Below are 455,830 nucleotides of genomic sequence, written 5' to 3' on the forward strand. Positions count from 1 at the left end.
GCTGAAGGATGGCGTCACCGACGAAGAGGTGGAGAAGGCCAAACACCGGCTGACCGCCGGCTTGGTCTACGCCCGGGACAGCCTGTCCGAGGGCGCGCGGGTGCTGGGCTCGGTCCTCGCCACTGGTGGCTCCATCGCCGATGTGGAGGATTGGCCCAACCGTATCAAGGCTGTGACGCCCGAGCAGGTGATGGCCGCCGCCCGTGCCGTCCTCGCCCACCGGGACCGTTCGGTCACCGGCATCCTGTTGCCCGAAGCCCGGAGCTGAGAAGAGATATGACCTCCCTGTTTCGCCTTGCGACCCCCACTGCGGCGCGGCGTCTTGCGCCCACAGTTTTCGCCCTGCTGTTCCTCTGCATCCTGGTGCTTCCCGCCCGGGCCATGGAGGTCCAGACGGTGACCAGCGCCAAGGGTGTCACCGCCTATCTGGTGTCGGATTCAACCCTTCCCATCGTAACCCTCGACTTCTCCCTTCCTGCGGGCTCGATCACCGATCCGGTGGGCAAACGGGGGCTGGCCTATTTGGCGTCGGGCCTGATCGACGAGGGCGCCGGAGAGTATGACTCCCAGGCCTTCCGGGAACACTTGCAGGATCTGGCCATCGAGCTGCATTTCGACGCCGGGCGGGATACCTTCAACGGCACCTTGAAGACAACCACGGACAACCTGGACGAGGCCTTCCGCCTGTTGCGCCTGGCCCTGACAGAACCGCGTTTCGATGCCGAACCGGTGGAACGGATCCGTGCCCAGGTGCTGTCCAGCATCCGGAGAGATGACGAGGATCCGAACACCATCGCCTTCCGCGCCTGGATGAAGGAGGTGATGGGCGACCATCCCTATACGGAAGACGAGAAGGGGACGGTGGACTCTGTGGCGGCGATCACCGCCGATGACTTGCGGATGTTCATGAAGACCCGTCTGTCCCGCAAAGATCTGTCCATCGGCGTGGCCGGGGATGTGGATGCGGGCACCTTGTCTGCCCTGCTCGACGAAACCTTTGGCTCCTTGCCGGAAAAGGCGAACCTGCCCCAAGTGCCCAAGCCGGTGATCACCCTGACGGGCAAGACGACGGTGATTGACCGGGATATTCCCCAGAGCATGGCGGTCCTCGGCCAAAAAGGGCTGCTGCGGGAAGATCCCCGCTGGCATGTGGCCTATGTGCTGAATTACATCCTGGGTGGTGGCGGGTTTAGCAGCCGCCTCACCGAAGAGGTGCGGGAAAAGCGGGGCTTGGCCTATTCGGCTTACAGCTACCTTTACCCCTTCCGCCTGACGGGCCTGTGGATCGCAGGCACAGCCACCCAGAATGCGCGCATGGGGGAATCGCTCAAGGTGATCCGTGACCAATGGCGCCGCATGGCCGAGGAGGGGCCGACGGCGGAGGAACTCAAGGATGCCAAGACCTACCTGACGGGGGCCTGGCCCCTGCGCTTTACCTCTACCGAAGCGGTGGCGGGTATGCTCGCGGCCATGCGGGTGAACGACCTGCCGCCGGACTACATCGACAGCCGTAATGCCAAGGTGGAGGCGGTGACCATCGAGGATATTCGCAAGCTGGCGAAGGAGTTGATGGATCCCGACGCGCTGACCGCCGTGGTGGTGGGGAAGCCGGAAGGGGTGTGAGGGAGAGACGTATGGCAAGCGGCGCGGGGTGATACCCACGCCGCTTTTCTTGCGTTCAAATGCCAGCCGGGCTTTTGTGGGCCATCTGGGCTCAAGCCGCAGGGTTTACGACAGGGGATGTTGTTCCGTTACCGTGTGGTCGGACAGACCTGATTTCATCCTGATCCACTTTCACTCTCATTGTATGGATTTTAGAGTGCTCCGAGGCCAAGTTGGGCCAAGAAGTGGTCCAACTTGGCCTCGGAGCACTCTAATGGGTGATCGCCTCTCCCAGATCCGCTATTCTTCCCCTCCTTCCTCTCGTCTCCCCCCAAAGGAGTCCCTCATGCCTGATCCCACCTCGTCTCCCTCCTGGGCGGCTTTGGCTGACCATGCCAAAGCCGTGGCGCCGTTGCATATGCGTGACCTGTTCGGCGCGGATCCGGAACGGTTCGACCGGTTCAGCCTCCATCTGGAGGACATGCTGCTCGACTACAGCAAGAACCGCATTACCTCGGAAACCATGGGATTGCTTCTGGATCTGGCCCGGGATGCCGGGGTGGAGGCGCGCCGCGATGCCATGTTCGGCGGCGTTCCTATCAATGCGACCGAGGGGCGGGCCGTTCTCCATGTGGCGTTGCGTGATCCCACGGACGATCCCGTCCTGGTCGATGGTGTCGATGTGAAGCCCGCCATCAAGGATGTGCTCGCCCGCATGGAGCGATTCAGCGAGGCGGTGCGCTCAGGGGCCTGGACGGGGGCCACCGGCAAGGCGATCACCGATGTGGTCAATATCGGCATCGGTGGCTCCGACCTGGGGCCGGTCATGGTGGTGGAAGGGCTCAAGGCCTATGCCAAACCCGGGCTGACCGTCCGCTTTGTCTCCAATGTCGACGGCACCCATATGGCCGAAACTCTCAAGAGCCTCGACCCGGAGACCACCCTGTTCCTGGTGGCGTCCAAAACCTTCACCACCCAGGAGACCTTGACCAACGCCCATACGGCCCGGGATTGGCTCACCCAGGCCCTGGGCGAGGACGCGGTCGCCAAGCATTTCGCTGCCCTGTCGACCAACGGGGAGGCCGTTTCAGCCTTTGGCATCGACACCGACAATATGTTCGGCTTCTGGGACTGGGTCGGGGGGCGCTATTCCCTCTGGTCTGCCATTGGCCTGCCCATCGCAATGTCCGTCGGATTTGATCGCTTCCGCGCGTTGCTTGATGGTGCCCATGCCATGGATGTCCACTTCAAGACCGCGCCGCTCGAAAAGAGCATGCCGGTCATTCTGGCTCTGCTCGGTGTCTGGTATACGGATTTCCTGGGGGCGAGCGCCCATGCGGTGCTGCCCTACGACCAGTACCTCCACCGTTTGCCCGCCTACCTTCAGCAAGCCGACATGGAAAGCAATGGCAAGCGCGTGACCCTGGAGGGGACGGAGGTGAGCTGGAACACCGGCGCCATGCTGTTCGGCGAGCCCGGCACCAATGGTCAGCATTCCTTCTATCAGCTTATCCACCAGGGCACCCATCTGATCCCCTGCGATTTCATCGCTCCGGCGCGAAGCCATAACCCGATGGGGGCGCACCACGCCATCCTGTTGTCCAACTTCCTCGCCCAGACCGAGGCCCTGATGAAGGGCAAAACGGAGGCGGAGGCCCGGGCCGAATTGGAAGCCCAGGGCAAGACGGGGGCTGCGTTGGAGGCCCTGGTACCCCACAAGGTCTTCCCCGGCAATCGACCGACCAACTCCATTCTGGTGAAAATGGTCGATCCCCGGACACTGGGCATGCTCATCGCGCTCTATGAGCACAAGATCCATGTCCAAGCCACGGTCTGGAACATTAACGCCTATGACCAATGGGGTGTGGAACTGGGCAAGCAACTGGCCAAGGCGATTCTGCCCGAGCTGGAGGACATCACCCAGATCCCCCGGCACGACTCGTCCACCAATGGCCTTATCTCGCTGTACAGGCAGATGCGCAAGGTCTGAAGGGCGGCCGGAAGAAGGGCCGTCGGCAGGGTGAAAAATGGGAAGGGGGAGCGATTCGCTGCTCCCGCTTTTTTGGGGTCTTGGTGGCGGTCGCCGTTACTGGGCGCCGCGAATATGGCCGAGGAAACCGGAAACAGCGTCGTCGAGCTCCCTGTTCCGCTCCAATAGGGTTTCCGCAGACCCAAGGACTTCCCTCGAGGTTGTGCCGCTGGTTTCTGCGGCTTGGTGGACCTTGGCGATGGACTCGCTGACCTGGCGGGAGGCGTGCTCGGCCATCTGGATGTTCTTGGAAATTTCCACTGTGGCGGCGTTTTGCTCTTCCACCGCAGCGGCGATGGCCGCGGCGATGGCGCTGACCTTGTTGATGGTTTCCCCGATGGATGTGATCGCGGTGACCGTATTGCCGGTCACGGTTTGGATCTCTTCGATCTGCTTGGAAATGTCTTCCGTGGCCCGGGCGGTTTGCTGGGCCAGGGATTTGACCTCCCCTGCGACCACAGCGAACCCCTTGCCGGCATCTCCCGCGCGGGCGGCTTCGATGGTGGCGTTCAAGGCCAACAGATTGGTCTGGTTGGCGATGTCGGTGATCAGCGCCACCACGTCGCCCACCTTTTGGGCGGCAGATTGGAGGGCGCTCACCGTATCGTTGGTCTCTAGGACCCGCTCGACGGCTGTCTGGCTCATCAGGTTAGACTGGCTGGCCTGGTGGCTGATTTCCTGAATCGATGTGGCCAGTTCTTCGGTGGCGGCGGCAACCGTTTCTGTGGTCGTGGAGGCTTCGGCCGCGGCGCTGGCCACGGTTTCTGCCTGTTGAATGGTTGTTTCTGTCGCCTGGGACATGTCAGTCGCCAGTTTGCTGAGGGAGGCCGACGCGGCGCCCAGTTGTTCGGCCAAGCCTCCGACTTGGCTTTCGAAGCGGTCCGAAAGGGCGAGCATCTCCCGGCGTCGCTGTTCCAAGGCGTCCGCTTTCGCCGTGTCCGACGCAAGACGGTCGTCACGCGCGGTTCGGAGAAGATTGCGCAAGTTATTGAAAGCGCTTACCAGACGTCCGATTTCGGAGCGGCCTTCCCCGATCTGCAGCACATGCTCATAGTCGCCGTCCGCGAGCTCTTCCAATCCGCGGAGAATGCGTTTCAGGGGGCCAGCGATACTTCGGCCGATGGTCATGGTCAAGACCGCGAGGGCTGCTAAGCCCAAAGCTGTAATGCCGACGACGAACCAAAGCTGCGATAGCAAGTTGTCGCGGATGTCGTTGACGAACAGTCCGGTGATCACGACCCAACCGAAGGACGGCTCCTCAACGCTCAAAAACATTTTTGGGGTGTCGTTGGTCGTCGATCCCGGTCGTCGGCCCATGGCCGTATGGAACCCTCCAGCGGCGCCATGGTCCTTCGCGAGCGATAAAAGAGCGCGGTACAGGTCGTGGCCCGACCCACTCGCATTCACCATGCTGGTCCCGATTTGCTTGGTCCGCGTTGGGTGCATCAGCAGGATACCGTCCTTGTCCAGGACAATGAAGTAGTTTCCGTCCCCGTATTTCAAGTTCGACAGGCTGGTCAAGGCCGCTTGCTTCGCGTCCTCAATAGAGAGGGAACCATCAGCGACTTTTTGTTTGTAGCCCGCGATTTCACTGGTGGCGGTCTGGACGAGCAGGCGCAGGGTCTCCCGCCGATCCTCAAACCGGGCGGAGTAGGAGGTCCAGAGGCTGGTTCCCGTAATGACAATCAAGATGAGGAAGCTTGCCACTCCAAGGGCTATGAGTCGGAAACCAATCGATGTGTTTTTAAACATGATGAGGGCCTTCTTAGCCGCGCAGTGTCCGTCTAAGTATGATGGGGTATGAAGGTATGAGCAAGTTGTAATTACTTAAATCTCATCTAAGTCGCATTGAAGGATTTCATGACAACTTAAATGTAATGATCACAAAATTTCGATATTTAAGTTTATTTTCCGTGGTTTATGGTGATTTAAAGGGGTAATCGCCCTCTTTTAAGATTGAAATTAATTTCAATGGAGACTTTTTGTTTTGTATATTTATTGATATAATTGCCACTTATCGTATTTTATTTTTTTCTAAACTCGTCTATTTCGTGCTTATTTGTCCGGTAGAAAGAAGTGATGCCGTCTTGGAGTGTATAAAAAGTGGGAGTTCGTGAGTTTTTCGTTTGATACACAGCGGGTGGGTCAAACGGCGGGACAGCCCATGCTCTTTCACGGGGGGGGACCGAAAAACGGCATTCCTTGGCGACTTATCGTCGGTGTTGACCTGGGAATGGTCCCATGGTGGTAGACAGGAGGGGGCGGCATTCTATATGGGGAACAGGAGTCGGCCTTCAGGAACCGGACCTGCGCTTTTCTCTTTCCATTTACGGACCACACCCCCTATGCCCATGTCGATCCGCCTTCTTCCGCCCACCCTGGTCAACCGCATCGCTGCGGGTGAGGTGGTGGAGCGTCCGGCTTCTGCCGTGAAGGAACTGGTGGAGAACGCCATCGATGCCGGGGCGACCCGGGTTGATGTCACCATGGGCGATGGGGGCCGGGCGCGGATTCTCGTGGTTGACGACGGCAGGGGCATGTCACCCGACGAACTGGCCCTCTGCGTCGAACGCCATGCCACCTCGAAGCTGCCTGGCGAGGATCTGCTGAACATCCATACCCTGGGCTTCCGGGGGGAGGCTCTGCCCTCCATCGGGTCCGTGGCGCGGCTGACTTTGACCAGTCGCACCCCGGGGGCGGAGTCCGCCTGGAGTTTGACCGTCGAAGGCGGTGCGAAAGGCGAGGTTGAACCGGCCAGCCATCCCGAGGGCACAAGGATCGAAGTCCGCGATCTCTTCTACGCGACGCCCGCCCGGTTGAAGTTCTTGAAGGCACCGACGACGGAAATGACCCATGCCGTGGATGTGGTCAACCGCTTGGCCATGGCCCATCCCGAGGTCGGCTTTACCCTGTCCGATGGCACCCGCCAGCGCATCCGGCTCTCCGCCGCCCAGGGTGAATTGTTCGAAGCCCGGTTGATTCGTCTCGGGGGCATTTTGGGGCGGGAGTTCGCCGATAATGCCCTGGCCCTCAATGCCGAGCGGGAGGGCATCCGCTTGACGGGTCATGTGGCCCTGCCCACCTTCAACAAGGCCACCAGTGCGGGGCAATATCTGTTCGTCAATGGCCGCCCGGTGCGGGACAAGTTGTTGCACGGTGCCGTCAAAGGGGCCTACCGGGATGTGCTGGCCCATGATCGCCATGCGGTCGTGGCGCTCTATCTGGACCTGCCGCCGGAACAGGTGGATGTCAATGTCCATCCGGCCAAGGCCGAGGTGCGGTTCCGCGACCCGGCCCTGGTGCGCGGGCTGATCGTCGGGGCCATCCGCCATGCCCTGGCCGAGGCCGGACATCGGGCCAGTTCGTCGGTGTCCGAAGCGGCGCTGGCTTCCCTGCGGCCTGGAGAAGGGCTCGGCCCCTTGGGACATGCGCCGCCCCCGTCGGCAGTCCGCCTGCCCTGGGGAGCGGGGTCCTATCGGGGGCAGCATCCCAGCGCTGCCGAGCGCCAATTGGCCTACGAGTCGCAGGCTCCGGTTCGGAACTCCTGGGGGGAGGGGGGCGGCTTGGCCGAAACCCGCCCCACAGGGGCTCTCCATACCCTCTCCCAGACCCCCCATGCTCCTGCCATGGCGGGGGAGGGGGGGCTGGCTCCAACGCCGGTCCCCGACCCTGACGCTCACCCCCTGGGCGCAGCCCGGGGGCAAATCCATGACACCTATATCATTGCCCAAACGGAGACGGGGCTGGTCATCGTCGACCAGCATGCAGCCCATGAGCGTTTGGTGATGGAGCGGATGAACGGGGCCCTTGAGGGCGAGGGGCGGGTGAAAAGCCAGATGTTGCTGTTGCCCGAGGTGGTGGAGTTGGACGAGGCTGCCGCCGATCGGTTGGTGGAGGCCGCAGAGGATCTGGGCAAGCTTGGACTGGCGCTGGAGGGATTCGGTCCTGGAGCGGTGGTGGTGCGTGAAGTGCCGGCCCTGCTGGGGGACACGGACGTGAAGGGGCTGGTTCGCGATCTGGCCGATGGGCTGGCGGAATGGGGAACGGCCCAGGTGCTTCAGGATCGCTTGGGCCATGTGGTGGCGACCATGGCCTGCCATGGGTCCGTCCGTGCCGGTCGTCGGCTGCGGATGGAGGAGATGAATGCCCTGTTGCGAGATATGGAACGAACCCCCAGGTCCGGGCAATGCAACCATGGCCGACCGACCTATGTTGAGTTAAAGTTGGGCGATATCGAACGCCTGTTTGGGCGCCGCTAGCGGTCTGCCCCTTCCATAGAGGGGGAAAGAGGTCCGGTCGGTGTCTGGTCTTGGGAAGAAGTCAGTTTCGAGGGGGAGACCGCGACATGACGGATCGATTGAGGGCTCGGCGCTTTTGCACGGCCTGTGTGGTTGTTGCGTTTTTTGCCGGGCAGGCTCTGTTCTTGACCCCTGTGGGGCCTGCGGCCGCTGCGGAACTGACGGCAGACAGCTACCGCGAGCTTGATACGGTGCCCGACCGTATGGCCGCTTGCACGGACGCCGTTTCCGATTCCTATGAAACCGGCGACGCGGAGCAGATCCGCGCGGCCATGAGCGGCGAGATCACCTGCCTGAAGGAGGTGCTGGCCTTCATCGCCGAGACCTTCTACGCCCCGGATGCCTTCGGCCCCGGCGGCATCACGGCCCTGTTGCAGCGGGTGTCCGACCCCCTTGGTCAAATGTTCTATGTGCTTCAGACCGAACCCAAGGCCTGCGTCCCGGCCTGCGGCAGTCTTTATGGTATTCAGGCCTTGGATATGTATCGGCGTTTCCTGGTGACCCTGATCCTGGATATGACCGAACGCCTGAAAGACGAAAGCCCCGTGCATACGGAGTAGTCGGCATGCTCCTGGAGTGGCTGGAAGCCCTGCTGATGCCCGCGTCACCGGAGGCCAGGCGTCTGGGAGCCGTGCATGAACTGGTGGCCGTGCACGCCCGGGCGAAACGCCAATCCCGGGCCTGGGCCGATCATCAGGCTAAAGCGCGGAAGGCTGTCCTCCAGGTGGCCGACGGGACCCGGGGGCGAAGCTTGGCGGTGGTTCTGGGGTCTGGTTGGCTCCTGGAAGTGCCGCTGGAAGAGCTGGCTACCCGCTTTGATCGTGTCCTTTTGGTGGATCTGGTGATCCCTCGGGCTGTGCGTGCCCGGGCTCGGGCGCTGGGCAATGTGGACTGGCGGCCCTGGGATGTGACGGGGGTCTATGGCCCCCTGGCCACGCACCCCAAGACCCTACCCGCCGTCCCTGACCCTGCCCCCCTGCCGCCGGAAGTCCTGGAGGCGGATTTTGTGATTTCCTCCAATCTGCTCAGTCAGTTGCCGGTTTCCCCTCGCAGCTGGATGGATCGCCATGGCATTCCAGAGGCCACTCAGGATGCGGTGTCGAAGGCCCTTATCGATGCCCATTTGGCTGGCTTGGGCCAATGTCATGGGCGGGAACAGGGAGGCGTGGTCTGTCTGCTCAGCGACTTCGAGCGCGAGGAGCGGGATTCCACGGTCGAGGGTGGCGGGGTCCGCTTTGATTTGCTCTATGGGGCACGACCCCAGGTGGATGGGCCCCGCTGGTGGTGGTCCCTGGCGCCGGAAGGAGAGGAGGGAGCGACCCTGTCGGTCCGGCACAAGGTCATGTGCGGGGCTTTGCTTGCGCCGAACCAGTGAAGGGCGACACATTTTGAATGGTCGATACGAGGTTGACGTTTAGAGTGTCTTCGAGATCACGATCAAATCTTATGGTTAGAGCGGAAGGAGGACGGAAAACCGGTGCCCATTTTTCCTCATTCCGTTCTCTAATCCGGAAAGGTTTTTCTGCGCGGCAGGGTCGCCACCAAGGTCAGGCCCGCGCCGATAGCGCCCAGAGTCAGCAGGGCGCGGAGGCCGCTTTCGACGGTCAGGATCAGCAGGTGTTCCGGGTTGGGAGTGGTTGGGGCTGCCAGGGCGAAGAGTCCCATAATGGCTTCGGCGGCGCTGCCTCCGGGGATCATCGGCACGCATCCAGCCACAGCGAGGACCAAACCCGCTCCCGGGTGGATCAGGCGGAGCACACGCAGGGCCACGCCGACGGCGAGTGCGGCGAGGAAAGAGGCTCCGGGCAGGCCCCAGTCCATGCCGAGTCCCAGGGAGCGGATCGCCAGTCCCAGGGCGCCAACCAGGGCGGCGCCGACCAGCATGGGGATTTCGAAGTTGAACAGAACGCCGAAACCGGCCGCAGCCAGGGCGCCTAAGGCCATGCTCGCTTCCATACTCGGAGCCATGTGGGAGCCGGGGTCTGCGGGTGCGGGGGAGAGGCCAAGAAATCCCTGAGCCCCCCAAAGGCCCACGGTAATGAAGACCAGGATCAGGACGGCACTCACGGCCCGGGCGGCGCCAAGGGTTGGATATCCCTCCATGATATCGATCTGGGCATTGAGCAGGGGGACGCCAGGGACCAGCAGCAAGATGGAGGCGAGCATGGCTCCGTTCAGGGATCCGCTTCCCAGAATCCGGGCGGCCGCTCCGGCGAGAAGGGCGGCGATACCTGCGGTCAGGGCGGTGACCAGAATGGGACTGAGCGCCAGCCGGGTCATGGCATGGCGCGCGGCCTGGGCGATCGTGCTGGCCCCCAGGACCGCGCCGACAGCCAGCCAGTCACAGCCGAGCAGGCGGGCGAAGGCGGCACAGGCTAGGCCGACCGCCAATGCGACAAGGGGCCAGGGGTGGCGGTGGGTGTCCCTGGCAAGGCTCTCCAGCTCTGTGGTGGCGGTGTCGACGGCCATCCCTGTTTGTTCGACCTTGGCGCAAAAGGCCCGCAGGCGGCGGTCCAGGTGTTGGTTTACCCCATGGCGGCCCACGCCCATCATGCGGGTTATGGTGGTCGTTCCGGAGCCTACGGTCATGCCGATGGAGGCATAGCCTGCCCGGACATGGACGTGGTCGGCGCCCAGCCCCCGGGCGACCATGGCGGCGCCATCACGGATCACGCGAGACCGCGCACCACTTTCCATGAGCTGGCGCCCGGCATCAAGGGCTGTCATGGCGATCCGTTCCAGATGCCGGTGGCGTGTGATGACCGGATCGGGGGCTTGGGGGACGGGCGTAGGTGTCACCATTGTAAATTGGCCTCTCTAACCCGGAACGGCTGGAAGGGTCTGGCGGAAGTCTGGCTCGTCGTGGAAGAACCGGACGTTGAGCGCGCAGGGCGTGTCCCGGTTCAGTTCCGTTGCGAAGACGCGCCAAGGACGTTCTGCGGTTCTATCCTCCAGCTTCAATCCGAAGCTGTCCGGGGCGCCGAGAAAACCCTCAAGGCCTGTCGCGGGTAGCGCAAAGCGGAGCGACAGCGCGATATTGGAATAGGTGGCGTGATTGCCCATACATCCGCTCTCCCCAGGTCATAAAAAAATGGGGGTTTGGAGGCATTTGCCCCCAAATGGGCCTGGGCAATCGCCCAAAAAAGACGAAACAGTGCCGTATACCGTGTCCGAGATCACGTCGAGCTGCTCCGCCACCCTACTCAATCTCGAAGAGACGTTAGAGCTTATAGAATGAGAGTAGCAGCGGGCCGGCCTGTTCCAAGCAGATCCCATGTCACTCTAGAAAATTCCTTCGAGCATGCCCTTTTGTCGGCGCTCGATGGTGGGGGTGCGACCTTCGGTGACGGGACGACCCAAGGATTGGTTCTGGCGCAGACGTTGGCTTTCCGAGTCGGGGTCGACCACCGTGCCGAACTGGTCTTCATTGGTGTCTCGCCAAAACACCAGCTTTTCAGTGAAGCTCTTGTCTTCGGCAGCCAGGGAGGAGGTTTCTCGGTTCACCACCTCGCGGATATTGGGAATGGCCCGGTTCGCATCGGCGGACCCCAGAAGGGCTTGTTCGCCGCTGGTTAAGCCGGTGGATAGGTTCGCATTTTGGCCCGGTAGGCCACTGCTTTGGCCCATCAGGGCTGTGTGGGCGGCGTCTCGGGGCGCCATTTCCTGAGGCCTGGCGGCGCCGGGCTCTGGTGGACGCAGGTTGAAATCCGGGGGGAGGGCCAAGGGAGCCCGGGTCACGACTTTGAATTCGTCTGGGGCGTTCCGCTCCAAACCCAATTGTTTCTTGGCGTTGTCACAGGCGCCAAGCGCCAATGGGAGGGCCAGCACAGCGGCCAGAACAATACGGCTGGATGCGGTCATGATGTCCCTTGATCCTTGTTCTTGTGGAGGAGGGTCGCTCCCCCGAAATTTGGATACCCTTGTACCCTGACTCGCCTGTTCGGCTCAAGCCCCGGTGGATTTCCCGCCCCCGTCCGTCCGATTGTCGGCGCTCTTGTTTCCTCCAAACAAGGTGTCGGCGATCAGCAGAACGGCGCCCAGGGTAATGCTTGCATCGGCGACGTTAAAGGCGGGCCAGTGGTATCCCGAGACGGAGAAGTCGAGGAAATCCACGACGGCCCCATGGATCATTCGGTCAACGACGTTGCCCAAGGCGCCGCCGATGATCAATCCCAGGGCCGCCTTCTGGACCCACCCCAGGGCCGTGCGCGTCCACCAGACCAGGGACCCGGCGATGACCAGGGCGATGGCCGAAAGAATCCAGGCGTTCCAATTCCCGCCGTTGTTCATCACCCCAAAGCTGACCCCCCGGTTCCAGACCAGGACCAAATTGAAGAAGCCGGTGACGGGGATGACCCGGGGCGGGGACATGACGTCGAGCAGGATCCACCATTTGCTGGCCTGATCAAGGGCGATGACCACAAGGGCCAGCAGCAGGGGCGGAAGGGGAAAGCCGAAGAGCATGGGCTCAGGCCGTCGCTTCGGGGCGCTGGGCCTCGGGGAGCTTGGAAACGGCATCGTTGCAGCGGTCGCAGACCCCCTCGTGGTCATGGGTTCCCACGTCGGGCAGGACCATCCAGCAGCGCTGGCATTTTTCGCCCACGGCCAGGGCCACGACGACTCCGGTGTCAGCGACGTCTTCCAGAACATGGGCGCCTTCGGGGGCGGGGTCCGTGGCCGAGTCGACCAGGGTAATGGCCGAGGTGATACAAATCTCCGCCATGTCCAACCCCTCGCAGGCAGTGATGAGCTCGGCGGGGGCATGGACCAGGGGCGCGGCTTGGAGGCTCGCACCGATGGTCTTGTTGGCCCGGGCGACTTCCAGGGCACCGGTGATCACCCGGCGCAGGCGTCGCACCTTGGCCCAACGCTCGGCCAGACTATTGTCCGTCCAGGTGCCGGGGGCTTCGGGGAAGGTCTGGAAATGAACGCTATCCGTCTCGCTCGGGTGACGGGTCAGCCAGGCTTCCTCTGCGGTGAAGCACAGGAAGGGGGCCATCCACTTCACCAGATAGTCGAAGACCTGGCTCATCACTGCCCGGCAAGCCACCCGGCGGGGGCTGTTTGGCGCGTCGCAATAGAGCGCGTCCTTGCGGATGTCGAAGTAGAAGGCCGATAGGTCCAGGGCGCAGAAGGTATGCAGTTCCTGGAACATGTCGTGGAAGGCGAAATCGGCGCAGCAGGACCGAACCTTGGCATCCAGCTCTGCCAAACGGTGCAGGATCCAGCGTTCCAGTTCGGGCAGATCCTCCATCGGGGGCAGGGGGGCTTCGGCTTCCAGGCCGTTCAGGGCGCCCAGCAGGAAGCGCAGGGTATTGCGTAGGCGGCGGTAGGTGTCCGTGGTCTGCTTGAGGATTTCGGGCCCAAAGCGGATATCCCCGGTGTAGTCGGAGGACACCACCCACAGACGCATGATGTCGGCGCCCGCCGTGGAGACGACCTTTTGCGGGCTTTCGGCATTGCCTTTGGATTTGGAGAGCTTGTCGCCCTTCTCGTCCAGCAGGAAGCCATGGGTCAGAACCGCGTCATAGGGCGCCCGATCCCGGGTGCCGGCGCTTTCCAACAGGGAGGTGTGGAACCAGCCGCGGTGCTGGTCGGAGCCTTCCAGGTACAGGTCCGCCGGCCATTTCAGGTCCTCGCGGGCTTCCAGGACGAAGGCATGGGTGGAGCCGCTGTCGAACCAGACTTCGACGATGTCGCGCACCGGCTCGAAATTATCCGGATCGTGCTCGGCCCCCAGGAAGCGCTTGGGGTCGCCGATGAACCAAGCATCGGCCCCTTCGGCTTCAAAGGCCGTGGCGATGCGGTCGATGACGCTTTGGTCACGCAGGGGTTCGCCGGTGGTCTTGTCGACGAAAATAGCGATGGGAACGCCCCAGGCCCGCTGGCGGGACACACACCAGTCCGGGCGGCTTTCGATCATGGAACCGATTCGGTTGCGGCCCCGCGCCGGGATCCAGCGGGTGTCATCGATGGCTTTCAGCGCCTTTTCCCGCAGACCGTTGGTCTCCATGGAGATGAACCACTGCGGGGTGTTGCGGAAGATCAACGGCGCCTTGGAGCGCCAGGAATGGGGGTAGCTGTGTTCCAGCTTGTCGTCGGCCAGTAGGGCATCGACCTCGACCATGGCCGCGATGATATCGGGGGCGACCTTGAACACATGCTTGCCCGCGAACATCGGGACATGGTCCATGTACCGGCCGTCTCCGTCGACGGTATCGGGCGGCTGGATGCCGTTGTCACGGCCCAGGAAGTAATCGTCCTCGCCGTGACCGGGGGCGATATGGACGAAGCCCGTGCCCTGTTCAGTGGTGACGAAGTCTCCGGCCAGCAGGGGCACATCGAAGTCGTAGCCCTTGCCCCGCCAGGGGTGGCGGCAGGCGGTGCCCGCCAATTCAGCGCCCTTCAGGCGGGCAACTTCCTCGTATCCGGTGATGCCCGCCCGCTTCAAGACCTCGTCGAGCAGGTCGACGCAGACGGCCAAGCGCTCTCCGGCATGGGCATGGGAGCCCTCGGCCACTTCGGTGGCGCGGATCACCACGTAATCCATATCCGCCCCATAGGCGATGGCCCGGTTGCCCGGCATGGTCCAGGGGGTGGTGGTCCAGATGACGATCGATGTGCCCTCCAGCGCCGTGACGGAGGCACGGACGACGGGGAAACGGATCCAGATGGTGGTGGAGGTGTGGTCCTGATACTCGACTTCCGCGTCGGCAAGTGCGGTCTTTTCGACCACCGACCACAGGACCGGTTTGGCGCCCTTGTACAGTCCGCCGTTCATCAGGAACTTGCCCAACTCGCGGACGATCTGGGCCTCGGCCTTATAGGCCATGGTGGTATAAGGGGTCTTCCAATCGCCGCAGATGCCCAGGCGCTTGAATTCCTCGCGCTGGATGTCGATCCACTCCTCGGCAAACTGACGGCATTCCTTGCGGAACTCGATTACGTCCACCTCGTCCTTGTTCTGGCCCTTGGCGCGGTAGCGTTCCTCGATCTTCCATTCGATGGGCAAGCCGTGACAGTCCCAGCCGGGAACGTAATTGCTGTCCTTGCCCAGCATTTGCTGGGACCGGGTGATCACGTCCTTGAGGATCTTGTTCAGTGCATGGCCGTTGTGCAGATGGCCATTGGCATAGGGGGGGCCGTCGTGCAGGACGAACTTGTCCCGCCCCTTGGACTGCTCGCGCAGGCGGGCGTAAATGTCGAGCTTTTCCCAGCGCGCCAGAATGTCGGGTTCCTTCTGGGCGAGCCCGGCCTTCATGGGGAAGTCGGTCTTGGGAAGGAAAACGGTGGACTTGTAATCGACGGTCATGGCGTGGGGTCTCGGAGCCTGGGATCACGGATCACGGATCACGGAAGTGAAAAGGCGCGGACGTTCGGTCCGGGCGGACTCGCATGGATACCCGACATCCTAAGTTCCCTTCAACCGATTCATGGGCATTGGGGCGATTCATGGGCGTCGGGGGCATGAAACAAATGGGCATGCGGTGGATCTGCCCTTTACGAACGGGGGCGGATGGCCCATTTTCCGCGTCGTGCTGTAAAATATTTCGTGAAAGGAACGGAATCCATGGGACGGTTTGGCACTTTCGCCGCCGCTTTGGTCTTGTTCGCCGTCACTTTCGGTGTTGTTTACTACTTCAATAAACCTGAAGAGCAAGCAGAAAACCCCCTGGAGGGAACCGGCATCGAAAAGCTGGGGGGCAAGTCCCTGATCCATTACGTTTATGTGCCCCAAGGCGAGCTATCGGACGAGCATTTGTTCCTGGCGGCCGAGACCTATTGCAATGGCACGCCGGGATGTGAAGTGCGTTTCTGGACCGACAAGGCCATGACTCCGACGGGGGAGATCGAGACGACAGCCCAGACAGAGGCCCGCTTCGCCACCTACCGGAAGAATCGCTACAATGGTGAGGAAGTGCTGATTCGCAAGGACCGGGAACAGGCGATCCGTCGGTAAGGTCGTCGGCTTCGGACCCTTAAGGGGATGAGCCCCCGGGTTAATGGACCGGGGGCGTCTTTTTGGCTCGGTCCAGGACCGTGAAGGAAATTCCATTACCGTCTTCATGCGCGTCCTGGGTCGTGAGACCACCGCCCAGGCGCCGGGCTGCTGCCTGGGTTGGTCCCATGACGGCCCGCAGGTCCCGGGTGCCCAGGGTCAGGCCCTTGTCGCTCACGGTGATCTGCGCACCTTTGGCGGTGGGGGCGATATCGACGGTGACCCAACCTTCGGCGGGATTGCGTCGCAGGGCCGTGGACAGAAGATCTTCCAGAACCCGCTGAACCTCGATCCCATCGGTATCCAGGATCACCGTTGGGCCATGGCAGGCCAGGGCAACCCCCAAGGAGGCCGCCAGATCCCGGTTGGCCAGGATGGCCTGTTCGGCGATCAAGGTAAGGTCAATGGCTTCATTGGGGACTTCATTGGAGGCTTCATTGCTTGCCTCATGGGGTGCCGCTGTCTGGGGCAGAGGTTTCACCTGGGTCTCTCCATGGGTGGTATCCCCTCCCTGAGGGGGCTCCAGGCTAAGGGCCTGCGTGGACTGCGGGCACATGGGCGGTCCTTTTCATCGGTTGCGAAACCAATGTTACAACGTTTTGACCGGCGCATGACTCAAAATATTTTGCGGCGCACAATACAGCCTTGGTGAATATGAAGAAATTTCTATCGTTCGGTTCATTTCAGCAGGGAAAACTGCCCATCGGCAGGGGCATTTGGGATGACTGAGGAAGAGGGCGGGGGGGAGGGGAATCTGGGAGTGCTGAAAAAAGCCAACGCCCCCACGGGGGCGATCCGAGGGGGCGTTCAGGGCTTTTTCGCTTCCTGAGGTCCTTTCCAGCTCTCCGTAGAGAGGGGAGGAAAGTGGTGCCCGGGGACAGAGTCGAACTGCCGACACTGCGATTTTCAGTCGCATGCTCTACCAACTGAGCTACCCGGGCACCGGTCGCTCTCAAGCGAGAACGGGGGTGTACATGATCCCCTGGGGGCATGCAAGCCCTGACTTTCAAAAAAATGACAGTCAGGGTCTTTTTCTCTTTTTGACCGAATTATCCCTGGGCTTCTTCTAACCTCCGGATGAATTCCCCCACCAGCCTGTCGTAAAGCTGGCCTGTTCGAGGACCACCAGGGTGGAGAGGTCCGGAAGGCCAAGGGAACGGATGTGCATCGCCATTGGCCTTCCGGTGGGAGAAAATCCTTAATCCTCGAGGTCGTCCATGCCGGGTTGTTCGTTGGTTTCCACCTTGTAGGAGCCGGTTACCCAGCGCCCCAAGTCCACGTCGGCGCAGCGCTTGGAGCAGAATGGCCGGTATCGCGGTTCGGTTTGCTTGCCACAGATGGGGCACTTCTTCGCGGGAATGCGGACGGCCGAGGGGTCGGCGGATGGGATGTCGTCAGGTGGATTGTGGTCTGTCATCGGCGATCAGGCTACCAAGCTACGGTTGGGAAAATATGAAGGTCCCAAGACGCTGGGAGTTTTCCCGGCGCAATTCAAGGTCTTTCGTCGACAGGGCTTCCCCCTAAGCAGGGTATACGACAGTGTCTCGTCTTTTTTGGGCGAGTGCCCAAGCCCCTTTGGGGGCGATGCCCCCAAACCCCCCTTTTTCTTTTCGAAAGAACAGCCTGGGGTCTGGGGCCTTTCGGCTCCAGCCTCGCCAAAGGGGGGGGGGCGGGGCAAAGCCCCGTGACGGGAAAACACCCCAAGTCGGGTATATACCCCTCTTAAGAACGGGACCTCAGGAAATCGACGAAGACACCCAAAAGGGTCAAGCGGTTCGTGCGGCGGGGATAATATAGGTAAAACGGTGGCCGTCCCGGCGTCCAGTCCTCCAGGACCGGTTCCAGGCGCCCTTGGGCGTAAGCTTCTTCGACCACCGAACGGAGGGACCAGCCGATGCCCAGGCCCTGCTCCATGGCTTGAACCACGGCCTGGAAGCTGTCGAGGGTTAAATGGGCCTCGGTGTGAACCGTCGTGACCTCTCCGGCCTCCAGGAAAGTCCAGTCGGCCAGCCGGTTTGATCCGATGTTGCGGTATCGGATGCAGGTGTGGTGATACAGGTCTGCGGGGCGCTCCGGTCGACCATGGGCTGCCAAATACGCCGGTGCGGCTGAATAGGCGCCCTTTAGGGGCGGGGTGAGGGGGATGGCCACCATGTCCGGAGACAGCAGGCCACCCAGGCGAACCCCCGCATGGAATCCCTCTCCGACAATGTCGACCAGGGCGTCGTCGATGGACAGGTCCAGGCGGATGTCCGGATAGGCGGCCATGAAGGCGGGCAGAAGGGGGGCAAAGATGGTCTGATAAGCGCTCCAGGGCAGAGAGATCCGCAATCGGCCTGTCCGGCCCTTGCCTTCGGTTCGCGCCGCCTCCAAGGCCTCGTCCAATTCCGCCAGGGCCGGGGCTGCCCGTGCCAGCAAGGCCCGCCCTGCTTCGGTTGGTTCCACGCGGCGCGTGGTGCGCGTGAACAGGTCGACACCCAGGTGCCGCTCCAATTGTTTCAACTGGTGACTGACCGCAGGCGGGCCGAGCCCGAGGGTCCGGGCGGCGCCCCGCAAGCTCCCGGCCTCGGCGATGGCGAGGAAAACGGTCAGACCTTGGGTGCTCCTTTTTTCCATTGTATGAAAATATCGAACAATCCAGTCAAAAGGCAATGTCTACCGCCATGATCCTTGACCGGTCACCCTCGTCTTTTCCCCTTGCAGAGGAGACGAGAGACAGATGCCAAGGATAAAAATCAAAGCGCCCGACAGGACGGGCTTGGGAATCATCCTGATCGTTGGGACGGTCTTCCTGATGGCGACACAGGATGCGGTGGTGAAGGTGGCCAGCACGGACATGCCCCTTTGGCAAATGTACGCCTTGCGGTCCCTTCTGGCCCTTCCGGTTCTGGCCGGTCTCGGGGGGCTGTGGGGACGGCGACGGGGCTGGAGGCTCAGTTGGGAGGCTGTGGTCCGATCCCTGCTTCTGGCGGGGATGTATCTGTGTCTCTACGCCGCCATACCCCTTTTGGAGCTGACGACCATTGCTGCGGCCTTCTACACGGGACCGCTGTTCGTGACGCTGTTTTCCGCATTTTTCTTGGGAGACCGGGTGGGATGGCAGGGCAGAACGGCTGTTGGCCTGGGATTCCTGGGCGCCCTGTTGATCCTGCGGCCCACGCCTGAGGCCTTCGATTGGCTGGCCTTGATTCCCATGGGAGCCGGGCTTTGCTATGCCCTCGCTGCGGTGCTGACCCGGGCCAGGCGGTTTGACGAGGATGCCTTGCTCCTCGCCCTGGTTCTCCACGCGACCCTGGCGACAGTGGCACTAACCGGCGGTTTGGTCGTGCATGTGATGGGTGGGGCGGGGGGGGAGGATCCCATCCTTCGCTTCCTTTTGGGGGCCTGGGTTTCCCTGGATTATCGGGGATGGCTCGTCCTGGCGGGGTTGGCCGTCATTTCTTTGGGGACCGGCTGGGGATTGGCTGCGGCCTATCAACTGGCTCCGCCGGTTACCGTGGCCACTTTCGACTACGCCTATCTGGTCTTCGCCGCTGGCTGGGGAGTGGCCCTGTTCGGTGACCATCCCGACCTGTGGACCCTCTCCGGCATGGGCCTGATCGCCCTGGCAGGGGGGCTTATCCTCTGGCGGGACCAGTCCTCTTCCCCCGCGTCCCGGTCTTGCGGGGGCGGCTCAGGATCGGATCAGGGTAATGGGGAGTCCGAGGTGGTCACGCGCCTGGGCGAAGGCTTGGGCGAGGGGGCCAAGCAATAGACGCTCTTCCGCTGGAGTAACGGTCAGAGAGGGGGACCGGGTCGGCGTTCGAACCAAGTGCCGCAGGGCGGCCAGCAGACGCGCTTCGGGGGCGGTCTCCCGGGCAGCCAAGGGCATCAGGAACAGGTGGGAGAGGGGCGGGCGCCGTCGGGGGCGGATAATCTCCACCAGCCCGCCCCGGGTGACACCAAGCAGCTGCGGACTCGCAGGATCCTTGGCCAGAAGGGTGGCCAGGGTGTCGACCGCTTCCCGGTTCGGCCCTCCGGTTTTGCGCCGGGGGAGGTCCACCAAAATCTGACCTGCCAAAGCGCGCAAGCGGATCTGTCGGGCAATCATCGGCAGGGCGGCCCGGGTCGCGGCTTCGGGGTTGGTCGCGCCACTGTCGATGTCGATGGCGGTCAAAGCCTGGGTTTCCTCGATGATCACCCATCCGCCGCCGGGCAGGGGCAGGCGGGGGGAGAGGGCCTCTTCCAGGGCTTCCTCCACCCCTTCGCGTTCGAAGGGGGAGGGCCTGGCCGATACTTCCGCAGAGAGGGATCCTGCCCATGCGGGGTGACGGAGGCGGAGATGGGGTTTCAGCGCCGCCGCACGGCTGCCGGTGTCGCAGTGGATGGCCGCAATGCCCTCGCCCAATTCGTCGAGCCAGCTCTCCAGGGGAGAGGGGGCCGGGAGAAGAAGGCCGGGGCCGGTGGCCTTGGACAGCCCCTCGCGGATATCCAGCCACTTGGCCCGCTGGGCCTCAAGTTCGGCGGCCAGAGCGTTATCCCGGACGCCCGGAGCACTGGCCGCCGTGCGGGCGATGGCGCCCTCTCCGGGCTCCATCAGCGCCTCGATTCGTGCCCGGAGCTGGCTGCGCTGCGAAGAGGAACCCGTCTTCGGGGAAAGTCCCAGGCCGGGGGCGAAGGGGGTGTAAACCAACAGGCGACCGGGCAGGGTGATTTTTGCCGTCAGTTTGGGACCCTTGGGGCCTTGGGCTTCCTGGACCACCTGGACGGCAACGAGGCTGCCGACGGACGGCGGTGGGCCGGAAATGTCGGACAGGGGAAGAAAACCGTCGGGGTCGCCACCCAAGGTGACAAAGGCCGCTCGCCCATCGGGTGTCCGCTTGCCCATCCGTCCGGCGAGGATGGATCCGACCTCGGGGGCGTGGACCCATTGGTGGACCACTTCGATGACGGTGTTGTCTTCCAGTAACGCCCAGCGGGTTTCCCCAGGACCGTCCGAGACGAGAATGCGGAAGGCGCCGGTCCCCTCCCGGCTCATGCCTGGTTTTCCGGTTCGGGGGTGGGCTGATAGCCATTGCCGCGCAATAGGGCGTTGGCTTCGAACAGGGGCAGGCCAACCACATTGGGGTAGCTGCCTTCCATCCACTTCACATAGGCTGCGGCGAGACCCTGGATGGCATAGCCGCCAGCCTTGCCGTGCCACTCCCCGCTGGCGAGGTAGGCGCGGACCTCCTCGTGCCCCAGTTTTTTGAAGGCAACGTGGCTGACCACGGTCTTGGAGAGCAGGCGCCCGTCGGGCAGGACGAGGGCGAGGCCACCGATCACCCGATGGCGTCCGCCGGACAGCATCCACAGGCAGGCCTGGGCGGTCTTCTCATCCTCGGCCTTGGGCAGGATGCGGCGGCCCTTGGCCACCACCGTATCCCCAGCCAGCACAAAGCAACCTGGGTGGCGTGCGGCGACGGCGCGGGCTTTGTTCTCGGCCAGGCGCAGGGCGTGAGGACGGGGACACTCATCCTTCAGGGGTGTCTCATCCACATCCGCCGGGTCGATCACTGCGGGGGGCAGGCCGATCTGGGCCAAAAGGTCCCGCCGCCGGGGCGAGGCCGAGGCGAGCACAAGCACCCCGGGCCGACTGATCGGGGCCGGAGCCGACTCTGAGGTCGAGTCCGGTGGGGGCGGCGGTTGTTCCGCAGTCATGGGTTCGATGACGGAGCCTTACTTGAAACGGAAATTGATACGGCCCTTGGTCAGGTCGTAGGGAGTCATTTCGACATTCACCCGGTCCCCGACGAGGACCCGGATACGGTTCTTGCGCATTTTTCCGGAGGTATGCGCGAGCACGGTATGCTCGTTTTCCAGCTTTACGCGGAACATGGCGTTGGGGAGAAGTTCCACAACGACACCGGAGAATTCGATCACGTCTTCCTTGGCCATATGTTCGACACAGTCCCCTGATTGGCCCCATATACATCTGTGCATTTAATTGTTTCGGCGGGGCCAAAAGGTCAAGAAGAATCCGCGTTGATGGGGGCGTCATCCTGACTGCATATGGGGCACGGGGAAGCGGGCGAGAATCTTGTCGATCAGCTCGTCCCGGATCTTGCGGTAGGCTTCGAGTCGGATTTCGCGGGATCCCTCCACCAGACTGGGGTCAAAGGTGTTCCAGAACTCCACCTCGCAGGCCATCCAGCGGACCATGTCCACGGCCTTGTGCTGGGCTTCCGGCGACAGGGATACGACCACATCGAAACTGCTATCCTCCAACTCGTCGAAGATGCGGGACCGATGGGGGGTCAGGTCGATACCGATTTCTTCCATGACCGCGACGGCGAATCCATCCACCTCGGCACCGGGGCGGACACCCACGGATTCCACATAGATGCGCCGTCCATGGTACCGCTTCATGATTCCCTCGGCCATGGGGGAGCGAACGGAATTCATGGTGCAGCAGAAAAGGACCGCTGAGGGCAGTTCGGTCGAGGGGGAATGGGATGAGGACAGCTGGGGCGTCAAGGGGTCAGCCCCGGATGTGTAGGACACAGATCAACGTGAACAGTCGGCGGGCGGTGTCGTGGTCCACAACGATCTTGCCAGATAGACGGTCCATGAGCAGTCCTCCCCCCTCGTTGTGCAACCCCCGGCGGCCCATGTCGATGGCCTCGATCTGTGATGGGGTCATGGTCTTGATCGCGCTGAAGTAGCTTTCGCAGATCATGAAGTAGTCCTTCACAATGGTGCGAAAGGGGCTGAGGGGAAGAGTGACCTTGGTCAACGCGTTGTCGTCTTTGTCGCGCAGATCCATGGCCAGCCGGTTATCCTCGATTCCCAGGACCAGGCGGTAGGGGCCGTCCAGCCCTGACACGCTGAAATGATTGTCTTCCAGCAGGTCGAAAATGGCCACCGCGCGCTCGTGTTCCACTTCGGGGCGGCGGCGAACCAAGGTCTTCTCGTCCAATCGGACGTCCACCAGCTTGTCAGTATCCTTCAGCTCGACGTGGGACATGGGCGGTCCTACTCTCTGGAGGTTCAAGGGAGGGGCAGGCGAAAGGTCCGGGCAGGTTCATCAAGCTCTTGGGGGGGACTTGGTGGGGGGAAGGGGCAGGCGGGCGGTGACGGACAGGCCATGGGCTTCCAGTCCCTCGGCGTTGGCCAGACGGGCCGCAGCCGGGCCGATGGCCTGGAGCGACTCCGCATTGCAGCCGACGATGGTGGTCCGCTTCATGAAGTCCAGGACCCCCAGACCCGAGGAGAACCGCGCCGTACGCGATGTCGGCAGGACGTGGTTCGGTCCGGCGACGTAGTCGCCGATGGCCTCGGGCGTGTAGCGCCCCAGGAAGATGGCGCCCGCATGGGTGACTTGTTCGGCCAGGGCATCCGGATCCGCCACGGCCAGTTCCAGGTGTTCCGGCGCAATGCGGTCGACCAGAGCCGGGGCTTCGGCCAGCAGGTCCTTGACGACAATAATGGCTCCGTGAGTCCGCCAGGAGGTCGAGGCGATCTCTGCCCGGGACAGGATGCGCAGATGGGCTTCGACGGCTTCTTCCACGGCGTTGGCGAAGGCCTCGTCGTCGGTGATCAGGATGGACTGGGCGGCGGTGTCATGTTCGGCCTGGGACAGCAGATCGACGGCCACCCAGTCGGGGTCGTTGTCGGTATCGGCTACCACCAGAATTTCCGATGGTCCGGCGATCATGTCGATTCCCACCACGCCGAAGACCTGGCGTTTGGCCTGGGCCACATAGGCGTTGCCGGGACCGACGATCTTATCCACTGGCGCGATGGTTTCAGTTCCGTAAGCAAGCGCTCCGACGGCCTGGGCGCCGCCAACCCGGTAAATCTCGTCCACTCCCGCCAGCCGGGCGGCGGCCAGGACCAGGGGGTTCAGAATATCCCCCGGTGTGGGGACAACCATGACCAGCCGCTGGACGCCCGCGACTTTGGCGGGCATGGCGTTCATCAAGACCGAAGAGGGGTAGGCCGCCGTTCCTCCGGGAACGTACAGCCCCGCAGCGGATACCGGCGTCCACCTTTGCCCCAGGCGGACGCCGACGTCGTCAGTGTAGGACAGTCCGTTTGGAAGCTGCTTTTCATGGAAGGCCCGGATACGCGCCGCAGCCAGTTCGAGGGCGGCCTGCAGCTCGGGCTCGATCTTGGCAACGGCGGCATCCACTTCGGCTGAAGTGACTCGCAAGCGGTCGGTCGTCAGAGTCATGCGGTCGAATTGGTTGGTGTACTCCAGCAGGGCTGCGTCGCCCCGCTCTCGCACATCGGACAGGATCGCGGCCACGGTATCGGTCACGTCCTGGGCATTTTCCCGCTTGCCGCCGAGAAGGGCGGTGAATGCTGCGTCAAATCCCGGCGAGGAGCTGTTAAGCCGCGCGGTCATGGCAGGCCTCCCTGAAACGCTCGATCCACCCGGTCATCTCCCGGGACCGCACCTTCATGGCCGTACGGTTGACCACCAATCGCGAGGTGACCTCGACAATCTGTTCCACTTCCACCAGCCCGTTGGCCTTCAGGGTGGAGCCCGTGGACACCAGATCGACGATTCGGCGGCAGAGGCCCAGGGCCGGGGCCAATTCCATGGCGCCGTTCAGCTTGATGCATTCCGCTTGCACGCCCCGGGCGGCGAAATGGCGGCGGGTGATTTCCGGATATTTGGTGGCCACACGGATATGGGACCAGCGGCGCGGATCATCGTCGGCCCCCAGGCTGGCGGTTTCTGCCACGGACAAGCGGCAGGCGCCGATCCCCAGATCCAGGGGCGCATAGAGTTCGGGGTAGTTGAACTCCATGATCACATCGTTACCCGCCACGCCGATATGGGCCGCGCCAAAGGCCACGAAGGTGGCCACGTCAAAACTGCGCACCCGGATGATATCCACGCCCGGGTCGCTGGTCGCGAATCGGAGCTGGCGGCTGTTTGGGTCATCGAAGGCCGGTTCTGGATGGATCCCCGCAGCCCGGACGAGGGGCATTGCTTCCTTGAGAATCCGCCCCTTGGGCAGGGCGATCACCAGCTTGTCCGCGCCTTCGTTCGCGTCGAACCCCATGTCGACTACGCCTTTCGTACCAAAATGCTCCAGTTCGCGGACCCCAGCGGTCGCGGGAGTCCTCAGGGGCGGTTTTAGCGTTAATCTTGCCTTCGGTCCAACCCCGAAAGATCGACAAGGCAAGGCCCCTTGGTTGTTCATGCCCTCCGGGATGGGGAAAATTAATATCCTGTTGGTAAAGATGGATTAAAAAGATCGTATGTCATGTTGTATCATATATGCTAGATTGTGCTGCTGACAGGGGGTTTTCCCCCTCTGGGCACTGTCCTCCGGTGGAGGTCAGAGTTCTGTCAGGGAGATCGTGTTCAATAGAAAGAAAGGCGTGGCACATGGGGTCGCTACAATGCTCCCAAAAAGCGGAAGGCCCGAAAAGCGGAAGGACAGTGGAATGAAGCAGAGGGGCAGAATTGTGGCCGTCGCGGCATGGATGCTGGTCGCACCTTTTGGTGTCGCGGGTCTTGCACGGGCGGATACTTTGATTGACCAATCGGTGCTTGATGGCATTCGGGGTTGGCTCGACTCTCCCGTCGTGCAGACGACCTTGCTGGCGCGCCAGAAGGAGGTTTCAGCCTATACTCAAAAGGAGATTGATGCTTGGGACAAGCGGTGGCGTGCGGAGCGGGATCAGCAGGATCAACCCCTCGTCGCCTCGGTCATGGCCAGCCCTCTGTCCACTTATCTCCTGCGGATTCAGGCCATGAGCACGGGGCTGTATACGGAAATTATCCTGATGGATGCCAAGGGGCTGAATGCCGGATTAAGCAGCATCAGCTCGGATTATTGGCAGGGTGACGAGGCGAAGTTCCAAAAGACCTTCGATGTGGGGGCCGACGCGGTTTTCGTGGACGAGCCGGAACACAATGACAAAACGGGAACGGATCGCGTCCAGGTCAATCTCACCATTCCAGACTCCGCGGGTGCACCCCTGGGTGCGGTCGCCGTTGAAGTGAACTTGACGGAATTGGCCCGGCGCCGTGCCCTTGGGCTTTAGGGCCTGGCGGCATTTTGATGCCAGATGGGGCCAGCTCTGGTCCTCAAGTCTGGTCCTGGAGATGTGTTCCGCGCAGATTTCATTCCAGGGATAAGAGGCGCCCCCTCAGGTTCCCCTTTCTTTAGTGCTCGGACAGGTTGTGGCCTGATCATGCAAAAATATAGGAGCCATTAACATGGCCTTTCAAGTCAATCGATCCATTGGCGCTCGCCTGATCACCGCTTTCGGTGCATCAGTTGTTGTGGCGTTTATCTCCTTTGCGCTTATGCTGTGGGCCGTGTCGAGCATCGAAACTGCGACGGAGAAGACGTCCAACGCGGAATCCGCCGCCCAAGGGGTCTTCAATGCTCTGGCTGACGCCCGTCTGGCGACCAGTGCAGTGAGTGGGTTTATCATGGCGGGGGATCTGGCGCATCTGGCGGCCATTGATCCGGCGATGGCGGCCTTTCGGGCATCCTTGGAAAAGGGGCGGGTGAAGGCGGCCTCCGATCAAGACGCCTTGTCCAACCTGAATGAGTTGGAACGGGAAATGAATAAGTGGTGGGAGGGCGTGGCCACCCAGCAGATCACCATGATGCGTAATGCTTTGACAATTGATCAGGCGCGGGCGATGGAGGCATCCGGAGCGTCCAACGCCATTGAGGCAGCGTTGAAGAAAATTGAAGGCTCGGCCCAAGATCATGTTTGGCGGGTGGGAGGCAATGCCCGCGACGTGCAGGAGACCACTTTCATCATGGTGAAAGTGGGAATTGTCCTGGGGCTGGCGGTCATCGCTATTGTCGCTTTGGTTGCGTTTCTTGGGTTGAATCGGGCGGTCATTCAGCCGATTCGCGCCATGACGGAACGTCTGGATAGCATGGTTCAGGGCGATCTGGAGACTCCCATCCCCCATTCGGAACGGGGCGATGAAATCGGTCGCATGGCCCAAAATGCCGAGGTCTTCCGCAAGGCTCTGGTCGACGAACAAGCGGCCAGGGAAGAGAAGGCCATGGAAGACGAGGCCGAGAAAGCCCGCGCGCTTAAACGCAATGAGTTGGCCAGCGCCTTTGCCAGGCAGGCCGAAGGGATTGTCGAGGCGTTGGTGGGCTCGGCCAACGGTATGAAGGACACCTCCGATGGCATGTCTCGGGCTGCCAATGACACCGCAGAGCGGGGCGGACGAGTCGCCAGTGCGTCGGAGAACAGCTCTGCCAGTCTGCAGACCGTTTCTTCTGCGACAGAGGAGTTGACGGCCTCCATCCAAGAGATTAGTGCCCGAGTCAATGACCAGACCCGATATGCCCAAAGCGCCAGCGTGGACGCGGAAGAAACAGGCGAGACCGTGCGTGCCTTGGACGTGAGCGCCCAGAAAATCGGCGAAGTGGTTGCTCTGATTACCGATATCGCCGAACAGACCAACCTTTTGGCGCTGAACGCCACCATTGAGGCCGCGCGGGCCGGTGAGGCTGGTAAGGGCTTCGCCGTTGTTGCCAACGAGGTTAAGGCTCTGGCCAACCAGACCGCCCGGGCGACCGATGATATTTCCAAGCAGATCGAGGAAGTGCAATCCCTGACCTCCACTTCGGTGGAGGCCATCGGTAAGATTGCCAAGCGGATTGGGGATATGACGGAGATCGCGACCACCATTGCCTCGGCCGTTGAGGAACAGTCTGCCGCGACCCAGGAAATTACCCGGGGCATGGCTACGGCCGTGCAAGGAGCGCAGGAGGTGAATGAGAACCTGTCGGGCCTGTCTGCGGCGGCGAACCATGTGCGTGACGGTGCGGCAAAGGTGCAAGGCACTGCCGAAGACGTGCGCGGTGAATCGGAAAACCTGCGGGGCTTTGTCCGGGACTTCACCAAATCTCTGGCCGCCATTTAACGGCACTCTGAATTCACGGTAATGAGAGAAAAATGGGGGTCTGGGGGCATTTGCCCCCAAATGGGTTTGGGCAATCGCCCAAAAAAAAGACGAGACACTGCCGTGTACTGTGGCCAGCTTGTTCCAAGCTAACCCTGCCCCGCCCCACCATGACCGTTGGGTGGGGTTATTTTTGGTTTCTCAGGCGGCGGGCATGGCTGGCCACCCGCTCCAGGGAGACGTCCAGAATACCCTCCTGGCGAAGGGCTTCTTCCGTGTTGAACAAGTAGTCGGCTGCCGGTCCCAGAGCGCCCTCAGCGGTGGCCATGCGCTCAGCCACGGTGCGCTCATCCAGGCCAGGGGCATAGTGGGCGTCGGCGCGGTTGATCGTGAACAGGATGGCCGATACCCGCCTGGAGCCCAGGTCGACCTTGCCCCAACGGGGCGTATAGGATGCGGTGACCATTTCCCGGCGCCAGACCACCAAGAGTTCCTCCCGCGCCTGGGCTGCGGAAACACGGTATGCGATTCCCTTGCAGGCGCCGCCCCGGTCCAGGCCAAGGACCAGACCCGGGCATTCGGGTGTTCCCCGGCCCATCACCGTCGATAGGCAAAACCGCCGATGCCATCCCCGAACCAAGCCCACTCGGCGTTCCTGGAAATGGAAGGCGGGATTCCAGATCAACGACCCATAGGCAAAGACCCAAATATCGTCGCCGTCGGGGCAGTCCGGGTCGGGCCGAGGGCGCGCCGCCAATGTCGCGGTCAACGAGGCCTCCATTTCTTCTGGCTTCAGGGGGCGTACCAATCCCCCCAGTTTGGCCGCGATTTCCTGTAAGGCGCCAGAGGCGATGGTGTCTCGGTCTAAGGTGATACGGTCCGTCATGTCCTTTTGATCATCCCCCTGTCCTCTGGTCGGATATGCCCCCCTTAATGTTGCTCTGCGGAACGGTTGCGACAAGGGGAGACTTGTTTCCCTGTGGGGGGCCGCTTAGTTTTGGATCCAAACTTGGACCATTTTCGAACCGAGTGATCCCGGCTCCTTCCAATCGCGGTCCCCTCCCTAGGAACAGGTCATGCCCCGTTTTCGTCTTTTCTCCTCGCAGTCTGCAGGCCCTGGTCTTGGGATCGCTTTTCTCGTGATGGCGACGTTGATTTTTGCGTTCCAGGACGCGGTCACCAAGCATTTGGCGAGCCAATATCCGGTGTCCTTCATTGTCATGGTGCGCTATTGGGCCTTTGCTCTGTTCGCCTTGGCCGTGGCCCGGCGGCAAAGCGGCGGTTTGTCCGGGGCGCTGCATTGTAAGCGTCCGGTTCTGCAATCCTTGCGTGGGGTGCTCCTGGTGGCGGAAATCGCCTGCATGGCCACAGCGTTCCGTTTCCTGGGGTTGGCGGAGACCCAGGCGGTGTTTTCCATCTATCCCCTGCTGATCATGGCCTTGGCCATTCCCATTTTGGGCGAGCGCGTCGGGTGGCGGCGGGCCATGGCGACGGGGATCGGCTTCGTCGGACTGCTGGTGATCCTGAGGCCGGGGTTGGCGGCTTTCGATCCAGCGGCGCTTTTCGCCGTGGCGGCGGCGCTGTTGTACGCCCTTTACAACGTCCTCACGCGGCTGGTCAGTGGCTCTGATCTGGCCGGGACGACCATTCTTTTCACCGCTGTGGTTGGGGCTGTGCTGTCGACCGTGATGGGAGCTTGGTCCTGGACGGAGATGCCCGCTACAGATTGGGGATGGTTGGCCTTGCTTGCCCTGTTCGGCGTAACGGCCCATGTGCTGCTGATCAAGGCCCTGGAGTTCACTCCGGCCTCTGTCCTACAGCCATTCAATTACCTGCTTCTCGTCTGGTCCGTTGGGGTGGGATACTTGGTTTTCGGGGATATACCGGATTTCTGGACCGTGTTCGGTGGCGTGATGATCGTGGGGTCCGGACTTTACGCGCTTTACAGGGACCGAGTTGTGAAACAGACTCGAATCAGCTGAAGAAGTCGTTTGGGAGGGCGGGGGGTCGGCAGTTCAATCTTGCTCTGGAGTATTGCCTTTAGATCTTGGGCCACGTCTTGGCCCAACATGGCCTCGGAGCACTCTAGGCTATTGGCAAGGGGTCAATAACGGTCTAGTTTTGAACGAATCCCCCATGGTTGTGTTCATCTCGGCAGTGAAATGGAATGCCCATGGCAGTGGATACTACGGTTTTGACGGGGGTTGAGCGTACCTTTGGGCGGGACGATATCATCGTTTCCAAGACGGACCTCAAGGGGCGCCTCACCTATGGGAATACCCTGTTCCTCGCCCTATCTGGCTATTCGGAACGGGAGATCCTGGGGCAGCCCCATAACATTATCCGCCATCCTCATATGCCCCGCTGTGTCTTCAAGCTTCTTTGGGATACCATTTTGGATCGGCGGGAAATCTTTGCCTATGTTCTGAATCGGTCCAGGAATGGGGATCACTATTGGGTCATCGCCCATGTGACGCCCTCCATGAATGCCTCGGGACAGGTCGTGGGATACCATTCGAACCGGCGGGTGGCGGGGCGCAAGGCTTTGGAAACGGTGATTGTTCCTCTATACCAGGATTTGCGTGCCATGGAACGGGAGGCGTCAAACGACAAGGAGGGGCTGGCCCGGTCCCACGGATATTTGTTGGATGTCTTGCGCCAAAGGGGGCAGGAGCCAAACGCCTTCTTTTTGGGCCTGTGATGGCTAACGCCTTGATCGGATGTTGTCAAAAAGTGGCGACAAGGCGGGGCGCGTTGCCGCGCTCTGACAGGGGAGGGTCTCCTCTCTTTCCGATGTTTTTCGTGACGGATACAGCCCATGGCATTGTTTAAAACTTCCACGGTGAGCCGTTCGGCGAGTCTACGCAAGGCGATTGCCGTCTGTAACGCCATCGCTGAGGGGGACTTCGAGGCCCGGATCACCATGACCGACGAAGATGGGGAGCTTGGTCCTTTATTCGAGGCGATCAACCGGATGGTGGATCGGACGGACGCCTATATTCGGGAATCTTCGGCGGCTATGGATTGCGTCGCCGATCGGAAGTATTACCGCAAGATCCTCACCGATGGCATGCCTGGGGCCTTTGGCCGGGGGGCTGGGGTGATCAATGGGGCCATCGACCGGATGGTCAAGGTCCAGGCGGGGGCGGTGGACCTTGTCTCTTCCGTGACATCCTTGATCGATACGGTCAACGACAAGGTGGGCGAAATCACCGGTGCGGCCAACGATTCGGTGACCCGGACCGACACCACCACCAGCAAGTCCTTGGATGTGTCTGAAGCTGCGGCCCGCTCGGCCCTGAACGTCGATGAGGTTGCGGGCTCCACCAATGAGTTGAGCTCGGTCAGCGCGGAAATTGCCGAGCGGGTCCGGAGTGCCCAAGAGGCCGTGGGCTTGACCGTGGAACGAACCCGGTCTGCCGGTGCCCGGATGGAAACCCTGTCCCAGGCCACGGGCAAGATCAGTTCTGTCGTCGATTTGATCACGGCCATCGCCAGTCAAACCAACCTTCTGGCGCTGAACGCCACGATCGAGGCGGCCCGTGCGGGCGAGGCGGGCAAGGGGTTTGCCGTGGTGGCCGGGGAAGTGAAGAATCTGGCCAACCAGACAGCCAAGGCAACGGAAGACATCTCGCGCCAAATCGGTGATATCCAGTCCACGACCAAGGCGGCATCCGAGGAAATCGACAGAATTCTTGAAATCAGTGACGCATTGATCCAGTCCAGCGAAGGGATCGCTGCAGCCGTGGGGCGCCAGGGGGAGGTCCAGGGGGCCATTACTGAGCGTATCCACCACCTATCGGAGGAGGTGAATTCGGTGTCGGAAAACGTTGTCAGTGTGGTTCAGGCTTCTGCGCAATCCTATGCCTCCTCGATCCAGGTGATCTGGTCGGCAGATGACCTACAAAAGCCGTCCCACGACTTGGCGGAAAATATTGGGGAATTCGTCAAGATTATTTAGAGCGTATCGAGCGGAAAAGTGGGCACCGGTTTTGCTGTCCACTTGATGCTCAACGTGTTGAATCGAGATCGAACACGCTCAAGCCATCGGCCTTGAATGACCTTTATGATCTCGTTTTTTGCGACCGTCCGGCGCGGATGTCTGCCTTTGCAGGGGCCTTTGGAGTCTCGCCTCTGTGACGTTCAGCGGTGCGGCGTCTCTGAAAGAATGGAAGACCATGGAATATGCCATTGAAATGCAAACCGGTACGGTGGTCGCCACCCTGCGGGGCCGCCTGACGTTCGGGGACCAGAAAGCCTTCCGAAGTTTGCTGACCCAATTGTCCGAGTCTGGCGTTCAGGTTTGGGTGATGGACATGCGGTCCATGGATTATATCGATTCCGCCGGTCTTGGGTTGTTGCTGCTCGTGCGTCAGGCGGCAACCAAGGGGAATGTCAAGACGGTCCTTCGGTTGGCCGCCGAGGGCCAAGTGCGCAAGCTGATGGATGCCGCGCGTTTTGGCCAAATGTTCACCATAGAAGACTGAAGAGTCATCCGTTAGATCAAACCGGTCTCAATTGAGGCCGGTTTGATCTGGAATCATATGATTAGAGCATCGCGTGGAGCGAAAACCCAGGGTACACGACAGGGGGTGTTTTCCTGTCACGGGGCTTTGCCCCGTCCCCCACTGGGGCCGATAGGCCCCAGACCCCAAGAGATTATTTTTAAAAGAAAAAATGGGGGGTTGGGGACATTTTTCCCCCCTCCTCACGGCAAGGTGAACGGAGAAGCGGAAGAAACGTGCCATATAAAAGGGATGTTTCAACGAAGGCCACGGGATAAGAACCATGCTGATCAAGATCAGGACCCCTCGTCATCCCCGCGAAAATGAGGTCACACCAAAGGAGTTGTACCTCAGCAGGCGCCGGTTCCTCGCTGGCAGCGCTGGTTTGGCCCTTGGCACAACCCTTGGCGCGCGCTTGGGTCTGACGCCGGGTGTGGCGCGGGCGGCCGCCATGGCCAATCCCCTGGCCGGGGCCATTGCCCAGGCGCCGAAGGGCGGCCCCGCGATTTCCGAACCGGTCACCTCTAAGGGCGATGCGACCTCCTACAACAATTTCTATGAATTCGGCTCCGGCAAGGGGGATCCGGAAGAGCGTTCCGGTGATTTTCACCCCTTGCCGTGGACTCTGACCATCGATGGGGAGGTGGAAAAGCCCCTGACCCTGGGATTTGAGGACCTCGTACCCGCAGATGCCTTGGAGGAGCGGATCTACCGCCTGCGCTGTGTAGAGGCTTGGTCCATGGTCATTCCCTGGACCGGCTTTTCCCTCTCGCGTCTGATCGAGCGAGCCAAACCCCTGTCCTCAGCCAAATACGTGGCCTTTGAAACGGTGGTCCGGCCCGAGGAGATGCCCGGGCAACGCACGGGGCTGCTCGACTGGCCCTACCGCGAAGGCTTACGTATGGATGAGGCCATGCACCCCCTGACCCTGATGGCGGTGGGCATGTATGGAGACCCCTTGCCTAACCAGAACGGTGCGCCGATCCGTTTGGTGGTGCCCTGGAAATATGGCTTCAAGTCGATCAAATCAGTGGTCCGGATTTCCCTGGTGAAGGAGGAGCCGCCGACCACCTGGAATATGACCAATGCCCGGGAATACGGCTTCTATTCCAATGTGAACCCCCAGGTGGATCACCCCCGATGGAGCCAGGCCAAGGAACGGCGGATTGGAGACTTCCTGCGCCGGGACACCTTGATGTTCAATGGGTACGAGGAAGAGGTGGCGGGCCTGTACACAGGCATGGATCTGCGGAAGTTCTACTGATGCGCTATCCCATGACAGTACGCATAGACCGGGAAGCACTGGCGCGCTGGGGAACCTTCGTTCTTTGCGCATGGCCCCTGGTCTGGCAGGTCGTTCAGTTTCTGACCGGCGGCCTCGGTGCAAACCCCATCCAGGCCCTCACCCGGAATCTGGGGGAATGGGGTTTGATCCTTCTGTTGGTGAGCTTGACCCTCACGCCCCTGCGACGGATATTCGGCTGGACCATCGCCCTGCGGCGGCGGCGGATGGTGGGGCTGTTTGCTTTTTTCTATATCTGCCTGCACCTGTTGTCTTACGTGGGGCTGGATCAGTTTTTTGACTGGTCGATGATCTGGGCGGACTTGATCAAGCGGACCTATATCACCATCGGTATGGCCTCTTTCCTCCTGCTGGTTCCCCTGGCTGTCACCTCCACACACCGGTGGGTCAAGCGGTTGACGTACCGCCGGTGGAAGGGTCTCCATCTGCTGGTTTACCCCGCAGCGCTTCTTGGGGTTGTCCACTATTGGCTGATGGTCAAGGCAGATCTTACCGAGCCCTTGATCTTTGCCGTGGTGCTGGCCGTGCTTCTGAGCTTTCGTCTTCTGCCCAAGGGGCGTGTGGGACACTGGTTTTCCTCTCGTCCGACAGCCAGCCCGCAAGTCTCCAGCCGCCGTTAAGCGGGGGAGAGCCGTTGATACCGTATTTGTGAAATCGCAGCACATAACGGCGTCTTTCTTTTGGGCGATTGCCCAAGCCCATTTGGGGGCAGATGCCCCCAAACCCCCGTTTTTCTTTTGAGAATAAATGCCCGGGATCTGGGGCCTTTCGGCCCCAGTGGGGGATGGGGCAAAGCCCCCTGGGGGTCAACCCGCGCGCCGCTCGGTATATGGAGGTCTTTGTCAGTTAGAGGTTTTGACCATGTAGCATTGATAAGCGGGCAGCCCCGGCAAGCCTAAAAGTTGGTTCGCATAGGTGTTATAAAAAGCATCGATCCCCGGTTTTGGGTTGCGCAACGAATCGCCATACCGCTGTTGTCCGTGATCCCAAAAGTAGTCGTCGGCTACGATTATTCCCCCAATTCTCAGTAGGGGGAAAGACATGACCAAGTCTGCCAACACATCTTTGGCATTGTGCGAGCCGTCAACGTAAATGAAGTCGAAAAACTCCTTCTTTCCTTCCGTTAGCAGTCGTGCCGTGGCATCAACGGATGGGGATTTTATCTTGCGAAATGTCACCGTTTGTGGGGCATTTTCAATAGCTGTGGCGATGTTTTTGTCGAACCGGGCTTCAACCTCGCCCATGCTTATTGCGTCATGTTCTTGGCTGCCTCCCCAGGTATCTACGCAGACGAGGGAAATGGGCGAAATTTTTGCCTGCTCATCGATTACGAAACAGGCTGAGCGGCCTTCGAACGACCCAATTTCCAGGAATGTGGTGGGCTTCAGTTTCGAAAATAAATTTTGCCAGATCTTGGGAATGTCAGCGACCATGCCTCCGCTGTCCGCATCGCCCCCAAACCAGTTGTGCGTGAAGTCATAGGGCGATTTCGGAGCTTGGGTTACCTGTGTCATCTGTCACATCCATGGTATCAGGGGCAGAGTGCACCCTATTTACAGAGCCCGCTTTTTGCAAAGTGTTCTCCCGGGACTTCGCGGTTTCGGGAATTGGAGGCCGCTGCGCAGCTTGCGATGAGTCAAACGCCTCGCCGGTAGGAAGTGTGCCGGCATTTGGGGCTCCGGGACTTGCAATTCCCCCTGTTTTGTCCGAAAACCCGTTTGTATTGGATAGAGATCGCCCGGGCTGGCGGGAACCGCTTGGGAAAAGGGCATTCTAAGCCTCCCGGTATCTCAAGGTGCCCGCCAAGTGGTCTCTTGTCGTCATGCCCCATCGGCCTGCCCCATCCCTTGGAAGCAGGGTCCCATCGATTGAACGCGAGGTTTCCATCCATGTCCGCCGTTTCCCATGCCGATATGGCGAATGCCATTCGTTTCCTGTCCGCCGATGCCGTGCAAAAGGCGAATTCCGGACATCCGGGCATGCCCATGGGCATGGCCGACGTGGCGACCGTTTTGTTCACCAAATTCCTGAAATTCGACGCAGCAAGCCCGCGCTGGCCGGACCGGGACCGCTTCGTTCTCTCGGCGGGCCATGGCTCCATGCTGCTCTACAGCCTGTCCTATCTGGTTGGCTACGCGGACATGGATATCGATCAGCTGCGCAACTTCCGCCAACTCGGATCCCGCACGGCAGGGCATCCGGAATATGGCCATGTCCTGGCCGCAGAAACCACGACCGGCCCCCTGGGGCAGGGGCTGGCCAACGCCGTTGGCTTGGCCCTGGGCGAGCGCCTGATGGCGGCGCGCCATGGCGATGGGGTGGTCGATCACCACACCTATGTCATTGCAGGCGACGGCTGCTTGATGGAGGGGATCAGCCAAGAGGCCATTTCCCTGGCGGGCCATTTGAAGCTGTCCAAACTGATCGTCCTATGGGATGACAACAACATCAGCATCGACGGTCAGATCGGACTGGCTTCCAGCGAGGACATGGCCCTGCGCTTCCAGGCTTGCGGTTGGGAGACTCTGGCTTGTGATGGCCACGACCCCGAAGCCATCGAAGCGGCGATCAGCAAAGCCAAGGCATCGGACAAGCCAACCTTGGTGGCCTGTAAGACCGTGATCGGCAAGGGCGCACCGACCATGCAGGGGACGTCCAAGGTTCACGGATCCCCCCTCGGTGACGCGGAAATCGCGGCGGCGCGGGAGGCCCTGGGTTGGACCTATGCTCCCTTTGAGGTGCCCGACGATATCCTTGGTGCCTGGCGCGCCGCTGGCTGCCGGGGCGCGGCTGCCCGCGCCGAATGGGAGGGGCGACGGGACGCCCTGGATGGCTCGGCCCACGAGACCTTCAACCGGGCCGTCGCCGGAGATTTGCCCGCAGAGTTCGCGGATGCCATTGAAGCGGCCAAGGCCAAGTTGATTGAGGACAAGCCCAAGGTCGCCACGCGTAAGGCGTCTCAGATGGCCCTGGATGTGCTCACTGGAGTCGTTCCCGAACTGTTGGGCGGATCAGCCGATCTGACCGGATCGAACCTGACCAAGGGCAAGGGGCAGGTCTCCGTTGCCCCGGGGGACTTCGCGGGCAGCTACATCCACTACGGCGTGCGCGAACATGGCATGGGGTCGGTCATGAATGGTCTGGCCCTGCATGGCGGACTGATCCCCTACGGCGGGACCTTCCTTGTCTTTGCCGATTACATGCGTCCGGCCATTCGCATGGCCTCGTTGATGGGGCTGCGGGTCGTCTATGTTCTGACCCATGATTCCATTGGCCTGGGCGAGGACGGTCCGACCCATCAGCCGGTGGAACACATGGCCTCCCTGCGGGCCATCCCCAACCTCTGGGTATTCCGCCCTGCGGATGCCCTGGAGACCCTGGAGTGCTGGCAGCTCTCCGTGGAGCGGACCGATGGGCCGAGCGCGCTTGCCCTGTCCCGCCAGAATCTGCCCGCCCTGCGGACCGAGCCCAGCGATGGGAATCTGTGCGGCAAGGGGGCATATGTCCTGGCTGGGGGTGAGGGGAAACGGGACGTGACCTTGATCGCCACGGGGTCCGAGGTGGAAATCGCCATGGCTGCCCGGGAACTCCTGGCCGCCGATGGCGTTTCCTCCGCAGTGGTCTCCATGCCCTGCTGGGAGCTGTTCGAAGCCCAGCCTGAAACTTATCGGGACGAGGTTCTCGGGCCGCGCAGGCAGCGTGTCGCTGTTGAGGCGGCGTCCGTCTTCGGTTGGGACCGGTGGGTGGAGGGATCCGCGATTGTGGGGATGACCGGCTTTGGCGCGTCGGGGCCTGCCGAAGCGTTGTACACCCACTTTGGGATTACTGCCGAGGCGGTGGCCAAAGCGGCTAAGGATCGCCTAGAGGGGTGATCCAAAATGTTTTTTTCACAGAAACTTCCGCGCCCCCTTTCCTTGGAAGGCGTGCGGGGACTCTGTGCCTGAGAAAAGCGGGTTCCCCTTTCCTGTGGAGAGGGCTAGAAGGAGACTTTCGCGGGGCGAGCTCGGATGTCCCGCGTTTTGGTTGGTTTTGGGTGGAGTCGGGGGATTGGCTCAGCCCAAAGCTGCCTTTATCCAGGTCGAGACAGCGCTGTTTCCCTATGGAGTCAGCGCGGTTTGGTCTAGACCATCACCATAAATCGTCCCGATAAAAGCTTCGAGGAGACATCCGACCATGGCCATGATTTCCCTGCGTCAATTGCTGGACCACGCCGCCGAAAACAGCTACGGCATGCCCGCGTTCAATGTGAACAACATGGAACAGGTTCTGGCGATCATGAACGCTGCCAAGAAGACCGATAGCCCGGTGATTCTGCAGGCCTCCCGCGGCGCGCGGGGCTACGCCGGTGACATCATGATCAAGCACATGATCATGGCCGTCGCGGAAATGTTCCCCGAGATCCCCGTTTGTATGCACCAGGACCATGGGAACTCTCCGGCCACCTGCCTTTCGGCGATCACCGCCAACTTCAGCTCGGTGATGATGGACGGATCCCTGATGGAAGACGCCAAGACCCCGGCGTCCTACGACTACAACTGCGATGTGACCGGAGATGTGACCCGGACCGCCCATATGGTTGGCGTCTCCGTCGAAGGGGAGCTGGGCTGCCTTGGCTCGCTGGAGACCGGCGAGGGTGAGAAAGAGGACGGCCACGGTTTTGAAGGCAAGTTGGATCATTCCATGCTGCTGACCGATCCGGACCAGGCTGCGGACTTCGTCAACAAGACCAAGGTGGATGCCCTGGCCATCGCCATGGGGACCAGCCATGGCGCCTATAAGTTCACGCGGAAGCCCACGGGCGATATCCTGGCCATGGACGTGGTCAAGAACATCCACGCCCGCCTGCCCAACACCCATTTGGTGATGCACGGGTCTTCCAGTGTTCCCCAGGACTTGCAGGACATCATCAACGAATTCGGTGGGGAAATGCCCCAGACCTACGGTGTTCCCGTCGAGGAAATCGTTGAAGGCATCAAGCATGGCGTGCGCAAGGTCAATATCGATACCGATTGCCGTATGGCGATCACCGGAGCCATCCGGAAGGTGCTGACCTCCGCCCCGGCCGAGTTTGATCCCCGCAAGTACCTGAAGCCGGCCATGTCCGCCATGGAGAAGATCTGCGTCGAGCGGTATGAGCAGTTTGGCACGGCAGGCAATGCCTCCAAGATCAAGCCGATCGCGCTCTCCGACATGGCCAAGCGGTATGCTGACGGTTCCATGGATCCCAAGATCCAGTAAATCGCCATAGATCGCGGGGTCCGAGGGAATCTTGCCCTCTGTGGGCGGATCTTTTGAGATCACACAGAAAAACACCCTTCCGGGCTTCGCGCCGGGGAGGGTGTTTTTGTTTCGCTAGAGTATTCCGAGATCATGTTGGGTCGCTTTGCGACCAAACTTGGCCTCGAAGGGACTCTAAAATTTATAGAACGAGAGGGAAACGAGGCCAGCTTGACTCAAGCTGATCCCGTTTCACTCTAGGTGCGGGTTTTGGGTGCGGTGTGGAATCGTGACCGGCGGGCGACTCGAAGTTCATTGCCTTTTATGCAATGGCTCAGCCCGATGTAACAATTGTGTTAAAGGTTAAGGTGTTGGTTTTGTTGATTTAACCACGGAAATATTTGTAATATAAGCTTAACCCGCCTGTCACAAACGTTTCGCTGATCCTGACTAAAGTCCCCCTAGCCGACGGATCCCTCCGGCGGCCGAGCTTTTTCAGAGTCCATACGGGGCTCAACCAAGCGCTCATTGGAGGCTAAATTGATCAGGAAGACCCTCGCCCTGGCCGCACTCGCTGCCATTGCCACCGCCGGCGCCGCCGAGGCCCGCGACCAGATTCGCATCGTCGGTTCCTCCACGGTGTACCCCTTCGCCACCACCGTGGCGGAAAACTTCGGTAAGACCACCAACTTCAAGACTCCGGTGATCGAATCCACGGGTTCCGGCGGCGGTCTGAAGCTGTTCTGCGCCGGCGTCGGCACCGAACACCCGGACATCACCAACGCTTCCCGCCGCATCAAGAAGTCCGAAGTCGAGACCTGCGCCAAGAACGGCGTGACCGACATCACCGAAGTCAAGATCGGCTTCGATGGTATCGTTCTGGCCAACGGCAAGGCCGCTCCCCAGTTCGACCTGACCAAGGGTCAGATCTTCCAGGCTTTGGCCAAGGAAGTTCCCGTGGACGGCAAGTGGGTTGCCAACCCGAACAAGAAGTGGTCGGACATTGACGCCTCGCTCTCCTCCGAGGAGATCGAAGTGCTGGGTCCGCCCCCGACCTCCGGTACCCGTGATGCCTTCGTCGAGCTGGTCATGGAAGAGGGCTGCCTGGAGCTGCCCGCTTGCGCCGATCTGAAGAAATCCGATAAGGCCATGTTCAAGCAGAAGTTCGCCGCCATGCGCGAAGACGGTGCCTTCATCGAAGCTGGCGAGAACGACAACCTGATCGTTCAGAAGCTGGAAGCCAACCCGGCCGCCCTGGGTATCTTCGGCTTCTCCTATCTCGACCAGAATGGCGACAAGATCCAGGGCTCCAAGGTCGAAGGCATTGCTCCGACCTTCGAAGCGATCGCTTCCGGTGACTACAAGGTGTCCCGTCCGCTGTTCTTCTACATCAAGGACGCCCACATCGGTACGATCCCCGGCATCAAAGAGTATGTTGCCGAGTTCACCTCCGACAAAGCTTGGGGTCCGGAAGGCTACCTGGCCGACAAGGGTCTGATCCCCCTGCCGGATGATATGCGCGCCGATATGGCCAAGCAGGCCGCCGAGCTGGCTCCGCTGAGCATGTAATCAAGACGCAGACGGATCGGTGGCCGGGATGTCCCGGCCACCGGACCTTTCAACTGTGCTCGTTGCCGGAACGCCGCGTTCCGTTTGTCGTCGGAACATCCCGTTCCGTTTGTTAAAGCATTTCTTTGACGCTCCACCCCGCATTTAGGGGCATCCGTTGGGATGCATTGGGGTGTTTCCGTGGGGATCGTTTGTCGGTCCCAGGTTTTCTCCTCAGATGGACGGCGTTTCCTCGGATGAACACATTAATCCTGGTTCTGGTCATCCTGGCCCTGGCAACCCTCGCCTATGTCGTGGGTACCCGCCGCTCAACCGGCTTGGTCGACAACAAACCCAAGGACCTCCATAGCCTTCCTGGCTATTACGGGCTGTATGTCGCCATGTGGTGCGGTGTGCCGGCCTTGGCCCTTCTGGCCCTCTGGACGGCCTTCGAGCCGACCATCGTCAAGCAATTGGTTCTCGCGTCTTTGCCGCCCCAGGCCTTCCTGGATTCCGCCGGAGCGCCGTTGTCGGACCAACGGATCAGCTTGATGATGACCGATATCGCTAATACGGCGAGCGGGAACATCACCTCCGGGTCGAATGTGGCTTATATCGATGAGGCGGCGGCCTATCAGAAAAGTCTGGTTGATACCGGCTATTGGTTGATGGCTTTGGTGGCTGTCGCCTTGGGCGCAGGATTGGCATCGTTCGCCTACCTTCGGATTACGCCGTCCCTGCGGGCGCGCAATTCCGTGGAGACGGGGGTGAAGTACTTCATGATCGCCTGTTCCACCGTGGCGATCCTGACGACCATCGGGATTATTATGTCCTTGCTGTTCGAAAGCTTCCGCTTCTTCACCAAAGTGCCCCTGACGGATTTCCTGTTCGGACTGAGCTGGAGCCCGCAGACGGCCATGCGGGCCGATCAGGTCGGGTCTTCCGGGTCGTTCGGTGCGGTCCCCCTGTTTGTCGGTACGGGATTGATCGCCGCCATTGCCCTGGCTGTGGCCGTGCCCATCGGTTTGCTCTCGGCCATTTACATGTCCGAATATGCTGCGCCCAAGTTCCGCGCCTTCGCCAAACCAGCCCTTGAAATTCTTGCGGGCATCCCGACGGTGGTCTACGGCTTCTTCGCCGCCCTGACCGTTGCTCCGGCTATCCGCGGGTTCGGTGATGTGATTGGTCTGGACGTCTCCTCGGAAAGCGCCCTGGCTGCGGGTGTGGTCATGGGCATCATGATCATTCCCTTTGTGTCCTCGCTTTCCGATGACGTGATCACCGCCGTGCCCCAAGCCATGCGGGAAGGGTCCTACGGTTTGGGGGCCACCAAGAGCGAAACCATCCGCAAGGTGGTCTTCCCCGCGGCCTTGCCGGGCATCGTTGGTGGCATCCTGCTTGCCGCCTCCCGGGCCATAGGCGAGACCATGATCGTGGTGATGGCTGCCGGTCTCGCGGCCAACCTGACCGCCAATCCCTTCGCTGCGGTGACCACGGTGACCGTGCAGATCGTGACCCTGCTGGTGGGAGACCAGGAATTTGACAGCCCGAAGACTTTGGCGGCCTTCGCCCTTGGTTTGGTGCTGTTCTTCATCACCTTGCTGTTGAACGTGGTGGCCTTGCATGTGGTTCGCAAATACCGCGAGCAGTACGACTAAGCCGGTCCTGGTGGTTCCCGGAGCTTCCGGCTTCGGGGAGAGGTTCTGGGACAAGGTCCCGGATTGTTTCGATATGTTGACGCGTCGACCGGCTCTCCAGCGCGGGGACGGCAAAGAGGAAGACAGATGACAACCAATAATACGGAACTCGTACGGGCTGGCTTGGCGCGCCGGTATCGGGCGGAGAAGCGCTTCCGGCTGTACGGCTTAGGTGCCATCCTGATTGCCCTGGTCATGCTGCTGACCCTGTTCGTAACCATTTTTGGAAGCGGGGTGGGCGCTTTTACCGCGACTGAAATAACCTTGGAAGTGACGCTCTATCCCCAGGACCTGGACCCAAAGGGCAATCGGGATCCGGCGGTTTTGGCATCAGCCAACTATCGGAAACTGATCAGTCAGGCGATGAAGGAACTGTTCCCGGATGTGACTTCCCGCCAGGACAAACGGGCGTTGTTGGGGATCGTTTCCGATGGCGCCACCTACGAAGCGCGCCGCCTTGTCCTGGAGAATCCCTCCCTGATCGGGCAGCGGATTAAGTTGACCGTGCCTGTCTCCTCGGACTACGACATGCTCAACAAGGGAAAGATCGACAAAAGCTCTGCCGAGCACGAGCGTCGCCTCAACGACAAGCAGATCGCCTGGTTTGAACGGCTGAAGGATCGGGGGATGATTTCCACAACCTTCAATACACGTCTGTTCACCAATGCGGACAGCCGCCAGCCGGAACTGGCTGGTATCTTGGGTGCGGTCGTCGGGTCTTTCTATACCCTGTTGATTACGCTTGCGCTTTCCTTCCCCATCGGTGTTGCTGCGGCGGTCTACCTGGAAGAATACGCCCCCCAGAATTGGTTCACGGACTTGATCGAAGTGAACATCAATAACCTGGCGGCGGTTCCGTCCATCGTTTTCGGCCTGTTGGGTCTGGCTGTCTTCTTGAACATCTTCGGCATGCCGCGCTCTGCGCCTGTGGTGGGAGGTCTGGTGCTGACTCTGATGACCTTACCGACGATCATCATTGCCAGCCGCGCAGCCCTGAAGTCCGTTCCTCCGTCCATCCGGGAAGCGGCCTTGGGGGTTGGGGCCTCGAAGATGCAGATGATCGTGCACCATGTCCTTCCTCTGGCCATGCCGGGGATGCTGACGGGCACCATCATTGGCATGGCCCAGGCCCTCGGCGAAACGGCGCCCCTGTTGATGATCGGTATGGTGGCCTTCATCGCCGACGTTCCTGCCGGTCCCATGTCGCCCGCGACGGTGATGCCGGTGCAGATTTACCTTTGGGCCGATAGTGCGGAACGGGCCTTCGTGGAACGGACCTCTGCGGCCATCATGATCCTCCTGGCGTTCTTGGTGTTCATGAACGCCGCCGCCGTCGTCCTGCGCAAGAAATTCGAACGGAAGTGGTAAAGACCCATGACTGACCAAAATCAGCCCTTTGAGGGAACAGCGGGACATCCGCGCATCAGCGACCGTCCGGTCAAGGTGTCCGCCACCAATGCCAACGTCCATTATGGCGAAAAGCATGCCATCAAAGATGTGGGACTGGACATCGTCGCCCAGGAAGTCACGGCCTTTATTGGTCCGTCGGGCTGCGGTAAATCGACCTTCTTGCGCTGCCTGAACCGGATGAACGACACCATCGACATTTGTCGGGTGAGCGGTGATATCCGTCTGGACGAGGAAGATATCTACGATCGCAAGATCGATGTGGTGGAACTGCGGGCCCGGGTTGGCATGGTTTTCCAGAAGCCCAATCCCTTCCCAAAGTCGATTTATGAGAACATCGCCTATGGTCCACGCATCCACGGCACGGCCACGGGCAAGGCGGAGCTGGACGATATCGTTCAGTCCTCTCTGGTGCGGGCTGGTCTGTGGGAAGAGGTCAAAGACCGCCTGGACGCGCCGGGCACGGGCTTGTCCGGTGGGCAACAGCAGCGCCTGTGCATCGCCCGGGCCATTGCCGTCTCGCCGGAAGTCATTCTGATGGACGAACCTTGTTCGGCCCTTGATCCCATCGCCACGGCGAAGATCGAGGAGTTGATCGATGAACTGCGGACGAACTTCACCATTGTGATCGTCACCCATTCCATGCAGCAGGCCGCGCGCGTGTCCCAGCGGACGGCGTTCTTTCACTTGGGGCGCCTGATCGAATGCGGGGATACGGAAACGATCTTCACCAATCCCCAGCATAATCTGACCCAGGGGTATATCACGGGCCGCTTCGGTTAAGACCGGAACGGGCGCACTATTATTGACGGCGGGTGGTGACGGACACCACGCGCCGTCATTCTGTCCAACCAACGGTTGGGAGGACGAGGAGAAACCCCATGCCTACGGAACATACGGTGCGGTCCTATGACGAGGAGCTGAAGATGCTCGTCAAGACCGTGTTGCGCATGGGAGGATTGGCGGAAGCCCAAATGGTCAACGCCATCCAGGCGTTGATCCGCCGGGACAACGATCTGGCCTCCCGCGTGGTCAGTTCCGATGCGCGTATTGATGCCATGGAGCAGGAAATCAACGATCGGGCGGTGCGTCTGCTTGCCCTGCGCCAGCCGATGGCCGACGATCTGCGCAACATTGTCGGCGCCTTCAAGATCGCCTCGGACCTGGAGCGGATCGGAGACTACGCCTCGAATGTGGGCAAGCGCGCCTTGGTGCTGAACCAACTTCCCGTGGTCAAGCCGGTGGCGACTGTTCCGCGGATGGCGCGATTGGTGCAAGATATCGTCAATGATACCCTTGATGCCTATGTGGAACGCGATTTGGACAAGGCCGTCGATGCCTGGTCCCGCGACGAGGAGGTGGACGAACTGTACACCTCGCTCTTCCGCGAGCTTCTGACCTACATGATGGAGGATCCGCGCAATATCACCGCCTGTACCCATCTGATGTTCATTGCCAAGAATATCGAGCGGATCGGGGACCACGCGACGAATATTTGCGAGAATATCCATTATCTTGTTTCCGGTAAGCCCCTGCGGGCCACTCGGCCTAAGGGACGGGAAGCCGGAAATTTTGCCTCCACCCCCCCGGACCCGACGTCTGGGATATCGTGAGCTGAGCCAATGAAACCACAAGTGATGATCGTCGAGGACGAGGCCTCCCTGGTCACCCTGCTGCGGTATAATCTGGAGAAGGAGGGGTATCGCGTGGTGGAAGCCATGGATGGCGAAGAAGCCATGACCCTGGTGGCCGAGGCCCAGCCAGATGTGATGATCCTGGATTGGATGCTGCCGGTCATGTCTGGGATTGAGGTCTGTCGACAGTTGCGGCGCAAGCCCCGCACCCGGGACCTGCCGATCCTGATGCTGACCGCACGGGGCGAGGAAAGTGACCGGATCCGTGGTCTGAACACCGGGGCGGACGACTATATGTCCAAGCCTTTCTCCATGCCCGAATTGCTCGCTCGGGTAAAGGCGCTGCTGCGTCGGTCGCAGCCGAGCAACACCAAGGGCAGCTTGAACTACGCAGATGTGGTCATGGACCTGGGGGCCCATCGGGTGACCCGGGGAGGCCGCTATATCCACCTGGGGCCCACCGAGTTCCGCCTGCTGCAATTCCTGATGCAGAACCCTGGCGCGGTCTTCTCCCGCGAAGAGCTTCTGAACGCGGTTTGGGGGCCGGACATCTATGTGGAGCCGCGGACCGTGGATGTCCACATCCGGCGTTTGCGTAAGGCGCTGAACAGCGATGAAGACATGGATCTGATCCGCACCGTCCGCGCTGCGGGTTATGCCTTGGATCAAAATGCCATTGTAGCATGAGGCTGGGGCCAGCCTCACGCTACACGACAGGGGGCGTTTTCCCGTTACGGGGCTTTGCCCCGTCCCCCACTGGGGCCGAAAGGCCCCAGACCCCAGGCCAAAAAAAAGGGGGGTTTGGGGGCATTTGCCCCCAAATGGGTTTGGGCAATCGCCCAAAATAGACGAGACACTGGCGTATACCGTGGGCCAGCTTGTTTCAAGCTGATCTAGAGCGCCTGTGTTGCGGACAGTTGGTCCATGCAGGTCTCAAGGGGAGACTGGAACGACGATGCGGCCCCGCACGGCGCCATCGAGGAATTTCGGCGCGGTGGCGATGACCTCGTCGAAGGGCAGTTCGGTGATCATCTCCTCAAGCTTGTCGAGGTCGAGATCGCCAGCCAGCCGCGACCAAGCCTCAAGCCGGTCCGGCTTGGGGCACATGACACTGTCGACTCCGGAAAGCGTCACGCCGCGCAGGATAAAAGGCGCGACAGAAGCGGGCAGATCCATGCCGGCCGCCAGACCGCAGGTCGCGACGACACCGCGATATTTGATCATCGAAAGCATGTTCGCCAGCACAGTGCTGCCAGCGACATCGATCCCCCCAGCCCAGCGCTCCTTGGCCAGAGCGCGGGGTTTTCCGGTTAGCTCCGCGCGGTCGATGACTGACGTCGCCCCGAGCCCGTGCAGGTAATCCGTCTCGGAGGCGCGGCCGGTTACGGCCACAACGTGATACCCTTTTGCCGCCAGAAGCGCCGTTGCGACGCTGCCGACGCCGCCCGCTGCGCCGCTGACCACGATCTCACCCTTGTCCGGCGTTACCCCTTGCCGTTCCAGCGCCAGCACGCAGAGCATCGCCGTGTAACCCGCCGTGCCAATCGCTGCCGCCTGCCGCAGATCGATCGCCTCGGGCAGCGGCACCAGCCAATCGCCCTTGACCCTTGCGCGTTCAGCTAGCCCGCCCCAATGGGTTTCGCCCACGCCCCAGCCGTTGAGCACGACCCGGTCGCCGGGCTTGAAAGCCGGGTTGTGGCTTTCAATGACGGTGCCGGAGAAGTCGATGCCGGGCACCATTGGAAATCGGCGAACGACAGGGGAGGCACCGGTGATGGCCAGCGCGTCTTTGTAATTCATCGTCGAGTAAGCGACTTCAACCAGAACGTCCCCCTCGGGCAGCTGCTCGTCGGAAATGTCTTTCACCGAAACGTTCTGCGTCTCATCGGGCTTTTCAATCAGGATCGCCTTCATCTTCGTGTCCTTTCAGATTTGTGCTGTGTCATTTTCAATCAGACGGAGGAAGGTGCTCGTAAAGCGGCGCAGGGCATTGGGGCGCAGCTCCAGTTTGGCGCGCAGAACAGCCCCTTCCCAACCGATCCAGAAGGTCTCGGCCAGGGCCTCAGGGTCGTGATGTGGTGCGATCTCGCCCTGCGCCTGCGCCAAGCTCAGCAGGTGTGCCGTTCGGGCCTGCCAGTCATCCAGCACGGTGGTGAGCGCAGTGCGGAACGCGTCAGGAAGTGCGCCCATTTCCTGCCCAAGGTTGCCGACGAGGCATCCCCGCCTGAAACCATGCCGCGCCATCCCCTCTTCGGCCCTTTCGGTAAAGATGCGGAGACGGTCGAGTGGCGCACGCTCTTCGTCCAGATAGGCCCGTTCAAGCTGCGATATGAAATAGGCGTTGTAGGCTGCGACGAGCGCCAGGCCGAAGTCGGCCTTGCCACGGAAGTGGTGATAGAAGCTGCCCTTGGGAACCCCTGCCGCCGTGAGGATCTCGTCGACCCCGACTGAGGAATATCCCCTTTCGGTCAGGTGCTCAAGCCCGGCGCGGATCAGTTTCTGGCGTGCCTCGGAAGCATCCGGTGCACCGCGTGGGCGGCCGCGGCGGGGCTTTTCGTTGGGGGGTGGGGGGGCATCGATTTGGGTCATGCATATTTAATAGACGAATTGGTCTAGAAAATCAATGCCAGCATGAACGGGTCGCCATAACCAACCCCTGAGGGTTGATACCAACGCATGCACGCGTCGCAAACTTGCGCCCCCATATGGACGATTGCCCAAGCCTATTTGGGGAAAATGCCCCCAAACCTCCCTTTTTTGGGCCCGGGGTCTGGGGCCTTTCGGCCCCAGTGGGGGACGGGGCAAAGCCCCGTGAGGGGAAAACATCCCCCTGTCATGTACAGTGGTGATTGAGACACCTCGTAAGCGGGAGAGGCAGCGATCGTGGATGAAACCCAGCAGGTCCTATCGTTCGCCATGCTCGTGAGGTGCAGGCCTAAGCCGCTCGAGCAGATAGCGGTTTGGCGGTTTGCCGACCATCTTTCGAAACATGGTTACGAAACTGCTGGCGCTTTCATAGCCGAGGTCCATCGCGACGGCCTGGACTGTCTGGCCGGCGCTCAGACGCCGCAAGGCGAGGACAACATGCAACTGTCGGCGCCAGCGGCCGAAACTCATGCCCACCTCTTCCACCAACATACGGCTCAGGCTGCGCTCGCTGAGCGCGATGCGGGAGGCCCACTCCGCGACGGTTGCATGATCTGCGGGGGCCGCGATTAACAGGTCGGTGAGCTTCTTCAGGCGCGAATCGCTGGGGATCGGGAGGCGAAGGTCTTCGACCGGTGCCACAGCCAGCTCATCGAAGATAACGGACACGATGCGGCCGTCCGGACCGTTGACGTCATAGAGCTCCGGCAGCGTGTTGGCCCGCATGAGCAAATGACGGAAAAAGCTCGATACCGTGACCGTGCAGCAGTCGCTCGGCAGCTTCGGAGCCTCAGGAGGCTGGATGAAGAGGGAGATGCACTCCACCTCGCCTGATCCGAAAACGGTATGGGGCAGCCCGCCGGGAATCCACACGGCACAGTGCGGCGGCACGATCCAGACAGCGTCTTCAACCTCGCAGTTGATGACGCCGCGGACCGTGAAAAGCAGTTGCGCTTTCTGATGGTGGTGCCGCGGCGATTGCTCCAGGGCCTCAAGATTGGCGACAGCGTTGGCCGTGACGAGAGGGCGAGGAAGCTCATCGACATAGGAAAGCCAATCGCTACGGAGGTCTACATACATCAAAAGCCCCTGCGTTTTCCATTTTGGCCGGATTGGAACATATGATGGCAGGATTGCGCAATGACGCCATCCGTCGACTGACGTATTGCTTTCAGGCAGAAGGGACAAGCGGCCTTCAGGATGGCGCTTGTCTTCAAGAGGGGCAGCGCTCAACGGCCCTATCGCGCAAATACAAACAGGAGAGTAAATGTGAACGAAAAGAAACCAACTCAGCTCGCACTCGCATGGCTTGTTCCAGCTGTCGGGGCCGTATTCTTCGTCACAATCCAGTGCTTTTCTTACCTGAACGCCTATGTCAGTAGCGGCGGGACGATGGAGGCCGTGACGTTCGGCCCCGTCGCGTTGTGGGGCGTATCTCTCTTTTACGGTGCTTGGGTCGTCCCGCCGTTGCTGGCGCTTGCCGCAAGGCGCGCGACTGACTGGGCCATGCTCGTTCTCGGGGGCCTCCTTTTCATCATGAGCACGCTCGCCGGCGTATCGGATGGTTTACGCGACGGCAGCCATCTCGTTGGCTTGGAGCTGTTGGCCGTCACGCTGCCGGGCGCGGTTGCGCTGATCATGTCATGGCGGCACATCCGTCCGAAATGAAACCACCCATCCCGGCAAGGAGACGAAGAATGCCTTTGGACAGCACGAACTTCCCGCTCGTCTGGATGCGTTATGACAAAGATCCCGATCACGATCACGACCACGACGAGGACTTCGAGGTGTTTGAGGAGATCCTGAATCGCGGCGCGCCGTTCGTGCTTTTGACCGATTCCGCTCCGACCGAAGAGCACGAGCACAGCCAGGAAGAAAAGAAGCGCACCACGCTGTGGATGAAGAAGCACAAGGCCGACCTACGGACACGGGTGCTGGCGATGATCGTGATTGAAGCGAGCGCCGCCAAGCGTCTGGCATTCAAGCCTTTCGGTATGGCTTTTGCCAAATTCTGGGGCTTTCCGATGAAGCTCGCCTCGTCTCGCGAGGAGGCCATGGAGATCGCCGTAAAACTGCTGTCTCTGTGATCCGTTACGTGACGAAGTGCCCAGCCTACTGATTGATCCCAAATGGGGGTCCGGGGCCTCAGGCCCCGGTTGGGGGGCGGGGCAAAGCCCCGCGTTTTTTGGTTTTTCAAGGAGACAGAGTACATCATACTCCGCCGAATCTGTTTCATGGATGGCTGCTTTCAAGGGGAGCCCTTGAACTCCGACCCCCTCTTTACGTAATCCGGGAAAAAGGGGCCGTCCATCCCGTCTCCTCTATTCTCTTCCGGGTCAAAACTCTGCGACTTTGGTGTCTCCGGGGCGACGGAAGCGGTCAGGGGAATAGGCCGTCGCCTCGACGATGGGGGGCGTACCCTCCACGATGTCGGCCACAAGATGTCCCGCGCCAGGGCCGATTCCGAAGCCATGGCCGCTGAAGCCCGTGGCCATGATCAGGCCGGGCAGGGAGGCGACCGGGCCGATGGCGGGAACGCCATCCGGCGTACTGTCGATATAGCCCGCCCAATTGGCTGTCACCGGAGCGGTCTTCAGGCCGGGGAGGAGATCCCTGGCCCGCTGAAGCATGATCCGAACCGCCCGGGGATCCGGTCGGGGGTCGAGGATACGGATCCGTTCCATCGGAGTTGGTGCGTCCAATGTCCAGCGCTTCAAGGTTTCATGGCCACTTCGCAGCCCTTCAAATCCGCCGGGTGCCAAGCTTCGCCACCGTCTGGCGAACATGGGGAGAAAGTGGCGGCTATAGAGGAGGTGCTGAAAGGTCGGGTCCAGCCGTCCCATGCCGCTGATCGCCAAGGTATGCCCTCCGTCCCCCCGCCGGGTAATCGATATGGCCTTGGTATGCAGAGCCGCAGGGATCTCGCCTTGGCCTGGTCCCAGGGCGACGATGGAGGAGCGGATAGAGGCTTGAGGAAAGGAATAGCCGAACTGGCGACAGAAGGAGGAACTCCAGGCGCCTCCGGCCATGACGACCACCTTGGTTTTAATCGATCCCGCTTCGGTCACCACGGCGGAGAGTCTACCCCCTTCGGTTTCCAGTCCCCGGGCGGCGCAGGTTTGATGCACGGTGCTTCCCAGGGCCATGATGGCCTTGGCGACCGCAGGGGCGGCCCGGGAGGGATCGGCGATCCCATCGGTGGGGGAGAAAACGCCCCCTTTCCAGTCCTTGCCCGTGGCCGCGCCCCGTTCGCCGGCCTGCCTGGCGTCCAGCATATGGGTCGTAACCCCCACCGTCTTGGCGAAGTCCCGCCATTTCGCCCAACCCGCCAGTTCCGCCTCGTCGTTGCTCAGGTAGAGCAGGCCGGTGCGGCTGAAGCCCGTATCCTCGCCGCTGTCCCGGGCGAAGGCTTCCCAAAGATCCAGACTTTTGGTGGACAGGGGCAATTCGCGGGCGTCCCGGTTTTGTTGGCGGCACCATCCCCAGTTTCGACAGGATTGCTCCGCCCCGATCGCGCCTTTCTCAAGGAGGGCGACTTTATGCCCCCGGCGCGCCAGGTAGTAGGCGCTGAAGACACCCACGATTCCCCCGCCGATGACGACGGCATCGGCGTGAGCGGGAAGGGTTGGGGTCGACTCGATCAGGTGCAAGGGGGCGCGCATGCTGGATCTCCATATTATTCAGCCGTATTTTAGGGCACCTCCGGCCCCGTGGTTGCCGTATTGGGGGAGAAACTCGGCATCTTCTGCCGTAGCCCCTTTCTCCTCCAAAAAATCCTGCCATTGTGCGGGGTATGCCATCGCCTCATTCCCCTTGTTGATCCAGACCCAGTGATGGATAACGAAAGCGGAAGCATTTTATGCCATAGGCGCCGCCCTGCTGTTTCCAACCCGGCGGCCCAATCGTTGGAGAGTCCATATGTCCATGAAGCTGGATCGTATCGACATTAAAATTCTGTACGAGTTACAGAAAAATGGACGAATAACCAATGTTGAATTGGCCGAATTTGTCAATCTATCCCCCAGTCCATGCTTAATGCGGGTCAAGAAGCTTCAGGCGGAGGGGTATATTTTAGGGTATTCTGCCCTGGTGAATATTTCAAAGCTGGGGCAAACAATGACTGTTTTTACGGAAGTGACTTTGAAAAACCATAGGCAGATTGACTTTTCTCGATTTCTGTCTGCGGTTCAAAAAGAAGAGTCCGTCGTGGAATGTCATCTGGTGTCCGGTGGCTATGACTATCTGATGAAGTTTGTCACCGGGGGAATTGTCGACTATCAGACAACGATGGAACATTTGATAGATATGGATATTGGAATCGATAAATACTTTAGTTTTGTTGTTCTGAAGTCTCCCATCGTCAAGTCTCACATGCCCCTGCCGAAGCTCTTCCCGGCTTGAGCTTCTGCCTTTGTTTGGCCCGCTCCCGGTTCGGTGGTTAAATTGTCCAGCCAGCTTGGATCCAGTTCGGGCACGGAGGAAAACAGAAGCTGGGAATAGGGGTGAGTGGCCCCATGGGGCAGATCTTTTGACGGGATTTGCTCCACCTTCTCTCCGGCGAACATGACGACCACCTCGTCGCAGATGGCGCGGACGGTGGACAGGTCGTGGCTGATGAAGATGTAGGACAGTCCCAACTCCCCTTGGAGTTCCTTAAGCAGGTCCAGAATAGCCGCCGCCACCACCGTGTCCAAGGCCGAGGTGATTTCGTCACACAGGATCAGCTTCGGGTTGGCGGCGAGGGCGCGGGCCAAATTGATGCGCTGCTTTTGGCCACCGGACAACTCGGGAGGATGGCGATGGCGCAGACTCTGGGGCAGGTGGACCAAGTCCAGCAGGTCCTTTACCCGGGCGTCTCGTTGCCTTGGACCCATCCCATGGTAAAAGGACAGGGGGCGCTCCAGAATGGCGCCAATGGGTTTGGACGGGTTCAAGGCGGTGTCGGCGAATTGGAAGACGATTTGCAGTTTGCGCAATTCTTCCTTGCGCCGCCTCCGTGCATCCGCGTCCAGTTGCCTCCCGTCGAACAGGATCTCGCCGCCTGAAGCGGGAAGGATGCCGGAAATGGCCCGGGCGAGGGTGGACTTTCCGCAGCCCGATTCCCCAATGATTCCCAAGTTGTGACCAGGGTAGAGGGTCAAGTCGATGGGTTTGACCGCAGTGACCAAGGGCATACCGTTCTTCTGAAGGGCACCGTAGCCCGCAGTCAGACCGGTCACTTCCAAAAGTGGGTGCGGTTTGGTCTCGGTTCTCTTGGGTGCGGCGAAGCTCTTCGGCTCAAAGGCCGCGATGAGCTGTTGGGTATAGGGATGGTTGGGCCGGGACAGGATTTGCTCGGTTGCTCCAACCTCTTGGATCTCGCCGCTGTTCAGAACGATGATGCGGTCGGCGATCTGGGCCACCACGGCGAGGTCATGGGAAACGTAGACCCCGGCCATGTCTCCCTTCTTCATCACCGATTTGAAGGCCCTCAGAACCTCGATCTGGGTGGTGACGTCGAGCGCCGTCGTTGGTTCGTCGAAAATGACAAGCTTCGGGCCACCGATCAGGGCCATGGCCGCAGATAGGCGCTGCAATTGGCCGCCGGACACTTGGTGGGGGTAGCGCGTTCCAATGGTTTGCGGATTGGGGAGGCCCAGGGCGGTGAACAGCTCCACGGCCTTGGCCTCGGCCTCGGGGAGGGGCATCAGGTCGTGAATGCGGGAGACTTCGGTTACCTGATCCATGATGGTGCGTGAGGGATTGAAAGCGGCCGCCGCGCTTTGCGGGACATAGGAGACCTCTGTCCCCCGGACCTGAGCCCGCTCCCTTTCGGATAGGCTGGCCATATCCTTGCCGCCTACGGAGATGAGACCACCGCTGATGTGGCAACCGTGGCGGGCGTGGCCCATGAGCGTAAGGGCGATGGTCGTCTTGCCTGACCCACTTTCGCCGATCAGAGCGACGATTTCTCCCTCGGCGACGTCGAAGGAGATGCCTTTGATGATCTCTACGGTGCGCCCGGCGTCGGTCTTGGCCTGGACCGTCAGGTCGCGGACTTCCACGAGATTGGTCATGACGCGCTCCGGTCTCTGATTTTACGGGGAAGGTTGTCGATCAGCAGGTTCACGCTGATGGTCAGGCTGGCGATCGCCAAGCAGGGGAAGATGACCGCAGGCGCCCCATAGGGCAGGCCGCCGATGTTTTCCCGCACCAGGGCGCCCCAATCCGCGTTGGGGGGCTGAACACCCAGACCCAGGAAGGACAGGCCGGACAGAAGCAGCACGATGAAGACGAAGCGCAGTCCCAGGTCTGCCAGTGCTGGACCCAGGATGTTGGGCAGGATCTCCGACCGGATCAGGTAAAAGGTGCCCTCGCCCCGGGCGCGGGCCACGGTGACATAATCCATGGTGTTGATGTTCACCGCCAGCGCCCGGGCGAAGCGGTAGGCGCCCGGCGCGTAGATCACCGCCAAGGTTCCCACGAGGACGGGAACGGAAGACCCGACAGCAGCCACGACCACCAGGCCAAACAGCTTGCTGGGAATGGAATTGAGGGCGTCCAGGAAGCGACTGAGGGCCGCATCGAACCACCCTCCGATCACGGCTGCGGTCATCCCCAAGGCGACCCCGCCAAAACAGGCCAGAACCACGGCAGCGAGGGATATGCCCACCGTATACCGGGCGCCCATGAGGGTGCGGGAGAAAATATCCCGGCCCAGGTAGTCCGTGCCAAACCAGAACTGGTGAGAGATCGGGCCAAAAAAATCGTAATCGACAATCTCGCCGACGGGATAAGGAATGAGGAGGGGCGCGAAGAGGGCGACCAGCGCCCAGGCGAGGATGATGGTCAGGCCCAGCATGCCCACGGGGCTGAAGCTGATCCCGAGCGTCCGGGCGAGGAAGGAAGAAGGTGCCATGATCAGCGCAGCCTCGGATTGGACAGGATGGCGATGATGTCGGCCGTGGTGATCAGGAGCAGGTAGACCAGACAGAAGATCATCGCGCAGCTTTGGATGAGGGGCAGGTCGCGGGTGGCCACGGCATCGATCATCAGTTTGGCGATGCCCGGATAGTTGAAAATAGTCTCGACGATGATCACGCCTCCCAGCAGATAGGACAGGGATAGGGCAACCGCGTTGACGATGGGTCCCAGGGCATTGGGCAGGGCGTGCACAAGGACCATGCGGCGGCGGGAAGCCCCTTTCAGCAGGGCCATTTCAACGTATGGCGTGTTCAAGGTCTCGATCACAGCGGCCCGGGTCATGCGAATCATCTGGGCGGAAATGACGAAGCTCAAGGTGATCACCGGCATGGCGAAGGTCTTGAGCATTTGGGTGAAAGAATGGACTTCGTTGGCGAAGGACAGGGCGGGCAGCCAGTGCAGGTAAACGGCGAAGACCAGGACCGCAGTGGTGGCCACCATGAATTCCGGAACGGAAATGATGCCGATCGAGCAGATGGTGACGAACCGGTCGAATAGGGATCCCCGCAGCATGGCCGAGAGGATGCCCAGGGTCAGGGCAACGGGAACTGAGAACAGGGTGGTTGCGCCCGCCAGCTTCAGGGAGTTGGACAGCCGGGGGCCGATCAGGTCGGTGATGGCCATGTTGTTGGCGTAGGAGTGGCCCAGATCGCCGCTCAGCAGGCCGAAAAGCCACTGGCCGAAGCGAAGGAGGGCGGGTTGGTCCAGGTGCATGGCCTCGCGCAGACCCGCCACTGCCTCGGGGGTCGCGGCTTGGCCCAGCAGGATTTCGACGACATCGCCGGGCAGGAGCGTGGTCGCGGCGAAAACGGTAAAGGAGACGATAAGCAAGGTGACCCCCATCACCATCAGGCGTCCGAGCACGAGTTTCAGGATCTGCGTGTTCATGTCGAATACTCCCCTCGCGACCGAAACACCAAAAGCGACATGCAGGAAGACATGGGACCCTGTGTTCCGTCTTGCGAGCCGTCGCCGTGATGAACCAGAGTCATCAGATCCAAATTCGTCCTTTGGCTTTCTGGATCTTGAAACGGAGGAGGGGACAGAAATCCCCGTCCCCCCCCCCCCTTGGATGCCCCCTTGGACGAATGGGGTGGTGGCGGGGTGAGCCGACCACCGCTCCCCTTTGAGACAGGTTTTAGCCTTCCAGCCAGACGTAGGCGGCGAAGTTGTAGCCCATCATGCCCCCTAGGGGGTTGTCTTCCAGGCCCTTCAGCTTGGAGGAGATGGCATCCACGTTTGAAATAAAGGCGGGGATGGCGGTTCCGGCTTCTTCGGCGATCATGGTTTGCATCTCGCCGTAGATTTCCTTGCGCTTCTTGAAGTCCAGCATGCCCCGGGCCTCGAGCATCATCTTGTCGAACTTTTCCGACTTGAATTGGCTCTCGTTCCACGGCGCATCGGAGGCGTAAAGCAGAGAGAACAGGATGTCAGGGGTCGGGCGGGGATTGATATTGCCGAAGTGGACCGGCGCCTTCAGCCAGTATTTCGACCAATATCCGTCCGAGGGCACCCGTTGTATCTCGAATTGCATGCCGATTTCTGCGCCCGCCTGCTGGACGATCATCGCGATGTCGACGGAGGAGGTGGCGGCCTCGGAGGCGACGATGGGAATGCTCTGCCCCAGGACACCGGCCTTTTCGAACAGGTGTTTGGCCTTATCGGGGTCGAAGGCTTTCGGCTCCAAGGCATCGTTGTGGAAGATGCTGCTTGGGGGGATAGGTTGGTCGTTGGCGATTTCGGCAAAGCCGCGCAGGGCAGATTTCTGGATGGCTTCCCGGTTGAGCAGGTACTTCATGCCGTTGACGAAGTCCATCTTGTCGCCGGGGGCCATGTCCAGGCGCATATTCAGGTCCGAATAATTACCCGAAGTGCTGACGCTGGTTCCCACGGAGTCATTGCCGTCCAGCAGACGCATGAAGCGGGGGTTGATGGCCGCAGCGAGTTGGATGTCGTTCGACAACAGGGCATTGACCCGGGCGGAGTCATCGGGGATGGCAAAAAACTCGAAGGAGTCCAGATAGGGGCCTTCGGCCTTCCAATAGGCCGGGTTCTTGGTCGCGATGGACCGTACACCGGGCTCGAAGACCTCGCAGAGGAACGGGCCGGTGCCGATGGCCTTGGAAAAATCGGTGGTGCCGTCGGCGATGATCATGAAGTGGTGCAGCGCCAGGATGGTCGGCAAATCGGCGTTGGCAGTGACGAGGGTGATCTGAACGGTCTTCTTGTCCAGCGCCTTGATCTCGGTCATCTGCTTGGCGATGGAGTTGACCTTGGAGCCAACGGCTGGATCCAGGTGGCGGTTGAGGGAGTACACCACGTCTTCGGCGGTCAGGGGCTTGCCATCATGGAAGGTGACACCGTCACGCAGGGTCACGGTCCAGACCTTGGCGTCGCCGCTTTCGACGGACTCGGCCAGTTCCATCCGGGTGACGCCTTGCCGGTCCAGGAAGGTCAGACGGTTGTAGAAGGCGCAGCACCGGACATAGTCCGTGGACAGGGAGGCCTTGGCCGGGTCCAGGGTATCGGCCGTGGAGGAGGACCAGCCCGCCGCCTTCATGGATCCACCCGAGACGGGGGTCGCTGCCAGGGCGGCCGAGGCCCGTCCCAGGATCAGTCCGCCCGCGCTGGCCGTGACGCCGCCAGCCAGCAGGAGACGCAGAACATCCCGGCGCGAGGCGCCGCGACGGATGGCGTTCTTGACCATGGCGTCGTCGGCCATGGTCCAATTGGTGATTTTATCGGTCATCGTGGTCCCCAGATTGTTTTGGTGAAAGGTGGATCCGATCGTTCGACCGGACCAGATCCAAAGGGCCGCGTTATGTCACGGCTTCTCCCTGTTCCACGGCATCGGCAAGGTTGGCCATGGAGGTGAAATGGAAATCGGGCTCGGTGAACCGGTCTGGCTCGATGGTGCCGCCGTAACCCTGTTGGCCGTGACGGCGCTGGATCCAGCAGTTGGCCATGCCTAACGAGCGGGAAATCCCGATGTCGTGGTATTGGCTCTGGGCGACATGCAGGATGTCGTCTTTGGAGGCGCCTTCGCTTTCGACGAAGGCGAAGACCTTTTCGAAGAACAGGGGATCGGGCTTTTCTGTTCCCGTGTCATCGGCGGTGAAGGCGGCGTAAAACGGCGCGTTCAAGGCCTTGTTGAAATGTTCGAAGGCCCAGCGTTGGGCATTGGTCATGGCGATCAGCTTGAAGCGCTTGGCCAGACGGGCCATGGCCTCGGCGCTGTCGGGGAAGCCTGTCCAGTCGGGGACCGAATTCCGAAAACGCTCACCGAGCGCCGGATCTTCGGGCAGGCCCAGCTTGGGCGCGATGACCATGTACACGCGGGCCAGATCATCGGGAAATCGCAGGGCATCCGGTGCGTAGCGCGCTGTGCGATACAGGGAAAGGGCCTCTTCTGCGTCGACGGTGACATTCTGCTCAACACCAATGGCCTGCAAGCATCCGGTGATGCCGCCCTCGAAATCAATGAGCGTGCCAACGACATCGAAGGTCAAATATTTGAAATCATGAAATGTCTTTTTCACTGATATCTCCTGAGACCCTTTGAGTGGAAGGGCGCTGTGGTTCGGGGGAGACCAATTTGTGAAACTGCCTAGTTTGTTGGCCGCCCCTTCTGCCCGACTATTTTGGCAGCACCTGGCGAGGAGATTCTCCGAATGCCTGAGCCGGAGCGGCATAAAATTTCGAATATGGGCGGTGGGCGGTATATCACCGACTTGGGCGGTGGCATCAGGCCGTATATCCGACTCTTACCATATGACATCGGGCCATATGACATCGGGCCATATGACATCGGGCCATATGATATCGGAGGTGTCGGAACAGAAGGCGGGGGCTTCAGGGAAAGCCCCCGCTACGGAAACATCCTTAGGCCAGAGCGGCACGGACGTCCGGGTCCTCAAGGGTTTGGTCCAAGGTTTGTCTTGTGCGTTCGATGATTCCATCGATATCGTCGTCGGTGCAGCACAGGGGAGGGGCATAGCCCAGGACACCATTGCCAAAGGCACGGATGACCAATCCGTTCTCCCAGGCCCGGTCAAAAATCCGACGAGATGGGTCGGTCTCGGGCGGAAGCGGTGTTTTCTTCTCTTTGTCGACGACCAGTTCGATGGCTGCGAGCATACCGCGTCCGCGGACTTCGCCCACCAGCGGGTGATCGGAAAGGCCTCGCAGGCCGGTCATCAGGCGCGCGCCTGCTTTCCGTCCGTTTTCCAGGAGCCCCCCTTCGTACAGGCGCAGAACCTCCAGGCCGACGGCGGCGCTGACCGGATGGGCCGAATAGGTGTACCCGTGGCCGACCGCAGCGCTGCCGGCGCCATCGGCGATGGTGTTGTAGACGGCATCGGACAGGAAGACAGCGCCCATGGGGACATAACCCGAAGTGAGGCCCTTGGCGGTTGTCATGAGGTCCGGGACCACGCCGTCCTCGGAACAGGCGAACAGGGGGCCGGTCCGACCGAAGCCGGTAATGACTTCGTCGGCGACGAACAGAATATCGAGTTCGGTGCAAAGGTCGCGCATGGCCTTCATCCATCCGTCCGGGGGAACCAGGACGCCGCCGGAGCCCTGGATGGGTTCGGCGTAGAAGGCAGCAACGCGCTCAGCACCCAATTCCTCGGCTTTGGCCCGCAGGGCGGCCTTGGAAGCGTCAATGATGGCCTGGGGGTCCTGACCGGCTGGATTGCGATAGCTGTAGTGGGAAGGAATTTTGTGCTGCCAGTCCAGGGGAATACCGAACCCGGCGTGGAAGGCGGGCAGGGCCGTGAGGCCCGCACCCACGGTGGAGGAGCCGTGGTACCCCTGCTCCATGGAGATGAATTGGTCCTTTTCCGGTTTGCCCCGAGCCTGCTGGTAGTAGCGGATGAAGCGGATTGTGCTGTCCACCGCGTCCGACCCGCCCAGGGTGAAATAGACGTGGTTCAGGTCGCCCGGCGCCCGCTCGGCCAGTTCCGCAGCGAGGCGGATGGCGGGCTCGCTGGCCAGTCCGAAGTAGCCGGTGGCATAGGGGAGCGCGCGCATCTGCTTGGCCGCGGCCTCGACGATGCTGTCCTGGCCATAGCCCGCATTTACGCACCACAGACCGGCGAAGCCATCGATGAGCCGATGGCCGGTGGAATCCACCAGCGACGCGCCCTGGCCTGCGGTCAGGATCCGCGCGCCTGCTTTTTCGTGACCCCGGTAGGAGGCGACGGGATGGACCAGATGGGCCCGGTCCAGTTCGATTAGGGAATTGCTCAGCATGCTTTTTCTCTTTCCTTAGCCCAGAGGCTGGCTGGCCTTAGCCCAGGGCTTGGCTGACCAGCGCGAAAACGCGGTGGGTGGCGGCGGTGCGCGCCGGGAGGGGCGGTGTGGTCGTGGCGGGTCGGGTCATGCGGACGCCGCCGCCCACATGGGATAAACCGAGGCTCTCCAACCAGGGCGCAAGGCCCGAATCCCTGTCCGTGTCCACGCGGATGAAGGCGGTCTCTCGGGGGGCGAGCAGGAAGGTTATCAGGGCCTTGGCCTCTTCCAGGGTTCCCGCGATCACCGGTCCGACGACCTCGCCCCGACCGAAGGGCCGCAGGCAGGCATAGCCAACGGGCAGGCCATTTCGGCGGAGGACCGCCAACCGACCGACCTGTTCCAACGCGTCGAGCAGGGCGATCCGCTCCAGGCCATGGGCGTCCCGGTCCAGGGTTCGGATGGCTTGGTGGTCCGTGGTGGTCGCCCAGTCCACTTCCCCTAGGTCGGGTCCCAGATCAGGCGATGGGGAGGAGAGGCCTGCAATGCTGAGGGGGCCTTGGTGTTGCAGCACCTCTCCGGTGCGTTCGAAGCCCAGCTTTTCATAAAGAGGCAGGCCGTCCTGGGTGGCGACCAGACGGCACTCCCGTCCCTCGGTCGCGTCGATGGCTGTGGCCATCAAGCGCTTTCCGATGCCCTGGCCCCGCAGGCTCGCGTCAACGATGACCATGTTGATCGTGGCCGCCCTATCGTCGAGGGGGGTGGCGAATATCGTGCCGAGGACCCGATGGCCATCGGTGGCGACGAAGCCGTGACTCAAAATGCGGGACAGATCCCAGTCCTCGCGGCGATGGGGCCAGCCAGCCTCTTTTGACAGGACGACTGCGCCGTCGAGGTGGTCTGCGGTGAAGGGGATGATTTCTATGGGGTCAGGCACGGTGTGACTCTCCGAGGGTCAGAAGGCAGTCCTTTATTGTTGATACCCCTCCCAGGGAAGAAGATAGCGCCGACCATGGCCGGTGAGCGCTATCTTTGGCCGTCGGGCAAAAGGCTTACCGCATCTTATGCCGTGGGGAGGGTGGGTGTTTTTGGGGGGGAAAGCGGGATCGCACAGGGGCGCGGAATGAAGCGCCAAGGGGGCGATGCGATACGGAAGAATCTGCTTTTTAAGCCCCCAATCCCGGTGAAACGCCCGGTGCTGGGGCTCCTATGATGAAGAGGTTCGAAACTATCCGCCCGTTTCCACGAGAGGACCTTCCATGACGACCTTCCGGCCGAAATACATCACCTTCGATTGCTATGGCACCCTGACGCATTTCCAGATGGCCGAGGCCGCCCGCGACCTCTATGGCGCCCAGTTGGACGAGCCCCGGATGCTTCAGTTCATCAAGAACTTCGCGGCCTATCGTCTCGACGAGATCCTGGGTGATTGGAAACCCTATAACGAGGTCATCCACAATGCCGTGGAACGGACCTGCAAGAAAAACGGAGTGGTCTTTCGGGACGAGGATGCCAAGGCCATTTATGATCGGGTGCCCTCCTGGGGGCCCCATCCGGACGTTCCCGAGGGGTTGGCCAAAGTGGCCAAGGAGATCCCGCTCGTGATCCTGTCCAATGCCATGGATGAGCAGCTTCCGTCCAATGTGGAGAAACTGGGCGCCCCCTTCCATAAGGTCCTTACTGCCCAGCAGGCCAATGCTTACAAGCCGCGCTTTCAGGCGTTCGAGTACATGTTCGACATGCTGGGCTGCGATCCGAAGGATCTGCTGCATGTGTCCTCTTCCTTCCGCTACGACCTGATGTCCGCCCATGACCTGGGGATCACCAACAAGGTCTGGGTCAACCGGGGCCATGAGCCCGCGAACCCCTATTATGGGTATACGGAGGTCAAGGATATTTCCGGTCTGCCCGGCGTCGTCGGCCTTTAGGAGGGGATAGGGCGATGCGTTTCCAATCCTATTGGCATGATACGGCACCGGCCTTCTCGGGTGGGGTCACCGCACCCATCGAGGGGGACTATGACGTCGCGGTTGTAGGAGGTGGTTTCACGGGACTTGGAGCGGCGCGCCAATTGGCCAAGGGCGGGGCGCGCGTTGTCTTGCTCGAGGCAGGCCCCGTCGGCTTCGGCGCCTCCGGGCGCAATGGCGGGCACCTCAACAATGGCATCGCCCATGGGTACGCAGATGCCATGAAAGCCCTGGGGCGAGAGGGCGCTCGGGACCTCTATCGCGCCTTCGATGCGTCGGTGGACACCATCGAAGCCTTGGTGGCCGAAGAGGGGATCGATTGCGCCTTCCGGCGGGCAGGCAAGCTCAAATTGGCGTCCAAGCCAACCCATTACGATTCCCTCGCCCGCAATTTCGAGCTGATCAACAAGGAGGTGGATCCGGACACGGCTCTGTTGTCGGCTGCGGAGCTAAAGGGCGAGATCGGCTCGACTTGCTTCCATGGCGCCATGCTGTCCAAGAAAAGTGCCATGATGCATATGGGGCGGTATGCCGTCGGTCTGGCCGAAGCTGCGGCCCGCCATGGGGCGATTATTTATGAAAACACACCCGTGACGGGGCGGACGCTCAAGGATGGGATCCATCACCTGTCCACGGCCAAGGGACCGGTCCGCGCCAAGGCCGTGATCCTGGCCACGGGGGCCTATACGCCGGGGTTCATGTCCTATTTTCGGCGGCGGATCGTTCCCGTTGGCAGTTTCATCGTCGCCACCCGGCCCTTGACCGAAGCGGAGGTCGCGGCGACCGTGCCGGGGAACCGCACCTATGTCACGTCGCTGAACGTCGGGAATTATTTCCGGATGTCTCCAGACAACCGGTTGATTTTCGGGGGGCGCGCCCGCTTTTCCGCCAGCTCGAACCAGCGCTCCGATGCCAAAAGCGGTGTGATTGTACGTGCTCGAATGGCCGAGATCTTTCCCCATCTGGCCGAGGTGGAGATCGACTACTGCTGGGGCGGTCTGGTGGACATGACCAAGGACCGCTATCCCCGCGCGGGCTATGCCGAAGGGGTTTGGTTTGCCATGGGCTATTCGGGCCATGGGGCGCAAATGTCTACCTTGATGGGGATCCGGCTGGCCGACGCCATCCTGGGCAAAGGCGATAATATTCCCATGCGTGACGTGCCCTGGCCCGCGATCCCGGGGCACTTTGGCAAGCCCTGGTTCCTGCCACTGGTGGGGCTCTATTACAAGGCCCTGGACCGGATCCAATAGGGGCATTCCACGGGACACGACAGTGTCTTATATTTTTGGGCGATTGCCCAAGCCCATTTGGGGGCCAATGCCCCCACCCCCCCCCTTTTTTTTAGCCTGGGGTCTGGGGCCTTTCGGCCCCAGCCTCGCCAAAGAGGGGGGGACGGGGTAAAGCCCCGTGACGGGAAAACATCCCCTGTCGTGGACCGCGAGGGGCATTGAAATAGGTTGAAAAAAACGCGGGGCTCCTAGAGCGGAATGAGGAAAAGTGTGCGCGGTTTTCCGTCTCATTCCGCTCTAAATATATGATCTAATACCCAGGTGCGGTGAGTTTGCCTCACCGCACCTTGGAAGCGGCCAAGTGGCCGCCGCGCCTTATGGCGCGGTAAAGCCCGCGTGGCGTTTGAACGCAAGAAAAGCGGCGTGGGTTTCAACCCGCGCCGCTTGGTATAAGGGATCTCCGCGTTTTCCTGGCTCAATTTCAAAGCAAATCCCGAGCAACTAATCGAGGGAAGAGAGCACGGCTGCGGTGATGGCATCCGTCTTGTCCTGGCCGGGACGGGTGCCGATCCCCTTGGCGGTGGTGGTGGCGAGAGCCTCCATGATCCGCCCCGCAGCCGAGGTTTCGCCCAGGTGCTCCAGCATCAGGGCGCCGGACCAGATGGTGGCCATGGGGTTGGCGATGCCCAGATGGGCGATATCCGGGGCCGATCCATGAACCGGTTCGAACATGGAAGGCGCGGTCCGGTCGGGGTTGATATTGGCCGAGGCGGCGAAGCCCAGTCCTCCCTGGATGGCCGCGCCCAGGTCGGTCAGGATGTCGCCGAACAGGTTGGAGGCAACAATTACGTCCAGACTTTCCGGGGCCATGACCATGCGCGCGGCCATGGCGTCGATGTGATAACTGGTCACTTGGACGTCGGGATACTCCGAGGCCAAAGCGTGGGTGACCTCGTCCCAGAAGACCATGGAGTACTTCTGGGCGTTGGACTTGGTGACAGAGGCCAGCTTGCCCCGGCGCTTGCGGGCCTGTTCGAAGCCAAAGCGCAGGATCCGCTCCACGCCCATGCGGGTGAAAATGGAGGTCTCCACCGCCACTTCGCCGTCCGTGCCCTGGTGGACCCGACCTCCGGCCCCGGAATACTCCCCTTCGGTGTTCTCGCGGATGCAGAGGATATCGAAGTCCCGAGCCTTCAGAGGGCCCTCGACGCCGGGGAGCAGGCGATGGGGACGCATGTTGGCGTATTGGACAAAGGCCTTGCGGATGGGCAGCAACAGGCCATGCAGGGAGACGGAATCCGGTACTTCTGCGGGCCAACCCACGGCGCCCAAAAGAATGGCGTCGAAGCCGCGCAGGGTCTCGATGCCCTCGGCGGGCATCATGGCGCCGGTGTCTTTATACGTTTGGCAGGACCAGGGGAACGTCGTGCCTGCCAGGGCGAAGCCCTCTTGCTTGGCAACGGTTTCCAGGACGCTCCAGGCGGCTTTGGTTACGGCGGTTCCGATTCCGTCTCCGGGAATCAGGGCAATGGAATGGGTTTTCATGGAGGTTCGACCTATAGGGTGATCAGGACGGTTTTGCGACGGAGGTTGGCTTCATAGGCTTCCCGGCCCAGGTCCTTGCCAATACCCGAACGCTTAAAGCCGCCGGTGGGCAGGATATGGTCACGGGACCGGCTGTAGCGGTTGACCCAGACCGTGCCCGCCTGCAGGCGACGGGTGGCACGCATCGCCCGGGACAGATCCCGGGTGAAGACACCTGCGGCGAGCCCGTAGACGGGATGGTCGGCGATGGCGAAGGCTTCTTCTTCCTCGGTGAAGGTCTGGAGGGTGAGGATGGGGCCGAAGATCTCCTCTACCACTGCAGGATTGGTATGGTCGACCCCGGTCAGCAGGGTCGGGGCGTGGAAATACCCCGGATGGTCCATGCGGCCGCCACCGATCACGCAGTCCGCGCCCTGGGCGCGGCTGGCCGCTAGGATGGATTCCATGCGGTTGATTTGGGTTTCGGAAATGATTGGAGAATACTGGGTTGCTTCGTCCCAGGTGAAGCCCGGTTTGACCCGCTCCATGCGGGTGACCAGGGCTGCCGTCAGGGCTTCTGCGATGCTGGCTTCCACAACCACCCGGGACCCGGCGACGCAGGCCTGACCGGCGTTGGACAGGATGCTAGCGGCGATGGCGTCTGCGGCCTTCTCCAAGTTGGCATCGGCGAAAACCACCTGAGGGCTCTTCCCGCCCAGCTCCAGGGTCACCGGTTTGATACCGGAGCGCGCGATGGTTTCCATGATGTCCGACCCGGCCCGGGTGGACCCGGTGAAGCTGACCTTGTCGATACCCGGATGGGAGGTGATGGCCTGGCCTGTGGTCGGGCCGTCTCCCAGGACGATGTTGACCAATCCGGCGGGCAGACCGGCCCGGACAGCCAGCTCGGCCACATAAAGGGTGGAATAGGGGGTCATTTCCGAGGGCTTGAGAACCACCGCGTTGCCTGCGGCGAGCGCCGGACCCAGCTTCCATCCCGCCATGTTCAAGGGGAAATTCCAAGGGGTGATGGCGCCGACCACACCATGGGGTTCGGTCAGGATCATCCCCAACTCGCCGTCGCTGGTGGGAGCGACGTCGCCCCCTTCCTTGTCGGCGAATTCGGCGAAGAAGCGGATCTGCTCGGCGGTGATGGCGATGTCGCCCTGGATCAATTGACCCACGGGCCGGGTGGAGCACAGGGCTTCGAACCGGGCGATTGTGGGGGCTTCTTGCTCGATCAGGTCGGCCCAACGGTGCAGGACTTTGGTCCGCTCCCGGGGACGTTGGCTGGCCCAGCCACTGTCTTTCAGGGCTTTGTGGGCTGTCTCTACGGCCTGATCGACCAGATCGGCGCTGGCGATGGGGCAGTCGGCGAAGGCTTCGCCGTCCGAGGGGCGGTGCAGGGTCAGGCCACCCGAGGTGGGACCCGAGGCGGAAATCGTCCGCCCTCCGATGAAATGGCCCTTGGGCAGGTCAACAGTATTGGGATCGAAACTCAAGGTCATGGCCGGTCCTTGTCACCATCAAGAAGGAAAGGGAGAAAGGATAGCCAGGACAGCGTGGAAGTTTTCGTTGAGTTGGGGGGGACGCGGTGACGGAATCTCCCGTCTCGACCTCGGCTTTCAGCGGAATCGTCGGGGGTACAGCGCCTTAATACCCCCTGTCCCGATCAATCAGGCCGATCAGGGGCTCTCCGGCCTCGTGGCGGCGGATGTTGTCGATGACCGCCCGGGCCGCCGTGGCCGGTTGGGTCACGCTGGCCACATGGGGGGTGATGAGGACCTTCTCGTGCCGCCACAGGGGATGATTTTCCGGGAGGGGTTCGGGGTTTGTGACGTCGAGGACCGCGCCGGAAAGCTGCCCCTCGTCCAGGGCTGCGATCAGGGCCTCCGTGTTCACTTGGGGACCTCGCCCCACATGGACCAATCCCGCGCCCCGGGGCAGACGGTGGAACAGGTCCGCGTTGAGGAGCCCCTTTGTTTCCGGTGTCAGGGGCAGCAGGCAGACCAGGATATCCGTTTCGGCCAAAAAGGCCTCCAGGCCCTCTTCCCCATGGTAGGTGGTGACGCCGGGCAGAGTCTTAGGAGAGCGGCTCCAGCCGGATAGGGGGAACTCGAAGGGCTTGAGGGCGTCGATCACCGCCTGGCCGAGCGTCCCCAGGCCGAGCAGCCCCACCCGTCGGTCCGGGGCTTGGCGGGCGGGCTGAGCCATCCAGGTGCCGGCCCGCTGTTGGGCGAGATAGGTGTGCAGGTTCCGGTGCAGGGAGAGAACGCCCAGCGTGGCATACTCCCGCATCATGCGGGCAATACCGTCTTCCACCATGCGGACCAGTTTTACAGGGCGGGGCAGGTCGTCCAGGGAGAACTGGTCCACTCCAGCGCCGATGGAAAACAGGATTTCCAGGTTCCTGTAGCGATCGAGATCTTTTGGCGGGGTCCAGGTGATCATGTAGCGTACCGTTGCCGGATCTACGCCGGTCAGTCCCTGGGCAAAGGGCAGATTGGGCAAGGCTTCGGCGAAGGCCTCGGCGAAGATCTGGCCGCGCTGGGCATCGGAATTGAACAGAAAGGTCATTGGGTGGCCTCGCCGGAAGAGAGAGGGGCGGAAGAAAGAGGCTGTGCCAGGCGGTCGGCCAGGGTGCGGAGCATGGTCTCGCAGGCGGCCAATTCCCCATCGGTGATGAATTCGTTGATCTTGTGGGCCCGGGCGATATCCCCGGGGCCGCAGATGATGGCGTCCAGCCCCGCAGCCTGGAACAGCCCCCCCTCGCTGCCATAGCTGACGGCAGCGAGGGGCTCCTCGCCGGTCAACTCGGCCATCAGGCGGGCCAGGGGGGCATCGGCCCCCAGGGCCAGGGCAGGATAGGTGGAGAGCATGCGCCATTCGGTCTCGAAGCCCTCCTGGGACAGGGCTTGGACGGCGTCCCGCACTTCGGTTAACAGACTGGCCGGATCGACCCCGGCGATGGCCCGGGCTTCCAGTTCGGCGGAACAATGGTCGGGAATGATGTTCACCGCCCGTCCACCGCGGATGGTGCCGACCTGCAAGGTGGAATAGGGGGGCTCGAACTGCTCGGCCAAGGGCCCCTGGGTCAGGTGCCGGGCACAGTGGGTGGCCGTGGTCAGAACCTTGGTCATGGCGTGGATGGCGTTCAGACCCAGGTCAGGGCGGGAAGAATGGCCGGCCTTGCCGATGATCTCCACCAGGGCTGCGGCCTTGCCCTTATGGGCGCGGACGGCGCGCAGGCTGCTGGGCTCGCCGATGATGCAGCCCCTGGGCGTCCGGCAGAGCTCGGGCAGGCGGGCAATCATATGGGGCGCGCCCTGGCAGCCGGCCTCTTCGTCATAGGAAAAGGCGAAATGCAGGGGGCGGAGCAGGGGCCGCCGGGCGACCCCAGCCGCGACCCCAGCCGCGACCTCGGCGGCGATGGAGAGGGCGCAGGCGATGAAGCCTTTCATGTCACTGGTCCCCCGCCCATGGAGGCGGTCGTCCTGGCGGGTCAAGGTATAGGGGTTGGTGAGCCAGCCCCCTTCCGTGGCGGGAACCACGTCCATATGGCCAGACAAGACGTAACCCCGCTGGTCTGTCGGCCCCAGGGTGGCGAACAGATTGGCCCTGTCCCCTTCCGGTCCATCAAGGACGTGAACACATGCCCCCAGGTCGTCCAGATAGCTGGCGATCCAGTCGACGATTTCGCGGTTGGGGGTGCCCACGACGGAGGGAAACCCCACCAGCCGGGAGAGAATATCCCTCACGTTCATGGGCGCGTTCATGGGGTGTCCTTCCGCCGATTCCGAAATCCGTGCGCGGCGGTTGTGTGTCGCCGGTCAGATGAGGATAGGGGAGGCCGTGGAGATAATGTGTGTCGAAGGGATCCAATTTTTGGACGAATATTTTGGCGGGCTGAGGAAATGAAGTGAAATCTATCGGTGCTGTCTTGATAAGGTCGCCTCAAACAAAGACTCGAATGTGGGGGGACTGGCTCGTTAAGCGGACGGGGGTCTCCGCTGCCGGGAGTGAAAGCAACCATGGCATGTACAGATCCCCTTCAATTGGACTCCTTTGAGGTCCACCTGAGCGATATCGCAGAGGCTTCTCTGGACGATCTCCAGACCCTGTCCATGGGCGTCGGTTGGCCCCACCGGCCCAATGATTGGCGTGCGGTGCTGTCCCTGGGCCAAGGCGTGGTGGCCCGCGATACCATCGGGCGGGCTCTGGGTTCTGCCATGTGGTTCCCCATGGGCAATCGCTTCGCCACCGTTGGCATGGTCATCACCTCGCCCCGGATGCAAACCCTGGGCGCCGGGCGGTGCATGATGGAGGTGGGGTTGGAGGCCCTGGGAAAGCGGGATCTTGGTCTGAACGCCACCCGGTCGGCCAAACGGCTTTATCTTTCCTTGGGGTTCGTCCCCGAACGGATGGTGTACCAGCACCACGGAGTGGTTTCGTCACGGGTCTCGGCCCCCCTGGCCCGGGGGGATACCTTACGGGACCTGGGATGGGGCGACATGGAGGCTCTGTTTGCGCTGGATGCACAGGCCTACGGCGCGGAACGACGCCACGTTTTGCGGTTTCTCCTGTCTGCAGGAGAGGGCATTGCCCTGGAGCGCGAGGGACGGATTGTCGCCTATTCCTTCGTCAGGCGGTTCGGTCGCGGTCATGTGGTCGGCCCCGTCGTCGCCGCGAATGACCGGGATGCCATTGCCGTCACCGGTCCCCATCTGGTGAACCTGATGGGCCAATTTGCGCGGGTCGATACACGGGAGGAAAGCGGCCCCTTCTCTTCCTTCCTGCTGGAGGCGGGGCTGTCTGTCTATGACACGGTGACAACCATGTCCCGGGGCCGCCCCTGGGTCGGGGTCCGGCCGGGAGACCTGGAGGAGGGGGCTCCCCAGGTGTATGGTCTCGTGAACCAAGCCCTGAGTTAGGACCCCTGTTGGGAGGGACGCCTGTCAGGCCGCGAAGCGGTGGATCCGGAAGTCGGCGATGGGCGTTTCCGTCCCGCCATGCAGGATCAAATCCGCCATGACCGCGCCAACTCCCGGACCGAGTTGGAAGCCATGGCCGCAGAAACCGAAGGCGTGGAACAGCCCCGGGGTCGTGCGCGACGGGCCCAAGACCGGCAGGTTATCCTCCACATAGCCCTCGCATCCCGACCAGTGGCGGATCACGCTCACACCCCGCAGGGCTGGAACCAGACGCAACACCGCGGCCAATTGGTCCCCGGTTCGACTTGGGTCCACATGGGCATGTCCGGGGTCCAGGTCGACAGGCACCCGGTCCACCGCGCCGCCGAAGACCACGTTGCCCCGCTCCACTTGGCGCAGATAGGCGCCGTACCGTTTGTTCCGGGTCCAGATACCGACCACGGGGAGAATGCGATAGGGCAGGGGTTCGGTAACGGCCATCTGGGGGCCTCGCGCCTCAAGCGGGACGGGCTCCCCGAAGAGCGCGGCGAGGCGGGCTCCCCAGGCTCCGGCGCAATTGAGCAGGGTGTCGGCCTCGAATCGGCCCGCGCTGGTCTCGACGGTGAAACCGCCCCCGGCGGCTGTTGTGACCGCGCCAACTTCGGCGCCCTCCACGATCCGCACGCCCTGCCGGGCGGCGGCCTGGGCGAAGGCGGGACCGATGAGTCGGGGATTGCCGCTGCCGTCTTCCGGTGAGAAGGAGGCGCCGATGGCGTCCGGGCCGATGCCGGGGAAGCGACGGCGGATCTCACCGGCGTCCAATTCCTCCAGGGTGAGACCCCAAGGGCGGGCCTCCTGGGCGAAGGTCCGCATGTCTTCCAACCCGCCCTCGTCGAAGGCTAGGCGGAGATGGCCCGTGGCTCGGAACTCCACCTCCTGGCCCAAAAGGCGGGACAGCTCCCCCCAAAGGGCCCTGGACCGGTGGGCGAGGGGGAGTTGGGGCAAATAACGCCCCGTTCGCCGGATATTTCCGAAGGAGGCCACTGTTGCTCCAGCACCGATCCGCGCCCGTTCGATGAGCGTCACCCGTGCGCCGCCCTTGGCCAGGAAAAAGGCCGAGGCGGTTCCCATCAAACCGCCGCCCAGAATGATCGTATCCATCGCGTTTATCTCATGCCTCCGTTCCACCCAGGCTCCGTTCCACCCAGACTCAAGGATGGAGTTCCGGCTGTCAAAGTCGGGAAAGGGACCATGCTATAAGTCCAACCTATGGAGCGACCCATGCGCGTCCGCTTTCCCGCTTGCGCAGGAATGATGGAAAATAGGTTTTCCGCATCCCTCTGAGCGGTCTCTTTCATAAGTTAGGGTTATGGGGACGCGTGGAAAGCGACTTGGACGCCGTTCCGGTTCCATGAAAGTCTTCGTGAAAGGCATCTTTTGCGAGGATACACAATGGACGGTATGGGCAGAGTGTCGAGCGATTGGAAGATCGGCGTCGACATCGGAGGCACCTTCATGGATTTCTGCGCGTTGGAGACCCGGACGGGGCGGGTGGCCTCCCTCAAGGTTCTGACGACACCGGATGATCCCGGCGCGGAATTGGTGACAGGCCTTGGGCTCCTGGCCGAGCGGGAGGGCCTGGACCCCACCGCGATCCACCGCTTTGTCCATGGCACCACCGTGGGGATCAATACGATCATCCAGCGCAAGGGGGCCAAGATGGCTTTGGTCACCAATGCCGGGTTCGAGGATGTGATCGAATTGGCGCGGTTGCGCATGCCGGAGATGTATTCCCTCTTCTGTCACCGGCCAGAGCCCCTGGTGCCGCGCGACTTGATCTTCGGCATTCCGGTCCGCATGCGCGCCGATGGCCGGGAAACCCAGGCGCCGGATCTGGCGGTCTTGGCCGACTGTGTCGCCCAGGCTCAGGCCAGTGGGGTGGAGGGGATCATCATCGCCCTGTTGCACAGTTGGCGAGACCCGACCCACGAAATGGCGGTGAAGGCGGAGATCAACCGACTGGCCCCGGAGCTGTTCGTCTTTGGTTCGGCAGAGGTCTGGCCTGTCGTGCGAGAATACGAGCGGACGTCGACGGCCATCCTGAACGGCTATGTCCATCCCCGGGTCTCGGGCTATCTGGAAGCGCTGGAAGTCCGGCTGGTAGATCAAGGCGTTCCGGCCCGGGCGCTGTTGACCAAGTCCAACGGCGGCTTGATGAACGCTGTGGAGGGGCGCCGAGACTGCGTGTCGATGCTGCTGTCCGGTACGGCGTCGGGTGTGATCGGCGCGGCCTATCTGGCCCGTCAGGCCGGGGAAAACCGCGTCCTCACCCTCGATATCGGCGGGACCTCGGCGGACTTCGCGTTGATTATCGATGGGACACCCCAGTTCGGCTCCGGCGAGTTGATCGGCGAGTTCCCCTTGCACATTCCCTCGGTTTCGGTCAGCTCCATCGGGATCGGCGGGGGCTCCATCGCCTCGGTGGACGGGCAGGGGGTTCTGCGCGTCGGCCCGGAGTCCGCTGGCTCCGTGCCCGGTCCGGCCTGTTATGGGCGTGGTGGCACGCGGGCCACGGTGACCGATGCCATGGTGGTCTGCGGGTGGTTGGGGCATAGCGATATGGCCTATGGTCAACTCACCATTGACCGTGATCAAGCCTGGGCAGTGGTGAGCCCTTTGGCCGCACAGGTGGGCCGGAGTGTCGAGGACACGGCCCAGGCGATCCTCGACGTTGCCGTTTCCGAAATGTTCGTGGAGGTAGAGAAACTGGCCTCCCGCGCCGGGGTGGATCCCCGGGACTTCACCCTGATGCCTTTCGGTGGCGGTGGCCCCATGTTGGGGGCTTTCCTGGCCCGGGACCTGGGATTGCGCCGGGTGCTTGCCCCCCGTTGGCCGGGGGTGGTCTCGGCCCTGGGGGGGCTGGTGGCCGAGATGCGCGGGGACTTTATCCGCACGGTCTATGCCGACTTCTCCCCCGAGACCCTTCCCGCCCTGACCAAAGCCTGTCTGAACCTGGCCGAGGAAGGCCGGTCCTGGGTGGCCGCACAAGGCCATGCGGGCGCAGTGGATCTGCGGTTCTCCCTGGATATGCGTTATGCCGGGCAGAGTTATGAGATCGATGTTCCCATTCACCCCGATTGGTTGGCCACGCCCGAGCGCATCACCGAAGCGTTCCATGCCGGCCACCGCCAGCGGTACGACTTCGATGATCCAAAGGGACGGCTGGAAGTCGTGAATCTCCGCCTGTCGGCCATCGGCTTGGGCGCCCCGGTGACCTTCCCCGAGGCGGAGGAGCGGTCCGGCGCCTGGGTCGAGGGGCGGGAGATTCCCGTCTATGTGAGGGGAGAGCGAATGATCCCCCTGTATGACCGGGAGGTTTTCAGTCCGGGCGTGGTCTTCGAGGGGCCCGCCGTGGTCGCCCAGTCCGATACCACCTTCGCCATTCCCGAAGGCGCGACGGCTCGGGTTGATCGGTACCTCAACATTCACCTGACCTTTGCGGAGTGATCCCATGTTCGACAAAATGACCCTCCGGGTTCTGGCGAACCATGCCCGGGGCGCGGCCGAGACCATGGCCCATACCCTCCAGCGCACCGCCCATTCGGCTTTTATCAAGGAAACGCAGGATTTTACCGTCATGCTCATGGACCGCGCCGGGGATACCTTCGCGGTGCCCATGGAACAGGGCGCGACCTGGTATCCGGGCATGGCCTGGGGCGGCGTGCTGGAGATGATCGACGACTATCGACCGGGGGATATCTGTTTCACCAACGATCCCTATTCGGGCTATGTCGCCACCCATGCCCCGGACACTCACCTGTGGAAGCCCGTGTTCGTCGACGACGACATCGTCGCCTGGACCGGCGGCCATATCCACAACACCGACATGGGGGGCGCCGTTCCGGCCTCCCTTTCCCGCTCCCTGACGGAGATCCACCAGGAAGGGATCCGCTTCCCGCCCATGAAGCTGGCCCCCGAGGGCCGCTTTGACGAGACCATCCTGCGCGTCATGACGACCAATGTGCGCAAGCCCGATCTGAACCTGGGCGATATCAAGGCCCTCGTCGGTGCCCTGAATACGGGCGAGCGGAAAGTCCTCGCCATGGTCGAGCGCTTTGGCAAGCGGGGGTTCATCGACGGGGTGGCGGCGCTCATGGACCATGGCGAGGCCCAGGCCCGCGATGTCCTGCGGTCCATTCCCGATGGCCGCTACGTCTTCGCGGATTACGCCGACGAGGATTCCGACGAGGGAAACCCCTGCCGCCTGAAATTGACACTGACCATTCGGGATAACGAGGCGGTCCTGGACTTCACCGGATCCGACCCCCAACTCGGCAGTTCCTTGAATGCGCCGACCGGCGGCAATCCCCGCCATACGATCCTGTTGGTGGGGATCTATTATGTTCTCTACACCCTCAATCCCCAGATCACCTTGAACACGGGGATAACCCGGCCCTTCACCTGTATCGCGCCGGAAGGAACCGTTCTCAATCCCGTTTCGCCTGCGGCGGTGGGAATGCGCTCCTTGACCTGCGCCCGGTTGCGTTCGGTGATCTTTGGCGCCTTCTCCCAGGCGATTCCAGAGCGCATGCCTGCGGCGCCCGCAGGCAACAATTGCATCGTCAATGTCATGACTCGTGACGAACGGACTCAAAAGACGGTGATCGCCGCCGTAAACCCCGTCGTTGGCGGGGGGGGAGGCATGCCGGACCGGGACGGCACCAACGGCTCCGGCGCGGATGCGGCCTATCTCATGAACACGCCCATTGAGATCACCGAGGCGGAGGTGCCGCTGGAGTTCGTGAAATATGGGTTGGCCCGGGATTCCGGTGGTCCTGGCCGCTGGCGGGGTGGGCTGGCGACGGAGATGGCCTTCCGGGTTTTCGCCCCGGATAGCCGGATCACCGCCCGCAACCGGGACCGCTCCAAGTTTCGTCCCTGGGGAGTACTTGGGGGGCGGGCCGCCGGATTGGCCGATATGGTGGTTAATCCGGGCGAGGCGGGAGAGCGTCGCATGGGCAGCAAGGACACGGCCATTCTCGGACCAGGGGACGTCTTGTCGCTTCGCTCCGCCGGAGGCGGAGGGCGCGGTGATCCCATGGACCGGGAACCCTGGCGGGTCGCCCAGGATGTGCGCCGGGGGTATGTGTCGCTGGTGGAAGCCGAAAGGTCCTATGGCGTGGTGCTGCGAGAGGGTGAGGTGGATGTCGCGGCGACGGAGGCTCTGCGACGCAAGGCTGTCCGTCTGGAGGGGCATTTCCACTACGGCCCCGAACGCGAGGCCTATCAAAGCCAATGGACGGACGAGGCCTATGATGTCCTGACGGAGATCCTTGCGGATCTGCCCGTGCACTGGCGCTTCTTCACCAAGACCGAGATTTTCCGCCGCATGGACGGACGGCGTGGTGTGGATGACCTGCTGTTGGCCTTCGAGGAGGTCTGTGCCCGTTTTCCCGAGCTTCCCGCACCTCCCGCACCTCCCGCGCCCCCCACGCCGGTGCCCGCCGGTCGCGCTGTCGTCAGGGGGGCCGCCGAATGATGGCGAAGGGGGGACGATTGGTTCGCTTGGCCGAAGCGGTCCGCTCTCCGGTCGCGTTCTGTCTCGACGGGGTCCCTTTGCGGGCGCTGGAGGGGGACACGGTGCTGACGGCGATTCTGCTGTCGGCCAAAGCCCTGCGCGACGCGGAGTTCGGCCCCGAGCAAAGGGCGGGGTTCTGCCTGATGGGGGCCTGCCAGGACTGCTGGGTCTGGCAGGAGGACGGCTCCCGCCTGCGGGCCTGTTCTACCCCCATCGCCCCTGACATGCGCCTGCTGACGGCCCCGCCGGAGAGCTGGCCATGACCCGGGTTCTGATCGTTGGCGCGGGTCCCGCCGGTATCCGCGCCGCCCAGACCCTGGTCGCCGCAGGGCTCCGCCCCGTAGTGGTGGACGAAGGTGCCCGGGCGGGGGGGCAGATTTACCGCCGCCCGCCGGAAAGCTTCACCCGCTCCCCGAAAACCCTCTATGGCAGTGAAGCGGGAAAGGCCAGCAGTCTCCACGCCTGCTTTGACGGCCTCTTGGCCGAAGGGGCCGTCGAGTACCGCCCCCGAAGCTCGGTCGTCGCCTTGCGGGATGGGGCCGCCCATGTGCTGACGGAGGGGCGGATCAGCCGCGCCCCCTACGACGCGCTCATCCTGGCGACGGGGGCAATGGATCGGGTCATTCCCGTTCCAGGGTGGGAGGCGCCGGGCGTCTACACCCTGGGAGCGGCCCAGATCGCCTTGAAGGCCCAGGCGGTGGCCTTCGGGCGGAGGATTGTGCTTGCGGGGTCGGGGCCGTTGCTCACCCTGCTGGCCCACCAGTTGCGGAAAGCCGGAGCCGGGGTTGTGGCGGTGTTGGATACCGCGTCCCTGACGCGACAGCTGCGGGGACTGCCCCATATGCTGTCGCGCCCGCTCGTGACGGTGCGGGGGATGGGGATGCGGATGGGGTTGGGGGGATGTTACCAAGCGGGCGTGACCTTGGAACGGATTGAGAGCGACGGTCAGGGCCCGGTGGCACTCCATTGGCGGGACCGGCGGGGGGCGGTTCAGGTGACCCCTTGCGATACGGTCGCTCTCGGCTGGCACTTGAGGGCGGAAACCCATTTGGCGGACTTGGCGGGGGTGGCCTTCGATTACGATGCCGCCTGGGCGCAGTGGTTGCCCCGGGTGGACCACATGGGCCGGGCCGGGCCGGGCCTCTATCTCGCCGGGGATGGGGTGCGGATTCTGGGCGCCGATGGTGCGGAGGTCGCCGGGCGTCTGGCCGCCTCGGCTTGTCTGCGGGACCTGGGGTTGGTGGCTCCAGAGCCTGGGCGGGATGTCCGCCGTCTCTCGCGCATGGCGCGCTTCTCCCATGGGGTGTCCCGGGCCTTTCCTTGGCCTGCGGATCAGGTGCGCGCCCTCCCCGATGGGGCGGTGGTCTGCCGATGCGAGGGGATCACGGCTGGAGAGCTGCGAGCCGCCATCCCCCTGGGAGGGGCCGAGGTCAACCGCGTGAAATCCCTGTCCCGGGTGGGAATGGGACGCTGTCAGGGGCGGTATTGCCAATTGGCCGGGGCTGAATTGATTGGGGCGGCGGTGGGGATGTCTCCCGTTGCGGTTGGTCGCCCCCGATGTCAGCCGCCCGTGCGTCCGGTTCCCATGGGGGCCTATCAGGAAGACGCGTCGCCCATGCTTTAGATTTAGAGTGCCTTCGAGGCCAATTGGCGGAAAATGCCGCCAAACGCCCATTTTTTAGCCTGGGGTCTGGGGCCTTTCGATCCCAGACCCCTCGCTCACCGCAGCTTGGCATGAGCCTGAAGTGCCTTCCGATGCTCATTTTCACGAATGACGATCTCGTCAGCCCGGAAGGCGCCGTTGCCTGTTGCGCTCACTGGATGGGCGATAGACGCTGGATGAATATTTCCTGATCCCGCTCACTCAGCCCGTCAAGCGCTGACCGAATAAAATCCTGTGTATCGGCTTGCTTGCCTAGGTCCACAAGAGACGCGGGTTCGATCAGCCACAGAAGCCGGACTTGACGCGCCAATAATCCGCGCGTCTCCCTGTCCATATAGGGCAATAAATGTAAACCCAACTTTACACGAACGGGAACATACCCAGGGACAACAGGTCCGGATAGCATGGATAAGCGGATTGCCTTCACGGCCCCTTGCATGTCTCCGGCTTCAACTTTCAACGCAGCCAAATTCCCCCATGCCACGGGTTGGGCTGGCAATAAGGCCAGAGACTGCTCGGTTGCGGCCATTGCTTTCGCCAAGATGGCGTCGCGGGCCTGATCTCCGCGAGGGAGGGATTCGGCCTGAACCAGCAACAGAACACTCCGGTCAGCCTCGCGCGCGCCCGTCATTTCCCATGCATTGGCTTCGTCAAGGGCCGTGGCGCCCTCGACCAGCTCCTGGGGCAAGATCGTCCTGTCCTCTCTCAGTCCGAAGATGGCTATGTCTCCGGGCAGCGACAAGTAGGCTGCGATCAGGCGTGGCACCCCCATAGTGATCAAAATAGCGCCAATGGAAAAGCCAAAGATGGCTGCTGGAAGCCGCCTGCTAATCGGCATAATAGCTCCTGTATTTTCCATAATACTGCCCGTAATCGCCATAGGCATAGCGCGCATGCTTCCTTTGATCAACCTGAGACAGCACAATGCCAGATAAGGGAACATTGGATTCCCGTAGCAGCTTCACACCGTTGCGCACGGCATCTCGAGGTGTGGCATTCCATCGGATGACATAAACAACATGGTCTGCAACGCGACCAAGAACCCGCGCATCCGCTACAGCCAAAACAGGTGCCGTGTCGATGATGACGCGGTCATATTGATCGACCAAGTCCGACAGCATTCTTTCGGCATTCTCTTCACTGATCAAGTCAGCCATATTGTCTAAATGTCCGGCAGGCAGAAAATCCAGACCGGGAAAAACCTGCGGCAAAATCAAGTCTTTGGCCGATCTTATGCCGGACAATACCTGTACCAGACCTTCTTCGTTGGGCTTGTCCAATGAGATATGCAGCTTGGGCCTATGGACGTCTCCGTCAATCAATAGAACCCGTTCGCCGGTCTTGGTGCACATCGCGGCAAGATTCAGGGCAATGAAGGATTTTCCTTCCTTCGGGGTTGAAGACGTGATGACGATGACCCGTGCCCCCGTTGGCCGACGCCGTTGGGTCGCACGCAGATCCAATCCAATCCGCAGTCCACGAATGGCATCGGCCCGCTGGGATCGAGGGCGATCCAGGGCTTCATGAAGTTCTGCTGCCTCGTTCCCCCGAAATTTGGGCACGAGAGTCAAGGTCGGCAAATGGGTGATGTCCTCCGCTTCGTCCGACGAGCGAATCATATTATCCAACTGGTCGAGGACGAAAACCAGCAGGATGCTGAACATCAAGGACAGCATGGTGACCATCAAGAGGATAATTCCGCGCCGCGGCGAGGAGGCCGTGGATGGCACCTGCGCAGGAGAGATGACCCGGGCATTGGCCCGAAAGACCCTTTCTTGATCTGCGCCACGCTTGAAGCGAGCAAGGAAAGCCTCGTACAGCTCGCGGCTGCTTTGTGCTTCCCGCTCCAACTCGCCCAGTCGAATTTCAGCTTCTCCGGCCTTGTCCACGTTGCCCTGGGCACTTCGAAGCGACGCCTCAAGGGAACTGACGGTGGCGGCAGCAAGCGCGACTTCATTCTGAATCGAGGCGCCGATCTTGGACATTTCCGCGCGAATCCTGCCGCGTATCTGGGCAAGATCGGAATTCAAGCCAACCATGGTCGGGTGCCGGGAGCCATATTTGTTGGCGGCCTCACTGATCTCACGCAATAGATCCGTTTCCTGTTCGCGCAGGCGCTGGATAACCGGAGAATCCTGAATTTCGCCGATGGATTCAATAGACCCGCCCCCACGAACAATGGCCTCGACCCTTTGTTGCCGGGCGCGGCTCTCGGCCAGATTGGCTCGGGCAATGATCAGCCGGGAATTCAGCTCGGTCATCTCCTGGTCCATGATCGTCCCTTGGCGATCACTCCGCTTTTGCAAATCATTGGCTTGTCGATAAAGTTCGACCGCTGATTCGGCTGCGGCGACGTCACCGCGCAGGGTATCGAGTCGCTTGCCCAGCCAGTCGCTCACCTGTCTTGCTTCTTCCAGGCTCGCCTCCAGACGATCGGTGACGTACTGATCGGCAACGGAATTCACGATTTTGGCCGATAGGTTTGGGTCGGCGCTGGTGAATTGGATCATCAGGATCTGCGACTGCCGTTCCATACGTACCTCAAGCTTGGATCGGAAAATCGTAAGCACCGTCCGGCGCAATGATTCCTCGTCCTTCAACTTGTCGGATGCGTCGCTAGATTGGTCTCCATCTTTGGATTGGTCGGTGAGATTGGCCAGAGCACCAATCCAACGCATGGGGTTGATCCAGCCGAGCAGTGCGACCAATCCAGGTTTTTCGCGCAAATTTGGGTTGAATTCCGGATATTGATCCAGTTTCAAGTCCTCGACCACCCGTTGGGCCAGCTTTGTCGATTTGACGATATGTGTCTGCGTCCGAATCGTCACGTCGCCCCACATGAGGCGATTATTGGTTTGTTGTATCGTTGGATCCGAGGCATCAGGGGCTTCGACCACGATGGTGGCCGAAGCAGTATACTTATTGGGGGTCTGTTGAAGAATTAAAACGGTAGGAATTAGGGACAGTAGCAAGCATGACAGGATAATTCCTTTACCACGCCAAATGATTCGCCATCCCCATCGAATGGTTTTCTGGAATTGTTCACGTTCAATTCCAGAAAGTAACCCTGGGGCTTGTGGTTGAGCTTCATTTGTTGGCATGCGAGGATCCATTTTATTGTCCGACCTTAAAATATTATAATCTCAGCTCCGGCCAAACCCGCCTTCAGAGCTGACCCAACGTACCGTTTATACCTGAATCGAGTGCAATTTCCCTGTGAAAAGCCACGGCACTGACGTTACACGCGAAACGGATTGCAATCTAATGCTCCCATGTCTTCGAACGAATCATGCGATCATAGCCTACGGTACTGTTTATAAATAATTCTTTCAAAACCCGCCTGATACCTTTGCTTGAGCAGATGTGTGGGATGCCCTAAAGGGGGAGGCATGGAGGGGGGCATCACGGTGTCCTCATCACTCTGTCTGAACCAAACCAACCGTAGCCGTCCCCCGGATGGCGTCGCCGGAGAAGGAATCCGATGAGGATTGTGGTACATGACTACGCGGGGCATGCATTTCCTCTGGATCTGTCACGCTGGCTCGCCACCCAGGGTCACCAAGTCCTCCATCTGTATTCCCAAGATGTTGAGGCCCCTCGAGGACCTGTGTCTCACACGGCTGACATGCCGCGGTCATTTGCCATAGAAGGCCTTTCAAGGGGGCGGCCCATGCCTAAATATGCGCCCCTCCGCCGATGGCGCTGGGAAAAGGCCTACGGTCGCCTCCTGGCAAAGCGGGTGCGGGCCTATGCACCGGATGTCATTCTCTCCACCAATACCTCTCCTCTCGTGCAAGCCGCCCTCGAACGGCGCCTTACCGGAAGCGGAATTCGACTCATCTGTTGGGTGCAGGATATTTTTACGCCTGGAGTAGAGCGCTTCCTCCAGGCGTGGCCCACCCTGGTGACCCGACTGGTTCGCGCCCGCGTTGCCCACCTGGAATTCGGTGTTATGCGTCGGTCTGCGGGCATTATCGTCATCTCACCAGATTTCCAGCGGGTCTTGGCAACAAGGGGTGTGGATCATCCGAACACGGCCGTTATTGAGAATTGGTTTCCAACAACCCTGCCTATGGTCGGGGTCCGCCCGACGTCATGGGAAAGGGAAGTGGGGTTGGAGGGGCGTTTCATCTATCTGTACGCAGGAACGCTCGGCTTGAAGCATGACCCCAGCCTGCTCATTGCCTTAGCCCGTGGCCGTGCCCACGAGGCGAATGACGCCATTGTTGTGGTCGCTAACGGTCCGGGAATGTCCATGCTCGAACAGGCAAAAAGGGCGGAGGGCCTCTCCAATCTCCACCTTTTTCCGCTTCAGCCACATGAAAGATTGCCTGACGTCTTTGGGGCTGCGGACATCATGCTGGTGCTCTTGGAGCCCTTCGCAGGGATGCTATCGGTTCCTTCCAAGGTCTATGCGGCATTCGCCGCCGGCCGCCCGGTTCTGGGAGCCATGCCGACGGACAACTTAGCTCGCCGACTCGTTCAGGACATTGGTGCTGGCATTTGTGTTTCTCCAGGTGACAGTCAGGCCTTTATAGAAGCAGCGACCCAGCTGCGCATGGATTCGGAAATGCGCAACGCACAGGCAAAGCGATCCGCAGCCTACGCTGCAGCGACCAACGACATGGCAAAAATAGGCCCGAAATTCCTATCCATCATCGAGAAAGCGATCGCATAAACCAGTCGTAACGCGACCAGACAGAATACCAAAGTGAAGTGACTTTGCCTCGCCGCACAGGAGACGACAGTGTCTCGTGTTTTTTGGGTGATAGCCCAAGCCCATTTGGGGGAAAACGCCACCTGTCGTGTACCGTGGCCTCGCCGTACTTTGGAAGCAGCCCCTTTGGAAACCGGTGAACGTAAGAAAAGCGGCGTGGGTTTCAGCCCGCTCCGTTTGGTATAAGTTGCTACGCGTCGCTCCATAAGTGAGGCGCGATGGACAGGCCTTCCGCATGGTATTCTCTGAGAACTGTCACCGAGGAACGAAAAATATGCCTTCACGGTCAGAGTCCAAGGCTCGGTATAAACACAGTTGCTAGAGCGTTCCGAGATCAAGTTGGGCCACTCCTTGGCCCAACTTGATCCTGTTTCACTTTAGAAGCGCCGTTCCAGTACTCGAACGATGTCGCCAGGCAAAATCGGTGTCTTTTCGTTGGCGCGGTAATCAATTTGCGTATCGTTTTCCGTACGCACCAAAACCACATCCCCTTCGATTGCCCGATAGTCATATCCCCCAGCCCGGGCGATGGCTCCCAGGACTGTCATGCCGGTGTTGTACTCAAACTCGCCGGGCTGACGCACTTCACCGAGCACATAGAAGGGGCGGAAACTCCGAATCTCCACGCTGACCTGGGGATTGCGCAAATACCCCTGCCTTACCAGCAAGTCGCGGATTCGGACGCTCAACTCATCCGTGGTTATGCCACTTGCCGCGACGGAGCCAACAAGGGGCAAGGCCAAGGTACCCGAAGGGTCCACGAAGAAGTCACCCGACAGGTTGGTTTCTCCGAACACGGTGATGCCGACGCGATTCCCCGGCTCCAACAAATGATTGATGGCAGGGTTTTCGATTTTAGAAGGCGCCTCGCGATCCGGTAAAGAGGGGCCGCCCGTGCAGGAGGCCAAGGCTAAACCACAAAGCGCGAGCCCTATGATCCTGCTCCAACGGACGAGGGGGCGAATTTTTAATCCCACGCTGTTTAGCGCTTTAGTTGCAAAATTGATCATTTTTCTCGCACCTTAAGAGGGGTGACGGTGACGCATCCACCGGGGCGCCTGACGTTCATGGTATCGGTTGTGCCGCAACCCGCACATATCGCTGTGTCGAAAGGCTCCATTTTCATCGTGAAGCCCATAAATCCTGTTGATAACATAGTTATTTACTTGACGTAGTCAAACGGGAAACACTACCGTTTAGGGAGGGGAGGGGGCTTTCTGGGGTCACTCGGGCTGGGGTCATTCGGGAATGCATGGAGATGAGTGAAGATACAGTGTGGCTCGCCTTCGGTTCCAGAGGTGCTTGAATTGCTCGCTTACGGTGTTGGAAAGCGCCGAATCTCCCTAAAAGTTGTATTTGGCTGTTGAACCCAATCGTTTGAGGATGGTGATGAAGTTTTGTGAGAACGCATTTCTGCTTGGTGTCATTGCCTCACTCGCGCTCGGGACGCCTGCCCTGGGGCAGACCTTGGACACATCTCCGACCGATGATGATCGCACGGAGCGCAAAAACAGCGCCAATATCACACAAGAAACGGCTCCAGCAGGAAAAACCCTGGATAGGGGCAGTCAACTGGATCTAAGCGACTCTTTTCAGCCGAAGGGTGTTGATCTGGGGTCGTTTGTTCTGTTTCCTGTCTTGGAAATTGGCGAGTCGTATAATAGTAATTTCTATGCTAGTGAAACAAATGAGGAATACGACCTCTCTACAGCGCTGTCTCCGAGCTTTTATCTAAATTCTAATTTCAATCGACATAGTCTTAGTGTGCTTGGGGATTTTGAATACCTTTTCAATGCACGACATCCCGACGATAACCAATTCAATAGTAATGTTAACGTTCATGGTGTCTATGACGTCGATAAAGACAATGATCTCGTCGCTAATATTAGTCACGCCTATTCCCATGAAGATCGGGGCTCTGCGGATGACGCGGGAGGCGACAAACCAACTCCGACGATGACTACAGGCGTGGACCTTGGATCAAAGCATAAGTTTGGAAAGAATATCCTGGAGCCTCAGCTTAGCGTAACCCGGTCCGTTTTTTACGATGTGGACACCTCGTCGGGCGTCAGCATCAATAACGATGATCGGGACCGGACAAAGGTCGGGGTCAGCTTGACCTATTCCCGTGAGCTGTTTCCCGGTTATGCCTGGGTGCTGAAAACGGGTGCCGATACGATTCGGTATGACACGAAACGTGATGACTTTGGATTCAACCGGAGCAGTGTGGGGGGCGAGGTTTTGACGGGCGTGGGCATAGAGCTCACGAATGTTATGCGCGGTGACGTGCTCGTTGGATATATGGCAAGAGATTACGAGGATGGAAATCTGAATGATCCAATGGGCATGGCTGTCCAGGCTTCCATCCATTGGACACCGTCGAAGCTTACGATCATCTCGCCGTCCATAAGCCGTGGAATGAACGAGACGACGCTCAGTAATGCAGCGTCCATAACCTCCACGACGGCAGCGGTAACCGCGCGCCACGAGTTGGCACGAAACACGGTGGTCGGCTCCACAGCGTCGTATAGCTACCGGGAGTTTGATGGTATCGGTCGACAGGACAATATTTACGAAATTACAGGTCAAGTGACCCACGCCTTTACCCCAGAAACCTATCTGCGTCTTGATGCCGGTTTCAAAAAGCGGGATTCAAACGCAAGGGATTCAAGCTATGACCAAGGTGTTGTCAGCCTGACCTTAGGCTTGCGTATGTAAGCCGCTGAATCTTTTGACCGCATCGGTATACTGGTGAGGGCTGAGCTTATACTAAGCGGCGTGGGGTGAACCCCACGCCGCTTTTCTTGCGTTCAATTGCCAAGCAGGCTTTTACGGACCAGAAGGCGCGGCGGCCAACGGTGCACGACAGTGGGTGAGGGCCCGTCACGGGGCTTTGCCCCGTCCCCCCCCTCTTTGGCGAGTCTGGGGCGAAAGGCCCCAGACTCGCCAAAGAGGGGGGGACAAAAGAAGCTGCCCTCAGACTCGGTAAAGCTTCAGGCTCGGCTTACATTCATTCGGATGGGCGATCGGTTCCCCCTTGGGCTTGCCTTTATCCCGCCCCAAGGGGGATGGTAAGTTTATCTGGCTTGCATTCTGACCCTTGGACAGGAGACCTCAATGGCCCGCTTTGTTCCGCTTCCTTCTTTTGCCACGACCCTTTGCCTTTTGGTCGTTCTGGGCTTGGGCCTGGGGGGATCCGGCTTGGCCCAGGCTCAGCAGGGGAGCCGGGTGGATGCCTGCGCTTCGGCCCATGCGGGATGTGTGAACGCCTGTGATGTGTTGGAGAGCGACGACGCGGGCAAGGCGGGCTGTTCGGCCCGCTGTGCCGCAGACCGCGCGGTCTGCGAGGCTGGCAAGGGCCTGGATGCGCTCACCGAGCAGACGGACCGCATCAAAGGGTTCCTGGATGGCTTGACCAAGGGCGCCGACGGTCGGGCTGATGCCGCACCCAGCGGGGCGGATTGCGATGCGCAACAGGAATCCTGCTCCCTGGATTGCCGGTTGCGCTACTACAATGACGAAGGTGCGTTGGCGGGCTGTGCCAGTCGCTGCATGGCTGACAACGCCGTCTGTCAGGCTCAATCGGAATTGCAGGCCGCTGCCCCCAAGGTGCAGAAGGAAGTGGACCGGTGGACCCGCTTCCTGGAGGGGTTTCTGGACCGGAAGGGCGCTTCCGACGCCCCCACCGGTCCGGCTCCGGGTGAAGAGCCGTCCCCTAAATCCCGGCCCGCTCCCAGTGGTCCGAACGGGTCTTCCCCTCCTCCTCGGGGTGATTTGGATATTTAAGGGGCCCGCCTGCCCTTTCCCGACGGGCAAGCCTCCCTTATGTTAGACGCCCTGCTTACCCCTGATCCGATCCCCTGTGAGAGAGAGCTTCCCATGGCCCAGTACGACTATGACCTTGTCACCATTGGCGCGGGTTCCGGCGGTGTGCGCGCCTCCCGTCTGGCGGGATCCTATGGGGCCCGGGTGGCGGTGGTGGAAAGCAGCCGAATCGGCGGTACCTGTGTCATGCGCGGCTGCGTGCCCAAAAAGCTGCTGGTCTATGGGGCCCATTTCGCCCACGACCTGGAAGACGCCGCCGGATATGGCTGGACCGTTGGTGATGTCGGCTTTGACTGGCCCTCGCTGATCACCGCCAAGAATCGGGAGTTGGACAGGCTGGAGGGCATCTATCGCAGCATCCTGAAGAACAGCAAGGTCACTCTGTTGGAAGGCCGGGGCAGCTTGGTTGACGCCCATACGGTGGAGGTCAATGGCAAGCGGGTGACGGCAGAGCGGATCCTGATAGGCGTGGGCGGCTGGCCCTCCATGCCCGCGATTCCGGGGATCGAGCATGCCATCACCTCCAACGAGGCCTTGGATTTGATGAGTCTGCCCAAGCGGGTGGTAATCGTTGGGGGCGGCTTCATCGCCGTGGAGTTCGCCGGGATCTTTAATGCACTCGGCGCGGAGGTCTCTTTGATCATCCGCAAGGATCGGATCCTGCGGGGCTTCGATGACGACATCCGCGACACCCTGGGCGAAGAGTTGAAGAAAAGCGGTATCAAGATCCTCGACGGGACGGTGATCACCCAAATCGACAAACGCAACGATGGATCCTACCTGCTCAAGCGCACTCCGGGCGAAGACCTGGAGGCGGATCTGGTCATGTATGCCACGGGTCGGGCGCCAAACACGGCGAAGCTGGGTCTGGAAGCGGCGGGTGTGAAAACCAATCCGAACGGGTCCATCCCCGTCGACGAATGGAACCGCACCAATGTGGAGAATATCTTCGCCATAGGCGACGTGACCGACCGCATCCAGTTGACCCCGGTGGCCCTGAATGAGGGGCTGAACTTCGCCGAGACCTTCTACAACAACAATCCCCGTAAAATGGACTACGAGAACGTGGCCAGTGCCGTGTTCTCCATGCCGCCTGTGGGCACGGTGGGGTTGACGGAAGAGCAGGCGCGCAAGCGGGGCCCCGTGAAAATCTTCCGCTCCCGCTTCCGGCCCATGAAGTACACCCTGTCCGGTCGGGACGAGAAAACCATGATGAAGATCATCGTGGACGCCGAGACGGATCGGGTCCTGGGCTGCCACATGGTGGGCGTGGATGGGCCGGAGATCGTCCAGGGTCTGGCCGTGGCCCTGAAGTGCGGAGCGACCAAGGCCCAATTCGATGCGACCGTGGGCATTCACCCCACCGCCGCCGAAGAATTCGTCACCATGCGGGAGCCGGTGGCGGAGTAGGGGGCTTGCCTGCGGCGTGAGTGATCTGGGACGGCTTGCCCAAGCAAGACGTCCCATCCATCTGCCGCTGGACTGAAGGCTCTCTTTTGAAATTGCGCATGTCGCACCCGCTGCTTTTTTCCGAGCGACGGAGTGGGGTGTTCTTTTCTCTTTTTGACTGATTTTCGAGGTCATTCTGTCATGGGGATTGACCTGTTACCCAGAGCGATTCGTCGCGGTCGGCTTGGTCGCTCCCTTTTTCCCTAGTCATCATGTGCTTGGATTGGCTATATCCATCCTCTTCCGATAACACCACAGCCCAGAGGGCGGAACGACCCTGTAAGGAAATCGCATCATGGCCACCAATTGGACCCCGGATAGCTGGCGCGCAAAGCCCATCTCCCAGGTGCCTGAGTATCCCGACGCTGCGCATGTCGCTGCTGTGGAATCCCAACTGGCCAAGTATCCTCCCCTGGTTTTTGCCGGCGAGGCCCGAAACCTGCGTGCCCAACTCGCCAAGGTGGCAGAGGGGAAGGGCTTCCTGCTGCAAGGGGGCGATTGCGCTGAAAGCTTCGCCGAGTTCTCCGCCAATACCATCCGCGACACCTTCCGGGTGATGCTGCAGATGGCCGTTGTCCTGACCTATGGGGCGGCTCTGCCGGTGGTGAAGGTCGGTCGTATGGCCGGTCAGTTCGCCAAGCCCCGCAGTGCGCCTTCCGAAACCATCGATGGGATGGAATTGCCCAGCTACCGGGGCGATATGGTCAATGGCATGGATTTCACACCCGCGGCGCGGATCCCGGACCCCGAGCGGTTGATGGCGGTGTACAACCAGTCCGCCAGCACGCTGAACTTGCTGCGGGCCTTCGCTCAGGGGGGCTATGCTGACCTGACCAAGGTGCACCAATGGAACCTGGATTTCGTGGAAGGCAGCCCTCCCGCCGAGCGCTACCGGGCCTTCGCCGATCGCATCGCCGAAACCCTGGAATTCATGCAGGCCTGCGGCATTACGCCGGAAGCTGTACCCCAGATGCGGGAAACGGATTTCTACACCAGCCACGAGGCGCTGTTGCTGAACTACGAGCAGGCGCTCACCCGAGTGGATAGCACGACGGGTCGGTGGTACGACTGCTCTGCCCATATGCTGTGGATCGGCGATCGGACCCGTGATCCCAATGGCGCCCATGTGGACTTCCTGCGGGGCGTGTCCAACCCCATCGGTCTCAAGGCAGGCCCGAGCATGACCCCCGATGGCCTGATCGAGCTTTGTGACCTGTTGAATCCCCTGAACGAAGCCGGGCGTCTGACGATTATTGTTCGCATGGGCGCGGGCAAGGTTGAAGCGGGCCTGCCCTCTCTGATCCGCGCCGTCGAGCGCGAGGGCAAGAAGGTGGTCTGGTCCTGCGACCCCATGCATGGCAATACCCAGAAGGCGGGCAACTTCAAGACCCGGGATTTCAAGAACATCCTTTCCGAAGTTACCGAATTCTTCGCCGTCCACCGGGCCGAGGGCACCCATGCCGGTGGTGTGCATTTCGAGATGACCGGCGCCGATGTGACCGAGTGTATCGGCGGCGCCCAGGCGATTACCGAGGCCGGCCTCGGCGACCGCTACCACACCCATTGCGATCCGCGACTGAATGCCAATCAGGCGTTGGAATTGGCCTTCCTGATCGCCGAGGCCCTGAAACATGAGCGGGGCCAGACTGTGGTGGCTCCCGCAGCTTGATTTCGGTTGCTTCTCTTATGGTGTTTTGAGGGCTGCGTCCTGATCCGGGCCGTCCGGAGCGGATGGGAGAAGACGAACAACAAGCGCGGGCCACCCCTGGCTCGTGAACAAGAAAGAGGGGAGGGGGTCCCCAATGACGCATGATTCCGCCAATTGGCCCAGCGCGGCCAACGTGTCCAAATGGACAGACAAGTACTTCACTCGGACTTCTGCGGTGGTGAAGCATTTCGGAGATGCGCGGGTGACCTACGCGATCTTCATGCGCCGCCCCGTTTTGTTCGCCGGGCGGTTGGCCCTGGATTGGTTGACCGGGATCTGCGCCGACCGGGGCACCAAGGTCGAGGTCGAGGCAGTCTACAAGGAAGCCGATTGGATCGGCGCGGGCGAGCCGATGGTCTATATCACCGGTTCCCTGTCCGAATTGTCGGAATTGGAGACCCTGTTCCTGCAGAAGTTGGGCGCCAGTTGTGTGGCGGCCTACAACGCCTATCACATGTGCATGGATCTGCCCGGGGTGGGCTTCCTGGCCATGGATGCCCGCCATTGTGCGGGGACCGAAATGGCCGAATTGATGGCCTATGCGGCCTCCGTCGGCAGTGAACGGGCCCGCCGCAAGGCCGACGCCAAGGGGTTCATCGGCAATGCCACCGATGCGACAGCCCACTACTTCGGCAACGAATTCGGCCTGGGAACCATGCCCCACAGCCTGATCGGCTACGCGGGCTCCACCCTGCGGGCGGCCGAAATGTTCCACGAGACCCATCCGGAGACGGATCTGATTGTCCTGGTCGATTACTTCGGGCAGGAGATCACGGACGCCCTGGCTGTCTGCCATCGCTTCCCGGATTTGGCCGCCCAGGGCAAAGTCGGCGTGCGTCTGGATACCCACGGCGGTCGGTTTATTGAGGGTTTGGACACCCAGAGTTCCTACGAAGTGCTGGAGCGCAACGCCACCGACGCCATTCGCGGATATCGCTCGGAAACGGAATTGCGGGATTTGATCGGAACGGGTGTCTCGGCCGCAGCCATCTGGCATATGCGCGAGAGTCTGGATCGGGCGGGTTTCCCAAAGGCCCGGATCATCGCCTCCTCGGGCTTCTCCCCAGCCAAATGTCGGGTCATGGCCTACGCCAATTGTCCCATTGACGTGATCGGCACGGGGTCCTACCTGCCGAGAAACTGGGGAGAGACCTACGCAACGGCGGATATCATCAGCTATGATGGTGCGCCTCGGGTGAAGGTCGGCCGTGAATTTCTGCTCAAGAAGCGGGACGAACCGGCGCCCAGGGAGCGGGGATAAAGGGGTGCATGAAGGGGAGGCATCGGGCGATGTTTCCCTCGGTTCAGCGTCCTGTCCCTTGACGCTCTCCTCCCCCCGGTCTTAGCTTGCCCTGCTCCGTGGCGCTTTTTGGGGGTCACAATGGGCGCTGTTTTTCCTCGCGGTGGGATCCCATCCATGACCAAACGCCTGTCCATCGCCCTGTGTCAGATCAACCCCACAGTGGGTGATATCCCGGGCAATCGGGCCCTGATTCGCGCAAGCAGGGCAAAGGCCCAGACGCTGGGCGCCGATTTGGCCGTCTTTCCGGAACTTTGCCTGACCGGATATCCTCCCGAGGATTTGGTCTTGCGCGATGCGTTTCTCGACTGGGTTCAAGAGACCGTGGAGGATCTGGCGCGAGAGACCGCAGATGGCGGTCCCGCTCTGCTCGTGGGGGCGCCCTGGCGGGAGGATGGCCAGAGGTTTAACGCGGCTCTGTTGCTTGACGGGGGTGTGATCGCCGGGCGGGCGCTCAAGCACCATTTGCCCAATTACGGCGTGTTCGACGAAAAGCGGGTCTTCGATATCGGTCCTTTGCCCGACCCGATTCCCTTTCGCGGGGCGCAACTGGGTGTCCTGGTCTGCGAGGACATGTGGTTCCCCGACGTGGCCGGACATCTGGCCGAGAAGGGGGCGGACATGCTGGTCATCCCCAATGGCTCCCCCTACGACGTGGAGAAGGACGAGGCCCGCCTGTTCCATGCCCGGGGCCGGGTGGCGGAAACCAACCTGCCTTTGCTCTATGTCAACCAGATTTGCGGTCAGGATGAATTGGTGTTTGATGGTGCCTCCTTCGTCGTGAATGGGGATGGGGAGCTTCGGCTCCAAGCCCCACGCTGGGCGGAAGACCTGTCTCTGGCCGTGCTGTCCAAGGGAGGCGATGGATGGTCGGTGGAGGCGGGGGGCCGGGCGCCGATGCCCTCCCGCTGGGAGGACATTTATCAGGCCATGACCCTGGGCTTGCGGGATTACGTGACCAAGAACGGCTTTCCCGGGGTGGTTCTGGGCCTTTCCGGGGGGATCGATAGCGCCATTTCAGCGGCGGTGGCCGTGGATGCCCTGGGGGCCGACAAGGTCCATTGCGTCATGATGCCCAGCCCCTACACGAGCCGCGAGAGCCTGGAGGACGCCGCAGAATGCGCCCGTCTGCTGGGGACGCGCCTGGATGAGGTCAACATCGGCCCGGCCATGGAGGCCTTCGACGCCATGCTCGCCCCGGTTTTCGCGGGGCAGGCCCCGGGCATCACCGAGGAAAACATCCAGTCCCGGTCCCGGGGGCTGACCCTGATGGCCATCTCCAACAAGTTGGGGCCCATGCTGTTGACCACTGGTAACAAGTCGGAAATGAGCGTCGGGTACGCCACCCTCTATGGCGACATGTGCGGGGGCTATTCGGTCCTGAAGGATGTGTATAAGACCACCGTCTTCGCCCTCTGTCGGTGGCGCAATGCGCATAAGCCCGTCGGCGCCTTGGGGCCGGAGGGGGCGGTGATGCCCGAGCGGGTGATCACCAAGCCGCCGTCCGCAGAACTGCGTCCGGACCAGAAGGACGAGGACAGCCTGCCGCCCTATGACGAGTTGGACCTGATCCTCCATATGATGATTGAGGAGCAGCAGGGCATTTCCGCCATCGTCTCCAAGACCGGACTGGATCGGGCTAAAGTTGAACGGGTCTGGACCCTGCTCCAGCGGGCGGAGTACAAACGTCGCCAGGCCCCGCCCGGCGTGAAAATCACCGAACTTTCCTTCGGGCGGGAGCGCCGCTACCCCCTGACCAATGCCTACAAAGGATAACCACCCCACCATGTCCCGGGTTCTCGTTCGTTTCGCCCCCAGTCCCACGGGCCGTTTGCACCTGGGCAACGCCCGTGTGGCTGTGCTCAACTGGCTCTATGCCCGGGCCAATGGCGGGGCCATGATCCTGCGTATGGATGATACCGACACCGCCCGCGGGTCGGAAGAATTTGCCCAAGGGATCCGCGATGACCTGGTTTGGCTGGGCCTGGATTGGGAGCGGGAGGAAAGCCAACGCGCCCGCACCGCCCGCCATATCGAGGCGGTGGAGGATCTGAAAACCAAGGGGCGGCTTTACCCCTGCTACGAAACGGCGGAGGAGCTGGAATACAAGCGCCGCCGCCAGCGCGCCCGGGGCCAACCGCCGGTTTATGACCGGACCGGTCTGACCCAGACCGCCGAAGAACGGGCCGCCCTGGAGGCCGAGGGCCGCAAGCCCCATTGGCGCTTCCTGCTCGATCACGAAGACATCACCTGGGAGGACATGGCCCGGGGGGCGTGCCACTACCGGGGCTCCCACCTGTCCGATCCGGTCCTGATCCGCGAGGATGGCACGCTGCTCTACACCCTGCCCTCGGTGGTGGATGACATCGATTTCGGGATCACCCATGTGATCCGAGGCGAGGACCATGTGGTCAATACCGCCGTGCAAATTCAAATCTGCCGTGTCCTGGGGGGCGAGCCACCGGCCTATGCCCATATGCCCCTGGTGCTGGCTGCGGACGGCTCGGGCCTGTCCAAGCGGGAGGGCTCGCTGTCACTGTCGGACCTGCGGAGCCAGGGCATCGAGCCGGCAGCGGTGACCGCCCTGCTGGCCGCGTTGGGTACGGCAGAGGCTCCCCATCCGGAGCGCTCTCTGGATGATCTGGCCCAGACATTCCGCATTGACGGCTATGGCCGCTCTGCCCCGCGCCTGGACCCCGCCGAGCTGGACCGTCTGAGCGCCCATGTGGTCCGCGGCCTGACCCTGGAGCAGGTGGCTGCCCGGGGGATCTCCGTGTCGGAGGCTCTGTGGGAGGCCCTGCGCCCGAACTTGGTGAAGCTGTCCGATCTGTCCGATTGGGTGGCTTTGGTGGACGGGCCGGTGACACCGGTTGTCGAGGCCGATGACGCGGAGATGATCGCCAAGGCTGCCGCCCTTCTGCCGCCAGAGCCCTGGGACGGGGACACCTGGAAGGCCTGGACCAATGCGGTTAAGGCGGAGACGGGCCGTAAGGGCAAGGGGCTGTTCATGCCCCTGCGCAAGGCCTTGACGGGTCTCGATCATGGACCGGAACTGGGCGTCCTGCTGCCGCTGATCGGACGGGACCGAACGCTGGCCCGACTGACCGGCCAACCCGGCTGAACGTTCGTTACAAAAAGAGGGAAACGGGGCCATGGCCGCGACATTGCGCATTCACAATACCATGACCAGGACCAAGGAGGACTTCGTCCCCCTGGATCCCACCCATGTGACCCTCTACGTCTGCGGTCCCACGGTCTATGACCGGGCGCATATCGGCAACGCCCGCCCGGCCATTGTCTTTGATGTGCTGGCCCGCCTGCTGCGGAGCCTGTTTCCGAAGGTGACCTATGCGCGCAACATCACCGATGTGGACGATAAGATTAACGCGCGCTCCCGGGAGAGTGGCCGCTCCATTGGTGAGATCACCGAGGAGACCGCCGCTTGGTACCATGAGGATTTAGCGGCCTTGAACGTGCTGCTTCCCGACCTGGAGCCCCGGGCAACGGCCCATATCGACGATATGGTGCGGATGATCGAGGATCTGGTCGCCAAGGGCCACGCCTATGAGGCCGATGGCCATGTTCTGTTCAGTGTTCCGAGCATGGAGACCTATGGCCGTCTGTCCGGCCGCTCCATGGAAGATATGATTGCCGGAGCCAGGGTGGAGGTCGCACCGTACAAGCGTGACCCGTCCGATTTCGTCCTATGGAAACCCTCGGGCGATGATACCCCGGGGTGGGAGAGTCCCTGGGGTCGGGGCCGCCCGGGGTGGCATATCGAATGCTCGGCCATGTCTTCGCGCTATCTGGGCACCAGCTTCGATATCCATGGGGGCGGGCTCGACTTGATCTTTCCCCATCACGAGAACGAAATCGCGCAAAGTACCTGCTGCAACGGATCGGGCAGTTTCGCCCGCTACTGGATGCACAACGGCATGCTGATGGTCGAAGGGGAGAAGATGTCCAAATCCCTGGGCAACTTCTTCACCGTCCAGGACTTGCTGGCTCAGCAGCCGGGGGAGGCCCTGCGCCTGTGCATGCTCGCGACTCATTATCGCCAACCCCTGGATTGGACCAGTGAGGGCCTGGAGCAGGCCCGCAAGACCCTGGACCGCTATTACGGCGCCCTGGGGCGGGTTGCCGATCTGGAGGCCGAGGAGCGTCCCGTGCCAGAAGGGGTTTTGGCCGCCCTCTGCGATGACCTGAACACGCCCAAGGCTCTGTCCGAACTCCATGGGCTTCTGGGGGAGTTGAATCGGGCCGAAGCCCCCGCTGACAAAGCGCGCCTGAAGGGAGATATGCTCTCTGCAGGGGCTCTTCTTGGTCTGCTGGGACAGGATCCGGAGGTGTGGCTGCGTGGCGGAGAGGGGGAGGATGACGGTTTGGCCGCCCGGGTGGAGGGGCTGATCCAAGACCGGAAAGATGCCAGGAAGGCCAAGAATTTTGCTCGGGCTGATGAAATCCGGGAGAATCTGGCTGCGGAGGGCATTGTACTGGAGGACGGTCCCCAAGGGACAAGCTGGCGGAAAGCGTGACGTTTGATGTCCGTTGGCTGTTGAATTGGACGCGGATATATTCTCCCATAGGAAACGTGATACCAGGAGTGCCATTTTCCTACCCTGGCTTAGGGGAACTGACTAGTCTGAGTGACCATCCGGTTTGCTGTCCGGGCGGAACTGGCTAGGTACGGAGGTCAAGAAACGAACCCCGACCTTACGCCTGTGGGAAGAGTGGGATGCTGACTGTACTTTTAATTGAGGACAATACTCACGATAGCGAAGTCGTGGCCGCTCTTTTGGCCGAGGCTGACTGTGATGATATTGTTATCGATCATGCCTCCTCCCTGGAACAGGCACGGGTTCTGGTGAAGGGGCGCGAGTCCGGCCATGATGTCATTGTCTTCGCCCTGGAATTGGCGGGGGAGCCAGGAATGGATCCCTTGGATACCGTTCTATCCCTTGGCAGAGGCGCTGCCGTGGTGGCTATCACTGACCTGCACGACGAGGCGATTGCCGAGTCCACGCTGCGGCGAGGTGCCCATGACGTGTTGGTGAAGGACTGCCTGACCGGTGATCTGCTGCGACGGTCCATTCACTATGCTGTGTCCTGTGCGGGCTTTCTGGTGGATGCCTCGGCCCCTGACGGCTTCTCCTTTAAAGCCCTGTTCGATGGCTTGGACGACGGTATTGTTGTCCTTGATCCGCAGTGGTCCGAGGCGGGTGAAGTGCTGGATTTCGCCCTTCGTTTCGTCAATCCCTCGGGGGTCGGCCTGCTCGGCCTGCCGGGTCGGGATTTGGCTGTCGAGGGTGTTTGGAAACAGGCCGATCGAATGGGGCTGACCGGGCATCTCGACTGGTTGGCCCAGGTGAAGACAGGGCGGGCCTCCGCCTCAATTCAGACCATGGTGGGTGGCGCGGAGGGGCGGACCCGGGTGCGCCTATCTGCGACCCCCTTGGGCCAAGGTGTGGTTGTCACAATGACCGACCTGACCCCGCGCGTGGGCCCTGACGCCATGATGCGGACCGCTTTGGACGATGCCCAGGCGGCCCAAGAGGCCACACTCCGCCTGCTCGACACCCTAAGCCACGAGGCCCGAGTCCCCCTGACCTCCGTCGTCGATTATGCCCATAAGATCGAGGCCGATCAGGAGGGACCCAAGGTGGCGGAATATGCCCGCCATATCGCCGATGCCGCCCAGGGTATGGAGCGGATGCTCGGTGATTTTCTGGATCGCAAACGGTTGGAAGATTTGGCCCAGGATGTGCCTGGGGATCTTGAAGGCCGCCGCCTGATGTTCGATCTGGCTCCAGATCTGATCTGTGTGGTTGAGGGCGGGGTGATCCGCTTGATCAACCCTGCGGGGGCCAGCATGTTGGGTCTGTCCCAGGCGGAGGCGCGGGGGCAGGTGTTTCTGTCCTTCGTCACATCCAGCAGTCAGGATCTCTTTCGCTCGGGGCTCGCGGATATGATGCGTGACCGATCCCGTCACATGGCGACTCTGGTGCGCGGAGACGGGGTTGAACGGGAGGTCACGGTTTCCGCCGCACCTTTTGGCCCCAATGGCGGTTCGGGGGGGGGCTCCTACCTGGTTCTCGCCCGGGATACCACTGACCTGGAGCAGGCGCACCGGGCCGCCCGGGAGCGGGAGGCTTGGTTGAGGGCCATCACGGAAACCATGGTGGATGCCCTGATCGTCATTGATGGAAGGGGGCGGGTCGAAAGTTTCAATCCCGCAGCCGAGCGCATGTTTGGCTACAAGGCGGAAGAGATCCTGGGGCAGTCCATCAATCTCCTGATGAACAAGGTTGATGCGGTGAGCCATGATTTGTATTTGGCTCGCTTCCTGGAAACCCGGATATCAAAGGTGATCGGCATTGGCCGGGAATTGTGGGCGCGCCGGGCCGACGGCAGCGATTTTCCCATTGAACTGGCTCTGTCGGTGATGGAACCTGATGGGGTCCCACGCTTTGTTGGCGTGATCCGGGATATCACCGATCGGAAGGAATACGAACGGCGTTTGATGGATGTCGCGACCCTGGAACCCTTGACCGGTTTGCCCAATCGGGTTCTGCTGCGCGAAAAGCTGGCCACAGCGGCCCGACGGGCAAAGGCGGCCGCCGAATGCTTCGCTGTTCTGTTCGTCGATTTGGACCATTTCAAGAAGATTAATGATACCCTGGGACATGTGGTGGGGGATACGGTGATCCGCGAGATCGGCCGCCGGGTTCAGAGGCATCTGAAGCCCGAAAACGGAGATCTGGTGGCGCATTTGGGCGGTGATGAGTTCACCATGATTCTGGGATCTATGCGCAATCGGGAGGACGTGAGGCTGCGCGCCGATGCGTTGCTCGCTGACTTGGCTTTGCCCTACGAGTTCGATGGGCGGGAAGTCTATACCACCGCCACCCTGGGCGCGGTCCTGTTTCCAGAAGACGGGGCGGATATTCCCACCCTCTTGCAGAATGTGGATACCGCTGTTCACCATGCCAAGCGTGGGGGGCGGGGCGGTCTGACCTTTTATGAGGAAGACCTGTCTGAAAGTGCCACGCGTCGCCTTCGCATTGAAACCGGCCTGCGCCGCGCCCTGGAGCGGGATGAATTCGATCTTCACTATCAAGCCAAGGTCGATTTGGTGACCGGCGGTGTGGTGGGCGCGGAGGCGCTGTTGCGCTGGGATGGTCAGGACGTGGGCAGCGTCTCTCCCGCTGAGTTCGTTCCCGTGGCCGAGGAAACGGGACTGGTGCTTCCCATTGGGGAATGGGTCCTGCGTCGGGCCTGCGAGCAGACACAGGCTTGGGTCCGCAAGGGACTGCCCCCTATCCGCATGGGGGTGAACCTGTCCGCCCGTCAGTTCAGCGATCCCGATCTCGCCGACAAGGTGGGGATAATCCTCGCCGAAACGGGGTTGGAGCCGGGCATGTTGGATCTGGAACTGACCGAAAGCATGCTGGTGGAACAGGGGAACCAGGCCGTGAGTGCCTTGAACCGACTGAAATCACTGGGTATCACCCTGTCCATCGACGATTTCGGTACGGGGTATTCCTCGCTCAGCTACTTGAAGCGGTTCCCCATCGATTACCTGAAAATCGATCGCTCCTTCGTGATGGACCTGCCCAACAACCACGATGACATGGCGATCACGCGGGCCATCGTCAGTATGGCCAACGCGCTTCGTCTGCGGCTGGTCGCCGAGGGCATCGAGACCCCGGAGCAGGCGGAGTTTTTGAAGGGGCTGGGCTGCGAACTGGGGCAGGGCTACTATTACAGTAAGCCCGTGACGGCCGAGGCGTTTGAGGCCTTGATCCGGGGGTTGGATTCCGGCCATCGGGGTCGCCCCACCTTCCCGTCTCGGGTGTTTCTTGGGGGCGGTGGAATGGGCTCGGTATGAGGGCGAGACCCCTTCCCTTGTTCAAGAAGGGTTGAGAGACGCCCGAAATAGGGGCATTCTCCCGCTCCTTTTCCCTTAGATCAAACCGCCTTGAATCGGAATCGATTTAAGGCGGACACATTGATTTGGAATCAACAAGGTGAGCATCGAGTGGACCGGAAAACCGGTGCTCACTTTTCCGCTTGATGCTCTAGAAGACACGGATACCCATCGGCATGACCAGCAATCGCGTCTATCTCTACGACAGCACCCTGCGCGACGGCGCCCAAACCCAGGGCGTGGATTTCTCCGCCATGGATAAGGCGGCGATTACCCGGGAGCTGGACGCGATTGGCATTGACTATGTGGAAGGCGGCTGGCCCGGGGCTAACCCCACCGACGACGCCTTCTTTGCCAACCCACCCGAGCTGTGCCGGGCTCGCTTGGCGGCCTTCGGCATGACCCGCCGGGCCGGACGCTCCGCCGAAAACGACCCAAGCCTCCAGGCCCTGTTTCAGACCAAGGCCGACATCGTCACCATGGTGGGCAAGACCTGGGATTTCCAATGTCGGGTGGCGATCGGTGTGGAGTTGGACGAGAATTTGCGGATGATTTCCGAGAGTGTCGCCCATGCCAAGACCCGGGTTTCGGAAGTGATGTTCGACTGCGAGCATTTTTTCGACGGCTACAAGGACAATCCGGAGTTTTCCTTGGCCTGCGTCAAGGCCGCCTATGATGCCGGCGCGCGCTGGGTCGTGCTGTGCGATACCAACGGCGGTACCCTGCCGCACGAAATCGAAGCCATCGTTTCCGAGGTCGCCAAGACCGTGCCGGGGGATCACCTGGGCATCCACTGCCACGACGACACGGACAATGCCGTGGCCAACAGTCTGGCGGCGGTGCGGGCCGGGGCACGGCAGGTGCAAGGCACTCTGAATGGCCTGGGTGAGCGCTGCGGCAACGCCAACCTGATCTCAATCATCCCCAGTCTCATGCTGAAAATGGGCTACGAGACGGGACTGACCGCCGAGGACCTCACCCGCCTGAAACACCTGTCCCATATGCTCGATGAGCGGCTCAATCGGGCACCTGCCCGGGGGGCGGCCTATGTGGGGGATAGCGCCTTTGCCCATAAGGGGGGGCTTCATGTCTCCGCCGTGGAGCGGGACCCCCGCTGTTATGAACATGTGGAACCGGAAAAGGTGGGCAACGCCCGGCAGATCTTGGTCTCCAATCAGGCGGGGCGCTCCAATGTGGTGGCCCGCTTCAAGGAGATTGGTCTGGATGTCGATCCCAAGGATCCCAAGCTGGCCGATCTGCTCGACCGGGTGAAGCAATTGGAGTCCGAGGGCTATGCCTACGACGGGGCGGAGGCCAGCTTCGAGCTGCTGGCCCGGCGTCAATTGGAGAGCGTGCCGGAGTACTTCAAGCTCACCAGCTTCCGGGTGATCGATGAGCGACGCTGGAATGCCAAGGGTGACCTGATCACCCTGTCGGAGGCGACCATCAAAGCGGTGGTCGGCGACAGGAACTACATGACCGTGGCCGAGGGCAATGGTCCGGTGGACGCGCTCAACGCCGCCTTGCGCAAGGTGTTGCTGACCGTTTATCCGCACCTCAACGACCTGCGTCTGGTGGACTATAAGGTGCGAATTCTGACATCAGAAGCGGCGACCGCAGCGGTCACCCGGGTGATGATCGAAAGCACCGACGGGTCTGGTGAACATTGGTCTACGGTGGGAGTTTCGGCCAATATCATCGATGCCAGCTTCAACGCCCTGCACGACTCCATCACCTACAAGCTGATGAAGGCGGAGCGGAACGGGAAGGCCGCAGAGTAATGGCTGGCACCAACCACACCCGCGCCGCCCTGGTTTCGGGCGACGACGCCCCCGTTGTCATCCTGATCCAACCGCAATTGGCGGAGAACGTGGGCATGGTCGCCCGGGCGATGCTCAATTGCGGTCTGACCCGCCTGCGCCTTGTCGCCCCGCGCGAGGACTGGCTGTCGGAGAAGGCCATCGCCGCGTCCTCTGGTGCGGATGGCTTGCTGCGGCAGGCCCGGGACTACGACAGCACGGAAGCGGCGGTGGCGGATTTGACCCGGGTGTATGCCACCACGGCCCGGCGTCGGGATATGGTCAAGACCCTGCTGACTCCCCGCACCGCCGCGGCCAAGCTGCGGGGCTTTATCGCCGGGGGAGAAAAGCCCGGCGTGATGTTCGGACCGGAGCGCACGGGGCTGTCCAACGATGATGTGGCCCTGGCCGATGCGATTATCGAAGTGCCGTTGAATCCGGCCTATTGTTCGCTCAATCTGGCCCAGGCGGTGTTGTTGATGGGCTATGAGTGGTTCCAGTCCGGCGATGAGTCTCCGCCCGAACAGCTGGTCACCAATGGCACCCTGCCGGCCAACCGGGAGGTGTTGATGAACTTCTACACCCATCTGGAGCGGGAACTGGACGCCTGCGGGTTCCTGCGCGTGTCCGACAAACGCCCGAGCATGGTGCGCAATCTGCGCAACATCTTTAATCGGGCCGAATTGACGGAGCAGGAGGTGCGTACCCTGCATGGCGTGATCAAGGAACTGCGCCACGGGCGGAACCAGGGCGACGGTGAATAGGGCGCCTCCGCGCCTTGACACACCCGTTGTCCTGACTATAGTGCGCGCTTCACTTCCGGGAACGCGGGTCTCCGGACCCCGTCCTGTTGTCTGTCTGGATAACGGGGCCTACCGGGACATGAACCAACAACAACCACTAGATGGTGAGACAGTCGTATGGGCAAACGCCTTAATTCGAAGCATAAGATTGACCGGCGCCTTGGCGTCAACCTCTGGGGTCGCCCCAAGAGCCCCATCAACAAGCGGGAATATGGCCCGGGTCAGCACGGTCAGCGTCGCAAGAAGCCGTCCGACTTCGGCACCCAGTTGATGGCCAAGCAGAAGCTGAAGGGCTACTACGGAAACATCAGCGAGAAGGCTTTCCGCAAGTATTACGAGGAAGCCAACAGCCTGCGTGGTGATACCTCCGAGAACCTGATTTCCATCCTGGAGACCCGCCTCGACGCCGTGGTCTACCGGATGAAGATCGTTCCGACCGTTTTCGCCTCTCGCCAGGTGATCAGCCATGGGCACATCCTGGTCAACGGCACCCGCGTTACCGTCGCGTCCTACCGCGTGAAGGAAGGCGATGTGGTCGAGGTCAAGGAAAAGTCCAAGCAGATGCCCCTGATCCTCGAGTCCGTACAGTCCGCAGAGCGCGACGTGCCGGAATACGTGGAATTCGACCCGAAGGGCATGAAGGGCTCCTTCATCCGCGTTCCCAAGTTCGAGGACGTGCCCTATCCGGTCCAGATGGAACCGAATCTGGTGGTCGAGTTCTACTCCCGCTAAGGTGCCTTCTGTATCTGACGAAAACGGCCCCGAGAGCGATCTCGGGGCCGTTTTTTATTCCCCGACCGGGGTCGAGATCGGAAGGGTTTCATGTTCCGCCACTTCTCCGCGGATCAACGAGACGGCTTTGACCAGAGCGAAGACGGCCATGCCCCGGGTCAGCCCAAGGTCATGCAGAGCGCGCGGCGTGATGCGGGCCCAAAGGCGGCAGGTCTCGTCCGTGCCGCCCGCATCAAGCACCACATGGACCCGACCGTCGGGCGCCTCTTCGAAGCCGACCACTTTGGCGGGCAGGATGTTTTGGATGGAGATGCCCCGAGGGCGCTCCGTGGCGATGGAAATGTCCGCCGCAGCGATGCGGACCCGCGTCGGCGTGCCTATGGGCAGGTTGACGGGACGCACGCTGAGGAGCCCCGCCGGGCTGTCGAGGAGGGTTGTTGCGTCGCCCGGAGAGTGGCTATGCACCCGGGCCGTCACCACCGCGCCTGCGTCCCGTTGGGTTGCGAAAAGCGGGATGTCCGGGCGGGCTAAAACCGCCTCCACCGGTCCGGCTGCCGCGACCTTTCCCGCCTCGATGAGAACAAGTGTATCGGCTAGGCGCAAGACCTCGTCCATGGCGTGGCTGACGTAAAGGATCGGCAGGTCAAAGGCTTTCGGAAGGCGGGCGATGAAGGGCAGGACCTCGTCCTTGCGCTGGGCGTCCAGGGCGGCCAGGGGTTCGTCCATCAGAAGAATGCGCGGGCTCGCCAGCAGGGCACGGCCAATGGCGACCCGTTGTTTCTCGCCGCCCGATAGGCGGGCAGGGCGGCGGTCGAGCAATCGGCCAATGCCCAGCAGCTCCACCACGTCCTCTTCCTTGACGAAGCGGTCTGCGGCGGGGATCAAGGTCATGCCGTAATGCAGGTTCTGGCGGACGGTCAGGTGGGGGAACAGGCGCCCGTCTTGGAAGACGTAGCCCAAACGCCGTTTGTGGGTGGGCAGGTCGATCCGCTTGGCCGAATCGAAAAGCGTGCGCCCATCCACGGTGATATGCCCCCGGTCGGGTTGGGACAGTCCGGCAACCATGGAGATGACGGAGGTCTTGCCCGCTCCCGAGCGTCCGAACAGGGCGGTAACCCCCTTGTCGGCCTGGATGGCGATGTCCAGCGCGAGGGCGCCTTGCTGGCGTTGAACGGCGATATCGAGCATCTCGACCTTTCTCTTTCCCTATCCCTGAAGGGCGCGGTTGACCCGACGGGCCAGGAGTTCTGAAGCAAGCAAGGCGGCCAGGGCCACCACCACCGAGATCACGCAGAGTCGCGCAGCAGCAGCCTCTCCCCCCGGGATTTGGGTTTGGGTGTAGAGGGCCAGGGGCAGGGTCCGGGTCTGCCCGGGGATGTTCGAGACAAAGGTGATGGTTGCGCCGAACTCCCCCAGACAGCGGGCGAAGCCCAGGATCAATCCGGTGAGGATTCCCGGGACGACCAGGGGCAAGGTGACGGTTGCGAAGACCCGCCAGGGTCCGGCGCCCAGGGTGCGGGCTGCGGCTTCCAGTCCTTGATCCACGTTCTCCAGGGAGAGCCGGATGGCCCGGACCACAAGGGGAAAGGCCACGACAGCGGAGGCCACGGCGGCACCTTTCCAATTGAAGGCGAGGACGATGCCGAACCACTGGTCCAACACCGATCCGATTACTCCCTTGCGTCCCAGGCCGATGAGCAGAAGATAGCCCACGACCACCGGCGGCAGGACGAGAGGCAAATGGATGATGCCATCAAGCAGGGTTTTCCCGAGGAAATTCCGCCGGGCCAACAGCCAAGCCAGGGCAATACCCGGGGGTAAACTGCCGAGAATGCCCCAAAAGGACACCTGAAGACTGAGAAGGAGGGCTTCGGTTTCGGCGGGAGTCAGCAGGAGGGCATCCATGCGCGGGTTCCTTCGGCGGACTGGGTGCGGTGCGGCAAGTACCCCCACTGTATAAGGAGACCCTCTCTTATGTCCATCCGTGCAGAAGTCTATGCCCAAGAAAAAAAGAGGGGTCTGGGGACATCCTCCCCAGCCGGGTGTGGGCGGGAGCCCACCGAACCTCTCTTTCTCACCCTTCAGTCGGAGGGTTAGGCCAGTTCAATCCCGTGATCCTTGGCGAAGGTCCGCAGTTTGCTGCGGACGGATACGTCAGGTTGATCCAGCAACGACATGACGTAGGGTTTCACCTCTGACAGGTCGGTGGAGAGGAGCATCTGCTTCACGGGACCCATGCCCGGGGCCGCGAGGGACAGGAAGCGGAACCCGAGGGCCGCCAGGGCCAGGGCTTCCAGGGGGCGGGAGGCCATCTCACCGCAGAGCGAGACCGGAACTGCCGCGACATTGCACAGATCCAAGATGCGCTTGAGCAGGGAGAGTGCCGGGGGCGAGAGGGGGTCATACCGTCCGGCTATGCGTGGATTGCCCCGGTCAGAGGCGAAGGTGAACTGCATCAGGTCATTGCTGCCGATGGAGACAAAATCCACACCGTCCTTCAACAGGGCGGGCAGATGCCAAACCAGGGAGGGCACCTCCAGCATGGTTCCGACGCGCACCCGTTCGGGCGGTCGCGTGCCCCGGGCGGCTTCCCGGACCAATTCCAGGTCCACCAGGGCACGGGCGGCCCGGTATTCGGCCACATTGGCCACCATGGGGAACATGACGCGCAGTTCCCGCCCGCCCGAGGCGCGGATCAGGGCCCGGATCTGGGCGCGGAGGATCGCCGGGCGGTCCAGCGTGATGCGGATGGAGCGCCAGCCGAGGGCCGGGTTGTCCTCTGATGCCCTTTGCCAATAGGGTAGCAGCTTGTCGCCGCCCACATCCAGGGTGCGGAAAGTGACTGGCTTGTCCCCGGCCATTTCCAGGACCTTGCCATACAACTGGGTCTGGCTGTCGACGCTGGGCAGGCTGGAGCGGGCCATGAAGGGGATTTCCGTGCGGTAGAGGCCCACGCCGTCCGCGCCGGTTTCCGCCAGGTTGCCCATGTCCATCATCAGACCGGCGTTGATCATCAGCTTGATGCGTTTGCCATCCCTGGTGATCGGCGGTTTGTCCTTAAGGGCGTGGTAGAAGGCGCGCCTTTGCTGGCGGGCCTTGACGCCATCGAGGAAGGCGCCGCGCACGTCCTCGCCGGGGCGGGCGAAGACCTGACCGTGCTCGCCATCCACCACCACCGGATCCAGGGGGGCGACGCGCTGGAAAATGCTTGGCACCTGACCGATGACGGGGATGTCGAGCGCCTTGGCGACGATCACCGCATGCATGCCTGGGCTGCCTTCTTCCATGATCACGCCGCGCAGGCGCGACGGATCATAGTCCAGCAGTTCCGCCGGTCCCAGGCTGCGACAGATGAGGATCACATGGTCGGGGAGGTCGCTCATGGCCGCCGTGGAGCCGTCGCCGGTCAGGTGACGCAGCAGGCGGTTGGCCAGATCCTCCAGGTCGTGGAGGCGTTCACGCAAATAGGGATCGCTGACCTGGGCCATGCGGGCGCGCATGTCGTCATCGACCTTGCGCACCGCCGCTTCTGCGGACAGGCCGGTCTTGATGTGTTCGGTGATGCGCCCGACCCACCCCTTGTCCTCGGCGAACATGCGGAAGGTTTCCAGGACGTCGGTGTATTCTCCGGCCAAGTGCCGCTGCTCGGCCAGCATGGAATCGATGCTTCGGCGCATTTCCCGCAGGGCGTCGCGCAGGCGCGCCAATTCGCTGTCCGTATCGTCGGCCAGCAGACGGGTCACATGGACCTCTGGCTGATGGTAAACGGCGATGCCCACGCCGATGCCAGGGTTCAGCGTCGCACCTTCCAGGCGCAGGGGCAGGACGGCGTTGCCCGCCACGGTCCCCAATTCGTGTTCATGGACCAGCTTGGCCCCGGCCAACAGCTCGGACAGGACCATGGCGACGGTTTCCAGGACCTCCTGTTCGAAATCCTGGTAGTCGCGGTTGTCCTTGTTCTGCACGGCCAAAACGCCGATGACCTTGCCCCCCCGGATCAGGGGGACACCCGCGAGGGAGCGGTAGACATCCTCGCCCGTTTCCGGTCGGTAGGAAAAGCTGGGATGGGACCAGGCGTCTGCGGCCATCAGGGGCTGGGCCTTGGCGGCAATCTCGCCGATCAACCCCTCGCCGACGCGCATGCGCGTCTGGTGGACGGCGTCCTGGGACAGGCCTTCCGTGGCGAAGAGTTCCAGGACTTCGCCCGCGCGCATGACGTAGCAGGAACACACGTCCGTGCCGAGACCCTGAGCAATCAGGGTCACGACTCGGTTCAGTCGGTCCTGGGCTCCCCCTCCACCGGCCATGACGTCGCGCAGACGTCCCAGCAGACGGCGAGCGTCCTTTTCCCCCTTGGGCATGGGCTGTTCGCCTCCTCCTCTCGGTGAACCGAGCGGGTTTTTATCAAAGGGCTTGGGTGGTGGCGCGTTTGGCCAGGGATTGTACGGCCTGATCCAGCAGGTCCGCCAGAATATCGGCGGTGGGTTGTTCGCTTTTCACCAAACCGACGCTCTGACCGGCCATCAGAGAGCCATTTTCCACGTCGCCATCGATGACCGCCCGACGCAAGGCGCCCGCCCAGAAATGCTCGATTTCAAGTTGGGCGGCCTTCTGGTCCAGTTCGCCTGTGCGCACCTTCTCGATGGCGGCGCGCTGGGTGGCCATGAAGGCCTGGGTGCCCTTGTTGGTCAGGGCGCGGACCGGGATCACCGGGAACTGGGGGTCGATCTGCACGGTGGGGACCGCATCCCGGGCATTGGCCCGCAGGAAGGCCTTTTTGAAATTGGGGTGGGCGATGCATTCGGTGGCGCAAACGAAGCGCGTGCCGAGCTGTACACCAGCCGCACCCATTTCCAGATAGGAGACAATGGCCTCGCCCCGACCGATGCCCCCGGCGACAAAGACGGGAACCTCTGTGATCTCGGGCAGGATTTCCTGGGCGAGCACGCTGGTGGCCACGGGGCCGATATGCCCTCCGGCCTCCGCGCCCTCGATCACCAGGGCATCGGCGCCGGAGCGCACCAGTTTCCTGGCCAAGGCCAGGGCCGGGGCGAAGCAGATGACCTTGGCGCCAAGTGTTTTGGCCCGTTTGATGGAGGCGGCGCTGGGCAGCCCCCCCGCCAGCACCACATGGCCAACCCCATGCTCGCCGCAGACGTCGATCAGGCGATCCAGCTCCGGGTGCATGGTGATCAGGTTGACGCCGAAGGGCATCAGGCCACCGCCGCTTTCCATCAGGGTCTTGGTCCCTGCGATCTCGGCGGACAGCAGCTCGGGCGTCATGGAACCACAGGCGAGCACGCCGAAGCCACCGGCCGAGGAGATAGCCGCGACGAGATGCCGCTCGGACACCCAAGACATGGCGCCCCCCAGGATGGCCATGTCCACGCCCAGGAACGCCTTACCCCGGGACCACAGGGAGTCCAGGCGGGCATGGGCCCAATCGTTCGGTTCGGTGTCCTTCATCGTCTTTCCTTCCCAGACCTGATTTGGCCTTCTTAGACCGGATCGGGACCCGCCGGATCAGGCGGCGTCCAGGCCATAGGCGGTGTGCAGGGCGCGCACGGCCAATTCCATGTATTCCTCGGCGATCAGGACGGACACCTTGATCTCGGAGGTGGAGATGACCTGAATGTTAATTCCCTTGTCCGACAGGGCGGTAAACATGGTCTTGGCGACACCGGCATGGCTCCGCATGCCAACGCCGATGACCGAAACTTTCACGACGGCCTTGTCCGCAATCAGCTCCTTGTAGGCGATATCCTCCTGTCGATCTTCCAGCACCTTCAGGGCGCGGACGAGGTCCCCGCGTGGGAGGGTAAAGGTGACATCCGTCGACTGGCCGTCGTCTGATACGTTCTGGACGATCATGTCCACGTTGATATTGGCATCGGCCAGGGGGCCAAAGATGCGGGCGGCGACGCCGGGGTGATCGGCGACCTTTGCCAGGGTCACTTTGGCTTCGTCCTTGCTGTAAGCGATACCGCTCACAAGTTCCTTTTCCACGATCTCATCCTCGTCACAGACCAGGGTTCCGGGGGCGTCGCTGAAGCTGGAAAGCACCTGAACCCGAACACGGTGCTTCATCGCCATTTCTACCGAACGGGTTTGCAGAACCTTGGCTCCCAGGGAAGCCTGTTCCAGCATCTCCTCGTAGGTGATCTTATCAAGTTTACGGGCCTTCGCGACGATTCGCGGGTCGGTGGTATAGATGCCGTCCACATCGGTATAAATATCGCAACGATCCGCTTTCAGGGCTGCGGCCAGAGCCACCGCCGATGTATCCGAGCCGCCCCGGCCAAGGGTGGTGACCCGCTTGTCGGGGCCGAGGCCCTGGAACCCGGCGACCACGGCGACTTGACCCATGGCCATCCGCTCCTCAATCACCGTGGTGTCGATGGAAGCGATTCGTGCCTTGCCGTGGGCGTCGTCCGTATGGACCGGAAGCTGCCACCCCATCCAGGACCGGGCCTCGGTGCCCATATCCTGCAAGGCCATGGCCAACAGGCCGATGGTCACCTGTTCCCCGGTGGAGACAACAACGTCGTATTCCCGGGAGTCATACATGGGGGAGACGGCATCACAGAGGCCCACCAGTCGATTGGTGTCTCCGGACATGGCCGAGACCACGACGGCCACCTCATTCCCAGCGTCCACTTCCGCTTTAACCCGTCGGGCCACATTGCGGATCCGCTCCACGTCCCCGACGGATGTTCCGCCGAATTTCATCACAATGCGCGCCATGGCGTGCCTGCCTTCCTCGTGTCAGTCGATGGGGTCCGGATACCAATTGCCCAGCTTGTCGGGGGCTCGGACCCCGATAACGGGAACCCCTGTGACGGGACACAACGGGACGGGCGACCGGTCCCCCGCGTTGCGCCCAGTTGCCGGACCGCCCCGCGCCGTGTAGTAAAGCAGCGTGCCCGGACCCGCAAGCGCGGAGAGGGCTGGAACGGATGCCTCCGCCCACTTTTCCCCAAGACCTGTGCGGGCGCGTATGCTTAAACCGAAGCGGGTTTCACTGTCCACTGTTCCCATGGCCATTGTTCCCGTGGAGTCCATTTATAAAGGGAGTTCTCCTGTGACCGCTAGCCAAGACACCGTCGTTCGCAAGGGATCCCAGGGCACCGCGCTCGCTGCGGAACTGGAGAAGTTCAGCGCCATGGCCGATGCCTGGTGGGATCCAGAAGGGGACTTCAAGCCCCTGCACCGGTTCAACCCCATCCGCATCGCTTATATCCGCGATAATTTGGCCGCCCATTTTGGTCGGGATATCACCAAGCCCCGCCCCTTCGCGGGGCTGTCCCTGCTGGACATCGGCTGCGGCGGCGGGCTGTTGTGCGAGCCCTTCACCCGTCTGGGGTTCGCGGTCACGGGAATTGATGCCGCAGAACGCAATATCGGAACCGCCGCCAACCACGCCGAGCGGTCGGGCCTATCCATTGACTATCGTGTGGCCATGCCCGAGGACCTGGTTGCCGAAGGCAAGACATTCGATGCCATCCTGAACATGGAAGTGGTGGAACATGTGTCCGACGTGACGTTGTTCCTGGATTCCGTGGGTGCCCTTTGCCGCTCGGGTGGCGCGATGGCCGGGGCGACCATGAACAGGACCCTCAAATCCCTCGCCCTGGCCAAGGTCGGTGCGGAATACATCCTCCGTTGGCTGCCTCGGGGAACCCACGACTGGAAGACGTTCCTCAAGCCGAGTGAGTTCTCCCAGGGGCTGCGCCACGCGGGGTTGGAAGTGACAGATTTGGCCGGAATGACCTTCAACCCCCTGACTGGAGAGTGGTGCCAGACCCAGGATGTTTCGGTCAATTACATGCTCTTTGCCAAGAAGGCCGCTTAACGGATGCGGAAAAACTCCTGTCGAACCGATGGCGGCACGGGGTGAACCAGGGCGGGTGAGTGCCCCCCATCAGTCGATGCACCACTTGGTTGCCAAGTCCGACTGATCGAGCGAAGCGATGCTCGCTGCGGTGCGGGCGATGGCCTTGCCCGCGATGACGCGACAGGGTGCCCTCTGTGCCTGGATTGTCGACGATACCGGTTTGCCCAAGAAGGATCGGTTGCCGCGTCACGGCAGGAAGCGGCCATGGTTCAGGAGAAAGTCCCGGGCATGAACGACCCGGGGGTGGCGCAGGGCCGCTTTGTTCCAGGCGAGATACAAGGTGTTTTCGGGGCCGGGGCCGTCAATGGGCAGGGCGGTGAGGCGTCCAGTGGACAAATCCTCGGCGCAGAGGTAATCGGGCAACACCGTCCACCCCGCACCTGAGCGTGCGAGCCCAGCGACGAGTCGGAGATCCGGCGCCGTCGCCACCGTCGTCATGTCGGCCTCTACGCCAAAGACCTGCGAGACAAAGGGGCCGATGAGGGGGAGGGACTCATCGTAGGCCACGCAGGGGAGCTCCCGTAACAGCTCCGCCGTGAGGGGGCGTCCCTTCAGCCGGTTGGCCATCTCGGGGGCGGCCAGGGGGATGAGGCGCTCCCGCCCGACTTCCGCAAACCCCCAGCCGGGTCCGTCGGGAGGCGAGGCCAAAAGAGCCAGGTCCACATGCCCCTCGGCCAGGGCCGTCCGGATCTGCGTCCGGTTCCCCGTCTGAATCCGAAGGTGCAAGCCTTGCCCGATGAGGGGGGCCAGGGTTTCGGCGACGCGAGCCGACAGGTATTCCGCCGGGCCGATCACATGAACTGTGCCCGTGACCGTCGCGGCCCTGACCCGGACCGCGCCCATGGCGGCTTCGATCCCATCCAAATGTCCAGCGATGGCCTGGGCGAGATCATCCGCCGCAGGGGTGGGCGTCACGCCCCGCGCACGCCTGAAAAACAGGGGGTGTCCCACTATCTCCTCCAACGCCGCCACATGAGCCGAGGCTGCGGGTTGGGTGATCCCCAGACGCCGGGCCGCCTGGGTGATCGAGCCGGAGCGGTAGACGTCAAGGAATGTGCGTAAATGGGTGAGGTGAGTCATAAGGTATAAGTTATCTGATGGCTTTCCCAAAAAGGAGTGATTTTATTTTTTGCTCGATTCAGTCGACCTTGGGCGCCTCTTCGAAAACAAGGAGAATCGAGAGATGACGCATTCACCCCGTATCCTGATGGTGGTCACGTCTCATGGACGGATGGGTCAAGGACAGATCGGCGAGGGAGAGGACGCCCACCCCACTGGCCTCTGGTTCGAGGAATTGAGCACACCCTACTTTGTTTTCCGGGACGCCGGAGCGGCGGTGACCCTGGCTTCGATTCGGGGAGGCAAGCCCCCCATCGATCCGTCGTCGCTCAAGGCGAGAGGGGAAAACCCCGACAGCGTGGAGCGCTTCCTGGCCGATGAGGGGGCCATGGCGGCCCTGGAGAAAACCTCGCCCCTGGAGGGGCTGGAGGCCGCCGACTGGGACGCGGTTTTCCTGCCCGGTGGCCATGGCACCATGTGGGATTTGCCCGAAAGCACAACCTTGGCGGATCTGCTTGGTCAAGCCTGGGCGGAGGGCCGGGTGGTCGCGGCGGTCTGCCACGGCCCGGCGGGTTTGGTGACTGCCCGCGATGAGGCGGGGGAGTCCCTGGTGAAGGGGCGGCGGGTCACGGGGTTTTCCAATGGGGAAGAAGCCGCCGTCGGATTGACCGGTCAGGTGCCCTTTCTTCTGGAGGATCGATTGCGGGCCCTGGGGGGACGTTATGAAAGCGCCCCGGACTTCCAGCCCCACGCCCTGGCCGATGGTCGTTTGGTGACCGGCCAGAACCCGGCCTCTTCGGGAGAAACAGCGCGCCTGACGCTTGCCGCCCTCGGCCTTGGTCTGGGCCGCGACGACAGGCCGGTCCTGGACGGCAGAGCGGGGCGATGAGGCCGATCTCTCCTCTCGAAACCCTGTCCATTCCCGTGGGAAACGGGATCATGGACGCCAGTCTCGCGCGGCCCGCCGCGCCAGGACGGTATCCCGCCGTTATCGTTGGCATGGAGTTGTTCGGGGTGACGGGCCATATCCGGTCCCTTGTTGAGCGGTTCGCCGAAGCGGGTTTTGTCGCGGTTGCGCCTAACTTTTATCACCGGACCGGGGCCGGATTGGAGCTGGCCTATGATGAGGCGGGGCGGGCGAGAGGGTTCGATCTGCTCCACGCGCTGAACCGGAGCGACGTCCTGGAAGATGTGGCCGCAACTCTTCACGTCTTGCGTCAACGGGAGGATACGGGACCGAAAATTGGTTTTGCGGGATTCAGTGTTGGGGGGATGATCGCCTATTTGGCCGCAGCGAGTCTGGATCTGTCTGCCGTTGCAGTGTTCTACGCGGGGTGGTTGACAACCTCTGAGGGGCCGCTGGGTGGAGCCGAGCCAGCGCTGGCATTGACGCCAGCCATCGCGGATCGGGGGACGGCGCTTCTGTTTCTTGTCGGGGAAGACGATGCTCTGATTCCCGCAGACCAGCGCGGGGAGATCGCCCGGGCCTTGGAAGACACCGGTGTGCGGCCCGGGATGGTGGTCCTCCCGGGGGTCGGGCATGGCTTCTTTTGCGATGAGCGAGGCAGTTTCGACCAGGAGGCGCGAGATGAGTCCTGGGGGCGTGTCCTTGCCCTTTTTTCGTCGGAACTCAGTTGAAACGGCCCCCTTTCCGGGAGCGTAAGGTGCCCGAATGCCCCTCAGTTCTGTAGCTGTCGGCTCCAGGGTTGGAGGGAAATGCCAACTCCCTCTTCGGTCAGGGCCTTGGCCTCATCAAGGGTGACCTCGCCGTGGATGGGGCAGCGGGGGGGGGGGCTCGGCGACGGGGCCATATTTGCTGCACTCCTCTCCGCCGGAGACCGGTCGATTCGGCTTTTCTGATCAATTGGGTATGGCGACCGATGGCGGAGTTTCGAATAGATTCGGATGGGTCAGAATCATTCCCACTCGATTATTAACAAGTATATCAAGTCATTGAAATCAAAATAATAAATATTTCTGTGCATAAAAACGACCGTCGTCAAAACCGGCGAAATTCTACGCTTTTGATTTTCAAGGGTTTTTCAAATAGTCAGCCGAAATGATACTTCGGGGACTATCATCAACAGACGGAACATTGAAACTATGCACCGAACAACGTGCATATCGCATCCAATACGCCATAGTACTACCATCTACACATAGATTTGTCATGCTCAAAATACGCCACGGTCATTGCTTCCCGTTAAATGGCCTGACGAGCCACTCATCAGGCCTCCCCACTTTTTGTCTTAGGTTTCATTCATTAGGTCATCAATAGTTCTGGCCTTGATATACCGAGCGGGATTCGGACCAGAGGCAAGCGCACTGAAGTGCGCCTCGCCGCACGCAATCTTGCCAGCTTCAATGTCGCGCAAATCATCGACAAAGAGACTGCCTTTGGTCTCTACGACGAAATACAGGCGCTCTTCACCACTGGCTTCGACCAAAACCGCCCAGTCGGGATTGTACGTCCCGAGCGGTGTCGGCACCTTGAACCAGCCCGGAAGCTTGGCGTAGACCTTCACCGCTTCGTTCTTTTCTAGCTGCTCGGCAAATGTCCTCTCGATGCCGCCGGAGTCGTAGACCACATGTTCGAAGACAGACTTCTGCGTATCCTTGAGCATGTTGCGCAGGTAGCCGGTAAGTTCCTCCTGCGCGAAAAGCTCTTGCGCGTAATAATGCTTGTCGCCGATCCGCTGGTATTTGATGCCGTCGACAACGGCCAGCCTCTTGGTCCGATTAATCACCTCGCCGGCGATCTCAATGAAGGCCTGCGGGTTGCGCTTGAAGTCCGTAAGACGCCCGCACTCAGTCAGAATGCGGACGAGGCTCCTGCGGGTTAGCTGCGTCCGGTCCTGAAGGTCGGTCAGAACGTCCGGAAGGGCGATATCGCCTTCCTCTATCGTGACGATCGTCCCGCTATTCTTGTCGTGCTCCTTGGCTTGAACACCACCCTGACCGATGGACAGATCGGCCTTTCTGATCCGCACGCGGGCTTTCGATACCGGCGGTCCATTGGCGATAGCCTTGGCGCAGTCCGCTATCAGCTTTTCGTTGTCGAAGTGAACGCGGTAGGTCGTCTTGTGCTTGATACGATCCCAAAGCGCCTGGAATTCGACACTCTCCAAAATAGCCTGCCGTGTTTTCACTGTGACGCGTTCATCGGCATTCTTGATATCGAGCTTCCCGGCGACCTTCTTCAGCACGTCGCGAACCGCTCCCAAATGGGGAGCGAGCGCTGCCGGCAACGCCAGCGTTCCGTCCTTCAGAGCGGTCCGGAGCGTATCTTGCACCTTGCCCTTGGCATCGACGAAGCCCTCGGCTTTCAGGTGGTCGAATATAGCGGCCGACTCCTCAAAACCCAGCATTCCAGTCGAGCCGTCAGCATTCACCACCGGGATGGCGGCAAATTGGTGCTTCTCAACGATGCCAAACTTGAAGCCTGTGTCTTTCTCGATTTCCTTTTGCAGGTTCTCGGCGAACTCCTCATAGCTCTCGGTAGCGATCACGGTCAGCGTATTGATGTCGAAACCACGCAGGCGTTCGCCCTTCTGGTTGACGCAAAGCCGCAGCCCGCGACCAATGGTCTGACGGCGCTCTCGCTCCGTCCCGATCTCGCGAAGTGCGCAGATCTGGAAGACGTTGGGATTGTCCCAGCCCTCTTTCAACGCCGAATGGGAGAAAATGAACTTCAGCTTCGTCTCGAAGCCGAGCAGCTTTTCCTTATCCTTCATAATCAAGCTGTAGGCGCGTTCCGCATTATCCCGTGCCGACTGATTGTTTTCCGCCGTGTCTGTCCAGCGGCGAGCCTTGTCGATCGAGAAATAGCCGTCATGAACCTCTTCAGCTTCCGAGGTCAGATCGACTTCCTTGAACAGGCTGACAAATTCGGGAAGCTTCGCCGCGCGACGATATTCTTCTTCGAAAATCCGGGCATATTTGCCCTTTACGGGATTACCGTCGGCGTCATAGGCACGGTAATTTTCGACCGCGTCGATGAAGAATAGGCTGAGCACCTTGATACCCAACGGCGCAAGGCGCGTTTCCTTCACCAGATGCTCGTGGATGGTGCGGCGGATCATCAGACGCTTCAGCGCTTCATCATCGACACCACCGACGAACTGACCGGGCACGAGAAACTTCTCGTCGCCCGGCAGCTTCACCTCCAGGAGCTGATTGTCGCGTCCGGCGCGGATCTCACCGATACGGCAATCAGCATAGATCGCGCGCTTGGTCAGTTCCTCCAGATCGTCGCCATCTTGAACCGTCACCTCCTGGCGGCGCACCTGCTTGCCGTCGAGCACGTCGATTTCGACGCGCGCGGTGATGGTCCCCTTGGCGTTGCTGGCGGAGACGAAGCGGACATAGGCCTTGTTGTGGCCGCCCTCCACTTCCAGCGAAGCGACCTCGATCTGCTTGACCAGCTTGCGCTCGTAGGCGTCGACAGCGTCGAGGCGAAACACCATGTGGTGCTTGTCTACGTGGGTCGCCGAATAGCGCAGTGTGCAAAGCGGGTTCATGTCATCGAGTGCCTGCTTACCTTTGCCGCCGCCCAAGGCTCCATCGACGCTCTGCGGTTCGTCCACGATCACGACTGGCCGGGTCGCGCGGATGAGGTCGATCGGCCGCTCGCCACCGGTCTTCTCGCTATCCTTATAGAGGTTGTTCACGTCCTTCTTGTTGATCGCGCCGACCGTCACGACCATGATCTGGATGTTCGGGCTGGTGGCGAAATTGCGCACCTGGCCAAGCTTGCCGGAATCGTAGAGGAAATAGTCGAAGGGCTGGCCGGAATAGAGCCCCTTGAAATGCTCCTCGGTGATTTGCAGCGTCTTGTAGACGCCTTCCTTGATCGCGACCGAGGGCACCACGATCACGAATTTGGTGAAGCCATAGAGCTTGTTCAGCTCAAAGATCGTCCGCAGGTAAACGTAGGTCTTGCCGGTGCCGGTCTCCATTTCGACGGTGAAATCGCCGGAGGTCAGCGCCATCGACGGCGCAAGGCCGTTGCGGAGCTGGATGTCCTTCAGGTTGGCAACGATCTCGTCATCCAGCAGCGTCAACCGATTGCCGATGCCAAGCTCACTTTCGACGAGACCAAGCTCACCTTGAATGCCGCCAGCACTTTGCCGCGTCACGGTGAACTCTGTCCGGTTGATCTCCTGGCCGCGAAACAGGTCGGCAACAGACTCGATGGCGCGCTTCTGGTAGTCCAGATCGGGTTCAAAATGCAGTTTCATGCCGGCATCCCCGCGATCAGGCCGATATTCTTGTCGTGGCGATCACGGTCGGCGTCTTCGTCGGCGGCCACCGATTCCAGACCGGCAATATAGGACGCCGGTAGGCCATGTTCTTTTGCCCCAGCAATTACGAAGGCGCGATACCAAGTATAGGGACGAAGCGCGGGATCGATGATCGACGCTTGATAGCTTCGTACCGTTAACAGCGAGCCGCCGAAAATGACGGTTGGCTCGATGGCATTATAGCCCTTGTTCAGGCCTTCCTCGCGGTCGAGCGCGGCCCTCTCATCATTCGCGATCTCATAGAGCACGCCGAAAATCGCCGCACCGGAAACGTCGCTGGCAACAATATCGCACTTGCCAGAATGGTCCTTCTTGCTGCGCTTGTGCCAGCGCAATTCGTAACCGCGCAGTTCGGCAACGCCAAGTGCACACGCCGAAGGGCAACGCTCTGGCGCCCGCAGTCGCGCGCTCAGCATGTTCGAGCCATAGGCGAAATAGAGAAACGTATCGGCGCCCATCACAAGCTCCTTACGTCGGTGATACCGTTCTGATTCAGAATCGCCGCCATGTTGGTCTTGGCGATGTCGTCGGCGAAACCCGAATCCTTGAACACGACGCGGGTATCCACCGCAGGCGCCAGCGCCGCCCGCCATTCGACGATGCCGGTGGCAAGAGGCTCTATCACGTCCTTGGTCAGGCCGTCGGCAAGGCAGGCGATCAGCGCTCCTCCGCCTATAGAATGGACAGCCTTGCCCGCAATGGTCTTGGTCTCGATCGGAACACAGAGATCAAGGCCGAGCTTGAGCAACAGCTCATAGAGAACGTCCTGCTCCTTGCGGCCTTGCACGAGATGCTCGGCGTTCTTCAGCAGGCTGTCTTCAAGATCGTCCGCGTTGGGCTCCCAGGCGCGGATGTTTGACGAGGCGAGCTTGAAGACACGAAAGCCGGTATCGCCCGCGAAGTCGGGATTGTCGGCGCTAATCTTTTTCCCTGCGCGAAGTAGCCGCTCCTTTGTCAGTTCGGCAATATTTTGAGGCCTACCTAGCTTGGTGCAAAAATCAGCCGCTGTCTTTTGGTCCCGATTCCCAGGATCGAGGGGTTCGGGAAGCTGCACTGTGATGAAACGGCGCGCACTGTTGTCGGCCGCGTTTTGAAGCATTGTTGCATGGGCCGTTGTTCCTGATCCTGCAAAGAAATCAAGGACAATGTCGTTACCAAAAGTTGCCTGTTCGATTAACGTGCGAATAAGCTCGACTGGCTTTGGAAAGCTAAAAATCCGCGACTCGAAGAGGCCATCTATGTCGGCGGTGCCATCACGTGTGAAAAGTGCTTCTCCTATGACGGTAGAGAAACCTGTAAACTCGGATTCAAGTTCGCTTATAAATGCTTTGCGACGAGGACGCCCGTCAGCCGTCGTTGGCCACAGAATCCTGTCCTCGGCGATAAGCCGAGCCATGGTTGTCCTGTCGTAGCGCCAACCCATGTCAGGGCATCCGTAGTTTATGCCCGTAGCTGGATTGATCAGGTCGTAATGAAGGTTAGGCCTGCGGTCAGCAGTAGCAATTCCAACCATGTTTGCGCTTGACCAATCGCCTCGCGGATCGCCGTCAGGATTTGAGTACTGCGCTACATTTCTTTGTGATCCGCGAATCTTGTTGCCATAAGCAACGATGTACTCGTGGTCGATTGACGCTCCAGTGACTGAGCGGTTGTCCTTATTCTGACGGCTCTTCCAGATGAAGGTGGCTAAGAAGCTTTCCTCCCCGAATATGTCGTCCATCGCGAGACGAAGAGTCGGCAACTCCCCATCATCGATGCTGATGAAAATTAAACCGTCTCTTCCCAGCAGAGACTTTGCGAGCTTGAGGCGTGGATACATCATGCTCAGCCAATCAGTGTGGAAGCGGCCAGACGCCTCGGTATTGGTGCTGAGCTTTTTACCGTCGGCCACCTGACCAGTGAGTTCTAGATAGTTCTTGATGCTGTCGGAGAAATCGTCTGGGTAAACAAAGTCGCCACCAGAATTGTATGGCGGGTCGATGTAGATGAGCTTCACCTTTCCGGCGTAGCTCTTCTGTAAAAGCTTGAGGACTTCGAGGTTATCGCCCTCGATCATCAAATTCTGCGTGGTGTCCCATTCAACGCTTTCGCCCGGGCGGGGCAAGAGCGTCCCGGTCGATGGCGTCAGCGCGATCTGCCGCGCACGGCGTTTGCCGTGCCAATTCAGTCCGTATTTCTCGTCACGCTCGTCCACCACGCCGCCGAGCAGCCCCTTCAGCACATCGAAATCGATCTTGCCTTCGTTGAAAGCGTCGGGGAACAGCGACTTCAACGCTTCAACATTGCCGGCGACAATGTCGGCGCTCTTTGATTCCGGATCGTTCGGGCTAATAGGAGGAATGGTGGTCATCGCAATAAGTATCCGTTCTCAGAGATATTGTTTTTGAGCCGTCATCGCCTGTTCAAGACGCTGGATCTCGATGTTGAGGTCGACACGGCGATTGAGTTGCTTTTCGCGGCCCGCCTTCACTCGCAGCCCGGCGATATCGCGCGCCAGTTGCGCAAGCCTTTCGAGCGCGGCGCGACGGCGCTCAATTGCAGAGCCATCGTCGTTCGCCACATAGTTACCTGACAACCGTGCTGCCGCCAGCGCCTCGATCCGAGCCAACCACCCTTCATAGACCGTCAGAAGATTTCGCGAGGGCTGGTTCCCCAGCGCCAGACTATCCATGAAGGCGCGCTCCGTCTCCGGCGGTACGATTGGATCAAGGCCGCTCACCGCGACCACCCGCTCCACCACGACCTTGCCGCCCTCGTTCTGCGCCGCACGCTTGGGCGCGACGGATATGGCAACACCACTGCTATCTGCGCTGATTAGCAGCACCGGATAGGGAATGGCGCGGTGGACCAGCTCGGTCAGACGAGCGGCGCGCGCTTCGGCACGAAAAATCGCGACGATGACGGCGATCTCAGCATAATCGCGAACCTCGTCTGCAAAGGCTGGGATGGCAACAGTATTGGGCTTGAGGGCGGCGAGCCATTGGATCTCCTCGACCCCATCCTGGATCGCACGCTTGTCAGCGGCCGTCGGCGCGCCCTGTTCGACGAGCATTTTCTTGGGTACGCGCGCATCGACCCGCGCGCCGGGCGGAAGATCGAGAGCCGACACAAGCACGGCTGTAGCTGACATTGCCGTCATGACGCCCCCTTCGCGGCTGGAGCCAGGGCGACTAGAAAGGCTACCACCTCGAAATCGTTGATCCCGGCAAACTCGCCTTTCATTGCGTGGGTGCCGCCCATCTGAAACAGGCTGGCGACCGCGCGCTCCTCGCGTTTGCCGACGAGGCTACTGATCGCGCGCGCCAGCAGTTTACGATAAGGCTCCATGTCGCGGCCCGACCGCGTCGCCTTATCGAAGCGCGTGTAAACGCCTTGATCGGGCTCGTCTTGGCCGAGGCTGAGCTTTTTGAGCCTGTCGAGCACCTGCTTGGCCTGAGTATAAGGCAGTAGAACTTCACCGTCGTCGCCAACATGGACGACATAATGCGGCGCCAGCGGATAATCCGGCTCCGCCACCAGGCCCGCAGCCTCGCCTACCGCGCGCAGACAGAAGATGACGCCGGGAGGGATGGGGTTCTCCCCGTCGGCAGGCGCCTCGGTGACAGCATAGGTTCCGAGCGGGAGCGCGTCGAGGCGGTCTCGGTTGGCGCGCAGATAGCCTGCGAGGTCGATGCGGAAATCGTTGAGGGTGAGGTCAGCGATCGAGACGCCGCTCGACAGATCCTCAAGGTCGATCACCGCATCCTGCAACTTCTGGAGCTGGGCGCGCCTGTATTCGAGATCGTTCATCTGGTTGCCGGCCTGGAATTCGATGACGTTCTCCTCGCCAGTCGCCGACACGTCGAGCAGAATCATGCGCCCGCTGACGCGAGATTCAAGATCGAGATATTCATCCAGCTCCATGTTGGGCCAGAAATTGACAAGCTGGATTTTCGTATTCTGCGAACCGATACGGTCCACACGCCCGAAGCGCTGGATGATCCTGACAGGGTTCCAGTGGATGTCGTAATTGATGAGAAAGTCGCAGTCCTGAAGGTTTTGGCCTTCGGAAATACAGTCCGTCGCGATCAGGATGTCGATCTCGCCTTCGGCGGCGAGTTCGACGGGACGCTCCTTGGAGCGAGGCGAAAACGCGCTCAAAATGCCGCTCATGTCTCCGCGCACGCCGGGCATCGTTGTCCGGTTCGAGCCGGTGCCGCTGACGACAGCGCTATGCACACCGAGCGTATCGCGTGCCCAATCCGCAAGGTTGCGATAAAGATAGTCCGCGGTGTCGGCGAAGGCCGTGAACAGCAAAATCTTTCGGTTGTCCGGGTTGATCGGCGCACGTACCTTGTCGGAGATGATCCGCTTCAGTTCAGCCAGCTTCGCATCGCTATCCGGCATCACAAGGCGCGCGGCAGCCAACAGTGCGCCGAGGCGATCGCGGTCTTCGACAAGGTCTTGCCGCCAGCGGACACGATCGACGTCTTGCAGCAGCACCTTGACCTTGCGGCCGACCAGCAGCGCTTCGAAGGCTGGATCATCCACATCGATGTCATCGATAGGTGTTTCCTCGACGGAATCGTCGTGTGCGTCGATCTTAGCGAGCAAAGCCTCCACATCCTTGAGCTGGCGCTCAATAGTCAGCGCGAATGATGCAACCGAGCTTTCCATCCGTTTGAGAATGTTCACCCGCAACAGGTGAATGAGGCTTTCTTCTCGGTCGACCTGCCTGAAAAAGCTTTCGCCACCGCGAATTTTGGTGCTGTACTTCTCATCATAGGCCGCCTGCTTGTGCTGCAGGACGTAACGAAGAGGTGCGTAGGCGCCTAGGGTCAGGCGGCGAATTTCGTTGTTGATTTCGCGGATCGGGCGGAAGGCGCCGGCAAGATCGACATCAGCCTTGATGTTCACCGGCGGCAATCGATCCGGGAATTGGCCAGTCTCGGATGTTCCATAATATCGCTGCACATGCTTGCGCGACCGAGCGATGGTCAGCATGTCGAGCAGTTTGAAATAGTCGAAGCCGAGCATGTCCATCAGGCGGGCGGGTCGGCGTTCGGTCTCGCCCAGATCAAGCCAGCGATTGAATTGACCCTGGGCCTTGCGGATCGTCGCCTCGATGCTCGAAATGCCATGGCTCGCCAGCGCGACATCATTGCCCTCCGTCACAAAGGCGATCTGGTTCTTCAGGTCCGCAAGCCGGTTGTTCACCGGCGTCGCCGACAACATCAGAACCTTGGTTTTTACGCCAGACTGAATGATCCGCTTCATCAGGTGATCGTAGCGGGTGTCACGATCCTTATGCGTCGGCTTGTTGCGGAAGTTGTGCGACTCGTCGATCACGACCAGATCGTAATTGCCCCAATTGACGTGGCTGAGATCGATATCGCCGGAAAGGCCGCCATCGCGCGACAAATCGGTATGATTGAGAACATCGTAGTGCAGCCGGTCGGGCGCAAGCACATTGCGGCGGTCGTTGGCCTTGTAAAGAGTCCAGTTATCCCGCAACCGCTTTGGGCAAAGCACCAGCACACGGTCGTTCCGCAACTCGTAGTATTTGATAACAGCAAGCGCCTCGAAGGTTTTGCCGAGACCGACGCTGTCGGCTATGATGCAGCCGCCAATGCGTTCCAACTTGTCGATGGCTCCGGTTACGCCATCGCGCTGAAACCGGAATAGCTTTTTCCAGACGACAGTATCGCGAATGCCGGTCGCGGACTTGATGATCCGCTCTTCGTCCAGTTCATCGCCAAGGTCCTTAAACATCTGATAGAGCATCTGGAAATACACGAGCGACGGCGCCCGTGGCGAAGCAACTTCCTCCAGCGCCTTCAAGAAGCCTTCCTTTGCCGATGAATTCTCTTCGATATCCTCCCAATTCGAGCGAAACCATTCTTCGAAATCAGCAGTCTCGGCATTCGACTCTGTCGCTTGAATCAACCCCAGACGGCCGCTCGGGGTTACACCAAGACCGTCGGTCGTGAATGAGCATGTCCCGACCATGGCCCGGCGAAAGTCTGGTTTGCCGTTGACGAGTATCAGCGACTGGGGCGGCGACCGGCGGGTGTGCCTAATTTCAACCCGCTTCCGCGCCCAATCGGCGACGAGACGGGCGAGCCATCGACCTTGAAGTTGCCCGCGAAAGACGATGTCAGCTTCGCTGCCCAGAAGACCGGGAAGAATGGAACCGGCCTCTCCAAGCAGCAATCGGCATCGCTCTATTCCATCAAGAACGCCGCGAAGCTCCGCAAAAGCAGGGAGCGAAAAAGTCGGAGAAACGATGTCTATGAAGGCGCCCTGATCGAGCCATTCGCGCAACCTGTCGACGCCACGATCCGTCGCGCTGTTTCTGACGAGCCTCATACGTCTCCATCCTTTCGAGGCATATGAGGCTTAGAAAATGGGTGGTGAACTTCGGACGAGCTTTCGATAAATTGGCGGATTGCCTGTCGGATTACCCACGAAACAGAGGCGTCCCTTGATAGCGCGATCTGCGACAGCGTCTGATAATCTTGCTCTTCCAGACTAACTGTCAGCCTCGTTGCCTTGCGTGGACGTTCGGTCATCCATTTCCCCTCGATTCATTATCGCACCCTATCGACATATGCACCGCTTCTCAACACAGTGATGCATTATTCATCAGATTGGTGTTGAAGGCCGAACCTCCAAACTGTGAGCCCACCCAGTCTATCTACGCCTAAAAATGGCAACGTGTATATGTGGCGATCCGCAGACGTAAACGGTGTTCGCTGCTATATACAAGCATTAAGGGCAAACGAGAGCAGCATGAAAGCGGAATATACCGCAGCCACACGTTTAGTTTTGCTGGCGGATTACATTATCTCGGACCCGAGTATGTCGCTGAGGAGCCATGCGATCACGTGCGCGCCAATGTTGAATTTCGGGGGCACCTCGCAAATCCGTAATCTGCGATCTGCTTCCGAACGCGACCAGTACTTTAGTAGAGGGAACCGGCCAAGAATGACACCTCAACAGTGGAAGACAATCTGCGACAAAGTTTCGGACGACATGCTCGTCCACACTCGTCCCTTCGTGACACCGTTGGGTACAGAAAACCCGCTAAGCGTCCGCCTGGTGGGTACTGGTTCCTACGTCGTGCGGAAGAACCACCGGCTTTTAATCACCTGTGAACATGTCGCTCGGATCCAGCCGATGCATTACCGCTTCAACGGCAATGAGGACGTTTTCGAGCACCGAGGACCGTGGACGATGGACAAGCATCCCATTGATGCTGCTTTTGCTCCTATCACCGATTTAGCTTGGGCGGCTTGCCCCCATCAAGCGGAGCCCATCTCGTACGACCGATTTGCGTGGTATCACGCACCGGCTGATCGGGCAGAAATCCTTTTCTTTCGTGGCTTCTCTGGGGAAAACAGCCACTACGCATTCAACGTTCATCAAACCAACGGAACCGGTTACGCCACCCAAGAAAAGGAGATGAGAGGGGATGATCAAGTCTTCGAACTCTTCTGGGAGCCGGAAAACACCGAACTAACCAGCCAAACCACGACCGAGGCGGCAGCAGAAATGAAAATCGAGAACGCCGGAGGTTTCAGCGGATCGCTGGTCTGGAACACCCGTTATGTTGAAGTGACCCAGCAAGGTGGCCAATGGACGCCCGAGGATGCGGTCGTCACCGGCCTACTTCAACGCTGGGATCAGGACACTAGGACACTACTGGCTTGGCGCGTTGAGCATCTCCGAAAATGGCTCGAGACCAAGGGCGCTTAGGCCATCGTCACCCCACCGCCAACGGGATCAGCCCTCACAAGATTTGTGGGGAAAGCCTTCCCCTGCGGCCAAGTCCTGTTCTCGGCCGACCCCTTCTGCGGCGAGAACCCCGCAACGCCCCCGAGAGTGAGAGTACGGACGGGTTTCCCGTGACGGGTTGAGGACTGGAGAAGAGGTCTCCGGCGCCCGTCGCGGAGAACCGCGATGTTCAGAAATGACCGCAGCGGGCGTGCCGGCTCCGACCGGACAAGCCTTTACGATGACATCACCGGCAAAATCATCGCCGAGCTGGAAGCGGGCCGCTTCCCTTGGGTCCAACCCTGGGGCACCGTCGCGGCCAATGCGCCCCTCGCCATGCCGAGGAACGCCACGACCGGACGGCATTATTCGGGAATCAATGTCCTGATCCTCTGGGGCGCCGTGATCCAGCACGGCTTCCCCGGCCAGAGCTGGTTGACCTTCCGCCAGGCCCTGTCACTCGGGGGCAATGTCCGCAGGGGCGAACGCGGCACGACCGTCGTCTATGCCGATCGCTTCACCCCGGAGAACGAAAAGCGCCGCGCCCGCGAGACCGGCGAGGAAGCGGCCGCAATCCCGTTCCTCAAGCGCTTCACGGTGTTCAATTCAGCGCAATGCGACGGGCTGCCGGAAGATGTCTCCATCGTGGCCCTACCGCCTCCGCCCAGCCTCATCGAACCACAGGTCGAGGCGCTGATCCGGGCGACCGGCATCGACTTCCGCATCGGCGGCGACCGCGCCTTCTATGTGCCCGCACACGATTATGTGCAGGTGCCGCCGCCCCAGGCGTATTTCGAACCGATCAATTGGCACAGGACGGCCCTGCATGAGATGGGGCACGCGACGGGCCACGCCTCGCGCCTGAACCGCGATTTCTCCGGCTCCTTCGGTTCGAAGACATACGCCTTCGAGGAACTGATTGCCGAGATCAACGCAGCCTTCTGCTGCGCCTCGCTCGGCATCACGCCCACCGTCCGTCACGCCGACTACATCGGCTCCTGGCTCGAGGTGCTGCGTGAGGACAACCGCGCCATCGTCCGCGCGGCCTCCCAGGCGAGCAAGGCAGCCGACTGGCTGCTCGCTCACCTGCCTGACACCGTTGCGGGCGTCCCTGGCGACGATCGGGAAGCGGCATGACCATCCTGAAAGCCGGAAAGGCGACGACGCGGGTTTCCGGGTTTCCGGCTTTGCACTTTTCCGCCAGCCCGGCGCTGCCCTCATAGAGTGAGAGGGCGGCGCTTCGCTTCGTGACGGGTTTGGAGGTCGAGAGAGAGGCTCCCGGCCGCCCGCCGCGGAGTAAGGAACATGGCGACTGCCATTCAGAAGATCACCCTGTCGTCGGCGCGCGACATTCCCTTCAACAAGCTGGCGTTGAGCCAATCCAACGTCCGGCGCGTCAAGGCCGGCGTCTCGATCGAGGAGCTGGCCGAGTCCATCGCCCGGCGCGGGCTCATCCAGTCTCTGCATGTCCGTCCCGTCCTCGACGCCGACGGCACTGAGACCGGGATGTTCGAGGTGCCCGCTGGCGGCCGCCGCTATCGCGCCCTTGAACTGCTGGCGAAGCAAAAGCGCCTGGCCAAGACCGCGCCCGTCCCCTGCATCGTCGGCGACCCCAACAGTGACATCCTCATCGATGAGGTGTCACTGGTCGAGAATATCGAACGCGCGCCTCTGCATCCGCTCGATCAGTTTCGCGCCTTTTTGGGGCTGCGCGACAAGGGCATGACCGAGGAAGCCATCGCCGCCGCCTTCTTCGTCGGCGTCAATATCGTCAAGCAGCGCCTGCGCCTCGCATCCGTCTCACCGACCTTGCTGGAAATCTACGGCGAAGATGGCATGACGCTCGAACAGCTCATGGCCTTCGCCGTCAGTTCCGACCATGCCCGCCAGGAACAGGTCTGGGACGCGATCAAGGATGGCTGGCAGAAGGAACCCTATCACATCCGCCGGATGCTGACCGAAACCACGGTACGGGCCTCCGACAAGCGCGCCGTTTTTGTGGGCATCGAAGCCTATGAGGCGGCCGGCGGGAGCGTACTGCGCGACCTGTTCCAGTCCGACGATGGCGGCTGGCTTCAAGATGCCGCCTTGCTCGACCGCCTGGTGGCCGAAAAGCTCAAGAGCGTCGCCGACGAGATCGCGGGTGAAGGCTGGAAATGGGTCGAAGCCAGCTTGAGCTTTCCTTATGGGCACGAGCATGGACTGCGGGCGCTTGTCGGCGTCACGGTCGACCTGACCGAAGATGAACGTGCCACTCGTGAGGCCCTTCGCGAGGAATATGACCGGCTTGAAGCCGAATATTCTGAAGCCGACGAGTTGCCCGACGATATCGACGCGAGGCTCGGCGAGATCGAACAAGCGCTCGACGCCTTCGAGCAGCGCCCGTCGATCTACGATCCGGCCGACATCGCCATCGCCGGCGTCTTCGTCAGCCTTAACGCCGATGGCACGCTGTCGGTGGATCGCGGCTATGTCCGTCCCGAGGATGAACGATCCTCCGGGAGCGATGGCAGCGATGCGCCGGAGCCTGGCGGTGATACCGACGATCTGGCCACGCCTGCCGTGCAGCGCGCCGTCATCACGATTGGCGGCCAGGCTGCGGAGCCGGAAGACGATGAAGAGGAAGGCATCAAGCCGTTGCCCGAGCGCCTCGTCATCGAATTGACTGCGCATCGCACCCTTGCTCTGCGCAACGCGGTCGCCGAAAATCCGGATGTCGCCATGACCATGCTGCTGCACAAGCTGGTCAACGACACGTTCCGGCGCACCGCGCCCGCTGGCTGCCTCGAGGCCCGCGTCAATCATGTCTTCTTCTCGGCGCAGTCCGACGAGTTGAAAGACAGCGCACCCGCGCGTGAGGTCGCCGAACGGCACGAGCGCTGGGGCGATCATGTTCCCGCCGACGATCAGGCGCTCTGGGATTGGTTGGCTCACCTCGACGATGGTACACGCCTCGATCTGCTGGCTCATTGCGTCAGCTTCGGGGTGAACGCCCTGTACGAGCGACCGAACCCTTACGGTTCGGGTGTCAGCCAGCATGGGCTCGACATACGCCTGGCGCAGGCCGACCGGCTGGCACGAGCCACCAGCCTCAACATGGTGACGGCGGGCTGGAAGCCGACCGTTGGCAACTATCTTGGCCGCGTCACCAAGCCCCGCATTCTCGAAGCCGTTCGGGAGGGCGCGGGCGAGCGGGCAGCAGGGCTCATCGACCATCTGAAAAAGGGCGACATGGCCAAGGAAGCCGAACGCCTGTTGGCCGACACCGGCTGGCTACCCGAGCCGCTTCGCCTGGTCGATCAGGACGAACCGGCCATGAACGGCGAAGGCGACGAAGCGCTCCCTGCGTTCCTCGATGACGATGAGGCGCCCTCCGACGAAGAGGACGAGGCTTCGCACGCCGTCGCCGCTGAATAGCGGGCAATGCGGAACGGCTCCGGCCGTCCTGCACCCTCCTTCTCCACCCTTTCAGCCTGGCCCCAAGATCCAAAGTCTGCGCGGCGATGCCACGCGGGCCGGGCTTTCTCGTTTCAGGAGCCTGTCATGGCCGATTATTTCACCCATTTCTCGTGCCTGCTCAACGTCGGCACACCCGAGAACGCCGCTCGTGCGCTCGACCTCTACAACGCGCTGTCCGCTGAAGGCGCGTCGGAGGAGCCGCCCTCCGAAGGCTTTCTTCTCTCTATCCAGCCCGAGCACGGCGGCAACCAACTCTGGATGCGAGACGACGTGACCGGCGACCCCGAGCGCCTCATCCAGTTCGTAAAGCTTTGCGCAGCCGAGTTCGCCCTCACTGGCAAATGGGGCTTCCAATACGCCAACACCTGCTCGCGGCCGCGTCTCGACGGCTTCGGCGGCGGCGCTCACGTCCTCGACCTCGCCACCGGCGAGACCGTGGACTGGATCTACACCGATGGCTGGCTCGGCCAGACCATCTCCAGCGAGGGAGGTCCGCTATGAGCATCCCCGCCCATGCCCGGACCAATTTCCAGACCCTGCTGCGCGCGGCGGGCGACGGCAATCTCGCCCTCATGGAGTGCCTCGACGCAGCGACGGGCAGCCCGCGCTACGTCATCTGTGCCGTGGGGCGAGACGATGGCGATTACGTGTTCACGCCGTTCGGCCATCTCGCCGACGGCAATCCCTATGACGCCTATCTGCCGCCCGATCCCGGCGATCCCGAAGGCTTCGTGCACCCCGAGCCGGGAGATACGCCATGATCGACATCGACGCCATTTTCGCGGCGGATCGCCAAAATCCGCCGCATGAACGGTCTCTACCCTGGCCGGAAACCAGAGGCAGCCTCACCGTCGTTGTCGAGCCCAAGCCGCATTGGGCCAGCGACATGCGGGCGTTTCGATCTGACGCTCAGGAATATTGCACCTATGCCGACTGGACCGAAAATGGCGCGCGCGCCCGTTTCTTCGGCCACGTCGATACCTGCGGCGACGACCTGGTCCGCAAAGCTCGCACACTCGTCGCCTCCGAGATCGCGGACGGCCTCTGGAACTGATCCCCTCGAAAAGCGCCCCACCTCGCGGTCGGGCGCTTTTTCCATGCGTGCGTCTTGAGAGTGAGAGGGCTGCCGGGACGGGTTTGAGCCGGGGCGGTCGAGAGAGAGCACCGCACAGGCTCGTTCCTTCCCGCTCTCCATGAGGTTCCCACGATGACCATGATCTCCGCATCCGCGACGGCGACCGCCGCCGCAACACTTCCGCTTGACTCCAATCCCGAGCCCGCCGCCGCCATCTTGGCGGCAGCCGGTCTGCTATTGTCACATCTCGAACGTGGCGAGCGTGTCGACGGCGCAGTTTTGCGTGCTGCGATGGAAACCGCCTTTGGCGCGTCGGATGCGGCCGGTGCCTGGGACTGGAAGACGGCCTATGACGCCTGCGAGGCCGCAACCATCCTGTTTCTCCGTAAGTACGGACATACGCTTTTCCGCAAAGCCGGAACTCCGGCGGCAAGGCTGTCCGCGCTGACAAAGATCGCCGGCCTTCTGCCGACACATACGCGGCGCTCGACCGAAAGCCAGACCTTTCAGCAATTCTCGACGCCGATCCCGCTTGGCCTGATCGCCACCCACGCCGCGGCCATCACCCCCGCCGACCGGGTTCTCGAACCCTCGGCGGGCACCGGCCTGCTGGCCATCCTGGCCGAGATCGCTGGCGGCACGCTCGTCCTCAACGAGCTGGCCGACACCCGCGCCAGACTGCTTTCACTCCTCTTCCCGGCCATTCTCGTCACCCAATTCGACGCGGCGCAGATAGACGATCACCTGGACGCCGCCGTCACGCCCAGCGTCGTGCTGATGAATCCGCCCTTTTCGGTCATGGCCAATGTCGAGGGCCGCATGGCAGACGCAACTTACCGCCATCTCGCCTCAGCCTTGGCGCGCCTGGCTCCCGGTGGGCGGCTGGTCACGATCACCGGCGCCAGTTTCGCGCCCGACAATCCGGCCTGGACGGACATCTTCATGCGATTGCAGGAACGCGCGCGCGTCGTCTTCTCGGCTGCCATCGACGGCTCGGTCTATGCCAAGCATGGCACGACCTTCCCGACGCGGCTGACCGTCATCGATAAACGCCCCGCCGATGATCCTGCCGTGTTCCCGGTCGCACCCGGTATCGCGCCCGACGCTGCAACCTTGCTGGGTTGGCTCACCGAGCACCTGCCGGAACGGCTAGCCGTCGATCCCTCCGTCATGGTCCCGGCGATCCCGGCCGCTGCCGCGCGCAGCGTGCGCGGTTATATCAATCGTGCCGCCAAGGTCGCGCCAACGACCGCTCCTTTGGCCGAGCCCGAGGGCGTGCCGCTTGCCTACGAGACTCTCGACGGGCCGACCGGCGAAGGCGGACGCCTGTCCGATGGCATCTACGAAGGATACGGATTGCAGTCGATCCGTATTATCGGCTCTCAGGCGCACCCGACCAAGCTCGTGCAATCCGCCGCGATGGCATCGGTCGCACCGCCAAAGCCAAGCTATCGGCCACGTCTCCCCGCCCATATCCATGATCTGTTGTCGGACGCCCAGCTCGAGACCGTCATCTACGCGGGCGAAGCGCACGCCGACCATCTCGCCGGATCATGGACGGTGGACGCCACCTTCGACATGGTCAGTGCTGCCCGCGAGGATGCACAGAATGCCGTTCGCTTCCGGCGCGGCTTCATGATCGGTGACGGCACCGGCGTCGGCAAAGGCCGTCAGTCCGCCGCGATCATACTCGACAACTGGCTTCAGGGTCGCCGTAAGGCCGTCTGGATCAGCAAATCCGACAAGCTGATCGAAGACGCGCAGCGTGACTGGTCGGCGCTCGGCATGGAGCGCTTGCTGATCACGCCGCTGTCGCGTTTCCCCCAAGGGCGGCCGATCACATTGCCGGAAGGCGTCCTATTTACGACCTATGCCACGCTACGCTCCGACGACCGCGGCGAGAAGGTTTCCCGCGTCCGGCAGATCGTTGAATGGTTGGGCTCTGATTTTGATGGAGCGATCATTTTCGACGAGGCGCACGCGATGGCAAACGCCGGTGGCGGCAAGGGAGAACGCGGCGATGTGGCCGCCTCACAGCAAGGTCGCGCCGGTCTGCGCCTTCAGCATGCCCTGCCGAACGCTCGTGTTGTCTATGTATCGGCGACCGGCGCCACCACGGTCCATAACCTCGCCTACGCTCAGCGCCTCGGACTCTGGGGCGGCGAGGATTTTCCGTTCTCGACCAGGGCGGAGTTCGTCGAAGCGATTGAGGACGGCGGCGTTGCTGCGATGGAAGTGCTGGCCCGCGACTTGCGCGCGCTCGGTCTTTACACCGCCCGCTCGCTCTCCTTCGACGGCGTGGAATATGAGCTGGTCGAGCACGCGTTGTCGCCAGAGCAGACGCGCATTTACGACGCCTATGCCGGGGGCTTCGCCATCATCCACAACCACCTGGATGCTGCGATGGAAGCTGCCAATATCACCGGCGCTTCCGGCACATTGAACCGGCAGGCCAAGTCAGCCGCACGCTCGGCCTTCGAGAGCGCCAAGCAGCGCTTCTTCGGCCATCTGCTGACAGCCATGAAAACGCCGACCCTGATCCGGTCGATCAGCAGCGATCTCGAAGCTGGCCATGCCGCCGTGATCCAGATCGTCTCAACCGGTGAAGCGCTGATGGAACGCCGTCTGGCCGAATTGCCAACCGAGGAATGGAACGACGTTCGGATCGACATCACGCCCAGGGAATACGTTCTCGACTACCTCGCCCATTCCTTCCCGGTGCAGCTCTACGAGCCTTTCACCGACAGCGAGGGCAACCTGTCCTCGCGACCGGTCTATCGCGACGGTCAGCCCGTCGAAAGCCGCGAAGCCGTCGCGCGCCGCGACGAGCTGATCGCGCAGCTCGCCTCGCTGCCACCTGTACCCGGCGCGCTCGATCAGATCGTCCAGCATTTCGGGACGGAGCTGGTGGCCGAGGTGACGGGCCGTTCACGGCGCATCGTCCGCAAGAGCACGCCGTTGGGTGGTGACCGCCTTGTCGTCGAGACCCGTGCCGCCGCGGCCAATCTCGCCGAGACTCAAAGCTTCATGGATGACGCCAAGCGCATTCTGATCTTCTCGGACGCGGGCGGCACCGGCCGCAGCTACCATGCCGAGCTGTCGGCGCGGAACACGCGGCTGCGCGTCCACTATCTCCTCGAACCCGGTTGGAAGGCGGACGCCGCTATCCAGGGCCTCGGCCGCACCCACAGGACCAACCAGGCGCAGCCGCCGCTGTTCCGACCGATCGCCACGGATGTGAAGGCGGAGAAGCGCTTTCTTTCCACCATCGCCCGGCGGCTCGATACGCTCGGGGCGATTACGCGCGGCCAGCGTCAGACTGGCGGCCAAGGCCTGTTCCGCCCCGAGGACAATCTCGAAAGCCCCTATGCGCGCGATGCACTGCGCCAGCTCTATCTGTTGCTGGTGCGAGGCAAGGTCGAAGGCTGCACACTCGAGCGCTTCGAAACCGCCACCGGCCTGAAGCTGATGGACGCGCATGGCATCAAGGACGAACTGCCGCACATCACCACATTCCTCAACCGGCTGCTGGCGCTGACGATAGAGCTTCAGGGCGTGCTGTTTACCGCCTTCGAGCAACTTCTTACCTCCAAGATCGAGGGGGCCATCGCCAGCGGCGTCTACGATGTCGGGCTGGAAACGTTGACGGCGGAAGGCTTCACCGTCACTGATCGCCAGACCATCTATATGCATCCAAGCACGGGCGCCGAGACCCGGCTGCTCACCATCGCGCAGCGCGCGCGCAACCGCCCGGTCACGCTGGACGAGGCGCTCGGCCACCTCGGCGAACCCGGCGCCAGACTGCTGGTCAACGAGCGCTCCGGCCGCGCCGCCGTACAGATCCCCGCTACCTCGATCATGCTCGATGATGGCGAGATCGAACGTCGCGTCCGGCTGGTCCGACCAATGGAATCGCACACTGTTCCATTGAAGATGATGAGCGAGACCCATTGGATCGAGGCGGAGCGCAGCGCCTTCGCCACGGCCTGGGCCGCCGAGGTTGCGGATGTGCCGGAGTTCTCCGACTGCACGATCCATATCGTCGCCGGCTTGTTGCTGCCCATATGGAAGCGGCTGCCGAACGAATCCACCCGCGTCTATCGGCTCCAGACCGACGAGGGCGAGCGGATCGTCGGCCGCAAGGTCTCTCCAGCCTGGGCGGCCCATGCAACCACGACCGGCGCAGCCACGCTAACGCCCGCCGACGCCTTCATGGCGCTGATGGATGGGCGCACCATCCTCGACCTCGCTGAGGGACTTCAGCTTCGCCGCGTCCGCGTCATGGGCGCCGATCGCATCGAATTGTCGGGGTTCACCGACACGATGCGCGAGCGGCTTACCGCCTACGGCCTGTTTCACGAGATCATCTCGTGGAAGCTCAGGATGTTCGTGCCGACCGATGCAGCCGGCCCCGTGGTGCTGGAGCGCGTGTTGGGCCGCTACCCGCTCCAACGCATCGGCGAACGTGAGGCAGCATGATGACCCGGCTCGACGCTTCCGATCTGGCGACCCGTCTCGGCCAAGAGGCCGAGGCGGTGTGCCGCCACTATCTCGACGCCGGCCGTCGCCAGGGCAATTACTGGCAGGTCGGCGATGCCCGCAACACGCCGGGCCGCTCGATGTTCGTGCGGCTCAAGGAAACGATGAAGGGACCTGCCGGCAAATGGACCGACGCCGCCACCGGCGAACATGGCGACCTGCTCGACGTGATCCGGGAGAGTTGCGGCCTGATTGACTTCGCCGATGTCGTCGACGAGGCGCGTTCCTTTCTCAGTATGCCGCATCCTGAACCCGCGCCCGCACCCAAGAAACGAATGGGCAAACCAGCTCCGTCAGGCTCGGCAGAGGCGGCAAAGCGATTGATCGCCATGTCGAAGCGGATCAGCGGCACCCCCGTAGAGACGTATTTCCGCACACGCGGCATTACGGCTTTGCACGGAACCGGAAACCTGCGCTTCCATCCACACTGCTATTATCGGCCAGATGACCACGGCCCGCTTGAAACCTGGCCAGCGATGATCGCTGCCGTCACCGATCTTAACGGCCGAATTACTGGCGCCCACCGGACATGGCTCGCCCCTGACGGCACCGGTAAGGCGCCTGTCGAAACGCAGCGCAAGGCGATGGGCGACTTACTCGGTCATGCCGTTCGCTTCGGGATTGCCGGCGAGGTGATGGCGGCGGGCGAAGGCATCGAAAGCGTCTTGTCGGTACGACAGGCGATACCGGACATGGCCATGGCGGCGGCATTGTCCGCTTCCCATCTCGCCGCCATTCTGTTTCCGGAAACGTTGCGTCGGCTCTATATCGTCCGCGACAACGACCCGGCGGGCGACGGTGCGCGGGACAATTTGGTCGAACGGGCGAACGCGGTCGGGATCGAGGTGATCGTGCTCTCGCCGGTACGGGAGGACTTCAACGAAGATCTCCGGCACCTTGGCCTCGATGCACTCCGGGCCAATCTCAGGGGCCAACTCGCACCACAGGACGTCGCCCGCTTCATGGCGCTGGCGGCATAACCGGCAGGGAGGAAAGTGGCGAGGTCATCGCCAAATGCCCGCCCGAATGCCCCTACATCGAAAGAGAGCCGCGCCTCGGCCTTCGAGAGGGCGATCGGCCCATAGGCGTGCCGGGGCGGCAATGGCTGCGCCGACTATTTTCCGGCGGCGGCCCCAAAAGAGAAAATGGGCCGCCTTTCCATCGCGAAACAAAATAGCCGGCTTGTCGCCATCCTCCGCTCACGCTTCGGCCCTCCGCTTTGCTGCGGGTGCAGTCCCGTCCCGCCCATGCGCTTCGTCGCCAAGAAGGCCGCGAGGGTCGCGGTCCAAACGATGGAGCATCCTATGAGCGAGCACGACGATTTCGAGCCCCACCACGCATCCTCTCCCACAGACCATCTCCTCCAGGAGCTTCAGCTTTACGGTTATCGCCCCTTTGAAAACGAGCCAGACCCCCGTCCCCTGCCGGAAGCAAGCCGCGTCACCGGCGCCATTGCCGACATCTTCGACGCCCTCATCGCAACCCTTATGGACACCCGCCTCGAACCTGATCTCGACGATCTTCTCTGGTCAACCGTCAATCTCTTCCACCGCGCTTGCCACCGGATTGAACGCGAATTGGACGACAACGAGCAAGGACAGCGCCGCCTTCAGCGCGAACAGGACGGCAGCGAGGTGAAATCCGTCGAACTGGAGCGCCTCACCGCCGAGGGGCAGACGCTTCTGGAACGCCGCGACGCCTTCGAACTGATGCGCGATCAGGCCGCCGATCATTTCGAGCGCCATACCGGATCAAGCTGGAGGCCCCGCACAGGATCGATGGCCAACCATCGCAATCTTACCGCAGCGATGATCGACAGCCGCGACTTCCTGGCAGCCAAACGTCGCGCTGAGACCGAAGCGCTTATACCCGCCGGGCCGAAGATCGCCTTCACCGGCGGCGACACTGCCGACCACAAGCTAATCTGGGCCAAACTCGATCAGGTCCACGCCAAGCATCCCGATATGGTGTTGATGCACGGCGGCTCTCCCAAAGGCGCCGAAAAGATCGCTGCGCGCTGGGCCGACCACCGCAAGGTGCCGCAGGTCGCCTTCAGGCCCGACTGGGTGAAGCACGCCAAGGCGGCCCCGTTCAAACGCAACGATCAGATGCTTTCCGTCATGCCAATCGGCGTTATCGTCTTCCCGGGCACTGGTATTCAAGACAATCTTGCCGACAAGGCTCGCAAATTGGGCATCCCGGTTTATCGATTTGGCGGCAGCGCATGAACTGACAACTCATATGCCTTGCGACGGCAGTTGACGCTGGTCACGCCGACCGTAAAGTCGCATCGTCGAATATGGATTAATAGCATGTTGTCGTTCGGAAATTTGCTCGACGTGAACGGAATAGAACGTCGTAACGTTAGGTTGCTGCGCCATCAGGATAATCGCTACAAGGGATATCACTCACCCTACACACTATGGCGGGACCACAGAGATCGCTTCGAGGCATATCAAGAGACCCAGGCGATAGCTGATAAGGCGCGCTTGAATGCACCCTACTGGGCATCATTTGTTGGCGCCCCTGATCGTGAAACGCTATTCGTTGGGCTCTATTCAGCAGAACTGACAGGCTTGCTTCCCTCGGAGCGACTTCATCCGGTAACAGGTGGTGTTGAACCGGCTGGAAGTTGCCACCTTTATAAGCTGACGTTGCTTACCGAAATGTCGGAATATGCCGGTCGGCTTTGGATCGAGTGGGGCAGCGGCTATCGCTCGTGGATACAGCGTGGTGACGGAGCGCCAAAGCCCATTGTCGAATTGCGCCGCACTCTTGGCGAACCACCGTTTCCTGGGTTTCAAGGTCTCCTAATAAAGATGTCCGAGATCGACAGTTTGCCCGCGACATGGTCAACGGCCCTGTCGACCACGCGCGGTATTTATCTCCTCACATGTCCGAAGACCCGTGAGCAATATGTCGGAATGGCATCTGGATCAGATGGCTTCATGGGGCGTTGGCGAGAATATTTTGCTTCCGGTCACGGCGGAAATATCGGCCTCAAAAGTCGGGATCCGAGCGATTATCAGATATCCATTCTCGAAACAGTTGGGACGGGTGCAACGACAGCTGACCTGACGGTTTTGGAAATCAGGTGGAAGAATAAACTTCAAAGCCGCGAAATGGGCCTCAACAGGAATTGAAAGGCGGAACTATGGACGAAAATCAGGTCAATCAACCAGTCCCGCGCACATCAACCAAGTCGGAACAGATTCGTGCGCTGGGTGCCGCGGGCCTGAAGCCAGCCGAAATAGCAAAGCGACTGGGCATTCGCTATCAGCACGCCTTTAACGTGCTTGCCTCCGAACAGGCTATGAAAAAGTCGGGAACAACTGAAAATATCAAGCGGGTACCTGCGTCCGCGACGACCGTGGAGAAGCCATTCCTGTCATCTGACGCTCTCAAAAAGGCCGGGTTTACGCAGATTGGTCGCTGGATATTGACTGATGATATCTTGTCGATTGAAGGCGAGGTTCCGCACGCGGTTGGTGTATATGCCTTCGTAAGATCGGGTATCGCTTTATATGTCGGTGTGGCAACGATGGGACTGGCAAAACGCCTTTATTTTTATGCCAAGCCGGGCGTCTCCCAACGTACCAGCCAACGGCTTAATCGCGCCATCAAGTCTGAATTGCAAAGCCTTTCGATGATCGAAATATATGCCGCCATGCCACCTGATCTGGAGTGGAATGGCCTCCCAGTTCACGGCAGTGCCGGGCTGGAACTTGGCCTTATTAAGAAATTTGCTCTCGAATGGAACATGCGCAGCTCCGGCTGATAATGAGCTTGAAGACACCCCCGCTTCATTTGCGCTTATCCTTGATCCAACCAATGGCCTGACGCCATCAACCCGTAAAGGGTCGGACTACGCATGCGCGTGCCGCCGCTTGCGGCTTCGCCTTCATCGGTGATTGCGGCCCTTGGCCGGACACTTCGGGCGCCTGTCAGCGGGGGATGGTCCTCCGCTTCAAACAGGAGCCGGATCAATGTCCTCTACCGACGCTTACGCCTTCGCTCTCAGCCTCGCCTCGACCCTGATGGTCGCCATTGTTATATTCCGCGCTGGCGACGGCACGCTCTCGGTCACGCCGGCCGCCGAATTCGACGGCGACGAGGCCTCGATCCTGCGCGAAATCGATCCTTTCGCCCCATAACGGGGCGAAAGCCTCGCCTCAAATGGCGGAAACCCGCCGGTTTCCACTCCTCTTTTCATTGTCGATTTGCTATACTCTGGCTGCGCCATGGTGGTGGTGGAGGCGCAACCGTCAGAGTTCATCTCCCGGAGACACCACCATGCTCATTCTCGGCATTCTCGCATCTATCGCCGCCATAGGCTTCCTCTGCTGGCTGCTGTTCACGCTCGCGGTCTTCACACTGCCGCTTTTCGCCAGCGTTTCAATCGGAACGTGGGCCTATGGTACGGGCGCTGGATGGCCAGGCGCAATCCTCATCGGCCTTGTCGGCGCGGCGCTGACGCTTGGTATCGGCCAATTTCTGCTGATCGTCGTGCGGCCCCTCTGGATCAGGCTGCTGGTCGCCGCTGCCTTTGTGCTTCCGGCGGCAATCGCCGGCTTTCACGCCACACACGGCATCGTCAAGCACACCATGCCGTCAGAAACCTGGCAGGTCATCTTCTCCGTTGTCGGCGCGATCGCCGTGGGGATCACAGCGTTTCTGAGGGTGGCGGGCATGGTAGTGTCCCCGCCGCCGAGCGAGACCGTCGCGCGAGCATAGTCTTCGTGTTCAACGCGGGTGGCAACCAAGCGAAGACTTTTACCGCCTTGTGTCTCGAGAAAAATGGGGATCGGCGTTGTGATCGGTCGTCAAGCAAGCCGGTGAAACGCAGCCGCCCTATGCCGCTCGACAGAAAAGCCTCGGACTGACGCCGCCGACCAGACGGCACTGCGGCGGGCTATCAGGTGGCATCGGTCAGGATGATGCAAGCCGAAGGTCCAGGCACTGGCAATTGATCTCGATGTCACTGCCTATGCCGGTTCATGAGGAACCAGGGCAGCCATTTATCTCCGCTCGGACTCGTTGAGAACCGCCACCTGCACGGCCTCTCCAATGGGCTGATCTGGCCGAAGGACGGCTTCGCCTCGACCGCCTAAGCCGCAATGGCGCGACGCAATTTTCTTCCCGTGGGTTTCACCCATTCCTCGCGAGCCAAGAAAACAGCTCTGTCGCCATCCTCCGCTTCGCTCCGGTCGCCATCATGGATGATTTGGCGATGCGGCGTCGATCGCCTCCGGCCTCCCGATCGCCATCGAGGCCGCTGCGGTAGCGGGCTCGAATACGAAAACGGAGATTTCAAAATGGCTACCATCGGCACCTTCAAGAAAACCGGCTCGAACGAGTTCACCGGCGAGATCGTCACTCTGAGCGTCCAGGCCAAGGGCGTCCGCATCGTCCCCGACCTGCGCGCCAACGGCGAAAACGCCCCCAGCCACCGCGTCATGGTCGGCCGGGCAGAAATCGGAGCCGCCTGGTCGAAGCGTTCCAACGACGACCGACCCTATCTCGGCCTCAAGCTCGACGATCCGAGCTTCAACGCCCCCATCTACGCCAACCTCTTCGACGACGAAGACGGCGAGACCTACTCGCTGATCTGGTCCCGCCCCAACGGTCGCCGCGGCGACTGACCCCGGCACCAAGGCCCCGGCCCTCCGGCCGGGGTCTTTCCCATGACAACCGAATCAGTTGCTTGCCAATTCCGGTTAGCGCCGCGATCTTCAACGGTTTTTACTCGCACCACGCGCCAAGAACGACTATTATAGTCGTAGTTCTGGCATATGCGTTGCTGCCGGTGGGAGGTGATCATGCATGATCACCGCCCGACAATCACGGGCCGCACGCGCGTTGCTGGGATGGACGCAGGAGACGCTCGCTGACAAGGCCCGAGTATCATTGACCGCGCTCAAGCGCCTCGAATCCGAAAGCGGCCTCGAGGTGTATGAAACCACGCGCGATCAGGTTCGCAGGGCACTGGAGGCGGCCGGCATTGTGCTCCTGCTGACCGACAAGGGTGAAGGCGTGCTTCTGCACCATGAACAGTCCCGGCAAAGATAATCGTTGATTGACCGCCGAGAACAACATGCCCGTCTTCCCCGTTCTTCATCATGCCCGGGTCATTGACACGGTGCATAGAGTTAACGGCGTGGAAATCATCTGCTACGGTGTCAGGTAATGGCGCAATCAACCCCACATTTTCAGGACGAGCCACCGGCCGGGCCGTCGCTCACGGTCTATGACCAGGAGCATATGACGCTCTATCTGCGCCTCCTGGACGCCGAGCGCGACGGCGCTGACTGGCGCGATGTCGTGAGGGTTCTGTTCGACCTTGATCCCGAGGCCGATCCGGACCGATGTCGCCGTATTTATGCTGCCCATCTCGCTCGCGCCCAATGGATGAGCGAGCATGGCTATCGGGAGCTGATCGGCAAGAGCCCGCCCGCTTAACGGGGCGATGCTCCTACGGCATCAGGCGATGCCGACTCTCTGTCTTCCACCCGACAACCCTTCCGGGAATCTTAACCCTCCCTCAATTCGGCAACATTGATGGAGGGTTCTGATGCTGCCAGATGCGTCTCGCTGGCGATCCGCCGCGAACTACGAACACGTCGACACCCTGAGCGCCTCTGATCTCGCCTGGGAGTGGTTGCGCCGCAACGAAGGCTACGACAGGGACTATGAAGCCCTGAATGACCCCGGCGCTGACCGAGAACAGCTGACGGAAAAAATCCGCCAGCACTGGGGGTTGCGATTTCGCCGTCGATCCAGCCCTCGACCTGCCTGACGCCCCTGTTTTCTGGCTGCCGCAAGCCGATACCAGCGTGGTTTTGTTGTCATCACCGCCGCTGGTGCTGCAAGACGCGCCCTCGCCAGACAGTCCCTTGCCGCTCGTCTTGTCGGCGGACCAGCAAGGCATTGACGGCTTCCATGCGCTCTTGCCTATGCTGGACGATCAAAGGCTGCAAGTGTTCAGCCTGGACGCCGAACCCCTTGCCGCGATCATTCCCCTGACGCTGGAAGGCTTTGACCGGCTTGCGTCCGTCTATCGACTGCTCGCTCACCTTCATGGCCGGTCCGTGCCACCCGACGCACGTCTGACGCGCCAGCAACGCACGCGGGCGCGGCGCATGTTGCAGGCTATCGACGGCTTGCGCTCCGGCGCCACCCAGCAGGAGATTGCCCAGAGCCTCTTCCGCATCAAACGATTGGGCCGTAGCGAATGGCAAGTGTCCCCGATCCGCCATTCGGTGATGTCGCTCCTCCGCGACGCCCGAACCATGATCTCCGGCGGTTATCGTAAGCTCCTTCGCCACCGCCGCAAACCCTGAAATCCTTGTTCTGACGCGGTGTGGGAAATTCGCCCCCCGCAAATTCCTCCTCCATCCAACCCGCTTCCCTTCGCCATCGTGGCCTGCATCCGCCGTCTGTTCCCGACGGTGCCAACGCACACCACGAAAGGCCGATCCATGCGACCCGATCTCGCCGTTTTGCCGCCGCGCTTTCTGCGCACCAAGGAAGCCGCCGAATTTCTCAGCCTCTCCGCCCGGACCCTCGAAAAACACCGCACCTATGGCACCGGCCCCGCCTACAAGAAACTCGGTGGCCGCGTGGTCTACGCCGTCGACGACCTGCAAGCCTGGGCCGAGCGCGGCGCGGTGACATCGACGACCGACCCGCGCGGTCAGGTTCTTCCCGCCAAGCGCCATGCCTTCGCATCCAACGGCCAACCAAGCCGCCTCGCGCGCTGACCCGGCGTCCTTATTCCATGTCGGCGCGGCATCGAACCCTTTCGGAACGTGGGCAGCTCGATCTCTTTCGGGCTCTCCCTGGCGATTTCGCGCCAAGAGATGCGCAGGATCTCATGGCCTATCCCTTCTTCTCCCTGTCCAAATCGCATCGTGTGACCCCCATCGACTTCGTCGCGGGCACCATCTCGATCCGCGTTGAGGCTGTGCCAGACCATGGCATGGCCACCATCTGGGATGCCGACATCTTGATCTGGGCCGCAAGCCAGATCGTTGAGGCTCGCGACTCCGGCTTGCGCACGTCGCGGCTCATGGCGGCGACGCCCTATGAAATTCTCACCTTCATCGGTCGCGGCACATCGCTTCGCGACTATCAGCGCCTCAAGGCAGCACTCGACCGCCTGCAATCGACGACGGTCAGCACCTCCATCCGTCAGGCAGCGGAAGGCCGCCGCCATCGCTTCTCCTGGATCAACGAATGGAAGGAGCGCACGGATCGGACCGGGCGACCGGATGGGATCGAGCTGATCGTGCCCGACTGGTTCTATCAGGCCGTCCTCGACAACGCGCTCATCCTGACCATCGACCGGGCCTATTTCGATCTGACCGGCGGGCTTGACCGCTGGCTCTATCGCCTTGTGCGAAAACACGGCGGACGGCAGCGCAGCGGTTGGCGGTTTGACTTCCGTCACCTGCATCAGAAATCGGGCGCGTTATCCCCATTCAAGCGCTTCGCCTTTGAGCTGCGAGACATCGTGCGCCGGCAACCCCTACCAGGCTACACGCTATTTCTGGAGGTCGAAGTTGGCGGGCGCATGCTGCTCGCCTTCGAGCCCAATCCCACCTGTGGACAGGCTGTGGATAGCCTCGTGCCATCGGGAACCCTCGGACACGTGCCATCAGGAACCGGCCCCTCGTGCTATCAGGAACCCAAACGGGGTCTAAGCCACGGACGCAAAACCGGAAATCGCCCCCTTAACTTAGAATCTAACACAGAATCTAACTTCTTGATGCGCGCGCGCGACGGGGAAAACCCATCTGACGGTGTCTTTGCCCCCCAGGACAGCGCCGGAAAACCGATCACCAAGAGCCGGTCTCCAGGCCGCTCGGGAGGCGCGCGATGATCGTGGCACTCCTCAATCAGAAGGGTGGTGTCGGCAAGACGACGCTGGCGCTGCATTTGGCAGGCGAATGGGCGCGGCAGGGGCAGCGTGTCACCCTCATCGACGCCGACCCGCAGGGCTCGGCATTGGACTGGTCGCAGCAACGCGAGCACGAGCGCCTGCCTCGGCTCTTCGGTGTGATCGGACTGGCGCGCGATACGCTCCACCGTGAAGCACCGGAACTTGCCCGTAGCACCGACCACGTCGTTATCGACGGTCCGCCCCGTGTCGCCGGATTGATGCGCTCGGCCCTTTTGGCGGCGGACCTGATTTTGATCCCGGTGCAGCCGTCACCGCTCGACGGCTGGGCTTCCGCCGAAATGCTTGCCCTGCTCAAGGAAGCCCGCATCTATCGTCCGGAGCTTGCCGCCCGTTTCGTCCTCAATCGCTGTGCGGCGCGTACCATACTGGCCCGTGAAACCGCTGACGGTCTTGCCGATCATGACCCGCCGGTGCTCGACGCAACCATTGGCCAGCGCATCGTCTTTGCCGCCGCCGCCCAATCCGGGCAACTGGTGCAGGAACTCGATCCCGACGGGCCTGCCGCGCGGGAAATTGCCCGGCTCGCTGATGCCATCACGAGCCTTGCTGCCGGGAGGGATCGTCATGGCTGAGCGCCCATCCCGTCGCGGCTTCGCCGCCCGGCCAGCCGATCCGGAGAGCTGGATCAAGGCGCCTGATGCGCCAACGCGCGGCGCTGACACCGCCATCAACACCGCACGTCTGACCATCGACGTTACGCCGGACATGCGCGGGCGCATCAAGATCGCCGCCTTCCGTCGGGGCATGACCGTTGCCGACATGCTGCGCGATCTCCTCGCGCGGGAGTTTCCAGCCGACGCCGGAGAGCCGTCATGAGCGTGATGACGGACAAGCAAGCGATCCGCCAGGCTGGGGCAGCATCTGCACAGACCACAGAACTCACCGAGGTCGAGCTGGTGTGGATCGAGAAGCAGATCGAACACTGGATACGCTTCGGCCATGAGACCTCCGAACGCCTGATCGACCGCCGCCGGCGCTGCGTCAGCTTCGCGCCGGAGAGCGTCTTCGCGCTCATCCGCTGGGCGGCGAACAGGTTCGGCACGGTGAGTTCGCATCTCTATGTCGTGCGCACCGTGCGGCCAGGCTGCGGATTTCAGACCGTGCCTTCCGTGACACCCGGCGGCGACATCCTGCTGCACGTAGCGAGTTGGCCGAAGGTCGAACGGGTTTTGAGCCACATCGACGCCATTGAGGCCTTGCGGATCGACCCGTGCGCTGTTGCGCCCGATCACTGGCGTCATGTCCACAATCGCCTCGCGACCGGCGAACCGCCACGCCCCTACACGCTGGCGCGTCATCGGGCGTGGCTTAAACGACTGGAGGTCAGCCAATGAAGCGCTTCCTTTATCTTCTCGCGGCGGCCACGGCCCTTTCAGCGATCGGCATCACCACCTTTTCCGTTATGCCGATGAAACTGCTCTGGAACGCCACCGCCAGTGCGCCGATCGGCCTCTATTCCATTGGTCCGGCCAGCAAGCTTCAGATCGGCGATCTGGTGGTCGTCAGACCAGATGAGGCGCTCGAAGGTTTCATGGTAGAGCGCCGCTATATCGGTCGTGGCGTTCCCCTCCTGAAACACATTGCGGCCTTGTCCGGGCAACAGGTCTGCCGGATCGGCCGCGACATCATGATCGATGGACGTTTCGCCGCCGCAGCACTCGACCGCGACAGTCGCGGTCGTGAATTGCCGGTCTGGCAAGGCTGCCAACACATCGCTCCTAACGCGGTTTTTCTGCTCAATCCCGCCGCCCGCGACAGCCTGGACAGCCGCTATTTCGGCCCGCTGCCGGTCACGGATGTGCTCGGCAAGGCGCACCCGCTCTACACCGATCCGGCTGGCAATGGCCGCTTCACCTGGCGCGCAACAGCGCCGTGAGCGCCCACGTTGCCGTCTTCTTCCACCGTTCCAAGGAGGTTTCCATGACACAGATCGGACAGTTTACGCGCAACCCTTCTGGCTTTTCCGGTCACATCCGCACGCTCATGCTGAGCGCCGAGCTGGTGATTGTCGCCATTCCCCCGTCCGACACGGAGGGCGCGCCGGACTATCGTGTCCACCTCGATACCGAGGATGGCCCGGAAGCCGGTGCCGGATGGAAACGCACCGGCGAACGCGCGGGCGAATTCATCGCCTTGGTTCTCGACGACCCACTGCTGCCGCAGCCGATCCGCGCCAATCTCTTCCGCGACGATGACACCGGTCACGCCTGGTCGCTGCATTGGAACCGCCCGCAAAAGCGCGAAGGACGGGACTGACGCCATGCGCCTGCTCCCTCTTCTCCTTTCCGGCCTTGTCTTTCTAAATGCATCGCAAAGCCCTGCGATTGCCGATCCGCCGACGCCGGTTGCCCAATCGCCCAGTGGTGCCTACGCCGATCACATCGCCGAGGCCGCTGACCGGTTTGAGCTCCCCGCGCGCTGGATCAGCGCCGTGCTGGAGGCGGAAAGCGTCGGCGATCCACATGCGCTCTCGCCCAAGGGCGCAATGGGCCTGATGCAGATCATGCCCGCGACTTGGAAAGACTTGCGCGCGCGGCACCGGTTGGGCGCCGATCCTTACGATCCGCATGACAACATCATCGCAGGCGCCGCCTATATCCGGGAACTGTTTGACCGTTACGGCTCGCCCGGCTGGATCGCCGCCTATAATGCTGGCCCAGGGCGCTATGAAGCCTCCCTCAAGGGCAGAACGCTGCCCAGCGAAACCCGCGCCTATGTCGCACTCGTGGCGCAATCGGTCGATGCCACCGGATCATCGGACAGCATCTTGGCGGCTCCCTCGAATGCCGTCACCTGGACACAGGCGCCGCTGTTCATTGCGCAGAACGCCACCCGCCAAACCGCCATTCCCATACCGGAAAAGCGCCCGTCTTCGCAGGCCCAAGCGACAACGGATGTGCGCGATGTTTCCGCCATCGAACCGCAGTCCGATGGTCTGTTTGTCGCCCGCGCCAGTCAAGGAGGCACACCATGAGTACTCGGGTTCCTGATCGCACGATAGCGGACACCGGCGTAGAGAAGCGTGCGCAGAGGTCGAAGCCTGGCAACACGACCGAAGGATGGCGAGATAAAAGGCCGCGAGGTGCGGGCTTGGTCGGTCGTTTGTTTTCAGTGGTTTATGCATCACTTTTGCGAGGTGCGATGAAGTGCAGCACCTCGCAGAACTGCCATTCCTTACGTAAATTCAATGCGTTGTCGCGATGTGCTGGAGCTTTGCGATGAGTGGCGACGAGGACTTTCGTATCCGTCCTGGCCGCGTACGCAGTTCCGGCACGCAAGCCACGCGGCCCTTCATCGCTCAGGCCTTGGCAGCGGCCCAGAAGGCTGGCGGCCATGTGTCCCGCTCTGGCCGCATCAGCGCCGGCACCCGCTCGACCTTTGGCCGCGGCCGGACCGCGAGCGTGCGCGCCAATAACCTTCTGAACGGCCGTTCCCGCGTCGTTATCATCAAGACCCGTGTGGTCCGCCACAGCGCCCGCGCAACACCACTCACCATCCACCTTAATTATCTGCGCCGCGATGGTGTGACCCGAGACGGGGAAAAGGCGCATCTCTTCGGTCCTGGAGAGACAGAGGTGGATGGGCAGGCCTTTGCCGAGCGGGCAGATGGCGACCGTCATCATTTCCGCTTCATCGTCTCGCCGGAGGACACGACGGACATGGCCGATCTGCGATCCTTCACCCGTGACCTGATGGGCCAGATGGAAAAGGATCTCGGCACGAAGCTCGACTGGGCAGCCGTCGATCACTGGAACACGGACAATCCGCATGTGCATGTCATCCTGCGTGGTCGCGCCGACGATGGTCAGGACCTTGTCATTGCTCGCGATTACATCAAGGACGGTATGCGCGCTCGCGCAGCCGACCTCGTCACCCAGGAGCTGGGGCCGCGCACAGACCTCGACATCCGCCGCAGCCTGACCGCCCAGATTGACGCCGACCATTGGACCCAGCTTGATCGCCAGTTGTCCCGTGATCGCAACGCCCATGGCATCATTGATATGGCGCCTGCCAGTGCCGAGCGGCCCGACGAGTTCCTTGGCCAGAAAATCGGCCGACTGCGCAAGCTCGAAACCCTCGGCCTCGCCCATGAGGTCGGTACCGGTCAATGGATCATTGACGACAAAGCAGAAGCCACCCTGCGCGCGCTTGGTGAGCGCGGCGACATCATCAAGCGTATGCACCGGGCGCTGACAGATCACGGCATTGAACGCGGGTCGGCGAGCTTCGTCCTCGCTGGTGAAAGTCTTGATGACACGATTGTCGGGCGGCTAGTCGCCCGCGGCCTCGATGACGAGCTGAAGGGCACCGCCTATGCGGTGGTCGATGGTGTGGACGGACGCACCCATCACATCAAGCTTTCCAACCTCGACGCTGCTGGTGACAGCGCGCCGGGCTCCATCGTCGAGCTGCGCAAATTCGATGACGCCAACGGACAGCGCCGCGTGGCGCTCGCGGTGCGCTCGGACTACGACATTGATCGGCAGATCACGGCGTCCGGCGCGACCTGGCTTGATCGCCAGAACATCGCCCGCGATCCGCACGCGCTCTCTGACGGCGGCTTCGGCGCGGAGGTGCGTCATGCCCTGCATGCGCGCGCCGATCATCTTGTCGCGCAAGGCGTTGCCGAGCGCCGTGGCGGCCAGGTGATGTTTCCGCGCGGCCTGATCGAGACCCTGCGAAAGCAGGAACTTGAACAGGCAGGTCAAGCCATCGCAGCCGAGACCGGCCGACCGTTCAAATCTTCAGGGACTGGCGACTATGTGACCGGCGACTATCGCCGTCGGCTCACGCTCGCCTCCGGCCGCTTCGCCATGATCGATGATGGCCTCGGCTTCCAGCTCGTGCCTTGGACACCCTCACTCGAAAAGCATCTCGACCGCCATGTCTCCGGGATCGCCCGCGCCGATGGCGGCATCGACTGGAGCTTTGCCCGCAAGCGCGGGATTGGCCTTTGACCTTCTGACGAAAGACGAACCCATGTCCGCAACCAAAATTCTCTGGGGCCAGGTCCTCACCGTTCTTTCGATTGTTCTGCTCTGCGTTTGGGGTGCGACCGAATGGGTGGCTTGGCGGCTGGCCTTCCAACCAGAACTGGGCGAGCCTTGGTTTCGGCTGTTCGGCTTTCCTTTTTACCTGCCGCCCGCCTTCTTCTGGTGGTGGTACGCCTATGACGCCTATGCACCGCCGATCTTTGTGGAAGGCGCCTACATCGCCGCATCCGGCGGGCTGATCGCGGCAGCCGTCGCCATCGGCATGTCGGTCTGGCGCGCACGCGAGGCCAAGAAGGTCGAAACCTATGGCTCCGCCCGCTGGGCTGAGCCCGATGAGGTGAAGACCGCAGGTCTTCTGGGGCATGATGGCGTCGTGCTCGGCCGCTATGACGAGCACTATCTGCGCCACGATGGCCCCGAACACATCCTCTGTTTTGCCCCGACCCGATCCGGCAAGGGCGTCGGCCTCGTCGTGCCTTCGCTTCTGACCTGGCCCGGCTCGGCCATCGTCCATGACATCAAGGGCGAAAACTGGCAGCTCACGGCCGGCTTCCGCGCCCGGCATGGCCGCGTCCTGCTTTTCGATCCGACCAACGCCAAATCCTCAGCCTACAATCCCCTGCTCGAGGTGCGCCGCGGCGAGTGGGAGGTGCGTGACGTCCAGAACATCGCCGACATCCTCGTCGATCCCGAAGGGTCGCTTGAAAAGCGCAACCATTGGGAAAAAACCAGTCACGCCCTGCTGGTCGGGGCCATTCTGCACGTCCTCTATGCGGAGCCTGACAAAACCTTGGCGGGCGTCGCCGCGTTTCTCTCCGATCCACGGCGCCCAATCGAGTCGACGCTCGCCGCCATGATGAAAACTGCGCATCTGGGCGAAGCCGGTCCGCACCCGGTCATTGCCAGCGCGGCGCGTGAACTCCTCAACAAGTCCGACAATGAACGCTCGGGCGTGCTCTCCACCGCCATGTCGTTTCTCGGGCTCTACCGCGATCCGGTCGTCGCGGAAGTCACCCGCCGCTGCGACTGGCGGATCATGGACCTAGTCGCTGCAAAACACCCGGCAACCCTCTATCTCGTCGTGCCGCCGTCTGACATCGCCCGGACCAAGCCGCTCATCCGTCTGATCCTCAATCAGGTCGGGCGCCGGTTGACCGAGGATTTGCAGGCCAAGGCCGGACGCCACCGACTTCTCCTGATGCTCGACGAATTTCCGGCGCTCGGGCGGCTCGATTTCTTCGAGAGCGCACTGGCTTTCATGGCGGGGTACGGCCTCAAGAGCTTCCTGATCGCCCAGTCGCTGAACCAGATCGAAAAGGCTTATGGCGCGAACAATTCTATCCTCGACAACTGCCATGTCCGTGTCAGCTTCGCCACCAATGATGAACGGACCGCCAAGCGCGTTTCCGATGCGCTCGGCACCGCGACCGAGATGAAGGCGATGAAGAACTATGCCGGGCATCGGCTCTCGCCCTGGCTCGGACATCTGATGGTCTCGCGTTCCGAGACGGCGCGCCCCCTCCTGACACCCGGCGAAATCATGCAACTACCGCCGACCGACGAAATCGTCATGGCGGCAGGCCTCGCGCCGATCCGCGCTAAAAAGGCGCGGTATTACGAGGATGCCCGTTTCAAGGAACGCCTTCTGCCCCCGCCGAAGCTCACCGCTTCATCTGTTGGACGGCCCGACGACTGGACCAGCCTGCCGGTGCCTGACAGGCCCGAGCTTTCCGAACCTCATATGCCAAACGACGATCAGGGCGACGAAGATCCGACCGAATCCGAGCGTCGTCATCAGCCGGAACTCAATCGTGTCGCACCGGTCGAGAAGAAAGCCCCGATCAGCAACGAATTTGAAATTGACCTGCCGGATGAGACGGATGAAGACGCCGTCCGCAATAGCCGCCTGTCCCGTGTCATGCAGGGCGTGGCGCGTCAGGCCTCGCTCGATCCCGACGACGGCATGGACCTGTGAGGCGCACATGATGAAATCACCCCGCAAGCAACGCCTATCTGTCTATCTCGAACCCGCCGTCATGAAGCGTCTCATCGAACATGCCGCCCGGCGTGACCAATCTCGGTCGCTAGTTGCCGAAGCGGCGATCGAATCCTTTCTTTCACCTGATGCGGCCGAGCGCCAGGAGGCAGCCTTCACCAAACGCCTCGATCAGATCGATCGTCGCATGGCGCGCCTCGAACGCGATGTCGGGATTTCGGTCGAGACCCTTGCCGTGTTCGTTCGCTTCTGGCTTTCGACGACCCCGGCCTTACCAGAACCCGCAGCACAGGCCGCCCGAGCCAAGACTGGCGAACGCTACGACGCCTTCGTCACCGCGCTCGGACGGCGGCTCGCCAAGGGGCCGCAACTCCGGCAGGAGATTTCGGAGGATGTGGGTGGTGAGATTGTTCGCCCCGGATGATCGACTCTAGTGGCCAATCGTAGTCGTTCTCAAACCGCCGTAAACGAGCCACCGAACAACTGTTTTGTGTTCCTTTTTGGCCGTTCGTCCATTCTGGCGCTAATTCCGACAGCGGACATCGATTGAGATTTGCTGAAGGGCTATTTCCGGGCAACGTTAGGCAACTACGTTAAGATGCCTGGACCCGCAAGCTATGCAGTTAGTGGAAGTCCAGGGCCGATCAATCGTCCGGACACCTTCTTCAACTTCGCCAAAAGCAGAGCGCCAGCCATCGGTCAGCCGCCCGCCAAGTGACGCGATACGACGAGACGACGAGACGAATGCTCGACTGAAAGATTGCGCAGGCGGATCGAGGAGACAGTCTAGCGCGACTTCGGCGATCATCGCATTCACGTAGGCAAGCTCCACCGGCCCATAGGGTTGATAATGCGCGCCGCAGGCTGGCTCTTCCTGAGCGATGTCACCGCCATCTGGCCACTCCACAGCCACGAGTTCTGGCGCGCCGGTGCGCCCGATGTGGCATTGGAGACAGCCCCCCCTCTGGCCGATGGCGACCGCGTGACCAGCGCAAGCATGCGCCTCGGTCCACCCGTATACAACGGGACGTTTGCGCCCGTGCCGAATATGCCAGCGATTGAGCGCGCTTTCGGCGACCCAGTTTCCGGTCGCAGCGACGATCATATCGGCCACTTCGAACAGGTCCTGATCGTACGCCATCAACTGCTGTAGGCCATAAGCGCGATGTTCGACACTTAAATGCGGAAAGTCGGCCTGCAGCCGTTCGGCCAAGGCTTCGGCCTTGTTGTGCTGCACGGCTGTGGCGCCAAGCGGATGACGGCCGACGTTGGGCCAGGTCAATAGCTCGGGATCAATCAGGATGAGACGACCGACGCCAGCTTGGGCGAGCGCGCAGGCGACTGGTGCCCCGACCGAACCGCAGCCGATCACCACGACCGTTGTGTCGAGCAGCCGACGTGTACGGGCATCCTTACCGCGCCCATGCACCCAGTTGGCATCGGCGCGCTGCACCTGAGTCCTGACGACCGGAAGCGCGCCGAAAAAGCGACCGAGCAGCAGCGGCTCTGGGGTATGGCCAGGCCGGAATCCTATGGAGAGCGGTTCGTCGGGCGCGCGCGGCCGGCCCTTGCGCCGCTTCGGGTTAAATGCTTTCACCCCTATCAACGCGGCACCACCGCGTCCGAAAGCGCCGAGCAGCGCCAGCACCTCGTCCGGCTCACCTTTCGTCGCTAGCTCCAATGCCGTTAGCGCTTCGCGATCGATCCGCGCTGCCAAATGATACAGGTCGGCCGCCGTCTCCGGATATTCAGCAGGAAGCAACGGTGCGTCGAGCCACAGGAACACGGCCGCTTCCGTCTTCACCGGAGTCTTGTCGCAAAAGCGGTGACGCACCCATTTCGCAATCGCTTCCTCGTCCTCCCCGACAACCTCGAGGCCCTTGCCGCGCCACACTCGCACCATGCGCGAAGGCGGTTCCGGTGCGATGAGGCTGAATAGGTTTTCGCCTTGCGAATGCACTCGGTAACCCCAGTAGGTGACAAATTCCTCGCGGAAGTCACGCTCGATGATGGTGCCCTCCAGTAGCTCTTCGACCAGCCGGACTGAACGGTTTAATAAATTCATCGCGACCTCTGAGGGGTCATCGGGATCCCACTCGGCTAGGTTCGGTAGCAGGCACAGGATGCCATCGCTCTCGACGTGCGGCCAAGTCATAGGTTCTGGATGGTCGACCAGCGCGGTCCTGACAGGCGTCGCCGGAAACTGCGCGCCGACCACAAGGTCGATTCGTCGGCTTACTCCGTCAGAAAACACCACGCTGATCCGCCAGGCGGCGACGATCCAGTCACGACCGGGATAGTCGCTGGAGATCGTCGCTTGGTCGAGGCGTTCGGGCAACTGCCCCGCCCGCTCACGTAGAGTCGCTTCGAGCTGGAGCGTTGCCCGTTGCCAATCGAGCGTGAGACCCGCCTTAGGCATGGCGGCCACCGCCGGCGCTGCTGACTGCGCTGGCCGCCGCCGCCGTTGTGCTCAGCAGGGTGGCGGAACTGATGATGGCGGGAGCAGCCACGGACGCGCGCTGCTCCTCCTCCAAGCGCTCGCTGAAGAAGGTGGTGGCGAACACCTTGTCCCAGCACTTAAGTGCTTTCTCGCGCGTGCAGTCGGCATCGAACAGAGGTTCGAGCGTGTCGATCGCTTCGGTCAGTTTCTCGCGAAAACAGCGCGCCTTGGCATCGTCGGACCCGTTGGTGATGGTGTCGCCCGGCGTCACCGGGTGGGCGACGACGAGATTCCAGTTCAGCCGATCACGGATGGCAACCATAGTGTCGTACAGCGCGCGATCCTCGCGGTCGTTCGCGCGAAACTTCTCGGTCGTCAGAATCGAGATGCCAAAGCCGCTAAGGATCGAGCCACGCCAGCTATAGCGGCTGCGGGCGTATTTCTTCAGGTCGCGATTGATGCGGCGCAGCTGGATGCCGTCGGCTGATGCTGCGCGTTGGTCCTCGTACCAGTCCGACACGTCGCGGGCGTCAGACCGCTTCCAGCCGCTGCTAGCCGCCAGCTCGTAATGCACCTCCTCGCCGAAGACGGTGTCAGTGACGACGCGGCGGTAGACCGGCAGATCGACGTGGTAACCCTTCTCATAGAAGACGCGCACGCAGTTCGATCGCACTTCAGGCGCACGCTTGAACTTGCCGTCATCGACCGCGTCGCGCACCATCCAGCGCGCCTGTAGTGACGTCATCTCGGCCCCGCGATCGCCGACCAGATCCTTCTTGTGGAAATAGACCCCGTCGTCGATGTCATAGTCATTGTCTGGGTCGCGGCACATTGTCTTCATGGCATAGCTCCCCTGTTTGACGAACTCGATCGGCTTGGGCTTGCCGGCCTTCTCCGATCCGTTCCGCAGCCGCGTCCGGTTGGAGTTGCGTCGGTCGCGCATTGCATCCTGCTCGCTCTTGGGCAGGGTTACATCCTGGTCGTGGTAAGCACGAATATCTTTGGCGCAGTCGAACATCACCTATCCTTTCTGTATGTCGGTGGAAACAGGACGCCAGACTGCGCCGGTGGCCGGCATCGCCGGTAGGTCGAGCATTAGTTGGCGAATCATTCGCCCGTCGGCGCTGTTGGAATCATCGCAAGCACTCTTGGTCAGATCGGCATCGCTGTGCGCCTGACTGACAAGCCGATCCATCGCCTCTGGCCGGGTGTCATCGAGGGCGAGGTACGGCATCATACTTGCCGGCACCGGCTTGTTAGGAAAGCGCACGCGCCGGATCGAGCGACCGCAGTTGCTGAGAGCGTTCGTCAAAAGCCTCGCCATGTGATCGAAGGCAAACTCCTGCGCGGAGATGCTAAGAGGCGCGACGTCAGCGCCGAGCGACCAGTCGAGCATAGAGCGGTGCGCGCTATCTGCGTCGAGGTGATCACCCTCTGGGCGCGGACATGTTCCGAGTGAGTAGATTTCGATCGGACGCTCGGGCGGTGCCACCGTCAGCGCGTCGACGAGCCCGACCATAATCGGATTATTGGCCCAAAGCCCCCCATCTGCGAACACCTGCTTGGGTCCACCTGGAGCGTTCGGGTCGTCGATGGCGGCGAGCGAGCGGTAGATTGGCGCGGCGCTCGTCGCCATACAAACGTCCACCAGTGGATAGTGATCGTCGCGTACCCCGCTCTTGGGAGTCTTTTTAAAGACCCAAGCGCGGTGCTCGCTCATCAGCACCGTCGGGATTGCGAGCGAGATGCCGCGACCTTCGAACACATCGATCATAGTTATGTCGTGGAGCACATCTCGTAGCGCCTCACGCAGCGCCTTATCGCCCTCGCGCACGAAACGGCTACCTTGGCTCGCTCGATAGATCGCACTACGTTTCCCTGTGATCCGATGTGGGAAGATCTTAGGGCCGTGCTCGCGGTAAAGAGACAGCACTTCGGTCATCGGTCGTCCAACTGCCAGCGCGCAGCCGACAATTGCGCCAGTGCTGGTCCCGGTAATCAAGTCGAATCCGCGTCCCAGATCGAGGGCCGATTCGCCCCGAATACGCGCGAATTGATCAGTCAGCCGCGCGAGAAACGCGGCCGTATAGATGCCTCGCATCCCTCCGCCGTCCAGGCTGAGCACTCTGTATGGCCGCTCAACGCCCTGATCTTTCTCACCTTCCGTCATCTATCCGAAGCTTCCTCTTTACCGACTCGTTGCTGGGTGTTGCGCCCTAATGCAATCGATTCCCGAAGTGGCTCACGATGTCAAGCATTAATCACACGTAGATGTTTGCAATAAGCACTAATTGTTTGCGAGGTTGACATTGCAAAGAATGTGGCGCAAACATGATTCATGGCAGACGAAACACTCTACAAAGCTTTTGGTAGTGCGATCTCAACCCGCAGGAAAGCACTCGGCCTCACGCAGGCGGAACTGGCGGGCAAGGTGAAGATGTCGCGTGCCTCGATCGCAAATATTGAGAGTGGCAGGCAGAACATTCTTTTGCATCACGTTTATGCGCTTGCTGCGGCACTGGATTTCACCAAGGTGGGAGAGCTCCTGCCGCCGATACCGCAGAAGTCATTGGGAGAGGGCCTAAAAATGATGCTTTCCAACCAGGAACTATCGAAGCAGACACTATCGCAACATGCGGAAGCTCAAGTCGCCGACCTGATCACAACCGCATTGCAGCCGCGACGTGGTAAGGCCTGATCATGGCTGATGCAGATCCTGATCGAGCGCGCGCATCTGCCCGTTCCATTCTGCTGGAGTATGGCGTATCGGCGCCACCGGTCCCTGTTGAGCGAATAATAAAGTCGAGAAAGATCGTCCTTCAGTACGCGCCCCTTGACGAAGACCTCTCAGGGATGGCCTACATTAAGGACGGCATAGGAATCATCGGTGTGAATGCGCTTCACCACCCAAACCGACAGCGGTTCTCGGCCGCCCACGAGCTCGCTCATCACATACTGCACGCTCCTGCCATCAGCCAAGCCGTGCACGTGGATAAGGGGATCCGCGTTCTGTTCCGCGACGATGTCTCAGCGCTCGGCACCGAGCCGATGGAAATCGAAGCCAATGCCTTCGCCTCGGAGCTTCTGATCCCCGGCAATCTCTTGGCCACGGCTTTGGAGGGCGGAGGCGTTGACCTTGAGGACGAGGCAGCGATTGAAACCCTAGCGCGTCGGTTCAGAGTCAGTCCAGCCGCAATGCGTTTCCGACTGACCCGGTGGTAACGCCCCATGAGCTTCGTCTTCTTCGATACCGAAACGACAGGGCTCAAGCACGGCTTCGATCAGATTATCCATTTTGCGGCTGTTCGCACCGACACGGATTTGAACGAGGTGGCGCGCTTCGAAGCTCGCTCGCGTCTACAGCCTCATGTGCTTCCCCACCCCTCGGCACTACGCACTAACGGACTGCCGATTGAACGACTGACCGACGCTAACCTGCCGTCGCACTACGCGATGGTAGGAGAAATTCGTCGGATGCTGATTTCCTGGAGTCCATCTATCTTTGTCGGCTTCAACTCCATTCGCTTCGACGAAGAGATGCTGCGCCATGCACTCTTCCAAAGCCTGTATCCGGCTTATCTTACGAGCAACCACCACAACTGCCGTGCTGACGCACTCGGTTTGGTGATGGCTGCTGATGCCGTATCGCCCGCACAGCTAGTCGTTCCGATCGGAGAGGAAGGGCGGCGGACATTCCGTTTGCAACATCTGGCGGTCGCGAATGGCGTGGCCCATGCCCATGCGCATGACGCCATGTCTGATGTGCTTGCGACGATTGAGCTATGCCGATTGGTTTTTCAGCGCTCTCCAGATCTGTGGCAGCGTTTCGTTCGTTTCTCGAACAAGGCGACCGTTGCGGATTTCGTTGATGCGGAAGATGGCTTCGTGCTGACCGAGTTCTTCGGCGGGCAGGCTTATCACACTCCGGTCGTCTGTATTGGTGTCGATCCTGACCAAGCTAACGGCCGGATTTGCCTTAGCCTCAATCAGGACATCGGCGAGCTTGCTGGAATGAATGACGCCGAGCTGCAGGCTTATATGGCGCAGAAGCCAAGTCCGGTCCGTCGCTTAAGGGTCAATGCCGCACCAACGCTGACCGCTTTCTTCGACGCTCCAGAACATATGTTGGACAGCGGTTCGATAGACGAGATCGAAGACCGCGCCCGTCGCGTGAAAGCCAACTCGGATCTGCGTACGCGGCTTGTAGCCGCGTACATCGCCACGTGTGAGCCATATCCACTTTCGCCTCATATTGAGGAGCGAATCTATAACGGCTTCCCAGGACCGGATGACGATGTGCGTACGAACGCGTTTCACCGCGCCTCGTGGCCAGATCGACTCGCCATCGTGCAAAGCTTCGAGGATGAGCGCCTGCAGTGGTTTGGCTTGCGCCTGATGTACTTCGAAGCCCGCGAAATTCTTCCCGCGACCATAAAGGCCGAGATCGAGCATCGCTTGGCGGCCCAACTGTCGGGAGATGGCTCCGGCTGTCTTACATACGGACAGGCTTTGGCCGAAACCGACAAGTTGATTGGTGAAGGAGCCGATAACGACGGTCTTCTCTCTCGATACCGCATTTATTTGCAAGATCGCAGCGCGCGGGCAGCGGCGTTAAGGGCCCAGATGGCCGTTTGAACTGCATCTATATCGAACTTTTGCGCACCTGTTGACCGTGTAACAACCATGATGTGGCCGGGAGCCGTCGTTTAGATCAATCCCTTTTCAGCGCCCACGATCCGATCCTCGGCCCCGCAAGCGGACCAACTGAAGACGGCCAGATTCCAGTCATTCACTGTTCCCGATCAAAACTTCAAGACGCAGCTATTCGTCGAATGAAAGACCTTCGATCTCTATCCGTCAAAGGCATACTTGTTTAGGAACTGTCGTTCCCAAAGAAACGCCCGATCAACAGCGCTGAGTTCGGCTTCATCGCAAATTTCGTTCCACGTTGCCCGGACACCATCCACCTGGGCGCCTATGATAGTGCGTGCGTCGTCATCATGGAGCAAGAAGGCGGACGCTGCCGCGCGGCAGGTTTCCAAGCGGCTGCGACGGTCGTCCTCCCCGATCAGCATGGCCTGATTGGCCTCGCGACCGGTGCGCGGCTGGGGGCAGATGTCGTAGGCGGGTGTAAGCGCCAGGGACTCGCCATCCCAGAAGGCCGCGTGATTGCGGGCATGATCGTCGGTGTTGCCCGAGAGCACGTTGAACACCATACGCCCGAACAATTCCCTCAGCGTTTCCTTCGGCTCGGTAAAACGCGCGCGGATGATGTCGGCAAGATCGCGATAGCTGGCATATCGCGCCTGCATTTCGGACAGGCCGAACATGGTCAGCGCCGAGACCATCGCGCGCCGAGACCATCCTTTTTCCGTACGCGTGCGATCAAAGCGCTTGACCAGCAGCACGTCCTTGCCATTGGCCTTGACGAGCCTGACAGGCGCGACGTCGAGCCCCGCTGCCACATCGGCCAGCCGCATCGCCACGTATTCCGCTTTGACAATGGCATAGGTGTCATTCGTCGCCGAGAATTTGGCGATGAACTTGTCCTCGCCATCGGTGATCAACGCCTTTGGTCGGGCACCGCCGATGGAACTGCCATGAAACAGAGCCTTGTCGAGTGCTGGTGGAATGGGCTCGCCCCGGTCGACACGCTCGGCCGCTTCCCGCAACTCTTCAAGCGTTGCATTTTCAGCTTCACGAGGCTCATAGCGATCCGGCGACGCCTGAAAATCCAGGGCACCTATGCGGTCGGAGCCAGAATTCAGCATGTAGGTCAACTCATCGAATTCGACCGCTTGCACGTCAGCCCCCTTCAGCCCCGTCAGCCGGTTGATGATAACCCTTCGCCCCCAGGCATCCGGCGATCCGTCGCGCAAGGCGCCGGCCATGTCGAGCGGCGCCTGCGGAACAAGCGCGCCGCGCTGCAATGGTAATTCCGGCAGATAGATCGGGATGGCGTCGGAACGTTCCAGATAGGAACGACCGTAGTTGAAGACGTGAAGGTCGCCCTCGCGGGCAAGACGTCCGGCGACGACAGGTTCCGTGCCTCCGGGCAACCAGATCCAGACATAGGCCTCACGCGGCAGCGGTCTCGACCTTGGCCGGTCGTCTGTATTGCGCTCAGAAGTCATCTTTCACCTCCGTGCGCGGGCGGCGGATAGACTGCGGCAGCAGCGCCAGCTTATCCCCGACGCGGGCAACTTGAGCAGCAAGGGCTGATGGCTCGCTGACGAATAATGGCACGCCAACCAGATGAGCCGCCTCAAACACCAAGCCGATTTCAGCTTTGGCGCTACCCTTTTCGATCATCTGCAAGGTGCTGCGGGCAATACCGATGCGCTCAGCAAGATCGGATTCGGACATCTTGCGCTGTTTGCGGGCAAGCTTGATCTGCCCGCCCATGAGGACGAGTGCCTCCTGCGTTGCACGCGAATAGGTTCGAATGGTGGAAGCCATCAATTTTGCCTCTTATGTCGGTCATGAATATTCTTCATGCCTGATATAAAAGGCATATAGCGCACAATCCTCGAATTTTCAATGAATGACCGCTATGGACGCCGCAAAATATATTTATGAAGGCTATATCGGTCATTTTTATCTATGTGCGACATTTCGCAAGGCTCAGGATCGCGATGACGAGATGCGCGAAGGCGACCATAGCTCATCCCTGATGAGGCGACCTCTAAAAACAAGAGGCACACAGGTCCGCCGTTCTCCTGTATTTGCACGCCACACCCCTACGACGACGAAAATCTGTTGAGCCTGCCCAAAATCTGGCTCTCTTAATCATCCCCGTGCCGAAAGCGCTTGTTCGCTCCCGGCAGAAATGGGGATCGGATGGCCGCTTCACATCACAATTCGGAAGGCCTAGCACGCGGCGCGCGGATGCTGCGCACGGCGCTTGGCCCCGCCATTGCCCGGTTTCTGGAAGACGCTTCCGTTGTTGAGGTGATGCTGAACCCGGATGGGCGTATCTGGATCGATCGTCTCTCTGAAGGGCTATCCGATACGGGGGAGCGCCTGCCAGCCGCCGACGGCGAGCGCATCGTGCGCCTCGTCGCCCATCACGTCGGCTCCGAGGTCCATTCAGGCGCCCCGCGCGTCTCGGCAGAACTGCCCGAGACAGGCGAACGGTTCGAGGGATTGTTACCGCCCGTTGTCGCCGCACCTGCCTTCGCCATCCGCAAACCCGCTGTCGCAGTGTTTACGCTCGACGACTATGTCGCCGCCGGGATCATGTCGGCGGCACAGGCCGAGACGCTGCGCGCAGGTGTTGCGTCCCGTGCCAATATCCTTGTCGCGGGCGGCACGTCCACCGGCAAGACGACGCTGACCAATGCTCTGCTGGCGGAAGTCGCCAAGACCTCTGATCGCGTGGTCATCATCGAAGATACGCGCGAGCTGCAATGCGCCGCGCCCAACCTCGTCGCCATGCGGACGAAGGATGGAGTCGCATCACTCTCCGATCTCGTCCGCTCATCGCTTCGTCTGCGCCCCGACCGGATTCCGGTCGGCGAAGTGCGCGGCGCGGAGGCGCTGGACCTGTTGAAGGCTTGGGGCACTGGCCATCCAGGCGGTGTCGGCACGATCCACGCCGGCAGCGCCATTGGCGCACTGAGACGGATGGAACAGCTCATTCAGGAAGCCGTCGTCACTGTCCCACGCGCGCTGATCGCCGAGACCATCGACCTCGTCGCCGTGCTGTCCGGCCGCGGGTCCGCGCGCCAGCTCATCGAACTCGCCCGCGTCAAGGGCCTCGGCCCGGACGGCGACTACCGCATCGTCTCCGCCACGATTTTTCACCAGCCAGAAGAAGGAGCCTCCCAATGATGCCTGTTGTTCAGCCTTCCCGCCCCGTGGGCCTGCGCCTGCAGCGCCAGCGCCTCGCCATGACCGTTTCGGTCGCCGCACTCTCTGTGGTGATGGCCGCGCCCGCTTACGCCTCCGGCTCATCCATGCCGTGGGAGCAGCCGCTGCAACAGATCCTGCAATCGATCGAAGGACCGGTCGCCAAGATCATCGCCGTCATCATCATTATCACCACGGGCCTGACGCTGGCCTTCGGCGACACGTCAGGCGGGTTCCGTCGTCTCATTCAGATCGTGTTCGGCCTGTCGATCGCTTTCGCGGCTTCGAGCTTCTTCCTGTCCTTCTTCTCGTTCGGCGGCGGAGCGCTGGTCTGATGATGACCGCTGGTGACGAGGTTCCGGGCTTTACCGTGCCGGTCCACCGTGCGCTCAGCGAGCCGATCCTGCTTGGCGGCGCGCCACGCGCCATCGCGATTCTGAACGGCACGCTGGCAGGCGCCGTTGGTCTCGGTCTGCGCCTCTGGCTGGTCGGCATCCTCATCTGGGCGATCGGGCATTTCGCCGCGGTGTGGGCGGCGAAGCGCGATCCGCTGTTCGTCGAGGTCGGTCGCCGCCATCTGCGCATCCCGGCGCACCTGACAGTTTGAGGAGCGCGCCACCATGATGAACCTCGCCGAATACCGCAACAAAAACACCCGGCTCGCTGATTTCCTGCCCTGGGTGGCGCTGGTTGGTTCCGGCATCGTGCTCAACAAGGACGGCAGCTTCCAGCGCACCGCCCGGTTTCGTGGTCCCGATCTGGATTCGGGCGTACCCGCTGAACTCGTCGCCGTGGCGGGGCGGTTGAACAACGCCTTCCGCCGTCTCGGTTCCGGTTGGGCGATCTTCGTCGAGGCGCAGCGCCACGCATCGAACCTCTATCCGGACAGCCGTTTTCCCGATGCAGCATCCGCCCTGGTCGATGCCGAACGAAAGGCCGACTTCGAGGAAGCCGGGGCGCACTTTGAGTCGTCCTATTTTCTGACTTTCACCTATCTGCCGCCGGCCGAGGACGCTGCTCGCGCCGAAACCTGGCTTTACGAGGGCCGCGAGAAGACCGGTATCGACCCCCATGAGGTGATGACCGGTTTCGCCGATCGCACCGACCGGCTGCTGCGCCTGATCGAAGCCTTCATGCCCGAATGCCGCTGGCTCGATGACGGCGAGACACTGACCTATCTGCACGGCTGCGTTTCCACGAACCGGCACCGCGTCCGCGTTCCCGAGACGCCGGTCTATCTCGACGCGCTGCTCGCCGATCAGCCGCTCACCGGCGGGCTGGAGCCGCGCCTGGGATCAGCGCATTTGCGTGTGCTGACCATCACCGGATTTCCGACCGCGACGACACCGGGCCTGCTCGACGAGTTGAATCGGTTGGCCTTTCCCTATCGCTGGTCCACACGCGCCATCCTGCTAGACAAGACCGATGCAGTGAAGCTGCTGACCAAAATCCGCCGCCAGTGGTTCGCCAAGCGCAAGTCCATCGCCGCGATCCTGAAGGAGGTGATGACCAACGAACAATCGGTGCTGGTGGATACCGACGCCTCGAACAAGGCGGCGGAAGCCGATCTCGCGCTCCAGGAACTCGGCGCTGACTATGCCGGTATAGCCTATGTCACCGCGACCGTGACGGTCTGGGACAACGATCCGCGTATCGCCGACGAGAAACTGCGTCTGGTCGAGAAGGTCATCCAGGGCCGCGACTTCACTGCCATGCCTGAGACCATCAATGCGGTGGATGCCTGGCTCGGCTCCTTGCCAGGCCATGTCTACGCCAATGTGCGCCAGCCTCCGATCAGCACATTGAACCTTGCCCACATGATCCCCCTTAGTGCCGTGTGGGCGGGGCCGGAACGGGACGAGCACTTTGCAGCGCCCCCATTGCTGTTCGGCAAGACCGAGGGCTCGACCCCGTTCCGGTTTTCCCTCCATGTCGGCGACGTCGGCCATACGCTGATCGTCGGTCCTACCGGCGCGGGCAAATCCGTTCTGCTGGCGCTGATGGCCTTGCAGTTCCGGCGTTACCAGCGGTCACAAGTCTTCGCCTTCGATTTCGGCGGGAGCATTCGCGCCGCGGCACTCGCCATGTGCGGCGACTGGCATGATCTCGGCGGCGGTCTAACCGAGGGCAGCGCCGACAGCGTATCACTACAACCACTCGCGCGCGTCGTCGACGCCGCCGAACGCGCCTGGGCTGCTGAGTGGATCGGCGCAATCCTCGCCCGTGAGAGCGTCGCCATTACGCCGGAGGTGAAGGAACATCTCTGGACGGCGCTGACCTCGCTCGCCTCCGCGCCGGTGGAGGAGCGCACCATCACCGGCCTTTGCGTCCTGTTGCAGTCCAATGACCTGAAGCAGGCGCTCCGCCCCTACTGTATCGGCGGGGCCTGGGGCCGGTTGCTCGATGCCGAAATCGAACATCTCGGCACCGCCCCTTGCCAAGCCTTCGAGACCGAAGGGTTGATCGGCACCGAAGCCGCGCCCGCCGTGCTCGCCTATCTGTTCCACCGGATCGAGGATCGGCTCGACGGCTCGCCAACCCTCATCATCGTTGATGAAGGCTGGCTGGCGCTGGACGACGAGGGCTTCGCTGGCCAGCTCCGCGAATGGCTGAAGACACTCAGGAAGAAGAATGCCTCGGTCATCTTCGCCACGCAGTCTCTGTCCGATATCGACGGCTCGTCTATCGCGCCTGCCATCATCGAGAGCTGCCAGACCCGGCTTCTTCTCCCGAATGAACGGGCGATCGAGCCGCAGATCACCGCCATCTACCGCCGCTTCGGCCTCAACGACCGCCAGATCGAAATCCTCGCCCGCGCCATGCCCAAGCGCGACTATTACTGCCAGTCACGGCGCGGCAACCGGCTGTTCGAGCTGGGCTTGTCGGAAGTGGCGCTGGCGCTTTGCGCGGCATCTTCCAAGACCGATCAGGCGGCCATCGCGAAGATCATCGCCGAGCATGGCGCAGACGGCTTCCTCGACGCCTGGCTGCGCCATCGTGGCGTCGATTGGGCTGCCGACCTCATCCCCAACCTCACCAACCTGGAGACACTGTCATGACGCTTCGTCAATTCCCGGGCCGCACCCGCGCGGTGATGATCGCTGCCGCCCTTGCCATGCCGCTTTCCGCATCACCACTGCTGACGACACCGGCGTCCGCACAATGGATAGTCTACGATCCGACCAATTATGCGCAGAACCTGCTTTCGGCGACACGGGCGCTTCAACAGATCAACAATCAGATCACCTCGCTTCAGAATGAAGCGCAGATGCTGATCAACCAGGCGCGCAATCTGGCGAGCCTGCCATATTCGTCGCTGCAACAGCTCCAGCAATCGGTGAGCCGCACCCAGCAGCTTCTTAGCCAGGCCCAGAACATCGCTTACAATGTGCAAGCGATCGATCAGGCCTTCCAGACCCAGTACGCAAATGTCTCAATGTCGGCTTCGGACGCACAACTCGTTTCAGATGCCAAGACCCGTTGGCAGAACACGGTTGGCGGCCTTCAGGACGCCATGCGCGTGCAGGCCACCGTCGTTGGCAATATCGACACCAACCGCACCGAGATGTCATCTCTCGTTGGCGCCAGCCAGTCCGCCACTGGCGCTTTGCAAGCAACCCAGGCTGGGAACCAGCTCCTCGCCCTTCAAGCCCAGCAACTGAGCGATCTCACGGCGGTCGTTGCCGCCAACGGGCGGGCTCAGGCTTTGCAATCGGCCGAACAGGCCGCCGCTGCCGAACAAGGGCGAGAACAACGCCGCCGCTTCCTGACGCCAGGTTCCGGTTATCAGGCTGGCAGTGCTCAAATGTTCTACGGCAATTGAGGGCGGCATGATGGACGGCAAGACCCTCGCGCGTCTCGCGGCCGTGATTTTCGTGGCCGTCGCCATCATCGCGACGGCGATCGAGATGAACCGCCGCGATGTGTCTCAAGATGCCTCCGTGACCGTTCCGCCCACCACCCCAAAGCCGGACCCGCTCGATGCCGAGCTTGCCCGGTGCAGCGGGATTGGTGAAGCCGGAAGCCGCGATCCGGCCTGCCTGAAGGCTTGGGCGGAGAACCGCCGCCGCTTCCTCGGCCAACCCGCCTCGTCAGCTCCAGGCCCGCAGCCGTCGTCTCCTGAGAATGGAGCGCGCTGACCATGGGCAATACCGGCGTCATCGATCATTTTCTCGAAGTCTTCACCCGCTATATCGACGGCGGGTTCGGACTGCTCCGGCCAGAGGTGGCCTTTATCGCCACCACCTTGATCGTCATCGACGTCACGCTGGCAGCTCTCTTCTGGTCCTGGGGTGCCGACGAGGACATCATCGCCCGCCTCATCAAGAAGACGCTCTTCGTCGGCGTCTTCGCCTATATCATCGGCAACTGGAACAACCTTGCCCGTATCGTCTTCGAAAGCTTCGCCGGTCTCGGCCTGAAGGCGTCCGGCACCGGTTTTACCGTGAGCGATCTTCTACGCCCCGGCAAGGTGGCGCAGACCGGCCTCGACGCCGGTCGCCCCCTTCTCGATTCCATCTCGAACCTGATGGGCTATTGGGCCTTCTTCGAGAATTTCATTCAGATCGCCTGCATGTTGTTCGCCTGGGCGCTCGTGTTACTCGCCTTTTTCGTGCTTGCCATTCAGCTTTTCGTCACCCTAATCGAGTTCAAGCTGACGACGCTCGCCGGTTTCGTGCTGATCCCCTTCGGTCTCTTCGGCAAATCCGCCTTCATGGCCGAGCGCGTCCTCGGCAACGTCATTTCTTCCGGCATCAAGGTGCTGGTCCTCGCTGTCATCATCGGCATCGGCTCGACGCTGTTTTCCGAGTTCACCGCCGGTTTTGGCGGCGCAACGCCGACCATCGACGAAGCCATGGCCATCGTGCTCGCGGCGCTATCGCTGCTTGGTCTCGGCATTTTCGGTCCCGGGATTGCCAGCGGCCTCGTATCCGGTGGCCCGCAGCTTGGTGCGGGTGCCGCCATCGGCACCGGTCTCGCTGCCGGCGGCATGGTTGCAGCAGGCGCGGCAACGGTTGGCGCCGTCACCTCCGGCGGAGCCTCTCTTCTCGGCGGAGCCGCGGCGGCCGCGCGTGGTGGCGCAGCCCTGGCCGGTGGCGCATCGACCGCCTATAGCCTTGGCGCCGCCGGTGAGACCGGCGCCTCCGCTGTGGCCTCCGGTCTTGGCAATGTCGCATCGACGGGTGCCAAGGCTGCCGTTTCGCCTCTGAAGAAAGCCGCTGGCCGCACGTCCGACAGCCTGAAATCCAGCTACCAGTCGGGCGCCCGAGCCGCCTTTGAGGCCAGCGGCGGATCATCGACGGCTGGCACCGTAGGCGGCGATGCGCCGGAAGCCGCGTCGGGCTCCGCCTCTCCGTCCGAAAACCCACCCGCTTGGGCGAAGCGCATGAAACGCTCCCAGACCATGACGCACGGCGTTCAGGCTGCCGCGCACGCCGTCAAATCCGGCGACGCCCATGGCGGCGGATCGTCCCTCAATCTCTCCGAAGGCAATTGACCATGTTCAAGCGACCGTCCACCCATTACGGCAAATCTCCCGAACCCGAGACACCCTATCAGCGTGCCGCCCAAGTCTGGGACGACCGCATCGGCTCCGCCCGTGTTCAGGCAAAGAACTGGCGGCTGATGGCATTCGGCTCTCTCGCCTTGTCGGCAGGATTATCGTGTGCGCTGGTCTGGCAGTCGATGAACGGCTCGATCGTGCCCTGGGTGGTGCAGGTCGACAAGCTCGGTCAGGCGCAAGCCATTGCACCCGCGACCGCCCACTATCAGCCCAACGACGCTCAGATCGCCTTTTACCTCGCCCGCTTTATCGAGCAGGTCAGGAGCATTCCCGCCGATCCGATCATCGTCCGTCAGAACTGGCTGCGCGCCTATGACTTTACGACGCAGGGCGGCGCGCTGGCGCTCAACGACTATGCGCGCGCCAATGATCCCTTCGCCAAGGTCGGCAAGCAACAGATCGCTGTTGAAGTGTCATCGGTCATTCGCGCCTCGCCATCGAGCTTCCGCGTCGCCTGGATCGAGCGTCGCTATCAGGATGGATCATTGGCCGCGACCGAGCGCTGGTCCGCCATCCTTACCGTTGCCGTGCAGCCACCCCACGATGCCGACACGCTCAGGAAAAATCCCCTCGGAATCTACATCAACGCCATCAACTGGTCGAAGGAGCTTGGATCATGATCCGGCCGTCTCATCTGACCGCCGGACATCCGGCGGCGCGTAGCTACGCACTTCTGCCTTTCCGTAAATCCGGCTTGCCGCTTCTGTTGCTTTATGCCTCTGCGCTTGCAGGGTGCGCGACACCGCAAAAGCCCCCGGAAATTTCCTATGACGATGCCGCGCCCGCAGTCCTGGCGGCCGATCCGCCAAAGCCGGTTCAGGTGGTAGAATTGCCCAAAGTCCTGCCGCTCCCCGGCCAGTTGAAGCCGGTCGGCAAGGATGGCAAGCCCGCACCTGAACTGGCGGACCCAGCCGCACGGGTGAGCGAGGCCAACGCCGCTGCCCGGATGCAGCCAGTTCGGAACGGCTTCATCAATTCGATGCAGGTCTATCCGTTCGTCGATGGCGCGCTCTATCAGGTCTATACCTCGCCGGGACAAATTACCGATATCGGCCTTCAACCCGGCGAGCAGCTTGTCGGCTCCGGCCCGGTCGCCGCAGGAGACACGGTGCGCTGGATTATCGGCGATACCGAAAGCGGCTCAGGCGCCACCAAACAGGTCCATATCCTTGTCAAGCCGACGCGACCGGAACTGACGACGAACCTGGTCATCAACACCGACCGGCGCACCTATCACATGGAGCTGCGCTCGACCGAAAAGACCTATATGGCCTCGGTCTCCTGGCAGTATCCGCAGGACCAGCTCATCGCACTCCACCGCCAGAACCAACAGGCTGAGGCTCAGCAGCCGGTCGCCAGCGGCGTCGATCTCTCCCGTGTCAATTTCCGCTACGACGTGACGGGAGACCGAGCACCCTGGCGGCCCCTGCGTGCCTTCGATGACGGGCGGCAGGTGTTCATCGAGTTTCCGCGAGGCATCGGTCAGGGCGAAATGCCACCGCTGTTCGTCGTCGGTCCGGAGGGCGACACCTCCGAACTGGTGAACTACCGGGTGCGCGGCAATTATATGATCGTCGACCGCCTGTTCGCCGCCGCCGAATTGCGCTTCGGCGCGGGCAAGGACCAAAAACGTGTCCGCATCTCCCGAACTGACGGGAGACCTGCGTCGTGAGCACCGAAATCGATCCCGAAAGGCAAGAAGGCCGGAAGCCGGGTGCGGCTGAGGACGACGCGCGGCCGCTGACCGGCGAGCCCGTGTCTTCCATGCGTCTTCGCCCCGATCCGCCGCGTGTCACGCGGCTGTCACGCAAGGTTCTGGCCGGTCTGGGGCTCGCCGCAGGCCTCGGCGTCGGCGGTGCCCTGATCTATGCCCTTCAGACCAGGAATGGCGGCAATCAGGGGCAGGAACTCTATTCGACCGACAATCGCTCCACGCCGGATGGCCTGGCAGGTCTGCCAAAGGACTATAGTGGCGTGCCGAAACTCGGTCCCCCGCTTCCCGGCGATCTTGGGCGACCGATCCTGAACGCTCAGAACGGCGGTCAGCCGATTTCAACGCCCGGCGTTGTCGCCTCTGCGTCCTCCGGCCCAAGTCCGGAAGAGCAGCGTCGCGCGCAGGAGATTGAGGCCGCCCGCACCGCCCGGCTATTTGCGCCGACCGATGCACGTTCCACCAATATGGGCACGATCAATACAGCGCAGACTACGGCGGCGGCGATGCCCCCGCAGCCCGACCTCACCAGTCTCGGTCTTGCGCCTCAGCCCTCAACACCCTCCGCGCAAGATCGCCAGCTTGCCTTCCTCAACCAGACGCCCGACAAGCGCACGGTTTCGACTGATCGCGTCGCCGCTCCGGCATCGCCGAACATCCTTCAGGCTGGTGCGGTGATTGCCGCCGCGCTCATCACCGGCATCCGCTCCGATCTTCCCGGCCAGATCACCGCTCAGGTGACGGAGAATGTCTATGACAGCCCAACCGGCAAGATCCTGCTTATCCCCCAGGGAACCCGCGTCATTGGCCAATACGACAACGGCGTCGGCTTCGGTCAGCGTCGGGTGCTCTTGGTCTGGAACCGGCTGATCTTTCCCAATGGCCGCTCGATCGTTCTGGAGCGCCAGCCCGGCGCGGACGCCGAAGGCTATGCCGGTCTTGAGGATGGCGTCGATTACCATTGGGGCGAGTTGTTCAAGGCGGCGGCCTTGTCCACGCTGCTCAGCGTCGGCGCACAGGCCGGTTCGTCCGGAAACGACAGCGATATCGTGCAAGCTCTGCGTCAAGGCGCGTCACAGAGCATCAACCAGACCGGCCAACAGGTCGTCAGTCGCCAACTCAACATCGCGCCAACTCTGACCATCCGGCCCGGATTCCCGGTCCGTGTAATCGTCACGCGCGATCTTGTTCTTGAACCCTATGGAGGTTGACATGGCGAAATTGAAACTCTCGGTGATCGTCGATGACAAGCCCGTCAAGGTCACGCTGGAACTGCCGGCCAGTCTGCACCGCGATCTCGTTGCCTATGCCAACATCCTCGCCCGCGAGGCAGGCCAGTCGCCCGCCGATCCCGTTCGCCTGATCGTGCCCATGCTGGAGCGGTTCATCGCCACGGACCGCGGCTTTGCCAAGGCGAAGAAATCCGTGTCCCAAACTACGCCGTCGATGTGACAAGAGAAACGTTTTGGGTCTCCAAATAGGCCGCGATGTCCAGAAACCGCAGGAAGGCCGGATTGTCGTTCTGCGCCGACCAGACCATGCTGTAGGGCAAGGTTTCGTTACCGATGGGACGGAATACGACGCCTGGAACCTGCGTCGCCGTGATGCCTTCGCTTGCCAGGGTCAGCCCTTGGCCCAACGCGACCAGAGACAGGAGGTTATGCCGACCGACACTGTGCGGCAAAATTTCCGGCTGGCGCCCCAGCCCGGCAAGCCTCTGGACCAGGTAGTTGTAAATCTCCTGTCCCGGAGCGGCGTCACTGACGATGAAGCGCTCGCCGATGACATCGACCCAATCCAATTGCGCGGTTTCGGCGAGAATGTGCTGTTCCGGCATGGCCACGAAGACCTGCTCTGACCAGAGATGGCGGCATTCGCAGCCTTCCCATTCTAGGGTTCCCGTCAGAAACGCCACATCAAGCTGACGCTGGCGAATGGCGGCGACATGCTCCGCCTGATCGCCATCGGCGAACGACATTTGAATCGTCGCATACTTTTCGGAGAATTTCTGGATGAGGTCGGCAAGAAAGCTGGAGCCCAATGACGACAGGATGCCGATCCGCAACTCTCCATCGCCCACCCGTCCGATAGCGGCGACTTCCGTTCGCGCAAGACCGATCTCGGACAGCGCCTTTCGGCCCCTGTCCACGAACTGCTTGCCCGCGAGGGTCAAGGTAACGCCAGAATGTGAGCGGATGAATAAAGCCGTTCCAAGCCGAATTTCCAGATCCCGTACCCGTCGACTGATCGCCGATTCCTGAACTCCAAGCGCCGCTGCCGCTCGACGAAAACTGCCATGTTCGGACGCGGCGACAACGTAATTGATGTGGCGAAGTTCGATACTCGATCCAGGCACGCGCACTCCTTCAGATCAATTTCGCCTTGCAGACCATCCCATAAAGCTCAGATCAAAGGTTGCAGGACTTTGCGGCGAGCACTCGGCGAAAGTTTGGCAACCGGAGTTTTTGCATTGGCGGCAAACAACCATCCGTTTTGCACGCCATGTTATCCGTAGCTACTTCGACCGCATTTTTGACTTCGAGGCCTTGCGTTTATCGGCTTCTATTGCCTTCGTTTGAAAAGCGAGGGCCATGAAAATGCGACCAATATCGACAGGACAGACCAGAACCATCCGCCGTGAACAACTCAAGGAAATCGTGCCGCTGGCCGATACCACGATCTATGAAATGGAACGGCGGGGCGAGTTCCCATCGCGCTTTTATCTGACCTCCCGTTGCGTCGTCTGGGATCTGGCTGAGGTCGAAGCCTGGCTTGAGGCACGCAAGCGCGCTTCCAAACAAAAGACGATCGCCCGCGCGCCCATGCCGGACGTGCAACTGCGGAAAAATAGGCCGGTAAGGCAGAAATGAGTTGGCCGATGGCTCAGCCGTTTCGGACGCCGCCGTCAACGTCGATCGCCAATTTTGCGTGAGACATCAGGAATGGCGCGATGTCTGCGAGGACATCCGTCAGCGTTCCCGGATTATGGGCGACGCCCTCGACAAATGCCTTCCATTGCCGTTGTTTCTGGTCATCCTCAGCAAACGCCGGCGTCAACCCATCGGGCAGCTCCACAGGAATTGCGGTTCCACGTCGCGCGAACGTCGCTGCGATCGCCCGCGCCAACCTGTCATCGTCGAAGACAAATGAACGGCTGAGAATCCAGATATCGTAGAAATCCTTCATCCGGCTATTGGCGCGCCCCAGTGCCACCATCGCCTGGAATTTCTCGGCGATAACGGTCTCACGCGCATAGGCCCGAAGGCGCGGCGCGGGAAACTCCAGCATCGAGGGATAGTCGAGCACTTCGGCACCCGGCTCCATCGAATCGCCGAAGCCAATATCAATCGTCAGACCGATGCGGGCGCCGCTGATCGAGGCCGTTGTGCGGAGCCGCAGCCCTCCATATTCCAGTTCCTCGCGGATACGATCGACGCGCAGCGCCGCAATGTCGAACTCCACGCCATCGGCAGCTTCCAGTGACATGATTTCGCGGAACGTCGCCAGCATGGGTTCGGCCTCGGACTCGCCGAAGCCCAACAGATCAAGATCGCGCGTGCCGCGATGCGGGTCATCAAACCAGCTCATCATCAGCATGGCGCCTTTGAGAACAAAGCGGTCGGCATGCGGAGATTGTCCGAGCCTGTAGAGCAGCCGTTCGAGGGCGAAGCGCGTGAGGACGAGATCGAAACTCTGGCCGCTCGCCTTGGCGAATTGCAACAGACGCGCACGCACCGAGGCTCCGACATTCTTCAATTCTTTAGCCATTGGCGGTCAATGCCTCGAGATAGGGCCGGATGACTGTCGCGATAGCACCGCGCTCGGCATGTTTCGCGATTTCGTCCGGAGTTGCCTTGCGTTGGCGCAGCGCTTCCTGAAGCCCCTCGATCGCCACAGACAGGCCGATCTTGTTGCGATACCGGAAACAGTCTGCAATTGTCTTGGCGACGCTGAAGACCTTCACCGGCACACCCTCGACGGTGTGGGTCTCAACGCTGTCGATGAGCAGCCCATCGGTAAAGCGAACCAGTCGTACCGGCGCGCCCTCCATCTTGGGCGCCCAATCCTTTTGGCCGATGGCCATCCACACATGCCTTGGCATCTGATCGGTAAGCTCATGAAACGCGAGCGCCGAGACGAGGCAGACAACGCCCTTCGGCAGACGCTTGGCGGCCTCCGCGAGGCTATGGTGTGCGTCGAGCGGGGCGTCGGGGAGCTGATAGAGCCCGCGTGCAAGACGAAGCACCTCACCATCGCGCTCCATACGGCTCATGGTGGCGGCAGTCACGCCCTCAGCGCGTAGCTCGGTCAGGCGCGCAATGCCGTGGTGCTTGAGCACGGTTCGGGCAATCTGGCGTTGGGACGCGGGTTCCGTCATGATACGTTAGCTCGGAGAGTAAATCCTATCATCCGAGGATACGTATCACAAAAATCAGCTTGCGGGAAGAGACGCGGCTTCATTCGATCAATCGTCCGTCCCTGGCGACAACAGGTCCATCGTGGGCGGAAAGATCGTCGGCGCGTATTTTTGCCCTGCGATCCAGGCATCAACAATGTTGGCCCATTCCTGCATCATGTGTCGGCGCTGGTGCTCGTATTCCGCTTTGTTGTAGACGCCCCGCGACGAGCGGCCGTCTTCATGGGCCAGGCACTTTTCGATCCAGTCGCTGTTGAAACCCAACTCGTTCAAGAGCGTCGAGCCGGTTCGCCGTAGATCATGCACTGTGAACGGCTCAAGCGACAGGCCTTCCTTCTTGGCCCTAACCACGACGGCAGTCGTAATCCGGTTGAAGGTGGCGCGCGACATCGGTGCGTCGGCATCGTAACGAGATGGCAACAGGTAGCGCGAATTGCCCGAGCAGGTTTTCAGCGCGATCAGAATGTCCAACGCCTGCTGTGACAAATAGATGTTGTGCGGGCGAGACCGCTTCATCCGTTCCTTCGGGATAGACCAAACGGCATTCTCGAAATCGACCTCATCCCAGACAGCGTCCTGCAACTCGCTCTTACGGACCATCGTCAAGAGAAGCAGCTTCATGCCGAGGCGGATGGTCGGGAGGGTCGGGACATGCTCGAGTTGGCCGAACATGACCCGGATTTCCGATGGCGACAGCGAACGATCACGGGCGACAAATTGAGCAATCGATGCAGGACCGACATCGTCGGCGGGATTATGGACCTTCTCGCCATGCAGGATCGCGAAGGCATAAATCTGTTTGATAATGTCGCGGACATGAATTGCCACAGCCGGCGCGCCGCGTTCCTTCACTTTCGTGCAAAGCGCCCGCAAATCCTCGGCAGTAATCTCCGTCAGAAGCCGCTTGCGAAACTTCGGCAGGATGTCGCGTTCGTAAATGGCGCGCCGCATGGCTTTGGTGCTATCGGCCATCCGGCCTTCCTGGAGCCAGCGTTCGCCAAATTCGCCGAAGCTCTTGGCTTCCTTCAGCTTCCGTTTTGCGCTCTGCTTCTCGATCGCCGGAGAGCGTCCTTCCTGGACCGCCTTTTTGGCTTCCAGCAGTTTTTCTCGAGCCCGCGCCAGTGACACGCCAGTCGGCCCGTATCGTCCAATGACGACCGTTTCGCGGCGGCCGTTCAGGCGGTAGTCGAAACGGAAAGTCAGCGCGCCCGACGGCTGCACAAGCAGGTACATTCCATCCCGGTCCGTCACCTTGTAGCTTTTATCTCTTGGTTTCAATGACTTGATCGCTGCATCGGTCAGCATTGCGGCCTCCTGAATCCGGCAAAATAGGGAGGAAAACCACCAAAAAGTCCGTCAGCGATTTTTGAGCCATTCTCACGAAAATTTCGTATTTATTTTCAATGGTCTAAGCTCAAAAAAAGACCGTCAGCGGCTTCCATTCCGCTGACGGTACTTTCAAAAGGTCAATTGATCAAGCGTAGGCGATCCGTCGAAAAGTCCGTCACTTGCGACGCTTGCCCCTCGATAGTCCGCGAAAGTCGACGACAGAATTTTCGTTTTATATCATTGATTTAAAGGATATTCTGGCGTATCGTGGGGTATGTTTGAGTGGCTCTGAATCATTCCCACTCAATGGTCCCGGGGGGCTTGCTGGTCACGTCATAGACCACCCGGTTGACACCCTTCACTTCGTTGATGATGCGGTTTCCCACCCGTCCAAGGAAACCATGGTCGAAGGGATAATAATCAGCCGTCATGCCATCCGTACTGGTAACCGCCCGCAAGGCCAGCGCGAAGTCATAGGAACGGGCATCGCCCATCACACCGACCGTGCGCACCGGCAGAAGTACCGCAAAAGCCTGCCAGATGGCGTCGTATAGACCCGCCTCGCGGATTTCTTCCAGATAGATTGCATCGGCCTTGCGCAGGATATCCAACTTGTCCTTGGTCAAGGGCTGGCCGGGGATGCGGATCGCCAGTCCCGGACCCGGGAAGGGATGGCGCCCCACCATTTCCTCGGGCAGGCCCAGCTCGCGCCCCAGATCCCGAACCTCGTCCTTGAACAGCTCCCTCAGAGGCTCCACCAGGGACATGTTCATGCGCTCGGGCAGACCGCCTACGTTGTGGTGGCTCTTGATGGTCACGCTTGGGCCGCCGGTGAAGGAGACGCTTTCGATCACATCCGGATAGAGGGTCCCCTGGGCCAAGAAGTCCGCCCCGCCGACCTTGCGGGCCTCTTCCTCGAAAACGTCGATGAAGGTCGCGCCGATGATCTTGCGCTTGGCTTCCGGATCGGTCACGCCGTCCAGCTTGGTCAGGAACAGATCGCTCGCATCCCGGTGCACCAGCGTGATATTGAAGCGGTCTCGGAAGACCTTCACCACCTGATCCGTCTCGCCCTGGCGCATCATGCCATGGTCGACCAGCACGCAAACCAGTTGGTCGCCGATGGCCTCGTGGATCAGCGCCGCCACAACCGAGCTGTCCACACCGCCGGACAGGCCGCAAATCACCCGGCCCGAGCCCACCTGATCCCGTACCTTGGTAATGGCCTGTTCCTTGAACGCCGCCATGGTCCAGTCGCCGCCGCACCCACAGACCCCATGGGTGAAGTTGCGCAGCAGTTGGGCCCCGTGGGGGGTGTGGGCGACCTCGGGATGAAATTGGACACCGTAGAAACGGCGCTCGTCATCGGCGATGGCAGCGAAGGGACAGCCCTCGCTGGTGCCCACGACCCGAAAGCCCTCGGGGATGCTCTCGACCCGGTCACCGTGGCTCATCCAGACCTGTTCCCGAGCCCCTAGATCCCAGGCGCCGTGGAAGAGAACGCAGTCCCCGGTGACATCAACGAAGGCCCGACCGAATTCCCGGTGACCCGGGTCCTCAACCGATCCACCAAGCTGGGAGACCATGGTTTGCTGACCGTAGCAGATCCCCAAAACCGGCAGCCCCATGGAGAACAGGTCCTGCGGCGCCCGGGGCGTATCCGCAGCGGTGACAGAGGCGGGACCACCCGACAGGATCACGCCCTTGGGGGCGAAGGCCTTGATGAAGTCCGCCGTCACCGCGTTAAAGGGGTGGATCTCGCTATAGACCCCGCTTTCCCGCACCCGGCGGGCGATCAACTGGGTGACTTGGGAGCCGAAATCAATAATAAGGATCCGGTCTTCGGCCACAACGGAAGCGGTCTTGTCGGTCATCTGTGCGCCATCCACTCTCAAACGGGGTCAATCCGTGGATTTAAGGGGAGGGGACAGTACTCCAACAACCCCCCGGCCTCAAGCCATGACGCCCCTTTCCTCACGGATTCTGCACGGAAAAGGTGTCGCAGGCGTCCGAGCGGGCTCCACGTCGCCGAGCATGCCGCCCAGGTCAACCCCCATGTAGGAGGCGACAATCAGGCCAACGGCGGTCAGAAATCCCCATTTTCCAAAGCGCCCACTGAGCAGAAGCCCGAGCAAGCCGCTCCCCCGCCGTCCCCCCGAGCGAGTCGTGCGCCCGAAATTGGACGCCTCGCCCCGCCTATCCTCGACATTGTCGCTCCGCCTGCCACCGCGCCACCGCCCCCCTTCGCCTGTTCAAACCCCGTGCGAGCACTCTGCCCATGCCACCATAAAGTATTCCGAGATCAAGTTGGATCGCTTTGCGACCAAACGCGAAAAGGGTCCGCGCTGTGGCGGACCCTTTCCCAACATAATCGTATAAAACCGGATTTAGGCGCCCATGGCCTTGGTCAGGTTTTCGTCCAACTTGTCCAGGAACTGGTTTGTGGTCAGCCAGGGCTGCTCGGGACCAATCAAAATGGCCAGATCCTTGGTCATGAAACCCGCTTCCACCGTCTCGACGCAGACCTTTTCCAGGGTCTCGGCGAAGGCCACCACATCGGGGGTCTCGTCGAACTTGCCGCGGAACTTCAGGCCCTGTGTCCAGGCAAAGATCGATGCAATCGGGTTGGTCGAGGTTTCCTTGCCCTTCTGGTGCAGGCGGTAGTGGCGCGTCACCGTCCCATGGGCGGCCTCGGCCTCGATCGTCTTGCCATCGGGGGTCATCAGAACCGAGGTCATCAGACCCAGTGAGCCGAAGCCCTGGGCAACGGTGTCGGACTGCACGTCGCCGTCGTAGTTCTTACAGGCCCAGACGAAACCACCGGACCACTTCATGCAGCAAGCCACCATGTCATCGATCAAACGGTGTTCGTAGGTGATGCCCGCTTCCTTGAACTTGTCGGCGAACTCAGCCTGGAAGACTTCCTCGAACAGATCCTTGAACCGACCATCGTAGGCCTTCATGATCGTGTTCTTGGTGGACAGGTAGACTGGCCATCCGCGCTCCAGACCGTAGTTCATGCTGGCCCGGGCGAAACCGCGAATGGACTCATCCAGGTTGTACATGGACATGGCCACGCCCGCGTCCGGGAACTTGAACACTTCCAGTTCGATGGGCTCGCCGCCATCTTCGGGCACGAACTTCATGGTCAGGGTACCCGCACCGGGAACCTTCAGGTCCGTGGCGCGGTACTGGTCGCCGAAGGCGTGACGGCCGATGACAATCGGCTGGGTCCAGCCAGGGACATAGCGGGGCACGTTGGAGCAGATGATCGGCTCGCGGAACACGGTGCCACCCAGAATGTTCCGGATCGTGCCGTTCGGAGACTTCCACATCTTCTTGAGGCCAAATTCCTCAACCCGCTGTTCGTCGGGAGTAATGGTGGCGCATTTCACGCCCACGCCGTATTCCTTGATGGCGTTGGCGGCGTCCACGGTAATCTGGTCGTCGGTTTCGTCCCGCTTTTCGACGCTGAGGTCGTAGTACTTCAGGTCGATGTCCAGATAGGGCAGAATCAGCTTGTCTTTGATGAACTGCCAGATGATGCGGGTCATTTCGTCGCCGTCGAGCTCGACGACGGGAGTTTTCACCTTGATCTTGCTCATTATCGTTTCCCCGGAGTGGTGAGAAGGTCGCGGCGTCCGGCGGGGTGTGCCCCAAAATATCTGGTCGCGCGGCGAGACCGGATGGGAAAGAGACCCAGGATCCCCAGGCCCTCTCACCGTCCCGGCTCTGGTATTCCCGGGTCAAACGCTGTTTGGCCCCGGACGGCGCCGTCACGGACGGCGGCAACATAGCATCGCCGCCATCTTTCGCAAGAAACTTCTCTTCGAAGGGGTATCCGGGAGCCTTTCTACGGAGCCGTCAGCACCACCCGGAAACCGCGGGCCCCTCCACTATCCCGGATCAATTCCAGCCGCCCTCCCAGGACCGCCAAAAAGCCACGGGCCAAGGAGATGGCCAATCCGGTCCCCGGTCCTTGCCGGGGCCTGCGGGCTTCGCCCTCGCCATAATCATGCATATTCTCAAGTTCCCGGATTCGCTCTTCACTCCAAACGAGATTCCGAACCATCAGAGTCAACCCGAACTCTCCCTTCCGGGAGGTATCCGACTGACAGAGAATATCGGACCCGGGGCATTCCAATACCAATTCACCGAGAAGATTCCGCAGGATCCGGGACAGGTATTCTCGATTTGTCTGAACGGGAGGAACGGGGAGAACCGGAGACATCAAAACAATCGTGCTGGCCCGGGGTGCCAACAGGGGTTTCAACTCGTCGGCCACCGTTTCAAGGCATTGAAGGGGGTCAACCACATCGACCACAACCGTCGGATCGCGCGTCTCCAGATCCGTTAAAGTCAGCACATCGTCCACCAGGGCCGTAAGACTTTCACCGGCTTCGTTGATGTGTTTGGCGTAAGTGAACAGTGTCCCATTCTCCTCACGTTCCAACAGGTCTTCCATCAAAAGGTCCGAAAAACCGCCAATGGCATTCAAGGGCGTGCGCAGCTCATGGCTCATATTGGACAGAAACCGCGTGCGCGCCGCCTCCGCCAGTCGCGCCCGGGCGGCATGCTGCTCCGCTTCCTTCCGTGCCGCTTCTGTGGCCGCCATCTGCCCTCTCAGGCGTCGGATCGCCAACATGGCGAAACAAACCCCCCATAGGCTCATGATCAGCAGCCCCGTGAAACCAACCAGGACGAGTTCATCCAGGTCCCAGTCCTCGTGTCCGCGGGAAAAGGCATAGAAACGGTCAAAGGCATCGCAGGCGATCAAGGCTGTGGAGATGGTCACGAAAATCACCACCCCGAGCAACACCATCACGGCAACGGGCTTTTTCAGACCGTCGCTGGTCAAGCCGTCAGGCAAGGCATCTCTCTGCATGACCTGTCTGTCCTCTGTCCATTTCTGTCGCAGGAGCCTAAGCCTAAACGCATGGAAAAATCCATAAGGAAGCAAGCCAATACATCCAAAGGGATGTGCATAAATCCTTTATCTAAAACAAATGTGTGGAGGGTCCTTCCGGGTGAGTTCCATTCATGGGCAGTTCCCCCCGAGCGATGGGGATAACTTCGGTGATGTCATTGGTCACTGTGAACAATCCCCGCGCCGTTGCCCGGGCAAAATCTTCCTCGATCACCCGGTCAATGAGGGTCAGCAAGGGGTCCCAGTATCCTTGGATATTCGCCAGAATCACCGGCTTATGGTGCAATTCCAGCTGCCGCCAGGTGAGGAATTCAAAGGTCTCGTCCAAGGTTCCCAAGCCACCGGGAAGGATACAGACGGCATCGGACCGATCGAACATCATTCGTTTGCGGGTATGCATGGATTCAACGACATGCAACTCCATCAGATTGCTGTTTGGTGTCTCCACCCGAGTCAAATGTTCCGGAATGACCCCGACCACCCGGCCCCCTTCGTTCAGAGCTGCGGTGGCCACAGCCCCCATCAACCCCACATTCCCGGCTCCAAAAACCAAGGTAATCCCCTCCCGCGCCAGGGACTGGCCAAGGGTAATTGCGGCCTGCTCATAGGCGGGATCGGCACCGGTAGAGGAACCACAAAACACACAAAGCGATCGTAAACGGGACATGGTGGGACGCACTCCATACGAAGAAAGCCTTTCCCTTGATTAGCCCGCTCTCGGACAAGACGCAACCAATCCCGCTCCAGCCCCGTAGCGGGATTGGTTGCTCCGTGGTAGAAAAGGAAAGAGCTGGGGGGCAATCGGTATGAAAAAGCGAATAGGAACAGTCTTTTTGGCACTCACATGCGCCATGGGCACCCTATTGCCAAGGCACCCGGTTCTCGCCCAAGAAGCGAGCCTGATAGTGACGTTGGAACGTCTGGAGACCAAGGATCGCGCCTGTCTCGGGACCTTCCGCATGGACAATGAGATGGGGCGTGATATCGGCTTTCTGACCCTGGAAATCGCCGTTCAGCGCAATGATCGTTTGCCCGGCCGCCTGTTTTCCCTGGCTCTGATGCCCTCTCGAACCCAGACCATCACTCGGGTGACCTTGCCGGTGCTGGACTCGCCCTGTTCCCTGGTCTCCGACCTTCTGGTCAATCGCGTGAACGTCTGCCGGGACCGGGGTGGCGCCCCCCTGGATTGTGAAACCTCCCTGAAAGCAAACTCTGAGATCGACACCCCCTTAACAAAATGAGGGTTCCGTCCCTTACGTCCATCCCAGCAGGCTCCACCACAGGTAATCCAGGGGCCAGAGCAACAGGATGGACAGCGCAGCAATGACCGCGCAGAACCAGGCCACCTCCCGCAGAGGCAACTGCCCCACCTGAATGGCCACGACCAGGGGCGGCGCCTGATAGGGGAACAGCACCGTTGAATAGCCCACCACCTGGGTCATGACCACCGCCCATGACGACCAACCGGTCGCCGCCGCCAGGGTGTCGGTCAGGGGCGTCATGACCGCAGGGATTCCCGGCAGGGTCACGGCCAATCCCGTCACCACCGACACGGCGGACAACACACCGAAGGTTTGGGCCGGGGCATCCGGTTCCAGCGGCAGCACGGCCAAGACGTGCTCGGCCACCCAGGCGCCCAGGCCGTTGGCATGGGCAACCGCCCCCATGCCAACAATGCCCGCCACATAGAATAGGGGCTCGAAGCTCATGGATTTCAAAGGCTTGTCCGGAAGCAAGCCCGATCCGGGGGCCAGACAAAAAAGCGCCACCACCATCCCCACCCAAGCCGGAGTGATGCCGTGGATGCCATCCGTCGCCCAAAGGACGAAGGCCAGGGCCAACAGCAGCGCCAAGCGGCGCTCCCGCCCTGCTAGAGGAGGCACCGCCACCAAACCGGCAACCTGATCGGGATCGGGCCGATCTCTATATCGGAGGATCAGCAAAGGCGCCAGGAGAAGCAGTTTCCCCAACCCCAGCACTGGAAAGTGCAGCAATAGGTAGGTGGCAAAGGTAGGTGGTGCGCCCAGCATAGCCTCCACCGTACCCAGAAAAACATTGTTGGGCACATTTGCCGGCAAGACGGTGAAGGCGGGCATGAAGGTTCCCAGGACACCGGCCATGACAAGACCCCGGTGCCCCTTGGTTCCCTTTGTGTATCCCAGATGCACGGCCAGGGCGGTTACGATGGGAATAATCAGCACAACCCGCCCCATGGCCGAGGGCATCATAAAAGTCAGAGACAGGCCAAAAAGCATGGTGCCCACCACTGACCGCCGGAAAGAGCCGCTCACCAAGGGGACCAATCGGGCGGCCATCCGATCCCCCAAGCCCGTATGGGCCATGGCACCACCGATGACGATCCCGGCAAAGACCAACCAGATGGCCGAGGAGGCGAAACCGGCAAACACCGTGTCCGGCGCTGCCACCTTGCCGACCATGCACAGAGTGAAAAAAGCCAGCGCGCTAAACCATTCGGGCAGGGCTGCCGTGGCCCAGAGACCGACGGCCAGGGGAACAACCACCATGGCCTTGCCCAGAGGTGCGTCGACCAGGCCGGTCAACAAAACCACGGCCACGGTCAGGATCGCCACCAGGGCAATGGTGGGTTTGGGGGACACCGCTGTCATGATCGCTCGCTCTGGATAGCGGGAGGGAAAATCGGGGGGAGGGGAACCCCCACGGAAAACGGGCGGCGGAGTGCTCCGTCGCCCGTTTCATCTTATCGGACGCTTCCCCTATGTCGAGGGCGGCCCGGCTTTGTAATGTTCGTTCTTGGTACCCGGGATCCTTAAATCCGCCCTTTAAACCGTTATTCGCTCCCAGCGGGTTGGGTAAATACCTTCACCTCGGGTAGATCCCCGTCGTATTTGGCGACATCGGCGACCACCGTATGACCGCAGTTGCCCTGGGCCAGCTTGGAGGTTCCCTTGTCCACGGACAGCACGTTGGCGCTGCCATAGGCATCCAGGGTGCCAAGGGTGCCCGGCTCGACCGGATCGTACCACCCGCCTTCGTTCAGACGGAGCACGCCGGGACGCACCTTGTCGGTCACAATTGCGCCCGCCAAAACCTGACCGCGGTCATTGAAGACCCGCACAACATCGCCATCCTTGATGCCCCGCTCCCCGGCATCAGCCGGATTGATCAGCACGGGCTCGCGGCCCTGGACGGTGTACTTCTTGCGCAAAACGGCACTGCCATTCAATTGCGAGTGCAAGCGATACTTGGGATGGGCCGTGGTCACATGCAGGGGGAACTTGGAGTCTTTGGCTCCGGACCATTCCACCGGCTCCATCCAGGTCGGATGGGGCGGGCAATCATCGTAGCCCATCTTTTCGATGGCCTTGGAATACAGCTCGATCTTGCCCGAGGGAGTCCCCAGGGGCTCAAGGAGCGGATCCTCCCGGTAGTCGGCGTAGCGGACAAAATTCTTGGCCGCATCGTCGGGTTCGAAGACCAGGGGCAAATCGCCGTTCCAGAAGGTCTCGAAGTCCGGCATGTCGATGTTCCGGGCCTTGGCTTGCGTCAGCGCGGCTTCATAGAAGCTTTGAATCCACCCCATTTCGTCCTTGCCGTCGTCAAAGCCGTCCCCATAGCCCAGAGCCTTGGCCACAGCGTTGAAGATATCGAAGTCGCTGCGGGCCTCGAACAGCGGATCAATCACCTTCCGCATGGGGGTCATCAGACGCAGGGAGTAACTGCCGCCCTGCTCGATGTCATTGCGCTCGTAGGACGTGGTCGCAGGCAGGACGATATCGGCGAAGCGGGCCGTGGGGGTCCAGAACATGTCGTGGACAATCACGGTTTCCGGCTTCCTCCAGGCCTCCACCAGGGCATTGGTATTCTGGTGGTGGGTCAAGGGATTGCCGCCGACCCAATAGATCAGCTTGATATCCGGATAGGTCACCTTGCCGCCATTGAAGTCGATGGTCTTGCCCGGGTTCATCAGCATGTCGGTGATACGGGCCAGGGGGATCGAGACGAGACCGCTCTTCTCCAGCCATTCCGCCCCTTCCACGGCCTTGCCCGTGGCCGTGATCCCCGGCAGGACCGGGGCATTGGCCGTTGGGGTTCCGCCATTGGAATAGTGGTAGGACAAACCGAAACCGCCCCCAGGCAAGCCGATCTGGCCGAGCATGCTGGCCACGGCCACCAAGCTCCAGTGCGCCTGTTCACCATGGTCCATGCGCTGCATGGACCAGCCGCTCATCAGCATGGTGCGATTGGCGGCCATATCACGGGCCAGCTTGCGGATCACATCGGCGGGCACAGTGGAAATGGCTTCGGCCCATTCCGGCGTCTTCTCGACCCCGTCTTCCTCGCCCTTCAGATAGGCGGCGAATTCGGGATAGCCAACGGTATAATCCTCAAGGAAGCTATCGTCAGCCAACCCTTCGCTCATCAGGGTATGGGCGATGGCGAGCATGATGGTCACATCGGTCTGGGGTCGGGGCGCGATCCATTCCGCATTCAGATAGTCCACGGTATCGGTGCGCACCGGATCGATGACGATCACCCGGGTTCCCTTTTCGCGGAGGGCCGCCATCCCCTCGAACCCGCCGTGCTCGCACAGCAGCCAGTCGATCTGGTTGGTGGTCATGGGATCGGCGCCCCAAATCACCACCAGAGACGAATTCTCCACCACCACGGGCCAAGCGGTCTGTTGTTCATAGACCTCCAGACGTCCCACCACATGGGGCATGATCACCTGGGATGCGCCGGTGGAATAGTCGCCGGTATGGTTGGTATAGCCCCCGTGCAGGTTCAGCAGGCGCCCCAGCAGATTGCGGCAATTGTGCAGCTTGCCAACGCTCTTCCAGCCATAGGATCCGCCGAAAATCGACGTATTGCCATGATCGGCCTTCACCCGGGTCAGCTCCTTGCTGACCAACTCAAGGGCCTTGTCCCAGCTCACCCGCACGAAATCCTCGGTACCACGGGTCGCGTCATTGGCCCGAGGGCCGTTTTCCAGGAACCCCTTCCGCACCATGGGATAGCGAATGCGGCTGTCCGCGTAGACAGAATCCGCGATGCCTTCCAGCATTTCGGTAGGATGGAAGTCCAAGGACAGGGGCTTGGCCGCAGCGAACTTGCCGTTTTCCATCACTGCGTGGAAAGGACCCCAGTGGGAGCCCTGCAGGGCAAGCCCCGACGACGCTGCCTGGGCCTGGGCCCGCCGGGCACCGACCAACAGAGAGGGGCCCGCCAGGGCGGCGATACCAGCCAGCGTTGTGCCTTGTAGGAAGGTCCGCCGGTTCATGCCGAAGGCCGTCCTTTTGGTTTTGTCGATCATACCCATGGTCAATTCCTCTAAACACTAGGCTCAACACGCCAATCGCAACATTGCATTTAACCGTTGAACCGCCTCTTCTTGGGTCCGAGAGGGAGTATAGAAGTTAGGGGTAAACGACTTTCGGGGGAAACATGAACCAGGAGTAAAACCTTGTAATCGGAATGTTAACCGAACCGGATCCGGAAAAAGGGGCCGCTGTTGCGCGCCCCCTTCCCGTCCATCATGCTCCGGACCCCATGCCCTTCAGCATCCATTCCGTCAAACGGGCGGCGGCGGCATAGACTCCCCGGGGGTCTGCGGCCTCCACCCGTTCCCGGAACTGGGGGAACCAGGGGAGCATTTCTTCCGCCGTAAACTGCGCCTGTTCGGCGGCGGAGGTGGCGGCGGCGGCGAGGTCCCCCTCTTCCTCTTCCTCGGCCTCCCGTTCGGCCAGGGCGGCGAGTGCGGCGAGCAGGACCCCCACATGGTCCGCAGGCTCGTTCAACCCTTCGGCCAAATCCAGGTCATTGCGGGCGAGGAACGCGGCGGCCCGGTCGGTCGTTTCCCCATGGGTCCTGCCCCCGTCCCGATAGACCGAGGCATAGGGGTGAGCCACCTTGGATTTGGTGCCCGCCCCCAGGAACAGAGTCCCGAATGTCCCAGCCAGGGCCAGGGCCGCTCCGGCGTCGGAGCCTTCTTCCGCCCGAACCTTACGCAGGGCCTCGACCAGGGCCACGGCCTCCCGGTCCAATCCGGGATAATCGGCCAGATCGGACATCACCTGGTCGCCCTCCTCTCCGGCGAGCAGGGCGACGGTTTCCGCGTCGGGCTCCAGGGTGAGAAGCCCGGCGAGCCAATCCAGCAACAGGGCACGATCCGCCGCAGGAAGGACGGGAGCGGGGAGCGTCGACGGGGCGTCGGTCATGGTTGAGAATCCAATATAGGAAAGGATGTTAGAAGGGAGGCCCGCCCTTGGCAGGCTTGAACCGGCTTAGAGCATCTTGCCTGATTCATGAATCAGGCAAGATGCTCTAATATTTTGTTTTATCGCATTTTTATGCGCAAAACCGGTGCCCACTTTTGCGCAAAATGCTCTAGAATGCCTTCGCGGCGTGCTCACATCCGCAGCACATAGCCCACGCCATGGACGGTGACGATATGGCGGGGATCCCTGGGATCTTCCCCCATTTTGCGGCGCAGGCGATTAACCAACACGTCGACCGTCCGGTCGGCGGGCGCCCATTCCCGGTGACTGACATGGTCCAGCAGGGAATCCCGGGTCATGACCTGTCCCGGGTGGGCAGCCAGGGCGGCGAGCAGTTCAAACTCCCCCCGGGTCAGGCGCAGGGCTTCGCCTTGAGGAGACAGCATTTCCCGTTTCTCCAGGTCCAAAGTCCACCCGGAGAAATGGATTTCCTGGTGTTCCCCCTCCCGATCCCGAACCTCGGCCAGGCGGGTGAGCAAGCGCTTGCCCCGGGCCAGGACCTCCCGCGGATCCCGGGTTCGCTCCACCACATCGTCGGCGCCCATTTCCAAACCGAGGATGCAAGCCAGAGAATCCGCCACGGCCGTCAAGATGATGATCCCAGCCAGCGGGCAGTGGTCGTGAATGGTTTTCAACACCTCCATACCGCCGGGCGGGGGCAGATCCGTGTCGAAAATCACCAGAGAGGGAGAATACCCCGGAAGATGGGCCGATCCATTCCCCAGGCCGAACCGTCCAATCCGATCGGGTTCGGCCACATGGGACAGGGCAAACCCGGAGCGCTCGAAAATGGAGGCCAGGGCGGGCGGCGGCGGAGCGTCCTCCCGGATATACAAAAGATGAGATCGATTGGTCATAGATGGGGTATCTCAAAACCGCGCCACGAAGTTGGATCATTCGGGTCGCAGGTATAACGAAAAAGGGTGAAAATTCTAGCTTATTCACAAACCGATAACATCATTTTACGTATTGTTCATGATCACAACAAAGTCAATTTACGCTCTTTCGCTACACTCCCCTCAAACAAAAAAAGCCCCTAAGGTGGTTCGGGGGATACAGGCATCGCGAGCAGACCTTATGGAGATCAAAGGTCGATTTTCCTCCCCTGCCGACCACGGGTTCGAACCGCCTTTTTTACAATAAGACTGGAGACACTTGGGATGCTCAAACGGGCATGGAACTGGTTAGCGAGACCGAGCCGCTTGGCTTGGAGCCTCATCCTCATCGTCGGCGTGGCCCTGGGGGCGGTGGGACTGACCGCCGGGCACGCCATTCTCAACACAACAAACAGCACAACCTTCTGCATCTCCTGTCACGAGATGGAGATTCCCTATGCGGAATACAAGGAAAGCCCCCACTACATGAACCCCTCGGGCGTGCGGGCGGGTTGTCCCGACTGCCATGTTCCCGAATCCGGCCTGCCCTATCTCTGGGCCAAGATCCGGGCTTCGAAGGACCTCTACCACCACATTCTGGGCACCCTCTCGACACCCGAAGCCTACGAGGAACACCGCCTCGCTTTGGCTCAGGGGGTCTGGGAGCGGATGAAGGAAACCGACAGCCGCGAATGCCGCTCCTGCCATGCCTTCGACGCCATGGATATCCCGAAACAGCGGGAAGAGGCCCAAAAGAATCATCCGACCGCCATTGCAGAGGGCGCCACCTGTATCGACTGCCACAAGGGCATTGCCCATAAGCTGCCAGATATGAAGAAGGCCTTTGCCAATGCCTTCGAAAACCTGAAAAAGGACAGCGCCAGCGCCGATTTGAGCAAGGTGGCCTATTCCCTGGAAACCCTGTCGTTCACCCTGGGCAAGGATGACGCAAAGCCTTCGGGCCGGTTGCTCCCCGCCTCTCGCCTGGAGGTGCTGGCCCGGGATGGCGACAAGATCAATGTCCGCATCTCCGGATGGCGGCAGGAGGGCGCCGATACGGTTATCTATGGCGATCAAGGCAAGCGCATCCTGGTCGCGGCCCTGACCAAAGCCGCTGCCAAAGAGGTCAAGGTCGGCGAGGCCATGACGGATCCCGAAACGGATCAGGTGTGGATGCCGGTCAGCCTGGATGTCTGGATGCCCGTGGAAGGCCTGACGGATTCCATCGATCCGATCTGGGATTACGCCGGGTCCCTCTACACCAACGACTGCGCGGTCTGCCACGTTGTCCACCACACCGACCAGTTCCTCGCCAACCAATGGATCGGTCAGCTCAAAGCCATGGAGCGGTTCTCCCAATTGGACAAGGAGCAAAACAGGCTGGTCCTCAAGTACCTTCAGTACCACTCGAAGGACGCACCGAAAGACGGCTTGAACTAAAGTGAAAATGGGCCAGCTTGAGTCAAGCTGGCCCCGTTTTCACGGGGATGACGACGTAAAACGGGGATGACGAATAAAAACACCGTATTCTTTACCTTCGGAGCGGCACAAAGAAACCTGCATCCCTTAGCGCCATGCACAGGCATGGCGGAAACCTGTGAAGTCACGATCTGAATCTTGGGTTCGGCTCGACCACCCTCTGCACCCGGCCCCTCCCCTCGCAAGGGCCCGGGTGACCTTCTGAAAACGCATCACGCCGTTTGGGCGTTTGCCCCATAGGTTTTGAATTTCTCCAAAACCCGGTCCATTTCCTCCTGGGACAGAAGCTCAGGCGTCCCGAGTTGGAGGATCCGCACATATTGCTGGGCCAATTCCTCGACCTCGACGGCCAGTTTGATGGCGCCGGGCAGGTCCGGACCGATGGCAATCATTCCGTGGTGGGACAACAGACAGGCCTTGCGCCCCTCCAGGGCTGCAAGGGCGTTGTGGGACAGCTCCTCCGTCCCGAAGGTGGCATAGGGGGCAACCCGGATGTCCGAGCCCCCGGCCACGGCCACCATGTAATGGAAGGGCGGGATGGGCTTGTCCAGACAGGCCAGGACCGTGCAGAAGGGCGCATGGGTATGAACCACCGCCCCCACATCCGGGCGACCGGCCATGATATCCAAGTGGAAACGCCACTCGCTGGACGGCTTCTTCTCCCCGCGCCAGGTTCCATCGAAGTCCATCAGAACGATGTCCTGGGGCCGCAACGCCTCGGCCGACATGCCCGAGGGGGTGATGAGCAGACTGTCTTCGTCAACGCGCACCGACAGATTGCCCGCAGTTCCCTTGTTCAGCCCAAGGGTTTCCAGACGCCGGGCGCCATCGATCACTGCGTGACGGGCATGAATGCGGCGCATGGTCATCCTGCTTCCTCCGGATAGAGACTCGACAACTCCGCTTCACGGGCCGGACAGACCCCCTGTTCGGTGATCAAGCTCATCCGCCTGAGCCCCCCAGCACACGGCCGGCAACGGCGGACAGCTTTTCGACCATGGCGGGATCCCGCTTGTCCGGATGGGTGATGATGGCATGGTCCAGGGTGCGGTGACTGCCATCCGGCAAAGGATAGGGCCGGTCTTTCATGACCCCGGGCATGGCCTTGACCAGCGAGCGGGCCTTGTCGGCATTGGCCAACAGAACCTTGACCACCGTATCGACGCTCACATGGTCATGGTCGGGATGCCAACAATCGAAATCGGTGACCATGGCCACGGTGCAATAGGCGATCTCCGCCTCCTTGGCCAGCTTGGCCTCGGGCATGTTGGTCATGCCGATGACGTGACAGCCCCATTGGCGATAGAGGTTGGACTCTGCCACCGTGGAGAACTGGGGGCCTTCCATCGCCAGATAGGTCCCGCCCCGGCGGTTGGGAATGCCCAGGTCCTTGAGAACCTGCTCCACCCGATCGCCCATCCAGGAACTCACCGGATGGGCGACGCTGACATGGGCGACCAATCCCTTGCCAAAGAAGCTTTTCTCGCGGGCGATGGTGCGATCAATGAACTGATCGACGATGACGAAGGTTCCGGGGGGCAGATCCTCCACCAGAGAGCCCACCGCAGAGACCGAGAGGATCTCCGTCACGCCCAAGCGCTTCAAAGCATCGATATTGGCCCGGTAGTTCACGCCATTGGGGGGAAGGACATGGCCCCGGCCATGGCGGGGCAGGAAGACCATCTCCAGCCCCTCCAGGGTGCCCCGCAGGACCTGATCGGAGGGGCGGCCAAAGGCGCTGTCGATCGTTTCCCAGCGGGCGTTCTCCAGTCCGTCGATGTCATACACCCCGGACCCGCCGATAACCCCGAGAACCGGCTGCCGATACCCATCCGCCATCTGTTTCATTCCTCGTCTTGCATTCATTCGGAGGATCACCTTACAGGTGAGAGGAAACGATGGAAAGGATCCCTCTGAACGGATGGGAAAGTCCACCTGGCCACGCCCTCTCCCCTGCGCCCCCCCCAGGGGTCCGGAGAAAGTCCGGAAACGCAACCAAAAGCATCCTTCCCGCCTGCGCGCTATGGCATGCCCGTTTCTTTTATTGAGCTCTAAGTTTTTTTACGTCGTCATTCCCGCGCAGGCGGGAATCCAGGGTGGGAACCGGGGACGGAAGCGGTTGACGCAACAGGTGCGCACTTCACTAACGCTTCCGAAATCAACCCTGGATCCCCGTTTTCACGGGGATGAGGAAGGAAAAAATATGAGAGCCAAATTAAGAAACGGCCATCCCTTGGTACCGGCGCGGGAAGGGCGGCTAAGTCATTGAAATGACGAGAGCCATTTCGGATTAGGCTCTTGCGAGGGTTTGTTCTAGACTGCGGACCATAGTCAAAAACCCTTTGGACTCCCGATCCCCATGGCCATCCTCACCCTCGATCAGCTTGAAGGCCACCTCTGGCGGGCCGCCGATATCCTGCGCGGCTCCATCGATGCCAGCGACTACAAGCATTACATTTTCGGCCTGCTTTTCTACAAACGCCTCTGCGACGTGTGGGAGGAAGAGTACGAGGATCGGATGGCGAAATACGACGACGCCGAGCTCGCCGCCGATCCGGAGGAACACCGCTTCCATATCCCCGAGGGGCATTTCTGGAAGGACGTCCGAAAGCACACCACCGACATCGGCGCGCATCTGAACGCCGCCTTCCATGCCATTGAAGACGCCAACCACCGCCTGCGGGGTGTTTTCCAGGATGTGGACTTCAACAACAAGGAGCGGTTCCCCGACGCCGCCCTGGAAAAGCTCCTCCAGCATTTCGAGACCCACCGCCTGCGCAAGGTGGATGTGGAACCGGACGTGTTGGGGCAGGCCTATGAATACCTGATCTCCCAATTCGCCGACGACGCGGGGAAGAAGGGCGGGGAGTTCTACACGCCGAAAATGGTCGTCCGCCTGATCGTCGATTGCCTGCAACCCCAGGAAGGCCACTCCATCTACGATCCCACCTGCGGGTCGGGGGGCATGCTGCTGGAGGCCGTCCATCACCTGGAACGCCAGGGCAAGAACCCGCGCAGCCTCTCCCTGTTTGGCCAGGAACGGAACCTCAACACCTGGGCCATCGCCCAGATGAACCTGTTCCTCCATGACATCGACGACGCCGATATCGCCCGGGGGGACACCCTGATCAACCCCAAACACCGCATCGGCGACAGCAAGGCCATCCGCACCTTTGACCGGGTCTTGGCCAACCCGCCCTTCTCCCTGAAGCAATGGGGGCATGAGGTCTGGAGCACCGGCGACCCCTACGCCCGCGACCGCTACGGCTGTCCGCCGAAATCCTACGGCGACCTCGCCTTCGTCCAACATATGGTCGCCAGCCTGCGGGAAAGCGGCATGCTGGGCGTCGTCCTTCCCCATGGCATCCTGTTCCGGGGCGGAGCGGAAGGCCGCATCCGCGAGGGCATGCTGAAGGACGATATCATCGAGGCGGTCATCGGACTGGCCCCGAACCTGTTCTATGGCGCGGGCATCCCCGCCTGCATCCTGATCATCCGCAAGACCAAACCCGCCGCGCGCAAGGGCAAGGTCCTGGTGATCAACGGTGTGGAGCAGTTCGTCGAAGGCAAGGCCCAGAACCACCTGTCCGAGGCCAATGTCGCGGCCCTGGCGGCGGCCTTCCACGGCTTCACCGACATCGAGCGTTTTGCCCGGGTGGTGCCCCTGGAGGAAATCGCCGCCAACGACCACAACCTCAACATCAGCCGCTACGTCCATGTGACCGAGGCGGAAGAAGACCTGGACGTGGCCGAGGAAGTCGCCAAGCTTTTGGACCTGCGGAAGAAGCGGGACGCAGCGGAAGCCAAGATGATGGGGTTCCTGAAGGACCTTGGTTACCTGCCAGAGGGCTAAGGGCTGCCCCCTTTCTCGAGTTCACTGTGGCGCGGAGGGAACGTTTTGTTTTTATTCGTCATTCCCGCGTACGCGGGAATCCAGGGTGGGAACCGGGGACGGAAGCGGTTGACGCAACAGGAGCGCACTTCACTAACGCTTCCGAAATCAACCCTGGATCCCCGTTTTCACGGGGATGACGAATAAAATATTGAACTTCGGAGCGGCACAGAAAAACGTGCATCCCTCAGCGCCCGGGTGGGAAAGCCCCATAAAATCCGGACCGGTGATCTCTTGATGGTAGATCACACGCCACCGTTCGCGGTACACTCTCGATTGTGTCCACCTCAGTGATGGGCAAAGCGGCGTCGAGGGTGGCTGCAACCACCCCCAACGCCTAACCGCAACCCTGCTTGAGCTAAGAAAGTGAGCAAGGTCATGGCTAACGCCTGTTATATCCCATTGTCCGCCGTTTCCACAAATTCGTCCTGCTTGCGGGGCGAACCTGGGGGCGCGCTGGCCGGGGGTTGAGGGAGGACGCCGGGCGGGCCGGGTTATCCGGAGGCCTGTTTGCCCATGTCCCCGCTCTGACCCGGTCCGTTTCGGCGGTTCTCCCCGGCCTCCGGTCGGATTTTCCGACCATGGAAAACAGCACCCTTTCCCCGAAGGCGGGAGGGGGGCGCGATGCTGCGCCCACGCCCGTTGATATCAGTGTTGGACGCCGCTTGCGTTGGCTGCGGCGGTCCAGGGGCCTCTCCACAAGGGAGCTTGCCGATCATGTTGGCTTCTCCGGTGCTCAGCTTATGAAATACGAGCTGGGGACCAATCGAATCAGCGCGAGCCGCCTTTATGGCTTGGCCTGTGCCCTTGGTGTGACGCCCTCCTTTTTCTTCGAGGACCTGCCGTCTCCCACGGGCGAGCCGATCCCGGAGGGGGCGGAGATGATGACCCACCCCCTGACCTGGGAGATGCTGAGGGCTTTTGAGGGGATCCGGTCTTCCGCGCAGAAGCAAGCGGCCTATGCGCTTTTGCTCAGCATGGCGGCCTGTTTCGACGCACCCATCGAGAAAGTCATGCGGTAACGTCAAAGGGGTCCGTCTTGGCCGCGTTCGCGGGGATGACGACGTACAAAAACACGATAGCCCAATAAAGAAACCTGCCCCCCTGAGCGCCCAACCCGAAATGCCTCTCACTGTTTCAACAACTTGGTCGTCATTCCCGCGCAGGCGGGAATCCAGGGTGGGGACCGGGGACGGAAGCGGTTGACGCAACAGGAGCGCCCGTCACCGACAGCGCCGAAATCAACCCTGGATCCCCGCGGACGAGGGGATGACGACGGAAAAAACCTTAGAGCCCAATGAAGAAAATCGTTTATCCTTTGGCGTGAAATCGGGGATGACACGGGCCGAACGCCGTGACGCGTTCCATGCCCCTCGATGGGACGCGGAAAAACTCCGGAAATGCTCCAACATCGTCCTTCCCGCGCAGGCGCTATGGCATGCAGGTTTCTTTATTTCGCTCTAAGATTTTTTCCGTCGCCCTTCCCGCGCACGCGGGACTCCAGGGTGGGGACAACGGACCTATGCGGTTGACGCGATCTGAGCACCCTTCACTGACGCCTCCGAAATCAACCCTGGATCCCCGCGTCCGCGGGGATGACGACACAAGAGGTGTCCCACTGCCTATTCATCCGATGCGCCCCCTGCTGACCACCGCCGGACGGACCAATCACGAGCAGAGAAAGCAGGCCGACGCCAAGGCCACCAAACGGGAGACCGGACGATGAGAGTTCCGGAGGGGTGGCGGGAAACGACGCTAGCGTCCATTGCGGAACATGTTACCAAGAAATGGGAGCCTGTGGATGGTGGGGAACATTCCTACCTGGGTTTGGAGCACCTCGAGCAAGGAACTGGCCGCATTCTCAAAACGAATGGCTCGGATGACCTATCCAGCCTAAAGACCAAGTTTCAGGCTGGAGACGTGCTGTTCGGGAAACTCCGCCCTAATTTGCGTAAGACGGCCCACCCCAAGTTCGACGGAATTTGCTCGACGGACATCATAGCGGTAAGGGCGAAACCGTTCATTGACCCTGCCTACCTGTTTTACACTCTGAATCGTTCTGACACGTTCAACCACGCCATCAAATCAGCGGCAGGAACCAAAATGCCGCGAACATCTTGGAAACTGATGGGCGAGTTTCGATTTTGCCTTCCCCCCCTCCCCGAACAACGCCGTATCGCCGAAATCCTGTCCAGCGTGGACGAAGCCATTGCCGCGACGCAGGCGCTCATTGAGCAAACCCGCGTGGTCAAGCAGGGCGCCCTGAAACGCCTGCTGACCAAGGGCATCGGTCACACCCGTTTCAAACAGACGGAGATCGGGGAGCTTCCGGAGGGGTGGGAGGCGCTTACTCTCCAAGACTTGTGCGCCAAGATTACGGACGGTTCCCATCAAACGGTGAAAACGACGGATTCAGGTGTGCCGTTTCTTTATGTGTCCTGCATTCGTGATGGGCAGATCGTTTGGGAAAAAGCGGGAGCCGTAGATCCCGCCATCTACAAAACAATCTCAAAGGGCCGAGAGGCACGAAAGGGATGTGTTCTCTACACAGCCGTAGGTTCCTACGGGCACGCTGTCGCCCTGGACAAAGATTATGATCTCTCATTTCAGAGGCATATTGCTTACCTGAAGCCCATAAAGGAACGGCTGCTTCCAGAATACTTATCCGAATTCCTGAATAGCGAAATCGGTAGGCGTTACGCGGATAGCGTCGCGGTGGGAAATGCCCAGAAGACAGTCACGCTCAAGAAGATAAAGGAACAAATTCTCGCCGTTCCTCCAATTTCTGAACAGGTGTCATTCATCAATAAACTGAGCCATTTCAACGAAAGTATACGCTTGGGTGAGAAAAAAAATGCACTGTTAAGAACAACCAAAGCCGCCCTCCTATCCGCCCTGCTAACCGGTCGCAAGCGGGTGTCATTCGCCGAAGAGACCGCCGCCGAATAAGCCACAAAAAAGGAAACGCGACCATGGGCATGGAATGGCATCTGGCGGAGAAACCGACCCTCGATTGTCTGGCGGGCATGGGTTACGCGGTCATCCCGCCCGCCGACCATGCCGCCCTCCGCGATGGCGAGAATCAGGTGCTCTTGCGTCCTCCCCTCGTCGAGGCCCTCAAGCGGATCAACGGGCTGTCCGACGCCGACGCCCAGGCCGCCTATACCGACCTTGTCGCCGTCTCCGATAACGAAAAGTGGCTCGCCATCCAGCGGGGGGAGTTCAGCCGGACCGTGCAGGGCAAGGCGACGCATCAGACCATCCGCGTCATCGATTTTCTCCATCCCGAAAACAACCGCTTCACCGTCACCAACCAGTTCCGCGTGAAAGCCGAGGTCACCCGCATTCCCGATCTGGTGATCCACGTCAACGGCATCCCCCTGGTGGTCATCGAGTGCAAAAGCCCGGTCAACACCAAGGACAAAAGCGGCGAGGCCTTCGAGCAGATCCGCCAGTACGAGCGGGACATCCCCCGCCTGTTCCTGTCCAATGCCTTCACCCTCGTCACCGATGGCACCAACTGCCTCTATGGCGCGACGGGCAGCCCCTCGAAGTTTTTCGGCTCCTGGCGGGATCCCTGGCCCCGGACGGTCGGGGAGTTTCCCGATGCCCTCTCCCTGGGGCTCTGGAGCCTGTTGGAGCCCGCCCGCCTGCTCGACCTGATCGCCCATTTCATCGTCTTCGAACGGACCGACGGTGGGAAAGTCGTCAAGAAAATCTGCCGGTATCAGCAGTTCCGGGCGGTCAACAAGATCGTTGACCGCGTGACCAAGGGAACGCAGCGACAGGGCTTGATCTGGCACACCCAGGGGTCGGGCAAGTCCCTGACCATGGTCTATGCCGCCCTGAAGCTGAAGACCCACCGCACGGTCTCCTCCCCCGAGCTGGCCAATCCGAACATCATGGTACTGACCGACCGGGTGGACCTGCACAACCAGATCAGCGGCACCTTCATTGCCTGCGGCCTTCCCAACCCCATCGCCGTGGAAAAGATCGAGGATCTCCACGCCCTCATCCGCACGGGCAAGGAGGGGCTGACGGTCCTTTCGACCATCTTCAAGTTCCAGGGCTCGAAAAAACCGATTCCCCAGTCCGCCAATTGGATTGTCATGGTCGACGAATGCCACCGCACCCAGGACAAGGACCTGGGGGCCTTTTTGCGGAAAAGCCTGCCCGACGCCCGCCTCTTCGGCTTCACCGGCACGCCGGTCAAGAAGGATGAGCGGAATACCTACAAGAATTTCGGGGTCCCGGGGGAAGGCTATCTGGACAAATACGGCATTGACGACGCCGTGGCCGACGGGGCGACCCTGCCTATTTTCTACACGGGGCGCAAGACGGACTGGCATATTGACGAGGCCAAGATCGACATCCTGTTCGACCAATGGTTCATCGACCTGCCCGACGACAAACTGGCCGAGGTGAAGAAGAAGGGGGTGACCCTCGCCGATCTGGTCAAACACCCCAAGCGGATCGCCCTGATCGCCTATGACATCTGGACCCACTTCAAGGCCCATGCCCGCCCCGATGGCTTCAAGGCCCAGATCGTCGCCTTCGACCGGGAGGCGGTGATCCTCTACAAACGCGCCCTGGACGCCGTCATTGCGGAAGATCTGATGGGGGCCGATCAGATGGGGGGGAACCTGTCCGAGGAGGAGGCCCGGGCCGAAGCCGCCAGCCTGTCGGCCTGCGTCTACTCCGCCGCCCAGGAGGACGCCAAGCCCAGCGAGGATGAGCGGATCGACGCCCTCCGCGCCGACCTCCGCTGCCACTTCCTGGACGCCGACGCGGAGAAGGAGGTGAAACGGCGCTTCGGGATCAAGGGCGAGAAGCCCGAGTTCCTGATCGTCTGTGACAAGCTGCTGACGGGCTTTGATGCCCCCATCGAATCCGTCATGTACCTGGACAAACCCCTGAAGGAGCACAGCTTGCTCCAGGCCATCGCCCGCACCAACCGCGTCGCCGATGCCCAAAAACGCAACGGCCTGATCGTCGATTACATCGGGGTCTCCAACAACTTGGACGCGGCCCTGGCCTCCTACCGGGCGGACGATGTCCAGAACGCCATGCGGAGCCTCGACGACCTGCGCAACCAGCTTCGCGCCGCCCATGGCGAGGTCCTGCGGATGATGAAGGGCGTGAAGCGCTCCGGCCGGTTGGACAAGGACGGTCTGAAAGGCGAGTTTGACGCCCTGATCGCCCTGTTGAAGGGGGAGGAGCAGTGGTACCTTTTCCGCACCAAGGCCCGGGCGTTTATCGCCGCCTACGAGGCCGTCAGCCCCGATCCGGCGGTCCTGGACGTCCGCGAGGACCTCAAATGGGTGGCGACCTTCCTGCGCTATGGCACCCAGGTTTTCGAGAAACGGGAGGCCTTCGATCAGATGGAGTACAGCCGCAAGATCCGCGACATGCTGGACCAGCACCTGATGGCCACCGGCTTGAGCGTCACGGTGACCCTGCGGGCCATCACCGATCCGGACTTCTGGGAGGACTTCGAGACCGAGGGCAAGAGTGAATCCGACATCCAGGAAGCCGCCATCCGCAAGACCGCCGAAACCCGACGCACGGTGACGGAACGGATCAGCCAGAACGCACATCAATACGGAAAGTTCTCCGACCGCCTGAGGGAACTCCTGAAGCGGATGGACGCCGCCCAGGTGTCCTGGGCCGACCTTCTGAAGGAGACGGAGGAGCTGGCCAGGGATATCCGGGCGGAAGACCGCGCCCATGAGGGCAGCGGCTTGTCCCGGGGGGCCTATGGCCTCCTCCAGGTGATCCACAGCTTCGCTGAGGAGGGGAGCGATGGGGAGGGCTTGGCCCAGGTCATCGCCGGTCTGTACGAAAGCGACGAGACCGCTCCCCGGCTTTGGCAGGAGAAGGAGGGATTGCGAAAAAGCCTCCGACAGGAGGTCCGCGCCCTCGCCAAGGAGGCCGGGTTCACGGCCCTGCGGGATCTCCCGGCCGCCGTGGAGGACTTCGCCCTCAAACAGTTCGCGAAGGCCTGACCATGCCCTTTTTCACCGTCGGTGACAGCCAAATCCCCTATGACCTGAAGCGTTCGGACAGAGCGACCCGGGCCCGCCTGACCGTGACCCCCAATGCGGTGGAAGTTGTGGTCCCCGTCTCTGCGACCGAGGAAGACATCGCCGCCATGCTCCACCGTCGCCGGGGCTGGCTGGTCGAACAGACCCAAAGCATGCGGGAGCAGGCCGCCAAGGCCAACAGGGTACAGCGCTTCGTCACCGGGGCGAAGATCCCTTACCGGGGGCGGTTGATGCGCCTTCGGGTCGAGCCATCGGACGACACATTGGTCGAGGTCACCTATCGGAACGGCTTCCTGATCGGTTGCCCCAGGTCGGTATCCGAGGCCTCGCGGGATGTTCTGATCGAATCCGCGCTGCGCCTCTGGCTGCGCAAGCGGCTGCGCGAGGATGTGGCCGAAATGGTCAAGCGCCATGGGGAGACCTGGGAGCTGAAACCGAAAGGGGTCCAGATCAAGGACCAGAAGCACCTTTGGGGAAGCTGCGGCCAGGACCGGGTGGTGAACCTGAACTGGCACCTGATTTTCGCGCCAAAGACCGTCCTGGAATACGCCGTGGTCCATGAGCTCTGCCACCTGCGGCACCGCAACCACGGCAAGGCCTTCTGGTCCCTGGTCGGCTCCATCCTGCCGGATTGGGCCAGCCGAAAGGCGTGGCTGGACCGAAACGAGCACTTCCTGAACCTGGAGCGGGTCGAGGTCTAGAGCACTCCAAGGTTTTTTACATCCTCATTCCCGCGCAGGGCTAAGGGATGTGTGTTTTTTTATTTGGCTATAGTGTTTTTGCACTTCGTCATTCCCGCGCACGCGGGAATCCAGGGTGGGGACATCTGACCTATACGGTTGACGCAACAGGAGCGCAGGTCACCGATACCATCGAAATCAACCCTGGATCCCCGTTTCCACGGGGATGACGAAGTAAAAAGCCTTAGATCTAAATAAAAAAACATGCATTCCTTAGAGTGCTCCGAGATCAGCGCTCCCCACTGGAACCGGTCCGAGCGGGACAGGGGCCAACAAAAGCCGACCGCTGATCATCGTCCCTCCCGCCACCAAGCCAGGGCCAAGCCTCCAAGAATGAGCGTGAGTGCCAGGGGGAGGGGAAGGACGGGGGTCAGAGTGACGCCGCTGACCACATGTTCCCCATTGGCGCGGAGACCCATCCAATCGGAGCCGTTGGTTGATTGCCCCGGCAGTGTTCGGCGGATGGCGGGTTGCCCGTCGCTCAGCCAGTGTGCGCCGCCGCCGGTGGCCGTCATCAGGGGCGCGAGGAGCTCGGCCGTCGGGGCGAGGCGCGTGCTTTCCAACGGGTTGGGTGGGCCAGAGACGGTGAAGCTCCGTTGCCCGTCCGGTGTCGTCACCGTGTAGAGGCCGGGCAGGGAGGCGGGCAGGGTCACGCCCGCCCGTCCAGGACCCTGCACCCCCAAACGGGTGGTCCGCTCCGTGCCATCCGGCGCGGTCACGGTCACTTGGTCGGGGGGATCGCCCAGGGTTCGGGTTGAAACGGTGATCCTGTCATCCTCGACTTTGGCGCTTAAGCTTTCTTCTTCGAGTTCCGGTTCCTTCATCAGCCAGTGGGCGAGGCGGCGCAGGAGCTCTCCCTGGGGACCACCGCCGCGCCAGCCCTTGGACCAAAGCCAGATGGTGTCACTGGCCAGCAAGGCCACCCGCCCCTCTCCCACCCTGTCGAGGGTGAGGAGAGGCAAGCCGTTCAGGCCGGTCAGCAGGGTGTGGCCCCGGGATTGGCCGAGGGCCACTTGCCGAAGCCAGGGACCCCAGGTGGGGGTGTCTCCGCCCTGGGGCAGGTTGGCGGTGACCGGATGGCGCGCGCCATCTTTGGCCAGACGGGGGGTGAAGACCCCCCGGTCCACCGCACCGGTGGGGCTTGCGGGCAGGACGGAGGCGAGCGCGCTGTCGGCCAGGGTATAGGGCTCGGTGTACTCCGGCCCCACAGAGAGCAACAGGGCGCCGCCCTGTTCCACATAGCGGGCCACATTGGCCAGATAGGACTCGGGCACCAACCCCCGGCGGGCATAGCGGTCAAAGATGATCAGGTCGAAATCGGACAGTTTTTCCTCGAACAACTCCTGAATGGGGAAAGCGATCAGGGCCAGTTCGGACAGGGGGGTCAGGTCCTCTTTCAAGGGGGGGCGGAGGATGGTGAAATGGACCAGATCCACCGCCGGATCGGCCTTGAGCAGGTTGCGCCAGGTGCGCTCTCCGGCATGGGGTTGGCCGGAGATCAGCAGGACCCGCAGGCGGTCCCGAACGCCGTTCACCGATAGGGCGACTCTGTTGTTGAGGGTGGAGACTTCGCCCTCCCGGCTGGGGGCCGAGAGGTCAAAGACATTGGCACCGGCATGGTCGACGGGCAGGGGCAGGGTCGTGGGCCGATTGGCGGGGACCACCACCTCGCGCGGGGGTTCCCCATCCCGGGAGAGGGACAGGAAAACGGGTGTTCCCGCTTCCACCTCAGGATCCTCCAGGGTGACGCTCAGGGAGACGTCTCGCCCCACCAAGCCGTAGCTTGGGGCTTGGTTGACCACCAGCAGGCGGTCGGTGGCGTCCTTTTGTCCGGTCAAAAGGGCATGGACCGGGGCGCCGGGGTCGAAGGCGAGCCCTCCCTCTGCCCGCTGCACGTCATGGACTTGCCCATCGGTGACCAGGATCACGCCTGCCCGGCGGCTCCGGGGCACGTCGACCAGGGCCTCCCGCGCGGCCTCGGTCAGGCGGGTTCCTTGCGCGTTCCCATCCACGGTGACCAGCCGGGTTTCGAGGCCGGGCAAGCGGTCAAGGGTAGCCTTTAAGGCCTGGGCGGCCTCCCGGGTTTCCTCGATCCGTCCCCCGAGCTTTTGAGAGAGGCTTTCGTCGACCACCACCACGGCCACGTCGCTTACGGGCTCTCGCTTCTCCGTCACCCATTGGGGGTTGGTGAGCGCGATCAAAAGGGCCGCCAGGGGCAGACAGCGGAGCGCGGATCCCCTGGCCCGCCGGAAAAGGGCATATCCCCCGATCAGAAGGCCGAGCCCCAGCAGCGCCCAAAGCAGGGGCGTGGGGGGAATGGGGGCGAAAGTGATGCCGGTGAAGGTGTTCAAGGTTCGGACCCGCTTCCTAATTCGTCAGGCGTTCGAGGATGGCGGGCAGGTGAACCTGATCGCCCTTGTAATTGCCGGTCAGGGCGTACATCACCAGATTGACGCCAAAGCGATAGGCCATTTCACGCTGGCGCTCGCCCCCCGGGGATACCGGGAAAAGATATCCCCGATCCGGTTCATTGGCCCAGGCGGCGGCCCAGTCATTGCCGCCGATGACCACAGGGGACACCCCGTCGTTGTCCCCGCCCTGGGCGGCCACCCAGGTGGGGTTGCCCGTGACCCGCCCGGGGAAATCGTCGAGCAGGTAAAAACTGCGGGTCAGGACATGGTCCTGGGGCGTCTGAATCAGGGGCGGGATATCCAAGCCTTCGGCCAGGGGCCGGGCATCGCCCCCGTCGCGGGTATCGATGACCAGCAGTCCCCCGCCGCGCATGAAGGCATTGACCCTCTCCCGCGCTGCTTCGGACAGGGGCGGGGCATCGGCGACCACGGGCCAGTAGAGAACCGGATAGACCAAGGGATCGTCCGTCTCCAGGTCCAGCCCCTGGGGCGGGGCCAGCTCGGCGGAGGTGCGGCGCCCCAGGACCTCGGTCAGGGCGGCGAGGCCCGCTTCCGTGACCCGGTTCACGCCCGGGTCCGGGCTGCGGACATAGGCCAGACGGGTGTCCAGGGCCGCCTCCACCTCCATGGGATCGGGGGCGGTGGTCTGGTTCTGGGCCAGGGCCGATTGCGGCTGGCCGAAGGCAAAGGCCGTCAGAAGAAGGCCAACTCCCGCCGCGCCCCCTGCGGCGCCGCGCCCCAGGGTCCACCGCCGCCCGCCGGGACCCAGGCCCCGCAGGATCAGGGACAGGGCCAAGTCCAGCAGGGCCAATACCAGAGCCAGGGTGAGAAGCCAGGGCATCAGGTCGATGGCCCGGCCAAGTTCATTCAATGCGCGCAGGCGGGTCAAGGTAGGCCAGTCGGTCGCCGGAGAGAGGTCCGTAATCGAGGGCGCCAGATTGAGCGCCCGGGCGCTGGTCTCATCCCCATAAAGGCCCGGTGGCTGGCCCGGACCAACCGGTGAGCCGATGCCTGCCCCATCTTGCGTGCCTCCAGCTCCGCCCCTCTCCGTCCCGCCCGGCGCATCAAGGGTCAAGGGATGGTCCAGAGGACCCGCCGGACCCAGGCGGCCGAATCCATCGAAAACCCGCCAGGGCGCGAGGGAGGCGCCTTGCCGTCCCGCAGGTCCGGCGATCCCATTGGCCAGATCCACCACCCGATCCAACATGCGGGGGAAGACGCCGGACAGGGGCAGGTTTGACCAGCGGGGGTCCGATGTCACATGGAACAGGACGATCCGTCCCTGACCTCGGTTTGCTGCGGTAACCAAAGGGGTTCCGTCATCCAGCCGCGCCCAGGTGTGGGTTTCCAGATCGGCGGTGGGGTCGGCCAGAACTTGGCTTGCCACGGTGACATCCCGCGGTACGGTCAGTCCGGCGAAGGGGCTGTCGGCGGGGAAGGGCGCAAGGTGGGCCGGTTCGCTCCAGCTCAAGGCCCCTCCCAAGCGCCGGTCGCCGCCCCGCAAGGGGACGGGAAGCAGGCTGTCGGTGCGATTGTCCGGGCGCGGTCCCGCAAAGCGGATCAAGGTCCCGCCGGCGCGGATCCAGCGATCCAGAGCCGCCTCCTCCGCCGGGGGCAGGGGGATGATGTCGGGCAGAAGGATGACCGAGAGCGGGCGCTCCACCAGGTCGAGGATGCTCCCTTCCTCAGGCATTGTCCGGGGCATCAGCGCCCGGCGCGGGTAGTGCAGGGGATCGAGCAGGGGGACGCCCTGGCTATCGGTGCGCAGGACCAGTCCGATGGGCCGCCGTTGCCAGGAGTCATCCAGAAGGACCGTGGCTCCGGCGCTTGCCAAGGGTCTGGCGGCTTCCCCAAGGGCGAGGTCCAGTCGGGTGGCACCTTCAGCCGAGACGATCTCGGCTGGGAGGGTGACTTGGGCCAGGGAAGCCCCTGGGGCGAAGGTGAACCGCTCCCTTTGGACCAAGCGGTCTTGCGCGTCCCGGGCCAGGATCCAGGCCGTGGCACCGGGGGTCCCGGCGCGGGCTGGACGGCGGACGTCCATTTTCAAAGCGGAGCCCTCTCGCCGGGGTTCGGACAGCAGCAGGGGGGCTGATCCCTTGGCGCTATCGGTGCCGTGCCAAACCGTGAGGGGGCCGTAGCCCTCCAGGGTTTCGGCCAGGGCGCGGACTCCGGGAGCGGCCAGCCCGTCTTGGATCCAGGACACCCTGGCCGGGGGCGTGAGTGTCGATTGGGCCAGCAGGGTTCGAACCGCCTCGGGATCCGTGGCCCAGGGTTTGGGGGTCAAGGCCTGGAGGAGGGCACGGGCTCCGGTGGCGGACAGGGGTTCGGGGGGGCTGGCGGGATCCTCCGTCGAGCGGGCGGCGGTGGTTATCAGGGTGACGGGGCGGTCCTCCCGTTCGGCCCGGTCGAGCAGCAGCCCGGCGGCGTCCATCCGAGCGGCCCAATCTGCGGCGGATGCCCAATCGTCATCGATCACCAAAATCAGTTGGGCCGCGCTCCCTCTGCCCCCTTCGGCATCGATCAGGGGGCGAGAGAGACCCAGGATCACCAGGGCGGCAACCGCCAGACGCAACAGCAGCAGCCACCAGGGAGTATGGGCGGTGACATGTTCGTCTGACCGTAGCCCCTTGAGCAGGCGCACAGCGGGAAAGTTCTGGCGCCGGGGGGCGGGGGGAGTGACCCGCAGCAACCACCACAGGGCGGGCAGGGCGATCAGGGCGGCCAGCACCCAGGGTGCGGCGATGGTGAGAGAACCCAGGGTCATGGTTTGTCGCTTCTGCCCTGTTTTGAGGGGGTTGCCCGTTCACGGGCTTGGCCAGTTGTTTGCCCTATTGTTTGATTAACGGAGGGGCTGGAGAGGGCCTGATGGAGGGCGAGCAGGGCCGTCCGGGGGGGCTGATCGGTGTGGTGCAGGCTGAAGTCCCATCCGGCCCGCCGGGCCAGGGAGGCCAGGGAGTCCCGGTGCGCTTTCAGGCGTCTTTGGTAGCGGCCTCGCAGGTCTTCCGCCCGGTTGGCCAACACGGGGGCTTCCCCCTCCAGGCCATCGAAGCGGATCCGCCCCGCAAAGGGGAGGGTTTCCTCCGCCGGGTCGAGGACTTGTAGGAAGTGCCCCCGGATCCCTTGGGACACCAGACGCCTCAGACCGCCCCGCAGATCCTCCAGGGGATCGAGCAGGTCGCCGATGATCACCAGCCGCGCATGGCGGGCTGCGGGCAGGGTCCAGGGGGAGCCCCCCTCGCCCCGCTCCAGGGCAAGGGCCATGCGGGTCAGGGCCGCTCGTCCCTGTCCAGGGCGGGTATCGACTCCGGCGAGGGCGATTCGCTCCCCCCCGCGGACCAGCAGGGAGGCCAGCGCGAGGGTCAGTTCCATGGCCCGCAGCTTTTTCGAGGGTAGATTCCGGCTGCTGGCGTAGTCCATGGAGGGACTAAGATCACAGTGAAGCCAGACGGTCTGGGCTGCCTCCCACTCGTATTCACGCACGTAAAGGGGGTCTGATTTGGCACTGCGCCGCCAGTCGATGGCACCGGGCGTGTCCCCGTCGGCATAGCGTCGGAATTGCCAGAAGGCTTCTCCGGGGCCGGACCGTCGCCGCCCGTGGACGCCTTGGGCAACGGCGGCTGCGACCCGTTCCGCCGCCACCAGAAGGGGAGGCAGGACGGAGGCACTGGCCTCCGACCGGGTCAGAAGGGGCGCGGTGGGGAGACGGGACATGGGGGATCCTAATCCAGCCGGGCGATCAGACGGTCGATCACTTGATGCAGGGTCACCCCATCGGCCCGGGCGCCGAAGGTCAGGGCCATGCGGTGTTTCAGCACGGGATGGGCCAGGGCGATCACGTCCTCGATACTGGGGGCGAGGCGCCCATCGAGCAGCGCCCGGGCACGGGTGGCCAGGGTCAGGGCCTGACTGGCGCGGGGACCGGGACCCCAGGCCACCCAGTCACGCACCTCGCGAAGATCTGTGCTTTCCGGCCGCCCGGCGCGGACCACGGAGAGGATAGCGTCGACAACGCTTTCCCCCACGGGCATGCGGCGGACTACGGCCTGAAGACCAATCAGATCAGCCGGGGTCATCACTGCCGTTGGCTCTACGATCTCAATCCCCGTGGTGGTGGCCAGCATGCGCCGTTCCGCCGCTTCGTCGGGGTAGCCCACATCCACCTCCATCAGGAAGCGGTCGAGCTGGGCTTCTGGCAAGGGATAGGTGCCCTCCTGCTCAATGGGGTTTTGGGTGGCCAGGACGTGGAAGGGGTGGGGCAGATCGTGGGAATGGCCCGCGACGCTGACCTTGTGTTCCTGCATGGCCTGCAACAGGGCCGATTGGGTGCGGGGGCTTGCCCGGTTGATTTCGTCGGCCATGAGCAACTGACAGAAAACCGGGCCGGGCAGGAAGCGGAATCCCCGGCGCCCGCCTTCGGTTTCCTCCAGCACTTCCGAGCCGATGATGTCGGCGGGCATGAGGTCCGGAGTGAACTGGACACGCTTGTCATCCAGGCCCAGGACTACGCCAAGAGTCTGGGCCAGACGGGTCTTCGCCATGCCCGGCAAACCGATCAACAGGGCATGGCCACCGGACAGAAGGGTGACCAAGACCTGGTCGATGACACCCTCCTGTCCGTGGATAACCTCGCTAATCGCGGACCGGGCCTCCTTGATTCGGCCCATGAGCCTTTCTACGTCTTGTAGGTCGGTCACTGGTGTCGGGACGGACGACGGGGGAGAAGACAGGGACAAGAGGTACCCTCCGCGTTGATGAGTATGGAGGGATGCCCTCCGAAGTGGTGAAAAACGGCTGGACCGGAAAAGGCCCGTCCATTGAAAGGCCGTCCATTGAAAGGTATGTAAGGCTCGTGATGCAGGATCGCACCTCCCTCGGTACAGGTTTCACAGATCCACCGGTTTCTTCCGGTTTGGATCCCCTTCCACAAGGTATTGGCCCCAATGGCGGCTCCCAGGGTGTGTGTGGCGATATTCCCATCCGCATCGACAGCCAGGGAGTCTGGCATTACAGGGGCTCTCCCATCGGACGCAAGGAAATGGTGTGTCTGTTTGCCTCCGTCCTGCGTCGCATGGAGGACGGAAGTTTCTGGTTGGTCACCCCGGTGGAAAGCGGTCGTATCGAGGTGGAGGACGCCCCCTTCCTGGCTGTGGAGATGTTTCGTTGTGGTCTTATGGAGGACCAATGTCTCAGTTTCCGCACCAATGTGGACGAAATCGTGACGGTCGATGCCGACCATCCTCTCCGCATGGAAATCGACCCGGAAAGTGGTGAACCCTCCCCCTATGTAACTGTTCGTCCCGGATTAGATGCGCGTTTGGTTCGATCCGTCTATTATGACCTTGTGGCGTTGGGCATGGAGCGCGACGCGCCTGAAGGGATCCGGTACGGCGTATGGAGCAACGGCATTTTCTTTCCCCTGGGCAGCCTGGACGACGGCCTGTCCAGCTAGGGGGTGGGCTCGATCGGGATAACCTGCGGGCCCGCTTGGCTGCGGGCCGTGGTTTGGGGAAACGGTCGGACATGGAAGCGGCTGAAGCCATTTTAGCCGAATTGAACCAACCTCCTTTGGATCTGTCCGGATTCAGTCGGGATCCCCAGGGCAAACGCCCCGCCTCGGTCCTCGTGCCCCTGATCGACCATGGGAAGGATGTCTCCATCCTGCTGACCCAGCGCGCGGATCACCTGAAGAACCACGGAGGGCAGATCTCCTTCCCCGGTGGCCGGGTGGAAGAGGGGGACGCCGGGCCGGAGGACACGGCCCTGCGCGAGGCGGCGGAGGAAATTGGCATCGATCCCACCCAGGTGGAGATCGTCGGGCGTCTGGATGACTACGTGACCGTAACCGGTTTTCTGGTCACTCCCATTGTCGGGGTTCTCACGCCGCCTTTGGAGCTGACCCTGGATCCCTTCGAGGTGGCCAGTGCCTTCGAGGTTCCCCTGGACTTTGTGATGGATCCGGCCAACCATCGCCTTGAAACCCGGATATACAAGGGCATGCGCCGGGCCTACTACGCCATGCCCCATGGGGATCGCAACATTTGGGGCGCCACTGCGGCCATGTTGATGAACCTGCACGCCGTTTTTCGGGAGCACGCCAAAATATGACTCGCGCTATCCTCGCCATTCTTTTGCCTCTGATTGTTCCTTTCGCCGTCTGGTTCTTCTGGATTCGCTGGCATCGGGCCAGCCGTCTCAAGGCCGGGCTCGATCCCAACGTGGCACCGGATGTTCCCGTGACCTGGCTGGCCCTCGCCGCTGGAGTCCTTATGATCCTGAGTGCCGGACTGTTCTATTTCTATTCGGAACAGGGGGTGCCTGCTGGAACGCCCTATGTGCCCGAACAGGACAAAGACGTGAACCTGAATGCCTGGCCCGTTGGTGCGGAGAAAGCGCAGCCCGGAGGTGAGACGAAGGTGTTGCCCGACAAATGACGTTCTCGCGCGACAAGTGGTTGGCCGGGGCGGAGGGAGAGCGCCCGCCCCTCGGCCAGTTGGGGCCCGATCCCTGGCGACTGGATCCGGTGACCCGGGCAGTCATGACTGCTCTGGAGGCGGAAGGGGGGGAAGCCCGTTTCGTTGGGGGCTGTGTTCGGGATGCCCTGATCCATCGGTCAGCGTCGGACGGGGATATCGACATCGCCACGACCGAAACACCGGATCGGGTCATGGCCATGATGGAAGCCCGGGGGTTCAAGGTCGTCCCCACCGGGCTGGCCCACGGCACGGTTACCGTGGTGGCCGGGGGGATGCACTTCGAGGTGACAACCCTGCGTCGGGACACGGCTTGCGACGGGCGGCATGCGGATGTCGAATTCACCACCAATTTCCGGGAAGACGCCCAAAGGCGGGATTTCACCTTCAACGCCCTTTCCGCTGATCTGGAGGGGCGAGTTTACGATTATTTTGATGGAATTTCCGACCTGAATGAGGGGCGGGTGCGCTTCATTGGCCGTCCCATGGATCGGATCAAGGAAGATTACCTGCGGATCCTCCGGTTCTTCCGGTTCTTTGGCCGCTTTGGTGTGCCTCCCGCTGATCCCGATGCCATGTCTGCCTGTTCCCTTCTGGCCAAAGGGATCGACGGCCTGTCGGCGGAACGGGTGCGGGTGGAGATTCTGAAGACCCTGGCCGTGGGCGATCCTGCGGGGGTTCTGGCGCTGATGCGGGGGGCGCGGGTTCTTGATCGGATCCTGCCCGAGGCGCGGGATCTGCCTCGTCTGCGCGCGTTGGTTTTTTTGGAGACCCGGGGGTTGGTTCTGCCGGGGCTTGGAGCCGATTCAGAACGTCGCCTCGCCGCGGTGATGGACGCGGAGCAAGCGGGCCCCGATCTGGCCGAGGACTTGGGGGAGCGGCTCCGCCTGTCTCGGAGCCAGACAGCCCGGATCTCCTGGATGCTGGAGCCAGTCGATTCTGCGTCCTGGCCGAACCCGGACATGGAGCCCGGTCTGCTTCGCCGCCAGCTCGATGCCCATGGACCCGAACGGCTGACGGATCGCATCCTGTTGGCCTGGTCTCGGGAACGGGCTGCGGAGTTGCGTCCTCTGGCCGCCCGAACAGACCGCTGGCGGGCGGTATTGGAATGCGTGCAGGCCTGGAAAGACAAACCCTTCCCCTTGACCGGCAAGGACCTGCTGGCGCGGGGATTTTCCGGCCCAGAGTTGGGCGCGGTTCTGGCTATCCTGAGGGGGAAATGGCTCGATGGGGACAGGACGTGGACCCGGGAGGAGGCCTTGGCGCACCTCCAGTCCCTCCCGCCACCCTCCTCTTCCCCTCCCCCTGCCCATTCGTGACGGACCTGTGACGAGTGTCACTTCTTGACTCATCGGTCTTCCCATATTTTTCTGTATCAAGGGCGAAATGAGGCGGAACGAAACCGCTGGTCCGGGCTCCAGGGCCGGGATCGGGACATCCTCGGCGCGAATCCAGTGCGGCCGGGGCCTCGTGTCACGGCGGGGAGGCGAATGCAGGTATGAAAAAAGTCTGCTTTTTTGGTGACAGCTTCACCCATGGTATCGGCGACGAGATGGGGTGGGGTTGGGTCGGTCGTTTGACCGAAGCCTCGACTCGGGGCGGCCATGACTTTTCTGCCTTCAACCTGGGTTTGCCCCAGGAAACCACACCCCAGCTGATGGAGCGTTGGCGGTCCGAGGCGGAGCGTCGGATGCGGTGCAGAGAGGGGGGAAGCGGTGGGTTGGTCTTCTGTTTTGGTCTGGATGACATGGCCGATTTCAACGACGAGGGCATTCGGGTTGCCCTGCCTCAGTCGATGGCCCTGGCCGAGCGGCTTGTGGCCGAGGCGGTCACCCTTTACCCCTGCCTTTGGGTTGGTCCGCCTCCGGCCCGGTCCGATGGTGCGTTTCTGACCGACGAGGGGGGATGTGTTCGCTATCGGTGGGAGCGATTGGCGGCACTCAATCTGGCCTACCGTCGTATCGCCGAAGATTTGCAGGTCCCCTATCTGGATCTCCATGGGGACCTGGAGTGGGACTCCACCCTGCGTCGGGCGCATCGGATCAATGGAGCCCTTCACGCTTCCGTGGCCGGGCGGATGCAGGGCTGGGAGCCCTGGCGGTCCTGGTTCGGCTCCCCCCAGTCCGATCCGGTCCTTCCCATCCTGAAGGCCAGGAAGGAGGAATTCGAGCCTTTCCATGTGGTTGGAGGCTTCATCGGCTGACCACCCTCTACAGCGGGCCGTTGTCCCCGTTGGCTTGGCTTTGGCGGGCGCTTGGAGGGCAATCGTTGATTGGCCGGGGAAACTGTCAGGAATTGGATCTTTCGAGGGCTCAGGGAGCGTGTCATGAAAGGCCGACCAGCCAATTCGGAGAGCCAAGCCATGCGCATCCTCGTTTTCCAGCACCTCGCCGTGGAACATCCCGGTATCTTTCGTGAGTTCTGGCGCGCGGACGGGCATCAGGTACAGATCGTCGCCTTGGACGAAGGCGAGCCGATCCCGGACATGACCGATTTCGATCTTATGGCGGTGATGGGCGGACCAATGGATATTTGGGAAACCGACACATATCCCTGGCTTGTCACCGAGATGGCGGCAATCCGGCGCTGGGTGCAGGTCCTGCGCCGCCCCTATCTGGGGATTTGCCTGGGTCACCAACTTCTGGCGGAGGCATCGGGCGGTCAGGTCGGGCGCATGGCAACACCGGAAGTCGGCGTGACGGCAACGACTTTGACGCCGGAAGGCCGGAGGGATCGCCTTTTCTCTGGTTTTGAGCCGGACCTGCAGGCGTTCCAGTGGCACGGCGCCGAGGTCCAGAGGCTGCCCGAGGATGGGGTGGTCCTCGCCGCCAATGCCGCCTGTCCGGTTCAAGCGATGCGGGTGGGAGACCGGGCTTGGGGGATCCAGTTCCATATCGAGATGACGTCGAGCACAGTGGCGGAATGGAGCGCCGTGCCCGAATATGCGGCCAGTATGGAAGCGGCTTTGGGTGTGGAGCGGGCGAAGGGATTGGAAACCGAACTCGCCGGACATCTGCCCGCCTTCTCCGCGATTGCGCGGCGGATCAATGCCAATCTGTTGGCTGTTTGTTGATCCTGACCGTCCGGTGTCACGGGACGGGGGGAGTTCGGTCGTCCGGTTTCTCCCCCTGGGGCCAGCCGTTCGTTTGCCGAAGGGCCTCGCCAAGGACCATGGACGCACAGACGGCAATGTTCAGCGAGCGGGTTTCGGCAATCATGGGGACGCGGACCCGAAGGGTGCATTGGGCGTGGACCTCCGGCGGGACTCCGGCACTTTCCCGACCGAGAAGCAGGATATCATTCGGCTCGAAGGTGGCCTCGGGCAGGGGGGTGTCCCCGGCGGTGGTCAGCAGAACCAGCCGACGTTCCGGGGACAGGCCGTCAAGGAAAGCGCCCCAGGAGGCATGGCGCGTCAGAGCCGCCAGGTCGAGATAGTCCATGCCCGCCCGGCGCATGCGCTTATCGTCCAGGACGAAGCCGCAGGGCTCGATGATGTCGACACCGACCCCCATGCAGGCCCCCAAACGGAGGATGGTTCCGGCGTTCTGGGGGATGTCCGGTTGGTACAAGGCCAAGCCGACCATGGGGTGTTTCTCCTCTGTCCCGGGGGCTCCAGGGCGACCGACTGACATCTAGCCGCCATACTTTGTGCTTTTCTCAACTGGGGAATTGCTTTATATCCGCGCCGTTCCCGCCGCAATGCAAACCGTGTCTTTCGATATGGTCCAGCGACGGGGCCGGGTCGGAAGACTCCTCCCGTCAGGAGGGGAGGAACTGGGCCGGTTGGGACGGTCGCGACGTCCATTTTACGTGGGGGGATGTCGGCGACGACTCGGTGGCGAGGGCGAAGGGACGAACCCAGGGGTAAAACCGGGTTTCTCCCTATTGCGATTTCTCGTTGCCGAATAAAAAATGTCAGCCGACGTTTGGCGTCGCATCGTCCGGAGCTGAAGGCAATTGAGAGGAAACCAGGATGGCTGAAGCCGAAAACACCGCCCCGAACACGGGCGGAGACTCGTCGCGGCGGGATTTCCTGATTTACGGCACAGGGGCGGTCGCCGCCGTTGGTGCGGCGCTCGCCGTGTGGCCGTTTATCGATTCCATGAATCCCGCAGCGGACACCCTGGCCCTGGCCTCGACTGAGGTGGATATTTCCGCCGTCGAGGTGGGTCAGGCCATTACCATTACATGGCGCGGCAAACCGGTGTTTATCCGGCATCGCACCGAGGAAAACATCGAAGAAGCGCGCGCCGTCGACGTCGCCGAGCTGCGGGACCCGCAGACCGACGAGGAGCGGGTTCTGAAGCCCGAGTGGCTGGTCATGATCGGCATCTGCACCCATCTCGGCTGCATTCCGCTCGGTCAGAAGGAAGGGGAGCCGAAGGGAGAATTTGGCGGGTGGTTCTGCCCCTGCCACGGATCGAACTACGACACCTCCGGTCGCATCCGCCGGGGACCTGCGCCGCTGAATCTCGTGATTCCGCCGTATGAGTTCCTCGAAGACACCATGATCAAGATCGGTTAGGAGCTGACGGACGATGTACACCCCTCCGACTTGGAACAACAAAGCCGTCAAGTGGTTCGATGACCGCCTGCCGATCGTGACCCTGATGCACAAGGAGCTGGTCGTTTATCCGGCTCCGAAAAACCTGAATTATTGGTGGAACTTCGGGTCCCTGGCCGGTATCGCTCTGGTGATCATGGTCGCCACCGGTATCTTTCTGGCGATGAACTACACTGCCCATGTGGATTACGCCTTCAATTCCGTCGAGCGCATCATGCGCGACGTGAACTACGGCTGGCTGCTGCGGTACATCCACATGAATGGCGCCTCGATGTTCTTCATCGTTGTCTACATTCACATCTTCCGCGGCCTGTACTACGGATCCTATAAGGCGCCTCGCGAAGTGTTGTGGTGGTTGGGCATCGTCATCATGCTTCTGATGATGGCTTCTGCCTTCATGGGCTATGTGTTGCCCTGGGGCCAGATGTCCTTCTGGGGCGCGACGGTGATCACGAACCTGTTCTCCGCCTTCCCGGTGGTGGGCGAGTCCATTGTGACCCTGCTGTGGGGTGGTTTCAGTGTCGCCAACCCGACGCTCAACCGTTTCTTTGCCCTCCACTACCTGTTCCCGATGGTTCTGTTCGCGGTGGTTTTCATTCACCTGTGGGCGCTGCATGCCAAGAAGTCCAATAACCCGCTGGGCATCGACGCCAAGGGGCCGAACGATTTCATTCCGTTCCACCCCTATTACACGGTGAAGGACGCCTTCGGCCTGGGCATCTTCCTGATGGTCTTCGCCTATCTGGTGTTCTTCCAGCCCAACTTCTTCGGCGAACCGGACAACTACATTCCGGCGAACCCGATGGTGACCCCGCCGCATATCGTGCCCGAATGGTACTTCCTGCCGTTCTATGCGATCCTGCGGTCCGTCCCCGACAAGCTGGGCGGCGTGCTGGCCATGTTCGGCGCCATCCTGATCCTGTTCGTCCTGCCCTGGCTGGATACCTCCAAGGTGCGGTCCGCCACCTTCCGGCCGATCTTCAAGTGGTTCTTCTGGCTGTTCCTGGTGGATTGCTTTGTTCTGGGCTACATCGGTGCCCAGGCCGCTGAAGAGCCCTACATCACCATTGGACAGATCGCGACGGTCTATTACTTCCTGCACCTGCTGGTCATCGTGCCGCTGGTGGGATGGTTCGAAAAACCCAGGCCGCTGCCGGAGAGCATCAGTGCTCCGGTGACGACCAAGGCTTGAAACGGCGACACTAAGGAGAACGACGAGTCATGATGAAGATCGTCAAGAGCACCCTGGTGGCCGCCGGCATCGTCCTGGCCATTGGTGGAACGGCCCAGGCCAACAGCGCTGCTGGTGGTCCTGAGCTGGAAAAGCAAGATTGGAGCTGGTTGGGCCTGTTTGGCCGCTATGACCAAGCCCAATTGCAGCGCGGATTTCAGGTCTATCACGAGGTTTGCGGGAATTGTCACTCCCTCAACCTCGTGGCTTACCGCAACCTGTCGGCCCTTGGGTTCACCTCGGACCAGATCAAGGCGATCGCTGCGGAGCGGGAGGTCGAGGACGGCCCCGACGACCAAGGGGATATGTTCGAGCGTCCTGCCACGCCGGCGGATCACTTCGTTCCGCCCTTCGCCAACGACAAGGCCGCTGCTGCGGCCAACGGTGGCGCGGTTCCTCCGGACATGTCCCTGCTGGTCAAGGCCCGCAAGGACGGTCCCGATTATGTCTACAACCTGATCACCCATGGTTTCACGTCGGATATGCCCGGTGAACCTGCCGAGTGGTGGGTGAAGATGAACGAAGAGCAGGGCGTCGAATCGGTCTTCCCGGAATCCAAGTGGTTCAACAGCTACTTCCCGGGTCACGCCATTTCCATGCCGCCCCAGCTGATGGACGATCTGGTGGAATATGCCGATGGCACCCCCGCCACCGTCGAACAGATGGGCCACGACATTGTGGCCTTCCTGAATTGGGCCGCAGAGCCCGAGTTGGACGAACGGAAGTCCATGGGCTTGAAAGTCCTGATCTTCTTGGGCGTCCTATCCGCCATGCTGCTGGCCTTGAAGCTCAGCATCTGGCGTGATGTGAAGCACTAAGAACCACCAGCCCCGGCGCGCATCCTGAGCGGGCCGGGCTCAGCCATCCAGACTCGGGCCGTCGGTTCCCCCAACCGGCGGCCCGTTTCGTTTTTCAAGGGGGGGGCCGTCACGGGGCAAAGCCCCGTCCCTCACTGGAGCCGAAAGGCCTCAGACCAAGCGGCGCGGGTTGAAACCTAGGCCGCTTTTCTTGCGTTCAAACGCCAGGCGGGCTTTTACGCGCCATAAGGCGCGGCGGCCACTTGGCCGCTTCCAAGGTGCGGTGTGTCAAACTCACCGCACCTGGGTATCAGACCTCAGGCATTTATTTTTTCAAAGAAAAAATGGGGGTTTGGGGGCATTTGCCCCCCAAGTGGGCTTGGGCAATCGCCCAAAAAAGACGAGACACTGTCGCGTCATTGCGGGCAAGGCCATCGCCCGCAATGACGCGAGCATCGATTCGCTCGACTAGAGTGCTTCGAGATCAGGTCTCAGTTTTGTAACCGTCGGCTCCAAGGCAGGAGAGAGATGCCGATGCCCTCCTCGGTCAGGGCCTTGGCTTCATCAAGGGTGGCCTCGCCGTGGATGGGGCGGTCGTTGGCCTCGCCATGGTGAATCTTGCGGGCTTCCTCGGCGAAGTTGCCGCCCACGTCCTCACAGGTGGCTTCCACATGGGCGCGCAGCTTGGACACGACTTGGGCAAGTTGAGTCACAGCTTCCTTGCCCTCCGGTCCGCTGGCGATGGACATCGGGTGAGGGGGGTGTCCAAGGGGGAGGGTTGGGACTTGGCCGTTGGGTGGCGTAACCGTGGGGGCGGCGTTCGGCGCCGGGGCCGCCGCATTGGGTGCCGGACTCTCTGCCGGAGACGGCTCGATCCGGCCTTCCTTGGAGCGGCTGGACACGACATTGGGCGCCATCAGTGCCTTATTGACGATATGACTGCCGCAATAGGGGCAGTCGACCACGCCCCCCGCCAACTGGGTATCGCAGGTGGCGCTGTCACGGAACCAGCCCTCGAAATCATGGTCATGTTCGCAAACAAGCGCGTAGCGGATCATTCTCTTCCTCTCGGAGACGAAGCGGTGATCTATACCCAAATTCGCCCGACTGGCAAGGGATAGCGGGTCCCTTGCCACTCTACGAAACGCAGAAAGTCCTTGAGGTAGCCCTATTCGACCTCCAGGGCAAAGGCCCGGTCGTGGGTCAGGGCGGGCACCATGCCCCGGGCCTCGGCGATCTTCTCTGGGTCGACGCGGGCGAGAATAATGCCCGGATCCTCTCCGGCATCGGCCAGAACCGTACCCCAGGGGTCGACGATCACGGCGTGGCCGTAGGTCTGGCGGCCCTCCGCATGGGTGCCGGTTTGGGCCGGAGAGATCACATAGCACCCCGTTTCGATGGCCCGGGCCCGCTGCAGGACATGCCAATGGGCTTGGCCGGTGGTGCGGGTGAAGGCCGCCGGAATGGTCAGGTAGTCCGCTCCAGCCTTGGCCAGGGTTCGGAAGAGGTGGGGGAAGCGCAGGTCGTAACAGATGGCCAAGCCCAAACGACCGAAAGGAATGTCGACCACCACCGCTTCGTCTCCGGGGCGGAAGGTGCTGCTTTCCTTGTAAGTCTCTCCGTTGGCGAGATTCACGTCGAACATGTGGATCTTGTCGTAGCGGGCACGGATGGCGCCGTCCCCATCCACGACATAGGTGCGGTTGGCGACCATGCCGTCACCGACGCTGACCGCCAGGGTTCCGCAATGGAGCCAGATTTTCAAATCCCGGGCCAGGTCGCGGAAGGCCGCGAGGCCGACGTGGTCTTCCTCGGGCATGGCCTTGCTCTGGATGTTCTTACGGCCCCATTCCATCATGGTAACGTTTTCCGGCATGAAGACCATGTCGGCCCCTTCCTCCCGCGCCTGACGGACCAGGGCGGAGGCTGCTTCAACGTTGGGATAGACATCCCGACCCGCGTTGACCTGGATGCAGGCAGCGGTGAAGGCGGAGGAGGGCTGGGTCATGCGTGGTCTCCCTGCTTTTGACCCTTCAGAAGGGGCTCCAGGCCGCCTCTGGCATCCAGGGCGTGCAGCTCGTCGCAGCCACCGATGTGTTTGCCGTCGATGAAAATCTGGGGAACGGTGTGGCGGCCCCCGGCCCGGTCCATCATCTCTTGCCGCCGCCCGGGTTTCATCATCACGTCTATTTCGGTGAACGCCTGGCCCTTGGATTTCAACAGGCCCTTGGCCCGGTGGCAGTAGGGACAGATGGGCGTGGTATAGATTTCGACCTTGGCCATGGATGGCGTCTCCAAATACGAACGGATGGGGGAGGCACCAATAATATACGGTCGGCTGTCGATGGGCGCCAGGGTCGGGCGTTATTCGCTGACGTCCAAAGGCACCCGGGCCAGCACCAGGGCGTCGACCCGGGCTGCTCCGCCTCGCAGCAGGACCTTGGCGCATTCATTCAGGGTCGCTCCCGTGGTCATGACGTCGTCCACCAGAATGACGGGTCGCCCCTCCACCTGCTCCGGCTTGGTCATGGCGAAGGCGCCCCGGACGTTACTCCACCGCCCCGTTTGGCCTTTGTGGCCCTGGCTGGCTGTGGCTCGGGAGCGGACCAATGCCAGGGGGCGGTGCTCCAGCCCTTCGATCCGGGCAAGGGACTGGGAGAGCAGGGCGGCCTGATTGTAGCGGCGGTGCCACAGGCGGCGGGGGTGCAGGGGCACCGGGACGAGAACCGGGCTGTCGGTGATCAGCTCCGCTCCGGCCCGGCTCATCCAGCGGGCGAAGGCAGGGGCCGCGTCTGTCCGGTCGGCATGTTTGAACCGAAGGATCAGCGGTTTGGAGCCCTCGTCGTAGATCCAAACCGCGCGTGCCCGGGAAAAGGCCGGGGGATCGCCAAGGCAATCGGCGCAGAGGGTGCCCGGGCCACTGAGGCCGCCGACGGGGAAGGGATGGCCGCATTGCTCGCAATAGGGACGGGTCAAGTGGGTGATCCCGGAAAAACAGTCGGGGCAGAGGGCGCCTGGATCAGATACCAGAGTCCCGCACCCCAGACAGCGGGGCGGTAAGGCCATGTCCAGCAGGGTCCGGCCAAGGTCGCGCAGGGGAGCGGGGAGGGGAAGGGGCATGGCCGGGAAAATCTCCGGGTGAAGACGGAAAAGGGATTATCGGGCAGGGCTCCCATGATCTATACCAGAGCCCATGACCGATAGCATGACCGTCTTCGACCGCCAGGTCGTCCGCCACCACCGGGACCGGGCCGCGCCCGGCCTGGACGGCTTCGATTTCCTTTTTGCCGAATCCGCCGAGCGTCTGGTGGACCGCCTGGATGATATCACCCGGCGGTTTCCCCTGACCCTGGACTTGGGCTGTCACGGCGGCGAGGTCGCCCGCGCGCTTGAGATGAATGCCCAGAAGCGCCGGGGCGGCGTGGAAACCCTGCTGCAATGCGATCTTTCCCCAGGAATGGCGGCGAGGGCGGCGGACCAAGCGGAGAGCGGGCGGGCGTCGATGGTCACGGCCAGTTTCTGCGCTGACGAGGAATGGTTGCCCCTGCGTCCGGGAAGCCTGGACATGGTGCTGTCGAACCTCTCCCTCCATTGGGTCAATGATCTGCCGGGCGCCTTGACCCAGGTGCGTCGGGCGCTCAAACCCGATGGCCTGTTCCTGGGCTGCATGTTTGGCGCCCATACCCTGTATGAACTGCGGGACTGCCTGGCGGAGACGGAAATCGAGCTGGAGGGTGGCCTGTCCCCGCGGACGAGCCCGTTTGCGGATGTGCGGGATGCGGGCAACCTGCTGACCCGGGCGGGCTTTGCTTTGCCGACGGTGGATTCCGAACCGGTTACCGTGATGTATTCCAGTCCCCTGAAACTGTTGACCGACCTGCGGGGCATGGGAGAGACCAACGCCGTTCTCGAACGCCGTAAGGGCTTCACCCGGCGGGAAACCCTGATGCGGGCTTTGGCCCTTTACCAGGAACGGTTCGGAGATTCCGAGGGGCGGGTTCCGGCGACCTTCAACCTCGTTACCATGACCGCTTGGGCGCCGGACGCCAGCCAGCCCAAACCGGCGGCCCGGGGCTCTGGCCAAGTGAACCTGACACAGGTGTTCGAGGGCGATGGCGCCCCCAAGACATGAGATCAAAGTGTCGACCCTAAACCGGAATCGATTTAGGGCCGACAATTCGATTTCGATTCAACAAGGTGAGCATCGAGTGGACCGGAAAACCGGGGCCCAGTTCTCCGGTCCATTCGATGCTCTTTAACAGGCTCAAGGACGGATTCATGCTCTTCCCCACCCCATTGATCGGCGGAACACTGGTCAAGCGGTACAAGCGATTCCTCACCGACGTGGTGCTCGACGACGGGACGGAGACCACGGCCCATTGCGCCAATTCCGGATCCATGCTGTCGGTCAATACGCCCGGTTCCCGAGTCTGGCTGTCCAAAAGCGACAACCCCAAGCGGAAGCTCGCCTACACCTGGGAGATCATCCAGATCGGCGAGGCCATGGTGGGTGTGAACACGGGCACGCCCAATGCCGTGGTGGCCGAAGCCATCGCCGAGGGCAAGGTGCCCGAGCTGGTTGGCTATCCCAGCGTTCGGCGGGAAGTGAAATACGGCAAGAATTCCCGCATCGACGTGTTGTTGGAGGACCCCGAGGGGGGGAAACCGCTCTGCTATGTCGAAGTGAAAAACGTCACCATGAAGCGCGACCCGGAATGGACCGCGCCGGTGGAGTTCCCCGATGGGGTCACCAGCCGGGGGGCCAAGCATTTGGTGGAATTGGCCGATATGGTGGCCGAGGGACACCGGGCGGTGATGGTCTATCTGGTTCAGCGCACCGATGGCGGGTCCGTCACCATGGCCCGGGATATCGATCCCGCTTACGCCGACGGCCTGAACGAGGCCCTTGAAAAGGGTGTCGAGGTGATCTGTCTGGGATGTGCCGTGGACCCGGCAAAGGGAGTTTGGGTGGATCGACCCCTGTCTTTGGCCCTTTAGGGCGGTCAAAAGGGACAAGGAAACGCGGTCGGGGGCTTGTTTCGCGACCGTCTCCTCCCTACAACCATTAGGGTGGAAATGTTCATTTCCCCCTCGTCAACCGGATGGCTTCCCCCCATATTTGGGAAACGCCCGCCGTCTGTTCTTCATTCGCGTAGCAAGTGGACTCCCATTCCATGACTCAAGCCGCCCAGCGTGCCCACCAGATCACCCTTCACGGAGAGGAGGGGTTCGAGGGTATGCGCCGCGCAGGCCGATTGGCCGCTGAAACCCTGGATATGATCGCACCCCATGTGCTTCCGGGGGTGACCACGGATGAACTGGATCGGCTTTGTGCCGAATTCGTTGCCGACCATGGGGCTGTTTCGGCGCCCTTGAATTACCGGGGCTTCCCGAAGTCCATCTGCACTTCGGTCAACCATGTGGTCTGCCATGGCATTCCCAGCCCGGACAAGATTTTGCGGGATGGTGATATCGTGAATATCGATGTGACGCCGATCCTGGATGGTTGGCATGGGGACAGCAGCCGCATGTATTACGCGGGCGAGCCCAAGGTGAAGGCCCGCCGTCTGGTGGAAGCGACCTATGAATGTTTGATGCGCGGCATCAAGGTCGTGCGCCCCGGCGCCACCCTTGGCGACATTGGCCATGTCATTCAGACCTACGCGGAAGGGTTGAAATATTCTGTGGTGAGAGACTTTTGTGGCCATGGCATCGGCACAGTGTTTCACACACCGCCCAATGTCATGCATTATGGTCGTCCGGGCCAGGGATTGCCCCTGCGGGAAGGGATGATCTTCACCATCGAACCGATGATCAATGCTGGACGGCATGACACCAAGATTTTGGCGGACAACTGGACGGCTGTGACCAAGGACAAGTCTCTGTCCGCCCAGTTCGAGCATACCATTGGTGTGACCAAGGATGGCTGCGAGATCTTCACCTTGTCGCCCAGGGGGTGGCATTGTCCTCCCTACGAGGGTGTGTGACCGGCTAAAGACCCATGGACGACGAAAAGGCGCCCGAATCCCAGAAGCTGGATTCCCAGAAACCCGAGCCCCGGAAAAAAGACGGGGCGGGTGCCAAGGCCCACTATTCCGGTCATCGGGCGCGGTTACGGGAACGTTTTCTGGCCAATCCCGACGCTCTTCCCGACTATGAATTGCTGGAACTCCTGCTGTTCCAGGCCCATCCCCGGGGCGATGTGAAACCCCTGGCCAAGGCCCTGTTGGCCGAGTTCAAAACCTACGCCGGGGTGATCACGGCGACGCCAGAGGCGTTGACCCGGGTAGAAGGCGTGGGGGAGGCCGCCGTGGCCGCCCTGAAAACGGCGGAGGTCTCAGCCACCCGCCTTCTCAAAAGCAAAGTGATGAACCAGCCGATCCTCGGGTCTTGGGAGCGGCTGCTGGACTATTGCCACGCCGCCATGGATCACCGGCCAACGGAGCAATTCCGCCTGCTGTTCCTGGACAACCGCAACCGCCTGATTGCCGACGAGTTGCAGCAGAAGGGCACGGTGAACCACACGCCAGTGTACCCTCGGGAGGTGGCGCGTCGGGCTTTGGAGTTGCATGCCTGTGCGGTGATCATGGTGCATAACCACCCCTCTGGCGACCCGACGCCTTCGGCGGCGGACCAGGATATGACGCTGAGCGTGCGCGATGCCTTGCGGGCCGTTGGCGTGGGGCTGCACGACCATGTGATCGTGTCCAAGGGCGGGCATCTGTCGTTTCGGTCACAGGGGTTGTTTTAAAGGAGATATGGGGGCGCTGCCCCCTTATCCCCGCTGGGAGGCGGCGGCCTCCCAGACCCTCCAATCCGTAGGACGCTACTTTCCCAGCCCGCGCCCGATGGCATTGGCCATGCCGATCGTCGAGCGGATTGCCATCGTTGTTCATGTCCAGCATGTCACCGAGACTGCCCAACAGGCTTCCGCCTCCGGATGAACTTCCGCCGCCGAACAGCTCACCGACCAGACCGCCCAAGCCACCGCTTTGTTGTCCACTGTCGCCGAGGAATTAGCCAAGGAACTGGGCTATACCGGTGCCTTGGGTGGCTGCGCGGAAATGAATATCTGGCTGCACAAGGCGGTCATGGCCGAATTGGCCAAGAATGGAGGGCAATCAGTCCCCCACTGGGGCCGAAAGGCCCCAGACCTCGGGCTCTTAATTTGTAAAAGAAAAATGGGGGTTTGGGGGCATTTGCCCCCAAATGGGTTTGGGCAATCGCCCAAAAAAGACCAGACACGGTCATGTACCGTGGACATGCAAATCATGCAAGCGGCGCGGGGGGCATCCGGTGCTATTCGGGCGGCGATAGGTATAGTGACAGGCTGTCCACGCAGGGTTCCGGGCTGGTCATCACGGGCACGGCTGTCTGTTCCGCCAGGATGGGGCGTAGGTGCATCATGGAGGCCTGGGCGAGAATGACCAGGTCGCAGGTGGTGGCCAACGTCAGGGCGGCATCGGTGACGATGGCGTCATGGGTGGCCCGGTCGCCGCTGAGAATGGCCTGGAAGGCGTCACCCTTCAGGCAATGTTCGATCTCTATTTCGCGACCCTGGGCCCGGGCATGGTCGCGCAACAGGGTGGTGCTTGGGCCAACGGTGCTTGAGGCCGTGCAGACCACGCCGATTCGTTTGCCCAATCCCACAGCCTGTTCGGCCATGGCGTCATCAATCTTGATGATGGGAATGGACACCATCTGGCGCGCCACGTTCACCGCTGGAGAGGTGGAGGAGCAGGTGAAGACGATCAGGTCCGCTCCGGTACTCTCCGCTTGGGTGACATGGGTGCAGACGCGCCGAACGATGTCCGGCGATTCCCCTTTTGTCAGCAGGTCCTGGATCAGGCTCTCGTCTACGATGTAGAAGGCTGAAAGCCCTGGGTAACGGGTGGCCAACAGGCCCTTGAACATATCCACCAGGAAGGATCCTGTGTGCAGGAAGGCCAATCTTTTGCCCATAACCTCTCTCTCTTTGATGATAGCGACCGAGCGCCTACGACCGGTTCGGGGCGCGATGGGGCAGCCCGGTCTGAGCGTACAACGGGGGACTCCGTCCTGACACGATAATGGTGGGGGGGATCCGTCCGGCGGGGATATGGCCAAGGAAATCGGTGTTGGGGGAAGGGGGCGGCGCGATGACGCTGGGGCAGACAAATAATCTCCTTGTCAAAGGGGCGTTTTTCGACCAAATACCCCTCCCCGCGCAGGCTCCATCTGGGCACGCGGGGAGGTAGGTGCTCTTCGGCCTTGACAGAGTCGGGTCCTTCGATCAGCTTATCTGGTGTTATGGTTCCCCAGAGAACACAGGATCTGGGGCTAAGAGGGAAGCCGGTGGAACACCGGCGCCGCCCCCGCGACTGTAAGCGGAGAGCCGCCGTCCCCTTCATGTCACTGGCACCCATCGGGGTGCTGGGAAGACGGGATGGAAGCGATGACCCGCAAGCCAGGAGACCTGCCGTGACGCCATTCAACTATCCTCGGGCGGGGTGCTCCGGTGGATCGTCGGCTCCGGTCAGGCTGTGTTCGGCCTGAAACCTGCGCGTGATGGTCTATCCCATTCCCCTGCCGCTTCCGGAGGGGAAGACCCGATGACTGCCACCACCATGACCCCGGCACCCATCCACGATTTTGACGGACAGGGGAATCTGGTTCCGATCACGACCCGGGACCGGGATTCGACGTCCCTATCCTTTCGGCGACGCCCGAGTCCCGCCGAGTTGTGCCTGGACCGCTCGCGGGATGACAAGCTGACCCCCTTCGGCAAGGCCACGCTCGCTGACCGCTATCTGTTGGCGGGGGAGGGGGTCCAGGACATGTTCGCCCGGGTCGCCTGTGCCTTCGCCGACGACCTGGCCCATGCCCAGCGCCTCTATGACGCCATGTCCAATCTGTGGTTCATGCCCTCCACCCCCATCCTGAGCAATGGCGGCACCACCCGGGGCCTGCCCATCTCCTGCTTCCTCAATGCCGTGCCCGACAGCCTGGAAGGCATCATGTCCACCTGGAACGAGAACGTGGCCCTGGCGTCGAATGGGGGGGGAATCGGCACCTATTGGGGGGAGGTGCGCTCTATTGGCGAAACGGTGAAGGGCAATGGCGCCACTTCGGGCATCATTCCTTTCGTTCGGGTCATGGACAGCCTGACGCTTGCCATCTCCCAGGGGTCACTCCGCCGGGGGTCGGCTGCGGTCTATCTGGATGTGCACCATCCGGAAATCGAGGAGTTTCTGGAGATCCGCAAACCGTCGGGGGACTTCAATCGCAAAAGCCTGAACCTCCACCACGCCATTGCCATCACCGACGCCTTCATGGAGGCCGTCCGGGAGGACAAACCCTTTGGTCTGCGCAGTCCTAAGACCGGCGCGGTCCTGCGCGAGGTGAGTGCCCGCCAGCTCTGGCAGAGGATCCTGGATGTGCGATTGCAGACCGGCGAGCCCTATTTGTTGTTCACCGACAGGGTCAACAACGCCTTGCCCAAGCACCAAAGGGATTTGGGGTTGCGGGTCCATTCCTCCAATCTTTGCGCGGAAATCACCCTGCCGACCGGGCGCGACCACCTGGGCAAGGAGCGCACGGCGGTTTGCTGTCTGTCCTCCTTGAATATCGAGACCTGGGACGAGTGGTCCGGGAATGATCAGGTGATCGAGGATGTGCTGCGCTTCCTCGACAATGTGCTGTCCGAGTTCATCGAGACGGCGCCCGATTCCATGGACAAGGCGGCCTATGCGGCTTTGCGCGAACGCTCCGTCGGTTTGGGGGTGATGGGCTTCCATTCCTTCCTCCAGGCCCGGGGCATTCCCTTCGAGGGGGCGATGGCCAAGGTCTGGAACAAGCGGATCTTCACCCAGATTCGCCGGGCGGCCGATGCCGCTTCCGTTCTGTTGGCCGACGAGCGCGGATCCTGTCCCGATGCGGCGGAACGGGGCATCCGTGCCCGCTTCTCCCACAAGCTGGCCATCGCCCCGACGGCGAGCATTTCCATCATTTGCGGTGGGACCAGCGCCTGTATCGAGCCCATCCCAGCCAATATCTACACCCACAAGACGCTCTCTGGCTCGTTTACGGTACGCAATCCCCATCTTCAGGCCCTGCTGGAGGAGAAGGGGGCCGATACCCCGGAGGTCTGGACCTCGATCCTGGAACACGAAGGCTCTGTCCAGCATTTGGAGGTGTTGAGCGACGACGAGAAGGCCGTCTACCGCACGGCCTTCGAGGTTGACCAGCGCTGGATTATCGAACTGGCCGCCGACCGGGCACCCCTGATCTGCCAGAGCCAATCCATCAACCTCTACCTGCCCGGCGATATCCACAAATGGGACCTGCATATGCTCCATTGGAGCGCCTGGGAGAAGGGATTGAAGAGCCTCTATTACTGCCGCTCCAAGTCGGTGCGCCGGGCTGCTTTCGCTGGATCGGGAGAGGGCGAGATGGCTATCCATGCGCCCAGTGAGCGGACCGATTACGACGAATGCCTGGCCTGTCAGTGAAGGAAGCGGAAGAAATGCCTTATGCGACCATGAACCCCCTGGATCTGATCAACACCGGCAAGGTGGGGCTGCTGGATGGCTCCGGGGCCTATAACGTCGACCGCTATCCCTGGGCCTACGAATATTGGAAGAAGCAACAGCAGGTCCATTGGATGGGCGAGGAAATCCCGCTGGGGGAGGACCTGAAGGACTGGGCTTCGGCCCGGGTCAGTGACCAGGAACGGAACCTTCTGACCCAGATTTTCCGCTTCTTCACCCAGTCGGATGTGGAGGTCAGCGACAATTACCTGAAGCGCTATATGCCGATTTTCCAACCCCTGGAAATCCAGATGATGATGGCGGCCTTCACCAATATCGAAACCATCCACATCGACGCCTATGCCCTGTTGCTCAAGACCCTGGGCATGCCGCAAACGGAGTTTGAGGCTTTCCACGATTATGCGGCCATGCGCGACAAGGCGGATTACATGCATAGCTTCGGGGTGGAGACGGTGGCCGACGTCTCGCGCACCTTGGCCATGTTCGGGGCTTTCACCGAGGGCATGGCCCTGTTCGCCAGCTTCGCCATGCTGCTGAATTTTCCCCGCCACAACAAGATGAAGGGCATGGGCCAGATCGTCACCTGGTCGGTGCGCGACGAAAGCCTCCATTGCGAGGGAATCATCCGCCTGTTTCACGCCTGGAACCAGGAAACCGGTGCCCTGACCAAGGCCGTCAAGGACGATATCCTGGACGTGGCGAAAACCATGGTCGGTTTAGAGGAGCGCTTCGTCGATCTGGCCTTTGAACTGGGCGCCGTGGAGGGGATGACGGCAGAGGATATTCGCTCCTATGTGCACTACATCTGCGATTGGCGGCTGACCCAATTGCGTTTGCCGGTGCTCTACGGCCACTTCCGCCAGACGGAAGGGGGGTACGAGCAGATCAAGCCCCATCCGCTGCCCTGGCTGGTGGAAATCCTCAACGGTGTCGAACATGCCAATTTCTTCGAGCAGCGGGCGACAGAGTATTCCAAGGGTGCCACCCAAGGATCCTGGGAAGGCGCTGATGGTGTCTGGGCTGCCTTCGACGCCCATCTAAAGCGGGCCATCCCGCTTTAGATGGGCGTGATGACTTGGGCACCGGCTTTGTTCTTAAGAACGCGATTTTTTGGGCGATTGCCCAAGCCCATTTGGGGGCTAATGCCCCCAAACCCCCATTTTCTTTAGCTCGGGGTCTGGGGCCTTTCGGCCCCAGACTCGCCAAAGAGGGGGGGGACGGGGCAAAGCCCTGTGTTGAGTCCCCTAACCTGACCGCCATTTGATATCGAGCGCGACGACGATCACCCGGTCCGTTTCGGTCAGGGTGTAGAGCCCCTCTCGCGGCGGGTTGATAAGGATCTCCGGGGGGGCGTTCTCCCGATACAGGGCCAGGCCGAGGGCGATTTCTGATCGGGCTCGGGCGCGGTCCATCAGGTCGGAGAAATCCACCGTCTCGCCCGGATGGACATAGGCCTTGGCTGGCTTCAGGTAGATTTCCTGGCCCTTGGCCGAGAGGAATTCGGTGACGATGACGCGCAGAATATTGTTTTCGGCGATGCGGATCAGCAGAAGGCTGACCACGTCCGGCGAGACAATCAGCTCTGGCCGCAGGGTGCCGCCCACCCGCCGTTCCATCAACCGGGCGTTCGAGGCGTCAACCATCTCCGCCACAACATGCAGGTCCGGATGGGTTTGACCCGCCGCAGCGAGGCTGTCGAGCAGGATCAGCCCCATGATCACCCGGGCGTCCGGGTCTTCGATTCCCCCGCTTTGGTCTGAGAGCAAAACCACCGTGTCGGCGTCGGCTACCAGATCCACCAAATGGCGCCGCCGCAGCCAGGGCCGGTTGAGGAAGGTCAGCTCCAGGTTCTGCGGTGCCTTGGGCAGGTCCGTTGCGATCAGCTCGGCCATGCTCTCCGGCGGCAGATTGCCGATCACGGTCACGGAGCCGCCGGTTTCGCCCCCATCCTGCATATGCTCGTCAAAGTTCGACAGGATGGCCGGGATGTTCTTGTTCCATCCGAGAATGACGATCGTCCGCGCCGTCCTTGGGCCCTCTTCCGGAACATCGGGCAGGGTGAGCGTCGGCGTGGGACGCAGGGGGCCGATGGGCGCCGCTTTCGGTGGGCCGAGGAGGATGACCCGCTCCTGGGGTTCGATCAGCCGATCATCGGGTGGGTTGATGTCGGGGATCAGGACCTCCCGGTCGTCCAACTCAAGGACGTCGCAGACGCCAAGCGGGATGGAGTCCGCATAGGACCGCATCGCCTCGGCCATGGGGCGGTTGGCGAGTGTCGGTTCGGCAACCAGCCGCAGGGTCACCTCCCGCGAGCCGAAGACATTGGAGAACACCTGGGAAAGGCCCGGTTGACGGGCGCATTGAACCATCAACTTGCTGATCACATCGCCGGTGGTCAGCACGGGCACCTGATAGTTTCCGGCGACCTTTGCCACTTCCAGGTCGTCCACGTCGACCACCTCGGCGGCCATGGGCGGGCGGCGGTTGTCGGGCCAGTCCACCGCCGACAGGGCCGCGAGGGTTTTGATTACCTCGATGTCATTGGCCACCGGGTCGGTCTCGGACCGGTCCACGGCCATGACCACCACCCGGCTGGCGTGGGCCACGTTGACCCGCTCGAGGTCGCTGGGCAGGCTGGGGCGACCCCGGCGAATGACCACCCGGCGGAGGTCTTTCTTGGGGATGGTTTCAGCCAGGGCGGTGCGGATGTCCTGGGGGTCGCCGTCAGCCAGGACCACCACCTTGCGCAGACCGGCCTCCAACACCCGGCGGATCACTGCCCGGGCCCGGCGCCCATGACCGAGGACGAGGACATGCTCCTCCTCCATCACTGGTCCGGTGCCTTGCTCCAGCACCCGCAGATGCTGCCCCACATGGGTGGAGACCAGGGCAATCAAAGTGCCGAACAGGGCCATACCCACCAGGGTCAGGCAGAGGCTCAACAGAAGCAATTGCCAAGCTGCGGCGTAGTCATTCTCCGTTGCGCCGGGGTCGAGTACCCGCCGCGCCGCCCACCACAGGCCGTCCAGGATGCCACCATCCAACCCCCGGGGCAGCCCCTCCGCATCGGCGTTGTCGGGGTCGGACAGAAACAGGCTGAACAGCACCCCGCCGATGGTCGCGGCGGATCCCGCCGTTACGGCCAGCAGCGCCAATTGGGCGGGCAACCCCATGCTGAAGATCACGTCCAATCGGTAGCGCAACACTTTCAGGAGGCGGGTGAGCGAAGGGGACTGGGCCAAGGAGGGGCCTCCGGTTTTGGGTGAGCAGGACTCACGCCCAGGGGTCAGGCTTTCGGGGGCGACACCGGGGGCGGATTGGCCGGACGGGCGTCGGCGTAGCGGGCTTCCTCGGCATAATACTCGGGGAAACCAACGGCGGCGCGCAAGTCTTCGAAGGGGAGAAGGCGGCTCCCCGGATCCCGCTGGGCCGACAGGTCCTCCAGCGCCCCTTGCATGGCCTTCACCGCCGCAGACAGCAGGGTCAAGGGATAGGCAGCGAGGCGGTATCCCAGCTTGTCCAGCTCGGCGGGCGGCAGAACGGGGGTGGCGCCACCTTCCAGCATATTGGCCATGTGGATGCCCGGAACCTCCCGGGTGATGGTCCGCATGTCCTCCACGGAAGTGGGCGCTTCGACGAAGAGAATATCGGCTCCGGCTTCCGAAAAGTCCTGGGCGCGGGCCAGGGCTTCGTCAAGACCATGGATATGGCGGGCGTCGGTGCGGGCCAGGATCAGGATGTCGGCCCCGGCCGCCCGGGCTTCCTCCCGCGCGTCCACGGCGGCGCGGATCCGGTCCCGGGCCTGGATCCGGTCGACCACCAGCTTGCCCTGGGTATGGCCACAGCGTTTGGGGGCCAACTGGTCCTCGATCATGACCGCCGCGAGGCCCGCCTGGGCGTAGCCCCGTACGGTGCGTTTCACGTTCACGGCATTGCCGTATCCCGTGTCGCCATCGCCGATCACCGGGATGGGGGTGGCCTGGGTGATGGCCCGGGCCTGATCAACCATCTCGCCATAGCTGATCAGTCCGGTGTCCGGCGCGCCCAGGCGGGCGGCAGAGACGGCGAATCCGCTCATGAAGGTCACAGGGAACCCGGCCAACCCGATCAACCGAGCTGACAGGCCGTCGAAACAACAGGGCATGGTGTGGCAGGTGGGTTGGGCAAGCAGGGCGCGCAAAGTTGCGGCGGGACTGGGCGTAGGGGACATGGAACTGGATCCAATATGTTGATCTGAGACATCGTGACGTTGACGAAAGGGGAATGATGACCACATGGTAAGCGCGACGGATCGCCCTGGCAAAGGGAGGCTGTCCCGAAAGCATTTGCGTTCAAGGAAGAGATAAGGGGTGGCCCCCTCTGGGTGCCCATTCCGTTACGGGAGACGTTCATGAACAAGTTTATTGGCGGCCTGCTTGGCGCCGGTCTGCTGGTGGCCTCCAGCTTCTCGGCTCAGGCGGCGGAGACGACCATTCGCATCAGTCTGCAATTGCCCATGAAAAGCCACCTTGGCCAGAACCTTCTGATGTTCAAGGAAGAGGTGGAGAGCAAGTCGAAGGGCGCCATGGAGGTGCAAATCTACGACTCCGCCCAACTGTTCAAGGACAGCGAAGTGCCCCAGGCCGTCGGCCAGGGCCAGATTGAAGCGGGCGTGGCTTCGCTGACCCGCTATGTGGGCGATATCCCGGCGGTGGATGTCTTCTTTATGCCCTTCCTGTTCAATTCCGAGGAGTTGGTGCGCAAGGCCACTGCGCCGGGCTCGCCGGTGCGCGCGCCCCTGGACGCGGCCATTGCCAAAACCGGGTCGAAGGTCCTGTGGTGGCAGGCCTATGGCGGCAATATTCTGCTGACCAAGGATGCTCCCCTGAAGGGCCCCGAGGACATGAAGGACAAGAAGGCCCGGGTCTTCTCCAAGGCTCTCGGAACCTGGACGGCGGCCTTGGGTGGCGCACCGACCCTGATTTCCGGGTCCGAGCAGTATTTGGCCTACCAGCGTGGCACCGTGGACATTGGCATGACCGGTATCTCTGGTGTGTCGGCCCGTAAGCTGTGGGAGGTGATGAACACCATCACCCGCACCAATAACGCCGATATTGAATTCATCGTCGTGATGAACGAGGACTTCTTCAATAGCCTGCCCAAGGACCAGCAGGAGATTATCACCACTGCGGCCCGCAATGCCGAAGTGGCCGTGCGGGACTATGTGTCGACCATGGAGGCCGACGCCTTCAAGGAAGCAGAGGCCAACGGCATGACCGTCTACGAGCCCACCAAGGAAGAGATCGCCGCTTGGCAGGCTGCCAGTCAGCCGGTCATCGATGCCTGGCTGAAAGAGTCCGGTCCCCTGGCCGAGCAGGTCTACAAGGCCGCCCTGTCCCTGCGAGACAGTAAGTAACCTTTGCCCTGGAAAAGGGGTGGGGGGCGGCTGCGGTTGCCCCCTGTTTCACTCTCATTATATAGATTTTAGAGTATCTTCGAGATCAAGTTTGGTCGCAAAGCGACCCAACTTGATCTCGGAATACTCTGGGGTCTATGTTTGTTCCCTATTTGAGGTGCTCCGGTCATGGAGATGATTGATCGGCTGTCGGGTCTTTTGGCCCGGGTGGCGGCGGTTTTATACCTGGGCGTTGGCGTGATGCTGGGCTGGGAAGTGGCGGGGCGGTATCTGTTCAACGCCCCAACGATCTGGGCGGAGGAACTCTCCCGCCTGTTCCTGGTCTGGGGGACGCTGTTGGGGGCCTCCTGGCTGATCAAGGGCGGGCGGCATATCCGCATCACCATGGTCCTGGAACTGCTGGGCGACGGCCCGCGTCGGGTCCTGGAAATCCTCTCCCTGATCTTTGTCATTGCCTTCGCCGTCGGCTTGATCGTCTATGGATCGCCCATCGCCTTGGATTCCCTGGAGCGCGGACGGACCACCGGATCGATGATCGACCTGCCCGTGGGGCTTGTGCAGATCGCCGTGCCCATCGGCGGCCTGTTGATGACCCTGCAAGCGGTGGTCGAGATCCTGCGGCTGGCCCTGGGCGGACCGCTGTCTCACCTGTCCCATGAAGATGACGCGTCGGAAGGGGCGGTCTGATGGAAACCGTTGCGATTCTCGCCGTTCTGTTCACGGTGCTTTTGGCCGGTGTCCCTGTGGCCTATGCCCTGGGTGGGTTGGGCATGGGCCTGCTGCTGGTCGGCGGATTTTCTCCCTTGATGGCGCCGACGGCGTTGTTGTCCTCGCTCGACAGCTTCGTGTTGATCGCCGTTCCCCTGTTTCTGCTGATGTCCAACGTGCTGCTCAAAGGCGGTGTGGGCCGGGATCTGTTCGCCGCCGTGCAGGCTTGGGTGGGCCATTGGCCGGGCGGGCTGGCGGTGTCCACCATCCTGTCCTGTGGCCTGTTCGCGGCCATTTCCGGCAGTTCCGTGGCGACAGCGGCGACCATCGGCACCGTGGCCATTCCGGAAATGATCTCGCGGGGCTATCCCAAGCGCTTCGTTCTGGGGCTGATGGCCGCAGGGGGAACCCTGGGCATTTTGATTCCGCCGTCCATTCCCATGATCATCTATGGTGTGATCACCGAGGAAAGCATCCTCTCGCTGTTCCTGGCGGGGGTCGGACCGGGGCTGCTGCTGATTGGCCTGTTCATGGGCTATTCCATGCTGTTTGCCCGCTTTTCCCCCGACTACCAAGCCTTGCCCAAGGCCAGTTGGGAGGAGAGGGCGCGGACCTTCAAGCGCGCCTTGCCGACGATCCTGTTGGCCGGGATCGTTGTCGTCGGTCTGTATGTGGGCGCCTTCACGCCGACGGAGGCCTCGGCGGTGGGGTTCATCGGCGCGGTCCTGGTCACCGCCTTCGTCCTGCGCACCCTGAGTTGGCAGGGCCTGTGGGAGGCGGCCAAGGAGTCCATGGTCACCTCGGTTGCTATTCTGTTGATCGTCGCCGGAGCGAAGATTTTCGGCAAGGCGATCACCCTCTACCGCATTCCCCAGGATATCAGCAGCTTCATTGCGACGAATATCGATACCCAGGGGCTGTTCATCCTGGCGGTTGCCGGGGTTCTGCTGGTTATGGGGCTGGTTCTGGAAAGCATGTCCATGATGCTGATCATGGTGCCGGTCCTCGCGGGAAGCCTCGCGGCCCTGCATGTGGACCCCATTTGGTTCGGCATCTTCTTCGTCGTCATGGTGGAATGCGCGCTGATCACTCCGCCGGTCGGCTTGAACCTGTATGTGATCCAGGCCGTGGGCAAGGCCCGCATGTCCGAGGTCGCCCGGGGCGTTCTGCCCTTCCTGACCTTGATGTTGGTGGCTGTGGTGTTGATTACCTTGGTGCCGGAGATCGCATTGTATCTGCCGTTCGCTTTGTGATGGGAGCCCTGCGAGCGCTTTGCCCCGTCCCACAGGGTCATGGTAGAGTCCGATCATGACAGCCGGTGTTCTTGCGACAGTTCCATGGCCCCGTCCCACACGGTCATGGTAGAGTCGACCATGCAGCCAGGACAGACAGCCGGTGGTTCCATGGCCCCGTCCCACACGGTCATGGTAGAGTAGGCGGGTACGTGGACGACCCCGACGATCCGTTCCATGGCCCCGTCCCACACGGTCATGGTAGAGTCGAGCCCGAAGGCCCGGCCAAGTCTAGGGAGTTCCATGGCCCCGTCCCACACGGTCATGGTAGAGTCCCTCACCGCCGCGCCATGCGGTGTGGCCCGTTCCATGGCCCCGTCCCACACGGTCATGGTAGAGTGGAGGCGCCGATATCTCCTTGTTTCTAAAGGATATATCGGCGTTTTTTTGTGCAAAGTTCATGGTGTCAGGACCCGTTTTTTCGCTGAAATCCGTGTGACCTCTGCACTTTGGCGCGGAAAAACCAGGACTGGAGGGTCTGGGAGGCCGCTACCTCCCAGCGGGGGTTTGGGGGCGGCGCCCCCATAGGGCCAGCGGGGGTTTGGGGGCGGCGCCCCCATGGTCTGTCCCGTCGTCGCCCTCTATCGGCATCATATCATACCCAGGAACCGTTGGAGTTCCGGCGTTTCCGGTGTGTCGAAGATCTTGTCCGGGGGGCCGATTTCGTGGACCCGGCCCTCGTGCATGAAGACCACTCGGCTGCAGACGTCGCGGGCGAAGCGCATTTCGTGGGTCACCATGAGCAGGGTCATACCCTCTTCGGCCAATTCCTTGACCACGGCCAGCACTTCGGACACGAGTTCCGGGTCCAGGGCCGAGGTGATCTCGTCGCAAAGCAGGGCCATGGGCTCCATGGCCAGGGCGCGGGCGATGGCCACGCGCTGTTGTTGGCCGCCGGAGAGCTCTTCGGGATAGGCGTCGAACTTATGGCCCAAACCGACCCGGTCGAGCATCTTGCGGGCCATGGTTTCCGCCTCGGCCTTTGGCGTCTTCTTCACCACCGTCTGCGAGAGCATCACATTGCGTCCGGCGGTCAGGTGGGGGAACAGGTTGAACCCCTGGAAGATCATGCCGACCTTAAGGCGCAGGGTGCGCAGGGCCGTTTCGTCCGCCATGAGCTGGGCGCCCGCCACCTGGATCGATCCGTCATTGATGACTTCCAGGCCGTTGATGCAACGAAGCAAGGTGGATTTGCCCGATCCCGACTTGCCGATGATGGCGATGACCTCGCCCCGGTTGACGTCGAGATTGATCCCCTTCAGTACCTCGTTGTCGCCAAAGCGCTTTTTAACTTCAGTGATTTCGATGAGCGACATTGAGTTTTCTTTCCAGCAGACGGCTTGCCCAGGACAGCGGGAAGCACAGCGCGAAATAGATCAGGGCGACCGAGCCATAGACCGTGAAGGGCTGGAAGGTCGCGTTGGTGACGATGGTGCCGGCCTTGGACAGCTCGACGAAGCCGATGATGGAGGTCAGGGCCGTGCCCTTGACCACCTGCACCGAAAAGCCGACCGTCGGGGGGATGGCGATCTTGAGGGCCTGGGGCAGGATCACATGGCGCATCTGTTGGGTATAGCCCATGCCAAGGCTGGCCGAGGCTTCCCATTGGCCCTTGGTGATGGCCTCCACACAGCCCCGCCAGATCTCGACGAGGAAGGAGGCTGTCCACAGGATGAGGGCGAGCCCGGCGGCCATCCAGGCCGGAACGTCGATGCCGAACAGGGCAAGGCCGAAGAAGGCGAGGAACAACTGCATCAGAAGCGGCGTGCCCTGGAACAGCTCCACATAGCCCTTGGCCAGGGTCCGATAGATCGGCCGCCGTCCGATCCGCAGGAAGAGCAGCCCGGCGCCCAGCAGGCCACCGCCAAGAAAGGAGACCAGGGAGAGGACAACCGTCCAGCGGGCCGCAAGCAACAGATTGCTGACGATGTCCCAGGTGGAGAAGGAGGTCATCGGCTTTGCCTTCTTGGAAACAGGGTCCAGCCGACGGCCCGCAGAAGCTGCCTCAAGCCGATGGCGAGAAGAAGATAGAGAACCGTCGAGACCATGTAGGTCTCGAAGGCACGGAAGGTGCGCGACTGGATGTAATTGGCGGCAAAGGTCAGGTCTTCCGCAGCGATCTGCGAGGTAACCGCAGACCCGAGCATGACAATCACGACCTGGGAGGACAGGGCCGGCCAGATGCGGCGGAGCGCGGGGATCAGCACCACATGGCGGAAGGCCTGGAAGGGGCTCATGCCCAGGCTGGCACCCGCTTCGAACTGACCCCGGGGCGTGGCCTCGATCCCGGCGCGAATGATCTCGCAGCTATAGGCGCCCAGATTGATGACCATCGCCAGATTGGCCGCCGTCAGTTCCGACATGCGCAAGCCAAGCGCGGGCAGGCCGAAGAAGATGAAAAACAATTGGATCAGGAACGGGGTATTGCGGATGAGCTCCACGTAGGTCGCAACGAAGGGGCGCGCCCAGGCGGGACCGAGGGAGCGTGTCCAGGCGCAGGCCGTTCCCAGGCCGATACCCAGAACGGATCCGACGAGGGTCAATTCGACGGTGATCCATAGGCCCTTCAGGATGACCGGCAGATAGGGGCCAATCCAACTGAAATCGAAGTGGTAACTCATGTCGCCTCCCCGGGGACAAAGGATGGCCGGGCGCTCTTTTGAGTGGCCCGGCCACACGGATGCCTAGAGCGGAATGAGGAAAAGTGGGCACCGGTTTTCCGTCCTCATTCCGCTCTAACCATAAGATCTAGGTCACGTTCATGAAATCAGGTCGAACAGACCTGATTTCATCGTGATCTAGAGGTCCTTGGGCAGCGGATAGCCCAGCCATTTCTCGGAAATGGCGTCGAGGGATCCGTCGGCCTTGGCTGCGGCGATGATCTCGTCAACCTTGGCCATCAGGGCGGGTTCGTTCTTGTTCATGCCCACATAGCAGGGGGAATTCTTGATCAGGAACTTCAGCTCCGGCCGCTTGGGCGGGTTCTTGGCGAGGATCGCCGCAGCCACCACGTTGCCCGTGGCGATCAGGTCCACCTGACCGGACAGGAAGGACGAAATGGTGCCGTTGTTGTCCTCGTAGCGCTTCATGTCGACGTCATCACCGACCAGCTTGGAGATCTCCAGATCCTCCACCGAGCCCCGTGTGACGCCGACGGAGTGACCGGCCAGATCCGCCGCCGATTCGATTTTGATGTCTGCCGGTCCGAAAATGCCGTTGTAGAACGGCGCATAGGCGGTGGAGAAATCGATGACCTTTTCGCGGTCGGGGTTCTTGCCGAGGCTGGAGATGACCAGATCCACCTTGCCGGTCTGCAGGTAGGGGATGCGGTTGGCGCTGGTGACGGGCGTCAGAACGACGGTGACGCCGAGTCTTTCGCCGATCAGTCGGGCGGTGTCGATGTCGTAGCCCTGGGCGGACATGTCGGTACCGACGGAGCCGAAGGGCGGAAAGTCCTGGGGAACGGCAACGCGAAGGGTTCCGCGGTCGGTGATGTCAGACAGGGCATCGGCATGGGCAGGGGCCGGAGCCTGCGTCAGGCCAACAACGGCGGCGAGGCCTGCGGCGAGGCCGAGAAGCGTTCTACGATTCATGGTCCTGAAGTCTCCTTGTCGAGGGGGGAGGGAATCCCTGGGGGGCTGTCCGGCCTGGGGGCGGACGCGGTAAAGGTCGAAAAGGCTTCGCGCAGGCCCGACATGGGATCGGGCGTCGCGCTGAGGTTGAGGCCGTTTTCCACATGGTCGATGTGGGCGCTCATCAGGGCGGCTGCGGCGGTGAGGTCGCCGTCCTCAAGGGCGGCCAGGATCTCTTCGTGATCATGGCTCGATTGCTCGGCCTTATCCTTCGGCTGGTAGAGCATGGAAATCAGGGTCGTGCGCGCGGTGAGGTCGCGGATGATGTCGGACACCAGTCCGTTGCCGATCAGGTTCGCCAGAATGATATGGAAATCGCCAAGAAGGCAGGTGCGGGTGCCGATCTCGTCGCTCTCCAGGGACCGCTGTTCGGCGGCCAAATGGGTGCGCAGGGCCGCCAGGGCGGTCTCCGGCACGCCGGGGGCGGAGAGCAAAAGACCCGTTTCGACGATCTTGCGGGCGTGAAAAGCGTCCCGCGCTTCCTCCGCCGAGGGCTGCGCCACGAACCAGCCACGCCTTGGGCTGACGGTGACAATGCCGCGGGTCTGAAGCTTCACCAGCGCTTCGCGGACCTTGGTGCGGGAGGTGCCGAACAGCTTGGCCAAGGGCGCTTCCCCCAGGCGAGCCCCGGGGTGAAGGCGGCCGGCCAGCACCGCGTCCATGATGAAGGTCTCAATGTCGAAGTCCTGTTTTTCCATCGGAAATCTGCTTATCACCTTGCATACAAGATTGAATGCAAGGTGATAAGCAAGTGCGGTGCCAATTCCATGGATAGGGAGGATGCTGTTTCTTTACAGGAGGTTGGGCAGGATGAGAGGAAAGGGGATTCTGTGAAAGCGGGAGGTGTGATTATTTTTTGGGCGAAAAAATGGCTAGATTATAATCTGGAAGGAAAGATGCTGACTTTAAGTGCATTTCGTCGCTTTTGGGCGATTGCCCAAGCCCATTTGGGGGCAAATGCCGCCAAGCCCCCCTTTTTTTTGCCCCGGGGTCTGGGGCCTTTCGGCCCCAGTCTCGCCAAGGGAGGGCTGGCCGTCTCTCATCCTTCGCTCACTCTTCCAGAAAGGCGGCGAAGTTCCGCCCTTCGTGGGCGATGTTCTCGCCGCCATCCACCACCAGAACCTGGCCGGTGACGAAGTCGTTGTCGACCAGATAGCGGATCGCCTGGGTGACCTTGTCCGGCGATCCGGTGCGTTCCAGGGGGATGCCCTGGCGGCGCCATTCCAGGTACTCCGGCCCGCGGTCTTCGGCCGGGAGGATCACACCGGGGGCAACTCCGTTGACCCGGATCCCCGGCGCCAGTTCCAGGGCCGCCATGCGAGTGAAATCGGCCAGGGCCTTCTTGCTCAGCAGGTAGGCGCCGTACTGGTACTGGTTAAAGCCGATCTTGTTGTCGAGGATGTTGACCACCACCCCTTCGGTCCGGTGTTTGGCGAAGGCCTGGGTCAGGAAGAAGGGCGCCTTCAGGTTGACGGTCATCTGGGCGTCGAACATCTCGGGCGTCGTGGTCCGCAGGTCGCCATGGGCATAGACCGAGGCACTGTTCACCAGGGTTGTCAGGTGGGGCATGGTCTCCACTGCCTCTACCACCAGCCGGTCAAGCCCGCTGATATCATTCAGGTCGTGGGTCATGAGAACGCAGTCCACACCTTCCTGGCCGATCTCCGCAGCCGTTTCCTCTGCGGCGTCTTCCGAGCTGTTGTAGTGCAGGGCGATGTCGAAGCCCGCTTTGGCCAAGCCAAGCGCGATGGACCGGCCCAGTCGGATGGCGCCCCCGGTGACCAGGGCCGCAGGGCGGTCTTCGGGGGGAAGCTTGGGTTTTGTCATGGGGAGCTGTCCTGGTGGGAGGAAGGGAAGGCAGTGCGGGACGGGGGCGCTGGGGAAGGGGGGGCCGTCAAGGTTACAGAGCGCTCGCCGACCCGGTGCCCGGCGACGATCAAAGTGACACAATCCAGAGGTGGATCCCAAGCTGTGCGGTGGGCAAGGTCCAGATGGGCCAGAAGATCCTCGACGAAAGGCCGGGCATAGGAGTCGCGGGGGAGCGCCTCCCGACGGGGAGCCTCGGCGCGTTTGAGGTGATGCAGAATATCCAGATCCAGGGGGCGGGGCAGGATCTTGCAGTCGGGACTGGTCCGGTCCCGGCCATGGGCGGTTTCCAGGGCGTTGAACCAGGTTTTCATGTCTTGCTCCGCCAAGGGGCTGCGGAAGGCCAGGGCGCCGTTCAGGAAGAAGGCGCCACCGGGCACACCTACGGGCGCGGTGCGGGCAATCCGGCTGACATGGACTTTCCCGAAGCGGTGGAGCAGCGTGGCGAGCGCGGAGGTGATGTTCCGTTCCGGATCGATGTTCGCGCCGAAGCCGACGATATAAAGTCCGTCACTCACGAGTCTCGGGGCTCCTTCCATCGGTGGACGGTTCCGGTTTCGATCCCCAACAGGTCGAACGCTCGGCCTACGGTTTGGTTGATGATATCATCAATGGTCTGCGGACGGTGGTAGAAGGCGGGGACCGGCGGCATGATCACGGCGCCAGAGGCTGTCGCCCGTGCCATCAGGTCGATGTGCCCTGCGTGCAGTGGGGTCTCGCGCACCATCAGCACGGTGGGCCGACGCTCCTTCAGACAGACATCGGCGGCCCGGACCATCAGGTCGGCGTCGTAGCAATGGGCGATGGCCGACAGGGTCTTGATCGAACAGGGCGCGATGAGCATGCCATGGGCGCGGAAGGACCCGCTGGACAGCGGCGCGCCCACATCGCCATGGGCATGGCAGACGTCGGCCAGCTTGCGGACGGCCTCCGGCGTCCAATCGGTCTCCTCCGCCAAGGTACGGGCGCCGCCGGGGGAGAGGATCAGATGGCTTTCCACGTCGGGAAGGGGGGCCAGGACCTGCAGCGCGCGGATGCCGAAAAGCGCGCCCGAGGCGCCGGAAATGCCGATGATGACTCGCTTCATAGGGGGGTCCGTTGGAAAAAGGGCACCCCCCAATCTTGGGGGTCCCAAGCGGTGGGAACAAGGTGCGGTGGGATGAAATTCCGTTTTGCCCCCAAGGGAAAGGAGGGGGAAAGGCGGGTGAAAGGCGGCGACCGGGGCGAGAAAAGGTCTGAGGATTTCCCCTGTGGAAACATGGGGCCTGGCGAGGCAAACTGTCGCAACCAAGACGCAAAAACAATCCAGGGCGAAAATGCCCGGGACCAGGGAGGAACGAAATGCGGTATCGCTTGCCGCCTCTGTCGACCCTGCGCCTGTTCGAGGCTGCGGGGCGTCACGGCAGTTTCAAGAGGGCTGCGGAAGAATTGGGGCTGACCCCCAGCGCCGTGAGCCATGGATTGCAAACCCTGGAGGACTGGCTGGGCGTCATGCTCTTTGCCCGCACCCCCAAGGGGCCGGTCCTGACCCCGGCGGGGGAAGCCTATCTGACCGCCGTAGAGCAATCCCTGTCGACCCTGGGCGCGGCAACGGAAAGTCTGCCGGGGCGGGCACCCCGGGGGATCCTGCGGATTTCCAGCGCGCCAACGGTGTCGCTGACCTGGCTGCTCCCTCGCCTGAACCGCTATTTGGAGGCCAACCCGGACCTGACCGTGGCCATCGACACCTCCCACCGGCGGGTGGACTTTCCCCTGGATGATTTCGATCTCGCCCTGCGGGTGGGCAAGGGGGAGTGGCCCGGGGTGGTGTCGGACCTGTTGTTCGGCGAGCGCCTGATCCCCGTGGCGGCCCCCCATGTGGCCCAGGCCCTGCAACCTGGCCTTCTGGCCCTGGAGGGCGCAAGGCTGATCGAATTGAGCTCCGTGGAACGGGACTGGTCCGCCTGGAGCGAGTTGACGGGCTTCACCGTTCCCCCCGATGGTCCCCGATTGATGGTGGATACCCATGCCCAGGCCTACGAGGCCGCCCGGTTGGGATTGGGAATCGCCCTGGGCCGCTTGCCCTATGTGGCGCCCGAACTGGAAAACGGCCATCTGGTACCGATTTTTGGGACCCCAGTGGACGCGGGCACGGGGGTTTGGGTCGTGCGCGGCGAGCTGCTTCGACCCGATCTGGAGGTCGAAGCCTTCGTTGCTTGGCTGAAGGGGGAGGCTAAGGTTATGAAAAATAAAGGGTATTTTATGGATGAAAAATTTCTCAGTACCGGGTGAGAAAGAATTGATTTCCATACGGATCCGAATGTTGGACACTTTGTCTCGTGCTCGGCGAGCGGTGTTCCATCGGTGACCTGATGTCGTGACCAGTGGCCTCCAACCCATCGTTTTTGTTTCCGGCACAACCTTTGGACGGAAGTGACGTGACGGCTTGTTCGTCGCCCATGGTCCACCCCCGGGACCCCATACCCCGGGGGTTTTTCTTTTCTGGCCGGATCTGTGTCTCCTGATCCGGTTGGCCGGATCTGTGTCTCCTGATCCGGTTGGCCGGATCTGTATCTCCTGATCCGGTTGGCCGGATCCGTGGGGTTGTTGGCCTTGTCGCCAAGGGGAGGTCCAGGCAGAGTCTCAAGGCAGTCTCCGCCAACAGTCTTGGACCTCGCCCATGTCCTCCATCCGCGTCATTGCCGCCCATGTCTTCGATCAGGCCATGATCCTCGACGCAGTGGGACCCTTACAGGTGTTTTCCTCGGTCAACGATGAATTGGCCCTACGGGGGCAACCGCCCGCCTATCGGGTGTTGTTGACCGCCAACGCGCCCGGTCCGGTGACTACGTCCAGTGGCCTTCGCCTCCACGCCGATGGTGGTCTTGCCGATTGGCCGGATCTGGGATTGGACACCCTGCTGGTTTCCGGTGGGTGGGGCGTCGACGGGGCCGCAGCAGACGGAGTCCTGCTCGGTGCCTTGCGGGATCTGGAACCGCAGATCCGCCGTTTGGGGTCCATTTGCTCTGGTGCCTTGGTTCTGGCGGCTTCGGGGCTGTTGGACGGGCGTCCAGCCACCACCCATTGGAGCCGGGTGGAGCAATTGCAGCGGGAGTATCCTGCCGTGCGGGTTCTGGGGGACCGGTTGCACACCCATGCGCCGACCCCGGGGCCGGAGGGAGATCCGCATCTGTTCACCTCCGCCGGAGTGACGGCGGGAATTGACCTTGCCCTGTCCCTGGTCGAGGCGGATGTGGGACCCAATCTGGCCCGGGCTGCGGCCCGGCGGTTGGTCATGTTTCTGCGTCGCCCGGGCGGGCAAAATCAGTTCTCCGCCTTCCTGGAGCCGACCCTGGAGCGGGCGCCCCGCCTTGCCGAGCTGCTGGCCTGGATCCCGGGCAATCTGACCGCCGACCTGTCCCTGGAGGCCCTGGCCCAGCGGGCCAATATGTCCACCCGGAGTTTTTCCCGCCTGTTCCGCGATCAATTGGGCTCCACCCCGGCGGCCTATGTGGAGCGGGTCCGGGTGGAGGCAGCCCGGGCGGAATTGGCGGCCTCCGGTCCCGATGCCTCGGTGGGGGCTGTGGCCCGGGCTGCGGGGTTCGGCCATCCGGAAACCATGCGGCGGGCCTTCCACCGGTACTTGGGGGTGGGTCCCAGCGATTATGCCGCCCGCTTTGGGTCGACACTGGCACCGTAGTTCCGCCTCTGGCCCCACCGCCAACTCTGATGTCCCTTTTCCCTTCGGAGGAGATCTGCCCGTGATCCGCTCCCCGCATGTCATTCTGTTCGTCGCCCAGGCGCTATACTGGAGTTGTTCGATTATCGGTATCACCGTGACGACCCTGGTGGGGAGGGAATTGACCTCGATCCCCGCCTTGGCCACTCTGCCCGTTGCCTTGCTGGTGGGGGGATCCCTGCTCTCGGTTCATCCCCTGTCGATTTTCATGCAACGCCATGGTCGCCGGGTTGGATTCCTGTTTGGCGCGGCTGCGGGGGGTGGTGGCGCTTTGATCGCGGCCTTGGCCGTGGAAGGGCGGAATTTTCCTCTGTTTTGTTTAGGGGCGGCCTTGATTGGCGCCTATCAGGCCTCGGCCATGTTCTACCGGTTTGCTGCGGTGGATGCCGCGCCGCCGGATCGGGCCGGGCGGGCCACGGCCTTTGTTCTTGCCGGGGGGGTGGTTGCCGCCCTGTTTGGCCCCACATTGGCCGTTTGGTCCCGGGATCTGACGGCCTTTCCGTTCCAGGGAGCCTATCTTGTTACGGCGGGCTTGGCCTGCTTGGGTGTCCTGGTCTTGATTGCCGCACCGGAGGGGCGCATTCCTGGCAATCATGTCGGAGGATGGTCCGCGGCGAAGGCCCTGCTGGCCCGACCGGGGATCCGCGCGGCCCTTTTGATCACGGCGAGTGGGCATGGGGTCATGATCCTTGTGATGACCGCAACACCTTTGGCAATGGCCTTTTGCTCCTTTCCCCTCAGCCAGTCGGCTGAAGTCATCCAGTGGCACGTCCTGGGGATGTTTCTACCGGGGTTCGTGAGTGGCCGTCTGGTGGACCGACTGGGTCCCGTCGCTGTTGCTCTGGTTGGAGGCCTGCTTCTCATGGCGAGTGTCGGCGTCGCCCTCACGGGGCTGGAGTTCGGATATTTCCTGCTGTCATCCCTTCTCCTTGGTATCGGGTGGAATTTGATGATGGTGGCCGGAACGACCCTGCTTGGGAAGGCTCACACTCCCGAGGAGCGGGGCAATGCCCAGGGTCTCATGGAACTGGCCAATGGGGCCATGGCGGCAACGGCGTCCTTCGCCTCGGGTGCGGCGTTGGCCGGTGCGGGTTGGTCTCTTATCAATATGGGGGTTGCGCCTGTCTTGGTGTTGGTGGCGCTGGTCGCATGGTTTCAATTGTCCGGTACCGGGCGAACCGTTACTGAGTCGGCGGGGGAACCCTGATGACAGAGGGAGGGCCTTCCTGACCAGGGAAGGTGCGGGCCGCCGCGCGGAGAAGGATGGGCAAGGCGGCGCGGTCATCGGGGGAGAGGTCTTGTCGTTCCAATCGCAGCTCGTTGACCGGACGCAGATCGCCGGGGTCCTGGTCTCCCAGGTCTGCTCCGTTGTGCAAGGTCATAACCAGCCAATGGCGATAGACGGTCCGGGTGAAGGTCCGGCTTTCCCAGGGATCCTCGAAGAAGGGGGGCCGCCCGGGCCGGAGGCGTCCGACCATCACCGGGCGTTCATAGGTGTCCAAGAGGGGGCCGTCGGTGCCATGGGTGAAGGATACCACCCAGGGAGCTGGGGTGATATCCGTTCCATTCTGTTCCAAGATCGTCGCGCCCATGGCCTGGAGCTCTCCGGCCAAACGACTCCGGGCCCGATCCCATTCCAGGCTTGCAGCCTGGGCGCCCCTGGGCCGGATGGCGAGGGTCAAGCCCGCCAGGCTTTTGGGCGTGCCCGGATCCACATAAGCAGTCATCAGCGCCTGCTCCATGGGGGGAGCACAGGCGGCAGCGAGAAGGAGTGTGGCCGCGAAGAGGGCGCCCACAAGGCGTTGCACCCGAATCATGGTGCAAGGGTCTGCCCTCGTCGTGGCGATTTCAAGGTCTTTTCGGTTGCTGTGATGGTCATCCATGACCTTGGCCGGAGGGGCCCCCTTGCCGATGGCGCTGCCGGAGTGTTTTCCCGAGGTTTCCCCTGTGCCTGGGGGGGCGAAGCGACGGAGAAGCCCTTGCGGGAAGCGGGCCTGCGCGAGGGGATGCCGGAAACCCTCGGACATGGGCCAGCGTCCGGCCGGAAACGCTACTTTTCCGGATTCCGCTTTGGCGCGGGATCAATGCTTGGCTATACTCACGGAGTCCCGCAACAGTCCCGTGATCCATGGATAAAGTCTCTCTTCTCAGGTCCCTAGAAGCACACCGCCGCTGGCTCGCCGGAGAGCGGGACGGGAAGCGTGCCGATTTGTCAGGTGAGGATCTGCGCGGTCATGGGTTTTGGGGCGCGGATCTGCGTCAGGTTATCCTCAGGGAAGCGGATCTGTCGGGCTGCAATCTCGCCCAGACGGATCTGACCGGGGCCGATTTATTCAAGGCCAAGCTCGACCGCACGGATTTGCGGGGCGCGCGCTTGGCTGAGGCCGAATTGCGCGGGGTCTCGATGACTGGGGCGAAGCTCGCCGGATGCGACCTGACCGGGCAGAATTTTCGTCGGGGTTTGCGCTTCGATGGGGAGGGAGAGGCAAAGTCGGTGCCCCAGGACCTGTCCGGGGCCGATTTCTCCGGGGCGAATCTCACCGGTGTCGATGCCACGGGGGCGGACCTGTCCGGCGCCATCCTGTCCAACGCCCGCCTGGACCATGCCAATCTGGCCGAAGCGGATTGCAGTGGCGCCGACTTGTCGGGTGCGACTCTGAATGGGGCCACCTTGGCCAATGCCAACCTGCGAAGCGCCCGTCTGGTGGGCGCCAACCTTGGCGGAACGGACTTCAGTGGTGCCAGCCTGTCCTTGGCTGACCTGTCCGGTGTGGATATGGGAACCTCCAGCCTTGCCGGAGCCGATTTGGTGGGGGCCCTGCTTGAAGGCGCTGTCCTGCCCGAAAAGGGCGAGGTGGAGCAAGCCCTGGTGGGTAAGGCTCTGGAACGACATCTTGCTTGGTTGATGAATGGGGCGGGCACGGCGGCCGATTTGTCCGGCATGGATCTGTCCGGCATGGACCTGTCCGGATCCAACCTGGCCGGGGCCAATCTTGCAGGGGCCTTCCTCGCCCGGGTCTCCCTGCGCGGAGCCAGTCTTGTTCTGGCCGACCTGTCTGGTGCCGTGCTGACCGGAGCAGATCTGCGGGACGCGGATTTGCGCGGGGCCAGCTTGAAGGATACGGATCTGACCGGGGCTCACCTGAGGGGGGCGCGGACAGGGGAAGCCGAGTTGCTGGCCGGGGGCGGAACCGCCAAAGGGCGGATCGTATCGACGGATTTTACGGATGCCTGGGGACGGGACAAGCTGCTCTCGCCCCCCGATGGGGAAGAAATACCATGACGGGAAAGTCCCCTAAAGCCCAGTCTCCTGGTGGCCAGTCTTCCCCCGCGCCACCGCGCCGCCGGGTCCTGGATCCGCGCACGGGAGTGATTATCGTCCGGGTTCAGCGGGGCGAGCACCATGTGTCCCAAGCCCCGGACGAGGTTCTGTCTGCAGAAGTGGCATCCAGCGTTTCCCTGTGTTGTCGGGATCCCAAGCGCAATATCGGCGGTATGGTTTGCCTTCTATTACCCGCTGCCGATCCGGAACCGGGGGGCGATCCATCGGACGAACAGGACTTGAGTGTCTTCATCGAACGCTACGGGGCCCATCTGCTGGAACGCCTGTTCGTGGAACTGGAAAAGCGGGGGTGTCGCAAGACTCGCCTGGAAGCCAAGGTTTTCGGAGGCGCTGTTCGGGAAGGGTATGACTCTGCGGCTGGGCCGCGCACTCTGGCGTTCATCAATCGCTACCTGGAGGACTGGGGGATCCCCGTTTCAGAACGAATCACCGGTGGGCGGCAGGTACGACGGGTCCAATATTTCCCGGTTACCGGAAAGGCCCGGGTCATGGTTCTCGACGACAGCAGAGCCCCCGCAGCGACCGCGCTGGAGCTTCGCCGCTCGCCGATCATGCGCCTGGAAGCGGATGGCGCGGTGGAGATCTGGGATTAGAGCAAATCCCGAGCAATCTGGAACAGATTGTGACGGGCGGAACGCACACCGTAGGCATGACGGTTTGCTTCAATGTCGGAGGTTTAGAGCATATTGCGTGAATCACATTTCACGCAATATGCTCTGGAGTGTCTTCGATATCACAGCGGTTTTTGACAAAGTGAGAAAGCCGCATTTTTTTGGCGGATAAGAATAACCCTCTTCCATATGGGACTAATTTGGTCCAAAATGCTTTCTGCCGGGATGCGGGAGGGGCCGTGTCCTGGCGGACACCAGAGCCAATGGATGATCGAAGAGGGGATAAAGAGATGAGTGCTGAAGAGCTGAAAGCCGAGATCAAGAAATTGAGCGCCCGCGCCACTCAATCCAAGATGGACCTGCACGACCTGTCCGAGGAGTTGCCCATCGGTTGGCAAACGATCAAGGAGCAGGCGGAGGCCACCTATAAGGCTTATGAAGCTCTGGAGGCCAAGCGAGCCGAACTGAAGGCCTTGGGGTAAAGCCGAACCAGAGTGATTGATAGCAGGGCACAGGGTAGGGGGTGTTTCCCGTCACGGGGCTTTGCCCCGTCCCCCCCCTTTTTGGCGAGGCCGAGGCCGAAAGGCCCCAGACCCCGGGCTCTTATTGATAAAAGAAAAATGGGGGTTTGGGGGCATATGCCCCCAAATGGGCTTGGGCAATCGCCCAAAAAAGACGAGACACTGTCTTGTACTGTGGATCTATAGATCAGGCGAGATGCTCTAGAGTGAAACTGGATCAGCTTGAGTCAAGCTGATCCAGTTTCACTCTCATTATATAGATTTTAGAGTATCTTCGCGACCCAACTTGATCTCGGAATACTCTAAGGCCGGGGGGGCTGTGTGGTGCGCGCCTCTGGGAGGGATTAACTGGAGAAGTCCCGGCGTTGGGCAGATAAACCTGCGGCATTGAGGGCGTCGAGAATTTCCGTCAGGTGGCTATGGTCCCTGGCTTCCAGGATCACCCTCAGCTCCGTGGCCTTAACGGAGATATCTGCGGTCAACCGTTCATGGCGGACCTCGACGATGTTGCCGCCGGCCGCGCCGATGACCGTCGCGACCTTGGCGAGTTGACCAGGGCGGTCCCCCACTTGAATGGACAGATGGGCAATACGGCCTTCGCGCACCAGACCGCGCATGATGACCGAGGCCATGATCCTGGGGTCGATGTTCCCACCGGTCAGGACCAAACCGACCGAGCGGCCCTTGAACCGCTCTGGCTCGGCCAGAAGGGCGGCAAGAGGGGTGGCTCCGGCGCCCTCCGAGACGGTTTTTTCCACGGTGAAATAGAGATTGATGGCAGCTTCTATGGCGGGTTCATCGACCAGAAGGATGTCAGACACCAATCGCCGCAACAGGGGCAGGGTTCGCGATCCCGGTTCTTTGACGGCGATGCCCTCGGCCACCGTCACCGCACCCGCTGGGCGGGGAAGCCCCTTGAGGGCGTTATGGGCGGCCGGGTATTGGGCGGATTGGACGCCGATCAGTTCGATCTCCGGCTTTATTCCCTTGGCGGCGACGGCCATGCCCGCCAACAGTCCCCCTCCTCCGACCGGAGCCACCAGGACCTCCAGGTCCGGGGCGTCCTCCAGCATTTCCAGGGCCACGGTGCCTTGACCGGCAATGATCAGGGGGTCGTCGTAGGGGTGGATCAAGGTCAGGCCCTCAGCCGCGGCGATGCGCTCGGCCGCTTGGCGGGACTCGGCGACGGTTTCTCCCTCCAGTACAACCCGGGCGCCATGGGCGCGGGTGTGTTGGACCTTTACGAAGGGGGTGTCCTCGGGCATGACGATTACGGCGGGAATCCCCATGCCTTTGGCATGGTAGGCCACGCCCTGGGCATGGTTGCCTGCGCTCATGGCGATGACACCGCAGACCCGTTGCGAGTCGCTCAGAGCGTTCAGGCGGTTGAGCGCTCCTCTTTCCTTGAAGGATGCGGTGAACTGGTGATTTTCAAATTTCACGTGGACCCGGGCACCGGTCAGGGCCGACAGGGTTCGGGACAGGTGAGTCGGTGTGCGCTGAATGGCAGGACCGATAACCCGTGCCGCAGCCTGAATGTCGGCAAGGGTCGGAGGTGGTTCCGGTGTTTCGGTGGGAGGCCAGGGAGAAGAGTGAGGCGCGTCCACGGGCATGGGGGAACTCCACTGGGATGGGGGGAGGGAGGGAGGTGGTAGCAGTAACATCCTCCGATTGCTTCGCATTTTGAAAATATTTGCGAAACGCGGGTCGGCTGAATATCTGAGGAATATTATAATTCATTGTTTTTGTTGTTATATTCTTTTTCCAAGCAGTTGGCACATCGGATGCAAAGATAGGGTCGATCTCTGTTCCTTCCAAGGTCTCTTTCCTGTGAAGAGTTTGGAGGGGCCACCTTTCTGGTGATAGCTGCTCGAACCAAAGTTTGGTTTCCTGGCGGTTCCGAACCGCACTTCCCCGCCGCCTGCCGGGAGACGACTTTCGGACGGCTTCATCGGGCGGGACGATCCACAGGTTGGATTGTCCCGCCATTTTTTTTCCCCTCCCTTGCGATGACATAAGCCTTCAGCCCTTCGAGGGTTTGGGGGGCGTTGCGATTCACTCTCGGATTTCTTTCCAAAAGGGGGGGAGTTTGATAGGCTACATTCTGATTTTTTACCCTATTTCCACTAGACCGGGTCGCAGTGGAGTGCCGTACACCGTGGGTTTTCAACGGTTTCTTCGGGCTTCAATTGGATGATCCTGTTTGATCTAAATTTTATTGGTGATTTGAGCGAATGTACCGAACCTGTGATGGCTGTCGCTTTCAAGCGACGCAATGTCTCCTATGTTCGGGGTGTGGTCTCTGACGGAATGACGGGTCAGGGCGAAGACGGCAAAGAGTGAAGACGGCGCCTCTTGGCGCCCCCATGGATGGATACGGTAGCATGAGCAAGACAGTGTGGGACGCACCCAATCCCGATGGTTGGCCCCGCTCCGGCGGTCGCTTCTCGTTTGACGAGGGGGCCAAAGGAGACACTGCCGACGCCAGCTTCTCCCATGTGGTGGAGGCCGGTGGGGCTGACCGAATCGACGTGGGATCCGGGGATCTCTTGCTCAATGGCTCCTATGACCGGGATGGGAGTGATCTGATCCTGTCCGATGGTGCCGGTCATACCCTATTGCTCAAGGACTATTTCCTGAGCGAGACGCCCGCAGACTTGGTGGTTGGCGAAGGGATGCGTCTGGACGGGGATTTGGTGGCCCGTTTGGCCGGCGGTTTGGCGCCGGGGCAGGTGGCTCAGGCGGCTACCCTGGGTGGGGACGCCGTGGCTGCGGCCATTGGCACCGTGACCAAAGCTGCGGGAACGGTGACCGTTATCCGGACCGATGGCACGGAAGTGACGGTCCAGTCAGGGGATCCCATCTTCCAAGGCGATGTGGTGGCGACCAGCGCCGACGGTGGTGTGGGTATTACGTTCCTGGACGGCTCGGCCTTCTCCCTAGGGGGAAGCGGACGGATGGTGCTGGACGAGATGGTTTACGACCCGGGAACCGGGGACGGGTCTTCCTCGGTCAGTCTGGTGTCCGGTGTGTTTTCCTTCGTCTCTGGGGAGATCGCCAAGAGCGGCCCCGATGCCATGGCTGTGACGACACCTGTGGGCACCATCGGGATCCGGGGGACCAAGGGCGTGATCACCCTGAAAGTGCCCGCAGGCACGGATTTGGGGGATTTGGGCGCCTTGAGCAACCGAGCGGAGGCCCTCGGGGTGACTTTTGAGGTGGTTCTGTTGCCCGAGACCAGTGGTTTCACTGGTGAAATTGTATTCACGGGCTTGAATGGCCAATCTCAAACCCTGAACGCCCCCTATGATGGCATCAAGGTGAGCCTGTCCCAGGTTTTGGATCAGGTGGAATTGAGCGTTTCCCGTTTTTCCGCCAGCCAACAGGACATGGATAACAGCGATCAGGGGCGCTCCCTGGATTTCCTGCCCGATAGTGGGTCGAATGACCAGGGTAATGGAAACGATCAGGGGGGGATAGACACCGATGGGGATGGAAGGCCCCAACTGACGGAAATCATTGGGCAGGACCCCAATTACTCCGACCCTTATGATGTCCTCGGGAAGGGGACCGGTGGCGGCCCAGGGGGGAACTCGGTTGATGTGGATGCTTTCGTCAAGGAAGTTTTGAAAGCTGTCGACAATAATGCCTACGCGTATTTTAACAATAAGGAGATTGAGGACACCAATAATCAGGACAATCAAGGGACGGGAGGTATTGCCGATACTCCCTCTGAAGAAAATGTGGTTTCCCACGACAGTGATGGACGCATCATCGTTGCCTTTTCCGGTGGCGTCTACGACGCGTCGGACTCCACGGAGAGTCTGAATATCACGGGCAGCTCTACAGGCGATACCATCACAACGGGCAGCGGTAATGACTTGATCTTTGGTGGCGCGGGGAATGACACCATCAAGACGAATGGCGGCAACGACATTGTCTATGGTGGGTCAGGAGCCGATACGATTATCGGTGGGTCCGGCCACGGTGACGACACTTATATCGGTGGCTCCAGCGAGACGGTGGATGACAGTGATGACGACTGGGTGAAGTACCCGTCGGCAACCCGTGCCATAACGGTCAACCTGTCCACGGGGACTGCGACGGGCGTCGATATCGATACAGACGTTTTGTATGGTATTGAGCATGTTTTGGGTGGTGACGGGTCCGATACGATCACCGGTAATTCCAAGGCCAATATCCTGCAGGGGGGAACCGGCGACGATACCCTGGATGGTGGCGCTGGGAATGACACCCTGGAAGGGGGCGATGGGGATGACTCCCTCGTCTATTCCTCTGGTACGGATACCTATAGCGGTGGATCAGGGACAGACACTGTTCTCGTGAAGAACGGGATGACCCTTGACCTGTCGGGGGCTTGGCAGAGTGGCTCGAGCAGCCTGGAACGCCTGGAGCTGGGATCTGGTGCCAATACCTTGAGCGTGGGCTCAAGCACCTCCTGGTCCTCCATTTTCGGCAGTACCCTTTATGTGAAGGCGGGAAGTGACGATACGGTCACGGGATCTGGCTGGTCCTATGGGGGGACGGTCGTTTCCGACGGTGTGGTTTACAATTCCTGGACCCAATCGGGTGCCACCCTGAATGTCCAGAGTGGAGCGATACAAAACTTTACCTCTGGGGATCGGACCGTCGTTGCATTTGACGGTGGGACCTATGACGGGTCCACCTCTACGGCCAATCTGTTGGTTGCGGGCAGCTCGGCGGGCGACACCATTACGACGGGCAGCGGCAATGACCTCGTCTATGGTGGGGATGGGAATGACACCATCAAGACCAATGGCGGTGACGACATCGTCTATGGTGGGGCCGGAGCCGACGTGATCATCGGTGGGTCTGGCCATGGCAATGACACCTATTACGGTGGATCCAGCGCAACCGTGGATGACAGCGATTCCGACTGGATCAAGTACCCTTCGGCAACCCATGCCATAACCGTTGACCTGTCCACGGGAAGGGCCACGGGCACTGACATTGACACCGACGTCATATTTGGCATCGAGAACGTCTTGGGGGGGGATGGGTCCGACTCCATCACCGGAAATTTCAAGGCCAATATCTTGCAGGGCGGAACGGGCAACGATACCTTGGATGGGGGTGCTGGGTCTGATACCCTTCAAGGTGGATTGGGCAACGATACGCTGGTGTATTCCTCGGGTACGGATACCTATGCCGGTGGATCGGGAACCGACACCCTGTTGGTGCGGAATGGAACGACACTTGACCTGGGCACCGCATGGCAAAGCGGGTCCTCCAGCCTGGAAAGCATCACGCTGGGCTCCGGCGCCAACACCCTGGCCATTGGGTCTCTGACCTCCTGGTCCTCCATTTTCGGGACCACCCTTACCGTGAATGCCGGAAGTGACGATACGGTTTCGGGGAGCGGGTGGACCTACGAGGGAACGGTGACCAGCGGCGGAGTGACCTACAACTCCTGGAGCCAAAATGGCCATACGGTCAACATTCAGTCCGGCGCCCAATTGAGCGGCTTCAGCACGACCTCCACCATCACCTGGGACCACGGGGCGGACACGACAGCCTTCTCCGACGCGGCCAACTGGGATAGCGATAGCGTGCCCGGGTCGACGGATGTCGCTGCCATTCAGACGGAAAGCTCGGTTGTTCTGTCGTCTGCGAAGACCCTGTCGGCCCTCATGATGAGCGCTTCATCGTCGCTTCAGGTGAAAGAGTCCCTGACGCTGACCAATGGGGGCAGTATCGAGAATGGATCCACTATAAGTCTGGATTCGGGGGGGACACTGGAGACCGATGGCACTTTGACGTTCGATGGACGGTTATATTTGGGGGCCGCCGGGACCTTAAGTGGCGACGGAGTCATTCATATAAACAGGGATGGCATTCTCCTTCCGAGCGATGGTTCAGTTGACATTGACGGCCTGACCCTGAATCTGAACAACGATTTAAAGTTGGGTGGGTCTTTTGTTCAAAGTCACTCCAGCACGGTCGTCTATGCCGCCCATAAGACCTTGTCGATCAAGGACACAGGCTCTGTGTCCGGGTCTGGGACTTTTCAGATTCTGGGTACGGTAAATGTTGATATCGACGGTGAGGAAGGAAGCTTCGCTTTCGGTGGCTCGAATACGGTCCTGTCCAGTGGAGGGGCGATCGAAGTCGAAACGGGGACCCTCAGCCTGGGAAGCGGAACCTACGCCGGGGCCATTGAAGCGGGCGAGGATGGGACGGTCACTCTGACAGGGGCGCAGACCTATAATTCCGGCATCTCCTGGTCTGGGTATGGGACCTTCCTGTTGAGCAGTGGCACGATCGCCCTGAATACCAATTTGTCCACAGATGTGGCCTTGGAGTTCTCCGGATCCAACAGGATCACCGGGATGGGGAATCTGGTGGTCGATACCTTTGACCAGTCGTCTGCCGGAACCCTGGATTTCGACGCCACCTTGTTGAAGGTCGCCGATGGTGGCGAGATATCTGGATCCACGTTGAAGGGAGATGGAACCCTGCAGATCGATGGTGGCACTTTCACGGTGTCCACCGAGACCTCTGAAACGACGACCCTTTCCCTCGATACGGTGGTCAAAAATGGCGGAACCCTGGAGGTGTTGGGGGGCAATGACAAGGCGATCACCCTGAGTTTGTCGGAGGCCAGCGGTGCATCAGGGTCCCTTACCATCGACCAGGGCGGTAAGCTATACCTGAAGCAAAGTTCACTTAGCGAGAGCGTTCACGATATTATCCTTGATGGTGGATTTGGGACGATTACGAACAATGGCTCTGTCTTCGCAAGTAATGATGCGGGGCAGTCCACCGGCGCGGTGACGATCAAAGGCACTTTTGTCCAAGGGACGACCGGTACACTCACCGTACAAAATGACCTGTATTTTTCTCCGGGGGTGGGGAGGGTTGTCGACCTGTCCAATGGCACGGTCGACCTAGCATCCGGGCACACCATTTACGTCAGTAGCGGGACGCTGGCCACTGGATCGGGGACCACATACGCTGGAAGTGGCACGCGAACCTTGCAGTTCATGGATGGGACCACGTGGCGCATGGGGGCCGATTACACCATCAATGCGAGTACCTTCAAGATCGGGCTTTCCGGGGCCGTGTCCATCGTTGCGGCTGCGGGGGCGTCGCCGACCCTGACCAATGCGGGGACGGCGCTTTTCTTTAGCGATGACACCATTGGTGTGGATGTGGTCAACTCAGGACGAATGGGATTCCATGGCCATGATGCGGCGGCTGGCACGGACGGCGGTTCGACCCTGAGTGGGAACCTGACCAACTCCGGCACCATCATGATTTACAATGGCGACACCTACAGTGGCCAGTACGCAGGAAATCCGATGACCACCACAGTGGGCGGGACCATCGATAACAGCGGCCTGTTTCTGTTCGACAATGGTGCTTCCTTTTCGGGTAATCTGAAGTTCGACCTGGGGACCCATGCTTTCAACAACTCTGGGACTGTCCAGTTCGTCGACGCGGACAATACCACCTATGAGATCGAATCCACGTTCAACAACAGTGGAACCGTGGATTTGCAGCATGACGCCACGTTTAGCGGTGGGAATTTCACAAATCAGTCGGGTGCCACGATTTTGTTGGAGGACTCCAGCACCCTCACCTGGGACCCCGCGAGCACCAGCAGCGTCTTCGCCAATGACAGTGGTGGCCTGATCCAGGGGAGCGGCACGATCACCCTCCATGAGTCCGAGGCGGAATCCGATATGACCCTATTCAACTCGGGCACGATAAGCCCGGGAATTGGAACGGGCAGTAACGATTCCAACCATGGCTCACTGACCATCAACGGGAACCTGACGGCCAAGGCAACGTCCCTGGTGGTTTTGGACCTCGACACGTACGGCGGAACCGGTCACGACACGCTGAGTGTGTCCAATACTTTCACCTTGGGGGGCACGCTGGATATCCATCGCTTTAGCACACCGACTGGGGAGGGAGCCTATTCGGGGTACTTGACCGCAGGCACTCTGGTCGGGCAGTTCGATCAGATCAATGGGATGAATGACACCGAGGGGGCGACAACGGGCAGCTATGCCCTTCACCCCGTGTTGAATGGGACGACGGAGTTGAAGTTCCAGGCTCTGGCGGTCACCGCTGTTGGCAGCGACTTTGACAACGACAACCACTGGCAGGACGTGGTCATCGGGACATCGGGGAATGATAAGTTTCTTGCCAGTGGAACCCACTCCAGTGGGGACTTCTTCTACGGTGGCGATGGCAATGACACGGTCACTTTGGCCTACCTGGATCCTGCTTCTGATTACTACTCTACCGACCCGAACTCTTACTCCAACCTGTATTTTGATTTCCTGGATGGAGGGGCTGGGACCGATACCTTGAAGATCGAGCAGAGCACGAACCTGACCTCCGTGTCTTGGGAAAAGGTCCAGGGGTTCGAGATCATCGACTTCAATGCTGCGGGGGGAACATTGACCATCGACGATACGATCGTTAAGGCCTTGGCTTCGGGAACGAACGAATACTTGGACACGGCTCTATCGAGCTATAATAGCGTCCATAACACGTCGTTTTCGGCGCAGGAGGCTTTGGTCATCGATTTGGCTGATGGCGACACGCTGAATGCGGTGAGTTCAGATATGGAGTCGTGGGAAGACAAGGGAACCATTCAATTGGACTTGGACGGTCAGTCGGGCGATGAGTCCTATACGGTCTACACGCATGGCGATGCCACGATCTATGTGCATGATGAGGCGGTTGGCTCGGTTTAGATCAAGCCGCCTTGGATCGGAATCGGTTTAACAGGGTGCGGAAAAACTCTTTTGTCGTCCTTTCCGCTCATGCGGACTCCCCTGGAACAGGCAACGGAGGCAAATCCCCCTTTTAGGCCCGGGGTCTGGGGCCTTTCGGCCCCAGTGGGGGACGGGGGAAAGCCCCGTGGCGGTAAACTCACGACTGTCATGTATCGTGACCGCCTTAAATCGGAATCGATTTAAGGCGGATCATTTCATCGGGACTCATATGGCTTGAGCACCCCGTGGACCGGGCGGACGACAGGGTGTGTCTGCGCCATTCGCACTTCCAGTGGCTAATCCCGGGCATCCTTCCGGCGCCACCAATGCATCATCAGCGGTGCGAATTGGGTGACCAGGCTGTGAAAGGGCAGGCTTCGTGGCTTGCCGCCGTCGGGTAGGTCCAGCTCCTTGAAGGGCACGCCCGCCGCCGCCCGGGCGAGGTCCCGTCCAACAGCCATGCCCAGCGCCATGCCCCGGCCGTTGTAACCAATGGCCGTCACTAACCCCGGCGCCAGTTCGTGGAAGCGGGGATGGAAGTCGGGGGTGAAGCCCAATTGACCGCGCCAGCAGTGGGCGATCTCCCGCTTGCCCGCCTGGGGGAAAACCTCGGCGATGCGGGCCTGGGTCTGGGCTTTGGCCTGCTCCGCCGTGGCGGAGCGGTTTGGCAAGGTGCAGCCACTCACCAGCCGCCCGTCCTTGGTCTTACGGAAGAAGTACAGGTCCCCATGGGTGTCGGACACGGAAATGTCTGCGGGGAGAATGGAGTCCAGGACCTCGGGCTCCAGAACCTCGGTGCTCATCTGGAAGTTCAGGACGGGCACGATGGAGGTGCGTAGTCCCGGCCAGAGGGCTTGGGTATAGGCGTTGGTGGCCAGGATCACCCAGTCACAATCCACATATCCCTGAGCCGTGCGCACCCGCCATCCTCCTGTCCCGGGGCGGTCGAGCTTGGTCACGGGCGATTGGGCATGGAGGGTTGCGCCCTGTCCCTTGGCCGCCCGGGCCAGTCCCCGGGTCAGGGCCAGGGGGTTCACATGGCCGCCGCTGGGGCAGAGCATGCCGCCATGCCAATAGGTCGTTCCGGTCAGGGCGGCGCATTCCTCGGCCTCGACCATCCGGCAATTCAATCCTGCGGCGGTCCACTCGGACTGGCGTTGCCTTAGCCCACCCAGGCGGCTGGGCCGATGGGCCGGTTGCATCCAACCGTGGTTCACGGCCTCGCATTGGATCTGGTGGCGTTCAATGACCGAAAAGGTCAAAGCTGCCGATCCGCCGACGAGGCGGGAAAAGCGCTCTCCGGCCCCGGGCCAGTGGGCGGAGAGATCAGCGGGACCGGGTTTCGACAGGGTGGGAATGATATGGCCGCTGTTGCGTCCCGATCCGCCAAAGCCGGCCTCGTTGGCCTCCAGCAGGGTGACCGAGAGGCCCGCTTCGGCGGCATGCAGGGCGGCGGACAGGCCCGTGATGCCCCCACCCACCACCACCAGATCAGCCCTGGTGGCGCCCTGGTGGGACGGCATCTCCAAAGCAGGGGGCGCCGTTTGAGCCCATTGGGTATTGCCTAAAAGGTCCACATCCAAAGGTAATTTCTGGCCCAAAACACACCTCTTATGCCGAAGGAAAAACTCTGTTTGTAAAAGGTAGGGCGGTATCGCGGAGAGACGTATCAATTTATTGTCCCCGGGACAATCCGGTGCTTGCGATGTTGCGACGCGATGACGAACCTTGTAATCGGTACTGGGTCAAGTCCGGTCCAATTATATGCGATAGTAATGAAATGCCCTGAAAGGTGTCCGAGATTATGAGTGCAACCGATAAGACGGCTCCCGACCACAAGGCCTTGATGGTTGCTTCGATCAAGGGGCGGGCCATGGTGTACAAGGCCATGCTCGACGAATTGCGCGAGAGTCTGGGGGAAGATCAGGCGGTCGCCCTGATGCGGGGCGCCATCGAGCGCCGGGGTCGGGAGATTGGCAAGCAATTCCAGAGCTTCGCACCGGGTGATTTCGAGGGGCTGCGGGATGCCTTCATCGCCTATATCCCCGACGCGGCCCTGACCGTGGATCCGGATGTGCGCAAATGTGACGAAGACGGTCTGGAGATCAAGTTCCGCCGCTGTCCCTTGAAAACGGCCTGGATGGATGCGGGGCTGCCCGATCCGGAAGTCGAGACCCTGTGCGCCATCGCCGGATGCGTGGACACGGGCACCTTCACCGAGGCCGGTTTCGCCATTGACGTGGAAACCTGGAAGACCGGCGAAGAGGGCTGTTGCCGCCTGATCATCACCCGCGCGCCCTGAGCACATTCAGATCCCCCAGGGGGGCACCCAGACATCCTATCCAATCCGAATGGAGGGTTACCGACCATGATGAAGAGTATTGCCACGGGCCTGATTTTGGCTACTGGACTGGGCTTCGCCAGCGGCGCCCAGGCCGAGGACAAGACGATCACTCTGGGATACGAGCTACCCCTGTCCGGGGACCGCTCCCAATATGGCGAGACCTTCCGGAATTCTGCGGAAATTATGCTGGAGGATTTCAATGCCTCCGGCGCACTGCCTGGCGCCAAAGTGCAAATCCTGTTCGAAGACTCCAAGAACGACCCCAAGGAAGCCCGCAATATCGCCCGCAAGTTCGTTGATAACGCTGATATCGTTGGCGTCCTGGGGGACTTCTCCTCCACCGTGTCCATGGCTGCGGGCGAGATCTACGGCAAGGAAGGCATGCCGCAATTGTCGCAGACGGCAAGCCATCCGGACTATGCCAAGATCAGCCCCTGGCAGTTCCGCAACATCACGACTCAGGCCTATGAAGGTCCTTATAATGCGGATTGGATTCTCGCCGATGGTTTGAAGACCGCTTCGGTGGTCTATATCCAGAACGATTGGGGCATCTCGGCCAGCGAGAATTTTATCACCGCCTACGAGGACAAGGGTGGCAAGGTCCTGTCCAGTGAGGCCTTCAACCCCGGGTCCCGGGACTTCCGCTCCATCCTGACCAAGATCAAGCGGAATAACCCCCAGGTTATCTATCTGGCCATGTTCTACGAGGAAGGCGCGGCCTTGGCCCGCCAGCTTCAGCAGCTCCAGATCGATATTCCGGTTTATGGGGCCAGCTCCCTGTATTCCCCCAAGCTGATCGAACTGGGTGGCGATGCCGTCAACGGCATGAAACTGGCGACCACCTTCATGCCGAACAATCCCGCAGAGAACGTCCAGTCCTTCGTGACCGAATACAAGACCCGCTTCGGCGAGACGCCGAACATGTTTGCGGCCCAGGCCTATGACGCGGTGGGAATCATGCTTGCGGCCATCGCCAAGGTCGGTCCGGACGTGACCCGCGAGACCCTGCGCGACGCCCTGGCCCAGACCACCGATTATCCCGGTGTCACGGGCGCCACGAGCTTCGATCCCGAGACCCGCGAGCCCTCCAAGACCCTGGCGAAGATGGTGGTCAAGGATGGGGACTTCCAGGTTATCGAGTAAGTCGGCGATCGATGCCCGGCGGCGGCGGCGCCGTCGGGCGGATTTTGACGGGGGGCATGATTGGCATCCCCGTCTGATCTTCGACCTTCCCCGCCTTTCTTTGTCATCCCCGTGAAAACGCTAAGGGATTCACGTTTCTCTGTGCCGCTTCGAAGCTAAATAATACGTTGTTTTACTTCGTCATCCCCGTGAAAACGGGGATCCAGGGTTGATTTCGGTGTTATCGGTGACCTGCGCTCCTGATGCGTCAACCGCATAGGTCAGTTGTCCCCACCCTGGATTCCCGCGTGCGCGGGAATGACGAAGTAAAAAGCCTTATGTCCAAATAAAGAAACGTGCATCCCTTGGCGTGAAAACGGGGATGACGGAAGAGAAGGCGACAATGACGGAAGAAACGCCGGGAATGACGGACGCATTGGTTAAGCCGTGGGCTTCCGAGGCGGGACCTTCGCCGAAGAGATTGATGCTTTTATCACACTTGCAAGGGAGACCCCGCGGGTGCTGGATGTCTATTTTCTACAGCAGGTGGTGAACGGGCTGTCCATCGGACTGGTTTATGCCCTGATGGCCATCGGCTTCACGCTGATCTTCGGTGTGCTCAACGTGGTGAACTTCGCCCATGGCGAGGTCTACACCATCGGCGCCTTCGCCGGTCTGATGACCATCACGGCCTTTGCCCCACCCTTGATCGTGGTCATTCTGGTGGTGCTGGCCGTGGGCGCCTTCGCCGGGTTCGGCCTGGAGCGCATCGCCTTCATGCCCTTCCGACGATTCCGGGACGAGGCCTCGCTGAAATCCCGGGCCATGCGGGAGGCGACCCTGTTGTCATCCCTGGCCGTCTCGATCGTTACCCGGGAGATCATGGAAAAAGCCTTCGGCGGCGCCATGCAGCCCGTCCCCTTCGAATACATGCTTCAGGATGTGATCGAGCTGGGTCCGGTGACCATCACCACGGGCAATGTGGCGATTCTGATTGCCTCGGCCCTGATGCTGGGCGGGTTACAGATCCTGCTCTATCGGACCGACGTGGGGCTGTCGATCCGTGCGGTGTCCAATAACGCCTTGGGCGCCCAATACGTGGGGATCAACACCGACCGGACGATCATTGCCACCTTCATGGTGGGCTCCATGCTGGGCGCGGTGGCCGGGATCATGGTGGGACTGTACGAGGGCATTATCTTCCCGCATATGGGCTTCGCACCCGGGGTGAAAGCCTTTGTCGCCATGGTCATGGGGGGGCTGTCCAGCATCCCCGGTGCCGTGGTCTGCGCCCTGATCCTGGGCACATCGGAAAGCATCGCGACGGAGTTTCTGTCCGCCGGATGGAAGGACCTGATCGCTTATGGGTTCCTCGTCCTGACCCTCATCTTCTTCCCACAGGGGTTGTTTGGCCATGGCCGTGACCGCGTCTAACGGGGCGGCGACGTCCCCGGGGACCCGCTCCACCCTTTGGTGGGGTTTGGGACTCCTCTCTCTTTTTGGCATCATTCCCGGTGTTCTCGCCCTGATCGGCGGCACCTATTTGACCCAGGTGGCGACCACGGCTCTGGTCTATGTGATCCTGACGGCCAGCCTCAATCTGGTAACGGGGACTGCGGGGTTGCTCTCCCTGGGCCATGCCGCCTTCTATGGCATTGGCGCCTATACGGCGGCGATTCTGTCGACCCGCCTGGACCTGCCCTTCCTCATCACCCTGCCCGCATCCGGGCTGGTGGCCGCCTTCTGTGGATTCCTGGTGGCCCTGCCGACCATGCGGCTGGTGAGTATCTATTTCGCCGTGGCAACCTTGGGCATCGGCGAAATGATCCATGTCACCCTGCTCAACTGGGTGGGGTTTACCAGGGGTCCCATGGGCATCGGCGGAATTCCGCCCATTACCCTGTTCGGGGTTGAGGTCACCTCCCTGATGGGGATGTACTTTGCCGTGGCGGTGGTCACCGCAATCAGTTTGTGGTGCCTCCATCGCTTCACCCATGGCTATTACGGCAATGCCCTGCGCTCCCTGCGCGAGGATGACCAATGCGCCGACTGCATGGGGCTGAACGTGGTGGGCCTGAAGATCCAGGCTTTCACCCTGTCCTGTTTCTTCGCCGGGGTGGCCGGAGCGCTGTTGGCCCATACCTCTGAATTCATCAGCCCCGATAGCTTCAAGTTCATGGAAAGCATCCTGATCCTGGCCATGGCGGTGGTCGGTGGGCTGGGCAGCCTGCCCGGAGCCGTAATCGGCGCGGTGCTGCTGATCGTCCTGCCCGAGGCCCTGCGCCCGATCGGCGACTTCCGGATGGTGGCCGTGGGATCGGCCATGTTCCTGTGTATTCTGTTGCTGCCCAAGGGATTGTTCGGCGAGGTGTCGGCCATCTCCCTGGCCCGGCGTCAATTGGGCCGCGCCTGGGACGGTGCGCCAAGGAGCGCGGGAGACAGGGGGCTGGATGGTCAAGGCGTGGGGTGGAAGGGATGAGCGGACCCATGCTTCAGATCAAAGACTTGAGCCGCCAATTCGGTGGGCTGACTGCGGTGGATTGCGTCAACGCCGAAATCCAAACCGGCGAGTTGGTGGGGTTGATCGGCCCCAACGGTGCGGGCAAGACCACCCTGTTCAATCTGATTTCCGGTTTCACCCCGCCAAGTCATGGGGAGGTGCGGTTCAAGGGGCAATCCATCACCGGGCTCAAGCCCTGGAAGGTGGCCCGCTTGGGGATGGGGCGAACCTTCCAGAACCTGCGGATCTTCCCCAATATGACGGTTTTCGACAATGTCAGCGTCGGGGCCATCGGATCCCTGGGGCACAATCCGCTCCACGCCCTGTTGCCGCCCCGCTTCGGACCCGCTGCCGAGATCAGCCGCCGCTCCTGGGAGGCCCTGGAGCGGGTCGGCCTGGAAGGCTTCTCCGGCGAGCTGGCGGCGAACCTGTCCTACGGCAAACGCAAGTATCTGGAGATCGCCCGGGCGCTGGCGACCAAGCCGGACCTGTTGATCCTGGACGAACCCGCTGCCGGATTGAACGACACCGAAACCGCAGAGCTGGCCAGTTTCATCCAGGGACTGCATGGCGAGGGACTGACCGTGCTGCTGGTGGAACATGACATGACTCTGGTTATGGGGATTTGTCAGACAGTCTGGGTGCTCGCCGCCGGAGCCAAGATCGCCGATGCTGCGCCCGCAGAGGTGCGCCGCGACCCGGTGGTGCTCGACGCCTATCTCGGCACGGGGGAGGACGAGGAATGAGTGACGCAAACACAGGGGCGGAAACGCCCCTCCTCTCTGTGACGGACCTGACGGTGCGTATGGGGACCCAGGAGATCCTGCGCGGGGTCTCCCTGAGTGTGCCCCGGGGGGGCGTCGTCAGCGTCTTGGGTGCCAATGGCGTGGGCAAGACGACGCTGATGCGGGCCATCTCGGGGATTTATAAGGCGTCCTCCGGCTCGATCCTGTTCGAGGGGCAGGAGATTGCGGGCATGCCCAGTCATGGCATCGTTGCCCTGGGTTTGGCTCAAGCGCCGGAGGGGCGGCAGATCTTTTCCAATATGACCGTGAAGGAAAACCTCCGGCTGGGGGGGCTGAAGGCCAAGGGGGACCTGGAGGCCCGGCGGGAGCGGATTCTGACCCTCTTTCCCCTGCTCAAGGAGCGCCTGACCCAAAAGGCGGGCTCTCTGTCCGGTGGAGAGCAGCAGATGCTGTGTATTGGTCGGGCCATGATGAGCGGCCCCCGGCTGTTGTTGATGGATGAACCCTCGTTGGGGTTGGCGCCGAAGATCGTCAAGCTGATCATGGATTTGATCGCCTTGATCCGGGCCGAGGGGACAGCGGTTCTTCTGGTTGAGCAGAATGCCCGGGCGGCCCTGAAGGTCGCCGACCACGCCCATGTGATGGAGGGCGGGCGGATTGTGCTGGACGGCCCCGCCGCGTCCCTGCGGGAGGACCCCCGGGTCATGGAGGCCTATCTCGGTGGTGGATGATGGGGCAGTCGGATCACGCGGAGAGGCCCTGGCCGGGGAAACCGGGTGCCTCCCCCTCGACTTGGACCTGACGGATGGGCACGATAGGGGATGTTTTTCCGTCACGGGGCTTGGCCCCGTTCCTCCCCCTCTTTGGCGAGGCTGGGGCCGAAAGGCCCCAGACCCCGGGCAGAAAAAATGGGGGTTTGGGGGGCTTGGCCCCCAAATGGGCTTGGGCAATCGCCCAAAAAATATAAGACACTGTGTCCCCGGCGGATTGAGTTTCGCGCCGGGAAAGGACCCAGACCATGGCTGATACGGGAGAAGCGGAAATAGGCTGGGGCCTGCTTTTCGGTACCATAACGGTGGTTATTTGGTCGGGCTACATGGTGGTTTCCGCCGCCGGGGTCCGCCAAGGGTTGGGCAGTCTGGAGCTGACCGCCCTGCGGGCCGGAGTGTCCGGGGTGGCGATGTTGCCCTTCGTACTGTTGAAGGGGAGACGGCGGGGTGGGCTGGCCTTCTTCGGCTTGGGGTGGCGCAAGGCCCTGGTGCTCGCGCTCTGTGCCGGACCGCCCTATTCCCTGGGAATCGTAATGGGGCTGTCGCTCGCCCCCGCCAGCCATGGGACGGTGGTCACGCCGGGTCTGATCCCGGTCTTCGGCACCCTGTTGGCTGCGGTGGTGCTTAAGCAGAGGCCCGGCAAACGGGGGATTTTCGGTTTGGCCATCGTGGTTGCGGGCGTGCTCGCGGTGGGCTGGGACGGTCTGTCGGCGGAAACGGGAAATGCCACTTGGTTGGGAGACCTGTTGTTTGCCGCCGTGGCGTTCCTCTGGGCGGTCTTCACGGTCTGCACCCGGGCTTGGGGGGTGCCGCCGCTCCATGCCGCGGCGGCGGTGTCGGTGCTCTCCCTGATCTACATGCCTCTGTGGTGGGCTTGGAGTGGGCCGGGGACTCTGGTCACAGCGCCCTGGACCGTGGTGGTTTTCCAGGGGGTGTACCAAGGTCTGTTGGTGGCGATCCTGGCCATGGTGCTCTACGCTGCAACCGTTCAGCGGTTGGGTGTGGCGAAGGGAGCTTTGTTCCCGGCCCTGGTGCCGGTTGTCGGCTCGCTGCTGGCCATTGCCATCTTGAACGAGGACCCCGGTCCGGGAGCGGTGTTGGGGATGGTGCTCGCGCCTTTGGGCATGGCCCTGGCCTTTTGGCCGAAGAAGACAATCACATCACGATAGGACAAGGCATCATGGGGAACGATATCAGTATTCTGGAACAGCGGCGGATCGAGGCGGCCTTCGCCAAGGGGATCTATGACGAAATGGCCGCGCGTTTGGGTGTGGACACCGCCCGGGAAATTCTGGGCGCCGCCGTCGCCCGCATGGCCACGGCCCATGGCCAAAGCCTCGCCGATAAGGTGACCGAAGAGGGCAAGCCGCTGGATATGGAGACCTTCGGGGGCCTCCAATCCCTGTGGACGCGGGGAGGGGCGCTGGAAACCACCACCCGTGAGCAGACCGAAGAGGTGCTGCGCTTTGACGTGACCCGCTGCCGGTACGCGGAAATGTACCGGGAGATGGGCGTTGCTGAGATCGGCGACCTGCTGTCCTGCCGTCGGGATGCCACCATGATCGTCGGCTTCAACCCGGAGGCCCAGTTGGAGCGCACCCAAACCATCATGGGCGGCGCCGATCACTGTGATTTTTGTTATTCCCTGAAGAAATAGGAGCCCTGGGCATGTCTGGCCTTCTCCCCCAAATCACGTCCCTGACCGAAGACATGAAGGGCTGGCGTCGTCATTTGCACGCCCATCCGGAAACCGCCTTCGAGGAACATAATACCGCCGATTTCGTCGCGGATCTGCTGACCAGCTTCGGCGTGGAGATCCACCGGGGTCTGGCGGGCACGGGGATTGTTGGCGTGATCCCGGGCAAGCGGCCCGGGACCCGCTCCATCGGGTTGCGGGCGGATATGGATGCCCTGCATATCCACGAGGAAACCAACCTGCCCCATGCCTCGACCGAGCCGGGGAAGATGCATGCTTGCGGCCATGACGGCCACATGGCCATGCTTCTCGGGGCAACCAAGCACCTGGCGGCCAATCGGGATTTCACCGGAACTCTGCATGTCCTCTTCCAACCTGCGGAAGAGAATGAGGGCGGCGGTCGGGTCATGGTCGAGCAAGGCCTGTTCGACCAATTCCCCATGGAGGCCGTCTACGGGATGCACAACTGGCCGGGGTTGGACGTCGGTCACATCGCAAGCCGTGTCGGCCCCGTCATGGCGGGGTATGATATCTTCGAAATCACCCTGCGCGGCAAGGGAGGGCATGCGGCCATGCCTCACCTGGGGACGGATCAGGTTTTGGCCTCCGCTCATTTGATTACTGCCTTGCAGTCCATTCCCTCGCGCTCCATGAACCCTCTGGACAGCGCGGTGGTATCCGTGACCCAGATCCACGGGGGCGATACCTGGAATGTGATCCCGTCCGAGGTGGTCCTGCGCGGCACCGTGCGGACTTTTGAGACCCATGTTCAGGACATGGTGGAAGCCCGCATGGCCGAGTTGACCGAAACGGTGGCCAAGGCTTTCGGCGCCGAGGCAAGCTTGCGCTACGAGCGCCGCTACCCGGCCACGGTGAACAGCGCCGAGGAAACGGCCATCGCCATGCGCGTGGCCGCTTCGGTCGTTGGCGAGGAGAAGGTAGACGCCGATTGTCAACCGACTATGGGAGCGGAGGACTTCGCCTATATGCTCCAGGCACGTCCTGGTTGCTATGTGCGGCTGGGGGCTGGTCCCGGTCTGGGAGGCTGCATGCTCCACAACCCGGGCTTCGATTTTAACGATGAAATCCTGGCCGTCGGTGCCAGTTATTGGGTGCGTCTGGTGGAGGACCAGTTGGCCTGAGCCCTGTTTGAATGGGGGAGGTCAGGTGGTCTCCATCTGGGGGGGTAAATCCTCCCAGAACCAAGCCTGACCCTTACCCGCCCGCTTTACGGCATAGAGGGTCTGGTCGGCCCGGTGCATGACATCGCCAAAGGAATCCCCGTCGGCGGGCCAAGCCGCAATTCCCAGGCTGATGCCGACCCGGGCCTCGACCCCACCGGTCAGGACCACAGGGGCGGTGACGGCGGTGATGACCCGGGCGGCAACGGCTTCCGCCTCGGTCCGCCATGTCTCCCGGGTGGCGTGGACGAGCAGCAGGAACTCATCTCCGCCCAGGCGTATGGCCAGATCTCCCTCGCGGAGGCTTGCGGTCAATCGGCTGGCGCATTGCCGCAATAAGCCGTCCCCTGCGTCATGGCCCAGGCTATCGTTCACCCGCTTGAAGCCATCCAGGTCCAGGTACAGGAAGGCAACGGTTTGATTGTCCTGGGGAGGCGAACTGCATAAGCCATCCAGATGGATCCGCAGGGCCGACCTGTTGGGAAGGTTGGTTAGAGAGTCCTTGAGGGCCATGGATTCCATTTTGGCCCGTTGATTGTTCGTCGCGGTCAGGGCATCCACCAGGGCGCGCAGGGCGCCGGAGAGTTGCTCAATCTCACGTGATCCGCCGACGAAGGGCAGGTTGGCGCCAATGGCCCCATGGCGGAGTCCATTCGCGGCGCGGGTGATGCTGCGCAGGGGACGGGTGATGCGACCGGCGGCCAACCAGGACAGGACGGCGAAGGCAATCGCAGTCAGGATACCAACGTTGAATGTAAGAAGCCTCAGGTGTTTCACGGGGGCCAGCGCCTGGGATACGGGGCTGCGGCAAATGACCGTCCACCCCAGTCCAGCATAGGACTTATATCCCTGCTCCCGAGCGAAGCCGGTCAGATAACGGGTTCCATCGGGCCAGACCTGGATGCTCCACCCCTCCGGGGGGCCGTCGGCGCCGCCCGTCAGATTGGGGGGCAATATTTCAGGGGAAACATGGGCGGGGTCGCCTGAGGGGCTATCCAGGGGAGCGAGAATGACCCGGTTATCCCGATCCACGATAAACATGTCCACTTTTCGGCGATCTCGAAGGGGGCCGATCAGGGAGGTCTGGATCTCCCGCGCCCAGCTCCAGCTGAGGTGGGCGGCAAGGATGCCGGTTACACCCTCTTCCTTGTCGTGGATGGGTCTGGCGATGTCGACGAATCGCAGGGGCTCGCCACTGGGATCGGGGGGAAGGGCTTTGGCTAACACAGCGGCCTCATGGACATCGCCCACGAACAATCCATTGATTCCTTGGGAATAGACCGGACGATGGGCGATATTGACGCCTTCGATGACCCCGCCCGTCGCAGCCAGGACCGTACCGTCCGGGCTAAGGTACCCCATCCAGGTGAACTGGGGGATCGTGGCCTGAAGGCGTTCGAGCAAGGCTCGGATCCGGGCAGGTGTTTTTGGTTTGGTGAGCGCCTCCATCTCTGCCAGCAGGTCTATTTCTGCGCCCCGCGAGAACATACCCCGGTCGAATTTGTCCGCCATGTTGAATGCAACTTCCGCCAGTTCCTCGCCAATGGCTGCCTCGACCTCCCGACTGGCGACCCTGCCAACGGACCAGGATAAAAAACCGGCCAGAACCAGCATCAGCAGTCCAAAAATCATGGAAACCTGGGCGCGTAGTCCCAATTGGCCATAACCAAGTCGCCGAATGAGAGAGAACCAGGCGGACAAAGAGATCTAGCCTTTCTGCGGAGAGAGACGCTTTTGGTCAGAACTTTTAGAAGACTGACTAGAAGAGTGACTATACGCGCAATGAGAGGCATGGAATATATGATATTTAATATGCAGACATAGATATTGGCATACGGTTTGCTTTGGTTGTTCGGAAAAGTTGTGTTGCGTCGGAGTTGTCCTGTTGTGAGCAAGGGAAAATGGTGTGTGGTCCAGTCAACTCAGGTGGATGTCGCGCTTTCAGAAGAAAGAACGAAGGTTGGACCGCTCAGTTCTCATGGCCTTGTTGCACCCCAGGCCTGGGGCATGCCTTTTCATTTGGGGGGAGAGGTTTATACCAAGCGGCGCGGGTTGAAACCCACGCCGCTTTTTTTGCGTTCAAACGCCAGGCGGGCTTTTACGCGCCATAAGGCGCGGCGGCCACTTGGCCGCTTCCAAGGTGCGGTGAGGCAAACTCACCGCACCCTGGTATTAGACGTATTCTGTTTTGTCTTTCCCTCGCGGGGGGCTTTACGCTGAGTCATGCCCCTGCCGGGTGCAAGGGTTAAGCCGTCTCAAGCACCAATTGGGCGGCGGCGAGGTCTTCAAGGGCCGCTCCAGCGGACTTGAACAGCGTCACCTCTTCTGTGGAGCGGCGTCCAGAAAGTTGGCCCCGGCACAGCTCGAACAGATCTCCGGCCACATCCTCCGGGGTCAAGGCGCCGGAGGTTAAGGCTTGAACCAGATCCCCGCCTTCGCTCAGGGCGCCATCCCGTGTGTCCACATAGACCCGGCAACGGCGGACCGCTTCGTCGTCGGATTCCCGCATTTGGGGCGTGAAGGCCCCGACAAGGTCCAGGTGCGCCCCGGGCTTAAGCCATTTCCCCAGGACCAGCGGATCCCGGGACAGGGTGGCGCAGGAAATCAAATCCGCCTCGCGGACGGCGGTCTCCAAATCGGGTGCAACCTCTACTGTGACAGGAAGAGCAGAGGGGAGTTCGGCTCGGAGCTTTTCGGCCTTGGCTGGGGTGCGGGCCCACAGCAGCACCCGCTCCAGGGAGGGGCGGACGCTCAGATGGGCTTCGATTAGATTGGGGGCCAGACGGCCCGCGCCGACCATGACCATGGTTCTGGCGTCCGGTCGGGCCAGAAAACGGGCGGCCAGGGCGCTTGCCGCAGCGGTTCGGCGGACGGTGATCTCGCCCCCGTCCAAGATGGCCCGGGGCTGGCCGGTGGCTCCGTCCAGGGCGAGCACGCTGGCCGCAACGGCGGGCAGCCCCCGGTCACCGTTTCCGGGATAGACCGTGGCGATCTTGATAACGCAAAGGCGCTCGGTGGGGGGGGCCTCCAGGGTCCAAGCAGGCATGAGAAGGAGGCTGGCCTCCGCCTCTCCGGGGATCGTCATGCCGTGGTGGTGCCGGGTAGGGGAGGTGCATCCCTCGCGAAAACGCACTGCGAGCGCGTCGATCAAGGCGGGCCAGGGAAGGTGGTCACGGATGGTGGCGGCATCGAACACGCGCATGGACTCTCTCCAGAACATGGGATCGGCGGGGCAAAGCGGAAAATTGGATCCAATGCTAAGGGAGGGAGGGGTGTGAGCGAAAGGGAAAACGGCGTTCCTTCGGGGGGAAGGAACGCCGTTTCTAAGTCGCCCGAAGGGAAGGGTCAGGGATCCTTGGGGAAATCCGACCCACACGCCCCTGGTGGGAGAGGGGGTACGCGTGTGGGGTTGACCCTCTTTTCTCCTTCGAGCTGGTCTCGTTCGGTTTTAGGGAGCCGCCCAGGTGGTGGGGGAGGGGGCGGCTGCACCCCGAACGAGGCGTCGGATCAAGCGGAACAGGCCGGTCAGCGCCCGCGCCATGGCCTGCGATTGCAATCGGCGGGACCGATACTGGAGAGCAATGGGATCGATGCAGGGGGATGCCCCCGAAAGGGCGATGCGGGAGAACGGCGCCGACGCGTCGACGTCCGCACCACTCCAAGGGGTGGACATTGGGGTATGCCTTCTTGTTCAGAGTTTTTGGAACACTACAGGGGCCCAGCGGATGCCAGAACAGAACTATAGGGCTGATTCCTTGGAGCCGTCTTGCGTACATTCCGCAGTTCTGACTTGAGCCCATCACATGGGTACTTAAGTATTGATTATTCGGCGGGCCGACCCCGGCGGACTCCCATGGCTTTTGCCTGAAAATTGGGCTAAAGGAGGGGTCTTCCGCTCTTTGTATCCGCTTTGGAGACCGTCCGATGATCAGCACCCCCTCCGCCCCTCCGGCTTTTTGGCAGGTGGAAGTGACCGTTCCCAGGGCCGCCGTGGAGCCCCTTGAGGCGGCCTGGGACGATATGAGTGTCGCCCTGACGTGTTTTGAGGTGGATGAGAGCAAGGATCTTTGGAAGCTCGAGGCCCTGTGCGAGGACAAGCCCGATCCGGCGACCCTGTCGGCGACCTTGTCCCTGGTTGCCGCGGCGATCCAAAGCGAGGAGCCGCGGGTGAGTGTCATCCGGGTGGAAGGGCGCGACTGGCTGCGCGAGAATCTGGTGGACTTTCCGCCCATCGGCGTGGGTCGGTTCTTTGTTCATGGCTCCCACCACGCGGGGCAACCGCCGGTGGGGAGCTGGCCCTTGGTGGTGGACGCGGCGACGGCCTTCGGGTCGGGCGATCACAGCAGCACCCGGGGGTGTTTGATGGCGATCGGCGATTTGGCCAAACGGCGTCGCTTCTCCAACGTGTTGGACATGGGCTGCGGGTCCGGGATCCTGTCCCTTGCGGCGGCCCGGGCTTGGGCCTGTCCGGTCCTGGGGGTGGATATCGACAGGGAATCCGTGCGGGTTGCGCGGTTCAATGCCCGGGTCAATGGACTGTTGCCCTTTGTCCGGGCGATCCCCGGTAATGGGGCCGTGGGGCGGGAGGTGCGCGAGAGCGGACCCTATGATCTGATCCTGGCCAATATCCTGGCTCGCCCCCTGCGCCGCTTGGCAAAGCCCCTGACGCGCATGCTCAGCCCCGGCGGGGTTGTTGTTTTGGCAGGTCTGTTGGACAGGCAGGAACGGATGGTTCTGGACGCCTATGCCGCCCAGGGCCTGCGTCTGATCCGCCGCATCCATCTGGAGCCCTGGTCAACCTTGGTCCTGGGGTAGAGGGGGGGGCCGATTCCACCGGAAGGAATCCCGCTCTCGGGTCAATTAGGCGGGCCAGGGAAGGAACAGGGTGAACTGACTGCCTTGGCTCACTCTGCTTTCGAGGGTCAAGGATCCCCCATGCATTTCCGCCAAGCGGCGGCAGAGGGGAAGGCCGAGGCCCGTCCCTTCCTGTTTCAAGGGGAGGCCCCGATCAGCTTGCACGAAGGGCTCGAAGATCCGCTCCAGATCTTTGGGGGCGATTCCAATTCCCGTATCGACGACATGGAGGAACAGCCCATCCGCTCTGCTTTCGGTGGAAATGGCGATCCGCCCACCAGGACCGGTGAACTTCACCGCGTTGGACAGCAGGTTGATGAGAATCTGTTTGATGGCCCGCCGATCGCCGTGAACCCGAGAGGAACCGGGAACTGGCAGTGTGTGATCCAGGGTCAGATCCTTGGCTTTGGCCCGATCCCGAAGCAGGATTAGGCTTTCCTCGACCAGGGTTGTCAGGTCCAGGGACTCCATCTCCAGAGGGAACGCCCCCGTTTCCACCCGAGCGATATCCAGGATGTCGTTGATGATATCCAGCAGATGGCGGCCGCTGTGAACGATGTCCTGGGCATAGTCCCGGTAACGGGCGTCCAGGGGCATGTTGGGGAGTCCCTGGTTGATCACTTCGCCGAAGCCGATAATCGCGTTCAGGGGCGTGCGCAATTCGTGGCTCATGTTATGCAGGAAATGGGACTTGGCCTCGCTTGCGGCCTCTGCCCGGTCGCGCGCCCGGCGCAGGTATTCTTCTTTGCGGCGCCGATGATCAATGTCCTGGATGTTCAAGATGTACAAGGGCGGAGCCACACCATCCCCAGGCAGGGAGGATCCGGAGACCTCCACCCAAATGGTCCGTCCATGTCCCACGGTCAGACGTCGCTCCGTCGCCAGACCGGGTCGATCTCCGCTCAGAAAATCCCGGAGCCAGCTGAGGTCTTCCTCTCTGCTATCGGCAGGCATGTGGTCGAGGACCAAGCCACCGAGCAACTCCATGGCATCCCGTTGCATCAATTCGGCCAATGCCCGGTTGATTTGGATAAACCGACCTTTGTGGTCGATCAGGGCCATGCCGGTGGGGGATTGATCGAAGACCTGGCGGAAGCGTTCCTCCCCCAGGTCGGCCCGGCGTTCGGCCTCCATCTGTGAGGTGATTTCCCGGACCGTGGCGGTGAAGGCGGCAATGCTGCCATCCGTATTGAACTGGGCGCGGCGACGCCACCATAGGTGGATGTCCTCCCCCTGAGGGCTGCGGAGAACACCCTGCATGTCCCGAACAGGCATGTGGGTGGAAAAGCTGGACAAATGGCGTTCCAGGTGGTCCCGCCCCTCCGGCGGGGTCAGGTCCGACAGGCGCTGTGCCAGCATTTCCCGTGGTGTCCGGTTGAAGAGGGCAGCGAAGCTTTCGTTGACGAAGGTAATGGTGGTGTCAGGCAGGCAGCGGCAGAGCATTTCTGGTTGCTCGTCCAAGGCCTCCCTGAAGCGGTTCCGGCTGTCGCGAATGCGGCAGGAAAGGCAGCGTTCATCGGCAATATCGGCCAGGGTGACGAAAAAGGTTTCCCCCCGGGACTTGTGGGGTGCGTTCCGCCCAGCGGTGAAAACCACATCCAGGGTTCTGCCGTCGGCGTGGCGCAAGGTGGCAATCCCCGAAACGGGGGAGTGATCACAAAGGTACCGACCGAAGTCATGGAGCTCTCCGCCGTCATCCAGGACCGCCAAAAGTTGGGAGGAGACACCGATAATTTCTTTTAGAGAGAGACCGGTCAGTCGCTCTAAAGCCTTGTTCCCCGCTATGGGGGTCCCGCAGGCGTCATAGAGAGCCATTGCCATTTCGGCGTTTTCAAAAACCAGATCCCAGGCGTCCGTATCGGTCACCGGTACCCCCAAGAGACTTAATATGTTTCGAGCGGTGTTTACTCTTTCTTCATAGAAGGCTCGAAGGTACAGCAAAGCTATGGGAGTTCAAATTAGTCTTTCGCCATAAATCCTTCGGATAGGGGGGTGACTTTCTCCAAGAAATGTGCCGGAGGCCGGTGGCATTCCCAAGCGGTCCAAAGGGTTAAGGTAACAAGGACGATGGCGCCCGTTTGGTGGGCAGAAGCCAGGGGAATGGGCACGACGAGCACCAGGGTGGCTATGCCCAGGGTTGCCTGAACCAGCACCGCAGCGATCATGAACCGGGCCGGGATCTGTGCCGCTGGTGGCCCATCCCGAAGGAGACGAAGGCCAACCGCCACCACCACCGTAACCGTCACGATGGCCATCCATCGGTGCAGGAACTGGATGGTGATGATGTTTTCGACGGCGTTCAACCACCAGGGATCCAGGGTCAGGATCCCATCCGGGATCAATTGACCGTTCATCAGGGGAAAGGTGTTGTACATCAACCCGGCGTCCGTTCCGGCGACGAAGGCGCCCAGGGTCAGGGTAACGGCAATCAGGGCCAGGGCGATGGGCAACCCACCAAGGGAGTGTCGCCTGGTGAGCGGCGCGCGAGGCGAAAGGTGGGCCAAGGCATGGGTGAACAGGGCGCTCAAAATGACCACAGCCAGCCCCATGTGGGCGGCGAGGCGCAGGTGACTGACATCGGGGCGGTTGACCAAACCGCTTTTGACCATGTACCAGCCCAGCAACCCTTGCAGCCCCCCCAGAAGGAACAGAACCCCATAGCGCGGGGCCGATATCAAGGGGATGCGTCGGCTGACCAGGAAGGCGAGAAAGGGAAGGGCAAAGGCCAAGCCGATCACGCGACCCAGCACCCGATGGAGGAACTCCAGCCAGAAGATGCCCTTGAACCCCTCCAGGTCCATGCCGCCGTTGACCCGCTGGTATTCGGGGAATTGCTTGTATTTTTCGAAGAGGTCCATCCATTCGGCCTCTCCCAGGGGGGGGATGAAACCGGTCAGGGGCTTCCACTCAACCATAGATAGGCCGGAGTTGGTCAGGCGGGTCAGGCCGCCAATGATGACCATCAGCCCCACCAATCCTGCACAAAGCAGCAGCCAAAGGCCCACGGCCCGCTCCGCCTCTTCGGGCGGGGCGGGGGCGAACCAGAGGCGAAGAAGCCCCCGTTTTCTCATGCTAGAAGACTCCCTCCAGCAGGCCCGGCAGGTGGCGGTCCGCCAGGACGGCCAGGAACAGGCCGGACAGGAAGACCATGGAGCCCAGGAAAACCCGGCGCGCCTGATCCCGGCTTGGGTCTTGGCATAGGCGCCAGGATTGCCACAGGAAGCGAGCGGAAAATCCTCCGGCCACAAGGGTATAGATCAGCCCCAATTCCCCCAGTGCCGCCGGAATGAAGACCGAGACCACCAGGAGCAGGCTGTTGACCAGGATGGCCTTGGAACAGCGGGCATCGCCTACCAGACAGGGCAGCATGGGCACCTTGGCCTGGGCATAGTCGTCCTTCAGCAGGATGGCGAGTGCCCAGAAGTGCGAGGGGGTCCAAAGGAACAGGGTGGTGGCCATCAACCAGGGCAGCAGCCAGACAGAGGGATCGGCCGCAGCGGCTCCGGCGAGGACGGCGAAACTGCCCGCCGCACCGCCGATGACGATGTTCCACCAAGTTCGACGTTTCAGCCAGACGGTATAGACGATGCCATAGAAGAAAATACCCAGGAACAGATGGGCCGCCGCGACCCAATTCAGGGCTGCCGCTGCCAACCCCACCCCAGCCACCATCAGGACGGCGGCGAACCAGAGGGCCCGTTCGGGTGTCTGAACCAGGGCGCCAGTGGCAAGGGGACGGCTTTTGGTGCGAGCCATCAGGCGGTCGATATCCCGGTCCCAGAAGTGGTTGAAGACCGAAGAACTGGCCGAACCCAAAAGCATGGCCAGGGCCAAGGCGGCCAACTGGGGACCGCTGACATGGGGGGCGACGGCCAAATAGGCGACCACCGCCGTGAGCATGATCATCACTCCAATACGAGGCTTGCACAGAGTCAGGTAGAGTCTCCACGGCATGACTGGGTCTCCTCCCTAAAAGCGGGCGCTTTTCCGCCTCGCTGGTTTTTGTCTATATCGCTTCCCCAGGCGTCCCGTCCGGCGAGGATGACGAACATCACTCCTCCGATAACGGCGATGAGCCCTCCCAAGCCCATCACGCCCATGGAGGCCATTTTCCAGGCGCTATCCAAGGCTTGATCCGCGCCCGCCGTCTTGCGGGCCACCCCCGCCGATCCGGCGAGGAACAGCCCCAGGGAATGGAGTCCTTGACCCGCCCCGTAGAGCCAAAGCAACAGCCATCGGGCCTTGCTCGTCCCAGCGCGTTTGTTGGCTAGCAGGGGGACCAGCGCCAGGAACAGGCCAAAAAGGGCGAGGTTCACCCCGCCGATGGCGGCGTGGTAATGGGCCGGGGTGCGGGTATCCCCCTGACCCAGCAGAAATCCAAATAGACCACCTAGACCGAACAGGACCAAGGACAGCACCAGGGCCGCACCCGCCGGGTCTCGCATGGACAGCCGCCGCCGGTCGATCCAGGCGCGCCGGGCCATGGCCAGCCCCAGGACCGCCAAAGTGGGCGCCAGGGCGATCACATAGAGTTGGGTGAACGCCCGATAGGCCGCTCCACTGTTCTGGTCGGCGAACAGGTAGATGAAGGGGGCGCCCAGGGCCACCAGGGTTGGCGCGCCCAGGGCCAAGGCAAAGGGAACCGGGGACAGGATCGGTCTCATCCCGGCCCAGCCTGCCAGGGTTGCCCAGGCACCGATCAAGAGCAGGGCATTGACGATTTGCAGGATATGGCCGCCGCCCCAGAACATGAACTCGTAGGTTTCCTTGCGGTCGGCCATCGGTTCGGTCAGCCAGACCCCCAGGGCGAAGCAGACAAGAGCGGAGAGATAGGCCAGAGCCGCAGCGGCGGAGACCGTCACGAGAGGGTCTTCCAAAGCGCGCAGAGTCAGGCGGGACAGCAGGCGGAGACAGGGGAGGGCCACGGCCAGGGCGAGCAGAAGCAGCCCGGCCAAATACAGTGGCGTGTCGAGCACCGGCACATAGTTGTTGAGGCTCGGGGCGCCCAGGTCAAGCAGGGCCGGTCCGACCAGCAGGGCGCAGGCGGCTCCAGCGATCCCCGTTGCGTGGCGCAGGGCACCGGATGACCTGTCGGCGCCAAGGCGCCCAGAAGCCAGGGTCGTGAGAACACCGAGGGCGGCGAGGAACCAGACGACCACCGACAGGACAACGTGAGACACCAGGGCCTTGGGAAAAAAGCTCTCCCAGGGCCAGGGGAGCAGGTCCTGGACGACAGGAGTCCGGGCCAAGGCCAGAAGCAGGGCGAGGACCCCGGCGACGGCCAGGGCGGCAATGCCGATCCCAGCCCAGCGCAGGGCCTCGGCCCGGCATGCGTCGTCCAGATCCGCGAGTTTTGGCTGGTCCGCGAGATCGGGTGCTGCGAGATCTGGAGGCGTTTCGCGTCCTGGCCCGGTCATCCCACCGCCCCTCCGGGATAGGCGTGATACAGCATCCAGTAGATGATCACTCCGGTGATCGTCACATAGAGCCAGATGGGCAAGGTCCAGCGGGCCAGGGCCTTGTGTCGATCAAAGGTCCCCCGCAGGGCGCGCAGGGCGGTCAAGACGACCATGGGCGTGACCACGGCGGCCAGGATCACATGGGTGATCAGGAGCACGTAGTAGAGCGCTCGGATGGGGCCCTTGCCCGGGAAGACGAAGATGGGTGCGGTGAAGTGGTAGAAGAGGTAGCTGACCAAGAAAACCGCTGAGACACCAATGGCCAGGAGCATCACCTTGCGGTGGGCCTCCCGCGCGCCACGGCGGATAAGGATGAAGCCCAGGACGATCAGGACCGTGCTGACGGCGTTCAGGGCCGCGTTGACATGCGGCAGAAGAGTCGCGCTGCTCATGGGCGCCCTTAGAACCCGGTGATTACGCGCCAGAAGGTGAACAGGTACACCCCCAGGGCCACGCTACCAAACACCGTAACCCAATGCCATTTGGTCCAGTTCTTCGTTCCCCTCATGGACGTCTCCCTCGTTGGTGTGGAGTCAGATTGGTGGTTTGCCTGTTTTCAGCAATACCATATTTAAAAGGTAGGTAATCACGCTTTCTGAGTTTTCCAGAGAAGGATTCGGAAGGAAAGTCTGGGAAGAGCTGTTTTAACCTCTTCTTCTTTTTATTTTGCAACGCAAAAAGACTGCATGGAAGCCTTTGACAAATATAGAAGTTGATCCAGAGAAGTGCATATTTGTGGCGACGCAACACTAAAAGTTGTCTGTCATTCCGTAAAGTCCGAGTACTATCATTGGACATTCGCGCGGCAAAACACAGATAAGAATCGAAGCCACGCGTCCGCCATCGAAGGCTGTGTGGGATCTGCCGGGATGGCGAAAACCACGAAGGGAGGGTTTTTCATGGCGCATACCATTCATTTCATGTCGGATGTCGTTCGGCCCGAGGTGCAGACTGTATCGGTGGAGGACACGGCGGTTTGGCTGCATAAGGGGCTGAATGATTTCAAGCGGGAACCGGGCATCAGCCTCGCCTATGGCGGGGTCTTTACGGTCATGGCTTTTTTCCTGTTCCTGGGGTTGGAGAAGGCGGGGCTGGCCTCGCTGATTTTGCCCCTGTCCGCCGGGTTTATGTTGGTGGCTCCCCTTTTTGCCGTGATCTTCTATGAGGTGAGTCGGCGAAGCGAGAGCGGCCTCTATATTTCCCTGGGCGAGGCAATGGCAGCCTGTCGGGACAAGGCCGGGCCTCTGGCTGCCGTGGGGGTCGTTCTGCTTCTGGTTATGCTGTCCTGGATGGTCTTGGCCTTAGGCATTTTCGCCGTGTTTTTTGGTGGGTCGCCGCCACCGGTGGAGGATTTCGTCCTTCATGTGTTGACCGCACCCCAGGCCATCCCCTTTCTGATGGTGGGGACGGCGGTTGGCGGTGTGCTGGCGACGGTGGCCTTTGCGTTGAGCGCCGTCTCTCTCCCCATGATCATGGACCGGGACGTCAGCGCCACGACCGCCATGGTAACCAGCGTCGATACCGTTTTGGCAAACTGGAGGGTCATGGTTGGCTGGGGCGGCACCATTGCCTTCATCACCTTCACAGGTATGCTGTTCCTGTTCGTGGGGTTGGCCTTTACCATGCCTCTGATCGGCTATGCCACCTGGCACGCCTATAAGGCGCTCGTGTCCCGGTAAGCGCCTGAAGGTCAGACACCGAATTTATGAAAATGCCACCCTTCCGTCCGTGAGGAGGGTGGCATTATTCGGTTTGGATATGTTGGGGGGGGCGCCGGTTGGACAGGTGGCGTGAGGGACCGGTTCGTTTTACAGCAACCCGTTGGCTGCCGGGTCGTGGCCCCGATTCAGCAGAACGAGGATTTTTTCCTCCAGCTGTTCGGGGGGGAAAGGTTTGGCGATATAGGCGGTGACTTCGTGCTCCATGGCCTTTTTCACCGTCTCAACGGTGGCCAAGGCGGTGACCATAAGGAAAGGCACCTTGGGGGAGATGGAGCGTACCTGCTGCAGGAACTCCAACCCGGACATGTTGGGCATCATCCAATCGCAGATGATCAGGTCGATATCCTTCTCCTGCCCTTCAATCCGGCGCATGGCATCTAGCCCATCCGTAGCGACGATCACATTCTGAACCCCCATGTCGTCCAGGACCATGCGCACATAGGCCGCAGCGCTTTCCTCGTCATCGACCACCAGAACACGGGCCGCTCCGGCATCGCGGAAGGACACGCCTGCGGCGCGCAGTTTGTGGGTCAGATCATCCATGGAGACGCCTGTGCCTCCCGCGGCTTGCAAATGGGTCAGACAGACGCGCATGAAATCCGGATGGCGGGCATACCGCCCTAGAAGGTCTTTGGCTTCCGAGTCGCAGCGTCCGGGTACGAAGGCCCCTCCGGCGGCGAGTTCAAGCACCCGTATATAGGCGCGGATGTCCCTCATGGTGTCTTTGCGCAGTTCGGTAAACAGATGGCCTGTGCGGATCAGGTGGTATTGAACCCCGTCCAGGGTGTCGACCAGGCGCGCGCGGGTGGCCTCTCCCAAGGCCGCTTGGGACACGAGATCGGCCAGCTCTCCCAAGGCCATCATCTGGTCGTCGGTTTTGGGGATCTCGTCGCGGATGTATCCGGGGAAATCCCGGTCCTCGATGGCATCGACGATATGCTCACCCAGCACCCGACGGGATTTGGAAGCCAGTCCCAACCTCTGGAAACGGAAGAGGGTTCTCAGCCGCTCGAGCGTCCCCTTGTCTTCCAGTATTCGGGTCAGACGCTCTCCCGTGGTCAAAGCGATGATCCGATTGTCGAGCAGTTTGATTGCCTTGGCTCCACCGATGGGCCCTTGCTGCTCCTTCAGGCGCTCGGCGATTTGGCTGATGGCCATCAATTCATCGAAGATGTCCCGGATGCTCAATTCTCCGTCGGGGCCGGGAAGGGCGACGAAGGGGGTGGGGTCGCGCAGGAGGGACAGCAGGCATTCCGTCAGGGCCTCCCGGCATTCGGGCAGGTTCATCTCCCGCAGTACGAAATCCAGGCGGAGGGCGAGGGGCGGCCGTCCGGAGGCCAGGGCTTTTGTCCCTTGGGCCAGATTCACCAAGTCTCCCAGGATATCCATGCGCGACGTCTGGTCATCACCCAGGAAGGACTGGGTGACCTGGGGGTCCCGGAGAAAATCGGCCAGGAAGGGGTCGAGGATTTGGGCCGTCTCCGGGGCGTCCTGCCCGGAGACCATGTCCAGAACGGCTTCCGCTTTTCCGACGAGTGTCTCCTGCTGTCCGGTTGCTTTGGCCACAACGAGACCCAACAGGCATTTCTCCTGATCGTCGGGCGTCGGACCGAACGTTTTGGACAACATGGCGAAGGTCTTGCCGTTCATGGGCTGATCCGGCAGGCGGGCGGTGGCCGCGTTCGTTTGCTTGGCCAGGACCTGGAAAAGGGCCTGCAGCGCGCGACGGCGACTGTCCACGGCGCCATCGTCTTGCCCCTCGGCCTGCAAGCGGGCGATTCTGTCCATCCAATTGGTTCGCCGATCGTCGATGCTCAATGCCGCCAGAAGGGAAGGGCTATGGAGCAGCACCATGGGGACCGCCGTCTGCTCGCTTAGAAAGGGGGCGAGTATGCGGCGCATGACCTGCCGTGCCGCAGGGGTTCGCAGATCTTCGGGCTGTTCGCAGAGGATGGCGTCGGTGCCGGTGACCGGATCTTGCATGGAGGCCGACGTTTCGGTCATCGCGTGAGCAACTCCTCGACCGTGGAGAGAAGGGTTTCGGGACGGACGGGTTTATCAAGGAGGCGGCGCCACCGTTTGTCTTTCCCTTCCATCCAGGCGGGATGATTGGAATAGCCGGAGATGAGGATCACCTTCAAGTCCTCCCTGTCCCGGAGCACCCGTTCGACCAATTCTTGGCCTCCCAGTTCGGGCATGACCAGATCGGTGATCAATAGGCTCACCCGGTCTTTGGCGCTTTGCCAAATCTCCAGTGCCTCCCGACCGTTGGTGGCGGCGAGGACGGTGTAGCCATGGTCCTCCAGGACCAATTGGGCATAGCGCCGCACGGACTCCTCATCCTCAGCCAGCAGAATAACGGCTTCCCCCTTGGCATTGGGCATAATGTCCGGGATGTCCGGTTGGTCCTTTTCCTGGGTACCAAGGGGGAGGTGCAGGGTAAAGCGGGTTCCCAGGTTCAGGGTGGATTCCACGTCCACCGCACCCCCTGCCTGTTCGGCCATGGCATAGACCATGGGCAGTCCCAGGCCTGTCCCCTTCCCCTGTTCCTTGGTGGTGAAGAACGGCTCGAAGACCCGGGGCAGCATGTCCTCCGAGATCCCTGTGCCGGTATCGGCGACGGTGATCACGGCATAGGTGTCATCCACTAAATGGGCATGCCGCCGCCGCAGGGCAAGGGAAGGAGGGGCGCGGCCAAGGGTCAAGGTGATGGTGCCCCCCATCGGCATGGCATCCCGGGCATTGATACACAGGTTAACCAGGGCTTGGTGTAGTCGGTCGGGATTGGCCAAGACCGTCAGGCCTTGGCCCAGGCCTTCCAGTGCCAGATGGACGTGCTCCCCCAAGATTGGCTTGAGGAAGGCCCGAAGGTCGGCCAGGGCGTCGTCCAGAGACACGTTTAGAATGTCCTCTGACGAGGTCCGGCGGCTGAAATTCAACAATTGGCTGGTCAAGGCCGCCGCCCGGTCCGAAGATTTGGTTACCTCTCCCAGGCACATGGAGACGCGTTTGGTGTTGGCGGGATCGCGGGCGGCCATCCGGGCGAACCCGCCGATGGAGGTGAGCATGTTGTTGAACTCATGGGCGATTCCCCCGGCCAATTGCCCGACCGCGTCCATTTTTTGGGCCTGTTGTAAGGCGAGTTCCGCCTGTTTGCGGTCCGTGATGACCTCGGCGAACATCATGATGCCCCCTACGGATCCGTCACCTCGGAACCAGGGGTGTTCCTGGCGGCGCAGCCAGACGGTTTTGCCGCGCAGTTCCAGACAGACCTCGTCGTGTTCGATGACCGCTCCGGTCAGGGTCCGGGCGTAGTCGCACTGCCACTCTTCGGGGATATCGGGGAAGATGTCTTGGTGATGTTCACCGATGATGGTTTGCCCTTCCAGGCCAAAGTCCCGGATCCACCGTCGGCTAACCCGCAAATAGCGCATGTCCCGATCCACCATGGCCACCGCTGCAGGGGTGTATTCCACGAAGGTCCGCAGGAGAGCCTCGCCTTCCCTTGCGGAGATAGCTGCCCGTTGGCGGGCCAGTTCGGCTTCGGTCCGGGCGGTGAACACGGGCAAGAGGTCCCGGACCCAGGCAAGATTCTCCATGGGGCGGTCACTGATTGCGGCGATAATGCCAACGGCTTTTCCCTCTTCATCCCGGAGTGTTTGAGCCATGAGGCTGTCCAAGGGGTAACCGTCAAAGCCAAGGACAGTCAGGGGATCGTCGCCGTATAGACGTGCGGCATCCCGGCTTTCGATCACCAATCCCTCTTCCAGGATACGGTCCACCAAGGGGCCGGTGAGGGTTTTTCCGGACAGGGGGAGGGCCAGACCGTCGAGTGTCACCAGGGCGAGGACCAACAGTCCAGGGGCATCCTGGTTTCGTTCGGCGATGATGACCCGGTCCATTTCCAAGGCCGTGGCAAGACCTTTGCTTAACTGAACGAGGATATCGTCCTCCTCCTCCCGCTCGTCCAGGGGGACCCTGGCCGAGGACTTTGCCAGATCGGCGAGTACCCGCTGTTGCCGCTTGAGGTCAGAAATATCGGAAAAGGTCATCACCAGCCCATAGTCAGGCAGGCTGGTGAGGCGACTTTCCAGGATCCGTCCATTGGGCAGGGTGATTTCGCTGACCCGGGGTGCGCCTTCTGACAGGTCCCCTTTGACAATGTCATGGGGCCGTTGGCCATCATGGGAGGCAAATTGCACGCCCCGGTCCCGGTCATGGTCAAAGAGCTCCGCCATGGAGCGCCCTTCCCGGCATAGGTCTCTGGGGTAGTCCATGAGGTCGGGCAGACGTGGGTTAAAGGCTTTTAGTCGTCGGTTCGGGCCAAAGACAGCGATGCCCTGGTCCATCGCGCCGAAGGTGGCCTCGAGTAACGCGGTTTGGTTGACCAGCCGGTCGGTCTTGGTCTTCAACTCGGTAATATCCATCAGCACTTTCACCACGCCTCCCCTCCGGGTGGAGTGCTCGCTGATGCGGTACCAATGGCCATCGGAAAGGCGGCAATCGGTGACGCCGCCCTGGTGGTGCCGCTTCAGGCGCAGGTCGAGCCATCCCCGCAGGGCCTGTTCCTCGCAGATATTCTCATCCTTGGCGGCGACCCGTAATATGTCCTCGAAGCTCACACCTGGAACCAGATGGGAGGCCAGTTGAGGATAGGCGTGGCGGTAGTGCTCGTTAACGACGACCAATTGGCCATCGGCATCGAACAGGATAAAGCCTTCCGAAATGCTGCCCACGGCGTCAATGAGCAGGTCTCGCATAACCTGGATATGGTCGCTGGCTTGCAATTCCCGCGACACATCGACGCCCGATCCACGGAAACCGATGAAGATCCCCTCTTCATCGTGAACTGGTCGCCCGCTGATGCGGTAGTGGTGCCGTTCGCCGTTGGACAGGGTGGCTGTCACATTCAGGTCGCGGAAGGCCTTGTGTCGAACCACATTGGCCGTGCAGACGTCCAGCCAATCCTCCTGGTCCAGATTGCGCAAGCACAAGTGGCGGAAAGAGGTGCCGAGAATGGCGTTGAGGTCCTGCTGGGGCAGGTGATCCAGGCGGGGGGAAATATAGGTGTACTCCAGCTCGCCATCGGTTTCCCAGAACCAGTCCGAAGCGGATTCGGCAAAATCCCGAAAGCGGGCTTCGCTGAGCGCCAAATCCCGGGCGGACTGATCCAGGGCCGTCACGTAGTGCCGTTGCTTGAGCCAGACCAGCAGGGCCGAGAGAGAGAGCAAAACCAGTGCTAAAATCAGGCTCCAGGCCAATTGCTGAAGGGGGGGGATGGAGTTCGTGTCCGACCAGACAAGGATGGCGATTGGCTCGCCCTCCGGGTTCCTCAGGGGAATAGCCTTGTCGGAGTGAACATCGCTATCTTCGGTATGGATGCTTGACCGGATATCTTGCTCCTTGAAGGTGCCACGGAGCAGCTCCGCCAAGTTCAGAAAACGGGCGACCCCCAGCCAGGTTCCATCGGATCGGAGCGCATGGGCGAGCAGGACAACCCGACCGTCGATCAAGCGGAAACCTGCCGACGGCTTCGCCCGATTCGGTGACAGACCGGTTTCGAACAGTCCCTCCAGGGCGAAGGCATCGGGCCCGACCTGATGCCACAAAAAGCGGCCGGAGGGAGTGGCCAGCCACAGGGCGTCCAAATCCAGGTCAGCGAGCTCATGGGGGCGGTCGGTGACATTGGGTGTCTTGGCCAGAAGGCGGGCGATGACTGCCAGGTTTTTGGTTTCCTGGGTGAGGGCGTGGTCCAGGTGGGCGTTGATGGTCGTGGTCTCGATTGCGCTCCGGCGGCGCAGGGTGTCCGCGCTCACGACCACGATTAAGATGAGACTTCCGAAGGTCAGTGCGAGAAGGCCCGCGTACAACCGGTGTGACAGGCGAGGGAGGGCGTGTTTCATCTGGTTGACCCCGGGGCCTGATCCGGTTGATTTCCCTGATGTCGGTCCTTGGGTGGCATTCGGCTTGATCACGTCGGTACCCCCCTTTGCGCCCTTTGCGCCAATGAATCCACAGGGATCCGATGTGGCTGTCATTTCCCTATAAGCTTTAGGCTGAATGGGAAGGGGCCTCAAGGGGAGGGTGGGCCGGTCTTTGAAAAAGGTCGGTGTCCTCTACCCGGAAGGGTCGTTGGGAAAATGGGCTGCGATGATCTCTTTCAAGGCTCCCTTCAGGACGGGTTTGGCGATGTAATCATCCATGCCGGCCTTCAGGCACCGCTCCTTGTCGCCCTGCATGGCGTTGGCAGTCATCGCGATGATACAGAGGGCGCGACCGTTCGGGAGGTCTCGAATGGCTTGGGTCGCTGCAAGACCGTCCATCTCCGGCATTTGCATGTCCATGAAGACCAGATCATGACAGCCCTGCTGTACCGCTTCCACCGCTTCGCGTCCATTCCAGGCGACATGAACCTCATGACCCAGTCTGTTGAGGAGGCCGACGGCGACCTGTTGATTGATCGGGTTGTCCTCCGCCACGAGGATGCGTAGGCGCCGTGTTGCGGAGTTTTGGATGCTTTGGGAGGGGGAAGGGAGTGGTTTTGGGTCGGTTTTCGGTGCCGATGGGAGACTTTGGGTCAGGTCAACAATGGCGTCGTGGAGCGTGGACGGGGAAAAGGGTTTGGTGAGGACCCGGTCGAAGGGAGGGAGCTGCCCCTCCCGTCCGGGGATCCCTAATGAGACCGGCGACAAACCGAGGAGGATCGCCCCCTTGAACGGCGCGATCTGCTCGTCTGTCGGCAGCCGGTGGCCCGGGCCGTCTGTGGTGTCGATCAGGATGATGTCAAAGGATCCGGCTGCGGCAAGGGTTTGCCCCTCTGACAGGCTGTCTGCCGTTTGCGGGCGCATCCCCCAGTCGGTCAGCATCTTCGCATAGGTCGACAGGCTGACGGTATTGTCGCTAATCACCAGCAGGTCCAAGGGAGTGGACGACCGGTCGGGCATGGTCTTGACCGGAGGCGGGACCTTGGGGGGAGCAAGGGGTAATTGGACCATGGGCAGTTCAAACCAGAAAGTGCTTCCCTGTCCAGGGTGGCTTTCGCAACCGATTTCACCCCCCATGAGGTTTACGAGCTGTCGGCTGATGGCCAGCCCCAGGCCCGTCCCTTCGTATCGGCGGGTTCTGGAGGTATCAACCTGACTGAAGCTCTGAAAAAGGAGGTCCTTCTTGTCATAAGAGATGCCGATCCCCGAATCTCGGATCTCGAAGCGAACGCGGTTGTTTCCTTCGCCCGCCGATACGAAGATTGCGACTGTCCCCTGTTCCGTAAACTTGATCCCATTTCCCGCAAGATTCAGCAGGATCTGGCGCAGACGTCCGGGATCCCCGCGATAGCATCCTCGCATGTCCATGGGAACGTAACGGATCAGTTCGATGGATTTGGAGAGGGCTCGGGGTGACAGGATCTCTACAACGCCGTTCAGAACCTCCCGCAGGTCGAAGTCCTGCTCCTCAATCTGGAGGCACCCGGCCTCCATTTTCGAGAAATCAAGGATGTCGTTGATCACGGCCAGAAGGGATTCTGCAGCGTCTCGAATGGTTTGGGCATATTGCTTTTGCAGGGGGTCCAGGGGCGTACCGATCAGCAGATCGGACATGCCGATGACGCCGTTCATGGGGGTGCGGATTTCGTGGCTCATATTCGCAAGGAAGGCCGATTTGGCCTGGTCTGCCTTTTGCGCCTCCTCCCGCGCCTGGTCCAGGTCCCGGTTTTGGGTGGTCAGGCGGTGGGTTGCCTTTTCCAACTTGACCTTCTGGGCAACCATGAGACCGGAGAAGAGCAGCAGGATGGCGATCAGTGCGCAGGTCGCAATGATGCCCGTGATTTGCTGATCGTAGAGAAGGGACCGCATGTCCACGGTCTGTTTGGATTGCCAACGGACCGCTTCCGAGGCGGCCTGATTGAGGAGGCTTTCGACGTGGCCGTACTTCTCCAGGATCGACAGGCCACTGGACTGGAAGGTGCCATCGGCGATGGCGGCGTCAAAATCGGCGATCATGTCGTCGATTGTGGCCAGCATCTCAGGAAAAAGGGGGAGAGTCTTAAGAACAGCGCCGATATGGCCCTTGCTGGCGATATTGGCCCGGCTGGCGAACAGGTTGAGGCGGAGTGCCGCCTCATCGACGGGAATGCGGCCGAGCTGCATGGGCAAGAGGGTCTTGTTGAAGCGTTGGTAGTCGGTCTGGAGCTGGTAGACCGCCCAGGCGACATTGTAGTCGGCTCGTCTTTCGACTTCCCGCAGGGTGGCAACGGTGATCGTCACCGAACGAAACGCGAAGCCGAGGCAGAGCGTGAACGCGAGGATGCCGAGAAGAGTCAGGAGGCGCTTACCCGACCAGCGCACCATGGCTAGTGCACCTCAAGTCTCACGACCTGCCAGACAGCACGGAAATACCATGGGTCACTCTGTATGTCGGGTTGGTCATTGAAGGGGAACAAGAGCCATATTGGGCCCTGTTCGCGGAAAGGCAGGGGCGCGCCGTTTCGGGCAATCGCCAGGATTGGCTGATACTTTCCCCCCTCGGCCCAGGAAAAGCCTGCGCGGTATCCATCTGCGCCAATGGCGGTGATCGCCTCAATGGATAGCCCCAAGTGTTGCAGCACATTTTGGAGGAGGGGGCCGGAATAGGTGGCCGCTTCCGTCCAGGGTGTGGAGGTCGTGATTTCCGTCTGCGGGAAGGACGCCAATTCTGACATATCCAGGGTGTGACTCGTTTGGTCCGGTCCGATGATCTCCAGGGTCTGTTCATCGGCCAGAGCGGGCGGCACCCCAACCAGGAGGAGGCCGGAGGCAAGGAGCAATTTAGGCAGCCATCGGGCCAACCATCCGGTTATCCTTGCCCGTTTCATCGGATTTCCAAGGATTTCAGTTGCCAGATGCTGCGGTTGAAAATGGCTTCCTGCCACAGGCCCTTATAAAGGTCAAAGGGGTAAACCACGAAGAACGGCCCCTTGTCGCGGATGGACATGGGCGTGCCGTTGTCCTTGTAGGCGATGATGACCGGCCATTTGGACGCATCCGCAAGGGGGATCTCGGTTCGAAAGTCGTTCAGGGCGGTGGCGATGATCGTCTTTCCGTGGGCGCCGACGTAGGTCAGCAAGGTCTGGAGGGACACCCCTTCAAAGGCGTGCTGCCCGTCATGCCAGGGAGTTGACGTCACCGTCTTGGACAGGCCCAGGGCTTCCAGGTCGGCGATGGACAGAACGCGGGGATTCGGCGGGTCGATCAGCCCGGATATTGTCAACTCGGCTTTGTGGTTTGCTCGGGCTTGGGAGGCGGGCAGGGACAGGACGGCCAACAGGCAGGCCAATCCCCCAATGATGAGGCGCTTGAGAGGGCGCATCAAAGCCTTGGGCCAGGGAAGGAGGGGAGAAGGAGGCATGCGTTTCTATCTCCTCGCTTGGGATATCGCTGCTGCGCCATCGACCCGGTGCTTCTTCTCTCAAGGGAGGCACCGAGCCATCTTATCCCGTTACAGTACGATAAAAAGCAGGGTGCTCCTAGTCGAAAGGGTATGGATGGAAAAAAGGATATAGAATCTGTTCATAGGGAAATCCTTGATCCGCATTGGCCTTGGGGGCCTTTCTGTTTTGCTCCCTGGGCTCGTTTTGCCGGTTATTTCAGGTCAAGGCTTCGGAAAAGAGTGCTTTCGCCGCAGACAATCCCCGATCATCGATGGCATGGGGCAGGTCGGGACATTCTGTCAGCCCCACCTGCACCTTCTGGGTTTGTAGGGCTACCATCGCTTGGTGGGAGGCGGCAGGGGGGACCACTGGGTCTTCCAGGCCGTGGATAAGGTGAATTCGCGGGCGGGACCGGATGGTTTCCGCCAGATGGGACGCCCCCAACAGGGCACCCGAGAACCCGGCGATGGCGGCCAGGGATTTTTCCCGACGCAACCCGGCGAGCAGGGCCATCATGGTCCCCTGGGAAAACCCGAGCAGGGCCAGACGGTCGGGCTCCAGCCCATGGCCTTCCAGCAGGTGATCCAGATAGGCGTTTAAGCTGGGCAGGGCGGCGGAGGCTCCCGCCTCCAGGTCCTCGAAGGCACTCTCCATGGTCGCCGGGTCGCGCCGGGCCTGATCCGGATCGAACTGGGCAAGACTGAACCATTGGCGCCCCCCTCCCCAGACTTCGCAGGGTTCGGGGGCGTTCGGGGAATAGAAAATGGCCTCTGGGAACCGGTTCGCCAGTGTTGGGGCAAGGCCGATCAAATCATGACCATCGGCGCCGTAACCGTGGAGAAGGACAATAATTTGGCGGGGAAGATCGCCGCTGGCCGGGGGCAGGGAGGGGCCGTCGAGGAGAGCGGTCATGCGGAACCCTTTTCGTTGGACACCGGCTCCCCGGGTGCTGGGTGGGGAACGGGGGCTGTTGTGGCCGACCGCCGTTATACGGTTCGTTCGTCGGATCACGATGAAATGGGGTCTGTCCGACCAAATGTCATAAAGGTGATCTAAATTATATGGGGAGAGTGGAATGAGCACGGAAAACCGGTGCCCACTTTTCCTCGTTCCGCTCTGGCGGAGGCCGAACGGGGCTCTGCCCCGCTCCCCGCCGGGGCCTGAGGCCCCGGACCCCCATTCCTGTAAAAGGTGTGGGATCAAAGGGTCTCAGACCCTTTGCGGGTCTGGGCAGAGCCCAGGTCTTGTTTTTTAGAGCATGTCGCGTGAAATGTGATTCACGCGACATGCTCTCAGTTTCTAATATTGAAGCAAATCGTCGTCGCAATCTGTTCCAGATTGCTCGGGATTTGCTCTAATCGGCGACGTTGGGGGGATCCATGTCCTCGTCCCAGCCCTCCTTGGGGGGCGGGTAGCGGGTGATCATCTCGGACAGCAGTTTGACGTGCTCCCCTTCTTCCTCCGCGAACTCCTTGGCCAAGGCACGGAGCTTGTCGTTTTCATGGGTATCAGCCAGCCCCTGGTAGAAGCTTTGACCGCGTTTTTCACTTTCCAAAGCCAGGGCCAGGGCATGGTAGGGCGTCATCATGTAATGGGTGCCCTCCATTTCCGGGGTTTCCGGGGCTTCTTCGTCGGGCCACTCGAAATCCCAGGGTTTGATATGCGGCACATCGATGCCAACAGCCATTTCTTTGGCCTCGGCCAAGTGCAGCCGCGAGTAATGGGCCATCTTGCGGAACAGCTCGGTGACATCGTTGTTGTGGTGGACCTCCAGCGCGTCGGCGAGTTCGTCGAAACGCACGGCGGACTCCTCTTCCAACGCGATGGCATGGGCCAGGAATTCTCCAACCGTCTTCATCTGTACTTTCCCCGTTGAATGAAATAGGCAAACCGATCCGGATCAAATGGCGAACTGAGCCTCGATTTCCGCGAAGGAGGCCGGAGCCGCCGTTTCGGGTTGGAACGGGGGCTTGGTGCCCTGGTACAGGATGCCGGTGGAGAACCCGTCGTCAGCCATGAGCTTCTGGAAGGCTTCGGTCCGATCGGCGGTGGGCTGCCATTCGTCGTGCACCTTGTCCTTGTAGGCCCGTTGCTCGGGCCGGAAGGTCACGCAGGGGGAAAGGACGTGAATCAGGGAGAACCCCTTGTGATTGACCCCTTCGCAGATCTGACGGGTCAGCTCTGCGGGCTTGCCGGAGAAGGCCCGGCTGATGAAGCTCGCACCCGCAGACAGGGCGATTTCCAGGGGTTGGAAGGGGGTGATGTGGGTGCCGTCGGGGGTCAGCTTGGAGCCCTCCCAATCCGGTTCCGTGGTCGGTGAGGCCTGGCCCTTGGTCATGCCATAGACGCTGTTGTCCATGACGATATAGGTCAGGTCCGCGTTTCGGCGGCAGGCATGCATGAAGTGATTGCCACCGATGGAGAAGCCGTCACCGTCGCCACCGGCGACTAGCACGGTCATGTCCGGGCGGGCCATCTTCAGGCCCGTGGCGATGGGCAGGGCCCGGCCATGGACGCCGTGGAACCCGTAGACCGCCGAATAGGCGGGGATGCGGGAGGAACAGCCGATGCCCGAGATAAAGGCCACATCCTCGCGGGGCAACTGCAGTTCGGCCAGGGCCTTGGCGATGGAGGCGATGACCGAATAGTCGCCACAGCCTGGGCACCAGACGGGCTTCAGGTCGGAGCGGTAGTCCTGGGCCGTCAGCTTTTCAGCGGTTTGCATATCCATGGATCAGGCTCCCTTGTTCCAGGCCTTGACGGCCTCCACGATTTCGGAGGGCCGGATGGCGACCGGACCGGGTCGGTGGTAGGTGATGGTATCCGCAGGCAGGTCGTAGACGCTGCGCAGATAGGTGTAGAACTGGCGGGAGTGGTTCTGTTCGACCACCATCGCCCGCTTCACGCCCTTCAGCGCCGCGTTGAAGCTCTCCGGCAGGGCGGGGGCCAGCAAACGGATGCTGATCAATTTGACGCTCACGCCTTCGTCGGCCAAGCGGTCAATGGCTTCCCGGGTCGGGTCGGTGATCGATCCCCAGGTGATGATCGCCGTCTCGGACTCCCCTTCGATATCGCCCCAATGGTCTCCGTAATCGAAGTCCGTCAGCTTGCGCAGACGTTTGTCCAACTGCTCCTGGTGATGGGACGCCTGGGTGGAGGGGGTGCCGCGCGGGCTGTGCTCCAGGCCGTCGGCGGTGTACATGCCGCCAGGGGTGCCGGGAACGGCCATGGGGGAAATGCCCGAGGCGGTGACCGCGTAGCGCTGGTAGTTCTCGACATTGGCCTCGGCGGCCAGGCGTTTGCCGATAAAGCCCAGGTCGGCGGGCTTGTCGATGATCGCCTTGGACTGACCCATGGCCTGATCGGACAGCAGGATCACCGGGGTCTGCATGGCCTCGGCCAGATAGACAGACCACTGGGCCGTGAACACGCAATCGCTGATGCTGTTCGGCGCGGTCACGATATGCGGCGCATCCCCGTGCATGCCATAGAGGGCGATGTTCAGATCCACCTGCTCCGACTTGGTCGGAATGCCGGTGGAGGGGCCGCCCCGCATGACGTTGCAGACCAGTACCGGGGTTTCCGAGGCCACGGCCAGACCCAGGGCTTCGGACATCAGCGCGAGGCCCGGACCGGAGGTCGCCGTCAGGGCCGGGACACCGCCGAAGGATCCGCCGATGATCTGGTTGATGGAGGCCAGTTCGTCCTCCGCCTGGATCAGGCAGCCGCCGACCTTGGGCAGTTGGGGCGCCAGCCATTCCAGGATTTCGGTTGCCGGGGTAATCGGATAGGCCGCGACGAAGCGGATCCCCCCCTTCAGGGCGCCCAGGCCGGTGGCTTCGTTGCCATTGATCGACCAGCGCTCCTTGGCGCTGGGCCCCGGAGGATCGAGCTTGGCAATGCCGGGGACGGACTCCGCGGCCTTCTGACCGGCCCGGAGCCCCGCCTTGGAGGCTTCCAGCGCTTCCGGACCCTTTTTCTTCAGGGCGTCGGCCAGGATGTCCACGATGGAGGCTTCGGGCAGGCCGATCAATTCGGCGACCAAGCCCAGGCCGACCATATTGACGCGGCCGCCCTCGACGGAGGCAGCCAGATCCTTCAGTGGGACGTTCACCACGCGGGGGCTGGCGGTCAACATCAGGTCGGGAACGGGACCTTGAGCGGGATCGGCAATGATGACGCTGTCTTTTGAGAGCGGCAGTTCCGCAGCGAACCGTTCGATATTGCCCCAATCGACCGCCATGAGCAGGTCGTAGGTGTCATCGGAGGATTGCACCGGTTCGTTCGAGATGCGCAGCAGAGCCGCAGATTCGCCACCACGGATCTGGGGGCCGAGGGATTTCGCCATGAGGCCGTAAAGTCCAGCCTTCGCCGCCGCGTCCAACAGGACCTGGCCGGCGGTCATGACACCCGCACCGCCAGAGCCCGTCAGGGCGATGGATACCGAGGATATCGCCATGATCAGTCTTCCGAGCATTGTTAAAATGAATGCCGGCCCGACCCCCCATCAGGACTGACCAGTCGAGACTGTTTATACCCTTTCCAAAGGGGATCCCGCAATGAAAATGCAAGAATACCCGCTGGAGGGGTCTTGTCTTGGGGATTTGCACGCACCATATTGCTTCGCCCTTTTGGAGAAGGGCGGTGCGAGGGGAATCGCGCTGGCGACCTGAAGGGACAGGGTCCTTTGGGTCGATCGGCACTTAAATGCAAATTCGTGGGGTGGTCATTGCCTTATGTCAATTTCCCGGAACGGGAAACCTGATAGGACAGGGCCAAGCGCGGTAGCCAATCCCCCTGGGGTTGCTTTCCTCTGAGATTGCCTCTTATGTCCCCTGGAGACCACGCGGAAAGGGATTGCCTGTCACGGCAAGTCAACTTTTCAACGAAAAATTGACCCGAACAGAGTGATCTCGTGTTGAGATGGAAGCGGTCCTCCAGTGACGCTGCGGAAGCGGGTGTTCACGGGGACCGAACGCAAGCCTGACCTTTGGAGCGACCCCCATGGCCCTGACCATTACCGACGACTGCATCAACTGCGCCGCCTGCGAACCGGAATGCCCGAATGACGCGATCAGCCAGGATGGCCTGCTGTTCGTCATCGATCCGGACAAATGCACCGAATGCGTGGGCTTTTTCAAAGAGCCCCAATGCGTGCCTGTCTGCCCCGTGGAGTGTATTGAAAAGGCTTGATCTCCCCGGTGAACCTTGGCGCCGGAAAGAAGACCGGCGCCGGTCCAGGGGGATCAGGGAGATGGGGGAGAGCCGTCCCATCGCCATTCCATGACCAAGGAGGTCCCGCCCCCCAGGTTCGGGATCTCCGCCCCGGGCACGACCCGGAACCCCACCCTTTCATAGATCCGCCGGGCGGCATTTGTCGCGCGGACATTCAGGCATTGGCCGGTGACCGGTGGGTGCCTCTCCAATCCCATGGCGAGCTGGGCGCGGACCAAACCTTCCCCGAGCCCGATTCCCCGGGCCTCGGCCCGCACCGCCAGGGCCAGATCCGGCGCCCGGGCCTGGATCTCCGGATAGGGAGAGGTCTGCGGATCAAGCCAACGGCTCCAGCAGGCGCCCAGGGCCACCCCGTCTTTGCCCAAGGCGATCACTCCGAAATCAGTCTGCCGCCCCAAGCCCCATCCTTCCACATGACGGGCAGCAATGGGCTGACGCTTGAGGTGGGCAAGGTCGTCGCTATAGGCGGCCAGCGCGAGGAACTCCCACAACAGGGCTTCGTCCTCGGGCGTGGCGGGGCGGACGGTGATTCCCGGTGGGGGGAGGTCGGTCATGGTGACTCCGGCGCGGGTGTGTTCCGCCCCTTGATGGTGCCGACAAAGCGCGCAAGCGTGTCCGAAATGGCTCCCCGTTCCAGCATGGCTTCGATCAGATGGAAGCGACCGGGTTCGTCTGCGGCCCGGGTCAGGGCGGCCTTGAGGTCCGCCCGGGTTTGGCATCGGGTGCCCACACCGCCCATGGCCTTGGCCAGATCGGCGAACCGCCAATCCTCAAGGTTGTTGTAACTCCCCTCCGGTTGGAAAGTGCGGAGCATTTCCCAACTGGCATTGTTGAAGACGATGACGATGGGGTCCCAGCCGTAGCGGGCGCAGTTGCCCAGCTCCCATCCGGTCATCTGGAAGGCGCCATCCCCCACCAGAATCAAGGTCCTCCGTCCGCTGGCCGCCTGGATACCCAGGCCTGCGGGCACGCCAAAGCCCATGGTCGCGTAATAGCCGGGTGCCACCAGGGGCGTCTGGGCCATGTCTAATGCGGTAAACAGGCAATCCCCCATGTCCGAGGCGATGGGCATGGCGCCCCGCTCTCGGAACAGGTCATTGACCGCCGCAGCGATGTCCATGGGGCCGATGGCCCCATCATCGGCCATAAGGTCCCGGGGCAGATCCGGAGGGCGGGGGAGTCCGCCCTTGGGCTCGGGGAAGGACTCCGCAAGCCGGGTCAAAGCCTGGACCAGATCCTTGAGGGGGATATCGGCATAGGCGTGGAAGCCCATGGACAGGCGGCCATCGGCGGCGAGCATGGCATGTCTCAGGTCGATGCGCTTGCCCGATACGCCAAAGTTGGTGTCGGACAGGATAACGCCAAGCATCAACAGCCCGTCGGAGTCTTCGATCAGCTCTCGCACCTCTGGCCGTCCGGCGAGCCCCAGGTAGGTGCCGATCAGGCAGCGGGGGGCGGCACCGGTGCTGCCTTCCTGACTGAGGAGGCCTCGCCCCATGAAGGTCGTGGCCACGGGAAGATCCAGGCGGCGGGCCAGGTCGGAGACCTCGGCCTCAACACCCTGGCGACGGGCTTCGACTCCGACCAGCAGGGCCGGGGAGCGGGCGTCCTTCAGGCGCTTCAAGACCTCCCGTGCGGCGGCCTCGACGGCGTCGGGATCGGCTTGGGTTTGGACCGGCGGGGGCACGGGGTCACAGGGGGTATCCACCCTATCCCGGGGGACTTCGATGTAGACCGGGCGGGACTGGGTTCGGCAGGCGTCGAGCACCCGGGCGATCTCCCGGGGGGCGGTGGCAGGATCGTCCAGGCGGGCGCGGGCGCAGGTGATTTCCTCGAACATCTGCCACTGGCTATCCAGGGTTTTGGCTTGGTGGTGTAGCAGCAGGAAGCCGCTTTTGGATTCCTCCACCCCCGGCGCGCCGGAAATGACCACCAGAGGCGATTTCTCCGACCAGGCCCCGGCGACCGGGTTGATCATGTTCAGGGCTCCGGCCCCATAGGTCACCACGGCCACACCCAGACCGGTGCCGCCGCCCCAGCGGGCTGCGGCGTCTGCAGCGAAGCCGACGCCGGGTTCATGGCTCAGGGTATGGAGGGGAAGGGTGCCGCTGGCCTCGATCACCCGGAAGAAGGGTAGGGCGAAATCCCCGGGAATACCAAAGATCTCGGTTGCGCCACGGGAGGCGAGGGCCTCCAGAAGGACGGTGCTGATGGTCTGGGACGGAGAAGAAGGACGTGGGCGCAAGGCGCGTCTCCCGCAGTGACAAAAAAGGACGCGCTGGCGACCGCTTGGGGCCTCCAATGCGTCCTTCTCAGATGGCGCGGGATCGGAGCCCCTGCAAGGATTAGGGCCAGGGATACTCGGCCAGTTCGATCCCTTCTTTGCCGAGGCGCTTCACGATCGCCCGGCGGTAGGTGACGATATCCGGAACGGGACGGGCGCGGCGTTCGGTTACTTCTTCCACCGTGAAATGGGCTGCCTTGTCTCCGGTTCCCCAGGTGTCAGAGACGTAGTTCATGACAGAGGCGATTTCCGAGTCGGTCAAGCCGGAGGCGACCACTCCGGGAACATGCATCACATAGGTCCGCCCCTCATCGTCGGCGATCAAAGGCGCGACAAAATTGGGGAAGGGGGGGATGCCAGCTTTGACGAGGCCGGTTCCATCCTGGCCGTGACAGCCCGAACAGCGCAGCAGGTAGTTGGCGCGGGGGCCCCGTTCCGCCCAGGCCGCTGATTGTCCGACGAAAAGCCCCAAGACCAATCCAAGTCCGAGGCCCTTTGCCAAAATCGACAGGGGGCGGGGCAGGGGAGAAAACATGGTCAAGATCTCCATTGGAGGGCGAGGGAGGTCATTTGGGGACCGCTTCGGCGCGGAGCGACCGGAGCGCCTTGTGGCTGGTGGGGCTGGCCTTGGCGGCGCTGATCATGGCCTCATCGGGGGCGACGGACAGGCCGTTCAAGTCTTGCAGCACGTAGGCGCCGATGGCTGCGAGGTCGGTATCGGGCACCTCCGCCTGGGAGGGCATCACCAGACCGATGTAATCCTGGCCGAGCACCGAGATCTTTCCACTCATACCGTTGGAGACCACGCCCGCGAAATAGTGTGGCGCCTTGTCCCCCAATCCCGACCATAAGGGGGGATCCACCAGGGGAGGGGCGAGGCCTGGTATGCCGATGCCTCCTTCGCCGTGGCAGGGCGCGCAGGTTTCGGTGAAGTGCGCTTTGCCAGAGGCGTTGGTCTCGGCGGAGGCCGGCAGGGATAAAAGGGTCGAGAGGGCGACCAGGGTTGCACAGGGAAAACCGGCTCCCTTCAGGAGCCGGGTGGCAATGGACGTCTTCCTTTTATTCATCGGCGAGCCCCACAAGGACGGCCACCGTACAGTGGTAGCCCTTGTCATCGTTGGCCATGCACCAGTTGATGTCGTTGTGCAGCCCCATGCGATAACCCGGCCGTTCCCCTTCGCTGGTGAAGCAGAACGTTGAGGAATTGACGGAGGTCTTGCCACAGCAGTCGTTATAGGAGACGAGGTAATCCTTGCCGTCGTCGGGATTCTTGCAAGTGCCGACCCAGGCAACCTTGGAGGCGCTGGAGCCCGGAGGGCAGGAGGTGGTGGTGCCGCCGGAGGTGTTGCACAGGTTGCCATCCAAGGCGCAATAGCGCCAATAGGAACAGTCGGTCTCGTCGGCTTCGCCCTCTGCGGCCAGGGCGGCTCCCATGGATCGGTCGAAGGGCAGCATGGGCAACAGGGTGCCGCCGACGATCATCGTTCCGGCCTTGGCCAGGAAGCTGCGCCGTCCATGGGTCCGGGCCGTGGCCCGGGTGCTGGCTTCTGCGGTCTTATCCAAAAGGGACATCAGGCGGTCGATAACGGTAAGCATCATGGAAACTCCGTTTTGTGGAGAGATCATCTGGGGAGGGGAGAGGAGATCAGGCGCCGTGGGCGGCTCCGATTCCTTTGGCCTCCAGAAAGCCTTGGATGGAGGCGTGCCCGGTTTCTGTGGCGTTGAAGAGGCTTTCCAACTGTTCCCGGTTGTTGACGAGGCCTTTGGCCGAGACGACGCCGTCCGGGTTCAACAGAACCGCGAAGGGAAGGCGGGCGACCCGATAGGTGATGCCCAGATCCGCAGACAGGACGTAGGGGAAGTCTTTCAGATCGGCCTTTTCAATCAGGCTGCGGTGCTTGTCCTCGTCGCCGTCACTGGCGAGGATGACGTCCAACCATGCCCCTTCGCTGCTGCGCATGGACTTCAGGACCGGCAGCATCTTCTTGCAGATCGGACAGGTGGTGGACAGGAAGAACACCAATGTCGACCGGGACCCGGGTTTGCCGAGGATCACCGGCTTGCCGGTGAGGTTGGGGAGGGTGAAGACCGGCGAGGACTCGCCGATTTTCGGTCCGGATTCGTTGACGAGGGCCCCAACCGGCGAGATGCGCTCGTAGAGAACGCCAATCTGCCGGGCGAGGGCGAAAATCACCGCTGCCAGAACGAGAACGACGATCCAAAGGATGACGACGGTGAAACCAAGAACGGTCATGGAGTATTGCCTTTCCCGGTGAGCGTATCGTTGATCAGGCGAGCATGGCTGTCATTGGCCAGCAACTGATCGACGACCAGGAATAAGAGGAAGAGCATGAACCCTGCGGGAATGGCCGCAGCCGCTTCCCCCAGGGAGAGAACGGGTGTTTCGACGGCCAAGGGGAGGGTGGCTATGACACAAAGCACCAGATTGCGGACCGGCAGGGCAGCGGATAAGGGTTGGCTGGCTCCGCCGCAGCCGCAGTCGATGGTCCGACGGCCCCGCGCCAGGGAAAGGCCGATGGCCAGGGCGTAAAGCAGCAGCAAAGCCATGGCCAAAAGGCTGCCGATTTTCGCTGTCCAGGGCATGACGAGAAGGAGCACGGCGGCACCTTCCAGTCCAAGCAGAAGACGGGCCGCCGGTTCCACCAGGGTCTCCGGTACCAGGCCATAGCCATCCAGGAAGCCGGAGAATCGGGTCAGATCGCTCGCCTTGTGCCAAGCCGCCCGAAGGAAGACAAGGGCCAGAAGGGTAGAGGCGGTTACTGCCGCGATGGCCAGGATCCGGTGGATATCTGTCATGGCTCGGCGATCACCAAGGGGATGAAGGACCCGACGTCTTCGGCTGTTTCGGTCAGCTTGGCGGCGAACTTGGCCTCTGGATCGACGTCGTAGCGGGTGACCACGCCGTCTTCGTCATTCGCGCCGAACAGGACCGGTTTATCCCCGCCGGTGACGGCGATGGATGCCACGCCGGAGACAACCGAGCGGTATTGGACAGTCTTGTCCGCCAAGGTGATGGCCCAGACTTCCGTGGCCGGATCCTTGTGGGATCCCTCCGCAGCGTCGGAATGCATGGTGACGAACAGCACGTCATGGGCCTTGTTATAGGCCATGATCTCCACACCACCGGGAGCCCAGCTTCCGTCGATGCCATCGACGATGGAATATTTGTCGACCAGGATCGGCGCCTCTTCTCCGTCGGCGATACGATAGATGTTGCCATTGAAAGACATGAAAATCAGGTCGTTGCCGGCCCGGACGCCCTGGATAAACAGGGGGTCTGTGTCGGGGTCGAAGATCTTCTCGCTTTTCGTGGTCTTGGCTGCGGACCCATCGGCGCCGATGGTGACGGTCTGCAAGGTGCCGTCACCGCACAGTGTCGTGAAACCGGCACCTTCTGTGGTGGGGTACATGGACCAACAGCCGGGGATGGGAACCTCCGAAACAATGGCGCCTGCGGACAGGTCGACCACCGAAACGGAGGAGGCCGGTGTCGCGTTCGCGACGAACATGAAAGCGCCATCCGCGCTGAGCGTCAGGAGGCTATCGGAAGGGGAGACCTCGGCCATTTTGTCGAGAAGGGGGATTTCCCGTCGAACCGTCAGGGTGTCGACGTCGAATTCCTCAAGGGTCGCATGGACGGGGCCGCGCATGATCCGTTCCGGATAGATGGACGCGAAGTAGGCGGTCTTGCGGTCCGGGCTCATAGTCACCTGGCTAACCAGACCGATGCTCATATTGCCCTTGGTGGACAGATCATCGGCGGACAGGACATTCAGGCTGCTCGCCCCGTTCCAGGACTGGTCCAGAACAAAGACGTTTGGGCCCGGATTGATCCTCTCTTGGACCGTAACCTTTTCGGGGACGAACTCCTTGTCGCTTTGGGCGAGCGCCGGGGGGATGAGCGCAGTGCTGAGCAACAAGGCCATAGAAACGCGAGAAAATCGCATGGGACAGGTCTCCGTAATTCACCATTCCCCGGAACCCTATCCACTCTTGGTCGCCCGCTCTATCCAGGTGAAGCGATTAAGGTGATTAAAAAATTCTCGTTATTTTTTTGCGAATATATATTGGCCTATTTTGTCTTGCTGGTCGGCTTCGCACCGCAATAGGGTGAAGGTCATGGGGGGCGAGAATGTTGACGAGAGAAAGATTGGATCGATGATGCAGGCCTTGGCGCCCCAAGGATTCCGTTACGGAGCGCGGACCTTTCAGGATATCGCCTTTCACGAAGCCGCAATTCCTGGCTGGCAACAGCATTATGTGCAGTTGTCTCCGGGGCCCTTCGAGGGGCGGTTGGATATCTTGCGGTTCCCGGGAATGACTGTCGTGCGCGAGAGGATGAACGTCGCTGTGGAGGTGATGGAAACCGCGCCGGGAGATATGCTGACCTATTTTTGTATTCCCTCCAGAAGCGGCGTCTACCGGGGGGAGCTGGACCTGACAGGCGGGTCCTTTGGTCTGGGGTCATCCTGGTCCTATCACGGGGTATGTCCTGAAGGTAGCGACGTGCTGATGGTTATGGTGGATCGCTCCCGCGTGCCCAGACTGGCTTTACCAGAAAGGGGGGCTTTGAAGTGCGGTCATAATCCCGTGGACGTTCGGGACATGGTCGACTGGCTGATGTCCCTGATGGCCTTCTATGAGCGAGGAGGACGCCAAACCCAAGGGGAGGGAGATGAGGATGGGAACGGTCTGGACGGCTTGCTTCCCGAATTGATCCTCGATCGCATCGGTGCCCACGAGTTGCACACCGACTGGATAGGACAGCGCGAAGATCGGAGCGGGAAGGTGGTCCGTCTGTCCCGGGATTGGCTGGGGGATCGTCCGGGTGAACTGGCCACGGTGTCAGGCATCGCGAATGACTTGAACCTGGATGCTTCGGACCTGAGGCAAGCCTGGAAAGCGGTTTTCGGTGCCTCTTTGGACAAAATACTCGTGGCACGCCGTCTTGATGGCGCGCGGCGGAATATTATCGAGTCCGTCGAAAGTGGGCGCCGCATCTCGGACATTGCCCTGGATTGGGGCTTTTTCCACTGGGGACGGTTTTCAGGGCGGTATCGGGAGTTTTTTGGGGAAACGCCGACAGAGACCAAAAGGCGCTATGCGGGCCGGGTGGGGGACCAGGAGGGGCTGCGGGCGGTTCCATAGGCGAGGGGCAGCGGGCAGCTCCACAGGCCGGGCCCTTGGCGATGGGCTTGATACCACAGTGCGGTGGGTTTGCCTCATCGCACTGTGGAGCGGCCCCCTTGGAAGCGGCCAAGGGGGCCCCGCGCCCTATGGAGCGGAAAAGCCTGCGTGGCATGTGAACGCAAGAAAAGCAGTGTTGGGTTCAACCCGCACCGCTTAGAGGGAAACGGGATCAGCTTGACTCAAGCTGATCCCGTTTCCCTTTAGGAGGGGTCCGCTTCCGGAGCCGACTCGGGAGCTTCGCTGGCTTCGCTGGCCGTGACCGAAAGGGCTTCTTCCGTTTTTGCGGTGGCCCGTTTGCGGGGGGCCCGCTTGCGCTTGGGCTTCTCTTCGACGGGGGCCTCGGTTGAGGCCTCAGTATTGGCCTCTTCGGCTTCCACTTTCTTTTTGCGTGGTGCGCGCTTGCGCTTGGGTTTTTCTTCGGCAGCGGCGGGGTCTGCCTCAACCGTGTCACCGCTCGAGGCTTCCGTCTCCGCAGCGGCGGCCTTGGCGGCTTCGGTCTCGGCTTTGGTGGCCCGTTTGCGGGGCGCGCGCTTACGCTTGGGCTTTTCCTCGACGACGGCCTCCTCGGTGACAGCTTCCGAGGACGGTTCGACGTTTACGGCTTGGCTCTCTTCCTCTGTCGGACTGGAAGTCTCATCAGTGGTGCCGTTGCTTGCCTCTGGAGTCGTCTCGGAAGGAGCCGAAGTCTGAGGCTCCTCTGGCCTTTCGACGGCTGTCTCCACCGGAGTCTCGGTCTCGGCAGGCAGAGGAAGGGCTTCTTTCACAGAGGCGTCGACTTCGCTCTGGACCTCATCGCTCTGGACCTCATCGCTCTGGGCCTCATCGCTCTGGACCTCTTCGCTTTGGGGTTCATCGCTCTGGGCCTCATCGCTTTGGGTCTCGTTGCTCTGGGCCTCATCGCTCTGGGCCTCGTTGCTCTGGATCTCATCGCTTTGGATCTGGTCACTCACCGGTGCGGAGATGTCGTCTTCCAGGGACGCCTCTTCTGCCTTGGTTTCTGCGGGCTTACGGCGACGGGGGGTGCGTTTGCGTTTGGGCTTCTGCTCCTCGTCAGGCGCGACAGGCGTCTCTGTTATGGCCTCCGCTTTGGCCACGAGCTCGACCTCGCTGCCCTCATCTTCGTCGTCGTCGGAGAGATCCGAGAAGGTGGGGGCCTCTAGCAGGAAGGCGGGTGTGAAGCCGCCGAAGCCAATGACGTCATCACGGATATCCATTTCCATGACATCGTTTTGCGGATCGTCTTCCCAGCGACCCCGGCGGCGTCCCCGGCTTGCAGGACGGGAGTCCTTGCGGTCCTTACGGCCGCCGTCCCCGTTGCTGCCACCATTTCGATTGCCATTGCTTCGGTTCTGACCGTCAGAGCGGGCATCCCGGTCCTTGTTCTCTTTGGAGGAATCCTGAGCGGTGCCTTCTTGGGGGGACACCTGGACGACGTCCTCTGTGGCGGCGACCGGGGAGTCGGCGGCGCGATCGCGGTTACGGCCCCTGTTGCGGCGGTTGCTGTTGCGGCCGCCTCGGTCGGACCGGCTTTCCCCTTGGCCCTCAGTCTGAGAGTCCCCAGTATTTTCCGAGTCCAGGCTTGTTTCCACGAGTTCTTCCAGGTGAGTCGGCGGGATTGGCTTGCCGAGCAGGTTTTCAATGCTGCGCAGGTATTTGACATCCTCGGGCGTGGCGATGGTGAAGGCCCGTCCTGACTTGCCAGCCCTGCCCGTGCGGCCAATGCGGTGGATGTAGTCCTCCGCATGGCTGGGAACATCGAAGTTGAAGACGTGGGAGATTTCCGTGACATCGATGCCCCGGGCGGCCACGTCGGAACAGACGAGGAGATTGATCTCACCCCGCTTGAATTTTTCCAAGCGTTCGGTTCGGACGTATTGGGCCATGTCCCCATGGAGGGCAACGGCGTCGAAGCCGTGCTTTTTGAGCGACCGCTCAAGGACGTCCACATCGCGCTTGCGGTTACAGAAAATGAACGCGGTGGTCACCTCTTCCCGCCGCAACAGGTGGCGCAGGGCCTCCCGCTTGTCGAAGGCTTTGACGGTGACCAAACCCTGTTCGACCGTATCGGCGGCCTTGCGGGTGGGTTCGACGCGGATTTCCTTGGGATTCATCAGGAAGGCATCGGCCAGACGCTTGATCTCTGGTCCCATGGTGGCCGAGAAGAACAGGGTTTGGCGCAGGGGCGGCAGCAGTCCGACGATGCGCTCCACGTCCGGGATGAAGCCCATATCCAGCATCCGATCCGCTTCGTCGATCACCAGGATCTTGACGTCACGCAACAGGATGGAGCCCCGTTCGAACAGGTCGATCAACCGGCCCGGGGTAGCGATCAGCACATCCACGCCCCGGTCCAGGATCTTCTGCTGTTCATTCATGGATTCCCCACCAATCAGCAGGGCCATGGTCAGCTTGTGATACTTGCCGTAAAGGGTAAAGTTCGCGGCCACTTGGGTGGCGAGCTCCCGGGTGGGGGCCAGGATCAGCGAACGGGGCATACGCGCCTTGGGGCGACCGCTCGCCAGAATGTCGATCATGGGCAGGGTGAAACCCGCAGTCTTGCCCGTACCGGTCTGAGCGATGCCGAGGACATCGCGCCCCATTAAAACGGGGGGTATGGCCTGGGCCTGAATCGGAGTGGGCGTATCGTATCCCACTTCTTCGATGGCCTTGAGGGTTTCCGGGCTAAGGCCGAGATCGGCGAATGTCATGCTGTTTGGCTGCTCGCGTTGTAACGGCGCGGCGGCGGCCATTTGGGGGCCGACACGCGGAATTGCTGGATCAGTAGCGTGGCGCCCCATCAGCGTCTTCCGGGCTGGTCCGGCGCTCTGGACTCCGCGAACGGGTCACAAAAACAGGGCGAGAACGGGCCGTCTGACGACATCCAAAATAAACGCGGCGTCCACTGGATGCGGTCGCACTATATATTTCGTGTCGGTCCTGTCAATGTTGCCTTGTCAATCCCAGGGGGCAGCGGGGTAAGAATCTGATGTTATTTCCATCGGATGCCCATAAATCAGGGGGGAAAGCCCCTTATTCAAAGTATGGCAGTTTATGGTGAGGAGGTTTCAATGTCCCAGTCTGACGGTTCGTCCATGGCCAACGGTTTCCTCATGGAACGGGATCGGTCCGTTTTAATCGTCATCGATGTCCAGGAAAGCCTTTGTCCGGTCATGGATGATCCCCGGAAAGTCCTGATGAACGGCGCCCGGCTGGCCCGGGGGGCAAGGATTCTGGGGCTCCCCGTGGTGGTGACAGAGCAGTACCCCAAAGGCTTGGGTCCCACCATGCATGACATCCGGGCCGAGGTTCCCCGGGATGCCGACCATTGTGCCTATCTGGAAAAATTGACGTTTTCCAGTGCCGCTGATCCAGTGGTGATGCGGCATTTGGATGGTCTCGATCGGAGACAAGCGGTGATCTGCGGGATCGAAATGCATGTCTGTGTCTTGCAGACGGCCCTGGGATTGAGGGGGCGGGGCTGGGATGTCTTCGTGGTGAGCGATGCCTGTTCTTCGCGCCTTCCCACCAGCGAAAGCGCGGCTTTGGTGCGAATGACTGGGGTGGGCGTTCAGCCCGTAACCACGGAAATGGTTCTGTTCGAATGGCTGGGGGGGAAGCAAAGCCCCGTATTCAAGGATATCATGGGACTGATCCGCTAGGGTGCTTCGAGATCAAGTTGGGCCATGTCTCGGCCCAACTTGGCCTCGAAGGCACCTAGAGTATCGGGCGGAAAAGGAGGTGACGGTTTTCCGGTTCACTCGATGCTTCACTTGTTGAATCCAGATCAAACTGTCCATCTTAAATCGGCCTTGATTTAGGATGGACAGTTTGATCTGGAGATAAATATTCAAAAAAAGTACAAGTTGAATACCCCGAAAAAGGATGAGGCAAGGAGCCGAAGGCATGACGCTTTCAAAGGATAAGCCCCTGGAGCGTCGCGTTTACGCCAGGGGGAAGACCGTTTTTCGACAGGGTGAGGAGGGGGATGCCGCTTATATTATCGAAACGGGTCTCGTGGGGGTTTACAGGCGGAACGAGGCAGGCCAGGAAACTCATCTGGGAACCCTGACACCGGGATGTCTGTTCGGTGAAATGGCTGTCATTGACGGAGGCCGTCGCATGGCCTCTGCTGTGGTTGAGGAAGGGGCTGTCCTCTTGCGGATACCGGCAGATCAGATGCGTGCCAAGCTGGTTGGCGCTGACCCCTTCCTTAAAGCCGTGCTGAAAATGATGCTGAATAATTTGCGGACGGTTCACGGTCTGTATCAAAATATTCCAGGAAACTTTCCAGAACATGTGGGGCTTATGAAGCAAACCGCTGAATCCCTGGAGCGGTACTGCAGCGAGTATAAGCTGCAGCAGACCTCGCCTGAGGTCGCGCGATACCTGGGGCTTATGTTTCAGGCATTGGATGGTTTAGGGGTTTTGGCCGACAGCGGTGTCGGGATCACCAAACGGGACGCCATCGGCGGATAGGTCCGGTTGAGGGGGTGGGGAAGACAAAATATCTGGACGAATGGTCTAGTTGTTTGCTTTATTCCGATACGATACGCCCTCCCCCAGCCGTTGTCATTGGATCGCTTTATCATGAGTAGAGGACAAACCCGCGCCCGAATCCTGGAGGCGGCCCTGGCCTGCTTTCTAGACAAGGGGATTGCGGGGACCAGCATCGCTGAAATTCGCGCCACGTCGGGCGCGACGACCGGCAGCATTTACCATTTCTTCGGAGGGAAGGAGGACATCGCCCTGGCCCTTTGCGCCCAGGGGTTGGCCTCCTGGGCCGAGGCGGTGCGGACGGTTCCGGCGGAGGTTGGGGCCGAGAGCGGGGCTGAGGCGAAGATCCGTGCCATGGTGGAGAGGACCATCGATTGGGCCGTGGACAACGATGCCATGCACCGCTTCCTGATGCAGGGCGAAGGGCTGGCTTCCCAGGCGGCCAAGCGGTCAGAGATGATCGATGTGATGACGGAAGCCCGCTTGAGCCAGGAACGGATCCTGCGGGACCTGACGGCCCAGGGGGCGATACGGCCCCTGGCCTGGGATCTGGCCCGGGCCATTATCCTTGGGCCGACGGAGTCCTACCTGAAGGCCCGCGCCCAGGGCAGCGCCGCAGCGACCCCCGACGAAGCCAAGCGTGCGTTGGGGGAGGCGGCCTGGATGGCCTTGCGAGTCCCAGGTTGCGGCGAAGCGGCATTTCCGCCCGAAGCCGTGCCCAAGCGGCGCGTCGGCCGAACCTTCGACCTGATTTAAGGGGAGAGGGTTTGACCTTGGTCAATGATCCCATCACCTGTGCCACCGAGGATCCCGCACAACCGGATCTGATTGCCTTTCTCGAGGCCAGCGATGCCTACCACAGCGCCCTCTATCCAGCGGAGAGCAATCATCTTTTGGACGTGGAAAGCCTGAGGGGACCAGAGGTAACCGTGGTGGTTGCCCGGGTCAATGGGGTGGCCCGGGGCATGGGCGCCCTGGTGGCCCGGAGCGGGTATGGCGAGGTCAAGCGCATGTGGGTGGCTCCGGAAGCGCGGGGATTGGGCTTGGGCCGCAGACTCCTCGACTGTCTGGAAGACCGGGCGCGCGCCCTTGGCCTGGGGGCCCTCAATTTGGAAACGGGAATCTTCCAGCCGGAGGCGATCGCCCTCTATCGCGGCCAAGGTTATGGGGATCGCCCTCCCTTTGGCGATTATGCCCCGGATCCGCTCAGCTTGTTTCTCGGGAAGCGGCTTCGGCCCGAGCCTTAAGGGCGCGGTTCATGGCCTCGAAGCCCTTTAGGGTGGCGTCCCGGAGGGCCGGTGTGAAGATCCACCGGCTGAGCAAACCCGAGAAAACTTCGCCATGGGTGAGGAAGGTGGTGCCGTCCACCTCGGAGGTGAGTTTGAAATAGTGCTCGCCGTCGAACAGGCCGGGAAGGAGCACCTGGCCGCGCCAGCGCAATTCCGTCCCGGGCTCGGCGATCAGAACGGTCGGGCGAAAGGTCATGGGAGCATGTCCTGGTGGTTTGACGGTCACGGTCAGGCGGGCGCCCTTTTCGGCTATCCCGGACAGGGCGGGAATGAAAGGGTTCCAGGTGCCCATGGCGGGGAAATCGGTCAGGATGGCCCAAACCGTGGCAGGGGGTGCATGAATGGCCAGGACGGTTTGGATCGCTCGGGCGCTCATCGAGGCTCCTGACTTCTATTCCCCAAAAAAATGGGTCCCGCATGGGGACCCTGCCGTCAGATGTCGAGGTTTTCCGCGAAGCGGGCGTTTTCCTGGATGAACTGAAAGCGCTTTTCCGGCTTCCGGCCCATCAGGTCATCGACCAGCTTGATCGCCAATCGGCTGTCTTCCTTGTCCTCCTCGGTCTTGCCTGGGGGGATGGTCACGCGCAGCAATTGGCGGGTGGCATGGGCCATGGTCGTTTCCCGCAATTGGATGGGAGGCATCTCTCCCAAACCCTTGAACCGGCTGATCTCGATCTTGCCCTTGGACTTGAAGGCGGTCTTCATCAGAGCGTCCTTGTGGGCGTCGTCCCGGGCGTAGATGGAGGTGCCCCCCTGGGTCAGGCGATAGAGAGGCGGCATGGCGAGGTACAGGTGTCCCTTGGCCACCATTTCCGGCATCTCGCGGAAGAAGAAGGTCATCAGAAGGCTGGCAATATGGGCGCCGTCCACGTCGGCGTCTGTCATGATGATCACCCGCTCGTAGCGCAGACGCTCCAGGTCAAAGGACGACCGGGTGCCACAACCAAGGGCCTCCACCAAGTCGGAGAGTTCCTGGTTGCCCTTCATCTTGTCCAAGGACGCACTGGCCACGTTCAGGATCTTGCCGCGCAGGGGGAGGACCGCCTGGGTCGCCCGGTCCCGGGCCTGTTTGGCGGATCCTCCGGCGGAGTCGCCCTCTACCAGAAAAATCTCTGTCCCCACCTGAGTCGATTTGCTGCAGTCGGCCAGCTTGCCCGGAAGACGCAGTTTTTTGGTGGCGGATTTTCGATTGGTTTCCTTGGCCTGCTTGCGTCGCGCCCGATCCTCTGCCCGGTCAATGGCATGGGCGAGCAACTGATTGGAGGCGTCGGGCGATTCGGACAGCCAGTGGTCAAAGGGGTCGCGCATGGCCTGCTCGACCAGCTTGGTCGCCCCGGCGCTGGCCAGCTTTTCCTTGGTTTGGCCCTGGAACTGAGGGTCCCGGATGAACAGGGAGAGCATGACAGCCGAAAAGCCGAACAGATCCTCCGCCGTCAGGTTGGCGGCCTTGCGGTTGCCCACCATCTCCCCATAGGCCTTCAGCCCCCGGGTTAAGGCGTTGCGCAGCCCCGCCTCGTGGGTGCCCCCCTCCGGCGTGGGAACGGTGTTGACGTAGGAGCTGAAGAAACCGTCCTCCTCCTCCGGCCAGCATAGCGCCCATTCGACAGAACCCATATCGTCGGCCAGATCCCGGCGTCCGGCGAAAACCCGTCCGGTGACCAGGGTCTGCCCCTCCACCGCGGCGGACAGGAAGTCCTCCAATCCGTTGGGGAAGTGGAAGACTTCCTCCGAGGGGGTGGGGTCGCCCTCCCGCAATAGCTCCTCGGCGCAGGTCCAGCGGATGCGCACACCCCGGAACAGGTAGGCCTTTGACCGTGTCATGCGGTGGAGTGTCGAGGGGCGGAATCGGGCCTTCGCGCCGAAAATCTGCTCGTCGGGATGGAAGGTTACCGTCGTGCCGCGGCGGTTCGGCGCGGCACCGACCTTTTCCAGGGGGCCAAGGGGCATGCCCCGGGAGAAGGATTGGGACCAGAGCACCTTGTCGCGGGCCACTTCCACGGTCAGCGAATCGGACAGGGCATTGACCACGGAGATGCCGACACCGTGTAGGCCGCCGGATACCTTATAGGCATCGCCGCCAAACTTTCCGCCGGAATGGAGGGTGGTCAGGATGACCTCCAGCGCACTCTTGTCGGGGAAACGGGGGTGGGGGTCGACGGGGATTCCGCGCCCGTTATCCCGCACGGTCACCGACCCATCGGCGGTGAGGATCAGGTCGATGACCTGGGCGTGACCGGCAACGGCCTCGTCCATGGCATTGTCCAGCACCTCCGCCACCAAATGGTGGAGAGCACGGTCATCGGTGCCGCCAATATACATGCCGGGGCGCCTGCGGACGGGCTCCAGGCCCTCCAGCACCTCGATATCCTGGGCGGTATAGGTGGACGCGGGGCGCGCGGCCCCATCTTCGAAGAGATCTGACATGGCGCCACTATAGGAACAGCACCCGGCTAACGGCAAGCCCATCTGCGGGTACCAGCCCAACCGATCGCCCCATATATGAAGGGCTTCGTCACGTTTGCGACAGAAAAGGACTATGAATGAGCACCACGATACCTTCAGGGGCGACGCCGATCACCACAGAAATGAAGCCGAAGGAAGAGCCCGGAGGGATTCTGTCCACCCGCGCCATCGCCATGCCTGCGGACACAAATCCCGCAGGGGACATTTTCGGAGGCTGGTTGATGGCTCAGATGGACTTGGCCGGGGGAACCCATGCCCGGAAGGTCGCGCGGGGACGGGTTGCGACCGTGGCTGTCAATGGCTTCACTTTTCTTAAGCCCGTGCGGGTGGGCGACGAAGTCAGTTGTTTCACGGACGTGCGCAAAACCGGTCGGACCAGTGTTTTGATCGATGTCCAAGCCTGGGTTCGCCGATGGGACGACGGAACCTTGATTAAAGTGACCGAAGGCTTGTTCACCTTTGTCGCCTTGGACGGCCAGGGCGCCCCCCGTCCCTTGAGTGAAGGGAAGGAGGGGGGACAGAAGGAGGATGGAATATAGGGAAAAGATGGTAGCAATAAGGATATAAGTTGCATCTCAAATGGTCTGCATGTAAATAAAAGGTCAGGGGCGACTGAAGTGAAAGTTTGGGGGCTTCCGGCATATCCCTTGCCGGAAGCCCCGCCGGAAGCTCCCGTCTGAGGGGATTTGCCACATTGTGATTTTCATCACAGCAATGGTTGCGGTTTTGCCACAGACTCTGATCGAATTTTCCGGAACTGTTCAAAAAGCGCGAAAAATCAATGCTTAGAGAATCGTTTCGGGAAAAAACCGTCTGGTGATTTTGATGGAAATCGGTATTCTGATGAAGTGAGGGAAACAAACAGGTCAAGCTGAGTTTTGTGAAGGCGGCTGGGCCTGATCCGGGTCAGCGTAAGAACCATTGGATAGTCCGGAGGGATACCCAATGGGAATTTTTGATGATCGGCTGTCGTTTTTCTCGCGTGGTCAAGGGGTGCGGATACCAAGAGGGTAAGCTCGCGGTCCGGATCCGAGTCCATCTTCCTAAGCTCACGGCCGTTGGCCGGGGGTGTCGTCTTGTCTGCGCCGGTTCGGCGCGCTTTCGTTGAAAACCGTTTAATTCTGGGGGAGTTATCTGAATGTACAGGAAAGTTCTTACGCTTGTTGCCGGTGGTCTGCTGCTCGGCGCTTGCGATATTTACGGTCCGATGACACACAACATGAGCGCCTTCGATTGGGGCGATCCCAAGCCCCTGGAAGCGTTGGAGGCCGCTGATCGCACCGGTACCGAATTCACCGCCATGCTGGCCGATGGCTATCAGGAGATGTCCGAGGCTGAACAGGCACGCCGCGACTGGCGTGATTCCCAGCGCTGGGCCCGCAAGGGCGAGCTCGCGGCTTCCGGTGCCGTCGTGCACCCCGAGCTGCCTGATCGTTGGGACCTGGAACTGGTCAATTATGCCGTTGAGCGCGTGGATGGCACGACCTACAAGGATCTTTACGAAGTTCGTGAAGACCTGATGGAGACCTTCTACTATTGCGGGACTCGCGAGAAGGATCCGGCGACCTCCGCTCAGGCTCAGTTGGCATTCGATTGCCTGGTCGAGGAGCTGGACGAAGGGTGGGACGAGAATGCCATCGGCATGTGCCGGACGACTCTGCAGGAGTCTCTGGCCAAGTTGAAGACCTACTGCCAGCCCATGGAATTCACGATTCTGTTTGACTTCAACGGCGACACTTTGAACGCCGAAGGCACCGGTGTCGTGGCCGAGATCGCCAAGATTGCCAGTGACAAGCGCGCCGTGACCCTGACCGGTTGGGCCGATACCGTTGGCAATGCTGGTTACAACCAGGCTCTGTCCTCCCGCCGTGTGAATGCCGTTCGAGCCGCTTTGGTTGAGGCCGGTGTTCCGGCCGATATGATTTCCGAAACGGCCATGGGCAACCGGGACCTGCCGGTCTCCACGGGGCCGGGTGTGAAGAACCAGCAGAACCGTTCGGTTCTGGCTGTCGTGGCCCAGTAGGGTTGAGATTGGACGATGAAGAGTTCGGTCCGGTTGGCATCAATCGGACCGGATAAATGATGAAAGCCGCCCGTCTCTCTGGAGGGGCGGCTTTTTCATGGGACCGGCTTTGTGCAGGCGTGGGCCCTTGGTCTGCCAAAATCCCATGTTTATGTTCGAGTGCTCTTGAGGCCATGGATGGGTCCCTTCTTGGCCAGGGTCCACGACAGTTTTTTTGGATCCGGGGTCTGGGGCCTTTCGGCCCGGCTTGGCCGCGAAAGCACTCTAAAATCACTCTAGGAACGATTCGCTGGCGACCGGTCGGGAGTTGGGGGCTGGATGTGAGGGGCTTTGCGGTTTTCCTGTCCAGCTAGGGGTTGCCGAGTTCTCCGAAGTGTGGTTCTTTGGCTGTAGGTGGGGTATTGGAGCGATAATCCGAGGTGTTTAATGATTCGTAAGGTTTTGGCCGTCGTCGCTTTCTTGTTGGCCCCCTCTGTGGCTTTGGCGGATACCTGCAATACGGTGGGAGTCTATGGTGCCATTGCCCTGGTGGTCTGTCCGGGCACCAAGGGGGGGCCCGATTTGGAACTGGCTGGGCGGGATGCCTGCGAGCCCATCAATGTGCGGGGTGTCTGCAACGCCTGGATCTGGAACAAGGCGGATCGTGCCGCCCGGGTCCTGCCTATGACCGACCGCCAGTTGTCCTCTGTCACGGCCCTGTGGATCAACAAGCAGAACCTGTTGAAGGTCTGTGCCCGGGATGGGTGCTTCGCTGGTCAAGTGAAGAAATAGGGCGCGTTGTGAGCTCCAGCGAAGGGGGCCCCCTGCCTCTGGCCGCGCGCCGGACTGGCGAAGGGCGCCCCATGGTGGTTCTGCATGGCCTGTTCGGGTCTGCCCGCAATTGGGCGGGGATCGCCAAGCGCCTTGGCGAAGGGCTTGATGTCCACGCCTTGGACCTCCGCAACCACGGAGACTCTCCCTGGTCGGCCAGGATGGATTATCCCACCATGGCTGCCGACGTCCTGGCGTATATGGACGAGCATGGCCTGGATCGACCAATCCTGGTTGGCCATAGTATGGGCGGCAAGGTGGCCATGTCTTTGGCTCTGCTGCATCCGGATCGGATTGGCCCGCTCGTGGTGGCCGATATCGCGCCCGTTTCCTACGGTCATCGCCGCGACCGCTATGTTGAGGCGATGATGGCGGTTCCCCTCGATGGCCTGTCCAGACGGTCCGATGCGGAGGCCCATTTGGTGCAGGCCGTCCCCGATTGGGGCACCCGCCAGTTCCTGCTGCAAAACCTGGTCGATGATGGGACTGGCGGATATCGCTGGCGGGTCAATCTTTCTGCCCTGGATGCCGCCATGGGCGATCTCGTCGGGTTTCCGGCGTTGGATGTCTCGGCTTTTCCCGGGGCCAGCCTGTTCATGCGCGGCGATCGGTCCAACTATGTGCGTGATGACTATCGGCCCGCGATTGAAGCCTTGTTCCCCCGGGCGCGGCTGGTCACCATCAAGGATGCGGGGCATTTGGTCCATGCGGAAAAGCCTGAGGCCTTCCTTTCGATCCTGACTGGCTTTCTGGCCCGGGTTGAATAGGCGATCAGTCGGTTCCTGGCTCGGCTTTGTCCAAGTCCGGGTCAGGGTCTCGAAGGCACTCTAAGTCGAGGGTCGCCTCCGGTTCCAGTGGCGTAACCATCGATCGGTAGGCGTGCCAAGTGGCATGGCCGATGAGTGGCATGGTCACGAGAAGGCCCAGATAGACCGTGGCGAGTCCACTTCCAATGAACAGGACAATCAGTGCCGCCCAGCCTATCAGGGGCTTCCGGTTCAGGCTGACAGCCCGCAAGGATACCGAAGCGGCGGTGAAAATATCCTCCTTCCTGTCCAGCATCAGTGGAAGGGAGACCACCCCGAAAACAAAGGCCAGAACGGCGAATCCGGCGCCCACGGCGGAGCCCAGGGCCAGGAACATGGCGCCGTCGAGGGTGGTCAGGGCATGGGTGACCATGTTGTGCCATGATATGCTGGTGTAGGGGAAGGTGATGGCGAAGATCAGTACGGCGATGCGAACCCAGATCATCATGAAGATCATCAGGACAAGCCCGGCCGTCAGGATGTGAAATCCGTTGTGGCGGAAGGCCACCAAGGCCGAGGACAGAGAGGGGGGCTTCCCCCGCTCCAGGTCGCGGCTGATGTCGCACAGGCCAATCCCCAAAATGGGACCCACCAGTAAAAAGCCCCCGATCATGGGCGAAATCAAGTAGGCCATGTCCATTTGGACCAAGCCGATGGTCAGGACGTAACCCGAAACCACGAAAATCAAGCCGTAGGATAGACTGGCGATGCCCCCATGGCGGTAGTCCGCCCATCCGGCCGCCAGCCAGCCGAAGACATCGGCCATGACGATCCGATTGACTTGAAAGCGAGGCGGGGGGCGGCTGGGCTCTGCCGGTGACGAAGTGGGGGACGAAGTGGGTGAGGGCGAAGGGACATCTTCCATTTCCATAACGGCTTCTCCCGATCGGCGGTCTTGGGGCCCGTGTTGTGGGTGGCAAGGGGTCTGTCGCTCGGTACCCCCCCCTTCCTGGTATGTGGGCCTTCACAGAGCGGTCTTGTAGGGGATTACCCTCCCGGTCCATTCAATCGACATCCTGCAGCCAGCAGAAGAAAGCGGGGGGTGCGCCACCGCGTCAGGTCATCTCGGGCCGTTCCGTCTTCGGGGGACAGGTCTCCGGGGGCGGGCCGGGTCCAGATGCGCCGCTCAAGCCCCCGCCCGGCCAGCGTTTCCCGTTCTGCCCGGGTGGCGTTTTCGACTCCTTTGGGGCTGGGGTGGCCATTGGATCGGATAGCGCCCTTGCCATTGGGGCCATGGCTGATCAGGGCAAAGGCCGCACCCGCAGAAGGAAGGCCGGTTGAACGCTCTTCCCCTGGAATGATGGGGAGGTTGCCAACGACCCGGGTCAGGGCCTCGGCCGCTGGGGCGCAATCCATGGGGGCGTATCCGGGGACATAGGCGGTTCCGCCCATGTCCAAGGAGGCGACCGAAGGGGAAATCGCGTAGGAGAGACGGTTGTCCCACCCATCGAGTCCATCTGCTTTGGCTAAGCCAAGGTTGCGCCAAGGGAGGAGACCCACCCGATCGCACCAGTCCCGGTCGGCTCGACCGTCCGGGGCGTCGCGGGAGTCGGGGCAGGGGAGGGCGCCGTCGGTCAAGGTCGCCCGGGTCAGGGCCGCTTCCACTCGGTCAAAGGCAAGAATGGTGGCTCGGTGGGCGTTGGCGGCACGCAGGCCCGTGGCCGCAGCCAAGCCCGCCCCCCCCAACAGACCAAGAACAGCCAAGGCCAAGGCCATTTCTGGTAAGCTGGTACCGGCGCGGGCGATCCTCCGAAAGGACTTGAAGGTGATGGGATGGGGCATGGGGGCAAGCATGGCATGACCCGCCCAGTCGTGCTAGACCGGGGTGAACTAGCCCCCCCCGTCCGTGGGGGGACGTGGCACCGTCCCGATCTGGCAGGACTGGGCGGGCCGATTTGATTCGGAGGATACCGTTCCCATGTCCCTTTCTCTCTCATTCGCCGATATCATCGCCCCCATGGATCCCAAGGAATTCTTCGGCGAATATTTCGGTAAGAAGCCCTGTCATATTCCCGGCGACCCGGCCAAGTTCGAGGCGGTCATGTCCTGGTCGAACCTGGGTGATCTGGTGAACATGTCTGGCATTTGGTCGAGCGAGAACATGCGGATTATCCGCGATAAGGATCCCCTGCCCAACGAGGCTTATTGCACCCAAGACAAGGATCGCCGCAATCATCCCTCGTTGACGCCCCACCCCTCCACGGTGAAAGCTTTGCTGGAAGATGGATGCTCGATGGCGCTGAACCGCGTCGACACCCTTACCCCCGGGCTGCGTGCCCTGTCGAATGCCTTGGAAAGCCAGCTCTTTGGTCGGGCTCAGATCAACCTGTATTACTCCCGCAAGGGTGTGCAGGCCTTCGCCCCCCATGACGATACCCACGACGTGCATGCCATCCATTGCGCAGGGGAGAAGGATTGGATTGTCTACGACTTTCGGTCCGACAACCCGATCAATCATCCGAATTTCAAGGGCTCAAGGCAGGAGCGGGATCGGCTGAAGGGAAAGCCCCTGATGGAGCTGACCATGAAGCCGGGAGACTATCTCTATCTTCCCCGTGGTCAGTACCACGAGGCCCTGTCGACGTCGGATCAATGCATGCATTTGGCCTGTGGGGTCACCCATGTCATTGGCTTGGATCTGTTGACTTTGGCCTGGGAACAGGCGATGGCCCATCCCTTGTTCCGGGCGAATGTCCCCCCGAACGTGGGTCCCAGGTCGGCGGCTGACCAGCGGGCTTATCTGGTGGAGCTGGCCAAGTTGATCGCCAATACAATGGCGAGCCCAGACTTCCAGGGTCTGGTGACCGAGTTCCAAGCGAATTTCCGTAATGTCCGGGGGTCGGTGTCCTTCCCCGTCGATGTGGGAAGCGGTCAAGCCCCAGGTCAGGTCGAGGCCTCTTCGGTGAAGTCCCTGAAAACCGAAAAGGTGTGAGCACCTTGGGGCGCTGTCGTCTTTAGAGTGCCTTCGCGGCCAAGTTGGGCCGCGAAGCATGGTAAACGACAGGCGGGGGGCCGAAAGGCTCCAGACCCTGGGCTCTTACTCTTAAAAGAGAAATGGGGGTTTGGGGGCATTTGCCCCCAAATGGGTTTGGGCAATCGCCCAAAAAAATGAAACACTATCCTGTACTGTTAGCTCACAGAGGTTCACAAGCCTTTTTCAGCCAGTCCAGGTCTGCCCCCTCCAGATGGGGGGAGAGCAGGGCGAGGACAAAGGCGTGATAGCTGTCCAGCCAAGCCCTTTGTTTCGGCCCGAGCGCCTCTGCGGCAATGAGGGACCGGGGGAAGGGGGCCGCTGTGATCGTTTCGAACTCCAGGAAGGTTTCTCCGGTCAGGCCACCCTCTGCTTCCCGCACCACGACCGCATTTTCGTGGCGGCACCCAAATTGGTTTGCCAGATAGGCACCGGGTTCGTTCGAAAGCACATTGCCCACCAGCAAGGCCTTCCGGCCCTCCCTGGAGATGCGAATGGCCCCTTCGTGCACGGACAGAAAGCTGCCGATGCCGTGGCCGGTGCCGTGGTCATAGTCGATGCCCATGGCCCAGAGGTTGGCCCGGGCAATGCCGTCCAACTGGGTCCCTGATGTCCCTTGCGGAAATCGGGTGGAGGCCAGTGTCGCATGACAGGATAAAACGCCCGTGATGACGGAGCGTTCGAAGTCTCCGGGGATGCCCCTGCAGAACGTTCTGGTGATATCAGTGGTCCCGGAGAGGTATTGCCCACCACTGTCCAGAACGATGATATCGCCGGGCTCGATGACCCGATTCGTTTCCGGTGTCGGATGATAGTGGATGACTGCGCCGTTTGCAGCCGATCCCACAATGGGGGGGAAGCTGGGGCCGCGAAAGGTTGGATCCTCGGCCCGGAACGCCGTCACCTTCTCGGCGATCATCATTTCCGTCAGGGGCTGGTCCTGGGGGTATTCGTCGAACCAGCGCATGAACCGGACCATGGCGACTCCATCCCGGGTCATGGCGTCCCGGAACCCCACCAGTTCCTCGGTGGTCTTGGTGAGGCGGGCCACTTCCGTCGGATCCTCCTGCTGCATGACCCTCGCACCGGTGGAGAGAAGGCGAGTTTCGATCCATTTTGGGGTTCGGGCCAAATCGAGGGCTACGGTCGCTCCACCATTGCCAATCTCGCCGAGTATTCCGTCGAAAGCCTCCATGTCATGGAGGGAGGTCCTATTCCCGAGGTGACGGATCGTTTCTGGTGTCAGTTTGCCCTGTTCGATGAACAGATCGGCATGTCCGTCGTCGTGGATGATCGCGTGGGATTCGACAACCGGTGTGAACGCGGTATCGCCACCCCGGATGTTGAAGACCCAGGCAATGGATTCAAGCTGTGACAGAACCAGGCGATTGGCGCCCAACCTGGTTAATTCGGCGGCGATGGCGGTCCGTTTGGCCTCGCTGGATTGGCCCGTGCGCTCGACGGGATGGGGCACGACGGCGGCAAAGGGTTTCGGTGGGCGGTCGGTCCAAATTCGGTCGATGGGATTGCTGTCCAGCGGGACCAAGGTCAGGGTCGTGCCGGCCAGGGCCTTCTCCATGGAGAAGGCGTCCTGAGAACTGTAGAGTCTCGTGTGAAAGCCGATCCGTGTCCCTTGGGGCAGGGTCTGGCCGAGGAATTCCCACATGGGGGGGCGCTGGAAATGGCGGGACTCGAAATGCGCGGGATCGAGTTCCTGGGCCGCCTGAAGGACATAGCGACCGTCGACGAAGAGCCACGCGGCATCGCGCCCGATCACGGCCGTTCCGGCTGAGCCTGTGAAACCGGTGATCCATTCCAACCGTTTGGCGTATTCCGGTAGATCCTGGGTGCGGTATTCGTTGGCCTGGGGAACGAGAAGGGCGTCTATCTCCAATGCATCGAATCCTGCCCGCAGGGCGGTCAGTCGTTTCGAATCGTAGGGGACCATGGGTCGGGGGTGTTGGGACAGGGCCGACAGCAAATCCTCGCGCAGGGCGCTGGGAAGGCCTGGAAAGACCAAATCCACCCATGCGGGACGCCATTGAGCCCCCTCGACCACGGCGATTCGCTCCAGCGCAGCGGCAATGTCATTCGCTCCGTCTGCCGTCGCATAGGGCGTGAGCCGATCGATGAGGGTGCTGTCGAACATCATGGGTGGCATACCTTCCCTATGGCGTGTGCGGGCCCTTTGGCGAATGGGGGCCCCCTATGCGGAATGGGGCCAGATCATTGGAGTCGCGTTTGGACAACCAGAAGGGGGTTGCCACGACAGGGCGAAGATAAGGGCCGAGGGCTGATGTTCCAAGGGGGAGGGCTGCAGATCCATGGATCTCTGGCAATACGGAACCACCAATCGGGAGGATGGGTAGCCGCCTGCCTTGGGTTTGCACCGGTCTTGGGTTTGCACCGGTCTTGCCTATGCACCGGCCTTTCCTATGCCCTGGTGAGGGAGTCGGGAGGGGCCAAGGTCCTGCTGGGTCGGGAAAGTGGTGCCGGATGCAGGGTTCGAACCCGCGACCCCCTGATTACAAATCAGGTGCTCTACCAACTGAGCTAATCCGGCCTGCTCACCAAGCTGTTGCTAGTGCATAATGCCTTCCGTGCCGCACTGCAAGCCCCCGATTAGGATCCGGCAATGTTTCGTCCGGCAAGCTCGTAAAACGCCACTGCGGCCGCATTAGACACATTCAGGCTTTCAATCGCACCGCTCATGGGGAGTTTGACCAGCATGTCGCAATGGTCCCGCACGAGCCGCCGCAGCCCTGCTCCCTCGCTGCCCAGCACCACCACACGGCGGTCCGGCAGGCCGCTGTCCTTCAGGCACAGGTCTGCACGGGCATCGAGCCCCGCGCTCCAAAACCCGTGTTCCTTGAGGCTGTCGAGCGCCTGGGACAGATTCGCGACCCGGACCAGGGGGATGCGCTCCAAGGCGCCGCTCGCCGATTTTGCAAGGGTCCCCGTTTCCTCCGGGGAATGGCGATCCTGGACAATCACCGCACGGAGACCAAAAGCCGTCGCTGACCTCAGGATGGCCCCCACGTTGTGGGGATCGGATACCTGGTCGAGCAGAGCAATCACACCAGGGCCGGGCGGCCGGGCCACTTCGTCCAAATCCGGCTGAAACAGTGGGCGCGTCTTCAGGGCAAGACCCTGGTGCACGGCATCGGGAGGGAGGAGGTCCTCAAGGGTCTTGCGATCGACGATCTCCACTTGTAGGCGGCTCTGCTCCAGCTCGTCCGCCGCGCCGGGAAGGGCCAGAAGGCGCAGCACCTCTCGATCCGGATTGGCAAGTGCGGCTTCAACCGGATGACGTCCATGGAACCACAGGCCCCCTCCCCCTCCGCCCCGAATCGTCGAGCCGTCCTTGCGGTTCCCTTTTTTCCCCCGATCCCGATTGTGGTTCGGCTGATCTCCCCTGCCTGAGGCAGCAGCGACCCCGGCTGAGCGGGGGGGCTCCTTCTGGAGGCCACGGTTTTGGCGGCTGGGGGGGCGTGACATGGGGGCCTCTTGATTCACGGAAAAGGGGCTGCATTGCGAAGCCGCAATCTGCCCTTTTTGAAGAATGCTGTCACGATATGCTTTTTCTCATTGACACATGGGGGTGTTTTTCAATATTTCCTTGCTCCCGCCGCTGGAGGCCGAACGGTCTTTTGGAGGGGTGGTCGAGTGGTTAAAGGCACCGGACTGTAAATCCGGCGGGGTAACCCTACGCTGGTTCGAATCCAGCCCCCTCCACCAAAAACCTCGACCTCCAGTGGCGCGTCCGCGGGTGTAGCTCAATGGTAGAGCAGCAGCCTTCCAAGCTGAATACGGGGGTTCGATTCCCCTCACCCGCTCCATTCCGTTCCAGGCACCACCTGTTTCGTCATCGCCCCATCGGCTCGGTCGGGCATCCGCAACCATAGAAGGTACGGGATCGAAGATGTCTAAGGAAAAGTTTGCTCGTAACAAGCCGCACTGCAACGTTGGCACCATTGGTCACGTTGACCATGGCAAGACCTCGCTGACTGCGGCGATCACCAAGGTCCTGGCCGAAACCGGTGGCGCCACCTTCTCTGCTTACGACCAGATTGACAAGGCTCCCGAGGAGCGGGCGCGCGGTATCACCATCTCGACGGCTCACGTTGAGTATGAGACCGAGAACCGCCACTACGCCCACGTGGATTGCCCGGGTCACGCCGACTATGTGAAGAACATGATCACCGGCGCGGCGCAGATGGATGGTGCCATCCTGGTGGTGTCTGCCGCCGACGGCCCGATGCCCCAGACCCGTGAGCACATCCTGCTCGCCCGTCAGGTTGGTGTGCCGGCCCTGGTGGTGTTCCTGAACAAATGCGATCAGGTCGACGACGAAGAACTGCTGGAGTTGGTTGAGCTGGAAGTTCGCGAGCTTCTGTCCTCCTATGATTTCCCGGGCGACGATATTCCCATCATCAAGGGCTCTGCCCTGGCGGCCCTGGAAGACAGCGATCAGGCCCTGGGCCATGACGCGATCCTGGAGCTGATGAAGGCGGTGGACGCTTACATTCCGCAGCCCGAGCGTCCGAAAGACCTTCCGTTCCTGATGCCGATCGAAGATGTGTTCTCGATTTCTGGCCGTGGCACCGTGGTGACCGGTCGCGTGGAGCGCGGAATCGTCAAGGTTGGCGAGGAAATCGAGATTGTCGGTCTGAAGGACACCGTGAAGACGACCTGCACGGGCGTCGAGATGTTCCGCAAGTTGCTGGATCAGGGCGAGGCGGGCGACAACATCGGTGCGCTGCTGCGTGGTACGAAGCGGGACGACGTGGAGCGCGGTCAGGTTCTGGCCAAGCCCGGCTCGATCACGCCGCACACCAAGTTCAAGTGCGAGTGCTACATTCTGACCAAGGAAGAGGGTGGCCGTCACACGCCGTTCTTCTCGAACTACCGTCCTCAGTTCTACTTCCGGACCACGGATGTGACCGGGACGATCGAACTGCCTGAGGGCACGGAAATGGTGATGCCGGGCGATAACATCGCCATGACGGTGAACCTGATTGCTCCGATTGCCATGGATGAAGGTCTGCGTTTCGCTATCCGCGAGGGGGGCCGGACCGTTGGCGCGGGCGTCGTCGCCACCGTCATCGAGTAAATTCGATGTCGGGAACCCGGTATTTGTACCGCCGGGTTCCCGGCATTATAAAAAAGACTTGATTCATATGCGTGGGACGGCTATACCGCCCCGCTCTCCCGACAGGTCGCTGGCGGGGGTTTTTTGTCGAGGATGCCCAGATTTCTCGATGCGGTGAGTCCGCCGTAAATACGGTGGGCCAATCCGGCCCTGGAGGGGTGTAGCTCAACTGGTAGAGCACCGGTCTCCAAAACCGGGGGTTGTAGGTTCGAGTCCTATCGCCCCTGCCAAGGCCGAAAGAATGCCGTGTCGTTGTGCTTCGAGTGGATCGAGGTGGGTTCGGAATTGCCGGACTCCGTGGTGTCCCAATCCAGGATCGGGAGAAATCTCCGGATCCGCCGATTTTGGAAGTTTCTAGGATGCCCAGGACCAACCCAGGTCAATTCGTCCGCCAGGTCCGACAGGAAATTGGGAAGGTCAGTTGGCCCTCTCGCAAGGAAACCGGGATCTCAACCGTGATGGTCTTCATCATGGTCTTTCTTGCGTCCATGTTTTTTCTGCTTGTGGATTTTCTGATGGGCGAGGGCGTCAAACTCATTTTTGGTTTGGGAGGTTAATCACGTGGCCGCCCGCTGGTATGTCATCCATGTCTATTCCGGTTTTGAGAATAAGGTCGCCCAATCCGTTCGAGAGCAGGCCGTTCAAAAGGGCCTGGATCATCTGATTGAGGAAGTCCTGGTCCCGACCGAAGAGGTGGTCGAGGTTCGTCGAGGTGCCAAAGTCAGTGCTGATCGCAAGTTCTTCCCAGGTTACGTCCTGGTCAAGATGGAACTGATCGATGAGACGTGGCACCTGATCACTAATACGGCCAAAGTGACCGGTTTTCTGGGGAGTAAGGGGCGTCCGTCTCCGATCACGGAGAAGGAAGCGCAACACATCCTGCATCAGGTCCAGGAAGGGATTGAGCGGCCCAAGCCCTCCATTACCTTCGATGTGGGTGAGCAGGTCCGTGTGAGCGATGGTCCTTTCGCCAGCTTCAATGGAATGGTTGAAGAGGTTGACGAGGAAAAGGCGCGCCTCAAGGTCTCCGTTTCCATCTTCGGGCGGTCGACGCCGGTAGAATTGGAATATACCCAGGTGGAGAAAGTTTAAGCTTTCGTTTTGATATTCCGTTCCAGTGCCCCATCCGACCAAGTGTCAGGTGGGGCACTCTGGATGGTGCAACGTGGGAGATCTCTTCCTAAAGGCCAGGGAAGATCGGACCACGGCCTTCGGGCACCCTGTACATAACAGGACTCTTCTAAAAGAGAGTTCCTAGGACCGAGGATAAGATGGCAAAGAAAATTACCGGCTATATTAAGCTGCAGGTACCGGCGGGGAAGGCCAATCCTTCGCCTCCCATCGGCCCTGCGCTGGGTCAGCGCGGTTTGAACATCATGGAATTCTGCAAGGCTTTCAACGCAGCGACGCAGAACATGGAACCGGGCATGCCGATTCCCGTCGTGATCACCGCCTATGGTGACCGCACGTTCTCCTTCGTGACCAAGACGCCGCCGGTCTCCTACTTCCTGAAGAAGGCCGCCAGCCTGTCGAAGGGGTCCCAGACTCCGGGTCGGAACACCGTCGGCAAGGTGACCATGGACCAGATCCGCGACATCGCCCAGCAGAAGATGCCGGACCTGAACTCGCCGACCATTGAATCCGCCATGGAAATGGTGCGGGGATCCGCACGGTCCATGGGTCTCTCGGTGGAGGAGTAAGACCATGGCGAAGATCGGAAAGCGTTTGAAGGCCGCCAGGGAAGGGGTGAACCCCGAGACTTTGGTGGATTTGGTCAAAGCCGTTGATATGGTGAAGGTGCGTGCCACCGCCAAGTTCGACGAGACCATTGAAATTGCCATGAACCTGGGTGTTGATCCGCGTCACGCTGACCAGATGGTCCGTGGTGTCGTCTCCTTACCCCACGGCACCGGCAAGACCCTGCGGGTCGCCGTGTTCGCCAAAGGTGACAAGGCCGAGGAAGCCAAGGCCGCTGGCGCCGATATCGTCGGTGCTGACGACCTCGCTGCCGAGATCCAGGGCGGAACGATGAATTTTGACCGCTGCATTGCCACCCCCGACATGATGGGTGTGGTTGGTCGGCTGGGTAAGGTTCTGGGTCCCCGCGGCCTGATGCCGAACCCGAAGCTGGGCACTGTTACGATGGATGTGGCCGGTGCCGTAGCTGCGGCAAAGGCGGGTCAGGTGGAGTTCCGGGTGGAGAAGTCCGGTATCATCCATGCTGGCATTGGTCGCGCGTCCTTCGAAGCCGGACAGTTGGTTGAGAATGTCCACGCGTTCGTCGACGCCATCAACAAGGCGAAGCCCACCGGGGCAAAGGGAGCCTATCTGAAGAAGGTGGCGTTGTCTTCGACCATGGGGCCGGGCGTTCGTGTGAACTTGAGCAGCCTGTCGGCCTCGGCCTAAGGGTTGAAGATCTAAAGTTTTCCCGCAGACCGGAAGCGGTCTGCGGGGTTCGGACGGTTACACTGGCTCCTTGGAGCCAGGAAAATCGTCCAAACCTGTCCGAGACCGTGGGTGCTCCGCGCCATGAGGCAACGAGCTTAAAGGAAACACCGCCAACGCAGACGGGAGGTAGAATTAGGGTCCCGCGCCGGTTCGCCGGTTCGGGGTTTGGTTCGACTTCCGGGGCAGGTCCACCCCCGAACTGGGGAGGGGCAGTTGTCCCAATCCGGGCTTGGGTTTCCGCAAACGATGGTTTCGGAAACCTTGGCCACCGTTCGGGATATTGAGGGCAACCGATCCTCGCGGAACCTTGTGTTCCAAGGGATCAGGAAGCGGAGAACACCGTGAACCGGGAAGAAAAACAGGAGCTGGTATCCGAGCTCAATTCCCTGTTCGGGGAGGCCCAGGCTGTTGTCGTGACCCACTACAAGGGCATGACCGTCGCCGAAATGGAGTCTCTTCGAGCTGGGATGCGGGAGGCGGGCGCCTCGTTCCGAGTCACCAAGAACCGGATCACGCGTCTTGCCCTCGCGGATACGCCGTTTGAAGGAATTGCCGATCTGTTCACCGGCCCCACGGCCATCGCTGTGTCCAGCGATCCCGTGGCGGCGGCTAAGGTCTGCGCCAATTTCGCCAAGAAGAACGAGAAGCTCGTGATTCTCGGCGGCGGCATGCAGGGCGTTGTCCTGGGTGTCGAAGGCGTCGAAGCCTTGGCCAAGCTGCCGTCCCTGGACGAGCTGCGCGCCAAGCTGGTTGGCATGATCAACACCCCGGCCACTCGCATCGCAGGCGTCACTCAGGCGCCCGCCGGTCAGCTGGCTCGGGTCCTCAACGCGTATGCCACGAAGGGCGAGGCCGCCTGATCGCGGTTCGTCATTGTGTAGAAACCCATTCGGAAGTCCGAAACCAAACTTACGGAGTAGAGTAAATGGCTGATCTGGAAAAGCTCGTCGACGAGCTGTCCGCCCTGACCGTCCTTGAGGCAGCTGAACTGTCCAAGATGCTGGAAGAGAAGTGGGGCGTTTCCGCTGCCGCTCCGGTTGCTGCCGTCGCCGCCGCTCCTGGCGAAGCCGCGCCCGCCGCTGAAGAGAAGACCGAATTTGACGTCATCCTCGCCTCTGCCGGCGACAAGAAGATCAACGTCATTAAGGAAGTCCGCGCCATCACCGGCCTGGGTCTGAAGGAAGCCAAGGATCTGGTCGAAGGCGCTCCCAAGCCCGTTAAGGAAGGCGCGTCCAAGGACGAGGCCGAAGAAATGAAGAAGAAGCTCGAAGCTGTTGGGGCCACGGTTGAGCTGAAGTAATCTCGAATTGCTTCGAGGTTGCCAATAAGCCCATTGGGGGCCGGGGGACAGGACACGGATCTACGTGTCTTTCCTCCGGCCTTCCCGCGTTCCCGAAATGAGTGACTGTCTTAATTTGGATGCCGCCGACCACGTTCATTTTAATGCGACGCGGCAATCAAAAGTAGTTTTTTTGTTTTCTTTTCGTTTTTAGGTATTGTGTACCCAAACCCCCAATGGATCCGGAAAGTCACCGGTTTCATGGGGGGGTCCCAGGGCTCCCCCGGGCCGGTGTCGGCTTGGATCGGATGACCCAACCCTATGATTTAGTCCCGAACGGCTTCTGATCGGCGCGATCGAAAGCGGACCGGACTAGCGGCGAACCTGAGGTGAGGAGCGGTAATGACCAAGTCGTTGACCAGTCGGAAGCGCATTCGTAAGGACTTCGGACGTATCCCGACCGTCGCCCCCATGCCGAACCTGATCGAGGTCCAAAAGAGCTCCTACGATCAGTTCTTGCAAATTGGCGTTCCTCTGGACAGGCGGACCGATAGCGGTCTGCAAGAGGTTTTCAAGTCGGTTTTCCCGATCAAGGATTTTTCGGGCAAGGGCGAGCTTGAGTTCGTGTCCTACGAACTGGAAGAGCCAAAGTACGACACCGATGAGTGCCAGCAGCGGGGCATGACCTTTGCCGCCCCCTTGAAGGTGACCTTGCGCTTGCTGGTGTGGGATGTCGACGAGGAAACCGGCGCCCGGTCCATTCGTGACATCAAGGAGCAGGATGTCTACATGGGCGATATGCCCCTGATGACCTCCAATGGCACCTTTATCATTAATGGCACGGAGCGGGTGATTGTCTCCCAGATGCACCGGTCACCCGGCGTGTTCTTCGACCATGATAAGGGCAAAACCCACTCTTCGGGCAAGTATCTTTTTGCCGCGCGGGTCATTCCCTACCGCGGATCCTGGCTGGACTTCGAGTTCGACGCCAAGGATCTCGTTTATGTGCGTATCGATCGCCGCCGGAAGCTGCCGGTGACGACGCTGCTCTACGCGCTGCTTAGCGAAGAATCGACGAACCTGATCGCAGAGCGCAAGGCCGAAGGCCGCTCGGTTGATGTCAGCGAAACCCGTGGTATGACCAGCGAAGAGATTCTGGATTACTACTACGATAAGGTGACCTATCACCGCGATGACAAGGGGTGGAAGGTTGACTTCCAACCGGAGCGGCTGCGCGGCGTGAAGCTGATGTTCGATCTGGTTGACGCGGCCACTGGCGACGTGAAGATCGAGGCAGGAACCAAGGTAACCCCCCGGGCAGCGCGCAAGCTGGCCGAGGACGGTATGACCGAAATGCGGGTCTTCAACGAGGAACTCCTGGGGCGTTACGCCGCTGAGGACATGATCAACCAGACAACGGGTGAGATCTTTGCCGAGGCCGGCGACGAGTTGACCGAACCCATGCTGGAGGAGATGGAGAAGGCTGGGTTTACCGAGTTGAATGTCCTTCACATCGACCATGTGAACGTCGGCCCCTACCTCCGCAACACCTTGGCCGTCGATAAGAATTCCTCTCGCGAGGAGGCTCTGATCGATATTTACCGGGTGATGCGCCCGGGTGAGCCGCCCACATTGGATACGGCCGATGCGCTGTTCAAGGGGCTGTTCTTCGACTCCGAGCGTTATGACCTGTCTGCGGTCGGTCGGGTGAAGATGAATGCCCGCCTGAATTTCACGATGGAAGAGGCTCCGGATTATGTCCGGGTGCTGCGCCGTGAAGACATCCTGTCGATCATCAAGGTGTTGATCGAACTGAAGGATGGCAAGGGCGAAGTGGATGATATCGATCACCTGGGCAACCGCCGTGTGCGGTCGGTCGGTGAGCTGATGGAAAACCAGTATCGCGTTGGTCTCTTGCGCATGGAGCGGGCAATTCGGGAGCGGATGAGCAGCGTGGACATCGATACCGTGATGCCCCATGACCTGATCAACGCTAAACCCGCTGCCGCTGCGGTGCGGGAATTCTTCGGGTCCTCCCAGCTGTCCCAGTTCATGGATCAGACCAATCCGCTGTCGGAAATCACCCACAAGCGGCGCCTGTCGGCCCTTGGCCCCGGTGGTCTGACCCGTGAGCGCGCGGGCTTCGAGGTCCGCGACGTGCACCAAACCCACTACGGTCGGATCTGCCCAATTGAAACCCCGGAAGGGCCGAACATCGGTCTGATCAACAGTTTGGCGACTTTCGCCCGGGTCAATCCTTACGGGTTCATTGAAAGCCCCTATCGCAAGGTCCGGGAAGGGAAGGTGACCGACGAGGTCGTCTATATGTCGGCAATGGAGGAAGGCAAGTACATCATTGCCCAGGCCAATGCCGAGCTGACCGCCGAAGGTGTGTTTGCCGATGATCTGATTTCCTGCCGTAAGGCCGGTGACTTCGAGATGGTCGGGCCGACCGAAATCGACTACATCGACGTTTCGCCCAAGCAGTTGGTTTCTGTGGCTGCGGCGCTCATTCCCTTCCTGGAAAACGATGACGCCAACCGCGCGCTGATGGGATCGAACATGCAGCGGCAGGCGGTGCCTTTGGTGAAGGCCGAAGCGCCCTATGTCGGGACGGGTATGGAAGCGGCGGTGGCTCGGGATTCCGGTGCGACCATTGCGGCCAAACGTAGCGGTATCATCCAGCAGGTTGACGCCACCCGAATCGTGATTCGGGCGACCGAAGATCTTCGGGCGGCGGAATCCGGCGTGGATATTTACCGGATGCGGAAGTTCCAACGCTCTAACCAGAACACCTGTATCAACCAGCGTCCGCTGGTGAAGGTGGGCGATCTGGTCAATAAGGGCGACATTCTGGCCGACGGTCCCTCGACGGAAATGGGTGAGTTGGCCCTGGGCCGGAATGTGCTCGTGGCCTTCATGCCCTGGAATGGCTACAACTTCGAGGACTCGATCCTGATTTCGGAACGCATCGTCCGCGATGATGTGTTTACCTCCATCCACCTTGAGGAATTCGAGGTGATGGCCCGCGATACCAAGTTGGGTCAGGAAGAAATCACCCGGGATATTCCCAACGTGGGTGAAGAAGCGCTGAAGAACCTGGACGAAGCGGGCATCGTTTACATTGGCGCCGAGGTTCAGGCGGGCGACATTCTGGTGGGTAAGGTGACCCCCAAGGGCGAAAGCCCGATGACGCCGGAAGAAAAACTGCTGCGCGCCATCTTCGGCGAAAAGGCCTCTGATGTTCGGGATACCTCCCTGCGTATTCCGCCGGGCGTGACTGGCACGGTAGTGGAGGTCCGCGTCTTCAACCGACGCGGTGTCGACAAGGACGAACGTGCTCTGGCCATCGAACGGCAAGAGATCGAAAGCCTTGCCAAGGACCGCGATGATGAACGCGCCATCCTTGAGGGGTCGTTTGCCCGTCGCCTGAAGGACCTGCTGGTCGGTCAGAAAATCGTCGCCGGACCGCGAGGCATGGCCACCGGTGTGGAGATCACAGAGGAGCTTTTGTCTGGGTTCACGGGGGCTCAATGGCGCCAGATTGCCGTCGAAGACGATGCCGCGGCGACCTCCATTGAAATCCTGAAGAAGGCCTACGAGGAGTCCATCGACAAGATCAATGGACGCTTCGAAAACAAGGTCGAGAAGCTGCAGCGCGGTGACGAACTGCCTCCGGGCGTTCTCAAGATGGTCAAGGTGTTCGTCGCGGTGAAGCGCAAGCTGCAGCCGGGCGACAAGATGGCCGGTCGTCACGGGAACAAGGGTGTGATTTCCAAGATCAATCCGATCGAGGATATGCCCTATCTGGAAGACGGGACGCATGTGGATATCGTGCTGAACCCGTTGGGTGTGCCGTCGCGTATGAATGTGGGACAGATCCTGGAGACCCATCTGGGCTGGGCCTGCCGTGGTTTGGGCGCCCAGGTTGGTCAGATGCTTGAGCAGGTTAAACGGGGTGACATCGCCCTGACCGACCTGAGGGGCAAGTTGGACGACATCTACGGCGAGAAGCACGCTGTAGAGGACATCGCCCCGATGACCGATGATGAAGTCAAAGAACTGGCGGGCAACCTGCGCAATGGTGTTCCCATTGCGACTCCCGTCTTCGATGGCGCCCGTGAAGCTGACATCGTGGAGATGCTCGAGAAAGCCGGGCTGGACCGGTCGGGCCAGGTGTCTCTCTCCGATGGCCGGACAGGTGAAGTCTTTGACCGAAAGGTGACCGTGGGCTATATTTATATGCTCAAGCTTCATCACTTGGTTGATGACAAGATCCACGCCCGGTCCATCGGACCCTACTCCTTGGTCACCCAGCAGCCGCTTGGCGGTAAGGCCCAGTTTGGTGGCCAGCGGTTCGGTGAAATGGAGGTTTGGGCTCTGGAAGCCTACGGCGCCGCCTACACTCTGCAGGAAATGCTGACAGTGAAATCCGATGACGTGTCGGGTCGAACGAAGGTCTATGAAGCGATCGTTAAGGGTGACGATACCTTCGAAGCAGGCATTCCCGAATCCTTCAATGTTTTGGTCAAGGAAATGCGGTCCCTTGGCCTGGATGTTGAATTGGGGCAGAGTCCTTACTAAATCAAATAGCACGCCCGCGAGCCAAACCATCGGTTCGCGGGCCGTCGCTGTTTGACGATACCATGTTCTAATTTCGGCGCGTTCCAAGGGATCCCAGGATCCGGAACGCCTTTCCGGAACGGAGGACCCCCGGTGCACCGGTTCCCGTTCGGTCGAGAAGAAAAAGGCAGGCAGGCATGAATGAGCTCATGAAGATCTTCGGTCAGGTCAGCGGCTCCCAGTCGTTTGACCGGATCAAGATTTCCATCGCCAGCCCGGAGAAGATCCGGTCGTGGTCCTTCGGTGAAATCAAAAAGCCGGAAACCATCAACTATCGGACCTTCAAGCCCGAGCGGGACGGCCTGTTCTGCGCACGGATCTTTGGTCCCATCAAGGACTACGAGTGCTTGTGCGGCAAGTACAAGCGCATGAAATACCGTGGTATCATCTGCGAAAAATGCGGCGTGGAAGTGACCTTGTCCAAGGTCCGTCGCGAGCGGATGGGCCATATCGAATTGGCTGCGCCGGTTGCCCACATCTGGTTCATGAAGTCCCTGCCGAGCCGCGTTGGCCTGCTGCTGGACATGACCTTGAAGGATTTGGAGCGGGTTCTCTATTTCGAGAACTACGTGGTGGTCGAGCCGGGCCTGACACCACTCAAGCTGCACGAGATGCTCTCGGAAGAGGGGTATCAGCGGGCCGTCGAAGAATATGGCGAGGACGGCTTTACGGCCGGGATTGGCGCGGAAGCCATTCGCGACATGCTGATGGCCATCGATCTGGATGCGCTGAAAGAAGACCTTAAGGCCGACCTGCGGGATACCACATCGGAGGCCAAGCGCAAGAAGCTGGTCAAGCGTCTGAAGATCGTTGATGCCTTCCAGGAATCCGGCTGTCGCCCTGAGTGGATGATTCTTGAGGTCATTCCGGTGATTCCGCCTGAGCTGCGCCCGCTCGTGCCGCTGGATGGTGGCCGCTTTGCGACATCGGATCTGAACGACCTGTACCGTCGGGTGATCAACCGGAACAACCGCCTCAAGCGCCTGATCGAACTGCGGGCCCCGGACATCATCATCCGCAACGAAAAGCGGATGCTGCAGGAATCGGTGGATGCGCTGTTCGATAACGGACGTCGTGGTCGGGCGATCACTGGCGCCAACAAGCGTCCTCTGAAGTCCCTCTCTGACATGCTCAAGGGCAAGCAGGGGCGGTTCCGTCAAAACCTGCTTGGGAAGCGCGTCGATTATTCGGGCCGCTCTGTGATCGTGGTTGGGCCGGAGTTGAAGCTCCACCAGTGTGGCCTGCCCAAGAAAATGGCCCTGGAGCTGTTCAAGCCCTTTGTCTATTCCAAGCTGGAACAATACCACTTTGCCACAACCATTAAGGCCGCAAAGCGGATGGTCGAAAAGGAGCGTCCCGAGGTTTGGGATATCCTGGAAGAGGTGATCCGCGAACATCCGGTGATGCTGAACCGGGCTCCGACTCTGCACCGTCTGGGCATCCAAGCTTTTGAGCCGGTGTTGATTGAGGGCAAGGCCATTCAGCTTCACCCGCTTGTCTGCACAGCTTTCAACGCGGACTTTGACGGTGACCAAATGGCCGTCCACGTCCCGTTGTCCCTGGAGGCGCAGCTCGAAGCCCGTGTGCTGATGATGTCCACCAACAACATCCTCAGCCCGGCCAACGGCAAACCGATCATTGTGCCGACGCAGGATATTGTCCTCGGGTTGTACTATCTGTCGATGGATCGGGACGATGAGCCCGGTGCAGGCATGGCGTTTGCCTCCATGGCTGAGATCGAGCATGCCCTCCATTCCAAGTCGGTGACCTTGCAGGCGAAGGTAAAATGTCGTTTGCACACCGTCGACGAGAACGGTGCCCCGGTCACAAGGACCGTGGAAACGACCCCGGGACGTATGATCTTGGGGCAGCTTCTTCCCAAGCACCCGGCGCTGCCCTATTCCATGGTCAACCGTTTGCTGCGGAAGAAGGACGTTACCGATGTCATCGACACCGTGTACCGCCACTGCGGCCAGAAAGAGACCGTCATCTTCTGTGACCGGGTGATGCAGCTGGGGTATGCCCATGCGGCACGTGCGGGTATTTCCTTCGGTAAGGATGACCTTGTTATTCCGCCGACCAAGGAAAAGCTGGTCAATGACACCGAAGCCGAGGTCAAGGAATTCGAGCAGCAGTACCAGGACGGCCTGATCACCCAGGGTGAGAAGTACAACAAGGTCGTCGATGCCTGGTCGCACTGCACCGAAAAAGTGGCCGACGAAATGATGAAAGAGATTGCCAGGATCGATCCGGGCAAACCCATCAACTCGGTCTATATGATGGCCCACTCCGGTGCCCGTGGATCTGCGGCCCAGATGAAGCAGCTCGCCGGTATGCGCGGTCTGATGGCCAAGCCTTCGGGTGAGATCATCGAGACGCCCATCGTGTCGAACTTTAAGGAAGGCCTGACCGTGCTGGAGTACTTCAACTCCACCCACGGAGCCCGGAAGGGATTGGCCGATACGGCGCTGAAGACCGCGAACTCCGGTTATCTGACGCGCCGTTTGGTGGACGTTGCCCAGGATGCGATCATTGTGATCGAAGACTGCGGCACCAAACGCGGCATCACCGCCATGCCGGCGGTCGAAGGGGGGCAGGTTATCGCCTCACTGGGTGAGCGCGTGCTGGGTCGAACCGCCTCGGAGGATATCAAGGACACTGAAGGCAACGTCATCGTTCCCTTCGATCGGATGATCGACGAGCGCGATGTGGAGATGCTGGAAGCGGCCGGGATTGAGCAGGTGCGCATCCGCTCGGTGCTGACCTGCGAGGCTGAAGGCGGGATCTGCGGCAAGTGCTATGGCCGTGACCTGGCCCGGGGCACGACGGTCAATATCGGTGAGGCTGTCGGCGTGATTGCTGCCCAGTCGATCGGTGAGCCGGGAACCCAGCTGACCATGCGGACCTTCCACATCGGTGGCGCGGCTCAGCGGAACGCCGAACAGTCCTCTGTGGAGGCGGCCTTCGACGGCAAGATCGCCATGGAGAACCGGACGGTTGTTGCCAACACGGAAGGCGTGTTGATTGTCATGTCACGCAATTGTGAGGTGGCGATCACGGACGAGGCGGGCCGAGAAAAGGCACGTTATCGTATTCCTTACGGTGCCCGGTTGCTCACAGATGAAGGCAAGATGGTCGCCAAGGGGGACCGCTTGGCCGAGTGGGATCCGTATACCCTGCCGATCGTGACCGAACGCGACGGTATCGCCAATTATGTGGATCTGGTTGACGGCGTTTCCATGCGGGAAGTCACCGACGAAGCCACAGGTATTGCCTCCCGTGTTGTGGTGGAGTGGAAAAACCAGCCGAAGGGGTCGGACCTCAAGCCGCGCATTACCCTGCGTGATGCCAATGGGGAAGTGATCACCTTGCCCAATGGTCTGGAGGCCCGCTACTTCATCTCTGTTGACGCCATTTTGTCCGTCGAAAACGGCCAAAAGGTCAATGCGGGAGATGTGTTGGCCCGTATTCCCCGGGAAGGATCCAAAACCCGCGACATTACCGGTGGTCTGCCGCGCGTGGCGGAATTGTTCGAAGCCCGGAAGCCCAAAGACCACGCAATCATTTCCGAAATCGACGGTCGTGTTGAATTCGGCAAGGACTACAAGAACAAGCGCCGCGTGCTGGTTCTTCCCGAAGACGGGGACCCTGTGGAATACCTGTTGCCGAAGGGGAAGCATTTGACCGTTCAGGAGGGGGATTATGTCCGCAAGGGCGATCCCTTGATGGACGGCAACCCTGTTCCCCATGACATTCTGCGGGTCATGGGTGTTGAGGCCTTGGCCAACTACCTGATCAAGGAAATCCAGGACGTTTATCGTCTGCAGGGTGTGAAGATCAATGACAAGCACATTGAGGTGATTTCCCGGCAGATGCTGCAGAAGGTGGAGATTACCGAACCCGGTGATACCACTCTGCTGGTGGGTGAGCTTGCCGATAGGGTTGATTTTCAAGCGGAGAATGAAAAGACTCTGCGAGAGAATGGGCGCCCGGCAACGTCCATTCCCGTGCTACAGGGCATTACCAAGGCGTCCCTGCAGACACATTCCTTCATCTCGGCGGCCTCCTTCCAGGAAACCACCCGCGTCCTCACCGAGGCAGCTGTTTCTGGCAAGAGCGACAGTTTGATGGGATTGAAGGAAAACGTGATTGTCGGGCGTTTGATCCCGGCTGGTACGGGGGCTGTGATGAACCGTCTGCGGGCCATTGCCGCGAAACGAGACAAGGAAATCGAAGAGTCTCGGGGTAAGGAAATGGCGCCCGCGATCGGCGAAGTCGGCGACACCTTTGGCGATTCCTTCGGCACTCCTCCCGCAGAGTAAGCGGGAGGGGAGGATGCTCCGTCGGGGCGCTGAGGATGAAAAGCCGGGGATTCGGTGACGTCGGCCGCTCTCAGGCTGGTCAAAGCGAATCCCTTGGGAGGGGCGCAATCAAGCGCAGTCCCCTTCTTTGAGTTCTGAAAAGGGGGCGTCTGGAATGACGCCCCCTTTTCTATGCCTCCGGTGGTGCCTGCGGAAGCAGGCCGCAAGTCACCAGAGAGCCCAGCCAAGGGCTGCCTAATCGGCGGCAGCTTGTTCGATTGACCGATTCGCCGATTTCGGTCGTTTTTTCTTGTCCAATGGTGGAGTCGGTCTATATACTCTCCATCTTCTCCCGCCATTTTTTTTACGCCGCACCCCCGGTGATCGAAAGAAGGGAGTAAAAGGCCAGTCGACTCGAGACATCCAGGAGGGATATCCCTCAATCAAGGGTGCACCGCTGGGTAGGGGGTTCCTAAGGCTTTTACACTTGACGCAGGAGGGGGGCATCCATATGATGCCGCCTCCTTGGTCGACGGTCGTAGGTGGTCCTTTTTAGGAAGGTGCCTCTAAACGCGTCGAGTGAGTACCCGATCGGTCCGTGCGCCGCCAAGCCGCCGGGTCGAAGACTGACTCTTCAATCGTATCGATTGGGGGCTGGAACGAACGAGTGACGCCGATGATACATTGGTCGTGTCCTCGTTCGGTCTTTAAACATCGCATCGTCGCGAACGACCTTCCGTTGGGTGAACCGCCCGGCGGTACGTCGTGACGGCGCGATATCCGAGTTTTATCTGGGTGGCGTTGAGAAGGGACGTTCGATGCCGACAATTAACCAGCTGATCCGCAAGCCTCGCAAGGCCGTGGTGAAGCGTAATAAGGTGCCCGCAATGCAGTCCTGCCCGCAAAAGCGTGGCGTCTGCACTCGGGTCTACACCACTACCCCGAAGAAGCCGAACTCGGCGCTTCGTAAGGTCGCGCGTGTGCGCCTGACCAACGGCTTCGAGGTCACCAGCTACATTCCGGGTGAAGGGCACAACCTTCAGGAACACTCCGTGGTCATGATCCGTGGTGGTCGCGTGAAGGATCTTCCCGGCGTGCGTTACCACATCATTCGCGGCGTTCTGGATACCCAGGGCGTCAAGGACCGCCGTCAGCGTCGTTCCAAATACGGCGCGAAGCGTCCCAAATAAGAGGTCGAGGAAAATATGTCTCGTCGTCGCGCCGCAGAAAAGCGTGAAGTCCTGCCCGACGCCAAATATGGCGATCTGGTGCTGGCCAAGTTCATCAATTCCATCATGCTTCAGGGCAAGAAGGGTGTTGCCGAGAAAATCGTGTATGGCGCCTTTGATCGGGTGTTGGCCAAGACTGGTCAGGATCCCGTGAAGGTTTTCCACGAAGCTCTCGATAACGTGAAGCCGTCTTTGGAAGTGCGCTCCCGCCGTGTTGGTGGCGCTACCTATCAGGTTCCGGTTGAGGTGCGGCCCGATCGTCGTCAAGCCCTGGCTTTGCGCTGGCTGATTGATTTCGCCCGCAAGCGGTCGGAAACAACGATGATTGATCGTCTGACCGGCGAATTTCTCGATGCTGCCCAAAATCGGGGCGGCGCCGTGAAGAAGCGCGAAGATACCCACCGGATGGCCGACGCCAATAAGGCGTTCAGTCATTACCGCTGGTAGCACACGACAGACACCCGGAAGAGAGTTCAGCGTCATGAAACGCGAAACACCGCTCGAGCGTTACCGCAACATCGGCATTATGGCTCACATTGATGCCGGTAAGACGACGACCACCGAGCGCATTCTGTACTACACCGGCAAGTCCCATAAGATCGGCGAAGTCCACGACGGCGCCGCGACCATGGACTGGATGGAGCAGGAACAGGAGCGCGGCATTACCATTACGTCGGCCGCGACCACTGCGTTCTGGCATGATCACCGGGTGAACATCATCGACACCCCGGGCCACGTGGATTTCACCATTGAGGTGGAGCGTTCCCTGCGTGTGCTCGACGGTGCCGTGACCGTGTTCGACTCCGTTGCCGGTGTCGAGCCGCAGTCCGAAACCGTTTGGCGTCAGGCTGATAAGTACAACGTGCCTCGCATGTGCTTCGTCAACAAGATGGATCGCATGGGCGCCGACTTCTACCGCTGCGTCGATATGATCATCGATCGCCTGGGCGCCGTGCCTCTGGTGATTAATCTGCCGATCGGTTCTGAATCCGATTACGCAGGTGTGATCGACTTGGTGAAGATGAAGGCCGTTGTCTGGAAAGGCGAGGCCTTGGGCGCCGAGTATGAATACGTTGATATCCCCGCCGAACTGGCAGACAAAGCGGCAGAATACCGCGAGAAGTTGCTCGAGACGGCGGTGGAAATGGACGACGATGCCATGGAAGCCTACCTCGAGGGGACTGAGCCCGACGAGGAGACTCTGAAGAAGTGCATCCGCAAGGGCACGATCTCTCGGGCCTTCGTTCCGGTGTTGAACGGTTCCGCGTTCAAGAACAAGGGCGTTCAGCCCATGCTTGATGCGGTTGTCGATTACCTGCCGTCTCCGCTGGACGTTCCTGCCATCCGTGGTGTGCTTCCCGATAGCGAAGAAGAAGTCAAACGGATCAGCTCCGATGCCGAGCCGTTTTCCGCTTTGGCCTTCAAGATCATGAACGATCCGTTCGTCGGCTCCCTGACCTTTGCCCGGGTTTATTCCGGTATCGTGGAAAGCGGGTCCTACGTTCAAAATACGGTGAAGGAAAAGCGCGAGCGCGTTGGTCGCATGCTGCTTATGCATTCCAATAACCGCGAAGAAATCAAATGGGCTGGCGCGGGCGATATTGTTGCCATCGTGGGCCTGAAGGACACGACGACCGGTGACACCCTGTGTGATCCCGCCCACCCGGTGATCCTGGAGCGCATGGAATTCCCCGAGCCGGTCATCGAAGTGGCCGTTGAGCCGAAGACCAAAAGCGATCAGGAAAAGATGGGTATGGCGCTGGCGCGTCTGGCTGCCGAGGATCCGTCCTTCCGGGTGTCCACTGACCATGAAAGCGGTCAAACCGTGATTAAGGGTATGGGCGAGTTGCATTTGGAGATCATCGTTGACCGCATGAAGCGCGAGTTCAAAGTTGATTGTTCCGTGGGTGCGCCGCAGGTGGCCTATCGTGAGACGATTTCCAAGGAAAACGTCATCGACTACACCCACAAGAAGCAGTCCGGTGGATCGGGTCAGTTCGCGAAGGTCTCCATCCGGTTCGAACCCCTGGAGCCCGGTTCCGGATATCAGTTCGAGAGCAAGGTTGTTGGCGGGTCCGTTCCCAAGGAATATATTCCCGGTGTCGAAAAGGGCCTCAAGTCCTCCATCGATACGGGCGTGATTGCCGGGTTCCCGGTGACAGACCTTAAGGCGACTTTGATCGAAGGCGCTTACCACGATGTTGACTCCAGCGTCCTGGCCTTTGAAATCGCGGCGCGCGCTGCCTTCCGCGAGGGTCTGCCCAAGTGCGGTCCAAAGTTGCTCGAGCCCATGATGAAGGTCGAAGTTGTCACCCCTGAAGATTACATGGGCGATATTATCGGTGACCTGAACAGCCGTCGCGGCAACGTGTCTGGCATGGATCAGCGTGGTATTGCTCGCGTGGTGACCGCAACCGTTCCCTTGGCCAACATGTTTGGCTATGTGAACACGCTGCGGTCCATGTCCCAGGGACGGGCCCAGTACAGCATGTACTTCGATCATTATTCCGAAGTGCCGAACAATGTTTCCGAGGAAATCCGCGCCAAGATGGCCGGTTGATGTCGGCCATAGCCGAGACGACGGAGAGAAAGAATGTCTAAGGAAAAGTTTGCTCGTAACAAGCCGCACTGCAACGTTGGCACCATTGGTCACGTTGACCATGGCAAGACCTCGCTGACTGCGGCGATCACCAAGGTCCTGGCCGAAACCGGTGGCGCCACCTTCTCTGCTTACGACCAGATTGACAAGGCTCCCGAGGAGCGGGCGCGCGGTATCACCATCTCGACGGCTCACGTTGAGTATGAGACCGAGAACCGCCACTACGCCCACGTGGATTGCCCGGGTCACGCCGACTATGTGAAGAACATGATCACCGGCGCGGCGCAGATGGATGGTGCCATCCTGGTGGTGTCTGCCGCCGACGGCCCGATGCCCCAGACCCGTGAGCACATCCTGCTCGCCCGTCAGGTTGGTGTGCCGGCCCTGGTGGTGTTCCTGAACAAATGCGATCAGGTCGACGACGAAGAACTGCTGGAGTTGGTTGAGCTGGAAGTTCGCGAGCTTCTGTCCTCCTATGATTTCCCGGGCGACGATATTCCCATCATCAAGGGCTCTGCCCTGGCGGCCCTGGAAGACAGCGATCAGGCCCTGGGCCATGACGCGATCCTGGAGCTGATGAAGGCGGTGGACGCTTACATTCCGCAGCCCGAGCGTCCGAAAGACCTTCCGTTCCTGATGCCGATCGAAGATGTGTTCTCGATTTCTGGCCGTGGCACCGTGGTGACCGGTCGCGTGGAGCGCGGAATCGTCAAGGTTGGCGAGGAAATCGAGATTGTCGGTCTGAAGGACACCGTGAAGACGACCTGCACGGGCGTCGAGATGTTCCGCAAGTTGCTGGATCAGGGCGAGGCGGGCGACAACATCGGTGCGCTGCTGCGTGGTACGAAGCGGGACGACGTGGAGCGCGGTCAGGTTCTGGCCAAGCCCGGCTCGATCACGCCGCACACCAAGTTCAAGTGCGAGTGCTACATTCTGACCAAGGAAGAGGGTGGCCGTCACACGCCGTTCTTCTCGAACTACCGTCCTCAGTTCTACTTCCGGACCACGGATGTGACCGGGACGATCGAACTGCCTGAGGGCACGGAAATGGTGATGCCGGGCGATAACATCGCCATGACGGTGAACCTGATTGCTCCGATTGCCATGGATGAAGGTCTGCGTTTCGCTATCCGCGAGGGTGGCCGGACCGTTGGCGCGGGCGTCGTCGCCACCGTCATCGAGTAAGACGCCGCTTGTCAGCGGGCGCCTGCCTGAACAAGGTGGGCGCCCGGTGCTTTTTATGACGCTTTCTTGATTGTTTCGTGCTATTTGCAAGCCCGTGAATCAGGCGCGGCCGATCAAGGCCTCTTAGTGAGAGCGGTGTGCGGACTTTTGGTCCGATACACAGGCTCTTCTTGCTGTTTTTAATCTCAGGATCGGACATCGGTCATGATGGACAACCAAAATATTCGCATTCGCCTCAAGGCGTTTGATCACCGCGTGCTGGATCAATCCACCCGTGAGATCGTCTCCACGGCCAAACGGACCGGCGCTCAGGTGCGGGGGCCGATCCCCCTGCCGACCCGTATTGAAAAGTTCACCTTGAACCGCTCACCGCACATCGATAAGAAGTCCCGCGAGCAGTTCGAGATTCGGACCCACAAGCGTCTTTTGGACATCGTGGATCCCACCCCGCAGACGGTTGATGCTTTGATGAAGCTGGATCTTGCTGCGGGCGTCGACGTCGAAATTAAACTGTAATCACGACACCTAGGTAAGGAATTCGGACCATGCGTTCCGGTCTCATTGCCCAGAAGGTGGGGATGACACGTCTCTTCACCGATGAGGGTATTCATGTCCCCGTGACCGTCCTGAAGGTTGATACCTGTCAGGTCGTTTCCGTTCGGACCTCTGAAAAGGACGGCTACACGGCCGTCCAGCTTGGTGCTGGCAAAGCCAAGATCAAGCGGACTTCCAAGGCCATGCGGGGTCATTTTGCCGCCGCTAAGGTCGAGCCCAAAAAGAAAGTGGTGGAGTTCCGCGTCAGCGAGGACTGCCTGCTGGAACCCGGCGCCGAACTGTCCGCCGCGCATTTTATTGCGGGACAGAAGGTGGATATCGCCGGTACCACCATTGGTAAGGGCTTCGCTGGTGCCATGAAGCGGCACAACTTCCGCGGCCTGGAAGCCTCCCACGGCGTTTCGGTTTCCCACCGGTCGCACGGTTCCACGGGTCAGTGTCAGGATCCCGGCCGTGTGTTCAAGGGAAAGAAGATGGCCGGTCACATGGGCGATACCCGCGTGACCCAGCAGAGCCTGACCGTTGTGGGCACCGATGCGGAACGCGGCCTGATCATGATCAAGGGGTCTGTCCCCGGTGCCGATGGTGCCTGGTTGGAAGTGCGCGACTCGGTCAAGAAGAAGCTCCCCGAAGGTCTGCCCATGCCGGCTGGCCTGAAGGCGAAGGTCGAGGAGCAGACCACCCCCGAGGACGTGATTGCCGATGTGAGCGCCGCCGTTGAGCAGCCCGGTGAGCAGCCCGCTCCCTCCGTGGCTGGCGAAGGCGATGCCGGCGCCGATGGCGAGAAGGAATAAGGTCCGATGAAGTGCGACGTTAAAACCCTGGACGGTAAGGACGCGGGCTCGATTGAGCTGTCCGATGCCATCTTCGGCCTGCCCGTGCGCGCCGACCTGCTGCACCGCATGGTGCGCTGGCAGTTGGCCCGCCGTCAGACCGGCACCCACAAGACCAAGGGGATCTCGGAGATCTCCGGCACCACCGCAAAGCCCTTCAAGCAGAAGGGAACTGGCCACGCCCGTCAGGGTTCCAAGCGCAGCCCACAGTTCCGGGGCGGTGCGACGATTTTTGGTCCGGTGGTTCGCTCCCATGCCCATGACCTTCCCAAGAAGGTTCGCAAGCTGGGTCTGAAGACTGCCCTGTCCGCCAAGGCCGCTGCCGGCCAGCTGATCGTCGTTGAAAACGCCGTCAGCGAATCCGGTAAGACCAAGGATCTGATGGCCACCATGAAGGCCCTCGGTCTCGAGAAGGCCCTGTTCATTGATGGTCCGGAGGTGAACGAAAAGTTCGCGCTCGCCTCGCGCAACATCATTGGTCTGGATATCCTTCCGCAGCAGGGCGCCAATGTTTACGACATCCTGCGCCGTGACACCTTGGTTCTGACCAAGGACGCGGTGAAGCACCTTGAGGAGCGCCTGCAATGAGCAAGACCGAGGTGAAGGTCAGCGACGAGCGCATGTACGATATCGTGCGCGCGCCCGTCATCACCGAAAAGGCCACCTTGGTCGGCGAATACGGCCAGGTGATGTTCCGGGTTCCCCTGGACGCCTCCAAGCCCGAGATCAAGGCCGCCGTCGAAGGTCTGTTCAAGGTCGAGGTGACCGCCGTCAATACCCTGCGTCAAAAGGGCAAGGTGAAGCGGTTCCGTGGCCAGCTCGGCAAGCGTTCCGATACGAAGAAGGCGATCGTGACGCTGGCCGAAGGGCATTCCATCGACGTGACGACGGGGGTCTAACCGATGGCTCTTAAACATTACAATCCGGTTACGCCGGGTATGCGGAACCTGGTCCTGGTGGACCGGACCGACCTGTACAAGGGTAAGCCTGTCAAGCGTCTGACCGAAGGTTTGACCAAGTCGGGTGGCCGCAACAATCACGGGCGGATCACAGCCTGGCAGCGTGGCGGCGGCAATAAGCGCCGGTATCGGATCATTGACTTCAAGCGCACCAAGGTCGATGTGGCCGGTAAGGTGGAACGGCTGGAGTACGATCCCAACCGGACGGCGTTTATTGCCCTGATCACTTACGGCGATGGCGAGCAGGCGTACATTTTGGCTCCGCAGCGTCTGCAAGTCGGTGACGAGGTTGTCTCCTCCGACCGTGCGGACATCAAGCCGGGCAACTGCATGCCAATGAAGAACATGCCGGTGGGAACCATTGTCCACAATGTGGAGATGAAGCCCGGCAAAGGTGGCCAGATGGCCCGGTCCGCTGGCTGTTATGCCCAGTTGATCGGTAAAGACGGTGGGTACGCCCAGCTTCGTCTGTCCTCCGGGGAACTGCGCCTCGTGCGCGGTGAATGCGTCGCCACTGTTGGTGCCGTGTCCAACCCGGACAACCAGAACGAAAAGCTTGGCAAGGCCGGCCGGAGCCGCTGGAAGGGTCGCCGTCCGCACGTGCGTGGTGTTGTCATGAACCCGGTCGACCACCCCCATGGTGGTGGTGAAGGTCGGACCTCCGGTGGCCGTCATCCGGTCACACCTTGGGGCAAGCCGACCAAGGGCAAGCGGACCCGCACGAATAAGAAGACCGACTCGCTGATCATGCGGTCGCGTCACCTCGCCAAGAAGAAGCGTTAAGGAGTAGTCGCCGTGGCTCGTTCCGTATGGAAAGGTCCGTTTGTTGACGGATACCTCCTCACCAAGGCCGAAAAGGCACGCTCCTCCGGGCGCAACGAGGTCATTAAGATCTGGTCGCGCCGGTCGACGATCCTGCCTCAGTTCGTGGGTTTGACCTTTGGTGTCTATAACGGCCAGAAGTTTGTTCCGGTGCTGGTCACCGAACAGATGGTTGGTCATAAATTCGGTGAATTCGCGCCGACCCGTACCTATTACGGGCACGCCGCCGATAAGAAGGCGAAAAGGAAGTAACCATGGGCAAACAGGCAACCGAACGGCGCCTGGCCGATAATGAGGCCCGTGCCGTTAACAAGATGATCCGGACCAGCCCCCAAAAGCTGAATCTGGTCGCCGCCTCCATTCGCGGCAAGTCGGCTGAGAAGGCACTCGCCGAACTCACGTTCTCGAAGCGTCGCATGGCTCTTACGGTCAAGAAGACCCTCGAATCCGCGATCGCCAATGCCGAGAACAATCACCAGCTGGACGTTGATCAGTTGGTGGTGTCCGAGGCCTATGTCGGCAAGGCCATGGTCTTGAAGCGCTGGCGCGCCCGGGCCCGTGGTCGGGTGGGCAAAATTCTAAAGCCCTTCAGCAACCTGACGATCGTTGTGCGTGAGATCGAGGAGACGGCGTAATGGGACAAAAAGTCAATCCGATCGGTCTCCGACTGGGTATCAACCGGACCTGGGATTCCCGCTGGTATGCGGACAAGGGATATTCCAACCTTCTGCATGAAGATCTTCGCATCAAGAAGTTCCTCAAGGAGAAATTGGCCCAGGCAGGTGTGTCCCGGATCGTCATTGAACGCCCCGCCAAGAAGGCCCGTATCACCATTCACACCGCCCGCCCGGGCGTTGTGATTGGCAAGAAGGGCCAGGACATCGAGACCCTGCGGCGCAAGCTGCAGCAGATGACCGGCAACGAGGTGCACCTGAACATCGTCGAGATCCGTAAGCCGGAACTGGATGCGCAGCTTGTGGCCGAGAACATCGCCCAGCAGCTCGAGCGTCGTGTGGCCTTCCGCCGGGCCATGAAGCGCTCCGTTCAGTCGGCCATGCGCCTTGGCGCTTTGGGTATCCGGATCAACTGCGGCGGTCGTTTGGGGGGCGCAGAAATTGCCCGCACCGAATGGTACCGTGAAGGTCGCGTGCCCCTGCATACCCTGCGGGCGGACGTGGACTACGGTACGGCTGCGGCCCACACCACCTACGGCGTTTGTGGCGTTAAGGTCTGGGTGTTCAAGGGTGAGATCATGGAGCACGATCCCATGGCCCAGGATAAGCGGTCCCAGGATACGTCGGGTCGCTAAGCGAGAGGAACGGAGTAGACAATGCTTTCACCAAAGCGCACGAAGTTCCGCAAGCAGCACAAGGGCCGTATCCACGGTCTGGCCAAGGGCGGAACCTCTCTTAACTTCGGTGCTTACGGCCTCAAGGCCGTTGAGCCCGAGCGTGTGACGGCCCGGCAGATTGAAGCGGCCCGTCGGACGATCACCCGCTTCATGAAGCGCCAGGGGCGGCTCTGGATTCGCATCTTCCCGGACGTGCCCGTGTCCAAGAAGCCTGCGGAAGTTCGGATGGGGTCCGGTAAGGGCTCCCCAGAATTCTGGGTTGCGCGCGTCAAGCCCGGCCGCGTCATGTTCGAGCTGGACGGTGTGACCGAGGAGACCGCGCGCGGCGCGTTCGAATTGGCCGCCTCCAAGCTGCCTATGAAGACCAAGTTCATCGCCCGTATTGAGGAGGTCTAAGGCTATGTCAGCCGCCACCGAGACCCGGTCCAAGACCGATGATCAGCTTAAGGCGAGCCTCCTTGAGCTGAAGAAAGAGCAGTTTAATATGCGCTTTCAAGCAGCCAGCGGTCAGCTTGAGAATACCGCCCGCGCCCGCCAGGTGCGTCATGAAATTGCGCGCATCAAGACGATCCAGGGCGAGCGCTCCCGCGCCGCCCAGGCCAAGTAGGCGCGGGAAGGAGTTTAAATTATGCCAAAGCGCATCATGCAGGGTGTGGTCGTGAGCGATAAGATGGACAAGACCATCGTTGTTCAGGTAGAACGTCGCTTCAAACACCCCGTGTATAAAAAGTTCATCAAGCGGTCCAAGAAATTCGCCGCCCACGATGAAGCCAATCAGTTCAAGATTGGCGACCTGGTTCGCATTCAGGAATGCGCACCAATCTCCCGTCGCAAGACGTGGACAGTGGTTCTCGACAACGCGGAATAGGACCGGAGGAACCCGTTGCATCGGGGTTCACCGGTAACCGCCCGTGAATAAAGGATATAAACAATGATTCAGATGCAAACTCGACTCGACGTCGCCGACAATTCCGGCGCCCGACAGGTGCAATGCATCAAGGTGTTGGGTGGCTCGAAGCGGATGATCGCAGGCGTGGGCGACGTGATCGTCGTCTCCGTCAAGGAAGCGATTCCCCGTGGTCGTGTGAAGAAGGGTGACGTGCATCGCGCTGTCATCGTTCGCACCGCCAAGGAAATCCGTCGTCCGGATGGCACAACGATTCGGTTTGATCGCAATGCCGCCGTTCTGCTGAATAAGCAGAACGAACCGATCGGAACCCGCATCTTCGGACCGGTGGTGCGTGAATTGCGCGCCAGAAAGTTCATGAAGATCATCTCGCTGGCTCCGGAGGTGCTGTAATGTCCGCCTTTAAGATCAAGAAGGGCGACAAGGTCGTCATTCTGTCCGGTAAGGACAAGGGCAAGCGCGGCGAAGTGCTGAAAGCTCTCCCCAAGGAGGACCGTGTGGTTGTTCAGGGTGTGAACGTGGTGAAGCGTCACCAGCGTCCGACCCAGACCTCCGCCGGCGGCATCGTGGAAATGGAAGCTCCGATCCACGTTTCGAACGTCGCCCATGAGGATCCGAAGGATGGGTCTGCGACCCGCATCGGGTTCAAGGTTCTTGAAGATGGCCGCAAGGTGCGCTTCGCGAAGCGTTCCGGCGAGGTCATCGACGGTTGAGGGTAAGCACGATGGCACGTTTTCACGACCACTATAAGGACGTCGTGCGGAAGACCTTGATGGAAAAGTTCGCTTACACGAACCCCATGATGGTGCCTTCCCTCGACAAGATCGTCATCAACATGGGCGTCGGTGAGGCCTCCCAGGATCGTAAACTGATCGAGGGTGCCTTGTCGGACATGACGGCGATTTCCGGCCAAAAGCCGATTATCACCCGCTCCAAGAAGTCCATCGCGGGCTTCAAAATTCGCGAGCAGATGATTGTGGGGTGCAAGGTCACCCTTCGTAAGGACCGTATGTACGAGTTCCTGGATCGTCTGATCACCATCGCCCTTCCGCGCGTGCGCGATTTCCGTGGGGTCTCTGTGAAGAGCTTCGACGGTCGGGGTAATTACAACATGGGCATGAAGGAACAGATCGTTTTCCCCGAAATCGACTACGACCGCGTCGATAAGATCCGGGGAATGGACATCACGATCTGCACCACCGCGAAGACCGACGATGAAGCCAAGGCGCTTCTCGAAGGCTTCGAAATGCCCTTCCAGAAGTGAGCGCGGGAGACACACGGCATGGCTAAGAGTTCCGCTGTCGAACGTAATAAGAAGCGTGAGCGCCTGACGGCGCGCGATGCTTCGAAGCGCGCCGAATTGAAGGCGCTGATCCACAATCGCGATATTGAACCCGAGGATCGCTACGAGGCCGTTATGAAGTTGGCCAAGTTGCCCCGCAATGGGTCCAAGGTTCGCGTCCATAATCGCTGTGAGCTGACCGGTCGCCCCCATTCGGTGTACCGCAAGTTCAAGCTTGGACGTGTCGTGCTGCGAGATTTGGCCAACCAAGGTCAGATTCCCGGCATGTGCAAGTCCAGCTGGTAAGGGGGAGACACCAAAATGGCTTTGTCCGATCCTCTCGGCGATATGCTGACACGCATCCGGAATGGTCAACGCGCTGGCAAGAACAGTGTGATGGCCCCGGCTTCTTCCCTCCGCAGCAACGTCCTGGACGTCCTGCAGCGCGAGGGCTACATCCGCGGCTACGAAAAGGTCGATGTGCGCAAGGGTATCTCCGAACTGCGCGTCGAGCTCAAGTACCATGAGGGAGAAGCGGTGATTAAGGAAATCGCCCGTGTCTCCACTCCGGGGCGCCGGGTGTATTCCAAGATTAAGGATCTGCCCAAGGTTTACAACGGCCTGGGTATTTCCATCCTGTCCACGCCCCGCGGCGTGATGTCCGACCATGAGGCCCGTCAGGCCAACGTGGGCGGCGAAGTTCTCTGCCGCGTGTTCTAAGAAAAGGGGGAACGATACAATGTCTCGTGTAGGCAAATATCCTGTAACCATCCCCCAGGGCGTTACCGCCACCGTTCAGGACAATGTCGTGACGGTGAAAGGTAAGCTGGGCGAGATGGTTTACGTCGCCAATGACGAGGTGGAAACCAAGATCGAGGACAATCTCATCTGGGTGAAACCGAAGGCAGAAACAAAACGGGCGCGTCAGTTGTGGGGAACCACTCGTGCGCGCATCAACAATCTGGTTCTGGGCGTGAGCGAAGGCTTCACCAAGAAACTTGATCTGGTTGGCGTTGGCTATAAGGCCGCGTCCCAGGGCAAGGTTCTGAAGTTGTCGCTCGGCTTCTCACACGATATCGACTTTCCCATTCCCGATGACCTCAAGATCACGACCCCCGGGCCGAACCAGATCGAGATCACGGGCATGGACAAGCAACGTGTTGGCCAAATCGCCTCGGAGATCCGTGGATATCGTCCGCCTGAGCCCTACAAGGGCAAGGGTGTGAAATATTCCAATGAGTGGATCCTCCGTAAGGAAGGCAAGAAGAAGTAGGAGCCCGGAGATGAAATCCACGACTTCCCTGTTTGAGCGGCGCCGTGACCGGACCCGTTATCAGCTTCGGGTGAAGTCCGCAGGGCGTCCGCGCCTTTCGGTCTTCCGCTCGAGCAAGCACATGTACGCTCAGATCATCGACGACGCCAAGGGCGTGACCCTGGCCGCGGCGTCCACCATCGACAAAGACCTGCGTGGAAACTTGGCGAAGGGCACCGATAAGGCCGCCGCTGCCGAGGTTGGCAAGCTGATCGCTGAGCGCGCCAAGGCTGCTGGAGTCACCGATGTCGTCTTCGACCGCGGTGGCTACAAGTACCATGGTCGCGTCCAGGCGCTCGCGGATGCCGCCCGCGAAGCCGGTCTTTCGTTCTAGGGGATAAGACATGGCACGTACACCCAACTCCGAACGTCGCGGTCGCGACGATCGTAACCGCAATTCCCGGGATCGGGATGAGCGCGACGATGAGTTCGTCGATAAGCTGGTCCACATCAATCGTGTGGCCAAAGTGGTCAAGGGCGGTCGGCGCTTTGCCTTCGCCGCCCTGGTCGTGGTCGGCGACGCCAAGGGCCGCGTCGGGTTCGGAGCGGGCAAGGCCCGTGAAGTTCCCGAAGCGATCCGCAAGGCCACCGAGCAGGCCAAGCGCACGATGATCAAGGTACCCCTGCGCGAGGGGCGGACACTGCACCACGATACCCGGGGCCACTTTGGCGCCGGTCGCGTGATCCTGCGGTCCGCTCCAGCTGGTACGGGGATCATTTCCGGTGGCCCCATGCGCGCCGTGTTCGAAACCATGGGCGTTCAGGACGTGGTCGCGAAGTGCACGGGAACCACCAACCCCTACAACATGATCAAGGCGACGTTTGACGCCTTGGTTAACAGCCAGGCGCCCCGTCAGGTGGCGACCCGTCGCGGCAAGAAGGTGGGCGACATTGTCTCCCGCCGGGATGGTGCCGCAGCCGTTAGCGTCACCGAGTAAGGGGGAGATCGATGTCGGAAAATCAAAACACCGTCACGGTCACCCAAATCGGGAGCCCGATCGGTCGTCGAAATGACCAGCGCGCCACTTTGGTGGGCCTTGGCCTCAACAAGATGAACCGGACCCGTACCCTGGAGGATACTCCTTCGGTGCGGGGGATGATCGCCAAGGTCGCCCACCTGGTTCGCGTCGAAGACGCTCAGTAAGGGGGAGCGCGCAATGAAACTCAATGAGCTCCGCGACAACCCCGGCGCCACCAAGGCCCCCATGCGGGTTGGTCGCGGTATCGGTTCCGGTAAGGGCAAGACCGCCGGCCGCGGCGTGAAGGGACAGAAGTCCCGGACCGGCGTGTCCATCAACGGGTTCGAGGGCGGTCAAATGCCCTTGTACCGGCGTCTTCCCAAACGCGGTTTCAATAGCCTGAATCGCAAGTCCTATGCGGTCATCAATCTGGATCGGATCCAGAAGGCCATTGATGCCAACAAGCTGGATCCCTCTGCTCCGATCACCGAGCAGGTTCTGGCCGAAGCCGGTGTCATCCGGCGGGTGCTCGACGGCGTGCGGCTGCTGGGTAAGGGCGAACTGACCAGCAAGGTGACCCTTGTGGTGACAGGGGCCTCCGAGTCGGCCAAGCAAGGCGTGGAAAAGGCTGGTGGGTCGCTGACCCTGACAGCTCCCACTGTGGCACCGGCAGCCGAGGCCTAAAACCCGAGTCTCCGTTTCGGGCATATGATAATGAGTGAAGTCGGGGGCCCTAGTGGCCCCCGGTCTCCATCGAAGGACTTCGGGCCTTCGGAGTGCGGGCCAATATGTGTGGAATCGCCCACAAAAGGGGGTGATTTTAGACATATTGGTCGAGTCTCAATAAGTTGAGTGGCTTGCGGAACGAAAATCCGGTATCTCCGTTGCCGTGACCACTCTAGATACCGGGAGCATACGGATGGCATCCGCCGCCGAGCAACTTGCCGCGAACATGAACTTTGGCGTCTTCGCCAAGGCCACCGAACTGAAGAAGCGTCTCTGGTTCACCCTTGGTGCGCTGATCGTCTATCGGCTGGGGACGTATATCCCCTTGCCTGGAATCGATCCTGCGGTGATGAACGATGTGTTCACGCGCAACAGCGGGGGCATTCTGGGCATGTTCGACATGTTCGCAGGGGGAGCCCTGCGCCGCATGACGATTTTTGCACTCAACATCATGCCCTACATCTCCGCCTCTATCATCATGCAGCTGATGACCTCCATCAGCCCGCAGATGGAAGCCTTGAAGAAGGAAGGCGAGAGTGGCCGGAAAAAGATCAACCAATACACCCGCTACCTGACGGTGATCATCACCATCATGCAGGCCTATGGTATTGCCGTTGGGCTGGAAGGAATGACGAGTTCCGTTGGCGCTGCGGTGCATGACCCCGGGATGTTTTTCCGGTTTACAACGGTTGTGACCCTGGCTGGAGGGACCCTGTTCCTGATGTGGTTGGGCGAGCAGATCACCGCCCGGGGCGTCGGCAATGGAATTTCCCTGATCATCTTCGCCGGTATTGTCGCTCAGCTCCCCATTGCCTTGGTGCACATGTTGGATCTGGGGCGGACCGGTGCGCTGTCACCGCTGGTGATCATCGGGATCATGCTGCTGGCCGTTGGTGTTATCGCCTTCATTGTGTTCATCGAGCGCGCCCAACGCCGGATTCTGATCCAATATCCAAAGCGTCAACAGGGCAACAAGATGTTCGGCGGCGAGAGCAGCCATCTGCCCTTGAAGATCAACACCCCGGGTGTCATTCCGCCGATCTTTGCCAGCTCTATTCTGTTGCTTCCGATCACACTGGCGCAGTTCACAGCCGGACAGGGACCCGAGTGGCTGACAACAGTGACCGCCCTTCTTGGCCATGGTCAGCCGCTGTATATGGCCTTGTACGCCGCATTGATCGCGTTCTTTGCCTTCTTCTACACCGCTGTCGTCTTCAATCCGGAGGATACGGCGGAGAACCTGAAGAAGTACGGTGGCTTCGTGCCCGGTATCCGACCGGGGAAGAACACCTCTGAATACCTTGACTATGTGTTGACCCGGTTGACGGTGGTGGGAGCCCTCTATCTGATTTTCATCTCGATCCTGCCGGAGCTTTTGATTTCCAACCTGGGCGTTCCGTTCTATTTTGGTGGCACAAGCCTTTTGATCGTCGTTACGGTAACTCTGGACACCGTTGCGCAGATCCAATCACACTTGCTGGCCCATCAATACGAGGGCCTGATCAAGAAATCGAAACTGAGGGGGAAACGAGGATGAAGGGAAAGCGCGTCATATTCATGGGACCGCCGGGCGGGGGAAAGGGAACCCAAGCCCAACGGTTGGAAGATAAATACGGGCTGAAGCAGCTGTCCACAGGTGACATGTTGCGGGCGGCCGTCGCTGCCGGGACGGAACTCGGCAACAAGGCCAAGGCTATTATTGATTCGGGTGCCTTGGTGTCAGACGACATCATGGTCGGTATGATCTCCGAGAGGATCGATCAGCCCGACTGCGAGCCCGGCATCATTCTTGACGGTTTTCCGCGCACCGTGCCGCAAGCGGAGGCGTTGGATGTGATGCTGTCGGAAAAAGGCATGAAGATCGACGCAGTCATCGAGCTGCGCGTCGAGGACAGTATTCTCTACGACCGGATTCGCAAGCGTGCCTCTGAGGCCGGTGAGGGAAATATCCGCGCCGACGATAACGAGGAAACCCTGCGCAAGCGTCTGGAGGTCTACCATGCCCAGACCGCCCCCATTCTGCCGTACTATGGGCAGAAGGGGCTTTTACATGTGGTTGACGGCACCCTCCCCATGGATGCGGTGACCCGTGAATTGGAAGGCATTCTTGGCGAATAAAGGGCTGAACCGAGGTTGACTCATGCGGGATTGATCCTATAATCCCGCGCCTCGGTTACCCTTTACGGGCCAAGGGGGCGTGGGGCACTGTTCCACGCCTTTTGTCATATCGTGTTGTCCCGGTCGAACTCCCTTTTCCTGGTGTGACCACCTCTGAAAAGTCGGCTTGGGCTGTTGGTCGACGTCTGTTGGGGGTCCCGAAGACCGGACTTTTCCCGGTGGGTGTCGGCTTGAAAGACTTGAACCTTAAGTAGGAGTACGGGCCTTGGCGCGTATCGCTGGCGTAAACATCCCCACCAACAAGCGGGTGTGTATCGCTCTGACCTACATCTTCGGCATTGGCCGGACGAAGGCAGGCGAAATTTGTGAGCGGGTCGGCATCGCCGTGAACCGCCGCGTGAATGAACTGTCCGACGACGAAGTCGTGCGGATTCGCGAACTGATCGACACCGAATATAAGGTGGAAGGCGATCTGCGTCGCGAAACGGCCATGAACATCAAGCGGATCATGGATCTGGGCTGCTATCGCGGTCTGCGTCACCGTAAGGGCCTGCCGGTCCGCGGTCAGCGCACGCATACCAACGCCCGCACCCGCAAGGGTCCGGCGAAGGCGATTGCCGGCAAGAAGAAGTAATCATGCCTTATCGGCCCGTCATGGGCCGGTGGGGGATCACCTCAAGATCGCGTGATATTCTGGCACTACGGAATGGCCCGATGGTCGGGCACACGCGCTAAGATACGGAACCAAGGACCGACATGGCTAAGCCAGCTCAAAGAATGCGCAGGCGCGAGCGGAAAAATATCACGAATGGCATCGCCCACGTGAACGCTTCGTTCAACAACACCAAGATCATCATCACCGACGTGCAGGGCAATGCGATTGCCTGGTCGTCCGCCGGCTCCCAGGGCTTCAAGGGGTCTCGCAAGTCCACCCCCTATGCCGCCCAGATGGCCGCCGAGGACGCGGGCCGCAAGGCCCAGGAACACGGGATGAAGACTCTGGAGGTGATGGTGAAGGGTCCCGGTTCGGGGCGTGAATCCGCCCTGCGTGCCCTGCAGTCTGTCGGGTTCCAGGTGACCGCCATTAAGGACGTCACGCCGATTCCACACAACGGTTGCCGTCCCCGCAAGCGTCGCCGCGTCTAAGGACGCTGGCCCCCGGGCCGCTGTGCCCGGCGAGACAACACTCGTTTTCGGGCCGTCGAGACCCCTCACATGGGGTCCGGCGGTTCGACCCTTGAGGGGGGAAAGGTTTGGACCGGGGTCCAAACCAAGGAATGCCCCAAGGGATCGATACCCGGAAACTTCCCCGACTCCATTTCAGGAATAAGCGATGTCCTCGATCCAAAAAAATTGGCAGGAACTGATTAAGCCGAACAAGCTTGCCATCGAACAGGTTGGCGGGTCCAAGAAAATCGCGACCGTTATCGCTGAGCCGCTGGAACGTGGGTTTGGCCTGACCCTGGGCAATGCTCTGCGTCGTATCCTGCTGTCGTCCCTGCAGGGCGCTGCTGTGACCGCGATTCAGATTGATGGCGTGCTCCATGAGTTCTCTTCCATCCCCGGTGTGCGGGAAGACGTCACGGACGTGATCCTGAACATCAAGGGCCTGGCCCTGTTGATGCACAGCGAGGGGCCCCGTCGCATGACTCTGAAGGCCTCCGGTCCGGGAGAGGTGACGGCGGCGCAGATCGAGACCGGTGCCGACATTGAGATCATGAATCCCGAGTTGGTGATTTGCCACCTGGACGAGGGCGCGACCCTGTCCATGGAGTTCACCGTGGGGATGGGTAAGGGCTATGTGCCGGCCACCCAGAACCGGCCAGAGGACGCGCCCATTGGCTTCATTCCCGTCGATAGCATCTTCTCGCCGATTGCCAAGGTATCCTACAAGATCGAAAACAGTCGCGTTGGTCAGGTCACCGACTATGACAAGCTGACCATGGTTGTTGAGAGCAATGGATCCGTGACGCCCGACGATGCGGTCGCACTGGCTGCCCGGATCCTGCAAGACCAATTGCAGCTGTTCATCAACTTCGAGGAGCCGCAGGCGGTTACCGAGGAGAAGAAGGACGATGAGCTGCCGTTCAACAAGAACCTGCTGCGCAAGGTCGACGAGCTGGAACTGTCGGTGCGGTCGGCGAATTGCCTGAAGAACGACAACATCATCTATATCGGCGATCTGGTTCAGAAGACAGAAGCGGAGATGCTGCGGACTCCAAACTTCGGCCGCAAGTCCTTGAACGAGATCAAGGAAGTGCTGTCTCAGATGGGCCTGCACCTGGGTATGGAAATCACCAACTGGCCGCCTGAAAATATCGAGGACTTGGCCAAGAAGTTGGAAGAGCCCTATTAAAGGTAACATCGGGATCGCCCCCGGGTTTCGCCGGGGGCGGGCTTCAATCGGCTTCATGTGGAGCCGTCGACCCACTGCTTCACCGAGAGGTTTTCGGGAGGGTGGGGCGCCCACAATCGGTTTCGCGCGCGAAACCAGGATAGAGAGAAAGGACCCGCGTCATGCGTCATGGTATGTCCGGCCGGAAACTGAACCGCACCAGCACCCACCGCAAGGCAATGTTCGCCAATATGGCGGCCTCCCTGCTGAAGCACGAGCAGATCAAGACGACGCTGCCCAAGGCTAAGGATCTGCGTCCCATCGCCGAAAAACTGATCACCCTGGGCAAGAAGGGCGGTCTGCACGAGCGTCGTCAGGCCTTTGCCATGTTGCGCGACGAAGCCGTGGTGGCCAAACTGTTCTCGGTCCTGGGCGAGCGCTACAAGGACCGTCAGGGCGGCTACACCCGTGTCCTGAAGGCGGGCTTCCGTTATGGCGATGCCGCTCCGATGGCCATCATCGAGTTGATGGACCGCGATCAGGACGCGAAGGGGCTGGATTCCGGCCCCACCGCCGAGCAGAATGACGACCACGAGGAATAAGGGACTCGATGTTTCGTTGTCCAATATGGAAACGGCCCGCCCCGGCGGGCCGTTTTCTTTTGGTGAAGAGGAGAAAGGCTCTCGAGACCTGTCTCAACGTGGTGGCAAACAGGTCGGGTCCCCCTGTTTTCAATAGGTAAGTCATGGCAAGCCCAGAGTGCCTCCGAGATCTATATAACTGGAGGGAAACTGTGCCAGCTTGACTGAAGCTGATCCCGTTTCACTCTAATCCTGAGTTGACGGCTTTGGGTGGCTCCAGCACTCTCGTCTTCGTTGCAATGAAATGCGAGGTCTGCAGGTGGTGAATGACTCAAGGGGCAAAGAGAGCACGGGCGTCAATCCCAGCACGGGGGATCAGGCCTTTATGCGGTCATCCGATAGGGGAACGATGGCGGAAGCCACCTATGCCGGCGCGCTTAGCTTTATGCGCCGCCGCTACACGCGTGATTTGGCGTCTGCAGATGTGGCCATCGTGGGAATCCCGTTCGATCTGGCTGTATCCAGTCGATCGGGAGCGCGCCATGGGCCGCGGGCCGTTCGTGCTGCCTCGAGCCTGATCGCTTGGTCCAAGCCATGGCCTTGGTCAGAGGATCCGTTTGACGTTCTTTCCGTCGTGGATTACGGCGATTGCCTGTTCGACTACGGTTATCCGTCGAAGGTGCCTGGGGAAATCGCCGACACCGCGCGTGCGGTTCTGGCAACAGAGACCGCAATGCTTTCGATCGGTGGTGATCACTTCGTTACCTATCCGTTGCTGAAAGCCCATGCGGAAAAACACGGTCCGCTCAGCCTTATCCATTTCGACGCCCACACCGACACCTGGGAGGACGAGGAGGGCCGGATCGACCACGGAACCATGCTGTGGCATGCCACGCGCGAAGGGCTGGTTGATCCCTCCCGTTCGGTTCAGATCGGGATCCGGACCCACAATCCCCAACCCCTGGGGTTCACGATCATCGATGCTATTGACGTGCATCAGACGGGACCACATGCGGTCGCTGAGACAATTCATCGGGTCGTTGGACGGAATAAGGCCTACCTCACGTTCGACATCGACGCGCTGGAGCCCTCCTTCGCCCCCGGAACCGGGACCCCCGTCGTTGGTGGCCTCAGCCCCTATCAAGCCCAGGAAATCCTTAGGTCCATAGAGGGGGTCAACCTCGTGGGAATGGATATCGTCGAGGTCGCTCCAGCCTATGATGTGGGCGAGATCACGGCGCTGGCTGCAGCGACGCTGGCCAATGACATGCTGTGCCTTTATGCCGCGAATCGTACCAGACCATACTGATCTTTAACTGGATCAGGGACAGAATAGAGTTCAAAAAGAGCAAAACGAGGATGGGGGGCTCCCGGGATACGCGGGACTTTGCCATAGGGGCTCTTTCGAGCTTTGGAGTTCGATAGACTTGACCGATGGTATTGGGCAACTCTTTCCCTCAAAGAGCGCATGTCAGGCGGTGTTTTTCATGGCACAGCTTTTTTTTGCCCGAAACACCGATCTTTGTCCTGAGGGAGAGCCTTCGAAATAGGTGAAGGTGGTCTGTTGTTTTCCCCTACAAAAACAAGAGAAATGTGACAGTCCTTCAAGTATGTCGTGTTAACTGTGGTTCACGCGACATGCGTTCAGTCTCAGGCAGTGACGCCATTCGTCACCGCCATCTGCGCCCGGTACAATCTGTTTCAAATTGCTTGGGCTTTGCTCTCAACTCAGTTGATCGCTTCTTTGCGCAACAATCGCAGGCATTCGCAGGCGAATTGTCCGGCCGCAGAGTGATCGGCGAAGGGCCGGTCATCTACCAGGAAGCATTTGACCAGGGCCAATCCTCCCGGATGTTCCAAGACGGCTTCGATCCATTCTGAGGCAATGACAGGGTGCATGTGCATGCGGCGAGCCACAAGGTCAACCTGGTCTGCGGTGAGACCGCTAAAACCGATACAATCATCCATGGAAATCATGACCTGCTCCCTTGGTTCTTGGTTCTTGGGTCGATCCCAAACAGGGGAGGCTGGCTGTCCTTTTCTTTTGGGCTCAGGTCACGGGGCATCTATGACTGGGATGGACCTTCCATGCGATGGCCGACTCGAGTCGTCATGGAATTCCATCCCCCTACGGACAGCGCCTCCCTTGCAAATCCGGTCGAACATTATTTTTTTGTTCGTCGGCCGTGCGACTGGATTTGCAAGGAAATTATAGCACCAGTAGATATATTATGGGTATTGATTCACGTATTGCGATGCATCAAATCGACAGGGGAGGCGGGTGGACCGGGGTAACACCTGTGCTGTATGCGGGAGAAAAGACCCGTCTTGAGTTGGTTGGGGCCGGGGGCTTTGGCCCCCGGCGGTTACTGGCCGAAAGGCCCCAGACCCCGGGCTCATATTGATAAAAGAGAAAGGGGGGGGCCGGGGGCATTGGCCCCCAAATGGGTTTGGGCAATCGCCCAAAAAAAGCCGAGACACTGTCGTGTACCGTGATGATGGCGTTGCGGGACGTGCCTACCCCTCCCCGAGATAGCGCCGCCGCAAGTGCCGTTCGAAAACCGACGCCTCCAAAGGCCGTCCGGTGGCCTGGGTGAGCAGCTCATCGGTGGTGAGCAGGCAGCCCTTGCGGTGGATGTTCTCCCTCAGCCAACCGAGCAGGGGCGCGAAATTCCCCGTGCCGATGGACTCCATCAGCCCTGGGACTTGGGTCCGGGCGGCGTCGAACAACTGGGCCGCCGTCATGGCGCCCAGGGTATAGGTGGGGAAGTAGCCCCAAGCCCCGTCGTACCAGTGGATATCCTGCAGGCAGCCCACCGTGTCCGTGGGCGGGGTGACGCCCAGCAGGCGCTCCATGGCGGCGTTCCAGGCTTCGGGGATATGCTCCACCTCCATCTTGCCTTCGATCAGGTCCTTTTCCAGGCGGTAGCGCAGGATCACATGGGCCGGATAGGTGACCTCGTCGGCGTCGACGCGGATAAAGCCCCGGTTCACCCTTGTGTACAGGCGCTGAAAGTTCTCCACCTCCCAGGCCGGGCCGGAGCCGCCCAGAACCTCCTTCCAGACAGGGGTGGCGTAGGCGATGAACTCCGCAGAGCGGCAGGCCTGCATCTCGTGGAGCAGGGACTGGCTTTCGTGGACGCTCATCCCCCGGGCACGGCCCACGGGCTGGTCCAGCCAGGCTTCGGGCAGCCCCTGCTCATAGAGGGCGTGGCCGGTTTCGTGGATTACGCCCATCAGGGCCTTGGTGAAGTCGGCTTCGTCGTATCGGGTGGTCAGTCGCACGTCCCGGGGGGAGCCGCCACAGAAGGGGTGGGCGGACACGTCCAACCGCCCATGGTTGAAGTCAAAGCCCAGTGTCTCCATGGCCCGGCGGCCCAGTTCCTTTTGCAGGTCGATGGGGAAGGGGCCTTGGGGAAGTGCGGGCTCGGCGCCTTGCCGGTCGAGGACCTCCTGAAGGAACCCGGGCAGGAAGGCCTCCAGGTCACCGAAGATTGCGTCGACTCGGGCGGAGGATCCGCCGGGCTCGTATTCGTCGAGTAGGGCGTCGTATAGGTCCACCCCCAGGGCCTCGGATTTGGCCTGGGCCGATTGGCGGACCAGGGAGAGCAGGGCCGCCAGTGGTTCCCGGACCGACGCGAAGTCGTTGGCGGGGCGGGCCTTGCGCCAGATCCGTTCACAGGCATTCGATGCACGGGACAGGGCCTCCACCAGATCGCCGGGCAGAGCGGTGGCATGGGCGTGGGTCCGCTTGATCTCCCGCAGGTTGGCCATCAGCCAGGGGGCGTCGGGATGGTCGCCGAGGGTGTTGATCTCCCCTTCGGCCGCAGCGATCCAGTCGGCCACCTCCGGCGCGGTCAAGAGGTCGTGGTGGAGGCCGGTCAGGGTTGCGATCTGGTTGGACCGGGTCTCCGCTCCGCCATCGGGCATCACCGCAGCCATGTCCCAATGCAGGAACGCCTGGGCGTCCTCCATGGCCGACAGGCGGGAGAAGCGTTTGGTCAGGGAATCCAGCGCAGGGAGGAGGGGTGTTTGGCTTGGCATCGGAGTGTCCGGGTCCTAGTTTGAGGAGTGGGAAGCAACGGGCGGCTTCCATGGGAGGGAGTACGCCCAGAATATGGAGAGGAAAGACCATGACCGACAAGCCCAGGTTCGCCGTTCTGTTATCCGGCTGCGGCGTTTTCGACGGTGCGGAGATCCATGAAGCCGTCCTGACCCTGCTGGCCATCGACCGCCAAGGGGCTGTGTATCAGTGTTTTGCCCCCGATATCTCCCAGATGCATGTGATCGACCATGTGACGGGCGAGCCCACCGGCGAGACCCGCAATGTCCTGACCGAGGCCGCCCGTATCGCCCGGGGCGCCATCGCCGATCTGGCGACCTTTGATCCCGGCGACTTCGACGCCTTAATTCTGCCCGGTGGCTTCGGTGCGGCCAAGAACCTCTGTACCTTCGCTGTGGATGGTCCGGATTGCACCGTGGACCCGACGGTGGAGGCCGCCTTGACCAAGGCCCGGGCCTTTCATCTGCCAATCGGTGCGCTTTGCATTGCCCCGGCGGTGCTGGCCCGTGTTCTCGGTACGGGCAAGCTGACCATTGGCTCGGACAAGGATGCCGCCGCCGGGATCGAGGCCATGGGCGCCACCCACCAGGAGGCCACCCACGGGGAAATCGTCGTGGATGAGGGGCTTCGTGTGGTGACCTCTCCCTGTTACATGCTCGACGCGACCATTTCTCAAATCGCCGAGGGCGCGGACAACACGGTTGCGGCCCTGATGCGCATGGTTCAGCAGGGCCAACCGCAGACTGCGGCATAAGCGCGGGAACAGGCGTGGAGTCGGGACTTCTGTGGGAGAGGACCGGGGGAGTGAGAAAATTCTGAGGCGATTGAGCATCAGTCATTGGTGTAAGAGAATGACTGATGCTTTTGCCTGCCCCTGAGGCAAGGTGGACAACCCTGTCTCTCCAAGCAAGGGTGCACCATAACAGGTGAAAGTTTTATGTATACGGGCCTCCGGCGTTGACGCTTGCAGGGGGAAGCGTCTGAATGCTGGTGTGATTGACATCGTATTTGACCGGTAGAAAGTGATGCATTCGTTCTAAAGTTTGTATGGGGTGCCGGGAATGGACATGGGGGCGGCTCGAAAGACTGTGGAGAATGGGAAGTCCAGGAACGGAACGCCGCCGATCGTTGCCGAACGGCGGCCCGCGTCATTGCTCGAAGACTCCCGGCGTCAGGTCAAGGAATGGTATCGACCGATCTTCGCGTTGCGGCGCTCCGATCTTCCCGCCGGGTCAGGTCCTGGGGGGGAGGGCGAAACGGTATGGGATTGGTCTACGGTGGTCGGCGGCCTGACGGTGGCTTTGCAGCCTGTCGTCAGTCTGCGCGGTGGGCGTGTGATCGGTTACGAAGCCTTGATGCGGATCGCCGATGGTAGCCCTTCAAACTTGGCCAGCTTGACCCCCGGCGGGTTGTTTGATGCCGCTGCGCGGTCCTCGAAGGTTCATTGGGGTGAGCGGGGGCTGTCTCCCTTGGTGTCGCTGGAATGCCGGGTCTGGACTCTGGCGGTGGACAGCTTCACCCGCGTGTCGAGCGCCGGAGATCTACGCCTTTTCCTGAACCTGGATAACCGTCTTTTGGGACGATGGCGGGAGCTGTCCGATCATCTCATCGGGGAATTGGCGCGAGTGGGCCTCGACCCGGCCATGGTCAGCATTGAAATCAATGAACATCTCCCCCAAGGCGTTTGGGCAGAAGAGGCTACGCCGGGGGGGGCAGAGGAGGACGGCCTGGATGCCATCGTTCAGGCGATGATCTCCCTGAAGCGGACGGTGGGAAAGGTCGCCTTGGACAATTTCGGCGCGGGCAACGCCAGCCTGCCACTGCTGAATGCCCTCCAACCCGATTATGTGAAGTTCGATCGCTATTTCGTGGACGGCGTGCATGAGGACCAGACCAAGAAGCTCTTTTTGGGCAGTCTCGTGAACATCTGTCATTTGATGGGGATTCAGACCGTCGCCAAGGGGGTGGAAGCCGCCGAGGATTATTACGCATGTCGGGAGGCGGGGGTCGACATGATCCAGGGCAATTTGCTGGCCCAACCGGAATCCGATCCGACCAAGGTGCGTACCGATTTTCCAGAGGCGCGGGCGTTGAATGCCCGGGAACAGCGCAATAATGGCCAAGGGGACGAACGTTTGGTCGCGGCCCGGATCTTGGAGGTGGACCCCTTGGTGCGCTCTGCCGCCATGACGGATGTGTTCGATCGCTTCCGCCGCCATAAGGACCAGACCTTTTTCCCCGTCGTGGACGAAAACCAGGAACCCCTGGGCTTGGTACGCGAGTCCGACCTGAAGGACTACACCTATTCGCCCTTCGGCAAGGACCTGATCAGCAACAAGGGCCTGGGGCGGAATCTGGCAGCTTTCATCTCCCGCTGTCCCACGGTGGATATCGCCACTCGCGCAGAGAAGATCCTGGAGGTTTTCTCCAATAATGCCCAAAGCGAGGGGCTGATCATCACCGAGGATGGCCGGTATCGCGGCTTCCTGACGGCGTCCTCCCTGCTGAAGGTTATCAACGAGAAGAACCTCGCTGCGGCCCGGGATCAGAACCCCCTGTCAAAGTTGCCCGGTAACGCGGTCATCAATGAATATCTGGCCGACACCCTGGCCCGGCCCGACGATTGGTTGGCGTTGGCCTATATCGACTTCGACTTTTTTAAGCCCTTCAATGACAAATACGGATTCCGCCAGGGCGACCGGGCGATCCTGCTGTTTGCCGAACTGATGCGGGCCCATTTGGCCAATGATGGCCACTTCATCGGCCATGTGGGGGGCGACGATTTCTTCGCGGGCATGCGGGGATTGACCCCGGAGGTGGCCGAGGATCGGACCCGCGCCCTGGTTCGTCGCTTTGAACAGGACGTGGCCAGCTTCTACGACGAGGAAACCCGGCGCCTGGGTTATATCGTGGCCAAGGACCGGGAGGGGGTAGAACGGCGCATGCCTCTGTTGTCGGCCAGTTCGGCCATCGTCATGGTGCCACCGGGGCATGACCCCCTGGACGTGGACGCGATCAGCAATTTGATCGCCCGCTTGAAGAAGGAGGCCAAGCGCGCCGAAGGGAAAATCGCCTTGTCCACCATTCCCGTCGAGCGGGGAAATGTTCAGGAGGAGCTGTTTTGTTGATTTTTCCTGTATGCTTTCCAAGCCTTGCCGTACAGTCTGATGGCCCTGGCGTTATGCGGAGACTGCCGTCATAGGTGCTGTATGGGAGAAGGGAAACTGTCCTGACCGGGGAACCGGTTTTAGGGTGGCTTCTTTCGCGTTTTCTTCAGGGGAACGTGGGGGGGCTGGCGGAGAACATTTGTGAGAATACTGATCGCCGACGACCACGAGCTGTTCCGCGATGGCCTGCGGATGGTGCTGTCTGATCTTTCGACGGATTTGGAGATCACTGAGGCCAGTACTTACGACGGTGCCCTGGGGCTCGTTGAGCGGGCGGAAGGCGATGATCCGTCGGTGGCCCCCTTCGATCTGATTCTGGTGGATCTGGTCATGCCGGGTCTGCCCTGGGTGGACGGGTTGGCCTCCTTGCGGGTTGCGGCGCCGCAGACACCCGTGGTGGTCCTGTCGGCCAACGAGGACCGGCGTCTCGTTTTGGAGGCTGTGCGGCTGGGGGCTTCGGGTTTTATTCCCAAGACCGCGTCGAGCAAGGTCATGATCCGTGCTCTGGATTTGGTCCTATCCGGGGGGGTCTACCTGCCCACGACCCTGCTTGATGAGAGCTCCATGCCGATGGCTTCTGCCTTGTCCGATCTTCCCGCTTCCGGCCCCCCTGCCTCTGGCCACTCTGGTTCCGGGGGACAGGACGGCACGGCGATGATATCTCCGTTGACCCCCCGTCAGCGTGATGTGCTGTCTTTGCTTGGCCAGGGGAAGTCCAACAAGGAGATTGCCCGACAACTGACCCTGTCCGAAGGGACCGTGAAGCTGCATGTGACGGCCATCCTCAAGGCCCTGAATGTCACCAATCGAACGGGGGCCGTCATCGCCGCCCAGCGCCTGGGGCTGACGTAATGGCGGCCTTTGTCCTGCACACTCTATCCTACCGTATTAAAGCGACCTTTTAACTGTCATGACACAACACCACGCCGAACGGGTTTTGCCTTTTAGCCGCCGCCAGATGTTCGATTTGGTCGCTGATGTGGAGCGTTATCCCGACTTCGTTCCCTGGTGGATCGCCGCCCGGGTCACGGGCAAGCGCCATCTGGTTTACCATACGGAACAGATCATGGGGATGGGGCCGGTCCGTCTTCGCTTCCAGTCGGACACGACCTTGCATCCCCCCGACCGTATTTCCGTGGTGTCCCATGGGGATGCCATCAAGGACATGAATCTGGTTTGGCGGTTCGACGAACATCCGGAGGGATGCCTGATCTCCCTGGACATGACCATGGTCTTGGGGGCCCGAAAACTGGAAAAGCTGTTGGCGGGAATGACGGAGGAGGCGGCGGTGAAACTGGTCGAGGCCTTTGAAAAACGCGCCCATGTCCTGTTTTCTGAGGACTTTTGAGAACCCAGAGTGGGATTGTGGTGCCGAGAATGTATCCCAAATTTCTTTCGCGACCGCGAAGGGCGGGGTATGATCGCCACCCTTTCCGATAGCCGTATCGGCTATCGCTCCCCCCAGTCGATTTTGCCCAATCGACCATCCTCTTCCCGCCCGGCCTAATCGGAGTGCCTCGCGTATGAACAAACCCCAAGGCCCTCTGTCCCGCCTGGATCCCGAAGCGGCAGTTATGGGACCCGAGCCCGACTATCTCCGTAAAACCTATACCTGGGCTTACCTCAATCCCCGTCACTTGCCCTTTCTGGATCGGGGGGTTGTTGTTTCGGCCATTCTTTGGGGAAATGCCAACCGGCTTATGGAGGCGGCCTTCCAGGAGTTCCAGCCGGGGGACGACGTGCTGCAGCCCGCAGCGGTTTATGGTCCGTTTTCCAAGCGGTTGGCCAAGCGGTTGGGGGCCGATGGGCGGTTGGAGGTGCGGGATGTGGCTCCCGTCCAGATTGCCTTCACCCAACGCAAGATGGCTGGCATCCCTGGAGTGACCGTGCGGCAGGGGAATGCGGCGGACCCCGTGGGGCGGCAAGTCGATGGCGTCTGCTGTTTCTTCCTGCTGCACGAAGTGCCCGATGACTGGAAGCGGCGGATTATCGGCTCCCTGCTGGACGCGGTGCGGCCGGGGGGGAAGGCGGTCTTCGTCGACTACCACCAGCCCGCAGCCCTGCACCCCCTACGCCCCATCATGTCCGGAGTCTTCCACTGGCTCGAGCCCTATGCCCTGGGGATGATGGGCAAGGAGATCCAGGAGTTTACGGACCGGGCCGGGGCATTCACCTGGCGCAAGGAAACCTACTTCGGCGGGCTTTATCAGAAAGTGGTGGCTGAACGGGCTGCTTGAGGTCGGGGAGTCGGGGGCTCCCCGCTTTGGCGCGGCCTGGGATGCCCCTTTCCCGGTGGCTTTTTTGTCCATCCCCGAGCCCATGGGCGGGAATGGCGCCCGAGCCCCTGGGCGGGAATGGTGCCTGACCCCTACATCAGCTTATCCTGCACGTGAAAATGCTGGTTCTCGATCTTGTTGAGCAGGACGCGGGCCTTGGGGAGCCAATCTTCCGCGCTCATCCCCGGGGGCATGGGGCAGAGCAGAGCGATGGTCGGTAAGGGACCGTAGCGGTGTTCGAATTCATGGAGCACCTTCATCTGTTCGCGTAGCAGGGAGCCCGTGCCGTTGCAGATGTCCTCCATCACCGTGCGTAGTGCCCGGAAGAACACGTCGACGCCATAGGTCATGTCCTTCAGCGCCTCCTGCCCCGGGCGCATGATGAATTGTTCGGCTCCGGCGATCTGGGACATGAGAAGCTTCTCCACCCGGCCGATTTTGGCTTGCTGGGCTGAGAGGGTCAGCATCTTGCAGCGGGCTTTAACATAGCGGTCCACGTCCGCCTTGCCGATCGAGCGCGCTTCCGTGCGGCCGTCGCGGAAGGCCATCAGGGCCTTGCGTTCGCTCTTGCTCATCTGGGCCATCAAGCCCTCCACCTGCTTGCCCATGCCCCCCTTGCGCATGCCCGACAACAGTTTGGAGCGGGCCGCCCAACGGGCAATCACCGTGGCCGCGTCGCGGGGTGCGATGCCGCCGAAGTGGAAATACTTCCGACATTTGGCCGCCACCGGAAACACCGGATCGGCGAAGTTCGCGAAGAGCTTGTCCATCACTCCCGTCTGTCCGGTTTCCTGGGCATAGGTGTAGCAAACCGCCGCCACCTCGCCCTCGCTCTCCTGGAAGCGGACTTCCTGTCGGACCTGCTGATACATGGCGGCAACAGTTGTCGGGAAGGTGTCGGGTTCAATCCGGTTATCGCTGAGGAATTTTTGGAACCGCGCCTTGCCGTCGGTGTCCTCCAGGCCAAGCTGGGCCTGCACCAGATGGCGCTCCAGGGCCTCGTTGACGTCAAGGCCCGCCAGATACTCGCCGATGGCATATTCCGCCACGTCTTTGAAGGAGGCCAGAGAGTTGCCGTATTTCACCTTCGGCAAACGGGCCTGCCGGGCGTCGGCGGAGGATTTGAAGGCTTGGACTGCCGATTGGGAGGTTCCTTTGTCCAGGTTGCTGACCCGGGTGGGATCGGAGATGGCGTTCAGGAACAGGTCCAGAGTATAGCCGAACAAACCGTTCCACAGGGGGTTGGAACTGAGGCGGTCGAGGGCCAGGAAGTCCGCTTGGGTGAAAATCTCCTGGTCGGCCAGATTGTGGAACAGGGCATCCATGACCCGGGTGGACCAGGCTGCGGGGGTGTCATTTTCCTTCCAACTGAACCAGGGGGTATGGTTCAGCCGCAGGAACAGGATGATGGCCTGCAATCCCACCTTTGGGTCCTTGGGCATGGGAATGCTGGGCTTGTTGCCCAGGGCCAGCTCCAGCATGGCGTCCATGGTGCCGATGCTGTTCAGGCGGATCAGGTTTTTCCCCTCCAGCAGGGCGGGATCGCGCAGCAGGTTGGGCGTTGGCGGTTTGGCTGCCGCTTCGGCCAGGATCTTCTCGCCATCAACACCGAACTTGGTCAGCATCTTGGCGATGCGACGGTTCATCGCTTGGGCCGATTCGGGGAGATCGCGGGGTGGGGCGGAGGCAGGGGGCGTTGTGGGAGGGGATTTGGGCTGGGATGCGCTGGGTTTGGTCATGGGTTTGGGGCGTTGCGTCATCGAGGAACCCTATGTCGCGCGAGCGGGTTTGGATGGAAGCGTGAACGTTGGCGGTAGGGGACCCTTGCGGCCCACGGATTTTGCCAGTTCCTGAATTTCGTTGAGTTCCTTCACCAGGTAATCGCGGACTTCTCCCTTGCTCAGGGTCAGGCCCGTGACCATGATTTTGGCCCGGGACTGGGAAATCATGTTGGCCTTGGCGGCCACAAACAGTTTCTTCTTGCTGCCTTCCGGGTCGGTCGCCAGATCCATCAGCGACAATCCGATCTTGTTGGGCAGGGCGGTGATGATCGCGTGCATATCGTTGGGCGCCAACCCCGCGAGCAGGTAGCGGATGGCCCGGAGGTCGTCACTGGTCACGGCGTAGTGAAAAACCGTATTCCCATCGCGGTCCTGCTGGAGAATCAGGGAGAGAAGAGGGTTCTCCGGAGCCGGGGAGGTCTTGTCAACGGTTACCGGTTTTCGAACCCGCTCGCCCCGGACCATATGGACGATCTTCAATTCGTCATTGCGCATGAGGCTCGAGATCTTGGCGAGATGGGTATATTTTTTGCTGGCCAATGTCTTGAACAGTAAGCCCTCGCCTGCCGCATCCCGCCGCAAGATACGTTTGGCAAGCAGGAGTTGGGCGTAGGTCTTCCGTGTTGCCACGTCGCTTGCACCCATGGTGGTCACCGTTTCGATGGTATTTTGCATCAGCAGGCGGAGCAGGTCGTCGAACATTGCGTGGTTGGAGATATCGATCAGCTTAAAGAACGGCGGTGCACTGTCTTTCTCGCCGATGTAATCGTAAAAGAGCCTGCAGGTGGCCGCGCGCAGGGTGGCGTCCGCCTGGGGCTGGATCGCTGTTCGCAGGATGTGTTGGCACAAAAGCCCTTTGTTCTTCTCGATATCGGTGGTGAACAGGAAGCACATCAGATTGGCGCGCTTCTGTTCGTCCTTCGTCCCTTCCGAGATGGCGCTTTCGATATTTTCGATGGTCAGGTGCTTGGTCTGAATCAGCGCGTTCAAGGACTGCCACCGGGGTTCGGGCAGCAACATTCTCGAGAGCGGCGACTGGCCCAGTTTGTTGCGCCGGGAGAAGTCGATATCCATGGACAGCAACTGGCGGGCCATGCGGAGCGTGGCCTTGCCTTCGTGTCGGCGCAGGGTGGACGCCAAATAGTGCCAAATGCCGTTGCCGTCATTGTCCTCGACGGTCAAATAGGCGTAAATCCGGGGGTCCTGCTCCATTTCCTTCCAATAGGAGAGGATTGTATCGAAAATAACGGCAGCCTCTTCCACATCCTCCAAGTGCAACCGATATTGCAGATAGGTTTCTCCATCCTCGCCCCGGGCCCTGTATAGGTCATCCGAATTCTCGTTGAATTTGATCCATTGCAGGAAGAAATGGCCAAAACGTCCGGATGAGGCTTTCTGGTGCCGGGTTTGAATGTCCTCGTGAATGTCTGCAACGGATTTCATGCTTCGTCTTTGTCCCCGGTAAAAGGTCGCCTGCATTCGAATATGGGTCGAAAAGCCTGCGGTGCGCCAGGGCGCGACCACGGGAAATCTTTGGTCTCCCACCGTTCGGTTTTGCCCCAATCCATATGGCGCCGCGACCGTTCAAACTAGATTTTGACAGGTCTCGCGTTCCAGCGCGAGCCATCACCGGTCTGATCGGGGGAACATTTACCGTTGGGTCGATCAGTGGGGGGCCGTCCCTCGTTTTGTCTCCAGTCTTCGATGTTATTTCCTCCTGTTTGCCCGGGTGTGGGTGTGTCGACCGTCACACCGGGGGAGAATGGCGGTCCGTTTCAGGGGGGCTCTGGGGGAAATGCACCGAAAATACTGTGCCCCGCCCTGGTCGAGACTTCAAGGAGAGGTCCAGGCCCAACAAGCGGGTGAGGCGATCCACAATGGCCAGCCCCAAGCCCAATCCCTCGCTGCGGTCACGGTCTTCCAGGTCCAGTTGGGTGAATTCCTCGAAAATTCGGTTCCGGTCGGCCTCGGCGATGCCGACACCGCTATCCCAAACCTGGATCATCAAGCCGTTGGAATGGCGGCGGGCGCCCAGGATAACGCCCCCCTCCTGTGTGTAGCGCAAGGCGTTGGAGAGCAGGTTGCGGAGAATTCGCTCCAGAAGGTGCCGGTCCGACTCCACCGTCAACGACGTGGGCGCGACGCGCAGCTCCAGGCCTTTGGCTCCGGCCGACGCCTGGAACTCCCGTCCGAGGCTTTCCAGAAGGGGGCCGATGGCGACGGTCTCCGATTTAGGTGTCACCACGCCGGCCTCCAGTTTCGAGAGGTCCAGTACGGCCCGAATCAGGCGGTTCATGGCCGCATGGCTGGTCTTCAGCTCCGCCACGGCCCGCTTGGCCCGATCGCTTTCTGCGGTGCGCCCGATCATGCCCGTATACATCATGGCCGCTTCCAGGGGTTGGAGCAGATCGTGGCCCGCCGCCGCCAGGAACTTGGACTTGGAGATGTTCGCCCGGACCGCTTCTTTCCGGGCTTGGTCGATTTCGCCGGTACGTTGGGCGATCTGCTCTTCCAGGGAGTCCTTCGATGCCCTTAAAGCCGTAGTCATGTGATTGAGTTGTTCGAACTGTCGGCGGATATGGCTCACCATGGGGCGGAAGATCAGCAAAACCTCCAGAAGCAAGGTGGTCAGGGTCAAGGTCAGAACAGCCGTTTCCAGCCGGTGAAGGCGGGTAAGGGCGGCCTCTCCTTCCTTCTGGTAGACGTAGACCAAGTCATCAAGATCCTGCAGTAAGGGGCCCGAGGATTCGGCAATCACCTGCCGGTAGGCGTCTGCCACGGCCGGATCGTCCAGCCGGGCAACGGGGGTTTTCAGAATGAGGCGAAGGTTGGAGATGAAGTGGGTAATCCGGTCGTCCAGGTTGGGAGTGCCGTCGTAATAGAGGGCGGAGACGGTATCGCTCATCTCGCGGGGCAGGTTCATCTCGGCGCTGCCTTGGGTCAGTCCCCGGTGCGATGCCTCGAACAGATCCACCGCTTCTTCCAGGGGGCGGCGGCAGTCTTCAATGGCGACCGGGCAACGCCCCGCAACCAGCCGCTCGGCGAAGAGGGTGCTCCGTTGGGACAGCATACGCTGGCGACCACTGACATTGACCACGGCCAGGGTGCGGTCGTGCTGGGCGACAAGCAGTTCGAAGGCGCCGTATGCCGAAAGAGCCAACAAGGCGATGACGGCGAGCGCCAAGGCATAACGACGGGTCATCCAGGCGGATGGCGCGTTGAGGGGAGAGAGAGGGGGGGGAGGAGTGCTCGCCATGCGCCGAGTCTAGCACGGGACGCCCGTCCCAAAAAGGCGCGGAGTAATTGCCCCAAAGGGGCATGGAGTAATTGCCCCAAAGGGGCATGGAGTAATTGCCCCAAAGGGGCATGGAGTAATTGCCCCAAAGGGGCATGGAGTGATTGCCCCAAAGGGGCATGGAGTGATTGCCCCAAAGGGGCATGGAGTGATTGCCCCAAAAAGGGGTCAGGCCTTGCGGAGCCAGCTTCCCCTTGTGGGTTGATCGAACAGGAAGCCCCCTTCGGGATGGGGGCGGCTCAGCCGGTCGAAGGCTGCGCGCAGGTCTCCGTCCAGATCATCGAAGGCTGCTGCCCGCTCCGGATTGGCCGCCACGATTGCGTTTCGGGTGCTGTCGTAGTCTCGACGCCGGGCCGGGTGGATGTGCACCTCCTCCTTCTCCAGGCGAAGGCCGACCTTATCGGCAGCGTGGAGGTGCTCCAGGGCGAAGGCCCGCACTTCCGTTTCGTCATCCACGGGGCGCAGAAACTCGAACAGGGGACCCTCGGCGATGGGTTCGGTGACGTACACCAGCCCGTCGGGTTTGATCACCCGGGCCGCCTCTGCCAGCGCCTTGCCCATCAGGGCCACGGGGACGTGGTGTAGACTGTTGAAAAAGACCACCACGTCCATGCTGGCGTCGGGCAGCGGCATGTCCTGCGCACCGCTGTCGAGCACCGCCATGCCCGGCAGAAGCGTGCTTGCCAGATAGCGTTCGATTTGCTTGGGGCTGACCTCCAGGCCCAGGACCACCCGGGCGCCGGCCTGGGCCAGCAGGCGGCTGATTGAACCGTCGCCGCAACCGACATCCAACACCGCCTTGTCCGTCACAGAAACGGCTTCGAGCAGGGCATCGGTGTTGCGCAGAACGCGGGGCGCAGTCATGGGGGATCCTTGTTTGCCGGGAGGAATTAAAGGATGTCGGGACGTTCGGGCCGGTATTGAACCTTGTTGCCTTTCTCGAAGGCTGCGACGAACTGGGCACATTGGCGCTTCCGACCGAGGGCGGCCGACAGGTGGTCATGGGGGACCGGCGGGCTGGACAGGTTGCTTTCTTCCATCATGGACCGGACCTTCTCCAGGAACTCCTTGAGGGACACGGCTTCGACCAGATCGGCGATGAAATTGGTGAAGGCCGACAGGCGGATCTTCTGGTCGGGTTGGTGGAAGGCCGAAACGGAGAACGACCCTGTGCGGCCCCCCCGGCGCTCCAGGACCGCAGCGCGCAAGTGGTTGGAGAACGGGGTGAAAACCACGGCAGTCTGGCTTTCATGCTGAACCACCACGTCTTCCACGGTGCCGAACAGAGATTTCGTTGCGTCCTTGATAATGTCGTCGGTCAAGTCCTCGCCCTTGGCGACCCGTTCGATCTGATCAATGGGCAGGGAGCCTTTGGTGGCGAAGGCCGTTTTGCCTTCCACATGGACGGAAACCCAGGACTCAGGCTGAAACCGACGTTCATAGTCGCTGCGCTTGCGGTCCCATAGGTCGTACCAGTCGACGGGGACTTCCCGGTGGAAGACCTGGGGGTCACGCAGGAACCGCTCGACCACCATCGATGCCAAGCGGAGGGTCGAGGAAATATTCTGTCCGCGGATGACCACCTGCTCCTTGCGGTGGGTTGCCATCAACTCCAGGATAACCCTGTTGGAACGAATAACGAAGGAGTTCTCCTGTTCAGGATTCGCAAGTGCGTCCCCAAACTGGTGAATGGACGTTTTTTCCCGGAACAGGGATATGGGTCCGATGGACGCCATGTCGCTATAATGTCTTTCTCGTAAGGATTGAACAAAGGTTGGGTTGGTATCCAAAAGATTCTGGGAGGCTTTCGAACGACCACCCCGGTTGTCCGATTTTCCGCTCGGATGATCAAGCGATTTTACCGAGGAGTGTTCATGATTACAGCTATCGTCGTCCTCGGAGCGCGCCGCGCCCAGGATGGATCCCCGTCCCGGGCGATGCGCCGACGGGTGGCCAAGGCCGTTCTTCAGGCCCGGGGATTCCCCGGAATCCCTGTGATTTTCAGTGGTGGAATAACCCGGGGAACGGTCAGTGAGGCCCGGGTTATGGCCGGACTTGCTGCGGCTGAGGGATTGAGTCCGGAACGGATCGTTTTGGAGGAGCGGGCGAGGAACACCCTGGAAAATGCCAGAGAATGCATCCTTTTGTTACAAAAGCGGGGAATCGAACGAATTCTGTTGATCACGGATGCCCCTCACATGCCCCGCTCTCTTCTATGCTTCCGTCTCTTGGGGGGAGGGGATATGACGGTTCTGCCGCGCCCGGCTCCCTGGCCCAGCCCTCTGAACGCCTTGGTCATGGCTGTACGGGAGGTGGCCGCTCTGGCGAGCTATCTGCCCAAGTTGCGCAAGGAGCGGTTGAGGATGGGCTTGACCAGCGGGCCTACCAACCCCGAGGCTTGAAATGGAGCCGGGAGTGAAATTGGTACATGGTGGATCAAATAGGGCTGGGGACACGACAGGGGGGGCTTTCCCGTCACGGGGCTTTGCCCCGTCCCCCACTGGGGCCGAAAGGCCCCAGACCCCAAGCCTAAAAAACACGCGACACTGTCGTGTACGGTGCAAGTAGGGACGCGGAGTTGGATATTCATTCTGTCGTCAGTGTGATTATTCCCAATCGGAATCGGGTTGGTTTGGTTCTGCGCGCCTTGTTCAGCGTCGCACGGCAGTCCTCAGTGGAGGTGGACTGTCTGATCGTTGACGATGGCTCCCAGGAGGACATGACCACCGTGCGTGCGGTCATCGAAGCGATGGGTGGGCGTTTCCTCCGGAATACCGGACAGCCAGGCGCTGCAACGGCCCGAAATCTGGGGGTCGAGGCCGCCCGGGGGCGTCATGTGGCCTTTTTGGATTCCGATGATTGGATGTTTCCGCAAAAACTGGCTGTCCAATCGGTCCTGGCGCGGAAGATCGAAGCCCTGGGCGAGCGGCCTGTGCTGGGTTGCGGCATGGCCTTCCTGAAGGGGGGGCATCTTTTCGGCTTCGTCCCCCCTCCCTACAAGCCGGGCACGGCCATTTCAGAATACCTTTATGCCCAGGGCGGATTGTTCCAAACCAGTTCCGTCTATCTGTCCCGGGAGCTCGCCCTGGAGGTTCCCTTCGATCCGACCGCAACCGTCCACCAGGACACGGATTTGATGATGCGGTTGCAGGAGGCCGGAGCCCATATCGCCGTAGCGCCGGAGGTCCTGGTGGTCATGGACGCAGAGCCTCGGCCCGATCGGATCACCGTGGATCCTCGTCGGTTGGAGGCCGCAGGGCAGTGGTATGAGATGCGGAAAGAGACCTGGTCCCGGGCGGCTCGCAAAGGCTTCCTCCGGCGCGATTTGGCGTTCCGTCTCGCTCACGCTGGGCGCCGTGGCGCGGCTCTTCGGTGTTACGCCAAGGGATTGGAACGGCAATCCTCTCCTTTGGAGGTGATGAGAGATGGGGTGATCCTGGCCCTTGGCGAAAGCCGGAGCGAGGCGCTTCGCCGTAGTCTCGCCCGCTTCGTAAAGCGCAACAATCACCTGCCGTCGGACGACCCCATGTCCCGCTTGCTGCAAGCTGATGAACAGCGGGCCGCCGCGATTTTAGCCGGAGAGTTGGACGCTGTGGAAGCCTTGGGGCAGATCCGCGAAGGCGGATAAGGATCGGAGAAGGAAAAGAAAGGAGGGAGACAGTTCTGCTGCCTCCCTCCTTTCTTATACCAAGCGGCGCGGGTTGAAACCCACGCCGCTTTTTTTTGCGTTCAAACGCCAGGCGGGCTTTTACGCGCCATAAGGCGCGGCGGCCACTTGGCCGCTTCCAAGGTGCGGTGAGTCAAACTCACCGCACCTGGGTATTACCTGTCGCTTTGGCCTATTCTGCGGCGGCCAGCTCGGCTTTCAGCGCCTTGATTTCCGCAGCATGGGCCTCGTCCAGGCGTTTCAGGTCCAACCCGGAAAGGGATTGGAGGAGGCGCCAATGGCGTCGCCGCTCCTTCACCAGGGCGACAACGGGCGCAGAGACGGCGTACCGGACCAGAGCGCCGTTCTGTACCTCCCAGATGAAGGGTGTTTTGCCGCTTCTTTCGGAGTCCGGCAGGTCGATATAGTCGCTGACCAGGACCCCTTCGGCTTCGGATGGCAGGGGCTGGGGGCGGAACTGGCGCTTGAAACGCCCTTCCTGATGGGCGAAGTCTGCGGGCGTCAGGGGCGTTTTGAAGGTCCGTTCCTTTCCCTCCCCATCGATGTATTTCAGGGTTTTGTCGGTCCAATCTTCCGTCGGGGCAGGGTTGCCCTGCAGGGAGAAGCGCTCCGCCAAGGTCTCGCCGCCGTTGGGGTCGTGGACGAAGAGTGGCTGGACCCGGCTGGCGACCGCCAGACGCCCGTGTTCGCTGGCCACCGCATCGCCGATGCCATGCTCTCCCTGGCAGGGGGTGTAGACATCGATCACGGCGGGGGAATCGGTGTGGGTCAGGGCTTCCAGCACGGATTTCAGGAAATGCGCCTGCATGCCAATGGCCGTCTGCACGACCATCACCTTGGGGTGGAAGGCGGCGATCAATCCCAGTTCCTTCCGGGAATCCGACTTGCCCCCATGGGCTTTGCCCACCCGGGACAGGTCGGAGTCCTGGCCGGTGAAACTGGCCGTGGAGGTTTGTCCCCCCGTGTTGGAATAGGCCCCCGTATCAAGCACCACCACTTTGATCGGCGTGTGGGTGGCCAGCAGGCGGGACAGGGCGCCGAAGCCAATGTCGTAGGTCGCCCCGTCGCCCCCCAGACTCATGACGGTTGGCAGACGGGACAGTTCCTCCCCATCGAAGGCGTCCCAGGCGAAGGTCCGTAAGGCGGCGGCGTCGCTCTCCGGATCATAGGCGTCGTCCCGCTCCAAGCGGGCGATGCGCAGGGCCTTGAAGTCTTCTGTGGCGTCGGCGCAGAGCCCCTCGAACAGGCCCTTGGCCAGGGCCGGCGTGTCCTGGAACAGGCTGTTGACCCAGGGGTCCCGGTATTGGGTGAAGGGGAAGGTGGAGGAATAGACGCTGGAACAGCCCGTGGCATTGGCCACGACCATGCCCGCCGCACCCCTTCCGGTCGGGCCGTCCTCCAAGCGGTACAGGTAATCCTCCAAGCGGGCGAGGGTGTCCTCAATCCGCTCCCGCCGTGCCCGATCCTCTGCGGGCAACTCGGCCTTTTTGGCCATCAGATCGGCGACCAGGGCTTCACCCTCCGCGATCCAGGCCTTGCGTTTGTGGCTGTGTAAGGCGTGGGCGGCGGCGGTGATCAAGCGAATGGCCGAAGCCTCGCCACAGCCCCGGCAGGCCCCATGGCCGCCGGTGGTGGCGTAGTAGTTCTCGCGGTCCAGGATCAGCCGCCGGGCGAGTGCACCGGTCAGGGTCTCGGTGAAGCGGTGGGGCGTGTTGGGCGTCTTGGTCAGGAAGGAGAAGCGCGCTTCCAGACTCCCCAGTAGTTCTTCGTCCTGGTCTGCCTGGACCAGGGCGCCCGGGCCACAGACATGGACGCATTCCAGGCACCCGCTGCATTTGAAGGGATCCAGGCCGACGGAGAAGAGACCGCCCGTGCCCGGTTCCGCTTTTTCCGGCTGTTTGAAGAAGGGTGTGGTTTTCGCAACGGGGAAATTGGCCAGGGTGTCGGTCACCCGGGCGACGATGGCGGCATGGCCAGGGGCGGCGCCAAGCACCCGGGAGGCGGCCCGGGAAAAGGCGGCCTCCAGATCCAAGGGAGCGGTTGCGGCGGCATAGGCGGCGCGGACCTCTCCGGCGATGGCGTCAACCTGGGCCAGGAGGGTCGGATCGCTTTCGTCGGAGGGGCTGGCTTCGGCGATGGCCGTGCGGATCAGGTCGGCGATGTCATGGACCGTACAGGGCATGGCCGCGTCGGGACAAACCAGGGTGCATTCCAGACAACCGGTGCATTTGTCCGGATCGAACAGGGGGACCCTGCGGCGGAACAGCCCCTTGTTCTTGCCCGTCGCACTGCCCCCGGGCATGAACAACCCCGAACCGGGCATGACCGGTGCCTCGCCTATGGTTCCCTCACGGAAGGGCTTGGCGACGATGTCATCATAGTACTCCGGATCGAACAGACCGGAGGGGGTACAGGATTCGGCCATGCCGCAGAGGGTCGCGGACAGGCTCGGGCTGAAGGGGTCCGGAGGGGCAGCGTTCGCTTCGGCGTTTTCATAGGCTGGGTCGTCGTAGGAGACCCGCAAGGTGGCCTTCAGGCCATCCTTGATGACCGCCATGTTGCCATCCACCACGGCCTGCCCCTTGCCGCCGAACTTCTTGGCGATCTGGTCCCGAACCTTGTGGAGAAGGGCGTCCTCGTCGGCTCCGGCGGTGATGCGCTCCACATTGCCGCAGAGCGCGCCGATGAAGGCGATGCCCATCATGCGGGTTTCCAGCTCCGGCGTGGGGGCATGGCGGCGGGCCACGGCGAAGGCGTCGATCACCAGGAAGTGGATCTTTTTCTCGCGGATGGTGCGTCGGGCGTGGCTGGGTAGGCTGCGCCAGACCTCCAGGGGATCCTCCTGGGATTGCAGGATGAAGGCCCCCCCCGGGACCAGTCCGCGCAAGGGGTCGGAATGGGAGAAAACCTTGTGGTCCGGGGAGAGGACGATTTCCACCTCCTCAATCTCCGCATTGGTGATTTTGACGGGCTCGGGGCTGAGGGTGATGTAAAAATTGGTCGGCGCCCCGCTTTTCTCGGACCCGTATTTGGGCGCAGATTTGGAATGGAGGCTGAGGGCGCCAGCCAGGATGTCGGTGAGCAGCTTGCCCGTGGCGATGGTGCCGTAGCCACCGACGGAATGGAACCGCACCCGGAAGGCGCCCTCTGGCAGCATCGGGGGATTGGGGCCGGTCTCCAGGGCCATCTGCTCTGTCCGGGGATAGGCGGCGCGCAGCCGTTCCTGGGCCAGGGCCATGCGCGGTGACGGATCCTTGGAGAAGAATTGGGACCCCAGGTAAATCAGCGGTCCACAGGGTGTTCCGTCTTTCGCCACTCCGGCGGGGCCGCTATCCTCGGCTCCGTTGGCGGAGCGGTTGTCCATGGCGTCAAAGGCGGCGATCAGGTGACGGGGCTGCAGGTCATGGGCACCCAGGCCGAAGATGGCTGTGGTCATACGGGGGGCGGTGTCCAGGGCGGGGATATCCAGGTGGCGGCGGGCAGAGCAGGCGTTTTCCCGGGCCTTGAATAGGGCATGGGCCACCCGCTCGGTCAGGGCGGTGGTCTCTGAGCGCTCCAAGACTGTCACGGCCCGCTTTCCGGCGAGGGCGGCGACGATTTCGGCTTCGGGGAAGGGGTTCAGCAGCTTGACCGCGATGCCCCCCACGGCCCGACCCTGGGCACGCAGGTAATCCACGACGGCTTCCACGTCTTGGGTCACCGATCCCAGACCGATCAGGACGGTTTCCGCGTCGTCACAGCGGTAGGGCATGACGGGGGTGTAGGTTCTGCCGGTCAGTTCTGCGAATTCGGCCATGGCTTGACGGGCCAGATGGGGCACATCGGCCGCGAAATGGGTCATGTGGTCGACGATGCCTGCCTGGAAATCCGGCTGGTTCTGGACGCCACCGGTCACGCCCGGTGCGTTGACATCGACCAGGGCGGGCACCCGGGGGCGCGAGCCCTTGGACCAAGCGCCGACCCAAGCGCGGCGCCAGCGGGGCTGGAGCGCGGGCGGCAAGTGTGCGTTGGCCTCTCCAGCCGTGTCGGCCGTGTCGTCGGCTTCCACGCTGTCGGCATTGGCGGCAAGGAAGGCCTTGAGGGCGGCCTGTTGGGCAGGGCTCAGGGCCTCACCCTGGCGCTCGATCCAATGGCGGAGTTGAAACACCCGACCCTTGGCGCCGAAGAGCATCTCCTGCGCCAGGGTCGGCGCGGGGATGCGTCCGGACGGGTCGCCCAGGTAGGTTCGGGTCAGGTCCGGTTCGGATAGCAGGGCTTCGCTCATCATGTGACTTGTGGCGAATCCGTCCATGGCATTGGCCACGGGGATCAGCGACAGGGCCGCCGTGCGATAGGCGATCAGGGCCAGGTCCGCCGCTTCCTGTGGGGTGGCGCCAAACAGGATGGTGTAGCCTGCGGGGAGCAGGGCATAGACGTCATCATGTCCGGCCATGACGTTGAGGGAATGGCGGGAGACGGAGCGGGCGGCCACCTGCAGCACGAAGCCGCCGACCTTCTTGCCCACAGTCACATAATGGGACTCCATGCCATAGAGAATGCCCTGGCTGGAGGAGGCATTGGAGATGTATTTGCCCCCGGTCAACGCGGCGCCCAGCGCGCCGCTTTGGGCGGAATGCTCTCCTTCCGGCTCGAAGAAGAAGGGGTGTCGCCCCCAGACGTTCAGTCCGCCTCCGGCGCGGAAATCCTCGTAGAGTTCGGAAATCTCGGTGGAGGGGGTGATGGGGTAGCCGATAACGCCGCCACAGACTTGGGACATGACATGGGCGACAGCGCCATTGCCATTGACGACGGAGGGTATGCCGGGAAACGGGACGCTCATGGCCGGAGGACTCCTTGCGGACCCGCCGGATAGGGGGAAACACTCCCCTTCGCGCGGGCCAGTGCTCATGGAATGAGCCTACTGCGACTGGCGGTCCGGCGCATGGACACAGGTCAATTTTCCGGCAGATTCCGCAATGGGCGTTGCCTGGGACGCCCATTGCGGTCGTCAGGCTTTGACAGGGAGGTTGCGGCGTTCGGGATCGCAGGGGGCTGTCTTGTTCACCCCATTCAGGAAGATCTGGACGGCGGTTTTGACCCTGCGGCGGAGGGTGTCCTCGTCGGACATGGGGGCTTGGCAGAAGGTGCGACGCAGGTGCAGGTCGGTGATAACCAGCCCCATGAAGATCTGGGCGAGGTCTTCCGGTGCGTAATCCATGAAGTGACCCGATCTCTGCCCCTCGGCAAACCATTCCGCCAGTCTGCTTTTGCTCCTATCCGGGCCAATCTTCAGGCAGTAAGCGCCGATTTCTGGAATATAGGGCCCCTCTGCTACGAGAATGCGGTGCAGGGCAATGGCTCTCGGAGCCATGACAGCCGTAAAAAGAAGGCATCCCAGTTCGAAGAGAGACTGCTCCGTTGGAGGTGGGTTCTTGGCATGCCAATCCGCAACGACGGCCCATATTTCTCCGGTTGTTTCCTCGACGATCGCCTTAAGAAGCCCTTCCTTGTTTCCGAAGAGCTTGTAGACAGTGCTCCGGGATCCCTTGGATCGCTCCAGAATGTCGTCCAGGGTTGTCCGTTCGTACCCTTTCTCAAGGAACAGGTCCGTGGCCGCCTCCAGTATGGCGCACCGGCGGGCTTCCGTTCTCGTTTGCACCTTTTCTCTCCCCTAACCACACCCCTAACGACACCCCTAACAAACGAAGGCTTGTTAAGTTGTGTACTGTACAATACAGTACACACATTCAATCCACTCACGCTACCCCCCGCTTAGGGGGAAGGCACGAAAAAACGGAATCCCACGCATGTCCTTGATGGCCTTTAAGGGCGCCGCCCTGGCGGCAGCAGCGAGCCTGCCCGTTCTGTTCTTCTCCCAGGCGAGTCTGGCCCAGGGTGCACCCGGGGGTGCGGGGGCTCTCCCTCCGATTCCGGTTCTCACCGTCGAGATGACCACGGTCCCCCTGCGGGTGGAACTGACCGGGCGGACCGTCGCCTATCGGGTGGCGGAGGTGCGTCCCCAGGTTGGGGGAATCATACGGAGCCGTTTGTTCACCGAAGGCATGGAGGTGACGGCGGGCCAGCAGCTTTATCAGATTGACCCGGCCACCTATGCCGCCCAGGAAAAAAGCGCCGAGGCCGATTTGGCCCGGGCGGAGGCCAGCCTGAAATCGGTGAAGGCCAAGGCGGCCCGCTATGGCGAATTGGTTCGGGTGAAGGCCGTCTCCCGTCAGGATTACGAAGACGTGGTGGCGGACATGGACGTGGCCCAGGCCGATGTTCTGGTCGCCCAGGCTGCCCTGGACCTGGCGCATATCAATACGGAATATACCAAGATGAGCGCGCCCATTGCGGGCGTGATCGGCACGTCTGCCGTGACCGAGGGTGCGCTGGTGACAGCCAATCAGACAACCCCCCTGGCCAAGATCACCCAGCTTGATCCCATTTATGTGGATCTGACTCAGCCTGCGGGCTCCTTGTTGAAGACGCGCCAGGACTTGGCCTCGGGCGCTTTGGCCCGGGACGATACGCCCGTCAAGGTGACGCTTTATGTCCAAGGGGCGAACAAGGCCCATGGCCAGACCGGATCCCTGACCTTTTCCGACGTGACCGTCGACCAAACCACAGGGTCGGTCCTGCGCCGTGCGGTTTTCCCGAATCCCGATGGCCTCTTGCTGCCGGGCATGTTTGTGCGGGCCGAATTGGACCTGGGCGAACAGCCCAATGTGGCACTGATTCCCCAGAATGTCCTGCAACGGGGCAAGGATGGCTCCGCGTCGGTTTTCGTCGTGGGCGAGGGAGACAAGGTGGAGGTTCGTCCCGTTACCGTCGATCGGTCCTTGGGGAACCAGTGGGTCGTGAGCGCGGGCCTTGCAAATGGGGATCGGGTGGTGACCGCCGGTATCTTGAAGATTCGGCCCGGCATGAAGGTTGCTCCCTTGTCCGATGCCGGGAAAGGGGAGGGGGCCTCCGCGCCGGCTTCGGCTGGCCCCGCTTCGGCGAGCAAGTAGGGCGGAGGCGATAGCATGTCCAAATTCTTCATCGATCGGCCCATTTTCGCCTGGGTCATTGCCATCGTTATCATGGTGGCGGGTGTCCTCTCCATTTTCCGTCTGCCCATCGAGCAATATCCTCCCATTGCCCCCCCAACGGTGAACGTCAGTGCGACCTATCCCGGTGCCTCGGCGGTGATGTTGGAAAATACGGTGACCCAGGTCATCGAACAGAAGATGAGCGGCCTGGATTACCTGCGGTACATGTCGTCGACCAGCGACAGTGCGGGCAATGTGTCCATCAGCCTGACCTTCGAACCGGAGGCGAACCCGGACATCGCCCAGGTGCAGGTGCAGAACAAGTTGCAATTGGCCATGCCCTCCTTGCCCGAGGTGGTGCAGACCCAGGGTGTGGTGGTTTCCAAGTCCGCCACCAGCTTTTTGATGGTCGCCAGTTTGGTGTCCCGCGACAATTCCGTCAGTCAGGGGGATCTGAATGACCTGTTGACCTCCCGGGTTCAGGATCCCATCAGCCGTGTGCCGGGTGTGGGTGAGGTCACAGTTTTCGGAGCCCAGCATGCATTGCGCATCTGGCTTGATCCGAACAGGCTGGTTGCCTACGACCTGACCACGAAAGACGTGATCAACGCGGTTCGCTCTGAGAACGTCGATGTCTCTGCCGGTCAGTTGGGGGCGATCCCGGCCGTGGAGGGGCAGTTGTTGAACGCGACCGTTCTGGCCCAAAGCCGGATGGAAACGCCCGAGCAGTTCGAGAATATCCTGCTGAAGGTGACTGAGGACGGGGGCGCTGTGCACCTGCGGGACGTCGCCCGCATCGAGGTCGGAAGCGAGAGTTATGCAGTCTCAGCCCTGATGGACGGCAGTCCTGCTGCCGCTTTAGGGATCAAGCTGGCGACGAGCGCCAACGCTTTGGAGACCGCTGATGCGGTGCGGGCGCGGCTGGCGTCCTTGTCGGAGTTCTTTCCGGCGGGGGTGGAGGTCACCTATCCCTATGATACCACGCCCTTTGTGAGCCTATCCATTGAGGAGGTGGTGAAGACCCTGATCGAGGCCGTGATCCTCGTTTTTGTCGTGATGTTCGTTTTCCTGCAGAACTTCCGCGCGACGTTGATTCCGACCATCACCATTCCGGTGGTTTTGCTGGGAACCTTTGGCGTGCTGGCGGCTTCGGGGTTCACCATCAACACGTTGACCATGTTTGCGATGGTTTTGGCCATCGGTTTGCTGGTGGATGATGCCATCGTCGTCGTGGAAAACGTCGAGCGCATCATGTCTGAGGAGGGGCTTCCCCCCCGCGAGGCCACGCGCAAGTCCATGGGCCAGATCACCGGGGCCCTGGTCGGTATCGCTTTGGTTCTCTCGGCGGTCTTCGTACCCATGGCGTTCATGGAGGGCTCGACCGGCGCCATCTACCGCCAGTTTTCCCTGACTCTCGTGTCGTCGATGACCCTGTCGGTGGTCGTCGCGCTGATCCTGACGCCTGCCCTTTGCGCTACCATTCTCAAGCCGGTGGAGAAAGGACATGGCTATTCCAAAAAGGGGCCGTTTGGATGGTTCAACCGGGGGTTTGACAAGACCCGCTCCTTGTATTCCAAAAGCGTCCAGGGACTGTTGCACCGGTCCATTCGGGTTCTTGTCCTCTTTGTCGTGCTGGTCGGTGGGTTGCTCTATCTGTTCAACCGCTTGCCGGGCTCTTTTCTGCCCGACGAGGACCAGGGGCTGTTCTTTATCCAGGTCCAGGGGCCGGCGACCACGAGCCGGGCGCAGACCTCCAAGATTCTCGAGCGGATTAGCAATCACTTGTTGGGAGCGGAAAAGGACTCCGTTACCAGCGTTCTGACCTTGGCCGGTTTTAACTTTTCCGGTCGCGGGCAGAATATGGGCATGGTCTTCGTTCGCCTGAAGGACTGGAGCGAGCGGACCACTCCGGACAAAAAGGTGCCCGCCCTGATCGGTCGGACCATGGGCTTTGTCTCGGGCATTCAGGAGGCCCGGATCTTCGCCTTCGCTCCACCAGCGGTGATCACGCTGGGTAACGCCTCTGGTTTCGAATTACAGCTCCAGGACCAGGGGGGCTTGGGCCACGATGCGTTGATGGCCGCCAATGGGCAGCTTCTGGGCATGGCCAATCAGACACCGGGCCTGATGGGGGTGCGTCCCAATGGCCTGGACGATACGCCTCAGCTGCGGTTGGACGTGGACCGGGAAAAGGCCAAGGCCTTGGGCATCAACCTGGACGACATCAACAGTACCCTCTCGGCTGCCTGGGGATCGTCTTACATCAACGATTTCATCGAAAACGGGCGCGTGAAGAAGGTCTTTGCCCAAGCCGACGCGCCGTTCCGAATGGTGCCCGAGGACTTTGGCCTTTGGCGGGTTCGCAATGAAGACGGACAGATGGTACCGCTTTCCGTCTTCACCGAGAGCCACTGGGAAATGGGCTCGCCCCAGCTGAAGCGTTTCAACGGCATCGCGTCGCGTACCATTCAGGGGGCAGCGGCGCCGGGGTACAGTTCCGGCGAGGCAATGAATATCATGGAGGGGCTCCTGGCCAAGCTGCCGCCCGGGATCGGCTATCAGTGGAGTGGCCTGAGTTACGAGGAACGGCTGGTGGGATCTCAGGCACCCATGCTGTACGCCCTGTCGGTTCTGGTGGTCTTTCTGTGCCTTGCGGCCCTGTATGAAAGCTGGTCGACGCCCTTTGCGGTGCTGCTTGCCGTTCCCCTCGGCGTGCTGGGGGCGGTCTTAGCGGTATCGGTCATGGGATTGTCCAATGACGTGTACTTCCAGGTGGGCCTGCTGACGACCATCGGCCTGTCGGCGAAGAACGCTATTTTGATCATTGAGTTCGCCAAGGAACTGTACGAACAGGGGCGGTCGCTCATCGGCGCCACCATCGAGGCCTGCCGTCAACGCTTGCGGCCGATCCTCATGACGTCTTTTGCCTTCATCCTGGGCGTTTTGCCGCTCGCGACGTCGAACGGAGCCGGGTCCGGTGCCCAGAACGCCATCGGTGTGGGGGTCATGGGGGGCATGATTTCCGCGACGATTCTCGGCGTCTTCTTCATCCCTGTGTTCTTCGCATCGGTCCAGCGGCTGTTCGGGCGAAACCCCAAGCGGTTGCCGCTGGTCGAGCCGGAGGACCAGGTGTGACAGCGACCAGACCCTTTCTGACATCCTTTCCATTCCGGGGTTTCCCATCCATGACGTCCTTCCTTTCCGGCCTTTCCGGTCTTTCCGGGGTGAGTTTGGCCCTTCTGTTGGGGGCATGCTCCCTGGCTCCCGACTATGAAACGCCGGAGATGCCGGTCTCCGGGCAATGGCCGGATGGGGCGGCCTATGACGACGGGGCCAGGGGGGCGTCCGCCGCGCCCCTGGCCGATCTGAACGGGGATTGGCGGCAGGTCTTCATTGATCCGACCTTGCAAAGCCTGATTCAAATCGCCCTGGAGAACAATCGGGACCTGCGGGTGGCGGCCCTCACTGTCGAGGCGGCCCGGGGGACCTATCGCGTCACAGGGGCGGATCGGCTGCCCACGGTGAACGCGGGGGCGGGCTTTACCGAAACGCGCACGCCCAAGACGGCCTCCTCCTCGGGCAAGCCCGTCACGACGGATACCTATAGCGCCAATCTGGGGGTGACCTCCTTCGAGCTCGATCTGTTTGGTCGTATCCGCTCGCTGGAGGACGATGCCCTGGAAAGCTACCTGGGAACGGCGGAGGCGCGGGAGAGTACGCGCCTCTCCCTGATTGCCGAGGTGGCCACCGCCTATTTGACCCTTTTGGGGGATCAACGGCAGTTGACGCTGACCCGGGAAACCCTTGCGTCTCGCGAGGACTCCTTGAACCTGACCCGGACGAGCGCCACACGGGGCGTGGGGACGGACTTGGATGTGGCCCAGGCCCGCACCGCGCTTGAGACGGCGCGGGTAAACCTGCGGCTCTACACCCGTCAGGTGGCTCTGGACCGCAATGCGTTGGAATTGCTGCTTGGCCAGCCCCTGCCTGGGGATCTTCCGGTTGAGGTGTCAGGGCGGGGCGACGGCGATTTTGTGGCCGATGTGCCGGTGGGCCTCCCGTCCGAGGTGCTTCTGGGGCGACCGGATATTCGCGAGGCGGAACATAGCTTGAAAGCGGCCAATGCGCGGATTGGCGCGGCGCGGGCGGCCTTCTTCCCCTCCATTTCCCTGACGGGGAACCTGGGAACGGCGAGCTTCGCCCTGAGCGATCTGTTTACCGGCGGTGCGGCAGCCTGGAGCTTCGGGCCAAGCATTTCCATTCCCCTGTTCGACGCGGGGCGCAACCAGGCCAATCTGGATGTTGCCAAGGTGAATCAGGAGATCGCCAAGGCCCAATACGAGAAGGCCATTCAGACGGCCTTCCGCGAGGTCGCCGATGGTCTGGCCAGCAAGGGCACCCTGGATGACCAGATCGCCGCCCAGCGTGCCCTCGTGGAGGCCTCCGAGGAAGCCTATCGCCTGTCCCGTGCCCGCTATGACAGTGGCCTGGACAGCTATCTGAGCGTTCTGGATTCCCAACGCTCGCTGTATGACGCCCGGCGGAATCTGGTGTCCCTGGGGGTGGAGCGGGTCACGAACCGGGTGACTTTGTACAAGGTACTCGGTGGCGGCGTGAAGGCACCGGTGGAGGTGGCGGAGGCGGAGTAGTCCTCTTTCTCCGCTTTTTGAGGGGGCGGTCGTCCGCCTCTCGCGCTTTGTTGGCATAAAACAGGGGCCGCTCGGGTAAAACCGGCGGCCCAAATTGATCGCGGACGACTCTGGAACCGCGATGCCGGAGGGTGTCGTGGTGGCCCCGTCAGGCATGGGCGATCCAACCTCGCCAAGTGAAAGCGGCGTAGAAGAGGGTGATCTCGGCAAATCCCGCTGCCCTTAGGATATCTTCGTCTTCCTGGGGGGTGAGCAAGGTCAAGCTCCTGCCCACGGCTGCTTGCATGGCCTTCGCTTGATCGGGGTCGACGCCGGAGGTGACGGCGAAGGAGGCGTAGCGCTCCAGCCACAGGGGGCGTTCTGCTTCGGATTGGGGAAAGCTGGAGTGGGCAACGGCGCAGGGCGCCCCGGGTTTTAATCTGGACCAAATTCCGTTCGCCGTGGTGCGTCGCACTTCGGGGTCCAGGAAGTGAAGGGTCAAGAGGCAGACCGCAGCGTCGAAGGGACCCGCTGGGGCGTCTTCGATATAGCCTTCGACGAAATCAACCCGCGCGGCCTGGGCACCCAGGGTCCGTTCGGCGAGGCGGAGCATTTCCTGGGAAGGATCGACGCCGACGAAATGCCAGCCGGGGTGGCTGTCGGCGAGGGCTTTCAATTCCATCCCGCCACCGGCCCCGAGGACCAGCACCTTGGCGTCCTGGGGGGCCCGCTCGTTCAGCAGGATCCCCGTCATGCGGTGTAGATCCTCCAGGCCGGGAATGAACCGTCGCGTTCCATCGGTGTATTTCGCAACCGCCTGCGGGTCGGAAAAGGTTTTTTGGAAGTCTATTGCGCCGTCTTTTGTGGGCATGGGGCGTCTCCGGTTCGTGTTAATCCGCGCTCTGCCAACCGGTGCTCGAAGTCCAGGCTCAATTGGGCGAGTGTGACCCTGGCAAATTGGGCGTGGAGAAGGGCCTCGGCTTCGTGAAACGCGGTGTCGAGGGCAGCGTTGACGGCTTGTTCAATAAGGCAATCGGCCTTTGGATCGCGGTGTCCCAAGGCCAGGATCGTGGGGCGGCCCAAGGCGTCGTAAACATCGGCCAAGGTGATTTCGGCGAGGCTTCGGGTCAGGGTCCACCCGCCCCCATGCCCCTTTTCCGACCGCACGTACCCTTTGTTGCGCAACCCGGCCATGACGCGGCGGACCACCACCGGATTGGTATTCATGGCCTTCGCCAAAACCTCTGAGGACAGGGGGGCATTCTGTCCAGCCATGTGCAGCAGAATATGGAGGACGCCAGACAGTCGACTATCTTGTTTCATGTAACTTTTATAGTTTCAATATTGGGTGTGGTCAATCCCCACTGGGCTGACGGGTCGAGGGTCTGCACTGGGCAAGACGGATAGCGTTTGGAGCGTGGTCGGGAGCGGTCTGGAGCCAAGCCGGAGCAACGGGCAGGCAGCCAAGGAAAAGGGCCGCTCGGATGTCTCCGGCGGCCCTTTCGAAATGGTGGGCACGACTGGGATTGAACCAGTGACCCCCTCGATGTCAACGAGGTGCTCTCCCGCTGAGCTACGCGCCCTTTGTAAGGGGTGAAACAGAAACCGAAGTCCCTGTTTCGTCCCGACCGGTACGGGGTGTTCCGTCGGGAGGACTGGGTTTTATCCGCGGCGGCGGCGTAATGCAAGTGCCTTTTTTCATCAAAACGCATCTTCTTTTCTCAGGGTCCGATTTGGGGGTGAAGGAGCACTTTTGGGGGTATGGTCTTCCATACCGTCATTTCCCGGGTTGGAGGAGAGGAAGGGGCCGGGGTATAGTCATGCCATGGATGGAAAAAACACGGGCTCTGTTGGGGCTTGCCCCCCTTTCGAGGTGCTTGCGCCTGATCGGCGAACCCTGCCGCTCGTCCTGTCTTCTCCCCATTCCGGGACGTTCTATCCGGAGTCCTTCCGGCGCCAGTCGATCCTTGATGACCTGGGACTGCGTCGGTCGGAAGATACCTTCGTCGATGTTCTGTTCGGCGCTGGGCCGCGTTTGGGGGCGCCCCTGCTGCGGGCTTTGTATCCCCGGGCTTTCCTCGACCTGAACCGGGAGCCCTATGAGCTGGACCCGGAGATGTTCTCCGACCCGCTGCCCTCCTATGCCAATGTGGCCAGTGCCCGCGTTGCGGCCGGATTGGGGACCGTCGCCCGGGTGGTCGGTGGGGGTGCGGAAATCTATGGGCACAAATTGCCCTATGTCGAAGCCGAGGCCCGGATCGAAGGGATCTATCGGCCCTACCACGCCACCTTGTCGGCCCTGATCCGGGAGACGCAGGATCTGTTCGGTTACTGTCTGCTGCTCGATTGCCATTCCATGCCGTCCGTCGCCCACGGCAGTCCCGCCTTCACCGCCCAGGTGGTCCTTGGGGATTGCCATGGGCGGTCCTGTGCGCCGGAAGTGACCGAGGCTGCGGAATCGGTCCTGCGCGCGTCGGGCCTGCGGGTTGCCCGTAACATGCCCTATGCCGGGGGATTTACCACCAGCCACTATGGACGTCCGAGTGGCGGGGTGCATGTTTTGCAGATCGAATTGGCCCGGGATCTGTACATGGACGAAGTCACTCACCAACCCAATGACGGGTTTGCGGCCTTGAATGACATTCTGACCGCCCTGGTGGGAAGTTTGGGAGATATTCTCGGAGCTTTTCTGTTGCCCGATACCGCCAGACTGCGCGCGCGAAGCGCCGAGTAGGGGGCGAAGGGGGTCAGTAAAAATACGGATATACCGGTTCCGGGGAGGGCAGAAGCGGGATCCGTGGAGGGACTGGAATAAAAAAAGGGCCGTGGTTGCCCACGGCCCAAGTTCAGGGAGGAAACGTCCAAGAACAGCGTTGGACATCCCTATGTCCGTTGCTGCATTGCAATAGCTAACCCTATTTGGAAGGGTTATTCAAGAACTTCCGAGTGGCACAAACTCTTTCCCGAGGGCGCGGTTTGCGGCTGTTGATCATCACAAAAATGTGGACGCATCTTTATTAGGGCGAGAGCTTGATCATTGTTCGAAAATTTCCCAGTTTCTTCCTGGGTCAATGAATTGTTTCGTGGAGCGTTGCGTTCCGTTCGGTGCAACAGTTTCAACAAATTGGAAACATAGTGTTTCCGAAGAGAATGATAATTGGTCGATATTTATGGTACGAATTTTGCTGTGACTGAGTCGGAATATGAGGGCTCTCCCTGTGACAAGGGGATGCCTTCCATCGCTTGAGGACCGCGCCATGTCTGCCTTCATGAGATCCAGTTTTACCTTGGTTCTATCAACTGTCTTGGCGACGGTCCTGGCGGGATTCCTTGGATTTTCAATCTCCCAGGCGCGGGCGGATACGCCGGTCCGATCCCTTTGCGCAGCCCAGACCCTGTCTCAGAACCAGGAAGAGGGCTTTCCCGAGCACATGTTGACCGCCATTTCCCTGGTCGAGAGTGGGCGTTGGGACAAGGGGTTGAAGGCAAGAATTGCCTGGCCCTGGACGGTCACCTCGGGGGGGAAGGGCAGTTTTTACCCCACCAAGGTCGCGGCCCTTCAAGCGGTGCGTGCGCTCCAGGCCCAGGGGGTGCGGAACATTGACGTGGGCTGCATGCAGGTCAACCTGCGCTACCATGGGGACGCCTTTGCCGGGGGTGTGGCGGAGGCCATGGATCCCGCCGCCAATGTGGCCTATGCGGTGAATTTCCTGAAGCGTCTGTATAAGGAAATGGGCAACTGGCCGAAAGCCGTGACCGCCTACCACTCAAAGACCCCAGAATATGCCGAGCGCTACGCCAAAAAAATCAACGAAGCCTGGATGGAAGCGAAGGAGAGCGTGCAAGACCGAGTCGAACTGGCCGCCCTGGTCACCGACTATCCCATCGCATCATCGAATTCGCTGTTCAGCTTGGAGAGGCCCTACGACGGGTTCTATTACCAATACGACGCCAAGCAGCGGAAAGCCCGTTTCGATGCGGTTGCCGAAAAACAGGCGCGGGAAGCCATCGAGCGGGCCAAGGCCGTGGATGTCGCCTATCGCGCCCGTATGGAGAAGGTCCGCGCGGAAAAGGCCAAGCAGGCCGCAGCCGCCAAGTCCTTCGCAGACAACTGGCGGGCCAAGAAACTGGAGGCCTGGAAGGCCAAGCAGCAGGCTCAGGATGCCTTTAAGGCCGGGCAAACCCAAGAGTCCTGGAAAGCCAGGGACGGAGAGTCCTGAAACGCGCTTTTCCCCTTTCCTGAAAGGGTTTCTTCCGAGAGGGGGTGCCATTCTTCCGGGAATTGCCTATAGTTCCCCCTTCGCGGGGGCGTCCTTTGGTTGCCCCTTCTTGGCAAGCAACCCTTTCAAAAGGGGTTGGGCTCGGCTCGCGAAGCCAATCCCCTCCGGGATGGAAACCGCCCGTTTTGCGGACTCCGTTTTGGGAGGCGGGTCCGACCGATCGATGGCACTCCGATGATCAACCCAAAGGGGATATCCCCAGCGGACGTATCCCGGCCCGATCTGTTCTCCATGGGTTTGGATGCGCTTATTTGCGACCTTGACGGGGTGGTGACCGACACCGCTTCGGTCCATGCGGCCTCCTGGAAAGACCTGTTCGATGGCTATCTGAAAGACCGTGCGGCTCGGGATGGCGGGCCGTTTATTCCTTTCTCCCTGGCTGAAGATTATATCGCTTTGGTCGATGGCAAACCCCGTTATGACGGGGTGGACAGTTTTTTGCGGTCCCGGGGGATCGTTCTGCCCTGGGGCACGCCTGAGGATTCAGTCGAGGCGGAGACCGTCTGTGGTTTGGGCAACCGCAAAAATACCCTGTTCCGTGCGGCACTGGGGCGGGATGGGGTGACCCTGTTCGATGGCGCTGTAGCCGTTATCCGTGCTTTCAAGCAGGCCGGGGGGCGGGTCGCGGTTGTCTCTTCCTCGAAGAATTGTGGCCCGGTTCTCGACCGGGCTGGGCTGTCGGATCTGTTTGATGCCACGGTCGATGGTCTGCTTGCGGCCGAAGAGGGACTGCCCGGCAAACCCGCACCGGATACCTTTCTGCGGGGTGCGGCCCTGCTGGGGGTGGCGCCCGAATCCTCCTGCGTGGTGGAAGATGCGGTTTCCGGCGTTGCCGCAGGGGTCGCCGGTGGCTTTCGTCTGGTGGTCGGCATCGACCGGGGCGCGGGCGAAGAGGCCCTGCGCGCCGCTGGCGCCCACTGTGTTGTCCGTGACCTTGGAGAGTTCCTGCCATGACTGACGCAACGGCTCAAATCGCCACCCCAATCGAATCCCTGCCCGATGCCCTGGCCGATGGGGTGGCCTTGCGGGGGGCGCTGGCGGGGCGGACTCCGGTCCTGTTCCTGGATTACGACGGGACCCTCACCCCCATCGTCGACCGGCCCGAGGACGCCATCCTGTCGGCCAAGGGGCGGGAAGCCGTGCGGGCCTTGGCCGCCAAGGTGCCCGTTGCTGTGGTCAGCGGCCGGGACCGGGCCGACGTTGAGGCGCTGGTGGGGATCCCGGAGCTGATCTATGCGGGCTCCCACGGCTTCGATATCCGCGTTCCCGGCAAGGGGGAGGTGGCCTTGGACGGCCTGGGCGACCATGTGGGGCTTCTCGACCAGGTGGAAGCCCAACTTCACGCGGGGTTGGATTCGATTGATGGGGCGCTGATCGAACGGAAAAAATTCTCCATTGCCGCCCATTATCGGCTGGTCTCCGACGGTGACTATCCGGCTTTCCGGGCCTGTCTGGATCGGGTCGCGGCGATGGATGGGGTAAAGGAAAAGCTCGGCAAGAAGGTCTTCGAATTCCAGCCCGATATCGATTGGGACAAGGGGAAGGCGGTGCTGCACCTGCGCAAGGCACTGGGGCTGGATGGGGATGACATGGCCGCCATGTTCTTCGGCGATGATGTCACCGACGAGGATGCCTTCAAGATCCTGCCCGGGATCGGTGGCATCGGCGTGTTGGTCGCGGCGCCTGAAGAGGACGGAACGGGACGTTTGACCCATGCCCAGGTCCGGGTCGCCGATCCGGACGCGGTCTATCGCCTGTTTCAGGCGATGCTGGGTTAAGTCATAAGACAACAAAGAGACGGGGGGGGAGGGGACGACGATGACCGACTGGACGTTGCGTTACGAGGGGTTCGACCCGGCGGAACAGGGGCTGCGAGAGGCTCTCTGTACCTTGGGCAACGGCTATTTTTGCAGCCGGGGCGCCTTTCCCTGGGTTTCGGTGGATGATTCGATCCACTACCCGGCGACTTATCTGGCCGGGGGCTATAACCGGGTGCGGACCAAGGTGGCGGACCGCTGGGTGGAGAACGAGGATCTGGTGGCCTTGCCCGATTGGTCGGCCATCGACATCGTTCTGGACGGCCACCCCCTGGACCCGCTGACCGCTGAGATCCTGGAAAATACCCAGGAATTGGACCTGAAAGCGGGGGGGCTGCGCCAGAAGACCCTGATCCAGGACCCCGAGGGCCGCCGGATCTCCATCGAGGCCGAGCGTCTTGTCTCCATGGACGACATGCATCTGGCCATCCAACACCTGTCGGTCACGGTGGTGGGCTGGTCGGGGACGGTCAGCCTGCATGCCCGCCTGGACGGGAATGTCCGCAATTGGGGCGTGGCCCGCTATCGGGAGCTTGAATGCCGTCACCTGATGGTGGAAGAGGCGACCTGCAAGGCCCTGGACGACGGCCAGGGCAAGGCGGTGGGGGAATGCCTGGCGTTGCTGGTGACACGCTTTACCCAAGCCAACCTGCGCCTTGCCCTCGCCGCCGACCTGCGCGTGGTTTCGACAGCGGGAGAGGTCCCTGTGGTGGACAAGGTCTGGTCCACGGGCTGCGCCAAGGTCGCCTCGGCTTCCCTCGCCGATGGGGAGACCCTGGCGGTGGAGAAGGTCGTGGCTCTTTATACGGGGCGGGACCGGGCGATCACCGACCCGGCGCTGTCGGCCCTGGAAGCCGTTGCAGCCGCGCCGGACGGAGCCACGCTCAAGGCCCGGCACGGGGCGGCTTGGCGCCGTCTGTGGAACACCGTCGACATGACCTTGGAGTGCGGGGACGCCGAGGTCCAACGGGTCCTGCGCCTGCACCTGTTCCATCTGCTGCAATCCCTCTCGCCCCATATCACCGACCTGGACGTCGGCGTCCCCGCCCGCGGCTGGCATGGGGAGGCCTACCGGGGCCACGTCTTCTGGGACGAGTTGATGATTCTGCCGGTGCTGGAATACGGCCTGCCGGAAATCGCTGAAGCCACCATTAAATACCGCACCCGGCGCCTACCCAAGGCTCGGGCTGCCGCCGCCGCCGATGGCCTGCGCGGCGCCATGTTCCCCTGGCAGAGCGGCAGCGACGGGCGGGAGGAGAGCCAACTCCTGCACCTCAACCCCAATTCGGGACGCTGGCTGCCCGACAACACCTGGGTTCAGCGCCACGTCAGCCTCGCCATTGCCTGGAACGCCCACCGCCACGCCCGGATCACCGGCGACCGCGCCTTCCTGACCCAGGTCGCCGCCCCGCTGCTGGTGGAAATCGCGCGCTTCTTTGCCTCACTCGCATGGTTCAACCCTGAGACTGGGCGCTATGAGATCCACCGGGTCATGGGGCCGGACGAATTCCACGATGGCTTCCCGGGTCGCCCGGACGAACCGGGTTTGCGCAACAATGCCTATACGAATGTGCTCTGTGCCTGGCTCTTTGCCACCACACCCCGGGTCCTGGCGGGCCTTCCGGCGGAGGATCGCCAGGGGGTGATGGAAGGCCTGGGGATGACCGAGCGGGAATTGGCCCATTGGATGGCCATGGGGCGCTTGATGCATGTGCCCTTCCACGATGGCGATATCATCAGCCAGTTCGACGGCTACGAGACCCTGAAGGAGTTCGATTGGCAGGGCTACCGGGCCAAATACGGGGATATTCATCGCCTCGATCGGATCCTGGAGACCGAGGGCGACCACGCCAATAATTATAAGGTCAGCAAACAGGCCGATGTGCTGATGCTGTTCTACCTGTTCACCCGGGAGGAAATCTCCATGGTGATGGAGGACCTGGGCTACCCGCCGGTGACGCCCGAGATGTGGGCGCGGAACATCGAATACTATCTGGCCCGCTGCTCCCACGGCTCGACGCTGAGTTTTGTGGTCCACGCCTGGGTGATGGCCCGCAGCCACCCGGACCTTGCCTGGGAGTACTTCCGCAAGGCTCTGATGAGCGACGTGACCGACATCCAAGGCGGCACGACCAAGGAGGGTATTCACTTGGCGGCCATGGCCGGGTCGGTCGACCTCGCCAGCCGTTGCTTCCTGGGGCTGGAGGAGGTCGACGGTCTGCTCCACTTTGACCCCTGTATGACCGATCGGATCCGCAGCCTGGAAACCCGGGTGCTCTATCGTGGACGGTGGATTTCGGTGTCCCTGTCCGACGGCGTGCTTTGCCTGACCGCAGAGGAAGGTGTTGGCCATAAGCCCCAGGTGTCCGTCCGTGGAGAACGTCGCGCCCTGGCCGGGGGCGTGGCGGAGCGGTTCGCCCTTTAAGGGCCTCGCGGCCCTGGCGGGGGCCAGCCCCCGCAGACCCCTGGCAGGGAGGCATGGCCTCCCCAGACCCCAGGGACAGGGTCCGGAAAACGGTGCCTGTTCGCTGTGCCCCGCTTGATGTTAGAGTCGTGCCTCTTGATTATTTTAGCTTTACTTTGTCATCTCCACGCCTTGATCTTTGTAAGGTAAAATGAATATAAAATTGAGAGAAGACCCGCATTTTTACAAATTTCTGGGTCTTTTTTTCTTTCTCAACTCAAAGCTAACTTCAGCCGCCAGAATACTCAAAAACCTATCTTTTAAAGGTTTGAGCTTTCCGACTCCTTCCATTCCAACAATCTCCATATTTGCCGCATCTGCCAAATCTCGTATCGACTTTATCGTAAAATAATGCAGATGAAATCCATCCCAATGCCCTTCTTTTTGCCAAACACCGTAAGGCACGCTCGTCTCCGGTAGCTTCCCAAACAGCAATCGGAACCTGTTTTTTAAGTTACTGACCAGAGGGAGGTTAATAAAAGCACGCCCGTCATGGCGTAGCACTCTTTCTATCTCCGAAAAACAAAACCAAGGATTAAAGAGATGCTCTAAAACCATCATTCCAACGAGAACATCAACACTTCCATCTTGAAATGGCCATGTGTTGTTTAAATCATAATCAATAAATTCAGATTTTCCCCTTACTCCAGGGTCGGATATGCCAATGTCAACGCCAATTGCCTTAGAAAAACCATAGGATTCAGCCAGATAAAGAAGTGTTTTTCCATTCCAGCAACCCAATTCTAGAATCACTCTCTCTTGTTCGGAAAAATAATTTTCCGGTAAATTGCTAATTGATTTTTTGCATATGTAGTATCTGCTGCCATAATCAAAACAATCTATGGTTCCTTGGTCAAATTGAGAAACTGAAGATTTGGCGTAAGATTTGTAAAAATTCTCTAGAGATCCCATTAAATTCACTACCCTTTATCAAAAAATATTTTTACTCTTGAGGAGATCCTGTCTTCATTTTCTTTTGAAAAAGATCCCAATACATCAGTCCTGCTCCAGGATTGTGCTTCCTGAGCGCGCCACGCTGGAGACGCGTTCCACAGCGTCGGGGGTCACCTTAACCGCCAAGGTCCTGTAAAAGAGATGGAAACAGAGAACCTCTGGAACACTTTTGTCCAGTTTGGCCGACAGGCACTCTAAGCGAATTCAGGCAGGAAAGAGAAGTGCCTTGAACCATGGAAGAGAGCGACCTTCCGTGCGTGGCTTTTCGAACAGAACAGGGAGGATTCAGATATCCGTAGCGCCGCCGTTGGCGAAGACGGCCCTGGCCGCCCGCACATGGGAGCGTATGACCGAGGCGGCCCAGACGCCATCCCCCAGGGTCAAGGCCTCGACGATTTCCCGGTGATGGGCCATGCTCCGCTGCAGGTCGCGCTCGCTGTAACGGGCGAAGGTGCGCAAGACCAGGGGCATCTCCACCACTTGACGAATCATGACCTTCAGACGGCCATTGCCCGAAGCCTCCAACAATAAGCCGTGGAACCGGTCATTGTAGACGGAGAGCGCCTTATAATCCACATCGGGATAGGCGGTCACCAGCCGGTCCATGCGGTCGCACAGGTCCTCCAGCTCGGCGAGCTGTTCCCCACCAACCCGGTTTGCAGCCAGTTCAATGGCATTGCCCTCGAGCATGGCCCGCAGGTTGAAGATCTCGTCGAGATCCAGGTCCCCCCATTCGTTCACCCGGGCGCCCAGGTTGGGCTCAAGGGTCACCAGACCATCCGTGGCTAGACGGTGAAGGGCTTCACGCACGGGTGTGCGGCTGACCCCGGTCAAGTCCGCCAGCTCTTGCTCCCTTAGGTGGGATCCGGCGACCCACCGGCTTTGCAGAATACCGTCGCGAATGCGGGCATAAGCCACGTCCACGGCGCGCTTGCTGGCGCGTCCGGCGGTCACCCCTTCCGGGTTTTCCATTCATCACCCCCTGTTCACACTTGTGCCTTCGAGATCAAGTTGGGCCAAGAAGTGGCCCAACTTGGCCTCGAAGGCACTCTAGTATAACCCGACTTAGCGCCGCAGGGGACCCCACCCCTTGGTCCAGATTCTGGACAAAACCCGAGCCGCTTGACGCCCGAAAAGAATAGCCGCCTCCCTTGCCAGGCAGGCGCGGTCCATGACTTGTTAAGAACGACCCTCAAGGGGTCGATTTCCGTCGGAACGGCGCCGGGAAAGCGCTAGACTGCGCGCATGGATTGGGAAGCAGCGAAACGCCTATGCATAGGGTTGCGGCCCAGTCCGAATCTTGGACTTTGGAGTGCATCGCCGCCGTTTGGCCTCCCCAAGCAGGGTGAGTTGACGGTGATGTGTTCTCAAGAGGACCCACCCCTGGGGTCCCATCTGCTGGGATGCCATGGCGGCGAGGCCCGATAGAGGTTTTCGGAGGAACGCGCCATGTACCGGATTACCCGCCGGGATCAGTTTTCCGACATCACTTTCCTATGGGATATTGAAGCCCCAGACGTCGCCCGTGCCGCCCGGCCGGGCCATTTCGTTATGCTCCGTCTGCGCGACGGAGCTGAGAGAATTCCCCTCACCGTTGCGGATATGGATCCCGAAGCGGGAACAATCACCGTCGTCGTCCAGGCCTTGGGCAAGACCACCCGGGACATGCGCGACCACTACAAGGCCGGAGACTCCTTTGCTGATTTCGTCGGCCCCCTCGGTTTGCCCCAGCATATAGACAAGGTGGGCCATGTGGTTCTGGTCGGCGGTGGCCTGGGAGTGGCGCCGATCTTTCCCCAACTTCGTGGCTTTCGGGACGCGGGCAACCGGGTGACCGCCATCATGGGTTTCCGCTCCAAGGAGTTGGTTTTCTGGGAAGACCGCTTCCAGGAAGCCTCCGACGCACTGGTGATCTGCACCGACGATGGCAGCGCGGGGCGGGAGGGTTTCGTCACGGACGCTCTGGCCGATATCATCGCCAGCGACCGCCCTGATTTGGTCGTCGCCATCGGCCCGCTGCCGATGATGCGCGCCTGTGCGGAAGTCACCCGCCCCCATGGGGTCAAAACGATGGTGTCCCTGAACACCATCATGGTGGACGGAACGGGCATGTGCGGCTCCTGCCGGGTTACCGTGGGGGGCGAGGTCAAATTCGCCTGCGTCGACGGCCCGGATTTCGACGGCCATGCCGTGGACTTCGCCGAACTGATGCTCCGCCAAAAGCGTTTCGCGCCAGAGGAAACCAAGGCCAACGCGGACTTCGAGCACGTCTGCAAGCTCGACCAGATCCTGGTTCAGGAGGGCAAGCGCACCTATAAAAAGATCTCCCAGGTGGAGCCCCATCAGGTCCCCATGCCCGAGCGCAACGCCATGGAGCGGGCGGCCAACTTCCTGGAGGTCAACCTGGGCTACACCGCCGAGGACGCCTTCCGCGAGGCTGAACGCTGCCTGCAATGCCACCGGCCCGACTGCGTGGCCGGATGCCCCGTTGGCGTGGACATCCCGGGCTTCATCCGGCGTTTGCTGGTACGGGATATCGATGGCGCGCTGGATGTCATCAACGAAAGCAGCCTGTTCCCCTCCATCTGCGGGCGGGTCTGCCCCCAGGAACACCAGTGCGAGAAACAATGTCTCCTGGGGCGCAAAGTGGACTCCGTCGCCATCGGCCGTCTGGAGCGTTATGTTGGGGACCATGCCCATGCGGTGGGGCAAACTGGCGCCGTCTCCCCCTCGGAAACGCCGCTGGGCCGGGTGGCCATCGTCGGTTCCGGCCCTGGTGGCCTCGCCGCTGCGGCGGATCTGGTCAAACGGGGCTGCCGGGTGACGGTTTTCGAGGCCTTGCATGTGCTGGGCGGCGTCCTGCACTACGGCATCCCCTCTTTCCGCCTGCCCCGGGACATCATCGACCGGGAGATCCAGCGTCTGCGCGACATGGGGGTCGAATTTCTGACCGACAAGGTCATCGGCAAAACCTTTACCGTCGCCCAGTTGATGGAGGAGATGGGTTTTGACGCGGTCTTCATTGCGGCGGGCGCCGGTGCGCCCAGCTTCCTGGGCATCCCCGGCGAATATGCGGGCCGGGTCTATTCGGCCAACGAATTCCTGACCCGGGTCAACCTGATGGGCGGCAATGACTTCCCCGTGAACGACACCCCCGTCTCGACGGGCAAGGCGGTCGTCGTCATCGGTGCGGGCAACACGGCCATGGACTGCCTGAGGGTGTCGAAACGGTTGGGCGTCCCCAAGGTCGCCTGCGTCTATCGCCGCTCCGAAGCCGAAGCCCCCGCCCGGCTGGAGGAAATCCGCCATGCCAAGGAGGAGGGGATCGAATTCCATTTCCTCCACACCCCGGTGGAGATCCACACCAACGAAGACGGGGACGTGCGCGGTATCCGCGTCCAGAAGATGACCCTGGGCGAGCCCGACGAACAGGGCCGCCGCAAGCCCATCCCGCTCGATGAGTTCGTGGAGATGGAGTGCGACACGGTCATCTACGCACTGGGCACCAACGCCAACCCCATCGTGCCCAAATCCACGCCGGGCCTGGACCTGACCAAATGGGGCTACATCGTCGCCGATGGGGAAACCCAGGCCACCACCCTGCCCGGTGTCTTCGCCGGAGGGGATATCGTAACCGGCGGCGCGACGGTGATCCTGGCCATGGGCGCCGGACGCCGGGCGGCGCAGGCCATCGCCCGCTACCTGGAGGACGGGAAAGCTCATTGGCCCCCTGTCCAGCAGAGGGAAACCGCTCCGGCATAAAAAACACACTGGGCTGCCGCCCAGAGTCGTCCAAGATCACAATGAAATCAGGTCTGTCCGACCTGATTTCATAAACGTGATCTAAATCATATATTTAGAGCGGAATGAGACGGAAAACCGCACACACTTTTCCTCATTCCGCTCTCAGAGCCCAACCCAAAAGTCATGCCGTAAAATCAAAGGTTTCCGTCATGCCCGTGAAAACGGGCATCCAGGGTTGATTTCGGTGCCGGTGCTCAAACGCACTGGCGTCGCGGGATTTGCTTCCGGTGCCTGCTCCCACCCTGGATTCCCGCGTTCGCGGGAATGACGGAAGGGGGTGGGAATGACAACTGGAATGGTGGGTCTGGGAGGCCGCTGCCTCCCAGCGGGGGTTTTGGGGGCAGCGCCTCCAACTGCGCCTAGATCAAACCGCCCTAAATCGGAATCGATTCAGGGCGGGTAATTTGATCTAGATTCAATAAGTTGAACATTGAGTGGACCGGAAAACCGGTGCCCACTTTTCCGCTCGATGCTCTAAACCCGCTCCAACCGCGCGGGCAAGGCTTGGCGTGCTGCCGCACCCACGGCCCAGTCTCCCAAAGTCGCAGAGCCTCCCCGGGTTGGATCGAGCAAGCCCACGTCGTTCAGGTTCACTCCCGCAGAAAAGCCCCCCGTATCCGGTTGCGCGATCCCGTCGATCACATGGCGACGGGCGCCCAGTTCCCGGTGGCCGTAGCCATGCTCAATGGCAACCGCCCCCTTCACCACACCATCCACCACAAGGGCCGTGGCGACCATAGAGCCGCTTGGTGTGACGATCCGCACGGCATCCCCCGAAGCAAGCCCCAGGGGCGCCGCGTCCTCCGGGTGAATGAAAACCGGGTTATTGGGGTGGATTTGCCGGAGACGCGGCGCACCGATGGAGTAACTGGACTGCATGTTCGACTTGTAAGCCGACAACTGCACCGGCCAGTCGCTTTCCGGATAGACCTCCCGGATCGGCGTCCCGTCGGCGAAGCGCTGCGGGTACCAAGTCGGCACGCCCACGAAGCGGTGGCCGGTCATCGTATTGACCTTGGAGCCCACGTCTTCGTTATAGATCGCCAGCGGGTTGGTATAGGCCCGGGTCAGGTGCTCGCCGTCATAGGCCTTGTCCGCGTTTTCCATGCGACCGCCTCGGGCGAAAAGGGCCGCGACCTTGCGGACCTCCTCGGGCTTCAGGGCTGTTTCCAGCTCGCCCATGATCCTGGCAACGCCGGACAGGGCAATGTCGTCGTCGCTCGCATCGGCCACCGGCTTCCCGGCGTAGGCCACATTGGCGCCTGCCCGCAGATACCAGTCCTCGGGCCGGTTCAGGGGATGCAGTCCCCCTTCCGCATCGGCGATCACCCCATCGCCGAAGCCCGGCAGGCCCAACCGTTTGGCCAACTCAATGAAAAACAGCTCCATGGTGATCCGGTCGCCGCTGGCGGCTTTGTCCTGGCGCGGCTCCACCACCGGCCAGCGGGCCGTGGAACATTTGGTCACCGTCCCGCTCCAGGGGGTCGCCCACCCCCAGCTTTCATACATCACGCTATCGGGCACGATGTAATCCGCCAGCGCCGAGGTTTCGTTGATGAACCCGTCGATGGCGACGAACAAGGGCAGTTGGGCCGGGTCCTTCATCTTGTCCTCAATGGCTGCCCGCAAGCCCGAATGGCCATAAATGGGATTGGCCATGAAGCTGACCAGGGCCTTCAAACGGTAGGGATAGCCGTCGAAATGGCTGGTCAGATATTCGGTCAGCAGGGGCGGCGAGAACGGATACCAGGGCGCCTTGGTGGGATAGGGGCTCTCTCCCGCCGCGACCCGCCGCTTGAACTCGCTGGTCTTCTGATAGGGGAACCGCGAGCGGGAGAGGAACACGCCCTTGGGTTTGACCATGCCAGGGAAGGTTTTCAGATCATAACGCGGCCCCGGGGCGAAGGAGGGGAAGGCGCCGCCGGAGGGGCTCATCCCCCCTTTCCAGTTCCAATTGCCGATCAACACATTGAGCATCAGGATCGACCAGGCGGTGTAAAAACCGTTGCTGCTCATGGTGCCGCCATGGGCATCGATGGCCGCCCGTTTACCATGGGCGGTGAACTCCCGAGCCAGGGCCTCAATCACCGCCACCTCGACGCCGCAGAGGGCAGCATAGTCGGCAAGGGTCTTGCGCCGCGCTTCCTCGGCCAAAAGGGACAGGCCGGTCTTGACGGAAACGGATCCCGCCGCCGTGTCCACCGCCCCCTCATGGAACAGCGCGCCCTTGACGGAGGTGGTGTGGGCCATGGGCGCGCCGGTCTGGGCGTCGATAACCACAGCGGCCTCGGCGAGGTCGCCCTCCCACCCCAGGTCGGCGCCGCGCAGCAGCTTGCCGGTCTTCAGGTTCACCAAATGGCTGGCGTTGGTATGGGTGGTCTCGCCCAGGGCATCGGCGGCCTGGGGACCGGGGGCGGAGAGGAAAGCGGCGTCATAGCGCTCGTTGTCCAGGATCCAGCGGATCATACCCAGCGCCAGGGCTGCATCCGTGCCCGGCGTGATGGGAACCCAGCGGTTGCGATCCTGGGCGGCATGGCTGGTGGCGTTGGTCAGGGTCGGATCAACGATGACGTAGTTCAGGATGCCCTCGGTCCGCGCCCGGGCCACGAGGCGGCCCTGCCGTTTGTAGGGTTTTCCCGCGTTGCCAGGGGCGGATCCCATGAAGATGGCGAACTCCACATTGGAAAAGTCGGGTTTGCCATGGGCATAGGTCTTCATGTCGTCCAGGGTCGCCCCCGATCCCGTGCGCATGGCCAGGCCACAGTAGGCGCCGTGGTTGGCGTAGTTGCGAGTCCCGAAACTGTTGAGGGCAAAGCGTTTGATCAAGCTGTCCCGACCGTCGGTGGTGGCATTGATCACCGCCAGTTGGTTGGCCTTGGGGCCATATTCCGGGTTCTCCGGATCCAGCGGCGTATCCTTGTCATGGATGGCGCGCAGGCCCTCCACAACACCCTCGCCGAAGAGATCACCGCCCTCGACCACCTCCTCGACCAGTTGCTCGAAGGAAATGGTTTGCCACTGACCGGAGCCCCGCGGGCCAACCCGCTTCATGGGTTTGAGCACCCGATAGGGGTTATCCACCTGGGCCAGGGCCGCATTGCCCCGGCCGCAAGCCGTTGAGCGCCCCGACAGACCCTTTTCCCCCTGGCGGGTGAGGGAGAGCAGGGCATCCCGCACCGGGGTTTCAAAGGGGATATGGGGGTCGCCGGAAAAAGGGTGATAGGGATTGCCCGCCACCCGCAGGATCCGCCCCGTCGCTTTCTCGGAGCGCACCCGGACCCCACACATGGTGTTACAGCCCAGGCACATGGTGAAGGACACCGCTTGATCCGGATTGAGCTCAAGGTCGCCCGTGACCGGATCGACCCGGTATTCGGGATCGAAGGCGTTGCCGGTGACGGCCTTGCGGGGTGGTTTGCCGGAGGACCCGGTGAGTAGACCCGTCACGGCCTTTTCGGCGGTATGGGCATAGCCCGTAGCAAAGGCGGCCAGTCCGCCGACGGCGGCGACACCCTTCAGAAGATTGCGACGCGTAGACATGGGGGCTCTCCCTTACTCGGCAGGGTTATGGGCGGTGGAGGCGGTCGGTGTGGTGGAGGTGGTGCGGCGATCCCGGGACGGCAGACTGCTCAGCAGGATGGCCAGCGCCAACCAAAGGCCGAAGGTCCCAATGATGCCCATCAGCCCTTCTGAGCCCAAAGGCATGTGGTAGGCATATTGCCCGGCACCGGTCTTGGGTAATTCCTGACCGCCGATGAACAGGCTCCAGCGGAACATCCAGGCGGAATGCAGGGCAACCAGCCCCAAAACCCACCCCCAGCCCCGGGGCGCAACCCACCCCAGAACCAGAAGGATCAACGCCGTGGCAACGGCCCAGGCGGCCAGGACCATCCAGGAGGTCTCCCCAACCATGGAGGCCAAGGCCCGGGCGGCTGGATCGCTCCACCCCATCAGGCCGGACGCCAGCCAGAGCCCACCGTTGACCAGCACCAGGGCGGAGAAGACCGCTGCCGCACGCATCAACTTGCACTCGGCCTGGACCTCGTATCCCGCTAGAACGCGGTTAAAAATCAGGGCCAGCCCTGCGGCTCCGGCCAGACCGGTGAACAGGAACATGGTCGGCAGGAAGGGGGTATTCCATAGAGGACGGGAGCGGACCACCATGACCTCAGCCCCGGAATAGAGCGCGATGAACAGGGCCAGAACGGCAGCAAGAGCGCTCGCGGGTTTGATCAGCCAGGACAGGTCGCCGTCGCCCAAAGCCGCCCATCGCGGCAGGGTCGGACGCAGGGCCAGCCAGAACAGCAGCACCGTGGAGCCGACGAAGGCGGGCAACAGAAGGGAGCCCCAGCTCATCCAGCTCCAGGGGGTGAAGCTTGTGTAGAAATGCCAGAACCGGCCCGGCTGGTGCAGGTCGGCGAGCAATGCCACGGGAGCGACAATGGCGCAGGTGACCATGGCGAACAGGGCCATACGCCCGGCCCGCCGCCAATCGGCGCGGTCAAGCAGGGTCGATGGCAGGCTGAGGAACACCCCGCCCAGGGCCAAGCCCACCAGGAAGAAATACTGAACCGCCCAGGGCAACCAAGCGACCTCGCGGCTGATATTGACGGTTTCGACGATGGCCGGAACGCTGTTCATGACTCGGCTCCCTCAATCTCGTGCCCTTGGGAATCCCGAAGGATCCACAGGGCCGCTTGGCCCTCGACCTTGCCTTGGAAACGGCTGTCCAGGCCGATGTAGAAGACATGCGGCGAGGTCTCCATCTCTGGCCGCAGGACTTTCACATCTCCCTCGGCCTCGGTGAGCAGGCGGTTGATTTCGCTGTTCGGATCTTTCAGGTCACCGAAGACCCGGGCGCCGCCCACACAGGTTTCCACGCAGGCGGGCAGCAATCCCGCCTCCACCCGATGGGTGCAGAAGGTGCATTTGTCCGCTGTCTGGGTGGTGGGGTTGATGAAGCGGGCGTCATAGGGGCAGGCCTGGACGCAATAGGCACAGCCCACGCATTGGTCCGCATCGATCAGGACCTTGCCGTCCTTCTGCTGATAGGTGGCCTGAACCGGGCAGACCGCCACGCAAGGGGGATCGTCACAATGGTTGCACAGGCGCGGCAGGGTAAAGGAGGCGGGGGGCGCATCGGGCGTGTCCAGATCCCGCACCTGATACTGGTTCACGAGGGTGCGGAAGTCGCCCAGCGGTACTTGATTCTCGGTGGAACAGGCGACGGTACAGGCCTGACAGCCGATGCAGCGGCGCAGGTCGATGACCATGGCGAAGCGACTGCCCGCGTCACCTCCATGGCGCTCCGGCCCGGCCTCGGCGGGGGCGCTTCCGGTGACGCAGGCCGCAGCCCCACAGGTCACCGCCCCGGCGGTTTTCAGAAATAAACGGCGTGATGGATCCATGGCGGGGACATCCTTCCTCGGTCGGCTTGAGTGCTGACCGGGAGGCTATTCCCGCAACGAATGAATGGATATTAGGGATACCCATGGAGATTTTAGGGAAAACCCTTAGTGCAGTGCGACATAAGGCGCTGAGCGGCGTAAAGCCCCCCTATACGGAGCACGACCGTGGGTATTTAACAGTCACGGGGCTTTGCCCCGTCCCCCACTGGGGCCGAAAGGCCCCAGACCCCAAGCTCTTATTTATAAAAGAAAAAAGGGGGGTGGGGGCATCGCCCCCAAATGGGCTTGGGCTATCGCCCAAAGAACACAAGACACTGTCATGTACCGTGGTGGGATCCAGTGCACGGTATAGACCACATCAACTTCCCTCCTCCGCCTCCACCCACAGGCGGGCCAGTTCGGCGGCCCCCTCCACCTTCAGCTTGACCATGGCGTTGTGGCGGTGAACTTCCACGGTCTTCAGGCTGATTTCCAGATCCCGGGCGATGGCCTTGTTGGACAGTCCCCGGCTGACCAGTTCGGCCACCTGACGCTCCCGGGCGGTCAGGCTGTCCAGCCTTTGGCGGGCGTCAGAGCGGGCCTGCTGCTCGGCGAGGCGGCGGGCGTGTTCGCTCACGGCCTCCTGCACCCGATCCAGCAACATTTGATCGTTGCAGGGTTTCTCCAGGAAATCCATCGCTCCGGCTTTCAAAGCCCGCACGGCCATGGGCACATCCCCATGACCGGTGAGGATGAGCACCGGTAGGGTCGCGCCGCCCTTGTTCAGGCTGTCCAACAGGTCCAGGCCAGACTGGCCCGGCATGCGGATATCCAGCAGCAGGCAGCCGGGCCGTGTTTCCTCGAAGGCTGCGGTGAAGGCATCGGCAGAGGCATACTCCCGGCACTCATGCCCTACGGAGCGCAACAGCCAGCAGAGGGACCGGCGCATGGCCTCATCGTCATCCACCACATACACGAGTGCAGCCAAGGGCGCAGAGGGACCGGTCATGGAATGGCAGTCTCCGTTGGGGAACAGGGCAAGGTGAAACGGACCGCCAACCCACCACCGGGGCGGGGGGTGGCGGTGATACGGCCCCCGTGATCCTCCACCATGGAGCGGCTGAGGGACAAGCCCAAGCCCATCCCCCCGGCCTTGGTGGTGTGGAAGGGCTCGAACAGGCGAGCAACGGTTTCCGGTGACAACTCGGGTCCCCTATCGGCGACCGTCACCACCACCTCCTTCCCCTCCAAGCTGGAGGAGAGGGTGATCGGGTCCGTTTCGCCCTGGCCGCCCATTGCTTCCAAGGCATTGCGGATCAGGTTCACCGCGACCTGCTCCAAGGCGATCCGGTCGCCGGTAATCCGGGGGAGACCGGAGGAGAGGCGACGCTCGACGGAAAGGCCTCTTTTACGGATTTCCGGATCCAGCAGGTCGACCGCCTCGCCCAAAACCGCGTTGATATCCACGGGACCCCAGTCTGCGGGCGCCTTCCGCAGAAAGGCACGGATGCGGCTGATGATCCGCCCGGCCCGCTCCGCTTGCCGGGCGATCTCCCTCAAGGGGTCCACCAGTTCGGCGGGGTCGCCGCCCGCCTCCAGACGGCGTACACAGCCCGAGGCGTAATTGCCGATGGCGCCGAGGGGTTGGTTGATCTCATGGGCCAGACCGGAGGCCAGTTCCCCCAGGGTGGCTTGGCGGGAGACATGGGCCAATTCCGCTTGGCGCAGGCGGACCTCATCCTGGCTGTCCTTCAGGGCACGGGTGCGCAGGGATACGAGGTGCTCCACCCGGGCGTAATGGTAGGCCGCCAGGACGATCAGACCTCCGGCCAGGGCAAACCATTCCCAATAGGCGTCCAAAAACTCGGCGAGCAGGACTTCCGGAGTGGTGACAAAGGGGCCGATGTGCAGACGACGGAACAGGTCGAGAACCGGTTGGTAGGACAGGGGAATGGTCCATCGCGCCTCCGGCCCCACCCCCGTTTCCCCGGGCGCCATGCTTAACAGGGCAATGGCCACCCGCTTGGCCAGCAGGGACTCCGTCGCGGCGGCTTTGGCAAAGGGCCAATTGGGATAGAGGGGACTGGAAAGCGCACAGGGAAAATCCCCCTCCGTCCGGGGCGAGAGGATCCGGAAGTCCGCAAGGTCAATGGTTCCCTCCCGGGCCATATTCTCTAACAGACAGGCCCGGACCGTGCCTGCATCGGCCTTTCCGTCTCGGACATCCAACACGATGGCATCTAGGGGAAAGCCCGAAAACCGGGTGTCCATGTCTTCGAAGGGATCCAACCCCGCCTCATTCAGCACCCCCCGGGCAATCTGGAATCCCCCGAAGGCATGGGGATCCACGGCCAGGAACCGGGCGCCCTTCAGATCATCCAGGTCGCGCACAGCGCCATCGGCCCGGGAGAAGAGAACCGCCCCCACCGCCGCCCGGGGAGCGCCTTGGCGGCCGGTCTCCAGGGTGGCCAGACGGGCGGCGCCATGGCGGTATTCAAGGATGGCGTAATTGCCGGGATTGGTGAGGAAGAAATCCACCGCTCCGGTCTCGGCGGCCCGCACCATGCCCTCCAGATCCAGGGGGACGAGGGTGAAATGGTGCTCGGGTAGGCGGTGGTTCAGGGCTTCGATGGTGGCAGACCACGACTCCGCAGCATGCTCCTCCCCCCGGTAGGCGAGAACGCCCACGGTCAACTCCCGGGCTGGGGCCAAGCCACTGCCCATCCACAGGACCAACATCACAAGCGAGAGACAGCGAACCACAAAAACCCCCGGGGCGGAACTGGGCAACAGTCCGCCCCGGGGGGCCCATGCGTCAAGTATCAAGCGTCAGGAATCACCGGCGCAACAGGCCGGGGTTCAGCCCAGAACCGCTTTCACGGACTCGGCGGTGGCGGACACGACGGTGTCCACCTCCTCCTTGGTGATGCACAGCGGCGGCGCGAAGCCCAGGATATCGCCCTGGGGCATGGCGCGGGAAATCACGTTGCGCTTCAACAACTCCGCAACCACCGCATAGCCCACCTTCTTGGAGGCATCGAACAGCACCCGGTCGGCCTTGTCCTCGACCAGTTCCACGGCCAGCATCAGACCTTCGCCGCGCACATCGCCCACTTTGGGGTGATCGCCCAGGGCCCGGGTCATGGCTGCCTTGAAGTAGGTCCCCATCTCTCCGGCGTTGGTCACCAGATCCAGCTCGTCAATGAGTTTCAGGTTGGCAACCCCAGCGGCGGCGCCGATGGGATGGGCCGAGTAGGTCCAGCCATGACCGATCGGCCCCATCTCGTCCGTGCCCTGCTCCAGAACTTTCCACATGCGCTCGGACACGATCGAGCCGGACAGCGGGGCATAGGCGGAGGTCAATCCCTTGGCAATGGTGATCAGGTCCGGTTTCAGGTCGTAGTGGGCGGAGCCGAACATGGTGCCCAAGCGGCCAAAACCGGTGACCACTTCGTCCGCGATCAGCAGGATGTCGTACTTTGTGAGAACGGCCTGGATCGCCTCCCAATAGCCCTTGGGCGGCGGCACGAGACCACCGGTGCCGAGCACAGGCTCGCCGATGAAGGCGGCAATGGTATCCGGGCCTTCCGCCTGGATCAGGGCCTCCAGCTTCTGGGCACAATCGGCAGAGAACGCCTCTTCGTTCATGGCCCCATCGGCGCGACGGAAGTAATAGGGAGCTTCCGTATGGATGACCCGATCGAGCGGCAGGTCAAAAGCCTTCTGGAAGGCTTCCAGGCCGGTCAGCGAGCCCGTCATCAGGCCCGACCCGTGGTAGCCGCGCCAGCGGGAGATGATCTTCTTCTTTTCCGGACGGCCCAACACGTTGTTGTAGTACCAGACGAGCTTGATGTTGGTCTCGTTGGCATCGGAGCCGGATTGGCCGAAGTAAACCTTGGACATATGCGCCGGCGCCCGGTCGAGGATCATCTTCGACAGCGTGATGGAGGCTTCCGTGCCGTGGCCCACATAGGAGTGGTAATAGGCCAGCTCCCGGGCCTGTTTGGCGATGGCTTCGGCGATGTCCTGACGGCCATAGCCCACATTGACGCAATAGAGCCCAGCGAAGGCATCGAGCAGACGATTGCCTTCCCGATCCTCGATATGGACGCCGGATCCGCCGGTCACGACCCGCTGGGGCAGCTCACCCCGGGCGAACTGGGCCAGATGGGTCGAGGGGTGGAAGAAGTTCTCGCGGTCCCACTGTTCGAGTTGGTCGTTTTTCAGCATGGAAGAGGGTCCTTTGGTTCGAAAGAAAGTCCATGAATGGGATGCGATCACCCCGTCTTTCGGCATCCCTGGGAAGACGTCAAGGGATGCACATATTTTCATTGTGCAACCAACACTTATTACCTCGTCATCCCCGCGCACGCGGGGATTCAGGGTTGATTTCTCGGGTGTTGGCAAAACGCGCAACCGTCGCGTCGACCGCTTCTGTCCCCTGTTCCCACCCTGGATTCCCGCCTTCGCGGGAATGACGGGAAGGAGGCGGGAATGACGACAAAGAGGTGGGGATAAAAGCCACAGCCATAGCTCCTAACTCCAGTCACGGCAGACGTATTTCACCTCGGTGAAGGCTTCCAGACCCAGGCGGGATCCCTCCCGTCCCAAGCCCGATTGTTTGGTGCCGCCGAAGGGAATGGGCGCGCCGGTCACCTGAGCCCGGTTTACCGCGACCATGCCGAATTGCAGGGCACGGGACGCCCGGTAGATGCGCCGGGGGCATTCACTGTGCAGATAGGCCACCAGCCCATACTCCGTCGCATTGGCCCGGGTGAGGGCCTCCTCCTCCGTATCGAAGGGGGCAATGGCGGCGATGGGGCCGAAGGTTTCCTCGGTCATGATCAGGGCATCAGGGGGAACGTCGGCCAGCACCGTGGGTTCGAAGAACAGGGGGCCCTTTGCGTGGCGTTTACCACCGACGACCAAACGGGCGCCCTTCGCCAGGGCATCGGCCACCTGTTCCTCCTGCTTGGCCACGGCCTTTTCGTTCATCAGCGGGCCAATGTCCGGATCGGCCATTCCCTCGCCCACGGTCAGTGCGGCCGTCCGCTTGGCGAATTCGGCAACGAAGGCGTCATACACGGAGCGCTCCACCAAAAAGCGGTTGGCCCCCAGGCAATCCTGGCCGGAGGTGGCGAACTTGGCCTTGATGGCCTCGCCCACCGCTTGCTCCTGGTTGGCATCGGCGAAGAGCAGGAAGGGCGCATGCCCCCCCAGTTCCAGAACGAGGCGCTTCACCGTCTCCGCCCCTTGGCGGTAGAGCAGCTTGCCGATCTCCGTCGATCCGGTGAAAGAGACGGCGCGGACCCGACGGTCCGCCATCCAGGGGGCAACGACCGTGGGCGCATGGCCGGTGACGACGTTGAACACGCCCCCAGGCAATCCCGCCCGCTCGGCCAATTCGGCCAAAGCGAGGGCGGAGAACGGTGTCTCGGCGCTGGGATGGGCCACCACCGTGCACCCCGCCGCCAGGGCGGCTGCGGCCTTGCGGGTCAACATGGCCGAGGGGAAGTTCCAAGGGGTGATCAATGCCGCAACACCCAGGGGCTCGCGCCAGACCTCCACTTCGCCATCGGCCAAATGGGAGGTGACGCCCTCGATATTGGGCCGCTTGGCCTCCTCGGCATAGAACTCGACGAAGGAGGCGGCGTAGGCCATCTCGCCCCGGGCCTCGGACAGGGGTTTGCCCTGCTCCTGGACCATGATCAGGGCCAGATCCTCGGCGTTTTCAACGATCAGGTCGAACCAGCGGCGCAACAGGACGGAGCGGCCCTGGGGGGTGAGTCCGGCCCAGGGACCAAAGGCCGCCTGGGCGGCATCCACGGCCTTGGCGCTGTCCGCCGCAGAGAGGGCGGGCACTTCGCCCAACCAATCCCCATTGGCCGGATTGGTCACGGCAATGGTGGCGCCATTCGTGGCGCCGGTCCAGCGGCCACCAATATGGCTGAAGGCCCGGAACAGGCGGGTATCGGTCAGTCCGGTCAGGCCTTTACGCATCCGTCATCTCCCGATCGGTCAAGATTGAGGGGAATGGGGAAGGGTCCCTGTCTTGCGTGACCACCCCGTTTGGTTTCCCAACTATGGGGCAGGGGGAGGAGAAACTGTCTCCAAGGATCGGGGAGGGTAGAGAGACTCTCTCTGAATATGCCGGGAAGAGGGGAGGATCTCCCTTCTAAGGGCTATCCGCGTCCGATCCGAACAGGGTTTCCAAAGGGGGAACGCCGCCGGTCTTGACCGCTTTGGTGACGATATAGGTGAAGTATTTGGCCAGCCCCGTCCGTCGCTCCAGCAGGCTGTCCACCAAGCGCTGGTAGCTGTCGATGTCCTTGGTCACCACCCGAATCAGGTAATCGAACCCCCCGCCCAGGGCCCAGGCGTCGGTGATCTCCGGATAGTCGCCCAGGGCCCGTTCGAAGGCATGAAAGGTCTCGGCTTTGTGGTTGTCCAGTTCGGCGACCAGGAAGATCTCCACATGGGCCCCCAAATCGCGCAGGGAGACCTCCGCCCGGTAGCCGCAGATGATTCCCGCATCCTCCAGCCGTTTCAGACGTTCCCAACAGGGCGTGGCCGACAGGTTGACGCGCTTGGCCAACTCCGTCTTGGACAGACGGCCGTCCCGGGACAGGATCGACAGGATCCGCAGATCCCTGTTATCAAGCTTTAAACGTGCCATCGCTGGACGATGGTCCACCAATAATGTCTTGTCAATTGTCCTGGAACCGGCCAAGACTCCAACCATGACAATTTGGCCACCCGATCCCCAATCGCTTCGCCGCCCCGTCTACCTGTCCCTCGCCCGCCAATTGATGGCCGCGATCGAGGCCGGAGAGATCAAGGGGGGCGCCCGCCTGCCCACCCACCGCCAACTCGCCTATGAACTGGGCTTGAGCGTCCAGACGGTGAGCCGCGCCTATGACGAACTGATTGACCGGGGAATTGTCATCGGCGAAGTGGGACGGGGCACCTTCGTCAAGGACATGCCCAAGGAGACGCGCACCCCCTACCATCAGGAGAGTCACTACGGATCCATCATTGAGTGCTCCATTCTCAAACCTGTGGGGGAGGGGATCCACAAGCAGGCCTTTGCCGAAGCTCTGGCTGCCCTGGCCGCAGATTTGCCCCCTACGGTGGTCTCCTCCTTCCGGCCCTCCGTGGCCCTGCGCCGCTACTGGCGACCGGCCTGGGACTGGCTGGAACACTGCGGGGTTGAACGCGGGTCCGGTGGCCTGATCCTGACCAACGGCAATACGGCCTCCATGACCATCGCCTTGATGACCGCCTGTAATCAAGGGGACTTGGTGGTGGCCGAGGAAATGGGTCACCATACCCTGAAAGCCCTGACCGGCTACCTGGGCCTGCGCCTGGAAGGCTTGCCCGTCGATGGGGAGGGACTGCTGCCCGAGGCCCTGGAAGCGATCTGTGGACAGTCTTTGGTCAAGGCCCTCTATTTGATGCCCACGGGTCTCAATCCCCTCGCCTCCACCATGGGGGCCGAGCGTCGGGCAGCTTTGGTGGACATCGCCCGGGTCCATGAGATCCGGATCATCGAAAACGATGCCTGGGGACCGCTCCAACCGGACCGTCCGCCTCCCTTCGCCCGACTGGCGCCCGAGCGGACCTTCTATTTCACCGGATTCACCAAGGCCATTATGCCCGGTCTGCGCACGGGGTTCCTGGTGGTTCCCAGCCCCTTTGAGGGCGCGGCAGCGAACCGCCACCTGGCCACCAACTGGATGGCCACCCCTTTGGTCGCCGAGATCGCCGCCCGCTGGATTGAGGACGGCACCGCGCTTCGCCTGCTGCACTGGCAAAGGGAGGCCCTGTCCGATCGCAACGCCCTCGCCCGGGACATTTTGGACGGGATTCCCTTCCGGGCCAGTCCCTCGGGCATGCATATCTGGCTGCCCTTGCCCGCCCCCTGGACCGAGGACACGTTCGTCGCCCATGCCCGCCTGCATGGGGTGGCCGTAGCGCCGGGCTCCTCTTTCCTGGTCGGTCTTGACCCCTTCAAGCACCGGGGTGTCCGCGTTTGCCTGGGAGCGGAGGCCCGGCCCATGCTCCGCCAGGGACTCGAGATCCTGGCCCGCCTCTGCCGCAGCCAGCCCGAACCGGCCCTGCTTGGACTGTAAACGAAGCTATACGGTTGGCGCGATCCAAGGCCAGTTCACCAAGGGCACCGAATTCACCCCCGGATACCCGTTTCCATGCTAAGGGATGCAGGTTTCATTATTTGGATCTAAGGATTTTTACTTCGTCATTACCGCGCACGCGCTAAGGGATGCGCATGTCTTTTATTTAGATCTGATCATTTTTATTTCGTCATGCCCGTGAAAACGGGCACCCAGGGTTGATTTCTCTGGTATTGGCGCTTTGCGCGTCAGGATGCGTCAATCGCCGCCGCAGGTTCTTCCCACCCTGGATTCCCGCGTACGCGGGAATGACGTGTAAAAAACAAAACGTTACGCCCGCACCGCAGTAAACTCGAGAAACGTGCATCCCTTGGCGTTTTCACGGGGATGACGAATAAAAACAACGTATTATTTAACTTCGGAGTGGCACAGAGAAACGTGCCACAGGACACGACAGTGTCTCGTTTTTTTGGGGCGATAGCCCAAGCCCATTTGGGGGGCAATGCCCCATACCCCCATTTTTCTTTTAAAAATAATTGCCTGGGGTCTGGGGCCTTTCGGCCCCAGTGGGGGACGGGGCAAAGCCCCGTGACGGGAAAACACCCCCTGCCGTCTACCGTGGAAACGTGCATCCCTTAGCGTTTTCATGGGGAAGATCCAGGCGTGGAGCGGCCGGATTTTTCGGTCCCAAAAATCCATAAATCGACTGAATTTAAAGTGAGTTCATCGACGCCACCCGCCAATTGATACAATTTTACCTAAATTTGTGACCGGCAACCGGTTGACGGCGCGGCGATAAATTGTAATGATTTAATTATCGAATTGACTTGATTTTGTGCCTGGCTCAGGCTCTCACAATCACAACAAATGGAGGACGGTGTCCCGTTTCCGGGTAAGCCGACGCGGGAAGCGGTCTTCATTTTTCAATTCGATTAAGACGATCCTGGCGTCTCTCCGATCGCCCCGGGCCACTCCGCATCACCGGTCTCGGTGGGATGGCTCCCCGGTTTTCGTGACCACGCCGGATCATCCTTGAACCAAATCCTAGGAGTGGAAATGGCGATGAATACGAGCATCAAGGGCGTTCTGTGCGGCGCCGTGGCCGCAGTCACGTTGATGGGTGGCATGGCGACAGCCCAGGCCGACACCTGGCGCTACGCTTTCGAGGAAGCCCTGACCGAAGTTCAGGGCGTCTATGCCACGAAATTCAAGGAGGAGATCGAGGCCAATTCGGACCACGAGGTCCAACTGTTTCCTTTTGGTACCTTGGGTGAGTCCGCGGACATCATGGAGCAGGCCCAGGCTGGTATCCTGCAGTTTGTCGATCAATCCCCCGGTTTCACCGGATCCCTGATCCCCGAAGCTCAGGTCTTCTTCGTGCCCTACCTGCTGCCCACGGACACCAAGGAACTGAATGCCTTCTTCCGGACGAGCAAGGCCATTCACGAAGACTTCAAGGATCTCTATGCCAAACAGGGGCTGGAACTGCTGACCATGTTCCCCGAGGGCGAAGTGGCCATGACCACCAAAAAGCCTGTGACAAGCCCAAAGGACTTGGACGAGGTGAAGTTCCGGGTGATGACCAACCCGCTGCTGGTGGAAACCTACAAGGCCTTCGGCGCCACCCCGACCCCCTTGCCCTGGGGCGAAGTCTACGGTGGCCTGCAGACCAACATTATCCAGGGGCAGGAAAACCCCACCTCCTTCATCGAGTCCACCAAACTTTATGAAGTGACCGACGCCATCACCTACGCCGGACACAACAACTTCACCACGGCGGTGATGGCCAACAAGGAGTTCTTCGACGGCCTGAGTGACGCCGACAAGAAGCTGGTCTCCGACGCTTCCAAGGCCGCCTTCGACTACATCCTCGACTATCAGAAAGGCCTGGAGAAGGAAGCCCTGGACAAGATCGAGGCCGCCAAGCCCGACATGGTCGTGACCGTCCTGACCGAGGAGCAGCGCGCGCCCTTCAAGGCTGCCGCACCGGAGGTGGAAGCCAAGTTCATCGAAATGACCGGGGACAGCGGCAAGGCCATCCTCGACCAGATGAAGGCCGACCTGAAGGCTGTCGAAGGCAAGTAAGGCCATCCAATATGACCGGGGGGAAGGCGGTTTCACGCCGCCTTCCCCTCTCCCTTTCCGATCCCCTTACGAGCCGTAAAGGACCTGGGATGAACGAACGGACAGAACAGCCACCCGAGCACTCCGCCGGCAAGCCCCGGGACGAAGATGTCTCGGATCTACCGGGTATCCTGGGGGTGATTGACACCCTGGTCAGCCGCCTGGAGGCCGTCGTGCTGGCCGGTGGTGTGCTGCTGATGGCCTTCAACACCATCGCCAATGTGGTGGGCCGTTTCGTCTTTCAAAGCAGTATCTTCTTCACCGGAGAACTGAACCGGATCCTGATTATCCTGATCACCTTCGCCGGGATCAGCTACGCCGCCCGCCACGGACGACACATCCGCATGTCGGCCATCTACGACGCCCTACCGGTTCCGTCGCGCAAGGCCCTGATGGTGGTGATCACTCTGGTCTCCTCGCTGGCGATGTTCGCTCTCTGTTATTTCTCCGTGTCCTACATCCTGGATGTGGCCAAGTCTGGACGCGTCCTTCCCGCCCTTCAGGCGCCGGTTTACTGGATCTACCTCTGGGTCCCTGTCGGGTTTTTCATGACCGGGCTGCAATATGCGCTCACGGCCATCAAAAACCTGATCGAAAAAGACATTTATCTCTCGACGCGGGTGCTCGAGGGGTATGACGACGACGAACTTGAAGTCTAGGGAGCGGCACCATGGCATTTACCATCGTCACCGTCATGGTTGTCCTGCTTTTGCTGGGCTTCCCCATGATGATCCCGCTGATCGCGGCGGCTTTTGTCGGGTTCTACGACCTGTTCCATGGCTTCGGCAAAATGGACACCATGGTCCAGCAGATGCTGGGTGGGATCCGACCGGCCTCGCTGATCGCCGTGCCGATGTTCATCTTGGCCGCCGATATCATGACCCGAGGCCAATCTGCCGACCGGCTGATCAATATGGTCATGAAGTTCATTGGCCATATCAAAGGCGGGTTGGCCGTCAGCACGGCCACGGCCTGCACCCTGTTCGGCGCTGTCTCCGGCTCGACCCAGGCCACGGTGGTGGCGGTGGGGTCTCCCTTGCGACCGCGCATGCTCAAGGCCGGATACAAGGATTCCTTCGTCCTCGCCCTCATCATCAATTCCAGTGACATCGCCTTCCTGATCCCGCCCTCCATTGGCATGATCATCTATGGTGTGATCTCCAACACCTCCATTTCCGAGCTGTTCATCGCCGGGATCGGGCCGGGTCTCCTGATCCTCGTGCTATTCTCCGCCTACAGCATCCTCTACGCCCATATCAAGGGCGTGCCGACGGAGTCCAAGGCCACCTGGGGCGAGCGTCTAGCCTCCGTGCGCATGGCCCTTTGGCCGCTGGGGTTCCCGGTGATCATCGTCGGTGGCATCTATGGCGGCGTCTTCAGCCCGACGGAAGCGGCGGCGGTCTGCGTGCTCTACGCCATTGCCCTGGAATTCGGTGTCTTCCGCTCCCTGACCCTGCCCGACATTTACCGCATCGCAAAATCCACGGGATTGATCACGGCGGTGGTGTTCATTCTGGTCGCCGCCGGAGCCTCCTTTTCCTGGGTCATTTCCTTCGCCCAGATCCCCCAGGCCCTGTTGGGCGCCGTGGGCATCACGGAGATGGGCCCCATCGGCGTACTGGTGGTGATTTCCATCGCCTTTTTCATCGGCTGCATGTTCGTCGATCCCATCGTGGTGATCCTTGTGCTGGTTCCCATCTTCGCCCCGGTGGTGAAGGGCGTTGGCCTGGACCCCGTCCTGGTGGGGACGATCATCACCCTGCAAGTGGCCATCGGCTCGGCAACGCCGCCCTTCGGCTGCGACATCTTCACCGCCATCGCCATTTTCAAGCGGCCTTACATCGAGGTGATCCGGGGGATTTTCCCCTTCACCGCCATGTTGTTGATGGTGGCCACCGCCTTGATTTTCTATCCGCCGATCGCGCTGTTCCTGCGTGATCTGGCCTTCCGGTGAGCCCAGGGAGTCCCCCATGTACAAACGCATTCTCGTACCGGTGGACGGGTCGGAAGGGTCCCTGAAGGCCCTGCTCCATGCCACCGACCTGCAAAAACTGACCGGGTCCGAACTTTGGATCCTCACGGTGTTTCGGCACCACAGCATGCAGGAAGCCTCCATGTCGATGGTCCGGCCCGCCGATCCGGAGAACCTGGATGACTCCATGCGCGCCTATTCCAAGGAGATCGCCGAGGCTGCCAAAGCCGCCGCCTTGGAACGGGGAGCCATGGCCCCCCGGGCCTTCGTCAAGAACGGCCAACCCGCCCGCACCATCGTTGCCTTCGCCAAGGAGCACGGCGTTGATCTGATCGTCATCGGCAGCCGAGGCGTGGGCGACCTGGAGGGATATTTGCTGGGCAGTGTCTCCCACAAGGTGACCAGTCTGGCCAAATGCCCTGTCCTGGTCATTTGATTGAGGACTGGACCCTATGCTTCCCCCCCTCCCTCAGCGCTCCCCGTCCGTCCTCGCCCTGGATGATCCCGCCGCGATCACGCGCATTGGTGTCATCGCGCTGGCCACGGACCTGACCTCCGAACGGGATTTCGCCCGGGGCCTGCCCCTGGAGCGGGCCGCCCTTCATGTGGCCCGGGTGGCCTTCGCCAATCCGACAACCTTGGACAACCTGCGGGCCATGGGGCCGAAGCTGACCGAATGCACGGCCCTTCTGCCCCCGGACGTTCCCTTGGCGGCGGTCTGCTACAGTTGCACTTCGGCTTCGGTGACACTCGGCGACCGGGAGGTGGCGGCGGCCATTCGCGCCGCCCGTCCCGGCATGCCGGTGGTGACGCCTAGCGCCGCCGCCCGGGCGGCCTTTGGCGCCCTGGGCGTGACCCGCATCGCCATGTTGACCCCCTACCTGCCAGAAACCAGCGGTCCCATGGAGGTCTACTTCACCGACCATGGTTTCTCGGTGGTCAACCACCAGTGCCTGGGCATGGCAGACGACCAGGAGATGGCGCGGGTCAGCCCGGCCACCATCATGGATGCGGCCTTGGCCGTGGACCGCCCCGAAGCGGAGGCCCTGTTCCTGTCCTGCACGGCCCTGCCTGCATTAGACGTCATCGCCGCCTTGGAGGACCGCCTGGGCAAGCCGGTGGTCAGCTCCAATCAGGCCAGCCTCTGGGCGCTTCTCGGATTGGCGGGCCTTGAGCCCCGGGTCGGTCCCCCGGCACCGGCCGGGTTCGGACAGCTGCTGTCCCGTCCGGTTCCCCTTTCCGTCTTCCTTTGATTGGCCCCAGGAGGCGCCCTCACGCCATGAGTCCCCCTAAACTCGCTCTCCCTGACCTCGCATCCTTCGAGGCCGCTCGGGCGGCCATCGCCGGAACCATCCGGCCCACGCCGCTGAACCCATCGGCCGACCTGAGCCACCGCCTTGGCGTGCCCGTGCTGCTCAAGATGGAGCACCATCAGGTCACCGGGAGTTTTAAGCTGCGGGGAGCGGCCAACGCCGTGGCCGGGCTATCCCAGGCCGAACGGGCCAAGGGCGTTGTGGCAGCCTCCACCGGCAACCATGGCCGGGCGCTCGCCCATGCGGCAAAGGCCGCCGGGGTCCGCTGTATCGTCTGTATGTCCAATCTGGTGCCCGCCAACAAGGTGGAGTCCATCCGGGCCCTCGGGGCGGAGACGCGCATCATCGGCAAGTCCCAGGACGACGCCCAGGAGGAAGTGGATCGCCTCGTCGCCGCCGAGGGCATGACCATGCTTCCGCCCTTCGACCATCCCGCGATCATTGCCGGGCAAGGCACCCTGGGGCTGGAGCTGCTCGACCAAGCCCCGGAGGTGGAGACCGTTTTGGTCCCGGTATCCGGCGGCGGACTGATCGCCGGTGTGGCGGCGGCAGCGAAAGCCGTGAAACCGCGCATTCGAGTCATCGGGATTTCCATGGACCGGGGCGCGGCCATGGTCGAGAGCCAGCGGGCGGGCCAGCCGGTCCTGGTGGAGGAAGTCGCCTCGCTGGCGGATTCCCTGGGGGGCGGCATTGGGTTGGACAACCGCTACACCTTCCCCCTGGTTCGCGACCTCGTGGACGACTTGATCACCCTGACCGAGGCGGAAATCGCCGAAGGCATGCGGCAAGCCTATTGGCAAGAGCGCCAGGTGGTCGAAGGCGCCGCCGCCGTGGGTCTGGCGGCCCTGATCGCGGGCAAGGTGGAGGTCCATGGACCCATCGCCGTGATTCTCTCCGGTGGCAATGTGGACATGGCCCAGCATTTCCGGGTGATGGCCGGAACCTGGGACGAGGAGCAGGCCTGACATGCCAACCATCAAGATCCTCACCGAAGGCCAGTTGCGTCAGGTCGTCTCCCTGGACCTCGAGGCCATCGATTGCGTGGAGCGCGCCTTCGCCGCCCTGGCCGGGGGCAAGGTGGTCATGCCGCCAATCCTCTCCATGGCCATCGCCGACTACAACGGCGAAGTGGACGTGAAGACAGCCTATGTGCCGGGGGTCGACGGCTTCGCCATCAAGATTTCCCCCGGGTTCTTCGACAATCCCAAGATCGGCCTGCCCAGCACCTCGGGCCTGATGGTCCTGTTCTCGGTCCGCACGGGGCAGGTGGAGGCCCTGCTGCTCGATAACGGCTATCTGACCGATGTCCGCACCGCCGCCGCCGGAGCCGTCGCCGCCCGCCATCTGGCCCGGGAAGACGCCCGCACCGCCTGTGTCCTGGGCACCGGGCTTCAGGCGCGGTTGCAATTGAAAGCCCTGTCCCTGGTCCGCCCCTTGACCTCCGCCACCCTCTGGGGCCGGGATCCGGCCAAGGCCGCCGCCTTGGCCGCAGCATTGACCGATGAGTTGGGCTTTCCCGTCTCTCCCACTTCGGATTTGGCCTCGGCTGTGCCCGAGGCGGATGTGGTCCTGACCACGACGCCTGCCTCCGCACCGATTCTGAAGGCCGACTGGCTGCGCCCCGGCCAGCATGTGACCGCCATGGGATCGGACCAGCACGGCAAGAACGAGCTGGAACCCGCCTGCCTCGCCCGGGCGGACCGGTATGTCCCCGACAGGCGTGCCCAAACGGAAGTCCTTGGGGAACTGCGTGCCGCCCTCGCTGCGGGCGTGATCACCGCAAACCAACCCTTCCCCGAACTGGGGGAGATTGTCGCCGGAACCGCGCCGGGACGCTTGACCCCGGACGATCTGACCCTCTGTGACCTCACGGGAACCGGCGTCCAAGACACCGCTATTGCAACTTTCGCCCGGGACCGCGCCGATGCGTCCGGGCTCGGCCTGGATGTGGAGAGCTGACCATGACCAAAATGGGCACCGTTGAGGAACAATCCTTGCGCAATCCGCGCTTTGAAACCTCGGAATACCAAATCCGCATCGCCAAGGTCCGCGCCTCCATGATGGAGAAGGACCTGGATCTGATTATCGTCTCCGATCCGTCCAACATGAACTGGCTGACCGGTTACGATGGCTGGTCCTTCTATGTGCATCAATGCGTGCTGCTGGGGCTGGAGGGGGACCCCCTCTGGTTCGGTCGGAACCAGGACGTGAACGGCGCCATCCGCACCTGCTTCATGGCCGAAGACAATCTGCTGGGTTACGAGGACCACTACGTCCAGTCCGATGTCCGCCACCCCATGGATATCCTCGCCCAGGTGGTCACGCGGGGCGGCTGGAGCACGGCGCGCATTGCCGTGGAAATGGACAATTATTGGTACACGGCCAAGGCCCATGCCACTCTGGTCGGCCACCTGCCCAATGCCACCTTCAGCGACGCTTTGGGGCTGGTGAACTGGTGCCGGGCGGTGAAGTCGGAGCGAGAACTATCCTACATGCGCACCGCCGCGCGCTTTGTGGAGCGCATGCACCAGCGCATCCTCGACAAGGTGGAGGTGGGCCTGCGGAAATGTGATCTGGTGGCGGAGATCTATGACGCCGGTCTGCGTTACGACCAGGAGTTGGGCGCGGGCGGCGACTATCCGGCCATCGTGCCCCTGCTGCCTTCGGGCAGTGACGCCGCAGCGCCCCACCTGACCTGGGACGACCGCCCCATGCGTGCCGGTGAAGGCACCTTCTTCGAGATCGCAGGCGCCTACCACCGCTACCACTGCCCGCTGTCGCGCACCGTCTTCCTGGGCAAACCGCCCGCCCATATCCGCGAAGCGGAGAAGGCCATCCTCGAAGGGATGGAAGCCGGACTGGAAGCGGCCAAGGCCGGGAACCTGACGGAGGATATCGCCAAGGCCTTCTTCGGAGTGCTCAACGGCCGGGGGATCATCAAGAACAACCGAACGGGTTACCCCATCGGCCTGTCCTACCCCCCCGATTGGGGCGAGCGGACCATGTCCCTGCGGATCGGCGACAAGACGGTGCTGGAACCGAACATGACCTTCCACTTCATGACCGGCCTGTGGATGGACGACTGGGGGTTGGAGATCACCGAAAGCATCGTCATTGGGGAGAAGGGCCCGGAATGCCTGGCCTCCGTCCCCCGCGAACTCTTCGTGAAGGATTGAGCCGTGTCCACCTCCAGAGCAACCGTCCCCGATAACGACAACGCCATTGCGCTGAAGGCCAATCCCATCAGCGCGACCATCCCCCTCGACCAGGACGGCACGCACCACGGGTTCCTCTCCCTGCCCTACAGCCGGGATGATTCCGCCTGGGGGGCGGTGATGATCCCCATCACCGTCATCAAGAATGGCGAGGGCCCCACGGCCCTGTTCACCGGCGCCAACCATGGCGATGAATACGAGGGGCCGGTGGCCCTGCAAGACCTTGCCCTCACCTTGGATCCTTCGGAGATCTCGGGCCGGGTGATCATCGTCCCCGCCTTCAACTATCCGGCCTTCCGGGCAGGGGCACGCACCTCGCCCATCGATAAGGTCAACCTGAACCGGGCCTTTCCCGGCCGCCCCGACGGCACGGTAACTCTGAAGATCGCCGACTACTTCACCCGCACCTTGGTCCCCCAGGCGGACCTTGTTCTAGATATTCATTCTGGTGGAAAGACCCTGGACTTCCTGCCCTTCGCTGCGGTCCATGTGTTGGAGGATCCAGTCCAACAGGCGGCCTGTGTGGCAGCCATGGAGGCCTTCAATGCCCCCTATTCGATGATGATGCGCGAATTGGACAGCGCGGGCATGTACGACGACACCGTGGAAGCCATGGGCAAGGTCTTTGTCACCACTGAATTGGGCGGTGGGGGCTCAGCCACGGCGCGCACGATCGCCATTGCCAAGCGTGGCGTCCGCAACCTGCTGGTCCACGCGGGTATTCTCTCAGGCAGTCTAGAGCGAAAGGCCAGCCAGATGCTCGATATGCCCGACGACTCCTGCTTCATCCAGTCCGAGAGCGATGGTTTGTTCGAGCCTTTGGTGGATTTGGGGGCTGAGGTCAAGACGGGCCAAGAGATCGCCCGGGTTTGGCCCCTGGACCGCACCGGCGTCCCGCCCCGAGCCTATCACGCCCGCCGCGACGGTCTGTTCGCTGCCCGCCATTTTCCGGGGTTGGTTCAGACGGGCGACTGCTTGGCCGTGGTCGCCGACAAGGTCCGATAAAGGCATCCAGCCACGAAAAAGCCCGCCCCCATGAGGGAGGCGGGCTTTTTCATTTAAACGCACGCACTCAGGCGGCGATGGGCCGCCCCCGGATCACGCAAACTTCGTGATAGAGCGCTACATTGGGGTCCTTATCCGCCAGGGCCTGCGCCTCGCAGGCGGAAAGGGGAGTTTGGCCGTTCTCATCGGCAAAGAACTTACAAACAAATTCCTGTTCCAGCCCCGTCCCCGTCAAGGCCTTCTCGAGGGTCACGAAAAACGAAATGTCCGTCCCCGCATCCTGCAGCACGATCCGAGACGCGATTTTTTCCGGCTGGAATCCGTTGGCTTCAAAAAATTCAAACAGGATCTTGGTGCCGACCCGAGCACCGAAATTCATCACAACTTCCGCCTTGGGCGCATGTTCGCGGATCCGGCGTAACAAAGCTTCGTTCAATCCCAAGCCAACCGAATTGTAAGGATATTCGTCAAACATCGCCCAGGGGTAATAATGGGCGATATGGTCCTCGGCCCGCGCCTCGGCCCCTTCACCGAGGGGCACCGATTGCGCGTCCCGAAAGGCGCTGAGACGCTTGTCATTGGGATCCCCCACCTGGGGAATACAGGCAACGACGACATCGGTTTTGGCAATCTTGGCGCGTGCTTCTTCCGTATCAATCAGGCTAACCGCGCCTTCGACCGGGTGAAACCGGGCCGCGTGTTCAGGGGAGAGGCTGCGGATGTTGCGTTCGGCCAATTCAACGAGGCGTGGATCCAGATCACTGCCGTAATAGGCCTTGGCGCCGCAGGTCCTTAAAACGAAGGCTGCATTGATCCCCGTGCCAATACCGACTTCATAGACCGCCTTGTCCTTCAGGTCGGCCCGTTCCAGGCCCTGTTGAAATGTTTGGGTCCACGGATCCGTCGGATCAAAGGCAAAATCGGGTGCTTCGAGGGTCGGCTCACTTGTCTCTTGATCAGGGCTGATCTTTGATCCAGTGGCATCGATCATCTTGTTTCCTTTAAATCGGCTCCCGGTGGTCGAGTAGGTCGCCGCACCAAGAGAGCATGCACAACCGCCGCAAGAGTGCATTGCAGCGGGGTCCCCTGCAGGGCCGGAGGGGGCCGGAGGGGGCCAGAGCGGAGGGAGCGAAGCCGCGGACGCGGCGGATTGAGACCCCTTTGAAATGTTCGCCGGACGCTGTCCTGCCAGGGCATGACCCCTGGCGAAACAGTGCCCGGCGAACGCACCAAATGCGGACTTTAGCGACGCCCTACCTCAGGGCGTCGGTGGCCAGGCGGACATCCCCCGCCATGCCTCCAAGGGATTGGGCGATACGGTCCCGGTCACAGGCCGAATCGAGCACAACACCGAGCGGCAAATGCTCGTCGGACAGTCCGGTCAAAGCCTGCTTGATGCGCAGCACGGTCGGTGCGGCAGACAGACCACTACAATCAATGGCACGGGCGACGGTATTGGCGATGGTGCTAGAAACAGTCATTTTTTCTACTCCTTGCTAAGCGGGCCGAGAAAAGTGATCCGCATCTCTGATAAGCCGAGTTCCCCCACGGAACTCGCTGTTATCGTCATCGCGCGTCGGGCTGCTTGCACCGGGACAAAACCGCACAGGTCTCCGTGGCCGAAACAACGGCGACCAAGACAGTTCTCTTCATTTTGTCCGTTCCAACCCCCGTGAGACGGAGGCCGACCTCCCCATACCGGAGGCCCTGTCGGAAGGCGGCGCGGTGTGTTCAACCCGCGAGGAGGCCCAAGATCGGCCCCCATACGCTCTGACCTAGGAGGTGATCCACTTCGAGGGCTCGTTTGCCGTTCCCCGAAAGACCATGAGTGAACCCCACCCATGATCCGGATATCAAACCCATTTCTGGGCAATAATGCGCGTCAAAGCGAATTTAAGGCTATGTGTGCACCGCAGTGATGTCAAGGCTGATGTGGCTAGTTTTTGAGCGGGAGTGGAACAGGATTAAATTTTCATCACAAGAACGCACAGGACGATAGGTCCCCAGACTCTTGTCATGAGACATCTCTATAGTCGCCCAATACTCTTGATCTTCGCCGGAAATGCACAGGTCCGACGACCCTCATTTACGCCGCGCGACGAAGTGCCTCCAATTTTTATAGGGAAAAGACCAAATCCCCTTGGCCTTGATCGGCTCGATCATCTGGTGAGAGCCCTCTCCTAATCGCGAAAGCCAGGATCCAGCCGATCGGCGAGGCGCATGTAAGCCTCCCATTCAAGCTGCAAATCCCCGTCATCCAGGGCCATTCCATCAAACTGCTCGCGCACGCGCTTGACCACATTTTTGTCGATTGCCCTCAAGGGGGCGCCCATGGCCAAGGTGGCTTCTTGAATCTCGCAAACCCGACAGAGGTAGAACATGGTGGAGAACATCTCTGCGGCATTCCGACCGACGGACACCAAACCGTGGTTGCGCAACACCAAGCCGATGTTGTCACCGAGGCTCTTGGCGATATCCGCCCGCTCCTCAAGGTCCAGGGCGATCCCGGTGAAGTCGTGGTAGCCAATCCGCCCATAGTACTGCAACGCAATCTGGTTCAGCGGAAGGATCCCGTCCTCAAGGCAGGATACGGCAATGCCCGCCCGCGTATGGGTGTGCATCACCCATTCCGCCGTATCGCTGGCCATGTGGACGGCGCTATGGATGGTGAAGCCCGCCGGATTGACACGATAGGGGGTCGTCTCGACCTTGTTGCCGTCCACGTCGATTTTGACGAGGGACGACGCAGTGATCTCCTCCCACATCAGGCCATAGGGGTTGATCAGGAAATGTCCGGGCTCGCCCGGGACCCGCGCCGAGATATGCGTATAGATGGTGTCCGTCATCTTGTAGTGCGCGGCGAGCCGATAACAGGCGGCAAGTTCGATCCGCGTTTGGCGTTCCGCGTCGCCCATGACGGCTCTCTCTTTCGTCTGGTGCATAATGTCCTCGTTTGCCTTTCCCAATTTCCGTCATCCCCCAGTGGGGAGCCTCCCTCCCCGATTGCTCCAGGGCGGCGGGTGACTTTACTCTTTGATATACAGTTGTATAACTGCATATGAGCTTGGGTGCAAACGTTCCGGCGGCGCCCGTCACGCAAGGCATCATTGGGAGACCATCAACCATGACGAACTCGGGGACGACTTCGGGACCGATTCACGGCGTTCTGTTGAGCGACACTCTGGATCTGAAGGGGTTTTATAAACTGGAGGTCACCGACGAGACCAAGGACGTCCTCCTGCTCAACCCCGACGAGGTGATCGACCCCAGCGCCATCCGCTTTGCGGTCTGCTGGCTTCCCGGACAGGAGGCCTTCGCGCCCTATCCCAATCTGGAAATGGCGATGTCTATCGGTGCCGGGGTCGAAGACCTGTTGGACCACCCCGGGTTGGCCAAGCACATCCCGATTTGCCGGGTCCGCGACCCCCACCAAGCCGCTCTCATGGCCGGTTACGCCGTGCACGAGGTGCTTCATGTGGAGCGGGATTTCGAGCAGATCCTCCGCCACCAGGAAGCGGCCGCATGGAGACCTCTGCCCATGCGGGCGCCGGAGGATCTGAAAGTGGCGATTCTCGGTCATGGGACCATGGGCGCGGCCGTGGCCCGAGGGGTGGCCGCCCAGGGCTTCTCCGTCACCGTGGCCTGTCGGCGCCCCCCCGCCGCGCCGCTGGAGGGCGTCACCTACACCACGGGAGAGGACGCCATCTGCCAAGCCGTGACCGGCGCGGGCATGGTCATCAACGTTCTGCCCCTGACCCCTGTCACCCGGAATATCCTGAACAAGGATCTGTTCGACCGGCTCAGCAAGGGCGCTTGGCTCGTGCAAATCGGCCGTGGCGAACATTTGCAGGAAGACGACTTCCTGGCCGCGCTCGAAAGTGGCCAGTTGAAGGGCGCAAGTCTGGACGTGTTTCGACAGGAGCCCCTGCCCGCCGATCATCCCTTCTGGGCGGACAAACGCCTGCGGATCACCCCCCATATCGCCAGCGATTCCACTCCCCGGATTGTGGTCGAGCAGGTCCTCCGCTCTGCCCGGGAATTGGCCGCAGGCACCCCTCTCAGCCTGTCGATTGACCCGACCCAGGGGTACTGATCCGTCCCCGGGTTTTTTTCAATGGGCTTGATCTGTAATTATTCATCTGTATAACAGGAGGGGTGTCAGGCGGTATGTCCGCGACCTCCAGAGGGATGGTCCATGAGCAGAAAAGCCTTTCAGCGTCTGTCGCTCGATGCCCGCCGGCGGGATCTGATGGAGGCGACCCTCGTATGCATTGCGCGCCATGGATTGCACGGAGCGACCGTGCGCGGAATCACCGAAGAGGCGGGCGTGACCGCCGGTCTGGTCAGGCACTACTTTGGCAGCAAGGACGAGTTGATCCGCACAGCCTATGCCTATCTCGTCGGCCAACTGACGACGGAAGCCAGTGAAAGCGCCAAGCGGTCCCCCGGGGCCGCCAGCGCCCAGTTGGCGGAGTTCTTGAGGGCCAACATGACCCCGCCGAACCTGTCGGAACACAAGGTGTCCCTCTGGGCGACCTTCATTGGGCGGGTCCGCTCCGACAGGTATTTCGCCGAAATCCATCGGGAAGGCTATCGGGAATTCCTCAGCCTGCTCGAAGCCCTGATCGCGCCGGTTCTCGTCGACCATGGGCTGCCCCATGGGGCCGAGACCTGCAAGCGCCATGCGATCGTGTTGAATGGGCTGATCGATGGGCTTTGGCTCGAAGGCTCTCTGCATACCGGGCTCTATGATCAGACGATCCTGCCCGACCTTCTCGTCGAGTCCAGCGAGCGGTTTTTGGGGCTTCCGGCGGGGTCCCTTTCCACTGCCCGCACAACCCAGGAAAAGCAAAGACAGACACCATGCGATATGCCGGAATAACCGACCGCCTCGCCGAACTCGGTGGAGAAAAATGGGCCGTTCACAACGCCGCCCGCGCCAGAGCCGCCAAGGGCGAACAGATTATTGAACTGACGATCGGCGAGCCCGACATTCCGGTCGACCCTGCCTTGATCGATGTCTGTGAAGCCTCGATGCGCGCCGGGCGCACCCATTATTCCAATGGCCGGGGGGAAACCGGGCTTCTCGACGCCTTGGTGGAAAAATACAAGCCGATGTATCCGGACATCACCCGGGACCACATTCTCTGTTTTCCCGGCACGCAGACCGCGCTTTACGCCGTGATCACCGCCTTGGTCGATGCCGGTGATGGGATCCTCGTGGGGGATCCCTATTACGCGACCTACGAGGGCGTCGTCCGCGCCCCCGGTGCCATCCTCCAACCGGTTCCCCTCAGCATCGAAAACGGCTTCGTCATGCAGCCGGAGGACTTGCGGGCCGCCGTCACGGAAGACAGCCGCGTTCTGGTCCTCAACACCCCCCACAATCCCACGGGCGCCCTGCTGGACCTGGACACCATCGCCAAACTGGGCGATATCGCCTGCGACCATGACCTGTGGATTGTCTGCGACGAGGTGTACGAGGATCTGATTTTCGAAGGCACCTTCGCCTCTCCCTTCCAGATCGACCGGCTGCGTGAACGCACGATCGTTGTCTCCTCCATTTCCAAGACCTTCGCGGCAACCGGTTTCAGAAGCGGCTGGGCCGTTGGTCCGGTGGAGTTCTGCACCAAGCTGTTACCGATTTCCGAAACCATCCTGTTCGGCAATCAACCCTTCATCGCCGACATGACCGAGGCAGCCCTGCGCGGCCAATTCGACACGGCCGAACGCATGCGCCGCAGCTATGCCGCCCGGGTCGACCTCATCTCCCGTGAACTGCAATCCTGCCCGACCTTGAAAGCGGGGAAAGCATCGGGCGGCATGTTCGTCATGATCGATGTGGCCGATACGGGCCTGGACGGCGAGGCCTTCGCCTGGGGCCTCCTCAAGGAGCAGAACGTGGCGATCATGCCCGGGACCTCCTTCGGCGAGAACGCAAAAACCCTGATCCGCGTCGCCCTGACGGTCCCCGATGACACACTGAGGGAAGCCATGCGGCGCATTCTTCTCTTTGCCAACTCCCTCGAAATGGCGAGGCAGAAAGCGGCTGTGTGATGGCTCCAGACGACAGTACTCAGCCATCATATGCGGGGCGTCCGCAGGCAACGCTCCCTGTGGAGAAGGTCAGGAACGAGAGAACAAACATCGTTTTCCGAGTTCCGCCCCTGGGGTCTGGGGAGGCGATGCCTCCCCAGCGGGGGGTGCGGGGGCTGGCCCCCGCCAGGGCAAGGCCCTTATCTCAAGTGGCGCGGGATGAAACCCACGCCGCTTCATGGTATGGTTTTCGGGCTGGGCCTAAAGTTTCATTTCTAAATTAAGAAACGCTACATATCGGGAAATGTCATGTTCTATAGAATTCTTAATATGCTCCCTAGGTACTATATGTCTGTAAAAAATCTTGGGTTATTTTGTTCTTTTCTGATTATTTTAAATAAGGCGATTCCTGGGGTTTCAGGTAACGAAGTGGTATTGAAGACGAAAAAATTTGGAAATGTCCATTGGCGGACAAGGGATGATTGGGTCATTGTGCATCTGTATTGTCCCCAAGTGGAAATTTATTCTCCTGGTTCGAAAATAGATATTCGTGTTGTTGTAGACCTGGGGGCGAATATCGGTCTTGAAACGATGCGTTTCAAGAAAATGTATCCCGATGCGCGAATTGTCGCTGTCGAAGCGGAAGGCGCCAACTATACGCAGCTTGTGAAGAATACGAAGGACTTGTGTGATGTCACGGCAGTGCAGGCGGCGATATGGAGTTCTGACGCGCATTTGAAATTGGTCTCCGGCTCATCCGATAGTCAGGCCTTTAATCTTATCGAGAGTGAGGTCGGGGAGTCCGCGTTCGACATGAGGGGCAGAAGCTTGGTGAGCATTCTGGACGAGCAGGGCTTGGCCGAGGTCGACATTCTCAAAATCGATATCGAGGGCGCTGAGAGCGAACTCTTCGGGGATGGGTGTGACGTTTGGCTTGGCCGCATCAAATGTTTCATCATTGAATGCCCGGACCATGACGCGCCTTTGACGGTTCAAAAGATATTCAAGGCATTTGACAGAAACGGAATCGCGGTCAACCTGTACCTGCATGGCGAGAATTTAGTGATCGTCAAGTCGGACCTGGATTGGGCCTGCCGATCTATCGTTCGTTATTAAAAGACTCTCCAAAAGCGTCAGTTCCGCATAGGCGCGAATGACGACAGAACAGTTTTTCCGCACCCTGTTATACCAAGCGGCGCGGGTTGAAACCCACGCCGCTTTTCTTGCGCTCAAACGCCAGGCGGGCTTTTACGCGCCATAAGGCGCGGCGGCCACTTGGCCGCTTCCAAGGTGCGGTGTGTCAAACTCACCGCACCTTGGTATTAAATCGATGCCGACTCAAGGCTCCCACAGGGACACGACAGGGGTGTTTTCCCGTCACGGGGCTTTGGCCCGTCCCCCACTGGGGCCGAAAGGCCCCAGACCCTTATAAAAGAGAAATGGGGGTTTGGGGACATTGGCCCCCAAATGGGCTTGGGCTATCGCCCAAAAAACACGAGACACTGTCGTATACCGTGGAATGGGCGGTCTGCAGAGGCACTGGGCCCTCCCGATTTTTATGGGTCGCTACGCAAAGCCGATGGCTTGCTTGATTTCTTTCCATGCTATGGAAATGAGGCCATGGCCTTACTTTAGAGTGAGTTTGGGGAGACCGCGAGCGTGCTTCAGATCCTAACCATCACCGCGCCGATTTTTATCCTTATCGGCTTGGGGTATGTCCTGGCCCGGACGGGCTGGTTGCCCAAAGATGCCATCCCGGTTCTGGGGCGCTTTATCCTCTATTTGGCAGTTCCAGCGCTGATCTTTCGGGCGCTCTCGACCAACGACCTGTTTTCCACGGTCGCCCCCCTGTTCCTGCTGGCCTATGGTGGGGCGGCCATCTGCTCTTTCCTGTTGGCTTCGGCTTTTTCGCTTTTTATTGCCAGGGACGGCCTGGGGCTGAGTGCCCTGATCGGCTTGGGGGCCTCGCTACCGAATACCGTTTTCGTCGGTTACCCCCTGGTGTCGCAGATCTTTGGCGAGGCCGTTGCACCGGCCTTCATCATGGCGCTTCTGGTTGAAAACCTGCTGTTGATGCCGCTCGCCTTGTTCCTGCTGGAGGCAGCCCAAGGCCTGGGGGGCGGACGTAGCCTCGGGGCGGCGGCCCGGGCCATTGGCAAAAGGGTCATCACCAACCCGATGATGGTCGCGATTACCCTGGGAGGCGTGGTTTCCGTCCTGGCCATTCCCGTGCCCGTGGTTCTGGCCAAATGTGTTGATCTGTTGGCCATGGCGGGGCCGGCCATGGCACTGGTCTATATCGGCGCCTCCCTCGCCGGAACACAGATCAAGAAAATGCCCAGGGAGGAGTTGACCATCGCCCTGTCGAAATTGGTGGCTCATCCGCTTTTGGCGTTTGGGGCCGTGGCGCTATTGCCGTCCTTTGATCCCCTGCTCCAGAGTGCCGTGATCATCCTGTCCAGCGCCCCCATGTTGGGTGTCTTTCCAATTATGGGCGCCCGCTACGGGCATGGTCCCCTGTGCGCCAGGGCCTTGACCCTCTGCACGGCACTTGCGTTTCTGACGATTTCGATAATTCTTTGGGGGCTGGAAAGCCAACCTGTAATGGGGTAATGGGAGGAGCCTTAATTAAGACCCTTTTCTCGGACTGTCCGTTCCCTCATGGTTGCGGACGTGGCGCCCGTGATGGGGCCGAAATGCACAGGGGGACAAAGGTCCATGCAGCGACTGAAGCGGAGGCGTCTGGGTGCCATTCTGGCCTTTGTGGGCGCATTGGGGCAGGGGGCTTGCGCCCAACAGCAAGTGGAGGTCAAGCCAGCACCCATAAAGCCATCGGTGGTCGAGGAGGCGCCGAAGCAGGCGGCCGTGCCCAAGGGGCCAATGACCGTCGCCTTGCTTTTGCCCATGACCGGGGAGGCTGGACGTCTGGGCGCGCGCTTGTTGCATGCCGCCCAAGCGATGCTGCTGGAGAGCGAACACCCCGGGAACGGGGCGACCCCGGAACGCCAAATCGGTGTGGCGTCCGCCGATGACATGCGCCTTCTGCCCTTCGACACTCAAGGAAAGCCTGAAGGTGCGGTCGCTGCTGCCAATGCCGCGATCAAGGCGGGGGCCAGCCTGATCGTCGGCCCGTTGTTCGGCGCCAATGCCCAGGCTGTCCGGCCCGTTCTCGCCGCAGCCGGTATCCCTGCCCTGTCCCTGACCAACACCAATGCAGCAGCTGATGAGACTCTGTTCGTTCTGGGGCATGCGCCCGCGCAACAGGTGGAGAGGATCTTGACCCTGGCCGCCCAAAATAATCAGGGGCGGGTGTTGGTGGTGGGGCCGGACACGGCTTACAGCCGCTTGGCCGCAACCGCTGCTCGGGGCTTGGTGGGCAAGGGGGTGAGCGTGGTTGCCGCGGATCTTTACCCCCCGTCCCTGGACTATAACGCCCTGGTGACACGGGTGAAGGGGCTGGCCCGACTGCCCGCAGACGTGGTTCTGATCCCCGCAGGGGGGCTGGATCTGGTCGGTCTGTCCTCCCTTTTCCAGTATTTTACTCGGGTGGGGGAGAAGCAGTTACTGGGCACCATCCTTTGGGAAAATACACGGGGTCTGGAACGGGAGATCTCCCTGCGCGGTGGGCGCTATATCTCAACGCGATTGCTGCGGCCAAAGGTCGACCCGGAAGTCGTTTCGGCAGGCGATTTGCTGGACGCTGCCATGGACCCCGTGGGAGACGCGGATAAAACGTCAAAATCGGGAGAGGCAGAAGCAAAAGAAGCTCTGGCCGATGCTCTGATGGCACCCGATCCCATTCCCGCGCAGCCCGAATTCGAACCCGCCGAGCCGACGGCCGAAGAGTTGGCCCGTCGGCCCCGGGATCCGGATAACCTGGAAGCCCTGGTCATGGATGCCCTGGCGCTGGCCCAGGTTTGGTCCAAGGACCGCACAATGTCACTCCATGACTATCTGACCGCTGTTCAGGGGTTCGAGGGAGCGAGCGGTCGGTTTCGTCTGCGGCCCGATGGAACCTCGGAGCGGAGTTATTCGGTCCTGGAGCTGACTCGGCAGGGGGCGGTTTTGGTCAGTGCTCCCGTGGAACGCTTCTCCGGGGCCAAGGCCGCGCCGCTCAAGTTGCCCCGCCACAAGGTGCCCGTCGCGGTAGAGGTGGAGGTGGAGGAGCCCGCAGACAACGCTCCCGGCCCCGCAGGCGACCCGGCGGCGTCCGCCGCACCTGCGAAGGCTGCACCCTCCATATGACCTTTGGTCCGTGAATAGGGGCGGTATGGTAGAGGGTATGCCGCCCTTTCCAGGCTAGCCCCGATAAAAAACAGCCATAGGCATATATACGGCTTCCCTCCATATCGACTTGCATATAGGGTTTCCCCTAATGATTGTGTCTTTGTCGATATATAGGGTTAAGCCATGGTCGCAGTTCGGTGGAGGGGGGTTGTTCCCCTCCAGATCACCATATTTCTGCTGTTCCTCATGGTCCTGGCGGTACTGACGGGGGTTATTATCTGGTATAACTACCGGAGTAACGCCCAAGCAGCTATTGTTCAGGCCGAAATCCTTTTGACCGAGGTTGGCGGCAGGGTGGCCGAGCGCGCCAAACTGGTCAACGAGCCCCTGCTCGCCCTCGGGCGCATGTCCCCCTATCTGGAAAGTTTGGCCGACAAGCCGGATCTGGCCCCCCATCCGGCGACGGCTTTGTTGGCCCGCTCCCTAGAGGTTCATCCCCAGATTTCGGCGGTCTACATGGGCTACGCCGATGGCGACACCTACATCATCTTTTCCCTGCCCTCCGGTGAGGAGCAGAAACGGCAGGCGCTTCTGGCGCCGGAAGGGAGTCGTTTCGCCATTTTCCGGCTGATGCGAAATCGGGACGGCAAGCGGGTGGGGCTGTGGCGCTATCTGGATGCCGACCGAAGCACCCTGGGGTCACGTGTGGAATGGAAGCCGGATTTCGACCCTCGGAGCCGGGTTTGGTTCCGCCGAGCGCGTGAGTCCGAGGGCTTGGTGCGCAGTCCTCTATACCACTTCGCCTATGTCAATGAATTGGGATACACGGTCTCGCAGCGGTTCGATGGGCCCGTCCCCGGAGTCTTTGGTGCGGATGTCTCCCTCGGCTCCATGTCCCGGTTCCTCGCCGCCCAATCCTTCAGTGCGAACAGCAAGGTGGTGATGTTTACCGAAGGGGGGGTGCTGACGGGGCATCCGGACGCGGATCTGGTGGCCTCTGGCATCCGCAGACGGGGATCGGGGGAGCCCATGCCCCTTCACCTGTCCCAGACGGGGGATCCGGCTCTGGTCGCCCTCTACAAGGCCGTGAAGAACAACCCGGCCCGGGAACCGAGAACCCTGAGGTTGGAGACAGCCGATGGTGAATACTTGGCTCGAGTGGCTCCCTTGCCCCAGACCTTTGACCGGGCCGAATACCTGGCCGCCCTGGTGCCCGTCGACGAAATCCTCGGTCCTATCGCTCTGAATGGCCGGAACGCGGCTTTTGTGTCCTTGATTCTCTTGGGGTTGGCGGTGCCGATCATCCTGTGGATGTCCCGCCGGGTGAGTCGCCCCATCGAAGCCCTGATCGGCGAGACGGAGAAGATCCGGAGTTTCGATTTGGCTGCCCCCGTTGTCGTCCGGTCCCGCATCAGGGAGATCCGCGCGCTTGCCCAGTCGCTGGACACGATGAAGACCAGCCTGCGCAGCTTTGGCCGCTTTGTGCCCCGGGCCATGGTCCGGCGTATCGTTCAGAGCGGGCAGGCCCCGGAATTGGGAGGGCGGCGGCGCGAGTTGACCTTGTTTTTCAGCGATATTGCCGGGTTCACGGATCTTTCTGAGACCCTGGATGCGGAGGTGCTGACCCGGCGGATTTCCCAATACTTCCAGGTGATCGGCACCGTTCTGGAAGAAAAGCGGGGGACCATCGACAAATATATCGGTGACGCCATCATGGCCTTCTGGAATGCCCCCATGGCTGACAAGGAGCACGCCCGCCGGGCCTGTCTCGCTGCCCTGGAGATCGATGCGGTCCTGGGGGGCTTCAATTCCCGCTTGGAGGCTGAGGGCCAGGCTCCTTTGGTGACCCGAATTGGCTTGCACACGGGCGAGGCGGTCGTCGGCTACATCGGATCGGTGGACCGCATGGATTACACCGCTATGGGGGCTGCGGTGAATCTGGCGTCTCGCCTGGAAGGGTTGAACAAGCTCTACGGTACGCGGATCCTTATCAGCCAGGATACCTTGGACCGGGCGGGTGAGGGCTTTGTGGCTCGCCCCTTGGACCTCGTGCGGCCCAAGGGAGTGGCGCACCCGATCCGGGTCTATGCCCTGATGGGGCTGCGTGGTCCCCGGGAGTCTCTGACGGAAGAGCCCCTGGTGGCGAGCGCCGACGTCGAGGCGCTGATCGCCGATTGGGGGGAGGCGCGGAAACCCTTCGACGATCGGGATTGGTGCGGGGCTGTCTCCTCGCTGAAGGCTTTCCTGGGGATCCATCCTGGAGACAGGGCGGGCGCTCTGCTTCTGGAACGCGCCCAAGCCTTTTTGCAAAAACCGCCTTCGGATGACTGGGATGGGGTGTTGGATGTCACAACCAAATAGCCTTGATCGAATGAGCCCCAAGAGAAAAATACACGGGCGCGGTGGTCTGCTGGCGCGTCTGGCGCTTCGCGTGCTGCTCGTCGCCTTCGGGGGCATCGGCCTGTTTTTCCCCGCGACGGTGGTGCGGGCCGAGACCCTGACCTTTTGGGTTTCCGAAACCGATCCGGAGTTTGTCGCGGGCACGGAATACCTCCTAAACGCTTTCATGGCCCTCAATCCGGACCTGACGGTGACACTGGTATCCCTGGAGGAAACAGCGGTTTTTGACCGGTTGCGCGCCGCATGGCGGGCGGGGGAGGAACCCCAGTTGGTTCTGGCTCCGACCGAGAGCCTGTTGGCCTTGGGCCGGGAAGGAATCCTTGATTCTTCCATGGCCGAGCAGGTGATCGATGAAATCGGGCGGGCCCGCTTCTATCTGGGTCCACTTGCCCTTTTGGACGACGCCTCTGGGTTCGGACATGTGGCCATTCCCTATTACGCTTGGTTGCAGGGGGTGTGGTATCGGTCCGATTGGTTCGACGAGGCGGGCCTGATACCCCCTGAAAACCTGTTCGATCTGCTGGCGGCGGCCCGGGCTTTGCGGGATCCGAAGAGAGGGCGCTATGGCATCCTTTTGGGAACGGCGGGCGATTCCTATACGACCCAGGTTTTCTCGCAGATTGCTCTGGCCATGGGCGTTGCTCTGATCGACCCCAAAAAGGGGGTGACGATCAACACGCCGGAAATGGTGCGCGCTTTGACCTTTTACCGGGATCTGACCGAAACGGGTCCGCGGGGACGTCTGACGCCGCAGGGGCGGGATTACTATTTGCAGAACCGTCTGGCCATGTTGTTCTATTCTACGCACATCATGGACGACCTGGCCCTGTCCAGTGCCGCAGCCGGGGCATTGACGGACAAGAATTTTCCAGAACTTACAGGAGGGGTCTTCGATCCGGAGCTTTTGCCCCATACAGGGATGATCGCCTCCTTCTATGACTCCTCCGTTGCGGCCTTTGGCGTCACGATGGCTCTTGGGATTCCCTATCCCGCCACTCGGGCCAAGGCCGCAGCGATCACGCGGTTGGTTCGGTTCTTGTTTCGCGACGACGTTTTGATCAACTGGATGCACAGGGCCCCCGGCGGCATGATGCCCGTCATAAAAGGTGTCACCGATCGCGAGGCGTTCATGCGGGATCCCAAGGGGGTTTTTGCCCGGTGGGGACGGGATACCGTGGACCAGATTATGGGTGCCCTGGACAATATGCGCTCCCTGGCCCAGGTGGGCGGCGTCCCGAATGAGGAAGCCGCGCGGCTTTTGACGTCGGGTCTGATCGGGGAAATGGTGCGCCAGGTTGTGATGCGGGAGCGGACCCCCAAAGGGGCCGCCGCCTGGGGTCAACGTGCCGCCTTGCGCCAGGGGAACAGCCAGCCATTCATGAAGAATGAGCCGGGTAAAGGCAACGGAACCAAAGGTGGAAGACCCTTGACGGAGGGGAAAGAGGGCGCCATGTGAAGCCCTTGCGCCTTATTCCTTTCCCCCTTCCCCCCTTCCCCCCTTTCCCCCTTCCCCCCTTTCCCCCTTTTTCTGGGTGCTCCTCCCATGGATGTCGAAACGCCCCTGTTCTGGTTGGATGTTTTCGGCCAGGTGGTCTTTGCCATCTCCGGCGCCCTGGTCGCAGCCCGCAAGGGCATGGACATTGTGGGATTTGCTTTGATGGCCACGGTCACTGGAATTGGCGGTGGGACCTTCCGGGATCTGGTGCTCGGCCTGACGCCGGTCTTCTGGGTGCGAGAGCCACGCTATCTGGTGGTTTGTGTGGTCGTGGGTATGGCCACATGGCTGGTGGCGCACCGTCTGAACTCCCGCTTGACGGCTCTGCTTTGGGCTGATGCCGTGGGCATCGCATTCTATACGGCGGTGGGGACAAAGGTGGGGCTGGACGCCGGTGCCAGTGTGTCCGTCGCCGTGCTCATGGGGGTAATGACCGCCAGCTTCGGCGGGATCGTCCGGGACCTGATCGCCAACGAACCCAGTTTGATCCTCTATCGGGAGATTTATATTACGGCCTGTGCGATTGGGGCCTTTGCCTATCTGGGGATTGGAGCCTTGGGATTTGGCGACCTGCCGGCCATGGCTGTGTCCTTTCTGGTTACCTTCGCCATCCGGGGGGCGGCTCTTGTCTTCGGGTTGAGCTTGCCCGGTTACCGGGAGAAGATCGACAAGGCCCGAGACAATCTTTCTTGACCCAATGAAGGTTCGGCGCTTAAGTAGAGGCATGTGCACCGTCAATCATCAGGCCATTCGGCGAATTATGAACCCGGTCCTCTAAGGAGGGTCGGGCTTGTGCCGTTTGGCGTCGGTGTAGAAGGGGCCTCTCCCTTCCGCCGTGGATGGTAGAAGGGGTTCCCCCTTCCGCCGTGGATGATTGTCCCGGGTCATGTGCCCGGGCCTGAACCTCTGTGGATTGAGATGGCGTGGAACGCCCCGTCCGCCCCGGTTCGGGAGCAAGGAGCCTATCCCATGAACAGCTTTTCCGCGACTTCTTCACAGGTGACCTCTTCGCAGGGTTCTTCTTCAGACACCGGGGCGAACAGTCAGCCCCATTGTCTGGCCATCCAGGCCCTTGCCGAGCCGGGGCTGATCGAACGGGTCGTTGGCCAATTGTCCAAGCGGGGGTTTGTGCCCAGTCGTCTGGTCTCAACCCTGGAGGGAGAACAAATGGTTCTTGATGTTCAAGTGGTCGGTTTGGAGGATGGGGTGGCGCGCCATCTGGCCCAATGGCTGCGGAGTTTACCGGGGGTCGATTCGGTCCTGCTTTGTCTTCGAAATGGCGTTCCAGCGGAATAGGGCGTAGATCGGAGGGACCGGATCTGAGACTTTTGATTGAAGCTTGGGCAGAATTGTCGGAGCCGATGTTGCGTTGCCCACAAAATACGCTAATGTAAGTGAATAAGGACGGCATCGAATGTCCAAATAGGGAATCGTCCATAAAATCGGGCCATCAATGGCCCTTGGTTTGAGCCATCGCGCGGAAGCCAAGGAATGGCTGCCCACTCTGAAACGGGGGGAGGGGGCGGCTCGGAAGGTGCCGCTTCTTTTGAAGGGGTGTCCACCAGCTTTAGGGACTCGAGGACAATCGATATGCTCGACACGGTCAACATCACACAGACCCGCTCGCAAGTCCGGGAAGGGAGTGTCGACAACTCCCTTCCCCTGATCACGATTTACGAGATCAGTAAAATCCTGGGATCCACGCTTAATCTCGAGAAGTCCATCCATGATGTCTTGAATATCCTGTCGTCCTATTTGCAGATGCGGCGGGGGGTCGTAACCCTGCGGGAGGACCATGGAGAGTTGGAGGTCATCGCGGTGGCAGGCATGTCCTTGCGCCGTGCCCAGGAGGGGGAGGAACGCTTCCCCCTGGCCCTGGCCCAACAGGTGATCGGCACGGCCATGCCCGTGATCATCCACTCCCTGGCCGACGATGCCCAGTTCGTCCGCTACGCCGCCGGTGCCGATGTGATGGAAGACGAGGTGCAGTCCCTGATCTGCGTGCCCCTGAAGACCATTGGCAAGCCCTTCGGGACTCTGTCCATCGAACGCCATCGGGACGGAACCAACAGCTTCCAGTTCGAGCATGATGTCCGATTCCTGACAATGGTTGCCAATCTGATTGGTCAGGCGGTGAGTCTGGAACACAAGGTCGCCGCAGACCGGGAACGGCTGATCCTGGAAAAGGCCCGCCTGGAAAAGGCCATCCCCCGCCCGGAAACGGGCAAGTTTGCTGCGGCAGGCCTGGATAACGTGATTGGCCATTCCGACGCGATGATGAAGGTGTCCGCCCAGGTGCGCCAGGTGGCGCCATCCCGCGCCACGGTGCTTTTGCGTGGGGAAAGCGGTACGGGTAAGGAACTGATCGCCAAGGCCGTCCACTTCCTCAGCCCCCGGGCCGACAAGCCTTTCGTGAAGGTCAATTGTGCCGCCCTGACCGAAACCTTGCTGGAATCGGAACTTTTCGGCCATGAGAAGGGCGCGTTCACCGGCGCAACTTCCGACCGCAAGGGGCGGTTCGAGATGGCCACGGGGGGCACGCTGTTCCTCGACGAGATCGGCGAGGTCTCTCCCCAGTTTCAGGCCAAGTTGCTGCGCGTCCTGCAGGAAGGGGAGTTGGAGCGGGTCGGCGGAAACAAGACCATCAAGGTGGATGTCCGTTTGATCGCGGCCACCAACAAGGACCTGGAAGACGCGGTGACCCGGGGGGAATTCCGGGCCGACCTGTATTTCCGCATCAACGTGGTCCCCATCTTTCTGCCCGCCCTACGCGAACGGAAGGAAGATGTGCCCCTGCTCGCCCGGTTTTTCCTCGATAAATTCAACGAGGAGAATGGCCGGGGGATGCGCTTTTCCGACGGTGCGCTCGAGGTCATGAGTTGCTGCAAGTTCCCCGGCAATGTCCGGGAACTGGAAAACTGCGTGTTCCGGGCTGCGACTCTGGCTCAGAATGATGTGATCCAGGAACTGGGCCTGTCCTGCCACAACGACCAATGTTTGTCGGCAACCCTTTGGACCCGGCGGGGAGCAGGGAAGTCCATTGGCGGATTGGCGCCGGTGACGGAACAGGATGTTCCCGATACTTTCAGTACGGCCTGGGATAATGCCCATTCGGCGTCGGCCCGGCCTGGGGCGGCACGGCCCTCGATACCTGGGCCCAGGTATCCCGCTCCATCCGTCCCGGGGCCACTGTCTGGATCCGATAACCCCGTGGGGGAGGGGGGCCGATACCATGACCAGGGTGCGGCCCCTGGCGATTTGAGCGGGGACTTGCCCGGGGATTTCAATGATAGTGGTCTGAGTGAAAAGGATCGGCTGCTCCTGGCCATGGAAAAGGCCGGTTGGGTCCAGGCCAAGGCGGGGCGCTTGCTGGGGATGACCCCGCGGCAGATTGGCTATGCCCTGAAGAAATACGACATCCCGTTAAAGCGCATGTGAGCTCAGGGCTTTGTAAGAAAAACGCCGCTCCGTATCTCGGGGCGGCGTTTTCGTTTCCGGGGTATGGAACGCATCCGGAAAAGCGAGATTCTGGAGCGCTGATACCCAGGTGCGGTGAGTTTGCCTCACCGCACCTTGGAAGCCGCCAAGTGGCCGCCGCGCCTTATGGCGCGTAAAAGCCCGCCTGGCGTTTGAACGCAAGAAAAGCGGCGTGGGTTTCAACCCGCGCCGCTTGGTATGAGAGGAAAAGTGGGCATCGGTTTCACGATACACGACAGGGCGTGTTTTCCCGTCACGGGGCTTTGCCCCGCCCCGACTGGGCCGAAAGGCCCCAACTATTCTTTTTGGCCGAAAGGCCCCAGACCCCGGGCTGTTATGTTTAAAAGAAAAATGGGGGTTTGGGGGCATTGCCCTCAAATGGGCTTGGGCAATCGCCCAAAAAACACGAGACACTGTCGTGTCCTGTGCACCGGTTTTCCGTTCGATGCTCAATGTGATCTGACCCAAGTCCGATGTCGACAAACCCACAATTGTCGGAAGACCGACAGAGCTGACATTTCGGTAATCAATTGATTTTAAACAAAACATAGTTTGGCATCATCTTTGCTTTATCTCTTCCCAGTCAGCCGCCTCATGGGGCGCCAACGGAAGAAGGAGAGGGATCGTGTCGCAACAGGTCATTTCCCTGGACAGCATTTCCAGCGTCTCGGATACCGCCGAGCTGCGTGACGTCGTCGCCTCTGGCGGATGTTCTACTGAAGGACGCTGCGGTGACTCCTCCGGTCCCGATGACATGCCTCCTGAAGTCTGGGAGAAGGTCAAGGATCACCCTTGCTATTCGGAAGAAGCCCATCACTTCTTCGCTCGGATGCATGTATCTGTCGCCCCGGCCTGTAACATTCAGTGCAACTACTGTAACCGAAAGTACGATTGCGCGAACGAGAGCCGCCCGGGCGTGGTGTCCGAGCGTCTGACGCCGGAACAGGCAGCCCGCAAGGTGATCGCTGTCTCCAACGAAGTGCCCCAGCTCTCCGTTCTGGGCATCGCTGGTCCCGGGGACAGCCTATTCGATTGGCGCAAGACCTTCGAGACCTTCAAGCTGGTCGAAGAACACCTGCCGGACCTGAAGTACTGTATTTCGACCAACGGTCTGGCCCTGCCGGATCACCTGGACGAGTTGGCCAAGCACAACATCGACCATGTCACCATCACCCTGAACTGCCTGGACCCGGAGATCGGTGCGAAGATCTACCCCTGGGTCTATTTCAACGGCACCCGTTATACCGGTGTCGAAGGGGCCAAGATCCTGCTGGATCGCCAGATGGAAGGTCTGGAGGGGCTGGTCGCCCGGGGGATCCTGGTGAAAATCAACTCGGTGATGATTCCTGGCGTCAATGACGAGCATTTGAAGGAGGTGAACAAGGTCGTCAAGGCCAAGGGCGCGTTCCTGCACAACATCATGCCGCTGATTTCCGAGGCTGAGCACGGTACGCAGTTCGGTCTGACCGGCCAGCGTGGGCCAACCCCGGCCGAGTTGAAGTCCCTGCAGGACGAGCTGTCCGGTGGTGCTAACCTGATGAAGCATTGCCGCCAGTGCCGCGCCGATGCCGTCGGCCTGCTGGGCGAGGACCGCGGGCAGGAATTCACCATGGACAAACTGCCCGAACAGATCACCGTCGATACCACCAAACGGGAAGAGTACCGGACCTATGTGGAGGCCGAACGGGCCGATCGTCAGGCTGCCGCCCGCAAGGCCAAGGAAGGCCTGTCCCAGGTCCTGGTTGAAGAAGTCCCGACCCGCTTCGTGGCGATCACCACCAAGGGTGGGGCGCGGATCAACGCCCATTTCGGCAAGGTTACCGAATTTCAGGTCTACGAAGTGGACGCCAAGGGGGTCCGCTTCTCCGGGCACCGGCGCCTGCCGGACAAATACTGCGTCGGCGGCTTTGACAACAAAGAGGTCTGGCCCGCCATCGTGGATGCCCTGCAGGGCGTGGATGTGGTGATGACCGCCAAGGTCGGCGGCGGTCCCCGCAAGGTTCTGGAAGACGCCGGCCTGGAAGTCCGCGAGGACTACAAGCTTGAGTACATCGAGACCGCTATCGGCGCCTGGTATGCCGAATCGGCCGGAATCGACGCCTTCGCGCCGTCGGAGGGGAAGGCGATCGCCTAACCCCGCCACGGACCCCCGGGCCGGGGTGAGTCCGGTCCGGTATCACCTTGATCCATCTAAAGACATCGACGTTAAGGAGTAAGAGATATGGCCCTGAAGATCGAAGCCGGTTCCTGCACTGTCTGCGGCGCTTGCGAGTTCGAATGCCCCAATGCCGCCATTTCCATGAAAGGGGACACCTACATCATCAATCCGAAGATGTGCACCGAATGCGACGGTGACGCGCCGAAGTGCGTGGGTGTGTGCCCGACCGACGCCTGCGTTCCGGCTTAATTGGACCGCGGGTTTCCGGGGCCGACTGGAGCTTGGGGGAGACCAGTCGGTTCCGGACCTCTTTAATCAATCGCAGAAGACTGCTTCTGGCTTAGTCAAACGCGGAAGTCTGCGGCAGGCTTATGTCTCATCCCGCACGGCTGGACTCAGAGAAGCCCAAGGGAGATCGGACGAACGGAAAGCCTGACAAGGGGAAGAGTCCCATGGGAGTACCGTGCGATACCAGTGGCGAAGACCGCCTTGATTGGCAAGGAAAGGCCGTCGATTGTGCCATCTGTCCCCACCGGGACCTGAAGGCCGAAGGCCATTGCGTGAAGGGACGTGCCTGTGTCCAGGACCGGCGGGCCCGGATCATCGACGCCTTCTTCCGAACCAACCCCGACCTGTCCGATGGGTACCTGACCCATCCCTATTTCGAAGCGCGGGCCTTGGCCGCCCGCTACGCCAATGTGTTCAAGCTGCCCGCGATGATCGAGGATGTCGATCCGGAAGTGCGCTGGATGGTGTCCCAGCGCTTACCCAGGGCGCAAATCCTCAAGCTGCGCGCCGATCCCGATCCCAAAGTCCGGGTGGGTGTGGCCAACCGTCTGGAAGATGGCGATCTGGTGCCGCTTACCGACGATCCCGACTACTACGTTCGCGTCACGGTGGCCCGCCGACTGAATCCCAGCATGCTGGCCCTGATGATACGGGACCCCGATCCCCAGGTGCGCCGCCAAGTCGCCCGGCGTATTGGCAATGATTGGTTGCTGACCATGGTCTGGGATCTGGACCCTGACGTGCGGCTCGAAGTGGCCCGTCGTCTGGAACCTGAACAACTCGGTGCTCTGGCCCGTGATCCGGATATTCGGGTCCGCCATGCGGTCGCCGAACGCATCGACGCCGACCATTTGGTGATGATGCAAGACGACGCCGAGGACTTGGTGCGCGAGGTCGTGCGATCCCGTGGTGCCGGGGCTTCGGTCATCCCCCTCAAGCAACCGGAGTGATCCCCCATGTCCGATGTCGCACCTCCCGCCATGTTCGATTTGACCGAGCTGGATAGTGATCCGGTCTTTGACTACGGGACCAAGGTCCGCTCCACCAAACACATCAAGAATGACGGAACCTATCCCGGCGCCGAGATCGGCGAGGTGTTGGTTCGCAAGGGCGACGTGGGATACGTGAACTCCATCGGGACGTTCCTACAGCGCTATTACATTTTCGGTGTCGACTTCGTTGAAACCGGAAAACTGGTCGGCATGCGCTCCCGGGAACTCGAGAAAGTGGAGGATGAAGTCTAATGAAGGTGATGATCCGAAAAAAATCCGAGGGCTATGAAGCCTATGTCCCGAAAAAGGACATGGAGGAAATGGTCGTCGAAATGGAAAATGACGGTCTGTGGGGCGGATGGGCCAAGTTGGCCAACGGTTGGGTTTTTCAGATGCCCGAAATGGCCGCCGATACCCGTCTTCCCATCACCGTTGAAGCCCGCAAAATCTCCAGCGGAGAGGAGTGATCCCGATGACCTCCTTGTCGATGACCTCCCTGACGGAAGCGAAGTCCCTTCTGGTAACCGTGGCGGCGGGTATCGCCGGTGGAACGCTGATCCCCTATTTGGGCCCCGGCGTTTTGGAAGTGGGCGAGGCGGAATGCCCCGTCCCCACTTCCACCCGGGGGTTAGTGGAACGTCTGACCCAAAAGGTTGGCGTTCCCGGACGTATCCGCAATAACCTTTGGGCCTCAGCCCAATACATCGAGACCAATCGGCACCGGATCACCCTGGTGCGCATGATGGAGGAGATCTTCAAGCCGGTTCCGGCTCCAGGTGCCTTGCAGACCTGGCTTGCCAGCTTGGAGGCCCTGCCGATGATCGTCGATACCTGGTACGACGCCACCCAGTCCGAAGCCTTGAAGGGGCGGAGCGACTGGGGGCAACTCCAGGGCGGTACCCGCAACGCCGTGGGTGAAGATCGCTACTACAAGGCCTTCGATGCCAGCGGCGCCGAAGTGGGCGTGGATGCGGTCAATGGTTGGAAGACGGTGCTCTACAAACCCCATGGCGCGTCCTGGCCTTCCTGCGACCTGTTGATCAGCGACAGTGACTATGTCGAGGTGCTGACAGAGATCGACATCCAAACCCCAATCCCTCAGCGGGTGAAGGACATCCGAGAAAGTCGGGGGTTCGTTTTCATGGGCTGTCGCTTCTACGACCAGATGCTGCGGACCTATGCCAAACAGATCATGAAGCGGTCCAAGGGGCCCCATTATGCGATCATCACGGACGATCTGACGCGCAATGAACTGCGATTTCTGGACGACAACGAGATCGTTGCGATCAATGTTCCCCTGGAAGAGGCGATTACCGAAATGGTCAACGCGCCTTGAGGCACTCTAAAATCCATCTCGTGAGAATGAAACTGGGCCAGCTTGACTCAAGCTGATCACTGGGCTTTGCCCCGTTCCCCACTGGGGCCGAAAGGCCCCAGACGCTAGGTGGTCGCTGGCCGAAAGGCCCCAGACGCCAGGTGGTCGCTGGCCGAAAGGCCCCAGACCCCAGGCTCTTATTTTTAAAAGAGAAATGGGGGTTTGGGGGCATCGCCCCCAAATGGGTTTGGGCAATTGCCCAAGAAACACGAGGCACTGTCGTGAACCATGGAATCTATTTGAGGGGAGTTGTTAACCTTTTCAGCTCTCCGAACCATTACGGAAATGTGACTCGCTCCAATCTGATGACAGAATATTTCAAATTCGCTCGCTAGCTATCGGGTGGAGGTTGTCCCTATATTGGCATCCTATTATGGAGATGTCAGTCATGCAGAAATTCGGCGCTTCAAGCATCCAGACCCGGGTCACAGCGGGGTTCGCCATTATATTCAGTCTCATGATCCTGTTGTCGGGCATCGGGATCATTCAGGTGCGTCAGATCGACCAGGATCTGACCGTAATCAACGACGTGAATAGCGTGAAGCAACGGTATGCGATTAACTTTCGGGGAAGTGTCCACGACAGGGGCATCGCCCTGCGAGATGTCGTTCTTCTGTCCGACGGTGCCGAACTGACCGCGACTCTGGCCCTGATCGATAAGCTGGCCAAGGACTATGTCGAGGCGGCCAAGGGCATGGACGCCATGATGGCCGACCCGAAGACTGTCGAGCCGGAAGAGCAGCGGATCCTTGCCTCCATCAAGGAGATCGAGGGAGTCACGCTCCCCCACATGGAGCAGGTCATCGCCTTACGTAAAAAGGGGGATGAGCAGGGGGCGCGAACTCTCTTGCTGGACAAGGCTCGCCCCGAGATCGTCGAATGGCTGAAGCGGATCAATGCCTTCATCGATTACGAGGAACAGAGCAACGGCAAGCTGACGGACAACGCGCGGGGTATGTCGACGGATTTCCAACTGCAGATGATCCTGCTGACGGTTCTGGCCTTGCTGCTTGGGGGTGGGTTCGTGCTGTGGATCATGCGGGCGATTGCACCCCTTCGCCCCCTGACGGAAAGCATCCGGCGGCTGGCCGATGGTGATTTGGATGTCGAGGTTCAGGAAACGGGCAAACAGGACGAAGTGGGGATGATCAGCGGGGCCGTCCGGGTGTTCCGTGACAATGCCCGCCAAGTGGAAACCCTGCGCAAGGAGGCCGCAGAGGCAGAGGAGCGGACCAAGAGGCAGCGGCGGGAGGAAATGCACCGCTTGGCCGATAGCTTTGAAGCGTCGGTGACCAACGTGGTCGCATCCGTGTCCTCTTCTGCGGATGATTTGCAGGGCGCTGCACGCGGCGTGTCGGGGTCGGCGGCCAAAACCTCTCGTAATGCCGAATTGGTGGCCTCCTCGGCCATGTCGGCTAAGGACAACGCCCGGGGCGTGACCGAGGCGGCGGAGGCCCTGTCGGACTCCATCCGAGACATTGCCAGCCAGACGGACCAGTCCTTGCGGTCCGCCCGCGAGGCCGTGTCCCGGACCAGCAAGGCGAGTGAGGATATCGTCCACCTGAACGGATCTGCCCAGAACATTGGCGAGGTGGTGCGCTTGATCAACGATATCGCCTCCCAGACCAACTTGCTGGCCTTGAACGCGACCATCGAGGCGGCGCGGGCAGGAGAGGCGGGCAAGGGATTTGCCGTGGTGGCCAATGAGGTCAAGACTCTGGCCAATCAGACAGCCCGGGCCACTCAGGAGATCAGTGGGCAGATTGGAGAGATGCAGCAGGCCACGACCGCAGCAGTGGACGTGATCCAGGGCGTCGAGACGATCATCCGGGACATCGAGGCGATCGCAGAACGGGTCGCCCAGTCGGTCGCAGCCCAGGACCAGTCTACCCAGAACATCGTCCAACGTATTGCGGAAGTCTCCGATGGGACCGACGCGGACAGTCGGCGCCTTGACGAAGTGAATGCAGAAGCCAAGGAAACTGGAGGGACCGCCGAACGCCTTCTGAGCACGTCGGAAACGCTGGTCCGGCAGGCCAGTGACATGCGCAAACAGGTGGACTCGTTCCTGCGGACCGTCCGGGAAGCCGAATAGGGGGAGACGGAAAAAGGCACTCTAAAGGGACTTCCCCATGGGGAAGAGTCTGGGCTCTGCTCAGATCATTAGAGTGCTCCGAGATCACGTTGGGCCATGTCATGGCCAGGGGACAGGACAATAGGTGTTTTCCCGTCACGGGGCTTTGCCGTTCCCCACTGGGGCCGAAAGGCCCCAGACCCCCAAGCTCCTATTTGTAAAAAAAACCCTCCAGCAATTGGGCCGGAGGGTCGACGCGGCTGTTTGGAGCTCTGTGAAAACTCAGTGCGCTAAAATCTGGCTGAGGAACAGTTTGGTGCGTTCGTTCTGGGGGTTGTTGAAGAACTCGTGGGGTTCGTTCTCTTCCACGATCTGGCCCCGGTCCATGAAGATCACCCGGTCCGCCACGGTCTTCGCAAAGCCCATTTCGTGGGTCACGCAGAGCATGGTCATACCTTCCTCGGCCAGGGTCACCATGGTGTCGAGCACTTCCTTGATCATTTCCGGATCCAAGGCGCTGGTCGGCTCGTCGAACAGCATGATTTTAGGCTGCATGCAGAGCGAGCGGGCGATGGCCACCCGTTGCTGTTGGCCGCCGGACAGTTGCCCCGGGTACTTTTGGGCCTGATCGGGGATCTTCACCCGTTCCAGGTAGTGCATGGCCCGCGCTTCGGCCTCCTTGCGGGGTTCCTTGCGCACCCAGATGGGGGCAAGCACGCAGTTCTCCAGGACAGTCAGATGGGGGAACAGGTTGAAGTGCTGGAACACCATGCCGACCTCCCGTCGGATGGCCTCGATGTTCTTCACATCATTGTTCAACTCGACCCCGTCCACCAGGATACGGCCCTGCTGGTGCTCCTCCAGCCGGTTGATACAGCGGATGGTGGTGGATTTGCCCGATCCAGAGGGGCCGCAGATGACAATCCGCTCGCCCCGGTGCACGGTCAGGTCCACGTCGCGCAGTACGTGGAACTCTCCGTACCACTTGTTCATCTTCTCGATCTGAATGACCACTTCCCGGCCAACCTCGTGCCCGAGGTGGTCATGGTGGGAGCGGATTTCATCTTCGGTGATGGTTTCGGACATGGCTTACCTCTTGTGACCAGTGTGCAGTTTGCGTTCCAGGGCCTGGCTGTAGCGGGACATGCTGAAACAGAAGATCCAGAAGCTGAAGGCGGCGAAGACATACCCTTCCTTTGCCACGTTGTTCCAGGAGGGGTCGACGATGGAGGAGTTCACGGTCTGCAGAATGTCGAACAGGCCGATGATGAGCACCAGGGTGGTGTCCTTGAACAGGGAGATGAAGGTGTTGACGATGCCCGGAATCACCAGCTTCAAGGCCTGAGGCAGGATGACCAGCCCCATGGAGCGCCAATAGCCCAGCCCCAAGGCCGAGGCGGCTTCATATTGCCCCCGAGGGATGGCCTGTAGCCCACCCCGGATCACCTCGGCCATATAGGCCGACTGGAACATGGTAATGCCGATCAGGGCGCGAAGCAGCTTGTCGAAGCTGACCCCTTCGGGCAGGAACAGGGGCAGCATGACCGAGGCCATGAACAGCACCGAGATCAGCGGCACACCCCGCCAGAGCTCAATGAAGGTGGTGCAGACCATGCGCACGATTGGCATCTGCGAGCGCCGCCCCAGGGCGAGAACCACACCAATGGGCAGGGCCGCGACGATGCCCACATAGGAGAGCACCAGGGTCAGCATGAGGCCGCCCCATTTGTCGGTGGGGACGGACTCCAACCCAAAAATCCCGCCGCTCAGCAGGATGGCGACGAGGATCGGCAGGCCGGTCAGGCCAAAAAGACCGATCCATTGCTTGGCCGGGAAGGCCTTGATGAACTGCGGGACAATCACTGCGGCGAGCAGGATGAAACCGATGTTCACCCGCCACCGCTCCGGCTCGGGGTAAAAGCCGTAGGTGAAGAAGGGCAGTCGGTTGATGATGAAGGTCCAGCAGGCCCCCCCCGATACACAGGCGTCCTGGGTCTTCCCTGTGAAATCGGCGCTGAAGATCGCCCAGTCCAAGAGGGGAGGCAGGAACGTGATGACCAGATAGACGCCCAACAGGGTTAGGACGATGTTCAGGGGCGAGGACAGCAGGTTGGCGCGGATCCAACCGATTGGCCCGGCGGTGCTCGAAGGCGGCGGCAGGGCTTCCTTGAGTTCGAAAGTGGCCATGGGGTCAGCGCTCCTTCAAGGCCATGGAGGTGTTGTACCAGTTCATCAGGGCCGAGATGACAAGGCTGATGACCAGGTAAACGGCCATGGTCATGGCGACGATTTCGACGGCTTGCCCGGTCTGGTTCAGGGTCGTGCCCATGAACACGCTGACAAGGTCGGGATAGCCAATGGCTGTCGCCAGAGACGAGTTCTTGGTCAGGTTCAGATACTGGCTGGTCAGGGGGGGGATGATCACCCTCATGGCCTGAGGAATGATGATCAGACGCAGGGTCGTCCCCGTTTTCAGGCCCAGAGAATTGGCCGCTTCCGTCTGGCCATGACTAACGGACTGAATGCCAGAGCGGACGATTTCCGCGATGAAGGTGGCGGTGTACATGGTCAAGGCTGTGAGCAGGGCCATCAGCTCCGGAATGATCCGGGTGCCACCCACGAAATTGAAGCCCTTCAAGGCGGGATAGTCCAGGCTCATGGGGGCGCCCAGGACCAGGAATGTCAGGAGCGGCGCACCGATGATGATCCCCAAGCCGACCCAGAACGTGGGGAAGGGCTGGCCTGTGGCCATCTGCCTGGCCTTGGCCCATCTTGCCATGTACCAGACGCCGACGATGGCCGCCGCCAGGACCAGAAGAACCACGCCAAAACCGCTTTCCGTCACCGGGGCCGGGACGTAAAGACCCCGGTTGTTGAGGAACGCTGCGGTACCCATGTTCAGGCTTTGTTTGGGTGAAGGCAGGCTGCGCAGCACGGCAATGTACCAGAAGAAAATCTGGAGCAGCAGGGGGATATTGCGCAGGGTCTCAACGTAGACCAGGGCGATTTTGGCGATCAGCCAGTTCTTGGACAGCCGGGCAATGCCCAACAAAAAACCCAGAATGGTGGCCAGGATGATGCCCAGGATGGAAACCAGCAAGGTATTGAGAAGGCCGACGAAGAACGTCCGCCCATAGGACATTGTCTCGTCATAGGGGATCAGGCTCATAAGGATCCCGAAACCGGCGGGCCGGTCCAGGAAACCAAAACCTGTGGTGATCCCCCGGCTTTCCATGTTGTGCAATGTGTTCTGGAAAATCATCCAGAAAAACCAGACCAGGACCAGGACGGTCAGCACCTGAAAGGCGATGGCCCGCACACGTGGATCCCGGTAGGCAGGCGGCTTGACCACGGGGGCGCCGCCGCCATTCCCCTCGGGTGTTTTGCTCACCGGACTCTCCTTCGGTGAAAATGATATCAAACCGTAATATTTTAAACGGAAAACGGGGGGCCGGTATTCCGACCCCCCGTTTTCCTAGAATCCCTTAGCGGGCGGGCGGGGCATACATGATGCCGCCCTTGCTCCACAGGGCGTTCAGGCCACGGGAGATTTCCAGCGGAGAGTCCATGCCGACGGTGCGCTCGAACACCTCGCCATAATTGCCGACCTGCTTGATGATGTTGTAGGCCCAATCCTTTTCCAGACCCATTTGGGGGCCCAACTCGTCCTGGGTGCCCAGCAGGCGACCGACGTTGGGATCCTTGCTCTCTTTCTTCTCATCCACATTGGCCGAAGTGATGCCGAATTCCTCGGCGTTGACCAGGGCGAACAGGGACCACTTCACGATATTGAACCACTCGTCGTCACCCTGACGGACCACGGGACCGAGGGGCTCCTTGGAGATGACTTCCGGCAGGACCATGGCGGCGGAGGGATCGGGCAGCTTGGTCCGCAGGGCGTAGAGCTGGGATTGGTCGGAGGTCAGCATGTCGCAGCGACCGGCCTCGAAGCCCTGGATGGTTTGGTCGGAGGTATCGAACACGACCGAGCTGTACTCCATGCCATTCAGGCGGAAGTAGTCGGCAAGATTCAATTCTGTAGTCGTGCCAGCCTGGATGCAGACCGATGCGCCGGACAGCTCCTTGGCGCTTTTCACGCCCAGACTCTTCATAACCATGAAGCCCTGGCCGTCGTAGTAGTTCACGCCTGCGAAGTTCAGGCCCAGGGAGGTGTCACGGGTGGCGGTCCAGGTGGTGTTCCGGGACAGCATGTCGATTTCGCCGGACTGCAGGGCGGTGAAGCGCTCCTTGGCGGTCAGCGGAACGAATTTGACCTTGCTGGCGTCGCCCAGGACCGCAGCGGCGACGGCGCGGCAGGTATCGACGTCAATGCCGGTCCAGGCGCCCTTGTCATCGGGGACGGAAAAACCGGGCAGTCCGGTTGACACACCGCAGACCAGCTCACCGCGGCCCTTAACGGCGTCCAGGGTCTCGGCGGCCTGGGCCGAACCGGTCGCAAAAACACCGGCGGCGGCAACGCCCGCCAGAGCCGCAATCATTTTGTTCATAGAGATACTCCCCATTGTCGTCTGAAATATGCCTAATCAGGCTGTCTCTTCGGTTACGAGCTCCGTTCGCGAAGCGCGCGAAATGGCATATGGTGACGATTTCCGATAAGAAAACAGGCAGCGAAAAAATGCGTGCAATTTTTATGTGCGACGCAGCATAAGGGACCGCAATCATGGGAAAATTTGATGTAAAACAATCGCCTTTCAAGGGAGGGGCGGGGCTGCCAAAGGTGAAAATCCTCTCATTGGGTGGGACGATTGCGTGTATTGACCGGGGGGATGGGCGGGGAGCCCAGCCGACCATGGGGGCGGAGGACTTGGTTCGAACCGCCCCCATGCTGGGGAGTCTCGCGCAGATCGAGGCGGTCTCTCCCTTCATCCTGTCCAGTGCCGAGGTATCCTTGGCCCGGCGGATCGATGTGGCTGAAGCCATCGGCCAGGCCGTGGCCGAGGGCGTTGACGCGGTCATCGTGACTCAGGGAACGGATACGCTGGAGGATACGGCCTTCGCTCTGGATCTTCTGGGGGTTGCCCAAGGAGTTCCTGTGGTGGTGACTGGGGCCATGCGACATGCCTCCCTGCCCGGCGCGGATGGGCCTGTCAATCTCGTGGATGCGGTCCGGGTTGCTTTGGCCCCTGCGGCGCGGGGTCTGGGGGTGTTGGTGGTCATGGCCGGGCAGGTCCATGGGGCCCGCTTTGTCCGCAAGGTGCATACCCGGTCCGTCACGGGGTTCGCGTCCAGCCCCTTTGGCGCGTTGGGCTGGGTAGGAGAGGACGGGGTGACCCTGGCCCCCGGCGTGAAACCGCCTTTCTTCCTTCCACCTGTCTCTTGGGAGACCCCTTTGCCTTGGGTGATTGCCCTGCCCGGGGATGATCCGGAGCTGTTTGATCAGGTCACAGGGGGGGATCAGGTCACGGGGAGGGAACTGAGTGGTTTGGTGCTGGAGGGGGTCGGCGGAGGACATGTTCCTGTTTCCATTGCCGATCGGGTGGAGGCACTCGTCACGCGGATCCCGGTGGTGGTCACCACCCGAGTGGAAAATGGCGGAACCCTAAGCCGCACCTATGGCTATCCGGGCAGTGAGTTGGACCTGATCGCCCGGGGAGCAGTCATGGGCGGCTGGTTGACGACAGCCAAGGCGCGTAGCCTGTTGACCTTGTCCCTGAGGGCCGGGATGGGGCGCACAGCCCTGGCCGAGGCCTTCGCTGCCTATTCTGTTGGGTAGGGCGCTTGCCCAGGCTTACCCTTTGGATTAGAAGCGACGCACCATGTTTGGTTTGGGGAAAAACGGTCCTTTGGTTTCGCATGGTCGCGCTTGTGGATCCGCAGTCGTGCCCGTGTATTGTGATGTCTAAATGTTGAATGGAGGGCCGAGTTTATGGCCGATGCCGTTGGGACTCGCATTGTTCCCGTTATCCTGTCCGGGGGGGCAGGCACGCGGCTGTGGCCCATGTCCCGCAGCGCCTATCCCAAGCAGTTCCTTCCCCTGGCCAGCGGCAACAGTTTGCTGCAGGACACCATGCTGCGCCTGTCCGGCCTTCCTTTCACCGGACCGATGATGATTTGTAACGAGGCCCATCGTTTTGTGGTGGCCGAGCAGGCTCGCGCGATCGGCCTGGCAACGGATGCCATCGTCCTTGAACCCATCGGGCGGAATACCGCCCCCGCAGCCACTGTGGCGGCCCTGTTGGCGCGGGACGCCCATCCCGGAGCTCTGGTGTTGCTCGCGCCGTCCGATCATGTGATCACCCGGCCGGAGGTCTTCCGGCAGGTCGTGATGGACGCGATCCCTGCGGCCCTGGAAGGGCGAATCGTGACCTTCGGTATCATTCCGGATAAGGCGGAGACAGGGTTCGGCTACATTAAGTTAGGCGAAAGGGTGGCCAAGGGAAGCAAGCTGCACAAGGTGGATCGCTTCCTGGAAAAGCCTGATCTGAACACCGCGGAGAGATTGCTCGCCGACGGTGGCCATCTTTGGAATGGCGGGATGTTTTTGTTTCAGGCGGAGAGCTTTCTTGCCGAGATGGAGCGCTATGCACCGGAGATTCTGGATGGAACCCGGGCAGCGCTGGCTGCCGCAACGCACGACTTTGACTTCACGCGTCTGGATAAAGCTCTGTTCGAGCAGGTGAAGGGAGAGTCTATCGATTACGCGGTCATGGAGCGGACTGATAAGGCTGCCGTCATCGCTGCGGATATTGGGTGGAGTGACCTGGGCGCCTGGTCGACCCTTTGGGATATCAGCGAGAAGGACGGATCGGGGAACGTCTCCCGGGGGGATGTCCTGCTTCATGATGTCTCCGGATCCTATGTGCGCTCAGAAGGTCCGCTGGTTGCCGTGGCTGGCATGGAGGATGTCCTTGTTATTGCCACCGATGATGCGGTTCTGGTCGCTCCCCGGGACAGGGCACAGGATGTGAAGGCCGTGGTGGAGACCCTAAAGGCCCACGGCCGGACTGAGCAGGCCTATCACAGGCTGGTCTTCCGTCCCTGGGGCAGTTACCAGGGGCTCGATACCGGAGACCGGCATCAAGTGAAACATATCGTGGTCAAGCCGGGCGCCCGTTTGTCCCTGCAAATGCACCACCACCGAGCCGAGCATTGGATTGTGGTGCGTGGCACGGCCAAGGTAACCCGTGGGGAAGACAGTTTTCTTCTACGGGAGAATGAATCCACCTATATCCCGCTTGGCACGATCCACCGTTTGGAGAACCCCGGCATCTTGCCCCTGCATCTCATTGAGGTGCAATCGGGTGCCTATCTGGGCGAGGACGATATCGTGCGTTTCGAGGATAATTACGGACGTCAGGAACAAGATCAATGACCGGCCAGTCCCATTCCGGATCCCCCATGCAAATCCCATCGGATACCACCGATCTGTTGTCGGTGATCATTCCGCTTTATAACGAGGAAGATAACGTCCAACCCCTGTGCGAGGCGGTGTTCCCCGCCCTGCGTGACCTTAATCGTCCCTTTGAGGTGATCATGGTCGATGACGGCAGTCGCGACCAAACCGTGGCCCGCTTGGAGTCTTTGCTGTCCCTTTATCCGGAATTGACCCTGGTTACCTTCAAGCGTAATGCGGGTCAGACTGCGGCAATCATGGCCGGGATCGATCATTCCCGGGGAGAGGTCATCGTTCCCATGGATGGTGACCTGCAGAATGACCCCCGGGACATCGGCGCCCTGCTGTCAAAGCTGGACGAGGGCTATGATGTGGTATCGGGTTGGCGCAAGGATCGCCAGGACGATGCCTTGACCCGTAACCTGCCCAGCGCGGTTGCCAATTGGATCATCTCCAAGGCGTCTGGTGTTCACCTGAACGACTATGGGTGCACCTTGAAGGCCTACCGGCGGGAGGTGCTTTCCGATTTTCGGCTTTACGGGGAAATGCATCGGTTTGTCCCCATCTATGCCCGTTGGCAGGGGGCGCGGATCACGGAAATGCCCGTGCGCCACCATGCCCGGATGTCGGGATCGTCCAAATACGGTCTGAACCGCATCTTCAAGGTTCTGCTTGATCTGATGGTGGTGAAGTTTCTGACTCAATACGAAACCAAGCCCATTTATATTTTTGGCGGATTGGGCTTTTTCCTGTTTCTGTTGTCGTTTCTGTCCCTGGGGGGGGGGCTCTATCTGAAGATTTTCGAGGAAATCAATCTGAACCGTACTCCCCTGCCTCTCCTGAGCGCCATGTGTGTGATCACGGGTGTGATGTGTATTTTGTTGGGGTTGGTGGCCGAATTGTTGGTTCGCATTTACTTTGAAAGTCAAGGAAAAACAAATTATACGGTGAAAACGATTTATAAAATGAAGAGTTGATCTCTCTTTCTCTAGAGTGCTCCGAGGTCACGTTGGGCCACGTCTTTGGCCCAACGTGACCTCATGGCACTCTAGCGGTCAGTCCACGCTTATCTTTGAAGGAAGGATGGGGTTCCGGATCAGATCGGAGTGGTGCTCTATGGGGCGTCCAAGAGCTTGCGGAGGTATTGTGAAAACTCACTCGGCGGCAGGGGGCGACCGTATAGGAAGCCCTGGTAGTGGTGGCAGGACTGGGATGTCAGAAAGGCGGCTTGACCCAAGGTTTCCACTCCTTCGGCGACCACATCAAAGCCGAGGTTTTGGGCCAAGGTGATGATGGTGGACACGATCGCTGCATCTTTGCCGCTTGCCAAGACGTCCCGGATGAAGGTTTGATCGATTTTCAGGGTATCGATGGGGAAGGTCTTGAGGTAGTTCAAAGACGAATAGCCCGTACCAAAATCGTCAATGGACAGGGTCACGCCCAGGTCCTTTAGGGCGCGCAGGGTGCCCACGGCGTGTTCCACGTCCCCGGTCATGACGGACTCGGTGATTTCCAGGTCCAAACTGGATGGATCCATGCCCGTTTCAGACAGGGTCTGGCGCACGGTATCGACCAGGGTGTGGTCCTGGAACTGGCGGGGACTGACGTTGACCGACACGCTGGGCAGGAACAGTCCCTCGCTCCGCCATTCCATCAGACGAACGCAGGCTTCCCGCAGGGTCCAGCGGCCCATGGGGACGATCAGGCCGGACTCTTCTGCCAGGGGGATGAACTCCGCAGGGTTGACGATGCCAATTTCTGGATGGTGCCAGCGGATCAAGGCTTCTGCCCCGATCAGGTTCCCGTCGGACCGGACCTTGGGTTGGAAATACAGTTCGAACTCTTCCCGGGCGAGGGCGTGGCGGAGGTCGTTTTCCATGGTCAACAGGGCCAGGGAGCGCTGGGCCATGTCCGGGGTGAAAATGGCAAATCGCTGATCGCCACCTGACTTGGCATGGTACATGGCGACGTCGGCGTTTCGCAGCAGATCCGGGGCCGTATCCCCATGGTCCGGGAAATAGGTGATGCCGATGGACGGGATGCAGAAGACCTCCGTCCCTCCAACGGGGAAGGATTCGGAGAGGACCGACAGGACCTTTTCGGCGACTTGGGACCCGGCTGAGGCATCATCCAGGTTGGAGAGGACGATAATGAATTCGTCCCCGCCCAGGCGACCAACGGAGTCGGAAATCCGCACACAGTTGCGCAGGCGCCGGGCGGTCAACTTCAATACCTCATCTCCAGCGGCATGGCCGTAGGAGTCGTTGATGTTCTTAAAGCGATCCAGGTCCAGGAACATGACGCAGACCCGCGTTTCGTTCCGTTGGGCCAAGTGCATGGCCTGTTCCAGCCGGTCCATGATCAGATGCCGGTTGGGGAGGTGGGTTAACATGTCGAAATTGGCCTGGAAGCGAATGTGTTCCTCGTCCCGCTTCCTTTGGGTGATATCGGTGATGGCCGCGACATAATGCGTGGGAGCGCCGGATCGATCCCGGACCGCTGTGACCGTCATTTCCCCATTGTAAGGCGGGCCTTCCTTGCGTTGGCCCCAGATTTCTCCGCGCCATATGCCCTTGGCATTGACCTCGTCGATGACCGTATGGAGGAAGCGGGTTTCGTGCAGTCCGCTGGCGAACAGGGGGGCTTGCTTGCCCTCAAGGGACTGGCGTTTCAGGCCGGTCAGGAATTCGAAGGCCGGGTTGACCGTCCGCACGCTCAGGTCCCGCTCCAGGATGACGATTCCCTCGGCCACGCTGTTGAATACCCGGCCAAGCAGGCGTGTCATTTCCTGGGACTGGCGCCGTTCGGTGATATCCTCGACCGTGCCTTCGTAATAGAGGGCTTCCCCTCCAGGACCGCGGATGCAGCGGGCGTTTTCGGTGATCCAGATGTGTTTCCCGTCCCGGCGGATCACTTCGGCGGTGAAGTCCAGGACCTCGCCATCCTCTTCCATCAAGCGCTTGAAATCGAGCCGACGGCTGGGGTCGGCATACAGTTGGCGGCCGATGTCGGTGAAATGCTGGATCATTTCTTGGGGCGATGAAAATCCGTAGATGCGGGCCAGCGAGGGGTTGACGTCCAGATAGGTGCCGTTTGGTGTGGTCTGATAGATCCCCTCCACGGCGTTTTCAAAGATGCCCCGGTATTTGGCCTCAGCGGCTTTCAGGTTCTGCTCGGCCCGGTGCTGATTGGTCATATCCCGGGCTGTTACCACCAGCAGGGGGTGACTTTCCTTGCTGATCGGCGAAAAACGGAGGCTGAGGAGGTGGGGGGTCCCATCGGAGTCGGTGATTCTCACCACCCGGCGCACGGGGACGCCGCCATGCAATTCGTTGGCACCTGCGATAATCCTGCGAATGGCTTGGGCATCCCCTGGGGTGAGCAGGGATGGGAATTCCAACCCATAGAGTTTGTCCAATGGGTGGCAGAACTGTCTGGAGAGGGCTGAATTGGCTTGGATGATGCGCCCTTCGCGCAGGGTTGCTGCGCCAATCGGAAGGGCTTCGACAATCGCTTTGAATAAGGTTTCGGAGGTCTCTCCGTCACTTGGCCCTAAGGGAAAATCCATTCGCGCTCCGTCTGTCCATCCGCTTGGTGTCACGTTCCGGCTGTCGCCAGTCTAGACTGACTTCCAACGGATGGGCAACGCGATGATTCAATTCCTAGAAGAGGCCCCTGTTCTTCCAGGACTTGTCACATGACAGACGCAATATGTGCGCTTATACTCCTCGTCATGTTCGTTATAGCCATTGCAAACACGAAGGGGGGAAGCGGGAAAACCACCGTTGCCACCCATCTCGCCGCCAATTTCGCTACCCGGGGGTTTTCCACGGGGTTGGCGGATTTGGATCGACAGCAAAGCGCCTTGTCCTGGTTGGATCGGCGACCGGCGGAGGCTGTCCCCATTACCGGGATTAATCTCTCGAAGGAAGACACCATTCCCAAGTCCATCGACCGGTTGGTTGTAGACGCAGCTGCGGCCATGGGCAAGGGGGTGGTGAAGGATATCGTCGAGCGGGCTGACATGGTGGTTGTGCCTGTCTTGCCCGGCGCTTTTGACGAGGACGGAACGCGTCGCTTCATTGGTCATCTGGAGAAGATCAAGGAAATCCGCAAGAACAAGCGGGAGGTCGCTTTCGTTGCCAACCGGGTTCGGTTGAACACCAAGGCCCTGTCCCGACTGGAGGCGTTTCTGGAGGATTTGAGTTTCCCAGTGATTACCCGGTTGCGGGATACGCAGCATTACAACAATGCGGCGGCCGACGGAGTCAGTCTGTTTGATCTACCCGGTGCCCGGTTGGAGCCCTATCGGGCGGAATGGGCGCCGCTTCTGGATTTTATCGAGTCGAAGGCTCGTGACTGAATGGCAGTCGAAGGCTCGTGACTGAATGGCAGTCGAAGGCTCGTGACTGAATGGTCGTCGAAGGCGCGTGACGGAACGGTGGCTGTCCCTTAGAGCGCCGTGCGGCCCCCAGTGGGTTGGGACTCGGCACGAAAGCGGGCTTTGCACAGGGTTTTCCTCAAAGTTATCCACAGGCCCGTTGGGCGTGCGAAGTCCCGGATTTCTTGGGTTTTTCGAAATAATTTTAACTAACGGCTTTGTCTTTTTCCACTGGGGCGGCGATCTTTGTCCACAGCTTAGATAAATGGCCGAGTCGTCCCCTAAAATGGTCTGCCCTGGCAGTCCGTCGGGTCTAGAGCATGTCGCGTGAAATGTGATTCACGCAACATGCTCTAACGTTCTGACATTCAAGCAAATCGTCACGCCTACGGCGTGCGTTCCGTCCGTCGCAATCTGTTCCAGATTGCTCGGGATTTGCTCTAAATTTGTTGGGTTAGAAGCGGGTGTGGCGAATTTCGTTTCCGATGATCGCAGTCGGCAGCGTGACAGCGGGAATCCAGATGCGGTGTCATTTGCGGCAAGAAATCATAAAACCTGGATCCCCGCTTGCGCGGGGACCCAGGTTTCGGTGAGTTTTCGGACTTTTTCCGCAGCCTGATAATGCCAAAGTGCGGTGAGTCAGACTCACCGCACTTTGGTATAAAGCGGTGATTGGGTTGTTAATCGTCAGTTTTAGCGTTTGTTACGGCTAGAATAACCATGAAGAGCAACACGGTCAGAGCCAGACCTGCAAAGCCCATAATGGTCATAAAGGCTGGCGCGACGGTGGAACCCACCACGTAAATGCTGAGATAGAACAGCAGGCCAACAACGGCGATGGCCAGGATACCCAGAAGCTTGCCGGTAACATTCATTGTGGGTCTCTCCCCCTAGAGCGGAGGGCGGATCGGCGTCCCTGTCACGGGGGTCCACCCTATTGGACAAATCCAGACGTCTCGACCGGTGTCCCTTCATCCATTGGAACGTGGCCGACCTGGTTCCGTTCACCGCAGCACGGGTCCAAGGACCATGGGGGAGAACGGAAAATACAGCGTATGACTGCGTATACCTCCCGTGGGGCGGCCTGTCCACCCTGCGGGAAAGTCAACTATTCCAAGAGACTCCTCACGTTTGGGAGGATGAAGGGGCAAAGGATTCACCAGCGAACCGCTGACGGGGGCTTTTCCAGATGGTCCGCGATTTCCATCAGGCTGTCCCCCTGGGCCAAGCGCCGGGGGCCGGAATGAAGGCTATAGGTATGAACTGGGTTCAATCCGGCCTTGATCCGTTTTTTGACGATGGAAAAGAGGGGGCGCTCGCCCGCGTGGCGGAAGATATGGAAGAGGGCGACAGTGTCCCCGTGGTCAATGGCATAGTCCCGCCAGACTCCCTTGGCCACCTGGCGGCTATACAGGGTGAGCAGTTGGCCCAACTCTCTCCGATCAAAATGGACGAACGGGTTGGTTCGCCGTTGTTCGATCAGTCTGAGAACCTTGTTCATGGCGCCCCCTGACAGGATCTAGGGCATGTGTACATTCGCGAAACCCTCGTTCATTCCAAGTCCAATCAGGGATCGGGCCGTTCAGGGATCGGGCTGTGTACGAGGTCTTTACCGTTAATGCATGCCTGTTCGGAACTCCAGTCCAACTCCGGTTGACGCCTCCGTTCGGGGCGATGTCCTAGTTTTCCATCCGCTGGGTTCGTGCACCAACTTTGATCAGCGATGGCGCAACCTGTTGATTGCGCTGGTAGGGCTGGGGTTGGGCGTAACAGGTGATGTCTCCCAAGGTGCGATAGCAGTACAACCGGGTGTCGACGACCTGGTTGCTTGGGAGAACTTCCCGGCAATAATAGTTGCCTTCCAGGTAACGGATGGTGCTGCAATCCTTGCCGGACACCATGGAATAGGCATTGTCCACCATGGTCTTGCCGGTCAGGGACATGGTGGCGATTTCTGCGGCGATCAGGGGAGTGGGGAACCACTCGATGGCGCCGCTGGCTGTGAGAAGGGGGTTGGTCTCCATGCCGCAGCCGGACAGCAGACCCAAGGCTGTGCCGAGAATCGCCAAACGGGTTCGGGAGTGGACGGGGCGAGGGGGGGCGGTGCCTCTGGTTGTGTTGGTGGTCATCGGAGGCATCCTTTTCAATGCCGGGGCCATCTGAGCCGACCATTCTGGTCGAGCGGGGTCAAGGGCGGTTCAGGCTATTTTGATCTGATGGCGCCGTAGAGTCCAACCCCAGACGCAAATTTTACCCCAAAAAATCCTTACCAGGGGTTAAAAACCGTTAAGGATTTACCTTTCCTTTGATGGTGCCATCTTCCTGCCATGGACCCGAGCCATACGATTGCCAATCCTGTAGCCCCTGGCTATGGTGGCTCGCGTAAGAATGCCACTCTGTCCTGCTCCGATTTGCGTCCGGGCGGGTTATCCACAGACCCTCTTTCTGACATAGCGTCACTGGGGACCGTGGAGGAAGGGCGTTCTTTCAAGTCTTTCAAGAAGGTGATGGATCTTCGCCTGGTAACCTTTAGCCTGTTCAGACCGTAGGAGAGACGCGTGGCCCAGCCACCAACCGAGACCAATCCCCAAGAGGAAGCCCTGTTCCGCGAGGTCGATGAAGATCTGCGTCACGAGAAAATGGTCGCGTTCTGGAAACAGTACGGCGGCTTGGTCATCGGCGCTGCGATTCTGGTCGTGGCCATCGTCGCTGGCGCCCAGGGCTGGAAGGCCTATCAGGCGTCCGATCGCGAGGCGGCTGCGGCTCAGTACGAGGCCGCCCAGGACCTGGTCGCCAAGGGAGATACGCAGGGCGCTCTGGCGGCTCTGGAGGCCGTGGCCGAGAACGACTCCTCGGGCTACGCACCCCTGGCTTCTCTGAGCCGCGCTGCGATCCTGGCCCAGGATGGGAAAACCGAAGAGGCCGTGACTGCCTATAAGAGTGTTGCCAGCGACGACAGGGTTGACCCCGTGTTTCGCGATGCCGCGCGGGTTCTGGCCGTGATGCGGGGTATGGATGTCCTGGATCCTGCGGACGTGGATAGCCTTTTGGAGCCTGCGCGGGCAGGAACTGGCCCTTGGCGTGCTCTGGCCGAGGAACTGGCTGCGATGTCAACTCTGAAGCGGGGTGATAAAGACGAGGCCGTGGCTTTGTTGCGTGGCTTGGCCAATGACCCCCAGGGGCCGGGGGATTCCCGGAGACGGGCCGTTCAGATCCTGGCCGCCCTGGGCGAGTCCCCCACGGACCCGACATCGACGCCGACACCGACTTCAGAGACAGGACCGGATGCGGCAACGACCGGGCAAGGCGGAGAGGGTTGAGGCATGACGGGACCTGTGACGGTGGGGATGCGCTCTGGCGGTCGGCGGTTGGTTATCGCCGCTTTGGGGCTGGGGGCGGTTCTGGCACTGGGTGGCTGTGGATCAGACAGTTGGTTCGGTGGGGACGATCCACCGCCCTTGCCCGGTGAACGGGATGCGGTCCTCGGTCAGGAGCGCGGTCTCGCCCAAGCGACCCGTGACCAGGAAGAGGTCGTCCTGCCCGCCCCCGAACCCAATGCCGATTGGCCCCAGAGCGGTGGCTATTCCCACCACGCGATGCAGCACATGGTGGTCGGCGATACTCTGCAACGGGTCTGGCGGGTCAACATCGGGGCCGGTGGGTCTTCGCGCGATCGGCTGCTGAATGGGCCAGTGGTGGCCGATGGTCGCATTTTCACCATCGACCGGAAAGCCACAGTCCGGGCGTTTAATGCGGAGACCGGGGAGCGCCTCTGGTCCGTGGACCTGCCCGATTCGGATGAGGACGAGGATGACGGCGCCCTGTTGGGCGGCGGTGTGGCTTTTGATCGGGGGCGGGTCTTTGCCACAACCGGTTTCGCCAAGGTCGTTGCCCTGCGGGCCGATACGGGGCAGGAACTCTGGCGGGTTCCGGTGGATGCTCCGATACGCGCTGCCCCTGCGGTCAATTCTGGGCGGGTGATTGTTCAGACGGTGGATAACCAGACCATCGCGTTGGCCGCCATCGATGGCCACGCCCTGTGGTCCCATTCGGGCTCTCCGGAAACGGCCAGCCTGTTGGGCGCGCCGACGGCGGCTGTCGACCAGGGAATCGTCGTGGTACCCTATTCCTCGGGCGAGCTTTTTGCCTTGCGTCTGGAAAGCGGGGCCGAAGTCTGGACCGATTCCGTGACAGCGGCCCGGCGGACCGATGCCGTGGGCACTCTGCAGGACATTCGGGCCAATCCGGTCATTGATGGTAACCGGTTGTTCGTTATCGGCAACAGTGGCCTGATGGCGGGTATGGACCTGCGTTCGGGCGGTCGTGCCTGGATCCTGCGGGTGGCAGGAACCCAGCAACCCTGGTTGGCGGGGAATGTCCTGTTCTTGGTCAGCGAGGAAGCGGAACTTGCCGCGATCAACGCCACCACAGGCGGCGTCCTTTGGACAACACCCCTGCCGCGCTGGGAGAATCCGCAAGACCTGTCGGACCCCATCGTCTGGACCGGGCCTGTTCTTGCGTCCGACCGGCTGATCGTGGGATCCTCCGACGGATACGCCTATGCGGTCTCCCCCTATACGGGGAAGGTTCTGGGGCGTATTGAACTGCCCGATCCCATGGCGTCGGCTCCGGTCGTGGCCAATGGGACCATCTATTTTCTGACCACCAACGGGGATCTTGTGGCGTACCGCTAATCGCTGCTTCCTATCGGTGTAACCCCCAATCCTGGGCGGCGGACGATGATCCGCCGCCCTCGGCTGTTTTTGAATTGA

The 455,830-nt window shown here is 61.3% G+C and carries 399 protein-coding genes, 6 tRNA genes, 4 pseudogenes, 1 CRISPR repeat array and 1 riboswitch (1 of these 411 running past the window's edge); of the genes and pseudogenes, 248 read left to right on the forward strand and 161 right to left on the reverse strand.

The window, feature by feature from the left end:
• From ACLIRY_RS08125 to pgi, 3 genes are all read left to right on the forward strand, one after another.
• A protein-coding gene (locus ACLIRY_RS08125; RefSeq protein WP_413204879.1) for a M16 family metallopeptidase crosses the window boundary here: on the forward strand, positions 1-268 show its 3' end. The gene continues 1,121 nt to the left of window position 1, outside the view; 268 of the gene's 1,389 nt are visible here — the last part of the coding sequence; the start codon falls outside the window, past its left edge; it ends in the stop codon at positions 266-268.
• Positions 269-276: 8 nt separating this feature from the next.
• A complete protein-coding gene (locus ACLIRY_RS08130; RefSeq protein WP_413204880.1) occupies positions 277-1,623 on the forward strand; it encodes a M16 family metallopeptidase in 1,347 nt (448 codons plus the stop codon).
• Between the two features lie 325 nt (positions 1,624-1,948).
• On the forward strand, positions 1,949-3,592 hold the full coding sequence (gene pgi, locus ACLIRY_RS08135; RefSeq protein ID WP_413204881.1) for a glucose-6-phosphate isomerase: 1,644 nt from the start codon (positions 1,949-1,951) through the stop codon (positions 3,590-3,592).
• Positions 3,593-3,688: 96 nt separating this feature from the next.
• Here the strand turns inward: pgi and ACLIRY_RS08140 are convergent, their stop codons facing one another.
• Positions 3,689-5,338 carry a methyl-accepting chemotaxis protein gene (locus ACLIRY_RS08140; RefSeq protein WP_413204882.1) on the reverse strand — a complete coding sequence of 550 codons (1,650 nt, stop codon included), beginning with the start codon at positions 5,336-5,338 and terminating at the stop codon, positions 3,689-3,691.
• 644 nt (positions 5,339-5,982) lie between these two features.
• On the opposite strand from ACLIRY_RS08140, the gene mutL reads away from it, so the two are divergent.
• From mutL to ACLIRY_RS08155, 3 genes are all read left to right on the forward strand, one after another.
• Positions 5,983-7,890 (forward strand): DNA mismatch repair endonuclease MutL, encoded by a 1,908-nt coding sequence (gene mutL / locus ACLIRY_RS08145; RefSeq protein WP_413205336.1) that lies wholly within the window; start codon positions 5,983-5,985, stop codon positions 7,888-7,890.
• A gap of 86 nt (positions 7,891-7,976) precedes the next feature.
• A complete protein-coding gene (locus ACLIRY_RS08150) occupies positions 7,977-8,489 on the forward strand; it encodes a hypothetical protein (protein WP_413204883.1) in 513 nt (170 codons plus the stop codon).
• 5 nt (positions 8,490-8,494) lie between these two features.
• Positions 8,495-9,304, forward strand: a complete 810-nt coding sequence (locus ACLIRY_RS08155) for a hypothetical protein (protein WP_413204884.1) — start codon at positions 8,495-8,497, stop codon at positions 9,302-9,304.
• Positions 9,305-9,432: 128 nt separating this feature from the next.
• Here the strand turns inward: ACLIRY_RS08155 and ACLIRY_RS08160 are convergent, their stop codons facing one another.
• The 5 genes from ACLIRY_RS08160 to ileS form a co-directional block, all read right to left on the reverse strand.
• The gene (locus ACLIRY_RS08160; RefSeq protein ID WP_413204885.1) at positions 9,433-10,731 is read right to left on the reverse strand and encodes a threonine/serine ThrE exporter family protein; all 1,299 of its coding nucleotides are present in this window, start codon (positions 10,729-10,731) and stop codon (positions 9,433-9,435) included.
• Between the two features lie 15 nt (positions 10,732-10,746).
• The gene (locus tag ACLIRY_RS08165; RefSeq protein ID WP_413204886.1) at positions 10,747-10,992 is read right to left on the reverse strand and encodes a hypothetical protein; all 246 of its coding nucleotides are present in this window, start codon (positions 10,990-10,992) and stop codon (positions 10,747-10,749) included.
• A 219-nt stretch (positions 10,993-11,211) separates the two neighbouring features.
• Positions 11,212-11,790, reverse strand: coding sequence for a DUF3035 domain-containing protein (locus tag ACLIRY_RS08170; protein WP_413204887.1), 579 nt, complete (start codon positions 11,788-11,790; stop codon positions 11,212-11,214).
• Between the two features lie 84 nt (positions 11,791-11,874).
• Complete coding sequence (gene lspA, locus ACLIRY_RS08175; protein WP_413204888.1) at positions 11,875-12,393, reverse strand: signal peptidase II; 519 nt, start codon at positions 12,391-12,393, stop codon at positions 11,875-11,877.
• 4 nt (positions 12,394-12,397) lie between these two features.
• Positions 12,398-15,241 (reverse strand): isoleucine--tRNA ligase, encoded by a 2,844-nt coding sequence (ileS, locus tag ACLIRY_RS08180; RefSeq protein WP_413204889.1) that lies wholly within the window; start codon positions 15,239-15,241, stop codon positions 12,398-12,400.
• 258 nt (positions 15,242-15,499) lie between these two features.
• On the opposite strand from ileS, the gene ACLIRY_RS08185 reads away from it, so the two are divergent.
• Entirely contained in the window at positions 15,500-15,889 is a 390-nt protein-coding gene (locus tag ACLIRY_RS08185; RefSeq protein ID WP_413204890.1) for a hypothetical protein, read from the forward strand.
• A gap of 40 nt (positions 15,890-15,929) precedes the next feature.
• Here ACLIRY_RS08185 and ACLIRY_RS08190 read toward each other — a convergent pair whose 3' ends face one another.
• The 4 genes from ACLIRY_RS08190 to ACLIRY_RS08205 all read right to left on the reverse strand — a co-directional run bounded on the left by ACLIRY_RS08190 (position 15,930) and on the right by ACLIRY_RS08205 (position 18,544).
• Positions 15,930-16,484, reverse strand: a complete 555-nt coding sequence (locus ACLIRY_RS08190) for a hypothetical protein (RefSeq protein WP_413204891.1) — start codon at positions 16,482-16,484, stop codon at positions 15,930-15,932.
• 309 nt (positions 16,485-16,793) lie between these two features.
• Positions 16,794-16,869, reverse strand: a tRNA-Phe gene (locus ACLIRY_RS08195).
• A gap of 257 nt (positions 16,870-17,126) precedes the next feature.
• Positions 17,127-17,345, reverse strand: a complete 219-nt coding sequence (locus tag ACLIRY_RS08200; RefSeq protein WP_413204892.1) for a DNA gyrase inhibitor YacG — start codon at positions 17,343-17,345, stop codon at positions 17,127-17,129.
• A 305-nt stretch (positions 17,346-17,650) separates the two neighbouring features.
• Positions 17,651-18,544, reverse strand: a complete 894-nt coding sequence (locus tag ACLIRY_RS08205) for a LysR family transcriptional regulator (RefSeq protein ID WP_413204893.1) — start codon at positions 18,542-18,544, stop codon at positions 17,651-17,653.
• 103 nt (positions 18,545-18,647) lie between these two features.
• On the opposite strand from ACLIRY_RS08205, the gene ACLIRY_RS08210 reads away from it, so the two are divergent.
• Entirely contained in the window at positions 18,648-19,682 is a 1,035-nt protein-coding gene (locus ACLIRY_RS08210; RefSeq protein ID WP_413204894.1) for a DMT family transporter, read from the forward strand.
• On the opposite strand, the gene ACLIRY_RS08215 is transcribed toward ACLIRY_RS08210, so the two are convergent.
• The 7 genes from ACLIRY_RS08215 to hisG form a co-directional block, all read right to left on the reverse strand.
• Positions 19,602-20,945 (reverse strand): ribonuclease E/G, encoded by a 1,344-nt coding sequence (locus ACLIRY_RS08215; protein ID WP_413204895.1) that lies wholly within the window; start codon positions 20,943-20,945, stop codon positions 19,602-19,604. The two genes, ACLIRY_RS08210 and ACLIRY_RS08215, sit on opposite strands and share 81 nt — an antisense overlap.
• Entirely contained in the window at positions 20,942-21,607 is a 666-nt protein-coding gene (locus ACLIRY_RS08220; RefSeq protein ID WP_413204896.1) for a Maf family protein, read from the reverse strand. Before ACLIRY_RS08220 ends, ACLIRY_RS08215 begins: the two co-directional genes overlap by 4 nt.
• A gap of 18 nt (positions 21,608-21,625) precedes the next feature.
• On the reverse strand, positions 21,626-21,844 hold the full coding sequence (gene infA / locus ACLIRY_RS08225; protein WP_413204897.1) for a translation initiation factor IF-1: 219 nt from the start codon (positions 21,842-21,844) through the stop codon (positions 21,626-21,628).
• A gap of 99 nt (positions 21,845-21,943) precedes the next feature.
• The gene (locus ACLIRY_RS08230; protein WP_413205337.1) at positions 21,944-22,411 is read right to left on the reverse strand and encodes an arsenate reductase ArsC; all 468 of its coding nucleotides are present in this window, start codon (positions 22,409-22,411) and stop codon (positions 21,944-21,946) included.
• Positions 22,412-22,427: 16 nt separating this feature from the next.
• Complete coding sequence (locus tag ACLIRY_RS08235; protein WP_413204898.1) at positions 22,428-22,913, reverse strand: UPF0262 family protein; 486 nt, start codon at positions 22,911-22,913, stop codon at positions 22,428-22,430.
• Positions 22,914-22,973: 60 nt separating this feature from the next.
• Entirely contained in the window at positions 22,974-24,296 is a 1,323-nt protein-coding gene (gene hisD / locus ACLIRY_RS08240) for a histidinol dehydrogenase (RefSeq protein WP_413204899.1), read from the reverse strand.
• Complete coding sequence (gene hisG, locus ACLIRY_RS08245; RefSeq protein ID WP_413204900.1) at positions 24,280-24,963, reverse strand: ATP phosphoribosyltransferase; 684 nt, start codon at positions 24,961-24,963, stop codon at positions 24,280-24,282. The genes hisD and hisG overlap by 17 nt, the downstream gene beginning before the upstream one ends.
• Before the next feature lie 388 nt (positions 24,964-25,351).
• Between hisG and ACLIRY_RS08250 the strand changes: the two genes are divergently transcribed.
• Both ACLIRY_RS08250 and ACLIRY_RS08255 read left to right on the forward strand, forming a co-directional pair.
• Complete coding sequence (locus ACLIRY_RS08250; RefSeq protein WP_413204901.1) at positions 25,352-25,954, forward strand: hypothetical protein; 603 nt, start codon at positions 25,352-25,354, stop codon at positions 25,952-25,954.
• A gap of 175 nt (positions 25,955-26,129) precedes the next feature.
• The gene (locus ACLIRY_RS08255) at positions 26,130-27,815 is read left to right on the forward strand and encodes a methyl-accepting chemotaxis protein (protein ID WP_413204902.1); all 1,686 of its coding nucleotides are present in this window, start codon (positions 26,130-26,132) and stop codon (positions 27,813-27,815) included.
• A 166-nt stretch (positions 27,816-27,981) separates the two neighbouring features.
• Here the strand turns inward: ACLIRY_RS08255 and ACLIRY_RS08260 are convergent, their stop codons facing one another.
• Positions 27,982-28,680, reverse strand: a complete 699-nt coding sequence (locus ACLIRY_RS08260; RefSeq protein ID WP_413204903.1) for a gamma-glutamylcyclotransferase — start codon at positions 28,678-28,680, stop codon at positions 27,982-27,984.
• 190 nt (positions 28,681-28,870) lie between these two features.
• On the opposite strand from ACLIRY_RS08260, the gene ACLIRY_RS08265 reads away from it, so the two are divergent.
• The 6 genes from ACLIRY_RS08265 (at position 28,871) to ACLIRY_RS08290 (ending at position 34,222) form a co-directional block, all read left to right on the forward strand.
• Positions 28,871-29,776: a DMT family transporter gene (locus tag ACLIRY_RS08265; RefSeq protein WP_413204904.1), complete on the forward strand. Its 906-nt coding sequence runs from the start codon at positions 28,871-28,873 to the stop codon at positions 29,774-29,776.
• A 191-nt stretch (positions 29,777-29,967) separates the two neighbouring features.
• Complete coding sequence (locus tag ACLIRY_RS08270) at positions 29,968-30,495, forward strand: PAS domain-containing protein (protein ID WP_413204905.1); 528 nt, start codon at positions 29,968-29,970, stop codon at positions 30,493-30,495.
• A 117-nt stretch (positions 30,496-30,612) separates the two neighbouring features.
• Complete coding sequence (locus tag ACLIRY_RS08275; RefSeq protein WP_413204906.1) at positions 30,613-31,755, forward strand: methyl-accepting chemotaxis protein; 1,143 nt, start codon at positions 30,613-30,615, stop codon at positions 31,753-31,755.
• A gap of 217 nt (positions 31,756-31,972) precedes the next feature.
• Complete coding sequence (locus tag ACLIRY_RS08280) at positions 31,973-32,281, forward strand: STAS domain-containing protein (RefSeq protein WP_413204907.1); 309 nt, start codon at positions 31,973-31,975, stop codon at positions 32,279-32,281.
• A gap of 301 nt (positions 32,282-32,582) precedes the next feature.
• Positions 32,583-33,563 (forward strand): protein-methionine-sulfoxide reductase catalytic subunit MsrP, encoded by a 981-nt coding sequence (gene msrP / locus ACLIRY_RS08285; protein ID WP_413204908.1) that lies wholly within the window; start codon positions 32,583-32,585, stop codon positions 33,561-33,563.
• A gap of 11 nt (positions 33,564-33,574) precedes the next feature.
• A complete protein-coding gene (locus ACLIRY_RS08290; protein WP_413204909.1) occupies positions 33,575-34,222 on the forward strand; it encodes a sulfite oxidase heme-binding subunit YedZ in 648 nt (215 codons plus the stop codon).
• Between the two features lie 222 nt (positions 34,223-34,444).
• Here ACLIRY_RS08290 and ACLIRY_RS08295 read toward each other — a convergent pair whose 3' ends face one another.
• The gene (locus ACLIRY_RS08295; protein ID WP_413204910.1) at positions 34,445-35,116 is read right to left on the reverse strand and encodes a class I SAM-dependent methyltransferase; all 672 of its coding nucleotides are present in this window, start codon (positions 35,114-35,116) and stop codon (positions 34,445-34,447) included.
• Between the two features lie 375 nt (positions 35,117-35,491).
• On the opposite strand from ACLIRY_RS08295, the gene tkt reads away from it, so the two are divergent.
• The 8 genes from tkt to phoB all read left to right on the forward strand — a co-directional run bounded on the left by tkt (position 35,492) and on the right by phoB (position 45,792).
• Positions 35,492-37,474, forward strand: coding sequence for a transketolase (gene tkt, locus ACLIRY_RS08300; protein ID WP_413204911.1), 1,983 nt, complete (start codon positions 35,492-35,494; stop codon positions 37,472-37,474).
• 301 nt (positions 37,475-37,775) lie between these two features.
• The gene (gene fba / locus ACLIRY_RS08305) at positions 37,776-38,840 is read left to right on the forward strand and encodes a class II fructose-bisphosphate aldolase (RefSeq protein WP_413204912.1); all 1,065 of its coding nucleotides are present in this window, start codon (positions 37,776-37,778) and stop codon (positions 38,838-38,840) included.
• Positions 38,841-39,359: 519 nt separating this feature from the next.
• Positions 39,360-40,388: a PstS family phosphate ABC transporter substrate-binding protein gene (locus tag ACLIRY_RS08310; protein ID WP_413204913.1), complete on the forward strand. Its 1,029-nt coding sequence runs from the start codon at positions 39,360-39,362 to the stop codon at positions 40,386-40,388.
• A 236-nt stretch (positions 40,389-40,624) separates the two neighbouring features.
• On the forward strand, positions 40,625-42,025 hold the full coding sequence (pstC, locus tag ACLIRY_RS08315; RefSeq protein WP_413204914.1) for a phosphate ABC transporter permease subunit PstC: 1,401 nt from the start codon (positions 40,625-40,627) through the stop codon (positions 42,023-42,025).
• Between the two features lie 126 nt (positions 42,026-42,151).
• Positions 42,152-43,432 (forward strand): phosphate ABC transporter permease PstA, encoded by a 1,281-nt coding sequence (pstA, locus tag ACLIRY_RS08320; RefSeq protein ID WP_413204915.1) that lies wholly within the window; start codon positions 42,152-42,154, stop codon positions 43,430-43,432.
• A 6-nt stretch (positions 43,433-43,438) separates the two neighbouring features.
• Positions 43,439-44,254, forward strand: a complete 816-nt coding sequence (gene pstB / locus ACLIRY_RS08325) for a phosphate ABC transporter ATP-binding protein PstB (RefSeq protein ID WP_413204916.1) — start codon at positions 43,439-43,441, stop codon at positions 44,252-44,254.
• Between the two features lie 98 nt (positions 44,255-44,352).
• Positions 44,353-45,084, forward strand: coding sequence for a phosphate signaling complex protein PhoU (gene phoU, locus ACLIRY_RS08330; protein ID WP_413204917.1), 732 nt, complete (start codon positions 44,353-44,355; stop codon positions 45,082-45,084).
• Between the two features lie 9 nt (positions 45,085-45,093).
• Positions 45,094-45,792: a phosphate regulon transcriptional regulator PhoB gene (phoB, locus tag ACLIRY_RS08335; RefSeq protein ID WP_413204918.1), complete on the forward strand. Its 699-nt coding sequence runs from the start codon at positions 45,094-45,096 to the stop codon at positions 45,790-45,792.
• A gap of 246 nt (positions 45,793-46,038) precedes the next feature.
• On the opposite strand, the gene ACLIRY_RS08340 is transcribed toward phoB, so the two are convergent.
• The 3 genes from ACLIRY_RS08340 to ACLIRY_RS08350 all read right to left on the reverse strand — a co-directional run bounded on the left by ACLIRY_RS08340 (position 46,039) and on the right by ACLIRY_RS08350 (position 48,831).
• Positions 46,039-47,019: an MDR family oxidoreductase gene (locus tag ACLIRY_RS08340; RefSeq protein ID WP_413204919.1), complete on the reverse strand. Its 981-nt coding sequence runs from the start codon at positions 47,017-47,019 to the stop codon at positions 46,039-46,041.
• Positions 47,020-47,031: 12 nt separating this feature from the next.
• The gene (locus ACLIRY_RS08345) at positions 47,032-47,694 is read right to left on the reverse strand and encodes a TetR/AcrR family transcriptional regulator (protein ID WP_413204920.1); all 663 of its coding nucleotides are present in this window, start codon (positions 47,692-47,694) and stop codon (positions 47,032-47,034) included.
• A gap of 315 nt (positions 47,695-48,009) precedes the next feature.
• Positions 48,010-48,831 (reverse strand): AraC family transcriptional regulator, encoded by an 822-nt coding sequence (locus ACLIRY_RS08350; RefSeq protein ID WP_413204921.1) that lies wholly within the window; start codon positions 48,829-48,831, stop codon positions 48,010-48,012.
• A gap of 189 nt (positions 48,832-49,020) precedes the next feature.
• Here ACLIRY_RS08350 and ACLIRY_RS08355 point away from each other — a divergent pair, with 189 nt between their 5' ends.
• Positions 49,021-49,419 carry a hypothetical protein gene (locus tag ACLIRY_RS08355; RefSeq protein ID WP_413204922.1) on the forward strand — a complete coding sequence of 133 codons (399 nt, stop codon included), beginning with the start codon at positions 49,021-49,023 and terminating at the stop codon, positions 49,417-49,419.
• Positions 49,420-49,448: 29 nt separating this feature from the next.
• A complete protein-coding gene (locus ACLIRY_RS08360) occupies positions 49,449-49,838 on the forward strand; it encodes a hypothetical protein (RefSeq protein WP_413204923.1) in 390 nt (129 codons plus the stop codon).
• Between the two features lie 249 nt (positions 49,839-50,087).
• Here ACLIRY_RS08360 and ACLIRY_RS08365 read toward each other — a convergent pair whose 3' ends face one another.
• Complete coding sequence (locus ACLIRY_RS08365; protein WP_413204924.1) at positions 50,088-51,413, reverse strand: NAD(P)/FAD-dependent oxidoreductase; 1,326 nt, start codon at positions 51,411-51,413, stop codon at positions 50,088-50,090.
• A gap of 262 nt (positions 51,414-51,675) precedes the next feature.
• Between ACLIRY_RS08365 and ACLIRY_RS08370 the strand changes: the two genes are divergently transcribed.
• Positions 51,676-52,152: an Lrp/AsnC family transcriptional regulator gene (locus tag ACLIRY_RS08370; protein ID WP_413205338.1), complete on the forward strand. Its 477-nt coding sequence runs from the start codon at positions 51,676-51,678 to the stop codon at positions 52,150-52,152.
• Here ACLIRY_RS08370 and ACLIRY_RS08375 read toward each other — a convergent pair.
• From ACLIRY_RS08375 to ACLIRY_RS08405, 7 genes are all read right to left on the reverse strand, one after another.
• Positions 52,119-53,807, reverse strand: a complete 1,689-nt coding sequence (locus ACLIRY_RS08375; RefSeq protein WP_413204925.1) for an ABC transporter ATP-binding protein — start codon at positions 53,805-53,807, stop codon at positions 52,119-52,121. The genes ACLIRY_RS08370 and ACLIRY_RS08375 overlap by 34 nt on opposite strands.
• On the reverse strand, positions 53,804-54,649 hold the full coding sequence (locus tag ACLIRY_RS08380; RefSeq protein WP_413204926.1) for an ABC transporter permease: 846 nt from the start codon (positions 54,647-54,649) through the stop codon (positions 53,804-53,806). Before ACLIRY_RS08380 ends, ACLIRY_RS08375 begins: the two co-directional genes overlap by 4 nt.
• 2 nt (positions 54,650-54,651) lie before the next feature.
• Entirely contained in the window at positions 54,652-55,602 is a 951-nt protein-coding gene (locus tag ACLIRY_RS08385) for an ABC transporter permease (RefSeq protein ID WP_413204927.1), read from the reverse strand.
• A 250-nt stretch (positions 55,603-55,852) separates the two neighbouring features.
• Complete coding sequence (locus ACLIRY_RS08390) at positions 55,853-57,463, reverse strand: ABC transporter substrate-binding protein (protein ID WP_413204928.1); 1,611 nt, start codon at positions 57,461-57,463, stop codon at positions 55,853-55,855.
• Positions 57,464-57,533: 70 nt separating this feature from the next.
• The gene (locus tag ACLIRY_RS08395; RefSeq protein WP_413204929.1) at positions 57,534-58,253 is read right to left on the reverse strand and encodes an HAD-IA family hydrolase; all 720 of its coding nucleotides are present in this window, start codon (positions 58,251-58,253) and stop codon (positions 57,534-57,536) included.
• 343 nt (positions 58,254-58,596) lie between these two features.
• Entirely contained in the window at positions 58,597-59,970 is a 1,374-nt protein-coding gene (locus ACLIRY_RS08400; protein ID WP_413204930.1) for an aspartate aminotransferase family protein, read from the reverse strand.
• A 37-nt stretch (positions 59,971-60,007) separates the two neighbouring features.
• On the reverse strand, positions 60,008-60,886 hold the full coding sequence (locus tag ACLIRY_RS08405; RefSeq protein WP_413204931.1) for a GNAT family N-acetyltransferase: 879 nt from the start codon (positions 60,884-60,886) through the stop codon (positions 60,008-60,010).
• 322 nt (positions 60,887-61,208) lie between these two features.
• Here ACLIRY_RS08405 and ACLIRY_RS08410 point away from each other — a divergent pair, with 322 nt between their 5' ends.
• Both ACLIRY_RS08410 and ACLIRY_RS08415 read left to right on the forward strand, forming a co-directional pair.
• Positions 61,209-61,877, forward strand: coding sequence for a haloacid dehalogenase type II (locus ACLIRY_RS08410; RefSeq protein ID WP_413204932.1), 669 nt, complete (start codon positions 61,209-61,211; stop codon positions 61,875-61,877).
• Positions 61,878-61,891: 14 nt separating this feature from the next.
• The gene (locus ACLIRY_RS08415) at positions 61,892-63,169 is read left to right on the forward strand and encodes an NAD(P)/FAD-dependent oxidoreductase (protein WP_413204933.1); all 1,278 of its coding nucleotides are present in this window, start codon (positions 61,892-61,894) and stop codon (positions 63,167-63,169) included.
• A gap of 480 nt (positions 63,170-63,649) precedes the next feature.
• On the opposite strand, the gene ACLIRY_RS08420 is transcribed toward ACLIRY_RS08415, so the two are convergent.
• From ACLIRY_RS08420 to argE, 4 genes are all read right to left on the reverse strand, one after another.
• Complete coding sequence (locus ACLIRY_RS08420; protein WP_413204934.1) at positions 63,650-64,693, reverse strand: tartrate dehydrogenase; 1,044 nt, start codon at positions 64,691-64,693, stop codon at positions 63,650-63,652.
• Positions 64,694-64,704: 11 nt separating this feature from the next.
• Entirely contained in the window at positions 64,705-66,180 is a 1,476-nt protein-coding gene (locus ACLIRY_RS08425) for an aldehyde dehydrogenase family protein (protein WP_413204935.1), read from the reverse strand.
• 145 nt (positions 66,181-66,325) lie between these two features.
• Positions 66,326-67,249 carry a 2-hydroxyacid dehydrogenase gene (locus ACLIRY_RS08430; RefSeq protein WP_413204936.1) on the reverse strand — a complete coding sequence of 308 codons (924 nt, stop codon included), beginning with the start codon at positions 67,247-67,249 and terminating at the stop codon, positions 66,326-66,328.
• Positions 67,246-68,448, reverse strand: coding sequence for an acetylornithine deacetylase (gene argE / locus ACLIRY_RS08435; RefSeq protein ID WP_413204937.1), 1,203 nt, complete (start codon positions 68,446-68,448; stop codon positions 67,246-67,248). The genes ACLIRY_RS08430 and argE overlap by 4 nt, the downstream gene beginning before the upstream one ends.
• 255 nt (positions 68,449-68,703) lie before the next feature.
• On the opposite strand from argE, the gene ACLIRY_RS08440 reads away from it, so the two are divergent.
• Complete coding sequence (locus tag ACLIRY_RS08440; protein WP_413204938.1) at positions 68,704-69,603, forward strand: GNAT family N-acetyltransferase; 900 nt, start codon at positions 68,704-68,706, stop codon at positions 69,601-69,603.
• Between the two features lie 24 nt (positions 69,604-69,627).
• Here ACLIRY_RS08440 and ACLIRY_RS08445 read toward each other — a convergent pair whose 3' ends face one another.
• Positions 69,628-70,743 (reverse strand): NAD(P)/FAD-dependent oxidoreductase, encoded by a 1,116-nt coding sequence (locus ACLIRY_RS08445; protein ID WP_413204939.1) that lies wholly within the window; start codon positions 70,741-70,743, stop codon positions 69,628-69,630.
• Between the two features lie 309 nt (positions 70,744-71,052).
• On the opposite strand from ACLIRY_RS08445, the gene ACLIRY_RS08450 reads away from it, so the two are divergent.
• From ACLIRY_RS08450 to ACLIRY_RS08465, 4 genes are read left to right on the forward strand one after another with little or no spacing between them, the layout of a single operon-like run.
• Positions 71,053-73,089 carry a hydantoinase/oxoprolinase family protein gene (locus ACLIRY_RS08450; protein WP_413204940.1) on the forward strand — a complete coding sequence of 679 codons (2,037 nt, stop codon included), beginning with the start codon at positions 71,053-71,055 and terminating at the stop codon, positions 73,087-73,089.
• A 4-nt stretch (positions 73,090-73,093) separates the two neighbouring features.
• Positions 73,094-75,121: a hydantoinase B/oxoprolinase family protein gene (locus ACLIRY_RS08455; protein ID WP_413204941.1), complete on the forward strand. Its 2,028-nt coding sequence runs from the start codon at positions 73,094-73,096 to the stop codon at positions 75,119-75,121.
• A complete protein-coding gene (locus ACLIRY_RS08460) occupies positions 75,118-75,423 on the forward strand; it encodes a (2Fe-2S)-binding protein (RefSeq protein ID WP_413204942.1) in 306 nt (101 codons plus the stop codon). The genes ACLIRY_RS08455 and ACLIRY_RS08460 overlap by 4 nt, the downstream gene beginning before the upstream one ends.
• Positions 75,420-76,784: an FAD-dependent oxidoreductase gene (locus tag ACLIRY_RS08465; RefSeq protein WP_413204943.1), complete on the forward strand. Its 1,365-nt coding sequence runs from the start codon at positions 75,420-75,422 to the stop codon at positions 76,782-76,784. The genes ACLIRY_RS08460 and ACLIRY_RS08465 overlap by 4 nt, the downstream gene beginning before the upstream one ends.
• Before the next feature lie 190 nt (positions 76,785-76,974).
• Here the strand turns inward: ACLIRY_RS08465 and ACLIRY_RS08470 are convergent, their stop codons facing one another.
• On the reverse strand, positions 76,975-77,709 hold the full coding sequence (locus tag ACLIRY_RS08470; RefSeq protein WP_413204944.1) for a hypothetical protein: 735 nt from the start codon (positions 77,707-77,709) through the stop codon (positions 76,975-76,977).
• Positions 77,651-79,924 (reverse strand): GumC family protein, encoded by a 2,274-nt coding sequence (locus ACLIRY_RS08475; RefSeq protein WP_413204945.1) that lies wholly within the window; start codon positions 79,922-79,924, stop codon positions 77,651-77,653. Before ACLIRY_RS08475 ends, ACLIRY_RS08470 begins: the two co-directional genes overlap by 59 nt.
• 380 nt (positions 79,925-80,304) lie before the next feature.
• Here ACLIRY_RS08475 and ACLIRY_RS08480 point away from each other — a divergent pair, with 380 nt between their 5' ends.
• Complete coding sequence (locus ACLIRY_RS08480) at positions 80,305-81,501, forward strand: glycosyltransferase family 4 protein (RefSeq protein WP_413204946.1); 1,197 nt, start codon at positions 80,305-80,307, stop codon at positions 81,499-81,501.
• 416 nt (positions 81,502-81,917) lie between these two features.
• Here the strand turns inward: ACLIRY_RS08480 and ACLIRY_RS08485 are convergent, their stop codons facing one another.
• A complete protein-coding gene (locus tag ACLIRY_RS08485) occupies positions 81,918-82,448 on the reverse strand; it encodes a polysaccharide biosynthesis/export family protein (protein ID WP_413204947.1) in 531 nt (176 codons plus the stop codon).
• A 448-nt stretch (positions 82,449-82,896) separates the two neighbouring features.
• On the opposite strand from ACLIRY_RS08485, the gene ACLIRY_RS08490 reads away from it, so the two are divergent.
• The 12 genes from ACLIRY_RS08490 to rpsD all read left to right on the forward strand — a co-directional run bounded on the left by ACLIRY_RS08490 (position 82,897) and on the right by rpsD (position 101,083).
• Positions 82,897-84,258: an outer membrane beta-barrel protein gene (locus ACLIRY_RS08490; protein WP_413204948.1), complete on the forward strand. Its 1,362-nt coding sequence runs from the start codon at positions 82,897-82,899 to the stop codon at positions 84,256-84,258.
• Positions 84,259-84,657: 399 nt separating this feature from the next.
• Entirely contained in the window at positions 84,658-85,326 is a 669-nt protein-coding gene (locus ACLIRY_RS08495) for a hypothetical protein (RefSeq protein ID WP_413204949.1), read from the forward strand.
• Between the two features lie 93 nt (positions 85,327-85,419).
• Positions 85,420-86,775, forward strand: a complete 1,356-nt coding sequence (gene gor / locus ACLIRY_RS08500; RefSeq protein ID WP_413204950.1) for a glutathione-disulfide reductase — start codon at positions 85,420-85,422, stop codon at positions 86,773-86,775.
• A gap of 334 nt (positions 86,776-87,109) precedes the next feature.
• Complete coding sequence (locus ACLIRY_RS08505; protein ID WP_413204951.1) at positions 87,110-88,483, forward strand: class II 3-deoxy-7-phosphoheptulonate synthase; 1,374 nt, start codon at positions 87,110-87,112, stop codon at positions 88,481-88,483.
• Positions 88,484-88,616: 133 nt separating this feature from the next.
• Complete coding sequence (locus ACLIRY_RS08510) at positions 88,617-89,783, forward strand: nicotinate phosphoribosyltransferase (protein ID WP_413204952.1); 1,167 nt, start codon at positions 88,617-88,619, stop codon at positions 89,781-89,783.
• Positions 89,784-89,939: 156 nt separating this feature from the next.
• Positions 89,940-91,598, forward strand: coding sequence for an NAD+ synthase (locus ACLIRY_RS08515; protein WP_413204953.1), 1,659 nt, complete (start codon positions 89,940-89,942; stop codon positions 91,596-91,598).
• 10 nt (positions 91,599-91,608) lie between these two features.
• Entirely contained in the window at positions 91,609-92,943 is a 1,335-nt protein-coding gene (locus tag ACLIRY_RS08520; RefSeq protein WP_413204954.1) for a glutamate--tRNA ligase, read from the forward strand.
• 31 nt (positions 92,944-92,974) lie between these two features.
• Complete coding sequence (cysS, locus tag ACLIRY_RS08525) at positions 92,975-94,357, forward strand: cysteine--tRNA ligase (RefSeq protein ID WP_413204955.1); 1,383 nt, start codon at positions 92,975-92,977, stop codon at positions 94,355-94,357.
• Between the two features lie 200 nt (positions 94,358-94,557).
• Positions 94,558-97,710 (forward strand): EAL domain-containing protein, encoded by a 3,153-nt coding sequence (locus ACLIRY_RS08530; protein WP_413204956.1) that lies wholly within the window; start codon positions 94,558-94,560, stop codon positions 97,708-97,710.
• A 215-nt stretch (positions 97,711-97,925) separates the two neighbouring features.
• On the forward strand, positions 97,926-99,530 hold the full coding sequence (cimA, locus tag ACLIRY_RS08535) for a citramalate synthase (RefSeq protein WP_413204957.1): 1,605 nt from the start codon (positions 97,926-97,928) through the stop codon (positions 99,528-99,530).
• A complete protein-coding gene (locus ACLIRY_RS08540; RefSeq protein ID WP_413204958.1) occupies positions 99,530-100,312 on the forward strand; it encodes an RNA methyltransferase in 783 nt (260 codons plus the stop codon). Before cimA ends, ACLIRY_RS08540 begins: the two co-directional genes overlap by 1 nt.
• A 156-nt stretch (positions 100,313-100,468) precedes the next feature.
• Complete coding sequence (rpsD, locus tag ACLIRY_RS08545) at positions 100,469-101,083, forward strand: 30S ribosomal protein S4 (protein ID WP_413204959.1); 615 nt, start codon at positions 100,469-100,471, stop codon at positions 101,081-101,083.
• A 54-nt stretch (positions 101,084-101,137) separates the two neighbouring features.
• Here the strand turns inward: rpsD and modC are convergent, their stop codons facing one another.
• The 6 genes from modC to ACLIRY_RS08575 form a co-directional block, all read right to left on the reverse strand.
• Complete coding sequence (gene modC, locus ACLIRY_RS08550) at positions 101,138-102,271, reverse strand: molybdenum ABC transporter ATP-binding protein (protein ID WP_413204960.1); 1,134 nt, start codon at positions 102,269-102,271, stop codon at positions 101,138-101,140.
• 18 nt (positions 102,272-102,289) lie between these two features.
• Positions 102,290-102,988, reverse strand: a complete 699-nt coding sequence (gene modB / locus ACLIRY_RS08555) for a molybdate ABC transporter permease subunit (protein ID WP_413204961.1) — start codon at positions 102,986-102,988, stop codon at positions 102,290-102,292.
• A 188-nt stretch (positions 102,989-103,176) separates the two neighbouring features.
• A complete protein-coding gene (gene ptsP, locus ACLIRY_RS08560) occupies positions 103,177-105,444 on the reverse strand; it encodes a phosphoenolpyruvate--protein phosphotransferase (RefSeq protein ID WP_413204962.1) in 2,268 nt (755 codons plus the stop codon).
• A 43-nt stretch (positions 105,445-105,487) separates the two neighbouring features.
• Positions 105,488-106,549 (reverse strand): NAD(P)H-dependent flavin oxidoreductase, encoded by a 1,062-nt coding sequence (locus tag ACLIRY_RS08565; RefSeq protein WP_413204963.1) that lies wholly within the window; start codon positions 106,547-106,549, stop codon positions 105,488-105,490.
• 57 nt (positions 106,550-106,606) lie between these two features.
• Positions 106,607-107,827 (reverse strand): aspartate kinase, encoded by a 1,221-nt coding sequence (locus ACLIRY_RS08570; protein WP_413204964.1) that lies wholly within the window; start codon positions 107,825-107,827, stop codon positions 106,607-106,609.
• A 21-nt stretch (positions 107,828-107,848) separates the two neighbouring features.
• On the reverse strand, positions 107,849-108,127 hold the full coding sequence (locus tag ACLIRY_RS08575; protein WP_413204965.1) for a hypothetical protein: 279 nt from the start codon (positions 108,125-108,127) through the stop codon (positions 107,849-107,851).
• Positions 108,128-108,164: 37 nt separating this feature from the next.
• On the opposite strand from ACLIRY_RS08575, the gene ubiG reads away from it, so the two are divergent.
• Together ubiG and ACLIRY_RS08585 are read left to right on the forward strand one after the other, a co-directional pair.
• Positions 108,165-108,935, forward strand: a complete 771-nt coding sequence (ubiG, locus tag ACLIRY_RS08580; RefSeq protein WP_413204966.1) for a bifunctional 2-polyprenyl-6-hydroxyphenol methylase/3-demethylubiquinol 3-O-methyltransferase UbiG — start codon at positions 108,165-108,167, stop codon at positions 108,933-108,935.
• 19 nt (positions 108,936-108,954) lie between these two features.
• Positions 108,955-109,149 (forward strand): annotated as a pseudogene (locus tag ACLIRY_RS08585) (transposase); the annotation flags it as partial.
• Between the two features lie 14 nt (positions 109,150-109,163).
• Here ACLIRY_RS08585 and ACLIRY_RS08590 read toward each other — a convergent pair.
• The gene (locus ACLIRY_RS08590; protein ID WP_413204967.1) at positions 109,164-110,057 is read right to left on the reverse strand and encodes a LysR family transcriptional regulator; all 894 of its coding nucleotides are present in this window, start codon (positions 110,055-110,057) and stop codon (positions 109,164-109,166) included.
• Positions 110,058-110,160: 103 nt separating this feature from the next.
• Between ACLIRY_RS08590 and ACLIRY_RS08595 the strand changes: the two genes are divergently transcribed.
• Together ACLIRY_RS08595 and ACLIRY_RS08600 are read left to right on the forward strand one after the other, a co-directional pair.
• Positions 110,161-110,925: a type 1 glutamine amidotransferase domain-containing protein gene (locus ACLIRY_RS08595; protein WP_413204968.1), complete on the forward strand. Its 765-nt coding sequence runs from the start codon at positions 110,161-110,163 to the stop codon at positions 110,923-110,925.
• A 50-nt stretch (positions 110,926-110,975) separates the two neighbouring features.
• Positions 110,976-111,674, forward strand: a complete 699-nt coding sequence (locus ACLIRY_RS08600) for a dienelactone hydrolase family protein (RefSeq protein ID WP_413204969.1) — start codon at positions 110,976-110,978, stop codon at positions 111,672-111,674.
• Positions 111,675-111,715: 41 nt separating this feature from the next.
• Here ACLIRY_RS08600 and ACLIRY_RS08605 read toward each other — a convergent pair whose 3' ends face one another.
• The 7 genes from ACLIRY_RS08605 to ACLIRY_RS08635 form a co-directional block, all read right to left on the reverse strand.
• Complete coding sequence (locus ACLIRY_RS08605) at positions 111,716-111,847, reverse strand: hypothetical protein (RefSeq protein WP_413204970.1); 132 nt, start codon at positions 111,845-111,847, stop codon at positions 111,716-111,718.
• 438 nt (positions 111,848-112,285) lie between these two features.
• Positions 112,286-115,276 carry a type III restriction-modification system endonuclease gene (locus ACLIRY_RS08610; RefSeq protein ID WP_413204971.1) on the reverse strand — a complete coding sequence of 997 codons (2,991 nt, stop codon included), beginning with the start codon at positions 115,274-115,276 and terminating at the stop codon, positions 112,286-112,288.
• Positions 115,273-115,797 carry a gamma-glutamylcyclotransferase family protein gene (locus ACLIRY_RS08615; RefSeq protein WP_413204972.1) on the reverse strand — a complete coding sequence of 175 codons (525 nt, stop codon included), beginning with the start codon at positions 115,795-115,797 and terminating at the stop codon, positions 115,273-115,275. Before ACLIRY_RS08615 ends, ACLIRY_RS08610 begins: the two co-directional genes overlap by 4 nt.
• Positions 115,797-117,689 carry a site-specific DNA-methyltransferase gene (locus ACLIRY_RS08620; protein ID WP_413204973.1) on the reverse strand — a complete coding sequence of 631 codons (1,893 nt, stop codon included), beginning with the start codon at positions 117,687-117,689 and terminating at the stop codon, positions 115,797-115,799. Before ACLIRY_RS08620 ends, ACLIRY_RS08615 begins: the two co-directional genes overlap by 1 nt.
• An 18-nt stretch (positions 117,690-117,707) precedes the next feature.
• Positions 117,708-118,478 carry a DUF4391 domain-containing protein gene (locus tag ACLIRY_RS08625; protein ID WP_413204974.1) on the reverse strand — a complete coding sequence of 257 codons (771 nt, stop codon included), beginning with the start codon at positions 118,476-118,478 and terminating at the stop codon, positions 117,708-117,710.
• Positions 118,475-121,687, reverse strand: coding sequence for a helicase-related protein (locus ACLIRY_RS08630; protein WP_413204975.1), 3,213 nt, complete (start codon positions 121,685-121,687; stop codon positions 118,475-118,477). The genes ACLIRY_RS08625 and ACLIRY_RS08630 overlap by 4 nt, the downstream gene beginning before the upstream one ends.
• The gene (locus ACLIRY_RS08635; RefSeq protein WP_413204976.1) at positions 121,684-121,890 is read right to left on the reverse strand and encodes a ribbon-helix-helix domain-containing protein; all 207 of its coding nucleotides are present in this window, start codon (positions 121,888-121,890) and stop codon (positions 121,684-121,686) included. The genes ACLIRY_RS08630 and ACLIRY_RS08635 overlap by 4 nt, the downstream gene beginning before the upstream one ends.
• Before the next feature lie 415 nt (positions 121,891-122,305).
• Between ACLIRY_RS08635 and ACLIRY_RS08640 the strand changes: the two genes are divergently transcribed.
• The 29 genes and pseudogenes from ACLIRY_RS08640 to ACLIRY_RS08780 all read left to right on the forward strand — a co-directional run bounded on the left by ACLIRY_RS08640 (position 122,306) and on the right by ACLIRY_RS08780 (position 148,543).
• Positions 122,306-123,076, forward strand: a complete 771-nt coding sequence (locus tag ACLIRY_RS08640) for a hypothetical protein (protein WP_413204977.1) — start codon at positions 122,306-122,308, stop codon at positions 123,074-123,076.
• A 204-nt stretch (positions 123,077-123,280) separates the two neighbouring features.
• Positions 123,281-124,231 carry an ArdC family protein gene (locus ACLIRY_RS08645; RefSeq protein ID WP_413204978.1) on the forward strand — a complete coding sequence of 317 codons (951 nt, stop codon included), beginning with the start codon at positions 123,281-123,283 and terminating at the stop codon, positions 124,229-124,231.
• A gap of 168 nt (positions 124,232-124,399) precedes the next feature.
• Entirely contained in the window at positions 124,400-126,511 is a 2,112-nt protein-coding gene (locus tag ACLIRY_RS08650; RefSeq protein ID WP_413204979.1) for a ParB/RepB/Spo0J family partition protein, read from the forward strand.
• A 126-nt stretch (positions 126,512-126,637) separates the two neighbouring features.
• Positions 126,638-127,054 carry a hypothetical protein gene (locus tag ACLIRY_RS08655; RefSeq protein WP_413204980.1) on the forward strand — a complete coding sequence of 139 codons (417 nt, stop codon included), beginning with the start codon at positions 126,638-126,640 and terminating at the stop codon, positions 127,052-127,054.
• Positions 127,051-127,314: a DUF6117 family protein gene (locus tag ACLIRY_RS08660; RefSeq protein ID WP_413204981.1), complete on the forward strand. Its 264-nt coding sequence runs from the start codon at positions 127,051-127,053 to the stop codon at positions 127,312-127,314. Before ACLIRY_RS08655 ends, ACLIRY_RS08660 begins: the two co-directional genes overlap by 4 nt.
• A complete protein-coding gene (locus ACLIRY_RS08665) occupies positions 127,311-127,607 on the forward strand; it encodes a hypothetical protein (protein ID WP_413204982.1) in 297 nt (98 codons plus the stop codon). Before ACLIRY_RS08660 ends, ACLIRY_RS08665 begins: the two co-directional genes overlap by 4 nt.
• Before the next feature lie 153 nt (positions 127,608-127,760).
• Positions 127,761-132,107, forward strand: coding sequence for a strawberry notch-like NTP hydrolase domain-containing protein (locus ACLIRY_RS08670; protein WP_413204983.1), 4,347 nt, complete (start codon positions 127,761-127,763; stop codon positions 132,105-132,107).
• Positions 132,107-133,147: a toprim domain-containing protein gene (locus tag ACLIRY_RS08675; protein WP_413205339.1), complete on the forward strand. Its 1,041-nt coding sequence runs from the start codon at positions 132,107-132,109 to the stop codon at positions 133,145-133,147. Before ACLIRY_RS08670 ends, ACLIRY_RS08675 begins: the two co-directional genes overlap by 1 nt.
• A gap of 324 nt (positions 133,148-133,471) precedes the next feature.
• On the forward strand, positions 133,472-134,395 hold the full coding sequence (locus ACLIRY_RS08680) for a DUF2493 domain-containing protein (RefSeq protein ID WP_413204984.1): 924 nt from the start codon (positions 133,472-133,474) through the stop codon (positions 134,393-134,395).
• A gap of 84 nt (positions 134,396-134,479) precedes the next feature.
• The gene (locus ACLIRY_RS08685) at positions 134,480-135,310 is read left to right on the forward strand and encodes a GIY-YIG nuclease family protein (protein ID WP_413204985.1); all 831 of its coding nucleotides are present in this window, start codon (positions 134,480-134,482) and stop codon (positions 135,308-135,310) included.
• Positions 135,311-135,321: 11 nt separating this feature from the next.
• Positions 135,322-135,945, forward strand: coding sequence for a GIY-YIG nuclease family protein (locus tag ACLIRY_RS08690; protein WP_413204986.1), 624 nt, complete (start codon positions 135,322-135,324; stop codon positions 135,943-135,945).
• 208 nt (positions 135,946-136,153) lie between these two features.
• A complete protein-coding gene (locus tag ACLIRY_RS08695; RefSeq protein ID WP_247261271.1) occupies positions 136,154-136,321 on the forward strand; it encodes a hypothetical protein in 168 nt (55 codons plus the stop codon).
• A gap of 139 nt (positions 136,322-136,460) precedes the next feature.
• Positions 136,461-136,901, forward strand: a complete 441-nt coding sequence (locus tag ACLIRY_RS08700) for a hypothetical protein (RefSeq protein ID WP_413204987.1) — start codon at positions 136,461-136,463, stop codon at positions 136,899-136,901.
• Between the two features lie 581 nt (positions 136,902-137,482).
• Positions 137,483-137,809 (forward strand): DUF736 domain-containing protein, encoded by a 327-nt coding sequence (locus ACLIRY_RS08705; RefSeq protein ID WP_112796495.1) that lies wholly within the window; start codon positions 137,483-137,485, stop codon positions 137,807-137,809.
• Positions 137,810-137,990: 181 nt separating this feature from the next.
• Positions 137,991-138,236, forward strand: a complete 246-nt coding sequence (locus ACLIRY_RS08710) for a helix-turn-helix domain-containing protein (protein ID WP_113372415.1) — start codon at positions 137,991-137,993, stop codon at positions 138,234-138,236.
• Between the two features lie 117 nt (positions 138,237-138,353).
• The gene (locus tag ACLIRY_RS08715) at positions 138,354-138,626 is read left to right on the forward strand and encodes a DNA -binding domain-containing protein (protein ID WP_413204988.1); all 273 of its coding nucleotides are present in this window, start codon (positions 138,354-138,356) and stop codon (positions 138,624-138,626) included.
• A gap of 112 nt (positions 138,627-138,738) precedes the next feature.
• Positions 138,739-138,963, forward strand: a complete 225-nt coding sequence (locus ACLIRY_RS08720) for a transcriptional regulator domain-containing protein (protein ID WP_112796364.1) — start codon at positions 138,739-138,741, stop codon at positions 138,961-138,963.
• Between the two features lie 37 nt (positions 138,964-139,000).
• A complete protein-coding gene (locus tag ACLIRY_RS08725) occupies positions 139,001-139,507 on the forward strand; it encodes a DUF2285 domain-containing protein (RefSeq protein ID WP_413204989.1) in 507 nt (168 codons plus the stop codon).
• 138 nt (positions 139,508-139,645) lie between these two features.
• The gene (locus tag ACLIRY_RS08730) at positions 139,646-139,927 is read left to right on the forward strand and encodes a helix-turn-helix transcriptional regulator (RefSeq protein ID WP_413204990.1); all 282 of its coding nucleotides are present in this window, start codon (positions 139,646-139,648) and stop codon (positions 139,925-139,927) included.
• Positions 139,928-139,944: 17 nt separating this feature from the next.
• Positions 139,945-140,766: pseudogene (locus ACLIRY_RS08735) on the forward strand (replication initiator protein A); the annotation flags it as partial.
• Positions 140,767-141,044: 278 nt separating this feature from the next.
• Positions 141,045-141,701 (forward strand): ParA family partition ATPase, encoded by a 657-nt coding sequence (parA, locus tag ACLIRY_RS08740; protein ID WP_413204991.1) that lies wholly within the window; start codon positions 141,045-141,047, stop codon positions 141,699-141,701.
• Positions 141,694-141,945 carry a hypothetical protein gene (locus ACLIRY_RS08745; protein ID WP_247261262.1) on the forward strand — a complete coding sequence of 84 codons (252 nt, stop codon included), beginning with the start codon at positions 141,694-141,696 and terminating at the stop codon, positions 141,943-141,945. The genes parA and ACLIRY_RS08745 overlap by 8 nt, the downstream gene beginning before the upstream one ends.
• Before the next feature lie 5 nt (positions 141,946-141,950).
• Complete coding sequence (locus ACLIRY_RS08750; protein ID WP_413205340.1) at positions 141,951-142,463, forward strand: DUF2840 domain-containing protein; 513 nt, start codon at positions 141,951-141,953, stop codon at positions 142,461-142,463.
• Entirely contained in the window at positions 142,460-143,005 is a 546-nt protein-coding gene (locus ACLIRY_RS08755) for a S26 family signal peptidase (RefSeq protein WP_413204992.1), read from the forward strand. The genes ACLIRY_RS08750 and ACLIRY_RS08755 overlap by 4 nt, the downstream gene beginning before the upstream one ends.
• Before the next feature lie 44 nt (positions 143,006-143,049).
• Positions 143,050-143,385, forward strand: coding sequence for a DUF736 domain-containing protein (locus tag ACLIRY_RS08760; protein ID WP_413204993.1), 336 nt, complete (start codon positions 143,050-143,052; stop codon positions 143,383-143,385).
• Positions 143,321-144,103 carry a lytic transglycosylase domain-containing protein gene (locus tag ACLIRY_RS08765; RefSeq protein ID WP_413204994.1) on the forward strand — a complete coding sequence of 261 codons (783 nt, stop codon included), beginning with the start codon at positions 143,321-143,323 and terminating at the stop codon, positions 144,101-144,103. Before ACLIRY_RS08760 ends, ACLIRY_RS08765 begins: the two co-directional genes overlap by 65 nt.
• A 244-nt stretch (positions 144,104-144,347) precedes the next feature.
• Complete coding sequence (locus tag ACLIRY_RS08770) at positions 144,348-146,087, forward strand: relaxase/mobilization nuclease domain-containing protein (RefSeq protein WP_413204995.1); 1,740 nt, start codon at positions 144,348-144,350, stop codon at positions 146,085-146,087.
• Positions 146,088-146,109: 22 nt separating this feature from the next.
• A complete protein-coding gene (locus tag ACLIRY_RS08775) occupies positions 146,110-148,098 on the forward strand; it encodes a conjugal transfer protein TraG (protein WP_413204996.1) in 1,989 nt (662 codons plus the stop codon).
• Between the two features lie 7 nt (positions 148,099-148,105).
• The gene (locus tag ACLIRY_RS08780; RefSeq protein ID WP_413204997.1) at positions 148,106-148,543 is read left to right on the forward strand and encodes a CopG family transcriptional regulator; all 438 of its coding nucleotides are present in this window, start codon (positions 148,106-148,108) and stop codon (positions 148,541-148,543) included.
• Positions 148,544-148,699: 156 nt separating this feature from the next.
• On the opposite strand, the gene ACLIRY_RS08785 is transcribed toward ACLIRY_RS08780, so the two are convergent.
• From ACLIRY_RS08785 to ACLIRY_RS08795, 3 genes are read right to left on the reverse strand one after another with little or no spacing between them, the layout of a single operon-like run.
• Entirely contained in the window at positions 148,700-150,538 is a 1,839-nt protein-coding gene (locus ACLIRY_RS08785; RefSeq protein ID WP_413204998.1) for a ThiF family adenylyltransferase, read from the reverse strand.
• The gene (locus ACLIRY_RS08790; RefSeq protein ID WP_413204999.1) at positions 150,531-151,577 is read right to left on the reverse strand and encodes a cyclic GMP-AMP synthase DncV-like nucleotidyltransferase; all 1,047 of its coding nucleotides are present in this window, start codon (positions 151,575-151,577) and stop codon (positions 150,531-150,533) included. Before ACLIRY_RS08790 ends, ACLIRY_RS08785 begins: the two co-directional genes overlap by 8 nt.
• Before the next feature lie 3 nt (positions 151,578-151,580).
• A complete protein-coding gene (locus ACLIRY_RS08795; RefSeq protein ID WP_413205000.1) occupies positions 151,581-152,729 on the reverse strand; it encodes a patatin-like phospholipase family protein in 1,149 nt (382 codons plus the stop codon).
• Between the two features lie 168 nt (positions 152,730-152,897).
• Here ACLIRY_RS08795 and ACLIRY_RS08800 point away from each other — a divergent pair, with 168 nt between their 5' ends.
• The 3 genes from ACLIRY_RS08800 to ACLIRY_RS08810 are packed head-to-tail and all read left to right on the forward strand — an operon-like array spanning position 152,898 to position 155,194.
• The gene (locus ACLIRY_RS08800; RefSeq protein WP_413205001.1) at positions 152,898-153,257 is read left to right on the forward strand and encodes a helix-turn-helix domain-containing protein; all 360 of its coding nucleotides are present in this window, start codon (positions 152,898-152,900) and stop codon (positions 153,255-153,257) included.
• 2 nt (positions 153,258-153,259) lie between these two features.
• Positions 153,260-153,781: an ImmA/IrrE family metallo-endopeptidase gene (locus ACLIRY_RS08805; RefSeq protein ID WP_413205002.1), complete on the forward strand. Its 522-nt coding sequence runs from the start codon at positions 153,260-153,262 to the stop codon at positions 153,779-153,781.
• 6 nt (positions 153,782-153,787) lie between these two features.
• Positions 153,788-155,194: an exonuclease domain-containing protein gene (locus ACLIRY_RS08810; RefSeq protein WP_413205003.1), complete on the forward strand. Its 1,407-nt coding sequence runs from the start codon at positions 153,788-153,790 to the stop codon at positions 155,192-155,194.
• 215 nt (positions 155,195-155,409) lie between these two features.
• Here the strand turns inward: ACLIRY_RS08810 and ACLIRY_RS08815 are convergent, their stop codons facing one another.
• Together ACLIRY_RS08815 and ACLIRY_RS08820 are read right to left on the reverse strand one after the other, a co-directional pair.
• On the reverse strand, positions 155,410-156,693 hold the full coding sequence (locus ACLIRY_RS08815; RefSeq protein ID WP_413205004.1) for a type II toxin-antitoxin system HipA family toxin: 1,284 nt from the start codon (positions 156,691-156,693) through the stop codon (positions 155,410-155,412).
• The gene (locus ACLIRY_RS08820; protein ID WP_413205005.1) at positions 156,683-157,018 is read right to left on the reverse strand and encodes a helix-turn-helix transcriptional regulator; all 336 of its coding nucleotides are present in this window, start codon (positions 157,016-157,018) and stop codon (positions 156,683-156,685) included. Before ACLIRY_RS08820 ends, ACLIRY_RS08815 begins: the two co-directional genes overlap by 11 nt.
• An 85-nt stretch (positions 157,019-157,103) precedes the next feature.
• Between ACLIRY_RS08820 and ACLIRY_RS08825 the strand changes: the two genes are divergently transcribed.
• The 12 genes from ACLIRY_RS08825 to ACLIRY_RS08880 all read left to right on the forward strand — a co-directional run bounded on the left by ACLIRY_RS08825 (position 157,104) and on the right by ACLIRY_RS08880 (position 167,136).
• Entirely contained in the window at positions 157,104-157,322 is a 219-nt protein-coding gene (locus tag ACLIRY_RS08825) for a hypothetical protein (protein ID WP_413205006.1), read from the forward strand.
• A 77-nt stretch (positions 157,323-157,399) separates the two neighbouring features.
• Entirely contained in the window at positions 157,400-158,392 is a 993-nt protein-coding gene (trbB, locus tag ACLIRY_RS08830) for a P-type conjugative transfer ATPase TrbB (protein WP_413205007.1), read from the forward strand.
• Positions 158,389-158,745: a TrbC/VirB2 family protein gene (locus tag ACLIRY_RS08835; protein ID WP_413205008.1), complete on the forward strand. Its 357-nt coding sequence runs from the start codon at positions 158,389-158,391 to the stop codon at positions 158,743-158,745. The genes trbB and ACLIRY_RS08835 overlap by 4 nt, the downstream gene beginning before the upstream one ends.
• Positions 158,745-159,017 carry a VirB3 family type IV secretion system protein gene (locus tag ACLIRY_RS08840; protein WP_413205009.1) on the forward strand — a complete coding sequence of 91 codons (273 nt, stop codon included), beginning with the start codon at positions 158,745-158,747 and terminating at the stop codon, positions 159,015-159,017. Before ACLIRY_RS08835 ends, ACLIRY_RS08840 begins: the two co-directional genes overlap by 1 nt.
• A gap of 13 nt (positions 159,018-159,030) precedes the next feature.
• Complete coding sequence (gene trbE / locus ACLIRY_RS08845; RefSeq protein WP_413205010.1) at positions 159,031-161,469, forward strand: conjugal transfer protein TrbE; 2,439 nt, start codon at positions 159,031-159,033, stop codon at positions 161,467-161,469.
• On the forward strand, positions 161,466-162,233 hold the full coding sequence (gene trbJ / locus ACLIRY_RS08850; RefSeq protein WP_413205011.1) for a P-type conjugative transfer protein TrbJ: 768 nt from the start codon (positions 161,466-161,468) through the stop codon (positions 162,231-162,233). The genes trbE and trbJ overlap by 4 nt, the downstream gene beginning before the upstream one ends.
• A gap of 10 nt (positions 162,234-162,243) precedes the next feature.
• Positions 162,244-162,549 carry a putative entry exclusion protein TrbK-alt gene (trbK-alt, locus tag ACLIRY_RS08855; protein ID WP_413205341.1) on the forward strand — a complete coding sequence of 102 codons (306 nt, stop codon included), beginning with the start codon at positions 162,244-162,246 and terminating at the stop codon, positions 162,547-162,549.
• Between the two features lie 2 nt (positions 162,550-162,551).
• On the forward strand, positions 162,552-163,907 hold the full coding sequence (trbL, locus tag ACLIRY_RS08860) for a P-type conjugative transfer protein TrbL (RefSeq protein ID WP_413205012.1): 1,356 nt from the start codon (positions 162,552-162,554) through the stop codon (positions 163,905-163,907).
• 2 nt (positions 163,908-163,909) lie between these two features.
• Positions 163,910-164,593, forward strand: a complete 684-nt coding sequence (trbF, locus tag ACLIRY_RS08865) for a conjugal transfer protein TrbF (protein ID WP_413205013.1) — start codon at positions 163,910-163,912, stop codon at positions 164,591-164,593.
• On the forward strand, positions 164,590-165,645 hold the full coding sequence (trbG, locus tag ACLIRY_RS08870; protein WP_413205014.1) for a P-type conjugative transfer protein TrbG: 1,056 nt from the start codon (positions 164,590-164,592) through the stop codon (positions 165,643-165,645). Before trbF ends, trbG begins: the two co-directional genes overlap by 4 nt.
• A gap of 92 nt (positions 165,646-165,737) precedes the next feature.
• The gene (locus tag ACLIRY_RS08875; protein ID WP_413205342.1) at positions 165,738-166,895 is read left to right on the forward strand and encodes a TrbI/VirB10 family protein; all 1,158 of its coding nucleotides are present in this window, start codon (positions 165,738-165,740) and stop codon (positions 166,893-166,895) included.
• A gap of 1 nt (position 166,896) precedes the next feature.
• Complete coding sequence (locus ACLIRY_RS08880) at positions 166,897-167,136, forward strand: DUF2274 domain-containing protein (protein ID WP_413205015.1); 240 nt, start codon at positions 166,897-166,899, stop codon at positions 167,134-167,136.
• Here ACLIRY_RS08880 and ACLIRY_RS08885 read toward each other — a convergent pair.
• Positions 167,120-168,040: a LysR family transcriptional regulator gene (locus tag ACLIRY_RS08885; RefSeq protein WP_413205016.1), complete on the reverse strand. Its 921-nt coding sequence runs from the start codon at positions 168,038-168,040 to the stop codon at positions 167,120-167,122. The genes ACLIRY_RS08880 and ACLIRY_RS08885 overlap by 17 nt on opposite strands.
• Positions 168,041-168,281: 241 nt before the next feature.
• On the opposite strand from ACLIRY_RS08885, the gene ACLIRY_RS08890 reads away from it, so the two are divergent.
• Positions 168,282-168,554, forward strand: a complete 273-nt coding sequence (locus ACLIRY_RS08890) for a helix-turn-helix transcriptional regulator (RefSeq protein ID WP_413205343.1) — start codon at positions 168,282-168,284, stop codon at positions 168,552-168,554.
• Positions 168,555-168,567: 13 nt separating this feature from the next.
• Here ACLIRY_RS08890 and ACLIRY_RS08895 read toward each other — a convergent pair whose 3' ends face one another.
• The 8 genes and pseudogenes from ACLIRY_RS08895 to ACLIRY_RS08930 form a co-directional block, all read right to left on the reverse strand.
• Positions 168,568-169,452, reverse strand: coding sequence for a nucleotidyl transferase AbiEii/AbiGii toxin family protein (locus tag ACLIRY_RS08895; protein ID WP_413205017.1), 885 nt, complete (start codon positions 169,450-169,452; stop codon positions 168,568-168,570).
• A complete protein-coding gene (locus ACLIRY_RS08900) occupies positions 169,445-170,062 on the reverse strand; it encodes a type IV toxin-antitoxin system AbiEi family antitoxin domain-containing protein (RefSeq protein WP_413205018.1) in 618 nt (205 codons plus the stop codon). Before ACLIRY_RS08900 ends, ACLIRY_RS08895 begins: the two co-directional genes overlap by 8 nt.
• Before the next feature lie 87 nt (positions 170,063-170,149).
• On the reverse strand, positions 170,150-171,406 hold the full coding sequence (locus ACLIRY_RS08905; RefSeq protein WP_413205019.1) for a tyrosine-type recombinase/integrase: 1,257 nt from the start codon (positions 171,404-171,406) through the stop codon (positions 170,150-170,152).
• Between the two features lie 317 nt (positions 171,407-171,723).
• Positions 171,724-173,304 (reverse strand): glutamine-hydrolyzing GMP synthase, encoded by a 1,581-nt coding sequence (gene guaA / locus ACLIRY_RS08910; RefSeq protein ID WP_413205020.1) that lies wholly within the window; start codon positions 173,302-173,304, stop codon positions 171,724-171,726.
• Between the two features lie 78 nt (positions 173,305-173,382).
• Positions 173,383-173,655, reverse strand: a pseudogene (locus ACLIRY_RS08915) (hypothetical protein); the annotation flags it as partial.
• A 162-nt stretch (positions 173,656-173,817) separates the two neighbouring features.
• On the reverse strand, positions 173,818-175,035 hold the full coding sequence (locus tag ACLIRY_RS08920; protein WP_413205021.1) for an NADP-dependent isocitrate dehydrogenase: 1,218 nt from the start codon (positions 175,033-175,035) through the stop codon (positions 173,818-173,820).
• Positions 175,036-175,283: 248 nt separating this feature from the next.
• The gene (locus tag ACLIRY_RS08925) at positions 175,284-176,315 is read right to left on the reverse strand and encodes a sensor histidine kinase (RefSeq protein ID WP_413205022.1); all 1,032 of its coding nucleotides are present in this window, start codon (positions 176,313-176,315) and stop codon (positions 175,284-175,286) included.
• Positions 176,316-176,427: 112 nt separating this feature from the next.
• The gene (locus tag ACLIRY_RS08930) at positions 176,428-177,024 is read right to left on the reverse strand and encodes a TIGR00730 family Rossman fold protein (RefSeq protein WP_413205023.1); all 597 of its coding nucleotides are present in this window, start codon (positions 177,022-177,024) and stop codon (positions 176,428-176,430) included.
• A gap of 238 nt (positions 177,025-177,262) precedes the next feature.
• On the opposite strand from ACLIRY_RS08930, the gene ACLIRY_RS08935 reads away from it, so the two are divergent.
• A complete protein-coding gene (locus ACLIRY_RS08935; protein ID WP_413205024.1) occupies positions 177,263-177,598 on the forward strand; it encodes a hypothetical protein in 336 nt (111 codons plus the stop codon).
• Positions 177,599-177,610: 12 nt separating this feature from the next.
• Here ACLIRY_RS08935 and ACLIRY_RS08940 read toward each other — a convergent pair whose 3' ends face one another.
• From ACLIRY_RS08940 to ACLIRY_RS08955, 4 genes are all read right to left on the reverse strand, one after another.
• The gene (locus ACLIRY_RS08940; RefSeq protein WP_413205025.1) at positions 177,611-178,984 is read right to left on the reverse strand and encodes an SLC13 family permease; all 1,374 of its coding nucleotides are present in this window, start codon (positions 178,982-178,984) and stop codon (positions 177,611-177,613) included.
• Between the two features lie 182 nt (positions 178,985-179,166).
• On the reverse strand, positions 179,167-181,656 hold the full coding sequence (gene torA, locus ACLIRY_RS08945; RefSeq protein ID WP_413205026.1) for a trimethylamine-N-oxide reductase TorA: 2,490 nt from the start codon (positions 181,654-181,656) through the stop codon (positions 179,167-179,169).
• A gap of 214 nt (positions 181,657-181,870) precedes the next feature.
• On the reverse strand, positions 181,871-182,554 hold the full coding sequence (locus tag ACLIRY_RS08950) for a molecular chaperone (RefSeq protein WP_413205027.1): 684 nt from the start codon (positions 182,552-182,554) through the stop codon (positions 181,871-181,873).
• 191 nt (positions 182,555-182,745) lie between these two features.
• Entirely contained in the window at positions 182,746-183,471 is a 726-nt protein-coding gene (locus ACLIRY_RS08955) for a winged helix-turn-helix domain-containing protein (RefSeq protein WP_413205028.1), read from the reverse strand.
• Positions 183,472-183,816: 345 nt separating this feature from the next.
• Here ACLIRY_RS08955 and ACLIRY_RS08960 point away from each other — a divergent pair, with 345 nt between their 5' ends.
• Complete coding sequence (locus ACLIRY_RS08960; RefSeq protein ID WP_413205029.1) at positions 183,817-184,929, forward strand: NapC/NirT family cytochrome c; 1,113 nt, start codon at positions 183,817-183,819, stop codon at positions 184,927-184,929.
• A 251-nt stretch (positions 184,930-185,180) separates the two neighbouring features.
• Here the strand turns inward: ACLIRY_RS08960 and ACLIRY_RS08965 are convergent, their stop codons facing one another.
• Both ACLIRY_RS08965 and ACLIRY_RS08970 read right to left on the reverse strand, forming a co-directional pair.
• Entirely contained in the window at positions 185,181-185,837 is a 657-nt protein-coding gene (locus tag ACLIRY_RS08965; protein ID WP_413205030.1) for a class II aldolase/adducin family protein, read from the reverse strand.
• 73 nt (positions 185,838-185,910) lie between these two features.
• Positions 185,911-186,807, reverse strand: coding sequence for an S-methyl-5'-thioadenosine phosphorylase (locus tag ACLIRY_RS08970; RefSeq protein ID WP_413205344.1), 897 nt, complete (start codon positions 186,805-186,807; stop codon positions 185,911-185,913).
• Between the two features lie 520 nt (positions 186,808-187,327).
• On the opposite strand from ACLIRY_RS08970, the gene ACLIRY_RS08975 reads away from it, so the two are divergent.
• From ACLIRY_RS08975 to ACLIRY_RS09000, 6 genes are all read left to right on the forward strand, one after another.
• Positions 187,328-188,821: a type I restriction-modification system subunit M gene (locus ACLIRY_RS08975; protein WP_413205031.1), complete on the forward strand. Its 1,494-nt coding sequence runs from the start codon at positions 187,328-187,330 to the stop codon at positions 188,819-188,821.
• 620 nt (positions 188,822-189,441) lie between these two features.
• Positions 189,442-189,882 (forward strand): helix-turn-helix domain-containing protein, encoded by a 441-nt coding sequence (locus ACLIRY_RS08980; RefSeq protein WP_413205032.1) that lies wholly within the window; start codon positions 189,442-189,444, stop codon positions 189,880-189,882.
• 247 nt (positions 189,883-190,129) lie between these two features.
• Complete coding sequence (locus ACLIRY_RS08985) at positions 190,130-190,324, forward strand: hypothetical protein (protein ID WP_413205033.1); 195 nt, start codon at positions 190,130-190,132, stop codon at positions 190,322-190,324.
• Between the two features lie 258 nt (positions 190,325-190,582).
• Positions 190,583-191,809, forward strand: coding sequence for a restriction endonuclease subunit S (locus tag ACLIRY_RS08990; protein WP_413205034.1), 1,227 nt, complete (start codon positions 190,583-190,585; stop codon positions 191,807-191,809).
• Positions 191,810-191,832: 23 nt separating this feature from the next.
• Positions 191,833-194,865: a type I restriction endonuclease subunit R gene (locus tag ACLIRY_RS08995; protein ID WP_413205035.1), complete on the forward strand. Its 3,033-nt coding sequence runs from the start codon at positions 191,833-191,835 to the stop codon at positions 194,863-194,865.
• A 2-nt stretch (positions 194,866-194,867) separates the two neighbouring features.
• Positions 194,868-195,605, forward strand: a complete 738-nt coding sequence (locus tag ACLIRY_RS09000) for a M48 family metallopeptidase (RefSeq protein ID WP_413205036.1) — start codon at positions 194,868-194,870, stop codon at positions 195,603-195,605.
• A gap of 329 nt (positions 195,606-195,934) precedes the next feature.
• On the opposite strand, the gene ACLIRY_RS09005 is transcribed toward ACLIRY_RS09000, so the two are convergent.
• Genes ACLIRY_RS09005 through ACLIRY_RS09020 form a run of 4 tightly spaced genes read right to left on the reverse strand, consistent with a single transcriptional unit; the run spans position 195,935 to position 202,719 of the window.
• Complete coding sequence (locus tag ACLIRY_RS09005) at positions 195,935-197,995, reverse strand: hypothetical protein (RefSeq protein ID WP_413205037.1); 2,061 nt, start codon at positions 197,993-197,995, stop codon at positions 195,935-195,937.
• Positions 197,996-198,011: 16 nt separating this feature from the next.
• Entirely contained in the window at positions 198,012-200,819 is a 2,808-nt protein-coding gene (locus ACLIRY_RS09010; protein WP_413205038.1) for a DUF4159 domain-containing protein, read from the reverse strand.
• Positions 200,816-201,766, reverse strand: coding sequence for a DUF58 domain-containing protein (locus ACLIRY_RS09015; RefSeq protein ID WP_413205039.1), 951 nt, complete (start codon positions 201,764-201,766; stop codon positions 200,816-200,818). Before ACLIRY_RS09015 ends, ACLIRY_RS09010 begins: the two co-directional genes overlap by 4 nt.
• Positions 201,767-201,774: 8 nt before the next feature.
• Positions 201,775-202,719, reverse strand: a complete 945-nt coding sequence (locus ACLIRY_RS09020) for an AAA family ATPase (protein WP_413205040.1) — start codon at positions 202,717-202,719, stop codon at positions 201,775-201,777.
• Between the two features lie 188 nt (positions 202,720-202,907).
• Here ACLIRY_RS09020 and ACLIRY_RS09025 point away from each other — a divergent pair, with 188 nt between their 5' ends.
• From ACLIRY_RS09025 to ACLIRY_RS09050, 6 genes are all read left to right on the forward strand, one after another.
• Positions 202,908-203,504 (forward strand): DUF1285 domain-containing protein, encoded by a 597-nt coding sequence (locus tag ACLIRY_RS09025; RefSeq protein WP_413205041.1) that lies wholly within the window; start codon positions 202,908-202,910, stop codon positions 203,502-203,504.
• Positions 203,505-203,575: 71 nt separating this feature from the next.
• Positions 203,576-204,160, forward strand: coding sequence for a CoA pyrophosphatase (locus tag ACLIRY_RS09030; RefSeq protein ID WP_413205042.1), 585 nt, complete (start codon positions 203,576-203,578; stop codon positions 204,158-204,160).
• Positions 204,157-204,486 (forward strand): hypothetical protein, encoded by a 330-nt coding sequence (locus ACLIRY_RS09035; RefSeq protein ID WP_413205043.1) that lies wholly within the window; start codon positions 204,157-204,159, stop codon positions 204,484-204,486. Before ACLIRY_RS09030 ends, ACLIRY_RS09035 begins: the two co-directional genes overlap by 4 nt.
• Positions 204,483-205,844 (forward strand): CCA tRNA nucleotidyltransferase, encoded by a 1,362-nt coding sequence (locus tag ACLIRY_RS09040; protein ID WP_413205044.1) that lies wholly within the window; start codon positions 204,483-204,485, stop codon positions 205,842-205,844. The genes ACLIRY_RS09035 and ACLIRY_RS09040 overlap by 4 nt, the downstream gene beginning before the upstream one ends.
• A 179-nt stretch (positions 205,845-206,023) precedes the next feature.
• Entirely contained in the window at positions 206,024-206,728 is a 705-nt protein-coding gene (locus tag ACLIRY_RS09045) for a GDSL-type esterase/lipase family protein (protein WP_413205045.1), read from the forward strand.
• Between the two features lie 123 nt (positions 206,729-206,851).
• A complete protein-coding gene (locus ACLIRY_RS09050; protein WP_413205046.1) occupies positions 206,852-207,598 on the forward strand; it encodes a type 1 glutamine amidotransferase in 747 nt (248 codons plus the stop codon).
• Positions 207,599-207,614: 16 nt separating this feature from the next.
• On the opposite strand, the gene ACLIRY_RS09055 is transcribed toward ACLIRY_RS09050, so the two are convergent.
• The gene (locus ACLIRY_RS09055; protein WP_413205047.1) at positions 207,615-208,109 is read right to left on the reverse strand and encodes a tRNA (cytidine(34)-2'-O)-methyltransferase; all 495 of its coding nucleotides are present in this window, start codon (positions 208,107-208,109) and stop codon (positions 207,615-207,617) included.
• Positions 208,110-208,498: 389 nt separating this feature from the next.
• Here ACLIRY_RS09055 and petA point away from each other — a divergent pair, with 389 nt between their 5' ends.
• Genes petA through ACLIRY_RS09070 form a run of 3 tightly spaced genes read left to right on the forward strand, consistent with a single transcriptional unit; the run spans position 208,499 to position 211,138 of the window.
• Positions 208,499-209,050, forward strand: a complete 552-nt coding sequence (gene petA, locus ACLIRY_RS09060) for a ubiquinol-cytochrome c reductase iron-sulfur subunit (RefSeq protein WP_413205048.1) — start codon at positions 208,499-208,501, stop codon at positions 209,048-209,050.
• 13 nt (positions 209,051-209,063) lie between these two features.
• On the forward strand, positions 209,064-210,281 hold the full coding sequence (locus ACLIRY_RS09065) for a cytochrome b (RefSeq protein ID WP_413205049.1): 1,218 nt from the start codon (positions 209,064-209,066) through the stop codon (positions 210,279-210,281).
• Between the two features lie 29 nt (positions 210,282-210,310).
• On the forward strand, positions 210,311-211,138 hold the full coding sequence (locus ACLIRY_RS09070) for a cytochrome c1 (RefSeq protein WP_413205050.1): 828 nt from the start codon (positions 210,311-210,313) through the stop codon (positions 211,136-211,138).
• A gap of 470 nt (positions 211,139-211,608) precedes the next feature.
• Here the strand turns inward: ACLIRY_RS09070 and ACLIRY_RS09075 are convergent, their stop codons facing one another.
• The 4 genes from ACLIRY_RS09075 to ACLIRY_RS09090 all read right to left on the reverse strand — a co-directional run bounded on the left by ACLIRY_RS09075 (position 211,609) and on the right by ACLIRY_RS09090 (position 214,237).
• Entirely contained in the window at positions 211,609-212,175 is a 567-nt protein-coding gene (locus ACLIRY_RS09075) for a DUF1178 family protein (RefSeq protein ID WP_413205051.1), read from the reverse strand.
• A gap of 110 nt (positions 212,176-212,285) precedes the next feature.
• Positions 212,286-213,125 carry a carbon-nitrogen hydrolase family protein gene (locus tag ACLIRY_RS09080; RefSeq protein ID WP_413205052.1) on the reverse strand — a complete coding sequence of 280 codons (840 nt, stop codon included), beginning with the start codon at positions 213,123-213,125 and terminating at the stop codon, positions 212,286-212,288.
• Positions 213,122-213,400 (reverse strand): glutaredoxin 3, encoded by a 279-nt coding sequence (gene grxC, locus ACLIRY_RS09085; protein WP_413205053.1) that lies wholly within the window; start codon positions 213,398-213,400, stop codon positions 213,122-213,124. The genes ACLIRY_RS09080 and grxC overlap by 4 nt, the downstream gene beginning before the upstream one ends.
• An 81-nt stretch (positions 213,401-213,481) precedes the next feature.
• The gene (locus ACLIRY_RS09090) at positions 213,482-214,237 is read right to left on the reverse strand and encodes a double zinc ribbon domain-containing protein (protein ID WP_413205054.1); all 756 of its coding nucleotides are present in this window, start codon (positions 214,235-214,237) and stop codon (positions 213,482-213,484) included.
• A gap of 73 nt (positions 214,238-214,310) precedes the next feature.
• On the opposite strand from ACLIRY_RS09090, the gene ACLIRY_RS09095 reads away from it, so the two are divergent.
• The 6 genes and pseudogenes from ACLIRY_RS09095 to ACLIRY_RS09120 all read left to right on the forward strand — a co-directional run.
• A complete protein-coding gene (locus tag ACLIRY_RS09095) occupies positions 214,311-215,249 on the forward strand; it encodes a methyltransferase domain-containing protein (RefSeq protein WP_413205055.1) in 939 nt (312 codons plus the stop codon).
• 146 nt (positions 215,250-215,395) lie between these two features.
• Positions 215,396-216,115, forward strand: coding sequence for a DNA/RNA nuclease SfsA (sfsA, locus tag ACLIRY_RS09100; protein WP_413205056.1), 720 nt, complete (start codon positions 215,396-215,398; stop codon positions 216,113-216,115).
• 176 nt (positions 216,116-216,291) lie between these two features.
• Positions 216,292-217,104, forward strand: a complete 813-nt coding sequence (gene map / locus ACLIRY_RS09105; protein ID WP_413205057.1) for a type I methionyl aminopeptidase — start codon at positions 216,292-216,294, stop codon at positions 217,102-217,104.
• A gap of 14 nt (positions 217,105-217,118) precedes the next feature.
• Entirely contained in the window at positions 217,119-217,868 is a 750-nt protein-coding gene (gene radC, locus ACLIRY_RS09110; RefSeq protein ID WP_413205058.1) for a RadC family protein, read from the forward strand.
• Between the two features lie 7 nt (positions 217,869-217,875).
• Positions 217,876-218,061: a hypothetical protein gene (locus tag ACLIRY_RS09115; protein ID WP_413205059.1), complete on the forward strand. Its 186-nt coding sequence runs from the start codon at positions 217,876-217,878 to the stop codon at positions 218,059-218,061.
• Positions 218,062-218,112: 51 nt separating this feature from the next.
• Positions 218,113-218,226: pseudogene (locus tag ACLIRY_RS09120) on the forward strand (DUF3597 family protein); the annotation flags it as partial.
• Between the two features lie 190 nt (positions 218,227-218,416).
• Here ACLIRY_RS09120 and ACLIRY_RS09125 read toward each other — a convergent pair.
• Positions 218,417-219,079: an aspartate/glutamate racemase family protein gene (locus ACLIRY_RS09125; protein ID WP_413205060.1), complete on the reverse strand. Its 663-nt coding sequence runs from the start codon at positions 219,077-219,079 to the stop codon at positions 218,417-218,419.
• A gap of 311 nt (positions 219,080-219,390) precedes the next feature.
• Positions 219,391-219,595: riboswitch (cobalamin riboswitch) on the forward strand.
• A 128-nt stretch (positions 219,596-219,723) separates the two neighbouring features.
• Between ACLIRY_RS09125 and ACLIRY_RS09130 the strand changes: the two genes are divergently transcribed.
• Both ACLIRY_RS09130 and ACLIRY_RS09135 read left to right on the forward strand, forming a co-directional pair.
• The gene (locus ACLIRY_RS09130; protein ID WP_413205345.1) at positions 219,724-221,607 is read left to right on the forward strand and encodes a ribonucleoside-diphosphate reductase subunit alpha; all 1,884 of its coding nucleotides are present in this window, start codon (positions 219,724-219,726) and stop codon (positions 221,605-221,607) included.
• Positions 221,608-221,621: 14 nt separating this feature from the next.
• On the forward strand, positions 221,622-222,707 hold the full coding sequence (locus ACLIRY_RS09135) for a ribonucleotide-diphosphate reductase subunit beta (RefSeq protein ID WP_413205061.1): 1,086 nt from the start codon (positions 221,622-221,624) through the stop codon (positions 222,705-222,707).
• A 183-nt stretch (positions 222,708-222,890) separates the two neighbouring features.
• Here ACLIRY_RS09135 and ACLIRY_RS09140 read toward each other — a convergent pair whose 3' ends face one another.
• Positions 222,891-224,888, reverse strand: coding sequence for a CASTOR/POLLUX-related putative ion channel (locus tag ACLIRY_RS09140; protein WP_413205062.1), 1,998 nt, complete (start codon positions 224,886-224,888; stop codon positions 222,891-222,893).
• Positions 224,889-224,932: 44 nt separating this feature from the next.
• Entirely contained in the window at positions 224,933-225,856 is a 924-nt protein-coding gene (locus ACLIRY_RS09145) for an isocitrate lyase/PEP mutase family protein (protein WP_413205063.1), read from the reverse strand.
• Positions 225,857-226,036: 180 nt separating this feature from the next.
• Between ACLIRY_RS09145 and dctP (ACLIRY_RS09150) the strand changes: the two genes are divergently transcribed.
• From dctP (ACLIRY_RS09150) to ACLIRY_RS09160, 3 genes are all read left to right on the forward strand, one after another.
• The gene (dctP, locus tag ACLIRY_RS09150) at positions 226,037-227,041 is read left to right on the forward strand and encodes a TRAP transporter substrate-binding protein DctP (protein WP_413205064.1); all 1,005 of its coding nucleotides are present in this window, start codon (positions 226,037-226,039) and stop codon (positions 227,039-227,041) included.
• 168 nt (positions 227,042-227,209) lie between these two features.
• A complete protein-coding gene (locus tag ACLIRY_RS09155) occupies positions 227,210-227,728 on the forward strand; it encodes a TRAP transporter small permease (protein ID WP_413205065.1) in 519 nt (172 codons plus the stop codon).
• Positions 227,728-229,002, forward strand: coding sequence for a TRAP transporter large permease (locus ACLIRY_RS09160; RefSeq protein ID WP_413205066.1), 1,275 nt, complete (start codon positions 227,728-227,730; stop codon positions 229,000-229,002). Before ACLIRY_RS09155 ends, ACLIRY_RS09160 begins: the two co-directional genes overlap by 1 nt.
• Positions 229,003-229,015: 13 nt before the next feature.
• Positions 229,016-229,381: direct repeats of the CRISPR family, unit length 36 nt; unit sequence GTTCCATGGCCCCGTCCCACACGGTCATGGTAGAGT.
• Between the two features lie 250 nt (positions 229,382-229,631).
• On the opposite strand, the gene ACLIRY_RS09165 is transcribed toward ACLIRY_RS09160, so the two are convergent.
• From ACLIRY_RS09165 to ACLIRY_RS09200, 8 genes are all read right to left on the reverse strand, one after another.
• Positions 229,632-230,357 (reverse strand): amino acid ABC transporter ATP-binding protein, encoded by a 726-nt coding sequence (locus tag ACLIRY_RS09165; protein WP_413205067.1) that lies wholly within the window; start codon positions 230,355-230,357, stop codon positions 229,632-229,634.
• On the reverse strand, positions 230,335-230,994 hold the full coding sequence (locus ACLIRY_RS09170; RefSeq protein ID WP_413205068.1) for an amino acid ABC transporter permease: 660 nt from the start codon (positions 230,992-230,994) through the stop codon (positions 230,335-230,337). Before ACLIRY_RS09170 ends, ACLIRY_RS09165 begins: the two co-directional genes overlap by 23 nt.
• The gene (locus ACLIRY_RS09175; RefSeq protein WP_413205069.1) at positions 230,991-231,662 is read right to left on the reverse strand and encodes an amino acid ABC transporter permease; all 672 of its coding nucleotides are present in this window, start codon (positions 231,660-231,662) and stop codon (positions 230,991-230,993) included. Before ACLIRY_RS09175 ends, ACLIRY_RS09170 begins: the two co-directional genes overlap by 4 nt.
• Before the next feature lie 177 nt (positions 231,663-231,839).
• Entirely contained in the window at positions 231,840-232,634 is a 795-nt protein-coding gene (locus tag ACLIRY_RS09180) for a transporter substrate-binding domain-containing protein (protein ID WP_413205070.1), read from the reverse strand.
• Positions 232,631-233,371: a GntR family transcriptional regulator gene (locus ACLIRY_RS09185; protein WP_413205071.1), complete on the reverse strand. Its 741-nt coding sequence runs from the start codon at positions 233,369-233,371 to the stop codon at positions 232,631-232,633. Before ACLIRY_RS09185 ends, ACLIRY_RS09180 begins: the two co-directional genes overlap by 4 nt.
• Positions 233,372-233,723: 352 nt before the next feature.
• A complete protein-coding gene (locus ACLIRY_RS09190) occupies positions 233,724-234,500 on the reverse strand; it encodes an SDR family oxidoreductase (RefSeq protein ID WP_413205072.1) in 777 nt (258 codons plus the stop codon).
• The gene (locus ACLIRY_RS09195; protein ID WP_413205073.1) at positions 234,497-235,057 is read right to left on the reverse strand and encodes a 2-amino-4-hydroxy-6-hydroxymethyldihydropteridine diphosphokinase; all 561 of its coding nucleotides are present in this window, start codon (positions 235,055-235,057) and stop codon (positions 234,497-234,499) included. Before ACLIRY_RS09195 ends, ACLIRY_RS09190 begins: the two co-directional genes overlap by 4 nt.
• The gene (locus ACLIRY_RS09200) at positions 235,054-235,626 is read right to left on the reverse strand and encodes a UbiX family flavin prenyltransferase (protein ID WP_413205074.1); all 573 of its coding nucleotides are present in this window, start codon (positions 235,624-235,626) and stop codon (positions 235,054-235,056) included. Before ACLIRY_RS09200 ends, ACLIRY_RS09195 begins: the two co-directional genes overlap by 4 nt.
• A gap of 254 nt (positions 235,627-235,880) precedes the next feature.
• Between ACLIRY_RS09200 and ACLIRY_RS09205 the strand changes: the two genes are divergently transcribed.
• From ACLIRY_RS09205 to ACLIRY_RS09215, 3 genes are all read left to right on the forward strand, one after another.
• Complete coding sequence (locus tag ACLIRY_RS09205) at positions 235,881-236,810, forward strand: LysR substrate-binding domain-containing protein (RefSeq protein WP_413205075.1); 930 nt, start codon at positions 235,881-235,883, stop codon at positions 236,808-236,810.
• Between the two features lie 388 nt (positions 236,811-237,198).
• Positions 237,199-238,218, forward strand: a complete 1,020-nt coding sequence (locus ACLIRY_RS09210; protein ID WP_413205076.1) for a GlxA family transcriptional regulator — start codon at positions 237,199-237,201, stop codon at positions 238,216-238,218.
• 61 nt (positions 238,219-238,279) lie between these two features.
• The gene (locus tag ACLIRY_RS09215; protein ID WP_413205077.1) at positions 238,280-239,464 is read left to right on the forward strand and encodes an MFS transporter; all 1,185 of its coding nucleotides are present in this window, start codon (positions 238,280-238,282) and stop codon (positions 239,462-239,464) included.
• Here the strand turns inward: ACLIRY_RS09215 and ACLIRY_RS09220 are convergent.
• A complete protein-coding gene (locus tag ACLIRY_RS09220) occupies positions 239,439-240,284 on the reverse strand; it encodes a hypothetical protein (RefSeq protein WP_413205078.1) in 846 nt (281 codons plus the stop codon). The genes ACLIRY_RS09215 and ACLIRY_RS09220 overlap by 26 nt on opposite strands.
• Before the next feature lie 101 nt (positions 240,285-240,385).
• Here ACLIRY_RS09220 and ACLIRY_RS09225 point away from each other — a divergent pair, with 101 nt between their 5' ends.
• The 3 genes from ACLIRY_RS09225 to ACLIRY_RS09235 all read left to right on the forward strand — a co-directional run bounded on the left by ACLIRY_RS09225 (position 240,386) and on the right by ACLIRY_RS09235 (position 242,693).
• Positions 240,386-241,540 (forward strand): pentapeptide repeat-containing protein, encoded by a 1,155-nt coding sequence (locus tag ACLIRY_RS09225; RefSeq protein WP_413205079.1) that lies wholly within the window; start codon positions 240,386-240,388, stop codon positions 241,538-241,540.
• Positions 241,537-242,193 (forward strand): chemotaxis protein CheD, encoded by a 657-nt coding sequence (locus ACLIRY_RS09230; RefSeq protein ID WP_413205080.1) that lies wholly within the window; start codon positions 241,537-241,539, stop codon positions 242,191-242,193. Before ACLIRY_RS09225 ends, ACLIRY_RS09230 begins: the two co-directional genes overlap by 4 nt.
• Before the next feature lie 308 nt (positions 242,194-242,501).
• Entirely contained in the window at positions 242,502-242,693 is a 192-nt protein-coding gene (locus tag ACLIRY_RS09235; protein WP_413205081.1) for a CCE_0567 family metalloprotein, read from the forward strand.
• Positions 242,694-243,076: 383 nt separating this feature from the next.
• On the opposite strand, the gene ACLIRY_RS09240 is transcribed toward ACLIRY_RS09235, so the two are convergent.
• Positions 243,077-244,345: a threonine ammonia-lyase gene (locus ACLIRY_RS09240; RefSeq protein ID WP_413205082.1), complete on the reverse strand. Its 1,269-nt coding sequence runs from the start codon at positions 244,343-244,345 to the stop codon at positions 243,077-243,079.
• A gap of 580 nt (positions 244,346-244,925) precedes the next feature.
• Here ACLIRY_RS09240 and ACLIRY_RS09245 point away from each other — a divergent pair.
• Together ACLIRY_RS09245 and ACLIRY_RS09250 are read left to right on the forward strand one after the other, a co-directional pair.
• Positions 244,926-245,075, forward strand: a complete 150-nt coding sequence (locus ACLIRY_RS09245; RefSeq protein ID WP_413205083.1) for a hypothetical protein — start codon at positions 244,926-244,928, stop codon at positions 245,073-245,075.
• Positions 245,076-245,116: 41 nt separating this feature from the next.
• Positions 245,117-251,485, forward strand: a complete 6,369-nt coding sequence (locus ACLIRY_RS09250; protein ID WP_413205084.1) for a hypothetical protein — start codon at positions 245,117-245,119, stop codon at positions 251,483-251,485.
• A gap of 317 nt (positions 251,486-251,802) precedes the next feature.
• On the opposite strand, the gene ACLIRY_RS09255 is transcribed toward ACLIRY_RS09250, so the two are convergent.
• On the reverse strand, positions 251,803-253,083 hold the full coding sequence (locus ACLIRY_RS09255) for an NAD(P)/FAD-dependent oxidoreductase (protein ID WP_413205346.1): 1,281 nt from the start codon (positions 253,081-253,083) through the stop codon (positions 251,803-251,805).
• A gap of 227 nt (positions 253,084-253,310) precedes the next feature.
• Here ACLIRY_RS09255 and ACLIRY_RS09260 point away from each other — a divergent pair, with 227 nt between their 5' ends.
• The 9 genes from ACLIRY_RS09260 to ACLIRY_RS09300 all read left to right on the forward strand — a co-directional run bounded on the left by ACLIRY_RS09260 (position 253,311) and on the right by ACLIRY_RS09300 (position 261,826).
• Complete coding sequence (locus ACLIRY_RS09260) at positions 253,311-253,808, forward strand: L-2-amino-thiazoline-4-carboxylic acid hydrolase (protein ID WP_413205085.1); 498 nt, start codon at positions 253,311-253,313, stop codon at positions 253,806-253,808.
• A gap of 66 nt (positions 253,809-253,874) precedes the next feature.
• Entirely contained in the window at positions 253,875-254,993 is a 1,119-nt protein-coding gene (locus ACLIRY_RS09265; RefSeq protein WP_413205086.1) for an ABC transporter substrate-binding protein, read from the forward strand.
• A 498-nt stretch (positions 254,994-255,491) separates the two neighbouring features.
• On the forward strand, positions 255,492-256,406 hold the full coding sequence (locus ACLIRY_RS09270; protein ID WP_413205087.1) for a branched-chain amino acid ABC transporter permease: 915 nt from the start codon (positions 255,492-255,494) through the stop codon (positions 256,404-256,406).
• Complete coding sequence (locus ACLIRY_RS09275) at positions 256,387-257,451, forward strand: branched-chain amino acid ABC transporter permease (protein WP_413205088.1); 1,065 nt, start codon at positions 256,387-256,389, stop codon at positions 257,449-257,451. The genes ACLIRY_RS09270 and ACLIRY_RS09275 overlap by 20 nt, the downstream gene beginning before the upstream one ends.
• A gap of 8 nt (positions 257,452-257,459) precedes the next feature.
• Complete coding sequence (locus ACLIRY_RS09280) at positions 257,460-258,218, forward strand: ABC transporter ATP-binding protein (protein WP_413205089.1); 759 nt, start codon at positions 257,460-257,462, stop codon at positions 258,216-258,218.
• Positions 258,215-258,949 carry an ABC transporter ATP-binding protein gene (locus ACLIRY_RS09285; RefSeq protein ID WP_413205090.1) on the forward strand — a complete coding sequence of 245 codons (735 nt, stop codon included), beginning with the start codon at positions 258,215-258,217 and terminating at the stop codon, positions 258,947-258,949. The genes ACLIRY_RS09280 and ACLIRY_RS09285 overlap by 4 nt, the downstream gene beginning before the upstream one ends.
• 287 nt (positions 258,950-259,236) lie before the next feature.
• On the forward strand, positions 259,237-260,157 hold the full coding sequence (locus ACLIRY_RS09290) for a DMT family transporter (protein WP_413205091.1): 921 nt from the start codon (positions 259,237-259,239) through the stop codon (positions 260,155-260,157).
• 11 nt (positions 260,158-260,168) lie between these two features.
• Entirely contained in the window at positions 260,169-260,645 is a 477-nt protein-coding gene (locus tag ACLIRY_RS09295) for an L-2-amino-thiazoline-4-carboxylic acid hydrolase (RefSeq protein WP_413205092.1), read from the forward strand.
• 11 nt (positions 260,646-260,656) lie between these two features.
• Positions 260,657-261,826, forward strand: a complete 1,170-nt coding sequence (locus tag ACLIRY_RS09300) for a M20 aminoacylase family protein (RefSeq protein ID WP_413205093.1) — start codon at positions 260,657-260,659, stop codon at positions 261,824-261,826.
• A 21-nt stretch (positions 261,827-261,847) separates the two neighbouring features.
• Here the strand turns inward: ACLIRY_RS09300 and ACLIRY_RS09305 are convergent, their stop codons facing one another.
• The 3 genes from ACLIRY_RS09305 to ACLIRY_RS09315 form a co-directional block, all read right to left on the reverse strand.
• A complete protein-coding gene (locus ACLIRY_RS09305; RefSeq protein ID WP_413205094.1) occupies positions 261,848-263,497 on the reverse strand; it encodes a diguanylate cyclase domain-containing protein in 1,650 nt (549 codons plus the stop codon).
• A gap of 613 nt (positions 263,498-264,110) precedes the next feature.
• Positions 264,111-265,067 (reverse strand): ornithine cyclodeaminase family protein, encoded by a 957-nt coding sequence (locus tag ACLIRY_RS09310; RefSeq protein WP_413205095.1) that lies wholly within the window; start codon positions 265,065-265,067, stop codon positions 264,111-264,113.
• Between the two features lie 246 nt (positions 265,068-265,313).
• Positions 265,314-265,538 (reverse strand): hypothetical protein, encoded by a 225-nt coding sequence (locus ACLIRY_RS09315; RefSeq protein ID WP_413205096.1) that lies wholly within the window; start codon positions 265,536-265,538, stop codon positions 265,314-265,316.
• Positions 265,539-265,789: 251 nt separating this feature from the next.
• Between ACLIRY_RS09315 and ACLIRY_RS09320 the strand changes: the two genes are divergently transcribed.
• A complete protein-coding gene (locus ACLIRY_RS09320) occupies positions 265,790-266,680 on the forward strand; it encodes a 50S ribosomal protein L11 methyltransferase (protein WP_413205097.1) in 891 nt (296 codons plus the stop codon).
• A gap of 45 nt (positions 266,681-266,725) precedes the next feature.
• On the opposite strand, the gene ACLIRY_RS09325 is transcribed toward ACLIRY_RS09320, so the two are convergent.
• The 5 genes from ACLIRY_RS09325 to ACLIRY_RS09345 all read right to left on the reverse strand — a co-directional run bounded on the left by ACLIRY_RS09325 (position 266,726) and on the right by ACLIRY_RS09345 (position 272,570).
• On the reverse strand, positions 266,726-268,585 hold the full coding sequence (locus tag ACLIRY_RS09325; protein WP_413205098.1) for a PAS domain S-box protein: 1,860 nt from the start codon (positions 268,583-268,585) through the stop codon (positions 266,726-266,728).
• A gap of 92 nt (positions 268,586-268,677) precedes the next feature.
• Positions 268,678-269,790, reverse strand: coding sequence for a COX15/CtaA family protein (locus tag ACLIRY_RS09330; protein WP_413205099.1), 1,113 nt, complete (start codon positions 269,788-269,790; stop codon positions 268,678-268,680).
• 1 nt (position 269,791) lies between these two features.
• Positions 269,792-270,673 carry a heme o synthase gene (gene cyoE, locus ACLIRY_RS09335; RefSeq protein ID WP_413205100.1) on the reverse strand — a complete coding sequence of 294 codons (882 nt, stop codon included), beginning with the start codon at positions 270,671-270,673 and terminating at the stop codon, positions 269,792-269,794.
• Positions 270,652-272,136 (reverse strand): hypothetical protein, encoded by a 1,485-nt coding sequence (locus ACLIRY_RS09340; protein ID WP_413205101.1) that lies wholly within the window; start codon positions 272,134-272,136, stop codon positions 270,652-270,654. Before ACLIRY_RS09340 ends, cyoE begins: the two co-directional genes overlap by 22 nt.
• Positions 272,133-272,570: a DUF420 domain-containing protein gene (locus ACLIRY_RS09345; RefSeq protein WP_413205102.1), complete on the reverse strand. Its 438-nt coding sequence runs from the start codon at positions 272,568-272,570 to the stop codon at positions 272,133-272,135. The genes ACLIRY_RS09340 and ACLIRY_RS09345 overlap by 4 nt, the downstream gene beginning before the upstream one ends.
• Before the next feature lie 507 nt (positions 272,571-273,077).
• On the opposite strand from ACLIRY_RS09345, the gene ACLIRY_RS09350 reads away from it, so the two are divergent.
• Positions 273,078-273,857 (forward strand): DUF2189 domain-containing protein, encoded by a 780-nt coding sequence (locus tag ACLIRY_RS09350; protein WP_413205103.1) that lies wholly within the window; start codon positions 273,078-273,080, stop codon positions 273,855-273,857.
• A 129-nt stretch (positions 273,858-273,986) separates the two neighbouring features.
• On the opposite strand, the gene ACLIRY_RS09355 is transcribed toward ACLIRY_RS09350, so the two are convergent.
• The 9 genes from ACLIRY_RS09355 to ACLIRY_RS09395 all read right to left on the reverse strand — a co-directional run bounded on the left by ACLIRY_RS09355 (position 273,987) and on the right by ACLIRY_RS09395 (position 287,764).
• Positions 273,987-275,903: a response regulator gene (locus ACLIRY_RS09355; RefSeq protein WP_413205104.1), complete on the reverse strand. Its 1,917-nt coding sequence runs from the start codon at positions 275,901-275,903 to the stop codon at positions 273,987-273,989.
• Positions 275,900-279,802, reverse strand: coding sequence for a PAS-domain containing protein (locus ACLIRY_RS09360; RefSeq protein ID WP_413205105.1), 3,903 nt, complete (start codon positions 279,800-279,802; stop codon positions 275,900-275,902). Before ACLIRY_RS09360 ends, ACLIRY_RS09355 begins: the two co-directional genes overlap by 4 nt.
• Positions 279,803-280,015: 213 nt before the next feature.
• Positions 280,016-282,247 (reverse strand): response regulator, encoded by a 2,232-nt coding sequence (locus tag ACLIRY_RS09365; RefSeq protein WP_413205106.1) that lies wholly within the window; start codon positions 282,245-282,247, stop codon positions 280,016-280,018.
• A gap of 2 nt (positions 282,248-282,249) precedes the next feature.
• Positions 282,250-282,750 (reverse strand): molybdopterin-dependent oxidoreductase, encoded by a 501-nt coding sequence (locus ACLIRY_RS09370; RefSeq protein ID WP_413205107.1) that lies wholly within the window; start codon positions 282,748-282,750, stop codon positions 282,250-282,252.
• On the reverse strand, positions 282,747-283,283 hold the full coding sequence (locus ACLIRY_RS09375) for a molybdopterin-dependent oxidoreductase (RefSeq protein WP_413205108.1): 537 nt from the start codon (positions 283,281-283,283) through the stop codon (positions 282,747-282,749). Before ACLIRY_RS09375 ends, ACLIRY_RS09370 begins: the two co-directional genes overlap by 4 nt.
• 238 nt (positions 283,284-283,521) lie before the next feature.
• Positions 283,522-284,217 carry an alpha/beta hydrolase gene (locus ACLIRY_RS09380; protein WP_413205109.1) on the reverse strand — a complete coding sequence of 232 codons (696 nt, stop codon included), beginning with the start codon at positions 284,215-284,217 and terminating at the stop codon, positions 283,522-283,524.
• 442 nt (positions 284,218-284,659) lie between these two features.
• Positions 284,660-285,163, reverse strand: coding sequence for a ferritin-like domain-containing protein (locus ACLIRY_RS09385; RefSeq protein ID WP_413205110.1), 504 nt, complete (start codon positions 285,161-285,163; stop codon positions 284,660-284,662).
• A 42-nt stretch (positions 285,164-285,205) separates the two neighbouring features.
• The gene (locus ACLIRY_RS09390; protein WP_413205111.1) at positions 285,206-286,036 is read right to left on the reverse strand and encodes a 2-oxoacid:ferredoxin oxidoreductase subunit beta; all 831 of its coding nucleotides are present in this window, start codon (positions 286,034-286,036) and stop codon (positions 285,206-285,208) included.
• 3 nt (positions 286,037-286,039) lie between these two features.
• The gene (locus ACLIRY_RS09395; protein WP_413205112.1) at positions 286,040-287,764 is read right to left on the reverse strand and encodes a 2-oxoacid:acceptor oxidoreductase subunit alpha; all 1,725 of its coding nucleotides are present in this window, start codon (positions 287,762-287,764) and stop codon (positions 286,040-286,042) included.
• A gap of 545 nt (positions 287,765-288,309) precedes the next feature.
• Here ACLIRY_RS09395 and ACLIRY_RS09400 point away from each other — a divergent pair.
• The gene (locus tag ACLIRY_RS09400; protein WP_413205113.1) at positions 288,310-288,498 is read left to right on the forward strand and encodes a YfhL family 4Fe-4S dicluster ferredoxin; all 189 of its coding nucleotides are present in this window, start codon (positions 288,310-288,312) and stop codon (positions 288,496-288,498) included.
• Positions 288,499-288,551: 53 nt separating this feature from the next.
• Here the strand turns inward: ACLIRY_RS09400 and ACLIRY_RS09405 are convergent, their stop codons facing one another.
• The 8 genes from ACLIRY_RS09405 to ACLIRY_RS09440 all read right to left on the reverse strand — a co-directional run bounded on the left by ACLIRY_RS09405 (position 288,552) and on the right by ACLIRY_RS09440 (position 294,792).
• The gene (locus ACLIRY_RS09405; protein WP_413205114.1) at positions 288,552-289,094 is read right to left on the reverse strand and encodes an N-acetyltransferase family protein; all 543 of its coding nucleotides are present in this window, start codon (positions 289,092-289,094) and stop codon (positions 288,552-288,554) included.
• Positions 289,091-290,785 carry an indolepyruvate/phenylpyruvate decarboxylase gene (gene ipdC / locus ACLIRY_RS09410; RefSeq protein WP_413205115.1) on the reverse strand — a complete coding sequence of 565 codons (1,695 nt, stop codon included), beginning with the start codon at positions 290,783-290,785 and terminating at the stop codon, positions 289,091-289,093. The genes ACLIRY_RS09405 and ipdC overlap by 4 nt, the downstream gene beginning before the upstream one ends.
• A gap of 100 nt (positions 290,786-290,885) precedes the next feature.
• A complete protein-coding gene (locus tag ACLIRY_RS09415; RefSeq protein WP_413205116.1) occupies positions 290,886-291,359 on the reverse strand; it encodes a c-type cytochrome in 474 nt (157 codons plus the stop codon).
• A gap of 31 nt (positions 291,360-291,390) precedes the next feature.
• Complete coding sequence (locus ACLIRY_RS09420) at positions 291,391-291,891, reverse strand: c-type cytochrome (RefSeq protein ID WP_413205117.1); 501 nt, start codon at positions 291,889-291,891, stop codon at positions 291,391-291,393.
• The gene (locus ACLIRY_RS09425; protein WP_413205118.1) at positions 291,884-292,423 is read right to left on the reverse strand and encodes a methylamine dehydrogenase light chain; all 540 of its coding nucleotides are present in this window, start codon (positions 292,421-292,423) and stop codon (positions 291,884-291,886) included. Before ACLIRY_RS09425 ends, ACLIRY_RS09420 begins: the two co-directional genes overlap by 8 nt.
• Positions 292,424-292,469: 46 nt before the next feature.
• Positions 292,470-293,078 (reverse strand): methylamine dehydrogenase accessory protein MauD, encoded by a 609-nt coding sequence (gene mauD / locus ACLIRY_RS09430; protein ID WP_413205119.1) that lies wholly within the window; start codon positions 293,076-293,078, stop codon positions 292,470-292,472.
• The gene (locus ACLIRY_RS09435; RefSeq protein WP_413205120.1) at positions 293,075-293,641 is read right to left on the reverse strand and encodes a MauE/DoxX family redox-associated membrane protein; all 567 of its coding nucleotides are present in this window, start codon (positions 293,639-293,641) and stop codon (positions 293,075-293,077) included. The genes mauD and ACLIRY_RS09435 overlap by 4 nt, the downstream gene beginning before the upstream one ends.
• Positions 293,638-294,792: an amine dehydrogenase large subunit gene (locus tag ACLIRY_RS09440; RefSeq protein WP_413205121.1), complete on the reverse strand. Its 1,155-nt coding sequence runs from the start codon at positions 294,790-294,792 to the stop codon at positions 293,638-293,640. The genes ACLIRY_RS09435 and ACLIRY_RS09440 overlap by 4 nt, the downstream gene beginning before the upstream one ends.
• Positions 294,793-295,003: 211 nt before the next feature.
• On the opposite strand from ACLIRY_RS09440, the gene ACLIRY_RS09445 reads away from it, so the two are divergent.
• On the forward strand, positions 295,004-295,993 hold the full coding sequence (locus ACLIRY_RS09445) for a helix-turn-helix domain-containing protein (protein WP_413205122.1): 990 nt from the start codon (positions 295,004-295,006) through the stop codon (positions 295,991-295,993).
• Between the two features lie 242 nt (positions 295,994-296,235).
• Here the strand turns inward: ACLIRY_RS09445 and ACLIRY_RS09450 are convergent, their stop codons facing one another.
• Entirely contained in the window at positions 296,236-298,743 is a 2,508-nt protein-coding gene (locus tag ACLIRY_RS09450; protein WP_413205123.1) for a DEAD/DEAH box helicase, read from the reverse strand.
• A 360-nt stretch (positions 298,744-299,103) separates the two neighbouring features.
• On the opposite strand from ACLIRY_RS09450, the gene ACLIRY_RS09455 reads away from it, so the two are divergent.
• The 4 genes from ACLIRY_RS09455 to ACLIRY_RS09470 all read left to right on the forward strand — a co-directional run bounded on the left by ACLIRY_RS09455 (position 299,104) and on the right by ACLIRY_RS09470 (position 301,776).
• Positions 299,104-299,694: a hydrolase gene (locus tag ACLIRY_RS09455; protein WP_413205124.1), complete on the forward strand. Its 591-nt coding sequence runs from the start codon at positions 299,104-299,106 to the stop codon at positions 299,692-299,694.
• Between the two features lie 244 nt (positions 299,695-299,938).
• Positions 299,939-300,511, forward strand: coding sequence for a cyclic nucleotide-binding domain-containing protein (locus ACLIRY_RS09460; protein ID WP_413205125.1), 573 nt, complete (start codon positions 299,939-299,941; stop codon positions 300,509-300,511).
• A gap of 111 nt (positions 300,512-300,622) precedes the next feature.
• Entirely contained in the window at positions 300,623-301,285 is a 663-nt protein-coding gene (locus ACLIRY_RS09465; RefSeq protein ID WP_413205126.1) for a TetR/AcrR family transcriptional regulator, read from the forward strand.
• 11 nt (positions 301,286-301,296) lie between these two features.
• Positions 301,297-301,776 (forward strand): GNAT family N-acetyltransferase, encoded by a 480-nt coding sequence (locus tag ACLIRY_RS09470; RefSeq protein ID WP_413205127.1) that lies wholly within the window; start codon positions 301,297-301,299, stop codon positions 301,774-301,776.
• On the opposite strand, the gene ACLIRY_RS09475 is transcribed toward ACLIRY_RS09470, so the two are convergent.
• Entirely contained in the window at positions 301,736-302,194 is a 459-nt protein-coding gene (locus ACLIRY_RS09475) for an SRPBCC family protein (RefSeq protein ID WP_413205128.1), read from the reverse strand. The two genes, ACLIRY_RS09470 and ACLIRY_RS09475, sit on opposite strands and share 41 nt — an antisense overlap.
• A gap of 56 nt (positions 302,195-302,250) precedes the next feature.
• A complete protein-coding gene (parE, locus tag ACLIRY_RS09480; protein WP_413205129.1) occupies positions 302,251-304,242 on the reverse strand; it encodes a DNA topoisomerase IV subunit B in 1,992 nt (663 codons plus the stop codon).
• A gap of 116 nt (positions 304,243-304,358) precedes the next feature.
• Between parE and ACLIRY_RS09485 the strand changes: the two genes are divergently transcribed.
• The 4 genes from ACLIRY_RS09485 to ACLIRY_RS09500 all read left to right on the forward strand — a co-directional run bounded on the left by ACLIRY_RS09485 (position 304,359) and on the right by ACLIRY_RS09500 (position 307,881).
• Positions 304,359-304,820: an acyl-CoA thioesterase gene (locus tag ACLIRY_RS09485; protein WP_413205130.1), complete on the forward strand. Its 462-nt coding sequence runs from the start codon at positions 304,359-304,361 to the stop codon at positions 304,818-304,820.
• Between the two features lie 599 nt (positions 304,821-305,419).
• Complete coding sequence (locus ACLIRY_RS09490) at positions 305,420-306,304, forward strand: OmpA family protein (protein WP_413205131.1); 885 nt, start codon at positions 305,420-305,422, stop codon at positions 306,302-306,304.
• Positions 306,305-306,730: 426 nt separating this feature from the next.
• Entirely contained in the window at positions 306,731-307,075 is a 345-nt protein-coding gene (locus tag ACLIRY_RS09495; protein ID WP_413205132.1) for a hypothetical protein, read from the forward strand.
• Between the two features lie 8 nt (positions 307,076-307,083).
• A complete protein-coding gene (locus tag ACLIRY_RS09500; protein WP_413205133.1) occupies positions 307,084-307,881 on the forward strand; it encodes an alpha/beta fold hydrolase in 798 nt (265 codons plus the stop codon).
• Between the two features lie 4 nt (positions 307,882-307,885).
• On the opposite strand, the gene ACLIRY_RS09505 is transcribed toward ACLIRY_RS09500, so the two are convergent.
• On the reverse strand, positions 307,886-308,791 hold the full coding sequence (locus tag ACLIRY_RS09505; RefSeq protein ID WP_413205134.1) for a DUF2189 domain-containing protein: 906 nt from the start codon (positions 308,789-308,791) through the stop codon (positions 307,886-307,888).
• Between the two features lie 116 nt (positions 308,792-308,907).
• Entirely contained in the window at positions 308,908-309,714 is an 807-nt protein-coding gene (locus tag ACLIRY_RS09510; RefSeq protein ID WP_413205135.1) for a prepilin-type cleavage/methylation domain-containing protein, read from the reverse strand.
• Positions 309,715-309,838: 124 nt separating this feature from the next.
• Here ACLIRY_RS09510 and ACLIRY_RS09515 point away from each other — a divergent pair, with 124 nt between their 5' ends.
• Positions 309,839-310,852 (forward strand): JmjC domain-containing protein, encoded by a 1,014-nt coding sequence (locus ACLIRY_RS09515; RefSeq protein ID WP_413205136.1) that lies wholly within the window; start codon positions 309,839-309,841, stop codon positions 310,850-310,852.
• A gap of 202 nt (positions 310,853-311,054) precedes the next feature.
• Here the strand turns inward: ACLIRY_RS09515 and ACLIRY_RS09520 are convergent, their stop codons facing one another.
• The 3 genes from ACLIRY_RS09520 to rlmB form a co-directional block, all read right to left on the reverse strand.
• Positions 311,055-313,043, reverse strand: coding sequence for an aminopeptidase P family protein (locus ACLIRY_RS09520; protein WP_413205137.1), 1,989 nt, complete (start codon positions 313,041-313,043; stop codon positions 311,055-311,057).
• A 335-nt stretch (positions 313,044-313,378) separates the two neighbouring features.
• A tRNA-Thr gene (locus ACLIRY_RS09525) sits at positions 313,379-313,454 on the reverse strand.
• A gap of 59 nt (positions 313,455-313,513) precedes the next feature.
• Positions 313,514-314,389, reverse strand: a complete 876-nt coding sequence (rlmB, locus tag ACLIRY_RS09530) for a 23S rRNA (guanosine(2251)-2'-O)-methyltransferase RlmB (protein WP_413205138.1) — start codon at positions 314,387-314,389, stop codon at positions 313,514-313,516.
• A 154-nt stretch (positions 314,390-314,543) separates the two neighbouring features.
• On the opposite strand from rlmB, the gene ACLIRY_RS09535 reads away from it, so the two are divergent.
• From ACLIRY_RS09535 to speB, 44 genes are all read left to right on the forward strand, one after another.
• Positions 314,544-314,629, forward strand: a tRNA-Tyr gene (locus ACLIRY_RS09535).
• 27 nt (positions 314,630-314,656) lie between these two features.
• Positions 314,657-314,730: transfer RNA gene (locus tag ACLIRY_RS09540), tRNA-Gly, on the forward strand.
• 83 nt (positions 314,731-314,813) lie between these two features.
• A complete protein-coding gene (gene tuf, locus ACLIRY_RS09545) occupies positions 314,814-316,004 on the forward strand; it encodes an elongation factor Tu (RefSeq protein ID WP_413205139.1) in 1,191 nt (396 codons plus the stop codon).
• A 193-nt stretch (positions 316,005-316,197) separates the two neighbouring features.
• A tRNA-Trp gene (locus tag ACLIRY_RS09550) sits at positions 316,198-316,273 on the forward strand.
• Between the two features lie 129 nt (positions 316,274-316,402).
• Complete coding sequence (secE, locus tag ACLIRY_RS09555; protein WP_413205140.1) at positions 316,403-316,600, forward strand: preprotein translocase subunit SecE; 198 nt, start codon at positions 316,403-316,405, stop codon at positions 316,598-316,600.
• Between the two features lie 4 nt (positions 316,601-316,604).
• On the forward strand, positions 316,605-317,135 hold the full coding sequence (gene nusG, locus ACLIRY_RS09560; RefSeq protein ID WP_413205141.1) for a transcription termination/antitermination protein NusG: 531 nt from the start codon (positions 316,605-316,607) through the stop codon (positions 317,133-317,135).
• A gap of 179 nt (positions 317,136-317,314) precedes the next feature.
• Positions 317,315-317,743: a 50S ribosomal protein L11 gene (rplK, locus tag ACLIRY_RS09565; RefSeq protein WP_413205142.1), complete on the forward strand. Its 429-nt coding sequence runs from the start codon at positions 317,315-317,317 to the stop codon at positions 317,741-317,743.
• Positions 317,744-317,747: 4 nt separating this feature from the next.
• Entirely contained in the window at positions 317,748-318,449 is a 702-nt protein-coding gene (gene rplA / locus ACLIRY_RS09570; protein WP_413205143.1) for a 50S ribosomal protein L1, read from the forward strand.
• 383 nt (positions 318,450-318,832) lie between these two features.
• Positions 318,833-319,351: a 50S ribosomal protein L10 gene (gene rplJ / locus ACLIRY_RS09575; RefSeq protein WP_413205144.1), complete on the forward strand. Its 519-nt coding sequence runs from the start codon at positions 318,833-318,835 to the stop codon at positions 319,349-319,351.
• Positions 319,352-319,416: 65 nt separating this feature from the next.
• Positions 319,417-319,791: a 50S ribosomal protein L7/L12 gene (rplL, locus tag ACLIRY_RS09580; protein ID WP_413205145.1), complete on the forward strand. Its 375-nt coding sequence runs from the start codon at positions 319,417-319,419 to the stop codon at positions 319,789-319,791.
• 381 nt (positions 319,792-320,172) lie between these two features.
• Positions 320,173-324,354: a DNA-directed RNA polymerase subunit beta gene (gene rpoB / locus ACLIRY_RS09585; protein WP_413205146.1), complete on the forward strand. Its 4,182-nt coding sequence runs from the start codon at positions 320,173-320,175 to the stop codon at positions 324,352-324,354.
• Positions 324,355-324,530: 176 nt separating this feature from the next.
• The gene (rpoC, locus tag ACLIRY_RS09590; RefSeq protein WP_413205147.1) at positions 324,531-328,715 is read left to right on the forward strand and encodes a DNA-directed RNA polymerase subunit beta'; all 4,185 of its coding nucleotides are present in this window, start codon (positions 324,531-324,533) and stop codon (positions 328,713-328,715) included.
• A 797-nt stretch (positions 328,716-329,512) separates the two neighbouring features.
• Complete coding sequence (gene rpsL / locus ACLIRY_RS09595) at positions 329,513-329,884, forward strand: 30S ribosomal protein S12 (RefSeq protein WP_413205347.1); 372 nt, start codon at positions 329,513-329,515, stop codon at positions 329,882-329,884.
• 15 nt (positions 329,885-329,899) lie between these two features.
• Complete coding sequence (gene rpsG / locus ACLIRY_RS09600; protein WP_413205148.1) at positions 329,900-330,370, forward strand: 30S ribosomal protein S7; 471 nt, start codon at positions 329,900-329,902, stop codon at positions 330,368-330,370.
• A 34-nt stretch (positions 330,371-330,404) separates the two neighbouring features.
• A complete protein-coding gene (gene fusA, locus ACLIRY_RS09605; protein WP_413205149.1) occupies positions 330,405-332,483 on the forward strand; it encodes an elongation factor G in 2,079 nt (692 codons plus the stop codon).
• 33 nt (positions 332,484-332,516) lie between these two features.
• Positions 332,517-333,707, forward strand: a complete 1,191-nt coding sequence (gene tuf / locus ACLIRY_RS09610) for an elongation factor Tu (protein WP_413205139.1) — start codon at positions 332,517-332,519, stop codon at positions 333,705-333,707.
• A 207-nt stretch (positions 333,708-333,914) separates the two neighbouring features.
• Positions 333,915-334,223, forward strand: a complete 309-nt coding sequence (rpsJ, locus tag ACLIRY_RS09615; protein ID WP_192533571.1) for a 30S ribosomal protein S10 — start codon at positions 333,915-333,917, stop codon at positions 334,221-334,223.
• Positions 334,224-334,252: 29 nt separating this feature from the next.
• Complete coding sequence (gene rplC / locus ACLIRY_RS09620) at positions 334,253-335,056, forward strand: 50S ribosomal protein L3 (RefSeq protein ID WP_413205150.1); 804 nt, start codon at positions 334,253-334,255, stop codon at positions 335,054-335,056.
• Between the two features lie 6 nt (positions 335,057-335,062).
• The gene (gene rplD, locus ACLIRY_RS09625) at positions 335,063-335,683 is read left to right on the forward strand and encodes a 50S ribosomal protein L4 (protein ID WP_413205151.1); all 621 of its coding nucleotides are present in this window, start codon (positions 335,063-335,065) and stop codon (positions 335,681-335,683) included.
• The gene (locus ACLIRY_RS09630; RefSeq protein ID WP_413205152.1) at positions 335,680-335,994 is read left to right on the forward strand and encodes a 50S ribosomal protein L23; all 315 of its coding nucleotides are present in this window, start codon (positions 335,680-335,682) and stop codon (positions 335,992-335,994) included. Before rplD ends, ACLIRY_RS09630 begins: the two co-directional genes overlap by 4 nt.
• A gap of 3 nt (positions 335,995-335,997) precedes the next feature.
• On the forward strand, positions 335,998-336,837 hold the full coding sequence (gene rplB, locus ACLIRY_RS09635) for a 50S ribosomal protein L2 (protein WP_413205153.1): 840 nt from the start codon (positions 335,998-336,000) through the stop codon (positions 336,835-336,837).
• Between the two features lie 12 nt (positions 336,838-336,849).
• A complete protein-coding gene (gene rpsS / locus ACLIRY_RS09640) occupies positions 336,850-337,128 on the forward strand; it encodes a 30S ribosomal protein S19 (protein ID WP_413205154.1) in 279 nt (92 codons plus the stop codon).
• 2 nt (positions 337,129-337,130) lie between these two features.
• On the forward strand, positions 337,131-337,511 hold the full coding sequence (gene rplV, locus ACLIRY_RS09645) for a 50S ribosomal protein L22 (protein WP_413205155.1): 381 nt from the start codon (positions 337,131-337,133) through the stop codon (positions 337,509-337,511).
• Positions 337,511-338,185 (forward strand): 30S ribosomal protein S3, encoded by a 675-nt coding sequence (gene rpsC, locus ACLIRY_RS09650; protein ID WP_413205156.1) that lies wholly within the window; start codon positions 337,511-337,513, stop codon positions 338,183-338,185. The genes rplV and rpsC overlap by 1 nt, the downstream gene beginning before the upstream one ends.
• Before the next feature lie 21 nt (positions 338,186-338,206).
• A complete protein-coding gene (gene rplP / locus ACLIRY_RS09655) occupies positions 338,207-338,623 on the forward strand; it encodes a 50S ribosomal protein L16 (RefSeq protein WP_413205157.1) in 417 nt (138 codons plus the stop codon).
• A 4-nt stretch (positions 338,624-338,627) separates the two neighbouring features.
• The gene (gene rpmC / locus ACLIRY_RS09660) at positions 338,628-338,834 is read left to right on the forward strand and encodes a 50S ribosomal protein L29 (protein WP_413205158.1); all 207 of its coding nucleotides are present in this window, start codon (positions 338,628-338,630) and stop codon (positions 338,832-338,834) included.
• 21 nt (positions 338,835-338,855) lie between these two features.
• Positions 338,856-339,095 (forward strand): 30S ribosomal protein S17, encoded by a 240-nt coding sequence (rpsQ, locus tag ACLIRY_RS09665; protein ID WP_413205159.1) that lies wholly within the window; start codon positions 338,856-338,858, stop codon positions 339,093-339,095.
• 63 nt (positions 339,096-339,158) lie between these two features.
• Complete coding sequence (gene rplN / locus ACLIRY_RS09670; RefSeq protein WP_413205160.1) at positions 339,159-339,527, forward strand: 50S ribosomal protein L14; 369 nt, start codon at positions 339,159-339,161, stop codon at positions 339,525-339,527.
• Positions 339,527-339,847 carry a 50S ribosomal protein L24 gene (gene rplX / locus ACLIRY_RS09675; protein WP_413205161.1) on the forward strand — a complete coding sequence of 107 codons (321 nt, stop codon included), beginning with the start codon at positions 339,527-339,529 and terminating at the stop codon, positions 339,845-339,847. Before rplN ends, rplX begins: the two co-directional genes overlap by 1 nt.
• A gap of 11 nt (positions 339,848-339,858) precedes the next feature.
• On the forward strand, positions 339,859-340,398 hold the full coding sequence (gene rplE, locus ACLIRY_RS09680; RefSeq protein WP_413205162.1) for a 50S ribosomal protein L5: 540 nt from the start codon (positions 339,859-339,861) through the stop codon (positions 340,396-340,398).
• Positions 340,399-340,416: 18 nt separating this feature from the next.
• Positions 340,417-340,722 carry a 30S ribosomal protein S14 gene (gene rpsN, locus ACLIRY_RS09685; protein WP_413205163.1) on the forward strand — a complete coding sequence of 102 codons (306 nt, stop codon included), beginning with the start codon at positions 340,417-340,419 and terminating at the stop codon, positions 340,720-340,722.
• Between the two features lie 15 nt (positions 340,723-340,737).
• Positions 340,738-341,136: a 30S ribosomal protein S8 gene (gene rpsH / locus ACLIRY_RS09690; protein WP_413205164.1), complete on the forward strand. Its 399-nt coding sequence runs from the start codon at positions 340,738-340,740 to the stop codon at positions 341,134-341,136.
• A gap of 19 nt (positions 341,137-341,155) precedes the next feature.
• The gene (gene rplF / locus ACLIRY_RS09695; RefSeq protein WP_413205165.1) at positions 341,156-341,689 is read left to right on the forward strand and encodes a 50S ribosomal protein L6; all 534 of its coding nucleotides are present in this window, start codon (positions 341,156-341,158) and stop codon (positions 341,687-341,689) included.
• A gap of 10 nt (positions 341,690-341,699) precedes the next feature.
• Positions 341,700-342,062 (forward strand): 50S ribosomal protein L18, encoded by a 363-nt coding sequence (rplR, locus tag ACLIRY_RS09700; protein ID WP_413205166.1) that lies wholly within the window; start codon positions 341,700-341,702, stop codon positions 342,060-342,062.
• 10 nt (positions 342,063-342,072) lie between these two features.
• Entirely contained in the window at positions 342,073-342,666 is a 594-nt protein-coding gene (gene rpsE, locus ACLIRY_RS09705; protein ID WP_413205167.1) for a 30S ribosomal protein S5, read from the forward strand.
• Positions 342,667-342,677: 11 nt separating this feature from the next.
• A complete protein-coding gene (rpmD, locus tag ACLIRY_RS09710) occupies positions 342,678-342,872 on the forward strand; it encodes a 50S ribosomal protein L30 (RefSeq protein ID WP_413205168.1) in 195 nt (64 codons plus the stop codon).
• 13 nt (positions 342,873-342,885) lie between these two features.
• Positions 342,886-343,371, forward strand: a complete 486-nt coding sequence (gene rplO / locus ACLIRY_RS09715; RefSeq protein ID WP_413205169.1) for a 50S ribosomal protein L15 — start codon at positions 342,886-342,888, stop codon at positions 343,369-343,371.
• A 235-nt stretch (positions 343,372-343,606) separates the two neighbouring features.
• A complete protein-coding gene (gene secY / locus ACLIRY_RS09720; protein ID WP_413205170.1) occupies positions 343,607-344,950 on the forward strand; it encodes a preprotein translocase subunit SecY in 1,344 nt (447 codons plus the stop codon).
• Complete coding sequence (locus ACLIRY_RS09725) at positions 344,947-345,531, forward strand: adenylate kinase (RefSeq protein ID WP_413205171.1); 585 nt, start codon at positions 344,947-344,949, stop codon at positions 345,529-345,531. The genes secY and ACLIRY_RS09725 overlap by 4 nt, the downstream gene beginning before the upstream one ends.
• Positions 345,532-345,796: 265 nt before the next feature.
• Complete coding sequence (rpsM, locus tag ACLIRY_RS09730; protein ID WP_413205172.1) at positions 345,797-346,165, forward strand: 30S ribosomal protein S13; 369 nt, start codon at positions 345,797-345,799, stop codon at positions 346,163-346,165.
• Positions 346,166-346,287: 122 nt separating this feature from the next.
• The gene (gene rpsK, locus ACLIRY_RS09735; protein WP_413205173.1) at positions 346,288-346,677 is read left to right on the forward strand and encodes a 30S ribosomal protein S11; all 390 of its coding nucleotides are present in this window, start codon (positions 346,288-346,290) and stop codon (positions 346,675-346,677) included.
• A gap of 187 nt (positions 346,678-346,864) precedes the next feature.
• Positions 346,865-347,887, forward strand: coding sequence for a DNA-directed RNA polymerase subunit alpha (locus tag ACLIRY_RS09740; RefSeq protein ID WP_413205174.1), 1,023 nt, complete (start codon positions 346,865-346,867; stop codon positions 347,885-347,887).
• A gap of 161 nt (positions 347,888-348,048) precedes the next feature.
• Positions 348,049-348,468: a 50S ribosomal protein L17 gene (gene rplQ, locus ACLIRY_RS09745; protein WP_413205175.1), complete on the forward strand. Its 420-nt coding sequence runs from the start codon at positions 348,049-348,051 to the stop codon at positions 348,466-348,468.
• A gap of 364 nt (positions 348,469-348,832) precedes the next feature.
• Positions 348,833-349,756 (forward strand): agmatinase, encoded by a 924-nt coding sequence (speB, locus tag ACLIRY_RS09750; protein WP_413205176.1) that lies wholly within the window; start codon positions 348,833-348,835, stop codon positions 349,754-349,756.
• A gap of 419 nt (positions 349,757-350,175) precedes the next feature.
• On the opposite strand, the gene ACLIRY_RS09755 is transcribed toward speB, so the two are convergent.
• Together ACLIRY_RS09755 and ACLIRY_RS09760 are read right to left on the reverse strand one after the other, a co-directional pair.
• The gene (locus ACLIRY_RS09755; protein WP_413205177.1) at positions 350,176-350,424 is read right to left on the reverse strand and encodes a hypothetical protein; all 249 of its coding nucleotides are present in this window, start codon (positions 350,422-350,424) and stop codon (positions 350,176-350,178) included.
• A gap of 540 nt (positions 350,425-350,964) precedes the next feature.
• On the reverse strand, positions 350,965-352,491 hold the full coding sequence (locus ACLIRY_RS09760) for a carboxypeptidase M32 (RefSeq protein WP_413205178.1): 1,527 nt from the start codon (positions 352,489-352,491) through the stop codon (positions 350,965-350,967).
• Between the two features lie 89 nt (positions 352,492-352,580).
• Between ACLIRY_RS09760 and elbB the strand changes: the two genes are divergently transcribed.
• The 5 genes from elbB (at position 352,581) to rquA (ending at position 357,914) form a co-directional block, all read left to right on the forward strand.
• Positions 352,581-353,264 (forward strand): isoprenoid biosynthesis glyoxalase ElbB, encoded by a 684-nt coding sequence (gene elbB, locus ACLIRY_RS09765; protein WP_413205179.1) that lies wholly within the window; start codon positions 352,581-352,583, stop codon positions 353,262-353,264.
• 313 nt (positions 353,265-353,577) lie between these two features.
• Positions 353,578-355,638, forward strand: coding sequence for a GGDEF domain-containing protein (locus tag ACLIRY_RS09770; RefSeq protein WP_413205180.1), 2,061 nt, complete (start codon positions 353,578-353,580; stop codon positions 355,636-355,638).
• 180 nt (positions 355,639-355,818) lie between these two features.
• On the forward strand, positions 355,819-356,529 hold the full coding sequence (locus ACLIRY_RS09775) for a LuxR C-terminal-related transcriptional regulator (RefSeq protein ID WP_413205181.1): 711 nt from the start codon (positions 355,819-355,821) through the stop codon (positions 356,527-356,529).
• Positions 356,530-356,587: 58 nt separating this feature from the next.
• On the forward strand, positions 356,588-357,025 hold the full coding sequence (locus ACLIRY_RS09780; RefSeq protein WP_413205182.1) for a type II toxin-antitoxin system RatA family toxin: 438 nt from the start codon (positions 356,588-356,590) through the stop codon (positions 357,023-357,025).
• A 175-nt stretch (positions 357,026-357,200) separates the two neighbouring features.
• A complete protein-coding gene (gene rquA, locus ACLIRY_RS09785) occupies positions 357,201-357,914 on the forward strand; it encodes a rhodoquinone biosynthesis methyltransferase RquA (protein ID WP_413205183.1) in 714 nt (237 codons plus the stop codon).
• A 131-nt stretch (positions 357,915-358,045) separates the two neighbouring features.
• Here the strand turns inward: rquA and ACLIRY_RS09790 are convergent, their stop codons facing one another.
• From ACLIRY_RS09790 to ACLIRY_RS09810, 5 genes are all read right to left on the reverse strand, one after another.
• Positions 358,046-359,599: a hypothetical protein gene (locus ACLIRY_RS09790; RefSeq protein WP_413205184.1), complete on the reverse strand. Its 1,554-nt coding sequence runs from the start codon at positions 359,597-359,599 to the stop codon at positions 358,046-358,048.
• A gap of 123 nt (positions 359,600-359,722) precedes the next feature.
• A complete protein-coding gene (locus ACLIRY_RS09795; protein ID WP_413205185.1) occupies positions 359,723-361,177 on the reverse strand; it encodes a hypothetical protein in 1,455 nt (484 codons plus the stop codon).
• 304 nt (positions 361,178-361,481) lie between these two features.
• Entirely contained in the window at positions 361,482-362,990 is a 1,509-nt protein-coding gene (locus tag ACLIRY_RS09800) for an ATP-binding protein (RefSeq protein ID WP_413205186.1), read from the reverse strand.
• A gap of 207 nt (positions 362,991-363,197) precedes the next feature.
• Positions 363,198-363,893 (reverse strand): class I SAM-dependent methyltransferase, encoded by a 696-nt coding sequence (locus ACLIRY_RS09805; protein ID WP_413205187.1) that lies wholly within the window; start codon positions 363,891-363,893, stop codon positions 363,198-363,200.
• A 26-nt stretch (positions 363,894-363,919) separates the two neighbouring features.
• Entirely contained in the window at positions 363,920-364,765 is an 846-nt protein-coding gene (locus ACLIRY_RS09810) for a hypothetical protein (RefSeq protein ID WP_413205188.1), read from the reverse strand.
• A gap of 138 nt (positions 364,766-364,903) precedes the next feature.
• Between ACLIRY_RS09810 and ACLIRY_RS09815 the strand changes: the two genes are divergently transcribed.
• Both ACLIRY_RS09815 and ACLIRY_RS09820 read left to right on the forward strand, forming a co-directional pair.
• Positions 364,904-365,431, forward strand: coding sequence for a YdcF family protein (locus ACLIRY_RS09815; RefSeq protein WP_413205189.1), 528 nt, complete (start codon positions 364,904-364,906; stop codon positions 365,429-365,431).
• Between the two features lie 176 nt (positions 365,432-365,607).
• A complete protein-coding gene (locus ACLIRY_RS09820; RefSeq protein WP_413205190.1) occupies positions 365,608-366,657 on the forward strand; it encodes a glycosyltransferase family 2 protein in 1,050 nt (349 codons plus the stop codon).
• A gap of 211 nt (positions 366,658-366,868) precedes the next feature.
• Here ACLIRY_RS09820 and ACLIRY_RS09825 read toward each other — a convergent pair whose 3' ends face one another.
• Both ACLIRY_RS09825 and ACLIRY_RS09830 read right to left on the reverse strand, forming a co-directional pair.
• Complete coding sequence (locus ACLIRY_RS09825) at positions 366,869-371,515, reverse strand: 2-oxoacid:acceptor oxidoreductase family protein (protein ID WP_413205191.1); 4,647 nt, start codon at positions 371,513-371,515, stop codon at positions 366,869-366,871.
• 168 nt (positions 371,516-371,683) lie between these two features.
• Entirely contained in the window at positions 371,684-372,334 is a 651-nt protein-coding gene (locus ACLIRY_RS09830; protein ID WP_413205192.1) for a TetR/AcrR family transcriptional regulator, read from the reverse strand.
• 148 nt (positions 372,335-372,482) lie between these two features.
• Here ACLIRY_RS09830 and ACLIRY_RS09835 point away from each other — a divergent pair, with 148 nt between their 5' ends.
• The 3 genes from ACLIRY_RS09835 to ACLIRY_RS09845 are packed head-to-tail and all read left to right on the forward strand — an operon-like array spanning position 372,483 to position 378,355.
• On the forward strand, positions 372,483-373,685 hold the full coding sequence (locus ACLIRY_RS09835) for an efflux RND transporter periplasmic adaptor subunit (RefSeq protein WP_413205193.1): 1,203 nt from the start codon (positions 372,483-372,485) through the stop codon (positions 373,683-373,685).
• Between the two features lie 15 nt (positions 373,686-373,700).
• Entirely contained in the window at positions 373,701-376,841 is a 3,141-nt protein-coding gene (locus ACLIRY_RS09840; protein ID WP_413205194.1) for an efflux RND transporter permease subunit, read from the forward strand.
• Positions 376,842-376,891: 50 nt separating this feature from the next.
• Positions 376,892-378,355, forward strand: a complete 1,464-nt coding sequence (locus ACLIRY_RS09845; RefSeq protein WP_413205195.1) for an efflux transporter outer membrane subunit — start codon at positions 376,892-376,894, stop codon at positions 378,353-378,355.
• Positions 378,356-378,503: 148 nt separating this feature from the next.
• Here ACLIRY_RS09845 and ACLIRY_RS09850 read toward each other — a convergent pair whose 3' ends face one another.
• The 3 genes from ACLIRY_RS09850 to ACLIRY_RS09860 all read right to left on the reverse strand — a co-directional run bounded on the left by ACLIRY_RS09850 (position 378,504) and on the right by ACLIRY_RS09860 (position 379,917).
• Positions 378,504-379,205 (reverse strand): class I SAM-dependent methyltransferase, encoded by a 702-nt coding sequence (locus ACLIRY_RS09850; protein WP_413205196.1) that lies wholly within the window; start codon positions 379,203-379,205, stop codon positions 378,504-378,506.
• Positions 379,181-379,657: an RrF2 family transcriptional regulator gene (locus ACLIRY_RS09855; protein WP_413205197.1), complete on the reverse strand. Its 477-nt coding sequence runs from the start codon at positions 379,655-379,657 to the stop codon at positions 379,181-379,183. Before ACLIRY_RS09855 ends, ACLIRY_RS09850 begins: the two co-directional genes overlap by 25 nt.
• Positions 379,658-379,842: 185 nt before the next feature.
• Positions 379,843-379,917, reverse strand: a tRNA-Val gene (locus ACLIRY_RS09860).
• A gap of 242 nt (positions 379,918-380,159) precedes the next feature.
• Between ACLIRY_RS09860 and ACLIRY_RS09865 the strand changes: the two genes are divergently transcribed.
• The 5 genes from ACLIRY_RS09865 to ACLIRY_RS09885 all read left to right on the forward strand — a co-directional run bounded on the left by ACLIRY_RS09865 (position 380,160) and on the right by ACLIRY_RS09885 (position 386,856).
• Positions 380,160-381,068 carry an N-formylglutamate amidohydrolase gene (locus tag ACLIRY_RS09865; protein WP_413205198.1) on the forward strand — a complete coding sequence of 303 codons (909 nt, stop codon included), beginning with the start codon at positions 380,160-380,162 and terminating at the stop codon, positions 381,066-381,068.
• Between the two features lie 523 nt (positions 381,069-381,591).
• The gene (locus ACLIRY_RS09870; protein WP_413205199.1) at positions 381,592-382,554 is read left to right on the forward strand and encodes a lytic transglycosylase domain-containing protein; all 963 of its coding nucleotides are present in this window, start codon (positions 381,592-381,594) and stop codon (positions 382,552-382,554) included.
• Between the two features lie 234 nt (positions 382,555-382,788).
• Positions 382,789-383,568 carry an HAD family hydrolase gene (locus tag ACLIRY_RS09875; protein ID WP_413205200.1) on the forward strand — a complete coding sequence of 260 codons (780 nt, stop codon included), beginning with the start codon at positions 382,789-382,791 and terminating at the stop codon, positions 383,566-383,568.
• Positions 383,565-384,392: a trehalose-phosphatase gene (otsB, locus tag ACLIRY_RS09880; protein WP_413205201.1), complete on the forward strand. Its 828-nt coding sequence runs from the start codon at positions 383,565-383,567 to the stop codon at positions 384,390-384,392. The genes ACLIRY_RS09875 and otsB overlap by 4 nt, the downstream gene beginning before the upstream one ends.
• 40 nt (positions 384,393-384,432) lie before the next feature.
• The gene (locus ACLIRY_RS09885; protein WP_413205202.1) at positions 384,433-386,856 is read left to right on the forward strand and encodes a glycoside hydrolase family 65 protein; all 2,424 of its coding nucleotides are present in this window, start codon (positions 384,433-384,435) and stop codon (positions 386,854-386,856) included.
• Positions 386,857-387,078: 222 nt separating this feature from the next.
• On the opposite strand, the gene ACLIRY_RS09890 is transcribed toward ACLIRY_RS09885, so the two are convergent.
• Together ACLIRY_RS09890 and ACLIRY_RS09895 are read right to left on the reverse strand one after the other, a co-directional pair.
• On the reverse strand, positions 387,079-387,807 hold the full coding sequence (locus tag ACLIRY_RS09890; protein ID WP_413205203.1) for a class I SAM-dependent methyltransferase: 729 nt from the start codon (positions 387,805-387,807) through the stop codon (positions 387,079-387,081).
• Between the two features lie 327 nt (positions 387,808-388,134).
• Entirely contained in the window at positions 388,135-388,821 is a 687-nt protein-coding gene (locus ACLIRY_RS09895; protein ID WP_413205204.1) for a GntR family transcriptional regulator, read from the reverse strand.
• Between the two features lie 477 nt (positions 388,822-389,298).
• Between ACLIRY_RS09895 and gltA the strand changes: the two genes are divergently transcribed.
• On the forward strand, positions 389,299-391,611 hold the full coding sequence (gene gltA, locus ACLIRY_RS09900; RefSeq protein ID WP_413205205.1) for an NADPH-dependent glutamate synthase: 2,313 nt from the start codon (positions 389,299-389,301) through the stop codon (positions 391,609-391,611).
• Between the two features lie 516 nt (positions 391,612-392,127).
• On the opposite strand, the gene ACLIRY_RS09905 is transcribed toward gltA, so the two are convergent.
• The 8 genes from ACLIRY_RS09905 to ACLIRY_RS09940 all read right to left on the reverse strand — a co-directional run bounded on the left by ACLIRY_RS09905 (position 392,128) and on the right by ACLIRY_RS09940 (position 403,716).
• A complete protein-coding gene (locus ACLIRY_RS09905; protein WP_413205206.1) occupies positions 392,128-395,193 on the reverse strand; it encodes a molybdopterin dinucleotide binding domain-containing protein in 3,066 nt (1,021 codons plus the stop codon).
• Between the two features lie 12 nt (positions 395,194-395,205).
• Positions 395,206-396,294 carry an NrfD/PsrC family molybdoenzyme membrane anchor subunit gene (nrfD, locus tag ACLIRY_RS09910; protein WP_413205207.1) on the reverse strand — a complete coding sequence of 363 codons (1,089 nt, stop codon included), beginning with the start codon at positions 396,292-396,294 and terminating at the stop codon, positions 395,206-395,208.
• Positions 396,291-397,061 (reverse strand): sulfate reduction electron transfer complex DsrMKJOP subunit DsrO, encoded by a 771-nt coding sequence (gene dsrO, locus ACLIRY_RS09915; protein WP_413205208.1) that lies wholly within the window; start codon positions 397,059-397,061, stop codon positions 396,291-396,293. The genes nrfD and dsrO overlap by 4 nt, the downstream gene beginning before the upstream one ends.
• A gap of 358 nt (positions 397,062-397,419) precedes the next feature.
• Positions 397,420-398,049, reverse strand: a complete 630-nt coding sequence (locus ACLIRY_RS09920) for a response regulator transcription factor (protein ID WP_413205209.1) — start codon at positions 398,047-398,049, stop codon at positions 397,420-397,422.
• The gene (locus ACLIRY_RS09925; RefSeq protein ID WP_413205210.1) at positions 398,046-399,830 is read right to left on the reverse strand and encodes a PhnD/SsuA/transferrin family substrate-binding protein; all 1,785 of its coding nucleotides are present in this window, start codon (positions 399,828-399,830) and stop codon (positions 398,046-398,048) included. Before ACLIRY_RS09925 ends, ACLIRY_RS09920 begins: the two co-directional genes overlap by 4 nt.
• Before the next feature lie 69 nt (positions 399,831-399,899).
• Positions 399,900-401,270, reverse strand: coding sequence for an aspartate aminotransferase family protein (locus ACLIRY_RS09930; protein ID WP_413205211.1), 1,371 nt, complete (start codon positions 401,268-401,270; stop codon positions 399,900-399,902).
• Between the two features lie 306 nt (positions 401,271-401,576).
• Positions 401,577-403,040: an NAD-dependent succinate-semialdehyde dehydrogenase gene (locus tag ACLIRY_RS09935; RefSeq protein WP_413205212.1), complete on the reverse strand. Its 1,464-nt coding sequence runs from the start codon at positions 403,038-403,040 to the stop codon at positions 401,577-401,579.
• A gap of 175 nt (positions 403,041-403,215) precedes the next feature.
• Entirely contained in the window at positions 403,216-403,716 is a 501-nt protein-coding gene (locus tag ACLIRY_RS09940; protein ID WP_413205213.1) for an Lrp/AsnC family transcriptional regulator, read from the reverse strand.
• Between the two features lie 64 nt (positions 403,717-403,780).
• On the opposite strand from ACLIRY_RS09940, the gene ACLIRY_RS09945 reads away from it, so the two are divergent.
• The 10 genes from ACLIRY_RS09945 to doeB all read left to right on the forward strand — a co-directional run bounded on the left by ACLIRY_RS09945 (position 403,781) and on the right by doeB (position 414,801).
• Complete coding sequence (locus ACLIRY_RS09945; protein WP_413205214.1) at positions 403,781-405,172, forward strand: PLP-dependent aminotransferase family protein; 1,392 nt, start codon at positions 403,781-403,783, stop codon at positions 405,170-405,172.
• Between the two features lie 1,056 nt (positions 405,173-406,228).
• Positions 406,229-407,257 (forward strand): TRAP transporter substrate-binding protein DctP, encoded by a 1,029-nt coding sequence (dctP, locus tag ACLIRY_RS09950; protein ID WP_413205215.1) that lies wholly within the window; start codon positions 406,229-406,231, stop codon positions 407,255-407,257.
• A gap of 89 nt (positions 407,258-407,346) precedes the next feature.
• Entirely contained in the window at positions 407,347-407,955 is a 609-nt protein-coding gene (locus ACLIRY_RS09955) for a TRAP transporter small permease (protein WP_413205216.1), read from the forward strand.
• Between the two features lie 11 nt (positions 407,956-407,966).
• On the forward strand, positions 407,967-409,250 hold the full coding sequence (locus ACLIRY_RS09960; protein WP_413205217.1) for a TRAP transporter large permease: 1,284 nt from the start codon (positions 407,967-407,969) through the stop codon (positions 409,248-409,250).
• Positions 409,251-409,266: 16 nt separating this feature from the next.
• Positions 409,267-409,704: a universal stress protein gene (locus ACLIRY_RS09965; protein ID WP_413205218.1), complete on the forward strand. Its 438-nt coding sequence runs from the start codon at positions 409,267-409,269 to the stop codon at positions 409,702-409,704.
• A 16-nt stretch (positions 409,705-409,720) separates the two neighbouring features.
• The gene (locus tag ACLIRY_RS09970; RefSeq protein ID WP_413205219.1) at positions 409,721-410,521 is read left to right on the forward strand and encodes an Asp/Glu racemase; all 801 of its coding nucleotides are present in this window, start codon (positions 409,721-409,723) and stop codon (positions 410,519-410,521) included.
• A gap of 26 nt (positions 410,522-410,547) precedes the next feature.
• A complete protein-coding gene (eutB, locus tag ACLIRY_RS09975; RefSeq protein WP_413205220.1) occupies positions 410,548-411,546 on the forward strand; it encodes a hydroxyectoine utilization dehydratase EutB in 999 nt (332 codons plus the stop codon).
• Position 411,547: 1 nt separating this feature from the next.
• Complete coding sequence (gene eutC / locus ACLIRY_RS09980; RefSeq protein WP_413205221.1) at positions 411,548-412,540, forward strand: ectoine utilization protein EutC; 993 nt, start codon at positions 411,548-411,550, stop codon at positions 412,538-412,540.
• A 2-nt stretch (positions 412,541-412,542) separates the two neighbouring features.
• A complete protein-coding gene (doeA, locus tag ACLIRY_RS09985) occupies positions 412,543-413,757 on the forward strand; it encodes an ectoine hydrolase DoeA (protein WP_413205222.1) in 1,215 nt (404 codons plus the stop codon).
• Between the two features lie 3 nt (positions 413,758-413,760).
• On the forward strand, positions 413,761-414,801 hold the full coding sequence (gene doeB / locus ACLIRY_RS09990; RefSeq protein WP_413205223.1) for a N(2)-acetyl-L-2,4-diaminobutanoate deacetylase DoeB: 1,041 nt from the start codon (positions 413,761-413,763) through the stop codon (positions 414,799-414,801).
• 67 nt (positions 414,802-414,868) lie between these two features.
• On the opposite strand, the gene ACLIRY_RS09995 is transcribed toward doeB, so the two are convergent.
• From ACLIRY_RS09995 to ACLIRY_RS10005, 3 genes are all read right to left on the reverse strand, one after another.
• Complete coding sequence (locus ACLIRY_RS09995) at positions 414,869-415,792, reverse strand: 50S ribosomal protein L11 methyltransferase (protein WP_413205224.1); 924 nt, start codon at positions 415,790-415,792, stop codon at positions 414,869-414,871.
• Between the two features lie 262 nt (positions 415,793-416,054).
• Positions 416,055-416,282 (reverse strand): hypothetical protein, encoded by a 228-nt coding sequence (locus ACLIRY_RS10000; RefSeq protein WP_413205225.1) that lies wholly within the window; start codon positions 416,280-416,282, stop codon positions 416,055-416,057.
• Between the two features lie 699 nt (positions 416,283-416,981).
• The gene (locus ACLIRY_RS10005) at positions 416,982-417,743 is read right to left on the reverse strand and encodes a class II aldolase/adducin family protein (RefSeq protein WP_413205226.1); all 762 of its coding nucleotides are present in this window, start codon (positions 417,741-417,743) and stop codon (positions 416,982-416,984) included.
• A gap of 182 nt (positions 417,744-417,925) precedes the next feature.
• On the opposite strand from ACLIRY_RS10005, the gene ACLIRY_RS10010 reads away from it, so the two are divergent.
• The 18 genes from ACLIRY_RS10010 to ACLIRY_RS10095 all read left to right on the forward strand — a co-directional run bounded on the left by ACLIRY_RS10010 (position 417,926) and on the right by ACLIRY_RS10095 (position 439,344).
• Complete coding sequence (locus ACLIRY_RS10010; protein ID WP_413205227.1) at positions 417,926-418,894, forward strand: NAD(P)-dependent oxidoreductase; 969 nt, start codon at positions 417,926-417,928, stop codon at positions 418,892-418,894.
• Between the two features lie 102 nt (positions 418,895-418,996).
• On the forward strand, positions 418,997-419,683 hold the full coding sequence (locus ACLIRY_RS10015; RefSeq protein ID WP_413205228.1) for a TetR family transcriptional regulator C-terminal domain-containing protein: 687 nt from the start codon (positions 418,997-418,999) through the stop codon (positions 419,681-419,683).
• Positions 419,665-420,858, forward strand: a complete 1,194-nt coding sequence (locus ACLIRY_RS10020) for a pyridoxal phosphate-dependent aminotransferase (RefSeq protein ID WP_413205229.1) — start codon at positions 419,665-419,667, stop codon at positions 420,856-420,858. Before ACLIRY_RS10015 ends, ACLIRY_RS10020 begins: the two co-directional genes overlap by 19 nt.
• A gap of 327 nt (positions 420,859-421,185) precedes the next feature.
• Entirely contained in the window at positions 421,186-421,953 is a 768-nt protein-coding gene (locus ACLIRY_RS10025) for an FkbM family methyltransferase (RefSeq protein ID WP_413205230.1), read from the forward strand.
• Positions 421,954-422,496: 543 nt separating this feature from the next.
• Positions 422,497-423,450 carry an AEC family transporter gene (locus tag ACLIRY_RS10030; RefSeq protein WP_413205231.1) on the forward strand — a complete coding sequence of 318 codons (954 nt, stop codon included), beginning with the start codon at positions 422,497-422,499 and terminating at the stop codon, positions 423,448-423,450.
• A 105-nt stretch (positions 423,451-423,555) separates the two neighbouring features.
• A complete protein-coding gene (locus ACLIRY_RS10035) occupies positions 423,556-425,082 on the forward strand; it encodes a penicillin-binding protein activator (RefSeq protein WP_413205232.1) in 1,527 nt (508 codons plus the stop codon).
• Positions 425,083-425,247: 165 nt separating this feature from the next.
• The gene (locus tag ACLIRY_RS10040; RefSeq protein WP_413205233.1) at positions 425,248-427,425 is read left to right on the forward strand and encodes an adenylate/guanylate cyclase domain-containing protein; all 2,178 of its coding nucleotides are present in this window, start codon (positions 425,248-425,250) and stop codon (positions 427,423-427,425) included.
• Between the two features lie 10 nt (positions 427,426-427,435).
• Positions 427,436-428,920, forward strand: a complete 1,485-nt coding sequence (locus tag ACLIRY_RS10045) for an ABC transporter substrate-binding protein (RefSeq protein WP_413205234.1) — start codon at positions 427,436-427,438, stop codon at positions 428,918-428,920.
• Between the two features lie 87 nt (positions 428,921-429,007).
• Positions 429,008-429,652 (forward strand): trimeric intracellular cation channel family protein, encoded by a 645-nt coding sequence (locus ACLIRY_RS10050; RefSeq protein WP_413205235.1) that lies wholly within the window; start codon positions 429,008-429,010, stop codon positions 429,650-429,652.
• A gap of 276 nt (positions 429,653-429,928) precedes the next feature.
• Entirely contained in the window at positions 429,929-430,255 is a 327-nt protein-coding gene (locus tag ACLIRY_RS10055) for a hypothetical protein (protein WP_413205236.1), read from the forward strand.
• Between the two features lie 294 nt (positions 430,256-430,549).
• A complete protein-coding gene (nifA, locus tag ACLIRY_RS10060; RefSeq protein WP_413205237.1) occupies positions 430,550-432,397 on the forward strand; it encodes a nif-specific transcriptional activator NifA in 1,848 nt (615 codons plus the stop codon).
• Positions 432,398-433,061: 664 nt separating this feature from the next.
• A complete protein-coding gene (gene nifB, locus ACLIRY_RS10065; protein WP_413205238.1) occupies positions 433,062-434,570 on the forward strand; it encodes a nitrogenase cofactor biosynthesis protein NifB in 1,509 nt (502 codons plus the stop codon).
• 87 nt (positions 434,571-434,657) lie between these two features.
• The gene (locus ACLIRY_RS10070; RefSeq protein WP_413205239.1) at positions 434,658-434,843 is read left to right on the forward strand and encodes a 4Fe-4S dicluster domain-containing protein; all 186 of its coding nucleotides are present in this window, start codon (positions 434,658-434,660) and stop codon (positions 434,841-434,843) included.
• 203 nt (positions 434,844-435,046) lie between these two features.
• A complete protein-coding gene (locus ACLIRY_RS10075) occupies positions 435,047-435,832 on the forward strand; it encodes a 4Fe4S-binding leucine-rich repeat protein (RefSeq protein ID WP_413205240.1) in 786 nt (261 codons plus the stop codon).
• 6 nt (positions 435,833-435,838) lie between these two features.
• Entirely contained in the window at positions 435,839-436,126 is a 288-nt protein-coding gene (locus ACLIRY_RS10080) for a nitrogen fixation protein NifZ (protein ID WP_413205241.1), read from the forward strand.
• Positions 436,126-436,341, forward strand: a complete 216-nt coding sequence (nifT, locus tag ACLIRY_RS10085) for a putative nitrogen fixation protein NifT (RefSeq protein WP_413205242.1) — start codon at positions 436,126-436,128, stop codon at positions 436,339-436,341. Before ACLIRY_RS10080 ends, nifT begins: the two co-directional genes overlap by 1 nt.
• A gap of 5 nt (positions 436,342-436,346) precedes the next feature.
• Positions 436,347-437,210 (forward strand): SIR2 family NAD-dependent protein deacylase, encoded by an 864-nt coding sequence (locus ACLIRY_RS10090; RefSeq protein WP_413205243.1) that lies wholly within the window; start codon positions 436,347-436,349, stop codon positions 437,208-437,210.
• Between the two features lie 427 nt (positions 437,211-437,637).
• On the forward strand, positions 437,638-439,344 hold the full coding sequence (locus ACLIRY_RS10095) for a methyl-accepting chemotaxis protein (RefSeq protein ID WP_413205244.1): 1,707 nt from the start codon (positions 437,638-437,640) through the stop codon (positions 439,342-439,344).
• A 261-nt stretch (positions 439,345-439,605) separates the two neighbouring features.
• Here the strand turns inward: ACLIRY_RS10095 and ACLIRY_RS10100 are convergent, their stop codons facing one another.
• From ACLIRY_RS10100 to ACLIRY_RS10115, 4 genes are all read right to left on the reverse strand, one after another.
• Positions 439,606-440,316, reverse strand: coding sequence for an amino acid ABC transporter ATP-binding protein (locus tag ACLIRY_RS10100; RefSeq protein WP_413205348.1), 711 nt, complete (start codon positions 440,314-440,316; stop codon positions 439,606-439,608).
• A gap of 96 nt (positions 440,317-440,412) precedes the next feature.
• Positions 440,413-441,510: an amino acid ABC transporter permease gene (locus ACLIRY_RS10105; protein ID WP_413205245.1), complete on the reverse strand. Its 1,098-nt coding sequence runs from the start codon at positions 441,508-441,510 to the stop codon at positions 440,413-440,415.
• Positions 441,511-441,514: 4 nt separating this feature from the next.
• The gene (locus tag ACLIRY_RS10110; RefSeq protein ID WP_413205246.1) at positions 441,515-442,714 is read right to left on the reverse strand and encodes an amino acid ABC transporter permease; all 1,200 of its coding nucleotides are present in this window, start codon (positions 442,712-442,714) and stop codon (positions 441,515-441,517) included.
• Positions 442,715-442,808: 94 nt separating this feature from the next.
• Positions 442,809-443,831 carry an amino acid ABC transporter substrate-binding protein gene (locus ACLIRY_RS10115; protein WP_413205247.1) on the reverse strand — a complete coding sequence of 341 codons (1,023 nt, stop codon included), beginning with the start codon at positions 443,829-443,831 and terminating at the stop codon, positions 442,809-442,811.
• A gap of 173 nt (positions 443,832-444,004) precedes the next feature.
• Here ACLIRY_RS10115 and ACLIRY_RS10120 point away from each other — a divergent pair, with 173 nt between their 5' ends.
• From ACLIRY_RS10120 to ACLIRY_RS10130, 3 genes are all read left to right on the forward strand, one after another.
• Positions 444,005-445,057 (forward strand): asparaginase, encoded by a 1,053-nt coding sequence (locus ACLIRY_RS10120; protein ID WP_413205248.1) that lies wholly within the window; start codon positions 444,005-444,007, stop codon positions 445,055-445,057.
• A 153-nt stretch (positions 445,058-445,210) separates the two neighbouring features.
• The gene (locus ACLIRY_RS10125) at positions 445,211-446,656 is read left to right on the forward strand and encodes a mannose-1-phosphate guanylyltransferase/mannose-6-phosphate isomerase (protein ID WP_413205249.1); all 1,446 of its coding nucleotides are present in this window, start codon (positions 445,211-445,213) and stop codon (positions 446,654-446,656) included.
• Positions 446,657-446,682: 26 nt separating this feature from the next.
• Positions 446,683-447,654 (forward strand): glycosyltransferase family 2 protein, encoded by a 972-nt coding sequence (locus ACLIRY_RS10130; RefSeq protein ID WP_413205250.1) that lies wholly within the window; start codon positions 446,683-446,685, stop codon positions 447,652-447,654.
• A gap of 137 nt (positions 447,655-447,791) precedes the next feature.
• Here the strand turns inward: ACLIRY_RS10130 and ACLIRY_RS10135 are convergent, their stop codons facing one another.
• Positions 447,792-450,245, reverse strand: coding sequence for an EAL domain-containing protein (locus ACLIRY_RS10135; protein WP_413205251.1), 2,454 nt, complete (start codon positions 450,243-450,245; stop codon positions 447,792-447,794).
• A 129-nt stretch (positions 450,246-450,374) separates the two neighbouring features.
• Here ACLIRY_RS10135 and ACLIRY_RS10140 point away from each other — a divergent pair, with 129 nt between their 5' ends.
• Positions 450,375-451,040: a ParA family protein gene (locus tag ACLIRY_RS10140; protein WP_413205252.1), complete on the forward strand. Its 666-nt coding sequence runs from the start codon at positions 450,375-450,377 to the stop codon at positions 451,038-451,040.
• A 698-nt stretch (positions 451,041-451,738) separates the two neighbouring features.
• On the opposite strand, the gene ACLIRY_RS10145 is transcribed toward ACLIRY_RS10140, so the two are convergent.
• The 3 genes from ACLIRY_RS10145 to ACLIRY_RS10155 all read right to left on the reverse strand — a co-directional run bounded on the left by ACLIRY_RS10145 (position 451,739) and on the right by ACLIRY_RS10155 (position 453,187).
• Positions 451,739-451,933 carry a hypothetical protein gene (locus ACLIRY_RS10145; protein WP_413205253.1) on the reverse strand — a complete coding sequence of 65 codons (195 nt, stop codon included), beginning with the start codon at positions 451,931-451,933 and terminating at the stop codon, positions 451,739-451,741.
• A 281-nt stretch (positions 451,934-452,214) separates the two neighbouring features.
• Positions 452,215-452,559, reverse strand: coding sequence for a DUF2794 domain-containing protein (locus ACLIRY_RS10150; RefSeq protein WP_413205254.1), 345 nt, complete (start codon positions 452,557-452,559; stop codon positions 452,215-452,217).
• A gap of 178 nt (positions 452,560-452,737) precedes the next feature.
• Positions 452,738-453,187 (reverse strand): hypothetical protein, encoded by a 450-nt coding sequence (locus ACLIRY_RS10155; RefSeq protein WP_413205255.1) that lies wholly within the window; start codon positions 453,185-453,187, stop codon positions 452,738-452,740.
• Positions 453,188-453,616: 429 nt separating this feature from the next.
• Between ACLIRY_RS10155 and ACLIRY_RS10160 the strand changes: the two genes are divergently transcribed.
• Both ACLIRY_RS10160 and ACLIRY_RS10165 read left to right on the forward strand, forming a co-directional pair.
• Positions 453,617-454,378 (forward strand): tetratricopeptide repeat protein, encoded by a 762-nt coding sequence (locus tag ACLIRY_RS10160; protein WP_413205256.1) that lies wholly within the window; start codon positions 453,617-453,619, stop codon positions 454,376-454,378.
• A gap of 3 nt (positions 454,379-454,381) precedes the next feature.
• The gene (locus ACLIRY_RS10165) at positions 454,382-455,752 is read left to right on the forward strand and encodes a PQQ-binding-like beta-propeller repeat protein (protein ID WP_413205257.1); all 1,371 of its coding nucleotides are present in this window, start codon (positions 454,382-454,384) and stop codon (positions 455,750-455,752) included.
• Positions 455,753-455,830: the final 78 nt, after the last annotated feature.

The sequence above is a fragment of the Rhodospirillum sp. A1_3_36 genome (genome assembly GCF_047263945.1).
In the GTDB taxonomy this organism is placed as follows: Bacteria; Pseudomonadota; Alphaproteobacteria; order Rhodospirillales; family Rhodospirillaceae; genus Rhodospirillum.

What these genes read in the sequence shown, in the direction of transcription:
- ACLIRY_RS08130 (WP_413204880.1), top strand. Translation starts at nt 277, where the DNA reads ATGACCTCCCTGTTTCGCCTTGCGACCCCCACTGCGGCGCGGCGTCTT.
- pgi (WP_413204881.1), top strand. Translation starts at nt 1,949, where the DNA reads ATGCCTGATCCCACCTCGTCTCCCTCCTGGGCGGCTTTGGCTGACCAT.
- mutL (WP_413205336.1), top strand. Translation starts at nt 5,983, where the DNA reads ATGTCGATCCGCCTTCTTCCGCCCACCCTGGTCAACCGCATCGCTGCG.
- ACLIRY_RS08150 (WP_413204883.1), top strand. Translation starts at nt 7,977, where the DNA reads ATGACGGATCGATTGAGGGCTCGGCGCTTTTGCACGGCCTGTGTGGTT.
- ACLIRY_RS08155 (WP_413204884.1), top strand. Translation starts at nt 8,495, where the DNA reads ATGCTCCTGGAGTGGCTGGAAGCCCTGCTGATGCCCGCGTCACCGGAG.
- ACLIRY_RS08160 (WP_413204885.1), bottom strand. Translation starts at nt 10,731, where the DNA reads ATGGTGACACCTACGCCCGTCCCCCAAGCCCCCGATCCGGTCATCACA.
- ACLIRY_RS08165 (WP_413204886.1), bottom strand. Translation starts at nt 10,992, where the DNA reads ATGGGCAATCACGCCACCTATTCCAATATCGCGCTGTCGCTCCGCTTT.
- ACLIRY_RS08170 (WP_413204887.1), bottom strand. Translation starts at nt 11,790, where the DNA reads ATGACCGCATCCAGCCGTATTGTTCTGGCCGCTGTGCTGGCCCTCCCA.
- lspA (WP_413204888.1), bottom strand. Translation starts at nt 12,393, where the DNA reads ATGCTCTTCGGCTTTCCCCTTCCGCCCCTGCTGCTGGCCCTTGTGGTC.
- ileS (WP_413204889.1), bottom strand. Translation starts at nt 15,241, where the DNA reads ATGACCGTCGATTACAAGTCCACCGTTTTCCTTCCCAAGACCGACTTC.
- ACLIRY_RS08185 (WP_413204890.1), top strand. Translation starts at nt 15,500, where the DNA reads ATGGGACGGTTTGGCACTTTCGCCGCCGCTTTGGTCTTGTTCGCCGTC.
- ACLIRY_RS08190 (WP_413204891.1), bottom strand. Translation starts at nt 16,484, where the DNA reads ATGTGCCCGCAGTCCACGCAGGCCCTTAGCCTGGAGCCCCCTCAGGGA.
- ACLIRY_RS08200 (WP_413204892.1), bottom strand. Translation starts at nt 17,345, where the DNA reads ATGACAGACCACAATCCACCTGACGACATCCCATCCGCCGACCCCTCG.
- ACLIRY_RS08205 (WP_413204893.1), bottom strand. Translation starts at nt 18,544, where the DNA reads ATGGAAAAAAGGAGCACCCAAGGTCTGACCGTTTTCCTCGCCATCGCC.
- ACLIRY_RS08210 (WP_413204894.1), top strand. Translation starts at nt 18,648, where the DNA reads ATGCCAAGGATAAAAATCAAAGCGCCCGACAGGACGGGCTTGGGAATC.
- ACLIRY_RS08215 (WP_413204895.1), bottom strand. Translation starts at nt 20,945, where the DNA reads ATGAGCCGGGAGGGGACCGGCGCCTTCCGCATTCTCGTCTCGGACGGT.
- ACLIRY_RS08220 (WP_413204896.1), bottom strand. Translation starts at nt 21,607, where the DNA reads ATGACTGCGGAACAACCGCCGCCCCCACCGGACTCGACCTCAGAGTCG.
- infA (WP_413204897.1), bottom strand. Translation starts at nt 21,844, where the DNA reads ATGGCCAAGGAAGACGTGATCGAATTCTCCGGTGTCGTTGTGGAACTT.
- ACLIRY_RS08235 (WP_413204898.1), bottom strand. Translation starts at nt 22,913, where the DNA reads ATGTCCCACGTCGAGCTGAAGGATACTGACAAGCTGGTGGACGTCCGA.
- hisD (WP_413204899.1), bottom strand. Translation starts at nt 24,296, where the DNA reads ATGACCGCGCGGCTTAACAGCTCCTCGCCGGGATTTGACGCAGCATTC.
- hisG (WP_413204900.1), bottom strand. Translation starts at nt 24,963, where the DNA reads ATGGGGTTCGACGCGAACGAAGGCGCGGACAAGCTGGTGATCGCCCTG.
- ACLIRY_RS08250 (WP_413204901.1), top strand. Translation starts at nt 25,352, where the DNA reads ATGAAGCAGAGGGGCAGAATTGTGGCCGTCGCGGCATGGATGCTGGTC.
- ACLIRY_RS08255 (WP_413204902.1), top strand. Translation starts at nt 26,130, where the DNA reads ATGGCCTTTCAAGTCAATCGATCCATTGGCGCTCGCCTGATCACCGCT.
- ACLIRY_RS08260 (WP_413204903.1), bottom strand. Translation starts at nt 28,680, where the DNA reads ATGACGGACCGTATCACCTTAGACCGAGACACCATCGCCTCTGGCGCC.
- ACLIRY_RS08265 (WP_413204904.1), top strand. Translation starts at nt 28,871, where the DNA reads ATGCCCCGTTTTCGTCTTTTCTCCTCGCAGTCTGCAGGCCCTGGTCTT.
- ACLIRY_RS08270 (WP_413204905.1), top strand. Translation starts at nt 29,968, where the DNA reads ATGGCAGTGGATACTACGGTTTTGACGGGGGTTGAGCGTACCTTTGGG.
- ACLIRY_RS08275 (WP_413204906.1), top strand. Translation starts at nt 30,613, where the DNA reads ATGGCATTGTTTAAAACTTCCACGGTGAGCCGTTCGGCGAGTCTACGC.
- ACLIRY_RS08280 (WP_413204907.1), top strand. Translation starts at nt 31,973, where the DNA reads ATGGAATATGCCATTGAAATGCAAACCGGTACGGTGGTCGCCACCCTG.
- msrP (WP_413204908.1), top strand. Translation starts at nt 32,583, where the DNA reads ATGCTGATCAAGATCAGGACCCCTCGTCATCCCCGCGAAAATGAGGTC.
- ACLIRY_RS08290 (WP_413204909.1), top strand. Translation starts at nt 33,575, where the DNA reads ATGACAGTACGCATAGACCGGGAAGCACTGGCGCGCTGGGGAACCTTC.
- ACLIRY_RS08295 (WP_413204910.1), bottom strand. Translation starts at nt 35,116, where the DNA reads ATGACACAGGTAACCCAAGCTCCGAAATCGCCCTATGACTTCACGCAC.
- tkt (WP_413204911.1), top strand. Translation starts at nt 35,492, where the DNA reads ATGTCCGCCGTTTCCCATGCCGATATGGCGAATGCCATTCGTTTCCTG.
- fba (WP_413204912.1), top strand. Translation starts at nt 37,776, where the DNA reads ATGGCCATGATTTCCCTGCGTCAATTGCTGGACCACGCCGCCGAAAAC.
- pstC (WP_413204914.1), top strand. Translation starts at nt 40,625, where the DNA reads ATGAACACATTAATCCTGGTTCTGGTCATCCTGGCCCTGGCAACCCTC.
- pstA (WP_413204915.1), top strand. Translation starts at nt 42,152, where the DNA reads ATGACAACCAATAATACGGAACTCGTACGGGCTGGCTTGGCGCGCCGG.
- pstB (WP_413204916.1), top strand. Translation starts at nt 43,439, where the DNA reads ATGACTGACCAAAATCAGCCCTTTGAGGGAACAGCGGGACATCCGCGC.
- phoU (WP_413204917.1), top strand. Translation starts at nt 44,353, where the DNA reads ATGCCTACGGAACATACGGTGCGGTCCTATGACGAGGAGCTGAAGATG.
- phoB (WP_413204918.1), top strand. Translation starts at nt 45,094, where the DNA reads ATGAAACCACAAGTGATGATCGTCGAGGACGAGGCCTCCCTGGTCACC.
- ACLIRY_RS08340 (WP_413204919.1), bottom strand. Translation starts at nt 47,019, where the DNA reads ATGAAGGCGATCCTGATTGAAAAGCCCGATGAGACGCAGAACGTTTCG.
- ACLIRY_RS08345 (WP_413204920.1), bottom strand. Translation starts at nt 47,694, where the DNA reads ATGACCCAAATCGATGCCCCCCCACCCCCCAACGAAAAGCCCCGCCGC.
- ACLIRY_RS08350 (WP_413204921.1), bottom strand. Translation starts at nt 48,831, where the DNA reads ATGTATGTAGACCTCCGTAGCGATTGGCTTTCCTATGTCGATGAGCTT.
- ACLIRY_RS08360 (WP_413204923.1), top strand. Translation starts at nt 49,449, where the DNA reads ATGCCTTTGGACAGCACGAACTTCCCGCTCGTCTGGATGCGTTATGAC.
- ACLIRY_RS08365 (WP_413204924.1), bottom strand. Translation starts at nt 51,413, where the DNA reads ATGCGCGCCCCCTTGCACCTGATCGAGTCGACCCCAACCCTTCCCGCT.
- ACLIRY_RS08370 (WP_413205338.1), top strand. Translation starts at nt 51,676, where the DNA reads ATGAAGCTGGATCGTATCGACATTAAAATTCTGTACGAGTTACAGAAA.
- ACLIRY_RS08375 (WP_413204925.1), bottom strand. Translation starts at nt 53,807, where the DNA reads ATGACCAATCTCGTGGAAGTCCGCGACCTGACGGTCCAGGCCAAGACC.
- ACLIRY_RS08380 (WP_413204926.1), bottom strand. Translation starts at nt 54,649, where the DNA reads ATGGCACCTTCTTCCTTCCTCGCCCGGACGCTCGGGATCAGCTTCAGC.
- ACLIRY_RS08385 (WP_413204927.1), bottom strand. Translation starts at nt 55,602, where the DNA reads ATGAACACGCAGATCCTGAAACTCGTGCTCGGACGCCTGATGGTGATG.
- ACLIRY_RS08390 (WP_413204928.1), bottom strand. Translation starts at nt 57,463, where the DNA reads ATGACCGATAAAATCACCAATTGGACCATGGCCGACGACGCCATGGTC.
- ACLIRY_RS08400 (WP_413204930.1), bottom strand. Translation starts at nt 59,970, where the DNA reads ATGCTGAGCAATTCCCTAATCGAACTGGACCGGGCCCATCTGGTCCAT.
- ACLIRY_RS08410 (WP_413204932.1), top strand. Translation starts at nt 61,209, where the DNA reads ATGACGACCTTCCGGCCGAAATACATCACCTTCGATTGCTATGGCACC.
- ACLIRY_RS08415 (WP_413204933.1), top strand. Translation starts at nt 61,892, where the DNA reads ATGCGTTTCCAATCCTATTGGCATGATACGGCACCGGCCTTCTCGGGT.
- ACLIRY_RS08420 (WP_413204934.1), bottom strand. Translation starts at nt 64,693, where the DNA reads ATGAAAACCCATTCCATTGCCCTGATTCCCGGAGACGGAATCGGAACC.
- ACLIRY_RS08425 (WP_413204935.1), bottom strand. Translation starts at nt 66,180, where the DNA reads ATGACCTTGAGTTTCGATCCCAATACTGTTGACCTGCCCAAGGGCCAT.
- ACLIRY_RS08430 (WP_413204936.1), bottom strand. Translation starts at nt 67,249, where the DNA reads ATGACCTTTCTGTTCAATTCCGATGCCCAGCGCGGCCAGATCTTCGCC.
- argE (WP_413204937.1), bottom strand. Translation starts at nt 68,448, where the DNA reads ATGAACGCGCCCATGAACGTGAGGGATATTCTCTCCCGGCTGGTGGGG.
- ACLIRY_RS08440 (WP_413204938.1), top strand. Translation starts at nt 68,704, where the DNA reads ATGGCATGTACAGATCCCCTTCAATTGGACTCCTTTGAGGTCCACCTG.
- ACLIRY_RS08445 (WP_413204939.1), bottom strand. Translation starts at nt 70,743, where the DNA reads ATGGATACGATCATTCTGGGCGGCGGTTTGATGGGAACCGCCTCGGCC.
- ACLIRY_RS08455 (WP_413204941.1), top strand. Translation starts at nt 73,094, where the DNA reads ATGTTCGACAAAATGACCCTCCGGGTTCTGGCGAACCATGCCCGGGGC.
- ACLIRY_RS08460 (WP_413204942.1), top strand. Translation starts at nt 75,118, where the DNA reads ATGATGGCGAAGGGGGGACGATTGGTTCGCTTGGCCGAAGCGGTCCGC.
- ACLIRY_RS08465 (WP_413204943.1), top strand. Translation starts at nt 75,420, where the DNA reads ATGACCCGGGTTCTGATCGTTGGCGCGGGTCCCGCCGGTATCCGCGCC.
- ACLIRY_RS08470 (WP_413204944.1), bottom strand. Translation starts at nt 77,709, where the DNA reads ATGCCTATGGCGATTACGGGCAGTATTATGGAAAATACAGGAGCTATT.
- ACLIRY_RS08475 (WP_413204945.1), bottom strand. Translation starts at nt 79,924, where the DNA reads ATGCCAACAAATGAAGCTCAACCACAAGCCCCAGGGTTACTTTCTGGA.
- ACLIRY_RS08480 (WP_413204946.1), top strand. Translation starts at nt 80,305, where the DNA reads ATGAGGATTGTGGTACATGACTACGCGGGGCATGCATTTCCTCTGGAT.
- ACLIRY_RS08495 (WP_413204949.1), top strand. Translation starts at nt 84,658, where the DNA reads ATGGCCCGCTTTGTTCCGCTTCCTTCTTTTGCCACGACCCTTTGCCTT.
- gor (WP_413204950.1), top strand. Translation starts at nt 85,420, where the DNA reads ATGGCCCAGTACGACTATGACCTTGTCACCATTGGCGCGGGTTCCGGC.
- ACLIRY_RS08505 (WP_413204951.1), top strand. Translation starts at nt 87,110, where the DNA reads ATGGCCACCAATTGGACCCCGGATAGCTGGCGCGCAAAGCCCATCTCC.
- ACLIRY_RS08510 (WP_413204952.1), top strand. Translation starts at nt 88,617, where the DNA reads ATGACGCATGATTCCGCCAATTGGCCCAGCGCGGCCAACGTGTCCAAA.
- ACLIRY_RS08515 (WP_413204953.1), top strand. Translation starts at nt 89,940, where the DNA reads ATGACCAAACGCCTGTCCATCGCCCTGTGTCAGATCAACCCCACAGTG.
- ACLIRY_RS08520 (WP_413204954.1), top strand. Translation starts at nt 91,609, where the DNA reads ATGTCCCGGGTTCTCGTTCGTTTCGCCCCCAGTCCCACGGGCCGTTTG.
- cysS (WP_413204955.1), top strand. Translation starts at nt 92,975, where the DNA reads ATGGCCGCGACATTGCGCATTCACAATACCATGACCAGGACCAAGGAG.
- ACLIRY_RS08530 (WP_413204956.1), top strand. Translation starts at nt 94,558, where the DNA reads ATGCTGACTGTACTTTTAATTGAGGACAATACTCACGATAGCGAAGTC.
- cimA (WP_413204957.1), top strand. Translation starts at nt 97,926, where the DNA reads ATGACCAGCAATCGCGTCTATCTCTACGACAGCACCCTGCGCGACGGC.
- ACLIRY_RS08540 (WP_413204958.1), top strand. Translation starts at nt 99,530, where the DNA reads ATGGCTGGCACCAACCACACCCGCGCCGCCCTGGTTTCGGGCGACGAC.
- rpsD (WP_413204959.1), top strand. Translation starts at nt 100,469, where the DNA reads ATGGGCAAACGCCTTAATTCGAAGCATAAGATTGACCGGCGCCTTGGC.
- modC (WP_413204960.1), bottom strand. Translation starts at nt 102,271, where the DNA reads ATGCTCGATATCGCCGTTCAACGCCAGCAAGGCGCCCTCGCGCTGGAC.
- modB (WP_413204961.1), bottom strand. Translation starts at nt 102,988, where the DNA reads ATGGATGCCCTCCTGCTGACTCCCGCCGAAACCGAAGCCCTCCTTCTC.
- ptsP (WP_413204962.1), bottom strand. Translation starts at nt 105,444, where the DNA reads ATGCCCAAGGGGGAAAAGGACGCTCGCCGTCTGCTGGGACGTCTGCGC.
- ACLIRY_RS08565 (WP_413204963.1), bottom strand. Translation starts at nt 106,549, where the DNA reads ATGAAGGACACCGAACCGAACGATTGGGCCCATGCCCGCCTGGACTCC.
- ACLIRY_RS08570 (WP_413204964.1), bottom strand. Translation starts at nt 107,827, where the DNA reads ATGGCGCGCATTGTGATGAAATTCGGCGGAACATCCGTCGGGGACGTG.
- ACLIRY_RS08575 (WP_413204965.1), bottom strand. Translation starts at nt 108,127, where the DNA reads ATGGCCATGGGAACAGTGGACAGTGAAACCCGCTTCGGTTTAAGCATA.
- ACLIRY_RS08590 (WP_413204967.1), bottom strand. Translation starts at nt 110,057, where the DNA reads ATGACTCACCTCACCCATTTACGCACATTCCTTGACGTCTACCGCTCC.
- ACLIRY_RS08595 (WP_413204968.1), top strand. Translation starts at nt 110,161, where the DNA reads ATGACGCATTCACCCCGTATCCTGATGGTGGTCACGTCTCATGGACGG.
- ACLIRY_RS08600 (WP_413204969.1), top strand. Translation starts at nt 110,976, where the DNA reads ATGGACGCCAGTCTCGCGCGGCCCGCCGCGCCAGGACGGTATCCCGCC.
- ACLIRY_RS08605 (WP_413204970.1), bottom strand. Translation starts at nt 111,847, where the DNA reads ATGGCCCCGTCGCCGAGCCCCCCCCCCCGCTGCCCCATCCACGGCGAG.
- ACLIRY_RS08610 (WP_413204971.1), bottom strand. Translation starts at nt 115,276, where the DNA reads ATGAAACTGCATTTTGAACCCGATCTGGACTACCAGAAGCGCGCCATC.
- ACLIRY_RS08615 (WP_413204972.1), bottom strand. Translation starts at nt 115,797, where the DNA reads ATGGGCGCCGATACGTTTCTCTATTTCGCCTATGGCTCGAACATGCTG.
- ACLIRY_RS08620 (WP_413204973.1), bottom strand. Translation starts at nt 117,689, where the DNA reads ATGACCACCATTCCTCCTATTAGCCCGAACGATCCGGAATCAAAGAGC.
- ACLIRY_RS08625 (WP_413204974.1), bottom strand. Translation starts at nt 118,478, where the DNA reads ATGACGGCAATGTCAGCTACAGCCGTGCTTGTGTCGGCTCTCGATCTT.
- ACLIRY_RS08630 (WP_413204975.1), bottom strand. Translation starts at nt 121,687, where the DNA reads ATGAGGCTCGTCAGAAACAGCGCGACGGATCGTGGCGTCGACAGGTTG.
- ACLIRY_RS08635 (WP_413204976.1), bottom strand. Translation starts at nt 121,890, where the DNA reads ATGACCGAACGTCCACGCAAGGCAACGAGGCTGACAGTTAGTCTGGAA.
- ACLIRY_RS08640 (WP_413204977.1), top strand. Translation starts at nt 122,306, where the DNA reads ATGACACCTCAACAGTGGAAGACAATCTGCGACAAAGTTTCGGACGAC.
- ACLIRY_RS08645 (WP_413204978.1), top strand. Translation starts at nt 123,281, where the DNA reads ATGTTCAGAAATGACCGCAGCGGGCGTGCCGGCTCCGACCGGACAAGC.
- ACLIRY_RS08650 (WP_413204979.1), top strand. Translation starts at nt 124,400, where the DNA reads ATGGCGACTGCCATTCAGAAGATCACCCTGTCGTCGGCGCGCGACATT.
- ACLIRY_RS08655 (WP_413204980.1), top strand. Translation starts at nt 126,638, where the DNA reads ATGGCCGATTATTTCACCCATTTCTCGTGCCTGCTCAACGTCGGCACA.
- ACLIRY_RS08660 (WP_413204981.1), top strand. Translation starts at nt 127,051, where the DNA reads ATGAGCATCCCCGCCCATGCCCGGACCAATTTCCAGACCCTGCTGCGC.
- ACLIRY_RS08665 (WP_413204982.1), top strand. Translation starts at nt 127,311, where the DNA reads ATGATCGACATCGACGCCATTTTCGCGGCGGATCGCCAAAATCCGCCG.
- ACLIRY_RS08670 (WP_413204983.1), top strand. Translation starts at nt 127,761, where the DNA reads ATGACCATGATCTCCGCATCCGCGACGGCGACCGCCGCCGCAACACTT.
- ACLIRY_RS08675 (WP_413205339.1), top strand. Translation starts at nt 132,107, where the DNA reads ATGACCCGGCTCGACGCTTCCGATCTGGCGACCCGTCTCGGCCAAGAG.
- ACLIRY_RS08680 (WP_413204984.1), top strand. Translation starts at nt 133,472, where the DNA reads ATGAGCGAGCACGACGATTTCGAGCCCCACCACGCATCCTCTCCCACA.
- ACLIRY_RS08685 (WP_413204985.1), top strand. Translation starts at nt 134,480, where the DNA reads ATGTTGTCGTTCGGAAATTTGCTCGACGTGAACGGAATAGAACGTCGT.
- ACLIRY_RS08690 (WP_413204986.1), top strand. Translation starts at nt 135,322, where the DNA reads ATGGACGAAAATCAGGTCAATCAACCAGTCCCGCGCACATCAACCAAG.
- ACLIRY_RS08695 (WP_247261271.1), top strand. Translation starts at nt 136,154, where the DNA reads ATGTCCTCTACCGACGCTTACGCCTTCGCTCTCAGCCTCGCCTCGACC.
- ACLIRY_RS08700 (WP_413204987.1), top strand. Translation starts at nt 136,461, where the DNA reads ATGCTCATTCTCGGCATTCTCGCATCTATCGCCGCCATAGGCTTCCTC.
- ACLIRY_RS08705 (WP_112796495.1), top strand. Translation starts at nt 137,483, where the DNA reads ATGGCTACCATCGGCACCTTCAAGAAAACCGGCTCGAACGAGTTCACC.
- ACLIRY_RS08710 (WP_113372415.1), top strand. Translation starts at nt 137,991, where the DNA reads ATGATCACCGCCCGACAATCACGGGCCGCACGCGCGTTGCTGGGATGG.
- ACLIRY_RS08715 (WP_413204988.1), top strand. Translation starts at nt 138,354, where the DNA reads ATGGCGCAATCAACCCCACATTTTCAGGACGAGCCACCGGCCGGGCCG.
- ACLIRY_RS08720 (WP_112796364.1), top strand. Translation starts at nt 138,739, where the DNA reads ATGCTGCCAGATGCGTCTCGCTGGCGATCCGCCGCGAACTACGAACAC.
- ACLIRY_RS08730 (WP_413204990.1), top strand. Translation starts at nt 139,646, where the DNA reads ATGCGACCCGATCTCGCCGTTTTGCCGCCGCGCTTTCTGCGCACCAAG.
- parA (WP_413204991.1), top strand. Translation starts at nt 141,045, where the DNA reads ATGATCGTGGCACTCCTCAATCAGAAGGGTGGTGTCGGCAAGACGACG.
- ACLIRY_RS08745 (WP_247261262.1), top strand. Translation starts at nt 141,694, where the DNA reads ATGGCTGAGCGCCCATCCCGTCGCGGCTTCGCCGCCCGGCCAGCCGAT.
- ACLIRY_RS08750 (WP_413205340.1), top strand. Translation starts at nt 141,951, where the DNA reads ATGACGGACAAGCAAGCGATCCGCCAGGCTGGGGCAGCATCTGCACAG.
- ACLIRY_RS08755 (WP_413204992.1), top strand. Translation starts at nt 142,460, where the DNA reads ATGAAGCGCTTCCTTTATCTTCTCGCGGCGGCCACGGCCCTTTCAGCG.
- ACLIRY_RS08760 (WP_413204993.1), top strand. Translation starts at nt 143,050, where the DNA reads ATGACACAGATCGGACAGTTTACGCGCAACCCTTCTGGCTTTTCCGGT.
- ACLIRY_RS08765 (WP_413204994.1), top strand. Translation starts at nt 143,321, where the DNA reads ATGACACCGGTCACGCCTGGTCGCTGCATTGGAACCGCCCGCAAAAGC.
- ACLIRY_RS08770 (WP_413204995.1), top strand. Translation starts at nt 144,348, where the DNA reads ATGAGTGGCGACGAGGACTTTCGTATCCGTCCTGGCCGCGTACGCAGT.
- ACLIRY_RS08775 (WP_413204996.1), top strand. Translation starts at nt 146,110, where the DNA reads ATGTCCGCAACCAAAATTCTCTGGGGCCAGGTCCTCACCGTTCTTTCG.
- ACLIRY_RS08780 (WP_413204997.1), top strand. Translation starts at nt 148,106, where the DNA reads ATGATGAAATCACCCCGCAAGCAACGCCTATCTGTCTATCTCGAACCC.
- ACLIRY_RS08785 (WP_413204998.1), bottom strand. Translation starts at nt 150,538, where the DNA reads ATGCCTAAGGCGGGTCTCACGCTCGATTGGCAACGGGCAACGCTCCAG.
- ACLIRY_RS08790 (WP_413204999.1), bottom strand. Translation starts at nt 151,577, where the DNA reads ATGTTCGACTGCGCCAAAGATATTCGTGCTTACCACGACCAGGATGTA.
- ACLIRY_RS08795 (WP_413205000.1), bottom strand. Translation starts at nt 152,729, where the DNA reads ATGACGGAAGGTGAGAAAGATCAGGGCGTTGAGCGGCCATACAGAGTG.
- ACLIRY_RS08800 (WP_413205001.1), top strand. Translation starts at nt 152,898, where the DNA reads ATGGCAGACGAAACACTCTACAAAGCTTTTGGTAGTGCGATCTCAACC.
- ACLIRY_RS08805 (WP_413205002.1), top strand. Translation starts at nt 153,260, where the DNA reads ATGGCTGATGCAGATCCTGATCGAGCGCGCGCATCTGCCCGTTCCATT.
- ACLIRY_RS08810 (WP_413205003.1), top strand. Translation starts at nt 153,788, where the DNA reads ATGAGCTTCGTCTTCTTCGATACCGAAACGACAGGGCTCAAGCACGGC.
- ACLIRY_RS08815 (WP_413205004.1), bottom strand. Translation starts at nt 156,693, where the DNA reads ATGACTTCTGAGCGCAATACAGACGACCGGCCAAGGTCGAGACCGCTG.
- ACLIRY_RS08820 (WP_413205005.1), bottom strand. Translation starts at nt 157,018, where the DNA reads ATGGCTTCCACCATTCGAACCTATTCGCGTGCAACGCAGGAGGCACTC.
- ACLIRY_RS08825 (WP_413205006.1), top strand. Translation starts at nt 157,104, where the DNA reads ATGACCGCTATGGACGCCGCAAAATATATTTATGAAGGCTATATCGGT.
- trbB (WP_413205007.1), top strand. Translation starts at nt 157,400, where the DNA reads ATGGCCGCTTCACATCACAATTCGGAAGGCCTAGCACGCGGCGCGCGG.
- ACLIRY_RS08835 (WP_413205008.1), top strand. Translation starts at nt 158,389, where the DNA reads ATGATGCCTGTTGTTCAGCCTTCCCGCCCCGTGGGCCTGCGCCTGCAG.
- ACLIRY_RS08840 (WP_413205009.1), top strand. Translation starts at nt 158,745, where the DNA reads ATGATGACCGCTGGTGACGAGGTTCCGGGCTTTACCGTGCCGGTCCAC.
- trbE (WP_413205010.1), top strand. Translation starts at nt 159,031, where the DNA reads ATGATGAACCTCGCCGAATACCGCAACAAAAACACCCGGCTCGCTGAT.
- trbJ (WP_413205011.1), top strand. Translation starts at nt 161,466, where the DNA reads ATGACGCTTCGTCAATTCCCGGGCCGCACCCGCGCGGTGATGATCGCT.
- trbK-alt (WP_413205341.1), top strand. Translation starts at nt 162,244, where the DNA reads ATGGACGGCAAGACCCTCGCGCGTCTCGCGGCCGTGATTTTCGTGGCC.
- trbL (WP_413205012.1), top strand. Translation starts at nt 162,552, where the DNA reads ATGGGCAATACCGGCGTCATCGATCATTTTCTCGAAGTCTTCACCCGC.
- trbF (WP_413205013.1), top strand. Translation starts at nt 163,910, where the DNA reads ATGTTCAAGCGACCGTCCACCCATTACGGCAAATCTCCCGAACCCGAG.
- trbG (WP_413205014.1), top strand. Translation starts at nt 164,590, where the DNA reads ATGATCCGGCCGTCTCATCTGACCGCCGGACATCCGGCGGCGCGTAGC.
- ACLIRY_RS08875 (WP_413205342.1), top strand. Translation starts at nt 165,738, where the DNA reads ATGCGTCTTCGCCCCGATCCGCCGCGTGTCACGCGGCTGTCACGCAAG.
- ACLIRY_RS08880 (WP_413205015.1), top strand. Translation starts at nt 166,897, where the DNA reads ATGGCGAAATTGAAACTCTCGGTGATCGTCGATGACAAGCCCGTCAAG.
- ACLIRY_RS08890 (WP_413205343.1), top strand. Translation starts at nt 168,282, where the DNA reads ATGCGACCAATATCGACAGGACAGACCAGAACCATCCGCCGTGAACAA.
- ACLIRY_RS08895 (WP_413205017.1), bottom strand. Translation starts at nt 169,452, where the DNA reads ATGGCTAAAGAATTGAAGAATGTCGGAGCCTCGGTGCGTGCGCGTCTG.
- ACLIRY_RS08900 (WP_413205018.1), bottom strand. Translation starts at nt 170,062, where the DNA reads ATGACGGAACCCGCGTCCCAACGCCAGATTGCCCGAACCGTGCTCAAG.
- ACLIRY_RS08905 (WP_413205019.1), bottom strand. Translation starts at nt 171,406, where the DNA reads ATGCTGACCGATGCAGCGATCAAGTCATTGAAACCAAGAGATAAAAGC.
- guaA (WP_413205020.1), bottom strand. Translation starts at nt 173,304, where the DNA reads ATGACCGACAAGACCGCTTCCGTTGTGGCCGAAGACCGGATCCTTATT.
- ACLIRY_RS08920 (WP_413205021.1), bottom strand. Translation starts at nt 175,035, where the DNA reads ATGAGCAAGATCAAGGTGAAAACTCCCGTCGTCGAGCTCGACGGCGAC.
- ACLIRY_RS08925 (WP_413205022.1), bottom strand. Translation starts at nt 176,315, where the DNA reads ATGCAGAGAGATGCCTTGCCTGACGGCTTGACCAGCGACGGTCTGAAA.
- ACLIRY_RS08930 (WP_413205023.1), bottom strand. Translation starts at nt 177,024, where the DNA reads ATGTCCCGTTTACGATCGCTTTGTGTGTTTTGTGGTTCCTCTACCGGT.
- ACLIRY_RS08940 (WP_413205025.1), bottom strand. Translation starts at nt 178,984, where the DNA reads ATGACAGCGGTGTCCCCCAAACCCACCATTGCCCTGGTGGCGATCCTG.
- torA (WP_413205026.1), bottom strand. Translation starts at nt 181,656, where the DNA reads ATGGGTATGATCGACAAAACCAAAAGGACGGCCTTCGGCATGAACCGG.
- ACLIRY_RS08950 (WP_413205027.1), bottom strand. Translation starts at nt 182,554, where the DNA reads ATGACCGACGCCCCGTCGACGCTCCCCGCTCCCGTCCTTCCTGCGGCG.
- ACLIRY_RS08955 (WP_413205028.1), bottom strand. Translation starts at nt 183,471, where the DNA reads ATGACCAATCGATCTCATCTTTTGTATATCCGGGAGGACGCTCCGCCG.
- ACLIRY_RS08965 (WP_413205030.1), bottom strand. Translation starts at nt 185,837, where the DNA reads ATGACCATGCGCCGCATTCATGCCCGTCACGCAGTGATCGATGGCGCC.
- ACLIRY_RS08970 (WP_413205344.1), bottom strand. Translation starts at nt 186,807, where the DNA reads ATGGCGGATGGGTATCGGCAGCCGGTTCTCGGGGTTATCGGCGGGTCC.
- ACLIRY_RS08975 (WP_413205031.1), top strand. Translation starts at nt 187,328, where the DNA reads ATGGCCATCCTCACCCTCGATCAGCTTGAAGGCCACCTCTGGCGGGCC.
- ACLIRY_RS08980 (WP_413205032.1), top strand. Translation starts at nt 189,442, where the DNA reads ATGGAAAACAGCACCCTTTCCCCGAAGGCGGGAGGGGGGCGCGATGCT.
- ACLIRY_RS08985 (WP_413205033.1), top strand. Translation starts at nt 190,130, where the DNA reads ATGACGACGGAAAAAACCTTAGAGCCCAATGAAGAAAATCGTTTATCC.
- ACLIRY_RS08990 (WP_413205034.1), top strand. Translation starts at nt 190,583, where the DNA reads ATGAGAGTTCCGGAGGGGTGGCGGGAAACGACGCTAGCGTCCATTGCG.
- ACLIRY_RS08995 (WP_413205035.1), top strand. Translation starts at nt 191,833, where the DNA reads ATGGGCATGGAATGGCATCTGGCGGAGAAACCGACCCTCGATTGTCTG.
- ACLIRY_RS09000 (WP_413205036.1), top strand. Translation starts at nt 194,868, where the DNA reads ATGCCCTTTTTCACCGTCGGTGACAGCCAAATCCCCTATGACCTGAAG.
- ACLIRY_RS09010 (WP_413205038.1), bottom strand. Translation starts at nt 200,819, where the DNA reads ATGACCCTGGGTTCTCTCACCATCGCCGCACCCTGGGTGCTGGCCGCC.
- ACLIRY_RS09015 (WP_413205039.1), bottom strand. Translation starts at nt 201,766, where the DNA reads ATGTCCCGTCTCCCCACCGCGCCCCTTCTGACCCGGTCGGAGGCCAGT.
- ACLIRY_RS09020 (WP_413205040.1), bottom strand. Translation starts at nt 202,719, where the DNA reads ATGGGCCGAATCAAGGAGGCCCGGTCCGCGATTAGCGAGGTTATCCAC.
- ACLIRY_RS09025 (WP_413205041.1), top strand. Translation starts at nt 202,908, where the DNA reads ATGCAGGATCGCACCTCCCTCGGTACAGGTTTCACAGATCCACCGGTT.
- ACLIRY_RS09030 (WP_413205042.1), top strand. Translation starts at nt 203,576, where the DNA reads ATGGAAGCGGCTGAAGCCATTTTAGCCGAATTGAACCAACCTCCTTTG.
- ACLIRY_RS09035 (WP_413205043.1), top strand. Translation starts at nt 204,157, where the DNA reads ATGACTCGCGCTATCCTCGCCATTCTTTTGCCTCTGATTGTTCCTTTC.
- ACLIRY_RS09040 (WP_413205044.1), top strand. Translation starts at nt 204,483, where the DNA reads ATGACGTTCTCGCGCGACAAGTGGTTGGCCGGGGCGGAGGGAGAGCGC.
- ACLIRY_RS09045 (WP_413205045.1), top strand. Translation starts at nt 206,024, where the DNA reads ATGAAAAAAGTCTGCTTTTTTGGTGACAGCTTCACCCATGGTATCGGC.
- ACLIRY_RS09050 (WP_413205046.1), top strand. Translation starts at nt 206,852, where the DNA reads ATGAAAGGCCGACCAGCCAATTCGGAGAGCCAAGCCATGCGCATCCTC.
- ACLIRY_RS09055 (WP_413205047.1), bottom strand. Translation starts at nt 208,109, where the DNA reads ATGGTCGGCTTGGCCTTGTACCAACCGGACATCCCCCAGAACGCCGGA.
- petA (WP_413205048.1), top strand. Translation starts at nt 208,499, where the DNA reads ATGGCTGAAGCCGAAAACACCGCCCCGAACACGGGCGGAGACTCGTCG.
- ACLIRY_RS09065 (WP_413205049.1), top strand. Translation starts at nt 209,064, where the DNA reads ATGTACACCCCTCCGACTTGGAACAACAAAGCCGTCAAGTGGTTCGAT.
- ACLIRY_RS09070 (WP_413205050.1), top strand. Translation starts at nt 210,311, where the DNA reads ATGATGAAGATCGTCAAGAGCACCCTGGTGGCCGCCGGCATCGTCCTG.
- ACLIRY_RS09075 (WP_413205051.1), bottom strand. Translation starts at nt 212,175, where the DNA reads ATGATCCGCTACGCGCTTGTTTGCGAACATGACCATGATTTCGAGGGC.
- ACLIRY_RS09080 (WP_413205052.1), bottom strand. Translation starts at nt 213,125, where the DNA reads ATGACCCAGCCCTCCTCCGCCTTCACCGCTGCCTGCATCCAGGTCAAC.
- grxC (WP_413205053.1), bottom strand. Translation starts at nt 213,400, where the DNA reads ATGGCCAAGGTCGAAATCTATACCACGCCCATCTGTCCCTACTGCCAC.
- ACLIRY_RS09090 (WP_413205054.1), bottom strand. Translation starts at nt 214,237, where the DNA reads ATGCCCCTTCCCCTCCCCGCTCCCCTGCGCGACCTTGGCCGGACCCTG.
- ACLIRY_RS09095 (WP_413205055.1), top strand. Translation starts at nt 214,311, where the DNA reads ATGACCGATAGCATGACCGTCTTCGACCGCCAGGTCGTCCGCCACCAC.
- sfsA (WP_413205056.1), top strand. Translation starts at nt 215,396, where the DNA reads ATGCTCTTCCCCACCCCATTGATCGGCGGAACACTGGTCAAGCGGTAC.
- map (WP_413205057.1), top strand. Translation starts at nt 216,292, where the DNA reads ATGACTCAAGCCGCCCAGCGTGCCCACCAGATCACCCTTCACGGAGAG.
- radC (WP_413205058.1), top strand. Translation starts at nt 217,119, where the DNA reads ATGGACGACGAAAAGGCGCCCGAATCCCAGAAGCTGGATTCCCAGAAA.
- ACLIRY_RS09115 (WP_413205059.1), top strand. Translation starts at nt 217,876, where the DNA reads ATGGGGGCGCTGCCCCCTTATCCCCGCTGGGAGGCGGCGGCCTCCCAG.
- ACLIRY_RS09125 (WP_413205060.1), bottom strand. Translation starts at nt 219,079, where the DNA reads ATGGGCAAAAGATTGGCCTTCCTGCACACAGGATCCTTCCTGGTGGAT.
- ACLIRY_RS09130 (WP_413205345.1), top strand. Translation starts at nt 219,724, where the DNA reads ATGACCCCGGCACCCATCCACGATTTTGACGGACAGGGGAATCTGGTT.
- ACLIRY_RS09135 (WP_413205061.1), top strand. Translation starts at nt 221,622, where the DNA reads ATGCCTTATGCGACCATGAACCCCCTGGATCTGATCAACACCGGCAAG.
- ACLIRY_RS09145 (WP_413205063.1), bottom strand. Translation starts at nt 225,856, where the DNA reads ATGTCCCCTACGCCCAGTCCCGCCGCAACTTTGCGCGCCCTGCTTGCC.
- dctP (WP_413205064.1), top strand. Translation starts at nt 226,037, where the DNA reads ATGAACAAGTTTATTGGCGGCCTGCTTGGCGCCGGTCTGCTGGTGGCC.
- ACLIRY_RS09155 (WP_413205065.1), top strand. Translation starts at nt 227,210, where the DNA reads ATGGAGATGATTGATCGGCTGTCGGGTCTTTTGGCCCGGGTGGCGGCG.
- ACLIRY_RS09160 (WP_413205066.1), top strand. Translation starts at nt 227,728, where the DNA reads ATGGAAACCGTTGCGATTCTCGCCGTTCTGTTCACGGTGCTTTTGGCC.
- ACLIRY_RS09165 (WP_413205067.1), bottom strand. Translation starts at nt 230,357, where the DNA reads ATGTCGCTCATCGAAATCACTGAAGTTAAAAAGCGCTTTGGCGACAAC.
- ACLIRY_RS09170 (WP_413205068.1), bottom strand. Translation starts at nt 230,994, where the DNA reads ATGACCTCCTTCTCCACCTGGGACATCGTCAGCAATCTGTTGCTTGCG.
- ACLIRY_RS09175 (WP_413205069.1), bottom strand. Translation starts at nt 231,662, where the DNA reads ATGAGTTACCACTTCGATTTCAGTTGGATTGGCCCCTATCTGCCGGTC.
- ACLIRY_RS09180 (WP_413205070.1), bottom strand. Translation starts at nt 232,634, where the DNA reads ATGAATCGTAGAACGCTTCTCGGCCTCGCCGCAGGCCTCGCCGCCGTT.
- ACLIRY_RS09185 (WP_413205071.1), bottom strand. Translation starts at nt 233,371, where the DNA reads ATGGAAAAACAGGACTTCGACATTGAGACCTTCATCATGGACGCGGTG.
- ACLIRY_RS09190 (WP_413205072.1), bottom strand. Translation starts at nt 234,500, where the DNA reads ATGACAAAACCCAAGCTTCCCCCCGAAGACCGCCCTGCGGCCCTGGTC.
- ACLIRY_RS09200 (WP_413205074.1), bottom strand. Translation starts at nt 235,626, where the DNA reads ATGAAGCGAGTCATCATCGGCATTTCCGGCGCCTCGGGCGCGCTTTTC.
- ACLIRY_RS09205 (WP_413205075.1), top strand. Translation starts at nt 235,881, where the DNA reads ATGCGGTATCGCTTGCCGCCTCTGTCGACCCTGCGCCTGTTCGAGGCT.
- ACLIRY_RS09210 (WP_413205076.1), top strand. Translation starts at nt 237,199, where the DNA reads ATGTCCTCCATCCGCGTCATTGCCGCCCATGTCTTCGATCAGGCCATG.
- ACLIRY_RS09220 (WP_413205078.1), bottom strand. Translation starts at nt 240,284, where the DNA reads ATGTCCGAGGGTTTCCGGCATCCCCTCGCGCAGGCCCGCTTCCCGCAA.
- ACLIRY_RS09225 (WP_413205079.1), top strand. Translation starts at nt 240,386, where the DNA reads ATGGATAAAGTCTCTCTTCTCAGGTCCCTAGAAGCACACCGCCGCTGG.
- ACLIRY_RS09230 (WP_413205080.1), top strand. Translation starts at nt 241,537, where the DNA reads ATGACGGGAAAGTCCCCTAAAGCCCAGTCTCCTGGTGGCCAGTCTTCC.
- ACLIRY_RS09235 (WP_413205081.1), top strand. Translation starts at nt 242,502, where the DNA reads ATGAGTGCTGAAGAGCTGAAAGCCGAGATCAAGAAATTGAGCGCCCGC.
- ACLIRY_RS09240 (WP_413205082.1), bottom strand. Translation starts at nt 244,345, where the DNA reads ATGCCCGTGGACGCGCCTCACTCTTCTCCCTGGCCTCCCACCGAAACA.
- ACLIRY_RS09245 (WP_413205083.1), top strand. Translation starts at nt 244,926, where the DNA reads ATGATCCTGTTTGATCTAAATTTTATTGGTGATTTGAGCGAATGTACC.
- ACLIRY_RS09250 (WP_413205084.1), top strand. Translation starts at nt 245,117, where the DNA reads ATGAGCAAGACAGTGTGGGACGCACCCAATCCCGATGGTTGGCCCCGC.
- ACLIRY_RS09260 (WP_413205085.1), top strand. Translation starts at nt 253,311, where the DNA reads ATGAGTGCAACCGATAAGACGGCTCCCGACCACAAGGCCTTGATGGTT.
- ACLIRY_RS09265 (WP_413205086.1), top strand. Translation starts at nt 253,875, where the DNA reads ATGATGAAGAGTATTGCCACGGGCCTGATTTTGGCTACTGGACTGGGC.
- ACLIRY_RS09275 (WP_413205088.1), top strand. Translation starts at nt 256,387, where the DNA reads ATGGCCGTGACCGCGTCTAACGGGGCGGCGACGTCCCCGGGGACCCGC.
- ACLIRY_RS09280 (WP_413205089.1), top strand. Translation starts at nt 257,460, where the DNA reads ATGCTTCAGATCAAAGACTTGAGCCGCCAATTCGGTGGGCTGACTGCG.
- ACLIRY_RS09285 (WP_413205090.1), top strand. Translation starts at nt 258,215, where the DNA reads ATGAGTGACGCAAACACAGGGGCGGAAACGCCCCTCCTCTCTGTGACG.
- ACLIRY_RS09290 (WP_413205091.1), top strand. Translation starts at nt 259,237, where the DNA reads ATGGCTGATACGGGAGAAGCGGAAATAGGCTGGGGCCTGCTTTTCGGT.
- ACLIRY_RS09295 (WP_413205092.1), top strand. Translation starts at nt 260,169, where the DNA reads ATGGGGAACGATATCAGTATTCTGGAACAGCGGCGGATCGAGGCGGCC.
- ACLIRY_RS09300 (WP_413205093.1), top strand. Translation starts at nt 260,657, where the DNA reads ATGTCTGGCCTTCTCCCCCAAATCACGTCCCTGACCGAAGACATGAAG.
- ACLIRY_RS09305 (WP_413205094.1), bottom strand. Translation starts at nt 263,497, where the DNA reads ATGATTTTTGGACTGCTGATGCTGGTTCTGGCCGGTTTTTTATCCTGG.
- ACLIRY_RS09310 (WP_413205095.1), bottom strand. Translation starts at nt 265,067, where the DNA reads ATGCGCGTGTTCGATGCCGCCACCATCCGTGACCACCTTCCCTGGCCC.
- ACLIRY_RS09315 (WP_413205096.1), bottom strand. Translation starts at nt 265,538, where the DNA reads ATGTCCACCCCTTGGAGTGGTGCGGACGTCGACGCGTCGGCGCCGTTC.
- ACLIRY_RS09320 (WP_413205097.1), top strand. Translation starts at nt 265,790, where the DNA reads ATGATCAGCACCCCCTCCGCCCCTCCGGCTTTTTGGCAGGTGGAAGTG.
- ACLIRY_RS09330 (WP_413205099.1), bottom strand. Translation starts at nt 269,790, where the DNA reads ATGAGAAAACGGGGGCTTCTTCGCCTCTGGTTCGCCCCCGCCCCGCCC.
- cyoE (WP_413205100.1), bottom strand. Translation starts at nt 270,673, where the DNA reads ATGCCGTGGAGACTCTACCTGACTCTGTGCAAGCCTCGTATTGGAGTG.
- ACLIRY_RS09340 (WP_413205101.1), bottom strand. Translation starts at nt 272,136, where the DNA reads ATGACCGGGCCAGGACGCGAAACGCCTCCAGATCTCGCAGCACCCGAT.
- ACLIRY_RS09345 (WP_413205102.1), bottom strand. Translation starts at nt 272,570, where the DNA reads ATGAGCAGCGCGACTCTTCTGCCGCATGTCAACGCGGCCCTGAACGCC.
- ACLIRY_RS09350 (WP_413205103.1), top strand. Translation starts at nt 273,078, where the DNA reads ATGGCGCATACCATTCATTTCATGTCGGATGTCGTTCGGCCCGAGGTG.
- ACLIRY_RS09355 (WP_413205104.1), bottom strand. Translation starts at nt 275,903, where the DNA reads ATGACCGAAACGTCGGCCTCCATGCAAGATCCGGTCACCGGCACCGAC.
- ACLIRY_RS09360 (WP_413205105.1), bottom strand. Translation starts at nt 279,802, where the DNA reads ATGAAACACGCCCTCCCTCGCCTGTCACACCGGTTGTACGCGGGCCTT.
- ACLIRY_RS09365 (WP_413205106.1), bottom strand. Translation starts at nt 282,247, where the DNA reads ATGGTGCGCTGGTCGGGTAAGCGCCTCCTGACTCTTCTCGGCATCCTC.
- ACLIRY_RS09370 (WP_413205107.1), bottom strand. Translation starts at nt 282,750, where the DNA reads ATGAAACGGGCAAGGATAACCGGATGGTTGGCCCGATGGCTGCCTAAA.
- ACLIRY_RS09375 (WP_413205108.1), bottom strand. Translation starts at nt 283,283, where the DNA reads ATGCCTCCTTCTCCCCTCCTTCCCTGGCCCAAGGCTTTGATGCGCCCT.
- ACLIRY_RS09380 (WP_413205109.1), bottom strand. Translation starts at nt 284,217, where the DNA reads ATGACCGCTCTCCTCGACGGCCCCTCCCTGCCCCCGGCCAGCGGCGAT.
- ACLIRY_RS09385 (WP_413205110.1), bottom strand. Translation starts at nt 285,163, where the DNA reads ATGAAGACGGTTGGAGAATTCCTGGCCCATGCCATCGCGTTGGAAGAG.
- ACLIRY_RS09390 (WP_413205111.1), bottom strand. Translation starts at nt 286,036, where the DNA reads ATGGATATGCAAACCGCTGAAAAGCTGACGGCCCAGGACTACCGCTCC.
- ACLIRY_RS09395 (WP_413205112.1), bottom strand. Translation starts at nt 287,764, where the DNA reads ATGGCGATATCCTCGGTATCCATCGCCCTGACGGGCTCTGGCGGTGCG.
- ACLIRY_RS09400 (WP_413205113.1), top strand. Translation starts at nt 288,310, where the DNA reads ATGGCCCTGACCATTACCGACGACTGCATCAACTGCGCCGCCTGCGAA.
- ACLIRY_RS09405 (WP_413205114.1), bottom strand. Translation starts at nt 289,094, where the DNA reads ATGACCGACCTCCCCCCACCGGGAATCACCGTCCGCCCCGCCACGCCC.
- ACLIRY_RS09415 (WP_413205116.1), bottom strand. Translation starts at nt 291,359, where the DNA reads ATGTTTTCTCCCCTGCCCCGCCCCCTGTCGATTTTGGCAAAGGGCCTC.
- ACLIRY_RS09420 (WP_413205117.1), bottom strand. Translation starts at nt 291,891, where the DNA reads ATGAATAAAAGGAAGACGTCCATTGCCACCCGGCTCCTGAAGGGAGCC.
- ACLIRY_RS09425 (WP_413205118.1), bottom strand. Translation starts at nt 292,423, where the DNA reads ATGATGCTTACCGTTATCGACCGCCTGATGTCCCTTTTGGATAAGACC.
- mauD (WP_413205119.1), bottom strand. Translation starts at nt 293,078, where the DNA reads ATGACCGTTCTTGGTTTCACCGTCGTCATCCTTTGGATCGTCGTTCTC.
- ACLIRY_RS09435 (WP_413205120.1), bottom strand. Translation starts at nt 293,641, where the DNA reads ATGACAGATATCCACCGGATCCTGGCCATCGCGGCAGTAACCGCCTCT.
- ACLIRY_RS09440 (WP_413205121.1), bottom strand. Translation starts at nt 294,792, where the DNA reads ATGCGATTTTCTCGCGTTTCTATGGCCTTGTTGCTCAGCACTGCGCTC.
- ACLIRY_RS09445 (WP_413205122.1), top strand. Translation starts at nt 295,004, where the DNA reads ATGATGCAGGCCTTGGCGCCCCAAGGATTCCGTTACGGAGCGCGGACC.
- ACLIRY_RS09450 (WP_413205123.1), bottom strand. Translation starts at nt 298,743, where the DNA reads ATGACATTCGCCGATCTCGGCCTTAGCCCGGAAACCCTCAAGGCCATC.
- ACLIRY_RS09455 (WP_413205124.1), top strand. Translation starts at nt 299,104, where the DNA reads ATGTCCCAGTCTGACGGTTCGTCCATGGCCAACGGTTTCCTCATGGAA.
- ACLIRY_RS09460 (WP_413205125.1), top strand. Translation starts at nt 299,939, where the DNA reads ATGACGCTTTCAAAGGATAAGCCCCTGGAGCGTCGCGTTTACGCCAGG.
- ACLIRY_RS09465 (WP_413205126.1), top strand. Translation starts at nt 300,623, where the DNA reads ATGAGTAGAGGACAAACCCGCGCCCGAATCCTGGAGGCGGCCCTGGCC.
- ACLIRY_RS09475 (WP_413205128.1), bottom strand. Translation starts at nt 302,194, where the DNA reads ATGAGCGCCCGAGCGATCCAAACCGTCCTGGCCATTCATGCACCCCCT.
- parE (WP_413205129.1), bottom strand. Translation starts at nt 304,242, where the DNA reads ATGTCAGATCTCTTCGAAGATGGGGCCGCGCGCCCCGCGTCCACCTAT.
- ACLIRY_RS09485 (WP_413205130.1), top strand. Translation starts at nt 304,359, where the DNA reads ATGAGCACCACGATACCTTCAGGGGCGACGCCGATCACCACAGAAATG.
- ACLIRY_RS09490 (WP_413205131.1), top strand. Translation starts at nt 305,420, where the DNA reads ATGTACAGGAAAGTTCTTACGCTTGTTGCCGGTGGTCTGCTGCTCGGC.
- ACLIRY_RS09495 (WP_413205132.1), top strand. Translation starts at nt 306,731, where the DNA reads ATGATTCGTAAGGTTTTGGCCGTCGTCGCTTTCTTGTTGGCCCCCTCT.
- ACLIRY_RS09505 (WP_413205134.1), bottom strand. Translation starts at nt 308,791, where the DNA reads ATGGAAATGGAAGATGTCCCTTCGCCCTCACCCACTTCGTCCCCCACT.
- ACLIRY_RS09510 (WP_413205135.1), bottom strand. Translation starts at nt 309,714, where the DNA reads ATGCTTGCCCCCATGCCCCATCCCATCACCTTCAAGTCCTTTCGGAGG.
- ACLIRY_RS09515 (WP_413205136.1), top strand. Translation starts at nt 309,839, where the DNA reads ATGTCCCTTTCTCTCTCATTCGCCGATATCATCGCCCCCATGGATCCC.
- ACLIRY_RS09520 (WP_413205137.1), bottom strand. Translation starts at nt 313,043, where the DNA reads ATGATGTTCGACAGCACCCTCATCGATCGGCTCACGCCCTATGCGACG.
- rlmB (WP_413205138.1), bottom strand. Translation starts at nt 314,389, where the DNA reads ATGTCACGCCCCCCCAGCCGCCAAAACCGTGGCCTCCAGAAGGAGCCC.
- tuf (WP_413205139.1), top strand. Translation starts at nt 314,814, where the DNA reads ATGTCTAAGGAAAAGTTTGCTCGTAACAAGCCGCACTGCAACGTTGGC.
- secE (WP_413205140.1), top strand. Translation starts at nt 316,403, where the DNA reads ATGCCCAGGACCAACCCAGGTCAATTCGTCCGCCAGGTCCGACAGGAA.
- rplK (WP_413205142.1), top strand. Translation starts at nt 317,315, where the DNA reads ATGGCAAAGAAAATTACCGGCTATATTAAGCTGCAGGTACCGGCGGGG.
- rplA (WP_413205143.1), top strand. Translation starts at nt 317,748, where the DNA reads ATGGCGAAGATCGGAAAGCGTTTGAAGGCCGCCAGGGAAGGGGTGAAC.
- rplL (WP_413205145.1), top strand. Translation starts at nt 319,417, where the DNA reads ATGGCTGATCTGGAAAAGCTCGTCGACGAGCTGTCCGCCCTGACCGTC.
- rpoB (WP_413205146.1), top strand. Translation starts at nt 320,173, where the DNA reads ATGACCAAGTCGTTGACCAGTCGGAAGCGCATTCGTAAGGACTTCGGA.
- rpoC (WP_413205147.1), top strand. Translation starts at nt 324,531, where the DNA reads ATGAATGAGCTCATGAAGATCTTCGGTCAGGTCAGCGGCTCCCAGTCG.
- rpsL (WP_413205347.1), top strand. Translation starts at nt 329,513, where the DNA reads ATGCCGACAATTAACCAGCTGATCCGCAAGCCTCGCAAGGCCGTGGTG.
- rpsG (WP_413205148.1), top strand. Translation starts at nt 329,900, where the DNA reads ATGTCTCGTCGTCGCGCCGCAGAAAAGCGTGAAGTCCTGCCCGACGCC.
- fusA (WP_413205149.1), top strand. Translation starts at nt 330,405, where the DNA reads ATGAAACGCGAAACACCGCTCGAGCGTTACCGCAACATCGGCATTATG.
- tuf (WP_413205139.1), top strand. Translation starts at nt 332,517, where the DNA reads ATGTCTAAGGAAAAGTTTGCTCGTAACAAGCCGCACTGCAACGTTGGC.
- rpsJ (WP_192533571.1), top strand. Translation starts at nt 333,915, where the DNA reads ATGGACAACCAAAATATTCGCATTCGCCTCAAGGCGTTTGATCACCGC.
- rplC (WP_413205150.1), top strand. Translation starts at nt 334,253, where the DNA reads ATGCGTTCCGGTCTCATTGCCCAGAAGGTGGGGATGACACGTCTCTTC.
- rplD (WP_413205151.1), top strand. Translation starts at nt 335,063, where the DNA reads ATGAAGTGCGACGTTAAAACCCTGGACGGTAAGGACGCGGGCTCGATT.
- ACLIRY_RS09630 (WP_413205152.1), top strand. Translation starts at nt 335,680, where the DNA reads ATGAGCAAGACCGAGGTGAAGGTCAGCGACGAGCGCATGTACGATATC.
- rplB (WP_413205153.1), top strand. Translation starts at nt 335,998, where the DNA reads ATGGCTCTTAAACATTACAATCCGGTTACGCCGGGTATGCGGAACCTG.
- rplV (WP_413205155.1), top strand. Translation starts at nt 337,131, where the DNA reads ATGGGCAAACAGGCAACCGAACGGCGCCTGGCCGATAATGAGGCCCGT.
- rpsC (WP_413205156.1), top strand. Translation starts at nt 337,511, where the DNA reads ATGGGACAAAAAGTCAATCCGATCGGTCTCCGACTGGGTATCAACCGG.
- rplP (WP_413205157.1), top strand. Translation starts at nt 338,207, where the DNA reads ATGCTTTCACCAAAGCGCACGAAGTTCCGCAAGCAGCACAAGGGCCGT.
- rpmC (WP_413205158.1), top strand. Translation starts at nt 338,628, where the DNA reads ATGTCAGCCGCCACCGAGACCCGGTCCAAGACCGATGATCAGCTTAAG.
- rpsQ (WP_413205159.1), top strand. Translation starts at nt 338,856, where the DNA reads ATGCCAAAGCGCATCATGCAGGGTGTGGTCGTGAGCGATAAGATGGAC.
- rplN (WP_413205160.1), top strand. Translation starts at nt 339,159, where the DNA reads ATGATTCAGATGCAAACTCGACTCGACGTCGCCGACAATTCCGGCGCC.
- rplX (WP_413205161.1), top strand. Translation starts at nt 339,527, where the DNA reads ATGTCCGCCTTTAAGATCAAGAAGGGCGACAAGGTCGTCATTCTGTCC.
- rplE (WP_413205162.1), top strand. Translation starts at nt 339,859, where the DNA reads ATGGCACGTTTTCACGACCACTATAAGGACGTCGTGCGGAAGACCTTG.
- rpsN (WP_413205163.1), top strand. Translation starts at nt 340,417, where the DNA reads ATGGCTAAGAGTTCCGCTGTCGAACGTAATAAGAAGCGTGAGCGCCTG.
- rpsH (WP_413205164.1), top strand. Translation starts at nt 340,738, where the DNA reads ATGGCTTTGTCCGATCCTCTCGGCGATATGCTGACACGCATCCGGAAT.
- rplF (WP_413205165.1), top strand. Translation starts at nt 341,156, where the DNA reads ATGTCTCGTGTAGGCAAATATCCTGTAACCATCCCCCAGGGCGTTACC.
- rplR (WP_413205166.1), top strand. Translation starts at nt 341,700, where the DNA reads ATGAAATCCACGACTTCCCTGTTTGAGCGGCGCCGTGACCGGACCCGT.
- rpsE (WP_413205167.1), top strand. Translation starts at nt 342,073, where the DNA reads ATGGCACGTACACCCAACTCCGAACGTCGCGGTCGCGACGATCGTAAC.
- rpmD (WP_413205168.1), top strand. Translation starts at nt 342,678, where the DNA reads ATGTCGGAAAATCAAAACACCGTCACGGTCACCCAAATCGGGAGCCCG.
- rplO (WP_413205169.1), top strand. Translation starts at nt 342,886, where the DNA reads ATGAAACTCAATGAGCTCCGCGACAACCCCGGCGCCACCAAGGCCCCC.
- secY (WP_413205170.1), top strand. Translation starts at nt 343,607, where the DNA reads ATGGCATCCGCCGCCGAGCAACTTGCCGCGAACATGAACTTTGGCGTC.
- ACLIRY_RS09725 (WP_413205171.1), top strand. Translation starts at nt 344,947, where the DNA reads ATGAAGGGAAAGCGCGTCATATTCATGGGACCGCCGGGCGGGGGAAAG.
- rpsK (WP_413205173.1), top strand. Translation starts at nt 346,288, where the DNA reads ATGGCTAAGCCAGCTCAAAGAATGCGCAGGCGCGAGCGGAAAAATATC.
- ACLIRY_RS09740 (WP_413205174.1), top strand. Translation starts at nt 346,865, where the DNA reads ATGTCCTCGATCCAAAAAAATTGGCAGGAACTGATTAAGCCGAACAAG.
- rplQ (WP_413205175.1), top strand. Translation starts at nt 348,049, where the DNA reads ATGCGTCATGGTATGTCCGGCCGGAAACTGAACCGCACCAGCACCCAC.
- speB (WP_413205176.1), top strand. Translation starts at nt 348,833, where the DNA reads ATGCGGTCATCCGATAGGGGAACGATGGCGGAAGCCACCTATGCCGGC.
- ACLIRY_RS09755 (WP_413205177.1), bottom strand. Translation starts at nt 350,424, where the DNA reads ATGATTTCCATGGATGATTGTATCGGTTTTAGCGGTCTCACCGCAGAC.
- ACLIRY_RS09760 (WP_413205178.1), bottom strand. Translation starts at nt 352,491, where the DNA reads ATGCCAAGCCAAACACCCCTCCTCCCTGCGCTGGATTCCCTGACCAAA.
- elbB (WP_413205179.1), top strand. Translation starts at nt 352,581, where the DNA reads ATGACCGACAAGCCCAGGTTCGCCGTTCTGTTATCCGGCTGCGGCGTT.
- ACLIRY_RS09770 (WP_413205180.1), top strand. Translation starts at nt 353,578, where the DNA reads ATGGGGGCGGCTCGAAAGACTGTGGAGAATGGGAAGTCCAGGAACGGA.
- ACLIRY_RS09780 (WP_413205182.1), top strand. Translation starts at nt 356,588, where the DNA reads ATGACACAACACCACGCCGAACGGGTTTTGCCTTTTAGCCGCCGCCAG.
- rquA (WP_413205183.1), top strand. Translation starts at nt 357,201, where the DNA reads ATGAACAAACCCCAAGGCCCTCTGTCCCGCCTGGATCCCGAAGCGGCA.
- ACLIRY_RS09790 (WP_413205184.1), bottom strand. Translation starts at nt 359,599, where the DNA reads ATGAACCGTCGCATCGCCAAGATGCTGACCAAGTTCGGTGTTGATGGC.
- ACLIRY_RS09795 (WP_413205185.1), bottom strand. Translation starts at nt 361,177, where the DNA reads ATGAAATCCGTTGCAGACATTCACGAGGACATTCAAACCCGGCACCAG.
- ACLIRY_RS09800 (WP_413205186.1), bottom strand. Translation starts at nt 362,990, where the DNA reads ATGGCGAGCACTCCTCCCCCCCCTCTCTCTCCCCTCAACGCGCCATCC.
- ACLIRY_RS09805 (WP_413205187.1), bottom strand. Translation starts at nt 363,893, where the DNA reads ATGACTGCGCCCCGCGTTCTGCGCAACACCGATGCCCTGCTCGAAGCC.
- ACLIRY_RS09810 (WP_413205188.1), bottom strand. Translation starts at nt 364,765, where the DNA reads ATGGCGTCCATCGGACCCATATCCCTGTTCCGGGAAAAAACGTCCATT.
- ACLIRY_RS09815 (WP_413205189.1), top strand. Translation starts at nt 364,904, where the DNA reads ATGATTACAGCTATCGTCGTCCTCGGAGCGCGCCGCGCCCAGGATGGA.
- ACLIRY_RS09825 (WP_413205191.1), bottom strand. Translation starts at nt 371,515, where the DNA reads ATGAGCGTCCCGTTTCCCGGCATACCCTCCGTCGTCAATGGCAATGGC.
- ACLIRY_RS09835 (WP_413205193.1), top strand. Translation starts at nt 372,483, where the DNA reads ATGTCCTTGATGGCCTTTAAGGGCGCCGCCCTGGCGGCAGCAGCGAGC.
- ACLIRY_RS09840 (WP_413205194.1), top strand. Translation starts at nt 373,701, where the DNA reads ATGTCCAAATTCTTCATCGATCGGCCCATTTTCGCCTGGGTCATTGCC.
- ACLIRY_RS09845 (WP_413205195.1), top strand. Translation starts at nt 376,892, where the DNA reads ATGACGTCCTTCCTTTCCGGCCTTTCCGGTCTTTCCGGGGTGAGTTTG.
- ACLIRY_RS09850 (WP_413205196.1), bottom strand. Translation starts at nt 379,205, where the DNA reads ATGCCCACAAAAGACGGCGCAATAGACTTCCAAAAAACCTTTTCCGAC.
- ACLIRY_RS09855 (WP_413205197.1), bottom strand. Translation starts at nt 379,657, where the DNA reads ATGAAACAAGATAGTCGACTGTCTGGCGTCCTCCATATTCTGCTGCAC.
- ACLIRY_RS09865 (WP_413205198.1), top strand. Translation starts at nt 380,160, where the DNA reads ATGGATGGAAAAAACACGGGCTCTGTTGGGGCTTGCCCCCCTTTCGAG.
- ACLIRY_RS09870 (WP_413205199.1), top strand. Translation starts at nt 381,592, where the DNA reads ATGTCTGCCTTCATGAGATCCAGTTTTACCTTGGTTCTATCAACTGTC.
- ACLIRY_RS09875 (WP_413205200.1), top strand. Translation starts at nt 382,789, where the DNA reads ATGATCAACCCAAAGGGGATATCCCCAGCGGACGTATCCCGGCCCGAT.
- otsB (WP_413205201.1), top strand. Translation starts at nt 383,565, where the DNA reads ATGACTGACGCAACGGCTCAAATCGCCACCCCAATCGAATCCCTGCCC.
- ACLIRY_RS09885 (WP_413205202.1), top strand. Translation starts at nt 384,433, where the DNA reads ATGACCGACTGGACGTTGCGTTACGAGGGGTTCGACCCGGCGGAACAG.
- ACLIRY_RS09890 (WP_413205203.1), bottom strand. Translation starts at nt 387,807, where the DNA reads ATGGGATCTCTAGAGAATTTTTACAAATCTTACGCCAAATCTTCAGTT.
- ACLIRY_RS09895 (WP_413205204.1), bottom strand. Translation starts at nt 388,821, where the DNA reads ATGGAAAACCCGGAAGGGGTGACCGCCGGACGCGCCAGCAAGCGCGCC.
- gltA (WP_413205205.1), top strand. Translation starts at nt 389,299, where the DNA reads ATGTACCGGATTACCCGCCGGGATCAGTTTTCCGACATCACTTTCCTA.
- ACLIRY_RS09905 (WP_413205206.1), bottom strand. Translation starts at nt 395,193, where the DNA reads ATGTCTACGCGTCGCAATCTTCTGAAGGGTGTCGCCGCCGTCGGCGGA.
- nrfD (WP_413205207.1), bottom strand. Translation starts at nt 396,294, where the DNA reads ATGAACAGCGTTCCGGCCATCGTCGAAACCGTCAATATCAGCCGCGAG.
- dsrO (WP_413205208.1), bottom strand. Translation starts at nt 397,061, where the DNA reads ATGGATCCATCACGCCGTTTATTTCTGAAAACCGCCGGGGCGGTGACC.
- ACLIRY_RS09920 (WP_413205209.1), bottom strand. Translation starts at nt 398,049, where the DNA reads ATGACCGGTCCCTCTGCGCCCTTGGCTGCACTCGTGTATGTGGTGGAT.
- ACLIRY_RS09930 (WP_413205211.1), bottom strand. Translation starts at nt 401,270, where the DNA reads ATGCTGAAAAACGACCAACTCGAACAGTGGGACCGCGAGAACTTCTTC.
- ACLIRY_RS09935 (WP_413205212.1), bottom strand. Translation starts at nt 403,040, where the DNA reads ATGCGTAAAGGCCTGACCGGACTGACCGATACCCGCCTGTTCCGGGCC.
- ACLIRY_RS09940 (WP_413205213.1), bottom strand. Translation starts at nt 403,716, where the DNA reads ATGGCACGTTTAAAGCTTGATAACAGGGATCTGCGGATCCTGTCGATC.
- ACLIRY_RS09945 (WP_413205214.1), top strand. Translation starts at nt 403,781, where the DNA reads ATGACAATTTGGCCACCCGATCCCCAATCGCTTCGCCGCCCCGTCTAC.
- dctP (WP_413205215.1), top strand. Translation starts at nt 406,229, where the DNA reads ATGGCGATGAATACGAGCATCAAGGGCGTTCTGTGCGGCGCCGTGGCC.
- ACLIRY_RS09955 (WP_413205216.1), top strand. Translation starts at nt 407,347, where the DNA reads ATGAACGAACGGACAGAACAGCCACCCGAGCACTCCGCCGGCAAGCCC.
- ACLIRY_RS09960 (WP_413205217.1), top strand. Translation starts at nt 407,967, where the DNA reads ATGGCATTTACCATCGTCACCGTCATGGTTGTCCTGCTTTTGCTGGGC.
- ACLIRY_RS09965 (WP_413205218.1), top strand. Translation starts at nt 409,267, where the DNA reads ATGTACAAACGCATTCTCGTACCGGTGGACGGGTCGGAAGGGTCCCTG.
- ACLIRY_RS09970 (WP_413205219.1), top strand. Translation starts at nt 409,721, where the DNA reads ATGCTTCCCCCCCTCCCTCAGCGCTCCCCGTCCGTCCTCGCCCTGGAT.
- eutB (WP_413205220.1), top strand. Translation starts at nt 410,548, where the DNA reads ATGAGTCCCCCTAAACTCGCTCTCCCTGACCTCGCATCCTTCGAGGCC.
- eutC (WP_413205221.1), top strand. Translation starts at nt 411,548, where the DNA reads ATGCCAACCATCAAGATCCTCACCGAAGGCCAGTTGCGTCAGGTCGTC.
- doeA (WP_413205222.1), top strand. Translation starts at nt 412,543, where the DNA reads ATGACCAAAATGGGCACCGTTGAGGAACAATCCTTGCGCAATCCGCGC.
- ACLIRY_RS09995 (WP_413205224.1), bottom strand. Translation starts at nt 415,792, where the DNA reads ATGATCGATGCCACTGGATCAAAGATCAGCCCTGATCAAGAGACAAGT.
- ACLIRY_RS10000 (WP_413205225.1), bottom strand. Translation starts at nt 416,282, where the DNA reads ATGACTGTTTCTAGCACCATCGCCAATACCGTCGCCCGTGCCATTGAT.
- ACLIRY_RS10005 (WP_413205226.1), bottom strand. Translation starts at nt 417,743, where the DNA reads ATGCACCAGACGAAAGAGAGAGCCGTCATGGGCGACGCGGAACGCCAA.
- ACLIRY_RS10010 (WP_413205227.1), top strand. Translation starts at nt 417,926, where the DNA reads ATGACGAACTCGGGGACGACTTCGGGACCGATTCACGGCGTTCTGTTG.
- ACLIRY_RS10015 (WP_413205228.1), top strand. Translation starts at nt 418,997, where the DNA reads ATGAGCAGAAAAGCCTTTCAGCGTCTGTCGCTCGATGCCCGCCGGCGG.
- ACLIRY_RS10020 (WP_413205229.1), top strand. Translation starts at nt 419,665, where the DNA reads ATGCGATATGCCGGAATAACCGACCGCCTCGCCGAACTCGGTGGAGAA.
- ACLIRY_RS10025 (WP_413205230.1), top strand. Translation starts at nt 421,186, where the DNA reads ATGTCTGTAAAAAATCTTGGGTTATTTTGTTCTTTTCTGATTATTTTA.
- ACLIRY_RS10035 (WP_413205232.1), top strand. Translation starts at nt 423,556, where the DNA reads ATGCAGCGACTGAAGCGGAGGCGTCTGGGTGCCATTCTGGCCTTTGTG.
- ACLIRY_RS10040 (WP_413205233.1), top strand. Translation starts at nt 425,248, where the DNA reads ATGGTCGCAGTTCGGTGGAGGGGGGTTGTTCCCCTCCAGATCACCATA.
- ACLIRY_RS10045 (WP_413205234.1), top strand. Translation starts at nt 427,436, where the DNA reads ATGAGCCCCAAGAGAAAAATACACGGGCGCGGTGGTCTGCTGGCGCGT.
- ACLIRY_RS10050 (WP_413205235.1), top strand. Translation starts at nt 429,008, where the DNA reads ATGGATGTCGAAACGCCCCTGTTCTGGTTGGATGTTTTCGGCCAGGTG.
- ACLIRY_RS10055 (WP_413205236.1), top strand. Translation starts at nt 429,929, where the DNA reads ATGAACAGCTTTTCCGCGACTTCTTCACAGGTGACCTCTTCGCAGGGT.
- nifA (WP_413205237.1), top strand. Translation starts at nt 430,550, where the DNA reads ATGCTCGACACGGTCAACATCACACAGACCCGCTCGCAAGTCCGGGAA.
- ACLIRY_RS10070 (WP_413205239.1), top strand. Translation starts at nt 434,658, where the DNA reads ATGGCCCTGAAGATCGAAGCCGGTTCCTGCACTGTCTGCGGCGCTTGC.
- ACLIRY_RS10075 (WP_413205240.1), top strand. Translation starts at nt 435,047, where the DNA reads ATGGGAGTACCGTGCGATACCAGTGGCGAAGACCGCCTTGATTGGCAA.
- ACLIRY_RS10080 (WP_413205241.1), top strand. Translation starts at nt 435,839, where the DNA reads ATGTCCGATGTCGCACCTCCCGCCATGTTCGATTTGACCGAGCTGGAT.
- nifT (WP_413205242.1), top strand. Translation starts at nt 436,126, where the DNA reads ATGAAGGTGATGATCCGAAAAAAATCCGAGGGCTATGAAGCCTATGTC.
- ACLIRY_RS10090 (WP_413205243.1), top strand. Translation starts at nt 436,347, where the DNA reads ATGACCTCCTTGTCGATGACCTCCCTGACGGAAGCGAAGTCCCTTCTG.
- ACLIRY_RS10095 (WP_413205244.1), top strand. Translation starts at nt 437,638, where the DNA reads ATGCAGAAATTCGGCGCTTCAAGCATCCAGACCCGGGTCACAGCGGGG.
- ACLIRY_RS10100 (WP_413205348.1), bottom strand. Translation starts at nt 440,316, where the DNA reads ATGAACAAGTGGTACGGAGAGTTCCACGTACTGCGCGACGTGGACCTG.
- ACLIRY_RS10105 (WP_413205245.1), bottom strand. Translation starts at nt 441,510, where the DNA reads ATGGCCACTTTCGAACTCAAGGAAGCCCTGCCGCCGCCTTCGAGCACC.
- ACLIRY_RS10115 (WP_413205247.1), bottom strand. Translation starts at nt 443,831, where the DNA reads ATGAACAAAATGATTGCGGCTCTGGCGGGCGTTGCCGCCGCCGGTGTT.
- ACLIRY_RS10120 (WP_413205248.1), top strand. Translation starts at nt 444,005, where the DNA reads ATGGGAAAATTTGATGTAAAACAATCGCCTTTCAAGGGAGGGGCGGGG.
- ACLIRY_RS10125 (WP_413205249.1), top strand. Translation starts at nt 445,211, where the DNA reads ATGGCCGATGCCGTTGGGACTCGCATTGTTCCCGTTATCCTGTCCGGG.
- ACLIRY_RS10130 (WP_413205250.1), top strand. Translation starts at nt 446,683, where the DNA reads ATGCAAATCCCATCGGATACCACCGATCTGTTGTCGGTGATCATTCCG.
- ACLIRY_RS10135 (WP_413205251.1), bottom strand. Translation starts at nt 450,245, where the DNA reads ATGGATTTTCCCTTAGGGCCAAGTGACGGAGAGACCTCCGAAACCTTA.
- ACLIRY_RS10140 (WP_413205252.1), top strand. Translation starts at nt 450,375, where the DNA reads ATGACAGACGCAATATGTGCGCTTATACTCCTCGTCATGTTCGTTATA.
- ACLIRY_RS10145 (WP_413205253.1), bottom strand. Translation starts at nt 451,933, where the DNA reads ATGAATGTTACCGGCAAGCTTCTGGGTATCCTGGCCATCGCCGTTGTT.
- ACLIRY_RS10150 (WP_413205254.1), bottom strand. Translation starts at nt 452,559, where the DNA reads ATGAACAAGGTTCTCAGACTGATCGAACAACGGCGAACCAACCCGTTC.
- ACLIRY_RS10155 (WP_413205255.1), bottom strand. Translation starts at nt 453,187, where the DNA reads ATGACCACCAACACAACCAGAGGCACCGCCCCCCCTCGCCCCGTCCAC.
- ACLIRY_RS10165 (WP_413205257.1), top strand. Translation starts at nt 454,382, where the DNA reads ATGACGGGACCTGTGACGGTGGGGATGCGCTCTGGCGGTCGGCGGTTG.